General features: G+C 68.0%; 335 protein-coding genes, 3 tRNA genes, 1 other RNA gene and 8 pseudogenes (1 of these 347 cut by a window edge). 132 read left to right on the top strand and 215 right to left on the bottom strand.

The features are described 5' to 3' along the window. Positions 1–246: 246 nt before the first annotated feature. The 3 genes and pseudogenes from ACZYY4_RS05220 to ACZYY4_RS05210 form a co-directional block, all read left to right on the top strand. Positions 247–519, top strand: a pseudogene (locus ACZYY4_RS05220) (type II toxin-antitoxin system Phd/YefM family antitoxin); the annotation flags it as partial. A 3-nt stretch (positions 520–522) separates the two neighbouring features. Further along, a complete protein-coding gene (locus tag ACZYY4_RS05215; RefSeq protein ID WP_463808395.1) occupies positions 523–957 on the top strand; it encodes a type II toxin-antitoxin system VapC family toxin in 435 nt (144 codons plus the stop codon). Between the two features lie 21 nt (positions 958–978). Then, entirely contained in the window at positions 979–1,674 is a 696-nt protein-coding gene (locus ACZYY4_RS05210; protein ID WP_463808393.1) for a phosphoribosyltransferase, read from the top strand. Here ACZYY4_RS05210 and ACZYY4_RS05205 read toward each other — a convergent pair. Beyond that, the gene (locus ACZYY4_RS05205; RefSeq protein ID WP_463808391.1) at positions 1,671–2,003 is read right to left on the bottom strand and encodes a hypothetical protein; all 333 of its coding nucleotides are present in this window, start codon (positions 2,001–2,003) and stop codon (positions 1,671–1,673) included. The two genes, ACZYY4_RS05210 and ACZYY4_RS05205, sit on opposite strands and share 4 nt — an antisense overlap. Before the next feature lie 70 nt (positions 2,004–2,073). Continuing rightward, positions 2,074–2,883 (bottom strand): DivIVA-like cell division protein Wag31, encoded by an 810-nt coding sequence (wag31, locus tag ACZYY4_RS05200; RefSeq protein ID WP_463808389.1) that lies wholly within the window; start codon positions 2,881–2,883, stop codon positions 2,074–2,076. A 538-nt stretch (positions 2,884–3,421) separates the two neighbouring features. Here wag31 and ACZYY4_RS05195 point away from each other — a divergent pair. Beyond that, positions 3,422–4,210, top strand: coding sequence for a DUF2249 domain-containing protein (locus ACZYY4_RS05195; RefSeq protein ID WP_463808387.1), 789 nt, complete (start codon positions 3,422–3,424; stop codon positions 4,208–4,210). A 74-nt stretch (positions 4,211–4,284) separates the two neighbouring features. On the opposite strand, the gene ACZYY4_RS05190 is transcribed toward ACZYY4_RS05195, so the two are convergent. From ACZYY4_RS05190 to ACZYY4_RS05110, 17 genes and pseudogenes are all read right to left on the bottom strand, one after another. Continuing rightward, a complete protein-coding gene (locus tag ACZYY4_RS05190) occupies positions 4,285–4,575 on the bottom strand; it encodes a YggT family protein (RefSeq protein ID WP_463808385.1) in 291 nt (96 codons plus the stop codon). 72 nt (positions 4,576–4,647) lie between these two features. After that, positions 4,648–5,310 carry a cell division protein SepF gene (locus tag ACZYY4_RS05185; RefSeq protein ID WP_463808384.1) on the bottom strand — a complete coding sequence of 221 codons (663 nt, stop codon included), beginning with the start codon at positions 5,308–5,310 and terminating at the stop codon, positions 4,648–4,650. 154 nt (positions 5,311–5,464) lie between these two features. Continuing rightward, a complete protein-coding gene (gene pgeF, locus ACZYY4_RS05180; RefSeq protein WP_463808381.1) occupies positions 5,465–6,172 on the bottom strand; it encodes a peptidoglycan editing factor PgeF in 708 nt (235 codons plus the stop codon). A gap of 10 nt (positions 6,173–6,182) precedes the next feature. Further along, positions 6,183–7,349, bottom strand: coding sequence for a cell division protein FtsZ (gene ftsZ, locus ACZYY4_RS05175; RefSeq protein WP_463808379.1), 1,167 nt, complete (start codon positions 7,347–7,349; stop codon positions 6,183–6,185). Between the two features lie 220 nt (positions 7,350–7,569). Further along, positions 7,570–8,574 (bottom strand): cell division protein FtsQ/DivIB, encoded by a 1,005-nt coding sequence (locus ACZYY4_RS05170; protein WP_463808376.1) that lies wholly within the window; start codon positions 8,572–8,574, stop codon positions 7,570–7,572. A 2-nt stretch (positions 8,575–8,576) separates the two neighbouring features. Then, positions 8,577–10,061: a UDP-N-acetylmuramate--L-alanine ligase gene (gene murC, locus ACZYY4_RS05165; RefSeq protein ID WP_463808374.1), complete on the bottom strand. Its 1,485-nt coding sequence runs from the start codon at positions 10,059–10,061 to the stop codon at positions 8,577–8,579. 120 nt (positions 10,062–10,181) lie between these two features. Then, a complete protein-coding gene (gene murG, locus ACZYY4_RS05160) occupies positions 10,182–11,327 on the bottom strand; it encodes an undecaprenyldiphospho-muramoylpentapeptide beta-N-acetylglucosaminyltransferase (protein ID WP_463808373.1) in 1,146 nt (381 codons plus the stop codon). A gap of 3 nt (positions 11,328–11,330) precedes the next feature. After that, positions 11,331–12,826: pseudogene (gene ftsW / locus ACZYY4_RS05155) on the bottom strand (putative lipid II flippase FtsW); the annotation flags it as partial. A gap of 62 nt (positions 12,827–12,888) precedes the next feature. Beyond that, positions 12,889–14,400, bottom strand: coding sequence for a UDP-N-acetylmuramoyl-L-alanine--D-glutamate ligase (gene murD / locus ACZYY4_RS05150; RefSeq protein ID WP_463808454.1), 1,512 nt, complete (start codon positions 14,398–14,400; stop codon positions 12,889–12,891). Between the two features lies 1 nt (position 14,401). Then, positions 14,402–15,481: a phospho-N-acetylmuramoyl-pentapeptide-transferase gene (mraY, locus tag ACZYY4_RS05145; RefSeq protein WP_463808371.1), complete on the bottom strand. Its 1,080-nt coding sequence runs from the start codon at positions 15,479–15,481 to the stop codon at positions 14,402–14,404. After that, complete coding sequence (locus tag ACZYY4_RS05140; protein ID WP_463808369.1) at positions 15,478–16,983, bottom strand: UDP-N-acetylmuramoyl-tripeptide--D-alanyl-D-alanine ligase; 1,506 nt, start codon at positions 16,981–16,983, stop codon at positions 15,478–15,480. Before ACZYY4_RS05140 ends, mraY begins: the two co-directional genes overlap by 4 nt. Next, positions 16,980–18,542, bottom strand: coding sequence for a UDP-N-acetylmuramoyl-L-alanyl-D-glutamate--2,6-diaminopimelate ligase (locus ACZYY4_RS05135; RefSeq protein WP_463808367.1), 1,563 nt, complete (start codon positions 18,540–18,542; stop codon positions 16,980–16,982). Before ACZYY4_RS05135 ends, ACZYY4_RS05140 begins: the two co-directional genes overlap by 4 nt. A gap of 130 nt (positions 18,543–18,672) precedes the next feature. Further along, positions 18,673–20,670, bottom strand: a complete 1,998-nt coding sequence (locus ACZYY4_RS05130; protein ID WP_463808366.1) for a peptidoglycan D,D-transpeptidase FtsI family protein — start codon at positions 20,668–20,670, stop codon at positions 18,673–18,675. After that, positions 20,667–21,764: a cell division protein FtsL gene (ftsL, locus tag ACZYY4_RS05125; RefSeq protein WP_463808365.1), complete on the bottom strand. Its 1,098-nt coding sequence runs from the start codon at positions 21,762–21,764 to the stop codon at positions 20,667–20,669. The genes ACZYY4_RS05130 and ftsL overlap by 4 nt, the downstream gene beginning before the upstream one ends. Then, positions 21,764–23,002, bottom strand: coding sequence for a 16S rRNA (cytosine(1402)-N(4))-methyltransferase RsmH (rsmH, locus tag ACZYY4_RS05120; RefSeq protein WP_463808364.1), 1,239 nt, complete (start codon positions 23,000–23,002; stop codon positions 21,764–21,766). The genes ftsL and rsmH overlap by 1 nt, the downstream gene beginning before the upstream one ends. Continuing rightward, entirely contained in the window at positions 22,977–23,408 is a 432-nt protein-coding gene (mraZ, locus tag ACZYY4_RS05115; RefSeq protein WP_463808362.1) for a division/cell wall cluster transcriptional repressor MraZ, read from the bottom strand. Before mraZ ends, rsmH begins: the two co-directional genes overlap by 26 nt. A 297-nt stretch (positions 23,409–23,705) precedes the next feature. After that, the gene (locus tag ACZYY4_RS05110; protein WP_463808361.1) at positions 23,706–24,107 is read right to left on the bottom strand and encodes a DUF3040 domain-containing protein; all 402 of its coding nucleotides are present in this window, start codon (positions 24,105–24,107) and stop codon (positions 23,706–23,708) included. A gap of 229 nt (positions 24,108–24,336) precedes the next feature. Between ACZYY4_RS05110 and ACZYY4_RS05105 the strand changes: the two genes are divergently transcribed. Together ACZYY4_RS05105 and ACZYY4_RS05100 are read left to right on the top strand one after the other, a co-directional pair. Then, positions 24,337–24,960, top strand: coding sequence for a GNAT family N-acetyltransferase (locus ACZYY4_RS05105; protein ID WP_463808360.1), 624 nt, complete (start codon positions 24,337–24,339; stop codon positions 24,958–24,960). After that, a complete protein-coding gene (locus ACZYY4_RS05100; protein ID WP_463808359.1) occupies positions 24,957–25,691 on the top strand; it encodes an LppM family (lipo)protein in 735 nt (244 codons plus the stop codon). Before ACZYY4_RS05105 ends, ACZYY4_RS05100 begins: the two co-directional genes overlap by 4 nt. Before the next feature lie 3 nt (positions 25,692–25,694). Here the strand turns inward: ACZYY4_RS05100 and ACZYY4_RS05095 are convergent, their stop codons facing one another. Next, positions 25,695–26,600, bottom strand: a complete 906-nt coding sequence (locus ACZYY4_RS05095; RefSeq protein ID WP_463808358.1) for a mycobacterial-type methylenetetrahydrofolate reductase — start codon at positions 26,598–26,600, stop codon at positions 25,695–25,697. Between the two features lie 313 nt (positions 26,601–26,913). Between ACZYY4_RS05095 and idsA2 the strand changes: the two genes are divergently transcribed. Then, positions 26,914–27,963, top strand: a complete 1,050-nt coding sequence (gene idsA2, locus ACZYY4_RS05090; RefSeq protein WP_463808357.1) for a bifunctional (2E,6E)-farnesyl/geranyl diphosphate synthase — start codon at positions 26,914–26,916, stop codon at positions 27,961–27,963. A gap of 6 nt (positions 27,964–27,969) precedes the next feature. Next, entirely contained in the window at positions 27,970–29,487 is a 1,518-nt protein-coding gene (locus ACZYY4_RS05085) for an alpha-(1->6)-mannopyranosyltransferase A (RefSeq protein WP_463808356.1), read from the top strand. 2 nt (positions 29,488–29,489) lie between these two features. On the opposite strand, the gene ACZYY4_RS05080 is transcribed toward ACZYY4_RS05085, so the two are convergent. After that, the gene (locus ACZYY4_RS05080; RefSeq protein ID WP_463808355.1) at positions 29,490–29,894 is read right to left on the bottom strand and encodes an Rv2175c family DNA-binding protein; all 405 of its coding nucleotides are present in this window, start codon (positions 29,892–29,894) and stop codon (positions 29,490–29,492) included. 52 nt (positions 29,895–29,946) lie between these two features. Between ACZYY4_RS05080 and ACZYY4_RS05075 the strand changes: the two genes are divergently transcribed. After that, positions 29,947–31,131 (top strand): protein kinase domain-containing protein, encoded by a 1,185-nt coding sequence (locus tag ACZYY4_RS05075; protein WP_463808354.1) that lies wholly within the window; start codon positions 29,947–29,949, stop codon positions 31,129–31,131. A gap of 4 nt (positions 31,132–31,135) precedes the next feature. On the opposite strand, the gene ACZYY4_RS05070 is transcribed toward ACZYY4_RS05075, so the two are convergent. From ACZYY4_RS05070 to ACZYY4_RS05060, 3 genes are read right to left on the bottom strand one after another with little or no spacing between them, the layout of a single operon-like run. Further along, entirely contained in the window at positions 31,136–32,521 is a 1,386-nt protein-coding gene (locus ACZYY4_RS05070; protein WP_463808353.1) for a class II 3-deoxy-7-phosphoheptulonate synthase, read from the bottom strand. A 34-nt stretch (positions 32,522–32,555) separates the two neighbouring features. Further along, the gene (locus ACZYY4_RS05065; protein ID WP_463808352.1) at positions 32,556–33,044 is read right to left on the bottom strand and encodes a polyadenylate-specific 3'-exoribonuclease AS; all 489 of its coding nucleotides are present in this window, start codon (positions 33,042–33,044) and stop codon (positions 32,556–32,558) included. A 4-nt stretch (positions 33,045–33,048) separates the two neighbouring features. Then, on the bottom strand, positions 33,049–34,080 hold the full coding sequence (locus tag ACZYY4_RS05060) for a hypothetical protein (protein WP_463808351.1): 1,032 nt from the start codon (positions 34,078–34,080) through the stop codon (positions 33,049–33,051). Positions 34,081–34,173: 93 nt separating this feature from the next. On the opposite strand from ACZYY4_RS05060, the gene ACZYY4_RS05055 reads away from it, so the two are divergent. After that, positions 34,174–35,463, top strand: coding sequence for a glycosyltransferase 87 family protein (locus tag ACZYY4_RS05055; protein WP_463808350.1), 1,290 nt, complete (start codon positions 34,174–34,176; stop codon positions 35,461–35,463). Here ACZYY4_RS05055 and ACZYY4_RS05050 read toward each other — a convergent pair. From ACZYY4_RS05050 to ACZYY4_RS05030, 5 genes are all read right to left on the bottom strand, one after another. Then, positions 35,424–36,158, bottom strand: a complete 735-nt coding sequence (locus tag ACZYY4_RS05050; protein ID WP_463808349.1) for a lysophospholipid acyltransferase family protein — start codon at positions 36,156–36,158, stop codon at positions 35,424–35,426. The genes ACZYY4_RS05055 and ACZYY4_RS05050 overlap by 40 nt on opposite strands. Before the next feature lie 117 nt (positions 36,159–36,275). Continuing rightward, positions 36,276–36,647, bottom strand: coding sequence for a hypothetical protein (locus tag ACZYY4_RS05045; RefSeq protein ID WP_463808348.1), 372 nt, complete (start codon positions 36,645–36,647; stop codon positions 36,276–36,278). Positions 36,648–36,669: 22 nt separating this feature from the next. After that, a complete protein-coding gene (locus ACZYY4_RS05040; RefSeq protein ID WP_463808452.1) occupies positions 36,670–37,932 on the bottom strand; it encodes an ArsA family ATPase in 1,263 nt (420 codons plus the stop codon). Next, positions 37,925–38,362: an SRPBCC family protein gene (locus ACZYY4_RS05035; RefSeq protein ID WP_463808347.1), complete on the bottom strand. Its 438-nt coding sequence runs from the start codon at positions 38,360–38,362 to the stop codon at positions 37,925–37,927. The genes ACZYY4_RS05040 and ACZYY4_RS05035 overlap by 8 nt, the downstream gene beginning before the upstream one ends. 90 nt (positions 38,363–38,452) lie before the next feature. Beyond that, positions 38,453–38,848 carry an SRPBCC family protein gene (locus ACZYY4_RS05030; protein ID WP_463808346.1) on the bottom strand — a complete coding sequence of 132 codons (396 nt, stop codon included), beginning with the start codon at positions 38,846–38,848 and terminating at the stop codon, positions 38,453–38,455. Between the two features lie 151 nt (positions 38,849–38,999). On the opposite strand from ACZYY4_RS05030, the gene ACZYY4_RS05025 reads away from it, so the two are divergent. After that, complete coding sequence (locus tag ACZYY4_RS05025) at positions 39,000–40,802, top strand: AMP-dependent synthetase/ligase (RefSeq protein WP_463808345.1); 1,803 nt, start codon at positions 39,000–39,002, stop codon at positions 40,800–40,802. A gap of 6 nt (positions 40,803–40,808) precedes the next feature. On the opposite strand, the gene ACZYY4_RS05020 is transcribed toward ACZYY4_RS05025, so the two are convergent. After that, the gene (locus tag ACZYY4_RS05020) at positions 40,809–41,951 is read right to left on the bottom strand and encodes a glycosyltransferase family 4 protein (RefSeq protein ID WP_463808344.1); all 1,143 of its coding nucleotides are present in this window, start codon (positions 41,949–41,951) and stop codon (positions 40,809–40,811) included. 77 nt (positions 41,952–42,028) lie between these two features. On the opposite strand from ACZYY4_RS05020, the gene ACZYY4_RS05015 reads away from it, so the two are divergent. Further along, a complete protein-coding gene (locus ACZYY4_RS05015) occupies positions 42,029–43,336 on the top strand; it encodes an MFS transporter (RefSeq protein ID WP_463808343.1) in 1,308 nt (435 codons plus the stop codon). 3 nt (positions 43,337–43,339) lie between these two features. Next, positions 43,340–43,987, top strand: a complete 648-nt coding sequence (locus tag ACZYY4_RS05010; protein WP_463808342.1) for a GAP family protein — start codon at positions 43,340–43,342, stop codon at positions 43,985–43,987. On the opposite strand, the gene ACZYY4_RS05005 is transcribed toward ACZYY4_RS05010, so the two are convergent. Beyond that, positions 43,907–55,021, bottom strand: coding sequence for a type I polyketide synthase (locus ACZYY4_RS05005; protein ID WP_463808341.1), 11,115 nt, complete (start codon positions 55,019–55,021; stop codon positions 43,907–43,909). The two genes, ACZYY4_RS05010 and ACZYY4_RS05005, sit on opposite strands and share 81 nt — an antisense overlap. A 296-nt stretch (positions 55,022–55,317) precedes the next feature. Between ACZYY4_RS05005 and ACZYY4_RS05000 the strand changes: the two genes are divergently transcribed. From ACZYY4_RS05000 to ACZYY4_RS04985, 4 genes are all read left to right on the top strand, one after another. Further along, positions 55,318–56,739, top strand: coding sequence for a condensation domain-containing protein (locus ACZYY4_RS05000; RefSeq protein WP_463808340.1), 1,422 nt, complete (start codon positions 55,318–55,320; stop codon positions 56,737–56,739). 17 nt (positions 56,740–56,756) lie between these two features. After that, the gene (locus ACZYY4_RS04995; protein WP_463808339.1) at positions 56,757–59,759 is read left to right on the top strand and encodes an MMPL/RND family transporter; all 3,003 of its coding nucleotides are present in this window, start codon (positions 56,757–56,759) and stop codon (positions 59,757–59,759) included. A 69-nt stretch (positions 59,760–59,828) separates the two neighbouring features. After that, on the top strand, positions 59,829–60,953 hold the full coding sequence (gene pe, locus ACZYY4_RS04990; protein WP_463808451.1) for an acyltransferase PE: 1,125 nt from the start codon (positions 59,829–59,831) through the stop codon (positions 60,951–60,953). 55 nt (positions 60,954–61,008) lie between these two features. Beyond that, the gene (locus ACZYY4_RS04985) at positions 61,009–62,742 is read left to right on the top strand and encodes an AMP-binding protein (protein WP_463808338.1); all 1,734 of its coding nucleotides are present in this window, start codon (positions 61,009–61,011) and stop codon (positions 62,740–62,742) included. Here the strand turns inward: ACZYY4_RS04985 and ACZYY4_RS04980 are convergent. From ACZYY4_RS04980 to ACZYY4_RS04970, 3 genes are all read right to left on the bottom strand, one after another. After that, positions 62,723–63,472: a hypothetical protein gene (locus tag ACZYY4_RS04980; RefSeq protein ID WP_463808449.1), complete on the bottom strand. Its 750-nt coding sequence runs from the start codon at positions 63,470–63,472 to the stop codon at positions 62,723–62,725. The genes ACZYY4_RS04985 and ACZYY4_RS04980 overlap by 20 nt on opposite strands. 94 nt (positions 63,473–63,566) lie before the next feature. After that, the gene (gene ripC / locus ACZYY4_RS04975) at positions 63,567–64,709 is read right to left on the bottom strand and encodes a peptidoglycan hydrolase RipC (RefSeq protein WP_463808447.1); all 1,143 of its coding nucleotides are present in this window, start codon (positions 64,707–64,709) and stop codon (positions 63,567–63,569) included. A gap of 175 nt (positions 64,710–64,884) precedes the next feature. Beyond that, a complete protein-coding gene (locus ACZYY4_RS04970) occupies positions 64,885–65,151 on the bottom strand; it encodes a hypothetical protein (protein WP_463808337.1) in 267 nt (88 codons plus the stop codon). Between the two features lie 198 nt (positions 65,152–65,349). Here ACZYY4_RS04970 and ACZYY4_RS04965 point away from each other — a divergent pair. Then, positions 65,350–67,218, top strand: a pseudogene (locus ACZYY4_RS04965) (DEDD exonuclease domain-containing protein); the annotation flags it as partial. On the opposite strand, the gene trpD reads toward ACZYY4_RS04965, so the two are convergent. Further along, positions 67,156–68,208: an anthranilate phosphoribosyltransferase gene (trpD, locus tag ACZYY4_RS04960; RefSeq protein WP_463808445.1), complete on the bottom strand. Its 1,053-nt coding sequence runs from the start codon at positions 68,206–68,208 to the stop codon at positions 67,156–67,158. The pseudogene ACZYY4_RS04965 and the gene trpD overlap by 63 nt on opposite strands. 168 nt (positions 68,209–68,376) lie before the next feature. On the opposite strand from trpD, the gene ctaE reads away from it, so the two are divergent. The 5 genes from ctaE (at position 68,377) to ACZYY4_RS04935 (ending at position 73,336) form a co-directional block, all read left to right on the top strand. Further along, positions 68,377–68,988 carry an aa3-type cytochrome oxidase subunit III gene (gene ctaE / locus ACZYY4_RS04955; RefSeq protein ID WP_463808336.1) on the top strand — a complete coding sequence of 204 codons (612 nt, stop codon included), beginning with the start codon at positions 68,377–68,379 and terminating at the stop codon, positions 68,986–68,988. Positions 68,989–68,999: 11 nt separating this feature from the next. After that, positions 69,000–69,860 carry a cytochrome bc1 complex diheme cytochrome c subunit gene (gene qcrC, locus ACZYY4_RS04950; RefSeq protein WP_463808442.1) on the top strand — a complete coding sequence of 287 codons (861 nt, stop codon included), beginning with the start codon at positions 69,000–69,002 and terminating at the stop codon, positions 69,858–69,860. Then, entirely contained in the window at positions 69,857–71,026 is a 1,170-nt protein-coding gene (gene qcrA / locus ACZYY4_RS04945; RefSeq protein ID WP_463808335.1) for a cytochrome bc1 complex Rieske iron-sulfur subunit, read from the top strand. The genes qcrC and qcrA overlap by 4 nt, the downstream gene beginning before the upstream one ends. Then, entirely contained in the window at positions 71,023–72,648 is a 1,626-nt protein-coding gene (gene qcrB / locus ACZYY4_RS04940; RefSeq protein WP_463808333.1) for a cytochrome bc1 complex cytochrome b subunit, read from the top strand. Before qcrA ends, qcrB begins: the two co-directional genes overlap by 4 nt. 67 nt (positions 72,649–72,715) lie before the next feature. Then, complete coding sequence (locus ACZYY4_RS04935) at positions 72,716–73,336, top strand: pyridoxine/pyridoxamine 5'-phosphate oxidase (protein ID WP_463808441.1); 621 nt, start codon at positions 72,716–72,718, stop codon at positions 73,334–73,336. An 8-nt stretch (positions 73,337–73,344) separates the two neighbouring features. Here the strand turns inward: ACZYY4_RS04935 and ACZYY4_RS04930 are convergent, their stop codons facing one another. The 4 genes from ACZYY4_RS04930 to ctaC all read right to left on the bottom strand — a co-directional run bounded on the left by ACZYY4_RS04930 (position 73,345) and on the right by ctaC (position 76,519). Further along, on the bottom strand, positions 73,345–73,983 hold the full coding sequence (locus ACZYY4_RS04930; protein WP_463808331.1) for a DUF2561 family protein: 639 nt from the start codon (positions 73,981–73,983) through the stop codon (positions 73,345–73,347). Next, a complete protein-coding gene (locus ACZYY4_RS04925; RefSeq protein ID WP_463808330.1) occupies positions 73,983–74,888 on the bottom strand; it encodes an MmpS family transport accessory protein in 906 nt (301 codons plus the stop codon). Before ACZYY4_RS04925 ends, ACZYY4_RS04930 begins: the two co-directional genes overlap by 1 nt. Before the next feature lie 139 nt (positions 74,889–75,027). Then, positions 75,028–75,447, bottom strand: a complete 420-nt coding sequence (locus ACZYY4_RS04920; protein ID WP_463808329.1) for a cytochrome c oxidase subunit 4 — start codon at positions 75,445–75,447, stop codon at positions 75,028–75,030. 10 nt (positions 75,448–75,457) lie between these two features. After that, entirely contained in the window at positions 75,458–76,519 is a 1,062-nt protein-coding gene (gene ctaC, locus ACZYY4_RS04915; RefSeq protein WP_463808328.1) for an aa3-type cytochrome oxidase subunit II, read from the bottom strand. Positions 76,520–76,712: 193 nt separating this feature from the next. Here ctaC and asnB point away from each other — a divergent pair, with 193 nt between their 5' ends. After that, on the top strand, positions 76,713–78,659 hold the full coding sequence (asnB, locus tag ACZYY4_RS04910; protein WP_463808327.1) for an asparagine synthase (glutamine-hydrolyzing): 1,947 nt from the start codon (positions 76,713–76,715) through the stop codon (positions 78,657–78,659). Positions 78,660–78,673: 14 nt separating this feature from the next. Here asnB and ACZYY4_RS04905 read toward each other — a convergent pair whose 3' ends face one another. The 3 genes from ACZYY4_RS04905 to ACZYY4_RS04895 form a co-directional block, all read right to left on the bottom strand. After that, positions 78,674–79,651, bottom strand: a complete 978-nt coding sequence (locus tag ACZYY4_RS04905) for a carbohydrate kinase family protein (protein ID WP_463808326.1) — start codon at positions 79,649–79,651, stop codon at positions 78,674–78,676. A 155-nt stretch (positions 79,652–79,806) separates the two neighbouring features. Then, complete coding sequence (locus tag ACZYY4_RS04900) at positions 79,807–80,163, bottom strand: HesB/IscA family protein (protein WP_463808325.1); 357 nt, start codon at positions 80,161–80,163, stop codon at positions 79,807–79,809. Positions 80,164–80,270: 107 nt separating this feature from the next. Continuing rightward, entirely contained in the window at positions 80,271–81,425 is a 1,155-nt protein-coding gene (locus ACZYY4_RS04895) for a glycerate kinase family protein (RefSeq protein WP_463808324.1), read from the bottom strand. A gap of 69 nt (positions 81,426–81,494) precedes the next feature. On the opposite strand from ACZYY4_RS04895, the gene ACZYY4_RS04890 reads away from it, so the two are divergent. From ACZYY4_RS04890 to ACZYY4_RS04875, 4 genes are all read left to right on the top strand, one after another. Further along, complete coding sequence (locus ACZYY4_RS04890) at positions 81,495–82,181, top strand: DUF3043 domain-containing protein (protein ID WP_463808323.1); 687 nt, start codon at positions 81,495–81,497, stop codon at positions 82,179–82,181. A gap of 23 nt (positions 82,182–82,204) precedes the next feature. Beyond that, positions 82,205–83,263, top strand: coding sequence for a nicotinate-nucleotide--dimethylbenzimidazole phosphoribosyltransferase (cobT, locus tag ACZYY4_RS04885; protein ID WP_463808322.1), 1,059 nt, complete (start codon positions 82,205–82,207; stop codon positions 83,261–83,263). Then, entirely contained in the window at positions 83,260–83,991 is a 732-nt protein-coding gene (locus ACZYY4_RS04880) for an adenosylcobinamide-GDP ribazoletransferase (protein ID WP_463808321.1), read from the top strand. Before cobT ends, ACZYY4_RS04880 begins: the two co-directional genes overlap by 4 nt. 97 nt (positions 83,992–84,088) lie before the next feature. Then, the gene (locus ACZYY4_RS04875; protein WP_463808320.1) at positions 84,089–84,295 is read left to right on the top strand and encodes a hypothetical protein; all 207 of its coding nucleotides are present in this window, start codon (positions 84,089–84,091) and stop codon (positions 84,293–84,295) included. Between the two features lie 11 nt (positions 84,296–84,306). Here the strand turns inward: ACZYY4_RS04875 and ACZYY4_RS04870 are convergent, their stop codons facing one another. Then, positions 84,307–85,413, bottom strand: coding sequence for a branched-chain amino acid aminotransferase (locus tag ACZYY4_RS04870; protein ID WP_463808319.1), 1,107 nt, complete (start codon positions 85,411–85,413; stop codon positions 84,307–84,309). Positions 85,414–85,436: 23 nt separating this feature from the next. Beyond that, positions 85,437–86,531, bottom strand: a complete 1,095-nt coding sequence (gcvT, locus tag ACZYY4_RS04865; protein WP_463808318.1) for a glycine cleavage system aminomethyltransferase GcvT — start codon at positions 86,529–86,531, stop codon at positions 85,437–85,439. A 32-nt stretch (positions 86,532–86,563) separates the two neighbouring features. On the opposite strand from gcvT, the gene ACZYY4_RS04860 reads away from it, so the two are divergent. The 7 genes from ACZYY4_RS04860 to ACZYY4_RS04830 all read left to right on the top strand — a co-directional run bounded on the left by ACZYY4_RS04860 (position 86,564) and on the right by ACZYY4_RS04830 (position 94,673). Beyond that, positions 86,564–87,652, top strand: coding sequence for an adenylate/guanylate cyclase domain-containing protein (locus ACZYY4_RS04860; RefSeq protein ID WP_463808317.1), 1,089 nt, complete (start codon positions 86,564–86,566; stop codon positions 87,650–87,652). An 11-nt stretch (positions 87,653–87,663) separates the two neighbouring features. Further along, a complete protein-coding gene (locus tag ACZYY4_RS04855; protein ID WP_463808316.1) occupies positions 87,664–89,196 on the top strand; it encodes a leucyl aminopeptidase in 1,533 nt (510 codons plus the stop codon). 272 nt (positions 89,197–89,468) lie between these two features. Beyond that, positions 89,469–91,253 (top strand): 2-oxoglutarate dehydrogenase, E2 component, dihydrolipoamide succinyltransferase, encoded by a 1,785-nt coding sequence (gene sucB / locus ACZYY4_RS04850; protein ID WP_463808315.1) that lies wholly within the window; start codon positions 89,469–89,471, stop codon positions 91,251–91,253. A 41-nt stretch (positions 91,254–91,294) separates the two neighbouring features. Beyond that, on the top strand, positions 91,295–92,206 hold the full coding sequence (locus ACZYY4_RS04845; RefSeq protein ID WP_463808314.1) for a TIGR01777 family oxidoreductase: 912 nt from the start codon (positions 91,295–91,297) through the stop codon (positions 92,204–92,206). Between the two features lie 19 nt (positions 92,207–92,225). Then, positions 92,226–92,930, top strand: a complete 705-nt coding sequence (gene lipB, locus ACZYY4_RS04840) for a lipoyl(octanoyl) transferase LipB (RefSeq protein ID WP_463808313.1) — start codon at positions 92,226–92,228, stop codon at positions 92,928–92,930. Continuing rightward, positions 92,927–93,877: a lipoyl synthase gene (locus tag ACZYY4_RS04835; RefSeq protein WP_463808312.1), complete on the top strand. Its 951-nt coding sequence runs from the start codon at positions 92,927–92,929 to the stop codon at positions 93,875–93,877. Before lipB ends, ACZYY4_RS04835 begins: the two co-directional genes overlap by 4 nt. A gap of 43 nt (positions 93,878–93,920) precedes the next feature. Further along, positions 93,921–94,673 (top strand): DUF4191 domain-containing protein, encoded by a 753-nt coding sequence (locus tag ACZYY4_RS04830; RefSeq protein WP_463808311.1) that lies wholly within the window; start codon positions 93,921–93,923, stop codon positions 94,671–94,673. Positions 94,674–94,686: 13 nt separating this feature from the next. On the opposite strand, the gene ACZYY4_RS04825 is transcribed toward ACZYY4_RS04830, so the two are convergent. Further along, positions 94,687–95,151, bottom strand: coding sequence for an RDD family protein (locus ACZYY4_RS04825; protein ID WP_463808310.1), 465 nt, complete (start codon positions 95,149–95,151; stop codon positions 94,687–94,689). Positions 95,152–95,273: 122 nt separating this feature from the next. Between ACZYY4_RS04825 and glnA (ACZYY4_RS04820) the strand changes: the two genes are divergently transcribed. Then, complete coding sequence (glnA, locus tag ACZYY4_RS04820) at positions 95,274–96,710, top strand: type I glutamate--ammonia ligase (RefSeq protein WP_463808309.1); 1,437 nt, start codon at positions 95,274–95,276, stop codon at positions 96,708–96,710. 13 nt (positions 96,711–96,723) lie between these two features. Here the strand turns inward: glnA (ACZYY4_RS04820) and ACZYY4_RS04815 are convergent, their stop codons facing one another. Genes ACZYY4_RS04815 through ACZYY4_RS04795 form a run of 5 tightly spaced genes read right to left on the bottom strand, consistent with a single transcriptional unit; the run spans position 96,724 to position 104,776 of the window. Continuing rightward, the gene (locus ACZYY4_RS04815) at positions 96,724–97,368 is read right to left on the bottom strand and encodes a PaaI family thioesterase (RefSeq protein WP_463808308.1); all 645 of its coding nucleotides are present in this window, start codon (positions 97,366–97,368) and stop codon (positions 96,724–96,726) included. Between the two features lie 15 nt (positions 97,369–97,383). After that, positions 97,384–100,401 (bottom strand): bifunctional [glutamine synthetase] adenylyltransferase/[glutamine synthetase]-adenylyl-L-tyrosine phosphorylase, encoded by a 3,018-nt coding sequence (locus ACZYY4_RS04810; RefSeq protein WP_463808307.1) that lies wholly within the window; start codon positions 100,399–100,401, stop codon positions 97,384–97,386. Between the two features lie 12 nt (positions 100,402–100,413). Next, a complete protein-coding gene (gene glnA, locus ACZYY4_RS04805; protein ID WP_463808306.1) occupies positions 100,414–101,754 on the bottom strand; it encodes a type I glutamate--ammonia ligase in 1,341 nt (446 codons plus the stop codon). Between the two features lie 20 nt (positions 101,755–101,774). Continuing rightward, the gene (locus ACZYY4_RS04800; RefSeq protein WP_463808305.1) at positions 101,775–103,316 is read right to left on the bottom strand and encodes an alpha/beta hydrolase; all 1,542 of its coding nucleotides are present in this window, start codon (positions 103,314–103,316) and stop codon (positions 101,775–101,777) included. 50 nt (positions 103,317–103,366) lie between these two features. After that, positions 103,367–104,776: a WS/DGAT/MGAT family O-acyltransferase gene (locus ACZYY4_RS04795; RefSeq protein WP_463808304.1), complete on the bottom strand. Its 1,410-nt coding sequence runs from the start codon at positions 104,774–104,776 to the stop codon at positions 103,367–103,369. A gap of 160 nt (positions 104,777–104,936) precedes the next feature. On the opposite strand from ACZYY4_RS04795, the gene panB reads away from it, so the two are divergent. The 3 genes from panB to ACZYY4_RS04780 all read left to right on the top strand — a co-directional run bounded on the left by panB (position 104,937) and on the right by ACZYY4_RS04780 (position 107,506). Then, on the top strand, positions 104,937–105,800 hold the full coding sequence (gene panB, locus ACZYY4_RS04790; protein ID WP_463808303.1) for a 3-methyl-2-oxobutanoate hydroxymethyltransferase: 864 nt from the start codon (positions 104,937–104,939) through the stop codon (positions 105,798–105,800). A 72-nt stretch (positions 105,801–105,872) separates the two neighbouring features. Then, a complete protein-coding gene (locus ACZYY4_RS04785) occupies positions 105,873–107,291 on the top strand; it encodes a CYTH and CHAD domain-containing protein (RefSeq protein WP_463808302.1) in 1,419 nt (472 codons plus the stop codon). After that, on the top strand, positions 107,288–107,506 hold the full coding sequence (locus ACZYY4_RS04780) for a hypothetical protein (RefSeq protein ID WP_463808301.1): 219 nt from the start codon (positions 107,288–107,290) through the stop codon (positions 107,504–107,506). Before ACZYY4_RS04785 ends, ACZYY4_RS04780 begins: the two co-directional genes overlap by 4 nt. Positions 107,507–107,514: 8 nt before the next feature. Here ACZYY4_RS04780 and ACZYY4_RS04775 read toward each other — a convergent pair whose 3' ends face one another. Both ACZYY4_RS04775 and rnpB read right to left on the bottom strand, forming a co-directional pair. Continuing rightward, entirely contained in the window at positions 107,515–108,090 is a 576-nt protein-coding gene (locus ACZYY4_RS04775) for a hypothetical protein (RefSeq protein WP_463808300.1), read from the bottom strand. Between the two features lie 60 nt (positions 108,091–108,150). Then, positions 108,151–108,536: RNase P RNA component class A (rnpB, locus tag ACZYY4_RS04770), an RNA gene on the bottom strand. A 166-nt stretch (positions 108,537–108,702) separates the two neighbouring features. Here rnpB and ACZYY4_RS04765 point away from each other — a divergent pair. After that, a complete protein-coding gene (locus ACZYY4_RS04765) occupies positions 108,703–109,419 on the top strand; it encodes a 2OG-Fe(II) oxygenase (RefSeq protein ID WP_463808299.1) in 717 nt (238 codons plus the stop codon). 24 nt (positions 109,420–109,443) lie between these two features. Here ACZYY4_RS04765 and ACZYY4_RS04760 read toward each other — a convergent pair whose 3' ends face one another. Beyond that, complete coding sequence (locus tag ACZYY4_RS04760) at positions 109,444–110,076, bottom strand: class I SAM-dependent methyltransferase (protein WP_463808298.1); 633 nt, start codon at positions 110,074–110,076, stop codon at positions 109,444–109,446. Next, a complete protein-coding gene (locus ACZYY4_RS04755) occupies positions 110,073–111,038 on the bottom strand; it encodes an NAD(P)/FAD-dependent oxidoreductase (RefSeq protein ID WP_463808297.1) in 966 nt (321 codons plus the stop codon). The genes ACZYY4_RS04760 and ACZYY4_RS04755 overlap by 4 nt, the downstream gene beginning before the upstream one ends. A gap of 48 nt (positions 111,039–111,086) precedes the next feature. On the opposite strand from ACZYY4_RS04755, the gene ACZYY4_RS04750 reads away from it, so the two are divergent. Then, positions 111,087–111,662, top strand: coding sequence for a helix-turn-helix domain-containing protein (locus ACZYY4_RS04750; protein WP_463808296.1), 576 nt, complete (start codon positions 111,087–111,089; stop codon positions 111,660–111,662). 7 nt (positions 111,663–111,669) lie between these two features. Here the strand turns inward: ACZYY4_RS04750 and ACZYY4_RS04745 are convergent, their stop codons facing one another. From ACZYY4_RS04745 to ACZYY4_RS04735, 3 genes are read right to left on the bottom strand one after another with little or no spacing between them, the layout of a single operon-like run. After that, positions 111,670–112,758, bottom strand: coding sequence for a bifunctional RNase H/acid phosphatase (locus ACZYY4_RS04745; RefSeq protein WP_463808295.1), 1,089 nt, complete (start codon positions 112,756–112,758; stop codon positions 111,670–111,672). A gap of 10 nt (positions 112,759–112,768) precedes the next feature. Further along, positions 112,769–113,503, bottom strand: coding sequence for a zinc ribbon domain-containing protein (locus ACZYY4_RS04740; RefSeq protein WP_463808293.1), 735 nt, complete (start codon positions 113,501–113,503; stop codon positions 112,769–112,771). After that, the gene (locus ACZYY4_RS04735) at positions 113,503–114,633 is read right to left on the bottom strand and encodes a Nif3-like dinuclear metal center hexameric protein (RefSeq protein WP_463808292.1); all 1,131 of its coding nucleotides are present in this window, start codon (positions 114,631–114,633) and stop codon (positions 113,503–113,505) included. The genes ACZYY4_RS04740 and ACZYY4_RS04735 overlap by 1 nt, the downstream gene beginning before the upstream one ends. 61 nt (positions 114,634–114,694) lie before the next feature. Here ACZYY4_RS04735 and ACZYY4_RS04730 point away from each other — a divergent pair, with 61 nt between their 5' ends. Genes ACZYY4_RS04730 through ACZYY4_RS04710 form a run of 5 tightly spaced genes read left to right on the top strand, consistent with a single transcriptional unit; the run spans position 114,695 to position 118,451 of the window. Further along, positions 114,695–115,378, top strand: coding sequence for an HAD-IA family hydrolase (locus ACZYY4_RS04730; RefSeq protein ID WP_463808291.1), 684 nt, complete (start codon positions 114,695–114,697; stop codon positions 115,376–115,378). After that, positions 115,371–115,865 carry a low molecular weight protein-tyrosine-phosphatase gene (locus tag ACZYY4_RS04725; RefSeq protein ID WP_463808290.1) on the top strand — a complete coding sequence of 165 codons (495 nt, stop codon included), beginning with the start codon at positions 115,371–115,373 and terminating at the stop codon, positions 115,863–115,865. Before ACZYY4_RS04730 ends, ACZYY4_RS04725 begins: the two co-directional genes overlap by 8 nt. Then, positions 115,865–116,701: an SURF1 family cytochrome oxidase biogenesis protein gene (locus ACZYY4_RS04720; RefSeq protein WP_463808289.1), complete on the top strand. Its 837-nt coding sequence runs from the start codon at positions 115,865–115,867 to the stop codon at positions 116,699–116,701. Before ACZYY4_RS04725 ends, ACZYY4_RS04720 begins: the two co-directional genes overlap by 1 nt. A 48-nt stretch (positions 116,702–116,749) precedes the next feature. After that, positions 116,750–117,559, top strand: a complete 810-nt coding sequence (locus ACZYY4_RS04715; RefSeq protein ID WP_463808288.1) for an oxygenase MpaB family protein — start codon at positions 116,750–116,752, stop codon at positions 117,557–117,559. A gap of 31 nt (positions 117,560–117,590) precedes the next feature. Continuing rightward, entirely contained in the window at positions 117,591–118,451 is an 861-nt protein-coding gene (locus ACZYY4_RS04710; RefSeq protein ID WP_463808440.1) for an LLM class F420-dependent oxidoreductase, read from the top strand. A gap of 30 nt (positions 118,452–118,481) precedes the next feature. Here the strand turns inward: ACZYY4_RS04710 and ACZYY4_RS04705 are convergent, their stop codons facing one another. The 5 genes from ACZYY4_RS04705 to ACZYY4_RS04685 all read right to left on the bottom strand — a co-directional run bounded on the left by ACZYY4_RS04705 (position 118,482) and on the right by ACZYY4_RS04685 (position 120,550). After that, the gene (locus ACZYY4_RS04705; RefSeq protein WP_463808287.1) at positions 118,482–118,700 is read right to left on the bottom strand and encodes a hypothetical protein; all 219 of its coding nucleotides are present in this window, start codon (positions 118,698–118,700) and stop codon (positions 118,482–118,484) included. 74 nt (positions 118,701–118,774) lie between these two features. After that, positions 118,775–118,849, bottom strand: a tRNA-Val gene (locus ACZYY4_RS04700). A gap of 122 nt (positions 118,850–118,971) precedes the next feature. Continuing rightward, positions 118,972–119,433: a peroxiredoxin gene (locus ACZYY4_RS04695; protein WP_463808286.1), complete on the bottom strand. Its 462-nt coding sequence runs from the start codon at positions 119,431–119,433 to the stop codon at positions 118,972–118,974. Next, entirely contained in the window at positions 119,433–119,855 is a 423-nt protein-coding gene (locus ACZYY4_RS04690; RefSeq protein ID WP_463808285.1) for a DUF3052 domain-containing protein, read from the bottom strand. The genes ACZYY4_RS04695 and ACZYY4_RS04690 overlap by 1 nt, the downstream gene beginning before the upstream one ends. 107 nt (positions 119,856–119,962) lie before the next feature. Beyond that, a complete protein-coding gene (locus tag ACZYY4_RS04685) occupies positions 119,963–120,550 on the bottom strand; it encodes a hypothetical protein (protein WP_463808283.1) in 588 nt (195 codons plus the stop codon). A 189-nt stretch (positions 120,551–120,739) separates the two neighbouring features. Between ACZYY4_RS04685 and aceE the strand changes: the two genes are divergently transcribed. The 7 genes from aceE (at position 120,740) to ACZYY4_RS04650 (ending at position 130,501) form a co-directional block, all read left to right on the top strand. Beyond that, positions 120,740–123,535 carry a pyruvate dehydrogenase (acetyl-transferring), homodimeric type gene (aceE, locus tag ACZYY4_RS04680; RefSeq protein WP_463808282.1) on the top strand — a complete coding sequence of 932 codons (2,796 nt, stop codon included), beginning with the start codon at positions 120,740–120,742 and terminating at the stop codon, positions 123,533–123,535. 110 nt (positions 123,536–123,645) lie between these two features. Then, positions 123,646–124,956 (top strand): PucR family transcriptional regulator, encoded by a 1,311-nt coding sequence (locus ACZYY4_RS04675; protein ID WP_463808281.1) that lies wholly within the window; start codon positions 123,646–123,648, stop codon positions 124,954–124,956. Between the two features lie 194 nt (positions 124,957–125,150). Beyond that, positions 125,151–126,074, top strand: a complete 924-nt coding sequence (locus tag ACZYY4_RS04670; protein ID WP_463808280.1) for an ACP S-malonyltransferase — start codon at positions 125,151–125,153, stop codon at positions 126,072–126,074. Between the two features lie 88 nt (positions 126,075–126,162). Then, the gene (gene acpM, locus ACZYY4_RS04665; RefSeq protein WP_463808279.1) at positions 126,163–126,462 is read left to right on the top strand and encodes a meromycolate extension acyl carrier protein AcpM; all 300 of its coding nucleotides are present in this window, start codon (positions 126,163–126,165) and stop codon (positions 126,460–126,462) included. Then, a complete protein-coding gene (gene kasA, locus ACZYY4_RS04660) occupies positions 126,463–127,713 on the top strand; it encodes a 3-oxoacyl-ACP synthase KasA (RefSeq protein ID WP_463808278.1) in 1,251 nt (416 codons plus the stop codon). A 35-nt stretch (positions 127,714–127,748) separates the two neighbouring features. Beyond that, a complete protein-coding gene (kasB, locus tag ACZYY4_RS04655; RefSeq protein WP_463808277.1) occupies positions 127,749–129,017 on the top strand; it encodes a 3-oxoacyl-ACP synthase KasB in 1,269 nt (422 codons plus the stop codon). Between the two features lie 62 nt (positions 129,018–129,079). Beyond that, on the top strand, positions 129,080–130,501 hold the full coding sequence (locus ACZYY4_RS04650; RefSeq protein ID WP_463808276.1) for an acyl-CoA carboxylase subunit beta: 1,422 nt from the start codon (positions 129,080–129,082) through the stop codon (positions 130,499–130,501). 144 nt (positions 130,502–130,645) lie between these two features. On the opposite strand, the gene ACZYY4_RS04645 is transcribed toward ACZYY4_RS04650, so the two are convergent. Continuing rightward, positions 130,646–131,224 carry a TetR/AcrR family transcriptional regulator gene (locus tag ACZYY4_RS04645; RefSeq protein ID WP_463808437.1) on the bottom strand — a complete coding sequence of 193 codons (579 nt, stop codon included), beginning with the start codon at positions 131,222–131,224 and terminating at the stop codon, positions 130,646–130,648. A 341-nt stretch (positions 131,225–131,565) separates the two neighbouring features. Here ACZYY4_RS04645 and ACZYY4_RS04640 point away from each other — a divergent pair, with 341 nt between their 5' ends. Next, a complete protein-coding gene (locus ACZYY4_RS04640) occupies positions 131,566–132,162 on the top strand; it encodes a TetR/AcrR family transcriptional regulator (protein ID WP_463808435.1) in 597 nt (198 codons plus the stop codon). A gap of 18 nt (positions 132,163–132,180) precedes the next feature. Here the strand turns inward: ACZYY4_RS04640 and adhP are convergent, their stop codons facing one another. The 3 genes from adhP to ACZYY4_RS04625 are packed head-to-tail and all read right to left on the bottom strand — an operon-like array spanning position 132,181 to position 135,725. Then, on the bottom strand, positions 132,181–133,257 hold the full coding sequence (adhP, locus tag ACZYY4_RS04635) for an alcohol dehydrogenase AdhP (RefSeq protein WP_463808275.1): 1,077 nt from the start codon (positions 133,255–133,257) through the stop codon (positions 132,181–132,183). 54 nt (positions 133,258–133,311) lie between these two features. Continuing rightward, the gene (exaC, locus tag ACZYY4_RS04630; protein ID WP_463808274.1) at positions 133,312–134,835 is read right to left on the bottom strand and encodes an acetaldehyde dehydrogenase ExaC; all 1,524 of its coding nucleotides are present in this window, start codon (positions 134,833–134,835) and stop codon (positions 133,312–133,314) included. Between the two features lie 56 nt (positions 134,836–134,891). Further along, positions 134,892–135,725, bottom strand: coding sequence for a mycofactocin-coupled SDR family oxidoreductase (locus ACZYY4_RS04625; protein WP_463808273.1), 834 nt, complete (start codon positions 135,723–135,725; stop codon positions 134,892–134,894). Between the two features lie 188 nt (positions 135,726–135,913). Between ACZYY4_RS04625 and ACZYY4_RS04620 the strand changes: the two genes are divergently transcribed. Genes ACZYY4_RS04620 through ACZYY4_RS04605 form a run of 4 tightly spaced genes read left to right on the top strand, consistent with a single transcriptional unit; the run spans position 135,914 to position 140,284 of the window. Continuing rightward, entirely contained in the window at positions 135,914–136,696 is a 783-nt protein-coding gene (locus ACZYY4_RS04620) for an enoyl-CoA hydratase/isomerase family protein (protein WP_463808272.1), read from the top strand. Continuing rightward, positions 136,693–137,592 carry an alpha/beta hydrolase gene (locus tag ACZYY4_RS04615; protein WP_463808271.1) on the top strand — a complete coding sequence of 300 codons (900 nt, stop codon included), beginning with the start codon at positions 136,693–136,695 and terminating at the stop codon, positions 137,590–137,592. The genes ACZYY4_RS04620 and ACZYY4_RS04615 overlap by 4 nt, the downstream gene beginning before the upstream one ends. Continuing rightward, positions 137,592–138,968 carry a flavin-containing monooxygenase gene (locus ACZYY4_RS04610; protein ID WP_463808270.1) on the top strand — a complete coding sequence of 459 codons (1,377 nt, stop codon included), beginning with the start codon at positions 137,592–137,594 and terminating at the stop codon, positions 138,966–138,968. Before ACZYY4_RS04615 ends, ACZYY4_RS04610 begins: the two co-directional genes overlap by 1 nt. Before the next feature lie 35 nt (positions 138,969–139,003). Further along, the gene (locus ACZYY4_RS04605; RefSeq protein WP_463808269.1) at positions 139,004–140,284 is read left to right on the top strand and encodes a PucR family transcriptional regulator; all 1,281 of its coding nucleotides are present in this window, start codon (positions 139,004–139,006) and stop codon (positions 140,282–140,284) included. A 38-nt stretch (positions 140,285–140,322) separates the two neighbouring features. Here the strand turns inward: ACZYY4_RS04605 and ACZYY4_RS04600 are convergent, their stop codons facing one another. The 21 genes from ACZYY4_RS04600 to ACZYY4_RS04500 all read right to left on the bottom strand — a co-directional run bounded on the left by ACZYY4_RS04600 (position 140,323) and on the right by ACZYY4_RS04500 (position 161,361). Further along, a complete protein-coding gene (locus ACZYY4_RS04600) occupies positions 140,323–141,873 on the bottom strand; it encodes an acyl-CoA synthetase (protein WP_463808433.1) in 1,551 nt (516 codons plus the stop codon). Between the two features lie 167 nt (positions 141,874–142,040). Then, complete coding sequence (locus tag ACZYY4_RS04595) at positions 142,041–142,856, bottom strand: enoyl-CoA hydratase-related protein (protein WP_463808268.1); 816 nt, start codon at positions 142,854–142,856, stop codon at positions 142,041–142,043. Continuing rightward, the gene (locus ACZYY4_RS04590; protein ID WP_463808267.1) at positions 142,840–143,670 is read right to left on the bottom strand and encodes an SDR family NAD(P)-dependent oxidoreductase; all 831 of its coding nucleotides are present in this window, start codon (positions 143,668–143,670) and stop codon (positions 142,840–142,842) included. The genes ACZYY4_RS04595 and ACZYY4_RS04590 overlap by 17 nt, the downstream gene beginning before the upstream one ends. A 23-nt stretch (positions 143,671–143,693) precedes the next feature. Next, entirely contained in the window at positions 143,694–144,104 is a 411-nt protein-coding gene (locus ACZYY4_RS04585; RefSeq protein ID WP_463808266.1) for a MaoC/PaaZ C-terminal domain-containing protein, read from the bottom strand. Next, a complete protein-coding gene (locus ACZYY4_RS04580; protein WP_463808265.1) occupies positions 144,101–144,559 on the bottom strand; it encodes a MaoC family dehydratase N-terminal domain-containing protein in 459 nt (152 codons plus the stop codon). Before ACZYY4_RS04580 ends, ACZYY4_RS04585 begins: the two co-directional genes overlap by 4 nt. Before the next feature lie 2 nt (positions 144,560–144,561). Further along, positions 144,562–145,746 carry a lipid-transfer protein gene (locus tag ACZYY4_RS04575; RefSeq protein ID WP_463808264.1) on the bottom strand — a complete coding sequence of 395 codons (1,185 nt, stop codon included), beginning with the start codon at positions 145,744–145,746 and terminating at the stop codon, positions 144,562–144,564. Between the two features lie 71 nt (positions 145,747–145,817). After that, a complete protein-coding gene (locus ACZYY4_RS04570; protein ID WP_463808431.1) occupies positions 145,818–146,660 on the bottom strand; it encodes an alpha/beta hydrolase-fold protein in 843 nt (280 codons plus the stop codon). Between the two features lie 317 nt (positions 146,661–146,977). Next, positions 146,978–147,637 carry a CAP domain-containing protein gene (locus tag ACZYY4_RS04565; RefSeq protein ID WP_463808263.1) on the bottom strand — a complete coding sequence of 220 codons (660 nt, stop codon included), beginning with the start codon at positions 147,635–147,637 and terminating at the stop codon, positions 146,978–146,980. 20 nt (positions 147,638–147,657) lie between these two features. Further along, positions 147,658–148,071, bottom strand: a complete 414-nt coding sequence (locus ACZYY4_RS04560; RefSeq protein WP_463808429.1) for a DUF732 domain-containing protein — start codon at positions 148,069–148,071, stop codon at positions 147,658–147,660. A gap of 13 nt (positions 148,072–148,084) precedes the next feature. Next, on the bottom strand, positions 148,085–148,735 hold the full coding sequence (locus ACZYY4_RS04555; protein ID WP_463808261.1) for a hypothetical protein: 651 nt from the start codon (positions 148,733–148,735) through the stop codon (positions 148,085–148,087). A gap of 78 nt (positions 148,736–148,813) precedes the next feature. Beyond that, complete coding sequence (locus ACZYY4_RS04550) at positions 148,814–149,416, bottom strand: Mce protein (protein ID WP_463808260.1); 603 nt, start codon at positions 149,414–149,416, stop codon at positions 148,814–148,816. Beyond that, positions 149,380–150,834: an MCE family protein gene (locus ACZYY4_RS04545; protein ID WP_463808259.1), complete on the bottom strand. Its 1,455-nt coding sequence runs from the start codon at positions 150,832–150,834 to the stop codon at positions 149,380–149,382. Before ACZYY4_RS04545 ends, ACZYY4_RS04550 begins: the two co-directional genes overlap by 37 nt. A 1-nt stretch (position 150,835) precedes the next feature. Further along, positions 150,836–151,990 (bottom strand): virulence factor Mce family protein, encoded by a 1,155-nt coding sequence (locus ACZYY4_RS04540; protein WP_463808258.1) that lies wholly within the window; start codon positions 151,988–151,990, stop codon positions 150,836–150,838. Next, on the bottom strand, positions 151,987–153,312 hold the full coding sequence (locus tag ACZYY4_RS04535) for an MCE family protein (protein WP_463808257.1): 1,326 nt from the start codon (positions 153,310–153,312) through the stop codon (positions 151,987–151,989). The genes ACZYY4_RS04540 and ACZYY4_RS04535 overlap by 4 nt, the downstream gene beginning before the upstream one ends. Then, entirely contained in the window at positions 153,309–154,661 is a 1,353-nt protein-coding gene (locus ACZYY4_RS04530; protein WP_463808256.1) for an MCE family protein, read from the bottom strand. The genes ACZYY4_RS04535 and ACZYY4_RS04530 overlap by 4 nt, the downstream gene beginning before the upstream one ends. Beyond that, positions 154,658–155,686 (bottom strand): MCE family protein, encoded by a 1,029-nt coding sequence (locus ACZYY4_RS04525; RefSeq protein WP_463808255.1) that lies wholly within the window; start codon positions 155,684–155,686, stop codon positions 154,658–154,660. Before ACZYY4_RS04525 ends, ACZYY4_RS04530 begins: the two co-directional genes overlap by 4 nt. Before the next feature lie 54 nt (positions 155,687–155,740). Continuing rightward, positions 155,741–157,108 (bottom strand): MCE family protein, encoded by a 1,368-nt coding sequence (locus tag ACZYY4_RS04520; protein ID WP_463808254.1) that lies wholly within the window; start codon positions 157,106–157,108, stop codon positions 155,741–155,743. A gap of 2 nt (positions 157,109–157,110) precedes the next feature. Further along, positions 157,111–157,962, bottom strand: coding sequence for an ABC transporter permease (locus ACZYY4_RS04515; protein WP_463808253.1), 852 nt, complete (start codon positions 157,960–157,962; stop codon positions 157,111–157,113). Beyond that, positions 157,959–158,726, bottom strand: coding sequence for an MlaE family ABC transporter permease (locus ACZYY4_RS04510; RefSeq protein ID WP_463808252.1), 768 nt, complete (start codon positions 158,724–158,726; stop codon positions 157,959–157,961). The genes ACZYY4_RS04515 and ACZYY4_RS04510 overlap by 4 nt, the downstream gene beginning before the upstream one ends. A 506-nt stretch (positions 158,727–159,232) precedes the next feature. Continuing rightward, a complete protein-coding gene (locus ACZYY4_RS04505; RefSeq protein WP_463808251.1) occupies positions 159,233–160,786 on the bottom strand; it encodes a glycerol-3-phosphate dehydrogenase/oxidase in 1,554 nt (517 codons plus the stop codon). After that, the gene (locus ACZYY4_RS04500; RefSeq protein WP_463808250.1) at positions 160,783–161,361 is read right to left on the bottom strand and encodes a TetR/AcrR family transcriptional regulator; all 579 of its coding nucleotides are present in this window, start codon (positions 161,359–161,361) and stop codon (positions 160,783–160,785) included. Before ACZYY4_RS04500 ends, ACZYY4_RS04505 begins: the two co-directional genes overlap by 4 nt. Before the next feature lie 56 nt (positions 161,362–161,417). Between ACZYY4_RS04500 and ACZYY4_RS04495 the strand changes: the two genes are divergently transcribed. From ACZYY4_RS04495 to ACZYY4_RS04480, 4 genes are all read left to right on the top strand, one after another. Beyond that, positions 161,418–163,007, top strand: coding sequence for an FAD-binding oxidoreductase (locus tag ACZYY4_RS04495; protein WP_463808428.1), 1,590 nt, complete (start codon positions 161,418–161,420; stop codon positions 163,005–163,007). Next, a complete protein-coding gene (locus ACZYY4_RS04490; RefSeq protein WP_463808249.1) occupies positions 163,004–163,930 on the top strand; it encodes a diacylglycerol kinase in 927 nt (308 codons plus the stop codon). Before ACZYY4_RS04495 ends, ACZYY4_RS04490 begins: the two co-directional genes overlap by 4 nt. A 109-nt stretch (positions 163,931–164,039) precedes the next feature. Next, positions 164,040–165,131, top strand: coding sequence for a ferredoxin reductase (locus tag ACZYY4_RS04485; RefSeq protein WP_463808247.1), 1,092 nt, complete (start codon positions 164,040–164,042; stop codon positions 165,129–165,131). 10 nt (positions 165,132–165,141) lie between these two features. Beyond that, entirely contained in the window at positions 165,142–166,293 is a 1,152-nt protein-coding gene (locus tag ACZYY4_RS04480) for a fatty acid desaturase family protein (protein WP_463808246.1), read from the top strand. A 16-nt stretch (positions 166,294–166,309) separates the two neighbouring features. Here the strand turns inward: ACZYY4_RS04480 and ACZYY4_RS04475 are convergent, their stop codons facing one another. The 3 genes from ACZYY4_RS04475 to ACZYY4_RS04465 all read right to left on the bottom strand — a co-directional run bounded on the left by ACZYY4_RS04475 (position 166,310) and on the right by ACZYY4_RS04465 (position 168,899). Beyond that, on the bottom strand, positions 166,310–166,822 hold the full coding sequence (locus ACZYY4_RS04475) for a DUF3145 domain-containing protein (RefSeq protein ID WP_463808245.1): 513 nt from the start codon (positions 166,820–166,822) through the stop codon (positions 166,310–166,312). Positions 166,823–166,950: 128 nt separating this feature from the next. After that, entirely contained in the window at positions 166,951–167,784 is an 834-nt protein-coding gene (locus ACZYY4_RS04470; protein WP_463808244.1) for a serine hydrolase domain-containing protein, read from the bottom strand. 11 nt (positions 167,785–167,795) lie between these two features. Continuing rightward, positions 167,796–168,899, bottom strand: a complete 1,104-nt coding sequence (locus ACZYY4_RS04465) for an AraC family transcriptional regulator (RefSeq protein ID WP_463808243.1) — start codon at positions 168,897–168,899, stop codon at positions 167,796–167,798. Between the two features lie 94 nt (positions 168,900–168,993). Between ACZYY4_RS04465 and ACZYY4_RS04460 the strand changes: the two genes are divergently transcribed. The 3 genes from ACZYY4_RS04460 to ACZYY4_RS04450 are packed head-to-tail and all read left to right on the top strand — an operon-like array spanning position 168,994 to position 172,568. After that, a complete protein-coding gene (locus ACZYY4_RS04460; protein ID WP_463808242.1) occupies positions 168,994–170,799 on the top strand; it encodes an N-acyl-D-amino-acid deacylase family protein in 1,806 nt (601 codons plus the stop codon). Positions 170,800–170,809: 10 nt separating this feature from the next. Then, a complete protein-coding gene (locus ACZYY4_RS04455; RefSeq protein WP_463808241.1) occupies positions 170,810–171,895 on the top strand; it encodes an S-(hydroxymethyl)mycothiol dehydrogenase in 1,086 nt (361 codons plus the stop codon). Between the two features lie 46 nt (positions 171,896–171,941). Next, positions 171,942–172,568, top strand: coding sequence for an MBL fold metallo-hydrolase (locus tag ACZYY4_RS04450; protein WP_463808240.1), 627 nt, complete (start codon positions 171,942–171,944; stop codon positions 172,566–172,568). Positions 172,569–172,588: 20 nt separating this feature from the next. Here ACZYY4_RS04450 and ACZYY4_RS04445 read toward each other — a convergent pair whose 3' ends face one another. Then, on the bottom strand, positions 172,589–173,284 hold the full coding sequence (locus ACZYY4_RS04445) for an SHOCT domain-containing protein (protein ID WP_463808239.1): 696 nt from the start codon (positions 173,282–173,284) through the stop codon (positions 172,589–172,591). Between the two features lie 93 nt (positions 173,285–173,377). Between ACZYY4_RS04445 and ACZYY4_RS04440 the strand changes: the two genes are divergently transcribed. Continuing rightward, positions 173,378–174,457, top strand: coding sequence for a class I SAM-dependent methyltransferase (locus ACZYY4_RS04440; protein ID WP_463808238.1), 1,080 nt, complete (start codon positions 173,378–173,380; stop codon positions 174,455–174,457). A gap of 2 nt (positions 174,458–174,459) precedes the next feature. Here ACZYY4_RS04440 and ACZYY4_RS04435 read toward each other — a convergent pair whose 3' ends face one another. Continuing rightward, positions 174,460–175,989, bottom strand: coding sequence for an Hsp70 family protein (locus ACZYY4_RS04435; protein WP_463808237.1), 1,530 nt, complete (start codon positions 175,987–175,989; stop codon positions 174,460–174,462). 493 nt (positions 175,990–176,482) lie between these two features. Between ACZYY4_RS04435 and ACZYY4_RS04430 the strand changes: the two genes are divergently transcribed. The 3 genes and pseudogenes from ACZYY4_RS04430 (at position 176,483) to ACZYY4_RS04420 (ending at position 178,190) form a co-directional block, all read left to right on the top strand. Beyond that, the gene (locus ACZYY4_RS04430; protein ID WP_463808426.1) at positions 176,483–177,112 is read left to right on the top strand and encodes a cutinase family protein; all 630 of its coding nucleotides are present in this window, start codon (positions 176,483–176,485) and stop codon (positions 177,110–177,112) included. 180 nt (positions 177,113–177,292) lie between these two features. Further along, positions 177,293–177,480 (top strand): annotated as a pseudogene (locus ACZYY4_RS04425) (hypothetical protein); the annotation flags it as partial. 50 nt (positions 177,481–177,530) lie between these two features. Next, positions 177,531–178,190, top strand: a complete 660-nt coding sequence (locus ACZYY4_RS04420) for a cutinase family protein (protein ID WP_463808236.1) — start codon at positions 177,531–177,533, stop codon at positions 178,188–178,190. Positions 178,191–178,200: 10 nt separating this feature from the next. On the opposite strand, the gene ACZYY4_RS04415 is transcribed toward ACZYY4_RS04420, so the two are convergent. Genes ACZYY4_RS04415 through ACZYY4_RS04405 form a run of 3 tightly spaced genes read right to left on the bottom strand, consistent with a single transcriptional unit; the run spans position 178,201 to position 183,544 of the window. Then, on the bottom strand, positions 178,201–179,760 hold the full coding sequence (locus ACZYY4_RS04415; RefSeq protein WP_463808235.1) for an acetolactate synthase large subunit: 1,560 nt from the start codon (positions 179,758–179,760) through the stop codon (positions 178,201–178,203). Positions 179,761–179,808: 48 nt separating this feature from the next. Beyond that, on the bottom strand, positions 179,809–181,191 hold the full coding sequence (locus ACZYY4_RS04410) for an FAD-binding oxidoreductase (RefSeq protein ID WP_463808234.1): 1,383 nt from the start codon (positions 181,189–181,191) through the stop codon (positions 179,809–179,811). 7 nt (positions 181,192–181,198) lie between these two features. Continuing rightward, positions 181,199–183,544, bottom strand: a complete 2,346-nt coding sequence (locus tag ACZYY4_RS04405; RefSeq protein ID WP_463808233.1) for a Tex family protein — start codon at positions 183,542–183,544, stop codon at positions 181,199–181,201. Between the two features lie 182 nt (positions 183,545–183,726). Between ACZYY4_RS04405 and ACZYY4_RS04400 the strand changes: the two are divergent. After that, positions 183,727–185,114: pseudogene (locus tag ACZYY4_RS04400) on the top strand (13E12 repeat family protein). 64 nt (positions 185,115–185,178) lie between these two features. Further along, positions 185,179–185,889, top strand: coding sequence for an ankryin (locus ACZYY4_RS04395; RefSeq protein WP_463808232.1), 711 nt, complete (start codon positions 185,179–185,181; stop codon positions 185,887–185,889). Here ACZYY4_RS04395 and ACZYY4_RS04390 read toward each other — a convergent pair. The 3 genes from ACZYY4_RS04390 to ACZYY4_RS04380 are packed head-to-tail and all read right to left on the bottom strand — an operon-like array spanning position 185,880 to position 189,851. Then, entirely contained in the window at positions 185,880–187,463 is a 1,584-nt protein-coding gene (locus ACZYY4_RS04390; protein ID WP_463808231.1) for a class I adenylate-forming enzyme family protein, read from the bottom strand. The genes ACZYY4_RS04395 and ACZYY4_RS04390 overlap by 10 nt on opposite strands. After that, positions 187,456–188,994: an acyl-CoA synthetase gene (locus ACZYY4_RS04385; protein WP_463808229.1), complete on the bottom strand. Its 1,539-nt coding sequence runs from the start codon at positions 188,992–188,994 to the stop codon at positions 187,456–187,458. The genes ACZYY4_RS04390 and ACZYY4_RS04385 overlap by 8 nt, the downstream gene beginning before the upstream one ends. A 20-nt stretch (positions 188,995–189,014) precedes the next feature. Then, a complete protein-coding gene (locus tag ACZYY4_RS04380; RefSeq protein WP_463808228.1) occupies positions 189,015–189,851 on the bottom strand; it encodes an SDR family oxidoreductase in 837 nt (278 codons plus the stop codon). 148 nt (positions 189,852–189,999) lie between these two features. Here ACZYY4_RS04380 and ACZYY4_RS04375 point away from each other — a divergent pair, with 148 nt between their 5' ends. From ACZYY4_RS04375 to ACZYY4_RS04360, 4 genes are all read left to right on the top strand, one after another. Beyond that, complete coding sequence (locus ACZYY4_RS04375) at positions 190,000–191,112, top strand: glycoside hydrolase 5 family protein (RefSeq protein WP_463808227.1); 1,113 nt, start codon at positions 190,000–190,002, stop codon at positions 191,110–191,112. Positions 191,113–191,310: 198 nt separating this feature from the next. Next, complete coding sequence (locus ACZYY4_RS04370; RefSeq protein WP_463808226.1) at positions 191,311–193,086, top strand: serine/threonine-protein kinase; 1,776 nt, start codon at positions 191,311–191,313, stop codon at positions 193,084–193,086. Between the two features lie 139 nt (positions 193,087–193,225). Then, the gene (locus ACZYY4_RS04365) at positions 193,226–194,263 is read left to right on the top strand and encodes an MPT63 family protein (protein WP_463808225.1); all 1,038 of its coding nucleotides are present in this window, start codon (positions 193,226–193,228) and stop codon (positions 194,261–194,263) included. Between the two features lie 149 nt (positions 194,264–194,412). After that, positions 194,413–195,174, top strand: a complete 762-nt coding sequence (locus ACZYY4_RS04360; protein ID WP_463808224.1) for an MPT63 family protein — start codon at positions 194,413–194,415, stop codon at positions 195,172–195,174. 22 nt (positions 195,175–195,196) lie between these two features. On the opposite strand, the gene ACZYY4_RS04355 is transcribed toward ACZYY4_RS04360, so the two are convergent. Beyond that, positions 195,197–196,285 carry an NAD(P)H-dependent amine dehydrogenase family protein gene (locus tag ACZYY4_RS04355; protein WP_463808223.1) on the bottom strand — a complete coding sequence of 363 codons (1,089 nt, stop codon included), beginning with the start codon at positions 196,283–196,285 and terminating at the stop codon, positions 195,197–195,199. Continuing rightward, the gene (locus ACZYY4_RS04350) at positions 196,282–197,316 is read right to left on the bottom strand and encodes a Rieske 2Fe-2S domain-containing protein (RefSeq protein ID WP_463808222.1); all 1,035 of its coding nucleotides are present in this window, start codon (positions 197,314–197,316) and stop codon (positions 196,282–196,284) included. Before ACZYY4_RS04350 ends, ACZYY4_RS04355 begins: the two co-directional genes overlap by 4 nt. 107 nt (positions 197,317–197,423) lie before the next feature. On the opposite strand from ACZYY4_RS04350, the gene ACZYY4_RS04345 reads away from it, so the two are divergent. After that, positions 197,424–198,056, top strand: a complete 633-nt coding sequence (locus ACZYY4_RS04345) for a TetR/AcrR family transcriptional regulator (protein WP_463808221.1) — start codon at positions 197,424–197,426, stop codon at positions 198,054–198,056. A gap of 357 nt (positions 198,057–198,413) precedes the next feature. Here the strand turns inward: ACZYY4_RS04345 and ACZYY4_RS04340 are convergent, their stop codons facing one another. The 8 genes from ACZYY4_RS04340 to ACZYY4_RS04305 form a co-directional block, all read right to left on the bottom strand. After that, positions 198,414–199,133: a DUF2652 domain-containing protein gene (locus ACZYY4_RS04340; RefSeq protein ID WP_463808220.1), complete on the bottom strand. Its 720-nt coding sequence runs from the start codon at positions 199,131–199,133 to the stop codon at positions 198,414–198,416. Between the two features lie 16 nt (positions 199,134–199,149). After that, complete coding sequence (locus ACZYY4_RS04335; protein WP_463808219.1) at positions 199,150–199,722, bottom strand: carboxymuconolactone decarboxylase family protein; 573 nt, start codon at positions 199,720–199,722, stop codon at positions 199,150–199,152. Next, positions 199,719–200,033, bottom strand: coding sequence for a carboxymuconolactone decarboxylase family protein (locus tag ACZYY4_RS04330; protein ID WP_463808218.1), 315 nt, complete (start codon positions 200,031–200,033; stop codon positions 199,719–199,721). Before ACZYY4_RS04330 ends, ACZYY4_RS04335 begins: the two co-directional genes overlap by 4 nt. Before the next feature lie 71 nt (positions 200,034–200,104). After that, the gene (locus ACZYY4_RS04325) at positions 200,105–200,869 is read right to left on the bottom strand and encodes a MerR family transcriptional regulator (protein WP_463808217.1); all 765 of its coding nucleotides are present in this window, start codon (positions 200,867–200,869) and stop codon (positions 200,105–200,107) included. Between the two features lie 9 nt (positions 200,870–200,878). Then, positions 200,879–202,363, bottom strand: coding sequence for a flavin-containing monooxygenase (locus tag ACZYY4_RS04320; RefSeq protein WP_463808216.1), 1,485 nt, complete (start codon positions 202,361–202,363; stop codon positions 200,879–200,881). Positions 202,364–202,374: 11 nt separating this feature from the next. After that, positions 202,375–203,295, bottom strand: coding sequence for a ferritin-like domain-containing protein (locus tag ACZYY4_RS04315; protein ID WP_463808215.1), 921 nt, complete (start codon positions 203,293–203,295; stop codon positions 202,375–202,377). A gap of 44 nt (positions 203,296–203,339) precedes the next feature. Continuing rightward, on the bottom strand, positions 203,340–204,191 hold the full coding sequence (locus tag ACZYY4_RS04310; RefSeq protein ID WP_463808214.1) for an SDR family NAD(P)-dependent oxidoreductase: 852 nt from the start codon (positions 204,189–204,191) through the stop codon (positions 203,340–203,342). Beyond that, positions 204,191–205,183 (bottom strand): alpha/beta hydrolase, encoded by a 993-nt coding sequence (locus tag ACZYY4_RS04305; RefSeq protein ID WP_463808213.1) that lies wholly within the window; start codon positions 205,181–205,183, stop codon positions 204,191–204,193. The genes ACZYY4_RS04310 and ACZYY4_RS04305 overlap by 1 nt, the downstream gene beginning before the upstream one ends. A 287-nt stretch (positions 205,184–205,470) precedes the next feature. Between ACZYY4_RS04305 and ACZYY4_RS04300 the strand changes: the two genes are divergently transcribed. Continuing rightward, positions 205,471–206,232: a PE-PPE domain-containing protein gene (locus ACZYY4_RS04300; RefSeq protein ID WP_463808212.1), complete on the top strand. Its 762-nt coding sequence runs from the start codon at positions 205,471–205,473 to the stop codon at positions 206,230–206,232. Between the two features lie 323 nt (positions 206,233–206,555). Then, entirely contained in the window at positions 206,556–207,299 is a 744-nt protein-coding gene (locus ACZYY4_RS04295; protein WP_463808211.1) for a PE-PPE domain-containing protein, read from the top strand. Positions 207,300–207,343: 44 nt separating this feature from the next. Here the strand turns inward: ACZYY4_RS04295 and ACZYY4_RS04290 are convergent. Continuing rightward, a tRNA-Ile gene (locus ACZYY4_RS04290) sits at positions 207,344–207,417 on the bottom strand. Between the two features lie 77 nt (positions 207,418–207,494). Beyond that, complete coding sequence (locus ACZYY4_RS04285; protein WP_463808210.1) at positions 207,495–208,400, bottom strand: sigma-70 family RNA polymerase sigma factor; 906 nt, start codon at positions 208,398–208,400, stop codon at positions 207,495–207,497. Positions 208,401–208,485: 85 nt separating this feature from the next. Here ACZYY4_RS04285 and ACZYY4_RS04280 point away from each other — a divergent pair, with 85 nt between their 5' ends. Then, positions 208,486–208,869 (top strand): DoxX family protein, encoded by a 384-nt coding sequence (locus ACZYY4_RS04280; RefSeq protein ID WP_463808209.1) that lies wholly within the window; start codon positions 208,486–208,488, stop codon positions 208,867–208,869. Here the strand turns inward: ACZYY4_RS04280 and mddA are convergent. Beyond that, positions 208,811–209,590 (bottom strand): methanethiol S-methyltransferase, encoded by a 780-nt coding sequence (gene mddA, locus ACZYY4_RS04275; protein WP_463808208.1) that lies wholly within the window; start codon positions 209,588–209,590, stop codon positions 208,811–208,813. The two genes, ACZYY4_RS04280 and mddA, sit on opposite strands and share 59 nt — an antisense overlap. Positions 209,591–209,702: 112 nt before the next feature. Between mddA and ACZYY4_RS04270 the strand changes: the two genes are divergently transcribed. Beyond that, complete coding sequence (locus tag ACZYY4_RS04270) at positions 209,703–210,566, top strand: alpha/beta fold hydrolase (protein WP_463808207.1); 864 nt, start codon at positions 209,703–209,705, stop codon at positions 210,564–210,566. Positions 210,567–210,568: 2 nt separating this feature from the next. Here ACZYY4_RS04270 and ACZYY4_RS04265 read toward each other — a convergent pair whose 3' ends face one another. Next, the gene (locus ACZYY4_RS04265; protein WP_463808206.1) at positions 210,569–211,387 is read right to left on the bottom strand and encodes a carboxymuconolactone decarboxylase family protein; all 819 of its coding nucleotides are present in this window, start codon (positions 211,385–211,387) and stop codon (positions 210,569–210,571) included. 39 nt (positions 211,388–211,426) lie between these two features. Between ACZYY4_RS04265 and ACZYY4_RS04260 the strand changes: the two genes are divergently transcribed. Next, positions 211,427–212,431 (top strand): synaptic vesicle VAT-1 family membrane protein, encoded by a 1,005-nt coding sequence (locus ACZYY4_RS04260; RefSeq protein ID WP_463808205.1) that lies wholly within the window; start codon positions 211,427–211,429, stop codon positions 212,429–212,431. Between the two features lie 2 nt (positions 212,432–212,433). Here the strand turns inward: ACZYY4_RS04260 and htpG are convergent, their stop codons facing one another. Continuing rightward, positions 212,434–214,383 (bottom strand): molecular chaperone HtpG, encoded by a 1,950-nt coding sequence (gene htpG, locus ACZYY4_RS04255; RefSeq protein ID WP_463808204.1) that lies wholly within the window; start codon positions 214,381–214,383, stop codon positions 212,434–212,436. Between the two features lie 63 nt (positions 214,384–214,446). Here htpG and ACZYY4_RS04250 point away from each other — a divergent pair, with 63 nt between their 5' ends. After that, positions 214,447–214,914, top strand: coding sequence for a nuclear transport factor 2 family protein (locus ACZYY4_RS04250; protein ID WP_463808425.1), 468 nt, complete (start codon positions 214,447–214,449; stop codon positions 214,912–214,914). A 10-nt stretch (positions 214,915–214,924) separates the two neighbouring features. Here the strand turns inward: ACZYY4_RS04250 and ACZYY4_RS04245 are convergent, their stop codons facing one another. Continuing rightward, positions 214,925–216,301, bottom strand: coding sequence for a metallopeptidase TldD-related protein (locus ACZYY4_RS04245; protein ID WP_463808203.1), 1,377 nt, complete (start codon positions 216,299–216,301; stop codon positions 214,925–214,927). Continuing rightward, on the bottom strand, positions 216,298–217,809 hold the full coding sequence (locus ACZYY4_RS04240; RefSeq protein WP_463808202.1) for a TldD/PmbA family protein: 1,512 nt from the start codon (positions 217,807–217,809) through the stop codon (positions 216,298–216,300). The genes ACZYY4_RS04245 and ACZYY4_RS04240 overlap by 4 nt, the downstream gene beginning before the upstream one ends. Before the next feature lie 33 nt (positions 217,810–217,842). Here ACZYY4_RS04240 and ACZYY4_RS04235 point away from each other — a divergent pair, with 33 nt between their 5' ends. Next, positions 217,843–218,727, top strand: a complete 885-nt coding sequence (locus ACZYY4_RS04235) for a carbohydrate ABC transporter permease (RefSeq protein WP_463808200.1) — start codon at positions 217,843–217,845, stop codon at positions 218,725–218,727. Here the strand turns inward: ACZYY4_RS04235 and ACZYY4_RS04230 are convergent. Together ACZYY4_RS04230 and ACZYY4_RS04225 are read right to left on the bottom strand one after the other, a co-directional pair. Continuing rightward, positions 218,712–220,175: an amino acid permease gene (locus tag ACZYY4_RS04230; RefSeq protein ID WP_463808199.1), complete on the bottom strand. Its 1,464-nt coding sequence runs from the start codon at positions 220,173–220,175 to the stop codon at positions 218,712–218,714. The two genes, ACZYY4_RS04235 and ACZYY4_RS04230, sit on opposite strands and share 16 nt — an antisense overlap. A gap of 79 nt (positions 220,176–220,254) precedes the next feature. Next, entirely contained in the window at positions 220,255–220,740 is a 486-nt protein-coding gene (locus ACZYY4_RS04225; protein WP_225399368.1) for a lipoprotein LpqH, read from the bottom strand. Between the two features lie 239 nt (positions 220,741–220,979). On the opposite strand from ACZYY4_RS04225, the gene ACZYY4_RS04220 reads away from it, so the two are divergent. The 3 genes from ACZYY4_RS04220 to ACZYY4_RS04210 are packed head-to-tail and all read left to right on the top strand — an operon-like array spanning position 220,980 to position 224,612. Further along, positions 220,980–222,425, top strand: coding sequence for a LuxR C-terminal-related transcriptional regulator (locus ACZYY4_RS04220; RefSeq protein WP_463808198.1), 1,446 nt, complete (start codon positions 220,980–220,982; stop codon positions 222,423–222,425). 13 nt (positions 222,426–222,438) lie between these two features. Beyond that, positions 222,439–223,281, top strand: coding sequence for a carbohydrate ABC transporter permease (locus ACZYY4_RS04215; protein WP_463808197.1), 843 nt, complete (start codon positions 222,439–222,441; stop codon positions 223,279–223,281). After that, positions 223,278–224,612 carry an ABC transporter substrate-binding protein gene (locus ACZYY4_RS04210; protein WP_463808196.1) on the top strand — a complete coding sequence of 445 codons (1,335 nt, stop codon included), beginning with the start codon at positions 223,278–223,280 and terminating at the stop codon, positions 224,610–224,612. The genes ACZYY4_RS04215 and ACZYY4_RS04210 overlap by 4 nt, the downstream gene beginning before the upstream one ends. Positions 224,613–224,714: 102 nt before the next feature. On the opposite strand, the gene ACZYY4_RS04205 is transcribed toward ACZYY4_RS04210, so the two are convergent. Together ACZYY4_RS04205 and ACZYY4_RS04200 are read right to left on the bottom strand one after the other, a co-directional pair. Next, on the bottom strand, positions 224,715–225,524 hold the full coding sequence (locus ACZYY4_RS04205; RefSeq protein WP_463808195.1) for a CbiQ family ECF transporter T component: 810 nt from the start codon (positions 225,522–225,524) through the stop codon (positions 224,715–224,717). Beyond that, positions 225,521–227,521: an ABC transporter ATP-binding protein gene (locus ACZYY4_RS04200; protein WP_463808423.1), complete on the bottom strand. Its 2,001-nt coding sequence runs from the start codon at positions 227,519–227,521 to the stop codon at positions 225,521–225,523. The genes ACZYY4_RS04205 and ACZYY4_RS04200 overlap by 4 nt, the downstream gene beginning before the upstream one ends. A 137-nt stretch (positions 227,522–227,658) precedes the next feature. Between ACZYY4_RS04200 and ACZYY4_RS04195 the strand changes: the two genes are divergently transcribed. The 3 genes from ACZYY4_RS04195 to ACZYY4_RS04185 all read left to right on the top strand — a co-directional run bounded on the left by ACZYY4_RS04195 (position 227,659) and on the right by ACZYY4_RS04185 (position 230,941). Further along, positions 227,659–228,108: a MarR family winged helix-turn-helix transcriptional regulator gene (locus ACZYY4_RS04195; protein WP_463808194.1), complete on the top strand. Its 450-nt coding sequence runs from the start codon at positions 227,659–227,661 to the stop codon at positions 228,106–228,108. Positions 228,109–228,348: 240 nt separating this feature from the next. Beyond that, complete coding sequence (locus tag ACZYY4_RS04190; RefSeq protein WP_463808421.1) at positions 228,349–230,157, top strand: sensor domain-containing phosphodiesterase; 1,809 nt, start codon at positions 228,349–228,351, stop codon at positions 230,155–230,157. Between the two features lie 418 nt (positions 230,158–230,575). Next, positions 230,576–230,941 (top strand): PAS domain-containing protein, encoded by a 366-nt coding sequence (locus tag ACZYY4_RS04185; RefSeq protein WP_463808420.1) that lies wholly within the window; start codon positions 230,576–230,578, stop codon positions 230,939–230,941. Positions 230,942–230,945: 4 nt separating this feature from the next. Here the strand turns inward: ACZYY4_RS04185 and ACZYY4_RS04180 are convergent, their stop codons facing one another. From ACZYY4_RS04180 to ACZYY4_RS04170, 3 genes are all read right to left on the bottom strand, one after another. Further along, positions 230,946–231,641 carry a TetR family transcriptional regulator gene (locus ACZYY4_RS04180; protein WP_463808193.1) on the bottom strand — a complete coding sequence of 232 codons (696 nt, stop codon included), beginning with the start codon at positions 231,639–231,641 and terminating at the stop codon, positions 230,946–230,948. After that, on the bottom strand, positions 231,641–232,327 hold the full coding sequence (locus tag ACZYY4_RS04175) for a TetR family transcriptional regulator (protein ID WP_463808192.1): 687 nt from the start codon (positions 232,325–232,327) through the stop codon (positions 231,641–231,643). Before ACZYY4_RS04175 ends, ACZYY4_RS04180 begins: the two co-directional genes overlap by 1 nt. A gap of 185 nt (positions 232,328–232,512) precedes the next feature. Then, positions 232,513–233,643, bottom strand: coding sequence for an esterase-like activity of phytase family protein (locus ACZYY4_RS04170; RefSeq protein ID WP_463808191.1), 1,131 nt, complete (start codon positions 233,641–233,643; stop codon positions 232,513–232,515). A gap of 52 nt (positions 233,644–233,695) precedes the next feature. On the opposite strand from ACZYY4_RS04170, the gene ACZYY4_RS04165 reads away from it, so the two are divergent. Together ACZYY4_RS04165 and ACZYY4_RS04160 are read left to right on the top strand one after the other, a co-directional pair. After that, positions 233,696–235,654 (top strand): acyl-CoA dehydrogenase family protein, encoded by a 1,959-nt coding sequence (locus tag ACZYY4_RS04165; protein ID WP_463808190.1) that lies wholly within the window; start codon positions 233,696–233,698, stop codon positions 235,652–235,654. A gap of 38 nt (positions 235,655–235,692) precedes the next feature. Then, complete coding sequence (locus ACZYY4_RS04160) at positions 235,693–236,094, top strand: hypothetical protein (RefSeq protein WP_463808189.1); 402 nt, start codon at positions 235,693–235,695, stop codon at positions 236,092–236,094. Between the two features lie 16 nt (positions 236,095–236,110). Here the strand turns inward: ACZYY4_RS04160 and ACZYY4_RS04155 are convergent. Beyond that, positions 236,111–236,183: transfer RNA gene (locus ACZYY4_RS04155), tRNA-Asn, on the bottom strand. A gap of 134 nt (positions 236,184–236,317) precedes the next feature. On the opposite strand from ACZYY4_RS04155, the gene ACZYY4_RS04150 reads away from it, so the two are divergent. Beyond that, positions 236,318–236,572 carry a hypothetical protein gene (locus ACZYY4_RS04150; protein ID WP_463808188.1) on the top strand — a complete coding sequence of 85 codons (255 nt, stop codon included), beginning with the start codon at positions 236,318–236,320 and terminating at the stop codon, positions 236,570–236,572. Between the two features lie 45 nt (positions 236,573–236,617). On the opposite strand, the gene dnaG is transcribed toward ACZYY4_RS04150, so the two are convergent. Continuing rightward, positions 236,618–238,522, bottom strand: coding sequence for a DNA primase (dnaG, locus tag ACZYY4_RS04145; protein ID WP_463808187.1), 1,905 nt, complete (start codon positions 238,520–238,522; stop codon positions 236,618–236,620). An 82-nt stretch (positions 238,523–238,604) separates the two neighbouring features. On the opposite strand from dnaG, the gene ACZYY4_RS04140 reads away from it, so the two are divergent. Beyond that, positions 238,605–239,402, top strand: a complete 798-nt coding sequence (locus tag ACZYY4_RS04140; RefSeq protein WP_463808186.1) for a sensor domain-containing protein — start codon at positions 238,605–238,607, stop codon at positions 239,400–239,402. Between the two features lie 60 nt (positions 239,403–239,462). Here ACZYY4_RS04140 and ACZYY4_RS04135 read toward each other — a convergent pair whose 3' ends face one another. Next, positions 239,463–240,725, bottom strand: a complete 1,263-nt coding sequence (locus tag ACZYY4_RS04135) for a deoxyguanosinetriphosphate triphosphohydrolase (RefSeq protein WP_463808185.1) — start codon at positions 240,723–240,725, stop codon at positions 239,463–239,465. 124 nt (positions 240,726–240,849) lie between these two features. Here ACZYY4_RS04135 and ACZYY4_RS04130 point away from each other — a divergent pair, with 124 nt between their 5' ends. After that, the gene (locus ACZYY4_RS04130; RefSeq protein ID WP_463808184.1) at positions 240,850–242,847 is read left to right on the top strand and encodes a TPM domain-containing protein; all 1,998 of its coding nucleotides are present in this window, start codon (positions 240,850–240,852) and stop codon (positions 242,845–242,847) included. Positions 242,848–242,914: 67 nt separating this feature from the next. Here the strand turns inward: ACZYY4_RS04130 and ACZYY4_RS04125 are convergent, their stop codons facing one another. Both ACZYY4_RS04125 and ACZYY4_RS04120 read right to left on the bottom strand, forming a co-directional pair. After that, positions 242,915–243,799, bottom strand: coding sequence for a hypothetical protein (locus ACZYY4_RS04125; RefSeq protein ID WP_463808183.1), 885 nt, complete (start codon positions 243,797–243,799; stop codon positions 242,915–242,917). Between the two features lie 173 nt (positions 243,800–243,972). Further along, positions 243,973–245,367 (bottom strand): glycine--tRNA ligase, encoded by a 1,395-nt coding sequence (locus tag ACZYY4_RS04120; RefSeq protein ID WP_463808182.1) that lies wholly within the window; start codon positions 245,365–245,367, stop codon positions 243,973–243,975. Between the two features lie 151 nt (positions 245,368–245,518). Between ACZYY4_RS04120 and ACZYY4_RS04115 the strand changes: the two genes are divergently transcribed. Together ACZYY4_RS04115 and ACZYY4_RS04110 are read left to right on the top strand one after the other, a co-directional pair. Next, entirely contained in the window at positions 245,519–245,875 is a 357-nt protein-coding gene (locus ACZYY4_RS04115; protein ID WP_463808181.1) for an ArsR/SmtB family transcription factor, read from the top strand. Next, entirely contained in the window at positions 245,872–246,264 is a 393-nt protein-coding gene (locus ACZYY4_RS04110) for a Fur family transcriptional regulator (RefSeq protein WP_463808180.1), read from the top strand. Before ACZYY4_RS04115 ends, ACZYY4_RS04110 begins: the two co-directional genes overlap by 4 nt. A gap of 19 nt (positions 246,265–246,283) precedes the next feature. Here ACZYY4_RS04110 and ACZYY4_RS04105 read toward each other — a convergent pair whose 3' ends face one another. The 5 genes from ACZYY4_RS04105 to recO form a co-directional block, all read right to left on the bottom strand. Next, the gene (locus tag ACZYY4_RS04105) at positions 246,284–246,673 is read right to left on the bottom strand and encodes a hypothetical protein (protein ID WP_463808179.1); all 390 of its coding nucleotides are present in this window, start codon (positions 246,671–246,673) and stop codon (positions 246,284–246,286) included. After that, positions 246,673–247,560, bottom strand: a complete 888-nt coding sequence (locus tag ACZYY4_RS04100) for a decaprenyl diphosphate synthase (RefSeq protein WP_463808178.1) — start codon at positions 247,558–247,560, stop codon at positions 246,673–246,675. The genes ACZYY4_RS04105 and ACZYY4_RS04100 overlap by 1 nt, the downstream gene beginning before the upstream one ends. A gap of 73 nt (positions 247,561–247,633) precedes the next feature. Next, entirely contained in the window at positions 247,634–248,854 is a 1,221-nt protein-coding gene (locus ACZYY4_RS04095; RefSeq protein WP_463808177.1) for a class I SAM-dependent methyltransferase, read from the bottom strand. Between the two features lie 136 nt (positions 248,855–248,990). Continuing rightward, the gene (locus ACZYY4_RS04090) at positions 248,991–249,473 is read right to left on the bottom strand and encodes a hypothetical protein (RefSeq protein ID WP_463808176.1); all 483 of its coding nucleotides are present in this window, start codon (positions 249,471–249,473) and stop codon (positions 248,991–248,993) included. Positions 249,474–249,584: 111 nt separating this feature from the next. Further along, the gene (gene recO, locus ACZYY4_RS04085; protein ID WP_463808175.1) at positions 249,585–250,406 is read right to left on the bottom strand and encodes a DNA repair protein RecO; all 822 of its coding nucleotides are present in this window, start codon (positions 250,404–250,406) and stop codon (positions 249,585–249,587) included. Positions 250,407–250,480: 74 nt separating this feature from the next. Here recO and ACZYY4_RS04080 point away from each other — a divergent pair, with 74 nt between their 5' ends. The 3 genes from ACZYY4_RS04080 to ACZYY4_RS04070 all read left to right on the top strand — a co-directional run bounded on the left by ACZYY4_RS04080 (position 250,481) and on the right by ACZYY4_RS04070 (position 253,282). Then, entirely contained in the window at positions 250,481–251,929 is a 1,449-nt protein-coding gene (locus ACZYY4_RS04080) for an amidase (protein WP_463808174.1), read from the top strand. A gap of 134 nt (positions 251,930–252,063) precedes the next feature. Continuing rightward, entirely contained in the window at positions 252,064–252,402 is a 339-nt protein-coding gene (locus tag ACZYY4_RS04075) for a hemophore-related protein (protein ID WP_463808172.1), read from the top strand. A gap of 13 nt (positions 252,403–252,415) precedes the next feature. Next, a complete protein-coding gene (locus ACZYY4_RS04070) occupies positions 252,416–253,282 on the top strand; it encodes a sulfurtransferase (protein ID WP_463808171.1) in 867 nt (288 codons plus the stop codon). A 147-nt stretch (positions 253,283–253,429) separates the two neighbouring features. Here ACZYY4_RS04070 and ACZYY4_RS04065 read toward each other — a convergent pair whose 3' ends face one another. From ACZYY4_RS04065 to hrcA, 9 genes are all read right to left on the bottom strand, one after another. Next, complete coding sequence (locus ACZYY4_RS04065; protein ID WP_463808170.1) at positions 253,430–254,104, bottom strand: DUF5642 family protein; 675 nt, start codon at positions 254,102–254,104, stop codon at positions 253,430–253,432. A gap of 131 nt (positions 254,105–254,235) precedes the next feature. Beyond that, positions 254,236–255,132 carry a GTPase Era gene (era, locus tag ACZYY4_RS04060; protein WP_463808169.1) on the bottom strand — a complete coding sequence of 299 codons (897 nt, stop codon included), beginning with the start codon at positions 255,130–255,132 and terminating at the stop codon, positions 254,236–254,238. A gap of 75 nt (positions 255,133–255,207) precedes the next feature. Then, positions 255,208–255,546 carry a cytidine deaminase gene (locus tag ACZYY4_RS04055; RefSeq protein WP_463808168.1) on the bottom strand — a complete coding sequence of 113 codons (339 nt, stop codon included), beginning with the start codon at positions 255,544–255,546 and terminating at the stop codon, positions 255,208–255,210. Beyond that, the gene (locus ACZYY4_RS04050) at positions 255,536–256,843 is read right to left on the bottom strand and encodes a hemolysin family protein (RefSeq protein WP_463808167.1); all 1,308 of its coding nucleotides are present in this window, start codon (positions 256,841–256,843) and stop codon (positions 255,536–255,538) included. Before ACZYY4_RS04050 ends, ACZYY4_RS04055 begins: the two co-directional genes overlap by 11 nt. Further along, positions 256,840–257,376, bottom strand: coding sequence for an rRNA maturation RNase YbeY (gene ybeY, locus ACZYY4_RS04045; protein ID WP_463808166.1), 537 nt, complete (start codon positions 257,374–257,376; stop codon positions 256,840–256,842). Before ybeY ends, ACZYY4_RS04050 begins: the two co-directional genes overlap by 4 nt. Continuing rightward, positions 257,373–258,434 carry a PhoH family protein gene (locus ACZYY4_RS04040; RefSeq protein ID WP_463808165.1) on the bottom strand — a complete coding sequence of 354 codons (1,062 nt, stop codon included), beginning with the start codon at positions 258,432–258,434 and terminating at the stop codon, positions 257,373–257,375. Before ACZYY4_RS04040 ends, ybeY begins: the two co-directional genes overlap by 4 nt. Before the next feature lie 102 nt (positions 258,435–258,536). After that, a complete protein-coding gene (locus tag ACZYY4_RS04035) occupies positions 258,537–259,274 on the bottom strand; it encodes a 16S rRNA (uracil(1498)-N(3))-methyltransferase (protein WP_463808164.1) in 738 nt (245 codons plus the stop codon). A 3-nt stretch (positions 259,275–259,277) separates the two neighbouring features. Continuing rightward, complete coding sequence (gene dnaJ / locus ACZYY4_RS04030) at positions 259,278–260,429, bottom strand: molecular chaperone DnaJ (protein WP_463808163.1); 1,152 nt, start codon at positions 260,427–260,429, stop codon at positions 259,278–259,280. A gap of 33 nt (positions 260,430–260,462) precedes the next feature. Then, complete coding sequence (hrcA, locus tag ACZYY4_RS04025; RefSeq protein WP_463808162.1) at positions 260,463–261,506, bottom strand: heat-inducible transcriptional repressor HrcA; 1,044 nt, start codon at positions 261,504–261,506, stop codon at positions 260,463–260,465. 112 nt (positions 261,507–261,618) lie between these two features. Here hrcA and ACZYY4_RS04020 point away from each other — a divergent pair, with 112 nt between their 5' ends. Both ACZYY4_RS04020 and ACZYY4_RS04015 read left to right on the top strand, forming a co-directional pair. Next, a complete protein-coding gene (locus ACZYY4_RS04020) occupies positions 261,619–263,019 on the top strand; it encodes a pyridoxal phosphate-dependent decarboxylase family protein (protein ID WP_463808161.1) in 1,401 nt (466 codons plus the stop codon). Beyond that, on the top strand, positions 263,016–264,557 hold the full coding sequence (locus tag ACZYY4_RS04015; protein WP_463808160.1) for a xylulokinase: 1,542 nt from the start codon (positions 263,016–263,018) through the stop codon (positions 264,555–264,557). Before ACZYY4_RS04020 ends, ACZYY4_RS04015 begins: the two co-directional genes overlap by 4 nt. 22 nt (positions 264,558–264,579) lie before the next feature. On the opposite strand, the gene ACZYY4_RS04010 is transcribed toward ACZYY4_RS04015, so the two are convergent. The 8 genes from ACZYY4_RS04010 to ACZYY4_RS03975 form a co-directional block, all read right to left on the bottom strand. After that, entirely contained in the window at positions 264,580–265,077 is a 498-nt protein-coding gene (locus ACZYY4_RS04010; RefSeq protein ID WP_463808159.1) for an MTB12 family secreted protein, read from the bottom strand. 87 nt (positions 265,078–265,164) lie between these two features. Beyond that, entirely contained in the window at positions 265,165–265,395 is a 231-nt protein-coding gene (locus ACZYY4_RS04005) for an MbtH family protein (RefSeq protein WP_463808158.1), read from the bottom strand. Then, entirely contained in the window at positions 265,392–266,690 is a 1,299-nt protein-coding gene (gene mbtG, locus ACZYY4_RS04000) for an NADPH-dependent L-lysine N(6)-monooxygenase MbtG (RefSeq protein ID WP_463808157.1), read from the bottom strand. Before mbtG ends, ACZYY4_RS04005 begins: the two co-directional genes overlap by 4 nt. After that, a complete protein-coding gene (locus ACZYY4_RS03995) occupies positions 266,687–271,081 on the bottom strand; it encodes an amino acid adenylation domain-containing protein (RefSeq protein WP_463808156.1) in 4,395 nt (1,464 codons plus the stop codon). The genes mbtG and ACZYY4_RS03995 overlap by 4 nt, the downstream gene beginning before the upstream one ends. Continuing rightward, positions 271,078–277,626 carry an amino acid adenylation domain-containing protein gene (locus ACZYY4_RS03990; RefSeq protein ID WP_463808155.1) on the bottom strand — a complete coding sequence of 2,183 codons (6,549 nt, stop codon included), beginning with the start codon at positions 277,624–277,626 and terminating at the stop codon, positions 271,078–271,080. The genes ACZYY4_RS03995 and ACZYY4_RS03990 overlap by 4 nt, the downstream gene beginning before the upstream one ends. Continuing rightward, positions 277,619–280,555 carry an SDR family NAD(P)-dependent oxidoreductase gene (locus tag ACZYY4_RS03985; RefSeq protein WP_463808154.1) on the bottom strand — a complete coding sequence of 979 codons (2,937 nt, stop codon included), beginning with the start codon at positions 280,553–280,555 and terminating at the stop codon, positions 277,619–277,621. Before ACZYY4_RS03985 ends, ACZYY4_RS03990 begins: the two co-directional genes overlap by 8 nt. After that, on the bottom strand, positions 280,549–281,910 hold the full coding sequence (locus tag ACZYY4_RS03980; RefSeq protein WP_463808153.1) for a beta-ketoacyl [acyl carrier protein] synthase domain-containing protein: 1,362 nt from the start codon (positions 281,908–281,910) through the stop codon (positions 280,549–280,551). Before ACZYY4_RS03980 ends, ACZYY4_RS03985 begins: the two co-directional genes overlap by 7 nt. Continuing rightward, the gene (locus ACZYY4_RS03975) at positions 281,903–282,649 is read right to left on the bottom strand and encodes a thioesterase II family protein (RefSeq protein ID WP_463808152.1); all 747 of its coding nucleotides are present in this window, start codon (positions 282,647–282,649) and stop codon (positions 281,903–281,905) included. The genes ACZYY4_RS03980 and ACZYY4_RS03975 overlap by 8 nt, the downstream gene beginning before the upstream one ends. Positions 282,650–282,872: 223 nt before the next feature. Here ACZYY4_RS03975 and ACZYY4_RS03970 point away from each other — a divergent pair, with 223 nt between their 5' ends. Further along, positions 282,873–283,247, top strand: a complete 375-nt coding sequence (locus tag ACZYY4_RS03970; protein ID WP_463808151.1) for a nuclear transport factor 2 family protein — start codon at positions 282,873–282,875, stop codon at positions 283,245–283,247. A 12-nt stretch (positions 283,248–283,259) separates the two neighbouring features. On the opposite strand, the gene ACZYY4_RS03965 is transcribed toward ACZYY4_RS03970, so the two are convergent. Continuing rightward, positions 283,260–283,949, bottom strand: coding sequence for a cutinase family protein (locus ACZYY4_RS03965; protein WP_463808150.1), 690 nt, complete (start codon positions 283,947–283,949; stop codon positions 283,260–283,262). Between the two features lie 187 nt (positions 283,950–284,136). Between ACZYY4_RS03965 and ACZYY4_RS03960 the strand changes: the two genes are divergently transcribed. Continuing rightward, positions 284,137–285,387 carry an HNH endonuclease signature motif containing protein gene (locus tag ACZYY4_RS03960; RefSeq protein ID WP_463808149.1) on the top strand — a complete coding sequence of 417 codons (1,251 nt, stop codon included), beginning with the start codon at positions 284,137–284,139 and terminating at the stop codon, positions 285,385–285,387. A gap of 85 nt (positions 285,388–285,472) precedes the next feature. Here the strand turns inward: ACZYY4_RS03960 and ACZYY4_RS03955 are convergent, their stop codons facing one another. Then, the gene (locus ACZYY4_RS03955; protein ID WP_463808148.1) at positions 285,473–288,922 is read right to left on the bottom strand and encodes a non-ribosomal peptide synthetase; all 3,450 of its coding nucleotides are present in this window, start codon (positions 288,920–288,922) and stop codon (positions 285,473–285,475) included. 87 nt (positions 288,923–289,009) lie between these two features. On the opposite strand from ACZYY4_RS03955, the gene ACZYY4_RS03950 reads away from it, so the two are divergent. Then, on the top strand, positions 289,010–290,551 hold the full coding sequence (locus ACZYY4_RS03950; RefSeq protein ID WP_463808147.1) for a (2,3-dihydroxybenzoyl)adenylate synthase: 1,542 nt from the start codon (positions 289,010–289,012) through the stop codon (positions 290,549–290,551). A 3-nt stretch (positions 290,552–290,554) separates the two neighbouring features. Here ACZYY4_RS03950 and ACZYY4_RS03945 read toward each other — a convergent pair whose 3' ends face one another. After that, positions 290,555–292,294, bottom strand: coding sequence for an ABC transporter ATP-binding protein (locus ACZYY4_RS03945; protein ID WP_463808146.1), 1,740 nt, complete (start codon positions 292,292–292,294; stop codon positions 290,555–290,557). Beyond that, positions 292,291–294,888: an ABC transporter ATP-binding protein/permease gene (locus ACZYY4_RS03940; protein WP_463808145.1), complete on the bottom strand. Its 2,598-nt coding sequence runs from the start codon at positions 294,886–294,888 to the stop codon at positions 292,291–292,293. The genes ACZYY4_RS03945 and ACZYY4_RS03940 overlap by 4 nt, the downstream gene beginning before the upstream one ends. Positions 294,889–295,015: 127 nt before the next feature. Between ACZYY4_RS03940 and ACZYY4_RS03935 the strand changes: the two genes are divergently transcribed. Further along, a complete protein-coding gene (locus ACZYY4_RS03935; protein WP_463808144.1) occupies positions 295,016–295,645 on the top strand; it encodes a GNAT family N-acetyltransferase in 630 nt (209 codons plus the stop codon). Here ACZYY4_RS03935 and mbtN read toward each other — a convergent pair. From mbtN to ACZYY4_RS03920, 3 genes and pseudogenes are all read right to left on the bottom strand, one after another. Next, entirely contained in the window at positions 295,606–296,775 is a 1,170-nt protein-coding gene (mbtN, locus tag ACZYY4_RS03930) for a mycobactin biosynthesis acyl-ACP dehydrogenase MbtN (RefSeq protein ID WP_463808143.1), read from the bottom strand. The two genes, ACZYY4_RS03935 and mbtN, sit on opposite strands and share 40 nt — an antisense overlap. Positions 296,776–296,777: 2 nt before the next feature. After that, positions 296,778–298,364 (bottom strand): long-chain-fatty acid--ACP ligase MbtM, encoded by a 1,587-nt coding sequence (gene mbtM / locus ACZYY4_RS03925; protein WP_463808142.1) that lies wholly within the window; start codon positions 298,362–298,364, stop codon positions 296,778–296,780. Further along, a pseudogene (locus tag ACZYY4_RS03920) lies at positions 298,361–298,624 on the bottom strand (acyl carrier protein); the annotation flags it as partial. The gene mbtM and the pseudogene ACZYY4_RS03920, both read right to left, overlap by 4 nt. A gap of 168 nt (positions 298,625–298,792) precedes the next feature. On the opposite strand from ACZYY4_RS03920, the gene ACZYY4_RS03915 reads away from it, so the two are divergent. The 5 genes from ACZYY4_RS03915 to ACZYY4_RS03895 all read left to right on the top strand — a co-directional run bounded on the left by ACZYY4_RS03915 (position 298,793) and on the right by ACZYY4_RS03895 (position 304,076). Further along, positions 298,793–299,746, top strand: coding sequence for a hypothetical protein (locus ACZYY4_RS03915; RefSeq protein ID WP_463808141.1), 954 nt, complete (start codon positions 298,793–298,795; stop codon positions 299,744–299,746). A gap of 181 nt (positions 299,747–299,927) precedes the next feature. Then, a complete protein-coding gene (locus tag ACZYY4_RS03910) occupies positions 299,928–300,776 on the top strand; it encodes an SDR family NAD(P)-dependent oxidoreductase (protein WP_463808140.1) in 849 nt (282 codons plus the stop codon). 12 nt (positions 300,777–300,788) lie between these two features. Further along, complete coding sequence (locus ACZYY4_RS03905; protein ID WP_463808139.1) at positions 300,789–301,709, top strand: ferritin-like domain-containing protein; 921 nt, start codon at positions 300,789–300,791, stop codon at positions 301,707–301,709. A 1-nt stretch (position 301,710) separates the two neighbouring features. Further along, on the top strand, positions 301,711–303,180 hold the full coding sequence (locus ACZYY4_RS03900; RefSeq protein ID WP_463808138.1) for a flavin-containing monooxygenase: 1,470 nt from the start codon (positions 301,711–301,713) through the stop codon (positions 303,178–303,180). Then, a complete protein-coding gene (locus tag ACZYY4_RS03895; RefSeq protein ID WP_463808137.1) occupies positions 303,177–304,076 on the top strand; it encodes a MerR family transcriptional regulator in 900 nt (299 codons plus the stop codon). Before ACZYY4_RS03900 ends, ACZYY4_RS03895 begins: the two co-directional genes overlap by 4 nt. A 27-nt stretch (positions 304,077–304,103) precedes the next feature. On the opposite strand, the gene ACZYY4_RS03890 is transcribed toward ACZYY4_RS03895, so the two are convergent. The 4 genes from ACZYY4_RS03890 to ACZYY4_RS03875 form a co-directional block, all read right to left on the bottom strand. Further along, entirely contained in the window at positions 304,104–304,400 is a 297-nt protein-coding gene (locus ACZYY4_RS03890) for a metal-sensitive transcriptional regulator (protein ID WP_463808136.1), read from the bottom strand. 43 nt (positions 304,401–304,443) lie between these two features. Then, on the bottom strand, positions 304,444–305,787 hold the full coding sequence (locus tag ACZYY4_RS03885) for a salicylate synthase (protein WP_463808135.1): 1,344 nt from the start codon (positions 305,785–305,787) through the stop codon (positions 304,444–304,446). Positions 305,788–305,889: 102 nt separating this feature from the next. After that, a complete protein-coding gene (locus tag ACZYY4_RS03880) occupies positions 305,890–306,378 on the bottom strand; it encodes a hemerythrin domain-containing protein (RefSeq protein ID WP_463808134.1) in 489 nt (162 codons plus the stop codon). Next, positions 306,375–307,400: a Rieske (2Fe-2S) protein gene (locus tag ACZYY4_RS03875; protein ID WP_463808133.1), complete on the bottom strand. Its 1,026-nt coding sequence runs from the start codon at positions 307,398–307,400 to the stop codon at positions 306,375–306,377. The genes ACZYY4_RS03880 and ACZYY4_RS03875 overlap by 4 nt, the downstream gene beginning before the upstream one ends. A gap of 503 nt (positions 307,401–307,903) precedes the next feature. On the opposite strand from ACZYY4_RS03875, the gene ACZYY4_RS03870 reads away from it, so the two are divergent. Then, a complete protein-coding gene (locus ACZYY4_RS03870; protein ID WP_463808132.1) occupies positions 307,904–308,176 on the top strand; it encodes a hypothetical protein in 273 nt (90 codons plus the stop codon). Positions 308,177–308,308: 132 nt separating this feature from the next. Here ACZYY4_RS03870 and hemW read toward each other — a convergent pair whose 3' ends face one another. From hemW to ACZYY4_RS03855, 3 genes are read right to left on the bottom strand one after another with little or no spacing between them, the layout of a single operon-like run. Continuing rightward, complete coding sequence (gene hemW, locus ACZYY4_RS03865; RefSeq protein ID WP_463808131.1) at positions 308,309–309,487, bottom strand: radical SAM family heme chaperone HemW; 1,179 nt, start codon at positions 309,485–309,487, stop codon at positions 308,309–308,311. A gap of 49 nt (positions 309,488–309,536) precedes the next feature. Then, on the bottom strand, positions 309,537–309,944 hold the full coding sequence (locus ACZYY4_RS03860; RefSeq protein ID WP_463808130.1) for a transglycosylase family protein: 408 nt from the start codon (positions 309,942–309,944) through the stop codon (positions 309,537–309,539). Continuing rightward, entirely contained in the window at positions 309,941–310,483 is a 543-nt protein-coding gene (locus ACZYY4_RS03855) for a hypothetical protein (RefSeq protein WP_463808129.1), read from the bottom strand. The genes ACZYY4_RS03860 and ACZYY4_RS03855 overlap by 4 nt, the downstream gene beginning before the upstream one ends. A gap of 75 nt (positions 310,484–310,558) precedes the next feature. Between ACZYY4_RS03855 and ACZYY4_RS03850 the strand changes: the two genes are divergently transcribed. The 4 genes from ACZYY4_RS03850 (at position 310,559) to ACZYY4_RS03835 (ending at position 314,043) form a co-directional block, all read left to right on the top strand. Then, a complete protein-coding gene (locus tag ACZYY4_RS03850; protein ID WP_463808128.1) occupies positions 310,559–310,780 on the top strand; it encodes an Ms4527A family Cys-rich leader peptide in 222 nt (73 codons plus the stop codon). 115 nt (positions 310,781–310,895) lie between these two features. Continuing rightward, on the top strand, positions 310,896–312,575 hold the full coding sequence (locus ACZYY4_RS03845; protein WP_463808127.1) for a nitrite/sulfite reductase: 1,680 nt from the start codon (positions 310,896–310,898) through the stop codon (positions 312,573–312,575). Then, positions 312,572–313,303: a phosphoadenylyl-sulfate reductase gene (locus ACZYY4_RS03840; protein WP_463808126.1), complete on the top strand. Its 732-nt coding sequence runs from the start codon at positions 312,572–312,574 to the stop codon at positions 313,301–313,303. Before ACZYY4_RS03845 ends, ACZYY4_RS03840 begins: the two co-directional genes overlap by 4 nt. Then, on the top strand, positions 313,282–314,043 hold the full coding sequence (locus ACZYY4_RS03835) for a sirohydrochlorin chelatase (protein WP_463808125.1): 762 nt from the start codon (positions 313,282–313,284) through the stop codon (positions 314,041–314,043). Before ACZYY4_RS03840 ends, ACZYY4_RS03835 begins: the two co-directional genes overlap by 22 nt. A gap of 42 nt (positions 314,044–314,085) precedes the next feature. Here the strand turns inward: ACZYY4_RS03835 and ACZYY4_RS03830 are convergent, their stop codons facing one another. From ACZYY4_RS03830 to ACZYY4_RS03805, 6 genes are all read right to left on the bottom strand, one after another. Then, a complete protein-coding gene (locus ACZYY4_RS03830) occupies positions 314,086–315,123 on the bottom strand; it encodes a sulfate/molybdate ABC transporter ATP-binding protein (protein WP_463808124.1) in 1,038 nt (345 codons plus the stop codon). Then, complete coding sequence (gene cysW, locus ACZYY4_RS03825; RefSeq protein ID WP_463808123.1) at positions 315,120–315,935, bottom strand: sulfate ABC transporter permease subunit CysW; 816 nt, start codon at positions 315,933–315,935, stop codon at positions 315,120–315,122. The genes ACZYY4_RS03830 and cysW overlap by 4 nt, the downstream gene beginning before the upstream one ends. Next, positions 315,935–316,792 carry a sulfate ABC transporter permease subunit CysT gene (gene cysT / locus ACZYY4_RS03820; RefSeq protein ID WP_463808122.1) on the bottom strand — a complete coding sequence of 286 codons (858 nt, stop codon included), beginning with the start codon at positions 316,790–316,792 and terminating at the stop codon, positions 315,935–315,937. Before cysT ends, cysW begins: the two co-directional genes overlap by 1 nt. Then, positions 316,789–317,808 (bottom strand): extracellular solute-binding protein, encoded by a 1,020-nt coding sequence (locus tag ACZYY4_RS03815; RefSeq protein ID WP_463808121.1) that lies wholly within the window; start codon positions 317,806–317,808, stop codon positions 316,789–316,791. Before ACZYY4_RS03815 ends, cysT begins: the two co-directional genes overlap by 4 nt. A gap of 114 nt (positions 317,809–317,922) precedes the next feature. Next, positions 317,923–318,015 carry an Ms4533A family Cys-rich leader peptide gene (locus ACZYY4_RS03810; RefSeq protein ID WP_463808120.1) on the bottom strand — a complete coding sequence of 31 codons (93 nt, stop codon included), beginning with the start codon at positions 318,013–318,015 and terminating at the stop codon, positions 317,923–317,925. Between the two features lie 163 nt (positions 318,016–318,178). Continuing rightward, positions 318,179–318,373, bottom strand: a complete 195-nt coding sequence (locus tag ACZYY4_RS03805) for a hypothetical protein (RefSeq protein WP_463808119.1) — start codon at positions 318,371–318,373, stop codon at positions 318,179–318,181. Positions 318,374–318,745: 372 nt separating this feature from the next. On the opposite strand from ACZYY4_RS03805, the pseudogene ACZYY4_RS03800 reads away from it, so the two are divergent. Then, positions 318,746–320,647: pseudogene (locus ACZYY4_RS03800) on the top strand (glycoside hydrolase family 15 protein); the annotation flags it as partial. Here the strand turns inward: ACZYY4_RS03800 and ACZYY4_RS03795 are convergent. From ACZYY4_RS03795 to ACZYY4_RS03780, 4 genes are all read right to left on the bottom strand, one after another. Beyond that, positions 320,644–321,378 (bottom strand): sensor domain-containing protein, encoded by a 735-nt coding sequence (locus ACZYY4_RS03795; RefSeq protein ID WP_463808118.1) that lies wholly within the window; start codon positions 321,376–321,378, stop codon positions 320,644–320,646. The pseudogene ACZYY4_RS03800 and the gene ACZYY4_RS03795 overlap by 4 nt on opposite strands. A 10-nt stretch (positions 321,379–321,388) precedes the next feature. Beyond that, positions 321,389–322,156, bottom strand: a complete 768-nt coding sequence (locus ACZYY4_RS03790; RefSeq protein WP_463808117.1) for a sensor domain-containing protein — start codon at positions 322,154–322,156, stop codon at positions 321,389–321,391. Continuing rightward, complete coding sequence (gene lepA / locus ACZYY4_RS03785) at positions 322,156–324,060, bottom strand: translation elongation factor 4 (protein ID WP_463808419.1); 1,905 nt, start codon at positions 324,058–324,060, stop codon at positions 322,156–322,158. Before lepA ends, ACZYY4_RS03790 begins: the two co-directional genes overlap by 1 nt. Positions 324,061–324,132: 72 nt before the next feature. Next, positions 324,133–324,708 (bottom strand): hypothetical protein, encoded by a 576-nt coding sequence (locus tag ACZYY4_RS03780; RefSeq protein ID WP_463808116.1) that lies wholly within the window; start codon positions 324,706–324,708, stop codon positions 324,133–324,135. Between the two features lie 409 nt (positions 324,709–325,117). Here ACZYY4_RS03780 and ACZYY4_RS03775 point away from each other — a divergent pair, with 409 nt between their 5' ends. Further along, positions 325,118–325,720, top strand: coding sequence for a type II toxin-antitoxin system PemK/MazF family toxin (locus ACZYY4_RS03775; RefSeq protein ID WP_463808115.1), 603 nt, complete (start codon positions 325,118–325,120; stop codon positions 325,718–325,720). Between the two features lie 23 nt (positions 325,721–325,743). On the opposite strand, the gene ACZYY4_RS03770 is transcribed toward ACZYY4_RS03775, so the two are convergent. Beyond that, complete coding sequence (locus ACZYY4_RS03770) at positions 325,744–326,172, bottom strand: CBS domain-containing protein (RefSeq protein WP_463808114.1); 429 nt, start codon at positions 326,170–326,172, stop codon at positions 325,744–325,746. A gap of 127 nt (positions 326,173–326,299) precedes the next feature. Between ACZYY4_RS03770 and ACZYY4_RS03765 the strand changes: the two genes are divergently transcribed. Both ACZYY4_RS03765 and rpsT read left to right on the top strand, forming a co-directional pair. Beyond that, positions 326,300–327,157 carry a ribonuclease Z gene (locus ACZYY4_RS03765; protein WP_463808113.1) on the top strand — a complete coding sequence of 286 codons (858 nt, stop codon included), beginning with the start codon at positions 326,300–326,302 and terminating at the stop codon, positions 327,155–327,157. A gap of 129 nt (positions 327,158–327,286) precedes the next feature. Then, a complete protein-coding gene (gene rpsT / locus ACZYY4_RS03760; RefSeq protein WP_463808112.1) occupies positions 327,287–327,547 on the top strand; it encodes a 30S ribosomal protein S20 in 261 nt (86 codons plus the stop codon). A gap of 76 nt (positions 327,548–327,623) precedes the next feature. On the opposite strand, the gene holA is transcribed toward rpsT, so the two are convergent. From holA to ACZYY4_RS03740, 4 genes are all read right to left on the bottom strand, one after another. Then, positions 327,624–328,586 (bottom strand): DNA polymerase III subunit delta, encoded by a 963-nt coding sequence (holA, locus tag ACZYY4_RS03755; protein ID WP_463808111.1) that lies wholly within the window; start codon positions 328,584–328,586, stop codon positions 327,624–327,626. A gap of 12 nt (positions 328,587–328,598) precedes the next feature. Further along, positions 328,599–330,161: a ComEC/Rec2 family competence protein gene (locus tag ACZYY4_RS03750; RefSeq protein WP_463808110.1), complete on the bottom strand. Its 1,563-nt coding sequence runs from the start codon at positions 330,159–330,161 to the stop codon at positions 328,599–328,601. Between the two features lie 3 nt (positions 330,162–330,164). Then, the gene (locus ACZYY4_RS03745; protein WP_463808109.1) at positions 330,165–331,022 is read right to left on the bottom strand and encodes a ComEA family DNA-binding protein; all 858 of its coding nucleotides are present in this window, start codon (positions 331,020–331,022) and stop codon (positions 330,165–330,167) included. Positions 331,023–331,144: 122 nt separating this feature from the next. Next, positions 331,145–331,672 (bottom strand): DUF4352 domain-containing protein, encoded by a 528-nt coding sequence (locus ACZYY4_RS03740; protein ID WP_463808108.1) that lies wholly within the window; start codon positions 331,670–331,672, stop codon positions 331,145–331,147. Positions 331,673–331,782: 110 nt separating this feature from the next. Between ACZYY4_RS03740 and ACZYY4_RS03735 the strand changes: the two genes are divergently transcribed. Together ACZYY4_RS03735 and ACZYY4_RS03730 are read left to right on the top strand one after the other, a co-directional pair. After that, a complete protein-coding gene (locus ACZYY4_RS03735; protein WP_463808107.1) occupies positions 331,783–332,943 on the top strand; it encodes an acyl-CoA dehydrogenase family protein in 1,161 nt (386 codons plus the stop codon). Positions 332,944–332,957: 14 nt separating this feature from the next. Beyond that, complete coding sequence (locus ACZYY4_RS03730) at positions 332,958–334,067, top strand: acyl-CoA dehydrogenase family protein (RefSeq protein WP_463808106.1); 1,110 nt, start codon at positions 332,958–332,960, stop codon at positions 334,065–334,067. 31 nt (positions 334,068–334,098) lie between these two features. Here the strand turns inward: ACZYY4_RS03730 and ACZYY4_RS03725 are convergent, their stop codons facing one another. Then, positions 334,099–335,283, bottom strand: a complete 1,185-nt coding sequence (locus ACZYY4_RS03725; RefSeq protein ID WP_463808417.1) for an enhanced intracellular survival protein Eis — start codon at positions 335,281–335,283, stop codon at positions 334,099–334,101. A gap of 65 nt (positions 335,284–335,348) precedes the next feature. Between ACZYY4_RS03725 and ACZYY4_RS03720 the strand changes: the two genes are divergently transcribed. Next, complete coding sequence (locus ACZYY4_RS03720) at positions 335,349–336,395, top strand: NAD(P)H-dependent amine dehydrogenase family protein (RefSeq protein WP_463808105.1); 1,047 nt, start codon at positions 335,349–335,351, stop codon at positions 336,393–336,395. A 113-nt stretch (positions 336,396–336,508) separates the two neighbouring features. Here ACZYY4_RS03720 and ACZYY4_RS03715 read toward each other — a convergent pair whose 3' ends face one another. Continuing rightward, the gene (locus tag ACZYY4_RS03715; RefSeq protein WP_463808104.1) at positions 336,509–337,090 is read right to left on the bottom strand and encodes a PepSY domain-containing protein; all 582 of its coding nucleotides are present in this window, start codon (positions 337,088–337,090) and stop codon (positions 336,509–336,511) included. Between the two features lie 219 nt (positions 337,091–337,309). Here ACZYY4_RS03715 and ACZYY4_RS03710 point away from each other — a divergent pair, with 219 nt between their 5' ends. Both ACZYY4_RS03710 and ACZYY4_RS03705 read left to right on the top strand, forming a co-directional pair. Next, complete coding sequence (locus tag ACZYY4_RS03710) at positions 337,310–337,753, top strand: MmpS family transport accessory protein (RefSeq protein WP_463808103.1); 444 nt, start codon at positions 337,310–337,312, stop codon at positions 337,751–337,753. After that, positions 337,750–340,671: an MMPL/RND family transporter gene (locus ACZYY4_RS03705; protein ID WP_463808102.1), complete on the top strand. Its 2,922-nt coding sequence runs from the start codon at positions 337,750–337,752 to the stop codon at positions 340,669–340,671. Before ACZYY4_RS03710 ends, ACZYY4_RS03705 begins: the two co-directional genes overlap by 4 nt. A gap of 9 nt (positions 340,672–340,680) precedes the next feature. On the opposite strand, the gene ACZYY4_RS03700 is transcribed toward ACZYY4_RS03705, so the two are convergent. Genes ACZYY4_RS03700 through nadD form a run of 5 tightly spaced genes read right to left on the bottom strand, consistent with a single transcriptional unit; the run spans position 340,681 to position 344,040 of the window. Continuing rightward, positions 340,681–341,556, bottom strand: a complete 876-nt coding sequence (locus ACZYY4_RS03700) for a DegV family protein (RefSeq protein ID WP_463808101.1) — start codon at positions 341,554–341,556, stop codon at positions 340,681–340,683. 7 nt (positions 341,557–341,563) lie between these two features. Further along, positions 341,564–342,313: a diglucosylglycerate octanoyltransferase gene (octT, locus tag ACZYY4_RS03695; protein ID WP_463808100.1), complete on the bottom strand. Its 750-nt coding sequence runs from the start codon at positions 342,311–342,313 to the stop codon at positions 341,564–341,566. After that, positions 342,303–342,983 carry a glucosyl-3-phosphoglycerate phosphatase gene (gene gpgP / locus ACZYY4_RS03690; RefSeq protein ID WP_463808099.1) on the bottom strand — a complete coding sequence of 227 codons (681 nt, stop codon included), beginning with the start codon at positions 342,981–342,983 and terminating at the stop codon, positions 342,303–342,305. The genes octT and gpgP overlap by 11 nt, the downstream gene beginning before the upstream one ends. Next, a complete protein-coding gene (gene rsfS / locus ACZYY4_RS03685) occupies positions 342,980–343,366 on the bottom strand; it encodes a ribosome silencing factor (RefSeq protein WP_463808097.1) in 387 nt (128 codons plus the stop codon). Before rsfS ends, gpgP begins: the two co-directional genes overlap by 4 nt. Beyond that, positions 343,363–344,040: a nicotinate-nucleotide adenylyltransferase gene (gene nadD / locus ACZYY4_RS03680; protein WP_463808096.1), complete on the bottom strand. Its 678-nt coding sequence runs from the start codon at positions 344,038–344,040 to the stop codon at positions 343,363–343,365. The genes rsfS and nadD overlap by 4 nt, the downstream gene beginning before the upstream one ends. 159 nt (positions 344,041–344,199) lie before the next feature. Between nadD and ACZYY4_RS03675 the strand changes: the two genes are divergently transcribed. Next, on the top strand, positions 344,200–345,213 hold the full coding sequence (locus tag ACZYY4_RS03675) for a class I SAM-dependent methyltransferase (protein WP_463808416.1): 1,014 nt from the start codon (positions 344,200–344,202) through the stop codon (positions 345,211–345,213). A gap of 148 nt (positions 345,214–345,361) precedes the next feature. Further along, positions 345,362–348,013, top strand: a complete 2,652-nt coding sequence (locus ACZYY4_RS03670) for a helix-turn-helix transcriptional regulator (protein WP_463808095.1) — start codon at positions 345,362–345,364, stop codon at positions 348,011–348,013. Between the two features lie 84 nt (positions 348,014–348,097). On the opposite strand, the gene ACZYY4_RS03665 is transcribed toward ACZYY4_RS03670, so the two are convergent. The 6 genes from ACZYY4_RS03665 to ACZYY4_RS03640 form a co-directional block, all read right to left on the bottom strand. After that, complete coding sequence (locus tag ACZYY4_RS03665; RefSeq protein ID WP_463808094.1) at positions 348,098–353,923, bottom strand: PE family protein; 5,826 nt, start codon at positions 353,921–353,923, stop codon at positions 348,098–348,100. Between the two features lie 227 nt (positions 353,924–354,150). Next, positions 354,151–355,596 (bottom strand): vWA domain-containing protein, encoded by a 1,446-nt coding sequence (locus tag ACZYY4_RS03660; RefSeq protein WP_463808093.1) that lies wholly within the window; start codon positions 355,594–355,596, stop codon positions 354,151–354,153. Positions 355,597–355,607: 11 nt separating this feature from the next. Beyond that, positions 355,608–356,516: an AAA family ATPase gene (locus ACZYY4_RS03655; protein ID WP_463808092.1), complete on the bottom strand. Its 909-nt coding sequence runs from the start codon at positions 356,514–356,516 to the stop codon at positions 355,608–355,610. A gap of 15 nt (positions 356,517–356,531) precedes the next feature. Next, entirely contained in the window at positions 356,532–357,785 is a 1,254-nt protein-coding gene (locus tag ACZYY4_RS03650) for a glutamate-5-semialdehyde dehydrogenase (protein WP_463808091.1), read from the bottom strand. After that, positions 357,782–359,221 (bottom strand): mechanosensitive ion channel domain-containing protein, encoded by a 1,440-nt coding sequence (locus ACZYY4_RS03645; RefSeq protein ID WP_463808090.1) that lies wholly within the window; start codon positions 359,219–359,221, stop codon positions 357,782–357,784. Before ACZYY4_RS03645 ends, ACZYY4_RS03650 begins: the two co-directional genes overlap by 4 nt. Then, positions 359,218–361,377 carry an adenylate/guanylate cyclase domain-containing protein gene (locus tag ACZYY4_RS03640; RefSeq protein WP_463808089.1) on the bottom strand — a complete coding sequence of 720 codons (2,160 nt, stop codon included), beginning with the start codon at positions 361,375–361,377 and terminating at the stop codon, positions 359,218–359,220. Before ACZYY4_RS03640 ends, ACZYY4_RS03645 begins: the two co-directional genes overlap by 4 nt. A gap of 87 nt (positions 361,378–361,464) precedes the next feature. Here ACZYY4_RS03640 and ACZYY4_RS03635 point away from each other — a divergent pair, with 87 nt between their 5' ends. Next, on the top strand, positions 361,465–362,322 hold the full coding sequence (locus ACZYY4_RS03635) for a ribokinase (RefSeq protein WP_463808088.1): 858 nt from the start codon (positions 361,465–361,467) through the stop codon (positions 362,320–362,322). 107 nt (positions 362,323–362,429) lie between these two features. Here the strand turns inward: ACZYY4_RS03635 and ACZYY4_RS03630 are convergent, their stop codons facing one another. The 3 genes from ACZYY4_RS03630 to ACZYY4_RS03620 are packed head-to-tail and all read right to left on the bottom strand — an operon-like array spanning position 362,430 to position 365,658. After that, positions 362,430–362,825, bottom strand: a complete 396-nt coding sequence (locus tag ACZYY4_RS03630) for a tautomerase family protein (RefSeq protein ID WP_463808087.1) — start codon at positions 362,823–362,825, stop codon at positions 362,430–362,432. Positions 362,826–362,844: 19 nt separating this feature from the next. Continuing rightward, a complete protein-coding gene (locus tag ACZYY4_RS03625) occupies positions 362,845–363,588 on the bottom strand; it encodes a class I SAM-dependent methyltransferase (protein WP_463808086.1) in 744 nt (247 codons plus the stop codon). Positions 363,589–363,603: 15 nt separating this feature from the next. Beyond that, complete coding sequence (locus ACZYY4_RS03620) at positions 363,604–365,658, bottom strand: NAD(+) synthase (RefSeq protein WP_463808414.1); 2,055 nt, start codon at positions 365,656–365,658, stop codon at positions 363,604–363,606. A gap of 58 nt (positions 365,659–365,716) precedes the next feature. On the opposite strand from ACZYY4_RS03620, the gene ACZYY4_RS03615 reads away from it, so the two are divergent. The 3 genes from ACZYY4_RS03615 to ACZYY4_RS03605 are packed head-to-tail and all read left to right on the top strand — an operon-like array spanning position 365,717 to position 368,397. Beyond that, entirely contained in the window at positions 365,717–366,256 is a 540-nt protein-coding gene (locus tag ACZYY4_RS03615; RefSeq protein ID WP_463808085.1) for a cysteine hydrolase family protein, read from the top strand. Positions 366,257–366,260: 4 nt separating this feature from the next. Continuing rightward, the gene (locus tag ACZYY4_RS03610) at positions 366,261–367,112 is read left to right on the top strand and encodes an NAD-dependent protein deacetylase (protein WP_463808084.1); all 852 of its coding nucleotides are present in this window, start codon (positions 366,261–366,263) and stop codon (positions 367,110–367,112) included. A 49-nt stretch (positions 367,113–367,161) separates the two neighbouring features. Next, entirely contained in the window at positions 367,162–368,397 is a 1,236-nt protein-coding gene (locus tag ACZYY4_RS03605; protein WP_463808083.1) for an MFS transporter, read from the top strand. A gap of 7 nt (positions 368,398–368,404) precedes the next feature. Here ACZYY4_RS03605 and ACZYY4_RS03600 read toward each other — a convergent pair whose 3' ends face one another. Then, positions 368,405–369,664: a cytochrome P450 gene (locus ACZYY4_RS03600; protein WP_463808082.1), complete on the bottom strand. Its 1,260-nt coding sequence runs from the start codon at positions 369,662–369,664 to the stop codon at positions 368,405–368,407. 105 nt (positions 369,665–369,769) lie between these two features. On the opposite strand from ACZYY4_RS03600, the gene ACZYY4_RS03595 reads away from it, so the two are divergent. Then, entirely contained in the window at positions 369,770–370,405 is a 636-nt protein-coding gene (locus tag ACZYY4_RS03595; RefSeq protein ID WP_463808081.1) for a TetR/AcrR family transcriptional regulator, read from the top strand. A 17-nt stretch (positions 370,406–370,422) separates the two neighbouring features. Here the strand turns inward: ACZYY4_RS03595 and ACZYY4_RS03590 are convergent, their stop codons facing one another. The 17 genes and pseudogenes from ACZYY4_RS03590 to clpX form a co-directional block, all read right to left on the bottom strand. Continuing rightward, a complete protein-coding gene (locus tag ACZYY4_RS03590; RefSeq protein WP_463808080.1) occupies positions 370,423–371,184 on the bottom strand; it encodes a PE-PPE domain-containing protein in 762 nt (253 codons plus the stop codon). An 11-nt stretch (positions 371,185–371,195) separates the two neighbouring features. Then, positions 371,196–372,299, bottom strand: coding sequence for a glutamate 5-kinase (proB, locus tag ACZYY4_RS03585; protein ID WP_463808079.1), 1,104 nt, complete (start codon positions 372,297–372,299; stop codon positions 371,196–371,198). Then, entirely contained in the window at positions 372,296–373,741 is a 1,446-nt protein-coding gene (obgE, locus tag ACZYY4_RS03580) for a GTPase ObgE (protein WP_463808078.1), read from the bottom strand. The genes proB and obgE overlap by 4 nt, the downstream gene beginning before the upstream one ends. 48 nt (positions 373,742–373,789) lie before the next feature. Then, the gene (gene rpmA, locus ACZYY4_RS03575; protein ID WP_463808077.1) at positions 373,790–374,050 is read right to left on the bottom strand and encodes a 50S ribosomal protein L27; all 261 of its coding nucleotides are present in this window, start codon (positions 374,048–374,050) and stop codon (positions 373,790–373,792) included. A gap of 12 nt (positions 374,051–374,062) precedes the next feature. Then, complete coding sequence (gene rplU / locus ACZYY4_RS03570; protein ID WP_463808076.1) at positions 374,063–374,374, bottom strand: 50S ribosomal protein L21; 312 nt, start codon at positions 374,372–374,374, stop codon at positions 374,063–374,065. Between the two features lie 152 nt (positions 374,375–374,526). After that, on the bottom strand, positions 374,527–377,385 hold the full coding sequence (gene rne, locus ACZYY4_RS03565; protein WP_463808075.1) for a ribonuclease E: 2,859 nt from the start codon (positions 377,383–377,385) through the stop codon (positions 374,527–374,529). A gap of 297 nt (positions 377,386–377,682) precedes the next feature. Beyond that, on the bottom strand, positions 377,683–378,129 hold the full coding sequence (ndk, locus tag ACZYY4_RS03560; protein ID WP_463808074.1) for a nucleoside-diphosphate kinase: 447 nt from the start codon (positions 378,127–378,129) through the stop codon (positions 377,683–377,685). Positions 378,130–378,163: 34 nt separating this feature from the next. Continuing rightward, the gene (locus ACZYY4_RS03555; RefSeq protein WP_463808413.1) at positions 378,164–378,514 is read right to left on the bottom strand and encodes a DUF4233 domain-containing protein; all 351 of its coding nucleotides are present in this window, start codon (positions 378,512–378,514) and stop codon (positions 378,164–378,166) included. Positions 378,515–378,592: 78 nt separating this feature from the next. Continuing rightward, positions 378,593–380,008, bottom strand: coding sequence for a bifunctional tetrahydrofolate synthase/dihydrofolate synthase (gene folC, locus ACZYY4_RS03550; RefSeq protein WP_463808073.1), 1,416 nt, complete (start codon positions 380,006–380,008; stop codon positions 378,593–378,595). After that, positions 380,005–382,674, bottom strand: coding sequence for a valine--tRNA ligase (locus tag ACZYY4_RS03545; protein WP_463808072.1), 2,670 nt, complete (start codon positions 382,672–382,674; stop codon positions 380,005–380,007). The genes folC and ACZYY4_RS03545 overlap by 4 nt, the downstream gene beginning before the upstream one ends. Before the next feature lie 79 nt (positions 382,675–382,753). Continuing rightward, positions 382,754–383,347: a DUF937 domain-containing protein gene (locus ACZYY4_RS03540; protein ID WP_463808071.1), complete on the bottom strand. Its 594-nt coding sequence runs from the start codon at positions 383,345–383,347 to the stop codon at positions 382,754–382,756. Positions 383,348–383,445: 98 nt separating this feature from the next. Next, on the bottom strand, positions 383,446–384,702 hold the full coding sequence (locus ACZYY4_RS03535; protein WP_463808070.1) for a saccharopine dehydrogenase family protein: 1,257 nt from the start codon (positions 384,700–384,702) through the stop codon (positions 383,446–383,448). Positions 384,703–384,781: 79 nt separating this feature from the next. Beyond that, positions 384,782–385,015: pseudogene (locus tag ACZYY4_RS03530) on the bottom strand (transglycosylase family protein); the annotation flags it as partial. 1,069 nt (positions 385,016–386,084) lie between these two features. After that, positions 386,085–386,657 (bottom strand): molybdenum cofactor guanylyltransferase, encoded by a 573-nt coding sequence (gene mobA / locus ACZYY4_RS03525; protein ID WP_463808069.1) that lies wholly within the window; start codon positions 386,655–386,657, stop codon positions 386,085–386,087. A 4-nt stretch (positions 386,658–386,661) separates the two neighbouring features. Beyond that, positions 386,662–387,747 carry a 2-oxoacid:ferredoxin oxidoreductase subunit beta gene (locus tag ACZYY4_RS03520; RefSeq protein ID WP_463808068.1) on the bottom strand — a complete coding sequence of 362 codons (1,086 nt, stop codon included), beginning with the start codon at positions 387,745–387,747 and terminating at the stop codon, positions 386,662–386,664. Continuing rightward, complete coding sequence (locus ACZYY4_RS03515; protein ID WP_463808067.1) at positions 387,744–389,684, bottom strand: 2-oxoacid:acceptor oxidoreductase subunit alpha; 1,941 nt, start codon at positions 389,682–389,684, stop codon at positions 387,744–387,746. Before ACZYY4_RS03515 ends, ACZYY4_RS03520 begins: the two co-directional genes overlap by 4 nt. Before the next feature lie 288 nt (positions 389,685–389,972). Next, positions 389,973–391,256, bottom strand: a complete 1,284-nt coding sequence (gene clpX / locus ACZYY4_RS03510) for an ATP-dependent Clp protease ATP-binding subunit ClpX (RefSeq protein WP_463808066.1) — start codon at positions 391,254–391,256, stop codon at positions 389,973–389,975. 263 nt (positions 391,257–391,519) lie between these two features. Between clpX and mmuM the strand changes: the two genes are divergently transcribed. Continuing rightward, positions 391,520–392,455 (top strand): homocysteine S-methyltransferase, encoded by a 936-nt coding sequence (gene mmuM / locus ACZYY4_RS03505; protein ID WP_463808065.1) that lies wholly within the window; start codon positions 391,520–391,522, stop codon positions 392,453–392,455. 31 nt (positions 392,456–392,486) lie between these two features. Here the strand turns inward: mmuM and clpP2 are convergent, their stop codons facing one another. The 3 genes from clpP2 to tig form a co-directional block, all read right to left on the bottom strand. Further along, complete coding sequence (gene clpP2, locus ACZYY4_RS03500) at positions 392,487–393,119, bottom strand: ATP-dependent CLP protease proteolytic subunit ClpP2 (RefSeq protein WP_463808410.1); 633 nt, start codon at positions 393,117–393,119, stop codon at positions 392,487–392,489. Positions 393,120–393,130: 11 nt separating this feature from the next. Next, on the bottom strand, positions 393,131–393,709 hold the full coding sequence (locus ACZYY4_RS03495) for an ATP-dependent Clp protease proteolytic subunit (RefSeq protein WP_463808064.1): 579 nt from the start codon (positions 393,707–393,709) through the stop codon (positions 393,131–393,133). Between the two features lie 106 nt (positions 393,710–393,815). Next, positions 393,816–394,866: the 3' portion of a trigger factor gene (gene tig / locus ACZYY4_RS03490; protein ID WP_463808063.1), read on the bottom strand. It continues 377 nt past the right edge of the window; 1,051 of the gene's 1,428 nt are visible here — the last part of the coding sequence; its start codon lies beyond the right edge, outside the window — the gene reads right to left on this strand; its stop codon occupies positions 393,816–393,818.

Here is a 394,866-nt window from a genome sequence, read left to right as displayed (position 1 = left end):
CGGTAGATGTGTTGGCGGGAGATCTTGTAGGTGTCGGCTGCGGCGGCCACCGACAGGTCTCCGCTGAGGACTTCGAGAACGACCACTCGGGCTTTGGACATGGACCATGACTGTCACCCATGACGCGACTCATCGACCATCCCTACTGGTGTCACCCATGACGCGACTCACCTGTCACCTATGTCGTGAACTCACACACCCCCTCGGACACACTGAAAAACGTACAGATTACGGTCCGGCAAGCGTACAGTTCGCGGTGTGGATGTATCCGTCACCGAGTTGCGTGCGCAGCTCAGCGATTGGCTCGACCGAGTTCGGGCCGGTGGTGAGGTCGTCATCACCGACCGTGGCATTCCGGTCGCGCGCCTAACCGCGGTGGACAGCGCAGGCGCCCTGGCACGTCTCACAGCCGAAGGCGTGATTGGCAAGGCCACCGCGCCGCGGCCTGTCGCTGCGGGCCGGACCAGGCCCCGACCGCGACGGCCGCTGTCTGACCGGGTCAGCGACCAGCGGCGCTGACCGGTGCCGCTCGTCTACTTCGACGCCAGCGCCTTCGTCAAACTGCTCACCACCGAGACAGGAAGCTCGTTGGCGACAGCGTTATGGGACGGCTGCGACGCCGCATTGTCCAGCCGGCTGGCCTACCCCGAAGTCCGCGCCGCACTTGCTGCAGCGGCCCGGAATCACGACCTGACCGAGACCGAGCTCACCGCCGCTGAGCGTGACTGGCAGACCTTCTGGGCCGCGACCCGTCCCGTCGAACTCACCGCGAAGGTTGAACAGCACGCCGGCCACCTCGCCCGGGCCCATTCCTTGCGCGGAGCCGACGCAGTTCATCTGGCCAGTGCGCTGGCTGTCGGCGAACCCGACCTGATCGTCGCCGTCTGGGATCGCCACCTACACGCCGGAGCCCAAAGCGCCGGGTGCCGCGTCGCCCCCGCCCAACTCGACCCCTAGCGTCGTAGGCTCGATGGGGAGATGACTCGACCGGGCACTCCGAACCAGACGTCGACGCGCACATTCCGCGACCGCCGCGAGGCCGGCCGGGTGCTGGCCGGATACACCTCCGATTGCCTGTCCACTTTCCAAACCGCGCAGGATTTGTTGGTACTGGGTCTGGCCCGCGGCGGGGTGCCGGTCGCCTGGGAGGTCGCCGCCGCGCTGCACGCGCCGCTGGATGTGTTCCTGGTCCGCAAGCTGGGCGTGCCGCGGTGGCCCGAACTGGCGATGGGCGCACTGGCCAGCGGCGGGTACGTGGTGCTCAACGAGCACGTGATCGCCGACCTCGACATCAGCAGTGAGGTGCTGCAGTCGGTGATCGAAAGCGAAACGGCCGAATTGCACCGCCGTGAACGCGCTTACCGCGGCGATCGGCCGGCCGCCGACCTGCGCGGCCGGGTGGTGATCCTCGTCGACGACGGTATCGCCACCGGCGCGAGCATGCTGGCGGCGGTGCGGGCGGTGCAGTCGGCAGAACCGGCCAGCACCGTCGTCGCGGTACCGGTTGGCCCACACTCGGCGTGCCGCAAGATCGCCCAGGAAGCCGACGACGTCGTGTGCGCGACGATGCCCGCCGCTTTCGACGCGGTGGGACAGACCTATCTCGACTTTCGGCAGATCACCGACGACGAAGTCCGCGACCTACTGGCCACGCCGACCAGCACTGCGTGTTAGTCCGCAGGGTGTGCGACGGGCTCCTCAGCCGACTCGCCGTCGAAGTCCGCCACGGCTTCTTCGCCGCTCGTTTCAGCCGCGTCGGAAGTCTCGGCCACGTCTTCGGCAGCGTCGTCAGCGACGGCATCCGAATCTTCGGAATCCGCAACGGCCTCCGGCGCGGCCGGGCTGTTGCCGCGGCGTTCCCGCAGCGCGTCCATGATCAGCAACACCACGCCCAGCAAGCTCGCGCCGATACACACCCAGGCCACCAGCGCATTACTGGTGACCACGGCGAATACCAACGCAGCAAGTCCTATTGCCGCCAATACCAATGCGATGATCAGCATCGATTCACCTCCCGCCCGACGAGCAGACTACTCGACTGCATGCACCCCTGCGACGGTTCGATTCCGACGGTCAGTTCGTGCCCCGGTTGAAATGGTTGAACCCGCCGCCGTCGCTGGCAGCGCTGGTGTCGACCGGTGCCGCCGAGCCTCGGGAACCCAACTCCTCGAGCTGGGATTCCAGGTAAGTCTTGAGCCGGGTGCGGTACTCCCGCTCGAAGGTGCGCAACTGCTCGAGGCGACCTTCCAGCACGGTGCGCTGCTGGTTGATCGTGCCCATGATCTCCGAATGCTTGCGTTCCGCGTCGGCCTGGAGCGCGTCGGCCTTCTCCTGGGCCTGACGCAGCTGGGTCTCCGAGCGCGTCTGAGCGTCGGTCAACATGGCGTCGGCACGCTGGCGAGCCTCGGTGACCGTCGTCTCGGCGGTCTGGCGGGCCTCGGTGAGGATCTGGTCTGCGTTGGTGCGGGCGTCGGCCATCAGCTTCTCGGACTCGGCCCTGGCGGTGCCGGTCAGCCGGTCGGCGGTCTCCTGGGCCAGGCCCAGCACGCGGGCCGCCTTGAGGTGCTGGTCCTCGGTGACGGGCTCCGGCGCGGCCGACGGCGCGGCGACCACCGGCTGCGGCGGCGCCACCGGCTCGGGCGACGGCTCGTAGACCGGGATCGAGGCACTGGCCTGTTGACCGCCACCGGCGCGCGCGGCGGCCAGATCCTGGTCGAGCTCGCTGACCCGCTGGCGCAGGTCGGCGTTCTCTTCGATGAGCCGCGTCAGCTCGGTCTCCACCAGGTCGAGAAAGGCGTCGACCTCGTCCTCGTTGTAGCCGCGCTTCCCGATCGGCGGTTTGCTGAACGCGACATTGTGCACGTCTGCCGGTGTTAGTGGCATGGTCTGCCCCCTTGAGTCAAGTAGGTAGCACCGATCGGGCAGGTGTGGTCGACCGGGAATACGCTAGCCGTGTTGTAACTGCCGTCCATCCTGTCACATCAGGCGCTGTGCTCGGCAATGAGAATGATATTAAGAGTGAATTTCAAATTGCTGCCACAGAAATCACGCTTTGGCAAACACATCTGGTGACGACGATCACCGATCCCCGCCGGTGAGCGGTGCCGATCCAACCGCGGCCGGATCAGAGCAGCCGGAAACAACGGCGCCCGAGCCCGGCGACTTCCCGAACCGGTTGGGCCCATCCGGCCGCGAGCAGCAAAGTGTTAGGCAACCGAGCCGTGAAACGCCCCGTATTTCGCGGGCCTTCATGCTCGACGGCCCGGGGTTGCCCCCGGCCGACGCGGCGGTGGCGCCGGCCCCGCGGGGTACCGGGCCGGTCGCCCGGGCCGTATTATTCACAAGACTAACCCGTAAATATTGACGGCACGTGGCCGCAAGGCCGAAGCAAAATTACGCCCCATCGGAAGGACACTTGAGGATGACAACCAACGACGTGGTCATGGCGACCAGCGCGGCGGACTCGGCCGCGGTCGATGACGTACGGTCCCGCTACGCCGAACTGCTCGGCCGCCAGGCCGCGCTGGGGGCGGCGGTGTTCGCCGCGGTCGGTACGGCCGGGCCGGTCTTCGATGACGCCCACCGCGCGGTGCTGGACTTCCTCGATCAAGGAATGCGCCCGCAACTGCGGGCCGCGGTAGAGCTGATCTATCCGGCTTCGGCCGGCGTCGAGCGATCGCGGCTCCTGGTCGAGGGCCTGCTGGGCGAGACCCAGCTGGTCGAGCAGGCCGCGGCGCGGATCGCCCGCGACACCGACCGAGTGCAGATCGCCGCGCACACCGAGGCGCTCCGCGTGCTGCTGGAGGCGCTGCTGGGCAAGATCGCCGATCTGCTGCTGCCCGCGCTCGCCGAGGCCAGCGGAGTGTCGCTGGCCGATCTCGCCACCCAACTGCCGGGAGTCTCGTCCGAGCGGGCGCAGCCCGGGCCGGACACCCAAGGGCATGGCCACGGTCACGCCGGCTGCAACTGCGGCGAGGAGGACGAGGAGATGCCCGAGCTCGACGTACGCGAGATCCCACACGCGATCCGGCACGCGACGGTGTTCGGGGCCTTCGACGCGGTTCCGCCGGGCGGGTCGATGCTGCTGGTGGCCCCGCACGACCCGATTCCGCTGCTGCACCAGCTCGCCGAGCGCAGCGGCGGCCGGCTGGCCGTCGGTTATGAGGAGCGCGGCCCGGATGCGTGGCGGCTGCGCCTGACCCGGGTCTGAGCACGCTCGGGGTGGCCCGGCGCCCGGCGTCAGGTCACCCCGGCCCTCAGGCCGGGTGTTTTAAGCTGCGTATTTCAAGCGGCGTGCTGTAGCGCCAGTTCCATTCCGATGAATGCGATCAACAGCAGCACCATGATCGACAGGTCGATGCGCACCGCGCCGATGGTCAGCTGCGGTATCAGCCGCCGTAACAGCTTCACCGGTGGATCGGTGATGCTCATGATCAGTTCCAGGATCACCACGGTGGCACCGCGAGGGTGCCAGTCCCGGCTGAATGAGCGGATGAACTCGATGACGATCCGAGCGATCAGCAACAGCCAGAAAACGAACAGCGCGATACCGAGAATCGTGAAGAACAGCGCCAACGGAATGCGACCTTACTGACGAGGGTGGGCCCGCATCAGCACCGCGCTGACCGGCTCGACTGTCGTCCCAGCCTACCGATAGGCGTAGAAGCCGGTCTCGGCGATACGGCGACGCTCCTCCGGAGACACGTCGACGTCGGCCGGCGAAAGCAGGAACACCTTGGTCGCGACCTTGTCGAACGAGCCGCGCAGGGCGAAGGCGAGGCCCGCCGCGAAGTCGACCAGTCGCTTGGCGTCGGCGTTGTCCATCGACACCAGATCCATGATCACCGGGGTGCCATCCCGGAACCGCTCGCCGATGGTGCGCGCCTCGCCATAGTCCTTGGGACGCAACGTGGTGATCTTCGACAGCGGGCTGCTCTCGTCGAACATCATCGCCATCCGGCGCGGGTCCATCGCCAGGGCGCCGCGGGTCGAACCGCCGCGCAACGAGGCGAAACGCGAACGCTCGAATTCGCGGGGCCGGTCGAATTCGCGGGCCCGGTACCGCGGGTCCCGAGCCTCGTCGTCGTAGCCGCCCCGGTAACCGGGCGACGCCTCGTCCTCGAACCGCTCGTCGTAGCGGCCATCCGGGCGGCCCGCGACGCGATCGAAGACATCCTCGGAGAACCGCTCCGCCCGGGGTGCGTAGTCGCGCGACGAGGCGCGGTCATCGCCGTCGTCGTAGTAGTCGTCGTCGTAGTCCTCCATAGGAGCCATCCCGAAGTAGGCCTTGACCTTGTGGAGTGTGCTCATCCCTGGACCCTTCTAGGCTGATGACTGTGATGAAGATGTGACTGAAGTGACTAGTAATGGTGACGGTAACGGGCGAGTACGCGTTGGCGCGGCAACGACACGCGGGCAGGCGCAACCGGTTTCGTCCCGCTCCCCCGGCAACCCCACGTCGGACTCATTCCAGCCACACCAGCGAGGCGAACCGGCCGGTGCGTCCGTCGCGCCGGTGGCTGAACAGCTTCGGGTCGGCTGCCGTGCAGCGCGGGTCGACGTCGATCGATTCGACACCCAATTCCGTTAATTGCCGGGCGATTCCCGCTCGCAGGTCCAGTCCGGGCGTACCGGCCGTGGTGCGGGTTCGACTGCCCGGAAGGGCCGCCTCGACCTCGTCGGCCATCGCGGCGGGCACTTCGTAGTGCGGCCCGCTGACCGCTGGGCCCAGCAACACCGAGATGTCGCCGATCTGCGCGCCCACCGCGAGCATTCCCTCCAGCGCGCGAACGACCACGCCGTGCTGCGCCCCGACCCGGCCCGCGTGAACGGCGGCGACCAACCCCGCGCGCGCATCAGCCATCAGCACCGGCACGCAGTCAGCGGTCACCACCACCATCGCGAGCCGGGGAACGCCTGTGATCAGCGCGTCGGTCTCCTCGACGGCTGCCCGCTGCGGCCCGTCGACGAGCACCACGTGATCGCCGTGCACCTGATTCATCCACACCAGGCGGTCGGGACCGAGTCCGGTGGCCGATGCCAGCCGGGACCGGTTGGCCGCCACCGCGGCCGGATCGTCGCCGACGTGGTCACCGAGGTTGAAGCCGTCGAACGGAGCGGCCGAGACGCCGCCGGCCCGAGTGGTCGTCACCCGCCGGACGCGAAAACTCACCTGCTCAGGCTCAGTGGCGCATGAATGGCGGGACGTCGACGTCGTCATCGTCACAGCCGTCATCACCGTTCCGGCCGCCACCGACGCTGACCGTCGCACCGTTGGTGGGGGCGGGCACGCTGACCGCGTCGACCGGGTCGAAGAGCGACGAGGTGACCTTGCCGGCCTGTCCGGGGGCCACCGCGTGCCGGGCCTGGCCGGACGCCCCGGTGACCGGCTTGCGTCCCGAGCCGACCGAGTCGAAGCCCGCCGCGATCACCGTCACCCGGACCTCGTCGCCCAGCGAGTCGTCGATCACGGTGCCGAAGATGATGTTCGCCTCGGGGTGAGCGGCCTCCTGGACCAGCGACGCCGCCTCGTTGATCTCGAACAACCCCAGGTCACTGCCACCGGCGACCGACATCAGCACGCCCTGGGCGCCCTCCATCGAGGCTTCCAGCAGCGGCGAGTTGATCGCGATCTCGGCGGCCTTGAGCGCCCGCCCGTCGCCGCGGGACGACCCGATGCCCATCAGGGCGGTGCCCGCACCGCTCATGATGCCCTTGACGTCGGCGAAGTCGACGTTGATCAGCCCGGGGGTGGTGATCAGGTCGGTGATGCCCTGGACGCCGTTGAGCAGCACCTCGTCGGCGCTGCGGAACGCGTCCATCAGCGAGACCTGGGCATCGCCCATCTGCAGCAGTCGGTCGTTGGGGATCACGATCAGCGTGTCGCAGCTCTCGCGCAGCGAAGAGATGCCCAATTCCGCTTGGTTGCCGCGCCGCTTGCCCTCGAAGGAGAACGGCCGGGTGACCACGCCGACGGTCAGCGCCCCGAGCTTGCGTGCGATGGTGGCGACCACCGGTGCGCCGCCGGTGCCGGTGCCGCCGCCCTCGCCGGCGGTGACGAAGACCATATCGGCGCCGCGCAGCAGCTCCTCGATCTCATCCTTGGCGTCTTCGGCGGCTCGGCGGCCCACTTCGGGGTCGGCGCCGGCGCCGAGGCCGCGGGTGGACTCGCGGCCGACGTCGAGCTTGACGTCGGCGTCACTCATCAACAATGCCTGCGCGTCGGTGTTGATCGCGATGAACTCGACGCCCTTGAGCCCCTGCTCGATCATCCGGTTGACGGCATTGACGCCGCCACCACCGATACCCACGACTTTGATGACGGCCAGATAGTTGTGCGGTGGGGTCATCGTTCGTCTTCCTCCCTGGTGGGATTGGATTCCTCTTGGGGCCTGGCTTGCCGCAGAACTTCCCGAGCTGCCTTCCGGCAAACTCTCAACCTCAACCAAAGGCTTAGAGTTATGTCAAGTTGTTCCACGCAACCGCCACAGTAGGGCCGTGCCGCCTGTCATCGGCGCCGACGCGCCGAGACACGCCGGGCGAATTTTATTGGCCGACGCGGTGATCCCACTAGCGGACGGTCGGCAGATCCGGACTCGAAACGTCGTAGGTGTGGCCGGGCTGGGTGAGCAACGCCGCCAGCTTCTGGGCCTTCTCCGCGGTCCGATCCGTGTTACCCCAGATCACCACCCGGCCATCGGCCAAGGTCAGAGTGATCGAGGCGACCGATGGGGCGGCCACCCGACCGATCTGGCCGGCGACGTCGGGGGCCAGCGCGGTCATCACCTGCAGGGCGGCCCGGCTCGCCGGATCCGTCGGCCCGGGGTTGTCGACATCGAAGACCGGCAGCATCGCCGGCGGCGGCGCCGTCGCGAAGTCGACGCCGTCCCGGTCGAAAAGGTGGGGGCCGTCGGGAAAGTCCTTGAACACCACGGCAACCCGCTCGACCACTGCGATCCCCAACGCCGACGGATACTGGCGCTGCACCCGGGTGGTGGCCACCCGCCTGATCGCCGCGACACGCTCGGCGACACCGGCGGTGTCAACCTGCAGCAGCGGCGTTCCGAGCTGCACCTTTGCAGCATCGAGCACTTCTTCGCGGGTGATCGCCGCGATCCCGGTGACCTCTATGTCGCGCACCGACATCACCGGGGTGAAATACAGGATGAGCCCGAGCCCGACGACGAGCACCACCGCGAGAAATGTGGCCAGCGCCATCTTCAGACCCCGGATGGCGCCCCGCGGAACGCGTTTCGCGGGCTCGGCAGAGCCGGCCCGGAGCCGCCGCTTGGCCTCCCGCCGGGCCTGTTCGATCGCCTCGGCGCGCGCCTGTGCCGCACGGCGCTCGGCCCGCTCCCGCCGCGCCCGCCGCCGCGGGCCCTCGGCTTCCGCCGGTTCCTCGTCGTCACTGCCGGCTTCGGCGCCCCCGGCGTCCTCGATGTCCCCGGCGTCCTCAGCGTCCTCAACGTCGTCAGCGGCTTCGGGGTCTTCAGCTACCTCGATGCCCTCGAGAGCTTCGGTCTCGCCGCCGCCCACCGGCTCATCCGGTGGTACGTCCGGGGTTTCGGGCGGCATGCTCACAGCACGCCCGGGCGGCCGGGAAGGGTCCGGTCGGCTCGCACCCGCAGCGCGGTCACGATCTCCGGGCCCAGCACGGTCACGTCACCGGCGCCCATGGTGACGATCACGTCACCGGCACCGGCTGCCGCCGCCACCGCTTCGGGCACCACCGCGAAGTCCGGCAGGTAATGCACCGGAACGCTGACATGCTCGGCGACGCTCGCCCCGCTCACGCCGGGCAACGGTTGCTCACGCGCGCCGTAGACGTCGAGGACGAAGACCTCATCGGCGCCGTCCAGCGCGCGACCGAACTCGGTAGCGAAAGCCTTTGTCCGCGAGTACAAATGTGGCTGGAACACCACCAGGCTACGACCGGTCCCGCGTTCGGCGAGCAAGCCGCGGACCGCGGTCAGCGTCGCGGCGATCTCGGTGGGATGGTGCGCGTAGTCGTCGAACACCCGAACCGAGCCGGCCGTACCCGCCGATCCCACCAACTCGAACCTGCGACGTACGCCGTCGAACCCGGCCAGGCCGTCGAGGACCGCATCCAACGGCGCACCGACCTCGACGGCCGCCAGCAGCGCACCCAACGCGTTGAGCGCCATGTGCCGGCCCGGCACCGCCAGGCGCATCGCCTCGCGGTGAGTCGATCCGGCCAGCGTGATCTCCGCCACGGCGCCGGTGCCCTGCTGCTCCCAGCTCAACAGTGACCCGGCCAGCGCTTGCCGTCCGGGGACCTCGGAGCCATAGCGCAGCACCCGGATGCCTTGTGCCGCAGTACGGTCGGCCAACTCCGCGGCGCCCGGGTCGTCGACACACACCACCGCCGCCCCGCCCGGCGCGATGCGCTCCATGAATGAGTCGAACACCTGGGTGTAGGCCTCGGCGCTGCCGAAGAAGTCGAGGTGATCGGCTTCGACGTTGGTCACCACCGCGACGTTCGGGGTGTACTCCAACAGCGAGCCGTCGCTCTCGTCGGCCTCGGCGACGAAGAACGGTCCACTGCCGTGATGGGCGTTGGTGCCGGCTTCGGCACCGGCAGAACCCAACTCACCGCCGACCGCGAAAGACGGATCCAGTCCGCAGTGCTGCAGCGCAACCACCAGCATCGACGTGGTGGTCGTCTTTCCATGGGTGCCGGTGACCATCAAGGTGGTGCGTCCGGCCATCAGCTTGGCCAGCACCGCCGGCCGCAATACCACCGGGATGCCGCGGCGGCGGGCCTCGACCAGTTCGGGGTTGGTCTTGGGGATCGCAGCATGGGTGGTCACCACCGTGGTCACACCGCCCGGCAACAGATCCAGGGCCGAGGCGTCGTGGCCGATCCGGACCTGCGCGCCGCGGGCCCGCAGCGCGTGCGTCCCGCGTGACTCCTTGGCATCCGATCCCGACACCAGGCCGCCGCGGTCCAGCAGGATGCGGGCGATCCCGGACATGCCCGCTCCCCCGATGCCGACCATGTGCACCCGGCTCAGCTCCGGCGGCAGTTGCTCGGCGCTCATGCGCCGCTCCTCAGCATCGCTCCGCAAGCTCCGCTCTGCATCGTCGCCGGCGGGCTCATGCGCCACGCCCCGGCCGCCGAGCAGCCACTGCGACGTCGAGGGCCACCCTGCTCATGCCGCTCACTGGCCGTCCCTCGCTGCGCTCGCGACTTCCAGCGCGACGGAAGCCACCCGTCGCGCCGCCCCGGGGTGCCCGGCCAGGACGGCGGCGTTGGTCATCGCCGCCAGTCGCGCCTCGTCGGTGAGTAGTGCGGTGACCGTGCCGGCCACGAAATCCGGAGTCAGCGCAGCGTCGTCGACCAGCACCCCGCCGCCGGCGTTGACCACCGGCAGCGCGTTGAGTCGCTGCTCACCGTTGCCGATCGGCAATGGCACATATATCGCAGGCAACCCGACCGCCGACACCTCGGCGACGGTCATCGCTCCGGACCGGCAGATCGCCAGATCGGCGGCCGCATATGCCAGGTCCATCCGCTCCAGATAGGGCACCGTGACATACGGCGGATCGTCCTCGGCGGGCTGCGGCAGATCCAGGGTGTTCTTCGGCCCGTGCGCGTGCAACACCGAAACCCCTGCTGCAGCAAGATATTTGGCCGCCCCGGCGACGGCCTGGTTGATCGACCGGGCACCTTGCGAGCCACCGAATACCAACAGCACCCGGGCGTCGTCGGCGAAGCCGAAGTGAGCGCGGGCCTGCGCCCGCAGCGCCGCCCGGTCCAGTGTGGTGATCGCCGCCCGGACCGGCACCCCGACCACCTCCGGATGCGCCAGCCCGCAGTCGTCGACAGCCGAGAGCACCCGCCGTGCACCGCGGGCGCCGACCCGGTTGGCCAGCCCGGCGCGCGCATTGGCCTCGTGGATCACCACCGGGACCCGCCGCGCACCGATGCCGCGTGCGGCCAGGTACGCCGGCAGCGCCACGTAGCCGCCGAACCCGATCACCACGTCGGCCTGCACGGCGCGCAGCACCGCCCGGGTCTCCCGGATGGCCCGTAGCACCCGCAGCGGCAGCCGGGCCAAATCGGCGTTGATCTTGCGGGGCAGCGGCACCGGGGTGATCAGTTGCAGGTCGTAACCGCGGGCCGGCACCAGCGTGGTCTCCAGGCCGCGCGCGGTGCCCAGGGCGGTGATCCGCACGCCCGGTTCCAGTGCGCTCAGCGCGTCGGCGACGGCCATCGCGGGCTCGACGTGGCCTGCGGTACCGCCGCCGGCCAGGACCACCGATATCGGCGCAGCGCGGTCCGGCTTGATGACCGAATCGTTCACCGCCTAACGCTGACCTTCCGATGCTCGTGCGCGCCCGCCTGTCGGACGCCGCTGGCCGGACGCCGCTCGTCGGACGCCGCTCGTCGGACGCCGCCCGTGCGGCCTCGGCCGCCTCCATTTTGCCCTGCCCGGCCCGCACCCCGACTCGCCGCCTGGCTGCGCGCCGCACCGCCGCCGGCCGACCGGGCCGGCGCGCGCCCCTTGCCGCGCTGCTGTCCGGCCGGTTGCGGCCGGGACCGCAGCCGGTCGCGCAGCGCCTCGATCCGGGTCGGTGCGTACGGCTCCGGCAGCGGCAGCCGCAGGATCCGGTTCATCCGGTCCTCTCGACCGGCGCGCAGCGCGGCCACCGCCTCCGGCTCGTGCCGGGCCGCGTTGGCCATGATGCCGATCATGAACAGCGTTGTCGCCGTAGAGGTCCCACCCGCTGATATGAGCGGGAGCTGGATCCCGGTGACCGGCAGCAGCCCGATCACGTAGCCGACGTTGATGAACGACTGCCCGATCACCCACATCGTGGTGGTGGCGGTCAGCAGCCGCAGGAACGGGTCGGCGGAGCGCTTCGCGATGCGCATGCCGGTGTAGGCGAACAACCCGAACAGTGCCAGCAACCCGAACCCGCCGATGAACCCGAGTTCCTCGCCGATGATGGCGAAGATGAAGTCGTTGTGCGCGTTGGGCAGGTAGTTCCATTTGGCGGTGCCCTGGCCCAGGCCGTCGCCGAAGATTCCGCCGTTGGCCAGCGCGAACTTCGCTTGCCGTGCCTGGTAGCCGGCGTTCTGCGGGTCCGCGTCGGGATCGAGCCAGGACCGCACCCGGTCGGAACGGTAGCCCTCCGAGATGGCGAGCACTGCCGCGGCCGCGACGACCAGCGCCAGCGAGCTGGTGAACACCCGCAACGGCAGGCCGGCGTACCACAGCAGCGCCAGCAGGATGATGCCCAACGACACCGTCTGCCCCAGGTCGGGTTGGGCGACGATCAGCGTCAGCGCGACCACCGCGGCCGGCACCAGCGGGATCAGCATCTCGCGCAGCGTCGCGCGCTCCAAACGCCGGGCCGCCAACAAGTGCGCGCCCCAGATGGCGAACGCGATCTTGGCCAGCTCGGAGGGCTGCATGGAGAAGCCGGCGATGACGAACCAGCCTCGAGAACCGTTGGACAGGGTGCCGATACCGGGGATGAGCACCAGCACCAGCAGGACGATGGTGAAGGCGAAGCCGGGAAAAGCGATGCGGCGCATGAACCGCACCGGCATCCGCAGTGCCACGTAGCAGGCGAAGAGCCCGATCAAGGTCCAGAGCACCTGCTTGCCGAAAATCCGCCATGCCGAGCCGTCGACACCGTAGGACTCCACCCCCGATGCCGACAGCACCATGATCAGGCCGAGCGTGGTCAGCAGGGCGGCGATGGCGACGATGAGGTGAAACGACGTCATGGGCCGGCCCAGCCACGCGCCGAACCGGGTGCGCGGCTCGGTATTGGCGGGTTTCTCCGGTTCGTCGGCGGAGGCGGCGCCTGCAGCGAGCCGCAGCCGCAGCCGGGCCAGCACGCCGAGCACGCCGATCACACCGACCCTGCCGCGTAGCGCGCGGCGGCCGCGAACGCGTCGCCCCGGGCGGCATACCCGGAGAACTGGTCGAACGATGCCCCCGCCGGGGCCAGCAGCACGGTGTCGCCGGGCTGGGCCAGACTGCGGGCGGCGGCCACCACCGCTGTCATCACGCGGGAGCCCAGCAGCTCATCGGACCCATCAGCTACTTGTGTCACACGAGTAACTGGAGACACGGCAGTATCACCCATACCGATATCCTCGCCTGTCACAACGTGCACGACGGGGACATCCGGTGCGTGTCGTGATAACGCCTTGGCAACCGCGGCGCGGTCGCGGCCGATCAGCACCGCCCCGGCCAGGTGGCCGGCGATCCTGGCGACGGTCGCGTCGACCGAGGCGCCCTTGAGCAGCCCACCGGCCACCCAGACCACCCGCGGGTAGGCCAGCACCGAGGCCTCGGCCGCGTGCGGGTTGGTGGCCTTGGAATCGTCGACGTAGCTGACGCCGCCGGCGACGATGACCAGTTCGGCGCGGTGCCGGCCGACCTGGAACGACGCCAGCGCGTCCGCGATCGCCGCGGGCGGCACGTCCACGCTGCGGGCCAGTGCGGCTGCGGCCAGCGCGTCGAGCCTCCCGACCGGGCCGGGAACCGATATCGACGACACCGGCGCCAGCGCCAGGCCGTCGGCGAACGCGCGGTCGACCAGCATGCCGTCGACCACCCCGAGCTCGCCTGCCGTCGGCTCCCCGAGCCGAAAGCCCGCCTTGACCGCGGCGGGCGCCGAACCCAACAGTGCGGCCGCGCGGGCATCGTCCATGCCGACCACCGCCACCCGGCCGCCCAGTGCGCGCGCCTTGTCGGCGGTGTAGGCGGCCATGTCACCGTGCCAGTCCAGGTGGTCTTCGGCGATATTGAGCACCGCGCCGGCCTCCGGTCGCAGCGAAGGAGCCCAGTGCAGTTGGAAACTGGACAGCTCGACGGCCAGCAGTTCGGATTCATGCGGCGGTCCCAGCTTCCGCTCTCCTCCGTCGAGCCTCGCTGAACCGCCGGCCGGCTCGCCCAACACATCCAGCACGGGACTGCCGATGTTGCCGCACAACTGGGCGCGGCGGCCGTCGGCGCACAGCATGGCGTGCAGCATCGACGTCGTCGTCGTCTTGCCGTTGGTGCCGGTCACCACCAGCCAGCGCCGCGGCGGTCCGTAGTGGCCGGCCGCGTCCAGCCGCCACGCCAGTTCGACGTCGCCCCAGACCGGCACCCCGGCCGCGGCAGCCGCGGCCAGCACCGGCGTGCTCGGCGGAAATCCTGGGCTGGTGACCACCAGGGTGTAGTCGGTGATCCGCGCCGCGGCCGCAGCAGGGGTCAGCGTCGTGACGTCGGCGTGCGGGCGCAACGCGGCCGGGTCGTCGTCGCAGAGCGCCAGATCCAGCCCCAGCGGCGCCAACGCGCTCAGCACCGCCCGGCCGGTCACCCCGGCACCGGCGACGAGCACCCGAGCGCCGGCGGACAGCGCGCTCAGCACGTCAACCACCGACGGCGGTGAACCACTCGCCGTAGAACATGGAGACACCCAACCCGCAGGCGATGGCCGTGAGCAGCCAGAATCGGATGATCACGGTGGTCTCGGCCCAGCCGGCCAACTCGAAGTGATGATGGAACGGCGCCATCCGGAACACCCGGCGGCCGGTGCTGCGAAACGCCAGGATCTGCACGACGACCGAGGTGATCTCGGCGACGAAGAGCCCGCCGAGCACCACCGCGAGGATCTCGGTGCGGGTGGTGATCGACATCCCGGCGATCACCCCGCCCAGCGCCAGCGACCCGGTGTCGCCCATGAAGATCTTCGCCGGTGCGGCGTTCCACCAGAGGAACCCGACACAGGCGCCCGCGGTCGCGGCGGCGATCAGCGCCAAATCCAGCGGATCCCGCACGTTGTAGCAGCCCAGTCCGGGCGCGCTGGCGCAGGAGTTGCGGTGCTGCATCACGGTGATCAACACGTAAGCGGCACTGACCATAGCCATGGACCCGGCGGCCAGGCCGTCCAGGCCGTCGGTGAAGTTGACCGCGTTCGACCAGGCGCTGACGATCACGATGACGAACAGCACGAACACCACCGCGGGCAGTGTGACGGTGGCGATCTCGCGCACATAGGACAGCTGGGCACTTCCGGGAGTCAGTCCGGAGCCGTTGCGGAAGCCGAGCACCAGCAGACCGAACAGCGTCGCCGCGGTGACCTGCCCGACGGTTTTGGCGGTTTTGTTCAGGCCGAGGTTGCGCGACCGGCGGATCTTGATCAGGTCGTCGACGAAGCCGACGCCGCCCAGCGCGGTGGCCAACCCCAGCACCAGCAGCCCGGACGCTGACGGTCCGGTGCCGTAGAACACCAGGCCGGCCAGCTGAGCGGTCAGGTAACCCGCCCAGATCCCGGCCACGATCGCCACACCGCCCATCGACGGGGTGCCGCGTTTGCTCTGGTGGCTGGCCGGCCCGTCCTCACGGATCTCCTGCCCGAACCCCTGCTTGGTGAACAGCCGGATCAGTACCGGGGTCAGCAGGATCGCGACCAACAGCGCGACACCGGCGGCGACGAGGATCATTATCATCGGCGAACTCCGGGATCGTCGCTGATCAGGGCGTCGGCCAGGACGGTCAAGCCGGCGGAGTTCGACGCCTTGACCAGCACCACGTCACCGGGACGCAATTCGGCCCGCAGCAGGGCCAGGGCGGCGTCGACGTCGGCCACCGCGGTGGCCTCGGCGCCCCAGGATCCCTCCATGACTGCGCCGTGGTGCATCGCGCCCATCGATCTCCCTACTCCGACGACAATGAGACGAGACACATCTAAGCGCACCGCGAGCCGTCCGATGCGGTCATGCTCAGATATGGCGTCCTCGCCCAGCTCAGCCATCTCCCCTAGCACCGCCCAGCTGCGGCGCTTCGGCTCGCCCGGGCCCTCGCCGCGGGCGATCCAGGCCAGCGCCTGCAGCGCCGCCCGCATCGAGTCCGGGTTGGCGTTGTAGGCGTCGTCGATCACCCTCACTCCGTCGGCGCGGGTGCTGACGTGCATGCGGTGCTGCGACACCGGGCCCGCGTCGGCCAGCGCGGCGGCCAGCTGCTGCGGTGTGGCGCCGCATTCCAGCGCGACCGCGGCGGCGCACAGCGCGTTGCTCACCTGATGGTCGCCGTGCACCGCGAGGGTGATGTCGATGTCGACGTCGCCGGTGTGCAGGGTGAAGCGCGGGTGGGCCAGCGCGTCGAGCATCACCGCCTCAGCCCACAGGTCGGCGGGTCCGGTGCGGCTCACCTTGAGCACCCGCGCGGCGGTCTTGTCGGCCATCGCGGCCACCGCCGGATCGTCGACGTTGAGGATCACCACACCGGAATCCGGAACCGCTTGCACCAGTTCGGCTTTGGTTTCGGCGATCGCCTCGCGGGAGCCGAACTCGCCCAGGTGCGCGGTCCCGACGTTGAGCACCACCGCGACCTGCGGCGGGGCGATGGCCGCCAGCGCCGCGATGTTGCCGCGATGCCGCGCGGAAAGCTCCAGCACCAAAAAGTCGGTGTTCTCGTCGGCCCGCAGCACCGTCCAAGGGTGGCCCAGCTCGTTGTTGAACGACCCGGGCGGGGCCACCACCTGACCCAGCGGCGCCAGCACCGCGGCCAGCATGTCCTTGGTGGAGGTCTTGCCTGCCGAGCCCGTTACGCCGACGATCGTCAGTCCGTCGGCCACCAGGCTCGCGGCCACGGCGGCGGCCAGTCTGGCCAACGCCGCCAGCACCGCGGCGCCGGACCCGGCCGCGTCATCGTGCTCGAGGGCGCCGGATTGTCTGTCGGCGTGCGGATCGGGTTCGACCACGATGGCCGGCACCCCGACCGGACGGGCGGCCAGTACCGCCACCGCACCGGCGGCCACCGCCGATGCGGCGTGGTCGTGTCCGTCGGCCCGCGCCCCGGGCAATGCCAGGAACAACGAGCCGGCGGTGATGCGGCGGGAATCGAACTCGACGGTCCCGGTGACGGTGGTGCGTGCGGCCTGTTCCGGTGAGATGTCGGCGAGCCGGCCGCCGACGATCTCGGCGATCTCCGCGACGGTCAGCGCGATCATCGGTGCTGCTCGCGCGCTTCCAGCGCCTGGGCCAGCTCGACGCGGTCGTCGAACGGCTGGGTCAGTCCGCCGGCGGTCTGCCCGGTTTCGTGGCCTTTGCCGGCGATGAGCACCACGTCGCCCGGGCGCGCCCATGCCACCGCGTGCTCGATCGCCGCCCGCCGGTCACCGATCTCGACCACTTCGGCCGAACCGCCGGCGGCACCGGCCAGGATGGTCCGCCGGATCTCTGCCGGGTCCTCCCCGCGCGGGTTGTCGTCGGTGACGACGACCAGGTCGGCGGACTGGGCCGCGATCCGGCCCATCGGGTCGCGCTTGCCGTGGTCGCGGTCGCCGCCGGCGCCGAACACCACGGCCAGCCGACCGGTCGTGTCGCGCAGGTCCTGGCCCAGGGTCGCCAGCACCGCGGCCAGCGCGCCCGGCTTGTGCGCGTAGTCGACCAGCGCCAGAAAGCCCTGACCGCGGTCGACCGGCTCCATCCGGCCCGGCACCCGGGCATCACGCAGGCCGGGTGCCGCCTGCTCCGGAGACACCCCGATGACGTCGAGAATCGCCAGCGCCACAAGACAGTTGGCGACGTTGTAGTCGCCGGGCAATCCGATGCCGACCCGATGGTGCACCCCGGCCGGATCGACCGCCACGAACTCCCGACCACCGGGTGCAGCGGCACCGGCTGTGCTCAGCTTCTCCACGCCCCACTGCGCCGACCGGCCTGTCGCGCTGACGGTGACCGGTGCAACCGCGCGCGCCGCCATCGCCTCGCCGGCCTCGTCGTCCACGCAGACCACCGCGCGGGTGGCATGCAGGGGTGAGCCCGGGTCGAACAGCCGCGCCTTGGCCTCGAAGTAGTCCGCCATGGTCGGGTGGAAGTCCAGGTGATCACGGGACAGGTTGGTGAACGCTCCCACCGCGAACCGGGTCCCGTCGACCCGGCCCAGCGTCAGTGCGTGGCTGGACACCTCCATCACCACGGTGTCCACCCCGCGCTGGGCCATCACGGCCAGCAGCGCCTGCAGGGCCGGCGCCTCGGGGGTGGTCAGCGCGCTGGGCAGGTCGACGCCGTCGATACGGACGCCGACGGTGCCGATCAAGCCGGCGGTTCGGCCCGCGGCCCGCAGCCCCGCCTCGACCAGATAGGTGGTGGTGGTCTTCCCCGACGTCCCGGTGATCCCGATGACCGTGAGCCGCTCGCAGGGATGCCCGTAAACCTCCGCCGCCAGTTCGCCGAGCACGGCGCGGGGAGCCGGATGAACCAGCACCGGCGTCTCGGGCGCCGTTGCGCTGCCTGCGATCTCGGAGGCCCCCGGGCCGTCGGAGAGCACCGCGGCCGCACCGCGGGCGACCGCGTCGGCCACGAACCGCGCACCGTGGGTGGTGGCGCCGGGCAGCGCCGCGAACAGGTCTCCCGGCTGCACATCCTGGGCGCGCAGGGTCAGCCCGGTGATCGGCAGTTCCGGCACCACATCGCCGGTTGCCGCGACCGCCCCGATCCGGGCCGCCAGTGCCGGCAACGGCGTCCCGGCGCCGACGTCGGGGCGCATTGCGGCAGACACCGCCATCACCTCCATTCGCGGCCGAGTCCTCAGGATCGGACCTGAGACTACCTAGGCAGGCGGGGACAGCGGCGCAGCCGATCCGCATTCTGCCGACGGCAGCTCGAAACGGCAGATCGCCCCGCGGAGTAATCCGCTACATCGCCTGCAAGATCAGCGGAGGACCGGGGTCGGGCGACAGCGGTACGTTGTGCCGCTGCAACAGCCAGCTGGCGATGTCGTGGAACAGCGGCGCCGCCGAGGTGCCCGGCGATCCGTCGGCAGCGCGATGGGGGTTGTCCATCATCAGCCCGATGACGTAGCGCGGATTGTCCGCCGGCGCCACCCCGGCGAACGTGATCCAGTAGACGTCGTCGTAGTAGCAGCCGCAGGCGGAGTTGATCTGCTGTGCGGTGCCGGTCTTTCCGGCGATCTGGTAGCCGTCCACCGCGGCCTGCCATCCGGTGCCCTGCTGGACGCCGGTCGGGTCGCGTTGCACCACCGAGCGCAGCATGTTGCGCACGGTCGCCGCGGTCTGCTCCGAAACGACCCGCACGCCCGCCGGCTGAGGTTCCTCGGTACGACTGCCATCGGAGGCGATGGTCGCCTTGATGATCCGCGGCGGGATCCGCAACCCGCCGTTCGCGATGGCCTGGTACATGCCGGCCATCTGCAGCAGCGTCATCGAAAGGCCTTGGCCGATCGGAAGGTTGGCGAACGAGCTGCCCGACCATTGATCGACCGGCGGAACCAGCCCGGCGCTCTCGCCGGGAAGCGCCACGCCGGTGCGCTGGCCCAAACCGAACTTCTCCAGCATCTCGAACCAGCGCTCCGGCCCCACCCGCTGCGCCAGCATCAGGGTGCCCACGTTGGAAGACTTCCCGAAGATCCCGGTCGTGGTGTAGGGCGCGACGCCGTGCTCCCAGGCGTCGCTGACGGTGACATCGGCGACATTGATCGATCCGGGTACCTGCAACACCTCGTCGGGGTTGGACAGGCCGTACTCGATGACCGAGGCGGCCGTGATGATCTTGTTCACCGAGCCGGGCTCGAACGGCGAGGACACCGCCGGATTGCCGAGCTGCCGGTCCTCCTGACGCCCGATGTCCTGGGACGGGTCGAAGGTGTTATCGCCGGCCAGCGCCAGTATTTCCCCGCTCTTGGAGTCGAGCACCACCGCGCCGACGTTGCGGGCGCCCGAGGCGTTCTTGGCCTGCTGAACCTGCTGCTGGACGTAGAACTGGATGTCGTCGTCGAGGGTGAGCTGGATCGTCGACCCGTTGACCGCCCGGTGCCGGTTGCGGTAGCTGCCCGGGATGACCACGCCGTCAGAGCCGCGGTCATAGGTGACCGAACCGTCGGTGCCGGCCAGCACGGCGTCCATCGAGTCCTCCAGGCCCAGCAGGCCGTGGCCGTCCCAGTCGATGCCGCCGACGACGTTGGCCGCCAGCGACCCGCCGGGGTACTGCCGCAGGTCCTGACGTTCGCTGCCGACCTCCGGGCACTTGTCGCTGATCGCCTCGGCCAGCGCCGGGTCGACGGCACGGGCCAGGTAGACGAACGTCTCGTTGCTGCGCAGCTTCTTCAGCAGCGTCGCCGCGTCCGGCTTGTTGCCGAGCCGGACGGCGATCTCCTTGGCGATCTCCTGCAGCCGCCGCTGCGGATCGGGGGCGGCGGGATTCTTCTTCTTGGCCTCTTCGAGTTGCTTGCCGACCTTGATCGGCTGGAAGGTCAAAGCCCGGGCTTCGATGGTGAACGCCAACTTGTCGCCGGTGCGGTCGATGATGTCGCCGCGCATGGCTTGTTGGACATCGGTGACCTTGAGCTGTCCGGCGGCCTCGGCGCGCAATCCCGACGCCCGCGGGACCTGCAGATAGAACAGCTGGGCTGCCGACAGGGCCAGCACCAGGAAGATGACGGCGTTGCCGGTGCGGTGCCGGAAGACGAACGATGCACTGCGCAGGCCCACTTCGGTGGCGGGCCGGGTACGGCGGTCGCGGGCCGAATGCCCCGCCGGTTGAGCGCCTTTGGGCGACTTGCCCGACTTGGCCGGCTTGGCCGGTTTCGCGGTTCGGTCGGCGTTGCGCCTGCCGGCCTTGATCGAGCCGTCCGGGCGGCGCGCCGGACGGCCGGTCCCCCGCGCCGGCCGTCTCATCGCGTGGCTCCCGGCACCGCCGGCGAGGAGAGGGCTTCCGGCGGCAGCGCGGGCTGGGGTGGCAATGCAGGCTGGGGTGGCAAGGCGGCCTCGGGCGGGAGTACGGCTGCCGGGGGCAGCACCGCATCAGGCGGGAGCACCGCCGCCGGTGGCAACCCGGCCTGCGGTGGCAGGGCGGCGATCTCCGGCGGCAGCGGCGAGATGTTGAGCGCGGGACCAGGAGTCGGCCCGGACAGGGCCACCCCGGGTAGACCGGCCATGCCTGGCAGGCCGGGAATGATCAGCGGGGCACCGGGCGCAACCGGAACGGGCAGACCGGCATCCGGCAGATGCCGAGTGCCCAGCTTCGGCCCGGCAGGCGGCACCCGGACCGGCACCTCGGCCGGCGGCGTCACCGGCCGGTCGTCGGGCAACTTGGTGTTCAGCGGCGGCGGCGGCACACCTTCGGCCGGTTTCGGGACGCCGACGACCACCCAGTTGCCGGCGGGGTCCTGGACCAGATGCGCGGTGTCCCGGGTCGGGATCATGCCCAGTTCGCGGGCCGCCTCGGCGAGCGCCGGCGCGGACTCGGCGGTAAGCACGTCACGCTCGAGCGCCTCCTTCTGCTGCAACAGGACCCGGTTGTGTTCCTGGATGCTGCCCAGCTGGTAGGACCGCTCGGCGGCATCGGTGGACAGCCACAGCGTGATCCCGAGTCCGATGCCGAGCGAACCGATGATCAACACGACGAAAGGGACCTTGGCCGCCAAGGTGCGCGGCCGCAGGTCGACCGACGCCAGCCGGGCGATCAGGCGTTCGCGCAGTGGGACACGCACCACCTTGGGCGCCTTGGCCTTTCGCGCTTTCGCGCGCGCCTTGGCCTGCTTGGTGTTCTTCGGCGGCACCGGCCTTGCGCCGGGACGCGGCAACACCGCGTTCTGCGGCCCGGACCGCGACCGCGATTCACGCCCCGGTGCGGGTGCGGTCCCGTGCTGCCGGCGAGGACGCCGGGTCTGCGGTGCATCGCTCGTGCGGCGCGGCCCGGTACGGGTCCCGCCCTCCGGGTTCCGGCGGCGGTCGCCGTGCCGCGCCGCAGGTTTGCGCTTGGTCGCCATCAATCCCCCCTCGATGCCGCAATCGGGCCGGCTGCAACGCGCTGCACAGCCCGCAGGCGGACAGACCCCGCTCGCGGGTTGTGCTCGATCTCATCCGGTTGAGCCCGTTCGGCGCCCCGCGTCAATGTGCTGAACCTCGGTTTGTCGCCGGGCAACTCGACCGGTAGACCCACCGGCGTACGCGACGCGGTCAGCGCGGCGAACAACTGCTTGACGATGCGGTCCTCCAACGACTGGTAGGACATCACCGCGAGGCGCCCGCCCACCGCCAGGGCATTCAGCGCCGCCGGAAGGGCAGCGCGCAGCGAGTCCAGTTCGCCGTTGACCGCAATGCGCAGCGCCTGAAATGTGCGCTTGGCCGGATGCCCTCCGGTACGCCGCGCCGGTGCCGGAATCGCCTCGTAGAGCAGGGCTGTGAGCTCCCCCGTCGACGTGAACGGGGTCTGCGACCGCCGGCGGACGATACGCGCCGCGATTCGGGACGCGAAGCGTTCTTCGCCGAAGCGGCGCAGGATATCGGTCAGCGCGGCCGCGTCGTAGGTGTTGAGGATCTCGGCGGCCGTCAACTCGGCTTCCGGGTCCATCCGCATGTCCAGCGGGGCGTCCTGGGCGTAGGAGAATCCGCGCTCGGCCCGGTCGAGTTGCATCGACGAAACCCCGAGGTCGAACAGCACCCCGTCGACTGAACCGGTTGCGGCCAAACCTGTCTCGGCCAGCGCGGCGGTGATCCCGTCGTAGCGGGTGTGGACCGTGCTGAGGCGATCGGAGAAACGGGTCAACCGAGTGCCGGCGATGTCGAGTGCGGTGGTGTCCCGGTCGAGGCCGATGACCCGCAGTCCGGGGAACTCGGTCAGAAACCGTTCAGTGTGTCCGCCGGCCCCGAGGGTGGCGTCGACGAGGGTCGCACCGCTGCCGTCGGGTGATTCCCGGGTCAGCGCGGGGGCGAGCAGATCCACGCAACGCTCCAACAGCACCGGCACGTGCCCGAATTCGCCTTGCTCGGCCACCGCAACACCTCCCCTCGACTGGTGGCGCACCCGTTGGCGGCCGACCCGCCCGAGCGGGTGACGGTCGACCCGCTGCACCCGGCTCCGCCGGGCTTGCGATCGCCCGGCCCCTGCCTCGAGGTCCCTGCCCGACAGCGCGAACCTGACGTTGGGGAAGTACGTCAGGGTCGGTTCGGACAGAGGCCACGAGGCACGGGCGTGCGCCTCAGATGATGTCGCTGAGTGCTTCATCGCTGGCCGCGGAGAAGTTCTCTTCATGGGTCTGCTGGTAGTCGCTCCAGGCCTGCGCATCCCAGATCTCGAGGTAATCGACCGATCCGATGACCACACACTCCTTGGAGAGGTTGGCGTAGCGGCGATGGTCGGGTGACAGGGTGATCCGGCCCTGGCCGTCGGGATGCTGTTCGTCGGTGGCGGCGGCCAGGTTGCGCAGGAATGCCCGTGCCTCCGGGTTGCTCCGCGACGCCTTGGCCGCGCGGCGGGCAAGCTGCTCGAACTCTGTCCGCGGGTACACGGCCAGGCTGTGGTCCTGACTCTTGGTGACCATCAACCCTCCCGCCAGCGCGTCGCGGAACTTCGCGGGCAGTGTCAGCCGCCCCTTGTCGTCGAGCTTGGGCGTATAGGTGCCGAGGAACACCGGCCACCTCCCGCCAAGTCGACAACGTGAGCCCACAATACCCCACAATCACCCACTCTGCACCATTTAAAGGGCCGTCTTCACCCCCATTCCCCACTCGAGTGCCGTATTTTCGGTTCGATTGCGCCGACAGCGGCCAGCCAGGGTAGAAAACAGCCTGGTCACCGAGGCGAAATTGGGGTGGGGCAGAGTGGGGCCGATCGTCGGGCCGCGTCCAGCGGGCAGCTGGTGCAGGCCAGATTCGCCCATGAAAAAGGGCAGCCGATCGGCTGCCCTCTGACAATCAAACGCGCCGCGTTACGGCTCGAATCGGCGGCGGAACCGGTCCTCCATCCGGCTGGCGAACGTACCGCTGCCGCCCTTGACCCGGCGCTGCTGGGTCCCGCCCGTCTGGGTCGCGCCATCCCGGGCCGCTGCGGCATGGTTCCCGGTGATGGCGAACACCACCCCGGCGAACATGACCACGAATCCCAGCACGCTCAGGATCAGGAATCCGGGGTTGACGGTCGCGTAGAACGGGATTCCCGAGACCAGCATCACCAAGCCGGCCACGAACAGTGCCATGCCCTGCACCCGCCGCCGGGTGGTGGGGGTACGCAGGGCACCACCGCGAACGCTGGAAGCGAACTTGGGGTCCTCGGCGTAGAGGGCGCTCTCGATCTCGTCGAGCATGCGCTGTTCATGGTCGGAGAGTGGCATTCGTCCCTCCTTGCCGACGGCCGCTCAAATGGCTGCCCACGGCTGGTTACGGACTGTGCGGGCAACTAACACTGATAATACGAGGTCGACCTGCGGTGTACCACAGGCTTCGTCAGCTGATTGTAGCCGCGGTCCGGCGAAGCCGATCGACAACCGCCGACGTCCGGGAATTGAACCCGGATAATGGGTGCGGCGCGGCCCATCACTGACCGGGAGAGGAACCTGCACGTTGGCGAGTTTGCTCATCGACCTGTCGCCGCACGACATGGCCAACCGTCTCGCCGAGGCGTTGCGCGTGTACGTCACAGCGATGGACTACCCGCCGGGCACCGAGAACCAACGAGCCGCGATGTGGCTGGATCACACCCGCCGCCCCGGCTGGCAGGCGGTGGCCGCCGTGCAGGACGGGGCCACCGGGACCAGCGCTGAACTGCTGGGGGTCGCCTATGGCTACTGCGGAGCACCCGACCAGTGGTGGCAGCAGCAGGTGGTGGCCGGCCTGCAACGCCGCGGGCGGCCCCGCCCCGACATCGCGGGCCTGATGACCAGCTATTTCGAGTTGACCGAGTTGCATGTGATGCCACGCGCGCAGGGCAGCGGCCTGGGCGAGGCACTGGCACGGCGACTGCTGGCCCGACGGACCGAGGCCCACGTGCTGCTCTCGACGCCGGAGATCACCGGCGAAGGCAACCGCGCCTGGCGGCTGTACCGCCGGCTGGGCTTCTCCGACGTCATCCGCGGTCACCACTTCGCCGGCGACCCCCGGCCGTTCGCCATCCTGGGCCGACCGCTGCCCTTGGAGCAGTCAAACGCGGCGTCATCGGTGAATCGGCCCACGGATCTGGCACGATGACCTCCGTGCATCTTCGGCGTTCACTACCGTCTCTCCGACGTCCGGCTCGCCGGTTCACCACATACCGTCGACCGCTGGCGCTGGTGGCGCTGCTGCTGATCACCGCGCCCATCACGGTCGGGTGCGTGCGCATCAAGGCCACCATCACGGTCTCCCCCAACGACCAGGTCTCCGGTCAGATCATCGCGGCGGCCAAACCCCGCAACGACAACGACAACGGCCCCAAGCTCAGCGCCGACCTGCCGTTCGCCCAGAAGATCGCAATCTCCGGCTACAACAGGGACGGCTACATCGGTTCCCAGGCGGTGTTCTCCGACCTGACCTTCGCCGAACTGCCACAGCTGGCCGAGATGAACCGCGACGCAGCCGGGGTGAACCTGGCGCTGCGTCGCGCCGGGAACCTGGTGATCCTGGAGGGCCGGGTAGATCTCACCTCGCTCAGCGACCCGGGGGCCGACGTCGAATTGAGCGTCGCGTTCCCAGGCGAGGTGACCTCCACCAACGGCGAACGCATCGGCGACGACACGGTGCAGTGGCGACTCAAGCCGGGCGTGGTGAGCACCATGACCGCCCAGGCCCGTTACACCGATCCCAGCACCCGATCGTTCGCCCACGCCGCCATCTGGCTGGTGCTGTCGACGTTCGCCGCCGCCGGAGCTGTGGCGCTGATCGCCTGGCTCGGCCGGGACCGCTCACCCCGCGTCAGCTCCCCCCGCGACGACGCGGCCTAAGGCTCAGCGCGTCTCCGGCGACCAGTAGTCGAGCATCTGGGCGAAGGTCGTGAACGCAGCGGCGGACACTCCGTAAGTCGCCTCCAGATGGATGCTCAGCGGAAAGCCCAGATCCGCGACACCGTCGATGACCCGCTTGTACAGGTCGAGCATCAGCTTGCGCCGCTGGTCGGGTTCGCTGTCGGCAAGCGTCTTGACGAAGGCCTGTTCGGCTGCCACGGCCGCGTTGCCCGGATCCTGGATCAGCCAGTTGATCAGGCCGACCCGGTTCTCGAAGGTCGGCACGAAGCCGAAGGACAGCAAGATCTCCGGGCGTGCGTCGCTGTGCTGCGCGAACTCGGTCAGAAATGGCACGATCGCGTCCGAGTACAGCAGCTGGGTCAGCCCGAACGTCGCCCCGCGCTCGCATTTGAAGTTGAACCGGCTGATCTCGTCGGCCCGGGTGGGAATCAGGATGACGCCGCGGTTGGGCACGTCGTCCCGGAAGGTCGCCAGCGCATCGGTCGGCGGCACGCCCGAGCCCTCGCCGTCGGCCATGGTGCGGGGCACTCCGACGAAGACGACGCCCTCGATACCGGCTGCGGTCAGATCGTTGAGGCGATTCCGCAGGCCCGCCTCGTCGGAAAAGGCGGTGACCTGGGTGCACAACCCGGCCATGCCCGGCAACTCGGGCCTGAGGGTCTTCCAGAAGTCCAGCACGTCGAGCTTGGGCTTCATCTCGATCGGGCGGTCATCGTCCTCGGCGATCATCCCGGGCATCAGAATGTGGCGAATCCGGCCTTCGATACCGCACTCGGCCGCGAACCGCAGAACCTTGCGCGCGTCCTCGCAAGCCTTTTCGTGGGTCTGCTGCTCCTCACGCTCCAGGTTCGGCGGGACAAGCTCGAGTGCGACGGTGTTCAAGGTCACGAGTTTGCTCCTGATCGAAGGTGGTCAACGTTGCCGCGGGGGCGGGTCCGCGGACCGGCTTCGCCGGCTCGCCTCGCCAGAAGCAGGAGCGGCACCGCGGCCGACACGGACGCAAGACGCTGAGCCTATCGAAGCAACCGGCGTCTGCGGGCAGCCGGTGTGACCGCGCGCCGCCACGGTCTGAGTCCCCCCGGACGTGGTGGCACACTCTACGCTGAACGCACGCCGGGGGTCCCCGGGCCGGGCTGAGCGAGAAAGGGGCGCCCCGCTGAGCTTTAAGGCAACAGCAGCAACCGCACCGTCGGCCGCCGAGTTGGCCGGCGCGGTAACCGAGCAGTTGCGCTCCTACCTGCGCACCCGCCGTACCGACACCGCCTACATGGGCGACGACTACCAGGGCCTCATCACCGGCCTGGAGGAGTTCGTCCTCAGCGGCGGCAAGCGGCTCCGTCCGGCGTTCGCCTACTGGGGCTGGCGAGCCATCACGGGCCGCGACGCCGTCGACGGCGAGCTCCTGCTGTTCTCGGCTCTGGAACTGCTGCACGCCTGCGCGCTGGTGCATGACGACGTGATCGACGCCTCCGCAACCCGCCGGGGCAGCCCGACCACCCACCACAAGTTCGCCGATTTGCACCGCACCCGCGGATGGCGGGGCCCGGCCGAACAGTTCGGGATATCGGCCGCCATTCTGCTCGGTGACCTCGCGCTGGTCTGGGCCGACGACATCGTCGCCGGCGCCGACCTGCCGGCCGATGCGCAGCGCCGGGTGCGGCGGGTCTGGTCGGACATCCGCACCGAGGTGTTGGGCGGGCAGTACCTCGACATCGTCGCCGAGGCCAGCGGTGTCGAGTCGATCGCGTCGGCGATGGCGGTCAACACCTACAAAACCGCCTCCTACACGGTGGTGCGCCCGCTGCAACTGGGGGTCGCCGCCGCCGCCGACCGGCCCGACATCCAGACCCTCTTCCACGAGCTCGGCACCGACCTCGGCCTGGCTTTCCAGCTGCGCGACGACGTGCTGGGCGTGTTCGGCGATCCCGCGGTGACCGGCAAACCCTCCGGCGACGACCTGCGCTCGGGCAAGCGCACTGTGCTGGTCGCCGAAGCGCATGCGCTGGCCGATAAGTCGGATCCGGTGGCCGCCAAGCGGTTACGCGCATCACTTGGCACCGCGCTGACCGATGCGCAGGTCCGCGAACTGTGCGACGTGATCGAGACGGTGGGCGCACTGTCCGCCGTCGAGGACCGTATCGACGTGCTGACCCGCCGCGCCATGACCGCTTTGGCGGCCGCACCGATCGACGAGGTTGCCAAAGCCGGCCTGACCGACCTGGCCCGCCTGGTCGCCGACCGGTCCGCCTGACCGCCCATGTCTATCCCCAGCCCATCGACACGTCCGGCGGCTCCGACCCGCTCCCTGACCCGACTGCGCGAGTTCGCCACCAGCGAGCAGGCCGGAGCGGCGTGGCTCGGCTGCCTGGGCGCGATGCTGATCACGGTGGGCGGCCTGGGCGCCGGCAGCACCCGCATCCAGGATCCGGTGCTGGAGTCGGTGCACCTTTCCTGGCTGCGCTTCGGCCACGGCCTGGTGCTGTCAACGGCGCTGCTGTGGATCGGGGTCGCAGTAATGCTGGTGGCCTGGTTGGGTCTGGGCCGACGGGTGATCGAAGGCGCCGCAACCGAATACACGTTGATAGCCACCACCGGCTTCTGGCTGGCGCCGCTGCTGCTGTCGGTTCCGGTGTTCAGCCGCGACACCTACTCCTATCTGGCCCAGGGCGCCCTGCTGCGCGACGGTTTCGACCCGTACCAGGTCGGTCCGGTCGACAACCCCAACCCGCTGCTCGACGACGTCAGCCCGATCTGGTCGGCAACGACGGCGCCCTACGGACCGGCGTTCATCCTGGTCGCCAAGCTCGTGACGATGCTGGTGGGCAACAACGTGGTGGTCGGAACCATGGTGTTGCGCTTGTGCATGCTGCCCGGCCTGGCGCTGTTGATCTGGGCCGCCCCGCGGGTGGCCCACCGGGTCGGGGGCCGTGCTCCGGCGGCGTTGTTCCTGGCGGTGCTCAACCCGCTGGTGATCATCCACCTGATGGGTGGGGTCCACAACGAGATGCTGATGGTCGGCCTGGTGATCGCCGGGATCGCCTTGACGCTGGATCGCCACCCCCTGGCCGGGATCACGCTGGTAGCCCTGGCCGCGGCGGTAAAGGCGACCGCCGCAATCGCATTGCCGTTTCTGGTGTGGGTGTGGATGCGCCGACTGAGGGAACGACGCGGCTACCCGGCGGTCAACGCGTTCGCCGCAGCGGCCACCATCTCCGCGGTGATCGTCGTCGCCGTCTTCGCGGTGCTGTCAACGCTGGCCGGGGTGGGCCTGGGCTGGCTGACCGCACTGCTGGCCGGCAACGTCAAGATCATCAACTGGCTCACCGTGCCGACCGCGGCCGCCAACCTGATCCACGCCTTCGGTGGACTGTTCGCACCGGTCAACTTCTACGCGGCGCTGCATATCACCCGAATCAGCGGGATCGTGGTGATTGCTCTGCTGCTGCCGGTGATCTGGTGGCGCTCCCGTCGCGACGACCGCACGGCGGTGTCGGGAATCGCCTGGGCGATGCTCATCGTGGTGCTGTTCGTGCCGGCGGCACTGCCCTGGTACTACACCTGGCCATTGGCGGTGGCGGCCACCCTGGTCCGCTCACCGACCTCGATCGCCGCGATCGCCGCGGCCTCGACCTGGATCATGGTGATCTTCAAGCCCGACGGCTCGCACGGCATGTACTCCTGGCTGCATGTGATCGGTGCGACGGCCTGCGCGCTGTTCGCCTGGCACCGATTGTCCAAAGCTGTTGAGGCACCGGCGCCCCAAGCGGCCGCCTGAGGTCAGTAGGCCATGGCCTGCGCCCGGCGCATCACCTCACGGGCCTGGTGGGCGTGCAGGGCGTCGATCGGGCGGGCGTTGGCGACCGGCTCCCGCGTTCCGTCGCGGGTCAACGACAGCGACGGGTCCGGGGTGAACAACCACCGCACGGCCTCGGTCTGCTGATAGCCGCCGTCGTGCAGCACGGCCAGCAGCCCCGGCAGACTTTTCACGACGTCGCCGTCTTCGGTGAAGAACACCTGCGGGAACAGCAGCACACCGTCGCGCCGCACCGCGATGAGCTGCTGGTCGCGCAGGTACTGGAGCACCTTGGTGACCGGCACCGCCAGTAGTTCGGCGACCCGGGGCAGGTCGAATGTCGGTTCGTCGGGGTCAAGTACGTCTTCGGCGGCCGGAATGCTACTCACGACATGAGTTTAGAACCGCCGAGCCGGTCCCCGGTCCACATACCATGACCAGGTGAGCACAGCGTGGGGCCCGGACGCTCTTCAAGGCGCCCTGCTGGACGGTCGATACCGGGTCGGCACCCGCATCGCCACCGGTGGCACGTCCACGGTGTACCGCGGACTCGACGAGCGACTGGACCGCCCGGTCGCTTGCAAGGTGATGGATCTGCGCTATGCCGGCGATCAGCAGTTCCTGACCCGATTCCAGCTCGAGGCGCGGGCGGTCGCCCGCCTGAAGGACCCGGGTCTGGTGGCGGTCTACGACCAGGGTTTCGGCACGCCGCACGATGCCGGCCAGCCGTTTCTGGTGATGGAACTCGTCGAAGGTGGCACCCTGCGCGAACTGCTCAACGAACGCGGTCCGATGCCCCCGCATGCCGTCGCGGCGGTGCTCCGGCCGGTGCTGGGAGCGCTGGGGATCGCGCACCGTGCCGGCCTGGTGCACCGCGACGTCAAACCGGAGAACATCTTGATCTCCGACGACGGCGACGTGAAGGTGGTCGACTTCGGGCTGGTTCGTGCCATCGCGGCGGCGGGGATCACCTCGACCAATGTGATTCTGGGCACTGCGGCCTACCTGTCACCCGAGCAGGTCCGCGACGGGAACGCCGGTCCGGCCAGCGACGTGTACGGGGTCGGCGTACTCGCCTACGAGCTGCTGACCGGGCGCACGCCGTTCTCCGGTGACTCCGCATTGACGGTGGCCTATCAACGGCTGGATCACGACGTCCCGCCACCCAGCTCCGCGATCGACGGTGTCCCAAGAGAATTCGATGAACTGGTCGCGCGCGCCACCGCGCTGGACCCGGCCGACCGGTACGCCGACGGTCTCGAGATGGCCCGCGACGTGGATGCGATCGCCCAGCGGTTGGCGCTGCCGGCGTTTCGGGTACCCGCCCCGCGCAACTCCGCCCAGCACGTCTCGGCGCCACACCAGCGGGGCGGGGGGCACAACGCACCGCCGCAGCGCCCGACGCTGCACATGACCCGCGCGCCGCAGGATTGGGTGACCGACACCGATACCCAATATCAGCTTGTGACAGGGCAATTCGCCGGGATCGAGTTGAGTCAGTTCGTGCTGGAACGCCAGCACGCACGCCGGATGGTGGTGATCTGGCTGGCGGTGGTGTTCGCACTCACCGGGCTGGTTGCCGCGGTTGCATGGACGCTGGGCAACAGCGTCGGCGCGCTGCTGTAGTCGCTCAGCCGCGGAGCATCTCGGCGACCAGGAAGGACAACTCCAGGCTCTGCTGGGTGTTGAGCCTCGGGTCGCACGCCGTCTCGTAGCGGCCGCCCAGGTCCGCATCCGAAATGTCTTGGGCGCCACCGAGACATTCGGTGACATCCTCACCGGTGAACTCGAGGTGGATGCCGCCGGGATGGGTGCCCAGCGCACGATGCACCTCGAAGAACCCCTGCACCTCGTCGACGATCCGGTCGAAGTGCCGGGTCTTGTGGCCGGTGGAGGCCTCGTGGGTGTTGCCGTGCATCGGGTCACACTGCCAGATCACCTGGTGGCCGGTGGCCTGCACCTTCTCGATGATGCCCGGCAGCAGGTCGCGCACGTGGGAGTTGCCCATCCGGCTGACCAGCGTCAGCCTGCCGGGCACGTTGTTGGGGTCGAGCCGTTCGACGTATTCGACGGCCAGGTCCGGGGAGGTGGTCGGCCCGAGCTTGATACCGATCGGGTTGGCGATCACCTCGGCCAACCCGACGTGCGCGCCGTCGAGTTGGCGAGTCCGCTCCCCGATCCAGACGTAGTGCGCCGAGAGGTCGTAGAGCTGCGGTTCGCCTTCGATATCGGCCATCCGGAGCATGGCGCGCTCGTAGTCGAGCACCAGCGCCTCGTGGCTGGCGTAGATCTCCGCGGTCTGCAATTCCCGGTCGGCGACCCCGCAGGCGTTCATGAACTTCAGTCCGCGGTCGATCTCACCGGCCAGTGCCTCGTAGCGCGCGCCCGCCGGCGAGGTGCGGACGAACTCCCGGTTCCAGTCGTGCACCAGTTCCAGCGACGCCAGCCCGGACGAGGTCAATGCCCGCACCAGGTTCATCGCCGCGCTGGCGTTGGCGTAGGCCCGCACCAGCCGGGACGGGTCGTGTTGACGCACCGCGGCATCGGGCGCCAGGCCGTTGACCATGTCTCCGCGGTAGGACTTCAACCCCAATGCGTCGGTGTCGGCCGAGCGGGGTTTGGCGTACTGGCCGGCGATGCGGGCCACCTTGACCACCGGCATCGACGCCCCGTAGGTCAGCACCACCGCCATCTGCAGCAGGGTGCGGATGTTGCCCTTGATGTGCGGCTCGGTGTTGTCGGTGAAGGTCTCGGCGCAGTCGCCGCCCTGCAGCAGGAAGGCCTCCCCGCGGGCCACCTGGGCCAGCAGCGCCTTGAGCCGCACGATCTCGGATGCCACCGTGATCGGCGGGACGCTCTCCAACACCGTGCGCATCGCCTTGGCCTGGTCAGCGGGCCAGCTCGGCTGCTGAACGGCCGGCCGGGCCAGCGCCGCGTCGAGACGCTCGCGCAGTTCCGCAGGCAGCGGCGGCAGCGCCGGCAGCTGGTCGATCGGTACGTCAACGGTCCAGTTCACCCGACCATGGTAGCCGGGCGCCGACCTACGCTGATCAGGCCAGTTCGGTCTGGGTGATCACCTGGAACCGGCGCAACTGGTCGCGAGCGTCCACCAGTGCGTCGTGGCTGCCCGGCGACCGCGGTGGCAGGTGCGGCCGGCCCCGGTCCTCCCACAGTTGGCGCAGCTCGTGGGTGAAGCGCGGGATCGGCGCCGGCAGGTCGGGCATCGTGCCCCACAGCTGGCAGAACACCACGTGGTCATAGGCCGCGACCCAGGCCCACAACTCGATCGGCTCACCGCTGCCGACACCCAGGAACGCCTCGAGGTCGGCGCGGATCCGGCTGCGCGAGCGCCACGCCTGCGACGCCGGAGAGGGCAGCTTGGGCAGCACGTGGGCGCGGACCCACGGCCCCGCCCGGCCCGGGTCGAATTCGCTTGACACCGCGTAGAATTCCCGCCCATCTTCGGCGACCACGCCGATCGAGATCAGCTCGATGGTGCGGCCGTCCTCGATGAACTCGGTGTCGTAGAAGTACCTCACCGCCCTATCGTCTCCCGGGCCCGTCGGGTCGGTGTATTCGTGGTTGACCCGCCAACGGCACGGAGAAAGGCCTGGTCGGCGCCGACGCGTCGGCGACTGCGCGGTTGGGGGCCGGCCGAGCGGGCGCTCGTCCGGCGGGCGCCGGCCTGGCGGGTGGTCTGCCGATGGGTACCTGCCGTCGGGGGACCATGAACTGCACCGTGGGCGCCGAGGCCGCCCGCACCTCACGGTCGAGTTCGGCGTCCACGACCCGATCGTCGGGCACCTGGGGCCGGCCCGCGATGGCGTCCTGCAGCCAGAGCTTGGCCTGCACCACCGGGCGCCGCAGCCGACGTTCCCGCTCCAGCGCCCGGCGCATCCGCTCGTGGTCGGGCAGGTAGCGCCAGCGGGCCCAGGGCGCGTGCGGCCGGGACAGCCGGATCGCGCCGATCACCAGCAGCGGAAAGAAGAACATCCCGATCAGCCCGGTCCACACCTTGCCCTTCAACAGCACCGCCACGCCCAGCGGCAGCGCCATCACCAGCCCGGCGATCACGCCGATGTGGATCACCGGCGAGGAGGTGTCGTGCCACACCGACAGCAGAAACGTCAGGGGGTGAAAGCCCAGCAGCAGCAGGCCGGCCACGGCGGTGGCCGCGAACACCGCATCCACCGAGGCACGTCCGTCCTCTTCCCAATACACGTCGGACAGGTGCAGGATCAGCGCGTACTCGTCGAGCACCAACGCCGCCCCTACCCCGAACGTGGTCGCGGCCAGGCTGAACGCCGGCTCGTGCCCGTTGGCGCCCGCCGCCACCAGGGTCACCCCGGCGACCATCACCAGGACGACCCCGAAGACCACGTGGTGAATGTGCTTCGACCCGATGTGCACATTGCGCGGCTGCCACCAGCGGGGCTCGCCCACGCGGCCGGCGTTACCGCGGATGTAGCGGGCCACGGAGCGGGTCACCACAAACGTCACCAGGAACGCGAGCAGGCAGCACAACAGCGGCAGTCTGCCGCGATCGATGATGTCGTCGCGGAACCATTCGAGCACCTAAGAGAACGTACGCCCTCACGGCACACCACGCCCGGATCACCGCCGGCATAGCCCGGTAAAACCTGGCCACCCGATAGGCTGTGTTGCGACATGACTACATCGCGGCCGCCCGACCCGGGCCGTCGGCACGGGGGCGGCGCCGTTTGGTGGATCTTCGCCCTGCTGACGATCGGGACCCTGGGCTACACGACGTGGCGGGCGCTCGGCAGCACGCCGTACCACATCGACGTCGACGTCTACCGGATGGCCGCGCAGGCGTGGCGTGACGGGCAGCCGCTCTACGGGGACGACTGGTTTGCCACCCAGATCGACGGAACGGTGCTCCCGTTCACCTATCCCCCGATCGCCGCGGTGTTGTTCGCCCCGCTCACCTGGGTGTCGCTGGGTTCCGGCACTGCAGCGTTGACGATCCTCTCGACGCTGCTGCTGGTGGTGTCGATCACCATCGTGCTCACCGGTCTGGGTGTCGAGGTCGCCCGCGGGAGCGGCCCGGCGTGGTGGCGGCGGGGTGTCGTGGCAGCGGCGATCGTCGCGGCGGCCATCTGGTTCGGCGCCGAACCGATCTGGGCCAACTTCGACTTCGGTCAGGTCAATGCCGTGCTGATGACGTTGGTGATCGCCGACTGCGTGCCGCGCCGCACCTACTGGCCGCGTGGCGCGCTACTGGGGGTCGCGGTGGCGCTGAAGCTGACGCCGGCCGTGTTCCTGCTGTATTTCCTGCTGCGCCGCGACGGGCGCGCCGCGGCGACCACCGTCGCGGCGTTTCTGGCGGCGACCCTGGCGGGCGTCGCGATGGCCTGGAGCGACTCCTGGCAGTACTGGACCCACACGGTCCGCAACACCGACCGCATCGGCGGCGCAACGCTGAACACCAACCAGAACCTGGCCGGCGCGCTGGCCCGGCTGCCGCTGAGCGAACATCAGCGCTCCGCGCTGTGGGTGCTGGGATGCCTACTGGTACTGGCGCTGACGGTCTGGGCGGCCCGCCGGGTACTGAGCGCACACTTCACCGGAGGGCCGATCCTGGCGCTCATCTGCGTGGCACTGTTCGGGTTGGTGGTGTCGCCGGTGTCGTGGTCCCACCATTGGGTGTGGATGCTGCCGACCGCGGTGGTGACCGGCGTACTGGCGTACCGGCACCGGGCGATCACGCTGGGCGTACTCAGCGCGCTGGGGGTGGCGCTGATGATGCGCAGTCCGATCGAGCTGCTGCCCGAGCATCACGAGGCGGGCGCGGCGTGGTGGCGCCAATTGGCCGGGACGTCGTATGTGTGGTGGGCACTGGCGGTGATCGTCACGGCCGGTGCGACTCTGAATCCGGGCCGTTGGACGAACCCGGATCAGCCTGCGGCGGTCTCCGGAAACCTGGCGACCGGCTGAGCCGTTGCCCCATCTTGTTGGGGGGCACCGTTTTTGAGGTTGGCCGCGTAGATGTCGACGTACTCCTGGCCGGACAGCCGCATCAACTCGTAGATCACCTCGTCGGTGACGGCCCGCTCGATGAAGCGGTTGTCGGCCATCCCTTCGAAGCGGGAGAATTCCATCGGCTTGCCGAACCGGACGGTGACCCGGCCGAACCGCAGCATCTTGGTGCCCGGCGGGTTCACGATGTCTGTTCCACCCATGACGACCGGGATCACCGGGACACCGGTGCGCAGCGTCATTCGGGCCAGGCCGGTCTTGCCCTTGTAGAGCCGGCCGTCGGGCGAGCGGGTGCCCTCCGGGTAGATACCGAGCACTTTGCCGTCCGACAGCAACCGCTCCGCGGTGGTCAGCGCGGCCTGCGCGGCGTCGGAGTCGGCGCGGTCGATGGGAACCTGCCCCACGGCGGTGTAGAACCAGCGGGTGAACCAGCCCTTGATCCCGGTGCCGGTGAAATACTCCGACTTGGCCAGGAAGGTGACCCGGCGCCGCACCACCAGACACAGGTAGAAGCTGTCCATCACCGCCAGGTGATTACTGGCCAAGATCACCGCACCGTCGTCGGGGATGTTCTCCATACCCTCGACTTTCGGACGGCCGAGCAGGGCCAGCACGGGCCCCAGGAGTACGTACTTGAACAGCCAGAACCACATGGCGCCTCCCTCCTGCCCCGAACACCCCGCCGTGTTCGCGCCAACATTACCGACCCGCCGTGGCTACGGCCACACGGTGATTCGTCACACCGGAGATTCCGCGGAATTCCTCAGTTTTCAGTGTTCGATGGTGACCGGAATGTGCTGGTAGCCCGACCCGGCCGGCGCGCCCCCATCTCCGCCGGGGGGCGGTCCGTCGGGCGGAGCCGGCGCCTCGCCGGTCTCACCGACCACCGTGCGGATCACCTCGAACAACGCGACGCTGTGCTCGGCGACGACGGTGAGCAACGGATGCTCCTCCCCGGTCACCAATGCCGCCAGCGCACACACCGGGCACCACACCTGCTGACACTTGCCCGGACCGTCACCGGACGCCGCCAGCATCGCCGCCGCCCGCACCGCCGGGTCGAGGCGGTCCAGGATCGCCTGGGCGAGCTTGCGCAACTCAGGTCCCAGCTCACCCAGATCGGGGTGCGCGCCAGCACTCAACGTCGCACCTCCTCGTCACTACTCACTCGTCACTGCTCACCGGCCACACCGCCGGATCCGGCCGGAAGCGCACCGTCAATTCGCTGCCGCGCAGCGTCGCATCCAAAACCGTGCATCGCCGCAACACCGACGCCAGCCGGACCCGGCGCCTGGTGCCACCGGCACCGATGATCAAGTCGTCGCCGGACCGCCCCAGACTGAGTGCAGCGGAATCGACCTGGGGCAACTCTAGCCGCAATCGGTACACCGCCCCCAGTCCGGAACCCGACTCCCGGTCCACCACCGGCCGCACCGGTCCCGGCGGCGCCGACCCGTCTCGGCGGCGGCTGCCCTCGAGCAGTTCGCCCAGCGCCTTGGGGCCGATCGGCTCCCCCGCCAGGTGCGGGACCAGCACCATCGCCACATCACCGATGGCGCGGTCCAAGTCCTCGAGGACGCCGCGCTGTTCGCGGATCCGCTCGGCGTACCAGTCGAACGCCGGATGAGCGGGCAGATTGGTGTAGACGTACGAATCATCCTGCAACAAAATCTGATTGACGATCAGCTCGTCGACGCGCACACCCGTCAGGGCCAGCGTCCCCAGGGTCCGGACCGCTTCGGCGGCCACCACGCGCTCGGCGGTCAGCACCAGGTGCGCCCCGACCAGCGTCTCATCGGTCAGCAGGACGGCAAGTCGCTCGGCGGCGTCGCTGATCCGCTCGATCAACTCGACCAATGCGGCCGATCTGTCCTCGGTCCCGCTGAGCCTGCGATGTCGCGGCCAGGACCGCTCGGCATACAGCGCCACCGTGGCGGGCAGCGTCAGCATCCGCATCGCATCGGCGGTGGACGCGCAGTCGACGACGACCCGGTCCCACCGACCGCTGCCGGCCAACTCGCCGACCTCGTGCAGACCGAGCACTTCCTGGACACCGGGAAGCGCCGAAAGTTCTTCGGGGGCAACGCTGCCCAGCTCAGACTCGGGGAATCGCCCGGCCAGCACATCGACCACCTCGGCCCAGCGCGCCTCGAGCAGCGCGAGCGTGTCCAGTGCCAGCACGTCGAGCCTGCCTGGACCGGCGTCGTCGAGCACCACCGCAACGGGATCACGGCCACCGCCGGGCGTCACCGCCACGCCGAGCACGTCACCGACCGAGTGCGCCTGGTCGGTGGAGATCAGCAGCACCCGGTCACCGGCGCGCGCTTCCGCGACGGCGGTCGCCGCCGCCAGCGTGGACTTACCTACGCCGCCCTTGCCGACGAACAGACGAATCGGCGCCGCAGCGGGCTGTCGCGACTCACTCAGCCTCGACTCGTTTCTTCAGGTCCTTCAACGCGGTGTCGGTGATCCTGCGTTCCGCCTTGCGTTTGAGCAGCCCGATCATCGGCATCATCAGGTCGACCGACAGCTCATAGGTGACGTCGGTGCCGGATCCCTTGGGTGTCAGCCGGTATTCACCGTGCAGAGCCTTCAGCAGCGAGCCGGACACCAGCGACCAGCGCACCGAGCGGCGGTCGGCCGGCCAGTCGTAGGAGAACACCATGGTGTCCTTGAGGACAGCGGCATCCAGCACCAACCGAGCCACCTTCGGGTACCCGTCGGAATCGGTTTCGAGCACTTCGGCCTCGGTGTACTCCGAGACCCAATCGGGGTAGGCGCCGATGTCGGCGATCACCTTCATCACCGTGCTCGGATCCGCCGCGATAAATATGGTCTGAGCTGTCTTGTCCGCCACGTGGTTACTTCCCTAACTCGTTCGCGCCTGCCACCGGCCCTCGGCAGAGACGGTACCTCGCCGCGCCGGGCATCCGCCCGTTCAGCCCGTTCAGCTCACGGCGACCGGCGCGACACCCACCGGACGGGCTCGCTCGAGACGTGCTTTCACCTCGAAGGCCATCCGCTTGCCGGCCACCCGGCGGCGGTGGATCAATTTCGGTAGGTCCATCCGGGCCAGCTGGCGGCCGGTCACCCCGGTGGGTTCCGCGTGCAGGAAATAGTGCAGCAACACCCCGTCGAGCATCGGATCCAGCCAGATCTCCATCGTTCCGGTCAGCGGCCCGCTCACCGTCCATCGGACGCCCTTGTCGGCACGGTCCTCCACCACTTCGAGCTGCAGGTCCGGCCACCACCGCCGCCAGCTCGACCGGTCGGCGACGACGGCACCGACCTGCGCGCCGGGTGCGGCGATGAACGTCTGGTCGGCAACCTGGATACTGTTCATCACCTCAGCTTCACATATGACGCCCCCGACGCGGAACGCCCGGGTGCGCCGATGCCCCCGGCTGCCCCGGCAGTGAACACCGTCACACCCGCCGGGGGGTGCCTACTAGGCTGGGCGGACAGACACCCAGGCTGCCAAGAGAGGTCATCGCATGCGTGAGTTCAGTGTTCCGGCGTCTTTCACCGTCGAGGAGCACGACAATGTCGCCGCAGTCGTCTTCGAGCACGAGCGCGACAATCCCGACGATGTCATCTACCAGCGCCTCATCGACGGGGCGTGGACCGACGTCAGCTGCGCCACGGCGGCCGCGCAGATCCGGTCGGCCGCACTGGGGCTGATCGCGCAGGGCGTGGCGGCCGGCGACCGGGTGGTGATTTTCTCGGCGACCCGCTACGAGTGGGCCATCCTGGACTTCGCGATCCTGTCCGTCGGCGCGGTCACCGTGCCGATCTATGAGACGTCGTCGGCCGAGCAGGTGCGCTGGGTCATGGAGGACTCCAGCGCGGTGCTGGCCTTCCCCGAAACCGACGCCCACGCCCAGATGGTCAATGAGATCGCCGGTGACCTGCCCGCGCTGCGACGGGTGCTGACCATCGACGGGTCGGGCGCCAAGGCGCTCGACGAGCTCGCCGAGGCCGGCGCCGGCGAAGACCCCGCCCAGATCACCGCGCGCCTGGCCGCGCTGAAGGTCACCGACCCGGCGACCCTGATCTACACCTCGGGTACCACCGGGCGCCCCAAGGGCTGCGAGCTCACCCACTCCAACCTGATCTACGAAGTGCGCGGCACCAAAGCAGCGCTGCCGACCCTGCTGAGCCCCGGCCAGCGCCTGCTCGTCTTCCTGCCGCTGGCCCACGTGCTGGCCCGCGGCCTGACCCTGGCGGCCTTCACCAACCGGGTCACCGTCGGATTCACCAGCGACATCAAGAATCTGGTGCCGATGTTCTCGGTGTTCAAGCCGACCGTGGTGGTGTCGGTGCCGCGGGTGTTCGAGAAGGTCTACAACACCGCGGCCCAAAACGCCGCCAGCGATGGCAAGGGCCGGATCTTCGAGATGGCAGCCCAGACCGCGGTGGACTGGAGCGAGGCCGTCGATCGCGGCGGCCCCGGACTGCTGCTGCGCGCCAAGCACGCGCTCTTCGACAAACTCGTCTATCACAAGCTGCGCGCAGCGCTGGGCGGCGACTGCCGCGCGTCGGTGTCCGGCGGTGCGCCGCTGGGCGAACGGCTGGGCCACTTCTACCGGGGTGTCGGCCTGTGCATCTACGAGGGCTACGGCCTGACCGAGACCACCGCCGCCGTCACGGTCAACCCGGTGGGTGCCATGAAGGTCGGGACCGTCGGAAAACTGGTGCCCGGCAACAGCATGCGCATCGCCGAGGACGGTGAGCTGCTGGTTCGCGGCGGTGTGGTGTTCGGCGGCTACTGGCGCAACGAGCAGGCCACCGCCGAGGCGTTCTCCGACGGCTGGTTCAAGACCGGCGACCTGGCCGACATCGATGCCGACGGCTACCTGAAGATCACCGGTCGCAAGAAGGAGATCATCGTCACCGCCGGCGGCAAGAACGTCGCTCCCGCGGTGCTCGAGGACCAGTTGCGCGCCCACCCGCTGATCAGCCAGGCGATGGTCGTCGGCGACGCCAAGCCGTTCATCGGGGCGCTGATCACCATCGACCCGGAAGCCATCGAGGGCTGGAAGCAGCGCAACAGCAAAGCCAGCAGCGCCACCACCGCGGACCTGGTGACCGACCCGGACCTGCTGGCCGAGGTGGACGCCGCGGTCAAGCAGGCCAACCTCGCGGTGTCGCACGCCGAGTCGATCCGCAAGTTCGCGATCCTGCCCGTCGACTTCACCGAGGCCACCGGTGAGCTGACCCCGACGATGAAGGTCAAGCGCAAGGTGGTCGCCGAGAAGTTCGCCGACTCGATCGAGGCGATCTACACCAAGGGCTGACCCCTCTCAGGCCTGCAGCAGCTCGGCCATGCGTCCGGCCAGCGTCTCCCAAGACCAGTGACCCGTCACCCAGTCGCGCCCCGCGGCGCCCATCGCGGCGGCACGGTCGCGATCGGCGAGCAATCCGCTGACGGCGTCACCGATCGCCTCGACGGACCGGCCGTCGACCACCCGCCCGGTCCGGTTGTCCAGCACGGTTTCCGGTGCCCCACCCGAGCGACCGGCGACCACCGGGATACCCGCCGCCGACGCCTCCAGGAACACGATGCCCAGCCCCTCGACGTCAAGCCCGGCACCGCGGGTCCGGCACGGCATCGCGAAGACGTCGCCGAGCAGGTAGTAGGCGGGCAGCTCGGCGGCCGGCACGCCGCCGGTGAACGTCACCGCATCGGCCACCTCGCACTCGACGGCCAGCTTGTGCAGGGTCTCGGCGTAGGGGCCGCCGCCCACGATCACCAGCGCGGCCCCCTCGACCCGGCGCCGAATCGTGGGTAACGCCCTGATCAGCATGTCCTGGCCTTTGCGCGGCACCAGCCGCGAAACGCACACCACCGTCGGCCGCCCGCCCAGCCCGTACCGGACGCGCATTTCGGCCCGGGCGCCGGGGTCGGGGCGGAACCGGTCGGTGTCCACCCCCGGCGGCAGGTGCTCCAGCGCGGCGCCGGGGCCGAATGCCGATGCGAACCGGCCGCGGGTGTAGTGGCTGACGAAGGTGACCGTGTCGCAGGATTCGCCGATCCGGCGCAGCACCGAGCGGGCCACCGGCAGCATCGACCACCCGACCTCGTGCCCGTGTGTGCTGGCCAGCACCCGGGTGGCGCCGGCGGTGCGCGCCCGCTGCGCCAGCAACGCCAGCGGGGCGGCCGCGCCGAACCACACGGTCTCGATGGCCTGTTCGGCGATGAGCCGGCGCATCCGGGTGTCGACGGCCGGGCCCGGCAACATCAGCGTGCCCGGGTGGCGAACCACCTGATAGCCGTCGGATTCTGCCGCCTCGTCGAAGGCGTCGGCGCCCTTCCACTGCGGCGCGTACACGGTCACGTCATGGCGTCCAGAACCGGCGATGCGGCGCACCAGCTCTTCCAGGTAGCACTGGATGCCGCCGGGACGCGGCGGAAAATCATTGGTCACCAGCAGGACCCGACTCACCCGTGGGATGCTAACGGCCGATGACGACTGGCGCCGAATTCTGTGCCGGCGACAAGGGGGGTCGAAGGGGTGCAGCCGTGAGCAACCGCACGATTGATGCTCAGATCACCCCGCGATCCCGGGTGGCGGCCTGGGCGCTGTGGGACTGCGGCGCGACAGGCGTCAACGCCGTCGTCGGCACCTTCGTCTTCTCCGTCTACCTCACCGGGCAGGTCGGTGCGGGGCTGCCCGGCTCCACGACACCCGCGAGCTGGCTGGGCAGGGCGCTGACGATCGCAGGACTGCTCGTCGCGCTGTTGGCGCCGGCCACCGGTGTCCTGGTCAACGCGCCGCAACGTCGACGTGCCGCACTCTCGGTGTTCACCGGCCTGGTCGTCGTAATGACCGCGGCGATGAGCCTCATCAAGACCGACTACCGCTACCTGGGGCCCGGTCTGATCCTCCTGGCGTGCACCGCGGCCTGCAGCGACCTGGCGACGGTGCCCTACAACGCCGTGCTGGGCCAGATCTCCACACCGCGGAACATGGGACGGATCTCGGGAATCGGTTCGGCCTCAGGGTTTTTCGGCAGTGTGCTGTTGCTCCTGATTCTGTATGTCGGGTTCATCGCCGGTGATGGCGAGACCCGGGGCATCTTCGGCCTGGCGGCAACCGACGGCCAGTACATCCGGGTGGCGATGCTGGTGGCCGCCGCATGGCTGGTCGTGTTCGCCTGCCCGCTGCTTTTCCTGACGCGCACCCCGCCGACCACCGAGCCGCTGCCGACGGTCGGCCTCGGCGGCGCCTACCGCGCACTGTGGCAGGAAATAAAGTCCGAGTGGCGACGCGATCACAACGTCGTCTACTACCTTGCGGCCAGCGCGGTCTTTCGAGACGGACTGACCGGGATCTTCGCGTTCGGCGCCGTGCTCGGTGTCAGCGTGTACGGGATATCGCAGGCCGACGTGCTCATCTTCGGTGTGTGCGTCAGCATCGTCGCGGCGGTCGGCGCGGTGGCGGGTGGTCTGCTCGCCGACCGCGTCGGCGCCAAACACGTCATCACCGCCTCGCTCGCCGCCATGGTCGCGGTCGGGCTGGCCCTGCTGAGCGCCTCCGGGCCGGTGGCGTTCTGGATCTGCGGGCTGCTGCTGTGCCTGTTCATCGGGCCGATCCTGGCGTCCGCCAGAGCACTGATGCTGCGCATGTCGGCACCGGGCAAGGAAGGGGTGGCCTTCGGCCTCTACACCACCGCCGGACGCACCGCGTCATTCCTGGCGCCGTGGATGTTCTTCACCTTTGTCGATCTGTTCGGCGCCGACCGGGCCGGGATGGGCGGGCTGTGTGTGGTCCTGGCGGCAGGTCTGATCGCCATGCTCGCCGTTCGGGTACCCCGCGAAGCGAGCTAGCCCATGTTGCTGACCGTCCTGGTGATGGCTTTTGCCGTGAGCCTCGAACCGTTCCGGATCGGTATGACGGTCCTCATGTTGAACCGGCAGCGACCGGTGCTGCAACTGCTGGCGTTCCTGGCCGGCGGTTTCGCGATGGGGATGACCGTGGGTCTGGTGGTGTTGTTCGTCCTTCGACGCCGACTACTCGATTCGGCCTATTTCACCTTGCCCCATGTTCAAATCCTGATCGGCGCGCTGGCGCTGCTGGCCGCTGCCCTGGTGGCCACCAACGACCGGTGGTTGAGCCCACGCCGGGCAGCGCTGGCGACGCCCGCTCGACACCTGCTGAACGGCAGCTCGCTCTGGCTGGCGGCGGCGGCCGGCTTGGGGATCGCATTGCCGTCGGTGGACTATCTGGCCACCCTCGCAGTCATTCTGGCCTCCGGCGCCGCCGCCAGCACACAAGTCGGGGCGTTGGTGATGTTCCACGTCGTGGCGTTCGCCCTCGTCGAGATTCCCCTCCTCGGGTATGTTTTCGCTCCCCAGGCAACGCACACGGCGATCGTTGCGGTGAACGACTGGATCCGATCACGGCGCCGCGTCGAGGTCGCCACCCTGCTCGCCGTCGTCGGCGGCCTGTTGCTCGCCGCCGGCATCCTGGGGCGCTGACGGCGCTTCGGAAGCACCTGATTGCGACTCCGCCTCCGGCAGCTGACCGGCCAGGTACTCGCCGAGCCCCCCGATCGTCGGATAGTCGAACACCGCCGTCGCGTTGATCGTGAACGCCCCACCGAACTGGCTGTGCAGCCGGTTTCGAAGTTCAACCGCCATCAACGAGTCCGTGCCCAAGTCCAGGAACCGACTGGTTGCGGCAGGCGGTTGCGCCAGGCGCAGGAAACCCTGCACTTCGCGCTGCAGGAATTCGGTGATGAAATCGGCGCGCTGCGCCACAGGTATCTCCTGCAGTTGCCGGAGCAACTCGGCATCGCCGGTTGTCTCGCCCATGGCACTGGGCAACACCAGATCGAGAATCGGTGGGCGAGAACTGCCCAACACCTTCGCCGCACGCTGCCAGTTCGCCTTGAGGACGGTTGCCGCGGCCGTGCCGTTGGCCACGGCCTCGGCCAGCGCGCCGAGAGCGGCCGACGGTTCCAGCGGAACCAGGCCCTGCGCAGCGATATTGGCGCGAGCCGCCTCCGAGGAGGCCATACCGCCCTGCCCCCACGGTCCGAAGTTGATCCCGGTCGCCGGCAGCCCTCGCGACTGTCGCTGCGCAACCAGCCCGTCGAGCAGCGCATTGGCCGTCGAGTAGTTGGCCTGGCCGGGTGAACCGAGCAGGCTGGACACCGACGAGGACAGGATGAAGAAGTCGAGCTCGTCGTCCTCGGTCAGCTTGTCCAGGTGGATCGCACCGTATGCCTTGGGCACCAACGCCGTACGGAAGTGCTCCAGGTTCTGACTCGACAGCAGCGCGTCGTCGAGCACACCTGCGAGATGCACCACCCCGGACAGCGGAGGCAGATCCACCCGAATCTGCTCCAGCAACTTCTCGACCTCGGCCTCGTCGCCGACATCGGCAGCGAAGGTATGGATCCGGCACTTGTGCCGCTCGGTGATCTCCTCGATCACCCGCTGCGCCTCGGCATCCGGCGCACGACGGCTGGTCAGGACGATGTCACCGGCACCGAGCTGCGCCAGGTATGCCGCCGTGTGCAGACCGATCGCACCGAGACCGCCGGTGATCAGGTAGGTACGATCGGCGCGCGGCTGCAGCGGTTTCGGCATCTTCAGCACGATCTTCCCGATATGCCTCGCCTGCTGCATGCGACGGAACGCCGTCTTCGCCTCGGTGACCGGGTAGATCTCGGCGGGCAGCGGCATCCATTCGCCCTTGGCCAGGCCGTCGGACACCTCACCGAGCAAGGTGCGAATGCGGTCGGGTTCGGTGAACATCACCGTGTCCAACGCGACGATCTCGTAGGCGATGTCGGGGCGAGCCTGCGCCATCTGTTCGGCAGTCCAGATATCCCGCTTGGCGATCTCCGCGAAACGCCCGTTGCGCGCAGTCGCCCGCAGGGTCGCCTCGATGAAACCTTCGTTGGTGAGGCTGTTGAGCACCACATCAACGCCGGCACCGTCGGTATCCGCCAGGACCTGATCAGCGAAATCGGTTGTCCGCGAGTCATAGACATGCTTCACGCCGAGCTTGCGCAGCGTGGCACGCTTGAAGGTGCTCGCCGTCGCGTACACCTGCGCACCGTGCTGCAGCGCCATCTGGATGGCGGCCAACCCGACACCACCACTGGCGGCGTGAATGAGCACCTTGTCACCGGGATTCAGCTTCGCCCAGTCGAACGAGAGCCGAACCGTGAGCGCCGCGGCCGGAATGGTCGCGGCCTCCACCGCGCTGACCCCGTCCGGGATCGGCGCCACGAACTGGGCCGGCACGTTGAACCGGCTGGCGAAAGCACCCTGCATGGAGCCGTAAACCCGCTGGCCGACCTCGAGTTGCGTCACTCCCTCGCCCAATTCGGTGACGGTGCCGGCGAAGTCGCCACCGACCGGCCCCGGGTCGCCCGGGTAGAGACCCAGCACATTGAGCACATCCCGGAAGTTCAACCCGGCAGCCTCGACCCGGACCTGCACGTAGCCCGCATTCGGCGACAGCACCTCCGCCTCGGTCAGACGCAGGTTGTCGATCGCACCGCGCTCGGTGGGCGCCAGGGCGTAATCGGCTGCGCGCGGCATCACCAGATGACCACTGCGCGACCACTGCAGCAGCCGCGATGCCAACAACTTCCCTTGCCGTACTGCGATTTCCGGCTCGTCGACGGGCGTACCGAGCAGACCTGCCAGCGCCTTCACGGCCTCGGGTGAACCGTCGCAGTCCACCAGCTTGGAACGCAGCCCCGGTTCCTCGTTGACAATGGTGCGCCCGAGTCCCCACAGTGCCGCCTGCACCGGGTCGACCGGCTCACCGGATTCGGTCGCCACCGCGCGCTGCGTGACGATCCACAGTCCACCGGGAAGCTTCATCGACGTGTCGGCCTGCACGGTGTGCACGGCGCTGAGCAGGTGGGTGATCTCGGCTTCCAGCCGCGCGGCGGTTTGCGCACTCGACTCCTGATCCTGCGGACCGCTGCTGCGCCAGACGATCCCGGCGAACGGCATACCGCGCTCCTGGGCCTGCGCCATCAGCCGGCCCAGGGGCTCCGGGTCGGTGTTCCGGTCGAACGAGACACAGCCCGGCAGTTCAGCCGCCAGCTCGTCGAACCCGGCGATCAGCCAGGTGCCCGCGACACCGGCAGCCTCGTCGGCCGGTGGCGGTGCCGGCACCTCGTGCCAGCCGAGGCTGTACAGCAGCCGGGTGGCATCGCCACCGAGTCCGCGCAACAACGCTTCACGGGGCGCGCGTTTGACCGTGAACTCGCGAATCCCGCCGAGGCGCCGGTTGTCTCGGTCGACGAAGTCGAGATCGAAGACCTGGGTTTCGCTGTCGAGGGCGCTGGCGTGCCACCTGGCGCGGCAATAGAACCGCCGGGGCATCTTCTGCGCCAGCTCCACCTGCCCGTACCGCAACGGCAGGAACAGATCGTGCACGCCCTGCTCGGCCGCCAGCAGCGCCGGGAACGCCGGGAAGGCCACGCCGGTGCACAGGTCGAGCAGCACCGGATGCATCGGCTCTGTTCCGAGGTGTTCGGCGAGTTCCTCGCCCACGGTGATGTCGCCGATCGCCTCACCCTCGCCGAGCCACAGCGATTTCAGGCAACCGGACCAGCTGGGTCCCCACGCCAGCTCCATGTCGGCGAAGGTCTCGAACAGTTCCTGCGGCCGCATGCGTTCCAGCCGCTCGATGGCCTCGTCGACGGGGTCGCGCTCGGGCGCCGCGTCCGCCTCGGCATCAACCTCGGCGATACCACTGCGCAGCGTTCCGTCGGCGTTGAACGCCCATTCGGCATCGCTGACCCCGTAGGGACGGCTGTCGATCCGGAACTTCCAGCCGCCGCCCTCCTCCAGCGGGTGCAAGGTCAGCTGCACCTCACGAGAGCTCTTCTCCGGCAGGATGATCGGCTCATAGAAGAAGACGTCCTGCACCCGTGCCGGCGCTCCGACGGCCGCCAGTGCCATCGCCGCGTATGTTGCGCCCGGAACAACGACGGTGCCGTAGATGACGTGGTCGGATAGCCAAGGCTGGGATTTGACCGACAACCTGCTGGTGTACACCGAGTCGCCGGAAGCGAGATCCTTTGCGCTGCCGAGGATTCCCGACACCGCTGGGCCGTCCACAGTGATGCCGGACGACCTGGGCCAGAAGCGCCGACGCTGGAACGGATAGGTGGGCAGTTCGAGCCGGCGGCCGGGCCGGTGTGCCAAAGCGTCGAACTTCGGCCGGTGGCCGCTGACATAGGCCGCGGCCAGCGCCTCGGCGATCTGACGACGATCGCCGACGCCCTTGCGCAGCGACACGATCGCACGCGGTGCGGCCAGGTGTTCCGGCCAGACCTGCACGGCGTTGCCGGTCAGAACCGGTTGCGGCCCGATCTCCATCAACACCGAACATCCCAGCCCGGCCACGGTCCGAACGCTTTCGGCGAACTGCACCGGCTGGCGGGAATGCCGGCGCCAATACTGGGCATCAAGTGGCGTTTCGGCCATGAGCACCGTGCCGGTGCGGTTGCAGACCAACGGCAGCGTCGGCACAGCGAACTGCAACTGGGCCGCATACGACTCGAATTCGCCGAGCACCGGCTCCAGCAGCTCTGAGTGGAACGCGTGGCTGGTCTGCAGCCAGCTGCACCGGACTCCATCGTCGCCGAAGGCGGCGACTACCCGCTCGAGGTCCTCCCCCGGTCCCGAGAGCACCGTGTTGGGCCCGTTGTAGGCGGCAACCGACATCCGAGGAAATCCCTTGGCCACATCTTCGACGCGCTTGGCGTCGGCGAACACCGCCACCATCCGTCCGCCCTCGGGCAGGCTGCCGAACAGCCTGCCGCGCTCGGCCATCAGCCGTGCCCCGTCCTCGAGGCTGAAGACTCCGGCCACACACGCCGCCGCGTACTGGCCGACGCTGTGCCCCAGCACGACATCGGGCTCGATGCCCCAGGACTGCCACAGCCGGGCCAAGCCCATCTCGACCGCAAACAGTGCCGGCTGAGCAAACGACGTGTGCCGCAACAATTCCGCCGTGTCCCTATCGGTGGCGAACAGCACCTCCAGCAATGGCCGCGGCAGCATTGCGTCGACTGCCTCGGCACAACGTGTCACGGTGTCAGCGAAGACCGGCTCGGCGCCGAACAATTCGCGCGCCATCCCCGGATGCTGGCTGCCCTGCCCGGTGAACAGCCACGCCGTCGTGGGCCGGTCTCCGCACTCGCCGCGCACCACACCGGGCCGCAGCCGGTCCTCGGCCAACTCGGCCAGGCCGTCGTCGGCGCCGCGAACCGAATCCACGACCAGCGCCGCCCGGTGTTCGAAGTGCGAACGCCCCGTCCCGGCCGTGAGGCACAGATCGGCGATGTCGACGTCGGGGTGGGTGCTCAACCAGTGGCGATAACGCTGAGCCACCTCCACCAGCGCCTCGGGTGAGCGCGCCGACAGCGTCAGCACGCTGACATCGCTCGACTCGTCCCGGGTCTCGGGCTCCGGCGCCACCGTGGGGTCCTCGTCGGCGATCGGCGGTGGGGCCGGCGCCTCCTCGATCAACACGTGCGCGTTCGTCCCGGTGAATCCGAAGGAGCTCACGCCCGCGCGCCGGGGACGGCCGTTGGCCTGCCACGGTGTGGACTTCTCCACGACCTGCACCGGCAACGAATCCCACGGGATGTGCGGCGACGGTTTGTCGAAGTGCAGGCTCTGCGGCAGCATCCCGTGCTGCAGCGACAACACGACCTTGATCAGGCCGGCGGCCCCCGATGCCGACTCGAGGTGACCGATGTTGGTCTTCACCGATCCCATCAGCAACGGCCGGTCCGCATCACGGCCGGCGCCATAGACGGCTCCGGCCGCCTGCACCTCGATCGGATCGCCCAGCGGGGTACCGGTTCCGTGCGCCTCGAGGTAGTCGACGTCTCCTCCGGTCAGACCGGCTCGCGACAGCGCGGTGCCGATAAGTCGCTGCTGCGCACCGCCATTGGGAACTGTCAGACCGCTGGAGGCGCCGTCCTGGTTGACCGCGCTACTCGGGATGACCGCGGCAACCCGATCGCCGTCGCGCACCGCATCGCTCAGCCGCTTGAGCATCAGGATCCCGCAGCCTTCGCTGCGCACATAACCGTCGGCGGAGGCATCGAAGGTCTTGCACCGCCCGACGGGGGAAAGCATCCGCGCCCGCGAGGCCGCGATGACGGTCACCGGACTCAGCAACACGTTCACACCACCGGCAACCGCCAAATCGCAGTCGCCGGTGCGCAATGCCAGGCAGGCCTGATGAACGGCCACCAATGACGAGCTGCAGGCGGTGTCGACCGCCACCGCAGGACCTTCCAAGCCGAGCGCAAAGGCGACCCGCCCGGAGATGGCGTTGAGCGCATTGCCGGTGATGAAGTAGGGCTCGATCTTGTCGACCGGCTCGGCGGACAACAGGTGCGCATATTCATTGGCGGCCACTCCGACGAAGACGCCGGTTCGACTGCCGCGCAATGCCGACGGCGCGTACCCGGCCCGTTCGATACCCTCCCAGACCGTTTCGAGCATCAGCCGCTGCTGCGGCTCGATCCACACCGCCTCGCGCGGGGAGATACCGAAGAACTCCGGGTCGAATCCGTCGATTCCGTCGAGGAATCCGCCGAAGCGGCTGTAGATCTTGCCCGGGGTCTCTGGATCGGGGTCGTAGAACTCGTCGATGTCGAATCGGTCTTCCGGGACTTCCCGGATCGTGTCGACACCTCCGGACAGCACCTCCCAGAAGGCTTCCGGGTCGGGGGCGCCCGGGAAGCGACACGACACCGCGATGATCGCGATCGGCTCGTCGGTGCGTGTCGTCACCGAGGTCAACTCAGGCCGTGCTTTGGCCGATGCCTGCTCGCCGAGTTCCAACACGTCGCCGAGCAGGTAATCCACCACGTCGGACAGACGTGGGTGATCCATGGCCAGGGTGGCCGGAATCTCCTTGCCCACACCCTGTTCGATACGTCCCCGCAATTCGACCGCCATCAGCGAGTCCATGCCCAGATCGAAGAATCCCGCATCCTCGCGGATCTCCGCCGGATCGACGCGCGTCACCTCGGCTACCGCGTCGCGGAGGAAATTCGACAGCAGCCTTCTGCGCTGTTGCACCGGAGCGTTCGTCAGCCGCTCGACCAATTCGGTCTTTCCCGAGCCGGACGCGGACACCACCGCCCCAGTCAGTTGGCTGGGCACCTCGCGCTGCATATCCGCCAGGAATGGGCGCCGTCCCGCCTGCTGGTAAAGCGGCAGGAATCGGGCCCAGTCGACCCGCGCCACGATGCCCTGTGCCGGGCCCGGTACTGCCCCCCGCCCGGACGACGCAGCGATCACATCGGCCATACCCGCGAGTGCGTCGGCCGGCGACAGCGTCGCGATGCCACGTTTGCCCAGCCGTGCGCGAGCCTCCTCGTCGGCCATGCCCAGCGACCAGGGCCCGAAGTTGACGCTGATCCCCGGAACACCCCGCTCACGCAGCTGCCAGGCCAGTCCGTCGAGGAAGGCGTTGGCCGCCCCGTAGGCGGTCTGGCCGAATCCGCCCCATACCGAGGCGATTGAAGACGTAGAGACGAAGAAGTCCAGCTGGAGATCCGCAGCTGCCTCGCTCAGATGCCAAGCACCCCAGACCTTTCCGGCGAAGACACGATCCACTTCGGCTTGGTGGGATTCGAAGTCCAGGGCGCTCAGCGGGCTCGTGCCGATCTCACCCGCCGCATGGACGATGCCGGCCAACGGAGGTGATTCGGCCTGCACGGTTGCCAACAGGCTCGTGACGTCGTGCGCATCGGCGACATCGGCCGCGATGACCCGCACCGCGCAGCCGTATTGTTCGCGTATCGCGTCGATGCGCTGTTGCGCAGCATCACCGGGCGGGCGCCGGCCGGTCAGCACCAGTTGGCGCGCGCCGTGGGCGGCCAGGTATCCGGCGATTTCCAGTCCGATCGAGCCCAGTCCACCGCTCACGAGATACGTTGCGTCGTCACGCAATGTCAGCGGTGCTGAGATCGGCTCCCCGACCCGTCGAACCAACCGCGGGACATAGACGGTTGCATCACGCAGCGCCAGCTGGTCTTCTCGGAGGGCAGGATCACCCGGCCGCGCGATCTGGTCGATCAACCTCGACCACTCGTCGGGGCCGTTCTCGCTCAGGTCCGCCAGCCCGCCCCATACCTGCGGATGTTCCAGCGAGGCGGCCCGGCAGAAACCCCAGAGGCAACTCTGATCCGGTGACACGGTGTCGGTATCCGCGACTCGTTGAGCACCACTGGTCACCACCCAAATGGGTCGGCGCGTCTCAGCGCCGACCGCGGCCCGGAAGATCCGCCGTGTGCCACCCAGCACCTGGTGCTGCATCCGCGTCAGCGAGCGCGTCGACGATGCGGTGGCTTCAGCCTCCAGGGCCGCGACATGCAGGATGCGCAGGTCGGGTTCCCCGGTCGTCGCAGCGCGCAGCGCCGCCTCGAGCTCTTGTTCGTCGGCGTCCGATCCGGGCAACCCGAGCACCTGATGCCGGCATCCGCGCCTGGTCAGCGCCTCCACCAATGGCTCGATGACGTCGGCGTCATCGCCGATGATGAGCCAGGCGGATCCGCCTGCTTCCTCGGCGGCCGAGACCGGTGAGGTGGACTTCTCCCAGTGAATCTCGTAACGCGCGTCCGAGATCGACTGCGTATTGCGCTGCTGATTGTGTTGCGCGGCAAGCTTCGTCAATACCTTGCGCGTCTGCTGATCATCGCTCGCCTCGCCGAGCAGTGCCGCCAGTTCTTCGACCCGGCCCTCCTCGAGCAGCCGGACGGCTTGAGTGCCGACGAAGACGTGCTGCTGCTGGTTGGGCCGTTCCCGTCGATCGCGATACCAGTATTCGCGGTGTTCGAAGGGATAGCCGGGCAGGTCGACCTTGTGGGCGTGCGATGGCCGAACGGCGCCGAAGTCGGGCAGGTGGCCCAGAACGTAGGCGTCTGCGAGGGCCTCGGTGATCTGTCGCTGGTCGGCGGTGTTTCGGCGCAGTGATGCGATCGCCCGCGGTGCAGCGGCCGGGTCGGGCCATGCCCGCAGGGCTGCGGCGGTGAGCACGGGTTGCGGACCGATCTCCAGCAGCACCTTGCAGCCCAGATCGGCAAGGGTCCGAACGCTTTTGGCGAATTCCACCGGCTGTCGCGCGTGACGACGCCAGTAGTTGCCGTCCAGTTTCACGCTCCTGCCGAGCGCGGAACCGGTGCGGTTGCAGATCAACATCCGTTGGGGAGGGCGGTAGTCGAACTGATCGGCGTACGACTCGAACTCGTCGAGGATGGGATCCAACAGCGCCGAGTGGAAAGCATGGCTGGTCTCGAGCCAGTCACACCGGACGCCATCGCCGCTCAACCGGGCCACAGCCTGGTCCAGATCCTGCGCGGGCCCGGACAGCACGGTGTTGGCACCGTTGTAGGCGGCGATGGACAGGCTTGGGAATTGGTCGGTCAGGCCCTCGACCCGCTCGGCCGCGGTGAACACCGCGACCATCCGGCCGCCCGCGGGCAGAGTGCCGAACAGGCGCCCGCGTTCGGCCATCAGCCGTGCGCCGTCCTCGAGGCTCAAGACGCCCGCCACACACGCCGCCGAATACTGGCCGACACTGTGGCCGGCAACCACGTCAGGCTCGAATCCCCACGACTGCCAGAGGCGCGCCAGGCCCATCTCGACCGCGAACAAAGCCGGCTGGGCATAAGAAGTCTGCCGCAGTGTCGCTTCGGCATCTGGGCTGTCCACGTCGAAGACCACGTCCAGCAACGGTTTTTCGAGCACATCGGACAGCACTTCCGCACAGCGGGTCAGCGTCTCGGCGAACACCGGCTCGGTCTCGAACAGTTCACGAGCCATGCCCGGGTACTGGCTGCCCTGACCGGTGAACAACCAGGCCGTCTTCGGTGTGTCGCCGGATACTCCGCGGACCAGGCCCGGTGCCGGGCGGTCGTCGGCGAGCGCACTCAGCAACTCGGCGGCAGCTTCCTTGGAGTCCACCACCAGCGCAGCCCGGTGCTCGAGGTGCGCCCGCCCCACCCCGGCGGTGAAACACACGTCCGCCAGGGTGGCTTCGGGGTGCGCACTCAACCAGGTGCGGTACTGATCGGCGATCTTCACCAGTGCGGTGGGCGTGCGCGCAGACAGCGGAAGAATGCCGAACCTGGGTACGCCGGGCGTCTCAACCGGCTTCGGCGCCATCGCCCGTTCCGCGGACGCCAATGGAGCCTCTTCGATGATGACGTGCGCGTTGGTCCCGGCAAACCCGAATGAGCTGATGCCGGCGATCCGGGGGCGACCGTCGCGTTCCCAGGCGGTGGCCTCCTGAACAACCTGCACGGCAAGCCGGTCCCAGGGAATGTGCGGCGACGGATTGCGAAAATGCAGGTGCTGCGGCAGCAACTCGTGCTCAAGCGACAGGATGACCTTGATGACACCCGCGATGCCTGCGGCCGCCTCAAGATGCCCGATGTTGGTTTTAGCCGAGCCGATCAGTAGCGGCCGGCTGGCCTCGCGTCCTTCACCGAGCACCGCGCCGGCGGCCTGTGCCTCGATCGGGTCGCCCAGCGACGTGCCGGTCCCGTGTGCCTCCAGGTATCCGACGTCACCGGGCGCGATGCCGGCGCGCTTCAGGGCCTCGCTGATAACCCGTTGCTGAGCAACGCCGTTCGGTACCGTCAAGCCACCTGATGCGCCGTCCTGGTTGATCGCACTGCCCCGGATGACAGCGCGGATCCGGTCGCCGTCGCGGATCGCGTCCTCGAGCCGCTTGATGACGATGACGCCGCAGCCCTCGCCACGCACGTAGCCGTCTGCGGCCGCGTCGAAGGTTTTGCACCGACCGTCAGGCGCCAGCATGTGCGCGTGCGAGAACGTGATCATGGTCGCCGGGGTGAGCAGGACGTTTGCGCCACCGGCCAGCGCGAGGTCGCATTCGCCCAGACGCAGCGCCTGGCAGGCCTGATGGATGGCCACCAATGACGAACTGCATGCCGTGTCGACGGCGACCGACGGGCCCTGCAGACCCAACCGGTAGCTGATCCGGCCGGCCGCTGCGGCATTGGACGTCCCGATGGCCATATAGGCCTCGATCTCGGGATATGTCAGCTCATCGGATGCCATTCCCAGGTAGTCATGGGTCGCCAGACCCACGAATACACCGGTGTTGGTATTGGCCAAAGCCGTTGGTGCGGTACCCGAATGCTCCACCGCCCGCCACGCCGTCTCCAGCAGCAGCCGATGCTGCGGGTCCAGCAACCTGGCCTCGCGCGTCGAGATGCCGAAGAACGGCGCGTCGAATCCCGTCACATCATCGACGAAACCTGCCCGCCGGGTCACGACCTTGCCGGGTGTACCGGGCTCGGGGTCGAAGAATTCATCGACATCCCAACGGTCCGCGGGCACCTCCGACACCGCATCACGGCCCTGGCGCAACACCTGCCAGAACCCATCTGCATCTTCAGCACCGGGAAAACGCGCCGCGTAGCCGACGATCGCAAACCCCGATGACGACGACTTCTGATCCTCGAGGGATGCCATAGCGTTGTCCTCCCTGGCTCGGTCGGTCAAGATTCGAACTCCCCCCCCACAGACGGCCGATTTCAGAACAGACTTCCCGCCGTCGGCCGGCATTGCAAGGGCCGGGCCCGCAGCGACAACTGTTTGCCAGATGTAGCCCTTGATCGCCGCCCCATGCCGGGAAGTTACATCTCTAGCACGGACCACGGACTCCGCGCGCGGACGACGGGGCATCGCCCGCGACAGTGTCCATCCAGCGGGCTATCCTGACGGTCGCCGGCAGCATGGCCGGGGCGTCCAAGCCGAGGAGGGGCAGTTTGCGGATCGGGAAGATTACGGTCGGTTCACTCGATGAATGGACCTTGACCTCCGGCTCCGTCATCTCCTGGCACCCGACGGCCGCCGCTGTCGAAAAGGCTCAGCAGGCTCCGATCAGCGCTGTTCCGGTCAGTTACATGCAGGGCCAACATCTTCGTAATTACTGCGAACGGACGGCCGCCGGCCTGAGCTTTTCGCGTCAGATCATCGCAAGCTGCGAAGTGCCAGGTCAGTGCGATGTTTCGGCCATGGATCACGCGCTGAACACCTACCTTCGTCGGCACGACACCTTCCGCAGCTGGTTCGAGCAATCCGGCGATGGCGAGTTCATCAGACATGTCATCGACGATCCGGCTGATATCGAGTTTGCGCCCGTCGACCACGGAAACATGACGGCTGAGGGGATACGCGCTCATGTCGTGGCGATCCCCACGCCCCTGGAGTGGGGCTGCTTCACCTTCGGCATCGTCCAATGTGAGAACCACTTCACCTTCTTCGCCGCCATGGATCATGTCCACGGAGACGCGACGCTGATCGGCACCACGATGCTGGAGGCCAACGGAATGTATTCGGCGTTGAGCGGCGGGGGTAGTGCCCTGACGCTTCCCGATGCCGGTAGCTACGGCGACTTCTGCGTCCGCGAGCGGGAATACACTTCAGCACTGTCCGTGGATTCACCCGGAGTGCAGGCGTGGATTGATTTCGCCGAGAACAGCGGCAATGGCTTTCCCGAATTTCCGCTGCCATTGGGTGATCCATCGGAGTCAAGCGCCAGTGACATGTCCTCCGAACTTCTGATGGACACCGGCCAGACCGAGCGGTTCGAGGCAGCCTGCGCTACGGCGGGCGCGCGCTTCGTCGGCGGGTTGTTTGCCTGCTTGGCACTGGTGGAACACGAGTTCACCGGCGCTCTCACCTACTACGGGCTCACTCCCAGAGACTCCCGTACCGCTGCCGACAATTTCATGACTCAGGGCTGGTTCACCGGGCTGATCCCGATCACCGTGCCAATAGCTGCGGCCTCATTCGGCGACGCGGCGTGGGCGGCGCAGACATCCTTCGATTCAGGCCTGGACATGGCGAGGGTGCCCTATTACCGGGTGCTGGAACTGGCGCCGTGGCTGGACTGGCCACGACCAAACTTTCCGGTGTCGAACTTCCTGCACGGCGGAGCTGCTCCGCTCAACGCCATTCTCGCAGCAGGTGAGATGGGCCTCGCCAACAATATCGGCATCTACCCCGATGGCCGATACTCGTACCAGCTGACCATCTACATCTTTCGGTACGGCGAAGGTACGGTCATGGCGATCATGCATCCCGACAACCCGATCGCCCAGAAATCAGCTACGCGCTACATGGAGGCGATGAGGTCCGTCTGCGTGCGGGTCGCTGACAGCGGGCATTGGGGACGCGTCGCATAACAGGGGGTTAGGGCGATATGCGGCGGTTAGCCGATCTGGTGGTGCGATGGCCCTTGGTGGTGATAGGGGTCTGGGTCGCGATCGCGGCCGCGCTGCCACTGACTTTCCCCTCCCTCACCGAGATGGCCCAGCAACATCCGCTCCAGTTGCTGCCCAGAGATGCGCCCTCGAGCGTCAGTGCTCGAGAGATGGCCGAATCGTTTCAGGAATCGGGCTCCGAGGATCTGCTGCTGGTGGTCCTGACCAACGACGACGGTCTCGGTCGCGCCGACGAGGCCGTCTACCGCAACCTGGTCAAGGCCCTGCGCAGCGATACCGACAACGTCGTGATGCTGCAGGATTTCATCACCACCCCGCCGCTGCGTCCCGTCCTGACCAGCGAGGACAACAAAGCCTGGGTCGTGCCGGTCGGCGTCGCCGGTGAGCTGGGCACGCCCCAGTCGTTCACGGCCTTCAACCGCATCGCCGACATCGTCGATCACACCGTGGAACAGGCCCCGGACGGATCGTCGCTGACAGCACACCTGACCGGTCCGGCGGCTACCGTTGCCGACCTGACGGTCGCCGGCGATCATGATCGCCTCCCCATTGAACTGGCGATCGCCGTCCTGGTGCTCCTCGTCCTGCTGGTGGTCTACCGCAGCCCCATCACCATGCTGCTGCCGTTGATATCGATCGGGCTATCCCTGATGATCGCCCAGTCGCTGGTGGCCGCATACTCCCACGTGACCAGCTCGGGTGTTTCCAACCAGTCCATCGTGTTCCTGAGCGCGATCATGGCCGGCGCCGGAACCGACTACGCGGTCTTTCTGATCAGCCGCTATCACGACCAATTGCGGTCGGGGGCGGACTCCGACCAGGCGGTCAAGGGCGCGATGAGCTCAATCGGCAAGGTGATCGCCGCATCCGCCGCCACCGTCGGACTCACCTTTCTGGTCATCAGCTTCGCCAAGATGGGCGTGTTCAAGACGGTCGGAACCTCGGCGGCGATCGGGATCGGCGTGGCCTTCCTCGCCGCGCTGACGTTACTGCCGGCAATCCTGGTGCTGGCCGGTCGGCGGGGCTGGGTCAAACCCCGACGCGAGCTGACCGCCCGGATGTGGCGCAAGTCGGGCATCCGCATTGTGCGCCGGCCAACGACCCACCTGGTGGCCAGTCTGCTGGTGTTGGCCGCCCTGGCCAGCTGCGCCGGCTTCGTGCGCTACAACTACGACGACCGCAAGGCGTTGCGGGCTTCGGCACCGAGCTCGCTCGGGTACACCGCGTTGGAGCAGCATTTCCCGGTCAACCAGTCGATTCCGCAATACCTGCTCATCCAATCGCCGGATGACCTTCGCACGCCCGAAGCGCTGGCAGACCTGGAGCAGATGGCCCAGCGGGTCAGCCAGCTTCCGCACGTCGCCGCCGTCAGCGGTATCACCCGGCCCACCGGAGCCGTGCCCGAAGAATTCCGGGCTACTTATCAGGCGGGCGCCATCGGTGGCTTTCTGGCCGACGGGTCCGCCGAGATCAGCGGTCGCACCGGCGACCTGAACCGACTCGCCGACGGCGCCCAGACCCTGGCCACGAACCTCCGTGATGTACGTGGCCAGGTCAAGCGCCTCTCGGCCAGCGTCCAGGACGTGGTCAACTCCTTCTCGTCGATGAAGAACCAGTACGGTGGCGACACCCTGGTCCAGGAGGTCGACACCGCGGCCAAACTCGTCGACCATGTCAACGCCATCAGCAATTCCATGGGCTGGAATTTCTCCGCCGGTAGAAACATGTTCGGCTGGATAGGCCCGGTGCTGGCGGCGCTGCAGGGCAACCCGGTCTGTGATCTGGATACGTCCTGCAGCGCCACCCGCGGGGCGTTCGAACAGCTGCTCGGCGGACGCAATCAAGAAGACCTCGACGCGATCAGCGAGCTCGCACAGCAAATGCAGTCAATCCCGGACCAGCAGTCCCTGAACACCTCGATCAACCGCGTGCGCACAGCGCTCTCCAACCTCACCAACGTGATGCACTCCATGGGCATGGACAAGCCCGGTGGCCTGCAGACCAACCTGAGGTCGATGCAAGACGGGGCAGACCTCGTCGCCGGCGGAAGCCGGCAGATCGCTGACGGCGTCGCCGAATTGGTGAAGCAGGTCAAACAGATGGGCACCGAGCTGGACGCGGCCGCGGCGTTCCTGCTGACACTGAAAACCGGTGCAACTCAGCCGGCCCAGGCCGGCTTCAACATCCCGCCCCAGATCCTGAAGCTGGACGAGTTCACCGAGGCCGCCAAGATATTCATGTCGCCGGACGGCCACACCGTGCGGTACCTGGTGCAAACCGAACTCAATCCGTTCAGCACCGAAGCGATGGACCAGGTCAACGCCATCAGCCAGACCGCTCGAGAAGCCCAGCCCAACACCGCACTGGCGGACGCCACGGTATCGATGGCCGGGTACACCGCGAGCCTGCGGGATACCCGCGACTATTACGAACACGACATCCGGTTCATCATCGCGGCGACCCTGCTCGTGGTGCTGTTGACCTTGATCGCGCTGTTGCGCGCCGTCATCGCACCACTTTATCTGGTTGCTTCCGTGGTGATTTCGTACTTTGCAGCGCTGGGAATAGGCGTACTGATCATTCAGTTCCTCCTCGGCCAACAGTTGCATTGGAGCGTGCCCCCGCTGGCATTCGTGGTGCTGGTCGCAGTGGGAGCCGACTACAACATGCTGCTCGTGTCGCGAATGCGGGACGAGTCGCCGCACAGCATTCGTTACGGCATCATCCGTACCCTGGGTTCGACCGGCGGGGTGATCACGGCCGCGGGTCTGATCTTCGCCGCCTCGATGTTCGGTCTGCTGTTCTCCAGCATCAGTACCGTGGTTCAGGGCGGAATCGTGATCGGTATCGGGATCCTGCTGGACACCTTCTTGGTCCGCACCGTCACGGTGCCGGCCATCGCCACATTGGCTGGTCGGGCCAACTGGTGGCCGTCACGATTGGGTTCGCGCCGGTCACTGTCGGGACCCACCGGAGGATAGGGAGGGTTACACATGCAGGCGATGTATGTGAAACTACAAGGCGAGCCGGAGCGGTCAGGGGTGGCAGGGATGAAGAAGCTCGTCGCGGGAGTCACCGCGCTGGTAACCCTGGGCGCCACAGGTTGTTTCGGTGTCGGGATCAGCGCCGCCGACGACACCCCCGGCCATGACACCCCTGGTGGTAACGGGAATCCGGCCGACCGGACCGCATACGCACTCGGCGGCGCCCACGTCCTCGGTATCCCCTACGACGAGTACATCCGCCGCGAAGGCGCGGAATGGTTTCCGGGGCTGAAGCGAGAGATCGTCGACTACCCCGCGGGCCAGGTGCAGGGGCACGTGCTGGAGCGTCTCTTCCCGGGCATCGGCCGGATCGGAGAGGGCATCATGCCGGGCCTGGGTTTGGACGGCCCCAGCATCGGGGAATCGGTCGACGAGGGCGAGGGCAATCTCGATGCCGCGATCCGCAATGGGGGCCCCGGCACCGCGATCGGCTTGTCCGAGGGTTCGCTGGTACTGAACGCCGTGCAGGCTCGACTGGCCGATGACCCGACCGCTCCCCCGCCGGACAAGCTGAACTTCGCCACATTCGGCGACCCCATTGCCCGGCACGCCTTCGGCCAGAGCTTTCTGACCGCCATGTTCCCGGTGGGGTCCGTTGTTCCGGCAATGGACTACCGCATGCCGGCTCCGGTGGAGAGCCAGTACGACACCAAGATGTTCGTCTCCGCCTACGACTCGATCGCCGACTTTCCCGACCGGCCGGACAATATGATCGCCCTTGCCAACACCCTGATGGGCCTGGCCACCGGCCACACTGCAGTCGCCTTCACCAACCCGAGCATGGTGCCGCCGCAGAACATCCGGACGACGGTCAACTCCAGAGGCGCGACGACAACGACCTATCTCATCCCCGAAAAGCACCTTCCGCTCGTTATGCCGTTGGCATACATCGGGATTGACGAAGACACCCTCAATAAGCTGGACGCGATACTGATGCCCCGGGTCAATGCGGCCTACATACGAAACGACGATCCGGCGACCGCTCCGGTCCAAGTCGACCCGATCAATGGATTCGACCCCGCGGCAGTCACCGCACCAGCCAATCAGGCCACCTTCGGCGGCGGCGCGGACCCGATCTCGCAAATCCTCAGCGGCGCCATGTCGGTGTTGTCCGGGGGCGGCAAGGGCTGACAACCGCCCCAGGCCTACCGATTCCATGAGTTAGTCCGGACGTAATGTGACGCCTATGCCTCAGTCCTCTGTTCTGTCGATGCTGCACGGGCGCGCCAGCTTGCGACCACATGACGTCGCGTTCACGTTTACGAACTACGACCAGGCCTGGGAGGGTGTCCGCGAGAGTCTGACGTGGTCGCAACTGTCCCGCCGGACGTTCAACGTGGCACGCGAGTTGAGCTTTCACGGATCGGTTGGCGACAGGGCGGTGATCCTGGCGCCGCAATCCCTGGACTACATTGCGGCGTTCTTGGGATCCATGCAGGCCGGGCTGATCGCCGTTCCGCTGCCCTTGCCGCACCGCGGATCGAGTCATGAACGGGTGAGCGCCGTCCTTGCCGATACGTCGCCCTCGGTTATCTTGACGACGTCTGCAGTCGCGCAAGATGTCGCCGAGCATGTCGATGCAGCACAGCTGGACATCCTGCCGAAGATTGTCGAAATCGACGCGATGCACCTCGACGTCGAGGGTGATATCGGCTTCCGGACAACCGATTTGCCGAGCATCGCATACTTGCAGTACAGCTCGGGTTCGACCCGGCAGCCCACCGGGGCGATGATTTCGCACGGCAACCTGCAGGCGAATTTCGAGCAGCTGATGCGGGGCTTTTTCGCGGACGCCAAGGCTCCACCGGATACCACGGTTGTGTCGTGGTTGCCCTTCTACCATGACATGGGCTTGGTGCTGGGAATCTGCGCACCGATCTTGAACGGCTGGCGCGGCGAGCTGACGAGTCCGATTTCCTTCTTGGAGCGGCCGGCCAGATGGATACGGTCGCTGGCCGAGAATTCCCATGCATGGTCCGCGGCGCCCAACTTCGCCTTCGACCTGGCCGCCCGCAAGACGACCGACAGTGACCTTGCCGGGCTCGACCTCGGCGAGGTGCTGGGCATCATCAACGGCGCCGAACGTGTGGAGTCGGCCACCTTGCAGCGATTCGTCGATCGGTTCGCGCACTTCAATTTTCGGGATCGCATGGTACGTCCGTCATACGGTCTGGCAGAGGCAACCGTGTTCGTCGCGACGGGCACCTGGAGCGAATCCTCGCCGACGGTTCGCTTCGATGTCGACGAGCTGGGCGCGGGCCGGGCTCAGCGGTGCACGGGACCCAACGGCACGGCGCTGGTCAAATACGAGATACCCCAATCACCCACGGTGCGGATCGTCAACTCCGACACCCACCGCGAGTGCCCGCAGGGCCTGGTCGGCGAGATCTGGGTACATGGCGCCAATGTCGCCGACGGCTACTGGCGCAAACCGCCGGAGGAGCAGAGCTGCTTCGGTGTCGCGCTCGCCGACCCGTCGGCGGGAACGCCGGCCGGCCCCTGGCTGAGAACCGGCGACCAGGGGTTCCTCTACGAGGGCGGCCTGTTCGTCGTCGGCCGCATCAAGGATCTGCTGATCATCCGCGGGCGTAACCACTATCCCGAGGACATCGAGGCGACGGTCCAACAGATCACCGCGGGCCGGACCGCGGCGATAGCTGTTCGGCTCAGCGACACCGAGCAGCTGGTCACCGTCATCGAGATCAAGCTGCGCGGCGATTCCGGTCAGGAGGCGACGGACCAGCTCGACCGCATCAAGAGCGATGTCACCTCCGCGATTTCCACGGAACACGGTTTGAACGTCGCAGATCTCGTACTGGTGGCGCCCGGCGAGATCCCCACCACGACCAGCGGCAAGGTCCGGCGCGCGGCCTGCGTCGCGCAGTACGGCAAGGATCAGTTCACCCGATTGGATGCCTGACGCTGCCCTGCCGCTGCGGCGACTCGGCGAGCAGGCCGGGTAGCTCCACGCCGAGCACCAAGGGCACCGCGACGGCCGGCTCGACATGTCCGGGGCCACACGCCGACAGGTAGAGCTCGCGCAGCTTGGCCGTCCCGAAACGATCGGCGACGAAACGAGCGAACTCCCACGCCCGGTCGTAGGCCTGCGCTCGCCGCGGCCCCGGGGCGTCCAAGTCGGCGTCCGAGGGCAACGCCACCGGGGCCACCGGCGCGGCGGCCGGATCGGGGGCGGGCCGGGCCACAAAGTCGGCGACTCCCTCGGTAAGCCAGCGCGGCGCATCGACGGCAGTGTCCGCTCGGGCTGCGTAGTGGAAAAGTTCGTGGGTCAACACGATTCGCAGCGCCGGTGTGCTCATCGCGTCGGCGCGGGGAGCGAAAACGATCCGCTGGCCGTCCGCCAGTCGGCGGTCCGGATCGACCCCGTCGGCCACCGCGACCGCGGCGACGTCGGACCACTGCGCAACATCGGCGCCGTCGCCACCGGCCAGCGCGGCGAACTGCCTATCCGAGCCGGTGGCCGTCACCTCGATGCGGTGCGGCCAGTCGGTTCCCCAGAACGTCTCGACCGCCTCGACGGCATCACCGATATTGGCCTCGATCCGGGCCAGTAGTGCATCGCCGGCCGGGCCGCCGCGATTCTCCAACACGACCCTGCGGTGATCGCCCACGATCAACGCCGGGTCGGTCATCGGGCTAGCCGCCACGGTCAGCAACGCCGCGGCGGCGATCAGCTCGGCTGTCAGCAATACGGCCAGCAGTCGGCGGATGCCGATTCGGCGGCGCTCAGTAACGGCGGGCGTTGTGGATCGGACCGGATGAGGTCATCGGCACCACCCGGACCGGCTGACCGTAGGTGGACGAATGGATCATCATGCCGTCGCCGACATAGATCCCGGAGTGGGAGGCATCCGAGTAGAAGGTCAGCACGTCGCCGGGCTGTAGCTCCGAGAGCGACACTGCCTGCCCGCCGTTGGCCTGCGCCTGGCTGGAGTGCGGCAGCGAGATGCCGGCCTGGTTGAACGCCCACATCACCAGCCCCGAACAGTCGAACCCTCCCGGCGCCGCCCCACCCCAGACATAGGGTGTGCCGACCTGGGTCAATGCGGCCTGGACGGCGCTCGCGGCACCGCCACCTCCGCCACCGGGCACGCCCATCTCCATCGGGGGCGATGCGTCGGATCCGGGAGCCGGGAATCCGGGGAACTGGAATCCGGGGGCCGGCGGCTGCCCCTCGGGAGCGGGCTCCCCCGGTACGGCTTCCGGGGCCGGCCCGGGTGTGGCCATCGCTGTGCGCTGCTGGGGTGTGAGCGCGTAGTACTGGGATTTGACCACCGAGATCTGCAGCTGCAGGCGGCTTTGACGGGCCTGCAGTTCGGCACGCACCGCGGCGGCCTGCTCGGCCGCTGTCCGGGCGTCCTCGGCCGACTTGGCGGACGTCTGTTCGGCCTGGTCGGCCTGTTCGCTGGCGCCGCGGTAGCGCTCCAACTGCACCGACAGGTCACTGGCCACCACCCGCTGCACGGCAAGCTTGTCGATCAGCTGCTGCGGCGATTCGGCGGTCAGGATGGCGTCCAGACCCCCGACCCGGCCACCCATGTAGGTGGTGGCGGCGAACCGGTTGACCGCCGTCCGGTAGGTGGACAACTGCTCCTGTGCGGCGTCGAACGCGGCCTGATCCTGGGCGTGGGTCTGGTCGGCGGCCTGCTGGGCGGCGAGCTTCTCGCTGAGGTTGAGCTGCGCGGTGTGCATGGCTTCGGTGGTCTGCTCGGCCTGCCGCGACAGCTCGCTGAGCTTCGCCAACGCGTCGTCGGCCGGGTCGGCATGCACGCTGCCGACCAATGTGCCGGTCAGAGCCGTGACACCGGCCACCAGGCAAGCTGCGAGACCGAGAGCAGGACGCCTAAAAGCACGCAGATTCCACCGCATACGTTCGAGCTTCAAGATTGCATCCTTAACACTGCCAAGGGAGGTACGTGGCCGTGCCGCCGCCGAAAGTACGTAAGGTCTCGAACAGATTACGAAATGGCAACGGCATTGTCCATCGCGAGCTGCAACTTTAACACTCTGGTCTTGTGGGAACTCTAAGGAGACGCGCCGCGGATCAGGCCGCCCCGAATCGGCGCGTCGGCCCGCGTCCGCCGCGGATCGGGACCAGGCGCAGTCGCGGCGCCATCCCGGCGTCGGCGAGCACCTCCAGAGCCGCCCGTTCGTCTTCGAGTAGCTCGTCCGGCACGCCCAGCAGCACGCTGACCACACAGTCCCGGCAGGCAAGGCCGCGCACCGCGCAGCTGTCGCAGTCGATCACCACCGACTCCGGATCGGCAGGGTGCACGTCGCTGTGGTCCGAGTGGCCTGAGATCTGTCCCATGGCGATTCCTCTCGATCGGTTGCCCGCACGCTAACCGCGGCCACCGACAACACTGGCTAGATGCGGCGGTCCCAGCTTCGCCTCTCCTTCGTCGAGCCTCGCTGAACCGCCGGATTGATGCGGCGGTCCCAGCTTCGCCTCTCCTTCGTCGAGCCTCGCTGAACCGCCGATGTCGGTGCGCCCGCCTACGGTTCGGGCATGAGCACCCGCGCCGACGCAGGGCAGCTGAGCTTTGTTCAACTCCAGGACCAGCTCAGAGCCTCACCGGCCACCAAGGATCTGCGGGAGACCACCTTCGTGGTGGTGGACTTGGAGACCACCGGGGCCCGCGCGTCCCCCGGCGCGGACGGTGCCGCGGACGCCATCACCGAGATCGGTGCGGTCAAGGTGCGAGGAGGGGTGGTCGAGGGTGAGTTCGCCACCCTGGTCAACCCACAGCGCGGCATTCCGCCCCAGATCGTCCGCCTTACCGGAATCACCACCGCGATGGTGCATGAGGCGCCCACCGTCGAGGCCGTACTCCCGATGTTTCTGGAGTTCGCGGGATTCGGCTCAGCCGGCACCGGCGGCAATGACACCGTGCTGGTCGCCCACAACGCCGGATTCGACGTCGGCTTCCTGACCGCGGCCGCACTTCGCTGTGGGACGGACTGGCCGCGGCCGCCGGTGCTGTGCACGGTCCGGCTGGCCCGGCGGGTGCTCAGCCGTGAGGAGGCGCCCAGTGTGCGGCTGGCCGAGTTGTCCCGACTGTTCGCGGTCAGCACCACACCCACCCACCGAGCGCTCGACGACGCCCGCGCCACCGTCGACGTCCTGCACGCATTGATCGAGCGAGTCGGTAACCAGCGGGTGCACACCTTCGCCGACCTACGCGCCTACCTATCGCACGCGACGCCGGCCCAGCGCCGCAAACGCGGCCTCGCCGACGGGCTTCCGCACCGGCCGGGCGTTTACCTGTTCCGCGGTCCGTCCGATGAAGTGCTCTACATCGGCACCGCCACCGACTTGCGCCGCCGGGCCGGTGCGTACTTCAACGGATCCGATCGCCGGCGTCGCATCGCCGAGATGGTGGCCCTGGCGACCCGGATCGATCACGTCGAATGCGCACACCCGCTGGAGGCGGGGGTGCGCGAACTGCGATTGCTGGCCGCGCACGCTCCGCCGTACAACCGCCGGTCGAAATTCCCCCGGCGGTGGTGGTGGATCACGCTGTCGCAGGAAGCTTTCCCCCGCCTGACGGTGGTACGTGAACCCCGCCACGCTTCCGTGATCGGCCCGTTCCGTTCCCGCGCCGACGCCGCTGCCACCGCCGCACTGATGGCACGGTTCACCGGAATCCGCACCTGCACAACGCGGTTGAGCCGCACCCGCCGACACGCCTGCCCACCAGCCGAGGTCAGTCCCTGCCCCGCCGCGTCCGACATCACCGCCGCGCAGTACGCCGAGAACGTAGCGCGGGCCGCCGCGCTGATCGACGGTACCGACAACACCGCGCTGCGCGCGGCGGTGCATCAGGTGACCGCACTGGCCGCCCGCGGCCACTACGAAAGCGCCGCACGCCTGCGCGACCGTGCGGCCGCCGCTATTGACATGCTGTGGCGAAGCCAACGCGCACGCGCGCTGGTCGCACTGCCGGAGTTGGTGGCCGCCGCGCCAAACGGCCCAAATGCTCAAGGCGGCTGGCAGCTCGCGGTGATCCGCCACGGCCGGCTGGCCGCCGCCGGCTGCGCCGCGCCCGGCGTGCCCCCGATGCCCGTCATCGACGCGATCACCCTGGGGGCCCAGGCGGTGATTCCCGAGCCGGCACCGCTGGCCGGCGCCCTGGTCGAGGAGACCGGGCTCATCGCCCGGTGGCTGGCGACTCCCGGGGTGCGCATTGTGCGCGTCGCGCCCGGTGCGGGCGCAACCGAAGTCGACGGGTGGGCCGACGGATGGGCGGAGCCGCTGGGCTCGGCCGGGCCGTGGACCCCGTGGGCGGCCCTGGCGCGCTCGGCGCGGCTGGCTTCAGAGCTGGGCGCCGAAGCGGACCCAACGGGCGAGCAACTGTTCGGCCGCGCCGCTGTCGATCGCCGCGACAGCGCGCTGCAGCCCGTCCTCCCAGGCCGGCAGCCATTCGGCGCTGCTGGATAGCCCGGCATGGGCGACGATCGCCCCGGCGGCGTTGAGCACCACGGCGTCGCGCACCGGTCCCGGGGTTCCGGCCAGTACCGACCGGGCCTCCTCGGCGTTGGCCTGCGCGTCACCGCCGAGCAGCTCGTGCACCTCGGCCCGGGCGAACCCGAACCCCGCCGGGTCGAACGTCAGCCGCTCCACCGTGCCGGCCTGTACCCGCCAGATGGTGCTGGTCGTGGTCGTGGTCAGCTCGTCGAGACCGTCGTCACCGTGCACCACCAGCACGCTGGACCGCCGCGCGGCGAACACCCCGGCCATCACCTCGGCCAGGTCCCCGAACGCGCAGCCGATCAGTCCGGCCCGCGGTCTGGCCGGGTTGGTCAGCGGTCCCAGCAGATTGAACACGGTGGGCACGCCGATCTCGCGCCGCGCCACCGAGGCATTGCGGTACGACGGCTGGAACTGGGGCGCGAAGCAGAATCCGATGCCGACCTCGGCGACGCTGCGCGCGACGGCGTCAGGTCCCAGATCGATGCGCACCCCCAGCGCCTCCAGGGTGTCGGCGCCGCCGGACAGCGAGCCCGCCGATCGGTTGCCGTGTTTGACCACCGGCACGCCGGCGGCCGCCACCACGATCGCCGCCATCGTGGAGAGGTTCACGGTGTTAGCGCCATCGCCACCGGTGCCCACCACGTCGACGGTGTCGGTGCCGATCTCCTCGGTGGGAACCTTGCGGCCGTAGGCCAACATGACGTCGGCCAGCTCCCCGACCTCGGCCGCCGTCGGCCCCTTCATCTGCATCGCCACACCGAAGGCCGCGATCTGGGCAGAGGTGGCGGTGCCGGCCATGATCTGCTCCATCGCCCAGGCCGCCTCGCCCCGGGGCAGATCCGTGCCGGACGTCAGGCCGCCCAGCACCTGCCGCCAGTGTGCTATCTGCGCCATCGGCTGCGCCTCACCACCCGGGTCGACCACGCGCCGATCGTCGCATGCGGCCCTTGCGCCACAACAGCCGCCCGGGAACGGGCCGGTGACAGCAGAGCCAACACCAGTTCAAACGAATTGCCCGCCCCGGGTGGAGTTCTACAACTACATAGCGTCATACTTGCGGATGTGACGAGCGCTGTGGGGTCCTCGGGTACTGCCATTACGTCGCGTGTGCATTCGCTGAACCGTCCCAACATGGTCAGCGTCGGCACCATCGTGTGGCTTTCCAGTGAGTTGATGTTCTTTGCCGGCCTGTTCGCGATGTATTTCACGGCACGCGCGCAGTCCGGCGGCGCCTGGCCGCCACCACCCACCGAGCTGAACCTCTGGCAGGCCGTCCCGGTGACGCTGGTACTGATCGCATCGTCGTTCACCTGCCAGATGGGCGTGTTCGCCGCCGAGCGCGGCGACGTGTTCGGGCTGCGCCGGTGGTACACGGTGACCTTCCTGATGGGCCTGTTCTTCGTGCTCGGGCAGGCCTACGAGTACTACCACCTGGTCACCCACGGCACCACCATCCCGTCGAGCGCCTACGGCAGTGTTTTCTACCTGTGCACCGGATTCCACGGTCTGCACGTCATCGGCGGGTTGGTCGCATTCATCTTCTTGATGATGCGCACCACGATGAGCAAGTTCACCCCGGCCCAGGCCACCGCATCGATCGTCGTGTCCTACTACTGGCACTTCGTCGACATCGTGTGGGTCGCACTGTTCGCCACGATCTACTTCATCCGATGAGCCACCGCCCGATGAACAGGAGTGTCCGGTTGAAGACACCGAAGAAGTGGGCCCGACCTCGCCACCACGAATCCGTCGCCCGGCGTCGGCTCCGCCGTCGGTTGTCCGGCGGCCTGTTGCTCCTGGTGGCATTGGCCATGGCCGGCGGGCTGGCCGCGCTGCTGACCCCGACCCCACAGGTGGCGGTCGCCGACGAGTCCGCCTCGGCGCTGCTGCGCACGGGCAAGCAACTGTTCGACACCTCCTGCGTGAGCTGCCACGGCGCCAACCTGCAGGGTGAGCCCGGCCGCGGACCGAGTCTGATCGGCGTCGGCGAAGCCGCCGTCTACTTCCAGGTCTCCACCGGGCGGATGCCCGCAGCACGCGGTGAGGCCCAGGCACCCCGCAAGTACCCGCTCTTCGACGACAAGCAGATCGATGCCCTGGGCGCCTACGTGCAGGCCAACGGCGGCGGCCCGTCGGTGGTGCGCAACGCCGACGGCAGCATCGCTCAAGCCTCCCTGCGCGGCGAAGACCTGGGACGCGGCGGTGACCTCTTCCGGCTCAACTGCGCTTCCTGCCACAACTTCACCGGCCGGGGCGGCGCGCTGTCCTCGGGTAAGTACGCCCCCGACCTGGCGCCGGCCAACGAGCAGCAGATCCTGACCGCGATGCTGTCCGGCCCACAGAACATGCCGCGTTTCTCCGACCGGCAGATCTCCATGGAGGAGAAGAAGGACATCATCGCCTACGTCAGAACCGTTACCGAGGAACGTAATCCGGGCGGCTACGGGCTCGGCGGCTTCGGCCCGGCTCCGGAGGGCATGGTGATGTGGATTATCGGGATGGTCGCAGCCATCGGCGCGGCATTGTGGATCGGGGCACGCTCATGACCGATGTCGGCAAGGACACAGGCGTTCCCGGCGACGCGCAGCTGGCGGAGATGGACAACGACGAGCTGCTGGCGCTCGGCGGCCGCATCGACGGCGTGGAGACGATCTACAAGGAGCCGCGCTGGCCGGTCGAGGGCACCCGGGCCGAGAAGCGGGCGGAACGCGGTGTCGCCGGGTGGTTTCTGGCCGCCGGCGGCTTCGGGCTCGCGCTGCTGCTGATCTTCCTGTTCTGGCCGTGGGAATACGCGCCGGTGGACTCCCCGGACGGACTGGCGTACTCGTTGGCGACCCCGCTGTATGGGCTGACCTTCGGGCTCTCGGTTCTCCTGATCGGTATCGGCGCGGTGATGTTCGTCAAGAAGTTCATCCCCGAAGAGATCACCATTCAGGACCGCCACGACGGCAACTCCCCTGAACTGGACCGTAAAACGGTGGCGGCCCAACTGACCGATGCCTTCGAAGGCTCGACGATCGGGCGGCGCAAGCTGCTCGGCGCGTCGCTGGGCATCGGGTTCGGCGCATTCGGACTCGGCACCGTAGTCGCCGGCCTGGGCGGACTCATCAACAACCCGTGGAAGCCGGTCGTCGAGACCGCCGAAGGCCGCAAGGCCGTGCTGTGGACCTCGGGATGGACCCCGCGCTACCACGGCGAAACCATCTACCTGGCCCGGTCGACCGGCCAGAGCACCAGTGCATTCGTCAAGATGCGCCCCGAGGATTTGGACGCCGGGGGGATGGAAACCGTCTTCCCGTGGCGGGAGTCCGACGGCGACGGCACCACCGAGGAGTCGCACGAGAAGCTCACCGAGATCATGATGGGCGTCCGCAACCCGGTCATGCTGATCCGCATCCGGCCGGACGACATGCCCAAGGTGGTCAAGCGTGCGGGCCAGGAGAGCTTCAACTTCGGCGACTTCTTCGCCTACACGAAGATCTGCTCGCACCTGGGTTGTCCGTCTTCGCTGTTCGAGCAGCAGACCTACCGGATTCTGTGCCCGTGTCACCAGTCGCAGTTCGACGCGCTGCACTTCGCCAAACCGGTCTTCGGCCCGGCGGCGCGCGCACTGGCGCAACTGCCGATCACCCTTGACGCCAATGGGCATCTGGTCGCCAACGGCGACTTCGTCGAACCTGTCGGACCGGCCTTCTGGGAGCGCACCTCATGAGCCCTGCAATCGGCGACCTGCTCGCCCGCCAAGCAGACGACATAGACACCCGCTACCACCCGGCGGCCGCGCTGCGACGCCAGTTCAACAAGGTCTTCCCGACGCACTGGTCGTTCCTGCTCGGTGAGATCGCGTTGTACAGCTTCATCATCCTGCTGCTGTCCGGCGTCTACCTGACGCTGTTCTTCGACCCGTCGATGGCCGAGGTCATCTACCACGGCGTCTACCAGCCACTCAACGGAGTGGAGATGTCGCGGGCCTACGAGTCTGCGCTGAACATCTCCTTCGAGATCCGCGGCGGCCTGTTCGTCCGCCAACTGCACCACTGGGCGGCGTTGATGTTCGCGGCGTCGATCATGGTGCACCTGGCGCGCATCTTCTTCACCGGCGCGTTCCGCCGGCCGCGCGAAGCCAACTGGGTGATCGGCTCACTGCTGTTGATCCTGGCTATGTTCGAGGGCTACTTCGGCTATTCACTGCCCGACGACCTGCTGTCCGGTATCGGCCTGCGCGCGGCGCTCTCATCGATCACGCTGGGCATGCCGGTGATCGGCACCTGGCTGCACTGGGCGCTGTTCGGCGGCGACTTCCCGGGCACCATCCTGATCCCGCGCCTGTACGCGCTGCACATCCTGTTGATCCCGGGCATCATCCTGGCGCTGATCGGCGTGCACATGGCGTTGGTGTGGTTCCAGAAGCACACCCAGTTCCCCGGACCCGGTCGCACCGAGCACAACGTCGTCGGCGTCCGCGTGCTGCCGGTCTTCGCGATCAAGTCCGGCGCGTTCTTCGCGATGATCACCGGCATTCTCGGTCTGATGGGCGGCCTGTTGCAGATCAACGCGATCTGGAACCTGGGTCCCTACCGACCGTCTCAGGTCTCGGCGGGCAGCCAGCCGGACTTCTACATGATGTGGACCGAGGGCCTGGCCCGACTCTGGCCGGCGTGGGAGTTCTACTTCCTCGGCCACACCGTGCCCGGCCCGGTAGGTGTCGCGCTGATCATGGGCGGGGTCTTCATCCTGCTGATGATCTATCCCTTCCTGGAGAAACGGTTCACCGGGGACTACGCACACCACAACCTGCTGCAGCGGCCCCGGGACGCTCCGGTGCGCACCGCGATCGGCGCCATGGCGATCTCCTTCTACATGGTGCTGACCCTGGCCGCGATGAACGACGTCATCGCCTGGAAGTTCCACATCTCGCTGAATGCGACAACCTGGATCGGCCGCATCGGGATGGTGATACTGCCGCCGATCATGTTCTTCGCCACCTACCGGTGGTGCGTCGGGTTGCAGCGCAGTGACCGTGACGTGCTCGAGCACGGCGTCGAAACCGGCATCATCAAGCGGCTGCCGCACGGTGCCTACATCGAGTTGCACCAACCGCTGGGCCCGGTCGACGAGCACGGCCACCCGATTCCGCTGGAATACGCCGGCGCCCCGCTGCCCAAGAAGATGAACAAGCTCGGCTCGGCCGGTGCCCCCGGCCGGGGCAGCTTCCTGACCGCCGACCCCCCATCCGAGGACGCCGCGCTCAACGAGGCTGCGCATGCCGGCGAACGGCGCGCGCTGACCGCGCTGGCCGAGCGCCAGGACGGCAACGGCAACGGCCAGCACTAGGCCCACCGGCCCCACCGGGCCACAGCCGTGGGGTGGTCTGCGCAGCCTGCTGCGCGGGCTGCCGGTTCTGACCGGTTCCGCCCCGGAGTTCGATCCGGCGCGGGCGCCCGACGATCCGGTCGAGCTGTTCACCCGGTGGCTGCTACATGCTGTCGACAGTGGCGTCGCGGAGCCGCATGCGATGACGGTGTCGACGGTGTCGGGAGCGGCTGAGCCGCGGCCGTCGGCGCGGGTGCTGATCCTCAAGGACCTCGATCGCGCCGGTTGGCATTTCGCGGTCAGTTCGGTGAGCCGCAAGGGCGCCGAGCTGGCGCGCAATCCCGGTGTGGCGCTGACGTTCTACTGGCCCACGCTGGGCCGGCAGGTCAGGGTCGAGGGCATCGCACAGGCCGACCCACCGCAGGTGACTGCCGACGATTTCCGGGCCCGTTCCGAGGGAGCCCGGATGCTGGCGCTGAGCGGGCGACAAAGTGAGCCCTACTGCGATCCCGCTGAGGTCGATGAGGCCTTGGCGAAGGCACGACTAGAGCTCGACCAGTCCCCCACCCTGGTCCCTGTCGACTGGGTCTCGTATGCGGTGCGGGCCGACGCGGTCGAATTCTGGCAGTCAGATCCGGCTCGCCGGCACCGCAGGCTGCGTTATGAACGCGATGGGGCGGGTTGGGCAACGACTCTGCTGTGGCCGTAAGAGCAATGTCAGCCGAACCGGGACGGCAATTCCAGCACCTCGCCTAGGCGGCGCAGGTACAGCCACGGGATCACCGGCATCGCCAGGGTGATCGCCCCGGCCAACCCGTAGCAGACCCACGAACCGGTGTCTTTGCCGATCGCCATCAGATAGGTCGCTGCCGCGACCAAGGTCAGCGCGCCTCCGAAGGCACTGGCCAGCACCGTGACGCCACGCAGCAGCACGCGGTCCACTTGGGCCTGGTTGGGTACCGCCGCGCGCACGCCGGTCGACCGCCGGCCCGGGGCGTCGAAGCCGCGCTGCGGCAGCGGCGCCCCTGGCTGCGCTCGCGGCCCGGCCGTGGCCGGCGGCGCGAAGTCGGTAGGTCGCTGCAGCGGGCCGGATGCGCGCGCACGCAGCAGCACCGGGATGGCCGCCAGGATGACCAGCGCGGAGACTCCGATGACGATGTACAGCAGGCCGGTGGGTGAACTCTGCTCGGGCTGGTGAAAGCCCCTTCCGAGGTCCACCAGCGCGACCATGGCCGCCACGCCCATGCCCAACAGCGCCAGCCAGATCGCGGCGCAGACACCGAGCAGCACTCGGTCGGTGACCTCCGGGGAGTGCCCCGGGCGGACGAAACGGTCTGCGATGTTTCTGCCGACCATCAGCAGCTCGTCGCCGGTGCGTCGTTGCTGTTGGAGGACAGCACCCTACCGTCACTGCTGGTGATCGAGCAGTTGAGCTTGCTCAGCCGCAGCATGCTGGACGCCTCCACCGAACCGACCTCCGACTGGGAGATCGGCGTCAGCGTCAGCGACCACGGGATGTAGGCGTTGCGCTGCGTCCGACGTTGCCCGGAGGCGTCGACGTAGGTGATTGTGATCTGGTCGAACGGTGCCTTGGTGCCGGTCACCGAGTAGGTCACCTGCATCGGCTTGGCTTGCGTGGTCGTGGTGGGCTCCGTTGTCGTAGTGGATGGTTCGGGGGACGGAGCCTCCACCGGCGGCGGCGGCGGCTCCTCACTGGACGGTGGCGGGGGCGGCGGCTCCTCGCTGGACGGCGGCGGGGGCGGTGGCGGCACGGTGGTGGTCGGACTGCTGGTTCTGGTGATCTCGTCCTGCACCGGCGGCTGCGACACGGTGGTGCTCGTCGTGTCGGGAGTGGCCAGGTCGTGGGTCTCGGTGCGGGCGAACAGCAGTGCCACCGACACCACCAGGGAGATCGCGGCAACGATGACGGTAACCCCGACCACCCAGGGCCAGCGCGGCGTCTTGGAGTGCGGATCCGGCTCGTCAGGTGTGTCGTAGGTGTCGTAATCGTAGAGCCGCGGGTCCGCCGGCAGGTAGGGACCGGTCAAGAACTGCTCGGACTCGGGAGCTGAATACGCCTGGGAGTACGCCGTGTTGTCCGGAGTCCCGGCGGGTGCGGCCGCCGCTACGTCGTCGATCGCCGGGATGTCCCGGTCACCGCCTGCGCCCGAGACCATTTCCGGGGCAAGTTCGGAGGCTGGCTGACCGTTGCCGGGGTCTCCGTCTCCAGAGCCCGCCTCCGGGGGATTCGGCCCGCTCATTCCCGCCTATCCTGTTCCAACCGCGACACCCACACGCGCGACGCGATGACCGACTGCGCTCACTATCAACCGCCGTTGGTCATTGTGCACCGGCAACCCTACCCAAACGCCGGTGACACGGCGGCGCGCGCGGACCGGCTCAGTGTTTCTCGGGGCCGATGTAATACTCGAAGACCAGTCCGGCCACGCTCGCCAACACCAGCACCACTCCGGCGGCGATCAGCCACGGGAGCCACAACCCGATCCCGACGGCGGCCACCGATCCGGACAACGCGATCAGGATCGGCCACCAGCTGTGCGGGCTGAAGAAGCCCAGTTCCCCGGCGCCGTCGCTGACTTCGGCCGCCTCGTAGTCCTCCGGGCGGGTGTCCAGCCGGCGCGCCACGAACCGGAAGAAGGTGGCCACGATCAGGGCCATCATGCCGGTCAAGATCAGCGCCGTGGTTCCGGCCCACTCCACGCCACCAGTGGCGAACAGTGCGGTCAGCACCGCGTAGACCACCCCGACCACCACGAAGAAGGTGGCCACGAACTCGAACAGCCTGGATTCGATGCGCATGAGGTTGTCCCTACTTGTTGCTGGCTTGCGGGGCTAGCAGACCGCGGCGGCTGTCGAATGGGTGCGTGGTGATGGCCAGCGGATCTTGTTTGATCGCCTCCAGCGCCTCGGCGTTGGTCTTGCCGGCGATGCGCTGTTCCAGATAGGCCTTGAAGTCGTTGGGCGAGACCACCCGAACCTCGAAGTTCATCATCGCGTGGTAGGTGCCGCACATCTCGGCGCAGTGGCCGACGAACGCCCCCTCCTTGGTGATCTCGGAGACCTGGAAGGTGTTCACCTGGTTGTTGCGCTCGGGCCAGGCGATGACGTCACGCTTGAACAGGAACTCCGGCACCCAGAAGGAGTGGATGACATCGGCGGAGTTCAACACGAACTCGATGCGCTTGCCGCTGGGGACCACCAGCACCGGCACCTCGTTGGTGGTGCCGAGCGTCTCGATCTTGTCGAAGTTGAGGTAGCTCCGGTCTTCGGTGTTGAGCCCGCGGATCGGCCCGACCACTTCCTCACCGTGCTCGTCGACGCCTTCCGGCTTGGAGACCAGTGCGTCCTTGCGGGCCTGGTCCACGCCGTCGTAGCCGCGGATGAGGCCGTCGCGGAAGTCGACCTTCTGGTAGCCGAACTTCCAGTTCCACTGGAACGCGGTGACATTGACGACCACCTCGGGGTCGGGGTCGTGGTGCAGCATCTTCTCCTGCACCACAACGGTGAAGTAGAAGATCACCGCGATGGCCAGGAACGGCAGGACGGTGAGTCCGAGTTCCAGGGGCATGTTGTAGCCGAACTGGCGTGGCAACTCGGTGTCGGTCGCCTTCTTGCGGTGGAAGAACGTCGACCAGAAGATCATTCCCCAGACGATGGCGCCGATCGCCACCGAGGCGATCACCATGCCGAGCCACAGCTTGTAGTTAGCCTCGGCCTCCGGGGTGATGCCCTTGGGCCAGCCGAAACCGACCACGTCGGTCCAGTCAAAGCTGCATCCGGTGAGCGTCACCGCCAGCAGCCCGAGCACGCCGGCCCCCGCCAGCGGCCGACGCAGACGGCTAAGCACAACGCCCTGCCCGCGACGTGTCACGTTGGTGCCTCCTCGAGTCACAGACCGGGCCGGCTGACCCGGCGGAGCAGTCGAATACTACGCAGCGTAGACCACTCGGGTCACCGGCGTTCGCCTGACCTGCCGGTTGGGGCGGCGCCGGTAAGTCAACCATCGGCCCCGCGCAGGGCCTCTGCATTTCAAGGCCGATACCGGTGCGGCATACTGGGACCCGATGTGCGGACTGCTGGCCTTCGTGTGTGCCCCGGCCGGCACCGCCAACCCCACCGATATCGCCGCCACGGTCGAACGGGCGGCGCACCTGATGCGTCATCGCGGACCCGACGAATTGGGCACCTGGACCGGCGACGGCGTCGCCCTCGGTTTCAACCGGCTGTCGATCATCGACATCGAGTATTCGCATCAGCCGCTGCGCTGGGGGCCCGCCGAGCAGCCGGACCGCTACGTGCTGGTGTTCAACGGAGAGATCTACAACTACCTCGAGTTGCGCGAAGAACTGACCGCAACCCACGGCGCTGTTTTCCACACCGACGGCGACGGGGAGGCGATCGTCGCCGGCTACCACTACTGGGGCGCCGAGGTGCTGCCCCGCCTACGCGGCATGTTCGCCTTCGCGCTGTGGGACACGCTGAGCGGTGAGCTGTTCTGCGCGCGCGACCCGTTCGGGATCAAGCCGCTGTTCATGGCATCCGGGCCGGGCGGTACGGCGGTGGGCAGCGAGAAGAAGTCGCTGCTCGACATGGCCGACCTGGTGGGATTCGACACCGGAGAGACCGGCATCGACATGCGGGCGCTGCAGCACTACACGGTGCTGCAGTACGTGCCCGAGCCCGAAACACTGCACCGCGGGGTGCGGCGGCTGGAGTCCGGCTGCTGGGCGCGGCTGCGCCCGGACCGGCCGGTCCCGGAGGTCACCCGCTACTTCAAGCCGCGATTCGACGCCAACCCGATCACCCGCGACACCGAACAGGCTCGCTACGACGAGATCACCGCGGTGCTCGAGGACTCGGTGGCCAAGCACATGCGGGCCGATGTCACCGTCGGCGCGTTCCTGTCCGGGGGGATCGACTCCACCGCGATAGCCGCGCTGGCGATGCGTCACAACCCCAAGCTGATCACCTTCACCACCGGGTTCGAGCGGGAGGGCTTCTCCGAGGTCGACGTCGCCGCCGCGTCCGCCGAGGCGATCGGCGCCCGGCATGTGGTCAAGGTGGTCAGCGCGGGCGAGTTCGTCGCAGCCCTGCCCGAGATCGTCTGGTACCTCGACGACCCGGTCGCCGACCCGGCCCTGGTCCCGCTGTACTTCATCGCCGCCGAAGCCCGCAAGCACGTCAAGGTGGTGCTCTCCGGGGAAGGTGCCGACGAGTTGTTCGGCGGCTACACGATCTACCGCGAGCCGCTGTCGCTGCGGCCGTTCAACTACCTGCCGGCACCGGTCCGCCGGTCGATGGGAAAGGTGTCCAAGCCGCTTCCCGACGGGATGCGCGGCAAGAGCCTGCTGCACCGCGGGTCGCTGACGCTGGAAGAGCGCTACTACGGCAACGCGCGCAGCTTCTCCGACGAGCAGCTGCGGGCGGTGTTGCCCGGCTTCTCCCCCGAGTGGACGCACACCGACGTCACCGCGCCGCTGTATGCCGAATCGGCCGGCTGGGACCCGGTGGCCCGGATGCAGCACATCGACCTGTTCACCTGGCTGCGGGGCGACATCCTGGTCAAGGCGGACAAGATGACGATGGCCAACTCCCTGGAGTTGCGGGTGCCGTTCCTGGACCCCGAGGTGTTCGCGGTGGCCTCCCGGCTGCCGGTGTCGGCCAAGATCACCCGCACAACCACCAAGTACGCACTGCGTCGTGCGCTGGAGCCGATCATTCCCGCGCACGTGCTGCATCGGCCCAAGCTCGGTTTCCCGGTGCCGTTGCGGCACTGGCTGCGCGCCGGTGAGCTGTTGGAGTGGGCGTACGCCACGCTGGAGGCCACCGGCGCGGGTCACCTGATCGACGTGGCCGCGGTGCGCACCATGCTCGACGAACACCGAGTCGGCACGGCCGATCACAGCCGGCGGCTGTGGACCATGCTGATCTTCATGCTGTGGCACGCGATCTTCGTCGAGCGCTCGGTGATACCGCAGATCAGCGAGCCCAGCTATCCGGTGCAGCTGTAGCCGTTGACCTAGCGTCAAGACGGCAGGGCGTTACCGATCTCGGCCGCCGCGGCGTCGCCATAGGCGTCGGCCAGCCGGGCAAGCGCGGCATCGCGGTCCCACGACCACTCCTGGGTTCCGGTGGATTCCAGCACCAGCACCGCCACCAAGGAACCGAGCTGGGCCGACCGCTCCAGGCTCAGCCCGGCGCTGCGCCCGGTCAGGAAACCGGCGCGGAAGGCGTCACCGACTCCGGTCGGGTCGGTCTGCGCCTTCTCGGGGACCACGCCGACGTGGACCCGGGAGCCATCGGGGCTGACGATGTCGACGCCCTTGGCTCCCAGGGTGGTCACCCGCAGCCCGACCTGCTTCATCACGTCGGCGTCGGTCCAGCCGGTCTTGGACAGCAGCAGGTCCCACTCGTAGTCGTTGGTGAACAGGTAGGCCGCCCCATCGATGAGCCGGCGGATCTCGTCACCGGTCAGCCGGGCCAGCTGCTGAGACGGGTCGGCGGCGAACGCCAGGCCCAATTTGCGGCACTCCTCGGTGTGCAGGAACATCGCCTCGGGGTCGTTGGCTCCCACGATCACCAGTTCGGGGGTGCCGACACCCGCCACCACCTCGGCCAGCGAGATGTTGCGGGCCTCGGACATGGCGCCCGGGTAGAACGAGGCGATCTGGGCCATGTCGATGTCGGTGGTGCAGGTGAAGCGCGCGGTGTGCGCCGTCGTGGAGACCAGCACGTTGTCGCAGTTGACGCCGTGCGAGGTCAGCCAGTCGCGGTAGTCGGCGAAGTCGTCGCCAGCCGCCCCGACCAGCGCGGCGTCACCGCCGAGCACGCCGATCGCGTAGGCGATGTTGCCGGCCACTCCGCCGCGGTGCACCACCAGGTCGTCGACCAGGAAGCTCAGCGAGACCTTCTGCAGGTGATCGGCCAGGAGTTGTTCGGAGAACCGACCCGGAAAGCGCATCAAATGGTCGGTCGCGATCGAACCGGTCACCGCAATCGTCACTGACTATCCCCCTCGTGTGTTCAACGTGTACCCGAATGTGGGTTCCCACGGTAGCGGCCCGTTGAACCCGGCGCGTCGTCGGGCAGCGCCAAGTGCCCGGGTCATCGTGCGGGCGAACGCACCGGAGGGCCCGGGGGTCAGGCAGTGCTAGGTGGTCAGTTGAACGAGTCGCCGCACGAGCAGGAGCCGCCGGCGTTGGGGTTCTCGATGGTGAAGCCCTGCTTGTCGATCTGGTCGGCGTAGCCGATCTCCGCGCCTTGCAGGTACGGGGCGCTCATCCGGTCGACGGCCAGCTTCACCCCGCCGAACTCCACGATCACGTCACCGTCGAGGCTCCGGTCGTCGAAGAACAGGTTGTAGCGCAGGCCGGCGCAGCCGCCCGGTTGGACCGAGATGCGCAGGGTCAGGTCGTCACGGCCTTCCTGGGCCAGCAGCGACTTCACCTTGGCTGCGGCTTCGTCGGTCAAGACCACGCCTGGGGCCTCGGTGGTCGACTGATCCTGAACAGTCATTGCGTCTCCCTATTACGGTTGATCATGGGGGTGGGCTCCTTGCTTCCGGCCTCGACTCCGAGACGTCGAGCCCACCATGACAACGATACCCTGCGCCAACGTGTTCCCTACTGAGCCGCCGGACCGCGGGAATCTGTCGGTCGACTGCCGATCTGGGCCGCAAGCACGGTGGCCAGACCGATCAGCTGGTTGGCCGCGTCGACCAGGGCCAGCCCCACCGAGCCGGCATGGTCGGCGATCGCCCTGGCGGCCACCACGCCGGCCGACCGCAGCGCCGGTTCGTCCAGGCTGATCTGGCCGGCCAGCACCAGCACCGGCAGCTGCCGCGCGCGCGCCGCGGTGCACAGCGAGCCGATCACCTTTCCGTGCAGCGACTGCTGGTCGAAGCGGCCTTCACCGGTGACGAGGACATCGGCGTCGGCGAGGGCGGCCGCCAGACCGGTGTGGCCGGCCACGATGGCCGCCCCGGATTGTGCCGTGGCGCCCAATGCGAGCAACGCCGCGCCGATCCCGCCTGCGGCGCCAGCCCCCGACGCAGCACTGACCTGACGTCCGGCTGCGTTGTCCAGTTCGGTCGCCCAAGCTGTCAGGCGGGTCTCGAGTACGGCGACAGTCGCAGCGTCAGCGCCCTTCTGCGGCCCGAATACCCGTGCCGAGCCCCACGGGCCCAGCAGGGGATGTTCGACGTCACAGGCCGCGACCAGTTCGATATCGGTGAGCCGTTGCCAGGCGGCGGCCAGACCGCCCAGTTCGTCGACCATGCCCCGTCCGCCGTCGGTGCTCGCGCTGCCGCCCAGTCCGATGACGATCCGGGTCGCGCCGGCTGCCAGCGCCGCCTCGACGAGCTGCCCCACCCCTGCGCTGTGGGCAGCCAATGCGGTCCGCGGCGAGGGCGGACCGTCGAGCAGCGCCAGGCCGCAGGCCTGCGCGCACTCCAGGTACGCCGTCTTGGATGCCGGGTCCCAGAACCACTCCGCGTCGGCCGGCGAGCCCAGCGGCCCGCTGACCTGGCACCGCTGCACCGTGCCCGAACCGGCGGCGCCCAGCCCGGCGGCCAGCACCGCGACGAAGCCCGGTCCGCCGTCGGACTGCGGGGCGATCGCCAGCCGGTCGTGGGGGCGGCTGCGATGCCATCCGGTCGAGATCGCGGCGGCGGCCTGAACCGCCGTCAGGCTCTCGCCGTAGCAGTCCGGTGCTATGAGCACCCGCAGCACAGGTGCCCCGGAGGCGGCGGACGCGCCGGCACCGGGGTGGTCAGCCATACCGGCAGGGTATCGAGCCACACGGACGGCCACGCGGCCCGGGCAGGCCGGCCAAGTAATCTGGCGGGCGTGAAGTTGCCGGGACGCAGGAAAGTTGATGCGGAGTCCACTGGGGCCGCTGACTCCGCGAGCGGCGCCGTCGACCTCGACAGCGCCGGGTTCGAGGACTCCGCTCGTTCCGGCGGCACCGCCCCCAAGGGCCGGCCCACCCCCAAGCGCAATGCGGCCGTCAAACGGCGCGGTCCGGTGGCGCCGGCTCCGATGACCTCCGCGGAGGCTCGGGCCAGACGCAAGAGCCTGGCCGGGCCGAAGCTGAGCAAGGAAGAGCGCCGGGCCGAGAAGACGGAACGGCGGGAGCGGATGGCCAAGCGCCGGGAGCGGATGCTCGCCGGCGACGAGACGGCCCTGCTCGACCGCGACCGCGGCCCGGTACGCCGCTACGTCCGCGACATCGTCGACGCCCGCTACAACCTGCTGGGCCTGTTCATGCCGGTGGCCTTGGGGTTGATGTTCGTCATGATGGCGGTCCCGCAGATCCAGTTCTACATCTCTCCGGCGATGATGCTGCTGATGGTTTTGATGGCCGCCGACGGGGTGCTGGTGGCCCGCAAGGTCGGCAGGTTGGTCGACATCAAGTACCCCGACAACACCGAAGCCCGATGGAAATTGGGGCTTTACGCCGCCAGTCGGGCCTCGACGCTGCGCCGGATGCGGGCACCGCGCCCGCAGGTGCGCCGCGGCGAACGCCTCGGCTGATTTCGACGCGGGGGCCGACAACCTTGGACTTTTTAGCTTTCCCGCCGGTCAGTCCGCCCGATGCGACGGTGGCGGCCGCCGCCCGCGCACGCCAGGACTCGCTGACCAAACCTCCCGGCTCGCTGGGCCGCCTCGAGGACCTGTCGGTGTGGGTGACGGCCTGTCAAGGCCATTGCCCGCCAAGACAATTCGATCGCGTCCGGGTGGTGGTGTTCGCCGGTGATCATGGTGTGACCCGCGAGCGGGTGTCCGCTTACCCGGCGGAGGTGACCGCGCAGATGGCCGCCAACATCGACCGCGGAGGGGCTGCCATCAACGCGCTGGCCGCCATCGGCGCCGCGGGCGTGCGGGTGGTGGACATGGCCATAGACAGCGGAGCCCCCGATTTACCGGATGAGATCAGTGCGTACAAGGTGCGTCGCGGCAGCGGTGACATCTCCAGCGAGGACGCCCTGACCGCCGAGGAGACCCTGGCTGCCGTGGAGGCGGGCCGCCGGATCGCCGACGACGAAGTCGATACCGGGGCGGATCTGCTCATCCCCGGCGATATGGGGATCGGAAATACCACTGTCGCAGCGACTTTGATCGCGGCACTGACCGGCGCCGAGCCCGTCGCGGCGGTCGGCCACGGGACCGGTATCGACGACGCCGGCTGGGCGCGCAAGACCGCAGCGGTGCGCGATGCGCTGTTCAGGTCGCGTGGGGTCTCGGATCCACTGGGCCTGCTGCGCTGCTGCGGCGGCGCCGACCTGGCCGCGCTGGCGGGCTTCTGCGCCCAGGCGGCCGTCCGTCGCACACCGGTACTGCTCGACGGCCTGGCGTCGACGGCGGCCGCCCTGGTGGCAGAACGGCTGGCGCCCGGCGCGCGGGCGTGGTGGCAGGCCGGCCACCGCTCCCCCGAGCCGGCCCACGCGCTGGCCTGTGCGGCGCTGGGACTGGAGCCGATCCTCGATCTGCGGATGCGGCTGGGCGAGGGCACCGGCGCGGCGGTGGCGCTGCCGGTGCTGCGCGCCGCGGTGGCCGCGTTGGCGTCGATGTCCACCTTCGCCGAAGCCGGCGTCACCGACCGTCCGTCGTCGTGATCCGTTCGTTGGCAGGCGCTTTCGCGTTCGGTACGGTGCTGCCGGTAGGCGGCGGTGACGACCGGGTGTTCGGCCGCGGTGTGATCACCGCATTGCCGGTCGTCGGAGCCGCCCTGGGAGCACTGGCGGCCGGGGCCGTCTGGGCCGGCGGGATCGCGTTCGGCCCGGGCAGCGCCTTGACCGGACTGCTCGCGGTGGCCGCGCTGCTGGCCGCGACGCGTGGGCTGCACATCGACGGGGTGGCCGATACCGCCGACGGCCTCGGCTGTTACCGGCCCGCCGCCCAGGCTCTGCAGGTGATGCGCGACGGGTCGACCGGGCCGTTCGGGGTGGCGGCCGTGGTGCTGGTGATCGGCCTGCAGGCCCTCGCGTTCCCGATGCTGGACGCGGCGGGGATCGTGGTCGCGGTCGCCGCGGGCCGGGTGGCCGCGGTGCTGGCCTGCCTGCGTTCGGTGCCCGCCGCACCGGGCAGCACGCTGGGCGCCGCCGTGGCGGGCAGTCAGCCGGTGCCGGTGGCGATCGCCTGGGTGGTGGCGCTGGCAGTCGGGTCGACCGTCGCCGGTTCGGCGCCGTGGCACGGACCGGTAGCTGTCGCCGCAGCGTTGGGCGGCGCGGCGGTGCTGGTCAGGCACTGTGTGCGACGCTTCGGCGGTGTCTCCGGCGACGTGCTGGGTGCCGCCGTCGAATGGACCACGGCGCTGGTCGCGGTGCTGCTGGTCGCACTCTGAGCGACCAGCCTCGGCACATATTTTTTTCCGGGCTTATAGACATTTCTCCCCCCGGTCGTCTTACCTCCAGGGTAATCTTGTAAAAATAGGAACAGTTATGAACATCTTGGACTTCTCGCTGCAGAGGAGGGGGACGTGGATGGCTCGCCATCACCGCTATAGCAAGAGAAGCCGGGAATCGCGCAAGGCGATGACCGAGGGGGCCGGTGACGCACCGGAATTTCCCGGCGCGGAGGAAAACGCGGCCGAGGACTGGCAGGTGGGGTCCGACGAACCGGATGCACCGCCGGGCAAAGCGGATTGAGCTCGGCCGGATCAGTCCAGCCGGGCCATCCACCCATGGGTGTCGGCGAAGGTACCGCGCTGGATCCCGGTCAGGGTGTCGCGCAGCGCCATGGTGACCTCGCCGGGCTGGCCGTCGGCAATGGTGAACTCCCCGTCTGCGGACTTGACCTGCGACACCGGGGTGATGACCGCAGCGGTGCCACAGGCGAACACCTCGGTGATCTCGCCGGATGCGGCCTTCTTCTCCCATTCGCCGACGTCGATCTTGCGCTCCTCGACCGCGAATCCGGCGTCGGTCGCCAACTGCAACAACGAATCCCGGGTGATACCGGGCAGCAGTGAGCCGGACAGCTCCGGCGTGACGAGGCGCGCCGAGCCGCCGGTGCCGAACACGAAGAACAGGTTCATCCCGCCCATCTCTTCGACGTAGCGCCGCTCGGCTGCATCCAGCCACACCACCTGGTCGCAGCCGTTGTCGGCGGCCTGCGCCTGGGCGACCAGTGACGCGGCGTAATTGCCGCCGAACTTGGCTGCACCGGTGCCGCCCGGGCAGGCCCGGACATACTCCGTCGACAGCCAGACGCTCACCGGTTTGATGCCGCCCTTGAAGTACGCGCCCGCCGGTGAGGCCATCACCAGGCAGCGATACTCGTTGGCCGGACGCACCCCCAGACCCGGCTCGGTGGCGAAGATGAACGGTCGCAGGTACAGCGACTCCTCGCCGCCGGGCGCCGGCACCCAGGCTCCGTCCACGGCGATCAGCTGCCGCAGCGACTCGATGAACAGCTCGTCGGGAAGTTCCGGGATCGCCAGCCGCCGCGCCGACGCGCGCATCCGGGCGGCGTTGGCCTCGGGCCGGAACGACACGATCTCCCCGTCGGTCCAGCGGTAGGCCTTGAGCCCCTCGAAGACCTCCTGCGCGTAGTGCAGGACGACCGCCGAGGGGTCCAGTTCGATCGGCCCGTAGGGCATGACCCGCGCGTTATGCCAACCGGCATCGACGTGGTAGTCGATCGACACCATGTGATCGGTGTGGTACTTGCCGAAACCCGGCTCCGCCAAAATGGATTCGCGCACCTCGTCGGGAGTCGGGTTCGCTGTGACCGACACGTGGAACTCGAGGAGGCCGCTTTTCATGCAGCGATTGTATATCCGGTGCGCTAGCGGGTTTTTGCCGTCACGAACGGCGGCTGTACCACCTCGCACTCGACCGCCCGGCCGCGCACGTCGACGGTGAGCCGCGCACCATCCTCGATCCCGGCCTGCGCGTCGATCAGCGCCAGCGCGATACCGGCCTTCAACGTCGGCGAGAAGGTACCCGAGGTGGTGACCCCGACTTGGCGGTCGCCGTCGAGTACGGCCAACTCGGCCCGCAGCACTCCCCGGCCGGTGGCGCGCAGCCCGCGCAGCAGCCGCGCCGGACCTGCCGCCTTCTCCGCCTGCAGCGCCTCGCGCCCGAAAAACGCCTCCTTCTTCCAGCCGATCGCCCAACCGCAGCGCGCCTGCAGCGGCGAGATGTCCGGCGACAGTTCGTGACCGTGCAGCGGGTAGCCCATCTCGGTGCGCAGTGTGTCGCGGGCCCCCAGACCGGCCAACTCGCCCCCGGCCTGCGCCACCGCCGCCACCAGCGCGTCGAACACCACCGGCGCCGACTCCCACTCCGGCAGCAGCTCGTAGCCGTGTTCACCGGTGTAGCCGCTGCGGCACACCCGCACCGGCACCCCGGCGTAGCCGGCGTCTTCAAAGGCCATGTAGTCCATCTCGGTCGGCAGACCCAAACCGGCCAGCACCTCGGTCGATCGCGGGCCCTGCACCGCCAGCACCGCGCGGGAGCGGTGCTCGTCGGTGATCGTCACCCCGGCCGGTGCGGCCTGCCGCAGGGTGGCCACCACCGCCGCGGTGTTGGCCGCGTTGGGCACCAGAAAGATCTCATCGTCAGCGACGTAGTAGGCGATCAGGTCGTCGATGACCCCACCGGATTCGGTGCAGCACAACGTGTATTGCGCCTTGCCGGGCTCGATCCTGCCCAGGTCGTTGGTGAGCGTCGAGTTGACGAACGCTGCCGCGCCCGGGCCGCGCACGGTCGCCTTGCCCAGATGGCTCACATCGAACAGGCCCACGGCGCTGCGGGTGGCGTTGTGCTCGGCGACGGTGCCGGCGTAGGACACCGGCATCAGCCAGCCACCGAACTCCGCGAAACTGGCGCCCAGCTCGCGGTGGCGGTCTTCCAAGGGTCCGTGTTGCAGTTCGCTCACGACGAGCCAGCCTAATCGGCACACTTATACAGGTGGTTGATTGGGACGCACTCGAAACTGCGGGGATCGCCGACGCGCGCAAGCGCGCCGGCCTGCTTGAGTACCTCGACGGTCTGGGCTTCACCGTCGAGCAGATGGTCGACGCCGAGCGTCAGGGCCGGTTGTTCGGGCTGGCCGGTGACGTGGTGGGACGCTCGGGACCGCCGAGCTACACACTGCGGACCGCCGCCGACGCACTGGGAGTGCCGGTCTGTGACATCGAGCGCGCCTGGCAGATGCTCGGGCTCAGCATCGCCGGCCCCGACACGCCGGCATTGAGCCAGGCCGACGTGGATGGGCTGGCCACCTGGGTTGAGATGCGGTCGAATCTCGGGGAGCCCGTCGACGGCTTCCTGCGGGTGCTGGGTGCGACGATGGCGCGGCTCGCCGAGGCCGAGTCGAGCATGATCCGGCTCACCCAGCCCGACATGTGGCTGGGACACACCAGCGACGAGTTGCGCACGGCGCGCGCCTGGCGGTCGGTCGCGACGTTCATCCCGCGGATCGGGGCGATGATCGACGCCGTGCACCGCCAGCACCAGGTCAGCCACCGGACGTTTCTGGAGGGACTGGCCGGCGGGCCGTCGGCGAGCATCCTGTGTGGCGTCGGGTTCGCCGACCTGACCGGCTTCACCGCTCTGACCCGAGTGCTCAACGCGGCGGAGCTGGCCAATCTGCTCACTGACTTCGGCGGCAGCGTCTCCGACGTGGTGCACGCCGACGGCGGACGGGTGGTCAAGTTCATCGGCGACGCGGTGATGTGGGTGAGCGCGACCGGAGAACTGCTGGCCAAGGCGGCGGCGGATCTGGTCCACCACCCGAAGGCCCGCAGAGCCGGGCTGCAGGTGCGCGCCGGCCTGGCCTACGGCGAGCTGCTGTCGATCAACGGCGACTATTTCGGCACCCCGGTGAACCTGGCCGCGCGCCTGGTGGACGCTGCCGCCCCCGGGCAGGTCCTGGCCTCCACCTGCGTCCGCGACGAACTGCGCGACTGGCAGGTCACCCGTCAAGAACCTTTGACGCTCAAGGGCTTCGACGAACCCGTCCCGGCATACGAGCTGGACCTGACCGTCGATCGTTAGGGTGAGTGCTTGTGAGCACCCAACCCGGATACCTTGCCCCCACCGTCACCGTCTCGACCACCCTGCCCAGCCAGGGAGTCGGCGAATCGGTGTTGATCGTGCCGGTGACCTCAACCGGCGACGAGTCCGGCGCGCTGGTCGGATTGACCGAGCCTGCCCTGCCCGCCGACGCGATCGCCGAGATCGAAGCCGGACTGTCCGCAGTGGGCGCCAAGGGCGGCGTCGAGCAGGTGACCCGGCTGGTGGTGTCGGCGCTGCCGGTCGGCAGTGTGCTGGCGGTCGGCGTGGGCAAGCGGCATGACCAGTGGCCCGCCGATATCGTCCGCCGGGCCGCCGGGGCGGCGGCACGCACACTGAACGGGACAGAGGCGGTGATCAGCACCCTGGCCGGTCTGCGCGGTGACGGCGTCGTCGGCGCCGACGTCGAGGGACTGATCCTGGGCAGCTACCGGTTCACCGCCTTCCGCAGCGACAAGACCGCACCCAAGGATGCGGGCCTGGCCGAGGTCACCGTGCTGTCCGCGGCCCCGGATGCCCAGGCGCAGGCGGCGCACGCCGCCGACGTCGCCGCCGCGGTGGCCACCGCGCGGGACTTCGTGAACACCCCGCCGAGTCACCTGTTCCCGGCCGAATTCGCCGACCGGGCCCGGGCCCTGGGCGAATCCGCCGGCCTGGATGTCGAGGTGCTCGACGAGCAGGCACTCGCCGACGCCGGGTACGGCGGGGTGACCGGTGTCGGAAAGGGCTCCTCGCGCCCGCCACGGCTGGTGCGGTTGGCCTACCGGCCCGAAGGTGGTGTGGAGTCGCCCAAGAGGGTGGCACTGGTCGGCAAGGGCATCACCTTCGACACCGGTGGCATCTCGATCAAGCCGGCTGCCTCCATGCACCACATGACCTCCGACATGGGCGGGGCGGCCGCAGTGATCGCCACTGTCGTGCTGGCCGCCCGTCGCAAGCTGCCGATCGAGGTGATCGCCACCGTGCCGATGGCCGAGAACATGCCGTCGTCGACCGCGCAGCGCCCCGGCGACGTGCTCACCCAGTACGGCGGCACCACCGTCGAGGTGCTCAACACCGACGCCGAGGGCCGGCTGATCCTGGCCGACGCGATCGTGCGGGCCTGCGAGGACAACCCGGACTATCTCATCGAGACCTCGACGCTGACCGGCGCGCAGACGGTGGCGCTCGGCGCGCGCACCCCCGGGGTGATGGGCAGCGACGAGTTCCGCGACCGGGTGGCGGCGATCTCGCAGTCCGTCGGCGAGAACGGCTGGCCGATGCCACTGCCCGACGAGCTCAAGGACGACCTCAAGTCGACGGTGGCCGATCTGGCCAACGTCAGTGGACAGCGCTTCGCAGGAATGCTGGTCGCCGGGGTGTTCCTGCGCGAGTTCGTGGCCGACGGCGTGTCCTGGGCACACATCGACGTTGCCGCGCCCGCCTACAACACCGTCGGCGCCTGGGGCTACACGCCCAAGGGCGGCACCGGAGTGCCGACCCGCACCATGTTCGCAGTCCTGGAGGACATCTGCCAGCACGGTTGAGCAGGCCCCGACGGCCGGAATCACCCGGTAACGCAACGCATTTGCCCTATGCGGTCATTCGGCTGGTGGGCGGTCGCCGGATTGGCCGGCCGGGCTGGCCGGGGCCGGCGCCGTCGTCGGTCACCAGCCGCGCCCTGACTGTGTGGCGACGGTGCGGTAGTGACAGGATGGATTCGCCCAATCCGCCCGCCCAGGGCACCCGGGGTACGCCGCTGTGGTAAGCCAGAAGGCGAGCCAAGGCGGCCCAACGACCGATCGAGGAGTCAACAGCGATGGCGTTCTCAGTTCAGATGCCGGCACTCGGTGAGAGCGTCACCGAAGGAACCGTGACCCGCTGGCTCAAGAAGGAGGGCGACACCGTCGAGGTCGACGAGCCACTGCTCGAGGTCTCCACCGACAAGGTCGACACCGAGATCCCAGCGCCGGTGTCCGGCGTGCTGACCAAGATCGTGGCCCAGGAGGACGACACCGTCGAGGTGGGCGGCGAGCTCGCCGTGATCGGCGAAGCCGGCGAAAGCACTGCAAGCGCTTCGCAGCCCGAACCGCAGGCCAAGCCCGAACCGGAAGCCGAGCCGGAGCCGCAAGCTGAGCCGGAGACGAAGGCCGAGCCGGAGCCGCAACCCGAAGCTCAGCCGGCCGCGAAGCCCGCGGCCCCGGCCGGTGGCGGCACCCCGGTGCTGATGCCCGAGTTGGGCGAATCGGTCACCGAGGGCACCGTGACTCGTTGGCTGAAGCAGGTCGGCGACTCGGTGGAGGTCGACGAACCGCTGGTGGAGGTCTCCACCGACAAGGTGGACACCGAGATCCCGTCGCCGGTGTCCGGCACCCTGCTGTCGATCACCGCCGAGGAGGACGCCACCGTCGAGGTCGGCGGTGAGCTGGCCAAGATCGGTTCGGGCTCCGCGGCCGCCCCGGCCGCAGAGCCTGCGCCGGCCCCCGCACCGGAGCCGTCGCCCGCCCCCGCAGCAGAACCGGCTCCCGCCCCGCAGTCGAGGCCCGAGCCTGAGCCCGCACCGGCGCCGACACCGGCGCCCGCGCCGGAACCCGCACCCGCGGCCGCACCCCAGCCGCCCCGGGAGGCGCCGGCACCGGCACAGTCCGCGCCCAGCTCCGACGCGACGCCGTATGTAACCCCCCTGGTGCGCAAGCTCGCGACCGACAACAACATCGACCTGAGCCGGGTCACCGGCACCGGGGTGGGCGGGCGGATCCGCAAGCAGGACGTGCTGGCCTTCGCTGAGCAGCAGAAGGCACCGGCAGCCGCGCCCGCCTCGACCCCGCCGGCCGCCGCTGCCCCGGCACCGGCGGCAGCTCAGGTCTCGGCACTGGCGCACCTGCGTGGCAGCACGGCCAAGGCCAGCCGGATCCGGCAGATCACCGCCAAGAAGACCCGCGAATCTCTGCAGGCCACCGCTCAGCTCACCCAGACCCACGAGGTCGACATGACCAAGATCGTGTCGCTGCGGGCCAGAGCCAAGGCCGACTTCGCCGAGCGTGAGGGCGTCAACCTGACCTACCTGCCGTTCATCGCCCGCGCGGTGATCGACGCCCTCAAGGCCCACCCCAACGTCAACGCCAGCTACAACGAAGACGCCGGTGAGATCACCTACTACGACGCCGAGCACCTGGGCTTCGCGGTGGACACCGAGCAGGGACTGCTGTCCCCGGTGATCCACAACGCCGGCGACCTGTCGCTGGCGGGGTTGGCAAGGGCCATCGCCGACATCGCCGCCCGGGCGCGGTCGGGCGGCCTCAAACCGGACGAATTGTCCGGCGGCACCTTCACGATCACCAACATCGGCAGCCAGGGCGCACTGTTCGACACCCCGATTCTGGTTCCGCCGCAGGCCGCCATGCTGGGCACCGGGGCCATCGTCAAGCGGCCGCGGGTCGTCATCGACGACGCCGGTAACGAGTCGGTCGGGGTCCGGTCGATCTGTTACCTGCCGCTGACCTACGACCACCGCCTGATCGACGGTGCCGACGCGGGACGATTCGTGACCACGATCCGCAACCGACTCGAAGAAGGCGCGTTCGAGGCCGAGTTGGGGCTTTAGCGACTTAGGGGTTTCGGGAAGGGCTGCAAGAGGATTCCACTGTGGGCAATCCCATCGTCGCGATCGCCGGGTCGTCCGGGCTGATCGGCTCCGCTCTGGTGTCGGCCTTGCGCACCGCCGACCATCACGTGCTGCGGATTGTGCGCCGGGCCCCGGCCAACCGCGCCGAGCTGCGCTGGGACCCCGAGGCCGGCGACATTGATGTCGATGCCCTGGCCGGAGTCGACGCGGTGGTCAACCTGTGCGGAATCGGCATCAGCGACCGCCGCTGGTCGGGGGCGTTCAAACAGAACCTGCGCGACAGCCGGATCACCCCCACCGAGGTGCTGTCGGCGGCGGTGGCCGATGCTCGGGTACCGGTGCTGATCAACGCCAGCGGAGTCGGCTTCTACGGCGACACCGGCGCCCGCACCGTCGACGAGTCCGCACCGTCCGGCCGTGGGTTTCTGGCCCGGCTGACCCAGGACTGGGAGGCTGCGACCACCCCCGCCCGGGCCGCCGGCGCCCGGGTGGTGCTGGCCCGCACCGGCTTGGTGCTGTCCCGCTCGGGTGGGCTCCTGAGCCGACTGCGTCCGTTGTTCTCGATGGGGCTGGGCAGCCGGCTGGGCAACGGCCGCCAATACATGTCCTGGATCAGCCTGGACGACGAGGTCCGGGCGCTGCGGTTCGCGATGGCCGAGTCCGCGATCAGCGGTCCGATCAACCTGACCGGGCCGGCACCGGTGACTAATGCCGAGTTCACCGCCGCCCTGGGCCGGGCGCTGAACCGGCCGACGCCGTTGGCTCTGCCCGGTTTCGCGGCCCGGGCCGCCTTCGGCGAACTCGCCGACGAGGGACTGCTCGCCGGTCAACGCGCCATCCCGGCCGTGTTGGAGCAGGCCGGCTTCCAGTTCCAGCACAACACCATCGGCGAAGCCCTCGGCTACGCCACCACCCGCCCGACCCCGCTCTAAGCCCGGGTAGCCTGCGAGCATGAGGTCCATCCGGTCTGACACTGCGCCGATCGACGTGCGCCAGCTGGATACCGTCGACTACGGCACCGCCTGGCAGCTGCAACGTGACCTGGCCGACGCCAGGGTCGCCGGTGGCCCGGACACGCTGTTGCTGTTGGAGCATCCGCCGGTCTACACCGCCGGGCGGCGCACCGAGCCGCACGAACGCCCGCTCGAGTCTCTTCAAGGCACCCCGGTGGTCGACGTCGACCGGGGCGGCAGGATCACCTGGCACGGCCCGGGACAGCTGGTCGGCTATCCGATCATCGGCCTGGCCGAACCGATGGACGTGGTCAATTACGTACGCCGCCTTGAGGAATCACTCATCGAGGTGAGTAACACCTTGGGCCTCAACCCTATTCGAATCGAAGGTAGATCCGGGGTGTGGCTGCCGGCCGGCGGCGGCCGTCCCGCGCGCAAGCTCGCGGCGGTCGGCGTGCGGGTGGCCCGGGCGACCACCCTGCACGGGTTCGCGCTCAATTGTGATTGTGACCTCAGTGCGTTCAGCTCGATCGTGCCGTGCGGGATCACCGACGCGGGCGTGACGTCGCTGTCGGCGGAATTGGGCTTTGTGACCAGCGTCGACGACGTTCGGCGGGCGGTCGCCGGGGCGGTCGTCGACGCTCTCGACGGCGTGCTGCCGGTACGCGACCACTTCGAGTCGCGCGTAACATCGACCCGGTGAGCGCCGTCGGAGAAGGCCGTAGATTAAGCCGTGCTGAAGCACGCAACGCCGAGACGCCGATCGAACGCAAACCATCGTGGATCAAAACGCGCGCCCGAATGGGTCCGAACTACACCGAGCTGAAGGGCTTGGTCAAGCGGGAGAAGCTGCACACGGTCTGCGAGGAGGCCGGCTGCCCCAACATCTACGAGTGTTGGGAGGACCGGGAGGCCACGTTCCTGATCGGCGGCGAGGTCTGCACCCGCAACTGTTCGTTCTGTCTGATCAAGTCGGGCAAACCCAGCGAACTCGACCGCGACGAACCGCGCCGGGTCGCCGAGAGCGTGCAGGCGATGGGGCTGCGGTATGCGACCGTGACCGGCGTCGCCCGCGACGACCTTGCCGATCAAGGCTCCTGGCTCTACGCCGAGACGGTGCGTGCCATCAAGGCACTCAACCCGTCCACGGGTGTCGAATTGCTGATCCCCGACTTCGGCGCCCGACCCGACCTGCTGGGTGAGGTGTTCGAAACCCGCCCGGAAGTGCTGGCGCACAACGTCGAAACCGTGCCGCGCATCTTCAAGTTGATCCGGCCCGGGTTCAGCTACGAGCGCAGCCTGAGTGTTTTGACCCAGGCCCGCGACGCCGGGCTGGTCGCCAAGAGCAACCTCATCCTGGGCATGGGCGAGACCGCCGAGGAAATCCGGGACGCGCTCTCCGCTATGCACAACGCCGGCGCCGAACTGGTCACCATCACCCAGTACCTGCGCCCCAGTGAGCGACACCACCCGATCGACCGGTGGGTCAAACCCGAGGAGTTCGTCGAGCACGCGCGGTACGCCGAGGAGCTCGGTTTCGCCGGGGTGATGTCCGGGCCGCTGGTGCGCTCGTCGTATCGGGCCGGCCGGCTCTACCAGCAGGCCATGGCGCGTCGCGCCGAGCTCGACCGCAGCGCGGCCCCCGGCTGATACCCCGGCTGGCGGCAAGCCCGGCTGCGTATCCTTGGTAGCTATGGCCAGAGCGCGCACCACCACCGAGGACAAGGCTGCCCGGGCGGCGGCGAAAGCCACCCGCAAGGCCGCCGGCAAAGAACGCCGCACCCAGCTGTGGCAGGCCTTCCAGCTTCAGCGCAAAGAGGACAAGCGGCTACTGCCGTACATGATCGGCGCCTTCGTGCTGGTCGCGGGGGTGACCACTGCGCTGGCGCTCAACGGCGGAACCTTCGCCAAGGTGACGACGATTCCGCTCGGCGTGGTGTTGGGCGCGCTGGTGGCGTTCGTGATCTTCGGCCGGCGCGCTCAGCGGTCGGTTTACCGCAAGGCCGAGGGTCAGGCCGGTGCGGCCGCGTGGGCGCTGGATAACCTGCGCGGCAAGTGGCGGGTCACTCCCGGGGTGGCCGCCACCGGCCAGCTGGACGCCGTACACCGGGTGATCGGACGCCCCGGCGTAATCCTGGTCGCGGAGGGCTCCGCGGCGCGCGTCAAGCCGCTGCTGGCCCAGCAGAAGAAGCAGATCGCCAAATCCGTCGGTGAGGTACCGATCTACGACGTGGTGGTCGGTAATGGCGACGGCGAGGTGCCGTTGTCCAAACTGGAACGTTTCCTGACCAAACTCCCGGCCAACATCACCACCAAGCAGATGGATTCGCTGGAGTCGCGGCTGACCGCACTGGGCAACCGCACCGGGACCGCCGCGATGCCCAAGGGCCCGATGCCGCCCGGAGCCAAGATGCGCGGGGTGCAGCGCGCCGTGCGGCGGCGCTAGCCCGCGACCGCCGCTAGCGTCCGCGCACCACTGCGGTGCCGGTCGCGCGGTCCTGCAGACCGCGACCGTCGGCGTCGGAGAACAACGGCGGCACCACCAGCGCTATCAGCAGTCCGCGTACCACGGCGCGTATGACTCCCACTCCGACGCCGTCCACCGCGATCACTCGCAGCCCGCAGGCGTACTGACCCGGCGTGAAGCCGAACAGCCGCACCGCGACGGCACCGAGCACCAGCCAGATGACCAGCACCGCGGTCGACAGAAGTTCCGAGGTCAGCGCGCCCGACGCCAAGCCCAGGCCGGCCAGCCCGTAGGCCAATAGCCAGTCGACGGCCAGGGCCAGCACTCGACGCCCCATCGGGGCCAGCGAACCCGGACCGGTGGGCGGCAAACCCAGGCGTTCGCCCGGGGCACCGTCGGGGGGCCGAGGTCCGGCCGACTCCGGCCCGGACAGCCACGATGAGAAGGGGCGGCTCATGCCCCCTACGATAAGCGGGTTGGAACCCGACCCGGCATCGGCGGGCCCTGCCGCGGTTGCGTAACGTCAGCAGCGGCAACCCCACCGTCCGACCGGGGCTACCAGCGGAGGAGAACAATTCTGTGACCGACAAGACGGCCGACGACATTCTCAAGCTCGTGGCCGATGAGAACGTGGAGTACATCGACATCCAGTTCTGCGACTTGCCGGGCATGATGCAGCATCTGTCGATCCCCGCGTCTGCGCTCGACGAGAGCGTGTTCACCGACGGGCTGGCCTTCGACGGTTCGTCGATTCGCGGCTTCCAATCCATCCACGAGTCGGACATGATGCTGCTGCCCGACTTCTCCACCGCCCAGATCGACCCGTTCCGGGCGGCCAAGACGCTGAACCTGAACTTCTTCGTGCACGACCCGTTCACCCGCGAGCCTTATTCGCGCGATCCGCGAAACGTCGCGCGCAAGGCGGAGAACTACTTGGCCAGCACCGGCATCGCCGACACCGCCTATTTCGGCGCCGAGGCCGAGTTCTACATCTTCGACTCGGTGAGCTTCGACTCGCAGATGAACGGCACCTTCTACGAGGTCGACTCGGATTCGGGTTGGTGGAACACCGGCTCGCCGACCGAGATCGGCGGAGGTGCCAACCGTGGCTACAAAACCCGCCCGAAGGGCGGCTACTTCCCGGTGGCGCCCAACGACCAGTACGTCGATCTGCGCGACACCATGACCACCAACCTCGCCAACGCCGGCTTCACCCTGGAGCGCGGCCATCACGAGTGCGGCTCCGGCGGGCAGGCCGAGATCAACTACCGGTTCAACACGCTGCTGCACGCCGCCGACGACCTGATGCTGTTCAAATACATCATCAAGAACACCGCCTGGGCGCACGACAAGACCGTCACCTTCATGCCCAAACCGCTCTTCGGTGACAACGGCTCGGGCATGCACGTGCACCTGTCGCTGTGGAAGAACGGTGACCCACTGTTCTACGACGAGGCCGGCTACGCGGGGCTGTCCGACATCGCCCGGCACTGCATCGGCGGCATCCTGCACCACGCGCCGTCACTGTTGGCGTTCACCAACCCGACCATCAACTCCTACAAGCGCCTGGTGCCGCACTACGAGGCGCCGATCAACCTGGTCTACAGCCAGCGCAACCGCTCGGCCTGCGTGCGCATCCCGATCACCGGCACCAACCCCAAGGCCAAGCGCCTGGAGTTCCGCTGCCCAGACTCCTCGGGCAACCCCTATCTGGCGTTCGCGGCCATGCTGATGGCCTGCATCGACGGCATCAAGAACAAGATCGAGCCGGCCGCCCCGGTCGACAAAGATCTCTACGAACTGCCACCGGACGAGGCCGCCGACATCCCACAGGCCCCGGCCACGCTGGCCCAGGTGATGGACAACCTGGAAGCCGACCACGAATACCTCACCGAGGGCGGGGTTTTCACCCCGGACCTGATCGAGAACTGGATCCGCTACAAGCGCGACCACGAGATCACCCCGATCAACCTGCGCCCGCACCCGTACGAGTTCGCGCTGTACTACGACTGCTGAGTACCCCCAGCCGTCACTCCGCCCCGTCTCGCGCCCAGGCCGGCATGATGAACACCCCGTCGGCCTCCACGGTTACCCCGGCGGCGTCCGAGATATGGCCGCGGGCATAGGTTTTGATGCCCTCCTTGCGGTATATCGAGGCTTCGGCGCGCAAGGGTCCCAACGGGGTTCCACGCAGATATTTCACCGTGATCGTGCCGGTGAATAGCGGCTTGGTCAGGCCATCGCTGGCCGCCTCACCGAGCAGATGGTCGAGCACCAGGGCGCTGACCCCGCCGTGGACCAGCGACGGTGGGCCCTCGTAGGCCGCGCCGAGGTGAAAGTCGCTCCAGCAGTGCCCATTCTCGCCGTGCTCGATCACCAGCGGTGGCGCGATCGGATTGCGCAGGCCGATTACCGCGTTACCCCACGCCAGGGGCCGTCCGTCGACGACGTAACGCATCCCGGGTGAGTCGCTGAGAATTCCGTCGCGAAGCCGCTCGGTCAATTGGCGCACCTGCGCGGTCACTTCCCCGGCCGTGACGTCGTCGGCCTGGGTCCGAATGGTGGCGTCGATCAGCTCGCGTACCGCAGCCGCCAGCGGTCCGTACCGTGCCGACAGCAGCGCACTCTCGTCGGCACTGATCGTCGGCACGTTCGAGCGTGCTCCGAAATCCACCACAGATGTTCTCCTTCAATCTCCGAAAACCTTGCGTACCACTACCTTCGCGCGCCGCGTAACCCGCAGGTAATTGTCCAGGAACTCACCGCCGTCACCGCCGGGCCAGCCGGCGGCCACCGCGACCGCGTTGAGCGCGCGGCCCGCTCCGGGCAGCTGGTCGGTGGGTTTGCCGCGAACCAGCACCAGCGCGTTGCGGGCACGGGTCGCGGTCAGCCAGGCCTGCCGGAGCAGGTCTACATCGTCTTCCTCGAGCAGCCCGGCGGCGGCGATGGCGTCCAGGGTTTCCAGCGTCGAGGTGTTGTGCAGCGCCGGTACCCGGTGGGCGTGACGCAGCTGCAGCAGCTGCACGGTCCACTCGACGTCGGCCAGCCCGCCCCGGCCCAGCTTGGTGTGCGTGTTGGGGTCCGCACCCCGCGGCAGCCGTTCGGCGTCGACCCGCGCCTTGACCCGGCGGATCTCCCGCACCGCGTCGCCGGACACCCCGCCGGCCGGGTACCGGGTGCCGTCGACCATCAGCAGGAACCGTCGACCCAGTTCGGCATCACCGGCGACCCAGTGCGCCCGCAGCAACGCCTGGATCTCCCAGGGCTGCGCCCACTGGTCGTAATAGGCCGCGTACGAGGCCAGAGTGCGCACCGGCGGGCCGCTGCGGCCCTCCGGTCGCAGGTTGATGTCCACCTGCAGCGGCGGGTCGACGCTGGCGGTGCCCAGCAGCGCCCGCACCTGCTCGGCGATCGACGTGGCCCAGCGCACCGCGTCGGCGTCGCTCACGCCTTCGGCGGCCTCGCAGACGAACATCACGTCGGCGTCCGAGCCGTAACCGAGCTCGCGCCCGCCGAGCCGGCCCATACCGATGACGGCGATCCGCGCCGGAGCCGACTCCCCGCGGCCGCCCGGCAGGTTGACCCGGACGATCGCTTCCAGGCTGGCCTGCAGCACCGCCACCCACACCGAGGTCAGCGCCACGCAGACGTCACGGACCTCGAGCATGCCGAGCAGGTCCGCCGAGGCGATCCGGGCCAGTTCGTAGCGGCGCAGGCTGCGGGCGGCGGCGATCGCGCGCACCGGGTCGGCGTAGCGGCCCGCCGAGGCGATCAGCGCCCGCGCCACGGCGTCCGGCTCGTGGTCGAGCAGTTTCGGTCCGGACGGACCGTCGCCGTAGGACTGGACGACGTCCGGGGCCCGCATCAAAAGTTCGGGGACGTAGGCCGAGGTGCCCAGCATCCGCATCAGCCGCTTGGCCACAGCGCTGCTGTCGCGCAACGTGCTCAGGTACCAGCGCTGCGTGGCCATCGCCTCGCTGAGCCGCCGGTAGGTCAGCAGGCCGGCGTCCGGGTTCGGCGTGTCCGACAGCCAGTACAGCAGCTTGGGCAGCAGCACGGTTTGCACCCGGCCGCGGCGGCCGCTCTGGTTGGTCAGCGCCGCCAGATGCGTCAGGGCGTTCTGCGGCGCCTCGTAGCCGAGCGCGGCCAGCTGTCGTTCGGCGGCGCCGGGCGTCAGACCGCCGGCCAGCTCGAGGCCGGCGGGACCGACCGCTTCCAGCAGCGGCTGGTAGAACAGCTTGGCGTGCAACCGCGATACCCGCAGGTTCTGCGCCTTGAGCTCTTCGCGCAGCACCCCCAGCGCATCGTGGCGAGCGTCCGGCCGGATGTGAGCGGCGCGGGCCAGCCAGCGCAGCGCCTCGTCGTCGTCGGGTGGAGGCAGCATGTGGGTGCGCTTGAGCCGCTGCAACTGCAGCCGGTGTTCGAGCAGCCGGAGAAACTCGTACGACGCGGTCAGGGTGGCCGAATCCTCACGGCCGATGTAGCCGCCGGCGCCAAGGGCCGCCAGGGCGTTGACCGTCGAGGCCACGTGCAACGACTCATCGCCTCGGCCGTGCACCAGCTGTAGCAGCTGCACCGCGAACTCGACGTCACGCAGGCCGCCGGCGCCCAGCTTGATCTCGCGGGCCCGGATCTCAGCAGGCACCAGCTGCGCCACCCGGCGGCGCATCGCCTGAACATCGGCGACGAAATCCTCACGCTCGCAAGCGGTCCACACCATAGGCAGCAACGCATCGACATAGGCCCGGCCCAATTCGGCATCACCGGCGGCGGGTCTGGCCTTGAGCAGCGCCTGAAACTCCCAGGTCTTGGCCCACCGCTGGTAGTAGGCGATGTGCGACTCCAGCGTCCGCACCAGCGCACCGTGGCGGCCTTCGGGCCGCAGTCCGGCATCGACCTCGAAGAACGCCTCGCCGGCCACCTGCATCAGCTCACCGGCGACCCGGCTGCTCACCGCGTCGGCTTCTTCGGCGACGAAGATGACGTCGACATCGCTGACGTAATTCAGTTCCCGCGCCCCACATTTGCCCATCGCGATCACGGCCAGGCGCGGCGCAGCCACGGCGTCGTCCGCGCCGCACACCGTCTTCTCGGCGACCTGCAGCGCGGCCGCCAACGCTGCGTCGGCCAGGTCGGACAGGTGCGCCCCGACGGCCACGAACGGCAGTTGCGGCTGACTCTCGACGGTCGGCGCCAGGTCCAGCGCCGCCAGCACCAGTAGCCGGTCGCGGTAGAGCTCCCGCAGCCGCTCGACGTAGGCACCGTCCGTCGTCCCGGCGACGCAGTCGGCGAACAAGTCGCGCAGGGCATCCGCCGACGGCAGGGTGATCGGCGCGTCTTCAGCGCCATCAGCGCTCTCGGGGCTTGCCAACAGCTTCCAGGACTGCGGGTGTGCGATCAGGTGATCCCCCAGTGCCAGTGAGGATCCCAGTATTGCGAACATCCGCCCGCGCAAACCGCGATCGGCCATCAAGGCCGCGCTCAGTTCGTCCCAGTCGATTCCCGGCGCTTCGGACAGCCGGACCAGGGTGCGCAGCGCGAGGTCGGCGTCGGGCGCCCGCGACAGCGCCCAGAGCACGTCAGCGTGCGGTTGGGTGTACGAGCTGTACCAGCCGAGCTGGGTCAGGTCCGCCGCGGCGTACCGATCGACCAACCCGAGCCGCCCGACGCTGGGCAGCTTGCGGCGCTGCGCTCCGGGGTAGGCCACGAGGCGTCCGGGTCAGAGCGCCAGGTAGTTCTGCAGCTCGTAGGGGGTCACGTGGCTGCGGTAGTTCGCCCACTCTTGGCGCTTGTTACGCAGGAAGAAGTCGAAAACCTGCTCCCCCAACGCTTCCGCGACCAGCTCGGAGTTCTCCATCTCGCCCAGCGCACGCTCCAAGGTGCCGGGCAGTTCGCGGTAGCCCATCGCCCGGCGCTCCTCGGGGGTCAACGCCCACACGTTGTCCTCGGCCTCCGGGCCCAGTTCGTAGCCCTTCTCCACCCCGCGCAGGCCGGCGGCCAACAGCACGGCGAACGTCAAGTACGGATTGCACGCCGAGTCCGGGCTGCGCACCTCGACGCGCCGCGACGAGGTCTTGTGCGGGCTGTACATCGGCACCCGCACCAGCGCCGAGCGGTTGGACGCACCCCAGGACGCCGCGGTGGGCGCTTCCCCGCCGTGGATCAGGCGCTTGTAGGAGTTCACCCACTGGTTGGTGACGGCACTGATCTCGTTGGAGTGCTCGAGGATTCCGGCGATGAACGACTTGGCGGTGTCGGACAGCTGCAGCGGATCATCGGGGCTGTGGAAGGCGTTGACCTCCCCCTCGAACAGGCTCATGTGGGTGTGCATGGCCGAACCGGCGTACTCCCGGAACGGCTTGGGCATGAACGACGCCCGCACCCCTTCTTTGAGCGCGATCTCTTTGATCAGGTAGCGGAAGGTCATCACGTTGTCGGCCATCGACAGCGCGTCGGCGTAGCGCAGGTCGATCTCTTGTTGGCCCGGGGCGTTTTCGTGGTGGCTGTACTCCACCGAGATGCCCATCGTTTCCAGCGCGTCGATCGCGTGCCGGCGGAAGTTGGCCGCCGAGCCGTGGATCGCCTGGTCGAAGTAGCCGGCGTCGTCGGCAGGAACGGGTGACGACCCGTCGTAGGGACCGGGCTCGAGCAGGAAGAACTCGATTTCGGGATGCACGTAGCAGGCGAAGCCCATTTCTCCGGCTTTGGCCAGTTGCCGGCGCAGCACGTGCCGCGACGACGCCCATGCCGGGGATCCGTCCGGCATGGTGATGTCGCAGAACATCCGGGCCGAGTACTGCCGGCCGGCATCCGACGTCCACGGCAGCAACTGGAAAGTGGACGGGTCGGGATGGGCGACCATGTCGGATTCGAAGACCCGCGCGAAGCCCTCGATCGCCGAACCGTCGAAGCCCACGCCCTCCTCGAAGGCGCCCTCGAGCTCAGCCGGGGCGATCGCGACCGATTTCAGATACCCGAGGACGTCGGTGAACCAGAGCCGGACGAAGCGGATGTCGCGTTCCTCCAGCGTGCGGAGCACAAACTCCTTCTGACGGTCCATACCGCGAAGCGTAGCAGCGCTCAGCACTTCGCATCGGTTGGCGGCAACGTGCCGTCGACCAGGTAACGCGTGGCGAAGCCGTCGACACATTCGTTGCCCTGGAACACCACCGTGTGCTGCGTTCCGTTGAACGTCAGCAGACCGCCGCGCAGCTGTTTGGCCAGGTCCACACCGGCCTGATACGGGGTGGCCGGGTCGCGGGTGGTGGACACCACCATCGTCGGCGGGAGGTCGGGCACGGAGATGGTGTGCGGCTCGGTGGTCGCAGGCACCGGCCAGAACGCGCAGGTGCTCAGCGGCGCGTCACCGGTGAACTTCCCGTAGCTCATGAACGGCGCCATCTCACGCGACCGCCTATCTTCGTCGATCACCTTGGCACGATCGGTGATCGGTGGCTGGTCGACGCAGTTGACCGCCACCCGGGCGTCGGTGGCGTTGGTGTAGTGGCCGTTGGCGTCGCGGCGCATGTACAGATCGGCCAGCCCGAGCATGATGTCGCCACGTCCATCGACCAGATCCGACAGGCCGTCGTTGAGGTGAGTCCAGAACGTCGGCGAGTACAGCGCCATGATGGTGCCGACGATGGCGTCGCTGTAGCTCAGCCCGCGCGGATCCTTGGTCTTCGCGGGTTTGTCCACCAGCGGGTCGACCAGGCTCTGGTAGACCTCGACGGCCTTGGCCGGGTCGGTGCCCAACGGGCAGTCCGGGTCCTTGGCGCAGTCCGCCGCGAAGTCGTCGAACGCTCCCTGGAAGGCCTGCGCCTGACGCAGGTCCTCCTCGATGGGGTCGGCGTTCGGGTCCACCGCGCCGTCGAGAATCATCGCGCGAACATTCTGCGGGTAAGCCTCGGCGTAAGCCGAGCCGATCCGGGTGCCGTAGGAGTAGCCCAGGTAGGTCAGCTTCTCGTCGCCCAGCCCGGCCCGCATCGCGTCGAGGTCGCGGGCGACGTTGACGGTGCCCACGTTGGCCAGGAACTCCTTACCGGTCTTGTCCAGGCAGCGTTCGACGTAGTCCTTGGTCTCGTTCTCGATGCGCTCCACGCCCGCGGGGCTGTAGTCGACCTGGTTGAGGGCCCGCAGCCGGTCGTTCTCCTTGTCGGAGTTGCACCAGACCGCCGGCCGCGACGACGCCACTCCACGTGGGTCGAATCCGACCAGGTCGAAATGCTCACGAACCCGGCGCGGCAGGGTGCTGATGAGGCCCACCGCGGTTTCGATGCCCGACTCCCCCGGCCCGCCCGGGTTGATCACCAGCGAGGCGATCTTGTCCTTGGTGGCCGGAAACCGGATCATGGCCAGCCGCGCGACGGCACCCTGCAGGTTGGAGTAGTCGACCGGCACCGCGATGAATCCGCACTGGGCGTCGTCGGGCACCTTGATGTTGGTGTCGGCGGTGAATCGGCACTTGTCCCATGCGACCGGCTGACCGACCCGCGGCGTGGCCAGCACCGCGTGCCCCGGTGTCAACCGGGTGCAGCTGCCGACCGTGAGTGCCACCACCGCGATCGCGAGGCAGGTCAGGGTCGTACGCGCGATCCTGTCGCGGCGGGTCGGCGGGGTCATGACACCACATGCTGCCATGCACAGCTGGGCACAGCCCGCCACCGGGGCGCTCAGCGCGTGGCGTCGAGCAGTTCGGCCATCCCCAGGCCGAAGTCATCGGCGAGCCCCCACAGGTCCGGCAACAGTTCGGGACAACTGATCAGTCCGACGTTGAGGTGGCCGTTCAACGACATCACGGTCACGTTCAGGCCCGAGCCGTGAAAGACCGGCCCCAGCGGGTACATCGCGGCGATCTGGCAGCCCAGGTAGTACAGCGGAACCTGCGGACCCGGGACGTTGGAGATCACCAGGTTGTGCACCGGGCGGGCGGAGGTGAGCCGGGTCTTGGCATAGAGCCGCATGGCGAGGCCGAACACGGCCGGTGCGGCGAACTGCGACCAGTCCTGCAGCAGGGTCGCACCGATGGCCGAACTGTGTTCCTTGGCCACCGCATTCGCTTCGGAGATGGCCTTGAGCCGCACCACCGGGTCGGCGATCTGCGTTTCCAGGCGGGAGAACATCCCGGAAACCTGGTTGCGGCCCGGACGGTCGGACTTGCCATGCACCGACACCGGCACCATGGCCACCAGCGAGGACTCGGGCAGCTCGCCACGGTCGCCCAGAAACTGCCGCAAGCCCCCCGATACCAGCGCCATCACCACGTCATTGACCTTGACGCTGAAGTGGTCCTTGACCTTCTTGATGTCCTCGAGGTCCAGCTGGGCATAAGCAACGTTGCGGCGGCCACTCACACTGGCGTTGAACACGGTCTGCGGCGCGGCGAACGGCGAAGCCATCGTCTCGCCGGTGCGCACCCGCTGCACCGTCTTGGCCACCGACGACGCGGTGCGCGGCAGCACATTGACCAGGTTCAGGGGCCGGCTCACAAACCGCGCCAGCCCGCCCACCGCGATCGCCAGGCTGCTGGCGTCGCCGGCACCGTCGACCGGCTCCGGGCGCGGGGCGTCGGCCTCGGTGCTGCACATCTGCGACATCATGTTCGCGCCGGTGACCCCGTCGACGCCGGCGTGGTGCATCTTCATCAGCACCGCGATGCGGCCGCCCCCTTGAGCTCCGCCGGCTTGGCCGTCCTGGGGGCCCCGCACCCCCTCGATCACCCATGACTCCCACAGCGGCCGGCTGCGGTCCAGCGGCAGCGCGGCGATATGCCCGGCGATCTCGGCCAGCTCCACCCGACCGCCCGGCGGCGGCAGCCCGATGCGGTGCACGTGGCGGTCGATGTTGAAGTCGCGGTCCTCCACCCAGACCGGGTGGTCGAGGTTGAGCGGGCTGTCGGCGAGCTTCTCCCGGAACTGGGGCATCGCAGTGATGCGCGCGGCGAGTTCGTCGCGGAGCCGCTCGAAGCTGTAGCCGCCGGGCATCGTGGCGGCGTCCAGTTCCAGGATCGAGCAGACATGCAACGGCTGTTGAGGGGTTTCCAGGTACAGGAAACTGGCGTCGAGTCCGCTGAGCCACTGCATGCCGCTGATGGTATGCCGCTGCGCCGGGTCAGATGTGAGGAAATCCACTCAACCTGGTGGTTCAGCCGCACCGCAGCAAGTGGCACACTGGTGATGTCAGACGACCCGGGGACCCGGCCAAGGGCTTCGAGGATCGACCCGACCAATTCGAGGGACAACGATGTCTGAGCATATTTATGGTGCTTCATCCGAATCGAAGCCCGACCTGAACACCGGCCCCGTCCGGGTGGCCCCGCAGACCCGCGTCCATCATCTACAGCAGATGAAGGGCGAGGGCCGCAAGTGGTCGATGCTGACGGCCTACGACTACTCCACGGCCCGGATCTTCGACGACGCCGGCATCCCGGTGCTGCTGGTCGGCGACTCGGCGGCCAACGTGGTCTATGGCTATGACAGCACGGTGCCGATCTCGATCGACGAGCTGATTCCGCTGGTCCGCGCGGTGGTGCGCGGCGCCCCGCATGCGCTGGTGGTCGCCGACCTGCCGTTCGGCTCGTATGAGGGCGGGCCGGCGGCGGCGCTGGCCACCGCCACCCGGTTCATGAAGGAGGGCGGCGCGCACGCCGTCAAGCTGGAGGGCGGTGAGCGGGTGGCCGAGCAGATCGCCATGCTGTCGGCGGCCGGCATCCCGGTGATGGCGCACATCGGGTTCACCCCGCAGAGCGTCAACACCCTGGGTGGTTTCCGGGTGCAGGGCCGTGGCGATGCCGCCGAGCAGACCGTTCACGACGCGATCGCCGTGGCGGAAGCGGGTGCGTTCGCGGTGGTGATGGAGATGGTTCCGGCGGAATTGGCCACCCAGATCACCGGCAAGCTGACCATTCCCACCGTCGGGATCGGCGCCGGCCCCAACTGCGACGCCCAGGTTCTGGTGTGGCAGGACATGGCCGGGATGACCAGTGGCAAAACCGCCCGGTTCGTCAAGCGCTTCGGGGATGTCGGCGGTGAATTGCGCCGTGCGGCAACGCAGTACGCCAATGAGGTGGCGTCCGGAACGTTCCCGGCCGAAGAACACTGCTTCTAGTACGGCTGCTTTCACGACGACTGCTTTCACAAGGCAGTGCCCGGGCGGTCCGGATGTGACAGGCTGGATGCCGTGCCGGCAGCCGATCCGAACACCGCTCGGTATCGCGAGGTGGAACGCAAGTTCGACGTTGACGCGTCGGCCATCTCGCCGTCCTTCGACGGCATGGCCGGGGTCGCCGGAGTTGAGCAGTTGCCGGCGCAGGCCCTTGCGGCCGTGTACTTCGATACACCCGGCCACGACCTGGCGGCCCGACGAGTCACATTGCGCCGGCGCACCGGCGGTCCCGACGCCGGCTGGCACCTGAAACTTCCTGCCGGGCAGGACACTCGCACCGAGGTGCGCGCACCCCTGGGCCCGGAGATTCCGGACGAACTACTCGACGTGGTGACGGCGATCGTAAGGGATCGGCCGCTGGCACCCGTGGCACAGATTCGTACCGCCCGCAGCGTGGTGGCGCTGCGCGACGATCAGGGTGAGGTGCTGGCCGAGTTCTGCGACGACCAGGTCTCCGCGTCGGCCGGCGGCTCCGAGCACGAACACGCCGAACAGTGCTGGCGGGAATGGGAGCTGGAACTGGGCTGTGGGGACCTCGACTTGCTGGACCGGCTGAGCAACCGGCTTCTTGACGCCGGCGCCAGGCCGGCCGGCTACGGCTCCAAACTGGCCAGGGTGCTCGGCGCGCCGGCGGTGGCCGCGCACCCGACCGATCGCCTCCATCGGGCGCTGGCCGAGCAGATCGAGCAACTGCTGGTCTGGGATCGGGCGGTGCGCGCCGACGCCGACGACGCGGTGCATCAGATGCGGGTGACGATCCGGCGGATCCGCAGCCTGTTGCACGGCGAGGAGACGGCCCACGCCCCGCTGCTGGGCGAACTGCAGGAATTGGGCGCGGTCCTGGGTGTGGCCCGCGACGCCGAGGTCCTGGCCCAGCGGTATCAGCAGGCGCTCGACGAGCTGACGCCAGAGCTGGTCCGCGGACCGGTAAGCGAACGGCTGGTCGGCGGTTCGCTGCGCCGCTATCAGACGGGGCGACGGCGCAGCCTGGCCGCGATGCGCTCCCCGCGGTACTTCCGGCTGCTCGACGGCCTCGACGATCTGGTCAGCGCGCCAGCCGCCGAGCAGTACGCCACCGTCGACATCGCCTACCGGCGGTTGCGCAAAGCGGTGAAGGCCGCCAAGACGGCCGCCGACCGCGACGCGGCACTGCACCGGATCCGCAAGGCCGCCAAGCGGCTGCGCTATGCCGCCGCCGCCGCGGATAAGAAGAAGATCGCCAAGCGGGCGAAGACGGTTCAGACCGTGCTCGGCGACCACCAGGACAGCGTGGTCAGCCGGGCGCATCTGATTCACCAGGCCGACGCCGCGGCGGCCGCCGGCGAGGATACCTTCACCTACGGGCTGCTGTATGCCCGCGAGGCCGACCTCGCCGCGCAGAGCCGGGCGGCCTTGCGGCCCGCGTTGCGCAAACTGAACCGGGCGGTTCAGTGAGCCTCGACGAAGGAGAGGCGAAGCTGGAACCGCCCCATGGGCCGGGCGGTTCAGTGAGCCTCGACGAAGGAGAGAAGAAGCTGGAACCGATTATCGAGCTACTGTCGGCAGCGCCGATCCAGGTGAGCCGAAAGGAAAACACCATGAGCGCACCAACTTCCGAAATCGCCACCGCCGCCGCCCCCAGCCGACAGGTTGGGGCGGTCCTCTACTGAGAGGGCACCTATTCCCCGGCGGATGTGCCCGCCAGTGCGTCCAGTACCCGATCGATGAACCGGTCGGCGTTACCACGAAGGCTGTCGTTCGTGTGTTGGGTCGTGTCGATCTCAATCGGATCCCCCGATGCGAAGCGCACCACCACTGCGCGCCGGTATGTTCGCTCCCCGAACGCGTCCGCCGAACCATAGGCGTTGACGTCGACCCCAGTGACCTGGCTCAGCGGCCGGATCAACGCATCCAGATCCTGCTCCTCTGCGGCATCCGCGATGTAGTCCAACTGCCCGATCGCGTGCCCGTCGATCCACACCAGACGACGCTGCTGATCTGGCAGCTTCTCGCAGGCGAACCCTTCAACCGGCCATCGCCTAACCAGCACCCCGATCTGCTCAACCACGATCCTGGGCGGCCGCGACCAGTCCGGGAATACGTCCCTGGCTATCTGCCGGAGTCGTTCTTCGTTCGCCATGGACGACAACGTTAGTCGCGCCGCAGGGCGCGGCACCGTGAGGAGCTGACGGTCCACGCGCACGGTGCGCTCGAGGAACCTAACCCGGGAACTGTGGTCTGCCGGGTGCACCATGAGGGCGATCGCTGCCGAGGTGGGGTGTTCGGCCGCGACGCACTGGTCAACGCTGCGGGGCGGACGAGTTGGCCTGTAAGCCGGATTCTGTTCCGCACCGCTGGGCGGTGCGGCGGCGACCATCCATCTGGGCACACCGTTGCCGGGTACCTCGAGCGGCCTACCCGCAGATTCGGGCGAGCAGCCCTCAAACACCTGCGCGACCGCACCTAAGTGCGACCTTCTTGGCCTTGCTTCGGGTGGGGTTTACCAAGCCGTCCCGGTCACCCGGGACGCTGGTGCGCTCTTACCGCACCGTTTCACCCTTACCACCTTGCGGTGGCGGTCTGTTTTCTGTGGCACTGTCCCGCGAGTCACCTCGGATTGCTGTTAGCAATCACCCTGCTCTGTGAAGTCCGGACTTTCCTCGACCCGCTCGCGCGCGCCGCGGCCGCCCGGCCAACTCGTCCGCGCTGATCACCGTACCGGCAAGCTCGGAGCTGGCCAACTGCGATCCATCGCCGTTGAGTGTGCAGCAGCGGTGGTATCTGGCGCCGGATCCCTCCCTGGCCGCACAGTGAACGCCGCCATTGCACACTCAATCAGCCGGGGCAGACCCCTTAAGCTGCATTGATGACGACGTCGCGATGGCAGCGGCGGGTGAACGCCGGCGACTGGGACGCCATCACCGCCGAACTCGACGAATGCGGCGGCGCGCTGCTGCCCCGGCTGTTGACGGCCTCGGAGGCCGCGCGGCTACGGCGGGTCTACACCGACGACGAGCGCTTCCGCGCCACCGTCGACATGGCGCGTCATCGTTACGGGTCCGGGCAGTACCGGTATTTCGCGGCGCCGGCACCCGATCCCGTCGATGCGCTCAAGCGGGCGCTGTATCCGCGCCTGCTGCCGATTGCCCGGGACTGGGCTACCCGGCTAGGCCGGGACGCGCCCTGGCCCGACGACTTCGACGAGTGGCTGGGGCACTGCCACCGGGCCGGTCAGATCAAGCCGACGGCCCTGATGTTGCACTACGGCCCGGGCGACTGGAATGCCTTGCACCGGGACCTCTATGGCGACTTGGTGTTTCCGCTGCAGGTGGTGATAAACCTCAGCGACCCGGCTGCCGACTACACCGGCGGCGAGTTCCTCCTCGTCGAACAGCGACCGCGGGCCCAATCCCGGGGCACCGCCACCCAATTGCCGCAGGGGCACGGCTATCTGTTCACCACCCGTGACCGGCCGGTGCGCTCCACCCGGGGCTGGTCGACGGCGCCGGTGCGCCACGGCGTCTCGGCCATCCGTTCCGGGCAGCGCTACACGCTCGGGCTGATCTTTCACGACGCCGCTTGAAAGACGCCGCTTGAACAGCAGCGCCTATCCGTTGCGGCGCAACAGGATCACGCTGTCGGTCAGGGTGGCGGCCTGGCCGTCGGGTCCGACCGCCTCGCGATCGACAGTCTCCGCCCGCAGCCGTTCCCACTGCGGGTCGTCGAGTGCCATGCCGGCCAGCATCTCGTCGACCGTGTCGAAGCGATGCTCATGACCGTGCTCACCGGCCCACGGTGGTGCCGCGGCGTGACCGACGATCAGCAGCCGACCACCCACCGCTACCGCCTCGGCGGCCCGGCGCAGTATCGCCTCGCGGTCCATCTGCACCGGTGAGTGCAGGAACTGCGCCGACACCAGGTCGAACCGGCCATCCGGAAAACTGACGGATAGATCGTGGCGCTCGAAGCGGACGCGGGCCGCCACACCCCGCTCCTCTGCGTTGGCTTGGGCCCGTTCCAACGCGTTGGCCGAGACGTCGACGGCGAGCACCTGCCAGCCGTCCTCGGCCAGCCAGATGGCGTCGGCGCCCTCGCCACAGCCCAGGTCCAGCGCCCGGCCCGGAGCCAGATCAGCGGCGACGTCGGCGAGTCGGGCGTTGACCCGCCCGCTCCAAACCCGGTCGTGGCCGCCGTAGAACTCTTCCCAGAATTCCTGCGCGTTCTGCGTTGACTCGGTCATCGCCCGAGGCTCCTTTCGCTCGTTTCGATGCGGGGCGGCAGTGCCAACCCGTAGTCGTCGGCCGCCAGGCTCTGTACCACCGCTGCCCCGGCTCGGGATCCCGCCGCGATCGCGGCGGCGACCTGCGGCATCTCGGCCGCGAGATCCCCGGCGGCGAACACACCGGGAATCGAGGTGCGGCACAGTGGATCGACGTCGACCGGGTCTTCGGCCACCGGTCCGGGCGCGGCCAGATCCAGCCCGAGGTGCTCGGCCAGTCGATCCCGCCGGCGCATGGTGGTTGCGACCAGCAACCCGCGCCGCGGCAGCCGACCGCCGTCGGCGAAGGCCACCGCGGACAGCTCGCCGTCATCGCTTTCCAGTGCTGCCACCGGCCGATCATCGACCCGGATTCCGGCGCCGGCCAACCGGGCACAATCGGCGTCATCGAGGTCGGCCGGACCATCGGTGAGCACCACGATGTCGTCACTCCAGCACCGCAGCAGCAGCGCGAGGTGCACGGCCCGGTCGCCGCCCGCCAGCACCGCCAGTGGTTGATCGGCCACTTCCCAGCCGTGGCAGAACGGGCAGTGGAAAACCGAACGCCCCCACAGGCCGTCCAAGCCGGGCAGCTCCGGTGGCACATACGCCATCCCGGTAGCCAGCAGCACCCGCCGGGTACGTTCGCGGGCTCCGTCCGCCAAGCGCACGACGAAATGCCCGTCCGCCCGGTCGATGTCGGCCACCTCGCCGGTGCGTACCTGCACCCCGTAGGACTCGAGTTCCCCACGGCCGAGCGCATACAGCTCGGCCGGCGGCCGACCGTCGTGGCCCAACAGGCCGCCGATGCCGTGCGCGGCGAGGTTGCTCTGCTCCCCCGCGTCGATCAGCAAGGTGTGACGCCTGGCCCGGCCCAACACCAGACCGGCGCTGAGCCCGGCCGCACCACCGCCAACCACTACGCAATCCCACATTTCGTTCATGCACCCGAGCTTGCCGACCGCCACCACAGTCTGGCAAGCTGATTTGCCATGCAGGCAAATTTCGAGGAGGGCAGCGTCGACCTGCGGGTGCGACGGCGGCTGCGTGAACTACGCACCCAGCAGGGCCTGACGTTGGAGGACGTGGCAACCCGCGCCCAGATCGATGTCTCCACGCTGAGCCGGCTGGAATCCGGCAAGCGGCGCCTCGCACTGGACCACCTGCCCCGGCTGGCCGAGGCCTTGTCGGTCAGCACCGACGAGTTGCTGCGCGCCCCCGAACAGCCCGATCCGCGGGTTCGGGGCACCTCGCAGTCCCACAACGGGATCACCTACTGGCCGCTGACCCGGCACGGGCCGGCCGGTGGGTTGCAGGCCTTCAAGATTCGGGTTTCCGTACGGCGCCGCCGCCCGGCCGAGTTACCGGTGCACGAAGGCCACGAGTGGATGTACGTGTTGTCCGGCCAGATCCGATTGGCGCTGGGCGACGACGATTTCCTGATCGGTCCCGGCGAGGCCGTCGAATTCTCCACCCGGACACCACATTGGTTCGGCGCGGTCGACCGACCGGCCGAGGCGATCGTGATCTTCGGCGCCCACGGCGAGCGGGTGCACCTGCACGATTGACTGTGGGCTACAGGTACGCCGTCTGGTTCACCAGCCGGACCGATGCGGGCCCGTCACCGAAGAACTCGGCGATGCTCAACGACGCCAAGTCCAGGTGTAGCCGGTACAGGATGGCCGGTCCGGCGTCCAGCGCAAGGCGCAGCAACGTCTTGATCGGCGTCACGTGCGACACCACCAACACGGTGGTACCGCCGTGTTCGGCGATGATCCGGTCACGCGCCCGCAGGACTCGCTGCTGCACCGCGTCGAAACTCTCGCCGCCCGGAGGCTCGGTGGAGGTGTCTTTCAGCCAGCGTCGGTGCAGTTCGGGGTCGCGCTCGGCGGCCTCGGTGAACGTCAAACCCTCCCAGGCCCCGAAGTCGGTTTCGGTCAGGTCCTCGTCGATGATCACGTCCAGGCGCAACTGTTTCGCTGCCGCCGCAGCGGTATCCCGGCAGCGCTGCAGCGGCGAGCTGATGACCGCCGCAATACCGCCGCGCTCGGCAAGATAGCGGGCCGCCGACTCCGCCTGCTGCCGGCCCGTGCCGGTCAGCGGCGGGTTGCCACGCCCGGAGTAGCGCCGTTGCACCGATAGTTCGGTCTGCCCATGCCGCAGCAGCAACAGCCGGGTCGCCGTACCCGTCGCACCGGTCCAGCCGGGCGCAGTTGGGGCCGCAGACTTCTCCGTCGTCTTCGGTGCGGGCTTCTCGATCCCGGCAGCGGCGTCCATGGCCTGATTGGCCAACCGGTCGGCGTGAGAATTCCTCTCCCGCGGAATCCAGTTGTAGCGGACATGGTCGAACTTCGACGCAAGCTCGCGGGCCTGCGCGTGCAGCCGGATCAGGTCCGGGTGCTTGACCTTCCATCGGCCGGCCATCTGTTCGACCACCAGTTTGGAGTCCATGAACACCGCGACTTCGGCGGCCCCCAGCCGTGCCGCTTCGGTCAAACCCGCCACCAGGCCGCGGTATTCGGCCACGTTATTGGTGGCCACGCCGATCGACTCCTTGGCTTCGGCCAGCACCTCGGCGCGATCCGCGGACCAGACCACCGACCCGTAACCGGCCGGCCCCGGATTGCCGCGTGACCCACCGTCGGCCTCGACGATCACCTTCATCGGCGGGGCACTAACCGAAGTCCTTGACCCGCAGCAGAATTGCGCTGCACTCGGGGCAGCGCAGCACCTCCTCCGGCTGAGCCGCCGAGATCCGGGCCAGCTCGCCGCGGTCGATCTCGATCCGGCAGGCCCCGCACTGACCGCCCCGCAGCGGTGCGGCGCCGACGCCGCCGGATGTCCGCTGCCGCTCGTAGAGCGCCAGGAGATCGCCGCCGATCGTTTCGGCCAACCCGTCACGGCTCGCCGCTCGCTGAGCACGGGTGGTCTCGATCTCGGTCGACGCGGTCTCCAACGTCTGCTCTACCCGGGCCAGGTCGGCCGCCAGGCCCTCGACCACACTCGATTCGGCGGTCGCCTGGGTCTGCAGTTGCTCACGCTGCTCCAGCAACTCCAGCAGCGAATCCTCCAGACTGGCCTGACGCCGCTGCAAGGTCTCCAGTTCGTGCTGCAGGTCGACGACCTGCTTGGAGTTGGTCTGCCCCGAATCCAGCAGCGCCCGGTCGCGGTCTTCGCGCTGGCGCACCGCGTCGATCTCGGACTCGAAGCGGGCGGCCTGGGCGTCCAAGTCCTCCAACGCCAATTCCAGGGCGGCCAGCCGGTCGGCGGCCGCGATGTGATCGGCTTGGATGCGCTCGCGGTCCTGCTGCTCGGGAAGATGGCCGGCCCGATGCGCGATCCTGGACAGTTCGGCATCGAGCTCTGATAACTCCAGAAGCGAACGTTGCTGTGCTACTTCAGCCTTCATCACCGATCTCCTTTGAGCGCGAGGTTCCAGGGGTCGGTGCGAAGCGCGCTGACGCGCACCGGCAGGGCCGCACCGAAGTGCGAACGGAGTACGTCGGCGGCCTGCGCGCACCACGGGTATTCGCTGGCCCAATGCGCCACATCGACCAGCGCGACCGGCGACCGGCGCGAATGCTCGTCAGCCGGATGGTGGCGCAGATCCGCTGTGAGGTAAACCTGCGCGTCGGCCGCGGCCGCCGCGTCCAGCAGGGAATCTCCGGCGCCGCCGCAGACCGCGACCCGCGACACCGGCAGATCCGGGTCCCCCGCCGCGCGCACCCCCCATGAGGTGACCGGCAGCGCCGCGGAGACCCGGGCGACGAAGGCGCTCAGCGGCTCCGGCGACGGCAGGGAGCCGATCCGGCCGATTCCGACGCCGGGCGGCAGCGGCTGCAACGCGAACACGTCGAAGGCCGGCTCCTCGTAGGGATGCGCGGCCAGCAGCGCCGCGTGCACCCGGTCGCGGGCGCGGGCCGGAGCCACCACTTCGATGCGGTCCTCGGTGACGTGCTCCACCGCACCGACCCGACCGATCGTCGGCGCCGCGCCGTCGCCGGGCAGAAACTGCCCGGTACCGGTCACGCTCCAACTGCACTGGGCGTAGTCGCCGATGTGCCCGGCCCCGGCCGCGAACACCGCGGCCCGCACCGTCTCAGCGTGCTCGACCGGGGTGTAGATCACCCACTTGTCGGTGTCGGCGGCCCTGGCGGCCGGTTCCAGTACGGCTTCCACGGTCAGTCCCAGCGCGTCCGCCAGCGCGTCCGACACCCCGGGTGAGGCCGCGTCGGCATTGGTGTGCGCGGTGAACAGGGCGCGGCCGGAACGGATCAACCGGTGCACCAGAGAACCCTTGGGCGTGCTCGCCGCCACGGTGTCCACACCGCGCAGCAGCAGCGGGTGATGGGCCAGCAGCAGGCCTCCGTCCGGAGTCTCGTCGACCACCGCCGCTGTCGCGTCGACCGCGATCGTCACCGAGCCCACCACGTCGTCCGGGTCGCCGCAGACCAGCCCGACGGAGTCCCAGGACTGGGCCAGTTCCGGCGGGTAGGCGGCATCGAGCACGTCAATGACGTCAGTCAGCCGCGCGGTCACACTCCAAGACAGTAGTGCGCCACCCGGCGAGCCCGCCGTGCACGTCGGGGACAATGGTTCCGTGACGCGCACTACTACTGTCAGCGCCGAACTGGTGATCTTCGACCTGGACGGCACCTTGACCGACTCCGCGGCCGGGATCGTCGCCAGCTTCCGCCATGCCCTGAACCACATCGGGGCGCCGGTGCCCGACGGTGATCTCGCCCAGCAGCTCGTCGGGCCGCCGATGCACCACACGTTGGCCGCGATGGGCTTGGGCGAGCAGACCGACGCGGCGATCGCCGCCTACCGCGCCGACTACACCAGCCGTGGCTGGCTGATGAACACCATGTTCGAGGGTGTCAGCGCGCTGTTGGCCGACCTGCGGGCCACCGGAGTCCGGTTGGCGCTGGCCACCTCCAAAGTCGAGCCGACCGCGCGCAAGATCTTGGCCCACTTCGGGCTCGACTCGTATTTCGAGGTCGTCGCCGGTGCCAGCGTCGACGGCACCCGGGCGGCGAAGTCCGACGTGCTGGCCCATGCGCTGGAGCAATTGGCGCCGCTGCCGGCCCGGGTGCTGATGGTGGGCGACCGGCGTCACGACGTGGACGGCGCGGCCGCGCACGGCATCGACACGGTGCTGGTCGGCTGGGGTTACGGGCAGGCCGATTACGCCGCCGGCACCGCAGCCGGCACCGAAATCTCCGACGGTCCGCTCGCCCGCGTGCAGACCATCGCCGAACTGCGGGAGGTCCTCGGTGTCTGAACCGGCACTGCATGTCACGTTCGTCTGCACCGGCAACATCTGCCGCTCGCCGATGGCCGAGAAGATGTTCGCCCACCAGCTCGCAGAGCGCGGCCTGGGTGATGCGGTGCGCGTCACCAGCGCCGGAACCGCGGATTGGCATATCGGCAAGTGCGCCGACGAGCGGACCAACCGGGTGCTGCGCGACCACGGCTATCCGGTGGACCACAGCGCGGCGCAGGTCGGCGCCGACCATATGACCGCCGATCTGGTGGTGGCGTTGGGCCGCAACCACGTCGGCTGGCTTCGCGAGGTCGGCATTCCGGCCGATCGGATCCGGATGCTGCGGTCCTTCGATCCGCGTTCGGGTGCGGCCGTCCCCGACGTCGAGGATCCCTACTACGGCGGCCATGACGATTTCGAGCGGTCGTTCACCGTCATCGCGGCCGCGCTGCCGGGCCTGCACGACTGGGTCGACGGACGGCTGGCTTCCCGCGAGGGCGGCTGATGCGACGCCTGGCCTTCCTGCTGCGCCCGAGCTGGCTGGCCCTGGCGGTGGTGGTGCTGGCCTTCGCGTACCTGTGCTTCACCGTGCTGGCGCCGTGGCAATTGGGCAAGAACACCACCACGTCACGCAACAACAGCCAACTCGAACGGGCACTGACCGCGGAGCCGGTTCCGCTGACAACGGTGCTGCCGCACCAGGATTCGTCGGCGCCGGATGAGCAATGGCGGCCGGTGACCGCCACCGGCCATTACCGGGCCGACGCGCAGGTGTTGGTGCGGTTGCGGCTCATCGACGGCGTGCCGGCCTTCGAAGTGCTGACGCCGTTCGCGGTCCAGGGTGGGCCGACCGTGCTGGTGAATCGCGGCTATGTGCGCACCGACGACGGCGGCTCTCGGGTACCGCAGATTCCGCCTCCGCCGGACGCGCAAGTCACCATCACGGCGCGGCTGCGGGATTCGCAGGGGGCGATTCCGGGCAAGAATCCGTTCAGCGAAAACGGATTCCGCCAGGTCTACTCGATCAACACCGAGCAGGTCGCGGCGTTGACCAAGGTTCCGCTGACTGGGTCCTACCTACAGCTGGTGGAAGACCAACCCGGCGGGTTGGGGTTGATCGCGCTGCCGCGCCGGGACGCCGGGCCGTTCCTGTCCTACGGGATCCAGTGGATCGCGTTCGGGATCCTCGCCCCGATCGGACTGGGCTACTTCGCGTTCGCCGAGTTGCGCGCTCGGCGGTTGGAGAAATCCGAGACCAGCACCGCGGTCGACAGCGACGAGCCGGCGCCGCCGATGACCGTCGAGCAGAAACTCGCCGACCGGTACGGTCGTCGCCGCTGAGTATCGGCCCCGGTATTCGGGCATACTCGCTGCCATGGAGCAGCCCCGATGAAGCGGCCCGCCAAAGTCGTCGATCTGCTGAATCCCGCCTCGCTGCTGATGCCGGCCGCCAACGTGATCATGCAGTTGTCGCTGCCCGGGGTCGGCTACGGCGTACAGGAATCCCGGGTGGACAGCGGCAACGTCTACAAGCACCCGTTCAAGCGGGCCCGCACCACCGGCACGTACCTGGCGGTGGCCACCATCGGCGGCCACCAAGACCGCGCGCTGTACCGCGCCGCCGTGGACACCGCGCACCGGCAGGTGCGTTCCACACCCGAGAGCCCGGTGCACTACAACGCGTTCGATCCCAAGCTGCAACTGTGGGTGGCGGCCTGCCTGTACCGCTACTTCGTCGACCAGCACGAGTTCCTGCACGGCCCGCTGGACGACGCGGCCGCCGACGCGGTCTACGCCGACGCCAAGACACTGGGCACCACCTTGCAGGTGCGCGACGAGATGTGGCCGACGGACCGCGCAGCGTTCGACGAGTATTGGAAACGCTCGCTCGACGAGCTGCGCATCGATCCACCGGTGCGCGACCATCTGCGCGGGGTGGCGTCGATGGTGTTCCTGCCCTGGCCGCTGCGGCTGGCCGGCCCGCTCAACCTGTTCGCGACGACCGGGTTCTTACCAACGGAGTTCCGGGAGCTGATGCAGTGGGACTGGTCGGTCTCACAGCAGCGCCGGTTCGAATGGCTGCTGTCCGGGCTGCGACTGGCCGATCGGCTGATCCCGAATCAGGCCTGGGTGTTGGGTTATCGGGCGTACCTGTGGGACATGCGCTTTCGGGCCCGAAACGGCATGCGCGTCGTCTAGCGCGCCGGCGCCATGCCATCCTGGGGTGATGGTGAACATCTCGGGTGTGGGGATCTGGAGTGCGTCGCTGCGCTACGGCGATCAGGGCGAGGCCGCCGAAGCGGCCGCCGAACTGGAGGAGCTCGGCTTCGACACACTGTGGATACCCGACGTCGGCGGTCCGGTGTTCGACTCGGTGGGCAACCTGCTGTCGGCCACCCGGCAAGCGGTCATCGCCACCGGCATCCTGAACCTGTGGATGCACACCCCGGCCGACGTCGCGGCGTCGTACGCAGCGCTCACCGCGGCCCACGGTGACCGGTTCCTGCTCGGCATCGGTGTCAGCCATGCCCCGCTGATCGATGCCGGCGATCCCGGGCGCTACCGCCGACCACTGCACGCGATGACGACCTTCCTCGACGGCCTCGACGCCGCCGACAACCCGGTCCCGGTCGAGTCCCGGGTGCTCGCGGCGCTCGGCCCGAAGATGCTCGCCCTGGCCGCCGGCCGCAGTCGCGGTGCCCACCCGTATCTGACCACCCCCGAGCACACCCGGTTCGCCCGGGAAAAGCTGGGGGCCGGCCCGTTGCTGCTGCCCGAGCAGACCGCGATCCTGTGCTCTGACCGCGACGAGGCGCGCGAGATCGGCACCAAGTGGCTGGGCTCCTACCTCGCGTTGCCCAACTACGCCAACAACCTGTTGCGATCGGGATTCTCGCAAGACGACATCGCTGACGTCAGTGATCGGTTGTTCGACGCCCTCATCGTCTGGGGGACGCCGGAGGCCGTGATCGGCCGGGTCGCCGAGCACCAGGCCGCCGGGGCCGACCACGTCTGCGTACAGCTGCTCGACGCGGACCCGCGCGCCTTCCCGCGGGAACAGTGGCGCCGGCTGGCCGCCGCCCTGAGCTGACGGACCCTCTGGCCGGCCGCGCGCGCTCGGTTAGGCCGACAGGACGATGAGCAGGGCGATGAGCCCGATCAGTACGGCCAGTCCCGCCCACAACGCGGCCCGGCCTCCAGCCTGCCCGGAACGTCCGGCCGGCGTCATCTGCGGGCTGGTCGACGGAGGTACGCCCCATTTGCCGGTCGGCGCCGCGCCGGGCGATTTCGGAGGCGGCGGTGGGCTGGGCTCTTGGTCCGGCGTGGGATAGCTGGTCATGGCCGGGTGCATTGACCGTCCACCTCGGCATCAAACCCCTGGGGCCGATCACCGTCGTTGACCTGCATTGATACTGGTGGGCGCGGACGGTATCGAACCGCCGACCGCTGGTGTGTAAAACCAGAGCTCTACCACTGAGCTACGCGCCCCAACCCGGGCAGGTTACCCGGACCTGCACCGGACGCCCAAAACCGCGAGATTGCGTTGATGCAGGAAAAAGTGGTGAAAACCCTGCGTCATCGCAATCTCGCGGCGACGGGCGAACGAAGAACTATCCCTTGAGGGCGGCCAGAGCGTCGACCCACAGCTGCTGGTCGCGCGCTTCACCGGGCGCCTTCATCTCGGCGAACCGGATGATCCCGGACTTGTCGATGACGAACGTGCCGCGGTTGGAGAAGCCGGTGTCGTCGTTGAACACCCCGAACGACTGGCTGACCGCGCCGTGCGGCCAGAAGTCCGACAGCACCGGGAACAGGAACCCGCTCTCGGCGGCCCAGACCTTGTGGGTGGGCGGCGGGCCCACCGAGATGGCCAGCGCCACGCTGTCGTCGCCTGTGTAGGTGGGCAGGTGATCGCGCAATTGGTCCAGCTCGCCCTGGCAGATGCCGGTGAAGGCCAGCGGGAAGAACACCAGCAGCACGTTCTTCTCCCCGCGGTAATCGCTGAGGGTGACCTGCTGCTGATCCTGGTCCTTGAGGGTGAAATCAGGAGCTTCGGTACCGACTTCCAACATCAACGCTTTCCCATCCTTGATTTGGGTTGAACCAATCGACTGGCACTCCAGTCGCCGAGATTGACCGAGGAGGTCGGCATCAGGCCGGCGGTCGGCGCTGACTCGGCGATCTCGGCTGGCTGTACATGGCCGGACTTACCGGTCTTGGGCGTCAGCACCCAGATCACGCCGTCGTCGGCCAGCGCAGTGATCGCGTCCATCAGGGTGTCCACCAGGTCCCCGTCGCCATCGCGCCACCACAGCAGCACTACGTCGACCACCTCATCGGTGTCTTCGTCGAGCAGTTCGCTGCCACAGGCCTCTTCGACGTCGACACGGATGTCGTCGTCGGCGTCCTCGTCCCAGCCGAACTCCTGGACCAACTGCTTGCTCTCGATGCCCAGTTTGCGGGCGAAGCTCGGGGCGTTATCCGCCGCGACCACCGTGTGACCTCCTTCGATCGTCAGCGCGCCGTGTGTTGGGCATTATCGTCGCACAGCGTCGTGAGCCGTTTGTGAGCGAATCACCCGGCACGACGAACTCGCGGGCCTCAGAAGGCTTTGCACAGCTGAATTCCTTTCTCCCTGGCCCTGTTGAGCTCGTCTTTGCGGGCGTTGTACACCGAGACCGGCGCCTTGGTCGAAATCGCGTTCGCCACGCCGCGCGCGGATTCGACATAGGTGTTGAACGCATCCGTGAGTTCCGTCGACAGCTTCTCGTTGATGGCGCCGGCCACCTCGTCGGCACTGTGGTTGAGCGCCTCGATCGCCGGCGCAGCAGTGCCCGGGATGTCACCTCCGTTGTTGAACGCCTCCACGTACTTGTTCACGGTGTCGACCGCGTCGCTGCTGCTCGACGCGAACCTGCCGCACGCGCCGCGCACCGCCTGGGTTGTCATCGACTGCTGACGCTGGGTCTCACGAACGCTCGACGTCGCCTCCGAGGCCGACACCGACGCCGACACCGAGGAGCGGTAGGCCGGCGCCGCCGAGGTGTCCGCCTCCGGGTTCCCGCCGATGATGCTGGTACAGCCCACGACACCCAGCACCACCGTCGCGGTTCCACCGGCCACCAGCGCGCCCACCCGGGCATGTCGCCGCGCCCGCCCGCGCGGGACGGTCTGCCATCCGGTCAGCACATCTTCAGACGTTACCGCGTAGTTCCAGGCAAGCCGAGATCAGCCCACCCCACCCACCACTGCACCACCGCCGGTCCCGCGTCCGGTGGGGCAGGATAGAAAGACAGGACCGACGAAGCGTTCGGTTCAGTGTCGTTCTGGCCACAAGCCGGGAGACACGTCTTGACCTCCAAACCAAGGAGTAATGCGTTGACTACCGAGGCCATGCACCAGGATCTGGGCAAAAAACCAAGCGGCACAGGCGAAGCCGATCGAGTCCGGGTGATCCGCGAGGGGGTGGCGTCCTACCTTCCTGACATCGACCCGGAAGAGACCTCCGAGTGGTTGGAGTCCTTCGACGAACTGCTGGCCCGGTCCGGTTCGACACGCGCCCGCTACTTGATGCTGCGACTGCTGGAACGCGCCGGCGAGCAGCGGGTGGCGATCCCGGCACTCACCTCCACCGATTACGTCAACACCATCCCGACCGAACTGGAGCCATGGTTCCCCGGCGACGAGGACACCGAGCGCCGCTACCGCCGGTGGCTCCGATGGAACGCCGCGGTGATGGTGCACCGCGCGCAGCGGCCCGGCGTCGGGGTCGGCGGCCACATCTCGACCTACGCGTCGTCGTCGACGCTCTATGAGGTCGGGTTCAACCATTTCTTCCGCGGCAAGGACCACCCCGGCGGCGGGGACCAGGTGTTCATCCAGGGCCACGCCTCCCCCGGCATCTACGCCCGGGCCTTCCTGGAGGGCCGGCTGAGCACCCATGACCTCGACGGTTTCCGTCAGGAGCACAGCCACCCCGGCGGCGGCCTGCCCTCTTACCCGCACCCGCACCTGATGCCCGATTTCTGGGAGTTCCCCACGGTGTCGATGGGGCTGGGCCCGATGAATGCCATCTACCAGGCCCGGGTCAACCACTACCTGCACGACCGCGGCATCAAGGACACCTCCGATCAGCACGTGTGGTGCTTCCTGGGCGACGGCGAGATGGATGAGCCGGAGAGTCGCGGCCTGCTGCACATCGGGGCGCTGGACGGCCTGGACAACCTGACGTTCGTGGTCAACTGCAACCTGCAGCGCCTGGACGGCCCGGTGCGCGGCAACGGCAAGATCATTCAGGAGTTGGAGTCGTTCTTCCGGGGGGCGGGCTGGAACGTGATCAAGGTGGTGTGGGGCCGCGAGTGGGACGCGCTGCTGCACGCCGACCGGGACGGCGCCCTGGTCAACCTGATGAACGTCACTCCCGACGGGGATTACCAGACCTACAAGGCCAACGACGGCGGCTATGTGCGGCAGCATTTCTTCGGCCGCGACCCGCGCACCAAGGCCCTGGTCGAGGATCTGTCCGACCAGGACATCTGGCACCTCAAGCGCGGTGGGCACGACTACCGCAAGGTCCATGCCGCCTACCGTGCCGCCGTCGATCACAAGGGCCAGCCGACCGTGATTCTGGCCAAGACCATCAAGGGCTACAGCCTGGGCAGCTATTTCGCCGGCCGCAACGCCACCCACCAGATGAAGAAGTTCCGGCTGCAAGATCTCAAGGACTTCCGCGACGAGATGCGAATTCCGGTGTCGGACAAGCAACTCGAGGACAACCCGTACCTACCGCCGTACTACCACCCCGGTGAGGACGCGCCCGAGATCCGTTATCTGCTGGACCGGCGGCGCGCGCTGGGCGGCTTCGTTCCGCAGCGCCGCACCACCACCAGGGCACTGCCGCTGCCTCCCACCGACGTGTACGCGGCGGTCAAGAAGGGGTCGGGAAACCAGGAAGTCGCCACCACCATGGCAGCGGTGCGGGTGTTCAAGGAACTGTTGCGGGACAAAGAAATCGGGGATCGGCTAGTCCCGATCATTCCCGACGAGGCCCGCACGTTCGGGATGGATTCGTGGTTCCCGTCCTTGAAGATCTACAACCGCTACGGCCAGCTCTACACCTCGGTCGACGCCGATCTGATGTTGGCCTACAAGGAGAGCGAAGTCGGCCACATCCTGCACGAGGGCATCAACGAGGCCGGGTCGACGGCCTGCTTCACCGCGGTCGGGACGTCGTATGCCACCCACGACGAGCCGATGATCCCGATCTACATCTTCTACTCGATGTTCGGCTTCCAGCGCACCGGCGACGGACTGTGGGCGGCCGCCGACCAGATGGCGCGCGGTTTCGTGCTGGGCGCCACCGCCGGACGCACCACCTTGACCGGCGAGGGCCTGCAGCACGCCGACGGGCATTCGCTCCTGCTGGCCAGCACCAACCCGTCGGTGGTGGCCTACGACCCGGCCTTCGCCTACGAGGTGGCCCACATCATCGAAAGCGGGCTGGCGCGCATGTTCGGTGACAACCCGGAGAACGTGTATTTCTACATCACCATCTACAACGAGCCCTACGTGCAGCCGGCCGAACCGGACGACCTCGACACCGAGGGTCTGCTGCGCGGGATCTACCGCTACCGGGCGGCCGAGGGGCGCCAGTCGGGGTCTAACACCGCCCAGATCCTGGCCTCCGGGGTGTCGATGCCCGAGGCGTTGCGGGCCGCCGACCTGCTGGCGGCCGACTGGGATGTGGCCGCCGACGTGTGGTCGGTGACCAGCTGGAATGAGCTCAACCGCGACGGGGTGGATGTCGAACGGGAGCGACTGCGCCATCCGGAGCGCGAGGCCCGGGTGCCGTACGTGACGCAGGCGCTGGCGAACGCTACCGGCCCGCTCGTCGCGGTGTCGGACTGGATGCGCGCGGTACCCGAGCAGATCCGGCCCTGGGTGCCCGGAACCTTCGTCACCCTCGGCACCGACGGGTTCGGCTTCTCCGACACCCGCCCGGCCGCGCGGCGTTACTTCAACACCGACGCCGAGTCGGTGGTGGTGGCGGTGCTGGCCGCCCTGGCCCGGGACGGGGCCATCGACGCGTCGGTAGCGGCGACAGCCGCGACCCGCTACCAGATCGACGACGTGCTGGCCGCCCCGGAGCAGACATCCGACTCGGGTGTGGCCTGACGCGACTCCGGCTGGGTTGGCTGCGGCGGTCCAGCTTCGCCTCTCCTTCGTCGAGGTTCGCTAACCGCCGGTTGTCGGGTCTGACCAGAAATTTGGCGTAGCTTTTAGGGATGGTCGACAACAGCCCCGGTGGCCCGAGCCTGCCTCGGTCCACCCTGGACCTGCTAAGTGCCGTCCCGGACACCCTGCTGCGCAGGCTCAGGCACTATTCGGGAAGGCTCGCCACCGAGGCGGCGTCGGCGATGGGCGAACGGCTGCCGTTCTTCGCCGATCTGGAGGCGTCCCAGCGGGCCAGCGTCGCACTGGTGGTGCAGGCCGCGGTGGTCAACTTCGCCGAATGGATGCACGATCCGCACGGCAACGTCAGCCACACCGCGCAGGCATTCGAGCTGGTGCCCCAGGAGCTGACCCGGCACATCGCACTGCGCCACACCGTGGACATGGTGCGGGTCACCATGGAGTACTTCGAGGAGGTCGTGCCGCTGCTGGCCCGCTCCGAAGAGCAGGTGACGGCGCTGACGGTGGGCATCCTCAAATACAGCCGCGACCTGGCCTTCACCGCCGCCTCCGCCTACGCCGACGCCGCCGAGGCTCGGGGCACCTGGGATTCCCGGATGGAGGCCAGCGTGGTCGACGCGGTGGTGCGCGGCGACACCGGGCCGGAGCTGCTGAGCCGGGCCGCCGCACTCAACTGGGACACCACCGCCCCGGCCACGGTCGTGGTGGGCACCGCACCGCCCGGCCCGGACGCCTTCTCCGGCCAGAAGGCCAGCCAGGACGTCCGTGACATCGCCGAACGCCACGGCCGGGCCGCCCTGACCGACGTGCACGGCACCTGGCTGGTGGCGATCGTGTCCGGCCCGCTGTCGCCGACCCAGAAGTTCCTGGCAGATCTGCTCGGCGCGTTCTCCGACGGGCCGGTGGTGATCGGCCCGACCGCACCGATGCTGACCGCGGCGTACCACAGCGCCAGCGAGGCGATCTCGGGCATGAACGCCGTTGTCGGCTGGACCGGGGCGCCCCGGCCGGTGCTGGCTCGCGAACTGCTGCCCGAACGCGCTCTGATCGGGGATGCCTCGGCGATCGCGGCCTTGCACACCGACGTGATGCGGCCGCTGGCCGAGGCCGGGCCGTCACTCACCGAGACCCTGGACGCTTATCTGGACTGTGGCGGTGCGATCGAGGCGTGCGCCCGCAAGTTGTTCGTTCATCCAAATACCGTCCGCTACCGACTCAAGCGGATCGCGGACTTCACCGGACGCGATCCCACCCAGCCGCGCGACGCCTACGTGCTGCGGGTCGCCGCCACGGTGGGCCGGCTGGCCAACCAGGCGCAGCATGCCAGCTTCAGCAGCGCACACGTGACATACGCCACGCCATTGACAACGGGCACCGCACGCGACCAGCATCACGTCGGGTGAGGCGGTTGCGACGGGGAGGCCGGAACGCCTTGGGAGGTCGCTGCCGCCGCGCCGTCACCAGGGCAGTTGTCGCGGGACGGTATCGAACATGTCGCATTGGATGACTGTTTTGTAGGACTTCCACAAAAACATAAGACAATGTTCATAATCTAGGACATCCTGCAAACACCGCTTCACAATGTTCTCTTAAAGACGTGATTGCGTTGCTCGCTCCCGGACAGGGATCGCAGACCCCCGGCATGTTGTCGCCGTGGCTGGAGCTGTCCGATTCCGCCGGCGTGGAGGCTCAGCTGGCCGCCTGGTCGAAGATCAGCGGCCTGGATCTGGTCGCCTTGGGCACCACCGCATCCGCCGAGGAGATCACCGACACGGCGGTCACCCAGCCGCTGGTGGTGGCGGCGACCCTGCTCGCCTACGCCGAGCTGGCCAAACGGCGGAACGGCCCACTCAGCGCCGGTGACGTCATCGTGGCCGGCCACTCCGTCGGGGAGATCGCCGCCTACGCAATCGCCGGCGTCATCTCCCCCGACGACGCCGTCATGCTGGCCGCCACCCGCGGCCGCGAGATGGCCAAGGCCTGCGCGCTCGAGCCGACCGGCATGGCAGCGGTGCTGGGCGGCGACGAGGCCGAGGTGCTGGCCCGCCTCGAGCAGCTCGACCTGACCCCGGCCAACCGCAACGCCGCCGGCCAGATCGTCGCGGCCGGCCCGCTGACCGCGTTGGACAAGCTCGCAGAGGACCCGCCCGCCAAGGCCCGGGTGCGTAAGCTGGCTACCGCGGGGGCGTTCCACACCCAGTTCATGGCCCCCGCACTGGAGGCCTACTCCGCCGCTGCGGCACAGGTCACCACCGGCGAGCCGGTCGCCACACTGTTGTCCAACCGCGACGGGCAGCCGGTGGAATCGGCGGCCGCGGCGATGGATCACCTGGTCGGGCAGCTGACCCGGCCGGTGCGCTGGGACCTGTGCACCGAGACGCTCCGCGCCCGCGGAGTCACGGCGATCGTGGAGTTCCCGCCCGCGGGAACGCTGGCCGGCATCGCCAAACGCGAACTTCGGGGGACCCCGACGCACGCCGTCAAGTCCCCCGCGGATCTGGACGGGCTTCCCGAGTTCTAACCCTCTTTAGGCCCGCTCCAACCTGCACAACCAGATACGCAGTAATCAAGCCGCACACCCCGTGCGAACCAACCGAAGGGAACACACTGTGCCTGCCAGTCAGGAAGAAATCATCTCGGGTCTCGCCGAGATCATCGAAGAGGTGACCGGCATCGAGCCTTCCGAGGTCACCGTCGAGAAGTCTTTCGTCGACGACCTGGACATCGACTCGCTGTCGATGGTGGAGATCGCGGTGCAGACCGAGGACAAGTACGGCGTGAAGATCCCGGACGAGGACCTCGCCGGTCTGCGCACCGTCGGTGACGTGGTCGGCTACATCCAGAAGCTCGAGGCCGAGAACCCCGAGGCTGCTGCCGCGCTGCGCGAGAAGTTCGGTTCGGAGAGCTAAGTGAGTAAGCCCTCGACGGCCAACGGCGGTTACCCCAGTGTGGTGGTAACCGCCGTCGAGGCCACCACATCGGTCGGGGCGGACATCGAGAGCACGTGGAAGGGCCTGCTCGCCGGTGAGAGCGGCATTCACGTCCTCGAAGACGAGTTCGTCAGCAAGTGGGACCTGCCGGTCAAGATCGGTGGGCATCTCAAGGACCCGGTCGACGACCACATGGGCCGGTTGGACCTGCGGCGCATGTCGTATGTCCAGCGGATGGCCAAGCTGCTCAGCGGCCGGCTCTGGGAGAACGCCGGCAACCCGGAGGTGGACCCGGACCGGTTCACCGTCGTGGTCGGCACCGGGCTGGGTGGCGGCGAGAAGATCGTCGAGACCTATGACCTGATGAACGAGGGCGGCCCCCGCAAGGTGTCGCCGCTGGCGGTTCAGATGATCATGCCCAACGGCGCCGCCGCGGTGGTCGGTCTGCAGCTCGGCGCCCGCGCCGGGGTGATGACCCCGGTGTCGGCCTGTTCGTCGGGTTCGGAGGCGATCGCGCACGCCTGGCGCCAGATCGTCATGGGTGACGCGGACTTCGCCGTCTGCGGCGGGGTCGAAGGCGGCATCGAGGCGCTGCCGATCGCAACGTTCTCGATGATGCGCGCGATGTCGACCCGCAACGACGACCCCGAGGGCGCATCGCGGCCGTTCGACAAGGACCGGGACGGCTTCGTGTTCGGCGAGGCCGGCGCGATGATGATCATCGAGACCGAGGAGCACGCCAAGGCTCGCGGCGCCAAGCCGCTGGCCCGGTTGATGGGTGCCGGTATCACGTCCGACGCCTTCCACATGGTGGCGCCCGGACCCGACGGCAAGCGAGCCGGTTACGCGATGACGCGGGCGCTGGAGTTGGCGGGCCTGACCGCCAAGGACGTCGACCACATCAACGCGCACGGAACGGCCACTCCGATCGGTGACACGGCCGAGGCGAACGCTATCCGGGAAGCCGGCTGCGAGCACGCCGCGGTGTACGCGCCCAAATCGGCACTCGGCCACTCCATCGGGGCGGTCGGTGCGCTGGAATCGGTGCTGACGGTGCTCTCACTGCGCGACGGGGTCATCCCGCCGACGCTGAACTACGAGACACCGGATCCCGAGATCGATCTGGACGTGGTGGCCGGAGCACCTCGCTACGGCGAGTACTCCTACGCCATCAACAACTCATTCGGATTCGGTGGGCACAACGTCGCGCTCGCCTTCGGGCGGTACTGACCACCAGTACCAGGAGAAGGAAGTTCGCAACATCCATGTCAACGCTGGCTACGGGAAACGGTCTCCCCAACGTCGTCGTCACCGGCTTGACCATGACGACGGCCTTGGCCGCGGACGAAGAAGAGACCTGGAAGCGGCTGCTGGACGGCCAGAGCGGCATCCGCAAGCTCACCGATTCGTTCATCGAGGAGTATGACCTGCCGGTCAGTATCGGTGGGCATCTCGTCGAGACACCGGAGTCCTTCGACGAAGGGCTGAGTCGGACCGAGCTGCGGCGCCTGTCCTACCTGCAGAAGCTGTCGACTGTGCTGAGTCGCCGGGTCTGGGGGCAGGTAGGCGAGCCCGACGTGGACACCCGCCGGCTGCTGATCTCGATCGGCACCGGACTGGGTTCCACCGAGGAGCTCGTCTGGGCCTACGACAACATGCGGGAACGCGGCTTCCGGGCCGTCTCCCCGTTGACGGTGCAGAAGTACATGCCCAACGGGGCGGCCGCGGCCGTCGGGTTGGACCGCAAGGCCAAAGCCGGGGTGATCACCCCGATTTCAGCGTGCGCGTCCGGCTCCGAGGGCATCGCCCACGCCTGGCAGCAGATCGTGCTCGGCGAGGCCGACATCGCGATCTGCGGCGGCGTGGAAACCCGGATCGAAGCGGTGCCGATCGCCGGGTTCGCCCAGATGCGCATCGTGCTGTCGAACACCAACGACGACCCGGCGGGCGCTTGCCGCCCGTTCGACCGCGATCGCAACGGGTTCGTCTTCGGCGAGGCAGCCGCGCTGATGGTGATCGAGACCGAGGAACACGCCAAGGCGCGCGGGGCCAATATCATCGCGCGCGTCATGGGGGCGTCGATCACCTCCGACGGTTACCACATCGTCGCGCCGGATCCCAACGGCGAGAGCGCGGGCCGGGCTATGTCGCGGGCGATCGAGGTAGCCGGCCTGACACCCGGCGATATCGACCACGTCAACGCTCACGCCACCGGCACCACGGTCGGCGACGTGGCCGAGGGCCACGCCATCAACCTCGCCCTGGGACCGCACGGCGGCAACGCGGCCGTGTACGCCCCGAAGGCCGCACTCGGCCACTCTGTCGGTGCGGTGGGCGCCGTGGAATCCATCCTGACCGTGATGTCGCTGCGCGATCAGGTCATCCCACCGACCCTCAACCTGGAGAATCTCGACCCCGAGATCGACCTGGATGTAGTGGCCGGCGAACCCCGGCCGGGCAACTACCAGTACGCGGTCAACAACTCGTTCGGATTCGGCGGGCACAACGTAGCGCTCGTCTTCGGCCGATATTGACGGCCCCCGAAGGACCAGACGAGCCCGGCAGCGACACAAGCATCAAACGACAAGGAGACGCGATGACGACCATGGTTCCCGAGACGGTGGGCGAATCACTCGACCCGCGCGATCCCCTGCTGCGTCTGTCGACGTTCTTCGACGACGGCACCGTGGAACTGCTGCATGAGCGCGACCGCTCCGGCGTGCTGGCCGCTGCCGGCGACGTCAACGGGGTGCGCACCATCGCGTTCTGCACCGACGGCACCGTGATGGGCGGTGCGATGGGCGTCGAGGGCTGCGACCACATCGTCAACGCCTACGACACCGCGATCGCCGATCAGAGTCCGATCGTGGGCCTGTGGCATTCCGGTGGCGCCCGGTTGGCCGAGGGGGTGCGCGCCCTGCACGCGGTCGGGCTGGTCTTCGAGGCCATGATCCGGGCCTCCGGGTACGTCCCGCAGATCTCGGTGGTGGTCGGTTTCGCCGCCGGCGGCGCGGCCTACGGCCCGGCGCTGACCGACGTCATCGTGATGGCGCCGGAGGGCCGGGTGTTCGTCACCGGTCCCGACGTGGTGCGCAGCGTCACCGGTGAGGACGTCGACATGGCCGCGCTCGGCGGCCCCGACACCCACCACAAGAAGTCGGGCGTGTGCCACATCGTCGCCGACGACGAACTCGACGCCTACGAGCGGGGCCGTCGCCTGGTCGGATTGTTCTGCCAGCAGGGTCATTTCGACCGCAGCAAGGCCGAGGCCGAGGACACCGACCTGCACGCGCTGCTGCCGGAGTCGGCGCGGCGCGCCTACGACGTGCACCCGTTGATCGCCGCGCTGCTCGACGAGGACACACCGTTCGACGAATTGCAGGCCAAGTGGGCGCCGTCGATGGTGGTCGGGCTGGGCCGGCTCTCCGGGCGCACGGTCGGAGTGCTGGCCAACAATCCGCTGCGACTGGGCGGCTGCCTGAACTCCGAAAGCGCCGAGAAGTCGGCACGTTTCGTGCGACTGTGCGACGCGTTCGGCATTCCGCTGATCGTGATCGTCGACGTGCCGGGCTACCTGCCGGGCGTCGGCCAGGAGTGGGGCGGCGTGGTGCGCCGCGGCGCCAAGCTGTTGCACGCGTTCGGCGAGGCCACCGTTCCCCGGGTCACGCTGGTCACCCGCAAGACCTACGGCGGCGCCTACATCGCGATGAACTCCCGGTCTCTGGGGGCCACCAAGGTGTTCGCCTGGCCGGACGCCGAGGTCGCGGTGATGGGCGCCAAGGCCGCGGTCGGCATCCTGCACAAGAAGAAGCTGGCCGCCGCCCCCGATCACGAGCGTGAGGCACTGCACGAGGAGTTGGCGGCCGAACACGAGCGGATCGCCGGCGGGGTGGACAGCGCCATTGACATCGGTGTCGTCGACGAGAAGATCGATCCGTCGCACACCCGCAGCAGGATCACCCAGGCGCTGGCCGAGGCGCCCGCCCGCCGCGGGCGTCACAAGAACATCCCGCTGTAGGCCCCTTTTTCGCGCGAGCGTGCGCGTCCCCGGCCGACACGCGGCTTGCCGGACCGGGATTACGCACGCTCGCCGGCAGCAGCCACACACGAATTCGGCGTGCGGGATTTGGTCCTGCGCTGACCCAGACAGCAGGCTCAGCGTTTAAGCACTGTCCGTAAGGCCTTGACGGATCAGCGACTTGGCATTCTCCACGACCGCCTCGACGGATCCCAGGCTGGGTTTCCACCACTCCACCGCCCAGTTCAACGCGCCGAGGACGAGCATCTGCGCAATATAGAGGTCGAGCTCTGGCCGCAACTGACCTTCCCGAGCAAGGTCGTTGATCAGCCGGCGCCAGATCTCACCGTAGCGCTCCTCCTCGACGATCTGCCGCTTGCGAATCGCCATCGGCACCTGGCCGGCATTGCGGATCCACGCGGTGGCGTAGTCGGAGGTTTGCAACACATGACACAGATGCGCTTCGACACTGGCCAGCAGACGCATCAGTGGTGGCGTATCGTCGGGCAGCTCATCGAGAATTGTCGCAACGTGTTCGCGCATGCCCGAGATACCCGAGAACATCACTTCCTCGACGAGTTCGTCACGCGAGGCGTAATAGTGGTAGATGGCCGGGGCCTGCAACTCGGCGGCGGCGGCAACGTCACTCAGACGAAGTCCCGCGTAACCGTTCTCGGACAGCACATGGGCTGCCGCATCAAGTATCCGCGTACGTGTCGACATTGATTCAGAAGACGCGTCGTCCTCTGCACCGGGCCTTCTGCTCGCCGCCGGGCGCCGCTCCTTGTTGACCACGAAGCGATGATAATTGTGCTCTGGCGAACGTAGCGATCCTGCCCGGGCCACCGGCACCGCTTTCGGTGAGGCCGTCGAAGTCGTTGACGGGCCTGCCTCCATCAGCGGCGTGTCGCATGTCCTTTAATCTAACATAGAAAATAGGGCCGGCGCGGCGGTGCTGTCAGTCGTGCGCGGATCGGCGGGGCCGATCTCGATATGATCGAACGGTGGCTAGAAAACGAGCGGCGTCTGCCGACCAGGCGAAATCGGAACGCACGCGTTCACGCATCCTGGATGCGGCCGCCCATGTTCTGTCTACCAAGGGCTTTGCCGGAACCCGGCTGACCGATGTCGCAGAACTTGCACAACTACAGGCACCGGCGATCTACTACTATTTCGCCTCACGTGAGGACCTCATCGAGGCGGTGATTTTCCGTGGAATCAGCGACGTGCGGATACACCTGCAAGAAGCGCTGGACGGCTTGCCGCCGAATGTCACTGCACTGGATCGGATCCTCGCCGCAGTAGAAGTTCACCTTCGACACGGGCTCGAACTCTCCGACTACGCCCGCGCCTCCATCCGCAATTCCGGTCAGATCCCCGAGCGACTGCGCACCCGGCAGAAGAAGGAGCTGACCGCTTACAACCGCACCTGGCAGAAGCTCCTGGCCGCCGCCATTGCCGACGGCCAAGTGCGCGACGATCTCGATCACCGACTTGCTCAGCGGCTTATCCTCGGCGCCCTCAACTGGAGCGCTGAGTGGTGGGACCCGCGTCGGCATTCGGTGGACATCCTGGTTGCCAACGCACAGGCTTTCGTGCGCCACAGTTTGGCACCGATCGACAGACCGAAGCGCAAACCCCAAGGCCGCGTTCGCCCTTAGTGCACCGTCGGCGTGGACCTACGCATCGTCTCGATAGTCGATGACCATGCGGCCGTCGATCTGACCGCGTGCCATTCGGTCAAAAATATCATTGACGTCCGCCAGTTTCGCGGCGGTCACCCTGGGCTTCACCAGTCCGCGAGCGTAGAAGTCGAGGGCTTCGATCAAGTCTTGACGGGTACCGACTATCGACCCACGGATGGTCAGGCGTTTCAGCACGATGTCGAAGATCGGCGCGGGAAAGTCTCCGGGCGGTAGGCCGTTGAACACAATCGTCCCGCCGCGCCGCACCAGCCCGATGGCCTGTCCGAATGCCTGCGGATGCACTGCGGTAACCAGTACGCCGTGCACTCCTCCGGTGGCTTTGTACGCCTCGGCGGCCAGGTCGGTGGTGCGTGCGTTCAAGGCGATCTCAGCGCCCAGCTCGGTGGCCAGCGCCAGTTTGGAGTCGTCGATGTCGACGGCCAGCACACGCAGTCCCATCGCGCGGGCATACTGCACCGCAATGTGGCCGAGCCCTCCGATACCGGAGATCGCCACCCACTGGCCAGGTCGGGCCTCGGTCTCCTTCAATCCTTTGTATACGGTGACGCCGGCGCAGAGGATCGGCGCCACCTCCAGCGGATCGGCGCCGTCCGGAATGCGCGCTGCATAGGCGGTGTCGACCAGCATGTGGGTGCCGAAACTTCCATCGACGCTGTAGCCGCCGTTTTGCTGGCTCTCGCACAACGTCTCCCAGCCGGTCCGGCAGTGTTCGCATTCGCCGCATGCCGACCAAAGCCAGGCATTACCGACCTTGTCGCCGATCTTGAGTCCATCGACACCTTCGCCGAGCGCGACAATGGTTCCATACCCCTCGTGGCCCGGTATGAAAGGAGGCCGCGGCTTGACCGGCCAATCACCCTGGGCAGCATGCAGGTCGGTGTGGCATACGCCGGAGGTCTCCAGTTGCACCAACGCCTGCCGAAAGCCGGGCGTCGGCAGTTCGAACTCAAAAATCTGCAGGGCCGCACCGAATTCTGTGACCACCGCAGCCTGCATGGTGTTGCCGGTGGGTGGTGCCTCGATCCCGCTGGCGCCAAGGGTTTCAGTCATCATCTCACTCCGTTCGTGGAAAGGGTTATGGGCTAACTGGTTCCGGCCACCTGGTCAGAAGAGCCCTTGGGCCGCACTGCTGTAGGACACCAGTAGGTTTTTGGTCTGCTGGTAGTGGTCGAGGACCATCTTGTGGTTCTCCCGGCCGATGCCGGACTGTTTGTAGCCGCCGAATGCGGCGTGCGCGGGGTAGGCGTGGTAGCAGTTGACCCACACCCGGCCGGCCGCAATGTCGCGGCCGGCCCGATAAGCGGTGTTGCCATCACGGCTCCACACCCCCGCGGCCAGCCCATAGAGAGTGTCGTTGGCGATCGAGATCGCGTCGTCGTAGTCGGTGAACGAGGTCACCGAGACCACCGGGCCAAAGATCTCCTCCTGGAAGATCCGCATCTTGTTGTTTCCCGCGAACACGGTGGGCTGCACGTAGTAGCCACCGGAGAGCTCCCCACCGAGCTCGGCACGCTCCCCGCCGGTGATCACTTTGGCGCCCTCGCCCTTACCGATCTCGATGTAGGACAGGATCTTCTCCAGCTGGTCGTTGGAGGCCTGCGCGCCGATCATCGTGGCGAGGTCCAGCGGGTCGCCCTGGCGGATCGCCTTGGTGCGGATCGCCGCCAACTCCAAGAACTCCTCATAGATGTCGGCCTGGATCAGCGACCGCGACGGGCTGGTGCACACCTCGCCCTGATTCAGCGCAAACCCGGCAAACCCCTCGAGAGCCTTGCCCTGAAAGTCATCATTGGCCGCCAGCACATCGGAGAAGAAGATGTTGGGACTCTTACCACCCAACTCCAACGTGACCGGGATGATGTTGTGGCTGGCGTACTGCATGATCAGCCGACCGGTGGTGGTCTCCCCGGTGAAACCGATCTTGGCGATCCGGTTACTCGACGCCAACGGTTTACCGGCCTCCACCCCGAATCCGTTGACCACGTTGATGACTCCCTCGGGTAACAGCTCACCGATCAGACTCATCAGAAACAGGATCGACGCCGGGGTCTGCTCGGCCGGCTTGAGCACCACCGCATTGCCGGCGGCCAGCGCCGGGGCCAGCTTCCAGGCCGCCATCAACAGCGGGAAATTCCACGGGATGATCTGACCCACCACCCCCAACGGCTCGTGGAAGTGATACGCCACGGTGTCCTCGTCCAGCTGGGACAACGCACCCTCCTGGGTGCGGATCGCCGCAGCGAAATACCGGAAATGATCCACCGCCAGCGGAATATCGGCGGCCAACGCCTCCCGGATCGGCTTGCCGTTATCCCACACCTCGGCGACCGCCAACTGCTCGGTGTGCTCCTCAATACGGTCGGCGATCTTATTCAAGATCGCCGCCCGCTGCGCCGGAGAGGTCTTGCCCCACCCCGGCGCGGCCGCATGCGCAGCATCCAAGGCCAGGTCGACATCGGCCCCCGTCGAGCGCGGGATCTCGCAGAACACCTCACCGGTCACCGGTGTCGCATTCTCGAAATACTCACCGCCGGCCGGCGCCACCCACCGCCCACCGATGAAGTTCCCATAACGCGACTCGTAACCCATCACTGCGCCCGCCGAACCCGGACGTGCGTAGATCGTCATATCTCCTCCATCGTCGTTTGCACAGAATGGGTGCTGCCGCGCAGCGATCTGGACACCTATTTGACGGTCAGACCTGCATCTACCGGCAGCGTGACACCGGTGATGTATCGCCCCGATTCCGAGCACAGGTACATCACCGCCTCGGTGACATCAAGGCACTCGACCATCGGAACCGGCAGCAGATTCTCCAGTGCCGCACCGAATTCAGGGTGCTTGGTGATGTACTGCTCGACTTGAGGGTTCTGGATCATCGGAGTCGCAACACCGGTGGGGTGCACGGAGTTGACCCGGATGCCGCGCTCGGCGAGTGTCGTTGCGTAATACCGCATCAGCCCGACGACGCCATGCTTTGCAGCGGTGTACCCGGCACCGCCGTGGCTCTTCGTGGTGAATCCGCGCCCTACCGATTTGAGCCCCGCCGCCGAACTGGTGATGACGACGGCGCCTCCATCGCCGTGCCCGAGCAGCGCCGGCAGGGCTGCCTCAACGGTGAAGTACGCACCGTTGAGCATCACGTCGATCGCATCCAGGTAGGCGGCGAGCTGCTGCGACTCGTCGCCGAAGACCGGGCCGATACCCGCGTTGGCCAGCACGTAGTCGACCCGGCCCAACTCGGCGACCGCGTTGTCCACGACCGCTGTCAGCTGGTCAAGGTCTCGCACATCGGCCTGGCCGGCGACGATTCGACGTCCGGTCTTCTCCACCAGGTTGACCGTCTCGTCCAGGTCTTCGGGCGTGCTCATCGCGTAGGCGACGCTGTCCAATTGCCGGCACAGATCGACCGCGATGATGTCGGCGCCCTCCTCGGCGAAGCGCACCGCGTGGGCCCGTCCCTGCCCCCGGGCGGCACCGGTTATGAAGGCCACCTTGCCTTCGAATCGCAATGTCATCGCGTGATCCCCCGCCGGACGAAGTGCCCTGCTGTCATACCGAATTGGTTGCGCACCTGCTTCATTGTGGTGACGCGCGCCGGGAAGGGAAGCCCAACCGCCGCCTTCGGTGAGCCTGCACAAGGTGCCTCGGGTTCTCTGTGCCGCATGACATGGCGATCGCCTCGATTCCAGGCTTAGCTGCCCTCATGGTTCATGTCCGGACAGAACGAATCGGCCGCGTCGCACATCTGGTGCTCGCACGCCCGGAGCGGCGTAACGCGCTCGATGAGGAGCTGGTGGCGGACCTCGTCACGGCGGTCGCCGACCTTGAGGCCGCCGAGGGCGTCGGGTGCGTGGTGGTCCGGGGCGACGGTCCTGGATTCAGTGCCGGGATCGACGCGTCCACACTGACCGGGCTGGCTACCCCCGAGGGACTCGCGCGTATCCGCGGCGCCTTTGTGGCCGCCTACGACCGCCTCGAAAGACTTCCGATTCCAACTATCGCGAGTGTTCACGGCTGGGCCATCGGGGCAGGCTTCGAGCTGGCGTTGGCGTGCGATCTGCGGGTGGTCGCCGCCGATGCGACGCTGGGCCTGCCGGAGACCCGGATGGGTGTGGTGCCCGACGTCGGAGGAACGGGCCGGCTGACGTCTCTGGTCGGGCCGGGACGGGCCAAGGAGATGATCCTCACCTCGGCGATGATCGACGGAACGCACGCCGGCCGGCTCGGCATCGCCAACCGGGTCGCACCTGCGGCCAAACTGGCGATGATCACCGCAACGCTGGCCGATGAGCTGCTGGCCTGCTCGGTCACCGCCAACGGGCTGGCCAAGCGCATCATCGACCGCGCCGCGCGGCCCACCTGGAATGACACCCTCGACGCGGAACTGGACGCGCAGTTGCGGTGCATCGAGACACCGGAGTTCACCGAGGCCTATCGCAGGTTTCTCGCTGCACCGGGTGCCAACACCCCGGCGGCGCGGCGATGAATCGGTCCGAGCTCCGGATTCCGGCGGGTGACACCACGATCGCGGCATGGCACTATGCCGCCGACGGCACGCATCGCCGGCCCTGTGTGGTGATGGCCCACGGCTTCTGCGGTACTCGGGATGCGGGACTGGTGGGCTTCGGCGAGCGGTTCGCCGATGCCGGGATCGACGCGCTGTGCTTCGACTACCGCGGGTTCGGGGCATCGGGGGGACATGCTCGGCAAGTCGTCGACTTCGCTGATCAACGCCGGGATTACCACACCGCAGTTGATGCCGCCCGGCGCCTGGCATACGTGGACGGCGTTGCCATCTGGGGAGTATCGCTGTCCGGTGGCCATGTCTTCGCCGTGGCCACCGAACGACGAGACCTCATCGGGGCGATCGCACTGACGCCGATCGTCGACGGGCAGACGACGGTGCTGAGGATGCGGCGAACGATTCCTCCGCGGACTGCGATCCGACTCGGCGCAAGCGCGATACGGGATGCCATCGGCGCCCGCACCGGGAGCCCCCCGGTGCTGTTGCCCGCGGTCGGCTCGCCTCGAAGTGCCGCAATGCTCACCACGCCCGACGCACTGCCGGGTTACCTGGCGGTCGCGCGGGATGCACCGTTGTGGCGCAACGAGTTCGCCGCGCGCATGCTGCTCGCCGTACCGAGGTACCGGCCGGGTCTGTACGCCGACCGCGTCAACTGTCACATGCTGGTGCAGATCGCCGGAGCCGATCGAAACGCTCCACCCGATTTGGCCCGGGTAGCAGCCCAGCGCGCCAAAGCCCTGGTGCGCGAGTACTCCGGGGTCGGCCACTTCGACGTCTACGACCGGGGTGCTGCCTTCGATGCGGTAGTCGCCGACCAGATCTCGTTCCTAGCGTCGCTCTCGGAAAGGACCAGATGATGCTCGTTCCAGTCAACAGTTCCCCCCGCGCCTGCGTGATCGGCGCCGGCTCGGCCGGCCTCGCCGCGTGTGCCGGCCTGAAGCAGGCCGGGATCGCCTTCGACTGCTATGAGAAGAGTGACCGTGTCGGCGGCCTGTGGGTTTTCGACAATCCCAGTGGTACCGCGGCCGCCTACCGCACCCTCAGTTCCAACGCGCCGAAGGCGTACATGGGCTACCACGATTTCCCCATGCCCGCTGACTTGCCGGCCTATCCGAGCCACTGGGACTTCGCCCGCTACTTCGACGACTACGCCCGGCACTTCGGACTGCACGAGCACATTCGGTTCCAGACCGAGGTCACCCGGGTGTCTCCCTCGGCCGGCGGCGACTTCGAGGTGGTCCTGGCCGACGGAAGCACCGAAACGTACGACTACGTGCTCGTCGCAAACGGCCACCACTGGGATCGGCGAATGCCGGAACCGATGTTTCCCGGGACCTTCGATGGGACCATCATGCATTCCCGCGATTACCGCGAACCGGCGTTCATGGCGGGCAAGCGGGTCGTGGTGGTCGGTATCGGCAACAGCGCGGTGGACATCGCCAGCGAAGCCGCCCACGGAGCGGACAAGACCTACCTATCGGTCCGTCGTGGCGCTCACATCATGCCCAAGTACGCCTTCGGGATGGCGCCACCGAACTGGCTGCTGAATTCCGCGTCCCACAAGCTCGGCCGAGTAGTCCTGGGGGCACTCATGCGGCTGGTGAACGGACGCGCCGAGGACTACGGGCTGCCCACCCCGGACCACGCGTTCGGCGACGCACATCCCACCATGTCGGGAACCATCATGGATGAACTGCGCCTGGGCAGGATTTCGCCCAAGCCACCGATCGCCGAATTGCTCGGCGACCGGGTTCGCTTCACCGACGGTTCGGTCGAGCAGGTCGACCTGATCATCTGCGCCACCGGCTACAACATCACCTTCCCGTTCTTCGACGAATCGTACGTATCGGCGCCGGACAATCAGATCTCGCTCTACCACCGCGTGGTGCATCCCGATCGCCCCGGTTTGTTCTTCATCGGCCTGTGCCAACCGCTGGGCGCAATCCAGCCGCTGGCAGAGTTGCAGGGCAAGTGGATAGGTGAACTACTGGCGGGGAACTGCGCACTGCCCGGCGCCGAGGAGATGCGTCAGGCCATCGCGGCCGACCAGCGTGCACTGCGCAAACGCTTCATCGACTCCACCCGCCACACGGTTCAAGTCGATCACAATCACTACCTCAAGGCGTTGCGGCGCGAGCTCCGGGTGGGGCGGCGCCGTGCTCGGCACATGCGGCCGGCACGCACCATCGGACCGGCCCCTCGGGTCGCATCGGCGAGCACCCGTTCAACCTGACCATCAGGCCTGGTTCGGCCGGTAAGGTGGCTCCGATGGTCAACCGGCTCACCGCGAACGAGGCGATCGTCGCGTGCGCAGGCGAACTGCTCGCGCGGATCGACGAAGTCACCGTGCAGTTGTCCAAACAACTCGCTGGGTCGGTGCCGGAGTTCTTCGAGGACGACGATCTGGTGCGAGAGGTCGAAGCCAGCGCATACGGCAATGTCGCCGCGATGTTGTCGGTGTTTCGCGATGAGACCGCCGCAGAAGATGTGCCGATCCGGCGGGAGGTCACCGCCTTCGCCTCCGCTGTGGTCCGCCGGCAGCTGCCGCTGGAATCACTCATTCAGGCGTACCGGGTCGGGCAGACGCTGTTCTCCCGGCTGTGGATGGATGCGCTGGCAGAACAGATCACTGAACAGGACGCCTTCGTCGAGGCCCTGCACCGCAGTTTCGATGAGTTGAATGTCTACCTCGATCGCGTTGTGGCGCAACTGGTCGCCGACTATGAGCGGGAGCGGGAGCGGTGGCTGCGCGGCGAAGCGGCACGCCGGAGCGCGCTCGTCGGGCGGCTACTTCGGGGCGATCGGATACCCATCGACCATGCCAGCCGCCAGCTGGGCCATGATCTGCGCGCCCCCCAGACCGCTCTGGTGGCGTGGATGCCGTCCCAAGGGGAGGTCGAGCAACAGCTCGCGACCCTCGAGACCTCCCTCGCCGCGATCGCGTCCGCGACGGGAGTGGCGCGCATGCTGTTGCTGCCCGCCGGCACCTGCACGGTTTGGGCCTGGATCGCCGGCGACCTGGATAGTGCCCGACTCGCCGATTGCACCGACGCGGCGCGCTACACCGATGTCCTGATTGCGGCGGGCCAGACCGTTCAGGGTGAGGACGCATTCCGGATCAGTCACGAGCAGGCGCTGCGGGCCCGCCACGTCGCCTCTCACATGCCGTCACCGGCGCACGTCACGTTGCATGCGGATGTCGCCACCGTCGCACTGCTGGCCGGCGATTACGAAGAGGCTCGACGGTTCGTCATCCGGACCCTGGGCGAGCTCGCCAGTCGAACCGCCACCGCATCACAGTTGCGGGAAACGCTACGGGTCTTCCTTCAAGAGGGCGGCAACACCCGGCGAGCCAGCGAACGGCTCTTCATGCATCGCAATACCGTGCTCTACCGGGTGCGTCGGATCGAGGAACTGATCGGCCATCCACTGGACAAGCGGAGGCTCGACGTAGAGGTGGCGCTGCTGTTCGTCGACACGTTCGGCGAAGAGGTGCTGCCCGCCGATCACCCTCTGACGACGAAACACGTTACGGGAGACGGCGAGTAATCAATCGTTCCTACGTCCCTGAGTGACCGTCGCTTCATCTAGGCGTTGCAACTGGCTTCATTCCGGTATTGGTTGCGCAGCTCACGTTTGAGCACCTTGCCGGCCGCAGATGTCGGTAGCGCCTCGACGAAATTCACACTCCTCGGCGCCTTGTAGCCGGCGATGTACCGCTTGGAGTCTTCACGGATTTCGTCGCCGGTCGTCCTGGCGCCGGGTTGCAGTACGACAACGGCGTGAACGCGTTCGCCCCATTGCATGTCGGGAACACCGATCACGGCGCATTGGGCCACCGCAGGATTCCGGGCAATAGCGTTCTCGACCTCGACTGAGTACACGTTCTCGCCGCCCGTCACGATCATGTCCTTTATCCGGTCGACGACGAAGAGATACCCGTCTTCGTCTATGCGACCCCCGTCCCCGGTGTGCAACCACCCGCCCCGGATAGCAGCTGCGGTCGCCTCGGGCTTGTTCCAGTAGCCGAGCATGACATTGCCGCCGCGCACGACGATCTCGCCGACGCTCCCCCGCGGCACTTCCGCGCCTGTCTCATCGACGATCCGGACCTCGCAGTTGAGCGCGGCCCGACCGGCCGAGGGCAGCAGCCTGTCCACGGCGTGGTCCTCCGGTCCGAGCAGGGTCGCGATCGGAGCAAGCTCGGTCATTCCGTATGCCTGCGCGAACGCGACCTGTGGAAGTGCAGCCGAGGCACGTTCCAGCAACGGCTTGGGAATCGATGACCCACCGTAGAAGATCCCTCGCAGGCTGGACAGATCGTAGGAAGCCAGACCCGGGTTGTCGACGATCGCCTGGACCATGGTCGGCACCAGTGCAACGTCGGTCACGCGGTGGGTTTCGATAGCCGACAACACCGCATTCGGCTCGAATCGCGGCACGATCACATGCGCGGCACCGAGCAATGTCGTCACACCCCAAGCCGTCAGTCCCGCCAGATGAAACATCGGCGCCGCATGCAGGCACCGGCTCAACTGCCGCGATCTGAACATGTAGCCGGAGGCGGCAGCACCGAGCCATGACGTCAGGATCGCGGCATGCGACAGCATCACTCCCTTGGGCTCTCCGGTAGTCCCACCGGTGTAGAAGACACCGGCCAGCTCATCGCCGCCCCGCCCCGCATCCGGGATTCCCGTTGCACCGGCGACCAGTTCCTCATAGGGCACCGCGCCGTCGGGGGCCGGATCATCGCCGCAGTAGATCACCGTCGATACCTGGTCGCACTCTGCTCGGATCTCGGCGAGCATCTCCCGGTGCGCCTGGTCGATGAAGAGAACCGTGGTGCCGGAATCCCTGAGCGCATAGCTGATCTCGGACGGGCTCCATCGGATGTTCAGCGGGTTGAGTACCCCATCCGCCCACGGTACCGCGAGCAGGTATTCGTGATACCGGTCCGAGTTCAGCGACAGCATCGCGACCCGATCGCCCGCGCGCACCCCGAGATCGCGCAGACCTCCGGCCAACCGCTGAACCCGCAGAGCTGATTCGGAAAATGTCTGCTCCCGGCCGCCAAAGACGGTCATGGTCGCACCGGGCGTCTGCTGCAGCCCACGATGGAGTCCTTGCGTCAAATACACTGTCCGGCCTCCCGGCCCGCGCCACCGACGGGCCCGATCGAATGGATGAAAGCTTTCACCACGAAGGTTAGATCGTGCAACATTCCTCTGGCCGAACATTTTTCGCAATCTGTGCAGGCTGCGAGCAGCGGGTCGATACTTTGGTCGACGGCACAAATGCGTGCCATTCAGTCGCTGCCGCGTGGTGAGCCCGGCCCGCTCTCGCGGTGATGCTTGGCAGCAAAGCTTCGGATGTTCTCACTTGCCGCCGCGGAGCGTAAGGCGATCTCCTGTTCGCGGTTCTCGGCCACCAGCTGGTCGTGGAGGCTGGACAGGGCTGCCGTATCGATCAACTTTCGGGTGGCCACCACGAGATGCCTGCGCTCCGCGAGCTCTGCGGCGAGCGCGTAGGTGTGCCGCATCAGCTCTTCGTCGGGGACGCAATGCCAGATCAAACCCCACTGCTCGGCCCGCTCCGCGCTGATCCGGGAGCCGGTGAGCGACAAACCGAGCGCTCTCGCCCTACCCAGTACACGAGTCAGAATCCAGGTGGCGCCGGCGTCCGGAACGACGCCGAGCGATCTCACCTGAGGCACGACAAAGTACGCCGACTCCGCCGCGATGGTCATGTCGGCGAGCAGCGCCAGCCCCAGTCCGCCACCTGCACAGGGCCCGTTCACGGCGGCCACGACCGGTACCGCGGCGTTCGCGATCGCTTCGCACAACGGATTCAGGCTGGCCGCGATACCGGCTGGCACGGAGACCGACAGGTCGCCGCCGGCCGAGTGGAGGTCGACCAGGTCGTAACCGGCGCAGAAGCCGCGGCCGGCACCGGTGATCACCAGTGCCTCGACATCGTCGCGAGTGCTCAGACCGACCACTGCGGCACGGATCTGGTCCATGACGTTCCAGGTGAGAGCGTTCAGCCGATCCGGGCGTTGCAGTGTGATGGTGCCGATCCCGCCTCGTGCCGAGGCGGTAACCATCTCAGATGTTGAATCCACCGGCACAGACCACGGTCTGCCCGCTGATGTAGTCGGACTCCGGGGTACACAACAGGTACACCGCTCCAGCTGCATCATCGGGACTGCCACTGCGGCCCAATGGGATCGACCTTTCCATCTGGGCCAACAGGTCTGGGTTCACGCCGACCTTGATCTCCCGGCCCTCGATGTCGATGCTGCCGGCCTCGGCGCCCCCGGAGCTGGTGAGCCGGGTGTGGATCAGGCCGAACGCAACGGTGTTGACGGTGACGTTGTAGCGCCCCCACTCCTTGGCCAGGGTCTTGGTCAGGCCGGTCACGCCCGCCTTGGCCGCGGCATAGTTGGCCTGTCCGGGGTTGCCGCCCAGGCCTGCGACCGAGGAGATGTTGACCACCTTCCGACACGGGACCGGCTCGCCGGCTGCTGTGGCGGCTTTCGCCAGTCGTGAGATCACCGGCTGCGCGGCACGCAATATGCGGAAGGGCGCCTTCAGATGCACGTCCAAGATGGCGTCCCACTGCTCGTCGCTCATCTTCTGAACAACCGAATCCCAGGTGTAGCCGGCATTGTTCACGACGATGTCGAGCCCGCCGAAGTTGTCCACCGCGGCGCCGACGAACCGCTCGGCGAAACCTTCCTCGGTGATGTTGCCCGCCACCGGCACGGCCCTGCCGCCGGTGCTCACGATGGCCTGTGCCGTTTCGGCAGCCGGGCCCTCGTCCAGGTCGTTGACGACGACCGCCGCGCCCTCGGCGGCCAGTTTCAGGGCGATGTGGCTCCCGATGCCACGACCGGCCCCGGTCACGATCGCCACTTTGCCGTCCAGATTTCCCATGATGTCCTCTCGTATTGGTCTGATCAGAGCGCCACGACGGCGTCGCCGGCCAAGGTGACGGTGCCGTCGGCCAGGGTGACCGACAGTTCTAGCGTTGCCCGCTCCTCGCCATCGACTGCCTCGAGGGAGACAATCCGTCCCCTCGCCGTCGGCTCGGCGTGCACCGGCGTTATCGCGGCGAACCGCACGCCATATGACCGAATGGCCTCGGGGTGAACCCAATTGGTCAGCAGTCGACCCAGGTAGGCCATCGACAGCATGCCGTGAGCGAAGACATCTGACAGGCCGGCAGACTTCGCCACGTCGATGTCGATATGGATCGGATTGTGGTCTCCGGATGCGCCGGCGAACAGGGCCAGCGTGGTCCGGCTGACCACGCCGGGCCGAAGCGCCGGTAGTTCGGCTCCCACCGTCGCCGGAATATCACTCGTCATTTCGCCACCTCCGGGTCCCGGACGACGAGAACGGATCGCAGTTCGGCGACGAGTTCATCGTCGCCTCGGACCACGGTGGTCTCCTTGACCACGAAGCACAGTGCACCGCCCTTCTTGGTGTAGACGTCGACGATCTTGGGCCGGGCGACCAACTCGTCTCCGGCGTACGACTGACGGTGGTAGGTGAAGCGTTGTTCGCCATGCAGTACATGCCGCAGGTCGATACCGAGTCCACTCACCCAGTCGAAAGGATCGGGGCGTTCCAGTTCGATGGCGAACAGGAACGTGGGAGGAACCGGAAGCGCTCGGTACCCCGCTGTTTCAGCGGCTTGCTCGTCGGTGAAGACCGGATCGGTTTCGCCGATGGCCTTGGCAAAGGACTTCAGCCGACCGGCGTCGATGACCAGCCGGGTGGGCGGCAGTTCGGTGCCGACCGCGGATGTGTCGACGGCCATGATCAGCCCACCTTCTCGTAGAGAGTGACGACGGCAGCACCGCCGAGCCCGATATTGTGTTGTAGGGCAAGGCCGACTCCGTCGACCTGTCGTGCACCCGCGGTTCCGCGTAGCTGCCAGACCAGTTCGGCGCACTGCGCGAGGCCGGTGGCGCCCAGCGGGTGGCCCTTGGACAACAGTCCCCCGGACGGGTTGGTGACGACCCGGCCCCCGTAGGTGTTGTCCCCGTCGGCGATGAACTTCTCGGCGGTGCCCTCGGGGGTCAGTCCGAGCGCCTCATAGGTGAGTAGTTCGTTGGTGGTGAAGCAGTCGTGCAACTCCACGACCGCGATGTCCTCGGGACCGACGCCGGCGGCCTCGTACACCTGACGGGCTGCCTCCTTGGACATGTCGTAGCCGACGATCGTCATCATCGAGTTGTCGTCGAAAGTGGTTGCCGGGTCGGTGGTCATCGCCTGCGCCCGGACGGCGACACCGGGGTTCAGCCCGTGTTTGCGGGCGTAGCTTTCGCTGACCAGAACCGCCGCAGCTGCACCGCACGTCGGTGGGCAGCACTGCAACCGCGTCAACGGCTCATAGATCACCGGCGCGGCAAGCACTTCGTCGGCCGTGACCGGGTCGCGGAACACGGCGTAGGGGTTGTTCGCGGCATGAGCACGCGCCTTGACCGCGATCTGGGCGAATACGACCGGATCCATCCCGTATCGGTCGCAGTACTCACGACCGGCGCCGCCGAAATACTGTGCGGCGAAGGGTGCGTCGCTGTCGCCCTGGATCGTGTGGACCACCGCACCGAAGCTGTCGAAAGGCGTCGGCCGGTCGGTGTATGACATCGCCAGGGCCCCGCGCTGCATCTGTTCGAAGCCAAGCGCCAGAACCACATCCGCGACACCGTATTCGATCGCCTGACGGGCCAGGAACAGCGCCGAGGACCCGGTAGCGCAATTGTTGTTGACGTTGACCACTGGAATCCCGGTCGTCCCGACCCGGTACAGCGCGGCTTGGCCGGAAGTCGAGTCCCCGTACACGTAACCGACATAGGTCTGCTGCACCGCCTCATACGACAGGCCCGCATCTGTCAGCGCCGCCCGGACCGCCCGCTCCCCCATCACGTCGTAGGTATCACTGTTGCGTGGGGTGCTGAACGGGATCATCCCGACGCCGGCCACCAATGCCGAAGGTCTCATGTTGGGTTTCCTTATCTGTGATGCGGACCGAGCTGTGGCTCGCGTCTCTTCTGATCGGGCGTCTCGTGCGCCTATTTGATGCTGGCGGCGAGGTCGCCTGACATGGCCCTCAGCTGCTGGCCCCAGGTCGGCCAATCGTGGTTGCCGCCCGCCGGGAAGTCGAAATGTCCGTTGCCACCGCCGACGGCGCGGTAGTGGCGATAGAAGGCCAGGTTGCTGCCGTGCGCCTGATCGCAGTAGCCGATCATCGCGGCAGGGTCGCTGCATACCGGGTTCGAAGGGCTGTGCACCCACAGCCGGGTCTTGTTGGCCGCCAGCGTCGCCACGTGGACGTCGGGATCATGCCACTTCCAGCGCCCGAATTGTGCCGGTCCCCACATATTCTGGGTGTCCACGCCGCCGTATCGCGACAACCCCTCACCGAGCGCGCCGACGAGGCTGGTTTTGGACGGCGTCAATAGACCCGAGAACGAACCCGCGTAGCGGTAGCGGTCCGGGTGGAAGGTGGCGAGGGTCAGAGCACCCGTCCCGCCTTGCGCGGCCCCGACGATCCCATGCCCGCCCGGCGCCAGCCCCTTGTTGGCGGCCAGCCAGTCCGGTAGCTCATGGGAGAGGAAACTTTCCCACTGCCTACTACCGTCTTGCTCCCAGTCCGCATACAGGCTCCAGGCTCCACCGGCCGGCGCCGCAACCGCAATGCCTTTGCCGGCAAGCGTGTTCATGGCGTCGCCGAGCGAGACCCAGTTGCTCGTCTCAGGCGCTGCGTTGAATGCGTCGAGGAGGACCGCTGCGTGAGGCCCGCCGGGCAGGAAGGCGACCGGGATGTCGCGACCCATCGCCGCCGAGGGGACCATCAGATATTCGACTGACGCAGCGCGTGCCGGCGTCGCGTTCCACAGGCACAGACTGATCATCACCACGAAGACGACGCGCAGAAGGCGCCTGGCACTAGCTGTCGGCGGTCGCTCTGCCCCGGTCGGGCCGGTGCGGGAGATGTTCTGGTAGGTCATGACTTTCCCTGCCTGAGGGACACCGCTTGTCGATGCCGCATTCTGCCAAGATCGAGGCTACCCAGTTTTTAATCAAGATTCAATACCTGCGTCGAGGTTGTTCGAAAGATGCCGGACGTAGAGCGTCGAGACGCGTGGGTTGAGCGGGGATCGTTGGTGCACAAACCTATTCGCACCGCGCCGACCCCCGGCCTCGCTACGGCGTGTTTTGGGAGTGGGCCCTAGTTCGCGGGATAGGCGGGCGGGGGGAAGATTCCGCGGAGGATCTTCGCCCACCAGTTGTTGGCGAACTCGATCTCGTCACTGGCGTCGTAGTCCGGGCTGGGTCCGATCGGTACCGGATGAGTTCCCCGCTGAGTCATGTCGATCGGATCCTGCGGTTGCCCATAGACAGCCACCACGACGGTGCGATCCGGGCTGTTGGCCGACCAGACACCGATCTGCGTGTTGGCACAGTTCGACATGATGTCGTGATAGGCGGGGTTGTAGTACCACTGGTTGATCAGCTCGATACCGCTGATTGCCAGCGCCGAATGGATTGCCACGGTCTGGGCTACCTGGCCCCGGAAGCCGGCCGCGGTGGCGCGCCCTTGCGGGTTTGACCCGTCCGAACCGATATCCCCGGTCAGTTCACGATGGCTCAGCAGGTCGTCGGTGTGCCATTGGGCCGCGCGTTGCAACTGTGGGTCGATTCTGATGTCGTTGGCGCAGCCCGCCTGGTGCTGCATGGTGTACACATTGGCCACTACCCCGTCGTTGAGCCGCTTGTTGTTCGGGATGAGGGTGTTGTTGTCGTTGTCCGCGTGTACGACCGGTACGCCCGACAACACCGCTGCGACCACAGCCCCCAGGGCCGTCCGGGTAAACAGCTGATAGTGCATGCCGCTCCTTGCTTCTCGTGCTACGGGGATGTCCCGGCTGGTGGGCGGTAGTGCGCCGCTGAGTTTTGTAACTGCCAGATCAGCTCGGGGCAGAGTTCGTTGACGGCCTGCGAAATCAGGTAGGAGGCGTGGTAGTCATCAGAGGTGTTGAAGTCGCCTTGCACCTCGGTGATGAGCCGCGCGTAACCGACCTTCTGAGAAACCTTTCCGCAGATGCCGTACCCATAGTTCAGGGCCGCCTCGGCATCGGCGAAGTCGTACCCAGGCCGCATCGTCACACCTATCAGGTATGCCACCTTCTTGTCCTGTTCCACATCGGCATGAGCGCGCTGCGTCACCGCCGAGAGTGTGCTGCCGATCAACACCGCACCGGTCAAAGCGAGTGCTGCAAAAAGCTTCCCGGGCGAGAAAGGGACTGTCAGCCGGCTGGTCATCGTCATGGCCGGGTCAGATCGGATCGAAGCCGGAGATGAGCCAGCTGCCGTCGACCTTTTCCAGCGTCACCCGGATGGTGGACGCGGTGTCGGTCGGCGCATCGCTGCCGACGACAGCGGATTGATTGACGAACACCAGGACTACCGCACGGCCTGGCGTGGCCGATACCGACGCCGCCGCGGGCACGTGGGCAATCGTCGAGATCCGCTTCTGCTTGGCCCCTGGAATGACGACATCACGCGTCAGGTCCGCGTAGGAGTCACGGAAGTCGCCGATTAGCCGGCCTTGTGCCGCCGCCAACTCAGCTTCTACGGTTTCGGGTTGATAGGACAGCATCGCAACGACGGATTCCTTTGCCGCCTCAACGGATTCGACGCGTGCGATCTGGGAGGCGCGCGCAGATGAATCCCAGTACTTGAGCAGACCCGCGCCCATGGCCAAGGCCATCACCAGCAGCGGCAGCACCCCGTAGACAAGCACTGATTGCCGGCGTGCGCGCCCCTCGGAGACCGTAGGCCCATCGGCGCCGCCGCCGGCATCCGTGGTGTCTGCGACCGGTGGGTCAATGACCGGCCCGCCGGCGTAATCGTCATCTGCGGTGGGTTCCGCCTCGACGGATTCCTCGCCGCTGCCGGCGAGGGTGAGGTTGGTCAGGATCGCCACGGGTGATCACTCCCTTGCACTGTTGTCGATTCTCGTCTGCGGGACACCGGTTGCCGCTGCAGTTGCCTCGTTGTTCGATCAGGGGACGAATGCGACATTGGAGACCTTTGCCTGGTCGTCGACTTGGGTTATCGAGATCCGCATTCGCCAAGCACGCGGGAGTTGTTCTGCCGCGCCCGCATTGGTGGTCTTGACACTTACGGCAACGAGCACTTGGGCATCGTGGTCGGTTTCGGACTCGATACCTGCCTCGGTGACGGTTCCGACCGACTTCGCCTGCGCTGTCTTGACTATCTCGATGAAGGGCTGCGACCGGTTGCTGAAGTCGTCATAGAAGGCGCCCGTGGCCGAATCCAGCACGCGTTGGACGTCGGCCTCGGCCTGCTCGTGGTCGATGGTCGTGAGGTTCACCGCACCCTGTTCAGCTGCCCGGAGGAACAGGGCGGTCTGCGCCTCGGCCCGATGCGACTCGTAAGTCCGCAGTCCGAGCCAGCCCCCCAGTCCCGCGAAGGCCAGCACTGCCGCCGACGCGAACACCATCGCGTCCCGCATGCGTGATGGCCTACCCGACTCGGCGTGCCGGCCATCCGTGGTCGGGGCGCTGTCATCACCGCCCGGATCGTCCGGCGTAGGAGCCGGCTCACTCAATTGGCGTTCGGGGGCATCATTATCGACTGCCATGTCTGCTCCTTGTTCGCGGTGCGGGATAGATCGGTCTGGGTGTAAACCTGCCCGTCTGGGCCGATGTAGCTTCCCGTGGCGGGGTTGTATTCAGCAGCCGCGATCGTTGGCGGCGGCGCAGGTGAGGGTCCGGAATCGCCGAGGACACCCGGCGGCAACTGTGGGATGTCTTGACCGGTGATGGTGGCGTTCGGGTCGCCCTTCCAGTTCCAGCCGTCGTTGAGCGGCACGTATTCTTCGTCGCTCTCACACATTTTCACCGTCGGCGCTCGTTTTCCGGGCCGCGTCGCACAGGGCAGGTTCCGTGCGCCACGGACGTTGAACATGGCATCCTGCGGGATCCGGCAGTACAGTTCACCTTCCGGGCGATCCGGGAAGTCCTCCAGGCTGGCCGCCCGCGACTGCCTGACCGGCAGGTAACCGGTCAGACATGGTGGCGGCAGGTTGACGTTCAAGTTGAAGCTCAGGTACGCGCCCCGGTAACCCTGCTTGGTGTTGCGGTTGGCGAGGCCGGCGCCTTGAAGGATCTCTGTCAGTGGCGGCACCAGCACCAGGAGTTGCTCGAGATTCGGCCGGTAGGTCACCGCGACGTCGCCGATGCTGACCAGGTTCGCCAACACGATCGGCAACGTCGGTTGCAGCCTGTCGAAGAGTTGCCGTGCCTGGTCGACGCCAGAAGCGCCGTTCTTGATCAGGTCGGTGACGGCTGCGTCCTGGTTGCGCAGCTGATCGGTGACGCCGGCCAGGTTCGCGGCCCACCGCGCGATGGCGTCGGCGGTGTCGATCTGGGTATTGAGCAGCGGTGTGGAGTCATCGATCAAGGTGGTCAGCGAGTCGAGATTCTGTCCTGCGTCGATGGCCAGTCGGGTCGATCCCTTGACGAATCGAGAAAGTTCCGCGCCGAGGCCTCCGACGGCGATGTTCGCTTCACCGACGGCGGTGCGCAGATCGTCACGAGGGATGGCTTGCAACCCCCGGTTCGTCGCGTCCAACAGCTCGTTGATGTCCGGTGGAAGCGCCGTGCGCTCGACCGGGATGACGTCGCCGTGCTTCAGCAACGGGCCGGCGCTGCCGCGGGGCACCAGCGCCACGAACTGTTCCCCGATGGCACTTTGGCTGTGAACCTGTGCGTCGAGGTCGGCGGGGATCTCGACACCGGATTTCAGCGACAGCACCGCGGCAACGCCGGTGTCGGTCATCGCGACATCCTCGACTCGGCCGACTTCGACACCGCGGTAGGTGACGTTGCCGTTCTTGTACAACCCCCCGGTCTCGGGCAGCTGCACGGTCACTTCGTAGCGCCCCACCCCGAACAGCAGGTTCGGCAATTCCATGTACCGGAAGGCCATGATCGACCCGGCGACCAGGCTGACCACGATGAAGGCGGCCAACTGGATCAAGATCCGTTTGCTCAACATGTCAGCGTCCCTGATCGAAGTGGTAGGGAATCACCAGCGGGTTGCCCGGATTGAAGGGCCCACCGGCAGTGCAGGGGCTGGGGAACTGGCCGATGGTGCGGCCCCACTGCATTTCCAGTTCGGTCAGATCGCACTCCCATTTCGTCCCGGTGAAGAACGACGCGTCCAACCGGCTCAGCGTGAGGTCGATGACCGCGGTGAGGTTGGCGGCGTCGCCGCGGAACCAGTTGGGGATGGTTTCCGTCGCGAACGGATACGTCGGGTACAAGCCGAGCGAGCGGGTCAGGGCCGGACCGGCGTTGGCCAGCGATTCCAGCACCGGCCCGATGTCTTTGAGTTCTTGGACCAACGCCCTCTTGCTCTGGTTGATCGAGTCGGTGGCCAGGGCACCGAACTTGCCGAGCTGGTCGGCGGCATCGGCCAACTGTTGACGTTCATCTCTGAGCACCGACAGCGCCTTGGGCAGCGTCTCCAGTGCCTCGTCGACCACCGGCTTCTGCTCGGCGAACTTGCCGGCGAGATTGTTCAGGCTGTCCGTTGCCGCGATGATGTCATCGCTTTGGTCGTTTGCGTTGGCGATGAATACGTCCAGCTGGCTGATCAGGCTCCGCAGATCTTTCTCCCGCCCGGCGAAGGCGGTGCTGAACGCCCTGGTGATCTCCTGGATTCGTCCGATCCCACCGCCGTTGAGCAACATGGAGACCGCAGCAAGTGTTTGATCGGTCGTCGGATAACTCGCTGCGGCGGACAGCGGGATCAGCGAACCGTCACGCAGTTTTCCCTGCGGCGCTGCATCGGTAGGGGCTGCCAGTTCAATATGCAGCGACCCCAGCAGGCTGGTCTGGCCCAGCGCGACAGTGGCGTTGGCCGGCAAGTCGACGTCACGGTTGAGCTTGATCGTCAACAGCGCGTGCCAGCCCTGCCGCTCGATCCTGGTCACGGTGCCGACGGTGACGTCACCGACTCGCACCCGCGAGTTCGGTTCAAGCCTGTTGGCGTCGGGCACTTGCGCGAGAAGCGTATAGGCGCCGGGTCCCCGTCCTTCGGTCCCCGGCATCGGCAGCGAGTTCAGCCCCCGCCAACCGCAGCCCGACAGTGCGGCGGCCGCGACGAGCACCGCAACCGCGGTGGCCATCCTCGGGTACCACCGGCTCATGATCCCGCTCCACCCGGCATCATCAACCCGGGTAGACCGGCCTGCGGATCCGTGGGCTGGGCGAGAGCCTGGCCTGACATCCCGGGCGGCAACGCAGCGGGATCCTGAGCTGGGGCGTCGGCGTGCAGCGGTGTATTTTCTTGCTCCGGAACATGATCCGGTCGCAGCCAGTCCTCGCTGTAGGTGACCTCGTTGGGCCGCGCACTGGCCCCGACAAACAGGTTCTCACCCAACGGGAAGAAGTTGTATTGACGGTTCTTGACGATCGGTGCCAGGTACTGCACACACAGCTTGGCCGACTGCTCCGCGTTCCGGCGTGACGCGGCCTGGATGGCCCCGCAGACGAAGGACAGCGGATCGCTGAGGTTGTTGGTCGACAGCGCGCCGGTCAGTGTGCCTTGGGCGGGCTGGTAGATATTGACGAAATTCTGTGCCGCAGTCGGTATCACATGCAAGGTCTGTTTGAGATCATCGAGGCTGTCCACCAGTGTCTGCGATACCGACGCCAGCTTGTCCGACGTGGTACCCAGCGTCTCGCGGTTCTCAGCGACAAAGGCCTTCACCTCCTTCACCGCACCGTTGAGATCGGCGACCGCATTGGCCACCTCATGTGGGCTATTGGCCAACGCCCCGGTGGCGGAAGCCAGATTCTGGTTCAGCTTGCGCAATACCGTGTCGCTGTCCCGTAGGGCCGAAACCAAGATGGACAGGTTTTTCACCGTGCTGAAAATGTCACCGCTGTGATCACCCAGGGCGGAGATCGCCTGGGAGACCCCGATAATCGTGTCCCGGATGTTCGCACCCTCGCCCCGGAGGTTGTCGGCGGCGGTGCTGATGAACTGTCCCAACGTGCTCACACCACCTGCGGTGGTGGGCGCCAGCATCTCGGTGAGGTTCTGCAACTGGTCGCGAAAGTCATCCCACTCGACGGGAACGGCGGTGCGATCGCGTGGAATCACCGCGTTGTCGGCCAGCACCGGGCCACCCGAATAGACCGGGGTCAGCTGAATCGCACGTGCGGTGACCAGCGACGGAGACAAGACCACCGCCTTGGCCTCGGCCGGCACCCGATAGTGGTCGTCAAACCAGAAGCGGACCTGCACGCGGTCGGGTTGCGCCTCGATGGAGTCGATCTGGCCGACCCGTACACCCAGGATGCGGACCTCGTCGCCGACGAAGATTCCGTTGCTGTTCTCGAAATAGGCGGTCGCATGTGTCCGCCCGATTCCCCTGCTCAACGGGCCCAACACGTACACCCCGGCCGCCGCCGCGGCCACCAGCACCGTGGCCAATCCCAGCCGGAGCTTTCGGGAGTTGATCATCGGCTCGTCCTCTCCGCGGATGAAGGCAGTTCGGGTGCGGAAACCTCATCCGGCGCGGGGACGAATACCGGGCGCGGCGTGGGTTCGGCCGTGGACTGGCTGCCGGGCGGCGAGGGTGCCGGCGGGCCGGGCGGTGGTCCCCCGGGCGGCGGCGCCGGGGGCGGCTCCCGGTAGGGGTAACAGCCCGTGCCGGGCAGAGCGCACGGTTGATCGCCGGGGTTTCCGGTGATCGCGTCCGGCAGATACACCCGGGGGTCCCCGCCTTGGCCGGTGCGCGGATAGGGCACCGGCAACGGTGGCGTACCCGGCTGGCCGACCTGCGGGTCGGAAAGCTCGGAGGGCAACAGCACGTTCGGATCCAGGCCCAGGTCGGAGAACGCCGAGTCGATGTAGGGCTGGATGAACTGTCCCGGAACCAGATTGGCGACGTAGGCCTTGAAGAAGGGACCTGACGACAACGACTCGCCCAGGCCGATCGCATACCAGCTGAACCTCTTCAGGTACTCCTGGACCTCCGCCTTTCGATTCTCGACGGTGGTGAGCACCCCGTTCAGCTTGTCCAGCGCCGGCTTCAGTGTCTGGGTGTTGTCGGACACAAACCCGCTGAGCTGCTTACTGACACGCGAGATGTTTCCGGAGATCTGGTCCAAAGCAACGCTTTCACTGTTGAGCTGGCTCAGCAGTTCGTTGGTGTCGTTGACCAGGCGCACGATCTGATCGCTGCGGTCGGCAAGTACCCCGCTCACCTTGCGGGCATTGGACAGCAGATGGCGCAGCTGGGTGTCCCGCTTGTTGAGAACGTTGGACAGGCGCGCCACCCCGGCGGTGGCGATCTTGAGGTCCGGTGGAGTGTCCTGGAACGTCTGTGCCAGCATCTGCAGCGAATCAGACAGCTGCTCGGTGTCGAGCCCGCTGATGGCCGCGGTCAGGTCCCCGAGCGCATCGGGCAGCTGATAGGCCGGTGTGGTGCGCTCCAGCGGGATGACCTCCGACAGCCGCCCGTCGCCGCGTGGCGTAACACCCAGCATCTTGGTTCCCAGCAGGCTTTTCGTCTTGACCGCCGCCTCGGTCCGATCACCGAGACGGATGTTGTCGGCGACCTTGAACTTGACCAGCACCCGATCGCCATCAAGGGTCACGCTGTTGACGCTGCCGACCCTCATCCCCGCAACCTGCACCTCCGCGCCGGGAGTCAAGCCACCGGCCTCGGCGAAATACGCCGAGTGGTACTTGCCGGAGGAGATCACCGGAAGCTCGTCGTAGTACCAGGCACCGAGGGTGACAGCAGCAGTCACCGCTGATCCGATGATGCCGACCGTGACGAGATTGCGCTCTCGGAAGCCCCTCACTTCGGCGTACACCTTCCCGACGTCTGTTCGGCGACCTTGACGTACATCGGTTGTCCGCCTTTACCGTTCAACTTGAGTGCGACTTCGCAGAAATAGAAGGTGAAGTAGTCGCCGTAGAGGGCCTGGCGGTTCAGGATGCGCAGTGCGACGGGCAGGTTCTCGAGCACATGGTCGACGTACTCCTGGTCGGCCAGGATGACCGATGCGGTGCGATCGGTCTCCCGGACCGTCTTCACCAGTGGCGGCCGCGCTTGCTGAAGAAGATCGGCGATCGTCGCCGTCGATGCATTGACGTGCGCGACGCCGTTGCTGATGTCGAGTTTGCGGTCCGCGAGGCCTTTCATCAGCCCCGACAGCGACTCGACCGCCGTCGCGAATCGGTCGCTTCGGTCCCCCAACGATCCCAGGACGGTGCTCAGATTGGTGACGACCTGGCCGATCAGCAGATCCCGGTCCGCAAGTGTGTTCGTCAGCGCCGCCGTCTGGCTCAGAAACGACCCGATGGTGACACCCTGTCCCTGGAAGGCCGCGATCAGTTGGCCGGCCAATGCGTTGACTTGATCGGGGTCCAAGGCCCGAAAGAGTGGGCGGAAACCTCCGATCAGCACGTCCAGGTCCAGCGCCGGCTCGGTCCGGTCAACGGGGATGGTCTTGCCCGGCGCCAATTTCGCTGTCCCGCCGGCCCCTTCCTCGATCGACAGATAGCGGCCACCGATCACGTCGCCCCAACGGATCGCCACCCTGCTCGACTCGGTCAGCACCACCGAGTCGTCCGCGGTGAATGACACCTCGACGTTGCCGTTCTCCTTGAGCGCAAGGTGTTTCACCTTGCCCACCTCCACACCGGCGATCCGCACGAAGTTTCCGTTGGCCAAGCCGGTGACGTCGACGAATTCCGCCAGGTAGTTCCGGGCTGAGTCGAACCGGAACTGCCCGAATACTGTCAGCAGAGCGAACATGCCCAGCATGGTGACGATCACGAAGACGCCGAGGCGCCAAACCGTCTGCCTCAAGTTAACTTTCACGCTGATCGAGCCCTTCCCGGCTGCCTCGTTGATCCATCACGGCGGTCTCGCGGCTCAGGGTTCCGGCGGCGGTGTGACCGGCTGTGGCGCCGGAGGCACGCCGGGGTACAACGGCACCCCATCGGGCCCGTACTGTGGCGCGCCATACGGTGGCGTGGCGAACCCGAGTTCGGGCTGCGGCCCCACCGCCGGCCCGGGCAGGCACTCTCGGACGGCCGGGGGTAGTGGCACCGCGCGGGTGACCCGGAACCAGTCGGCATAGCAGTGCTGCCCGATGCCCGGGTTGGGCCGGAGGTCAAGGCCGGTTCCCCAGCCGGTGTTGGTAACCAGATGGCGGACCGGGAAGTTCTTGGAGACATCAGGCAGCGAGCCACAACCCGGTTTGCCGCCCGGGCCACCCTTGGCGGCGGTAATCGGCAGATTGTCGGGATACTGGTAGATCTCGTCGCCGAGCAGCAGTGCCACATCCACGATCAGAGACGAACCGTTGGCCCCGCCCATGTAGTCGGCCAATCCGTAATCATCGAGGGTTGTCTTGGCTCCGACCAGCGTGCAGGTGAGTTGCGGGTTGTATTTCATCAACAGGCCGGTGGTCGATTCGAGAGCGTTGACCGACCGGACCAGATTGTCCTTGTTCGGACCGATCAGATCGATGCCGCTGTGCGCGAACCCGGCCAGGTTGAGCAGCAAGTTGTCGAGTTCCGGCGCGTTGTCGGCGATGGTGGCGCCGGTCGTGCTGGCCGCCGACATGGTGTTCAGAATGTCTTGTGCCGCAGCATCGTAAGTGTCGCCGAAGCCTTTCAGCGCTCGCCAGTCCGCGCGGATCGTCTGACTGCGGGCGTTGACTGCCAGCAACACCTGGTTCGCGGCGGTGGTGGCTTCGCCGATTCGTTCGCCCTGGCCAGCTACTCCTTCGGCGACGGCGGCGAGCACCGCATTCAGTTCAACCGGGTCGACCTGCTTGATCACGCCGACCAGATTCTGGAACACGGTGTTGACCTCGGTCGTGACGTTATCCGACTTCAATACCGATCCAGCTGTCAGCGACGCGGGGCTGGGACGGTCCGGATAGACCAGTTCAACGAATTTCGCGCCGAAAGCGGTGGTGGCGGAGATCCGAACGCCGACGTTGGTCGGGATGTGACGGACGTGCCGAGGGTCGATTTCGAGCTTCAGGCTCACCGGCTGGCTGCCTCCGACAATCCGGCCGACGCGGCCGACCTGAACACCGCGCATCTTCACCTGAGCGCCGGTCTCCATGACGAGTCCTGTGCGATCGGAGATCATGGTCACCGGAATACTGGTTTGGAATGACCGGCTGAAGCACTGGCCCACCAACCACGCCGCAAGCACCACGGCGACGATGAAGATCAATGTCCACCACCGTGGGTGAACCGTCGACTCTCCTCTCCTGGCTTTCACTTCTAACCCGCCAGGTGGAAGTTGCCGGATTGACCGTAGACAGCCAATGTGATCGCCACGGTAACCAGCACAGCTGCCAGCACCGAAGCGCGAGTGGCCCTGCCCACCGCCTCCCCCACGCCGGCCGGGCCGCCAGACGCGGTAAACCCGTAATAGGTATGAATGATCATTATCGTGATGCTCGCCACGGCGACCTGAACAAACGACCAGATCAGGTCCGTTCGATTCAGGAACGTATGAAAGTAATGGTCATAGACGCCGGATGACTGGCCGTAGATCACCGTTGTGCCGAAACGTGCGGAAAAGAAGGTCATGAGCACGGCTACGCAGTAGAACGGGATAACCACGATGAGGCCGGCCAGCACCCGGGTGGAGGCCAGATACGCGATGGTTCGCACCCCGATGACCTCGAGCGCGTCGATCTCTTCGTTGATTCGCATGGCCCCGAGCTGCGCGGTCGCACCGGCACCTATCGTCGCGGCCAATGCGAATTCAGCGGTCAGCGGAGCGAGAATCCGTACGTTGAAGTACGCCGATGCGAACCCGGTCAGGGCCTCCACCCCGATTTGTCCGAGCTGGCTGAAGCCCTGCGCCGCGATGAGCGCCCCCGTCGACAGCGTCAGGATCCCGACGACCGCGACGGTGCCACCGATCATCGCCAGGGCGCCCACGCCCAAACTCATCTGTGCGACCAGCCGCACCAACTCGACGCGGTAGTACAGAAAGACTTCTCGAACAGACGTCAGCGTCTTTACGTGGAATTGAATTTGCGTGCCGAGGCGGTCCCAGCCGGACACACATCGACCGAGGGTTCGGCCGAAGCCGGTCGACAGGCGGCTTGCGGGGTGGCTCATATCGTCACCCTGAATCCGATGGCGGTCACCACGGTATTGATGACGAACAGCGCCATGAACGAGAACACCACCGTCTCGTTCACGGCATTCCCCACCCCGGCGGGGCCGCCTCCGACCGAAATGCCCTTGTAACACGCGATCAGGCCGGCGGTGAGGCCGAACAGCGTGGCCTTGACCAGGCAGACAACAACGTCACTGAGCCCCGTGATCAAAGTGAGACCCGCTACGAAGGCACCGGGTGTGACGTGCTGAAAGTACACCGAGAACACGAAGCCGCCGGCCAGTCCCACCAGTACGACGAGCGGGGATAACAACAGTGCGACCACGGTGGCCGCCAACACCCGCGGAACCACCAGCGCCTGAATCGGATCTATACCCATAACCCGTAGCGCATCGAGTTCCTCCCGAATTGTGCGCGCCCCCAGGTCGGCGCACATTGCGGTAGCACCCGCGCCGGCCACAACCAATACGGTGACGACCGGACCGATCTGGAGAACAGCGCTTAGAGCAGCACCGGTACCCGAGAAGTCCGCCGCTCCGATTTCACTCAACAAGATGTTGAACATGAAGACGGCCAACACGGTGAACGGGACCGATAACACCATTGTGGGAACCAGCGAGACCCGTGCAACGAACCATGCTTGTAACAAGAACTCTCGCCATGCAAAGGGCGGTCTGAACACCTGGATCGCTGTGTCGAGGGCCATCGCGAAGAACCCGCCGAGCGCACGCATCGGCCGGCCTACGGCTACAGAGCTAAGCATCGCAGCCCCCGGGCTCAGCCCAGGAGTCTTGAGCCGAGGGGATTTTCACGCTGCCAAAGAGTCCGGTGTCTACGGCCGGAGCCGTACTCACCCACCTCGCAGCTGCGTGTGTCGCAGGATTCGGAGAGTACAAGCCAGTCCCCCCAGCCGTCGGGCAGTCAGGTAACTGCCGCAGTGTGTGACGTGGTTCATGTGTTGAATCGAGATTAAACAGCATTCCATCTCGGCGCGCAAGACTTCGGCAAAAGACCCCGACCGGGCAACGTCACCAGGTTCAGTAATATATGTGTAGCCCATTGCAGCCCTGACGATTACGATGCCAACCATCGAATCTCAGCCGGTTCTACAAGGGGTGCCGCTGGCCCGTCGACGCGGACTGAACGCAGATACGATTTTTTGTTCTGACGGGATACGGGCCCCACGACCGGGACGATAGCAACCGGAAAACTGATACCGCGACGATCATGACCCGACGCCCAGCCCGCGGGCGCCTGGGCGAGGCGGGATCAGTTCCCTTGAGGCCGATCCGGCCCGGTCACGAACTCCCGCGCCACCGCAACCACCCGTTCCCGGTCGGTGTCCACCAACCCGATGCGGGTCCGGCGATCCACGATGTCCTCGACGGTCAGCGCGCCTTCGTGACTGACCGCGTACTCGAACTCGGCGCGGATCACGTCGATCCCGTCGGCCACCGGCGCCTCGGGCCGTTCGCAGGTGGCGGCGGACAGCACATTGGCCGCCTCCGCGCCGTAACGCGCCACCAGCGAGGCGGGCAGCCCGGCCACCGGCTCCTGCGATCCCGGGTTGCCCGGCGCGCCGATCAATGGCAGGTCACGGGTGCGACAGGGCGCGGCGGACAGGCCGCGAGCCCGTATCGCACGGTCCAGCACGTCTTGCGCCATGTGGCGATACTCGGTCAGCTTGCCCCCGATGACGCTGAGCACCCCGGACGCCGATTCGACGACGGCGTGGTTGCGCGAGACGTCGGCGGTACGCCCCTGGCCGGTGTCGATCAGCGGCCGCAGGCCGGCGTAGGAACCGATGACATCGGCCGTGCCGAGTGCGGTCCCCAACGCCGTGTTGACGGTGTCCAGCAGGAAAGAAACTTCTGTCGAAGTCGGTTGTGGGACATCGGGGATGGGCCCGGGGGCATCTTCGTCGGTGAGCCCCAGATATACCCGGCCGAGCTGTTCGGGCATGGCGAAGACGAAACGGTTCAGCTCGCCCGGTATCGGCACGGTCAGCGCGGCGGTCGGGTTGCCGAAGGCCGCCGCGTCGAACACCAGGTGGGTGCCCCGGCTCGGCCGCAGCCGCAACGCCGAGTCGATGTCGGCGGCCCACACCCCGGCCGCGTTGATCACGGCCCGCGCCGGGACATCGAAAGACTCCCCGCAACGTTGGTCGGTCAGCCGCACCGACTCACCGGTGGCGTTCGACGCCGCGGTGTAGTTGAGGATCGTCGCGCCGTGTTGGGCGGCGGTCCGGGCCACCGCCGTGACCAGTCGGGCGTCATCGATCAACTGCCCGTCATAAGCCAGCAGTCCACCGTCCAGGCCGTCGCGGCGCACGGTCGGCGCCAGGTCGACGACCTGTTCACGCGAGATACGTTGCGAACGAGGCAGAACCGTCGCCGGCGTACCGGCCAGCCGGCGCAGCGCGTCACCGGCGACGAATCCTGCGCGCACCAGGGCCCGGTCGCGACGGCGCATCGAGCCCAGCAACGGCACCAGCTGAGGCATCGCCCGCACCAGGTGAGGAGCGTTGCGGGTCATCAGGATTCCGCGCTCGATGGCGCTACGCCGCGCGATGCCCACGTTGCCGGTCGCCAGGTACCGCAGCCCGCCGTGTACCAGTTTGGAACTCCACCGGCTGGTGCCGAACGCCAAGTCGTGTTTCTCCACCAGTACCGTCCGCAAGCCCCGGGTGGCGGCGTCCAGGGCGATGCCGGCGCCGGTGATGCCGCCGCCGATCACCACGACGTCGACGGTCCCGCCATCGGCCAGCGCCGCCAGTTCGGAGGTGCGACGGGTGGCGTTGAGCGCGGCGGCGTCGGGTATCACGAGAGGTACCGGTTGAGGGTGTAGGTCAGTTCGGCCGCCAGCGCATCCTCATCCAGGATCGGTGCCACGATCTGCGCCGACTGGATCGTCGACTGGGTGATCAACAGACACATCGCGGCGAGTCCGCGCGGGTCCCCCGCGCGCACGCCGCCGCCGGCCTGGGCGCTGGCCAGCTCATCGGCCACCACATCGATCAGCCGCTGCTGGCTGGCTCCCATCCGCTCGGCGATGTAGACCATCGCCAGCTCCGGTGCATGGTGCAGCACCTGCATCACCACCTCGTCGCGTCGCAGCCGCGCGGCCACCGCCACGATCCGCATCACCAGCGCCTCGCGTCCGGTTCCCGGCCCGGCCACCTCCATCCAGGCATCGCTGACCCGCGCGGTGAGCAGCGCGGCGATCACCGAACGACTGTCGGGCCAACGCCGGTACACCGTGGGACGGCTGACCCCGGCAAGGCGCGCGATGGCCGCCAATGTCACCCGCTCGACTCCCAGGGCGAGCAGACAGCTCGCAGCGGCGTCGAGGATCCGCTCCCCGACGTCCAACTGCTCGTCATTACTGATTGACAGCATGTGTAATACTGTAACGCATGACATCGTCCGACGCCCAGGATGGCCTCACTCCCCCGATGAAGTGGAACGCCTGGGGCAACCCCGCGGCGGCCAAGCCGCTGTCCGACGGCATCCGTCAGCTGTTGAAGGCCGCACTCGGCATCGAGGGCACCGACACCGCCGAGGCCGACCCCGGCCAGGTGCCGCTGCGGCCGTCAGCGCTGGCCGCCGCCGACCACCGGGCGCTGGCGGCGATCGTCGGCGAGGAGTTCTGCCGCGTCGATCAGTCCGGGCGACTGTTGCGCGCCGGAGGTAAATCCACCCTGGACCTGTTGCGGCGCAACGACACCGGGGTCCAGGACGCGCCCGACGCGGTGCTGCTGCCGGGCGGCCCCGATGGCGAGGCCGAGGTCACCGCCATCTTGGACTACTGCAGCCGGCACGGTATCGCGGTGGTCCCGTTCGGCGGCGGAACCAGCGTCGTCGGCGGGCTCGACCCGATCCGAGGCGACTTCGCGGCGGTGGTGTCACTGGACCTGCGGCGCTTCGATGAACTACTGAGCCTCGATGAGATCTCCGGCGAGGCGGAATTCGGCGCCGGGGTCACCGGACCGGATGCCGAACGACTGCTCGGCGAGCGCGGCTTCTCACTCGGTCACTTTCCGCAGAGTTTCCAGTTCGCCACCCTCGGCGGCTTCGCCGCCACCCGTTCGTCGGGTCAGGATTCTGCCGGCTATGGCCGGTTCGACGACATGGTCCGCGGGCTGCGGACGATCACCCCGGCCGGGGTGCTGGAGCTGGGGCGCGCCCCGGCGTCGGCGGCCGGACCAGATCTGCGCCAGCTGGTGATCGGTTCGGAGGGCGTGTTCGGCGTCATCACCCGGGTGCGGGTACGGGTGCATCCGGTGCCGGCGACCACCCGCTATGAGGCGTGGTCGTTCCCGGACTTCGCCACCGGCGCCGCGGCACTGCGGACGATCATCCAGACCGGTACCGGCCCGACCGTCGTCCGGCTCTCCGACGAAGCCGAGACCGGTGTCAACCTGGCCAGCACCGAGCAGATCGGCGAGCAGCAGATCGCCGGCGGGTGCCTGGCGATCACGCTGTTCGAGGGGACCGCCGAGCACGCCGAGAGCCGACATGCCGAGACCCGGGCGGTGCTGGCCGCCCACGGCGGCACCTCGCTGGGCGAAGAACCGGCGCGTGCCTGGGAACACGGCAGATACTCCGCGCCCTACCTGCGTGATTCACTGCTGGCCGCCGGGGCGCTGTGCGAGACGCTGGAGACCGCCACCGACTGGTCCAACATCGCCACTCTCAAGGCCGCCGTCACCGAGGCGCTGACCACTGCACTGGCCGACAGCGGCACTCCCGCGCTGGTGCTGTGCCACATCTCGCACGTCTACCCCACCGGTGCGTCGCTGTACTTCACCGTCGTCGCCGGACAACGCGGCAACCCGATCGACCAGTGGCGCGCCGCGAAAACCGCGGCGAGTGAAGCGATCATGCGCAGCGGCGGCACCATCACCCACCACCACGCCGTCGGCGCCGATCACCGCCCGTGGATGCGCGACGAGGTGGGCGAGCTCGGTGTGCAGGTACTACGCGCGGTCAAGGCCACCCTGGATCCGGCCGGGATACTCAACCCCGGCAAGCTGATCCCGTGACTCGCGGGGTGAACCGTCGCCAGATCGGCCGGGTGACGCTGCTGACCAATCCGGCGGCCGGGCACGGCAACGCGCGGCACGCGGCCGAGCGGGCACTGGCCCGTTTCCAGCAGCGCGGGGTCAACGTCAACCACATCGTCGGCGCCGATCCCCGCCACGCGCGGCAATTGCTCGACGAAGCCCTGAGCGCGGGCACCGACGCCGTGGTGGTGGCCGGCGGCGACGGCGTCATCTCACTGGCGCTGCAGGCACTGGCGCTCGGTGACGTGCCGCTGGGCATCGTCCCGGCCGGCACCGGCAACGATCACGCCCGCGAATACGGTTTGCCCACCGGCGATCCCGAGGCGGCCGCCGATATCGTCGTCGACGGCTGGACGGAAACGGTCGACCTGGGCCGCATCGCCCCCGACGGCGGCGCCACACCCTCCTGGTTCGGCACCGTGATGGCGGCAGGATTCGACTCACTGGTCAGCGATCGGGTCAACCGGATGCGCTGGCCGCACGGCCGGATGCGCTACAACCTGGCCATGGTGGCCGAGATGTCGAAGTTGCGACTGCTGCCCTTCCGCCTCACGTTCGACGACGGCGAGCCGGTCAGCACCGACCTGACGCTGGCCGCATTCGGCAACACCCGCAGCTACGGCGGCGGAATGCTGATCTGCCCCAACGCCGATCATGCCGACGGACTGCTCGATATCACGATGGTGCATTCGGGATCACGGACCAAGCTGATCCGGCTGTTCCCCACCGTCTTCAAGGGCACGCATGTGAATCTCGACGAGGTCAGCACCCGGCGGGCGGCCTCGGTCCGGGTGGAGTGCACCGGTATCAACGCCTATGCCGACGGAGATTTTGTGTGCCCGCTGCCGGTGACGGTGTCGGCGGTGGCCGGCGCTCTACAGCTTCTGCGTAGCGCCAACTGACTCGCTCCACGAGCAGGCCCGTGACGGGCGGAGCAAGATCCGTCAATCCGAACACCTCGATACCCGTCGGGCATATCGTCGGTAGACAGTTCGAGCGGACGGGGGGGTAATGCCCGAGACCGGTGTGCAGGTCCAGATCCCCGCGGTCGGGCGGCTGATCCTGCGGGGTTTGAAGTACTTCACCTGGCCGCTGCACATCGACGACTACCTCGCCCTGATCAACCCGCTGTGGTCGACCGAGGAACTGCGGGGCCGCATCGAACGTATACACCGCGAAACCGACGACGCGGTAACGGTTTTCATCACACCCGGGTTCCGCTGGGTCGGGCACCAGCCGGGACAGTATGTGCGGATCGGGTTCGACGTCGAGGGCAAGCGGCACTGGCGGGCGTATTCGTTGAGCAGCGACGCCGCCCGCCCCGACGGACAGGTGACCATCACCGTCAAGCGCACCGCCGACGGTGTGGTGTCGCGGTTCCTCAACAGCAACCAGGCGGCAGGCTCGATCGTCACCCTGGGCGCGGTCGCGGGCGAGTTCACGCTGACGGCCCCGACGCACTCCAAGCTGTTGTTTCTCACCGCCGGCAGCGGCATCACCCCGGTGATGGCGATGCTGCGCGCCCTGGACCGCCGTGGCGAGATGCCCGACGTGCGTCATATCCACTCGGCGCACACCCTGGCCGAGGCGATCTTCGCCGAAGACCTGGTGTCCTTTGCCGACCGTCACAGCGGTTACCGGTTGACGTTGCGGGCCACCGGAGAGGACGGTCGGGTGGGGCCCGAACAGCTCGACGAGCTGTGCCCCGACTGGGCTGAGCGGCACACCTACGCCTGCGGTCCCGGAGACATGCTGGAGGCGTTGAAGACTCACTTCGCGGCGGCGCAGATTTCGGATCGGCTGCACATCGAGTCCTTCGAGCACCTGCTGATCGGTGACGTCACCGGAGGCGGCGGCACGGTCACCTTCACCGCCTCCGGAATCACCGCAGAATGCGACGGCGCGACGCCGATCCTGGTCGCCGGCGAAGCCGCCGGCGCAACGTTGCCCTACGGCTGCCGGATGGGGATCTGCCACACCTGCATCGGCAAGCTGGCCAGTGGGTCGGTGCGCGATCTGCGCACCGGTGACGTCACCCAGGCCGGTACCGAGGTTCGCACCTGCCTGAACTGCCCCGACGGCGACATCACTATCGAGTTGTAGGAGAACCACGATGACCGAAGCGATGATCGAAAGCCCGTTGAGCAGACTCAGCGCCGAGCAGATCGAAGCGATCGGCGCAGAATTCGACGCCATTCACGACGAGGTGTTCGACAGTCTCGGTGACCGCGATGCCGACTACATTCGCAGCATCATCGCGCTGCACCGCCAGCTCGCGCTGCTGTCCCGCGCCATCCTGTTGGGCTCGCGCTACCGGCCTGCGTGGATTCTCGGCACTGCGGTGCTGGGCATCGCCAAGATTCTGGAGAACATGGAGATCGGCCACAACGTGATGCACGGCCAGTGGGACTGGATGCAGGACCCGCGGATCAACTCCGCGTCGTGGGACTGGGACGCCGCGTCCACCCCGGAGGCATGGAAACACTCACACAACTACGTCCACCACACCTTTACCAATATCCGCGGCAAAGACAAGGACCTGGGCTACGAGATCATGCGGATCGATCCGCATCAGCCCTGGCATCCGGCCTATCTGCTGCAGCCGTTCTACAACCTGCTGCTGGCGGCGTTCTTCGAATGGGGTGTGGCGGCCCACGACCTGGACCGCGAGGCGATCAAGTCCGGCGCCAAGAGCAAAGAGCAGGTGCTGCAGCAGCTACGCGGGATGGGAGGCAAGGCCTGGCGCCAGATCGTCAAGGACTACATCGCATTTCCGTTGCTGTCCGGCCCGAGGGGCTTCAAGAAAACCCTCGCCGCGAACTTCACCGCCAACATCATCCGCAACGTATGGGCCTACGCCATCATCTTCTGCGGCCATTTCCCCGACCAGTGCTACACGTTCAGCGAAGAGGAGGTGGCAAACGAGACCCGCGGCGGCTTCTACATCCGGCAGTTGCTGGGGGCGGCGAACATCGAGGGCTCGCCCATCTTCCACGTCCTGTCGGGCAACCTCGGCTACCAGGTCGAGCACCACATCTTCCCGGACATGCCGGCGAGCCGGTATGCGCAGATCGCGCCGAAGGTCAAAGACATCTGCGAGCGATACGAGTTGCCGTACAACTCCGGCCGGTTCGGCAAGCAATTCGGCTCGGTGCAGCGCACTATTCTGCGGCTGGCGTTTCCCGGCGGGCGGCCCGCCGCCAAACCCGGACCGTACCGGCCAGTCGAGGACGATGCCGTTACCCGCCCGTTGATTGCCGTGTGACTCCCCGAGGCGAAACCTAACCCACGCCGCGGCTGAGCCAGCTCACCTCCGCGCCGTCGCCGCCGTCGCGGTAGGCCTCCAGCGCGTCGTCCCAGGCGGCGCCCAGCACCGTTTCCAGCTCAGCGGCCAAGGCGTCGGCGCCGGCCGCCATCATCGTCCGCAGCCGATTCTCGCCGACCATCACGTCACCATTGGCGCTCATGGCCCCGCTCCACAGTCCGAGCTGCGGGGTATGGCTGAACCGCTGGCCGTCCACTCCGGCGCTGGGGTCTTCGGTGACCTCGAATCGCAACACCGACCAGGAGCGCAGCGTATTGGCCAGCTGGGCGCCGGTGCCCACCGGTCCGACCCAGTTGACCACCGCGCGCAGTTGTCCGGGCATGGCCGGTTGCGGTGTCCAGTTGAGCTTGGCCCGGGCATTCAAAGCCGAGGTCAGGGCCCACTCGACATGAGGGCACACCGCCGCGGGCGATGCGTGGATGTACACCACGCCGCTGGTCACGTCGGCGAATTGATTCGTCGCGCGCATCAGTTGCTCCTTCGGATCCACGAGGGACGTCTTCCCCAACGACCTGGCGGAACCGGGCGGAACAGTGCTGATGCTGATGTTTATTTAGTGTCGTATGAGTCTATTGTGCCTCGTGAGACGCCTGTTGGCTAGTCCCGACCGTATTCGGACACCACCGCGTCGGCCAGCACCGGCCACCGGCCGGTCACCCAGTCGCCGAAGTCACGGTCGGTGAGCACCACCAGCACCCGCTCGATCGCCGGATCAGCCCAGATCAGAGTGCCTGACTGGCCGAAATGACCGTAGGTCCGCGCCGAGTTGGAAGCACCGGTCCAGTGCGGCGATTTGCCGTCGCGGATCTCGAATCCCAACCCCCAGTCGTTCGGCCGCTGCGGCCCGTACCCGGGCAGCACCCCGTCCAGGCCGGGAAACTGCACAGTGACGGCCTCGGCGTGCAGCTGCGCCGACACCGTGACCGGTGCCAACAGGTCGCCGGCGAAAGCCGCCAAGTCGGCGACGGTCGACGTGGCCCCGTACCCGGCCGCCGCGGCACCGCCGTCCAGCCGGCTGGCCGACATGCCCAGCGGTTCGAACACCGCCTCGGCCAGGTAGCGGCCGAACTCGATCCCGGACGCGTCCTGCACGGCCTCGGCCAGCACCGCAAAGCCGTGGTTGGAGTACACCCGCCGGGTGCCCGGTCTGGCCAGGACCCGGTCGGAGTCCGCCGAGAGCCCGGAGGCATGTGCGAGCAGATGCCGCACCGTCGCACCGGGCGGCCCGGCCGGGGTGTCCAATTCGACGGCCCCCTCCTCGACCGCGACCTGTACCGCCCGGGCGACCAGAGGCTTGGTCACCGACGCCAGATAGAACGGCCGCGCCGTGTCGCCGTAGGTGTCCAATACGCCATCCGGACCGATCACCGCGGCGGCCGCGTTACCGACCGGCCAGTCGTCGAGGGCGCTGAGGGCTTCGAGGGCGGACATCGGCAGCCAGCCTAACCATCGAGCCCAGCCGCAGCCGTCGAGCCGGCCTGCGCATGAAGGCCTACACGAAGCGCCGTGCGATGACTGCTCGCGCTGCAACCGAACCAGCGCCGGCAGGATCGGCTGAGCACGCTCTGCTCGGCATAACCGAGTTCGCGGGTCAGGTGCGACAGGCTGATGTCGGTGTCGCGCAGATAACGTTCGGCGGCGTCGCGCCGAACACCGTCGACGACGGCGGCGAAGGTCGTCTCCTCGGCCGCCAGTCGCCGGTGCAGCGCCTTGGGATGCAAATCGAGTTCGCCCGCGATCAGCTCCAGGTTCACCGTGCCGGTGGGCAGCAGCTGGCGGGCCATGGCGCGGACCGATGCGGCGATACCGGGTGATTCGGCGGTGATGCCACTGAGGTAACGCACCATGGCCTGGTGCGCTTGATCGTCGCGGTGCAGCGGGCGGTCCAGATCGGCGGTGCGGAGCGTGAAACCCGCGACCGGTTGCGCGAAGTAGGGCCGGCAGCCGAAGTAGGCCAGGTAGTCGCGCACCGGGGTGAGCGCTTCGTGCGGAAGGTGTACCGACAGTGGCGCATACGGGGCGTCGAGCATCATCCGCATGATCCCCAGCGACACTCCGAGGGACAGCTCGGTGGTCTGCGGGTGCGGCGGGGACCGCTCGAGCAGGACATCGAACGCGTAGAACGACTCGGCGGTTTCATGCGGCGGTCCCAGCTTCCCCGCTCCTTCGTCGAGGCTCGCTGAACCGCCGGGTCCGCCCACCGAGGTGATGCGCGCAGAGATCGCCGGGCTGTAGGCGGACAAGAACCGCTCCGCGATCGAGAACCCGCCGCCGACGGTGGCGGCGGTGCGCGCGGCCACGCCGAGTGGCCCGAAGATGCCGATATCCTGGCGCAACGCCAGCCGTCGCCCGAAATCCGGACACGCCGTTGCACTCGCTGCATTCTCGACAGCGAGGATCACCGCGCGGTACGGCACGAACACCTCGTGGGTTCCGGCCGCCCCGGACGGCACCCCGGCCGCCGCCAATAACGCCGCCGGATCACCGCCGAGCTCAGTGACCAGGTCCGGATAACCGGACAGCGCGGTACCGCGCACCACGGACATGTCCCTAAACATCAAAGAAATGTCCGCAGATGTCAAGACTTCCGCCCCGGGCGCGGGCCATGCTGGACCGGCACCCCGCGGAAAGGAAGATCCAGTGAGCTTTGACATCGTGATTCGCGACGGTCGGTGGTTCGACGGCACCGGCGCCCCATCGGCGATCCGCAACATCGGGATCCGCGACGGGCACATCGCCGCCATCACCGCCGAAGCTCTCGACGAGGCGGGCTGCGGCCAGGTGATCGACGCCGCCGGCAAATGGGTGCTGCCCGGGCTGATCGACATCCACACCCATTACGACGTCGAGATTCTGGCCGCCCCGTCACTGTCGGAGTCGGTGCGCCACGGCGTGACCACGGTGCTGGTGGGCTCCTGCTCGCTATCCACCATTCACGTCGACGGCCAGGATGCCGGCGACCTGTTCGGGCGAGTGGAGGCCATCCCGCGCCGGTACGTGGTCGACATGATCGATCGGTACAAGAACTGGTCGAGTTGTGGGGACTACATCGCCAGCCTGGAACGGTTGCCGCTCGGGCCGAATGTGACTGCGTTCATCGGACATTCGGATATGCGCGCCGCAACCATGGGGCTCGACCGCGCCACCCGGTCCGACGCCCGGCCCACGGCGGCCGAGCTGGCCCGGATGGAACAGATGCTCGACGAGGCGTTGCAGGCGGGATTCGTCGGAATGTCTTCCCAGCAGCTGCTTTTCGACAAGATGGACGGCGATGTCTGCCGCTCGCGCACCCTGCCGTCGACGTACGCCAAACCGAAAGAGCTGCGCCGGCTCAAGTCGAAACTGCGCCGCAGCGGACGGATCCTGCAGGCTGGCCCGGACGTCAAGAACCCGCTGGACGTGGTGTCCCAACTGGCGCAGGCCCTGGGGATCTTCCGCCGGCCGCTCAAGACCACCCTGCTGGCCGCTGCCGACGTCAAGAGCAACAAGCTGGCGATTCCGGCGATGATCAAGGCGTCGCGGATGTTGACCAGGCTCGGCGGCAACTTCCGCTGGCAGCACCTGCCGGTGCCGTTCGAGGTGTACGCCGACGGCATCGATCTGGTGATCTTCGAAGAGTTCGGCGCGGGCGCTGAAGCGCTGCACCTGCGGGAGTCGGTCGAACGTGACGAGTTGATGCGCGACCAGGCCTACCGGCGGCGCTTCCGCAAGGACTACGAGAACAAGTACGGCCCGCGGGTCTGGCACCGTGACTTCTTCGACGCCGAGATCGTCGACTGCCCCGACGCGTCGGTGATCGGAAAGTCCTTCGGCCAGGTCGGGGTTGAGCGCGGCGGGATACACCCCGTCGACGCATTCCTCGACCTGGTTCTCGAACACGGGACCGCCTTGCGCTGGCACACCACGATCTCCAACCACCGCCCCGACGTGCTCCGCAAGCTCGCCCAGGAGCCGGGTATCCAGATGGGCTTCTCGGACGCGGGCGCGCACCTGCGCAACATGGCGTTCTACAACATGGGCCTGCGGTTGCTGCGCCACGTCGCTGATGCCGCCGAGCAGGGTCAGCCGTTTCTGTCGATCGAGCAGGCGGTGCACCGACTGACCGGCGAACTGGCCGACTGGTACCGGATCGACGCCGGTCACCTGCGCGTCGGTGACCGTGCCGACGTCCTGGTCATCGACCCCGCCCATCTCGACGCCACCCTGGACGCCTACGTCGAGGAGACCTTCGCGGCCTACGGCGGAATGTCGCGGATGGTGAACCGCAACGACGAGGCCGTTACCGCCGTTTTCGTCTCGGGCCGCGCGGTGGTCCTCGACGGGCAGCCCACCGGCGTACTGGGGACGCAACGCACCGGAAGCTTCCTGCGTGCCGACACCCGTACGCCGGCCGTCACCGGGAAGGCCGCACACGCCGCAGCGCCGGGCGCCGCGACGGGCACCTAAGGTTGACCCCATGAGTCAGACAGTGCGCGGAGTGATCTCCCGCGAGAAGGGCAAACCGGTCGAGGTGACCGACATCGTCATCCCCGACCCCGGCGCCAACGACGTCGTCGTCGCCATCACCGCCTGCGGGGTGTGCCACACCGACCTGACCTACCGGGACGGCGGCATCAACGACAGCTACCCGTTCCTGCTGGGCCACGAGGCCGCCGGCACCGTCGAGGCGGTGGGTTCGGCGGTGACCGCGGTCGAGCCGGGCGACTTCGTGATCCTGAACTGGCGTGCGGTGTGCGGGCAATGCCGGGCCTGCAAGCGCGGCCGCCCGCACCTGTGCTTCGACACCTTCAACGCCTCGGTGCCGATGACGCTCGCAGACGGCACCGAGCTCACCCCGGCACTGGGTATCGGGGCGTTCGCCGACAAGACACTGGTCCACGAAGGGCAGTGCACCAAAGTCGATCCGGCCGCCGATCCCGCGGTTGCCGGACTGCTGGGCTGCGGGGTGATGGCCGGCCTTGGCGCGGCGATCAACACCGGCGCCGTCACCCGCGACGACACTGTCGCGGTGATCGGCTGCGGCGGCGTGGGTGATGCCGCGATCGCCGGTGCGGCCCTGGTGGGTGCCCGGCGCATCATCGCCGTCGACACCGACGACACCAAGCTGGCCTGGGCCCGCGACTTCGGCGCGACCGACACCGTCAACGCCCGCAGCCAGGACCCGGTCGAAACGATCCAGGAGCTCACCGACGGTTTCGGCGCCGACGTGGTGATCGACGCGGTCGGGCGTCCGGAGACCTGGAAGCAGGCGTTCTACGCCCGCGACCTGGCTGGAACCGTTGTGCTGGTGGGTGTTCCGACTCCGGACATGCGCCTGGACATGCCACTGGTCGACTTCTTCTCGCGCGGTGGGTCGCTGAAGTCGTCGTGGTACGGCGACTGCCTGCCCGAGCGCGACTTCCCCACTCTGATCAGCCTGTATCTGCAGGGCCGGCTGCCGCTGGAGAAATTCGTCTCCGAACGCATCGGGCTCGGCGACATCGAGGAAGCCTTCCACAAGATGCACGACGGCAAGGTGCTGCGCTCGGTGGTGGTGCTGTAGTGCCCGCGACGATGCAGAGCGAAGCGATGAGGAGGAGTGGCGCCATATGACCAGGGGCATCGAGCGCGTCGTCACCCACGGCACTTTCGAACTCGACGGCGGCAGTTGGGAAGTCGACAACAACATCTGGATCGTCGGTGACGAGTCGGAGGTGGTGGTCTTCGACGCCGCCCACGATGCGGCCCCCATCCTCGACGCAGTCGGCGGGCGCAAAGTGACCGCGGTGGTGTGCACGCACGGCCACAATGACCACGTCACGGTCGCGCCGGCGCTCGGCGAAGCCCTCGACGCCCCGGTGTTGCTGCACCCCGCCGACGAGATGCTGTGGCGGATGACACATCCGGACAAGGACTTTCAGCCGCTGTCGGATAACCAGACGCTGCGGGTGGCCGGCACCGAGATCCAGGCATTGCACACTCCGGGCCACTCGCCGGGCTCGGTGTGCTGGTACGCGCCGGAACTGGGCGCGGTGTTCAGCGGCGACACGTTGTTCTCCGGTGGACCCGGGGCGACGGGACGGTCGTTCTCGGACTTCCCGACGATCCTGGCGTCGATATCCGGGCAGCTGGGCAAACTGCCGGCCGACACCGTCGTCTACACCGGCCATGGAGACAGGACCCGCATCGGCGACGAACTGGTCAATTACGACGACTGGGTGGCGCGCGGCCACTGACCCGGCCCGGCCACTGAGACTCAGCGTCCGTCGAGGATTCGCCGCTTCTCGGTCTCGAACTCCGCGGGCGTCAAGGCCCCGCAATCACGCAGTGCCGTAATCGTTTTAAGCTGCTCGAGCCGGACGCCCTCCCCGTCGGGGATGTACGCGGAGTCGGCGTCGGCCGCCGGTCGGGCGCGGCTGCGGGCCGGCCAGGAACGCGCACCGATCAAGCCCACCACGCCGATCCCGAACATCACCGGAAACACCCACACCAGCGACCAGTAGCCGCTGGGCCGGCCGAACGCCAGCCGCGGTGCGATGAATCCGCCGACCTGCCCATCGGCAGTGATCTGATAGTCGCCCGCCGTCGCCACCCGCATCCGCCACAACCGCCGCCGTGAGTCGTTGTTGACCGTCGTCGTGGTCCCGATGCTCTCCTCGAACTCCGGTTGGCTCATCCCCTCCGGTGGCACCACCCGCAGGCTCAGTGGCGGCACGGGCAGACCACCGCCGCTGGGACTGGAGATCACCCGGGTGTGCAGACTCACCGTTACCTCGCCCGCCGGCAATCGGAGACTGCCCGTCCCCGGGATCGGCACTTCGCCGTAAGCGTTGTACCGGTCCAGCACGAACGCGTTGAGGAGCAGCGCAACCACGAAGCCGATGACGCCGACGGTGATCAAGACGGCCGAGACCAGAACCGGAACCCGGCGGATCGCCCGCGCAGCTCTCATCCGCGCAGTGTGCCACGGCTGCCCACCGGTATCGCCGCAACGGCTACGGTCGGGGGTGGTGTCCGCGAAAGCCTGCAGCGGTCGGAGGTACACATGCCGGAGTCGAGCATCGTCGTCCGCCCGGAGCCTGCCGGAGCCCCCTCAAGGCGGCTCCAGGCAGCCGGGCTGGCCCACGCCACCACTGTGTTCGAACAGCTCGCTGCGGCGGTTCCGCTGCCTCCCGCTCCGCGGCCGATCGTCGTCGCCGACTACGGCGCCGCCACCGGCTACAACTCGCTGCTGCCGATCGGCGCCGCCATTGCGGCTTTCCGCCGCCGCACCCGGCCCGACCACGCCGTGCTGGTTGCCCACACCGATCTGCCCGACAACGACTTCACCGCACTGTTCAGCACCCTTGCCGACGATCCGGACAGTTATACCCGCAAGGACGCGGCCAGCTTCCCCTCCGCGATAGGCCGGTCGTTCTACGCCCAGATCCTGCCGTCACAGAGCGTCAACCTGGGCTGGACGTCCTGGGCGACGATGTGGCTGCGCCGGGCGGGCGAGGAACTGCCCGAATTCGAAGACCACGTCCATGTCGACCACAGCGACGACGCCACCGCACGACGCGAGTATGCCCGCCGGGCCGCCCAGGATTGGCAGGATTTCCTGGCCTTCCGCGGCCGGGAACTGGCCCCGGGCGGCAAGCTGCTGGTGTTGACCGCGGGCGTCGACGCGCAGGGCCGATCCGGCTATCAGCCCGTGCTCGACGCGATCGTCGCGGTGCTCGACGAGCAGGTTCGCGACGGCCTGCTGAGCCGTGATGAGGTCGCTGGGATGACGATCCCGGTGCTCGGACGCAGCGAGAAGGAACTTCGCGCGCCGTTCGCCCCGGCCGGGCGGTTCGAAGCGCTGACGATAGAGCGACTGGAGGCTTTCGACGCCGAGGACCGGTTCTGGGACCGCTACCTGCTCGACGGCGACGCGGGCGCACTGGGCACGCAGTGGGCCGCGTTCATCGGCGCCGCGATCTTTCCGACCCTGACCGCCGCGTTGGCCGGCGGGGCCGGCGACCCGCGGGCGGCCGAGTTCGTGCAACGGCTGGAAGCCGGCGTCGCAGCCCGGCTGGCGAGCAAACCGCAGCCGGTGCAGATTCCGCTGGCGCTGGTGGTCCTGGCCAAAAAGGCGGCGTGACGCTACGGGCTGAGCGGGGCTTCGGTGGGTTCGGGAGCCGGGTATGCGGGAACGCCCGGAGCCTCCGGAAGGTGCGTGAGGGCCGGTGGGGCGGGAAGGGGGCGGGGCGCGAACGCCGGCGGCAGCTCGCCGGTCGTCGACTCGACGGCGGTCGTGGCGGACACCGTCGTCAGCACGCCGGAATCCGGTTCGTCGTCGGCGGCATTCCGCAGGACCAGCACGGCCGCGGTGCCCAACAGCATCGCCACCAGCGCGGCCAGGATGACCACGGGAACCGGTCGCCGGTACCACTGGGCGCCGTCCCGGCCACCGATCTCTTCGGGTTCCGGCATGGCGGGCGGGCGCGGCGCTACCGGGGCCGGGCGGGCAGGCGGTGGCGTTATCAGCGGTTTCAGCACCGCGCTCGACGGGTCGGCCACCGGCGGCGCCGGGGGTTCGACCGGCGGTGTTTCGGGCAACGGTGGCGGTTCGGCCGGCGGGGTCTTCTTCGAGGTCGCCACCACATTGCCGGCGACGCTCAGCGCGGCACCGATGGCCGCCGTCAACTGCGGTCGCGGCGAGCTGATGACGGCGGCCCCGAAGCGTTGCGACAGGTTGTTCGTGACGGTCGGCATGTTCGCGCCGCCACCGACCGACACGATCGCCGACAGGTCATCGGGCACAATCTCGTTGTCGTCCAAGGTGTTCTGCAACGCAGTGAAGAAGCCGTCGAGCGGCTGACGCAGCGCCTCGTCGAGTTCCACTCGAGTCAGCCAGACGCCGCCGTGGAATCCCGCCAGCTCGGCTACCGTCTCGGTCGAGAGTTGCTCCTTGGCGTCACGGCACTGGCTGCGCAACCTGGTCAGCGACCCGACCGTCGGCGGTCCGTCGCCATTGCCGCCCAGATCGGCCACCACATGGTCCAGCAGCGCCTGATCGATCACGTCACCTGAGAACGTGGTGATGCGGCGGGTGGCGGCGATCGGCTCGAACCCGCGCCGAGCGTCGACGAGGGTGATGTTGGTTCCGCTTCCGCCGAAATCGCACACCGCGATGATGCCCTCGTCGGGCAGGCCCGGATTGGCGCGCAGGGCGGTCAGCACAGCGGTGGTGTCGGAGATCAGGGTCACCGGATGCTGCGCCCACTCCGACACCCGCCCCAAAGCGGTGCCAAGCGCGCCGATGGCCTCCCGCGACCAGTGGGCCGGGTGGGTGACCGCCACCGCGGGCGGTATCGGGCGTCCGTCGGTCGCGGCGTAGGCCAGCGCGTGCAGCCCGTCACCGAGCAATTGTTCGGCACGGTGGGTGGACCCGTCGCCCGCGACCACCGGCCCACCGCCGCCGACACGGTCCACGAAATCGGTCACCACCAGGCCACGTTCGTCGAGGTCGGTATTGACCGTGGAATTCTCCGATGGCATGCCGATCTGGGATGGCCGGTCCCGGAACAGCGTCAACACCGGCCGGCGGGTGATCGCGCGATCGGCGGTGACCGCTGCCAGAGTGGTCGCTCCGACGGACATGCCCATCGCGGGGCCTGTGTCATGCGCCATGCTGTCCCATCCACGGTGTCCACCGGCGATCGGAACCGGATCCTCGCAATTTTATCGACGAGTGTCCTGTTTACCCGGCATTGCAGCGACATTGGTGCGCCGAACAGCTCGCATCGGTGCTGCGCCAGGCGCTGAGCGGCCGGCGGTCCGTATCCTCGGCGCGCTGTGGCGCGGTGCCGCGGACCTCGTTGCGTGAACGCTCGCAGCCGTCGGGTTTCGAGTTTGCTCCGATGACGACATCCGGTGGTGGGCCGCCCGCCACCGAGTAGACACCTCGCGGTAACCGCGCGCTCACTCCGAGCCGGTCTCAGCCATGATTCAGATCTTCGATATGGCCCACACAGCGGGGTGTGCCTTAGACGCTCGGAGCCGCCCGGAAATCGTCGAACACGTGAATTCCCAGCGGTGTCTGCTTACGTCGCGCCACGACTTATGTCACCATGGACGGGTGAACGCACGTCGGATTCTTCGCGCCCTCGGTGTTGTGCTGGCAATGACCTGGCTCCTGCAGAGCACCGCCGTATCCCTTCCCTCCGCCTCCGCCGAACCATGTCCCGACGTCCAAGTGATGTTTGCTAGAGGCACCGACGAGGCGATCGGTCTCGGTGACACCGGGCAAGCATTCGTCGACGCGCTACGGCCCCGGCTCGGCGAGCGCTCCATGCAGGTCTACGCGGTCAATTACCCGGCCACCAATGACTGGCCGACCGGTATCGAGGGCATCCGCGACGCCACCGCCCACATCGAGGCCACCGCGGCGAATTGCCCCAAGACCAAGATGGTGCTCAGCGGCTTCTCGCAGGGTGCCGCGGTGATGGGGTTCTCCACCGCGAACGTCATCCCCGACGGGGTGGAAGGGGTTGATGTACCACGGCCGATGGCCCCGGAGGTGGCCGATCACGTCGCCGCCGTGGTGCTCTTCGGTACCCCGAATGAGCGGGCGATGAACTTCCTGGGCCAACCACCTCTCGTCATCGGCCCCGCGTACGCGGCCAAGACCATCCAGCTGTGCATGCCGGAAGACCCGGTCTGCTCCGAGGGTATGAATTTCGCGGCGCACGCTCCCGGCGCCTACGACGGGATCGCCGACGAGGGGGCGGCCTACGCGGCAAACCGACTGTAGCCACCGTGTTGGCAGTGCGGCACCGATATGACGGTTTGCTGGTGACGCTGCTGGTGGTGCTGGTCGGCTGCGGTTCGCAGGCGGCCGAACATGGCCTGGACACCGGCCTGAAGCAGGCCCTGATGCCGGCCTGCCGGCGGCGTCACTGCCGACCCCGGACACCGCGACGGTCCCCGCCGCGCCCATCGGGACTGTGCGGCCGGCCTGACCGAATACGCAGGGCACACCGCTGCCACCGACGGCTGCGCACCGGCTACCTCATCGACTCCAACCAGGACCGCACCGACAACAACCCCCAGCCCAGCACCATTATCTGCCTGTTACTGGGGTCCGACGGCGGTCCGCTGACCGGGTCGGCACGACGCTGAAATCCGACCCGCGGGCCCATCGCGAGATCTCGGCATGTCAGCATTTGAGGATGAGTTTGCGTGACACTGTTCGCACCGTCGCTGCCACGGTGATGCTGACCGGGACGCTGCTGGGCACACCGGCGGGCATGCCGACCGCCGCTGCTGAGCCCTGCCCGGACACCGAGGTGGTGTTCGCCCGCGGCTCCGGGCAGCCCGTCGGGCTCGGTGACGTCGGGGAGGCTTTCGTCGCTTCACTCCAGGACCAGCTGCCCGGCCGCGACGTGCAGGTCTACCCGGTTGAATACCCGGCGAGCACCGATTACCGCAACAGCGCGCTGATCGGCGAGAGCGACGCCACCGCGCACATCCAGGCCACGGTGGCCAACTGCCCGACCACCAAACTCGTGCTGGGCGGCTACTCCCAGGGCGCCAGCGTGATCGAGATGTCCAGCAATTCGCTGCCGGCCCCGGTCGCCCACCATGTCGTGGCGGTGACGCTCTTCGGCCCGCCGTCGAGTCCGTACTCCATCTCATTGTGGGGCGGCCCGCTGCCGGTCCTCGCCACGTCCTACCGCCCGAAGAGCATCGACTTCTGCCTCACCGGTGACATCTACTGCGAAGAGAACGGCAGCGTCATCCCGCACCTGATGTACGTGCAGGACGGAAAAGCCGCCGAGGCTGCTGCGTTCGCCGCGAATCGGCTCACGGCGGGGCAGAACATCAGTTAGAACGACCCGGTCAAAACACCGCCGGCATCCGGGCGTCGATCAGGTGCGGTCCCGGTTCGGACAATGCCCGCCGGAACTGTTCGGCGAGTTCCTCGCAGGTGGTCGCGACGGTCGCCGGCACCCCGAAGCCCTCGGCGATCTTGGCGAAATCCATGTTCGGCCGCGACAGGTCGAGCAGGGCCTCCGCTTTCGTGCCCCCGCCCTCGGCGCCCACTCGGGCCAGTTCCATGCGCAGAATCGCGTACGAGCTGTTGTTGATCAGCACGGTGGTCACGTTGACGTTCTCCCGCGCCATCGTCCACAGCGCCGAGATGGTGTAGGCCGCACTGCCATCGGCCTGCAGCGCGATCACCGGCCGATCGGGTGCGGCGACGGCAGCGCCCAGGGCGACCGGCAATCCCTGCCCGATCGCCCCGCCGGTGAGCGTGAGCACGTCGTGGCGCGATGCGCCGGCGGTGGCCGCCGGCAGCATCAGGCCCGAAGTGTTGGACTCATCGGAGATGATCGCGTTGTCGGGCAGCAGCGCGCCGATCACCTGGACCCAGTTCTGCGGGGTCAGCTCCCCCGACGGGAGTTGCGGGGCGGCGGCGGGCGCCGGCCGCGCCTGTACCCCGGGCGCCACCGCCTCGGCCAACTGCGCCAGCGCAGCCGCCACGTCCGTCTCGAGACCGGCCAGATTGTGGACCACACAGCCTTCGGGCACCAGGTCGCTGGGCTTGCCGGGATAGGCGAAGAACGACACCGGGGACCGGGTACCGGCGACCACCAGGTGCTTGATCCCGTCGAGTTGGAACGCGGCCTGCTCTGCCAGGTAACCGAGCCGGTCGATCGCCGGCACCCCGGCACCACGGGCCAATCGGGCCGGGAAGGTCTCGACCAGCGTGCGGGCCCCGGTCGCGGCGGCGATCCGGTCGGTGGCCTCCAGTGCCGTAACGTCGGCGACGGCGGGGCCACCGATCAGCAGCGCCACCGGTTCTCCGCTACGCAGGACGGCGGCGATCTCGGCGACGGCCTGCCCGTCGGGAGCGGCCGCGGCGACCGGTTCAACCGGGCCGGCCGCTTGTGCCCCTTCGTCCCAGGAGATGTCGGCGGGCAGGATCAGGTTGGCCACCTGCGCCGGACTGGCCATCGACGCGGCCACCGCTTCGGCGGCGTCGCGTCCGATCTCGGCCCCGTCCCCGGTGCGACGCACCCAGCCGTGGGTCCAGTCGGTCAGCGGCTCGATGTCGGACTCCAGCGGCGCGTCGTACTTCTTGTGGTAGGTGGCGTGATCGCCGATGACGTTGACCACCGGCACGTGCGCACGGCGGGCGTTGTGCAGGTTGGCCAGTCCGTTGCCCAGCCCCGGCCCCAAGTGCAGCAGGGTGGCGGCCGGCTTTCCCGCCATGCGGGCATAGCCGTCGGCGGCGCCGGTCACCACGCCTTCGAACAGGCACAGCACCCCACGCATCTGGGGCACCGAGTCCAGGGCGGCCACGAAGTGCATCTCAGAGGTGCCGGGGTTGGCGAAGCAGACCTGCACGCCGCTGTCGACCAGAGTCGTGATCAGGGCCTGTGCTCCGTTGGTCATGCGACCACCTTTCCTACCGACTCCGAATGTGCGGTTAGCTGCCGTTGCCTATAGAAGCACGCCGGGATTGAGGATCCCGGCGGGGTCGAAGGCATCCTTGATCCGGCGCATCAGGGCGATCTTGACCGGATCCTCCAAGTCCAGGAAATGTTGTGTCTTGACCCGTCCCAGGCCGTGCTCGCCGGAGATCGCGCCACCCAACGTCATCGCCGCGGTGAAGATGTCGTGCAGCAACCGGTGCCGGACATCATCCTCGGCGCAGAACACCGCCAGGTGGACGTTGCCGTCGCCGGCGTGTCCGCAACCGACTACCCCGGCACCCGCGGCTTGCGCGAAACCCTTTGCCCGGGTGAAGAATTCGTGCATGGCCGCGCGTGGAACCACCACGTCGATCACGTCGTGGGCACCGGCGGCCTTGGCCGTCCAGAACGCCTTCTCGCGGGCCTCGATCAGGGCATGCGCCGAATTACCCTCCAGCACATAGACGTCGACCGCCCCGAGCGAACCCAGCAATTCGCCCAGCATGGCCACGTCGTCGTCGAGGCGGCCGCGGTCCCGGTTCTCCAACCCGATCACCAGGTGCGCCTCGGCGGTCTCGCGGATGGTATCCGGGATGCCCAGGTTCAGGTTCTGCGAGTAACTGATCGCGGCCAAGGTGAGTTTGTCGACATATTCCAGGATCACCGGGTCCACGCCGCTGCGCACCACCGTCGGCACCGCGCGCATCACCGCGGGCAGGTCCGCGAACGGCGCCAACAGGGTGGCCGAATGCGCCAGCCGCGGATAGAGCCGCACGGTCACTTCGGTGGCCAGGGCGCAGGTGCCCTCTGAGCCGATGATCAGCTGGGTCAGGTCATATCCGGTGGACAGCTTGGTGATCCGGCCGCCGGCGCGGATCAGCTCGCCGGTCGGCAGCGCGGCCTGCAGCCCGAGCACATTGTGGCGGGTCACCCCGTACTTGACCGCGCGCATGCCGCCGGCATTGGTGCCGACGTTGCCGCCGACACTGGCGGACAACTCCCCGGGGAAGACGGTGTACATCAACCCCACCTCGGCAGTCGCGGTGTCGAGATCGGCCAGGGTGACGCCGGGTTGCACCACCGCGACCTGGTTGTCGGTGTCGATCTCCAGGATCGCGTTCATCTTCTCGAAGGAGATCAACAGACCGTCTGCGCATGGCCGCGCGCCGGCCGACAGTCCGGTGCCCGATCCGCGGGCGGTCACCGGGACTTTGGCGTTGGTGGCGGCGGCCAGCAGCGCCGCGACCTGCTCGGCGGTCTGTGGGCGGGCGACGTAGCGCGGAGTCACCGGTGCGCCGACCAGCGCCTCGTCATGGGCGTAGTCGGGGCCGATCTGCTCACCGGTGAGCAGCCCGGCGGCGCCGACGATGCCGACGAACTGCTGTGCGGCGTCGATGTCTACCGTCCCCATGCGGCCCTCACTTCCCGAATCCGGCGTCACGCAGCGCCTGAGCCATTGACCCGCCGGCCGGAGCTGCGTCCCGGCGACCGGCGCCGTTACCGGGGCGCCGCCGCTCCCCCCGATTCTGCTTGGCGGTGTCCCGGCCCGCAGCCGGTTTGGCGGCGGGACCGCGAGCCGGCTTTTCCCCCAGCCGCAGGCTCAATCCGATCCGCTGGCGATCGACGTCGACGTCGAGGACCTTCACCTTCACCACTTGCCCGGAGTGAACCACCGCATGCGGATCGGAGACGAAACGGTCCGACATCGCCGAGACGTGCACCAGGCCGTCCTGGTGCACCCCGACATCAACGAACGCGCCGAAGGCAGCAACATTGGTGACCACCCCCTCCAGGACCATGCCCACCTTCAGGTCGGCAACCTTCTCCACGCCCGCCGCGAACGTCGCGGTGGAGAACGCCGGCCGCGGATCGCGCCCCGGCTTCTCCAACTCGGCGAGAATGTCGGTCACCGTCGGGACCCCGAACCGGTCGTCGGCGAAGTCGCCGGGTCGCAGCGATCGCAGCAGCCGTTCGTCGCCGATGATCTCGGCGAGCGCGACTTGCGCGCGGTCCAGAATCCGCCGGACCACCGGGTATGCCTCCGGATGCACCCCGGAGGAGTCCAGCGGGTCGTCGCCGTCTCGGATGCGCAGGAACCCGGCGCACTGCTCGAAAGCCTTGGGCCCCAGCCGCGGCACGTCGAGCAGGGCGACCCGATTACGGAAGGGCCCGGCCTGGTCGCGGTGGGCCACGATGGATTCGGCCAACGATCCGGTCACCCCCGACACCTTGGCCAGCAGCGGCGCCGATGCGGTGTTGAGGTCGACGCCGACGGCGTTCACCGCGTCTTCGACGACCGCGTCTAGGCTGCGCGCCAGATTTCCCGGCGTGACGTCGTGCTGGTACTGGCCGACCCCGATCGACTTCGGCTCGATCTTGACCAGCTCGGCCAGCGGGTCCTGCAGCCGTCGGGCGATCGACACCGCCCCGCGCAGCGTGACGTCCAGATCGGGCAGTTCGTGTGCGGCGTAGGCCGACGCCGAATAGACCGAAGCGCCGGCCTCGCTGACCATCGCCTTGACCGGTGCGGCGGCGCCTGCGGTCTTGAGGTCTGCGATCAGTTCGCCGGCCAGGGCGTCGGTCTCGCGCGACGCGGTGCCGTTGCCGACGGCGATCAGTTCCACGCCGTGCCGGGCTACCAGTGCGGCCAGCGTCGCTTTGGCCTGATCCCACTGCGTCTGGGGTTGGTGGGGGTAGATGACGCAGGTGTCGACAACCTTGCCGGTGCCGTCCACGACGCCCACCTTCACCCCGCTGCGAAAGCCCGGGTCCAGCCCGAGTGTGGCGCGGTTGCCGGCCGGGGCGGCCAGCAACAGGTCCTTGAGGTTCGTGGCGAACACCGCCACCGCGTCGGATTCTGCGCGTTGCCGCAGGCGCATCCGGGCGTCGACCGCGGCCGAGAACGCCAGCCGGGTGTTCCACGCCCATCGGACCGTCTCGGCCAGCCAGGGCGTCGCCTTGCCGGGCGCGGTCATGTCCACGCCGAGCGACTTCGCCACCATCGCCTGGTAGGGCTCCTCGGCGCCGCCGTCGAAGGTCAGCGCCAGGGCCTCCTCCTTCTCGCCGCGCAGCACCGCCAGCACCCGGTGCGACGGCATTGTGTCCAAGGCTTCGCTGAACTCGAAGTAATCGCGGAATTTTTGTGCCGCAGCATTTTTCGCGGCCTCCTGGGACCGCGGGGCGGTTCGCAGCGAACCGGCGGTCCAGAACGTCTCCCGGACAGCGCCCACCAGTTCGGCGTCCTCGGCGGCCCGTTCGACCAGGATGGCGCGCGCGCCCTCCAGCGCCGCTGCGCCGTCGGCGACGTCCTCCCCGGTGAACTCTGCGGCCATCTGCTCGGGATCCAGCGCCGGGTCGGCCAGCAGCCGGTCGGCCAGCGGTTCCAGACCGGCTTCGCGGGCGATCTGGGCCTTGGTGCGGCGCTTGGTCTTGTAGGGCAGGTAGATGTCCTCGACCCGGGCCTTGGTGTCGGCCGACAGCAGTGCGTGTCGCAGCTCGTCGGTGAGCTTGCCCTGCTCGTCTATTGAAGCCAACACGGTGGCCCGGCGGTCGTCGAGCTCGCGCAGGTAGCGCAGGCGCTCCTCGAGGGAGCGCAGCTGACCGTCATCCAGGCTGCCGGTGACCTCCTTGCGGTAGCGGGCGATGAACGGCACCGTCGACCCCTCGTCGAGCAGGGCTACGGCGGCCGCGACCTGCCGCTCGGCCACTGCCAGTTCCTCGGCAAGACGGACGTTCACCGGTTTGAGCGTTACGTTCGCGGTCACGCCGTCGGACCCTACCGAACGTCGCTGACAATCCCGGGACGTGGCCTACGACGCCGCACCACCGACGGCTTGAACAGCGTTGCCGTGGGGCGGTTTTGGGCGAGTTGTCCACAGTTGGCGGTCTATCCACAGATTGCTATTCGTGCCCCACGAATCGAACGATTGTTCGATATCCTTGAGGCATGTCCGACCCCGATCAGGTACTGCCTCCCGCGGCAGCGGCCCGCGCCGCGATCAGCGCTGACCTGACCCTGATCGACGACGCTCACGCCCGGCTGCGCGGTGCCGATACCGACGCGGTGGGCAATGCGTTTCGCGTCGAGTTCGCCGAACGCCTCGAAAACCAGCAGCGGGTCAACCGCGGCCTGTCCTATCGCATGTTCGGTGAGATCGCCGACCCCGCCGACGGCCCCGATGATCCCCGACTGCCCGCCGACACCACCGTGCGTGACCTGCTGTGGTCACGGCTGCACGTCACCCGCGCCGAGATCCGGCGCCGCTTCCGCATCGCCGCACGCATCCGGCCCCGACGCAACCTCACCGGGCCCCCGACGCCACCAGAGCTCCCCGAAGTCAGCGCCGCCGTCGAGAACGGCCACATCGGCGACGACCACATCAGAGCCATCACCGCGGCCCTCGACGCGCTGCCCGCCAAGGTCACCGCCACCGACCGGGAGTATGCCGAGCGCACCCTGGTGCACCATGCGACCCAACAGGACCCCGCCTTCGTCACCTCGGTCGGCCATCGCATCACCGATGTACTCAACCCCGACGGAAACTTCTCCGACGAGGACCGGGCCCGCCGCCGCAACCTCGTCCTGGGCCGCCAAGGCTCCGACGGCATGAGCCGGCTCACCGGATGCATCGACCCCGAAACCCGCGCCTATCTCGAACCCATCCTCGCCGCGGTCCGCCCCGGCCACCGCCAACCGGACTCCCCCGAACAGCGTGACACCCGATCCTGCGGTCAGCGCTGTCACGACGCGCTGAAACTGGCACTGCGCCATGCCATCGAATCCGGCGCCCTGGGTGCCCACCGCGGCGTCCCGGTCACCGTGATCGTCACCACCAAACTCGCCGACCTCGAACAAGCCATCCACGCCGTGGCCGACCCGGACATCCCGATGCCCGCCCCGGCCCGCACCGGTGGCGGCAGCCGCCTGCCCATGCGCGATCTGATCCGCATGGCGGCCAACTCGATTCACTATCTCGCGGTCTTCGCCAGCCACTCCGAACGCCCGCTCTACCTGGGCCGAAGCAAACGCCTCGCCACCCTCGACCAGCGAATCATCTGCCACGCCCGCGACCGTGGTTGTACCCGACCGAACTGCACCGAATCCGGATATCACTGCGAAGTCCACCACTCCACCGACTGGGCCCGCGGCGGCCGCACCAACGCCGACGAACTGTACTTCGCCTGCGGCAGCGACCACGGCGCAAACACCCGAGGCGACCTGCAAACCCACGTCACCAACCAAGGCCGCCTCGCCTGGAGCGACAGCACCAGCACGCCCCGGATCAACCACCTGCACCACCCGAAGAACTCCTAGACAACGACGATGACCCCTAGCCCAACGACCCCCGGCCCACCGACCCGCAGTGCGTCGATGCCGCGGCCGCGAGATGATGACCCGGTGACGACCTACGCGGAGATCCGCAACAATGCGCCACTGTGGCCCGGTGTGATGGACCGCTCGCTGCTGGGCAACCGGCAGGCTCAGGCCGCGCTGTATCTGGCCGACGCAGCCAAGCGAGGCAAGTGGCGCAAGGTGGTCCGCGAACTCGACCGCGGCGACCACGTGGTCGATGTCAAGGCTTGGCGGCCCGGCGGCAAGACCTGGTTGACCGTGCTGCATCAGGCCGGCTGGCACGGGGCGTCCCCGGACGTGGCGTCATGGCTGATCGAGCGGGGCGCCCTGCGCAGCCAGCCCGACGCCGCCGGCCGCACCGCCTATGACGTCGCCGTGGAGCACAACCGGCCCGCCGAATTGCTGGAGCTACTCAAGCCTCCACCGGCGCCGCTGGACCGCGACCGGATCGCCGCGCTCAACGCCCAGCTCACCGGAGTCATCGACGACTTGATCCAGCAGCTGTTCCGCGGTGTCGACCTGCGCCAGATGTTCCGCTATCCGCCGGTCGAGGTGCTGCACGAGCTGTCCGGAAAGCAGCTGTGGTTCCCGGTGCCGTACCTGTGGGGAGGCTTCCGGGTGGGCCTGCAGGACGATGACGTCGAGTTGTTCGGCGGATATCGCGAACTGGACCCGGTCGGCGACGTGCACGTCGCGACGGTGGGCTATCTCATCACGCCCGACGGCCCCTCGCAGGTCTACGAGGGTTACGAATGACCGGAAAGACCCCGGCCCTGTTGCCGCAGCTGCCCTTTGGCGATCTTGCCGCCGGAAGACCGCGGCAGTTCGTCGACGATGACCAGGCGTTCGGGCAGCAGTTCCTTGGACACCCCGAGCGCCAGCAGATGCTCGACGAGCTCGGGTAACTGCAGGGTGCCGGCATCGACGACTTCGACGCCGGCAAGTTCAACAAAGACGCAGACCTTTTCGCCGAACACCTCATCGGGCATCGGCACCGCGGCGGCCACCGCGATCGCCGGATGGGTCATGACGGCGTCCTCGACCTGCGCGGCGCTGATGTTCTTGCCGCCCCGCAGAATGAAATCCGACGTCCGGCCAGTGACTATCAGATAGCCGTCGGCATCGATCTCGCAGATGTCGCCCATCCGCATCCACCCCTCGGCGGTGAACAGCTTGTCGTGATCGACCCCGCCCAGGTAGCCGAGGCTGGTCGCCGGGCCCCGGCACGCGGGCTGACCCCGGCCGGTGTCGGTCACATCGGTCTCGCCGTCATCGCCCCCGAAAAGCCGGACCGCCATCTCTGGGACGATCCGCCCACCGGTGCGCAGCCGCCGGCCCAACGGATCGTCGAGGGTCGTTCCGCTGAGCACCCCGGTCTCGTTGGAACCGTAGAACTGCAGGATTTTCGCCCCGGTGAGCTCCTCGAACTCCGCGGCCGGGCGGTAGGGCAATGCCTCACCGCCGGTGAACACCACCCGCAGCGAGCTCAGGTCAAACTCTCGACTCGCCGGATCGGCCATCATCATCGTCAATTGGGTGCTGACGCAGCACAACACGGTGACCCGATGCCGCGCTATCGCGGCACAGGTCGCCGCGGCAGTGAAGCGGTCCAGCAGGATCGCCGTGGTGCCGAGGTGGATCGGGGTGGTGTGGCTGGTCCAGAGCCCGAAGCCGAACGGGGTGGGAATGATCGGCAGGAAGACATCGTCGCCGCTCAGGTCTCCGTTGGTGACGGCCAGCTGATGGAAGTAATGCCAGCGGTTCTGGGTGTGCACGACGCATTTGGGCAGCCCGGTGGTGCCGGAGGTGGAGTTGATCAGAAAGACGTCGTCGGCGCCGAGTTGCGGCCCCGGCACGGCGGTTTCGCCGGCCGCGTTGAGCTCATCGATACTCAGCGTCTCGATATCGAGGCCGGCTGCGGCAGCCTGATGCTGCTGGTCGGTGATCAGCAACTTGGCTTGCGCCCCGGCCAGGATCGCGGTCACCTCTCGGGTCCCGGCGCGCGCACCGATACCCACCACCACCGCGCCACACCGCTCTATCGCCACGAACAGCACGTGGATGGCCGCGGAGTCGCGGTGCCACACCGCGATCCGGTCACCCGGCACCACGCCCACACCGGCAAGCCGCGCCGCCAGCGCGTCTGCCGCAGCGTCGAATTCCCGCCAGGTCAGCCCCGCCCCGAGGTAGTCGGCATAGCCGGCCCGATCACCGAAGCGTTGCGCGTTGCGGCGAACCGCATCCGACAGCGTGGTCTGCGACCACCAGCCGGCGGCGTGATAGCGGGCCACTTCGGCCGCGGTGAACGCCGGCGAATCCCATTCAGGCATAGCGCTCCTGCAGTCGTCCCTTGATCAGCTTGCCGGTCGGGGTACGCGGCAGATCGGTGCTGAACTCGTAGCGGCGGGGCACCTTGTAGTGCGCGATACGCTCCCGCAGAAACTGATCCAGCACTGCCGTCAGGTCGCCGCCCGAGCCGGTCTCGACAGCGGGATGGCCTGCCGGGTGCACTATGGCCACAACCGATTGCCCCATCTCCTCATCGGGAACACCGATGACAGCCACATCCAGTACAGCCGGATGCAGCGCCAGCGCGTTCTCGATCTCCTGCGGGTAGATGTTGACCCCGCCGGAGATGATCATGAACGACTTGCGGTCGGTGAGATACAGATAGCCCTCGGCGTCGAGGTAGCCGACATCACCGGTCGTCGTCCAGTTCGGATGGTTGCGGTGGCGGGTCTCAGCGGTGCGCTGCGGGTCATTGTGGTATTCGAAAGGCGCAACGTCACGTTCGAAGTAGACGGTCCCGATCTCCCCCGTCGCGACATCGGAGCCACTGTCGTCACAGATGTGCGCAATGCCCAGCACCGGCTGGCCGACCGATCCGGGATGCTGCAGCCAATCGTGGCTGTCGATGATGGTTGTGCCGGCCGCTTCGGTGGCCGAGTAGTACTCCAGCAGAATCGGTCCCCACCAGTCGATCATCGCGCGCTTGACCTCCACCGGGCAGGGCGCGGCGCCGTGTACCGCGCAGCGGTGCGACGACAGGTCATAGGAGTCACGGAGCTGCCGGTCGAGTCTGAGCATCCGGACGAACATCGTCGGCACCCATTGACTGTGGGTGACCCGGTACCGCTCGATGAACCGCAGCGCGTCCGCGGCGTCGAAGTGCCGCATCATCACCACGGTGGCTCCGACCCGGTGCGCCATCGCCATGAACCGCAGCGGCGCCGAGTGGTAGATCGGCGCCGGTGACAGGTAGACCGAATCGGCATCCAGCCCCAGCGCCGGTGCGAACAACGCCGTTATCCGGTCGCCCGGCTCGTCCACGTCGCGGTCGGGTAACGGTGCCCGAATGCCCTTGGGGAACCCGGTGGTGCCTGACGAATACAGCATGTCCGCTCCGCACGGCTGGGCCGGTAACGGTTGCGTCGCGGCGGCCGCCACCAATGTCTCGTAGTCGTCGAAACCGTCGACGGGCCCCAGCGCGATCCTGCGCTGAACCCGGGGGGTGCCGGCGATCACCGCGTGCGCGATGTCGGCGTACTTCTCGGCGATCACGAATGTCTGCGCATCGCAGTCATTGACGATGTAGGCGACTTCTCCGGCGGTCAGCTGCGAGTTGATGAACGTGACGTAGAGCCCGGAACGCATAGCGGCCCAGTAGATCTCCAGTGCCCGGGGCTGGTTGTCGGACAGCACCGCGAGGTGATCGCCCGGCCGGACGCCGACGTCGTAGAGGTGGCGGGCGAACCGCAGTGAACGAGTATCAAGTTGAGCGTAGGTAACTGTCTCTCCGGTGTCGGCGACGATGATCGCCGGCTTGTCGGGCGTGCTGCCCGCGTGAGCGCCGGGATACATGGTGAGGTGCCGCCTCGGTGTCAGTAGATGTAGTCTTCGCCGCTTGCCCGCACGGTGATGTCGCTGATGCTGATGCCCCACGGCTGGTCGATCACGTGGACTACAGCCTCGGCCAGGTCCTCGGGGGTGATCAGCCAGTACTGCACCGAGTCGATGTCGGTCTGCTCGGCCGCCAGGGTGCCGTTGGCGAAGGCGGTCATCGACTGCAGGTAGCTCTCGCCGCGGGATCCGACGATGCCCATGATCGCCGCGCCGTTGACCACCCCGCTGCCGAGATTGGTGCCCAGCACGCCGGTCGGTTTGACGGTGGTCACCTTGATCTTGCCCTTGGCCTCGTTGCGCAAGGAGTCCGACAGCACGGCGACCGCGGCCTTGGTCGCGCTGTAGACACCTGAACCGGCCACGCCGGCGTTGCCGTAGATCGACGAGATGTTGACGACGTGGCCTCGGCCCTGTCCGATCATCTGGTCGTAGACGGCCGAGATCCCGTTCACCACGCCCTTGATGTTGATGTCGATCGCACGGTGCCACTGCTGCCAGGCTTGTTCGTGGTCGGCGAAGTAGGCCAGCGGCATCACGCCGGCGTTGTTGACGATGACGTCCACCGCGCCGAAGGTCTGCACCGCGTGCTGGACAGCGGCCTTCATCTGCTCCATGTCGGTGACGTCGGCGACATGATGAGTGCCGGAGAGACCGGCAGCGCGGATCCCGTCGAAAACGGTTGCGAGGTTCTCCGCGCCGATGTCCACACCGACGACGCGGGCCCCTCCGGCGGCGCACTTCTCGGCGATCAGTTTGCCGAACCCGCCTCCGGCGCCGGTGATGACGACGACCTTGTCCTGCAGGTGCTGCGACATAGTCGGCCTCCGGGCAACGCGAAAGGGACTGAGGGTTTCGGTGCAGTGTAGGTCGCCGCGGTTGCCGCCGTGACGCGCGCCCGATTTGCCCGGCGACAGGCCGGACGTCCAAGCCTCGGGCCGGGGGTCCGGACGTTATGGTCAGTTCGTGAAGCGTCGAACGGCACTGGGTCTGCCGCTCCTGTTGGCGGCGGCCCCCGCCCTGAGCCGGATCCCGCGGGCCGGCGCGGACCCCGGCCGCTGGACGATCGACCGGGCCAACCGCTGGTATCAGGCGCAGGGCTGGCCCGTCGGCTCGAACTACATCACTTCGACCGCCGTCAACCAGCTCGAGATGTTTCAGCAGGGAACGTTCGACCTGCGGCGCATCGACGCCGAGCTGGGCTGGGCCCAGTCGGCGGGCTTCAACACCGTACGGGTGTTCCTGCACGACCAACTGTGGGCGCTGGACCGTAAAGGCTTCCAGTACCGGCTGGCCCAGTTCGTCTCGGTCGCCGCCCGCCGCCGCATCAAGCCGATGTTCGTGCTGTTCGACTCGTGCTGGGATCCGCACCCCAAGGGGGGTCCGCAGCTCGCGCCGCGGCCCGGTATCCACAACTCGCGATGGGTGCAAAGCCCGGGCGCCGAACGTCTCGGTGACCGCAACTACTACCGCACCCTGTACGACTACGTCACCGGCGTGATGACCCAATTCCGGTATGACGAACGGGTTTTGGCCTGGGACGTGTGGAACGAGCCGGATAACATGGCCCGCGAGTACAGCGGTGTCGAGCGGTCCGACAAGCTCGACCTCATCAGTGATCTACTCCCTCAGGTGTTCAGCTGGGCGCGGGCAGTCGATGCCCGTCAGCCGCTGACCAGTGGCATCTGGGAGGGCTCGCGGCAGGGCAGCACGATCGTCAACACCCAACTCAACAACTCCGACATCATCACGTTCCACTCCTATGACGGGCCGGCGGCGTTCAGTGAGCGGATCTCAGAGCTCGCGCCGTTGGGCCGGCCGATTATGTGCACCGAGTACCTGGCCCGGACCCGCGGCAACACCATCGACGGGATCCTGCCGATCATGAAGCGGCACAATGTCGGCGCCTACAACTGGGGTTTCGTCGCCGGAAGAACCCAGACCTACCTGCCGTGGGACTCCTGGGACAGTCCCTACACCGCCGCGCCGCAGGTCTGGTTCCACGATCTGGTGCAACCCACCGGCCGCGCGTACCGCAACCTGGAGATCATGACGATCAGCAACCTGACCGGCCGCTAACCGCGGTCACTGCACCGATTTCGGCGGTTCAGGGAGGCTCGACGTAGGAGAGGCGAAGCTGGGACCGCCGCACGAATCGGGACAGGTTGGCGCGACCGGCTGATAGCCGGCAGGTTCGATGATGAAATTATGAGCGGCAATGTCGTCGGGCCGCCGGTTCGGTGATCGGTGTTCACGGGTCTGCTTGAGGAGTCGATGATGGGCGAGACCGCGTCGGGGTCGCGGGCTGGGTCACGTGTTGGGCGCTATCTCCTCAAACGTCTGCTGGGCCGCGGCCCCACCGGAGCGGTCTACGAGGCCGTCGACACCCAGAAAGACCGCCCCGCCGCGCTCAAACTGCTTTCACCTGCGTTGGGCCGGGACCCGGCTTTCCGGGAGTGGTTGCAGCGTGAGGCACTCACCGTCGGGCGGGTTCAGGAGCCGCATGTGGTCCCGGTCCGCGATTACGGCGAGTTGGACGGCGAGGTGTTCATCGACATGCCCCTGGTCCACGGGGCCGACCTGTCCGCGCTGCTGAAACGAACCGGGGTGCTGCCCGCGTCCCGCGCGGTGAACATCGTGTGGCAGGCCGCGTCGGCGCTGGATGCCGCGCACGGCGCCGGGGTGATTCACCGGGGCGTCAAACCGCGCAACATCCTGTTGACCGGTGACGACTTCGTCTACCTGGTCGACTTCGGTATCGCCGGAGCGCCCGGGGCGAATTCAGGTGACACCGACCATGCAGGCGCCCGTTGGAAGTACTCCGCACCGGAGCTCTTCTCCGGCGGTGACTTCGGCCCGGGCGTCGACGTCTACTCGCTGGCGTGCGTGCTCTACCAGTGCTTGACGGGTTCGCCGCCGTACCGGGCCGACAGCGTCAAAATGCTTGCCAATGCTCACCTGACCAAGCCGATTCCGCGGCCCAGCCAGGCCGGGTCGACGATCCCGCCCACCTTTGACGCGGTGATCGCCAAGGGCATGGCCAAAGACCCCCGGGAGCGCTATGCCAGCGCCGCCGAGCTGGCCACCGCGGCTTATCAGGCGTTGAGTGCGCCCGATCAGCACCGGACGCTGCACATCTACGAGGCCAGCCAGCAGTCCACCCCACCGTTGATCGAGCAGCCGAAACCGCCGGTGGTTCCTAACCCGGCGCCACCGGTAACCCCGCCGACACCCGTCGCCCAGGTGCCCGCAGCCCCGGTGCCGCCGGCCCCATCGGTGTCTGAGCCCGTGGCGCAACCCGTCGACCCGCCGGCCACTCCGCCGGAAGCCGAGCCTGCTCCGGTGCCGCAACCCGCGGGCGCCCGCACGGCCCCGCCATCGGGTATTCCGCGCATCTCCACTCCGGACAGGGATGGCACGGACTGGTTCAGCTCCCAACGGCGAGCACCCGTGGATCGCGATCCCGGTAAACGCAGGCAGCTGCTGCGTCTTGCGGCGGCACTGGCCGTGGTCGCCGGGCTGATCACCTGGTTGACGAACCGATCGGGTTCCGAGGAATTGGCCGCCGACACCGACGTCTCGGGGGCCACCGCGGCCGCGAGTGAGCCCGCGTCGTCCATGTCGGGCGCCGAAGCCCAGGCCCGGTTGATCAAACTGCTGCCCGCCGGTTATCCGCAGGACACCTGCACGTCGACCACACCGATGGGCGGCGCCATCGCGCAGGTGACCTGCGGCCGGAACGTCGACGTGGACGGCCCGCCCTCGGCGACCTACTCGCTGTTCCCGAACGCCGGCGCACTGCGCCTGAGCTTCGACAACACCGTGCAGGCCACCACCGTCGTCACCTGTCCGGGCCGGATCCAGTCACCGGGCGCGTGGCACCGGACCGCCACCCCGGACAAGCCGAGCGGGATGCTGCTCTGCGGCATGCGCCAGGGTTCCCCCACGGTGGTGTGGACCAACGACGCCGACTTGGTGATCGGGTCTTTGCACACCGAGCACAGCACACCCAGCCTGGAGCAGCTCTACACCTGGTGGAGTTCGCACTCCTGATCGCCGCTCGCGGCCGACGCGGCAGTACTTTGTGACGCAACCCTGAGACCTGAACAAACGCCGAGGTCAAATCCGTTAGGATTTGCGGTCTGGACTGCATAACCCCCGAGATCCAGTCGAACCGAGGAGTCAACCAATAATGAAGTTGATCACTACTGCCGTGGCAGCAGCCGGAGCGCTGGCCGCAGCCGGCGCCCTCACTATCGCGACCGCCGGCGCCGACGCCGGTGACATCGCTCCCACGACCCATCCGCTCGGCACCCAGGGCACCCTGGAGAACGGCGGGGTTACCCAGGGCTGGACGATCAGCGACCTGCGACCCAGCTCAGATGCCATCCCCTACCAGCCGCACGGCACGCTGTGGGAGGCCACCGCCACCGACGTGGCCATCCAGGGCACCGTCACCCCGGTCGTCGCCAACCTCAGCGCTCGTTCCGCCGGCGGCCAGACCTACCCCGCGCTGTTCGGCGTGGCCACCGCGCAGGGAGTGAACCCCTCCAACCTGGCGCAGGGTCAGAAGACCAGCGGCAAGGTCTACTTCGACGTGACCGGCGACGCACCCAACAGTGCGGTCTACCAGGGCTCCGGCAAGGACCTGCTGGTCTGGACACCGGCGGCACCGGCCGCACCGACCGGCGGCGGCTCGTCGGCTCCGGCGGCGACCGGTCCGCAGCACGCACCTGCGGCCACCACCCCCAAGCCGGCCCAGTCCGACACTCAGACCTCCCCGGCTCCCGCCGGCAACGAGACCACCCCGTCGACCGCCGGCAGTCAGGGCACCCCACTCGCCTCGGGCAGCCAGGGCACCCCGCTGCCGACCGAGGCTGAGGGCACGGCGGCAACCGCAGGAAGCGCCGAGGGCACGCCGGCGGCGGCCAGCGGCTCAGCGGCAAGCGGCTCGGAGGCGCCGGCCTCGGCGGGCACCCCGGAGGCGTCGGCGCCCGCCAACTCCGCGGCTCCGGCCAACACGCCGGCCGCGGCCGGCAGCTCCGGCACGCCACTTCCGGCGGAGACCCCCGCTGCTTCGGCGGCAGGTTCGGAAGGCACGGCGGCGGCCAGCCCGCAGGGCTCCGAGGCCGGTACCCCGCAGGTTTCCGCCGGGAACCAGGGCACGCCGCTTCCCGCGCCCGGGGCCGCTACGGCCAGCGGCGCGAGCAACGCGTCCGGATCGCAATAGGCGCGTCGTAGATCGTTCGTCCGGCCCGGACTCCGCTCCTGCGGGGTTCGGGCCGGACTCGTTTCGCGGCAGCACGGCCGATGGCCCGTTAGGATCCAGTACTTGGGTACCAATCACCGGGCTGCAGCCGAACCGAGGAGTCAGACCACATGAAGTCCATCTCGACCGCCCTGGCCGCCGGAGCCCTGGCCGCCGCAGCCGCGTTCAGCGCCGGAATCGCCGCCGCGGACGATCCTGCCCCGGCGCCGGCCACCCAACCGATCGGCACCCAGGGCACGCTGCCCGAGGGTCCCGGAGTGCACGGCTGGACGGTGAACGACCTGCGGCCCAGCTCCGATGCCATCCCCTACCAGCCGCGCGGCACCCTGTGGGAGGCCACCGCCACCGACGAAGCGATCCAGGGCACCGTTTTCCCGATCATCGCCAACCTCAGTGCCCGTTCGGCCAGCGGCGAGAATTATCAGTCCCTGTTCACCGTGCCCACTCCTCAGGGCCTCGTGCCGACTGGCCTCACTCAGGGCCAGAAGACCAGCGGCAAAGTCTACTTCGACGTCACTGGTGACGCCCCGAACAGCATGGTCTATCAGGCCGGCGGCGCCGACCTGATCCGGTGGGTGGCCCCGGCACCGCAGCCGCAGGCCCGGCCGTCCGCACCACAGCCGCAGGCTCCGGCCGGCGGGTCGGGATCGCAGGCTCCGGCCGCCAATGGCGGCAGTAGCCATCAGGCACCCGCGCCGGCTCGAGGTCCGTCGTCACGCCCCGCCAGTCCTGGGCCGGCAGCGCCGCCCGCCGGCAGCTCCGGAACCCCGCTGCCCGAAGGCAGTTCCGGCACACCGCTTCCCGCCGAGGCTCCCGATTCGTCGGCGTCGTCGTCGAGCGGTTCGGCGGGAACTCCGGCAGCCAGCCCCTAACGCTGCGCGGGGCCCGAGTCGATCAAAGCTTGAACCGCCCGGCGAATCCGCGCAGCGGCAGGTCGGCACTGGTCAACAGGCCCGGTGGGGCGGCCACCACCGACCTGATCGCGTTGAGGGCGGGCAGGCCGGTCACCGTCATGCCGATCGAGGCGAAGTTGTCCGGGTTGGACAGATCCACGCCGGGTTTCGGCAAGATCATGTGCTTGTTGTAGACGCACGGGTCGCCGGTGACCCGGGTGATGTAGCAGCCCTTGATGTTCCAGTTCGGCGTGGTGTGCGGGGTCATCTGCCATTCCAGATGTGTCTCGACGCGCGGCACACCCGCGACCATCCCCTGGTATTTGATGTAGTTGCCGCCCAACGATCCTTTGGGCAGGGTGTACCAGCCCAGATCGACGTCCTTGGTGCACACGCCCAGTTCGTAGCTGAAGGTGACCTCGTCGAGAGTCAGCCCGAAGCAGTCGGCCATCATCAGGACGCTGTCGGCGAAGACCCGGGTGAACTTTTCCAGCTTGGCCGGGATCTCCGGATCATCGGCAGGCTGGCCGTAGCCGACCTCGATCCAGGTCTCCTTGGAGTGGTGGCACGACACGTCGACTGATTCGATGGTGGTGACGTTCTCGATCTCGGCGACGTCGGCTGCGGCCACCACGCCCAGAATCTGGTTGAGTCCCGGGTTCATCCCGGTGCCGTAGAAGGTGGCGCCGCCCTTCTGGCACGCTTCGGAAAGCAGCTGTGTCACCGGCTTTCCCGATGGGTGCGGGTGATTGTGATCGCGGTGCCAACCGGTGATCCAGTCGGCGGTGGTGACGATGTTGATACCCGCCTCCAGAGCCTGGACATAGAGGTCCTCGTCGGGGAACACGCCGTGGAACGTCAACACGTCCGGCTTGGCGGCGATGATCTCCTCGACGCTGCCGGTCGCGATCACCCCGTTGGGCGCCAAGCCGACCATCTCACCGGTGTCCCTGCCGATCTTGTCCGGCGAATAGCAGTGCACGCCAATGAGTTCGAGGTCAGGTCGAGAGGCGAGCCGCTTGATCATCTCGGTGCCGACATTGCCGGTGGCGACCTGGAACACGCGGATCGGTGCGGCGGGTGCGTTCATGCGGTTGCGCCTTTCTGGGCGGTGGCTTCAGCGACCTCAGCGGCGCTGCCGCCGATGCCGTCGGGATAGAACTGCTTGGCCCACCTGCGGATTGCGGTGAAACCCTCGTACTCGGCCGTCGCCAGCGCCGGAGGATCCGAATAGCGCTGGTGCGACCAGATGTGGATGTCCTGTTCGAACTGGCGGATCACCTCCCGCCCGAATTCGGTCGCCCTGACCTCGGCGCGAGCCGGGTCGGCGTCCGGCGTCCGGCCGATGTAGACCATGAACCGGACATCGGAGGTGGATTCGTCGACGGGCGTGATCGCCGAGATGGTCCGGTTGTCGATCATCCCCCAGCTCTTGGTCACAGCGATGCCCAAGCCGCCGTTGATGGCCTCCACACCACTGTTGATGTCCTCGATCTTCTGCCCGTCATCGCCTTCGAACGTGATGGTGAAGTCGACGTAGGACACCGGTTCGGCGAAGTCGTGCCGGGTGAAGACCGGCACGATCGGGGTCCGGTGCACGTACTTGAAGTGGGCGAAGTCCACCCCGTTCTCCAGGACGTACTGCGGATGCATTTCAAGGGCTTGCCGGTACAGCCGCTGCTGCGGGTAATAGTCGGCGGCGCTGCGATCGTCGAAGCTGGCGAACACATCCGGCGGGTCGAAGAACGGCTCGCGGCCACCTACGTCGTGCCAGATGTAGACCGACTCGTTTCGTTCGACGACCGGGTGGGTGCCGATACGCCGGCCGCGGTTGGGCTTGTCCTGGTAGGGAATACAGACGTTGCGGCCCTGCGAATTCCACTGCCAGCCGTGGAACGGGCACTGCAGCACCTCGCCGAGCACGGTTCCGCCGTAGCCCAGATGCGCGCCGAGGTGCTCGCAGTAGGCGTTCATCACGGTGAGTTGCCCGGATTCGGCGCGCCAGGCGACCATCTCCTGACCGAAGTACTTCATGGTGTGCACGTCGCCGACGCCGATCTCGTCGGACCAGGCGACCTGGAACCAGCCGGTCGGCTTCATCGACAGCGGCGGTTTTGCCATGCGTGCGTGTCCTCTCCATGGTCTCGGCCGGGCTGATTTTCGCAGCATAGTTCGCCCCGCACCAGAATCATAGTGGGCACTATGGAAACGTTGCTAGGATTCCTGGGATGACGCAACCGGCGCCGCGGCGCAGCAACAAGCGGGGGCAGGCGACCCGCGAGGCGATGCTCGACGCTGCGGTGCGCTCGCTGGCCACCGGCGACCCGGACGCGGTGTCGGCGAGCCGGATCGCCAAGGAGAGCGGCGCAACCTGGGGTGCGGTGCAGTATCAATTCGGCGACGTCGACGGATTCTGGGCGGCGGTGCTGCACCGAACCGCCGAGCGCCGGGATGCAACGATATCGGCGTTCGCCGGATCGAAAGCCGATGCGCCGCTGAGGGATCGGGTAGCCGCGATCATCGACACGCTCTATCGCGGCCTGGCGTCGCAGGATTCCCGGGCAATCGAGAGCCTGCGCGCCGCACTCCCCCGCGATCACAGTGAGTTGGAGCGGCTGTACCCGCGCACCGCCGCGGAGTTGTTCTCCTGGGGCAAGAGCTGGCTTGCGACCTGCCACAGCGCGTTCGCCGACCTCGCCGTCGACCCGCAGCGAGTGCGCGAGGTGGCCGCCCTCATCCCGGGCGCGATGCGCGGGCTGGTCTCCGAGCGCCAACTGGGCTCCTACGCCGACCTCGAGGAAGCCCGCCGAGGTCTGACCAATGCGCTGGCGGCCTACCTCGAAGAGTCCCGGCCCGGCTGACCTGCGCCGTTACCGTGGCGGCTGCGCCGGTCCCGGTGCTACCGGCTGGCATGCGTTGGCCCCTGGATTCCACCAGTTGCCCGCACCGCAATCAGGCGGCGCCGTCGGCTGGCACGCATTGGCTCCCGGATTCCACCAGTTACCCGGACCGCAGTCAGGTGGTTGAGCAGAGCTCACGCCAGGTGACACCGCGGTCAGGTACGCCATGGGCGCCAATGCCACCGCCATGGCGAACGTTGCGCGAAGGACGAAGATCCTCATCGAATCCTCCTTGTGAGTAGTGTCCAGACCCCAATCCGGACGTCGACCTAAGGCGACTACCCCTTCGGGCTGCCTCACAATCACCAATCTCGGCGATCAGCCCGCCGACAGTTCGGGGGCGCCGCGGTCCAGGCTGCGAAACCCGGCGCAGGGTTCCTTCGCACCGACCATGAACGGCAACGAATTCCACCGGAACTTCAGCCTGCCGCCCCAGCCCATGGCCTCGGCAGGCGGTTGCACCGCCGAGTTCGCGAGGTCCATGTAGTACGTCGACGTTTGGCCCAGCCCCTCGAAGTCGTGTACCAGCGGCGTGCACACTGCACGGGCCGGCTCGTCAAGACACTCCGCGACGGCGTCGGTCATCAACACATATTCCGGCACCGGAACCTGGTTCTTCAGCATCCGGTGCACCAGGATGACGTCGACGCCGGCGAGTTCGGTGTGGCGCTTGACCTTCTGCTCGGCCACCTCGCCCTGGTGAGCGACGAACTTCAGCGAGAGGTTCATCAGTTGTCTGCAGCTGGCGCAACTGCACAGGCGTGAATTCTCGATACGGCCGCGCCGATCGAGGAAGGCTTGGTGCATTCGCGCCAGGCGCTCGCTGACCAGGATCTGGGCATCACCGTTGGGTGCCCAGAAGAAGGCTGCGTCGCCCTCCAGCTTCGCCAGCTTCATGCCTTTGGCGGCATCGATGACCGATTCCAGCAGCGTGGCCACCGCCATCTGGGCGTGCACCAGGTGGGAACGGTTCCAGTTCATGTAGGCGGTGTATCCGCCGATGTCGGCGATGACGAGCACCGCGCGCCGGATGGCCATGAACACAGGAGTCTAGTTAGCCATAGCCCCGCTTGACCAGATGGCGTGCACCGGCCGCCATCGCGGCGGGACCGGCGACCTCGAAGTCGAACGCGTTGGCCAACCGGTCGGTGATGTTGAAGACCAGGCTAACCGCCAAGGCATCCTTGATCTGGTCGGGAGTGACGCCGGCCGCGACAACCGCGCGCACGTCATCGGCATCGATGCTGTGCTCGCGCGTGAGCTTGCCGAGCAGGCGAAGCATTGCCCGCAGCGGCTCTGCGATCGGCGCGGTCTCCAGATCGGCGAGGGTGGCCGCAGCCGTGTCGTCGTCGTAGCAGAGGTTGGAAGTGGCCGTGTGCGCCGCGACGCAGAACGGGCAGTCGTTGGCCTTGGAGATGTAAGCGGCCATCAGTTCTCGCTCCCCGATGGACCACGCCGATGGCCCGCGCATCGCCTCGTTGGTCAGCGGACCGCCGCCGTAGAACTCGGGGCGGTAGAACGCCAGCTTGACGGCGTCGACGACCGGCTGGCGTGACACCAGTCGGATCATCCGCAGCAGGGCCTTGGTGCGCAGCCGGTGCCCGTGATCGAGAATCGCGAGCCTCATGGCAGGCCCCCGTCGCCGGCAGCGGCCAGCGCCTCCAGCGCGCCGGTGTATTGGCGGGTCGCCTGGCCGACCGCGGCGCACACCACGATCTCGAAGATCTGGTCTTCACTCAGGCTCGCGGCACGGGCGGCGGCGACGTCCTCGTCGGTCACCCGGTAAGAACGCAGGGCGACCTTGTCGATCAAGGTGCGCATCGGTTCGTCGAGCCCGGTGTTGTCGAAGGCGGCGCGCCGTAGTTCGGGCGGTGTTGAGGCCTTGTGGTCAAGGATGCGGGCCAGCAGCGCGCGATGCAGTTCGGTGATGTCAGGCATGTGTTTGCAGACCTCCTGGTGCTGTAACAAGCCATCGGATACCCGCGCCGTCGCCGTTGTCAATCATTCGATCAGGTTGTCGATCGAGAGTCCTGCTCTTTACTCTCCTGCTGGTACTGCCGCAGCTCGGCACGCACCGCTGCATCGAACGCACGGTCCAGACTCGCGTGCGCCGTCCGCCTTGCCACCCGGCGCATGGCGTCCACCAAGTCGGCGGCCCAGGCGAGTTCGTCGTCGGTGGTGGGTAACCATCCGGTCCCTCGCTGGCGCACCACTTCCGAATACCCGCTGCGGGCCAGGACTCCGGCCGCTTCGTCCAGCTTCGTGTCGACCGCGCGCACGGCCTCCAACAACACCGGCAATGGCATGCCGCGCGAGATCAACGTGGCCAAATCATTGACGAGACGCAGATCAATCACCCGGTAGCTGTTGTCGGTACCGGTCGGCTCGATCACTCCGCTGTCCGTGAGCCGACGCAGCATCGGAGCGTCCAGGCCTCCCAGTCGCGTCTCCAGTTGCTCACGGGTCATGTTCTGCGACACCGGGTTCGACCACGGCGCGGTCACCAGCTCGCCCAGATCGGCCAGATCCAGCACCTCCACCAGATTCTCGCCGCGCTGAAGCCCGGTCAGGAACTTCAGGATGTGCTTGACCGTGAAGCCCTCGCCGAGCAATCGGATGATCGCCTGCAGCTGCTTGAGGTGCCGGTCGGTGTAGATCGCGACCCGACCCCGCCGCTGGGGCCGCGGCAACAGACCGTTCTCCTGGTAGACGCGCACGTTGCGGGTGGTCGTTCCCGCTTCCCGTGCGAGGTCGTCGATCCGGTACTCGGCCACCAGCACATCCTATGCGGTCAAGACCGGTTCGCCGCTCGCCTTCGCCGCGGTGATCGTGAAGTCGTGCAGGTCCAGAGTCTTGAGCTGGTTGACGTATTGGCTGGCAAACCCGGGATACATGGTGGCGTTGAAGCCGTCCTCCGTCAGATACCAACTCTGACATCCGGAGTTCCAGGTGGTGGATTGCAGGCGTCGCTGGATGTCCTGGTTGTAGCGAGCCTGCACCTCTGGCCGTACGTCGAGCGCCTTCCAGTCGAACTGCAATAGTTTGGAGATCGCCTCGACGATGTAGTCGATCTGCGCCTCCATGTAGACCAGCGCCGAACTGTGGCCGGGCCCCGAATTCGGCCCGAAGGTGAAGAACAGGTTGGGATAACCCGATACCGCCACGCTGCGGTAGGCATAGGCGCCACCGCTCCATTCGGAGGCCAATGCCCGGCCTTCCCGCCCAGTGATCGGGTAGGGGGTGCCGGCCTTGGGCACGTCGAAGCCGGTGGCGAACACGATGGCGTCGAACTGATGCTCGATACCCTCGACTGTCCGAATTCCCTTGGGTGACAACCGGGCAATCGGCCAGGTAACCAGAGCACAGTTTTCCGATTGCAGCGCCGGATAGTAGTCGCTGGTCATCAGCAGCCGTTTGCAACCGGCGGAGAAGTCCGGAGTCAACTGCCGGCGCATCCATGGATCCTTGACCTGCAAACGCAGGTTGACGGCACTGACCGCTTCGACCAGCCGGGTGAACGGACTCTCCCACACCACGCCGAGGGCAACCGACTCATGGCCCCAGTACCAGGCGGCCCGGATCAGTTTCTCGGCCGCCGGCACGTTCTTGTAGATCCGTTTGAGCCGACCGCTGGTGGAGGTGTTGACCTTAGGCAACACCCAGCCCGGCGTGCGCTGGAATACCTTGACCGACTTCGCAACCTTGACCAATTCCGGAATGATCTGCACTCCGCTGGCCCCGGTGCCGATGACCGCCACCTTCTTGCCCTCGAAGTCATAGTCGTGATCCCAACGGGCACTGTGGATCTTGCGACCCTCATAGCTGTCGATTCCCGGGATGTCCGGGAGGCTGGCATTGGCCAGCGGCCCGGAGGCCACGATAACTGTCCGGGCCCGCATCGACTCCTGATCGTCGAAATCGATGATCCACTCGCCCGCTTCGGCGTCGTAGCAGACAGCGGCCACGTTATGACCGAACCGGATGTGCGTTGCGATCCCGGCGGATTCGACCATCCCGTCGATGTACCCGAGTATCTCCGCGCTGCCGGAATAGGTCTGCGACCAGTCCGGGTTGGGCGCAAAACTGTACGAGTAGAGCCTCGACGGGATATCACATTGCGCACCGGGATAGGTGTTGTCGCGCCAGGTTCCGCCGACGCGTGAATCACGTTCGAAAATCGCGAAATCGGTGATTCCCTGGTCTTTGAGGCGCATAGCGGCACCGATGCCGGCGAAGCCCGCGCCGATGATGGCCACTGAGATCGTCATGTCGTACTCCTTCAGGCGACCGGCTCGTAGGTCAGTTCCTCGGACCAGGACGGGGTGTACTCCACCAGGGATTTGGGGATGACGCTGGTGATCGTGACCAAGGAGTCGGCCAGCCAGTGGTACTTGGAGCTGCGGTCGATCACCTTCTTGCTGTGCCAGGAGATGAACCGGTACATCGGCACCCGGCGGGCGAAAGCGCTGCGTTCACCGACAGTTTGGAACCGGCGCATGGCCTGGTAGAGACGTTCCTCATTGACGCCCATTGCCACGATGTTGTCCCGCATCTTGTTCAGCAGCGGGAAGTAGCTCAAGGTGCCGATCAGCAGCGCAGGGTTCATCCAGCTGCCAACGAGTTCGACAGCCAACTTGCGTATGTTGGCGTGGCCCAGAATGTCCATCACCTCGAAGTCGACCGCCAGGTGACGCGACTCGTCGGAGTTGATCCGCTTGAAGACTTCTTGGGCCACCGGGTCTTTGACCTCGTCGGTGATGAACTTGATCAGTGCGCCGTCGAGGGCGACCTCCAGCATGGGTATGACGGTGCCCAGAATCGACAGTGACATGCCATCGGAAAACTTGTCGAGCCAGGTGATCACCAGTTGGACGTTGACGCTCGGAGGCGGAATTTCGTCGTCCTCGAGCATGCCCCAGCGGCGCATGAGCGCGAGCTCGGCGTTAGCGTGCTTCTGCTCCTCGGCGTGGAAGTGCTCGTAGATGCTCTTCAGGGTCGGGGTCGGGGCCTTCTTGGCCAACGCGGCGAAACCGCGGGCACCGACATTCTCGATCCACATCAGGTCGGTCATGAACGGCTTGAGCTTCGCCCACAGCTCCGGCTTGATCAGCTCGGCGCCCGGGGCATCCCAGTCGATGTCGACCAAAGCCCACTGCTTGTCCTTGATCTTCTGCAACATGCCGTCCAGATCCATTGCCATGATCGGCTACTTCCTTTCGTGAGAGGGTCGGCCGCGGTTCAGTTTCAGGGAAGTACGCGGCTCAGCAATCCGGTGCCGCGGACATACAGTCCGGGGAAATGTCGCTTCAGGTGCCAGATGACCTTGGCGTCGAGCTGCGGAACCATGTACAGCCGGCCGCAATCGTGTGCGTCCAAGGTCCGCACCGCGACATCGTCGGCGGACAGTCCGATCCAGCGGGCCAGCTGCTGGCTGAGATTCCGCGAGCCACTGGTGATCCGGCCGTCTTGAAAGACGTTGGTCTTCACAAAGGTCGGGCAGAGCACCGTGACCGCGACGCCGGTGCCGTGCAGCTCGGCGGCCAGGGTCTCCGACAGGGACATGACGCCGGCCTTCGAGACGTTGTATGCCGCCATCGACGGTGCGGCGGCGAATCCGGCTGCCGATGCCACGTTGATGATTCCGCCGCGCCCGGCGTCGCGCAGGATCGGGGTGAAGACCTCGCAGCCGTAGACCACGCCCCACATGTTGATCCCGAGCGCCCAGTCCCAGTCCTCGAAGCCGATGTCGCCGACGGGCTTGCCTCCGATCCCCACGCCGGCATTGTTGATCAGCAAGGTCGGGGCACCGCCAAAGACGTCCTGGGCGTGCTCGGCCAGCAGCTCGACAGCGCCGCGGTCCGACACATCGCAGCGCGCCGCATGCCCGGCGCCAGTGGCCAGCTGCCCGATCAGGGCCACCGTCTCAACCGCGCGTGCTTCGTCGATGTCCGCGCAGAGGACGTCGCCACCGCGGCGGGCCAGTTCCAGAGCGAAGGAACGTCCGATGCCGCTGCCGGCGCCGGTGACCACCGCCTTGGCGTTAGCCGTCCGCCGCTCATGCCGAAACAGGGACAGCACCGTGTCGAGGCCGAACATCAGCAGCTCTCCTTGAGTTCGCCGGAGCGCTGGTCGACGTACACCTGGGCGACGAATGCCGCCGCACGGCGCAGTGCGTGCTTCGCCTCCGGGGCCAGCCGCGGCAGGGCCTGGAAGACGTGCACCATCCCCGGCCAGATCTCCAGGGTGCTGGTTGCGCCGGCCCGGCCCAGCTCGGCGTCGAGGTAGCGCGCGTCGGCGCTGAGCATCTCGTAATCACCGACCTGAATGAGCACCGGCGGAAACCGATCCGCTTTGCCGAAGTCGAGGCGAAGGCGCGGGTCGGCTTGGTCATGCCCGCAGATATAGAGGCCCACCATTCGCCGCGCCGCGCGAGCCGAGGTCGCCGGGTCACGGCGCACCGCTTCCTGCTGTTCGGCTAGATCCAGGCTGAGATCGATCAATGGCGAGAACAGCACCACTCCGGCCGGCCGGAAATTCGGGTCATCGGCATGGGCGAGCAACAGGTCACAGGTCAGGTGCCCGCCTGCAGAGTCGGCGCCGATCACGATGTCGGATGCCGCGTACCCCTGGGCTATGAGCCATCGGTAGCCGGCTTCGACATCGTCGGCCGCGGCCGGGAAGAGGTGCTCGGGAGCCAACCGGTAGTCGACCACGAACATCGGCAGTCCGGTGGCCTCGGAAAACCTGGCGACCAGCTTGCGATGGGTCCGGGCCGAGCAGATCACGTAGGCGCTTCCGTGCACGTAATAGCCTGCCCGTTTGCCGAACTCGACGCCGGGCCCCAGCACCCATTCACCGCGCACTCCCGGACCGCTCACCGCAATGATCCGGGTGCCGCCAGGCATCGACCCGAACGTCGCCATGACCGTGGCGATCAAAGCGCGGCCGAACCACACGCCCGGTCGGTTCATCGGAATCATGCAGGTGAGCCAGCCCAGCGTCCAGCGGGTGGCGGCAGCCGACAGCACCGCACGCAACGAGGCGCGGGCAGGTACCGCAGGGGGTTCTGGCCGATCAGGTTCCGTCACAACATGGAGAACATCACACACTGTGCCAGTTGTCAATGGCATGGTTGGGAATATCGAACTTTCCGAGTCCTTTTGCATGGAGTTCCGTCCATTTGTTTTTGCTTATGTTCCGCAGCCATTGACTGCGCACAGCGGGAGACTTCACTTCGCGATTTCGCTCGCCCGATTTCTTTCGATTCTGCAGACGAAATTGACGTCAGCTGAAATAATTCAGCTGTTGGCAAGGTGCCACAGCGCGCGATTAACATCTACCGCGTCGGAGATCAGACGAACCTAAGGGGGACTTCATGAAGCAAGTGATCCTCGGCGCCGCACTGTGTGGGGCCGCGCTGGCGTTGTCCGCTGCGGCCAACGCGGCCAACGACAACTACGATTTCCTCTACGGCTCAACCGACGCGTTGGTCCTGGGTCCGACCGGCATCTCGACGCCGACTGCCAACTACATCAGCCACGGGATCGACCTGTACCTCGATCCGCTGGGGTACCAGGGCACCCTCGCGTCGTCGGAGGCGCTGACTCTCCCCAACTCCTATGACTTCCTTGAGAGTGTCCCGGGTGGCGAAAAGATCCTCATCGACGCGGTTCTCGCTGACTTCCAGGCCGGGGAGATGGGCTGCGACGCCGCCGGCGTCTGCAGCGACCCGCTGACCATTTTCACCTATTCCCAAAGCAGCCTGGTGGCCGCCCACGCCCAAGACGACCTCGTGGCGGCCGGCGTCCCCACCGACGCACTACGTTTCGTGATGCTCGGCGCCACTCCCGAGGCCGTTCCCACCGACCTCTATCCCACCGAAGTGTTCAACATCGAAGGCGACATCTATGCGACGCACTCCTTGACCACGAGTTGGATAGACCTGCTGTTCGGGAACACAAGTTGGCAAGACGTGCTGTTCGGGTTGGCAGTCCACAATGCCTACCTCGGGTTGACGGCAGACCAAATCGACTCGGCCACCTCGGTTACCGATGGACTGACCACGTTCAACGAGATTCCAGAACTCAGCTTCCCCGAACTGTGGAGCGCGCTGTTCAGTTCGTGGTTTGCCGTGTGATGCACAGTTGCCGCATCGAACCGAGCAGCCGCGGCGGCGACTTCGTCGTCATCGGAAGGTGGCCACCCGGTCACGGTCTCGCGGTCCGAACCACATAGTTCGGGGCCCGATTGGCTAGCACATCGACAGGTTGGGACGTCGTCAATTTCGCTCGGTAGCTGTGTCGATTCCGGGAAGACAAAATTGACGCCGACTGCAATAATTCTGCCGTCGACAACCAGCGCACGATCGACATCTCCCGCGGGTGGAGATGTCGATCGGCGTAACCGAGTGCTGAGCCGATCAGTGACGGCATCTGTGATTTTTACGACTGGGGGGACTTAATGAAGCAGGTAATCCTCGGCGCCGCGCTGTGCGGCGCCGCGCTGTCGTTGGCCGCTGCAGCCAACGCCGATGCCAATGTCGACGACAGCTACGACTTCCTCTACGGCTCAACCAACGCGTTGATCCTGGGGCCGACCGGCATCCCGACGCCGAATGCCGCCTACATCAGTGATGCGGTCAACCTGTACCTCGACCCGAACGGGTATGACGGCACCGCCGCGTCGACGCTGGCCCTGACCACCCCCGAAACCAACGACTTCGGCCAGAGCGTCGCGCAAGGCGAAACCATTCTCGTCAACGCGGTCGTCGCCGACTACGCCGCCGGCGACATGGACTGCGACGCCTCCGGCGTGTGCAGCGACCCGCTGACCATTTTCACCTACTCCCAGAGCAGCCTCGTCGCCTCCCTCGCCGAACAGCAACTCCATGACGCCGGCGTCCCCAGCGACGCTTTACGTTTCGTGATGCTCGGCGCCAACCCCACCGTCGTCCCCGACGACCTGTACCCGACCGACATATACAACATTCACGGCGACGCCTACGCGGAACCCGGCTCCTTGGGCCTAAGTTGGCAGGACCTGATGCTCGGACTGGGACTCCATGAGGCCTACCTCGGGTTGACGGCGAACGAAATAGACTCGGCCACAACGGTGGTCGACGGAATGACCAGTATCAACGACATTCCGACACTCACCACAACCGAGCTGTGGGACGCGCTGCTCAACGCGCTCAGCGCAGCGTGATGCACAGCTGGGCATTCGGTCACCCTCAACTCACACGACCTGGGTGGGGCGGGCGGGGCTCGAACCCGCGACCAACGGATTATGAGTCCGCGGCTCTAACCAACTGAGCTACCGCCCCCGGCACCGACTGGCGGCAGACATCATCCGCCAGATCGTCGGTCGGCATCGGCACAAGGCCTCCGCACGACCATGACATTAGCGCCCGGTCACATCACCAGCGACTCCGTGGTGTGGCTCAGGAGGCTCAGGCAGATCAAGCCTGGCCAACCGGACCGGGTCGGCGATCGAGACGATACCCACCAGGCGGCCGTTGCGCACCGTGCACGCCATCAGGCTCAGCGGCCGGCCGGAGGGGCCCCAGCCGAGAATTCCGGGGTCGCCGTTGACCAGCACGCGACGGGCGGTGAAGCGAGCCCCCTGACCCCGGCGGACCGCAGCTATGACCTCGCCGGATCCGGTCGTGACGGTCACGCCGCGGGACGTGTGCTGGCGCCAGGTGACATCGGGATCGAGCACCCGCAGCAGGGCGTCGAAGTCGCCCAGCTGGGCGGCCGACAGGAAGGCGTCGACGACCTCGCGCTGCTCGCGCCGATTTCCCGCCGGCCTGGGCACGTCCTGAACTTTGCGGCGGGCCCGGCTGGCCAGCATCTTGGCGGCATCGGCCGACTTGCCGACGATCGGCCCGATCTCGGCGAAAGGCACCGCGAACATGTCGTGCAACACGAATGCCAGGCGTTCGTCGGGGCGCAGCGAACCCAGCACAACCAGCAGCGCCAGTCCGATCGAATCCGACAGCACCGCGGCATCTTCCGGGATGTCGCGGTCATCGGTCACGACGAGTTCGGGCAGGTCCTGTTCGATCGAGACCTCGGGCCGCGCGGCGCGCGAACGCAGGGTGTCGATGCAGATGCGGCTGATCACGGTGGTCAGCCATCCCGGCAGGTTCTCGATCGCCTCGGCGTCCTGGCGCGACAGCCGCAGCCACGCCTCCTGAACCGCATCTTCGGCATCTGACCGCGAGCCCAGCACCCGATGCGCCAACGCCAGCAGGCGATGACGCTGCTGCTCGAAAGCTTCCGCCAGTTGCGACTCGGTCGTCATCGGTTACCTCTCGTGGTGTCGGTCCGTCATAGGTAATGACGGACCCCACCCGACCGAGGTAACCACGAACACGAAGGAGTGCGCCATGAACACCACCCTGTGGATCATCGCCGGCGTCGTCGCCGCCGGTTTTGTCGCCGGTGGCACCGCCCTGCTATTGCTGCCGAGGGAGAAGTACCGGGCATTGGGCGCCAACCAGCACTGGGTCGACGACTTCGGCAACGGGCATCTCAAGGCCATCGGCACGCTCAAGCTGACCGGTGCGATCGGTCTGATCCTCCCGGCTGCTGTCGGGGTGGCACCACTGCTGGTGCCGATCGCAGCCTGCGGCCTGATGCTGTTCATGGCCGGGGCGGCCACGACGAGATTCCGCCGCGGCGAGTGGGGCTACATGGCCGGCGACATCGTGTTCATCGCGGTGTTTGCGTTTCTGGCGTGGGGGCGATTGGCCCAGCAGCCCTTCGCCTGATTCTGCCGGGCACGAGCATCGGCACGTTGGCTCGGTACTGCTGGTATTGGTCCCCGAGTGCTGCGATCAGATCGCGCTCCTCGAGTTGCACCGCGATCAAGATGTAACCGGTGGTTGCCGCCGCGAACAGCAGGTGGCCGGCGGTCATGGTGGGCGTCGCCCAGAACGCGATCACGAAGCCCAGCATCAGCGGGTGCCGAACCACCCGGTAGAGCGCCGACGCGCGAAACCCGACAGGCTGGTACGGCTGCGCCTGCCACGCGGCGTACACCTGGCGCAGCCCGAACAGGTCGAAGTGGCTGACCATGAACGTGGACGTCAGGGCGATCACCCAGCCGACCCAGAACAGCACCCACAGCGCTGTCCGCCCAACCGGCGTCGTCACATCCCAGATGATCGTCGGGATCGGCCGCCATTGCCAAAACATCAGGGCCAGAACTAGATTCGATGCCAGGACATAGGTGCTGCGTTCGATACCCTCCGGCACCATGCGCGTCCACCATCGTTTGAACGCCGGGCGTGCCATGACGCTGTGCTGCACGGCGAACAGGCCCAGCAGCGCCACGTCGACCACGATCGCTTCACCGACGCGCGCCTGCAGTCCGTGGTCCACGCTGCGCGGCACCACGAAGTCGCCGACGAAGCCGACCGCGTAGAGGAAGACGACGAGAAACACCAGATAGTTGAGCACCGCGTAAGCGAGTGCGAGAAAGCGGGCCATGGTGCCCTCCCAAGCTACGAATACACCATCGTAGCCCCATCAACCCGCAGGTCACCATGGGTTTTGCCGGGCAATTGATCGGCCATTATCGAGGTCGGCTTACTATCCCAAGATGACCGCGGAAACATTCGTCACCCACGTACCCGGCGATGTGCGGATCATCGCCGACCGTCACGGTGACCCCGACGCACGCGCGGTGGTGTTCCTGCACGGCGGCGGCCAGACCCGACGCTCCTGGGGCCGGTCTGCCGCGGCGGTGGCAGAGCGCGGCTGGCAGGCCGTCACCGTCGATCTGCGCGGGCACGGTGAATCGGATTGGGCCACCGAGGGTGACTACCGGTTGGTCAGCTTCGCCACCGACGTCCACGCGGTGCTGCGCACGCTGCCGCCGGACCCGGTGTTGGTCGGCGCCTCACTGGGCGGGTTGACCGCGATGCTGCTGGGCGGCGAACTGGCTCCCGGTGCGGCCAGCGCGGTGGTGTTGGTCGACATCGTGCCGAACATGGACGCCGGCGGCGCCGAACGGGTGCAGGCGTTCATGGCCGAGCGGATGGAGTCGGGCTTCGACTCCCTCGACGAGGTCGCCGACGCGATCGCCGCCTACAACCCGCACCGGCCCCGCCCCGCCGACCTGGACGGGCTCACCGCGAACCTGCGCCGCCGCGGTGACCGCTGGTATTGGCACTGGGATCCGAAGTTCGTCAGCGCCGCCGCCGAGCAGGCACCGCTGGAGATCCATGACGTCGACCGGCTCAGCGCCGCGGTGCAGAACATCCTCGACGGCGGCGTGCCGATGCTGTTGGTGCGCGGCCAGCTCAGCGATCTGGTCAGCGCCGAGAGCGCCGAGGTGTTCCTGGCCCGGTTCCCGCAGGTGGAGTTCGTCGACGTTGCCGGCGCCGGCCACATGGTCGCCGGGGACCGCAACGACATCTTCGCCGACGCCGTTATGAGTTTTTTGGCCCGCCACGCCGACTGAGCTCAGCCGTACACGGTCTGGCCGTTGGCGTCGAGCAGATACTGTTCGGTGCCTTCGGTCACCCGCGGCGCGTCGGCGTCCAGTGCCACCGCGATCTTGTTGCCGGCGTTGCGCATCACATCCAGGGTCAGTTCGACGACTTGGTCGTCGGTGAAGTGGCGGCGCACCCCGGCGGCGACGTCGGCGTCGATGCGCGCCGGCGTCCAGATCAGGGCGTCGACGTAGCGCAGCGCCGCCTTCTGCGCCTCGCTGAGCAGCCCGGAATCCTCGAATCGCTCAATGTCGTCATACAGCGACTCCGAGCCGCCGGAGTCCAGGGCGGTCGTCTCCCGCAGCGACTTGCACAGCCGGCAGTTGTGCTGCGCCGCACCACGCAACCGCACTACCTCGGAGGTCACCGCGTCCAATGACCGCAGCCGGGCGACGGCGGGCATGAACCCGTTGAACAGCGCGTCGGCCGGGTGACCCGAGTGGTCCCAGGCGATCGTGTCCGACCACGGCACCGGGACACCCACCGCATCCAGCCCGGCACGCACCCGCGGCACGAAGTCCGCTATGTACATCTGGATGACGGCTTCAAAGGCGCTGTCCCCCAGTGCGTCCCGCAGGCGGCTGCGCTGGTCGCCGGTGATCGTCGTGACGTCGACGCTGAACTGTTCGGCGAACTCGGTCACCGCCGGATCGGCATCGGCCCCGGCGGACGCCACCTCGGCCGGCAGTGACGGCAGGCCCAGCGTCCGCCCGCACACCTCGCGGACCAACGCGCCGACACCACCGCCCGACAGCGCCACCAACCGATTCAGCTCAACGAGAACGTCCATGTCAACGATTATGGACCGAACGGCAATAGGCTCACACCCATGCGCGTCGTCGTCATCACCAAACACGGGCCTCCCTCAGTGCTCCAGGTGCAGGATCGCCCCGACCCTCCGCCGCCTTCGAGCGGCCAAGTGCGGATCGGGGTGCGTGCGGCGGGGGTGAATTTCGCCGACCACCTCGCCCGCGTCGGGCTGTATCCCGAAGCGCCGAAGCTGCCCAGCGTGGTCGGGTACGAGGTGGCCGGGACCATCGAGGCCGTCGGCGACGGGGTCGATCCGGCCCGTGTCGGCGAGCGGGTCCTGGCCGGTACCCGGTTCGGCGGCTACGCCGAGATCGTCAACGCCAACGCCACTGACACCGTGACGCTGCCGCCGTCGATGAGCTTCGAGCAGGGCGCCGCAATACCGGTGAACTACGCGACGGCCTGGGCGGCATTGCACGGCTACGGGTCGTTGCGCGCCGGCGAACGGGTGCTGGTGCATGCGGCGGCCGGTGGGGTCGGCATCGCGGTGATCCAGCTGGCCAAGGCCGCCGGGGCGATCGTGCACGGCACCGCGTCGCCCGGCAAGCACGATCAGCTCAAGGCATTGGGCGTCGACCGCGCCATCGACTACCGCCGCGACGGCTGGTGGGACGGCCTGCAGCCTTACGACCTCGTACTCGACGCGCTCGGCGGCACGTCGGTGCGGCGGTCGTTCGGACTACTGCGTCCCGGCGGACGACTGGTGGCCTACGGCCTGTCGTCGCTGCAGCAGGGCGAGAAGCGGTCACTGCGGCGAGCCGCACCGCAGGCGCTGGCGATGCTGCGCGGCTTCAGTCTGCTCAGGCAGATGGAGGAGTCCAAGACCGTCATCGGGCTGAACATGCTGCGGCTCTGGGACGACCGCGGCACGCTCGAACCCTGGATCGCCCCGCTGTCCGAAGCGCTGTCCAACGGCACCGCGGCACCACTCGTTCACGCGGCGGTGCCGTTCGCCGAAGCCCCGGAAGCGCACCGCATCCTGGCCGCGCGCGAAAACGTCGGCAAAGTGGTGCTGGTGCCCTGAGGTCAGACGGTGCGGGCCAGCCGCTGCGCCAGCAGCTCGGCGAACCGCGCCGGATCCTCCAGCGACCCACCCTCGGCCAACAACGCTGTGCCGTAGAGCAGTTCAGCGGTCTCGGCCAGCCCGGCATCCTCGCCCCGCTCCCCGTGCGCCTGGCGCAGGCCGGTGACCAGCGGGTGGTCCGGGTTGAGTTCGAGGATGCGCTTGCCGACCGGAACCTCCTGACCGTTGGCACGGTAGATGCGTGCCAACGCCGGGGTCATCTCGAAGGTGTCGGTGATCAGACAAGCCGGTGACTCAGTCAGCCGGGTTGACAGCCGCACCTGTCTCACCTGGTCGGTCAGGGTCTGCTCCAGCCAGGCGATCAGGTCGGCGAAGTCCTTCTCCTGCTCCTTGCGCTGCGCCTCGTGCGCGGTCTTGTCCTCCTCGGAGTCCAGATCCACCTCGCCCTTGGCCGTCGACTGCAACGGTTTCCCGGCGAACTCGGCGACGGTGTTCACCCACACCTCGTCGACCGGGTCGGTGAGCAGCAGCACCTCGTAGCGCTTGGCCTTGAACGCCTCCAGGTGCGGCGATTTCAGCAGTTGCTGGCGAGACTCGCCGGTCGCGTAAAAGATCTGCTCCTGGCCGTCTTTCATGCGTTCGACGTACTCGGTCAGGGTGGTCGGCTCGGTGTCGCTGTGGGTCGAGGCGAATGAGCTGATCCCCAGCAGTGCCTCCTGGTTGTCGAAGTCGGAGAGCAGTCCTTCTTTGACGACGCGACCGAACTCGGTCCAAAAGCTGCGGTAGTCCTCGGGCCGCTGCGACTGCAGCTCCTTGATGGTGGACAGCACCTTCTTGGTCAGCCGCCGGCGAATCGCGTTGATCTGGCGATCCTGCTGCAGGATCTCGCGGGAAACGTTGAGCGACATGTCCGCTGCGTCGACGACACCCTTGACGAAGCGCAGGTACTCGGGCATCAGCTGATCACAGTCGCCCATGATGAAAACTCGTTTGACGTAGAGCTGCACCCCGACCTGGGCGTCCCGGTTGAACAGGTCGAACGGGGCATGCGTCGGGATGAACAGCAACGCCTGGTATTCGAAGGTGCCCTCGGCCTTCATCGCGATGACCTCGAGCGGATCATCCCAGGCATGTGCGATGTGCTTGTAGAACTCGCTGTACTCCTCTTCGGACACTTCGTCTTTGGGCCGCGCCCACAGCGCCTGCATCGAGTTCAGCGTCTCGGTCTCCACCGTGACGGTCTCTTCTCCCCCGTCTTCGGTGGCTGGGGTCCGGCGCTCGACCTGCATCCGGATCGGCCAGGCGATGAAGTCGGAGTACTTCTTGATCAGGCCCCGGATCGTCTGATCCGCGGCGTAGTCGTGCAGCGCGTCTTCGGCGTCTTCGGGCTTGAGGTGCAGGGTGATCGACGTTCCCTGTGGCGCGTCCTCAACCGGTTCGATGGTGTAGGTGCCGTCTCCGCTGGATTCCCAACGGATGGCCTCGCTCTGGCCGGCCTTGAGCGTGAGCATCTCGACTCGGTCGGCGACCATGAACACCGAATAGAAGCCGATGCCGAACTGACCGATCAGCTCTTCGGATGCTGCTTCGTTCTTCGCGTTCTGCGCCTCGCGCAGTTGCTGGCGCAGCTCGGCGGTGCCGGAGCGGGCCAGCGTGCCGATCAGGTCCACCACCTCGTCGCGCGACATGCCGATCCCGTTGTCGCGGACCGTCAAGGTGCGGGCCGCCTTGTCGACCTCGATCTCGATGTGCAGGTCGGAGGTGTCTACCCCCAATTCGGCCAGGTCCTTGTTGCGGAATGCCTCGAGCCGCAACTTGTCCAGCGCGTCGGAGGAGTTCGAGATCAACTCGCGCAGGAACGCGTCCTTGTTGGTGTAGACCGAGTGGATCATCAGATCCAGCAGCTGACGGGCCTCAGCCTGAAACTCCAGTTGCTCCACACGCGCGCTCATGGGGATCTTCCCTCCTCGACTGATTGACAACCGGCTCGGCGACACGGTTCAGTGACCATCATGATGGATGGCCCCGCATCGGATACAGCCACCGCGACGAGCGAGGTCGTCCTGGGCTTGTGGCAGGCACTGGCACGGCACGATTGGGATGCACTGAAGACACATCTGGCGCCGGACTGCCTCTATGTCGACATGCCGATGCCGGCGGCGGCGGCACGCGGCCCCGAAGACATCGTCAAACGGCTGCGGTTGTTGTTCGACCGGTTGGCCGGCTACGAACACCACGGCGGCCGGCTGGTGGCCGACGGTGCGGACGTCATGTACGAGCACTCCGAGACCTGGCACTTCCCCTCCGGCGAGCAGGGCACCCTGCGGTTCGCCACGGTGCACCGGGTTGTCGACGGGAAAATCACGGTGTGGAAAGACTATTGGGATTTCTCCAGCATGCTGGCGTTCGCGCCGCCCAACTACTTCGACAGCTTCGGCGCCGACGACATGTCCTGGGTGTTCGACGCCACCGATCTGTTGTGAGCCCGGGCCGTCACTGCGCCTGACTCACCGACGACATGTGGAAATCGGGGATGCGCAGTGACGGCATCACCGCCCGGGTCGCCCAATCACCCCACTCTCGCGGCAGCGTCGGCTCGGCGATACCGGCCTGACTGGCCCGGCGCAACAGGTCCAGTGGGCTCTCGTTGAACCGGAAGTTGTTGACCGCCGCGCTCACCTGACCGTCCTCGACCAGGTAGACACCGTCGCGGGTCAGCCCGGTCAGCAGCAGCGTGGTCGGGTCGACCTCGCGGATGTACCACAGCGTGGTCAGCAGCAGCCCGCGCTCGGTCGAGGCGATCATCTCGTCCATGCTGGCCGAACCGCCCGTCATCAACAGATTGTCGGCGGGCAGGGCAACCGGGGCACCGAACTCCGCGGCGGCGGCCCGCGGGTAGGCAAGCGCGTTGATCACCCCGCCGCGGATCCAGTCCACGCAACCGATGTCCAGGCCGTTGTCGAACACCGACGCCGTCTCCGAGGAGGTGCCGGTCGCCACGAACGGCGCGCACTCGAGTTCGAACGCGTGCGGGTCGGAGTACAGGGTCAGTGGCAGCTCGGTGAGCCGCTCCCCCACCCGGGTGCCGCCGCCGGGCGCCGACAGCGCGGTGCGGCCCTCCTGGGCGCCGCGGCCGCTCATCGTCCACCCCAGGTAGATCATCATGTCGGCCACCGTCGACGGCGGCATCAACGTCTCGTACCGCCCGGCAGGCAGGTCGACGGTGCGCGCCGCCCACCCCAATCTCGTCGACAGCTGCTCCAGCAGCGAATCGCCTCGCACGTCAACGAAGTCCGGGGTGCTGACGCCGGCCCAGGCACTGGCACCGTCGCGTTTGGCGTTGATCTCGACCGTCCCGGTGGGCTGGGTGAAACGCCGCCGCAGGCCGGTCGAGGAGGCCACGAAGGTCGTGGCCACCTCGTGGCGGGCGAAGCCGTACAGCTGGTCGGCGCCGCGGAAGCCACGGCTCAACGACCCGGCCAGATCGGCGAACACGTCGGCGCCGGTGCCCGGCACGTCGGCATCCCAGTCGTCCGGCACGTCGGTGCCGGCTACCAGCTCGGTGGCGTCGCGGGCTTCCGGCGCGCCCGCAGCGGCCTCCGCGGAGGCCGCCACCAGGTCGGGAATCAGTGCCGGGTCCACCTCCGCCGAGCACAACGAGCCGACCCGGGCCCCCTCATCGTCGCGGGCGATGGTGATCACCGTGGTGGTCCGGTTGCTCGACACCCCGTTGGTGGTCATCGAGTTGCCTGCCCAGCGCAGCGAAGCCTCGGCCTTATCGGTGACCAGCACGATGGTCGCCGTGTTATCGCCGGCTGCCCGCCGGCTCGCCGCCAGCGCGGTGTCGATGACCTGTTGCGCCCGAATCATCGGCCCCCCTCGCTGCGCGTGTTGAGCACGTTGATCCCCCGGAACAGTGCTGATGGGCAGCCGTGGCTGACCGCGGCCACCTGACCGGGCTGGGCCTTGCCGCAGTTGAACGCCCCGCCCAGCCGCCACGTCGAGGCACCGCCGACGGCCTCCATCGCGTTCCAGAAGTCGGTGGTGATGGCCTGATAGGCCACATCGCGCAGCTGCCCGTCGAGCCGGCCGTTGCGGATCTTGAAGAACCGCTGCCCGGTGAACTGAAAGTTGTAGCGCTGCATGTCGATCGACCACGATCGGTCACCGACGATGTAGATGCCGTCGTCCACCCTGGCGATCAGGTCGGCGGTGGACAGATCCGCAGGACCCGGTTGCAGCGACACGTTGGCCATCCGCTGGATCGGGACGTGATGCGGCGAGTCGGCATACGAGCACCCGTTGGAACGGGATTGTCCGAGCCGCGGCGCGAATACCCGATCCAGTTGGTAGCCGGTGAATCTCCCGTCGCGCACCAGATCCCAGCTCTGCGCTGCCACCCCCTCGTCGTCGTAGCCGACGCTGGCCAGCCCGTGCCGCACGGTGCGGTCGGCGGTCACGTTCATCACCGGCGACCCGTAGCGCAACGTGCCGAGTTTGTCCGGAGTGGCGAACGATGTGCCGGCGTAGGCCGCCTCATAGCCGATGGCCCGGTCGTATTCGGTTGCATGCCCAATGGATTCGTGGATGGTCAACCACAGGTTGGTCGGGTCGATCACCAGATCGGTCGTCCCGGGGGCCACGCTGGGCGCTTTCATCTTCTCGGCGAGCAGCACCGGCAGCTGAGCCAGCTCACTCGACCAGTCCCACACGTCGTCACCGGCCACCGCCTCCCAGCCGCGCGCGGTCGGTGGCGCCAGTGTGCGCATCGAGTCGAAGCCGTCCGGACCGACGGTGACCGCATCGCAGACCGGCATCAACCGCACCCGCTGCTGGGTGATCGACGACCCGAACGTGTCGGCGTAGAAGGTCTGCTCCTTGACCGCGGTCAGCGCTGCCGTCACGTGGTTCACCCCATCGGCTGCGAGCAGCCGGCCCGAGTAGTCCTCCAGTACGTCGATCTTGTCGGCCGTGGGCACGTCGAACGGGTCGATCGCATAGTCCGACACCCAGCTGACGTCGCGGTACACCGGCTCGGCGGCCAGCTCGACGCGTTCGGCGTTGAGGGCGGCCAGCGTCGTGGCCACCTGCACCGCCCGGCGTGCGGTGTCGGCGGCGACACCCGGGGCCAGTTCGGCATGCGAGGCGAAGCCCCAGGTGCCGTCGACGATCACCCGCACTGCCAGGCCGAGTTCACGGTTGACCACCGCGGTCTCCAACTCGCCGTCGCGCAGCCGGACGATCTCGGTGGCGATCCGGTGAATCCGCAGGTCGGCGTGCTCGGCGCCCGCCGCTTTGGCCGCCGACAGGGCGGCATCGGCCAGTTCGTGGCGGGGCAGCGCCATAAATTCGGCATCGACCCCCCGGTTCGCTGTCACCGGTCCACGGTAACGAGCGGCTTTAATACCTGCATGGCAGACCCGCCGCGCACGCCGCAGCGCCGCTCTACCGCGCTCGGCTACGCACTGCTCGCGCCCAGCCTGTTCGGGGTAGTGGCGTTCCTGCTGCTGCCGATGTTTGTGGTGGTGTGGCTGAGTCTGCACCGCTGGGATCTGCTGGGACCGATCAGCTATGTGGGCGCCGACAACTGGCGATCGGTGCTGACCGACCCGGTGTTCGGCAATTCGCTTGTGGTGACGGTGCTTTTCGTGGCGTTCGTCGTCCCGGTCCAGACCGCGCTGGGGCTGGGGGTGGCGATGCTGCTGGCTCGCGAGCTGCCCGGCAACGGCGCGTTCCGCACCGTGTACGTGCTGCCGTGGATCTGCGCGCCGCTGGCGATCGCGGTGCTGTGGCGCTGGATTCTGAGCCCCACCGACGGCGCGGTGAGCACCGTTTTGGGGCATCGGATCGAATGGCTGACCGATCCGGGACTGGCGCTGCCGGTGACCTCGGCGGTGGTGGTGTGGACCAACGTCGGCTACGTCGCCCTGTTCTTCTTGGCCGGAATCCTGGCCATTCCCACCCAGGTGCTGTCCGCGGCGCGCATCGACGGGGCGAGCGGCTGGCAGCGGTTCTGGCGAATCACGTTGCCGATGCTGCGGCCCACCATGTTCTTCGTGCTGGTCACCGGGATCGTCAGCGCGGCGCAAGTGTTCGACACGGTGTATGCCCTGACCGGCGGCGGGCCGGCGGGCCGCACCGACCTGATCGCGCACCGCATCTACGACGAGGCGTTCGGCGCGGCGGCGATCGGTCGGGCCGCGGTGATGGCGCTGGTGTTGTTCGCGGTGCTGGTCGGTGTCACGGTGGTTCAGCAGTTCTCGTTCGGGCGGCGGGTCAGCTATGACCTCACGTGAGCCTGCGCCATTGCCGTGCCGCCGTTCTGGCCACCATTGAGTGCGCTGTGACGGCGACCCCACACCAGGTAGAAGGTCAACGCGACAGCTACCCAGCCGGTGAACGCAATCCAGGTGTACCAATGCAGGCTGTACAGAATCCATCCACACGCCGCCGCCGACAAGACCGGCGTGATCGGATAGCCGGGAACCTTGAATCCGCGAGGCAAATCCGGTTCCCGGACCCGCAGCACCACCACAGCCACCGACACAACGATGAACGCGGTCAAGGCGCCGATGGAGACCATTTCGGCCAGACGCTGGAGCGGTACCAGACCGGCGAGGATCGCCACCACAACCGCGACAATCACGGTATTGGTTACCGGTGTCCCGGTACGCGAGTTGACCTTGGCCAACGTCGCCGGCAGCAGACCGTCCCGACCCATCGCGAAAAGGATGCGAGTCTGGCCGTACATCGTCACCAAAGTGACTGAGAAGATCGAAATCACGGCGCCTGCGGCCAACACCGTGCTGCCTACCCGATTTCCGGTGATGTTGTCCACGATCACGGCCAGCCCCGCGTTCTGGCCCTCGAAGTTTTGCCAGGGCTGGCTGCCCATCGCGGCCACCGCGACAACCACATAGACACCGGTCACTATCAAGAGTGCCGCCATGATTGCCCGCGGGATCGTGTGTTGCGGGTCTTTAACCTCCTCGCCGGCGGTGGATACCGCGTCAAGACCGACGTAGGAGAAGAAGATCGTGCCCGCTGCCCAGCTGATTCCCGAGAATCCGAAAGGCGTGAAGTCACTGAAGCGGTCCGCCCTGAACGCAGTTGACGCGATCACCGCGAACATCAGCAGCACACCGAGCTTGATCACCACCATTACGGCATTGACTTTGGCTGATTCACTGGTGCCGCCGATCAACAACGCCGCACAAATTGCCACCAAGATGATGGCCGGCAGGTTGACCACGCCGCCGTCAGACTCCCATGGTGCCGATGAAATAGCCTGCGGTACCGATACTCCGAAGACATTGAGCGACAACTTGCTCAGGTACTGACTCCACCCGACTGACACCGCGGCGGTGGACACCCCGTATTCGAGCAGCAGGCATGCCCCGACAACCACGGCCACGAATTCGCCGAGGGTGGCGTAGGCGTATGAGTAGGCCGACCCCGATATTGGCACCGCCGAGGCCAACTCGGCGTAGCACATCGCGGCCAGACCCGCTGCGGCCCCGGCCATGACGAACGAGACGACCACTGCCGGGCCGGCTTGCGGTACCGCCTCCGGAAAGACGAAGAAAATACCCGCGCCGACCGTCGCGCCGACACCGAACATGGTGAGCTGAAAACCGCCGAGACGACGTCTCAGGTGGTTTGAGCTCCCGTCGGCGACCGGTGCACCGCGCACCGGCCGGCGCCGCAGCATCTGCCGTGGCACGCTGAGCGCCGGTGTTGGCATGGTGCTCCTGGCTGAGCGGTCCGGGTCCATCGTTGAAAGCGGCCCGACTGGCACAACGGGTTACAACAGGCCTACCGGGCTATGAGCAAGTCACGTCAATTTCGAAGGGCTTGTTCACCGGCTGCATCGGGTTGGCCGTATCGATCCCGGTCGCGGTACCGGTGATCTTGTATCCGTTGCCGTCCTTGGTCGCCTCAGCGTTGCCCTGGCCGGTACCCGCGGTGTAAGCCAGCGTCACACCGTTGACGTTGCCCAGCCCGACCGACTTCACCTCCGGGGGGTTGGCGTCGGTGAGCACTGCGGCGATGCCGGTGGCCGCTCCACCTATCGCGATGTTGACGTCACCGGCCATCGTCGTACACACGGTCGTGCCGCTGACGTTCTGGTCTTTGCCATCGATGGTGACTCTTGTGTTTGCGGCAGCGCCCCCGGTGGTCACCGACGCGCTGGACGCACTCGACGAAGATGCGGGGGTGCTTTCCGCCTTCTTGTCGCTGGAGCATCCGGACAGACCTACGACCGCGATTGCTGCCGCTGCTGCGACAACCGTTACTGAACGCTTCATCCGTACTCCCTTGTTGGTGGTGGTCAGGTGCCTGATTTCGCGCTGTTTGGTGGGCGCGGGCGGGGGCTGGCGGGCTACGCTTAATTCCGCATCCTGATCCGATGGCAGTGTGCTGATGCCCGTGGCAGACCGCCCACCACGCTCACTGGGAGTGTGCTAGGCGGGAAGACCTCGGCGCATCAGGTAATTACCCGATATTTGCTCCGGGATGCGTGGACCCGAGGCGGGAGGGGGGCCTGGTGGACGGTCTGCTCGAACGCGACACCGCGGCCGGGGGCGAGACCGCGCAAGCGTCCGCGGCCTGCGGACCGCGGCCGCAGCCTGCCCTGCTCGAGTCGATATCGCCGAGCGCGGCGGGCGCGCTGGGCGAATGCCTCGCTGAATGCCTGCCGTTCGAGCCACATCACCTGCAGCCGCTGGGACGCCCTACCGAGGCTATGCGGGCGGCACACGCGGCATTGCGGTTGCTCGAAGATGTTGGCCCGTCCCCCCAGTTGGCCTGGTCGCTGATCAACATGGCGCACATCGCCGCCCTTGCCTTGGACCCCGCCTGTGCCCGGTATGCCGCTCGCGCGAAAACCCTCGGCATCCAATTCCGGGACCCTGCCGTGGTGATCCGCGCCCGCGGATACGCGTCGCTCACCACCGTGTTCTGCAGCGACACCGGGTGGGACGAATACGAGGCGGTGTGGGGAGAAGCGGCCGCAACCCCTGGGCTTGAGGAGCACGGCGGAATTTTGGGCGTCCTCATCGGCATGTTCTCGGTTGTTCGCGGCGAATTCGGTCGCGCGGAGCGTTACCTCGCCGAAGTAGCGGCCTTCCTTGACCGACGTGACCTTGGCACGTTCCGGACCCTGGTGGCGGGACTGCAGGCGCTGACCGCCCTGTCTCGCGGCGACTGGTCGCCTGCCGTGCTGGCGGCCGAGCAGATCCTTACCCGGCCCGGACTCCCTCCCCAGCACCGGATCGCGCCGTTGATCACCGTCGCCTTGGTCCGGGCACGACGTGGCGAGGAACCCGTTTGGCCACTACTCGATGAGGCCCTCGAGTGTGCGACGGGCAGCCTGCTGCGCCTGCCAGTGTGCGCAGCGCGAGCCGAGGCCGCCTGGCTGGCCGGCGACGACGAGGCGGCCCGCCGCTCCGTGGCCGAAGTCCTCACGGTGTCCGGCACCGCGTACGCGTGGCTGGGGGGTTCCCTGCGGCGCTGGGCTCATCTGGCCGGAGGCCGATCGGGTATTGACGTCATCGCCGTCACCCCCTACGAATGCGAAATCAGCGGGGACTGGTGCACGGCCGCCCGGGAATGGGTCGTCCGTGGCTGCTCCTACGATGCCGCCGTCGCTCAACTCGGCGGCGACATCGACGCCGCCGAGGCCGCGCTGAGTACCTTTCGCCGGCTCGGCGCCCGCACCGCGGCCCGCCGCGCCCAGCAACGCCTGGCCCACCTGAGCGATCGCGATCCCGACCGCCGGCGCAAAGACACCAGCGCTGACCCACACGGCCTCACCAAGCGTCAACGCGACGTCCTCGAACTCCTCGCTGCCGGACACAGCGACGCTGCAATCGCCACCGCCCTGTGCATCAGCATCAAAACTGCCAACACCCACGTCTGCGCCATCATGGCCAAACTCGGCGTCCACAACCGCACTCAGGCCGCCGCCTACGCCTACCAACAGCTCCGGTGAGCCAACCCACGTCATGCTGATCAGGGACTTACTCAATCCGCACAAGCAAGTTCGCGTCGCGGCGGTCTACGCGCTGCTGACTCTCGGCGCGCTGATCACCCTGGCGCCCTTCGGGCTCGGGCTGTTGACGTCGTTCACCCCGGCACGCCAATTCGCCACCGGAACCCCGCTGGCCTGGCCGCACCCGCCGACGCTGGACAACTACGGCGACCTCGGCGGTGCCGGATTCGGCCGGGCGGCGGCGGTCACCACGCTGATGACAGCGGTGATCGTGCTCGGGCAGCTGAGCTTTTCGGTGCTGGCGGCGTATGCGTTCGCGCGGCTGGATTTCCCCGGGCGGGACACGCTGTTCTGGGTGTACGTGGCAACCCTGATGGTGCCGGCCACCGTCACGGTGGTGCCGTTGTACCTGATGATGGCCCAGCTGGGTCTGCGCAACACCTTCTGGGCGTTGGTGTTGCCGTTTGTGTTCGGTTCCCCGTATGCGATCTTCCTGCTGCGCCAGCACTTTCGCGCCGTCCCCGCTGACCTGGTCAACGCCGCGCGTCTCGACGGCGCGAACACCCTGGACGTGATCGTGCATGTGATGCTGCCGGCGAGCAGGCCGATCCTGGTCACTCTCGGGCTGATCACCGTGGTCTCGCAGTGGAACAACTTCATGTGGCCGTTGGTGATCACCAGCGGCGACAAGTGGCGGGTGCTCACCGTGGCGACCGCCGCCCTGCAGTCCCGGTACAACGCGCAGTGGACACTGGTGATGGCGGCGACCACGGTCGCGATGATCCCACTGATCGTGTTGTTCGTGGTGTTCCAGCGCCGGATCGTGCAGTCGATCGTCGTCACGGGGATCAAATGAGCCGGCCGCGGTTCTCCACCCTGTTCGCGGTCGCGGTGGTCGCATTGGCCGCGCTGCTCGGCGTCGCGGCGGTGCTGCTCGACAGCGCAGCCTCGACCCGACCGGCCGGCGCCAAGACGGTGGTGTCGGTGCGATTGTGGGACGAACAGGTCGCGGCCGCCTACCGGCAGTCGTTCGCCGCGTTCAACAGCGCCCACCCCGACATCGAGGTGCGCACCAACGTGGTCTCCTACGCCACGTATTTCGACACCCTGCGCACCGACGTGGCCGGCGGCGGCGCCGACGACGTCTTCTGGCTCTCCGACGCCTACCTGGCCGGGTACGCCGACAGTGGGCGGCTGCTGAAAATCGATGCGCCGACTTCGGATTGGGAGCCGTCCGTGGTCACCCAGTTCACCCGGGACGGCACGCTGTGGGGGGTGCCGCAGCTCACCGATGCGGGCATCGCGGTGTATTACAACGCGGATCTGCTGGCCGCGGCCGGAGTCGATCCCGCCCAGTTGGATCAGCTGCGCTGGGATCCGCACGGCGGTACCGACACGTTGCGGGCACTGGCGGCCAAGCTCACCCGCGACGCCGACGGACGCAGTGCGGACACACCGGGTTTCGACGAGCGCCGCATCCGGCAGTGGGGCTACAACGCCGCCAACGATCCGCAGGGCATCTACCTGAACTACATCGGCTCGGCCGGCGGCGTGTTCCAGCGCGGCGACGAGTTCGCCTTCGACAACCCCGCGGCCGTGTCCGCGTTCGAATACCTGGTGCGACTGATCAACGACGGCCACGTGGCCCCGCCGGCCTCCGACACCAACACCAACGGGGACTTCTCCCGCAACCAGTTCCTGGCCGGGAAGATGGCGCTGTTCCAATCGGGCACCTACAACCTGGCGGCGGTCGCCGAGCAGGCCGCATTCGGTTGGGGGGTGGCGATGTTGCCGGCCGGCCCGGTCGGTCGGGTCAGCGTCACCAATGGCATCGCCGCCGCCGGCAACGCCGCCTCACCACACCCCGGGGCGGTGCGGCAGGTGTTGGCCTGGCTGGGAAGCCGCGAAGGCAACCAATACCTGGGCCGGCAGGGGGCGGCGATCCCGGCTGTGCTCAGCGCCCAACGGGTCTACTTCGACTACTGGGCGCACCGCGGGATAAACGTCACCCCGTTCTTCGCGGTGCTGGACGGACCGCGCATCCCAGCCCCGGGCGGCGGTGTGGGATTCCCGGCCGGCAACCAGGCGATCAAACCCTATTTCGATGAGATGTTCCTGGGCCGCGCCGACGTCGCCGCCACACTGCGTAAGGCCCAAGACGCCGCCAACGCGGCGGCCTCCCGGTAGCGCACGCCGGCAGTGGCGCCCGAGATTGCAACCATGCGGGAAAAAGCGGCGAAAAGCCTGCGTCAGTGCAATCTCGAGGCGGGAGGCGGGAGGCGGGAGGCGCTACCCGGTGGTGGACAACACCGTCAGCTCAAGGGCCAGGGACCCACCGCATATCACCGCGACCAGTGCCAGGGCTATCGCGTCGGCCAGCTTCGGGCGTGCCGGCGACGCCGAGATCTGGCCGATCCCACCGCGCGTGGTGATCGCGTCACCCATCTCATCGGCCCGGCGCAGCGTGACGGTGATGGCGGCGGTGATCAGGTCGATGGCCTCGCGCGCCCAACGCTGGCGGCGTTCCCGGCGAGTGTGCGGCCGCGTTCTGGGACGTAGCCCGCGGGCGGCGTAGAGCACCCGGAACTCGTCGATCAGCATCGGAAAAGCGCGCAGCGCCAATGCCAGCGCAACCGCCCAGTCGTCCACCGGGATTCGCAGCAGACGCAACGGTCGGCCGAGTGTGGCCACCGCAGGCGCGATTTCAGCGACGTTGGTTGTCCACGAGACCATCGCACCCAATCCCAGCAGCACGATCGACAGGGCGGTGATCCGCAGGAAGTTCAACAGCCCGCCCAGGCCGGCCGGTTCGCCGCCGGCCATGGCTGCGGTGGCACCGCCGACCACCAGCAGCACCCACAGCCAGCGCGGGACCGACGGCAGGGCGCCTCGCGGAATGCGGGCAACCCGGGAAGCGACGAACACCAACAGTGCCACCGCCCCGATCGGCACCCAGCCCGGATAGAAGGTCAGCAGCACCGAGATGCCGAAGACGACGATCAGTTTGGTTCCGGCCCACAACCGGTGCACGGCAGAGTCGCCGGGCACCGGCCGCAGCAGTACCACCGGGCGGGGGGCTTTACGTGTCTCCTTGCTCATGCCGCACCCGCCGGGGCCGACACCAGCACACCGTTTTGCAGGTGCAAAGTCCTGGGGCACAACTCCCCCAGTCCGGCGAAGTCATGCGAGATGACCAGCACGGTGAGGCCGGTCTCGCGCCGCAGGTCCTCCAGGAGCCGCAGCAGCCCGTGCCGACTGGTGGCGTCCAGACCGGCGAGCGGCTCGTCGAGAATCAGGGCCCGCGGGGATCGGGCCAACAAGCCCGCCAGTACCAGTCGACGCATCTGACCGCCGCTGAGTTGGTCGATGCGCCGACCCGCCAATGCCGCATCCAGGCCGACGGCCGCCAGTGCGGCGCTGACCCGGGCGTGATCGTGTGGTGAAAAGCCGGCCGCCGAAGCCACCTCCAGACCGACGTGGCTGCGCATCAGCTGCAGCCGGGCCGCCTGGAACGACAAGGCGACCGCCCCCACCTGTTCGTCGGCCGGCCGGCCACCGAGCAGGCAGCTGCCGGCGGTCGGTGTCGTCAGGCCGGCCATGATCCAGGCCAGCGTGGACTTGCCGGAGCCGTTGCCACCGTGGATCAGCAAGCCGTCGCCCTCGTCGACGGTGAAGCTGATGTCACGCAGCGCGGTCTTCGTCCACGGGGTGCCGCTGGCGTACTCATGGCCGACGCCGGCCAGTTCCAGCACCGGCGGGCCGCCGCGGCGGGCGGGCACGACGCCGCCGGGCGACGAGCGGGGAACTTCAGCGGTCTCCACCATTGCGGTGTTGTCGCGCGAGCCGCTCAGATCGATGATCCGGTCGGCGCTGCCGACCTCATCGTTGTAGTGGGTGATGTGGATCAGCGAGGTGCGGTGCCTTTCGGACAATCCCGACAACACCCCCAGCAGGACCTCACGTCCTTGGGGGTCGACCATGCTGGTGACCTCGTCGGCGATCAGCAATGCCGGTTCACGGGCCAAGGCCGCGGCCACCGCCAATCGCTGCAGCTCACCGCCGGACAGCCCGCCGGTGTCGCGTTCGGCGAAACCGGCCAGGCCGACCTCGCCCAGGAGCCGCTCGACGTCGGTGGTGGTGCCCGGCGGCAGCCCCCACACCACGTCGTCGGCAACGCGGGTGCCCAGCACCTGACTCTCCGGATGCTGCATGACGACCGCGGTGCCGCCGGGGGCGCCCAAGCCCACCGCGCCCGGGCGTTCGACGATGCCCGAGGTGGGAGCACGCCCGGCCAGGAGCAGCATCAGGGTGGTCTTGCCCGACCCGTTGGCCCCGGTGACCGCGACGTGTTCGCCCGCCTGCACTTGCAGGCTGACCGGCCCCAGAGCGTCGTGGCTGGTCTGGGGATAGCGGAACCGCACCTGATCCAGCCGCACCGGGACCGGCGCGACCGGCCCGCTCTCGACCGGCAGGTCCAGCTTGTGCACGTCGGGCACCCCGCGCAGCCGGTCCAGAACCCGCGACAGCGCCCACCAGCCGAGCAACGACACTGTCATGATGCTGAAGATCGACTGCACCAGCAGAAGCACCTGCCAGTAGCGCAGCAGCACTCCGAGGAATCCGGTGAGGTCCGCGGCGGCCCGTTGGAATTCCGGCAGCGGAACCTTGTCCATGACGGCCGCGACGCCGTGCACGTTGGCGGTGATCGCATCGAAGATCAGGTTGCGCAACCGCGACAGTACGGTCAACGCCGCCACGACACCGGCGCCGAAGATTCCGCCGGCCACTGCTGAGGCCAACACCACGGTCGGCAGTCCGCGGCGGTGGCGTTTGATGACGCCGGTGAGCCCGCCGATGTAGGCGCAGTTCACGACCGTCATGAAGCCGCCCATTCCGGCGATCAGGAACGCGATGGTCGCGGCGGCCACCGTGGCGGCGATCAGCACGCGGATCCGGTAGCGGTAGGCCAGCAGACCCATCGGCACCGTACCCAGCAGCGCCAATCCGCCGGCAAAGGGTACGACGACCGCGATGATCGCCGTCGCCGCGCACAGCGCGGCCATCACCGCGGCCTGCGCTATTTCGACGGGATCCATCGACCGAGCCCGGACACGGGTATCGGCCTGACCGGTCTTCGTCACCCGTCGATTCTGCCAGCCGATCCGAACAGCCCCGATGCCCACCGTGGACCGAGTTGATCCACTTCCGTCCACCGTTGTGCAATACTCGCGCGATGGCAGCCCCTGTTCACGCCAGCCTGGGAGCCGACCTGCTCAGCGTCGTGGCTCGACTCAACCGGTTGGCCACCCAGCGCGTCGCGCTGCCGATCCCCGGCGCGCAGGCCCGACTGCTGTCCACCATCGAGGATCTGGACGAGGCCCGCATCTGCCAGCTGGCTGCAGTCGACCACTGTTCACAGCCGACGATGACCACCCAGGTACGCCGACTCGAGGACGCCGGGCTGACCTCTCGCACCCCCGACCCGCAGGACGCCCGCGCGGTGCTGATCCGGATCACCGACAAAGGGGTGCACACGCTGGGCCAGGTTCGCCGCGACAGGGCCGCGGCGATCGATCCGGAGTTGGACCGTCTCGATGCTGAAGACCGCCGGACGCTCGCCGAAGCGGTCGAGGTGCTGCGCCGCTTCCTGGCCGACACCGCCCAGACAAGCCAAGTCCGCTAGGCGGCGATCGCACGTGCGGCGGGGCCGGGCGCGGCGGGTCGAGGCCGTCGGGCCTGAGCCGGAATTCGACTGAGATGTTTCCGGCTGAGAGGTTTCGGAATATGCTCACTGCGGCATCGGCTCGAAGCGATCCCCAGTCTCCCGCGGCCCCCACGGCTCGCGCACCGGGCTGCCGGTCTTCGGGGGAAGGACATTGTGGCGGATAGATTGGCGCTGGTCACCTCGATCGCCGCCCAGCTGATGGCGACAACGCCGTCCACGGCGCCCGCGGTCAGCGAACGCGTGCTACAGACGCTGGTGGAGCAGCTCAACGTCGACGCGGGATTCCTGCGCCACAACGACCACGAGATCCGGGCATCCAAGCTGGTGGCGGAATGGCCGCCGCGCACCGATCCGCCCAACCCGGATCCCCTGGCGGTCGTGTCGTTCACCACCGCCGATCCGGTCTTCACCACCTGCGCACACTGCAAGCAGGTGGCGGTCATCCGGCCGGACCCGTCCGAATCCGGCTACGTGCGCCAGATGGCGACGGATCACGCCATCGAGTCACTGTCGGTAGCCACCGCGCCGCTGATCTCGGGCCCGGTGACCACCGGCATACTCGGCCTGGTCAAGTTTCGCCGGCCCAAGTGGCGGCCGGAAGAACTCAACACGATCGAGGCGATCGCGTCGTTGTTCGCACAGTTGCAGGCCCGAGTCGTCGCCGAGGAGCGGTTGCGCTATCTGGCGGACCACGATGATCTGACCGGGCTGCACAACCGGCGCGCGCTGGTCGCCCACCTCTCCGACCGGCTCGTAGCGGGCAACCCCGGCCCGGTCGGCCTCTTCTATATCGACCTCGACCGGCTCAAGCCGATCAACGACTACCTCGGGCACTCCGCCGGCGACTGGTTCATCCAGGACTTCGCCCGGCGGCTACGGGTGTACGCAGGGAACCGGACCATGACGGCGCGGATCGGCGGTGACGAGTTCGTCGTCATCCCGGACTGGCCGATGTCGATGGCCAGCGCGGAGACCTTCGCCGACCGACTGCAGGGCGCGCTGCGCGACAAGGTGGAGATCCAGGGCCACACCGTCACCAGCACGGTCAGCGTGGGGGTGACGGTGGGCATTCCCGGCGAAGACACCAGCGCGGGGCTGCTGCACCGCGCCGACGAGGCCGTGCTGGCCGCGAAACGCGGCGGCGGCAACCAGACCGTCAGCTCCACCGACGACATGTCACTGAAGAGCTTGTTCCGCAAAGACATCGAACTGCACCTGCAGGGCAAGATCGACGACGAGTCACTACTGCTGTACTACCAGCCCGAGGTCGACCTGTGGAGCGGCGCGATCGTGGCGGTCGAGGCGCTCGTCCGCTGGCGGCATCCGACCCGTGGGCTGTTGCTGCCCGGTTCGTTCATCAGCATCGCCGAATCCGCCAACCTGGCCGACGACCTGGGCCGGTGGGTGATGCGCAGTGCGTGCGCGGAATTCAGCTCATGGCAGGCCAACGGCGTCCGAACCAACGCCACCTTGCGGGTCAACGTGTCCCCGGTGCAGTTGGCCGCCCGCGGATTCGTACAGAACGTGGTGGACACCGTCGACGAGTTCGGCCTGCGCCCGGGATCGTTGTGCCTGGAGATCACCGAGCGCGCGGTGGTGCAGAACATCGAGACGACCCGGCGCACCCTGGCGGAGCTGCGCGAGGCCGGAGTTCAGATCGCCATCGACGACTTCGGCACCGGCTACGCCGTCCTGTCGCACCTGAAGGACCTACCGGTCGACACGCTGAAGATCGACACCGTATTCGTGCGTGAGTTGGGGGTCAACGCAGGCGATCTCGCGATCGTCCGGGCAATCATCGGGCTCGCCGAGGCGTTCGGACTGCAGGTGGTCGCCGAGGGTGTGGAGACGTCAGCAGCCGCGCTCACCTTGATGCGTCACGGCTGCCACCGGGCGCAGGGCTTCCTGTTCTCTCGCCCGGTACCGGGTCCCGCCGCGGAATCAATGCTGGCGTCGCGCTGGATGGCCATGCCTTTCCTGGCCGACAGCCAGGCTCTGGTCATCTGAAAAGAACAACGCCCGGTAGAACGCGGCACACAACCGCACCCCCGGCTGCCGGCCGGCGAGCTCTGCAGCCGGTGCGGTGCACCTGCGCGTCTCGGCATACGGCGGCAATCGGCGATGCGGACCCCTCGAGGTGCCCCGGGCGAAGCTTTGGGAGGAACTCACCGGTACCGGCCCCGACGCACGCCGTAGCGCGCTCGAGCCGTGCAAACCAGTCCCTCGCATAAATGGAGATAGTACATACCTTTTGGATGTTGTCCAACCCTCACGAGACTGCCCGTTATGAGCTCCTGGGCGCCGAGGGCGCCGCACGCGCCCGCTGGGCTCTCCGGCACCGGCAAGGATCCCCGCGTCGTGCGCCCGGCCCGTCATAATCAGATGCATGGAGCGACGGCGGAACATGCAAACGACCCAGACCCCGATGGAGACTCTGCGGCAGCTGCCGGCCCTGGTCGCACTCGAACGGATCCCGGTACCGGTGCTCGCGATCGCCGACGACGGCACCATCCTGTTTGCCAACACCGGTTTCGCCGGCATGCTGGGCTACACCCAGGAAGAGGTGCTGGGCCTGGAGTTCCGGCAGATCTTCGGCGAAGTGCCGCCGGCCGAGGAGTCCGCCTTGTCGGTAATGCACTCATTGGCCAATCTGGTTGTCTCCCTGGAACATCGGGATGGCTCCACCGTGCGGGCGTTGATGAGCAAGTCGGCTCTCGAACGTGCCGACGACCGGGTTGCGCTCGCCACGTTCCAAGACCTCACCGAGCAGCTGTGGCTGGATGAGCGCTAGCACCTCAGTGGTCGGCGGCTGAATCCTCGTCGGCAGCTGAATTCTCGTCGCCGTCGACCTTGCCGGGGCTGACCTGATGACGCAGCGCTTCGCGAGCCAAAAATTGCTGAAAGTACACCAGCGAGTCCGCCGCCACGATCGCGGGAAGCAGCAAGTCCCACATCCAGGTCAAGCGGCCGAGACTATCGCCGGAGCGCGACAGCAGCCACGTCCCGAGCATCGCTCCGGTGATCGACTCGGCGACCTGCCGGGGTTCGAGGTCCTCGCGCAGGTCACCCTCGGCGATCGCGCGTGCGGTCTGGGCGGCCACCACCGCCGCCCATTCGCCGGCGACGTCACCACCGAGATCGTTGGATTCGGAGAGCGCGAAAACCAGGTGGCCGGCAGCGCGCGCCTCCTTGTCGACGGCCAGCACCGCGGTGACGGCGAACATGCCGTGGATCATGCCCTCCAACGCCGGCGACGACGGCTGACACATGCTCCGGAACGTGTTCAACATCGTGGTGAATCCACCCTCGATGATGGCCATCACCAGTGACTCCATCGAGTCGAAGTGGTGGTACAGGGCGCCTTTCGTCACTCCGGCCCGCTCGATGATCGCGGTACGCCCGGCGCCGACATAGCCGACTTCGCCGAACACATCGATGGCCGCGTCGAGCAGTTTCCGCCGGGTCGCCTCGGATCGAACCTGGCGCGCCATCAGCCGACCCGGTCGCCGGCCACGGCGGAGCCCGCCGACGTGGTCCTGACAGCCAGCACGGTGCGCCGCCGGACGAACTGGAGAAAGTAATCGATCCGGTCGGACGGCACCATACCGGGAAGCACGAGGATCAAGGCCCGCTCGACCTGGCGCAGGAACTGTTCGGGCTCATCGAGGTTGCCGGCCTGTCGCAAACCCAGGAACAGCGTCATCAGCACCCGGGCCACGTCCTGCGGATCGCTGTCGACGACGTCGCCTTCGGCGATCGCCCGTTCGGCCACCACGCTCAGCGCTTGAACCGCATTGTTGAGCACCGTGGTCTGCAGCCCCTCGGCACGACCGACCACCGGTAACAGATGCAGCACCGCTCGCGCGGTGTCGCTGCAGATGTCTTCAACCGCCATCATGTAGCCGACATCGATGAGGGTTTCCAGGCCGGAGAGCTTCCGGTCGATCAATGCCTGCACCGCCGCCCCGGCCCTGGCGAGTTGTTCGTCGATGACGGCCAGTGCCAGCGCATGCTTGGAGCGGAAATGAAAATACATTGCTCCCTTGGTCAATTCCGCTTCGGCAAGGATGTCGTCGAGGCCGACGTCGTGATACGGCCGCTGAGCGAACTGATGCGCAGCGGCACGGATGATCTGCTGGCGCGTTGCATCGGCGCGCCGGTCGGTGGATTCAGCCAAGGCGCGATCTCAGCCTCGTCACTGACTGGCAGTCGTACCGCATCGCGCTAACGCTATCAGGGCATAGTTGAAGTTGACTCTTTTCGATACTCGGGGTTGCCAATTACACCGAGTAGCATTCGCAAAACACCAATTACTAGACGACGGGTTGTATTCAGTCTCAGCAGGTCCGGCTGCCGCCCGGGTCAACTCGCGGGCATCGCCAGCACCACGAACTGTGTCAACTGGCGCGGCGAGAAGTTGTCGTCGCTGACCAGCACCACCGTTTGCCGGCCGTCGGGCAGTCGCGGACCCAGCGTGATCCCCTCGATGTTGTCCAGCGGCTCCAGGCCCGGCGTGGCGGACAGGTCGGCCAGCAACGTCTTCGTCATCGGGGTCACGGTTGCGCCGGTCAGTGCCGGCACACCCAGCACGTCGGTTGCACCACCGATCTCGGCCCGAAACAGCCGCACCGTCGGGCGGACGCTGAACGCCCGCTCGATCACCAGGAACGCGGTGTCCGACAGCGCCACCAGATCGGTGAGACCGTTGGTCTCGGCCGGCGCGTTGGCCGCTTCCAGCGGGTAGGCGTACTGCGCGGCCGGCACGGCCGGGTCGGCGCCGGAGTCGAGGCGATAGGCGGTGATGCGGGTCAGCGCACCGTTCGCCTGATCCGGCAGGGCGCCGTCGTCGTAGCCGGGCCCCTCCATCGCGGTGAACAGCAGCCGGCCGTCGGCGGTCACGGTGAGACCCTCGAGCGTCAAGTTGCGGCGAGGCCCGGTGCGCTGCGCCGACATGGCCAGCTCCGGCGGCATGGCGAACCGCCCGAGATAGCTTCCGTCGAGCCCGGCGATCCTGACCCAGGGATCGGCCAGCACCGGGCCGCGCGGTCCGTCGGTGCGCCGCTCGCCCTCCGACGACCAATACAGCCGCTGGCGGCCGCTGTCGAAGGCGATACCTTCCGGGTCCGGTGGCACGGCCGGCGGATCGAAGGATCGCGGTGCGAACGGCCGCCCGCGCTCATCCAACAGCGGGTGGACGGCGCCGACCGTCGCACCGTCGACGCCCCGATCCGACACCGAAAGTTGCACCGTGTAGAACCGGGCCGGGCCACGGGCCGACCGGTCGTCACTGATCACGTAGTAACAGTCCCGGCCGGAGTCGTAACTGATCCCCGACAACCCGCCGACCGTCGTGCCGTCGAATGTGGTGTTCGGCGCCAGTTGGATCTGGCCGAGGTATTCCGGTCCCGGCGCCGCCACCGGAGCCACGCACGGGCTGCAGCCGGCGACGAATATCCAGCACAGCGGCAGCAGCCGCCCCAGCTTCCAAGGCACACCGTAATTTAAACCCGGTTTACCGGGATCCCCGCCCGGATACGGTGCAAGGATGACCACCTCCGAAGCTCTGTGCGACACCTTGGACGGCCGCTGGCGCGCGGTGAAGAATCGGGTGCGAACCACCCTCTCCGATGAGAAGTTCCGTCCGCACCACACCCCGAACACGGTGATCGCCCGCGCCAAGGTCGCCGAACAGCTCAAGATCATGGCCGGCAGCGGCGTGGCCGCCGACAGCTTCCGCAAGGAACACGGCGGAACCGGCGACGTGGGCGCAGCGGTCAGCATGATCGAAATGCTGGCGATGTCGGATCTGTCCCTGATGGTCAAAGCCGGAGTGCAGTGGGGCTTGTTCGGCGGCGCCGTGGAGAACCTGGGCACCGAGCGCCACCACCGCGCCTACGTCCAGAAGATCATCGACCTAGAGGTGCTCGGCTGCTTCGCGATGACCGAGACCGGCCACGGCAGCGACGTGCAGGCCCTGGAGACCACCGCCACCTACGATCCGGCAACCCAGGAATTCGTCATCGATTCGGCCACCGGTTCAGCCCGCAAGGACTACATCGGTGGCGCAGCCGAAACCGCCACCGTCGCCGCGGTGTTCGGCCAGCTGATCACCGAGGGTAAAAGTCATGGCGTGCACTGCTTCCTGGTGCCGATCCGAGACGCGCACGGTAACGACCTGCCCGGCATCACCACGTCGGACTGTCATTACAAGGGTGGGCTGCCCGGGGTGGACAACGGCCGCATCGTGTTCGATCACGTCCGGGTCCCGCGGGAGAACCTGTTGAACAGGTACGCCGATGTCGAGCCCGACGGCAGCTACCGGTCATCGATCGAAAGCGACGGCCGCCGGTTCTTCACCATGATCGGCACCCTGATCCGGGGCCGGGTCTCGGTAGGCGGCAGCGCGGGAGCGGCCGCTCGGGTCGCCCTGGACATCGCTACCCGATATGCCTTGCAGCGCAAGCAGTTCAGTGCGCCGGGCGATGACGGAACCGAGCGTGAGGTAGTGATCATGGATTACCTGGCGCACCAGCGCAGGCTATTCCCGCTGATCGCACGGTCATATGCGCTGCAGTTCGCCCAGAACGAGCTGGTGAGCAGGTGCCACGACCTGCAGACCGCTGACGACCCCGACGCCGAAGAACAGCGTGAGCTCGAAGCGCGAGCAGCCGGGCTGAAGGCAGCCAACACCTGGCACGCATCCCGAGCTATCCAGGAGTCGCGAGAAGCCTGCGGAGGCGCCGGCTACATGGCCGAGAACCGCCTGATCGCGTTGCGCGCCGACACCGACGTGTTCACCACCTTCGAAGGCGACAACCACGTGCTGACCCAGCTGGTGGCCAAGCAACTGCTGACCGCCTACGCCGACGACATCGCCGGCATGAGCCCGGTCGACTGGGTGCGATTCGCCGCCGAGACCGTCGGTGACCGGGTGCTGAAACGTACCGCGGCGGAGACGATCATCCAGACGTTCGTGGACGCCCGGCAGGACAGCGAGGAGGAAGGCAGTCTGTTCAACCGGGGCACCCAGGTGCACATGTTCGAGGACCGCGAAGAATATCTGCTGACGTCGGTGGCGCGCCGGTTGAAGGCCAAGTCCGAGGAGATGAGCGACTTCGACGCCTTCAACGCGGTCCAGGACCACGTACTGCACGCGGCCGCCGCCCACATCGACCGGGTGGTGCTGGAGGCCTTCGTCGCCGGGATCGACTCATGCCCGGACCCCGAGGCCCGCGAGCTGCTGGAGCTGGTGTGCGACCTGTACGCGCTGAGCGTCATCGAGGACGACAAGGCGTGGTACGTCGAGCACCGATATCTGTCCACCGATCGGGCCAAGGCCGTGACCCGCGGCATCAACGACCGGTGCCGCAAGTTGCGGCCGCACGCACAGACCCTGGTCGACGGGTTCGGGATCCCCGAACAGCTGCGATACGCCGAGATGCTGCATCCGGAACACTTGTCGGTACCGCCCGCCGGTGAATCCCCCGGACAGTCGTCTTTATAGGCTGTCGAGACCCCGGCCCGAACGAAGGAGTATCTCTCATGGCGTGGTTCCTTGCGCTGAATGCCTCACCGACCAAAGGCGGCCAGTCGCCGACCTATGAGCTGCAGGACTCCGCCGATATCGAGCGGATCACCGAGGAGATGGCCACCTACGCCGCCGCCGATCGGGCCGTGGCCGTTCCCGCCGTCTTCAACAACGGTCGCCAGCAGGTCACCCTCTACGTGCGCCCGGCCGCCTGGGGCGCGTGGGCGATATACGAACTGAGCGAGGAAGAGCGCCGCGAGTTGATGGCCGCCAGCCCGCTGGTCAACGCGCTCGCTCAGGCCCGCGCCGCCAAACAGCAGCAGCAGCCGCAATCACAGCAGCAACAGCAGCAGATGTTCGCGGCGCCTGCGCAGCCTCAGCAGACCGGACCCTCGGTGATTCCCCGGCTGGACTGACGCCGGTAAAACGAAGCTCCCCCGGGTGGACTCGAACCACCAACCCTCCGGTTAACAGCCGAATGCTCTGCCAATTGAGCTACAGGGGACTGCTGTCCGCGTGGACTTGCACGACTCTAGCGCATCCGGACGGCCCCGCCGCCCCACGGGGGTCGCACCCAAACACCCCGCCGTTGCGTGAGGCAGGATGGAACCATCGCACCGCCAGTTGTAGGGAGCAGCATTGATCGGGTACGTCGTCGTGATGGGCGTCGGCTACGTGATGGGCACGAAAGCCGGGCGTCGTCGCTACGAGCAGATTGTCGGTACCTACCAGGCGCTGACCAGCAGCCCCATCGCCAAATCGGTGATCGACAAGGGGCGACGCAGCATCGCCAACCGGATCCATCCCGAACAAACGATGGTGACGCTGACCGAACTCGAGGACGGCACCACCGTGCTGCGGCCCGAAGACCCGCAGGACCCCGACGCGCGCTGAGCTGTGCCCGATCAGGCGGTGCCGATTACGCCTGACCCGCCGCGATCACGCGGTCAGATCGTCGCCGCTGGCCTGCTCCAGCAGGCTGCGCCGATAGGCCTCCATCGCCACCAGATCACCGAAGAGCGCGTGGTACTCGTCGCTGTGCTCCACCGGTGACATGCGTTGCAGTTTGGACTTGACCTCGGCGATCTGCCGGCCCACCCACACCTCCTGCAACCGGGCCAGCACACCGCCGATGTAGCGGGGCAACTTGTCGTCGTCGACGCGGATGGACTCCACGCTCAACTCGTGGATGAGCCCGATGGTCAGCGGCGAAGTCGTCTGCTCGCGCACCGTTTCGATCCATTGCGCGCCGGCGGCCACCGCAGCCGCCCCGGCGGTCCCGCCGGCCGTGTCGATCGCAGATCGCACCGCCGCGTAACCGGGGTGGGTGAAACTCTCCACCGTCAGGCTGTCGAACACCGGCCCGGCCAGCGCGGGGAACTGCAGTGCCGCCTTGAGCGCCTCCCGCTGCGGCCACAACGTCGGATCGGCAGGGTTGGGGCGCGCGACCGGCGGCTGAGTGGCCGCCGTGGCGGTCGCGGCGGACCCCCGAGTCGCGACACCCTTGGAACTCTTGGCCGCCGCGCGCACCCTTCCGATCACCTGCGCGACGTCATCCCAGCCCACCCAGCCGGCCAGCTGACGCGCGTATTCATCGCGCAAGGTTGGGTCCTTGATCGCCGCGACCATCGGCACGCAGCGGCGTAGCGCGGCGACCCGGCCCTCGGCATTGTCGAGATCCATTTCCGAAAGTGCGGTGCGAACTGCGAACTCGAACAACGGCGTTCGGCGCGCCACCAGATCGCGTAACGCCTCGTCGCCGTGTGCCAGGCGCAGATCGCACGGATCCATGCCGTCGGCGGCGACCGCGACGAACGATTGCCCGGCCAGCTGCTGCTCACCCTCCAACGCCTTGACCGCGGCCGCGCGACCGGCTGCGTCGCCGTCGAAGACGTAGATCAGCTCACCCCGAAAGAACTTGTCGTCCATCATCAGTCGGCGCAGCATGGCCAGGTGCTCGTCGCCGAAGGCGGTGCCGCACGATGCGACCGCGGTGTTCACCCCGGCCAGGTGCATCGCCATCACGTCGGTGTACCCCTCGACGACGATGGCCTGGTGCCCCCGCGCAATGTCCCGTTTGGCCAGGTCCAAGCCGAACAGCACGTTGGACTTCTTGTAGAGCGTGGTTTCGGGGGTGTTGACGTACTTGGCCTCCATCGGGTCGTCGTCGAACAATCGGCGGGCGCCGAACCCGATCACTTCTCCGGCCGAGGAACGGATCGGCCACAACAGCCGACGGTGGAACCGATCCATCGGGCCGCGGCGGCCCTCCCTGGACAGACCCGCCGCCTCCAGTTCCTTGAACTCGAAGCCCTTGCGCAACAGGTGTTTCGTCAAGGTGTCCCACCCGGAAGGGGCGAATCCGCACCCGAAGCGCTCCGCGGCGGCGGAGTCGAAGTTGCGCTCGGTGAGGTATCGCCGCGCCGGTGCCGCCTCGGCGGTGCCCAGTGCGGTGACATAGAACTCGCTTGCGGCCGCGTTGGCGGCGATCAGCCGGCTACGGCCGCCGCGCTCGCGCTGGATATTGGTGGCTGACGCCCCGGTGTAGGTGATGGTGTGGCCGACCCGGTCGGCCAGTAGTTCGACCGCCTCTACGAAGCTGGCGTGCTCGATCTTCTGCACGAACGCGTAGACGTCACCGCCTTCCCCGCAGCCGAAGCAGTGGAAGAGGCCGTGGTTGGGCCGAACGTGAAACGATGGCGACTTCTCGTTGTGGAACGGGCACAGGCCCTTGAGCGAGTCGGCTCCGGCCCGCCTGAGCTGCACATAGTCGCCGACCACATCCTCGATCCGGACACGTTCGCGGATAGCGGCGATGTCACGATCGGAGATACGGCCGGGCACCGGGTCAGTCTAGAGCGCACAGGCAGCCCCAAGCCGCCATGTTTTAAGCTCGGTCCGTCAACGTCGACGTCAGGGAGCGCGCATGAGTCAGTCCGAGCAGCCAACGACAGCGAATTCCAAACGACCTCGCCTTCTGCTCGCGATCGCTGTCGTCGTACTGGCTGTGGTGAGTCTGGCGGTGTGGCTGGTCCTGCCCCACCGGTCCCGCGGCGCCGCATCGGGCATCACCGGCGAGACCGTCAAGCAGGTCCTGCTCGACGGCGCCGACCTCACCAAGATGCTGGATCAGCCCTTCACGACCGTCACCGGTCCGCCGTCCTACGGCGGCCCGGAAGCCATGGAGGATTCGACGTCGCCCGGCGAGTGCGCCGGCGTGGTGGACGTCGCACCGAAGAGCGTGTACGCCTCGGCCGACGTGCAGAGCTACGCACGCGAGACGTGGATCGACTCCGAGCCCAACCGGGACGGCTTCAAACCGCTCAGCACCCGGGTGATGTTCGTCAAGGAGGCGGTGGTCGCTCTGCCCAGCGCGGCGGACGCTCAAGCGTTGTTCGCGAGCTTCGCCGAGCAGTGGAAACACTGCGACGGGCAACCGGTCAACGCGGCCGACACCGATCCGAGCGCACAGCCGCACCTCAACGGCACCGAAATGCACATCACCGACGTCCGGATCACCGATGACGTGCTGGCGGCGTCCATCGTGCTCGACAAGAGCCCCAAGGCCCCCGACACCCGGGCCGTCGGCGTGCAGGGCAACTGCATCGTCGGAGTTCTCATCGCGTTCACCGGCACCGAGAACGCCACCGGTTCCGGCGATCCGCAGACCAGCAGCATCGAGGCCGTGCAGGCGATGATGGACAAGGTCACCAAGCTCAGCTGAGTTCGCCCGCGCAGGTCGCAAGCGCGGCGAAGCCGGGCGCTTGGGGCCGCCGCTATGTCACTAGCCCGTCTCGAGGCGCTCCAATCGTCCCTCGGTGCACGACGCGATCTGATCGATGACGACCCGCAGTCGCGCGGCGTCGTCGCCGGCGGCGGCGTACGCCGGGACGAAGATCGGATCCAGACTGTCCGGTGCCCCGCCGAGCAGCCGGTGCGCCACCGCGTGAACCCGCTCGCGCTGGGCGGCCTGAATTTTCCGGTGCTGATCTTCGGACATGATGAACTGCACCGCAAGGGTTTTCAGCACGGCCACTTCGGCCCGGACCAGTTCGGGCACTTCCAGATCGGCTTGGTAGCGCGTCAGCGGTCCCGGGCCGGCGACAGCATGGGTGGCGGTGATCGCCGCGGAGGCGAACCGGCCGACCAACTCGCTGGTCAGTCGCTTCAGCGCCACAGATGCCGACAGGGCCGCGTCGTGGACGCCGACCGCGGCCACCACCGGCAATTCGGTGAGTCGATGAGCAGCCGCGGCCAGGTCATGGACCCCGTCGGGATCGCCGAGGCGCGCCAGTTCGGCCACCGTCGAGGCGTCGGCGAGCACCCGCAGGTCGATACGGCCCGCGACGATGCCGTCTTCGACGTCGTGCACCGAGTAAGCGACGTCGTCAGCCCAGTCCATGACCTGCGCCTCCAGGCAGACCCGGCCATCCGGCGCTCCTTGCCGCATCCATTCGGCGGCGGCTCGATCGTCGTCGTAGAAGCCGAACTTGGTCCGGGCCGCGCCACTACCGAACTGGCGCGGCCACGGATACTTGGTGACCGCGTCCAGGGTCGCCCGGGTCAGGTTCAGGCCCGCACTTGCGCCGTTCGGCCCCAGAACTTTGGGTTCCAGGCTGGTCAGGATACGAAAATTCTGCGCGTTGCCTTCGAAACCACCGCAACCCGAGGCGATTTCATTGAGCGCCTGCTCGCCGTTGTGCCCGTACGGCGGGTGCCCGATGTCGTGGGCCAGTCCGGCCAGGTCGACCAGGTCGGGGTCGCAGCCCAGTCCGATCGCCATCCCCCGCCCGATCTGCGCCACCTCCAGCGAGTGGGTCAACCGGGTCCGGGGGGTGTCGCCGTCACGGGGACCGACGACCTGGGTCTTGTCGGCCAGCCGGCGCAGGGCGGCGCTGTGCAACACCCTGGCCCGGTCGCGGGCAAAGTCGGTTCGGTGCTGGCCGCCGGTGCCAGGTAGGCCGGCGGTTTTCGACGGCTCCGCCACGATTCGGTCGCGATCGTGCGCGTCGTAGCTGTCGTAGTTGTCGTAGGAGTTGGTGGCCACTGCCGCCAGTCTATTTTGATCCCGACCGCATCCATGACAGGCCGGGCCGGAGTCCGCCGCTGCGCCGCCCTGCCGGACGCAGAATTCCATCGATCGCCTGCGGATCGCATATACATTGGCCAGCATGCGAATCACCCGCCTGGCCAGCGCCGCGTGCGCGATCCTCGCCGCGATGCTGCTCCTGGCTCCGAGTGCCGCGGCGCAACCACCGCTGCGCCTGCCCAGCTCGATCACCGACAGCGCGGGGGTGCTGTCGCCCTCCGACCGCGCCGGGGTGCAGGCCGCGATCGACAAGCTCTACGCCGACCGGCACATCCGGTTGTGGGTGGTCTACGTCGACGTCTTCTCCGGACAGACCGCCGACGACTGGGGCCGCAGCACGGCCCGGCTCAGCGACCTGGGCGGCAACGACGCCATGCTGGCGGTGGCCACCGCCGACCACAGCTATGCGTTCCTGGTGTCCAACGGCATCTCCGAGATCAGCACCGGCAAGGTCGACGCGCTGCGGCGCAACCAGATCGAGCCGGCCCTGCACCGCGGCGACTGGGCCGGGGCGGCGTCCGTTGCCGCTACCGGGCTGGACTCCGCGGCAGCACCGGCCGAGGTGAGCTGGGCGCCGATCCTGATCGCGCTGGCCGCCGTAGCGGCCGCCGGGGTCGTGGTGCTGCTGGTGGTACGCCGGCTTCGCCATCGCCGGCGCGCCGCGGCGCTGGCAGCGGCCCGGCGGGTCGATTCGACCGATCCCAATGCGCTGGCCGACGTGCCGGTGTTCGCCCTGGACGCGCTATCGCGGGAGAAGGTGGTCGAAGTCGACAACGCGGTGCGCACCAGCGCCAACGAGTTACACCTGGCGGTCGACGAGTTCGGCGATGACCGCACCCAACCGTTCGCGCAGGCGGTCGCCGCCGCCCAGGCCGCCATGGAGCACGCCTTCACTGTGCGCCAGCAACTCGACGACGACATCCCCGAGACCCCGGCCCAGCAGCGCGATCTGCTGACCGGGGTGATCGTCACCGCGTCGAAGGCCGACCGCGACTTGGAGACACAGCGCGCGTCGTTCGAACAGTTACGCGACCTGGTCATCAACGCGCCGGAGCGGCTCGACGACCTGACTCAGCGCCTGGTCGAGCTGACCGGCCGCATCCCGGCCGCCGAGCGGCATCTGGTCGACTTGCACCGCGAATTCGACGCCACGGCACTGAGCTCGGTGTCCGGCAACGTCAAGACCGCGCAGGACCGTGCGGCCTTCGCCGAGCGCAACATCACCCGGGCCCGCGGGCTGGCCGATCGCCCGGTGACCGGCGGGCAGAGCGATCTGGTGGACGCGGTGCGGGCCGCCGAGTCAGGGCTGGGCCAGGGCCGGGCCCTGCTCGATGCGGTGGATAACGCCGCCCGCGACATCCGGCACGCGGTCGCCACGCTGCCCGAGGCCATCACCGACGCCGAGGCCGGCATCGCGCAGGCCGATACGCAACTGCAGCGCGGGGCGGGTGTGCACAAATCGGAGCTGACCTCGGCCCGCGACACCGCGGTCAAGGCCGTCGCCGCCGCCCGGGCGTCCGGGGATCCGCTGGGGGCGTTCACCGCGTTGACCAAGGCGGACTCCGATCTGGAACAGCTGTTGGACACCCTGGCCGAGGAACACGCGGCCGCCGAGCGACTGGCCCGCACCCTGGAACAGGCCCTGTTCACCGCATCGTCGCGGATCCGCGCCGTGTCGGATTACATCGACACCCGCCGCGGCAGCGTCGGCCCCGAGGCGCGCACCCGACTGGCCGAAGCCCGCCGCCGGCTCGACGCCGCCGAGAACAAGCGCAGCACCGATGTTCCCGGCGCCATCAGCCAGGCCAACGGCGCGGCCACGCTGGCGGCCGCGGCCCAGTCACTGGCCAAGGCCGACGTGCAGTCCGCGCAGCGGGCCTACTACGGGCGCTACGGCGGCGGCCCGGGCGGCGGCAACGACACCGGCGCCATGCTGGGCGGCATCATCATCGGCAACATTCTCGGTGGTGGCGGTATGGGCGGTGGCTTCGGTGGCGGGGGTGGCGGAGGGTGGAGTCCGACCTCCTTCGGCGGCTCCTCGGGCGGCGGAGGTTTCTTCGGCGGCGGCGGCCGCTTCTAGCCCGTTTCTCCGCGAGTGTGCGTGTCCCCGGCCGACTCGCCCAGAAAATTACCGGAATTGCGCACGCTCACGCCGCACGCGACCGGGATAACCCGCCCTCGATCCGGCGCACCATGTCCCAGGACCGGCGCCGGACGTCGTCGTCGACGATCGAGAGCATCGTCCAGCCCACCTCCTGCAGCGCCGCGCGCTTTCGCCGCTCTCGACGCAGCGCCTCGGGGCTGCTGTGGAAGTCGAACCCGTCGTACTCGACCGCGACTCGACACTCCGGCCAGGCGAAGTCCACCCGCCAGGTCTGGAAGTTGCGGTCGATGATCTCGTACTGCAGTTCCGGTGCCGGTAGCCCGCCGTCGAGCATCCCCAGCCGGGCTTCACTCTCCATCGCCGATTCTGACCTGCCATCGGCCAGCGGGATGAGATCGCGCACCATGACGATCCCCCGCCGCCCGGCCTGACGGGCCGCGGCCGAGCGCAATTGACGCCGATCACAGGAGCCGCTGCGCAGGGCTGCGTCGAGGGTCGCCAACGCGCGGGGCCGGCGCAGGCCGCGGGCGACTTCGACTGCGGTCCAGCCGGGTTCGGTCGCCAGCCGGCCGTCGACGAGGGCCAACGGCGCCCCGTCGCGGCGGTGGATCACCAGCCCGTCGGATTTCCGAAGCTGATGCCCGACCGGGTTCAGCACGTGCAGATCCGATCCGTCCTCGGTATCGAAACCGTATGCCGCAGCCGCGGTTCCAAGGCAGATCGCCACCTGTTCACCGGCACGCAGGTCCACGCCCGCCAACCGGGTCATCACGTCCGGGTCGGTGCGGCTGTAGATGCCGAACCACACCGGTGCGAGGTCACCGCGGGCCACGCCTGTTTCGAATGCCGCGCGGCCCAATCGCGTTATCAGTTGCGCGGCGGTTGCCACACCGCCCTGGCCGGCCAGCAACGTATCGAGTTCGTTCATCGCCGCAGCGTGCGACGCGAGCGGGAATGCCGCTAGTCACCGCTGTGGATAACCGCGGCCTACGGAGCCCCTGTGGATCGCGAGCGTGCGTGGACACGGCTCCGGCACGGAGTGTCGGGCCGGGGACACGCACGCTCGCGCAAGCGGGAGGTGCCCCCAGCTCGCGCAAAACCTCAGCAACCCCGCAGGCGCACCGCCAGGTAGTCGGCCACCGCGTCGATGGCCACCCGCTCCTGGGCCATGCTGTCGCGCTCGCGCACGGTGACGGCGTGGTCTTCGAGCGAGTCGAAGTCCACCGTGATGCAGAACGGCGTGCCGATCTCGTCCTGGCGCCGATAGCGCCGGCCCACCGCCCCGGCGTCGTCGAACTCGACGTTCCAGGACCGACGCAGCTCGGCGGCCAGGTCCCGGGCCTTCGGCGACAGGTCGGCATTGCGGCTCAGAGGCAGCACCGCGGCCTTGATCGGCGCCAGCCGCGGGTCCAGCCGCAGCACGGTGCGCTTGTCCACCCCGCCCTTGGCGTTGGGGGCTTCGTCCTCGTGGTAGGCGTCGACCAGGAAGGCCATCAGCGAGCGGGTCAGGCCGGCGGCCGGTTCGATCACGTAGGGCACGTAACGGGTGTCGGTGCCCTGGTCGTAGAACGACAGGTCGACACCGGAATGCTTTGAGTGCGTGGATAAGTCGAAGTCGGTTCGGTTGGCGATACCTTCGAGCTCACCCCACGGGTTGCCGGCGAAACCGAACTTGTACTCGATGTCGGTGGTGCCGGCGCTGTAGTGCGACAGCTTCTCCAGCGGATGTTCGAACAGGCGCAGGTTGTCGCGGTTGATACCGAGGTCGACGTACCACTGCAGTCGGGCATCGATCCAGTACTGGTGCCACTGCGGCGCGGTGGACGGTTCGACGAAGAACTCCATCTCCATCTGCTCGAACTCACGCGTGCGGAAGATGAAGTTGCCCGGGGTGATCTCGTTGCGGAAGCTCTTGCCGATCTGGCCGATGCCGAACGGCGGTTTGCGCCGCGCGGTGGTGACCACGTTGGCGAAGTTGACGAAGATGCCCTGCGCGGTCTCCGGACGTAGGTAGTGCAAGCCCTCGTCGGTTTCGATCGGGCCGAGGTTGGTCTTGAGCATCATGTTGAAGTCGCGCGGTTCGGTCCACTGCCCCTTGGTGCCGCAGTCCGGGCAGACGACCTCGCTCATCGCCACGTCGTCCGGGTTCCCACCCTTCTTCGCCGCGTACGCCTCCTGCATGTGGTCCTGACGGTGGCGCTTGTGGCAGTTGAGGCACTCCACCAGCGGGTCGTTGAACACCTCGACGTGACCGGAGGCGACCCACACCTCGCGCGGCAGGATGATCGCGCTGTCCAGGCCGACGACATCATCACGGCCGGTGACGACCGACCGCCACCATTGCCGCTTGATGTTCTCCTTGAACTCCACCCCGAGCGGGCCGTAGTCCCATGCCGATTTGGTGCCGCCGTAGATTTCGCCGGACTGGAAGACCAGGCCGCGGCGCTTGGCCAGATTGACGACGGTGTCGATGACGGACGCCACGAGTGGGTGCACTCCTGTCTTGTCGGGACCGCGCCGACAACGCCGGCACGCAAAGCAACCGATATCGTATCGACCCCCGCAACGGTTCTTTGACATGCATCATTACGCATGGAACAGTGGGAGCCAGCTGAAAACGGTTTCCAACATGGTCGGAGGTGGTGGCATGTCCCCCGCAGCATCCGGTCTGGTAGCCGACGATCATCAACACACCGGGCCCGCCTTCCCCGCGACACCGCCGCGGGAGATCCTCGACGCCGCCGGGGAATTGCTGCGGGCACTGGCCGCTCCGGTGCGCATTGCGATCGTCTTGCAGCTGCAGGAGTCGCACCGCTGCGTCCACGAGCTCGTCGACGCCCTGGGGGTGCCACAGCCGTTGGTCAGCCAGCACCTGAAGATCCTCAAATCGGCCGGGGTGGTCACCGGGGAACGGTCGGGCCGCGAAGTGCTCTACCGGCTGGCCGACCACCACCTGGCGCACATCGTCATCGACGCGGTGGCCCACGCCGGTGAAGACCGTTGACCGCCCCGGGGGTGCGCTCCACCCGGCAGCGCGCAGCGATTTCGGCACTGCTGGAGACCATCGACGACTTCCGTTCGGCCCAGGAGCTGCACGACGTGTTGCGTGAGCGCGGCGAGAACATCGGGCTGACCACGGTCTATCGCACGTTGCAGGCGATGGCCTCGGCCGGACAGGTCGACACCCTGCGCGCCGACACCGGTGAATCGGTCTACCGGCGGTGCTCGGAGCACCATCACCACCACCTGGTGTGCCGCGACTGCGGCGCCACGGTCGAGGTGGGTGACCACGAGGTCGAGACGTGGGCCGCCCAGATCGCCGCAGAGCACGGCTTCTCCGATGTCAGTCACACCATCGAGATCTTCGGCACCTGCGCCGACTGCCGACATTGAGCCGCGACCGACGTCGGGCTCAGCCGATCAACGCCTGCCGGATGTCGACGCCTTTGGCCAGTACCAACAAGACCAAGGTGCACAGCGCGTCGTCGGTCAGCCCCGAGCCGGGAAAGTTGTAGCGCAGCATCACATCTGCGGTCCGGGAGTCCTTCTCGGCCAGGGTGACCGTCCCGAGCTGGCTGAGACGCGCCTGCTCGGCAGCCCGTTCGCGAAGCTTCTTGGTCAGCGCCAGGTCCCAGGCGAGAATCTGAGTGAGCGACACCAACTCCAGCTCATCGGTGATCGGCACCACCCGCAGTGACGCCAGGGTGCCGTCGTGATGGACGGTCAGCGCACCGTCGGGCTCGACGTCGGTGTGCAGCACCGTGGCGAGCACCGTGGCGAGGCGGTCGGCCAGCTGCGTCATCACGCCGTCCCGAACCGGCGCTGCCGGGAGGCGTACTGTTCGCAGGCCTCCCACAGGTCGCGGCGGTCGTAGTCCGGCCATAGCTTCTCTTGAAAGATGTACTCGGCGTAGGCCGCCTGCCACAACATGAAGTTGGAGGACCGCTGCTCACCGGAGGTGCGGATCAACAGGTCGACGTCGGGCATGTCCGGCCGGTGCAGGTGCCGCGCGACGGTGGCCTCACTGATCCGGTTCGGGTTCAGCTTGCCCGCGACGGCCTCCGCGGCGATAGCCTGTGCGGCTTCGGCGATTTCGGTGCGGCCACCGTAGTTGACGCAGTAGTTGATGGTGATGACGTCGTTGCCGACGGTCATCTCCTCGGCGATCTCGAACTCCTTGATAACGCTGCGCCACATCTTGGGCCGTGAGCCCACCCAGCGCATCCGCACGCCCATCGCGTTGAGATTCTCCCGACGCCGGCGCACCACCTCGCGGTTGAACCCCATCAGGAACCGGACCTCGTCGGCGGAGCGCTTCCAGTTCTCCGTGGAAAACGCGTACACGGTCAGCCACTTGACACCGAGTTCGATTGCGCCGCAGGTGATGTCGATCAGCACCGCCTCGCCCATCTTGTGACCCTCAGTGCGACTCAGGCCGCGCTGAGTGGCCCAGCGGCCGTTGCCGTCCATCACGACCGCGACGTGGTTGGGCAGCGCCTCGGCCGGAATCTGCGGGGCGACCGCTTTGGAGGTGTGCTGCGGTGGACGGCACGGCCCCCCGCCCGGCGGAACCGGCAGCTGGGGAAACACCACCGGCCAGGTCGACTTGTCCGGGAACATCGGGTAGTCGTCGGGCGCCGCAGGCAGCTGCGGAAAGGTGGCCCTCCGATTGGCCCGATTCAACACCATGCGCCCTATCCTGCCCGACCGGCACCGCGCCGCCCGCGAACCCCCCGCAGCGGCTTACCTGTTAGTCCGACGATCAGGAATCGGCACTCAGGTCCATCGCGACGAAGTCCAGGCGCCACAGCGATTGGAACAGCTTGCGACCGAACTTCTCCAGGTCGGGGGCGCTCCCGCGAGACGGCCCGCCGGCCTGCGCCAGGCTCGCGGCGATCTCGCGGATGCTCCGGCGACCGTCGATGCTCTGGACGAACGGCAGCTGGGCCGGGTTCAGCTGCATGCGCCAGCCCGGCCGGGTGATCTCATTGCCGTTGAGGCCGCACTTGAAGCGGAACAGCGGCACATAGTCGAGACTTTCGGCCGTCGAGAAGTCGATCTTGTAACTGCTCTTGGGCCGGTCGGGGCGACACGCCAGGAAGAAGTGCCGCGCGTTGAGGGTGTGGATGCGCTCCATCACCGACCAGATCTTGGCCTCCGGCAGCGCGTTCACCGCGTCGTAGAAGCCCCCCGACGGCGCGGCGATGTCATGGGCGTAGTACGGCGCCTTGAGCAGCCAGCTCTGGAAGTCGAGCCCGGCCGAGTTGACCAGGTCGATGCAGTCGTCGACGTCGTAGCTCTTCGCCCGACCGTGCAGGAACGTGTCCACCAGACCCGAGTCCGAAGCCAGGTCGCCTGCGATCTTCAGGTACGGCTGGACGGGGTGATCCGGGGACAGCATCCGGATGGCCTGGCGGACCGTCTGGATCGATGCGTCGCTCTGCTCCAACTCCAGATCCCGGAAGACCGACTCGAGGATTTCGATGCCGATCCGGCCGTAGCGTGCGTAGAGCATGATGGCGGCGACGCCGTCGGGCCGCAGGCAGTCCGCCACCGCCTTCATGCCCACCTTCGGCTCGGCCATGTGGTGCAGCACCCCGGTGGACACCGCCAGGTCGAAGTCCATGCCCAGCGTGGACAACTCCTCGATCGGGAGCTGGTGCAGCTCCAGGTTCCACAGTCCGTGCTTGTCCTTGAGGTACTGCTGGTGCCCCAGCGACGCCTGGCTGATGTCGACGGCCACCACTTTGGCCTTCGGGTTGTTGTAGGCGAAGACCGCCGCCTGGTTGGTGCCGCAGCCCGCGATGAGGATGTCGAGGTCGGGCCGGTACTCCCGATCCGGCCACAGCACCCGGTGCGCATGGCTCGGGTCGAACCACTCCCAGTTCCCGGCGGACCACGCCTGCAGGTCGTGGATGGGCGGCGGGTACGTCCACCGCTCGTACTGCCGGGAGACGACGTCTGCGCGTGGGTTCTCAGTCACTTCTTTGTGGCTCCTTGCTGCGTTGCCCCCCGGCGATCGAGTCAGACTCTAGCGGGGGTTGTTCGGGTCGACGCGGGGGGTGCGACTCACATCGGAGTGGCGCGCCAGACGCATCGGTTGGTCGTTCCGGGCTGAGTCAGCCGGCGCTTCCGGGCTGGCCGGGCTGACCGGGCTGACCAGGCGTTCCGCCCGGTCCGGACGCCCCGCCTGCACCACCGGCACCGCCGGCACCGGGCTGGCCACCGTGGCCGGACGTGCCACCGGCGCCACCGGCACCGCCGTGCCCACCGGCGCCGCCCCTGCCGCCGTCACCGCCCTTGCCACCTTGGCCGCCCTTGCCACCTTGACCGCCCTTGCCGCCTTGGCCACCCTTGCTACCGGCCCCCGGGGCGCCGTCAGCACCGTCGGCACCATCGGCCCCGTCGGCGCCCGGTGCGTGAGCCGACAGCGGCGCCCAGATCCCGACACCCGGGGCGGGTTGAACGCCCGCCTGTGCGACCGGGCCGACCGCTGGGACCATTCCCGCGACCAGTAGGGCTCCCGCCGCTGCTCCGAGGCCGGCCGCGTATCTCGGCGCAGTGTTGTGCGCCCAGCGCCCCCACCCGGTGTCGTGAATCATTCGGCCTGCCTTCCAGATTGAGCCTTCGGATCGTGAAGTCGCATCAGCCTACCGCCGACATGCGGATGGTCTACCGAAACGAACACAATTGTCAGGCCGGTGCCGGCGGGGTCAGCCGTCGCTGCCGGTGGCCTTCAACGCCGCATCAGCCTCAGCGCCTGACTCGGCCTCAGCGCCTGACTCGGCCTCGGCCGCTGCGCGTTGAACGCGTTCCACCAGCGGCAACGTTCGCAGGCGGCGCTCCAGGTGCCACTGCAGATGGGCGGCCACCAGTCCGCTGGCGTGGCTGCGGTGCGCCGACGTGGAAAATTCAGCGGCCTGCCAGTCCCCGTCGTGCAGCGCCGCCATCAGCTCCAGCACGCCCAACGGCGGGGTCGTGGCGCCGGCCGGGCGGCAGTGCGTGCAGACGCTGCCCCCGGCAGCGATATGAAACGCCCGGTGCGGGCCGGGGGTGGCGCAGCGGGCGCACTCGCTCAGCGCCGGCGCCCACCCGGCCGCCGACATGGCGCGCAGCAGGTAGGCGTCCAACACCAGCTCGCGGGGACGGCTGCCGTCGGCCACCGCCCGCAACGCACCGACCGTGAGCCGGTGCAACGCGGTCGCCGGGGCACGCTCGGCGCCGGCGAGACGTTCAGCGGTCTCCAGCATCACGCAGGCACAGGTGTAGCGGCCGTAATCGCTGACGATGTCGGTGGCGAACGCATCCACCGACACCACCTGAGTGACGATGTCGAGGTTGCGCCCCGGATGCAACTGCACGTCGATGTGGGCGAACGGCTCCAGTCGAGCACCGAACTTACTGCGGGTACGGCGCACCCCCTTGGCCACCGCGCGGACCAGCCCGTGGTCGCGGGTGAGCAAAGTGACGATCCGGTCGGCTTCGCCGAGCTTGTGCTGGCGCAGCACCACCGCCCGGTCCCGGTACAGCCGCATCGCACCAGTCTCGCATCACAGCGAGGCGTTTCGAGGACGGTCACCGGCGTGGCACGCCGATAGTCTCATCACCGATGACCCACCCGCCCGCGGCGCCCGGCACCCGCTTTCCCACCCTCACCGAACAGCTCTACCAGCTGGCCAGCGGCGAGGTGACCTCCGTCGACCTGGTCCGCCGCTCGCTGCGCGCCATCGACGCCAGCCAGTCCACGCTGAACGCCTTCCGGGTGGTCTTCACCGAGTCGGCGCTGATCGGTGCTGCCGAAGCCGACCGGCGCCGAGCGGCCGGCCACCGTGCCCCGCTGCTGGGCATCCCGATCGCGGTCAAGGACGACACCGACATCGCGGGCGTCGCGACCTCCTTCGGCACCTCCGGATACGTCGAACCCGCCGGCAGCGACGCCGAGGTGGTGCGGCGGCTCAAAGCCGCCGGCGCGGTGATCGTCGGCAAGACCAACACCTGCGAACTGGGCCAGTGGCCGTTCACCAGCGGTCCCGGGTTCGGTCACACCCGCAATCCCTGGTCTCGCCGGCACACCCCGGGCGGGTCGTCGGGGGGCAGCGCCGCCGCGGTCGCGGCAGGCCTGATCGCCGCGGCGATCGGATCCGACGGGGCCGGCAGCGTGCGCATCCCCGCCGCTTGGACGCATCTGGTCGGCATCAAACCGCAGCGGGGCCGCATTTCCACCTGGCCGCTGCCGGAGGCGTTCAACGGGATCACCGTCAACGGGGTCCTCGCCCGCACGGTGGCGGACGCGGCGCTGGTACTGGATGCGGCCTCCGGCAATGCCGAGGGCGATCTGCACAAACCGCCGCCGGTCACGGTGTCGGACTACGTGCGGAACGCGCCGGGGCAACTGCGGATCGCGATGTCCACCCGCTTCCCCTACACCGGGTTCCCGGCCCGACTGCACCCGCAGATCAGGGCTGCGCTGGCTCACGTCGCCGAGCAGTTGCGGTTACTCGGGCACATCGTGGTTCGCGGTAATCCCGACTATGGGGTGCGGCTGTCGTGGAACTTCCTGTCCCGCTCCACCGCGGGCGTGCTGGCCGCCGCGAGCGGGCTCGACGGCGGCGTCAACCTCGACCCGCGGACCCTGGCCAACATGCGGACCGGCCGGCTGCTGTCCCAGGCCGTGCTGCGCAAGGCCCGCGCCCACGAGGCCAAAGACCAGCGCCGGGTGGGTTCGATATTCCGCATCGTCGACGTGGTGCTGGCGCCCACCACCGCCCAGCCGCCACCGCTGGTGCACGCCTTCGACGACCTGAACGCCCTCGAGACCGACCGCGCCATGATCGCGGCCTGCCCGGTTACCTGGCCGTGGAATCTGCTGGGTTGGCCGTCGGTCAACGTGCCGGCCGGGTTCACCTCCGACGGACTGCCGATCGGGGTGCAATTGATGGGGCCGGCCAACAGCGACGGTCTGCTGGTTTCGCTGGCCGCGGAGCTGGAGGCCATCAGCGGCTGGGCGGCGCAGCAACCGACTCCGTGGTGGCGCACCGGACCCAGCCCCGGTCCGTGAGAGCCTGCGAAGCGCCGAAAAAATCCGTGACCTGCGACTTCGGCGACGCCATCGGCTGTCCGCTAAGCTTGGTCCGTCTTCAAGTAGGTCTTCGCATCCCCGTAAATGGTGCACTGGTGAAAGGCGTCCGCAATATGGCCCCTCTGTCGTTGACCAGGTTCGCTGTCGCAGCTGGCAGTGTGGCTTTGGCGCTCTCCGCAGGAGCCGGGTTCGCCTCGGCGAGTCCTGACCTCGGCCCGATCATCAACACGACCTGCAACTACTCGCAGGTGCATGCGGCGCTGAACGCGGAGAACCCCGCCGCGGCCGCAGAGTTCGACGCCAACCCGAACGCGCAGGGCATGCTGCAGATGTTCCTGAACGCGCCTCCCGCCAAGCGGCAGCAACTGGCCGGCATGGTCCAGAGCATGCCGGAGGCGCAGCAGTACGTCGGCACCATCACCCAGGTCGCCGGCTCCTGCAACAACTACTGAGCGGAGCCCAGCGGTGGGTCCGCGCCACAAGGTCCTGATCACTGCCGCGGAGCTCGCTGAGCTCCTGCGGGCCGGTGATCCGGTGACCGTCCTCGACGTCCGCTGGAGCCTGGAAGCTCCCGACGGGCATCCGGCATACCTGCAGGGTCACCTCCCGGGTGCGGTGTACGTCTCACTCGAGGACGAGCTGTCCGACCACACCGTGACCGGCCGGGGTCGGCACCCGCTTCCGACCGGACGCAACCTGGAGGCCGCCGCCCGCCGATGGGGGGTGCGGCGCACGAAGCCGGTGGTGGTCTATGACGACTGGAACCGGGCCGCGTCCGGGCGCCTGTGGTGGCTACTGACCACCTCCGGCCTGACCGACGTCCGCATTCTCGACGGCGGCCTGCCGGCCTGGACGGCCGCCGGTGGCGAGTTGGCCACCGGTGAGGTGGCCCCTGAGCCGGGCAACGTGACCCTGCTGCCCGAAGACCTCTACGACGGCATCCGGCCGACCCTTACCGCCGACGAGGCCGGAGACGGCGCTCGCTCCGGCGCGCTGGCCCTGCTCGACGCCCGCGCCCCCGCGCGGTTCCGCGCCGACGAGGAACCGGTCGATGCGGCCGCCGGACACATCCCCGGCGCGAAGAACCTGCCGTTCACCGCCTTGCTGGCCGCCGACGGGACGTTCTTGCCCGCCGACGCCCTGGCTCGGCTGCTCGCCGACCGCGACGTCGGCACCGACGACACCGTGGGCGCTTACTGCGGTTCGGGGATCAGCGCAACGGTGATCGTCGCGGCGCTGGCCGCCGCAGGCCGCCCGGCCGCCCTGTTCCCGGGGTCGTGGTCGCAGTGGAGTTCGGATCAGTCCCGGCCGGTCGCTCGCGGCGAGGGCTGAGAACCGAAGCAGCCCAGGTGGAAGTCCGCGGGGCCCGGGCTGCCCGGCATCGCGTTCATCGTCGCGCGCCGACGTCAGAAACCCTTCTCCGGCACGGTGATGCAGCACCTGGGCGGTGGTGATACCCGCGCCGGCCGCGATGCGGTGCTAGCTGCGCAGCGCCGAGACCGCGTCGGTCAGCAGCTGGCGCGCGCGGTCGGCGTCGACCATCGCCGGGGGCTGACCGCGCACCGCCTGCGGGTTCGCGGTGACCTGCACCAGGGCGTTGCCGAGGTAGGCGGTGAAGGTGTAGGACTCGCGGGACTGCTGCTGTCCGTCCTTGCCGGTGATCTCGATCTCCGAGTGCGAACCCGACGTCTTGGCATGGTCGATCTGCGGGGCGTCCGTCTCGTCCAGGTAGCCGGTGAGCTTGCCGGCCTGGAACGAGACGTGCTTGCACTTCTCGGCGGCGGCGGCGTCGTACGGCAAGTCCTGGTCGGCCTGCATGGCGATGGCGACCAACTGGTTGCCGTTGCCGACAACCGAGACCATCGACATCTTGCCCCGGATGCCCTTGGGCGGCCGGCCGCTGCTGGCCGCGTAGTCGGCACAATCCGAGGGATCGAAAGTCACGCCGGGTGGCATCTTCTGCGGCCCGAGGATCTTGGGATCGATATCGTTGGGGCCCTTGGTCTGGGTCTTGTATTCCGAGCCGAACGTCGACTCGACGTTGAACAGCTTGGTGGTATCGATCGGCTTATTTCCTCCCCCGCAACCGGTCAGTGCTTGCGCGCACAGGATCAGGCCAACAGAGGAGACAACCAACGCTTTGCGTTCCGGCACCCCTGGAATGTACCCAATGCTCCCGTTCCCGCGAGCTGTGGGCACCGCCCGCTTGCGGGGGCGCATGTCCGTGGTCCGGCTCCGGCATCCGCGTCCGCGGATACGCACGCTGGCACCGGCGGCGCAGCCGGCTAGAAGCCGAGCCGGCCGAGTTGCTTGGGGTCGCGCTGCCAGTTCTTGGCCACCTTGACCCGCAGATCCAGAAAAACCTTGGTGCCCAACAGCTTTTCGATCTGGGTGCGAGAGGCGGTGCCCACCTCGCGCAGCCGGGCGCCACCGCGGCCGATCACGATTCCCTTCTGACTGTCGCGTTCGACGTAGAGCACAGCGTGCACATCGATGAGATCGTCCCGGCCGTCGCGACGCTCCACCTCTTCGATCACCACCGCCAGCGAATGCGGCAGTTCGTCGCGCACCCCCTCCAGTGCGGCTTCCCGGATGAACTCGGCCATCAGGGTCTCTTCGGGCTCGTCGGTCAACTCGCCGTCGGGGTAGAACGGCGGGCCGACCGGCAGTGCCGCGGACAGCACGTCGATCAGCACGTCGACCTGCTCGCCGGTGACCGCTGAGACCGGGACGATCTCGGCTTCCGGGGCAAGTTCGCCGACGGCGACCAGTTGCGCGGCGACGTGATCGCGGCTGACCTTGTCGATCTTGGTGACGACGACGACCAGGGTGGTCCTGGGTGCGACCATCCGGATCTGTTCGATGATCCAGCGGTCCCCCGGGCCGATCGCCTCGTCGGCGGGAATGCACAGGCCGATGACGTCGACCTCGGAGTAGGTGTCGCGGACCAGGTCGTTGAGCCGCTTGCCCAATAACGTCCTGGGCCGGTGCAGGCCGGGGGTGTCGACCAGGATGATCTGGAAGGCCTCCCGGTGCACGATGCCGCGGATGGTGTGCCGGGTGGTTTGCGGCCGGTTGGAGGTGATCGCCACCTTCGCACCGACCAGAGCGTTGGTGAGGGTGGACTTGCCGGTATTGGGCCGGCCGATGAAACACACGAAGCCGGAACGGAAGTCAGGCATGACTCTCCTTCGCCGAACGGGTGGTCGGCGCGAGATTCCGCCCGGATTTTCGCGGTGAGTGCACGTTCGGCGCCCTCACAGCGGCCTGCCCGCCCGGTCGGTGAGGATCAGCGCCGCCGCCGACGACAGCTCGCGGACCGCCGTGACACCGTCGTCGTCGGCCGAACCGCCCACCAGCACCGCCGCCTCCAGCCCATTCGCCCCGCTGGACACCGCGGCCGCCACCGCCGCCTGCAGCGCGGTGAGCCGCAGGGCCGCCAGCCGCACCGGAGCCGCAGCGTAACTGCGTCCGTCCAGGTCGCGCACCGCCGCGCCGCTGTCCGCGTCGGCCCGGGCCATCGCCCCGCGGGCCAACACCACCAGCTTGGCATCCTCGGGGTCGAAGTCGGGGTCGGTCAGTGCCTCACCGGTCATCTGTGATCTCCTCGCCGTCGGACTGCGCCGGGCCCGCCGGGCTTACCAGAACGGTGCTGATCCGCACCCGCCCCCGACCGTCGCGGCTGCCCTCGGCCTGCAGACGCAGTCCGTGTGACACTACCTCGGCGCCGGGCAGCGGAACCCGGCCCAGCTCCAGCGCCAGCAGACCGCCGACGGTATCGACGTCGAGGCCCGGGTCGAACTCCATCTCGTACAGCTCGCCGACATCCTCGATGGGCAGCCGTGCCGAGACGCGGAACCTGTTGGCGCCCAACTTCTCCACCGGCGCTACCTCGCCCTGGTCGTACTCGTCGGCGATCTCGCCGACGATCTCCTCCAGCACATCCTCGATGGTCACCAGCCCCGCTATCGCGCCGTATTCGTCGACCAGCAACGCCATGTGGTACCGGCCGCGCTGCATGTCATGCAGCAGTGCGTTGAGCGGCTTGGAGTCGGGCATGAACACCGCCGGGCGCATCACCTGCGCCACCGTGGTGTCGCGCCCACCGTTCGTCGAGTAATAGGTTTGTTGGACAAGGTCTTTCAGGTAGACGACGCCGAGGATGTCGTCGACGTTCCCGCCGGTCACCGGGATGCGAGAGTGGCCGCTGCGTACCGCCAGCGCCGTGGCCTGGCCCGCGGATTTGTCGCTTTCGATCCACACCATCTCGGTGCGGGGCACCATCACCTCGCGGGCGGGGGTGTCGGCGAGCTCGAAGACCGACTGGATCATTCGGCTCTCGTCAGCGGCAACGACCCCGCGCTGCTGCGCCATGTCGACCACCTCGCGCAACTCGATCTCGGAGGCGAACGGCCCGTTGCGGAAGCCCCGCCCCGGGGTCAACGCGTTACCCAGCACCACCAGCAGGCGACTGATCGGGGTGAGCAACACCGAAACCACGTGCAGCGGAAGCGCTGAAGCCAGGGCGATCGAATAGGCGTTCTGCCGGCCCAGGGTGCGCGGACCGACCCCGATCACCACGAAGCTCACCACCACCATGACCGCCGCGGCGGCGAACAGCCCCCAGTCCAGGCCGAGCACGGAGTGCAACAGAAACACCAGCAGCGCGGTGGCGGTGATCTCGCAGGTGATGCGCAGCAGCACCACCAGGTTGATGTAGCGGGGCCGTTCGGCCATCAGCTTGGCCAGCCACCCGGCGCCGGGTCGTTTCGCGCGGACCAGTTCGTCGACCCGCGCGGGCGACACCGCGCTGACCGCGGCGTCGATCGCCGCGAATAGTCCGCCCAGACCGATCAACGCGATCACGCTGACTAACAGCGGTGTGCCGGTCACGGTTCGTCGAAGTACCTGGACTTGTCCAGCAACCGGCGGTCCTTCTCGGTCTGGGTCTCGGCCCGGTAGGTCTCCACCTGGTCAGCGACCCATTCCTCGAGCAGCCGACGCTGCAGCGCGAACATCTCTTTTTCCTCGTCCGGCTCGGCGTGGTCGTAGCCCAGCAGGTGCAGTACGCCGTGCACGGTGAGCAGCGCGAGTTCCTGGCCGAGTGAATGCCCCGCCGCCGCGGCCTGTTCGGCGGCGAACTCCGGGCACAGCGCGATGTCGCCGAGCATCGACGGACCGGCCTCGGGAGCGTCCGGGCGGCCGCCGGGCTCCAGTTCGTCCATCGGGAAGCTCATCACGTCGGTGGGCCCGGGCAGGTCCATCCAGCGCATGTGCAGGTCGGCCATCGCAGCGGTGTCCAGCAGCACCATCGACAGCTCGGCACCCGGGTTGACGTCCATCTTGCCCAGCACGAACTTCGCGACGCTGACGAGCTCGACCTCGGAGACGTCGAGACCGGATTCGTTGGAGACCTCGATGCTCACCGGCGGGACCGGCCCTCGGACGCACTGGCCGCGCGCCGGGCCGCCCGGTTCATCGTCAGGCCCGGCTGGGCGTGCTCGGCTTCGTGGCGCGCGTAGGCGTCGACGATCTCGGAAACCAACCGGTGCCGGACAACGTCGGCGCTGTTCAGCTCGGCGACATAGATGTCGTCGACGTTGTCGAGGATGTCGACTGCGGCGCGCAGACCGGATTTCGCGCCGCCGGGCAGATCGATCTGGGTCACATCGCCGGTGACTACCATCTTCGAGCCGAACCCCAGTCTGGTGAGGAACATCTTCATCTGCTCGGCGGTGGTGTTCTGCGCCTCGTCGAGGATGATGAACGCGCCATTGAGCGAGCGGCCGCGCATGTACGCCAGCGGCGCCACCTCGATCACCCCGGAGCCCATCAGCTTGGGGATCAGCTCGGGGTCCATCATGTCGTAGAGCGCGTCGTACAGCGGGCGCAGATACGGGTCGATCTTCTCGCTCAGCGTGCCGGGTAGAAACCCCAGGCGCTCACCGGCTTCCACCGCGGGACGGGTCAAGATAATCCGGGTGACCTGCTTGGTCTGCAGCGCGTTGACGGCCTTGGCCATCGCCAGATAGGTCTTTCCGGTGCCGGCCGGGCCGATGCCGAACACGATGGTGTGGGCATCGATGGCGTCGACGTAACGCTTCTGGTTGAGCGTCTTGGGCCGGATCGTCTTACCCCGCCGGGACAAGACGTCGAGGGTGAGGACCTCGGCCGGCGATTCGTTGCCGGTGCCCACCAGCATGCCGACGCTGTGCCGCACGATTTCCGGGGTCAGCGGTTGGCCTCCGGCCACGATCGCGACCAGTTCGGACACCACCCGCTCGGCAAGGGCGACGTCGGCAGGCTCTCCGGAGAAGGTGATGGCGTTGCCGCGCGCATGCAGATCGGCTGCCAGCAGGCGTTCGAGCGCGCGCAGGTTCTCATCGGCGGAACCCAGCAGACCCACGATCAGGTCAGGTGGAATATCGACGCTGCTGCGAACTTGCGAGGCCGGCCCGGCAGCGGGGGTATCGCGGGGCGTCACGGGTTTTTCGATGCCTGCTTTCTGAGGTATTCGCGAGTCGACGACGACTCTGAGTCTACCGTTCTCGACCGCGACGACGTACTCATCACCGGAAGGGCTGCCTCACCCCCAGCGCGGGGTCAGCACACCGAGCGCACCCAGTGCGACGGCCGCCGCGGTCGACGTGCGCAGCACGGTTGGCCCCAGCCGCGCGGCGACGGCGCCGGCGTCGGTGAGCGCCGACAGCTCCGCATCGGTGATACCGCCCTCCGGTCCGACGATCAGCGCCAAAGCCGGTGCGGCGGACACGTCGGGCAATCCGGCGCCGGCCGCGTCGTGCAGCACCAGCACCGTGGCACCACCGGTCAGCTGTTCGCGCACCCACGCCACCAGTTCAGGGGTTCCCAGCACCCCGTCCACCGGCGGAACGTGGGCGCGTCGCGATTGCCCGGCCGCCGCCCGGGCAACCGCCCGCCATCGCCGCAGCCCCTTGTCGGCCCGCGGGCCGTCCCAGCGGGCCACGCAGCGGTCGGCCTGCCAGGCCACGAACGCGTCGGCGCCGGCCTCGGTGGCCAGCTCGACCGCCAGCTCGGACCGTTCCGATTTGGGCAGGGCCTGCACCACCGTTACCGGTGGAGCGGGCGCATCGACAGCCCGGCGCTCCAGCACCCGGACCCGCAAACCCGCCCGATCTGCTTCCTCAACCCGGCATTGCGCCACCACGCCGGCGCCGTCACCCAGCGTCAGGTGTTCCCCGGGCCGGATCCGGCGCACCGTCGCGGCGTGGAAGCCGGATTCGCCGCCGACCACGGCCAGCGCACCCGCCTCGGGCAGCGCCTCGACATAGAAGAGGCCGGCCAAGTCTCAGCGGCCGCTGAACGTCTCACGCAGCCGGCTGAACAGCCCGCCGCCGTGCGGGGCATGCGCCGAGCGGACCTCGGCGGTCTCGCGTTCGCGGTGCTGCTTGAACTTGTGCAGCAGCTCGATGTCGTGGTTGTCCAGACGCTCGGGCACCACCACCTCGATGTGGGCGTGCAGGTCACCGCGCGCCCCGGACCGCAGTTGCGGCATGCCGTGGCCGCGCAGCACGAGGATGGCCCCCGGCTGGGTGCCCGCCGGGATGGTGATGTCGGTGGGGCCGTCGAGAATCGCGTCGATGCCCACGGTGGTGCCCAGCGCCGCGTCGACCATCGGCACCGAGATGTGACAGTGCAGGTCGTCGCCGTCGCGGGCGAAGATCTCGTGGGGCTGCTCGTGCACCTCGACATAGAGGTCACCGGCCGGTCCGCCGCCGGGCCCGACCTCGCCCTGGGCTGCCAGCCGGACGCGCATCCCCTCGCCGACGCCGGCGGGGATCTTCACGCTGATATCGCGACGGGCCCGCACCCGACCGTCGCCACCGCACTGGTGGCACGGATCCGGGATCACCTCACCGACCCCGCGGCAGGTCGGACACGGCCGCGATGTCATCACCTGGCCGAGCAGCGAGCGCTGCACGGTCTGCACCTCACCGCGGCCGTGGCAGGTGTCGCAGGCCATCGGCCGGGAGTCCCCGTTGGTGCCGCGCCCCTGGCAGCGATCACAGAGCACCGCGGTGTCGACGGTGACGTGCTTGGTCACACCGGTCGCACATTCGGCGAGATCCAGGCGCATACGCAGCAGCGAATCCGATCCCGGCCGGACCCGGCCGGTCGGGCCGCGGGAGGCCGCGCCGCCGCCGAAGAACGCTTCGAACACGTCCCCCAGCCCGCCGAAGCCGCCACCGAAGCCGCCGAAGCCGTTACCGGCCGCCCCGCCGTTCTCCAGCGGGTCGCCGCCGAGGTCGACGATGCGGCGTTTCTCCGGGTCGGACAACACCTCGTAGGCGGCGCTGATCTCCTTGAACTTGGCCTGCTCGGCCTCATCAGGGTTGACGTCGGGATGGTATTTGCGAGCCATCTTGCGATACGCGCGCTTGAGCTCGGTGTCGCTGGCGCCCTTATCGACGCCGAGCAGTCCGTAATAATCGCGTGCCACGCCTGACCTTTCCCAACTTCCGCCGGCCGGAGATTATCGAGCCCCGAGCACTTCACCGATGTACATTGCAACCGCAGCGACACTGGCGATAGTTCCCGGATAGTCCATCCGGGTGGGGCCCAGCACCCCCATACCCCCGTACACGGTGCCCAGGGAACCGTAGGCGGTGGACACCACCGAGGCTCCGGCCATCTCCTGCGCCTCGGTCTCGTGACCGATGCGCACTGTGACTTTACCGGCTTCCTGCTGCACCGCCAGCAGCCGCAGCACCACGACCTGCTCTTCGAGTACTTCCAGCACGGACCGCAGCGAATTGCCGAAGTCGGCGGCGTTGCGGGTCAGGTTGGCGGTGCCGCCCAGCAGGAGGCGCTCCTCGCGGTGCTCGACCAGCGATTCCAGCAGCACTGTCGCCGACCGCCCGACCGCGTTGGCCAGACCGGGCGGAAGCCCGCTGCGTCCGTCCAGGTGCCCGGCGAGCTCGGCGACGGCGGTGGAGGCCGCCGAGATCCGCTTACCCTCCAAGGCGGCGCCGAGCACCTCACGCAGCTGGCTGAGCTGGTGGTCATCGATGGAGTCCCCGAGTTCGACGATGCGCTGATCTACCCGGCCGGAGTCGGTGATGACGACCAGCAGCAGCCGCGCCGGGGTGAGCGCGATCACCTCGAGGTGGCGCACCGTCGACACCGACAGGGTCGGGTACTGCACCACGGCCACCTGGCGGGTCAGTTGGGCCAGGGTGCGCACCGCTCGGCGCAGCACATCGTCGAGGTCGACACCGGAGTCCAGGAACGACAGGATCGCCCGGCGCTCCGCGCCCGAGAGGGGCTTGACCTCGTCGATGCGGTCGACGAATTCCCGGTAGCCCTTCTCGGTGGGCACCCGCCCCGAACTGGTGTGCGGCTGAGCGATGTAGCCCTCGGCCTCCAGCACGGCCATGTCGTTGCGGACCGTCGCCGAGGAAACCCCGAGGTTGTGCCGCTCGACCAGGGCCTTGGACCCGATCGGTTCCTTGGTCGCGACGAAGTCCGCGACGATGGCGCGCAGCACCTCGAAGCGTCGATCATCAGCCACACTCATAGGCACTAGATTACGGTCTGGGTCATTTCCCGGCGCGAACGTGCGTTTTTGCACGCCGCCGCACCGTGGTTTCTGTACATCTGCGCACGTTGACGCAGAAGAGAGGACCGGCATGTCCGACTTTCCCTACACGGACCGCTTCACCGTCAACCGCGTGCTACCGGAGCAGGGCCGGCCGCGCGAGGAGGTGCTGGCCGAACTGCGGGAGATGGCGCAGGCCGAGGATCCCACCTGGGAGACCGGCAAGGTGTCCGGGACCATGTACTGCGGCGACCATGAGCACTACCGCTTCCTGGACGAGGCGTTCGGGCTGTTCGCCCATGTGAATGTGCTGCAACGCGACATCTGCCCGTCGGCGACCAAGTTCGAGGGCGAGATCATCGCGATGGCCCTGGACCTGATGCACGCCGACGCCGTCACCGATGGCGAACCGGCCGGCATGGTCACCACCGGCGGCACCGGCAGCATCATCCACGCACTGCTGGCCTACCGTGAGCACGCCGCCAAGCACCGCGGCGTCACGCGACCGAACTTCATCAAGCCCGAGACCGGCCACCCGGCCTTCGACAAGGGCTGTCACCTGTTCGGCATCGAACTTCGCAAGGCGCCGATCGACCCGCACACCACCGAAGTCGACGTGGACTGGGTTGCGAACAACATCGACGAGAACACCATCGCGATGATGGGTTCGGCCTGCAACTACGGCTACGGCACCGTCGACCCGATCCCGCAGTTGGGTCAGCTGGCCGCCGAGCGCGGGGTGGGTTTGCACGTCGACGGCTGCCTGGGCGGGTTCGTGCTGCCGTTCGCGGCTGAGTTGGGGTACGGAGATGCTGTGCCCCTCTTTGACTTCCGGGTGCCCGGGGTCACCAGCATCTCGGCGGACAACCACAAGTACGGCTACGCATTGAAGGGCGCCTCCACCCTGCTGTTCCGCGACAAGGCCTACCGCAACGCGCAGTACTTCTACCTGCCGGACTGGAGCGGCGGGAAGTACCTGTCGCCGGGCATCGAGGGGTCCCGCTCGGGCGGGCTGATCGCCGCCGCGTGGGCGTCGATGGTGCGACTGGGCCGCGAGGGATACCGCAACTACGCCAAGGCGATACTGGAGACCGCGGCGGCGATGCAGGACGCAGTGCGCAGCCACCCGGAGCTGACCATCATGGGTTCGCCGACGTTCTGCTTCAGCTTCCGTTCCGATGAATTCGACATCTACCACGTCGCCGACGCGATGAAAGCAGGCGGCTGGCGGTTCAACGGGCAGCAGTACCCCAACGCCATCCACATGGCCGTCACCCGTCCGCAGACCCAGCCCGGGGTGGCCGCGGCGTTCGCCGCCGACCTCGCCGACGCGGTGGAGTACGCCAAGAAGAAGACCGCCGCCGGCGAGGCACCGATCAGCGCCGCGGTCTACGGCGGCGTCCCGGGCGGAATGACCGACGAGGCGGCCCATTTCATCGAGGGGTTCATGGAGCAGATGCTCGACACCCAGCAGTCGCTGCCTCCCGTATGACCGAGCGCGCCGACCGCGTCGTCTTAGCCATCGATCTGGGCACCGGCGGGCCCAAGGTCGGGTTCGTCGCGCTGGACGGCACTGTGCTGTGGTCGGACCTCATCGGCGTCCCGACCACATACGGGCCGGGCGGGGCAGCCACCCAGGACGCCGGTCTGTGGTGGGCGATCATCCGCGACGCCACCCGCCGCGGGCTGGCCGAAAGCGGGGTAGCCGGCGACCAGGTGGCGGGGGTGTCGATCACCGGTCAGTGGGCCAGCACCGTTCCGGTCGACGCAGATGGCCGCCCGGTCGGTCCGTGCGTGATGTGGATGGACACCCGCGGTGCGCCTTACAGCCGCAAGGCGATCGGCGGGCGGTTGGCCGGCTACCGGCCCCGGGCGCTGCTCCATTGGCTGCGCCGAAACGGCGGTATCCCTACTCCGAGCGGCGACGATCCGGTCGGGCACATGCTGCACCTGCAACACGGCGACCCGGCGGTCTTCGACGCGGCCAGTTGGTTTCTGGAGCCGGTGGACTACCTGAGTATGTGTTTCACCGGTCGGGCCGCGGCATCTCGCGCCTCGATGATGAGCGCCTGGCTCACCGACAACCGCAACCTGGCCGTCCTCGACTACGACGACGTGCTGGTGCGACTGGCCGGTGTCGAACGGGCCAAGCTGCCACCGCTGGTGCCGACCGGTTCGATCATCTCGTCCGTGACACCGGCGGTCGCGGCTGAACTCGGCATCTCGCCTGCGGCGCAAGTGGTTACCGGCATCCCGGATCTGCACAGTGCGGCGGTGGGTTCCGGCGCGGTGCGACAAGGCGAGCTGCACCTGACCATCAGCACCACGTCGTGGATCAGCTGCCCGGTGGCGGCCAAGAAGACCGATGCGTTCCACCAACTCACCACGGTGCCGGGCCTGGACCCGACGAGCTACCTACTGGTCAACAATCAAGACACTGCCGGGCGGGCGCTGCAATGGTTGCGCGACAACGTTTTCGACGATCTGGATTACGAGTCACTGACCACCTTGGCCGCCGGCGCACCGGCTGGTTGCAACGGGGTGATCTTCACCCCTTGGCTCAAAGGCGAACACTCCCCCATCGATGACCGCAATGCCCGCGGCGGCTTCCACAATCTGTCGCTGGACACCACCCGGCCCGATCTGGTCCGCGCGGTGCTCGAAGGGGTGGCCTACAACAGCCGCTGGCTGCTCGACTGCGTGAACCGGTTCACCGCCAATGACGGGCCGATCCGGATCGTCGGCGGCGGGGCGCGCTCGGACCTGTGGTGCCAGATCATCGCCGACGTCTGCGGCCGCACCTGCGAACGGGTGGCCGACCCGCTCAATGCGCAGTTGCGCGGTGCGGCCCTGTTCGCCGGTATCGGTATGGGCGAATTGGATCGTGACGAGTTGCGCGATCTGATCCCGCTCGACGGCGTCTTCGAGCCGATCGCGGGGAACCGCGCGGTCTACGATCGGCTCTTCGCCGAGTTTCCCGGGCTCTACAAGACCCAGAAACCCATGTTCGCCCGGCTCAACCGTTCTTGACCATTCCCGAGCTGGATCCAGCTCAGTTGGGCAGCCGCCCGACGGTCTCCTCCATCAGCTCGTCGGCCCCGTTCTGGGACAGCATCCAGCCATTTTGGTCGGTGAAAGTCACGGGTTTGGTGATCGGAGCCGGCAACGTGGGTCCGGTGGCGGTGATATCGGCGCTGACCGTGTCGGGTCCGGTGGAGGCGATGTCGGACGCGGTGAAGGTCAGCGGAAGGCCATGGTGGTGCCCCAATCGGCGCAGCTGATGGTCCAATACATCGGCTTGATGCCGCTGCAGACCGCCGGCCACCAAGCCGCTTTTCACCTCGGCGGGGACCCGTGGATCGACCAGGTCGTCCAGAATTCCGGTAAGTTGCTCGGCGCTCGGCAGACTCGCCGCCGGTGCCGGGTTCTGCGGATGCGGCGCGTGAAACACCGTAAGGGGCGGCTGGTTCGGCGCTTCGGCCACCGCCACGCCCGGCATGGCGATCGCAGCCGCCAAGCCCATACCGACGGTGAGCAGTTTCACGGACATGACGACACCTTTCAGGTTGCCTCGATCAAAACGACCGGGTGGGTCTTCGAACCGAGGGTACGTGGCTTCGGCGCGATCGTGGGCGCGCTAGCCCCGATCGGCCGTCATGGCATCACGAAGACTCTTGGGCCGCAGGTCGTTCCAATGCTGTTCGACGTACTCCAGGCAGGCTGCGCGGGCGGCACCTTGTTCACCTCCGTGGACCACTCGCCACCCGGCGGGCACATCGGCGAAGGCCGGCCAGAGGCTGTACTGGTCCTCGTCGTTGACCAGCACGTAGAAGGTGCCGTTGTCGTCGTCAAAGGGGTTGGTGCTCATCGGGTCTCCTCAGTGGTCCGCCGGGCAGCGACCAGGTCACTGCCCGCGTTGGTGGTCGGGCGGGTGCCCAGGATCCGGTCGGACAGCAATCCCAGACAGCTCAGGTTGGGAAATCCCGGTCCCTGAGTGAGTCCGGCCAGGTTGGGCAGGAACAGTTTCGGGGTGACACCGGCGACGGCCAGGTCGTGACCGATCGCTTCGGCCAGTCGGTCCCCGGACAGCGGGCCGCCCAGACCCAGCTCCAGCAGATCCAGAGTGTCCTGGCCGAACAGCGAGGTGAACCACAGCGCATCGGCACCGGAACCGTCGATGACCAAATCGAAGCCGTGCACGGTCTCGAAGTTCTCGCCGCCCCGGTTGGTGCTCAGCGTCAAGCGGATTCGCCCGTCGCGGGCTACCGCGTGCGCGACCCGGCCCCGTAGGTGCCGAATCCGGTCGTCGGCCAGCAGCGCGTCCTGCACGCGCGCCGAGAACACCCCGCGGTCGGTGCGAGCCAGCGCATCGCGGCGCTCGGGCAGGGTCAGGGCGGTCCAATCGGTCGGATCGGAGAACAACGCGTTCTCGAAAAATCCCTCTCCCCGGGTGAACAGCGTCACCTGCGGGGAGATCACCGTGATCGTCGAAACCCGGTGCCGGAACAGTTCGTTCAGCATCGACGCGGCGGTTTCGCCGCCGCCGATGACGGCGACGCGCTCGGCGCTGATCCGGTCGGCCGCGGCCCGGTGCCAGAACTGGGCGATCGAGAGCACCAGCGGGTTGCCGGGCAGGATCGACTTCTCGGCTTGCCCCGGGCCGGTGATCATCACCGCGTCGGCGGCCACCTCGGTCTCCCGGGTGTGCAGCGACCAGCCGGCTCCGTCGACCGACAGCCGGTCCACCTCGCCGGGGATCACGGTCAACTGCACCGCATCGGCGACCCAGCGCAAGTACTGACTCCACCGCAGGTGGGTGGGGGCCGGTCGGCCCCGGTCCACCCACTCGGCGAACTGGCCGGTGGCGATCAGGTAGGCCTGCCAGCTGTAGCGCGTCATCGCCTCGTCGACCTCGGCGTTGCGGCCGGCCACCAGTGCGGAACGGTAGGGGAAGCCGACGTCCTTCTCCGGGCTGGTGCCCAGCCGGTGCGCGCCATCGGTCCAGCCGCCGGTCGCCCGCCAGTTGGCGGCCACCTCGGTGCGTTCCACGGCGACGACATCCGGGACGTCGATGTTGCTGACACCCATCTCGCGCAGCACCGCGGCCTTCGCGGCCACCGCGACCGCCTTGGCTCCGGCACCGATCACCGCCAGGGTGCTCATCGCAGCTCCTCCACCAGATCGCTCAGGGTCTCGACGAATAGTTCTTGCAATTGGCCGATCTCGCCATCGCCGAGGATGTCGGGCAACGTGCGCCACTGCGTCATCACCGTCGGACCCGACCCGAGGTCGGCCACCGCGGCGAAGATGCTCAGCGCGTGGCGCACCGCCTGGTCGGGTTCGGGCACCGACGGCAGCGCGGCGATCAGGTCGGGCGCCAGGGTCGGCCCGCCTCCGGCCCGGTCGACGCGTCCCAGGTAGTTCAGCAGCACCTGCGGGCCGGCCACGGCGCCCAGCCGGGCGGCGGTGTCGGGCCGCAGGTAGGCCAACAGTCCGTAATCGATGCCGCTGCCGGGGATCTGCGCCAGGGCGCGCGCGACCCCGGCCGGGTCGGGTTGGTTCACGCGCAGCGGGTAGATCGCGGTCAGCAGCCCGGCGATGTCGGAGGTGTCGAGCCGCTCGCCCCCGCCCAATAGGTCCTCGGCACGTCCGTGGGTCTCCAGTGCCAGCAGCGGTGCCGGCCTGTCCTGTCCGCGCCGGGACCGCCATCCGGTGACCATCCGCGCCGCCGCCACCACCAGCAGGTCATGCATGGGCACGTGTGTTGCCAACAGGGCAGCGGTGATCGTCGGATCGACGACGGCCATCGACACCGTGAGGTCGCCGGCTCGGTCGCGGTCGGGTCGAACTCGCCGAGCGCCCAGCTCCGGATCTTCGCCGGCCAGCTGCGCTGCCCAGAAGTCTGCGGTGTCCAGGTTTTGCGCACGTTCGGTCAGGGCGGCGGCCCAACGCCGGTAACCGCTGCGTTCAGGCAGCGGGTCAGCACCGGCCAGCGCGGCGTGCAGCTCGCCCAGGAGCAGTTGCCAGGAGACCGGGTCCAACGCCAGCACATGCCCGCACAGCACTAGCACCCCGGGCCCGGTGGGCGGGCGCAGCCATATCGCGCGCAGCAGTACCCCGGCCTCCGGGTCCAGGCTCGCCAGCAGCCGGGTGCCGTGCTCGGTGACGGTAGCCAGATCATCGGCGTCGACGGCGATCTCGGTCAGGATGTCGACGGGTTCGATCGGGTGCAGCACCAACGCGGACGGGTCGAGTCGCGCGTGCAGCATCGGGTGCGCGGCGACGATCGCAGCCAGCGCGGACCGTAGCCGTCCGGGCTCGGTATCGGCGGCCAGCCGGACCGCCTCGACCTGTCCGAGTCGGCGCGGGCTGCCGAACTCGTAGAGCCAGCGGCCGGCCGGCAGCAGCGGGATCGGCCCGTCGTCGGCGACGCGGTCTGGTGCGGCTTCGTCGGATTCAACGACTTCTCTGTCCAGGGCGGCTGCCAAGTCTCTAATCGTGTTGCAGGTCAAGGCGGTTCGCGGACGCAGGGGCAGGCCGCGCCGGCGTGCCGCCCGTACCATCGACAGCGCGACGATGCTGTCCAGACCCAGCTCACGCAGATCGGTCTCGACGCCGGGGGGCGCGCCTGCCGAGCCCTCGGCGCTCCCGAAGACCTCGGCCAGCAGCTCCACCAAGGTCCGTTCGGTCTCGGTGGCCGGTTCCTCTCCGCCGCCGATGACGGGGCCTGCCAGGGCCAGGAGCGCCACCAGCTGCTCGGTGTCCAGTTTTCCATTGGGGGTCAGGGGCATCGATTCCACCGCGGTGATCCGGGCGGGGATCAGGTAGGCCGGCAGCCGGGCGCCGATCTCGGCGCGCACCCGGGTGGTGTCCACGTCCGCGCCGGTGACGAACCCGGCCAGCCGGGTGCCGGTGGGCCCCTGCACGGGCAGCACGGCGGCCCCGGTCACCCCGCTCGCTGCGGCCAGCGCGGCTTCGACTTCGGCGATCTCTACCCGGTACCCGCGCACCTTGACCTGGTCGTCGGCGCGGCCCAGGTAGATCAGCCGGCCGTCGGCGCGGCGCCGAACCAGGTCCCCGGTGCGATACATCCGGCCACCGGCGGCAAAGGGGTCGGCGACGTAGCGCGCCGCGGTCGCACCGGGCCGGCCCAGATACCCGCGGGTGATTTGCGCACCGGCCAGGTACAGCTCTCCGGCCACCCCGTCGGGCACCTCCCGTAGCCCGGAGTCCAGCACGTGAGCGGTCATGCCCCGCACCGCTTCTCCGATCACCGGCGTAGCGGTGTCGGCCACGTCGGCGACGACGGCTTCCACGGTGGTCTCGGTCGGCCCGTAGCAGTTGTGCACGGCTGTCGATGGCACCGCGCGAAGCTTCGCCCAGGTGTGCGGGGCGATGGCCTCCCCGCCGAGTGCCAGGACGCTGAGCCGGTGGTCGGATCCGGCGTCGAGTAGGCCGGCGTCGAACAGTTGGGTGAACATCGACGGGGAGGTGTCGATCATGTCCAGCCGGTGCCGGCGGATGCCATCGATGATCGCCTCGGCGTCGCGCATCTCCTCGGCCGAGAACAGGTGCACACTCTGTCCACCCAGCAAGCCGACCAGCGGCTGCCAGCTCGCGTCGAAGCTCAGCGACCAGGCGTGCGCGACGCGCAGTGCCCGGCCCAGCCGGGCCACGGCCGGGATGTACATCCGCTGCTGGTGGTCGGCGAAGTACGACGCGAGCGCCCGGTGCGTGCCGACGACACCCTTGGGTTCCCCGGTTGATCCGGAGGTGAAGATGACGTAAGCGGCCGAGTCGGGGTGGATCTCGGTCGGCGTGGGGTGCTGCGCGACGTCGACGGAACGCAGTTCGGCCAGCAGTTCGACGGTCAGCGTCAGCTTCGGATCAGCTTGGCGCAGGAGGGATTCGATGCGTGTCGCCGGCAGGGTGACATCGATCGGGACATAGGCCGCTCCGGACTGCAGTACCGCCAGGATCGCGATGACCGAATCGAGCGAGCGCGGCAGCGCGATCGCGACCCGGTCTTCGGGGCTGATCCCCCGCCCGGTCAGCGCCCTTGCCAGCCGGGCTGATTCGGAGGCCAACTCCGCATACGTCAGGCTTCGGTCCTCGCCGGTGAGCGCCGGGCGGTCCGGGTGCTGCGCGGCAGCGGCGGCGAACAATGCGGGCACCGAAGCCGTCGACACGTTGACCTGGGCCACCGGGTCGGCGATGCGGGCCCGCTCGGCGGGCAGCAGCACGTCCAGGTCGGCGATACGGGGTCGGTCGATCAGCTGGCGTAGCACCTGCAGGAGCCGCCGCCCCAGATCGGGAATCGACAGCTCGCCCAGCGCATCCGGAACGACCTCGAGCAGAACGGTGAGCCGGCCGTCGCGTGGCGGGTAGCTCACCAGGGTCAGCGGATAGTGCGTGAGGCTTTCCACCGTGACCGGGATGAAGCGCACCCCATCGGGGGTGGTGACCCCGGCCGATGCCGAGCCGGTCGGGGCGTTCTCGAACACCACCAAGGTATCGAACACCGCATTACCGCTGGCCCGCTGCACGGTGGACAGGCTCACGTAGCCCAGGTCGCGCATGGCGGCGGTATCGCGTTGCAGCGCTTGGCAGGTCGTGACCACGTCGGCGTCCGGCGGTGTCGAGGCCACCACCGGGACGGTGTTGATGAACAGGCCGACCATGGTCTCGACGCCGGTGAGCTGTTGCGGACGACCGGACACCACCGCGCCGAACCCCACCTCGGTCCGGTCGGTGAGCCGGCCTAGCAGTACCGCCCAGGCGAACTGCAGCACTGTGTTCAGCGTCAGCCCGTGCCGGCGGGCCCACTCGGTCAGCCGCGCGGTGGCGTCGCTATCCAGGGCCACCTCGTGGACCTGCGGGACGGCGCCGCCCACCGCGGACTGCTCGCTGTCGGCCAGGATGGTCGGGGCGCTCAGTGGGGCCAGGTAGTCGCGCCAGGCGGCGACGGCTTGATCGGTGTCCTGGCCCGCCAGCCAGCCGATGTAGTCGCGGTAGGGCCGCGGCGGGGGCAGCGGGTCCATGCCGCCGGCTCGGTAGATGGCCACCATCTCGTCGAAGAACACCGCCATCGACCACCCGTCGAGCAGCAGGTGATGCACGGTGAGGATCAGCCGGCGCTGGTCGGGGGCGGACTGCGCCAGCACGAAGCGCAGCAGCGGTCCGCGGGCCAGGTCGAAGTTGGCGGTGCGTTCGGTGCGCGCGATCTCATCGAATTCACCGGGTGCAGCGGTGATTTCCCGCCACGGCAGGACCGCTGTCGCCGGTACGATCTGGACTGGATGCGGCAGGTCCACATCCCAGAACGAGGCCCGCAGGTTGGCGTGTCGGGCCAGCATGGCTTCGGCACTGCGGCGCAGCAGCCCGGTATCGACGGCACCGACGATGTCGATGACGAACTGCACGGTATAGACATCGACGCCGTCCGCCCCGACGCCGTCATCGGTGGCGAGTTTGGCCAGGGAGAACAGGCCCTGCTGCAGCGGCGACAGTGTCAGTACGTCCTCGATGGCCGGACGTTGTGATGTCTCGGTCACGGTGAATCGCCCCATGCGGCAGTGAGATCGGCCAGTGCAGGCCCGCTCAGACCCGACACGCTCATCGGGGCGAACGCCGTGTCGGGGGTGTCGGTGCGGTCTCCGGCTGCGACCCGAAGATCGGCGGCAGCAGCCAGGTCGGCGAACGTCGGGTTCTCGAAGATCATCCGCGGGTCGATGTCCAATCCGGCCGCACGCGCCCGGGCGGCCAATTGCACCGAGAGGATGCTGTCGCCGCCGAGTTCGAAGAATCCGTCGCTGCGCCCGATCGCCTCGACGCCCAACAGCTCGGCGCAGATGCCGACCAGGGTCTGCTCGGTCGCGGTGACGGGCGGGTCGGCTTCCCCGCGGGTGGCCACCGCCGGCTGCGGCAGCCCCGGCCGGTTCAGTTTCCCGGAGTCGGTCAGCGGCATCGTCTCCAGCACCGTCAGCGACGACGGCACCATGTAGCCGGGCAGCGTCGCGGCCACCGCGGCACGCACCGACGCAATGAACTCCACCGCGTCGGCGACCGGACCGGCCGGCACCACATAGCCGGCCAGCGTGATGCCGCCCCGCTGTTCCCAAGTGCGGGCAGCGGCCGCAGCCACCCCGGGTGCGCCGCGCAGCGCCGCCTCCACCTCGGCCAGCTCCACCCGGAAGCCACGCACCTTGACCTGGTGGTCGGTGCGGCCGACGAACTCCAGCACCCCGTCAGTGCTCCAGCGGGCGCGGTCCCCGCTGCGGTAGAGCCGGTCGCCGGGATTGAACGGGTTGGCGACGAACCGGGTAGCAGTCAGGCCGGGACGTTTCCAGTAGCCGAGGACGATCTGCGGGCCGGCGTAGTAGACCTCGCCGACCACGCCGGGCGGCACCGGCTGCAGCGCGTCGTCGAGCAGGTAGGCCTGCGAACCGGGTGTGGGCCGGCCCAGTTTCGGGGTCGGAGGCGTCAGCGCACCGCGCACCGCCGCCCCGGAGGTCTCGGTGGCGCCGAAGTTGTTGAGCAGCTGGGTGTTCGAGTCAAGCGCCTTGTCCAGCCGGGCCAGTAGCTCCGCCGAGACCGGCTCGCCGCTGCACACCAGTCGGCGCAGTCCGCGCAGTGAGTCGGATTCGGCCAGTACCGAGATCAGGCTGGCCACCGCCGTCACTTGGGCCACCTGCTCGTCCGCGATCAGCCGCGCCAGCGCCTCGGGATCGCGGAACTCGTTGTCGTCGGCCAGGATCATCGTCGCCCCGGCGGCCAGCCCGGCCAGCAGCTCCATGCCGCCCTCCAGGAACGTCATCGACGATTGGGCCAGCCGGATGTCCGCACCGTCCACCGGGTAGTGGGCGAGCTGCCAGTTCAGCCGGGCACTCATCGACCGGTGGGTGCCCAGCACGCCCTTGGGCACCCCGGTGGAGCCGGAGGTGAACACCAGATACATCGGGTCATCCGGATGCGGCACCGGAAGATCCATACCGGCGCCGTCTTTCGCCAGTTCCACCTGCACGTCCGCGTCGTCCAGGCATACCAGCCGCACGCCGTCGGGCGCCGGAATCGCGTCGCGGGTGGCCGCGCTGACCAGAATCACCTCCGCCGCACCGGCAGCGAAAACGTCGGAGATCATGAACTCCAGGCGCTGACGCGGGTAACTGGGGTCCAGCGGGAAGTAGCCGGCGCCGGCCTTCATGATGCCGACCAGCGCCACCGCCAGATCGAGGTCGCGCCGCACCGACAGCCCCACCAGTGTTCCGGGCTGCACGCCCGCCTCGATCAGCAGTTCGGCGAGCCGGTCGGAGCGCTGATGCAGCTGCGGATAGGTCAGCTCGGCCCCGGCGCAGCGCACCGCGACACCGTCGAAACTGCGGCTCGGGGCCAGCACTTCGGCGATGGTGCACGCAGCATCGCCGGGAGCCTGCGCGCCGCGGCTCCACTCGTGCAGGATCCGGTCGCGCTGGCCGTCATCGACCAGGCTGATCTCGCGCAGGGTTCGGCCCGGTTCGTTTGCCATCGCCGCCAGCACCCGGCCCAGCCAGTCGGCCAGCCGCGCCACGGTGGCACGCTCATAGAGGTCGGTGCGGTAGATCAGGTGGCCGTCATAACCTGCGCCGTCGGCATCCTCGGTCGCGAACAGGTTCACCGACAGGTCCGCGTGCGCGATGTCGAACGTCGGCATCACGGTGCGGAACACCAGGTCGCCTTCAACACCGTCGGCGCTGCTGCCTCCCCTGCTGACGACGTGGCTGACCTCGGCACCGTCACGAACGTGAACCACCACCTGGAACAGTGGGTTGCGCGACAGTGTCCGGACCGGGTTGAGCGCCTCCACCAGCCGATCGAACGGCAGGTCTGCATGCGCGTAGGCCCCCAGCGCAGCTTCCCGCGCCCGGAGCACGACTTCGCGCAGTGTCGGGTTGCCCGACAAGCGGTTTCGCAGCACGACGATATTGACGAAGAACCCGACCAGATTGTCCAGGGCGTTGTCGGTGCGTCCCGCCAGCGGCACCCCCAGCGGTATGTCGTCACCACTGCCGGCCAGGTGCAGCAGGACCGCGACCGCGGCCTGCACCACCATGAATTCGGTGGCGCCGGTCTCCCGGGCCAGCGCAGCCAGCCCGGCCCGCAGCTGCGGGGTGACGGTGAACGCGACGGAGTCACCGGAACCGTTCGCGGTGGCCGGTCGCGGGAAATCCGGCCGGGGCCCGGTGTCGTCGGCCAGGCCGGCCAGCTGCTCGATCCAGTAGCGGCGCTGCGCGTCGATCAACCCGGACTCATCGCGCAGCAGCTCGCCTTGCCAGTGCGCGAAGTCCGCGTACTGCAAAGCCGGAGGCGCCCATGATGGTTCGGCGCCGGCCGCCCGGGATCGGTACGCGATCAGCAGGTCGGTGAAGAGCACCTCGACCGACCAATGGTCGGCGGCGATGTGGTGCACCACCAGCGACAGCACCCGCTCATCACCGGGCAGGTGCAGCAGCGCCGCCCGGATCGGCCAATCGTTCTCCAGGTCGAAGCCGCCGCCGCGCTGTTCGTCGAGCCGTGCCCGCGTCCACGCCGCTACCGCCTCGGGATCTGTTTCCGGGCAACGTAGCTCGGCGATCTGCACCGGAGCGGGTGGATTGACGATCTGGTGGGGCAGCCCATCGATCTCGCAGAACGTGGTGCGCAGGCTGTCGTGGCGGGCCACCACGTCATCGAGTGCCGCGGTCAGCGCAGCGATGTCGCAGGGGCCGGTGAGCCGGGCCGACAGCGGAATGTTGTCGCCGGTCGCGCCCGGGTCCAGCCGGTAGGCGAACCAGGTGCGCAGCTGCGAGGCCGACACAGGCAACGGACCGGATCGCGGCACCGCGACCAGTGGCGGGCGAGAAGGCCCGGCTTCCCCGCTCGAAGCCCGCTCTATCGTGGCGGCCAGCCGGGCCACCGTACTCGACTCGAAGATGTCCCGGATGCCGATCTCCACCCCGCACCGGGCGCGGATCGCCGCCACCAGCTTGGTGGCCAGCAGCGAATGCCCGCCGAGGTCGAAGAACGAGTCGTCGGCGCCGACTCGGTCGCGGTCGAGCAGTTCGGAAAACAGCTGCGCCACCGCGTGTTCGGTGTCTGTCTGCGGCTCCCGGTACGGGGCGGATTCGATCGGCTGCGGGTCGGGCAGGGCGGCCCGGTCGATCTTGCCGTGGGCGGTGATCGGGATGTCATCGACCACCACGTAGGCCGCCGGGGCCATGTATTCCGGCAGCGCGGCGGCCACCCGGGCCCGGATCCGCGGGATGTCCACGGTGTCTTCTGCGACACCTCGTCCCGCGGGAGTCAGGTAGGCGACCAGGCTGCGGCCGAGCGCGGGAAGATCGGAGACCACGACCACGCACTGTCCGACGCTGGGGTCCACCGAGATGGCCGAGGCCACCTCGCCGAGTTCGATCCGGAAGCCGCGGACCTTGACCTGGTCGTCGGCGCGGCCGATGAATTCCAGGTCACCGGCGGCATTGCGGCGGGCCAGGTCACCGGTGCGGTACAGCCGCCGGCCGGGCACCCACGGGTCGGCGACGAAACGTTCCGCGGTCAGGCTGGGCCGGTCGAAGTAGCCACGGGCGACATGTGTTCCGCCGATGTAGATCTCGCCGATCACCCCGACCGGTACCGGCTGCAAGGCGTCGTCGAGCAGCCGGATGGTGGTGTTGATGTTGGGGCTGCCGATCGGCACGATCCGATTGCCCTGGGTGCCTTCGACCTTGTACCGGGTGGAGTTGACTACCGTCTCGGTGGGGCCGTAGAAGTTGTGCAGCAGCGCGTCGAAGGTTGAGTGGAACTTGTCGGCCAACTCGCCGGGCAGCGGTTCGCCACCGATCGGGATGCGTCGCAGTGTGCGCCACTGATTCACCCCGGGCAGCGACAGGAACAGCCCCAGCAGCGACGGCACGAAATGCATGGCGGTGACGCCCTCGCGCTGCAGCAGGTCGGTCAGGTAGCCGATGTCGCGCAACCCGTCGGGACGCGGGATCACCAGCCGGGCACCGTTCCCCAGGGTTCCGAAAAGTTCGCCGATCGATACGTCGAAGCTCGGTGAGGCGACCTGCAGCAGCACATCGGTGTCGTCGACGCCGTACTCGTCGCCGAACCAGGTGAGGTACTCGGTGATCGGCGCGTGCGACACCTCGACGCCCTTGGGCAGCCCGGTCGAACCCGAGGTGTAGATCAGGTAGGCCAGATTCTCCGGTCGCAGCGGGCGTACCCGGTCGGCGTCGGTCGGGTCGGTGTCGGGCCGGCCGGCCACGTCCTCGGGCGTGAGGGGTTCGCGTATCACCAGCGCCGCCCGGGCGTCACCGAGGATGAATTCGATACGGTCCGGCGGGTATTCCGGGTCCACCGGCACGTAGGCCGCACCGGCCTTGACGATGCCCAGCGCGGTGACCACCAGGTCGACCGAGCGGCCGAACAACACCGCGACCTTGTCCTCGGTGCCGATCCCGGCCGCGATCAGGTGGTGGGCGATCCGGTTGGCGCGGCAGTTGATCTCGGCGTAGCTGTAGCGGCCGTGCTCGTCGACGACGGCGACGGCGTCGGGGGTGGCTGCCGCCCGGTCGGCGACCAGCGCGCCCAGCGTGGTCGGGGCGCCGGCGAAGTCCGGTCCGCGGGAAACCGCGTCCAGCCAGGCTCGGTCCGCGTCGCCGAGCATGTCCAGCTCGCCGACGACTGCGTGTGGTTGCGCGACGGCGGCGGACAGCAGCTGCACCAGGTGTCGCAGCAGTTGGTCGACCAGAGCCTCATCGAGCACGTCGTGCAGGAATTCGGCTTCGATCAGCGCTCCGCTGTCGTGGGAGTCACCGGTCTCCACCATGATTCCCAGCGGCAGCTGGGCGATCTTGCCGCGGTAATCAGCCCGGGTGCACGTCATCTCATGCGGCTGGAAGCCGTCCCCGTGTGCCGCGCGGATGCCGAAGCTGAGCCGGGTGAGTCGTTCCACTCCCCCGTGTCGGCGGTCCGGGTTGAGTTCGCGGACCACCCGGTCGAGGTTGATGCCCTGGTGGGCGAACGCCCCCAGTGCGGTGTCGCGGGTGCGGGCCAGCAGGTCGGTGAACCGCTCGGCGGGTGCCACCCGGGCGCGCAGTACCACGGTGTTGCCGAAGTAGCCGATGGCTTCCTCGGTGCCGGCGGTGCGGTTGAGAACCGGTGAGGCGATGAGGAAATCGTCGGTGCCGGTGTAGCGGTAGACCAACGCGGACAGCGCCGCGGCGATCACCATGTAGGGCGTGGCGCCGTTGCTGCGTGCCAGCTCGGTGATGCCGTCCATCAAGTCGGCGGGCAGTGCGCGGGTGCATAACCCGGCGCGCAACGTGTGGGGTACCGCCGAGCCGCGCGGGCCGGGTAACTCCAGCGGGTCGGGCGGATCGGCCAGCAGGGTGCGCCAGTAGTCCAGGTCGGCACCGTGCTCGGAGGCGGCCCGAAAAGGCGCAGCGGCGACAACGTGGGCGCCGGGGCGGCCGGCGAACGCATCGGGGCCGGCGTCATAGGCTTCAGTCAGGTCGGCGAAGAAGACCGCCCAGGAGGCGTCATCCCAGGCGATGTGGTGGGCCACCAGCAGCAGAATGTGTTCGTCCGGCCGGACCCGGATCAACGTGAGCCGCAGCGGCGCATCGGATTCCAGCCGGAACGGGGTGGCGAATTCACGCTGGGCCAGCACCTCCAGCCGCAGCGCCCGGGCTTGCTCGGCGAGGTCGGACAGATCGTGTTCGGTGAATCCCGGTGTGACGTCTGCGGTCACCGGCTGGGGTTCGCCGGAGTCGTCGATGGAGTAGGTGGTGCGTAGCACCGGGTGTCGGGTGGCCACCGCGGCCAGGGCGGCGCGCAGGCGGGCCGGCTCCAGCGGGCCGGTCAGCCGGTAGGAGACCGAGATGTTGGCGACGGCGCCGTCGGGGTCCAGGGCCTGCACGAACCACATCCGACGCTGCCCGTCGCTCATCGCCGGGTGCGCGGCTTGAGCGTCTTCGGCGGCAGGCGCGGCGGCCGCCAGCCCGCGTTCGGCAAGTCGGCGGCGCAGCAACTCCAGCCGCGGCTCGGTCGCGTCTGTGGCCTGGTCGACGGTGTCAGTCATGGGTGAAAACAGTCCCTTCCGTCACCGTCTCCGGCGCCGTGTCGTCGCGCAGCGTCGCCGTCAGTTGGGCGCCCGTCAGTCCGGCCAGCAGCGGTCCCAGCACCACCCGCCGGCCGGTCGCGCGGCCCAGTCGTTTCCGCAGGTCCAGGGCGAGCAGTGAATCCAGGCCGAGGTCGACCAGTGCTCGGTGCATGTCGATGTCGTCGGGCCCGTCGAGCCCGAGTACCGCCGCCACTTCGGCGGCCACCACCTCGCCGACCGGGCGGTCGGCGCCGGCGTCCACCGTTGCCGGGGTGTGTGATTCGGCGAACGGAGAAGGTACTCCCTGGCTGTCGAAGAAAACCGCCAGCCGATCGAAGTCGGCGGCCAGGATCGCCGGGTCGTTCGGCTCGGCGAGCAGTCCGGCGCTGATCGCGGCCTCGGACGGCATCGGCGTCAGGCCGGTGCGGGCGATCCGGTTCTTCTCCTCACCGCTGACCACCGCCACGCTCTGCCACAGCCCCCAGCGGATCGAGTTGGCGTTCAACCCGTCGGCTCGCAGCCGCTGCACCAGGGTGTCGGCCATCCGGTTGGCTGCCGCGTATAGGCCGTGGCCCGAGCCGCCCCACAGGGCCAGCACCGATGAGCAGACGAGCACGTGCGCGTCGGCTTGCCGAGGCCAGTGCCGCACCAGGTTGTGCAGTCCGAGCACTTTGGCGCCGAGGGCATCCCGAACGTCTGCGCGGGTGATCCGTTCGGTGGCAACCGCTTCCGCCGATGCGGTGTGCACCATGAGCCCGGCCGGCGCTGGGTTCTGTTCGGCGACCAACTCGGCGACCGCCGCACCGTCGGTGATATCGCACCGGATCGCGCTGATGCGCGCCCCGGTGCGCGCACGCAGCGCATCCAACTGGCAAGCGGTCGCGCCGGTGGCCCCGCTGCGGCTGAGCAGGACGATGTCGCGGGCGCCCCGTTCGGCGCAGAACGCCGCGAAAGCCATCCCGATGGCGCCGGTGCCACCACTTATCACGACGGTTTCCGGAATCACGGGCACGCCCGGCGCGGCGGGCGATTCGACCAACCGGCGCACCGAGAGCCGCCCGGCGCGCACCGCGACCTCGGTGTCGGGCAGGGTCAATGCGGCGACGGCGGCCCGGATATCGGCCGCCGTGGACTCGAGCGGCAGATCCAGGTGTGCGAACGTCTGGTCGGGGTAGCCGAATCCGATGCTGCGGTGCAGTGCCGCCAGCGCCGCAGCCCCCGGCCGCGGCGGTGGATCGTTGTCGAGTCGTTCGGCTCCGCGGGTGATCAGCCATACCCGTCGGCAGTTCGGTCCGGGCGCCGGCGGGGTCTGTTCAGTCGCATGGCTGGCGAAGGCACTTGCCGTCGCAGCGATCTCAACGGAATCCGCCGGCGGGGCCACGAGCACCAAAAGTTCGGCGGTAGCCGGGTCGACATCGGTGTCCGATAACACCGCCAGCCGCGCGGCCAGCTCCGCCGATTCCCCGGTGTAGTCGATGACGGCAACCCCGCCGGGCCGGCCTTCGGGTTCCTCGACGGGAACCCATTGTTCGGTCATGACGACCGGTTGCCGGTGGCGCTGCGCGGCGGGCTCGGTGCCGGCCCACAGTCTGGTGGTGTGCATCGGCGCGTGCGGGAAATGCCGCAGCGGTACGCCTGCATCCGGTGCGGCGAAGTCCCGCCAGCGGTAACCGGGATCGGCGATCGCCGCGGCGGCGATGTTGGCCGCCAGCGCCTCGTCTGCCGGGTGGTCACGGTCGGTGCTGGCCAGCACCTGTGCGGTGTCGGCGATATCGCCCAACGGCACCAGCAGGGTGGGGTGCGCCGACATCTCGATAAACGTGGTGACCCCGCGGTGCACGGCAGCGGCGGTGGCCAGATCGAACCGAACCTGCTGACGGAGATTGTCAAACCAATACTGCTGGAACGTCTTTCCCGTCGGAATCGGGCCACCGTATGCCGAGCCGATGAATTCGACCGGGGCGCTGTGGAATTGCGCATCCGGTAGCTGAGCGATCATGCGGTCGCGTAGCGGCTCCAGGAGGCTGGTGTGTGCCGGGTAGCGCACCGCAAGCTCGCGGGCGAACACCCCGCGATGACTGGCGCGCTCCAGGATGTACTGCACCGCAGCCCATTCTCCGGAGACGACCACCGATTCGGGGCCGTTGACAACCGACAGCTCCAACCAGCCGGCGGTGCCGGCGATGAATTCCGTGGCGGCCTCGGCACCCAGGGCGATCATGGCCATGCCGAAGCGGCCCGGTGCGTTGTCCGTCAGCAGATCGGTCAGTTCCGCCCGTGCGATCACCACCGCCACCGCGGCATCCAGGTCCACCACCCCGGCGATATAGGCGGCGGCGAGCTCCCCGAGGCTGTGGCCGACGGTGATGTCGGGCAGCACGCCGAAATGCCGCCAGGTGGCGGCCAGCGCCGCGGCGTGGGTGAACTGCGCTGCCTGCACCACCACCGGGTCCGGGTCGTCGATGCCGCGCAGGTAGGCCAGCGGCGAGGCCTGTCCGGCGCGGCGGAAGGCCTCCTCGCAGCGGTCCGCCTCGGCCCGGTAGGCCGCGATGCCGATCAGGTCAGCACCCATGCCGGGCCACTGGTTGCCCTGCCCGGGGAACACGAATGCGGTGCGGGCGGGCTCCTGATGATGCGATCGGGCTACCAGCGGATGCTCGACGTCGCGGTAGACGGCGTCGAGCCCGCTGATGAGTTCGCCCGCGTCGCGGGCCCGGATCACGGCGCGGTACCGGCGGATCGGACGGGTGGCCCGCAGGGTCTGGGCGACGGCGCCGACGCCGGCGTGCCTGCCGTGCAGGTAGCGCACCAGCGCACCGGCCTCGGCCTGCACCAGGTCGCGGGCGTGCGCCGAGAGCAGTACGGGGCTACGGCCGTCGGGCAGGGCGCTCGGATGGGTGCTCAACACGCGACCGCTCCCCGGGTTGCCGGATTCGCCTCAGCTTCCAAGGCGTCGTCCACCGCGACGATCACATGCGCATTGGTGCCACTCATCCCGAACGCCGAGACCGAGCCGATCCGGCGGCCGTCGCTCGCCGGCCAGGCGGAGTTGGTTTCGGCCAACGTCATGCCTCCACCACCCCCGCCGTCCCAGTCGATGCCGTCGTGCCACCCGTCGCTCACATGCAGGGTGGACGGGATCATCTGGTGTTCGGCGGCCAGCAGCACCTTGGTCAGGCCGAGGGCACCGGCGGCGGCCTGGGCGTGCCCGATGTTGGATTTGACCGAGCCCAGGCGCGGACCGGCGCCCGGTTCGGTCTCCGTGCCGTACACGTTCATCAGCGACCGCAGTTCGACGGGATCGCCGACCCGGGTGCCGGTTCCGTGGCCTTCGATCATCCCGACCTGGCCGGGGTGCACGTCGGCGTCGGCCAGCGCGCGCCGGAACAGTCGCTGCTGAGCCTGCTCACTGGGGGTGAGCAGGCCGGTGGTGTGGCCGTCCTGGTTGAGCCGGCTGGCCAGGATCTCGCCGTAGATGTGCCGGCCGTCGCGCAGCGCGGCCGACTTGCGTTGCAGCACAAAAATTCCGGCGCCTTCAGCCCACACCGTTCCGGTCGCGGCGGCACTGTAGGGCCGGCAGTGCCCGTCGTCGGAGAGCGCGTGCTGCTTGGAGAACTCGACGAAGAATCCGGGCGAGCCCATCACGCACACTCCACCGGCGAGCGCCATGTCGGCGTCACCGGTACGGATCGCCTGTACCGCCAGGTGCAGCGCCGAGAGCGCCGACGAGCAGGAGGTGTCGACGGTCAGGGCCGGTCCCGCCAGCCCGAGGGTGTAGGCCACCCGGCCGGAGATCACCGACAGCGCGGTGCCCGGCAGCAGATGCCCGCTGTGTGCGGAGAACTGCGCCATGTCCGGGCCGTAACCGGTGACCGACGCGCCGAGGTAGACACCGACGTCGTGGCCGGTGAGCTCGTCGGGGTTGATGCCGGCGTCCTCGCACGCGCGCCAGGCCACTCGCAGCGCGACACGCTGCTGCGGGTCCATCGCGATGGCTTCGCGCGGTGCGATCCCGAAGAAGCCCGGGTCGAATTCGGCTGCACCGGAAAGAAATCCACCGGCGTTGCAGATGGGCTTGAAGCCGTCACGGTGTGATCCGTCGATGAGTTCACGCACCGCCCAGTCCCGGTCCTCCGGGATGGCGCTCAGGGCCTCGCGGCCGTCGGCCAGCAGCGACCAGAATTGCTCGGCGGTCTCTATTCCGCCGGGCGCCTCGACGCCAAGGCCGGTGATGACAACCGGGTCCTCGCGCCGGTCAGTCATCGGTGATGATCCGCTTCGCCAGGGTGTCGATGTGCTCGTAGTGGTAGAAATGCCCGCCGTCGTACATCGAGACGGCGCATCGGCCGGTGGTGTGCTCGGCCCAGCCCTTCAGCAGGTCGGTGCCGATCCGGTCGTCGGATCGGCCGCCCAACACGTTGATGTCGGCGCCGATGGTGACCCCTGGTGCGCACCGGTAGCGGTTGAAGGCCAGGTAGTCGGAGCGCACCGGGGTCAGCACCAAGGCGAGGAACTCCTGGTCGGCCAGCAGCCGCGGGTCGGTGCCGCCCAACTCGGCCAGTTCGGCGCGCAGCTCGGCATCCCCGGTCGGCAGCTTGCGCAGCCCGGCTACCGCACCCGGGGCCGGACCGGCCGAGGCCCACAGTCGCTGGATCTCGATACCGCGATCTTCGGCGAGCCGGGCGAATTCGAAAGCGACGATCGAGCCCATGCTGTGCCCGAACAGCCGCAGCGGCCCGAGCTGGTGCCAGGGGGCCGCGTCGAACAGGCCGCGGGCCAGTTCCGGCAGCGTCTCGGCGGGCGGTTCGCGGTACCGGTCGGCACGCTGCGGATACTGCATGACGTAGGTGTCGGCGCCGGCGGCCAGCGCCAGCGCCAGCGGGCGGTAGTTGACCGCCGATCCCCCGGCGTGCGGGAACACCAGGGTTGCAGGTCCGGGCCCGGAGAAGCGGCCGATCCAGGACGGAAACTGCACGACGGCCGAGGTGTCGTCGTCGGCCATCCGGTCCCCTCCGCGTGTTAGCCAGCGTGTTAGTAAAGGCTGCCCTAATTTTCCCGGGTTAGATTACCCCGCTCGGGGTCGGTCCGGAAATCCGGGCACCTCTGGGCCGGTTCCACCCACGCCACCGCGCCGTGCGTGCACTGAGCGCGATCTTTTTGCCATCTCGTCGCGCTGAATGCACGTTCGGCGAAGGCTTGGCCGCAACGTGGGCCACACTCCTCCCATGAAGGACGTCCGCACCACGATCGACACCTACCTGCGCGCCTGGATGCAGCAAGACCCCGACCTCATCGGCACGATCTTCACCGACGACGCGACCTACCACGAGCGGGTGCTCGAAGAACCGATCCGTACCCGGGCTGGGATCCGGGACTACTGGCAGACCAAGGTCGTCGACGGCCAGGCCGACATCGATGCCCGGTTGCTCAACCTCTACGCCGCCACCGACGGCATCACCGTGATCGCCGAATGGGAAGCGACATTCGCCGACCGCGTCCAGGGAGTGCGCAAACGGATGCGGGAAGTAGCCATTCTGGAATTCGCCGGCGAGAAGATCGCCAGCCTGCGCGAGTACTGGGCTTCGGAGGCAGTCGGGTAAAGCCGTTCTGCGTCAGAGCTGGCTCGCCACGAAAGACGCTGCCTGACCGGGCATCCCGGACTGCTCGTAGGACAGGTGCGGGGCGGAGATCATCTCGTCGTGGGTAGGCAGCGCAAAACCGCCCGGAGAGCAGATCGGATCGCCGTCAGCACACAGATCGATGGCCTTGGCCCCGTACCACGGGCTGATCTCGCTGATCGGTCCCCCCAGATACCTGTCGGTCGGATTCCCGAAGACAGCGACCGCGGCTACGTGTTGAGCCTCGTCCTCCGACAGGGTCGCAGCGTTGAAGCCGGCCACCGATGCCCGCGCGATGGTGATCAGATCGATGACCATCGCGCCTTGGGAGTAGCCGCCGAGCACCAGCTTGGTGTTAGGGCAACTCGCAACCATGGACTGAACGTGAGCGTTCGCGTCGCCGGCGCCGGCGGACGCCGACGGCGGCCAATCGTCGGCGGCGGGGTAGTTGACCGCATAGACCCCGATGGACCGCTCCCCGGCCTGCGAGCGCAGTGCATCGACGAATTTCTGTCCCACTCCGCCAACACCGGGCGGTTCGGCGGTGCCCCGGGCGAAGGTCACCTCGACGTCGGGACAGGAGGCAGCGGAGGCGGAGGGAACGACGACCGGGGCGCTGGTCAGCGTCGCCAAGGCCGCCCCCACCGCAACACCGAGCAATACGGCCGATCGGCGCGCTTTCATGTCACCGATGCTGACACATCGCGGCTGCGGTCCACCAGCCCCAATCTCAACGTTCAGCTGCCAATTTCGGCCACCCTTCCGGCCTTTTCAGCCACCATTCCGGCCCGGCACAGCACTACCACCCACGGACTCGGCTTCCGGAGTCTGACAGCCCGGAGTTGTCGTACCCCCCTGCGACGATTAAGTCATGTCGTCGACCGCACCGTCCGCTGCTACTGGTTTTCGCCCTGACCAGCGCCTTGATGTGCTGTTCGAGGAATTGGCGGAGTTGACCGGTCAGCGCAACGCCATTGATGGGCGCATCGTCGAGATCGTCGCCGAGGTCGAGCGTGACCAGCTATGGGGGGCCACCGGCGTACGGTCAATCCCGGCGTTGGTTGCCTGGAAGACCGGTGTGTCACCGGGAAACGCCCACACCATCAGCACCGTCGCGCACCGGCTTGCAGAGTTCCCCCGCTGCGCCCGAGGCATGCGGGATGGCCAACTGTCGCTGGATCAGGTCGGCGTCATCGCCGGCCGGGCAGCCGAGGGCTCCGATGAGCACTATGCGGCGCTGGCGGCGAGTGCAACGGTCAACCAGCTGCGCACCGCGGTCAAGCTCGAACCGCGCCCTGATCCCGATCCCCGGCCAGAACCGGCGCGCTCGATCACCAAGGTCACCGACGAGCAGGGAAGTTGCTGGCGGATCAAACTCGACCCCCTCGACGCCGCGAAGTTCGACGGCGCCCTGCAGTCCCATCTCGATGCGCTGATTGCCCAGTGGAAGTTCGATCACGACAATAGCGACAGCGCCTCAGATCAGCGGCCGCCACCGCCGAGCACCGCCGATGCATTCATGCGCCTGATTGAGGGTAGCTGGGACACCGAGGCCGCCCGCCGGCCACACGGGCACCACACCACCGTGGTGGTGCACCTCGACGTCGAGCAGCGGGCTGCAGCACTGCACCTGGGCCCGCTGCTGTCGGAGGAAGAGCGCCGATACCTGTTGTGCGACGCCAGCTATGAGCTCTGGCTCGAGCGCAGCGGCGAGCCCATCGGCGCCCGCCGAACCACCCGCGCAATCAGCCGTCGGCTTCGCCGTGCACTCGAACACCGCCACCCTACGTGCGCAGTGCCCGGCTGCGGCGCCACCCGCGGCCTGCACGCCCACCACATCCAGCACTGGGAAGACGGCGGCCCCACCGAGCTGGCCAACCTCGTGCTGGTCTGCCCCTACCATCACCGGCTGCATCATCGCGGCATCATCACCATAACTGGAGACGCAGCCAACCTCTCCGTCACCGACAGCACCAACCGACCGCTGAGCTCGGCATCGCTAGCCCGACCACCCAAGCGACCCCCACCAGCGGTAGCACCCTGCAACGGACCAACCGGCGAACGCGCCCAATGGTGGTGGTACCAACCCTTCCAACCGCAAGCACCACCGAATACCAACTAGGTTCGTCACCGCAACCGATTTGGACGGTTCGCGGCGATCGTCGTCGGGGTATTCCGTGCCGATTTGATGCGTTGAATGATCGGTTTTACGCCTCGCCGGCCCCGGCCAGCGCTTCAGTCACCGCCGCTGAATCCAGCTGCGCCACTTCCAGGTACACGTCCGCAACCGCGTCCAACCGGCCCGGATCGGCGTCCCGGACGGCCAGCCGGTCAGCCAGCCGGGCGACGGTGCGGGTGGCGAAGATATCGGCGACCACCGCGCCGGGGACGTCCAACCAGGTACGGATTCGTGACACGGTGGCGGTGGCCAGCACCGAATCCCCGCCCAGGGCGAAGAAGTCATCGTCAGCGCCGACCCGGGCGGCACCGAGCACCTCGGCGATGATCGCGGCCAGCGCGCGCTGCAGCGGTGTGGTCGGCTCGCGGTAGCCGTCGACCGCTGCCATATCCGCGGCCAGTTCGGCCGTCACCGCTCGCCGGTCGATCTTGCCGGAGACGGTGTAGGGAATCGCCGCAACCACCTGCAGCTGCCGCGGGATCATGTGCTCGGGCAGCGACTCGGCCAGCCCGGCCCGCAGATCGGCAACGCTCACCGTGGGATCCTCGGCCCGCACCGCGGCCGCCAGCACCTCACGCCCGCCGGCCTCGGGCCCAGAAGATCCACGCAGCGCCACCACCACCGCTTCGGCCACCCCCGGCAATCGAAGCAGCGCGGCTTCGACCTCGCCGAGTTCGATGCGATACCCGCTGATCTTGACCCGATGATCGGCGCGGCCGACGAATTCCAGGGTGCCGTCGGGGGTGTAACGGGCCAGATCGCCGGTGCGATACCAGGTTCGGCCGTCATGCTCGACGAATTTCTCGGCGGTCAGGTCGGGCCGTCCGCGATAGCCCGAGGCGATGCCGCGCCCGCCGACCCACAGCTCGCCGGCCACCCAATCCGGACGGTCGGCCCCGTCGGCGCCGACGACCCGGCAGGCGATGTTGGGCAGCGGGGTGCCGTAGGGAACTGACGCCCAATGCGCCGGTGGTTCGCCGTCGACCTCGCACACGGTGGCGTGGATGGCGGTCTCGGTGGCCCCACCCAGCCCGGCGAAGCGCACGCCGGGCGCCACGGCTTGGAATCGCCGCGCCAGTTCGGGGCGCACCCAGTCGCCGCCGGTCAACACCGCTCGCACCGAGGACAGTTCGCCACCGGCGCCCAGCAGCATCTCGCAGGCACCGGGCATCAGGTTGAGCACGCTGACGTGGTGTCGGTGCACCAACTGTGCCCACACCTCGGGGCTGCGGCGGTCGGCCTCGTCGACCATCACGATCGCTCCCCCGGCACGCAGCATGGCGAAGACGTCGAGCACCGACATGTCAGCGTCCAGGGTCAGCAGTGCCAGACTGCGATCTTCGGGACCGAATCCGTAACGTGCGCTGAGAGTTTCAACGGTGTTCATGGCGGCGTCGTGGGTCAGCTCGACACCCTTGGGCTCGCCGGTGGATCCGGAGGTGAACACCACGTAGGCCAGCTCGGACGGATCGGCGCGAACCGGATCGGCAGCACCCGGACGCTGCAGCGCCTCCTGCACACCTACCACCGGAATCTCCAACGACGGCAACGATTCTCCGGTCACCAGGGCGACTACGGCCCCGCCCAGAGCGAGGATCCGGTTCACCCGCTCGCGGGGCTGGTCGGCAGCGATCGGCAGGTACGCCGCTCCGGCCGCCAGGATGCCCAGCAGCGCCGGGATCTGCTCGGCGCCTTTGGGCCCCAGCAGAGCCACGGTGTCGCCGGGCCGGACGCCGCGTTCCAGCAGGGCGGCGGCCACCGCCAGTGCCTGGCTGCGCAGCTGTCCATAACTGATCTCGCCGGGCCCACCCAGCACCGCAACGGCTTCGGGTGCCCGGTCGGCCTGCCGAAAGAACCCGTCCTGCAGGGTTTCCCCGCTGGGGACGGCGGTGCTCGCGTTCACCGAAGCCCGCGCCGCGGCCTGCTCGGCGGGCAGTGCGGTAGGTGCGGGTTCAACCCAGCCTGCACCACCGGCCAGCCGGGTCAGGTCGGCGATGTGGTGGGCGAACATCGCGTCGATCACGCCGGGGGCGAACATCTCCTCGCGCACATCCCAATTCACCAGGACACCACCGTCGAACTCGGTGACCTGAGCGTCCAGCAATACCTGCGGGCCCTGGGAGATGATCCAGACCGGGGTACCGAACGCGTCGGTGACCTCGTCGGTAAACAGCTCCCCGAGTCCGAGGGCGCTGGTGAACACCACCGGCGCGAGCACCTGGGTGCCCCGGTGCCGGCTCAGGTCACGCAGCACCGCCAGGCCGGGGTAGTCGGCGTGCGCAGCGGCGGTCCGCATGGCCTCCTGCACCGCGTGTGCGCGCTGAGCACCGGTGGAGGTTTGGCTCAGATCCACATCCAGCAGCAGCGACGAAGTGAAGTCGCCGACCAGCCGGTCGACGTCGTCGTGCAGTGGTTCCCGGCCGAACAGCGGAACATTCAGCAGGAAGCGCGGGCTATCCGACCAGCACGCCATGGTGTGCGAGAACGAGGCGGCCAGTGTCATGGCCGGGGTGACGCCGTGGGCGCGGGCGTGGCCGAACAAGGCGTCGCGGGTGTCCGGGTCCAGCCAGTGCCAGCGCCGGGTGCTGCGTCGCGGGTCGGATGGGACGCCGGCCGGTTGCGGCAGCTTGGGTGGATCGGGCAGGTCGGGAATGCGCTGCGCCCACCACTGCCGGTGGTTCTCGTCGGGTTCGCGGCCGACGGTCGCGTGGCGGTATTGCCGGTAGGTGTACCCCAGCTCCGCCAACGCCTCCCCCCGGTAGGTGGCGGCCAGGTCGGCCATCAGGGTGCGGTAGCTCATCGCGTCGGCGGCCTGCATGTCCAGATCGACGTGCAGCCGCGCGGTGCCGTCCGGCAACGACGACACGGTGAGCTCGAAGACCGCGTCGTCGAGTTGCTGATGTGACTTCGCCGTGCGAGTGGCGTCCAACCGCTGCGCCGCCTGCGCGGCGTCCAGCCCGCGCAGATCCTGCACCGCCACGGGCAACCCGGCATCGGCCCGGACGTGCTGGGTGCCGTCGGGCGAGAATCCCACCCGCAGCATCGGGTGTCGGACGGCCAGCGCGTCGGCGGCGACCGCCAATCGGTCCGGGTCGAGTCCCGGACCGTCAAACTCGACGTACAGGTGCCCGGCCACCCCGCCGAGCGCGACGTCGTCGTCGCGTCCGACCCACATGGCGTGCTGCATGGGGGCCAGCGGGAACGGCGCCCCGGCATCCGGGTCGGCGACCGGAGTGCTCGTCGTCATCGGAGCCGCTTCACGCGGGCCGCCCAACAGTTCCTGCCAGGCGGCGACGCGCGGGTCGGCGGCCAGTGCGGCGAAGTCGACATCGATGCCCTGCTTGCGCCAACGGCCGGCGAGGCTCATCATCCGGATCGAGTCCAGCCCCTGTCCGACCAAGTCGGCGTCGGGATCGACGGCGGCGGCGGCAGTGCCGAGCAACTCAGCGACCTGCGCACGAACATCGTCCGGCCCCACCCCGCCACCTTTCGTTAGTGAAGGCTGCCCTAATTTCGTCGACGCTACTCTATCTGTGTTCGGTCGTCGGCTAGCCAGGGAGTACAGATGCACGGGTTCGTACCGTTTCCGGCCGAGCGGGCCAGCACCTACCGCGCGGCCGGGTACTGGCGCGGGCGCCCGTTGGCGTCGCTGCTCGACGACGCCGCCGAGCGCTGGCCACACCGGCCCGCGGTCACCGATACGACCACGACGCTGTCGTACGCACAGTTGGATGCGGCGGCCGATCGCGCAGCGGCGGGCCTGCACCGGCTGGATATCGGCGCCGGCGACCGGGTGCTGGTGCAGTTACCCAACAGTTGCGCGTTCGCGGTCGCACTGTTCGGACTGCTGCGGGTGGGCGCCATCCCGGTGCTGTGTTTGCCCGGCCACCGTGCCGCCGAGATAGGGCATCTGGCCACGGTGAGCGACGCGGTCGGCATCGTGATCCCTGATGCCACTGGGGGATTCGACTACCCGGCGATGGCCGCCGGACTAGGGCTGCGGAGGGTCCGCATCGACACCGCGACCGGCGGCGCTCCCGCCCCGCGAGCCACACCGGATCCGGCCACGCCGGCACTGCTGCTGGTCTCCGGGGGCACCACCGGGATGCCCAAGCTGATCCCCCGCACCCATGACGACTATCTCTACAACGCCACCGCCAGCGCGCAGCTGTGCGAGCTGACCGCCGACGACGTCTACCTGGCGGTGTTGCCGGCTGCACACAACTTTCCGCTGGCCTGCCCGGGCCTGCTGGGCGCCATGTCGGTGGGTGCGACCACCGTCTTCGGCGCCGACCCCAGTCCCGAGGCGGCCTTCGCCACCATCGCGCGGCACCGGGTGACGGTCACCGCCCTGGTGCCGGCGCTGGCCACCCTGTGGGCGCAGGCCTGCGACTGGGAACCGCAGAAGCCGACGACGCTGCGGCTGCTCCAGGTGGGCGGCGCCAAGCTGGCAGCGGGCGACGCCCGGCGGATCCGGGAGGTGCTGACTCCGGGTCTGCAGCAGGTGTTCGGCATGGCCGAGGGGCTGCTGTGCTACACCCGCCCCGGGGATGCCGCAGCCCTGCTCGACACCACCCAGGGCCGGCCCATATGCTCCCACGACGAGCTGCGGGTGGTCGACGAGGACGGCGCCGAGGCCGAAGAGGGTGAGCTGCTGGTGCGCGGGCCGTACACGATCAACGGCTATTACAACGCTCCGGAGGCCAACGCGCGTTCGTTCAGCCCGGACGGCTTCTACCGCAGCGGGGACCGGGTTCGCCGCCTGCCCGACGGCTACCTGGAGGTGACCGGGCGGATCAAGGACGTCATCGTCCGGGGCGGAGAGAATGTCGCGGCCGACGAGCTGGAGGCGCATCTGCTGAGCCATCCTGCGATCCGGTCGGCTGCCGCCATCGGTCTGCCGGATGAGTACCTCGGTGAAAGGGTCTGCGTCGCCATCGTTTTCGAATCATCTCCGGTGACGCTGGCACAGCTCAATGACTACCTCGGCGAGCGCGGGGTGGCCACCCACGTCCGGGTCGATCAGCTTGCGGTCCTGCCGGCCCTGCCCACCACTGCGGTCGGCAAGATCGACAAGAAGGCGCTGGCACGCCAACTCGGCGGCTGAACGCTATCCAGCGCTGATCCGCCATCCCGCGGCGTCGTGCTGCTGTCGCCAGAATTCGTCGAAACGTCCACCCGCGGACTGCAATTCCTCGATCGTGCCGTCTTCGATGACCTGACCGTTGTCGAGGAACAGCACCCGGTCGGCTTGGGCGATACTGGCCAGTCGGTGGGCGACGATCACCCGGGTGCGCGGCCTCAGCTCGGCGCTCAGCGCGTCGACGACCGCCGCTTCGTTCTCGGTGTCCAGGGCGCTGGTCGCCTCGTCGACCAGCAGCACCGGTGCGGGCTTGAGCAGGGCGCGGGCGATGCTGACCCGTTGGCGTTCACCGCCGGACAGCGCCGCACCGGCCTCCCCGACGGCGGACTCAGCGCCGTCGGGCAACCGGCCGGTCAGCTCGTCGACCCGGGCGAGCTCGCTGGCCCGAAGGAAGTCCTCCTGACCGGCGCCGGGGTCTCCGACCAGAATGTTGTCGCGGATCGTGCCGTCCAACAGGTAGGGATGCTGGAACACCATGCTGCTCGCCGCGCGCCGCGTCGCTGCGGGTAGCTCGGTGGCGTCGGCCCCGTCGAGCAGAACCCGGCCGCCGGTCGGTTCGTGCAGGCCGGCGATCAGGGCCAGGATGGTGCTCTTGCCCGACCCGGACGGTCCGACGATGGCGGTCGTGGTGCCCGGCTCCAGCGTGAAACTGACGCGGTCGAGCACCGGCACGCCCGCCGCGTCGTAGCCGAAGGTGACGTCGTCGAACTCGATGCGTGGAGCCGCGGCACCGTCGCGCAGCGCGCCGGTTCCCACCTTCAGCAACGGCGCGGTGAGCACGGCCCGGATCCGCTCGAGGCTGGCCCGCGTCGATTCCAGGGCCGGCGCCAGCTCGCTGATGGCGGCGAAGGGTTCCAGGTAGCGGACGGTCACGACGATCAGCGCGATGGCTTCCGGGACGCTCAGGGTGCCGGCCACGGTCAGCGCGGTGGTCGCGCCGGCGAGCAGAATCAGCGCACCCTGACTCGCCAGGCTGAACAACAGCTGGCCGGGAATCTGCATGAGCAACAACCGCATTGCCGCGCCGTGCTGGGCGGCCAGGGCCGAACCGACGGTGCTGCGTTCGGGTTCGACTCGCCGTGCGGCACGCAGCGCCTGCTGGGTGCGGGCGAACTCGATGATGCGCTCGGTGAGCGCGGTGTTGGCGTCCCCGGCGGCGGTGTCGGCGCGGGCGCTGAGCCGGTTGGCCGCCCACAACGCCCCCAGCAGTAGCGGCACCCCGCCCAGGGCGGCCAGACCCAGCTGCCAGGACACACCGATCAGCGCCAACGCGATCGCCGGTGGCAGCAGGATGGCGCTGATCAACGGGGTCAGCAGGTTGACGACCAGGCTGACGAGTTCGGGACCGGTGGCGGCGATCGCCTGCCGGGCGGTGGCGGTGTTGGCTTGTGTGAACCAGTCCAACCGAATTGCCGGCAGCCGGTCGGCGACGTCGTGTTGGGTGTGATCGAGGACGGCGAATCCCAGATCGAATCCGATTCGCGCGCATGTGTAGTCGATCAGCCAGCCGGCCACGGTCGCCGCGGTCAGCCAGCCCAGCCAGGTCAGCGCCTGGCGCGGAGAATCGGAGAACAGCGCGGCCACCAGGGGGACCAGCAGTACGGTGCCCGCCGCCCGCACCGCCACCGACAGAAATGTCAGCACGGTGTAGCCGACAAGCCGGCCACGGCGTTCCCGGGGAATCAGCTGGATCAGCGTGCGGATCATCGTGCCGCCTCCGCTCCGGCGGCGACCGCCCGACGCCCGGTCTCCCATAGCTGCAGGTAACGTCCGCCCGCGGCGAGCAACTCGTCGTGGCGGCCCTGCTCGACGATGGCGCCTTGGTCGAGCACCACGATCTGATCGGCGCCGCTGACGGTGTGCAGGCGGTGCGCGATGACAAGCACGGTGCGGTCCTTGGTCAGCCGATTGAGGGCTTGCTGCACCAGGTACTCCGATTCGGGGTCGGCGAAAGCGGTGGCCTCGTCCAGGATGAGCACCGGGGTGTCGGCGAGGATGGCGCGGGCGATGGTGAGCCGTTGCCGCTCGCCGCCGGACAGTGCCGCGGCGGCGCCGAGCACCGTGTCGTAGCCGTTGGGCAGGCGCAGGATGCGCTCGTGGAGCTGGGCTTCGCGCGCGGCATTGTGTACCTGCTCGTCGGTCGCCTCGGGGACGGCCAGCGCGATGTTGTCGCGCACGCTGCCGTGCACCAGCTGGGTCTCCTGCAACACGAATCCGACCCGGCGGTACAGCTCATCGGCGGACAATGACCGAATGTCCTGTCCGTCAACCGTTATCGAGCCCTGCTGCACGTCGTGGAAGCGGGCCAGCAGCGCGGCCAGGGTGGACTTGCCGGATCCCGACGGACCGACCAGCGCGGTCACCGTGCCCGGACGCAGGGTAAGCGACACATCCCGGATCACCGGCACGCCCGGGCGGTAGCCGAAGCTGACCGCCTCGAAGCGCACCGTCCCGGCCGTCTGCGCTGCCTCCGATGCCGCATGCTCGCCCACCGCGAGTTCCGGTTCGTCCAATGCGATCTGCAGTCGCCGGGCCGCCAGCATGCCGCCGCGGATTCCGCCGAGGCCCAGGCCGATACCCAGCAGCCGGGCGCCGAAGGTGGTGCCCAGCAACAGGAACGGCAGCAGGTTCACCGGGTCCATCCGGCCGGCGACGATCAGCGGGGTGCCTGTCAGCACGATCAGCCACAGGAACGTCGACGGACGGGTGACCAGGTCCATCAGCGTCTTCTTGCCGATGAACGGCCGCTGCCAGGACACCAGAAAACTGATGTAGTCGTCCAACTGCCGGCGGAAGGTCGACCCGGCGGCCCCACCGAACACCCGGATCACCGGCTGGCCCTCCAGGTAGGTTCCGGCCTCGCCGTTCATCCTCTCCGCCCAGCGCTGCGCCTGGCTGATCTTGGGGCCCGACTGCGTCATCATCACCGACATCAGCACCAGGTAGACCAGCACCGGCACGAACAGCACCAGCGCCACCCGCCAGTCCACCACGAACAGGTAGACCAGCACGGCCACCGGTGCGACGACCGCGGCAACCGCGTCGGGAATGGCGTGGGTGACCAGATAGTGCAGCGACAGGGTGTCGTCGGCGACGAGTTGCTTGATCGACCCGGAGCCGCGGGCGGTGAACCAGCCCAGCGGCAGCCGGGACAGCTTGCTCAGCAGCCGGGTCCGCAATCCGCTCGCGAAGCGGGCGTCCACGACGTGCAGCCACAGCGTGAGCCCCGCGCCCAACAGGGTTCCCAGGCCGAGCAGCGAGACCGCCGCGATGCCCACCGTCCACAAGCGTGACTCGTCGACACCGGAGACCAGCAGCCGGGCCAGCTCCACCAGCAGCACGAAGGGCGCCAGCTGCAGCAGCGTGATCACGGCCTGCAGGACGCCGGAGACGATCAGCGGCACCTTCAGCGCACTGAGCAACCGGCCCGCGGCCTGCGCGCGCCACTCCCCCTTCGCGTTGACTCTGCGCTCACCAGGCGACTCACTCGCATTTTCGTCTGGTGGAGGCAGAGTCAGCGGTGCTTCCGGGGTTTCCGTGGTTTCCGGTCCGCGTTGGGTGCCCATGGCCCGTCCGGCGCTCCAGTAGGCCTGAGCGTGGATCTCGGATTTGGGGAAGCCGAACTCGTCGCGCAGCCGCGTCCGCAGCGCCTTCAAGGTCGCGGCTTCCGGTGTCGCCCAGGCGTACCAGTCCGACCAGTCCCGGGATTCGATGGCGGCGGCCAGCGAGTTCGCGTCGCGGCGGGGCACCCAGTGCACCCGCAGCCGGGGATGTTCGCGCAAAGGGATCAACAGGTCGTTGTCCTCGCGCTGTTCGAGGTACAGCTCGATCGGCACATCGGGAGGGACGGAACCGATGATCCCGTTGATCCCCGGAATCGACGCCGAGTCCCCCATCAGTAGGTAACCGGCGGGCTGTGCGTCGAGATCTGGCGTTTCAAAGCGCGACGAACCCATCAGCGACATGGCCGCGATGCTCGCTCCGGGTTCGACGGTGCGGGCCCACCGCGTGGCGGGTCCGGCCGGTTCGTGCAGCACCATGTCCACCGCGAAGCGCCCGGTCGCGGCGTCGCCCTCGGCGATGGTGTAGGCGCGTTGGTATTCGGTGTTGGAGCCGTCGGGGTCGGGAAACCAGAAGCGCAGCCAGGCACTGGGTTCGACGGTCGCGTCGGTGAACAACGTCGGTGAATGCATCCAGACTCGGATGTAGTGCGGGGTGATCCAGCTGGTCTCGAGCACCGTCACGGTGTGGTCGCGGGCGCCGAAGCCCCGCAGAATCGCACCCTGCAAGCCGCGCGCCATCAAGGTCCTTTCGCCAACGGTTGCCCACCCCGCGGGGCGGGACCCGGCGCTCGCGCCGCCAAGCCGAACCTAGGTTACCCTACCCTCACTTAACCCGATAGGTGCTCGGGTAAGCTCACTGCTCGTTATGACTGATGCCGCAACCATCCTGCACCGCGAGCTGACGGACTTATCCGACGAGGTCCGCCGCGTCCCGGCACCGCCGATCCCGGTGCTGGCCGAGCCCTATGCGATCCGGGTTGCCGACCCGGACGCCGATGCGGAGATGGTCTCCGAGTGGATGAACCGGCCGCACCTGGCGCAGACGTGGGAGTCCGCCTGGCCGCCGGAGCGCTGGCACGCCTATCTGAACGCCCAGGTCGCCGGCAGCTACACGCGGCCGCTCATCGTCAGCCGACACGGACAAGACAGCGGTTACATCGAGTTATACCGGGCCGCAAAGGATTCCATCGGGAAGTTTTACGACGCCGACCCGTACGATCTGGGCATGCACGGGGCCGTCGCTGACGCTGTGGCGGTCAATCGGGGGTTCGCGGCGATCCTGCTACCGCGCGTCATGGCCAGCGCGTTCGACCTCGAACCGCGGTGCCGGCGGATGATGTTCGAACCCGAGTACCGCAACACGGCGATGCGTCGACTGGCCGAGTATGTGGGCAGCACCTTCCTCGGTGAACACGACATGGGTTACCGCAAAATGGCGCTCTACGCCGTACTGCGCTACCCGGACGACGACCCGCTGTCGAACAACTCGGCGTAGCCGTCGTAGTCCGGGCGCATCCCCGCCGCCACCAACTCCCAGAGCACCTCGTCGGTGCCGCCGCCCACCCGGGCCAGCTTCATATCCCGCCACCAGCGACCGATCGGCGTCTCGTCGACCAGGTACCCGGAGCCACCGAAAATGTGCATGCACTCGGAGAGCACTTCCTCGCCGAGCCGGGCCGCGGTGACCTTCACCGCGGCGGCAGCGCGCAGATCAAGCCGTCCATCGGCGGCAATACCGTTGAGCGCGTGACGAAGTAGATCGACCCGCGCCTGTAGGTCGGCGACCCGCATCCGCAGCGCCTGATGCTCGAACAAGGTGGCGCCGAACTGGCGGCGGCGCATCATCCGGGCGTGGGTGAGACCCAGCACCACCTGACACGACGACGCCACCTGCCCGGCGATCGACATGCGCTCATGCGCCAGCCCCCAGGAGATGGCGGCCAAGCCGGTTCCAGGCCGGGCGATCAGGGCCTCGGCGGGAACCCAGGTGTCGATCTCGACGGCAGCGGTGTCCAGCGGTCCCGCCCCAACCTTGCGGTAGGGCTCGCACACCTGCACCTGCGCGGTCGGTACCGCGATCACCAGGACGTTGCCGTGCCGACTGTTCTCGTCGTGATCCACACCGCGCGCGACCACGATGATGTGGTCGGCGATCGGCGATAACGAGACGAACTTCTTGCGGCCACGGATCTCGAATCCGTCGCGTACGGAACGGACTTCGGTCTCGACGATCTGCAGATCCGAACCGCCGGACTCCTCGGATGCAGCGATGCACAGCACCGCCTCGCCATTGATCGCCTGCTCGCAGATGCCCTGCAGATATTCGGATCGCCCGAACCGGCGCAGGATCGCAATCGCCGAGTCGTGCAGGCTGACCCCGACCCCGATGCCGGCCGACCGCAACTGCCCGAGCTTGAAGGCCAGCGCCACCAGCCTGGCGACGTCGGGATGCTGGCCGTTCCCCCACTTGCCGGCGAACACCCCGGTGCGACCGAGGTGCTCGATCAATTTGCGCGGAAAGCGTTCGGCTGCTTCGGCTTCGGCGGTCCAATCGGCGACCTGTTGGTCGAATACCCCGTCGAGCAGTGCGCGGTAGGCGTCGATATCGGAGCCCACAGAGTCCATGGTCAACTCATCGCCTCCATGTTCTGTTTGACCTCGATGCGCCGCAACTTGCCCGACGACGTCCGGGGCAGAGAGCCGGGCGCCAGAAACACCACCTTGGCGGGCACCACCCCGCACTCCGACGCCACCCGGGCAACCAGATCTCGGCGGGCGCCGGCCTCGTCGGGCCCACGGAACTCGGCGACCACCACCAGCGCGGGCCGGACGTCGTCGGTGCCGACGGCGACCACCGCCCCGTCTCGCACTCCGCGGATCTCGGCGGCTACCCGTTCGATCTCGGTGGGGAACACATTGCGCCCGGCCACCGAGATGATCTCCTTGGCGCGCCCGCAGACCACCAAGCCGTCGTCGGTGAGGTAGCCCAGGTCACCGGTGGCGAACCAGGTATCGGGGTCATGTGTCGCTTCGCCGACATACCCCGACATCATCGAGGTACCGCGGATCTCGATCTCGCCGACGTCGCGGCCGGGCTGGTCGGCATCGTGACCGGCCGCCGGCGCGACCCGGACCTCCATTCCGGGGATCGGCACACCCAGGATCGCGTGCCGGCGGGTCACTTCAGCACCAGAATCGTCTCCGCGGCTGATGATTTCGTCATAGCGCAGGCCGGTGCCCGGGCGGGGTGCGGTCACCGCGCAGGTGGCCTCGGCCAGACCGTAGGACGGCGTGACCGCACGCGGGTCGAAACCGAACTTCGCCAGTTCGGTGACGAAGCGTTCCAGTGCCGCGCAGTCGACGGGTTCTCCGCCGTTGATCGCCACCCGCACCCGACTCAGGTCGACATCGGGGATCCGGCGCGCATATTTGCCGAGCACGCCGTAGGCGAAGTTCGGTGCCGCGGTCAGGGTGGCCGCGCTCTCATGCAGCCAGGTCAGCCACCGAAACGGCGAGGCCGCAAATGCCGCGGTGGGCGCCAGCCACAGCGGCACCCCGGCCAGCGCGCCGCTGAGGAAGAACGTCAGCCCCATGTCGTGGTACAGCGGCAGCCAGGAGCAGCCGGCGTCGGCGGACACGTCCAGTTCTACGTGCGCCAGCAGTCCGCTGATGTTGGCCAGCACCGCGGCCGGCGACAGCTGCGCGGTCCGCGGTGTTCCGGTGGATCCCGCCGTGCCCTGCAGCACCGCCGGCGCATCCGGCGCAGTCGCCGCCGGCGTGAAGGCAGCTGAACGCTCGGTGGCGGTGGCGGCGACGTCGCGCACCGCGGCACCGGTACCGGATTCACCCAGCAACTCCAGCGACGCACCGTGGCTGAAGACGGTGTCGACGCCGATTCCGGCGAACCGGTTCAGCGTTGCCCGCGCCCACTGCTGCGGATCGGCGCCGCGCACCGGACCGGGCAGGATTGACACCGGACGTCCGGCCAGCCAGGCCCCCTGAATGGCGGCGACCAGCTCGACGGTCGGATCCCCGACCAGGCCGATCGCACCGAGGCGGTCTCCGTTGAGGATTCTCGACGCCACGCTCTGCGCGCGGGAGTGCACCTGCGCCCACGGGTGGCGCTGCCAGGTGCCGCTGCCCTGGTCGAAGATCACCAGATCCTGGTCCGAGGTGGTCATCGCCCGGGTCAGGGCGCCAGCCAGCACGCTCACGCGTCGGCGGGAGTTTTCGCCCGGATGGCGGCCTCAAGGTCGCCGACGGTCTCGCAGGTCAGCAGGTCTTCCTCGGACAATGCCACGCCGAGCCGATCCTCGATGGCGACCATGCCGATCGCGAAGGCCACCGAGTCCAGACCGACGTCGTCGACCAACCGTGACTCCGCAGTGACCCGGTCGAGGTCGACATTCAGGTCGTCGCGCAGGATCTCACGAAGCGCGATACCGACGGCATCGTCTGGCGAGGAGCTCATGTCGGAGGACGCTACACGACATTCGAAATAAGGTTAGCCTTGCCCTACTTTGTGACCTCCAACACAAGGTTAGGCAAGGCTTGCCTTGTGATAAACCCTGTGGTTAAGGTAAGCCCGCGTTCAACATACACAGGAACCTCATGCCTGATGAGGTCACAATAAGGAGAAGCAATGCAGCTCGCCCTTGCGACCGGATCGTCCGATCGGGAGACCGCATCTGACGCTCTACCGACCACCCGCGCCATCCGACTGCTGGCTGCCGGGGTCGCCCTGGCCGGCGCTGGTCTGATCGCCGTCAACCCGGTCGCGCCGCTGGTCCCCATGGCTGCTCACCAGCCTGCAGTGGAGCTCACCAGCACCACCTCGGACAACCTGGACGCCCTGATGGAGCTGCTCGCGGCCAACCCGAACCCGATTGGTTCGGCTATCGGCGAGCTCTCCGGCTACTACAGCGAGGTCGCCAGCAATAGCTTCGAACAGTCGATGGCCGGCGTCGAAGGCATCTGGTCCGGGATGGGGGCCGCCAAGGGCCTGGAGACCATTCTCCCGATGATCAGCGACTACATCCAGCAGGGCGACTTCACCAACGCCTACAACCTGCTCAACTGGGACATGCTGTTCAACATGCAGAACATCTTCCAGCCGCTCTTCGACCACACGGTGCGCGGCACCGGCGAATTCGTGCCCGGCGTGTTCGGCCTCGGCGCCGACATGACTCGCGTGTTCGCGAACGTGCAGGACGTGTTCGGTGACTTCGACTTCTGGAAGGGCGGCGCCAAGTTCCTGACGGAGCCCTTCATCGGCATGCAGTTCGCGCTGGCGGACAACATGACCGACCACGGTGACCACGTTGCCCAAGACCCGTTCGATGCGTTGCTCAACGGGTACATTCCGTGGGACGTGCAGCCCGGCTCCGACCCCGACGCCGACCCGCACGCCCCGTTCGTGGGCCTGATCTCCGAGAACGGCACCTTCGCCTACCTGTTCGAGACTCTCCCCCAGAAGTTCGCTGACGCGTTGACCATGAACCTGCCGGTGGACGACGTAGTGGACCCGGACGTCGGTGGAGCACTTGCGGACCCGGACCTGTTCGACATGACCTGGCTCACCGGCCTCTTCGGCTAGCAGCACCACCTCCTGCACCACCTCCTGCGCGAGCGTGCGCGTCCCCGGCCGACGCGCCGAAGATTTCTCCGGGATTGCGCACGCTCGCGCCGAGCGGCGGCCGGGTTCGGGCACTATCCCCGAGCCCGGCCGCAAAACACTGCCATTGACTAATGGCACCATTGACGGTTGACTCAGTCGCATGATTCTCGGGCGATCGCCGAAACGCAGTCACGGAGCCTCAGCAGTGGTCACCGGCGCCGGCAGCGGCATCGGAGCCGCATTCGCCATCGAACTCGCCCGCCGTGGCAGCGCCGTGGTCTGTAGCGACATCGACGATGACGCCGCCCGACGCACCGTCGAAGCCATCACCACCGCGGACGGGCGCGCCACCGCCGTGCACTGCGACGTCTCCGCGATCGACGACGTCACCGCACTGGCCGAAGCTGCGCAGTCCTGGTTCGGCCACCCGCCCACCCTGGTGATCAACAATGCCGGCGTCGGCACCGGCGGACAGCCGATCGGGGCCATGTCCCTGGACGACTGGAACTGGACACTGGGCATCAACCTGTGGGGCCCGATCCATGGCTGCCACGTGTTCACCCCGATCCTGCGCGAAACCGCCACCGATCGTCCCCGCGGCATCATCAATGTCGCCTCCGCCGCATCGTTCGGCGCCGCCCCCCAGATGGCGGCCTACAACGTCAGCAAAGCCGGGGTGCTGTCGCTGTCGGAGACCCTGGCCGCCGAGCTGTCCGGCACCGGGATCGGCGTGACTGTGCTGTGTCCGACGTTCGTCAAGACCAACATCGTCGAATCCGGCCGCAGCACCGCACAATCCAGTGAAGCCGCGAACCGGCTGATGCGCTGGACCGGAATCTCCGCGGAACGCGTCGCCCGGGACTGCCTGGACACCCATGACCGCGGCGGCCTGTACTGCATGCCGCAACTGGACGCCAAAATCGGCTGGAACATCAAACGAATGGCGCCCGAGACGTTCACCCGCACCATCGGCCTGGCGTTCCGGGCCGGCTCGCATCTGTCGAATTAGGGGGAGTGTCCGATGAGTGTCGATCTGGACGTCATGCTCGCCAAGATCAAGGACCGGCAGTGGGCGCTGGCCGACATCGACTGGGACGCACCGGGGGCCGAGACCATCGACGATGAATTCCGGCCCAAGCTCAAGAAGTTCATGGCCGACCTGTGCTGGATCGAGAACATCGGCGCCCGCGGGTTCGCCGCGCTGGCCCGCAAGACACCCAACGCAACGCTGGCCGAGATCTACCGCTACTTTCACGCCGAGGAACAACGCCACGCCAACGCCGAGCTGGCGCTGATGAAGCGCTGGGGCATGCTCGAAGACGGTGAGCTGCCCGAACCCAACGTCAATATCCGACTGGCGATGCAGTGGCTGGACGACTACTCCGACGACATGCCGCTGTCGGTGCTGGGCACGGTGATCCCGATGCTGGAGGTGGCACTCGACGGCGCGCTGCTGAAGTTCCTGCTCGACGAGGTCGACGACCCAGTCTGCCACCAGGTGTTCGAGAAGATCAACAACGACGAATCCCGGCACATCGCTGTCGATTTCGAGGTGTTGGAGATGATCGGTCACGCTGACGCCCGCAGGCTGGCCATCGAGTTCGTCGGCGCGGTCGCCTCCCCTTCACTGATCGTCGGCGCGCTGATCTCGATCCCACTGCTCAACCGGATCCGTAACGAGGTCATCGGCATGGGATTGGATCCGCAACGCCTCTACTCGGCGCTGACGCGTTTCCGGCAGTTCGGCGAACGCGGCGAACACACCTGGCGAGTGCCGGCGTACCAGGTCGTCAAGCGTTACTCGGGCTGGATGGCCAATCCGAACAGTCCGTATCACCTGCTGGCCAACCCCGCGGTGTGGCTGTCCGGCTACTACCCCAAGCGCCTGCTCAAACCAGTCCCAAGCTGGTTCAAAGAGCTGACTCACGAACCGGCGGCCTGACATGGCGCGGGGGCAGGTCTATCAGACGCTGATCGTCGGCGCCGGCTTCAGCGGGATCGGTGCGGCGATCAAGCTGGCCGAATCCGGCATCGCCGGTGACGACGAGATCATCATCCTGGAGCGCAGTGACCGCGTCGGTGGAACCTGGCGTGACACCCGCTATCCCGGTGCGGCATGCGATATTCCGTCGCTGCTGTACTCGTTCTCTTTCGTCGCCAACCCCGGCTGGTCGCGCGCTTATCCGTCGGCCGAGGAGATCTATCAACACATCGAGGACATGGTCGACCGGTTCGACCTGCGCCGTCATATCCGGTTCGGCACCGAGGTCACCGAACTGTCGTTCGACGAGCGGGCCGGTGTCTGGACGGTCACCGCAGGCCGCAGAAAGTTTCGGGCCCGCACCGTGGTGTTGGCCTCCGGCCCGCTGCCCGATTCCAGCTACCCGGCCATCCGAGGCCTGGAATCCTATGCCGGCCACAAGATCCACAGCGCCCGCTGGGATCATGACTACGACTTCACCGGCAAGACGGTGGCGGTCGTCGGCACCGGCGCCAGCGCGGTGCAGATCATCCCGGAACTGGTCAAACAAGCCGGCTTCGTCAAGGTGTTCCAGCGCACGCCGGGCTGGGTGATCCCTCGACTGGACGTGGCCATGCCGGCGAGCGTGCAAGAGTTGTTCGCCAAAGTCCCTGCCGCCCAGCAGCTTGCCCGCCAGGCGCTGTTCTGGGGACACGAGGCCAGCGCCACCGCACTGGTGTGGAACACCCCGCTCAGTGGCCTGGTGGCCCAACTCGGCAAAGCCCACTTGCGGGCGACCGTGAAGGATCCGTGGCTGCGCCGTCAGCTCACCCCGGACTTCACACCGGGCTGCAAACGCGTGCTGGTCTCCAGCGACTACTACCCCGCGCTGCAGCGCGACAACTGCAAGCTCATCGACTGGCCGATCGCCACGATGAGCCCCGCCGGCATCCGCACCAGCGACGGTGTGGAGCATCACCTGGACGCGATCGTGTTCGCTACCGGCTACGACGTGCACCTCACCGGCCCGCCGTTTCCGGTCACCGGGTTGGGCGGCCGGTCGCTGGCCACCGAGTGGACCGGCGGCGCCCAGGCGTTCAAGAGCATTCAGGCCCACGGCTATCCGAACCTGTTCTTCATGACCGGCCCCAACTCCGGCCCGGGACACAACTCGCTACTGGTGTATGTCGAAGGCCAACTCGACTACGTGGTGCGCGCCCTCGGCGCCATCCGCGAGTCGAACCTGCGCTACTTGGACGTCCGCGACGAGGTCCAGCGCCGCCACAACGAACAGATCCAGCGACGGCTGGGCACCACGACTTGGATGTCGGGTTGCCGCAGTTGGTATCTCACAAAGGACGGTTTCAACGCGTCGATGTATCCGGGGTTCGCGACCCAGTATCTTCGGCAGATGCGCAAATTCCGGCTCGCCGACTACCACGCGGTGGCATGACCGCACCGGATCGTCACCCCAAGGCCGACTCCATCGCCGGCGTTCTGGCGAACCTACGACGAGTGCCACGCCGGGTCCGACGCGAGTCCCGCGAGGTGATCGAAGCCGCGGTGACCCAGCTGTTCGAGGTCGTGGTGCGCCACCCCGGCGGCAGTGCGGCGTCGCGCGAATACCGGATCGACGACCTGGCCCGGCTGGCCGGCACCACCACCCGCAACGTCCGGGTGTACCGGGACCGCGACCTGTTGCCGCCGCCGCGGCGGGTCGGACGGGTTGCGCTGTTCAACGACACGCACCTGACGCGGCTGCGGCTGGTCACCTCGATGCTGGACCGCGGCTACACGATCGCGCACGTCAAGGAGATGATCGGCGCCTGGGAGCAGGGCAAGGACCTCGGCGACATCCTGGGCCTGGAGAGCGCCATCGCCGGCACCTGGACCACCGAGCGGCACCAAACCATGCCGCGCACCGACGCCGAGCGGCTGATCGACGATCCGCAGGCGCTGCGCCGACTGGTGCAACTCGGGGTGGTCCGCCTCGACGGATCCGACGGTTCCCAGGCCACCATCACCCGGCCCAAGCTGATCGAGGCATTCAACGAGATCCGCGGCTACGGCATCGCCGTCGACAAACTCATCGACCTCTACGAGCAGACGCTGCCGCACATCGACGCGATCAGTCAGATGTTGGTGCGCGCCGGCGCCGAACACGTCCTGGAGCGAGTCCAGCCCGGTGCACCGCTGCCGGCCGACACCGAGATCGCCGAGTTGATCGGCATGCTGGTCCGGTTCCGCACCCAGGCCGTCGCATCCGTCACCGCCACCCTGGCCTCGTCGATCGAGTCGACCATCGAGTCGATGGTCACCGGCATCCTCACCGACTCTCTGCTGCACTGACGACGCTCTCCGCGAGCCGCAAATCCGTCAGGCCAGTGCGAGGAACAGCTTCTCGAGCTCATCCTCGGAAAGCGGAGCGTTGCCGTTGTCGGACTCGCCGGCCAGGCATTCGCGCAGCCCGCTCGCGACGATCTTGAAACCCGCCCGGTCCAGCGCCCGCGAGACCGCCGCCAGTTGGGTGACCACGTCCTTGCAGTCGCGGCCGCTTTCGATCATCGCGATAACCCCGGCGAGCTGGCCGTGCGCACGGCGCAACCGGTTCAACACCGACTTGACGGTCTTGTCGTCCCCTACCACTTGAGCTCCTCTCGGCGATAGCACCATGATACCCGGCGGGGTATCTCTACGCCGGGATACAACGTGGGACTCAGCGGCGGGCGATCAGGTGCGGCGCCAGCGTCGCGAGCTTCTCGCAGGTCTCCTCGAATTCCCGCTCGGGACGGGACGCGTCGATGACTCCTGCGCCGGCCCGCAGCCAGGTCCGGCCATCCCGTTCGTAAGCGGCCCGCAGCGTCAATGCGGCATCCAGCCCGCCGGCAGCCGAAAACATCACCACCGCACCGGAATACAGGCCGCGCGGGCACTCGTCGAGCCGCAGGATCGCGTCGATCCCGGCCGATTTGGGAATGCCCGACGCGGTGACCGCCGGGAACAGCGCCTCCAGGGCGTCCATCCGATCCCGCGCGCGGTCCAATCGCCCGGACACCGTCGAGCCCAGGTGCTGGACGCTCCCCCGCTCCCGCACGGTCATGAAGTCGGTGACCGCGGCACTGCCTGGGTCGGTGACCTCTGCGATCTCCTCCATCGACGTGCGCACCGAGATCGCGTGCTCCACGATCTCCTTGGCATCGGATTCCAGCTCGGCACGAACCGGTCCATCGATGGCGGGGTCGCCGGTGCGCGCCCGCGTCCCGGCCAACGGCTCGGTGACCACCACGCCGTCCTCACGCACCTCGGCGACCAATTCCGGGCTGTAACCGAGTGCTCGAATCCCGCCGAGTCGCAACAGAAACGAGCGGGCCGGGGTGTTGTGCCGCCGGCCCAGCCGATAGGTCGACGGGAAGTCCAGTGCGAACGGCACGTCGACGCAGCGGGACAGGATCACCTTGTGGTAGCGGCCGGCACAGATCTCACCGACGGCGGTAGCCACCCTGTCGCGATAGCCGGTGGCGTCTGCATCCACCGCAATCGGGGACGGGTCGGCGAGCGCCGGAACACCGTCGGTCAGCAGCTGATCCAGCACAGCGGCCTCGCGGTGGCCGGCACCGAACATCTCGACCTTCTCGGCCGTGACCACGATGCGGGTCCGGGGCCAGAACACCCGCGCCAGCGCCGTTGCCGGGGCCAGCCGGTCCTGCAGCCCGAAGCGGTAGGTGCCGAACTCGAAGGCGACCCAGCCGAATACCTCTTCGGTCTCCAGCAGCAGGCGGTCGACTGCTTCGCCGAGCACCGCCGCCGGGTGGCCGCGCCAGTGTTCGCGCCGCACCACGCCATCGCGGACGGTGCGCAGTTCGTCGCTGTCCAGTTCGACGGCAGCGCGCAAGCCTGCGGCCAGCGTCCAGGTTCCGCAACGCTCGTAGAGCAGGTACTCCTCGCCATCACGTTCCGGCAGCGCCGCGACGAGCCCCGCCGCGAGATCGGCGGGCCCGACGCCCGGGGGCAGGGGCAACGACAGATTTTCGGAGACTGTTTCGACACCGAGCTCGGACACAATTAGTAAATGTAGCCTAACCTACTTAATGGCGCGCGCCCGACCGGCGCTGACGTCGCAGACACCATGAATCGTCGCGATGATCACGGCCGGAGGTCGACGCTATAGCGCCTTCAGCAGCCTCGCCCGCGCTTTCACGTGGAACTGCTCGAACTTGGAGTTGCGCTGCCGCTTCATCTCGGCGGCCATCCGGTTACCCAGGTCTTCCAACTCGGAGTCGGTCAGGTCGACCGGTGCCGGCGGGGGCACCAGGTCGCGCTCTTCCTCGTCAGCGTGCGCTTCCAGCACGGTGAGGAATGAGTTCCACTCATCGACGTGGCGCGGCGAGCCGGCCGGTGTCCGCAGCGCCACAGCGAGTTGGTCGTAGATCTGCCGGTGCTCGGCGTGGGCGACCGCGATCAACTTGCCGGCCGCCGCCAGGGCCGGGTAGTAGATGTCATCCTCGATTTTCATGTGGATGGTGAACTCGGTCAGCAGTTCATCGAGGATCTCCTGCCGCTCGGCCGATCCGACCGGGGCGACCTTGAACCTGCCGCCCAACCCGCGCAGTACGTTGTGGTGATCCCGTAAGACGTCATAGGCGTTGCTCACTGGGCGATCTCCTTCGCATCGCAGATTTCGGGCCATGGCAAGGGTTTCGAGTCCAGGTACTTCTCCCGGCCGACGCCGAGTGGAGTCGGTGCGCCATCGCGCAGTTCGACCATCCCGCCGTTCAGCCGCGCCTGGTAGCAGGGCAGCGGCGAGGCGGCCGGTCCGCGCACCACCTGGCCGGTCTGCACGTCGAACTGCGAGCCGTGCCAAGGGCAGACGACCCGGCCGCGGTCGAGCCAGCCGTCCTCCATCGGCGCGGCCAGGTGCGGGCACAGGCCAGCGAAGGCCGACACACTGTCGCCGTCGCGGCACAACACCACCCCGACGCCGTCGACGTCGACCCGCATGAGTTTCTTGCCGGCCGGAAGCTCCGCCGCCGGAAGCACGGGCGTCCAGTCGTGGATGCGCAGCCGCTCACCCGACTGGTCCATGCCGATCCCGGAACCGAACACCAGGGCACCGCCCAGGAAGCCACTGCTACTGGTGATCCCGTAGCCGACGGCGCTGGTCACAATGCCCCGCAGGTGCCTCCCATCGCGCCGGTGGCGCCAGGACTGGATGTACAGACCGGTCGCGATGAGATTCAGCACGCCGTGCACGAGGCCGATCCGCCGGTCCTTTTCATGAGTGTGCTGCCAGTCGGTGACGCCGGTGGCCGCGGAGGCGAAGTTGGCCAGGATCCCCAGTCCCAGGGCGTGCTGGGCGAATCGGGACGCGTCGAGCCCCTCGGTCGACGACTTGCCCGGCAGCAGGCTCAGTGCATCCAGGGCCACCGTCGTGCCGATGGCACCGGTGGTCAGCGACGCCAGCGGCGGATGCACCGGGTGTCCGAGCCAGACGCCGTTCAAGAAGTTGGTGACCCGGTTCCGCGCCCCGCCGAATGCGTTGAACCCGAAGCTCAGCACGTTCTCCAGGCGGTAGCTCGGCCGATCCATCCATTCTTGTCGCCCGAGAAAGTCCAGCACCCGCCCGCCGGCTCCGTGCGCCCGGTCCTCGGTGCGACGCGCCCGTTGAACTGCCATCCCTCGGCCCTCCATCTGACTCGCGGCCGCACCTCGTTTGCGGAACCACGAGCGAAGGTTATCCGCATGTGCGGTTTTAAACAACTACCGGGTCCCGATATTGCTGACACATCGGGCCCCACTGTCGCCGACTTCGGATACATCTCCGCGAGGAATCCTGACAATTGGTTTCCACCAGTGCGTTTGATGGGCGTGCTGTATCCCCGAGAGGTGGCGCGCAGGGCTGCCTGCCAACCTACGTGGACATTGCTGTGAGTCCCTTGACAGGGATGGTGCCGGTTCAGAACATACGGAATTTTGGCGCACTACCCTCCACAAATCTCGGTCCGAGATACCACCCGCCGGCGGCCGTCACCCGGGGTGACCGCGAACACCGGCGACGATTCGTGGTGATGTGTTACGGCCGTTCACGATTCGGTATCAGTCCTCACACAACGCTTGGCAGCGACGGCCCTCGTATGGAATATGGAGACATGCTAAGCATTCGAAAGTTCGTTGGATCGATGTTCGTAGCCGGCGCTGCCGCGGCGATCGCTATCGCCCCGACCGGCCTGATGCTGGCAACCGCGCCGGCGGGTACGACGGGCCAGACCGTCGTCGCCCAACCGCACGGTTCCGGCGGCCCCGACGGCAACGGCGGCGGCACCGGCTGTGGCCGCGACGCCGGCTGGCAGGGCTGCGGTGGCTTCATCCCCGGACAGGGCGGATTCGGTCACGGCTGCTTGAACGGCATCTGCGGCAGCTGGGACGGCGGCCGCGGCTGGTTCAGCGGCTGACCGGTCGGCCGACAACCGGGCTACCCCAGACGGCGGCGACCCGCCGCGCCCGGCTCCGCCGCGCTTGCGATCGCCGCTACCCCAGATGGCGGCGACCCGCCGCGCCCGGCTCCGCCGCGCTTGCGATCGCCGCTACCCCAGCAGCGAGCGCACCACGGCATCGGCCAACAGCCGGCCGCGGTCGGTGAGCACTAGCCGCTCACCATCGGAGCTCAGCAGGCCGTCGCCGACCGCGGCGGCGGCCCGCTGCTGCTCCTCCGGGCTCAGCCCGGCCAGCGTCAACCCGTCGCGCATGCGTAAGCGCAGCATCACGTCTTCGGTGTGCCGGTCGGACTCGGAGAGCTCCTCGAAGCCCGCGACCGGCAGCGTCATCTCCCCCAGGATCTGCGCATACGCGTTCGGGTGCTTGACGTTCCAGTAGCGCAGGACGCCGTCGTAACTGTGCGCGCCCGGGCCGGCACCCCACCACCGGCCGCCGCCCCAGTAACCCAGATTGTGTCGGCAGGCCGCGCCGGGCCGACACCAGTTGGACACCTCGTACCAGTCCATCCCGGCGGCACGCAGTGCGGTGTCAGCCAGCTCGTAGCGATGCGCCAGCACGTCATTGTCGGGCGCGGGTAGCTCCCCACGCCGCACCCGGCGGGCCAGTGCGGTGCCGTCCTCGACGATCAAGCCGTAGGCCGAGACGTGATCGACGCCGGCTTCCAGCGCGGCGGCCACCGAGCGCGCCACGTCGTCGTCGGTCTCACCGGGGGTGCCGTAGATCAGGTCGATGTTGAGGTGCTCGAACCCGGCGGCGCGTGCCTCGCGGGCGGCGGCCACCGGGCGGCCCGGCGAGTGGATACGGTCCAGGGTGGCCAGCACCCGCGGCGACACCGACTGCATCCCCAACGACACCCGGGTGTAGCCGGCGGCGCGGATCGCGTCGAAGAACTCCGGCGATGTCGACTCGGGGTTCGCCTCCGTGGTGACCTCGGCATCATCGGACAGTCCGAAGTGCTCCCGCACGTACTCGAGCACCTGCGTCAACCGCGCAGCGCCCAGCAGCGACGGCGTGCCGCCGCCGACGAACACGGTGTCGGCGCGCGGCCCGCCCAGGCGGGCGGCGGCCAACTCCAGCTCACGGGCCACCGCGGCCACCCAGGAGTCCGGGTTGGTGCCGCCCAGCTCCGCCGGGGTGTAGGTGTTGAAGTCGCAGTAGCCGCACCGGGTGAAACAGAACGGCACGTGCACATACACCCCGAACGGGCTTTGCTGGTCAAACCGGGCCGGTGCCACATCTGGCAGCGCTACCGCGGTCGCGGTTGTCATAGGGTCCGATCATCCCACGCCGCCGCGGACCGCGCTGTCGGTCAACGCCTCAGTCGGCCTGGGTCTGCAGTCCCTCGGTGTCCTCGAACAGCGCCGACAAGTAGTGGGTCAGCGACCCGACCGGGGCCGCGCCGGCGCCCGAGGTGGCAGAGCCGCCCCGGGATGCGCACGTCGGCCAGGCACCGGGCCCCTGGTCGGCCATGATGCGTTTGGCGACGGTGATCTGCTGCTCTGAGCTGGCCTGCGACGGCAACCCGATCCCGCCGTTGGCGTCCCAGGTCGCGGCGCTGATCTGCAGACCGCCGTAGTCGCCGTTGCCGGAGTTGGCCGCCCAGTTCCCGCCGGATTCGCATTTGGCGATGGCTTCCCAGTTGATCGGGTCGGCATTGGCCGCGCCGGTCAGTTCGGCGGCACCCACCAGCAGCACTCCGGCCGCCAGCGCTGTGAATTTCCTCATACCAATTCCACCTTGCTGGCCAGCCAGCGGCCGTCGACCTTGTCCATGGTCATCCGGACCCGGCTGCGGTCGATCACCGGTTCGGGGTTCTCGGCATTGCGCACCGCCTGGTTGACCAGCAGCACCACCACGGCGTGGTTCTTCTCGGCGGATTTGATCACCGCTTCGGCGACGTGTCCGCGCGCGGTCGCCTTGTTGTCGATCAGCAGCTGACGCAGCTTCGCGCCGGACCGGGTGTGCATCGCGTTGAACTCACCGGTCGCCCCGTCGGCGATATCGGCGAAGTTCCGGTCGACGTCGTCGGCGTCGATGTTGGTCAATCGCAACACATATGCCTCGGCGACCTGCAGGGCCTGCTCGCCGGCGAGATGGGTTTCGTAGTGCGCAACGGCCAGCCATCCGCCGCCGGCCACCCCGGCCATCAGTGTCGCCACCGCCAGCCAGCGGCGCAGCAGGGCACGTCCGTTGGCCCGCGGAGGCGGTTCAGGAACCGGTGGCGATTCCCACACCGGTTCCCATCCGAAGTCGACAACACTCACCTGCCCCACCCGCCTTCCGATCGGCTCCCAATCAGCTGTGTGTGCGGTTCCGCGTCCCGGTCCGCACAGTGCCGGATGTCCCGCTCCGGCCCCTCCCGCCCCGACCGCGTCGCCGTCGGGCCCCAAATGAGTTTTACGCACGCTGATCACAACTTTGCGCCGGTAAGGAAGATTTTCGGCATCCATGGCATAATCGCCCCTGTGACTGCCGCCTACTGCACCGCATCCGGGGTTGCCTTGGTGGCTCGGCGGCATATCGATTTCAAGCGGGTTTGCAGCTGCCGCTGTCTGCCTTGATGTCGTAGAACCGCCCACCTGTACTTTCCCAGCTGGCCGCCGGATCTGCGCCGCCGGAGACAGCCACCGGTGACCCCGCGCTCGATCCCGCCAGCTCCTTTCCAAAGGAGAATCGATGACCCCCACTCCGTCTGCTCCGCCGACCAAGGCCAAGCGCAGCGAAGCCCAGTGGGCGCTCGGCGAGACCGAACCGGTCAACCCCAACGAGCAGTTCAAGAAGGACGACCCAGCCCTCAACGTGCAGGCTCGGATTCTCGACGTCTACTCCAAGCAGGGCTTCGACTCCATCACCAAGGACGACCTGCGCGGCCGATTCCGCTGGATGGGGCTCTACACCCAGCGCGAGCAGGGGTATGACGGCACCTTCACCGGCGACGAGAACGCCGATCTGCTCGAGGCCAGCTATTTCATGATGCGGGTGCGCTGTGACGGCAAGGCGCTGTCGGCCGCCGCGATGCGGACCCTGGGCGAGGTCTCAGTCGAGTACGCCCGTGGCACGGCCGACATCTCCGACCGCAACAACCTGCAGTACCACTGGATCGAGATCGAAAAGGTTCCAGAGATCTGGGAGAAGCTGTCCGCGGTCGGGCTGCAGACCACCGAGGCGTGTGGCGACTGCCCGCGCGGCATGCTCGGCTCGCCGCTGGCCGGCGAATCGCTCGACGAGGTGCTCGACCCCTCCCCCGCGCTGGACGAGATCGTCCGGCGCTACATCGGCAACCCGGACTACGCCAACCTGCCGCGCAAATACAAGACCGCGGTGTCGGGCCTGCAGGACGTCGCCCACGAAATCAACGACATCTCGTTCATCGGCGTCAACCACCCCGAGCACGGCCCCGGCCTGGACCTGTGGGTCGGCGGCGGACTGTCGACCAACCCGATGCTGGCCCAGCGCCTCGGCGCGTGGGTGCCGCTGGACGAGGTGCCCGATGTGTGGGAGGCCGTCACCCGCTTGTTCCGCGACTACGGCTACCGGCGGCTGCGTTCCAAGGCCCGGCTGAAGTTCCTGCTCAAGGACTGGGGTGCGGAGAAGTTCCGCGAAGTTCTCGAGACCGAATTCCTGGGCCGCAAGCTGATCGACGGGCCGGCCCCCGCCCAGCCCACCGCGACCATCGACCACGTCGGGGTGCAGAAGACCCGCAACGGCCACAACGCGGTCGGAGTGGCCCCGATCTCCGGCCGGGTGGACGGCGCGACGCTGCTCAAGGTCGCTGAGCTGATGGAGCAGGTCGGGTCGGACCGGGCGCGGTTCACCCCGTACCAGAAGCTGATCATTCTCGACGTTCCCGACGAGAAGCTCGACGGGTTGCTCGCCGAACTGGATGCGCTGGGCCTGCCGGCCAATCCGTCGTCGTGGCGGCGCAATCTGATGGCCTGCACCGGACTGGAGTTCTGCAAGCTGTCGTTCGTCGAGACCCGGGTGCGCGCGCAGAGCCTGGTCCCCGAACTCGAGAAACGCCTCGATGACCTCAACGCACTGCTGGACGTGCCGGTCACCGTCAACATCAACGGTTGCCCGAACTCGTGTGCCCGAATTCAGGTGGCCGACATCGGATTCAAGGGCCAGATGATCGACGACGGCGACGGCAACTCGGTCCCGGGCTTTCAGGTACACCTCGGGGGCAGCCTGGGCGCCGACAGCGGATTTGGCCGTAAACTGCGCCAGCACAAGGTGTTCAGCGACGACCTCGGCGACTACATCGAGCGGGTGGTACGCAACTTCATCAAGCAGCGCAACGCCGGTGAGCGATTCGCTCAGTGGGCGGTGCGGGCCGAAGAGGACGACCTGCGATGAGGCCCCACAGCGAAGATCAGCTGCGCGAGTTGGCCGCCAAGGGCGCGGCGGAGCTGGACGGTGCCACCGCCGGCGAACTGCTGGAGTGGACCGACGCCAACTTCGGCGGGGTGAACGGGCCCCGCGGCGGTGCGACCGCCAACTACATCGTGGCCTCCAATATGGCCGACGCGGCGCTGGTGGACTTGGCGTCCAAGGTCCGCGCCGGGGTTCCGGTGTTGTTCCTGGACACCGGCTACCACTTCGCCGAGACCATCGGCACCCGCGATGCGGTGGAGGCGATGTACGACATCCAATTGGTCAACGTCACCCCCGAGCAGACCGTGGCGCAGCAGGACGCCGCCCACGGCAAGGACCTGTTCGCGTCGAACCCAGCGCTGTGCTGCCGGATGCGCAAGGTCGAACCGCTGGCCCGTACGCTGCGCGACTACTCGGCGTGGGTGACCGGGCTGCGCCGGGTGGAGGCGTCGACCCGCGCCAACGCCCCGCTGATCAGCTTCGACGAGCAGTTCGGTCTGGTGAAGATCAACCCCATCGCAGCCTGGACCGACGACGACTTGGACGCCTACATCGCGGAGCACAACGTGCTGGTCAACCCGCTGATCGATGAGGGCTACCCGTCGATCGGCTGCGCGCCGTGCACGATCAAACCGGCCGCCGGCGCCGATCCGCGCAGCGGACGCTGGGCAGGCATCGCCAAGACCGAATGCGGGTTGCACGCCTCGTGAGCGGTTCCGCCACAACGCTGGTGTTGACCGCGCACGGCAGCCGGGATCCACGCTCAGCCGCCAACACCCATGCAATCGCCGGGCACCTGCGCCGGGTCGCCCCGGAATTCGCTGTGCGGGTGGCGTTCTGCGAGCACAGCAGCCCCAACCTGCGCGACATGCTGGACACCGAGGTGACCGGCTCGACCAGCCAGACCATCGTGGTCCCGTTCCTGCTGGCCAGCGCCTACCACGCCCGCATCGACATCCCCGGGGTGATCGCGCAGTCCGGGGTGCCGGTGCGGGTGGCCCCCACTCTGGGCGAAGATGACCGGCTGGTGCAGGTCCTCGGCGAGCGGCTGACCGCCGCCGGGGCATCCCGTTTCGACCCGGAGCTCGGCGTGGTGGTGGTCGCGGTGGGTTCCTCGCACGCTGCCGCCAATGCGCAGACCGCCCGCGTCGCCGCCCCGCTGTCCCGCGGAACACGTTGGGCCGGTGTGGAAGTCGCCTTCGCTACCGCAGGACCCCACCCATCGGTACCAGAAGCCGTCGAACGCCTCAAGGCGCGCGGAGCCACCCGGATGATGATCGCGCCGTGGTTCCTGGCGCACGGCAGGATCACCGACGGGGTGGCCGCTTACGCTGCGCGCGCCGGGATTCCGATGGCCGAGCCACTCGGCGCGCACCGCCTGGTGGCAGCGACCGTTTTGGAACGGGTGGAGACGGCACTGGCGTTCACCGAGGACCACGCCGCCGCCTGACCCGCCGGCGCTTCTCGAGGGAGAGGGCCGAAAGCGACCGAGCTACGCCGACACCGGCGCGTCGGTGGTGGGCAATTCGCCCAGCGGCGGCACCCGGGTGGCCCGCACGTAGACGGTGTCCCCTTCGGCCAGCGCGAGTGCTTCGGCGTCGCCGCGGGTGATCTGCGCGGTGAACGGCACCTGAGTGGCGGCGTTGGTCAGCTCCACCCGCACCTCGAAGCCCAATGCCACCACCCGGTGGACTACCGCGCGCAGCACCGCGGACACCTCGGCACCGTCTGCATCGCCTGCGGCGGCCACCGCCATCTCCGGGCTACGGCCGACCCGGATGTCATGCGGGCGCACCAGGGCACCGTTGAGCGAGGACACCGCACCCAGAAACGACATCACGAACGCGTTCGCCGGGGCGTCATAGACCTCGGTCGGGGTACCGAGCTGCTCGATTCGGCCCTGATTGAGCACGGCGATCCGGTCCGCGACGTCCAGCGCCTCGGCCTGATCGTGGGTGACCAGCACCGTGGTGACGTGCACCTCGTCATGCAGGCGGCGCAGCCAGGCGCGCAGATCCTCCCGGACCTTGGCGTCCAATGCACCGAACGGCTCGTCGAGCAGCAGCACCTGCGGATCGACCGCCAGCGCGCGGGCCAGGGCCATCCTCTGTCGCTGACCGCCGGAGAGCTGATTGGGGTAGCGGGTCTGAAAACCGCTGAGGCCCACCACCTCCAGCAGGTTGTCCACCTTGTCTTTGACCTCGGACTTGGGCCGCTTGCGGATCTTGAGCCCGAACGCCACGTTGTCGCGCACCGTCATGTGCTTGAACGCCGCATAGTGCTGGAACACGAATCCGATGCCGCGGCGCTGCGGCGGGATCCCGGTGACGTCGACGCCGTTGATGGTGACGGTTCCGCTGTCCGGGTGGTCCAGACCGGCGATCGCCCGCAACAGGGTCGACTTGCCCGAGCCGCTGGGGCCGAGCAGGGCGGTGAGCGAACCGGACGGCACCGCGAAGTCGACGTTGTCCAGTGCGACGAAATCGCCGTAGCGTTTGTTGGCTCCGCGGACGGTGATCGCGTTACTCATCTGCTTCCCTTTCCGGCCCGCCGCATGTCGAGCACCACCGAGACGATCAATACCAGCACCGACACCGTCATCAACAGCGTCGACAGGGCGTACGCGCCGTATTCCGCACCGCGGTTGTAGCGGTCGGACACCAGCAGTGTCAGCGTCTGAGACTTGCCGGGCAGGTTGGACGACACGATCAGCACCGCGCCGTACTCGCCGAGAGTGCGCGCCACGGTCAGCACGATCCCGTACGTCAGCCCCCATCGGATCGACGGCAGGGTGATCCGCCAGAACGTCTGCCACCAACTCGAACCCAGCGTCGCCGCCGCTTCTTCCATGTCGGTGCCCAGTTCGTGCAGCACCGGTTCGACTTCCCGGATCACGAACGGCAAGGTGACGAAGATACTCGCCAGCACGATGCCCGGCAGGCCGAAGATGATCTTGAAGCCCCAGTCGTTCTCCACGAAGCCCAGCAGGCCGGCCGATCCCCACAGCACGATCAGCGCGACACCGACGATGACCGGCGAGACCGCGAACGGCAGGTCGATGACCGCCTGCAACACGCCCTTGCCGCGGAACCTGTTGCGTGCCAGCACCAATGCCGTCGGAATGCCGAAGACGATGTTCAGCGGCACCACGATTGCCACCACCAGCAGTGACAGCTGCAGCGCCGAGATCGCCGCCGGGGTGGAGATGTAGGCGAAGAACTGCCCGAATCCGGGCGCGAAACTGCGCCACAGGATCAACGACACCGGAACAATCAGCAGCAGACCGACGTAGGCCAGCGCCAGGAACCGGAACAGGTAACGGACTTTCGGTGACGACGTCATCAGGACCGCTCCTGCCGCTTGGTCGCCCGCGCGCCCAGCACCCGCAGCGCCAGCAGCACCAAGAACGAAATTCCGAGCAGCACAAGGGAGATCGCCGCTGCTCCGGTGCGGTCGTCGTTCTCGATCAAGGTGCGGATCCACTGCGAGGACACCTCGGTCTTGCCGGGCACCGCCCCGCCGATCAACACCACTGAGCCGAATTCACCGATGGCCCGTGAAAATGCCAGGCCCGCCCCGGTCAGCAGCGCGGGCATCAGCGAAGGCAACACCACCGCACGAAAGATCGTGAAGCCGGAGGCTCCCAGTGACGCGGCAGCCTCCTCGACCTCCCGATCGATCTCCAACAGCACCGGTTGCACAGCGCGCACCACGAACGGCAGCGTCACGAACGCCAGCGCCAAGCCGACACCGGCGGCGGTGTGCTGCAGGTGCAGGTGCACCGGGCTGGCCGGGCCGTACAGCGCCAGCATCACCAGACTGGCGACGATGGTGGGCAGCGCGAACGGCAGGTCGATGACCACGTCGATGAGGCGCTTGCCGACGAAGTCGTCACGTACCAGCACCCAGGCGATCAGCAGGCCGAACACCAGGTTGACCACGGTGACGCCGGCCGCGATCGTCAACGTCACCCGGAAGGACTCCAGCGCGGCATGCGAGGTGATCGCCAGCCAGAACGCCCGCCAACCACCGCCGGCTGCCTGCCAGGCGACCGCCGCCAGCGGGGCCAGCACGATCAGCGACAGCCACACCACCGCAGCGCCCACCCGCAGCGACACGCCTTCCCGCCGGAATCCGGAATGCACCGGCGGCCCGCCCTCGCCGGGCCGGGTCGCCTCGGTGACCACGATCGCCGTCATCCGGTGGCCCGGGTGTAGATCTTGGTGATGGTGCCGCTCTCCTTGTCGAACAGACCGGTGTCGACGACATCCCACCCGCCGAGATCGGCGATCGTCCAGAGCTTGTCCGGGGCCGGGAACTCCTCCCGGAATTCGGCCGCGATGCCCGGGTCGGCCGGGCGGAAGCCGGCCTGCGCCCACAGTCGTTGCGCGACGGTCGTGTACTGGAAGTTCTTGAACGCGGTGACGGTGTCGAGGTGCCTGCTGGAGGTCACCACCGCCAGCGGGTTCTCAATCTTGAAGGTCTGCGGTGGGTTCACGTGCTCCACCGGCTTGCCCTTGCGCTCGACGGCGATCGCCTCGTTCTCGTAACTGATCAGCACGTCGCCACTGCCCTGCAGGAACACATCGGTGGCCTCCCGCCCCGAGCCCGGGCGCAGCTTGACGTGGTCGCTGACCAGTTTGTCGACGAAATCCAGGCCGGACTGCGGGTTCTTACCGCCCTCGCTCTTGACGGCGTACGGAGCCAGCAGGTTCCACTTGGCCGATCCCGAGCTCAGTGGACTGGGAGTGATCACCTCGACGCCGGGTGCCAGCAGGTCGTCCCAGCTCTTGATGTGCTTGGGATTGCCCTGCCGCACCACCAGGGTCACCACCGAACCGAATGGGATGCCCTTGGTGACGTCGGCATTCCAGTCCTCGGCAACCTTGCCGGCCTTCACCAGTCGGGTGATGTCGGGTTCCACCGAGAAGTTCACGATGTCGGCGGGTTTGCCGTTGGCGACGCCGCGGGACTGATCCCCCGACGCGCCGTAGGAGCTGACGACCTCCACGTCGGCGCCTTCCTCGGTGCCGTAGAAGGCCGGGATCACCTTGCTCCAGCCCGGTTCGGGAACCGCGTAGGCCACCAGCGTCAGGGTGGTGTGCGTATCGGATCGCTCGGCACCACCGATCACATCGCTGGGGCCACCGCCGCACCCGGCGATCAGTACAGCGGACAGCGCGAGGGCGGCGCCGCGGGTGACGGTGTGACGCATTGATGACCTTTCGGTGCAGGCTGAGGAAATCGGTTCCCATCGCTTCGCAAAGGTGGCTGCCCAATGGATGACATGCCGGGCATTACGACACCGATGCGTCGACGGGGCGGGAATTCAGCGACAACAGTGCACGTCGGCCACAGCGCAATTACCCACAGCAATGAGGGCCAAGACGTGGCACACTCCATCACCGGACGCTGCGAACATGCCGGGAAGCGTAACAGAACCCCGCGGTTCAGCGAGGCTCGACGGAGGAGAGCCGAAGCTGGAACCGCGGCATGAACCCCGGCGACTCAGCGGGTCAGCAGCCACATGACGATTACCAACACGATCAAACCGACCAGAATCAACGTCACCTGCGAGCGCGGCATCAGCGCGCACCGTCGTCGTCGTGCCGGACACGTCCCAACACCCGGATTCCCTGCCCCAATGCGGTGTCCAGCACCACCGCCAGACCGTAGGCCAGGGCCAGCACCACCGGCATCACCACCGCGGTCTGCGCGACGAAGCCCAGGCCGGACAGCCACAGCTCGACGCCGTCCCACCAGCTCAGGAAGCCAACCATCCCGCCCACTTTAGCGGCGATCACAAGCGCGGCGGAGCCGGGCGCAGCGGATCACCGCCATCAACCCAGCGGCGATCGCAAGCGCGGCGGAGCCGGGCGCAGCGGATCACCGCCATCAATGCAGCGGGCCGCCGTCGTCAACACCCCATGTGCGCCGTCGGAGAAAACCAAGATGCGGCGGGTCAGTTGGACGTGCGGCAAGCCGCCAGAGATGATGTCGGAATGGTCCTGCACACCCCGCCGGGCGATGCACCCGACAAGACCGCCCCTGAAGTCACCAAAAAAGTGTCGGATGTCCGATCCGCGACCAAGGCGACTCCGCCACTGTCAGCCACCGCGCCGGTGCCGTATTCGGCGGCGCCCGGTCAGGTCCGCAACTCGTTTCCACCGATCGCCGACTACGCGTTCTTGTCGGATTGCGAGACCAACTGCCTGATCTCGGCAGCCGGTTCGGTGGAGTGGATGTGCGTGCCGCGCCCCGACTCCCCCAGCGTCTTCGGCTCGATCCTGGACCGCGGCGCCGGGCATTTTCGGCTCGGGCCCTACGGAGTTGCGGTGCCCGCGGCACGGCGCTACCTGCCCGGTAGTCCGATCATGGAGACCACCTGGCAGACCCACACCGGCTGGCTGATCGTGCGAGACGCGCTGGTGATGGGCAAGTGGCACGACATCGAGGCGCGGTCCCAGACCCACCGGCGCACCCCCACCGACTGGGACGCCGAGCACATCCTGCTGCGCACGGTGCGCTGCGTCAGCGGCACCGTCGAGTTGACCATGAGCTGCGAGCCGGCCTTCGACTATCACCGCACCAGCGCCACCTGGGAGTACTCGGCCAACGCCTACAGCGAAGCGATCGCGCGGGCCCGCCAAGACCCGGACGCCCACCCGACCCTGCGGTTGACGACGAATCTGCGGCTGGGCCTGGAAGGCCGGGAGGCGCGAGCCCGCACCCGGCTGACCGAGGGCGACGACGTATTCGTGGCGTTGAGCTGGTCGAAGCACCCTGCGCCGCAGACCTATGCCGAAGCCGCCGACAAGATGTGGAACACCACCGAGTGTTGGCGGCAGTGGATCAACATCGGCAACTTCCCCGACCATCCGTGGCGGGTCTATCTGCAGCGCAGCGCGCTGACACTGAAGGGGCTGACCTATTCGCCGACCGGCGCCCTGCTGGCCGCAGCCACCACATCGCTACCGGAAACACCGCAGGGCGAACGCAATTGGGACTACCGCTACGCCTGGGTGCGGGATTCGACGTTCGCGCTGTGGGGGCTCTACACGCTGGGGCTGGATCGCGAGGCCGACGACTTCTTCTCGTTCATCGCCGACGTGTCCGGCGCCAACAACGGCCAGCAGCGTCCGCTGCAGGTGATGTACGGCGTCGGTGGGGAACACGAACTCGCCGAAGAAGAGCTGGACCATCTGTCCGGCTACGACAACGCCCACCCGGTCCGGATCGGCAACGGTGCCTACAACCAGCAGCAGCACGACATCTGGGGCACCATGCTGGACTCGGTCTATCTGCACGCCAAATCGCGCGAACAGATCCCCGAAACCCTATGGCCGGTGCTCAAGCGTCAGGTGGAGGAGGCGATCGAGCACTGGCGCGAGCCGGATCGCGGTATCTGGGAAGTGCGCGGCGAACCGCAGCACTTCACCTCGTCGAAGGTGATGTGCTGGGTGGCGCTGGACCGCGGCTCGAAGCTGGCCGAATTGCAGGGCGAAGTCTCCTACGCCCGGCATTGGCGGGTGATCGCCGAGGAGATCAAAGCCGACGTGCTGGCCAACGGGGTGGATTCTCGCGGCGTGCTGACCCAGAGTTACGGCAGCGTCGCGCTGGACGCCTCACTACTGCTGGTGGTGCTCACCCGGTTCCTGCCGGCCGACGACCCGCGGGTGCGCGCCACCGTGATGGCCATCGCCGAGGAACTCACCGAGGACGGTCTGGTGCTGCGCTACCGAACCGACGAGACCGACGACGGCCTGTCCGGCACCGAGGGCGCCTTCACGATCTGCTCGTTCTGGCTGGTCTCGGCACTGGTGGAGATCGGCGAGGTCAGCCAAGCCAAGCACCTGTGCGAGCGACTGCTGTCGTTCGCCAGCCCGCTGCACCTCTACGCCGAGGAGATCGAGCCACGCACCGGCCGGCACCTCGGCAACTTCCCGCAGGCGTTCACCCACCTGGCGCTGATCAACGCCGTCGTGCACGTGATCCGCGCCGAGGAGGAGGCCGACTCCACCGGCGGGTTCCAGCCCGCCAATGCACCCAACTAACGCACGCTCGCGCGTGATCGGCCGATCTTGGCCATCTCCGCCCGGGCGGTATCGGCCGCACTGTCGGACGCGGGCTCGTCGTTGGCGCCGAAGAAGACGTCGACGTCGACGAGGCAGCTCCCCTGCACGCCCAGCGCCCGAAGGGTCCACATGCCGAGGATCCGGCTCATCTTCGTGTTAACGGTGGCAGTGACAACCTGGGAGCCGGCCCGGACATCTGAGATGGTCGCGGCAGCGTTTCCCGGCGTGTCTCGGGTGACGGCAACTCCCTCGCACCTGCCCCACTGCCCCGCGAACACCTCGAACGCCGCCTGGGCGTCGGCTGCACTGGGCAAAGCGACGACGGCCATCGTCACCTCGTTCATCGCGGACCGGTCCAGGCCCGCGTACCGCCAGTCCTTCCAGTCGACATGGTGCACCGTCAGCTGCTGGTAGGCGCTTCGTTGGGCGGACTCCGCGACCCCGACACAATCCCGGGGAACCCCCGCTTCCCAGGAGTCCGACAGTTGCTCGATCCCACCCGACCGTGCGGGCCTCCTGGCGTCGGCCTCGAAGCCCGTGCGCAACACCTTGGACAGTTCGGCGTCGTCGAGAAAGATCTGCCCGACCGATTCCGCAGCGACCGGGTCGGGGGCGGCCCCACGGCGGGCCTGGCCTGCCACCGTTTGCGTGCAGCCCCCGAGCATCAGCAACGCCAGTGGGACGACCACAGCCTGGCCGGCGGCCCTCATCAATGAGAACCTAGCCACTCAGCCCGCGGACCTTGTCGAGCATCGCCCGCGCCAAGTCGGCCGCGGTGGTGTCCCCGGCCGGTGGGGCGTCGGCGTGGTCATCTTCGCCGACGAACCAGAACACGTCGACGTCGACGATGCAGTTCACCCGCGCCGCCACCGCCCGCGACACGCGCAGGCCCACCTCGCCGTCCACGGTGGTCCGCACGGTGGCGGTGAGCACCGCGTCGGTGTTGGAGACGTCGGTGACCTCGCCGCTGGCGTCGCCGTTGTCCTCACCGTGGCGGGTCACCGTGACCCCGTCGCAGTGGCCCCACTGCTCGGCGAACTTCTCGAAGAGCGCGTCGGCGTCAGCGGCGGTGGCCAGTGCGATCACCGCCTCGCCCACCCCGGTCAGCGGCGAGTCGTCGGCGGCGGAGCTGGCGTCCCAGAATTCATGGGCGACATCCTGCACGCCGACAGAGCCGTAAACCGCCTTCTGGCCGCCCACCGCAGCGCCGACGCAGTCTTCCGGCGTCGCCGAGTCCCAGGCGTCAGGCAGGTCATCGACGCCACCGAAGCGCGGGGGCAGGGCGGGGTCGCTGTGAAAGGGCTGACCGACCAGCTTCGACAGCTCGGCGTCGTCGAGCAACACCTGCCGGACCGCCATGCCGGTAACCGGTGTGGGGGCCAATCCCGGTGCGGGCCTGACGGTTCCGCTGACCACCGTGGTGCACCCGCTGGCCAGCAGCACGAGCGCCGCCGCAGCTGCAGCGGTTCTGCCTGCCCGGGCGGCCACTATTTTTTGGTTCTTTCCCCGGTCGGCCCGCCGCCATCGGTGGACAGTGCCGCGACGAACGCCTCCTGCGGTACGTCGACCCGGCCGATGGTCTTCATCCGCTTCTTGCCTTCCTTCTGCTTCTCCAGCAGCTTGCGCTTACGGGTGATGTCACCGCCGTAGCACTTGGACAGGACGTCTTTGCGGATGGCCCGAATATTTTCGCGGGCAATGATTTTCGAGCCGATCGCAGCTTGTATCGGCACCTCGAACTGCTGGCGCGGGATCAGCTCCTTGAGCTTGGTGGTCATCTTGTTGCCGTAGGCCGCCGCCGAATCCTTGTGCACGATCGCGCTGAATGCGTCGACGGCCTCGCCCTGCAGCAGGATGTCGACCTTGACCAGGTCGGCCTCCTGCTCGCCGGCCTCCTCGTAGTCCAGGCTGGCGTAGCCGCGGGTGCGCGACTTCAGCGAGTCGAAGAAGTCGAAGATGATCTCGCCCAACGGCATTGTGTAGCGCAGCTCGACACGTTCCGGCGAGAGGTAGTCCATGCCGCCCAGCTCGCCGCGCCGGGACTGGCACAGTTCCATGATCGTGCCGACGAATTCACTCGGTGCGATCACGGTGGTCTTGACGACGGGCTCGTAGACGGTGCGGATCTTGCCCTCGGGCCAGTCCGAGGGGTTGGTGACGATGATTTCGGTGTTGTCTTCGGCGACCACCCGGTAGACGACGTTGGGCGAGGTGGAGATCAGGTCCAGGTCGAATTCGCGTTCGAGGCGCTCCCGGGTGATCTCCATGTGCAGCAGGCCCAAGAAACCGCAGCGGAAACCGAAGCCCAGTGCCACCGAGGTTTCCGGCTCGTAGGTCAGCGCGGCGTCGTTGAGCTGCAGCTTGTCCAGGGCGTCCCGCAGGTTCGGGTAGTCCGACCCGTCCACCGGGTACAGCCCCGAATAGACCATCGGCTTGGGTTCGCGGTAGCCGGTGAGCGCCTCGGTCGCACCGTGTCGGGCGGTGGTGACGGTGTCGCCGACCTTGGACTGGCGCACGTCCTTCACGCCGGTGATCAGATAACCCACCTCGCCGACACCGAGTCCCTTGGTGGCCTTGGGTTCCGGGGAGACGATGCCGACCTCGAGCAGCTCGTGGGTGGCGCCGGTGGACATCATCGCGATCTTCTCGCGCGGGGTGATCCTGCCGTCGACGACGCGGACGTAGGTGACCACGCCGCGGTAGATGTCGTAGACGGAGTCGAAGATCATTGCCCGGGTGGGCCCGTCGGCGTCGCCGGTGGGCGGTGGTATCTGTTTGACGACTTCGTCGAGCAGTTCGGCCACACCTTCGCCGGTCTTGCCGGACACCTTCAACACGTCTTCGGGTTCGCAGCCGATGATGTGGGCCAGTTCGGCGGCGTAGCGTTCCGGGTCGGCGGCGGGCAGGTCGATCTTGTTGAGCACCGGGATGACGGTGAGATCGCGGTCCAGTGCCAGGTACAGGTTGGCCAGGGTCTGGGCTTCGATGCCCTGGGCGGCGTCGACCAGCAGGATGGCGCCCTCGCAGGCTTCCAGCGCGCGGGACACCTCGTAGGTGAAGTCGACGTGGCCGGGGGTGTCGATCAGGTGCAGGACGATCTGTTCGCCGTTGACCTGCCACGGCAGCCGCACGTTCTGGGCCTTGATGGTGATGCCGCGCTCCCGCTCGATGTCCATCCGGTCCAGGTACTGGGCGCGCATCGACCGGTCGTCGACGACGCCGGTGAGCTGCAGCATCCGGTCGGCCAGCGTGGATTTGCCGTGGTCGATGTGGGCGATGATGCAGAAGTTCCGTATCTGCGCCGGCGCGGTGAAGGTCTGGTCGGCGAAACTGCTGATGGGAATCTCCTGGTGAGCGGGTGAGGCGGCGGCGCGTGCCTGCTGTCTAGCCAGGGTAGCGAGGCGATGGCTGCAAAACGAAACCCCCGGAGGCGCACCTCCGGGGGTTTGCGTTCCGAACGAGGATCACATGTCGAGCGAGCCCAGGCCGAAGTAGCCGAGCACGTCGCTGAAGCCGAGCTCGAAGTAGGAACCGGCCTGCGCCCAGCCGTCGCCGGATGCGGCGGCGGCGGTGGCGATGGCCTCCGCGGCATTCCCACCGAACAGCGCACCGCTGTCCCAGTCGAGGTTGTCGCCGCCGTTCATCAGCGCCCACAAGGCGGCGTTGCTGCCGTTGTTGAACTCCAGCATCGCGCCGTTGAGCAGACTGTAGGAACCCGAGTCGCCTGACGACATCTCGTCTTGCCAGTTCACCCCGTACAACAGCTGGCCGAACGCCGCCTGCTCCAGCAAGTTGGCGTGCGAGATAGTCGCGAACGGGTTGTCGTCGGTGGGCTGGATAATGTCGGTCGCCGGGACACTCGTGAGAGCCGCACCGTTGGTGAAGAGCCAGTTCATCGAGTCGTGCTGGCTGTCGACGATGCTGCTCCAGTTGAAGGCCTCGGTGTCCGGGGCATCGGGCGCGGCGGCCGCCAGCGGAGCCAACGCGAATGCCGCACCCGCAGCGAAGCTGCCTACCACGCCGATCTTGCGAATGTTCATAGTCATATGCCTTTCACGATGTCCAACCGGCCGGGCAGTCTGCCACCGCCGGATGCTCCCCCAGCACCGTCCGCTGCAAAGCAAGACGAATCTAACAGCTACCTGTGATCAAACACAACTGTCAGTTCACTTAGCTGTCAGCTAGCAGAATTGTTGCGAGAGTCTTCCCAGGTAGACGAGACAGTCTTGCACACCACCAGCCTTCTTAGCGGGCCTAAGCTGGGACATCACATCGCCAATGCTGAACATGGCCGGCAGGCCTCGCTTTCGTCAATGCAATCGGCATTCAGCTTTCCAACGGGTCCGCTGATTTCTTCCACGCTTGCGCATACCGGGCCGCTGCCGTCGTGTCCACGTCGCCTGACGTCGGAACATCGGTGCGCGATCCCGCCTCGCCTATGCTGCGATCATGGCTTCCCCGCGGAAGAGCCCGTGGCAAACCGTGCAGCGGTTCGCCGAGAACCTGGTGTTCAACGAGGCCCCACGGTTCATCCGCCAACTGGAGCAGGCGCCGCTGGTGCAGCGGGGCATCGAGCAGGGCATCAAGATCGGCCTGGAGGTGCTCGGTGGCGCGGTGCCGGACCCGTCGCCGGCGATCCCGGCCGGCCGGCCGGTCACAGATAACAGTGCCCCGACCGCGCACCGCGCCCGCAGGCTGGTCTACGCCCCCGATCTCAATGGCCGAGCCGACCCGGGCGAGATCGTCTGGACCTGGGTGGCCTACGAGGACGATCCGGGCCAGGGCAAGGACCGGCCGGTGTTGGTCGTCGGGCGCGACCGCACCATGCTGCTGGGACTCATGTTGTCCAGCCGGCAGCGTCACGAAGACGACGCGAATTGGCTGGGAATCGGCGCGGGCAGCTGGGACGAAGCCCACCGGCTCAGCTGGGTGCGGCTGGACCGGGTGCTCGACGTACCCGAGGAGTCGATCCGGCGTGAGGGCGCCATCCTGGAACGCACGGTGTTCGAGGTGGTGGCCGCCCGGCTGCGCAGCGACTACGCGTGGAGCTGAGCTCCACCCTTGGCGGCGACCCGCTACCCCTGGCTGATGTAGGAGCGCAGCTGCGCGTGCTCGGCCTGCAGCTCCTCCATCCGCGACTTGACCACGTCGCCGATGCTGACGATGCCGGCCAGCCGGCCGTCTTCGAGCACCGGGATGTGGCGCGCCCGGTGCTCGGTCATCAGCATGCTGACATCGTCGGCGGAGTCGGATTTGGCGCAGGTCGCTACCAACCGGGTCATGATCGCCGACACCGGCCGGGCCAGCAGGCTGGCGCCATGAATGTGCAACTGGCGTACCACGTCACGCTCGGAGGCCACCCCCTCCAAGCCGTCGGTTCCGATCACGACCATGGCGCCGATGTTGTGCTCGGCCAAACCCGCCAGGAACTCCATGACGGTGGCATCCGGATCGATGGTCACCACCGCCGCACCCTTGTTCCGCAATACATCCGCGATCCGCATCGAAGCCTCCCGCCGCAGTGATCTGCTTCACACCAGGCTAGGCCATTTTGCCCGGTTGCGGGGCGGCGATGCCGAAAGTCTGTCGATCGCCCAGCGCGGCCCGGATATCTGTGGCATATGTGACGTCATGAGCATCGAAATCACCCTGCTGGGCACCGGAAGCCCCATCCCCGACCCGAACCGCGCCGGACCGTCGACCCTGATCCGGGCCGGCGGCCAAACCCTGCTGGTGGACTGTGGGCGCGGGGTGTTGCAGCGGATGGCCGCCGCGGGTGCGTCCGCCAACACGCTGTCCGCGCTGTTGCTCACTCATCTGCACAGTGACCACATCGCCGACCTGGGCGATCTGCTGATCACCCGGTGGGTCACCACTTTCACCCCCGACCTCACGCCGCTGCCGATCATCGGACCACCGGGCACAGCGGAGGTCGTGGAGGCGACGCTGCGCGCGTTCGGGCATGACATCGGCTACCGAATCGCCCACCACGCCGACCTGACCGCCCCGCCACCGGTCGAGGTGGCCGAACACACCGCAGGTCAGGTCTGGGATCGCGACCACGTGCAGATCACCGTGGCGCCCACCGATCACCGGCCGGTGACGCCCACGATCGGCTTCCGGATCGAATACGCCGACGAAACCGGGACCGCATCGGTGGTGCTGGCCGGGGACACCGTGCCCTGCGACAGCCTCGACCAGTTGTCCGCCGGAGCCGACGCGCTGGTCCACACCGTGATCCGCAAAGACCTCATCGCTGCGCTCCCCCAGCAGCGGATCCGCGACATCTGCGACTACCACTCCTCAGTCGCCGAAGCCGCCGCCACGGCCCGGCGGGCCGGAGTCGGCACGCTGGTACTGACCCATTACGTACCCGCGATCGCGCCCGGGCAAGAGGAGCAGTGGCGGGCGCTGGCCGCCGCGGAGTTCGACGGCACCATCGAGCTCGGCGACGACCTGCACCGGGTCGACGTGAGTGCGGGCGGCTGAGCAGAGGAGGCCCGGTCGAGCCAAGATGAGCCAAGTTGGGGAGTTGACCGGCCAGCTGGTAACCTGAACAGCCGTTGCCCCCGTGTCGGGAGGCGAACCCAACTCAAGCTTTTAAGAAGGAACTACTCCGTGGCCAACATCAAGTCGCAGGTGAAGCGCAACCGGACCAACGAGCGCGCCCGGCTGCGCAACCAGTCGGTGAAGTCGGCGGTGCGCAGCGCGATCCGCGCCTTCCGCGAGGCCGCCGATGCCGGCGACAAGGAGAAGGCCGGCGAGTTGCTGGTTTCGACCGGCCGGAAGCTCGACAAGGCCGCCAGCAAGGGCGTGATCCACAAGAACCAGGCCGCCAACAAGAAGTCGGCGCTGGCGCGGACCCTCAACAAGCTCTGATTTCGCGGGTCACCCCCTCGACGCAAGCCCCTGATTCCCCACCGGGAACAGGGGCTTTCGTGTTGCTGTTGCGGCTCTACCGGGCGGCCAACTCGGCGACTTTGCGGACCGCGGCCTCCAAGGCGTAGTCGGCGTCGGCGGCGGCGCCTTTGACGTCGGCGTTGAGTCCTGCCACCAGCCGCACCGCGGCGGCCACGGAGTCGCGCGACCAATACCGGGACTGTTTCTGCGCCTTCTGCACCCGCCAGGGCGGCATGCCCAATTCACCGGCCAGCCGGTAGGGGTCACCGGACTTGGGACCGACCCTGGCGATGGTGTGGATCGCCTCGGCCAGCGCGTCGGCCAGCACCACGTGCGGTTCGCCGCGGATCATCGCCCAGCGCAGCGCCTCGGTGGCGCCCTCGATGTCGCCGACTACCGCCCGATCGGCGACGTCGAAGCCCTTCACCTCGGCTTTCCCGCTGTGGTAGCGGCGCACCGCGATGGCGTCGACGTGCCCGCCGGTATCGGCGACCAGCTGCGAGCAGGCCGCGGACAGCTCGCGGATGTCGGAGCCCACCGCGTCGAGCAGCGCTGTGACGCAGGCGTCGTCAACCCGGACCTTGAGCTGGCGGAACTCGCCGCGGACGAAGTCCACGCGCTCGGCGGCCTTGGTGATGCGGGCGCACGGATGCACCTGGGCGCCGAGTTCGCGCAGCTGCCCGGCCAGCGCCTTGGCGCGTCCGGCGCCGGAGTGCACCACCACCAGCACGGTGCCCGGCGGGACGTCGGCGGCCGTCGCCCCGATGAGGGTCACGGCCTCCTTGCCGGCCTCACCGGCGGCTTCCAGCACCACGACGCGTTCATCGGCGAACAGCGAAGGGCTCAGCAGCTCGGCGAGCTCGCCCGCCTCGACCTCGCCGGCCCGCAACCGGTCCACCGGGATGTCGGTGCTGCCGGCTTGGACCCGTACAGCTGCCAACACCTGCGCGACGGCCCGCTCGACCAGCAGTTCCTCATCACCGAGGATCAGGTGTAGCGGCGAAACCGGTTGGCTCACCCGACAATCGTGTCACGCAGCCCCGACACCCGCCCAGCCGGTCAACACCTCCGTGACCGACCAGGCCAGCACGCACATTGCCAGTGCGGCCAGCATCCGCCGGCAGCACCGCCACCGCCAACAGATCACGATCAGCACCGCGGCGGCGCCGACGCCGAACACCCCGGTCGCCCCGGCGGGCACGGGCACGGTCGCGGCGGGCACCGCGCCGGTCCAGTGCGCAACCCGGCACACCCACCACAGTTCGGGTCCGGTGAACCGGATCAGTAGTTCCGCGGCCGCCGGCCACCACCCGCACAGCACCGCTGCCGCGCTGCCCAGCACGGTGATGGGCGCGACCAGCACCGCCACCGCAAGATTGGCGAGGGTGCTGACCAGGCTGAGCCGACCGGAGATGCCCGCGATCAGCGGCGCGGTGACCAGATTTGCGGCCCACGCCACCGCGACCGCGGCGGCCAAGGGTTTCGGCCAGCCGCGGGCCACCAGCCGAGCCGACCACACCGGCGCGATCAGCACCAACGCCGCGGTGGCGATCACCGACAGGGCGAAACCGACATCGACGGCCAGCTGCGGGGCCAATGCCAGCAGCACCAGCACGCTGGTGGCCAGGCTCGGAATCGCCTGGCGCCGTCGCGCCGACAGCACCCCCAGCAAGGCGATCGCACCCATCACCGCCGCCCGCAACACACTGGCCGTGGGCTGCACGACGATCACGAACGCGACCAGCGCAAGCCCGGCCAGCATCGCGGCAGCCCGCGGCCCGACCAGTCGCGCCGAAAACAGCACCGCACCGCAGACGATGGTGACATTGGCACCGGAGACCGCCATCAGGTGCGTCAGACCCGCAGCCCGGAACTCCCGCCCGGTCGCAGCGGTGATCGCCGAGGTGTCGCCGAGGACCAGCGCGGGCAGCATCCGAGCCTGCTCGCCGGGCAGCACCCGCCCGGCGGCGGCCGCGAACCGGGCCCGCACCCGATGTGCTGCCCGCGCCACGGGCCCCGGCTCGCCCCATCTCGGCTCCCCCGCGGCGGTCAGCACCGCCACCGTCAGGTCACGCCGGGCCGGGCGGGCGATCTTGGCGCGGAACGCCATCGACTGGCCGACCATCACCTCACCGAACTCAATGCCGGACGCGAAAACCATTACCCGGCCGGAGGATTCAGCGCCGTCGAGACACTGCAGGGTAGCCCGGAACATCAGCCGCCGGGCGCCGGCCGGCATCGGGCTCTCGCTGGGGGTGACCGTCACCGCCGCGGTGCGGCCGAACGCCGCGGCAATCGGGTGATGGATGACGGCTTCGGTGCGCAGCGCGACAGCCCATCCGAACCCCGCCCCCACCGTTGACGCGGCCGCCAGAGCGGCACCGGCCAGTCGCCAACCGGGACGAGCCGTCCGCCCACCGTGCCGGTACACCAGGGCCGACACAGCGGCGAGCAGTGCGCACAGCACCGCCAGCGTGCCGCCGAGTCGCCACTGGATGCCGGCAGCGGTGACCAGCCAGCCGGCCAGTGCCGCCGGCACCAACCGGACGTCCAGCCGGGCCGCCGGTGGTGCCGGGGCCGGTGGCTGCGTCACGCCTCAGACGCGGACCAGGGCACGCAGCTTCTCCAGCCGCGCCGGACCGATTCCATCGACGTCGCCGAGTTGGTCCACGTGGGCGAATTTGCCGTGGGTGTCGCGCCAGGCCACGATGGCGGCCGCGGTCACCGGTCCGACGCCGGGCAGGGCGTCGAGCTGCTCGACGGTCGCGGTGTTGAGGTTGACCGGCTCGCCGGCTTTCGGCTCGGGTTTGGTCACCGTCGGCGCGGTGCTGGTGCTGGTGCGCGGAGCCTCCGGTACCGGCGATGCCGCGCCGACCGAGCTGCCGAGTACCGGCGGCCCGGATGGCGGTGCCAGGCCGACCACGATCTGTTCGCCGTCGACCAATGGGCGGGCCAGGTTCAACCCGATGGTGTCTGCACCGTCGAGGGCCCCGCCGGCGGCGGTGAGCGCATCGGCGATCCGGGAACCGGGCGACAGCGTCGCCAGACCCGGCTTGTGCACCAACCCCACCACGCTGACCACCACCTGATCGGCGCCCGGCGGCGCAGGACTCGCGGTCGAATCCTCGGTGCGCGGGCCGGCGGCCGAAACCATCTCGACCGGGGGCAGTTTGGCGCTCAGCACCGGCGCGGGCTGGTCACGGAGCACGGTGAACACAGTGATGAGCACCGCGACCGCGGCGATCACCGCAAGCGCGATCGCACCGGATCGGCCCGGATCGGCCCGCACCTTGGCGAGCCACCCGGCGTCAGCCGTGGCGTCGGGCAGCCAGCGTGGCAGCAACGAATTCGGGCCGGCCTCGTCGTCCGACTCGGGCGTGTCAGCGGTGCGATCGGGTTCCGGCAGCAGTCCGAGGCGACGCTGCAGCCGCTCGCCGGGTAGTTCTGGTGCCATACGCCGACGGTAGGCGCCGACCCCGGCAGCGCAGCCGGCTCGACAGCGGCCGCGGACCGAAATTGTGGATCACTGCACGACTGTGCAAAAACCGCTGCCAATGGCGAGGACTCGCAGTACTGCTACGGGTTCAACCACTCCCCGGTGTCCTGGGAGATGCCCGAGGACGGCGAGTAGCGCACCTTCGTCGCGGTGACCCCGGGGGGCAGCGCGAACACGACGCAACCGGTGCTCGACGAGCCGGCGGCGATCAGAAACCAGCCGTAGGCGAAGTCCTGGCACTCGGTCACCGTGGCGAAATCAGCCTGATAGTTCTGGTCGTCCGAACCGACCACCGAGACGTCGCTGTTGCTGTTGCCGACGATCGTCGTCGTTCCGGCGTTCTCGATTCGCAGTTTGGTCGCGATGTAGGTCTTACCGGTCTCGCCCCAGCCGTTCGGGACGGTGGCCGGGTTGATGACGTCGGTCAGCGTCACCGCGATCTTCTGCCCGCCGATCCGCATCAGGTCCAACGTCTGGCCGATGTGCGCGGCCGGTTTGGCGACCTGAGACCGCGACGGGGTCGGCGTCGGTTCGGTGTTCTTGGCCGGTTCCGCCGAACACGACACCGCCGACAACAGGACGCACAGCGCAACGAGCGACCGCTTCATGCGGTCAAGCCTACAAAAGGGCACGATGCCGACCTTCTGGACCGACCGGTAACGGGTTCGGATTAGGGTGCATACCAGTCTGCGTTTCCATCCCGATACAGGAGTCCGCCGTGCAACTGGCACTCACCGACGAAGAATCCGCATTCCGCGATGAGATGCGCGCCTTCTTCACCTCCGAGATCCCCGCCGACATCCGGGAACGCGGCCGGTTGGGCCACTCGATCTTTCCCGACGACATCATCGCCACCCAGAAGATCCTCAACGCGCACGGCCTCGCGGTGCCCAACTGGCCGGTCGAGTGGGGCGGCAAGGACTGGACTCTGACCCAGCACCAGATCTGGCTCGACGAAATGCAACTGGCATCGGTGCCCGAACCGCTGACCTTCAACGCCAAGATGGTCGGCCCGGTGATCGCCGAATTCGGTTCCCAGGCCATCAAGGAACGCTTCCTGCCCGCCACCGCCAACCTCGATATCTGGTGGTGCCAAGGCTTTTCCGAACCCGATGCCGGCTCCGACCTGGCAAGCCTGCGCACCACGGCGGTGCGTGACGGCGACAGCTACATCGTCAACGGGCAGAAGACCTGGACCACGCTCGGGCAGTACGCGGACTGGATCTTCTGTCTGGTGCGCACCGACCCGCAAGCGCCCAAAAAACAGGCCGGCATCTCGTTTCTGCTGTTCGAGGTGTCCACGCCGGGTGTCACCATGCGACCGATCAAGCTCATCGACGGCGGCTTCGAGGTCAACGAGGTGTTCTTCTCCGACGTGCGGGTGCCCGCCGATCAGCTGGTCGGCGAGGAGAACCACGGCTGGACCTACGCGAAGTTCCTGCTGGGCAACGAGCGGACCGGGATCGCCGGGGTGACCCGCACCAAGGTCCGGCTCGCCGAGGTCAAGGAGCGCGCCAAGGAGCTCGGCGCGCTCGACGACGCGCTGTTCGCGGCACGGCTGGCCGAGATCGAAAATGATTTGCTGGCACTGGAACTCACCCAGATGAGGGTGTCGAGTGATTCCGTCGACGGCAAACCCAACCCGGCGTCGTCGGTGCTCAAGCTGCGCGGCAGCCAGCTGCAACAGGCCGTCACCGAACTGTTCGTCGAGCTCGCCGGGCCCGATGCGCTCCCCTTCGAGGCGGGCGAGGGCATCGCCTCTCCGGAGTGGGCGCAGCAGGCCGCGCCGACATACCTGAACTACCGCAAGACATCGATCTACGGCGGCAGCAACGAAGTGCAGCGCACCATCATCGCGTCCACCATTCTCGGCCTGTAGGAGGTACGACGGTCATGGACTTTCAACTCAGCGACGAGCAGGTTCTGCTCCGCGACACCACCCGTTCGATGTTGTCGGGCTACGACACCGAGACCCGTAACAAGGTCGTCGACGCCGATCCCGGCTTCAACCCGCAGGTGTGGAAACAGCTGGCCGACACCGGGATTCTCGGTCTGGGGTTCGACCCGGACGAGTCCGGCCCGCTGGAGATCATGGTGGTGCTCACCGAGATGGGCAGGCGACTGGCCCCCGAGCCCGTCGTTCACGGAGCGTTGGGACCGGGCGCGCTGATCGCCGAACGTGGCGATGCCGAGCAACGCAAACTGCTCGACGCCGTCGCCGAAGGCGATCAGGTACTGGCGTTCGCCCACACCGAACCGGGCATGCGTGGCGCGGCCGGGAAGGTGACCACCACAGCCGTGCAGCAAGGTGATTCGTGGCTGCTGAGCGGACGCAAGAACCCGGTGTTGACCGGGGATCGCGCCGACACCCTGGTAGTCAGCGCCGCCCTGCCGGATGGTGGGACCGGGCTGTTTCTGGTCGATGGAGGCGCCGACAAGCTCAGCCGCCGGCCGTACCGGACCTTCGACGGCCAGCGTGGCGCCCAGATCGACTTGGACAGCGCACCGGGGACCCCGCTCGGTGAGGCCACCGACGCCAGCCGGGCCATCGAACACGCGATCATCCGCATCTCCTCGGCACTGTGCGCCGAGGCGGTCGGCGCGATGGAAGAGGCGCTGCGGCTGACCACTGACTACCTCAAGACACGCAAGCAGTTCGGGGTCACGCTCAACACGTTCCAGACCCTCACGCAGCGTGCCGCCGACATGTACGTTTCGCTGGAACTGGCCCGCAGCATGAGCCTTTACGCGGCCATGTCCATCGCCGACGGCAACCTCGACCCGGTGATCGCGGCACGCACCAAGCTGCAGATCGGCCGGTCCGGGCGGCACATCGCCCAAGAGGCCGTCCAGTTGCACGGCGGGATCGGGATGACCTGGGAGTACCCGCTCGGCCACTACGCGGCCCGGCTCACCGCGATCGAGCACACCCTGGGCTCGTCGCAGGATCAGCTGCACGTGCTGATCGACAACCTGGACAGCTACGACCTGGCCAAGCTGTAGCCTTCCGCTTCCTCACAAGCCCTGGGGGCCGTCAGAAGAAGAAGCCCAGCTGTGCCGGGACGTCGCTGCCGAACGCCACGTCGAGGCGCCGCAGCAGTTCCGGGTCCCGACACCGCAGCCGGCCGGCGCGGGCCAGCACCGGCGCCCGGTGCACCCCCAGATACAGGCTGCCCAGCACGTCGAGATCCATCTCGATATCGGCCGGGGCGTCGGTCCGCGTGCAATCCACCCGCCCACCGCGAACCATCAGCGAGAATCGTCCACCGTCGCTACGGAATCCGTCGCGCAACTCCAGCACGGCGGACAGGTCCGCGGCGTAACAGCGGGCCTGCAACGCGGCCGGAACATCCATGATCCGCAACCACACGTCGTCTTTGCGGCCGGTGGTCTTCGCCAGCCGGGTGTCGGTCAGCAGGTACGGCAGCGGATCGTCCGGGTAGGTGCCGATGACGACGGACTGCATCAGATCCAGCCCCAGCAGTGCCCGCCACAGCGCTGCGTGGGCGTCGGCGGTCACCGCCCGGAACTCCTCGACCCGCGCTGTCTTCGGGTGCTCGCCGTGGACCCGATACAGCGCATATCCGTCCGCGTGCAGCAGCCCGAACAGCTCGGTGCCCCCGGCCCGGTTGTCCGGCCGGTCGGCGAGCAGCTCATCCCAGAGCGACTGCGGGCGCATCAGGCCCCCGGCGGTGTTCGCACGCCACCGGTCGAAGATCGCGGCGAACGCGCCGCCGTGCTCGCCGGGCTTGACCAGTCGGACCCCGCTGGGGTCGGGGGCGTCGGAGTGCAACACCGCGAATCGGCGGTCGATGGTCAGTTCGTGGTCGACGGTCGCCGGGCCGTAACCGAACCGGCCGTAGATGCCGCCCTCGCTGGCCGTCAGAGCTGCGATCGGGTAGCCGGAATCCGCTATGCGGCCGTGTAATTCGTCGTACATCGCCCGTAGCGCCCCGCGTCGGCGGTGCGTCGGCGCCACCACCACGCCACTGATTCCGGCGGCCGGCAGGGTCGCCCCGCCGGGAACGGTCAGGCGCAGGTCGAGATAGAACGCCACGCCGATCACCGTGGCCCCGTCGCAGGCCACCACCATGCCGTCAGCCGGCACCAGGGTGCGGAAGGCGGCAAGGTCGTCGGGATGGTGGACCATCCCGAAACCGGTGTTCTCCAACAGCACGATCTCCGGCCAGTCGCGGTCGGTGGCGGTACGCACGTGCAGACCGGTCACAAGATCCGACGGTGCCACAACAGCCGTCTCCGCGCACCCGAATATGGTGGTGAGCCATGACCACACCGCTTCGCGTCATCCAGTGGACCACCGGCAACATCGGCCAGCGTTCGCTGCACGCCATCATCGGTCGTCCCGACATGGAATTGGTCGGCGTCTACGCGCACGGCAAGGACAAGGTCGGTGTGGACGCCGCCGAATTGGCCGGCTGGCCCCAATCCACCGGCATTACCGCCACCGACGACATCGACGCTCTGATCGCGCTGCGTCCGGACGCCTGCTGCTACAACCCACTGTGGCCGAGCGTCGACGAATTGGTCCGACTGCTGGAAGCCGGGATCAACGTGTGTTCCACCGCAGCCTGGATCACCGGCGGCAAGCAGACCCCGGAAGACCGCAAACGCATCGAGGATGCCTGCCGGGTGGGCAACTCGACGATGTTCGGCAGCGGCGCCCATCCGGGGCTGACCAATATGGTGGGCATGGTGCTGTCCGGGGCGTGTGAACGCGTCGACGAGATCCGGATCACCGAATCGGTGGACTGCTCGACCTACGAATCCGCGGCCACGATGGCGGCGATGGGTTTCGCCCAGGATCCCGAGACCCCCGGTCTGGCCGAGAGCGTCCGCCGGGAAAGCGAGGTGTTCGCCGAATCCGCGGCCATGATGGCCGACGCGATCGGAGCGCAGTTGGACCGCATCACCTTCGATGTGCAGTTCACCGCCGCGACTGGTGACACCGACCTGGGATTCATGAAGATCCCGGCCGGCACGATCGGCAGCGTCTTCGGCTATCACCGCGGCTGGGTCGGCGAGCACAACGTGGTCAGTGTCGGTTTCAACTGGATAATGGGCAGCCACGTCACCCCGCCCAAACCGGTGGCACACGGCCATGTGATCCAGGTCTTCGGGCTGCCCAACATGCGCACCGTCATCAACTGCCTACCGCCGAAGGATTGGAGCGAGCCGAACTTCAACGGCTTGGGTTCGATCTACACCGCGATGCCGGTCACCAATGCCGTACCGGCGGTGGTCGCGGCCGCGCCGGGCATCGTCACCCTGGCCGACCTGCCGCCGATCACCGGCCGGGCCGCCGCGAGCTGAATCAGACCCGGCGGTTAGCGAGGCTCGACGGAGGAGAGGCGAAGCTGGACCGCCGAATCAGACCCGGCGGTTAGCGAGGCTCGACGGAGGAGAGGCGAAGCTGGACCGCCGAATCAGACCTGGCGGTTGGCGGTGATCGCTCCAGACGCCGCGTCGATGGTGACGTCATGTTCGACCAGTTCGGTGTCCCAGACGTCGGCGTCCCACACGACGGTGCCGTTCATGTCGAGCAAGCTCAGCTCGGTGATCGAGCCGTTGGGCACCGCAGTCAACACCTTGTTCACCGCGGACCGATAGTCCAGGTGGGCGCCGTCGATGTTGGCGCGACGCTTGGTTTTGTCGGCGTCGCTGTCATCGGTGGCAGTCGGGCCGACCAGCACCGCCGCCGCATCGGATCCGATCTCGAGTTGCCGTTCGGCGCCGTCCGGGGTGACCACACGCGCCTTCCAGGTGCCGGCGTCGTTGGTCTGACTCTCGATGAAGATCAGCACGCTGTCGGGCACCTGTGAAACGGCGAGGTCGCCCGCACGCAACAGGGTGTGTGGATCTGGCGGCGCGTCCGGACGCGACCAGGAGGCATCCGGCGAGGTCGACTGCGCCGATGTCGTACCGGACCTGCCGCTGCAGCCGGCCAACGCCAGTGCTGCCACGATGACCACTGCGCCGAAACGGACGCCATTCACCAGACCGTGCATCAGCGGCCATGCTACTGAAACGCGCGAGCCGGTGCCGCGCGGCCGGTGACTTACGCACCGACGCGCCTCGATATGCGCCGGTTGCGATCGTTAGCCAATCGAAGGTTATGCTGCCGGGGGCGAGTTTTGCGGCAGCCTTCGACGGTTCCGGCGAGGCCTGGGAACAAACTGTCCGCTGCTGACGTTCGACCGCACTATCGACCAGCGGAAGGCGGTGATATGAGGACGATCCCAATTGCCGGAATAGTCAAACGGTATTGGATTCCGCTGGTCTTCATCGTGGTCATCTTCATATCCAGTGTGATCGTCATGCGACTGCACAAAGTGTTCGCCTCCCAGGATCTGAACCCGCACGCCGGCGCAGGCATCGAGATCGTGCAGTTCAACCCCAAGTACGTCGCTTACGAGGCGTTCGGTCCGCCGGGCACCACCGCCGACATCAACTACTGGGACGCCGAAGCCAACGTCCACCAACTCAACGACGTGCCGCTGCCGTGGTCATACACCGTCGTGACGGTGCTCCCCGCCGTGCAGGCCAACATGATCGTGCAGGGCAACACCGGTGAGATCGGCTGCCGGATCAAGATCGATGACAGGCTGCTCGACGAGCGACGCGCCACCGGGTTGAATGCCCAGACCTTCTGCCTGGTGAAGTCCGGATGATCAAACGGATCCGGGCGCAGCTCGACAAGCAGCAGGACCCGCACGTCAAGCGGCCGTTCTTCGCGCACATGCTGCGCATCTTCGCGGTGCCGATCATCATCGTCTGGATCGTGTTCACCGTCCTGGTGAATATCCTGGTGCCACAGCTGGAAGTGATCTCCGAGGAGCACTCCGCACCGCTGGCGCCGATGGACGCGCCGTCGATGGTCGCCAGTCAGCTGGTCGGCAAGAACTTCCAGGAATACAAGTCCAACAGCACCGTGATGATGGTCGTGGTCGGCGAGGAGGAACTCGGGGAACCCGCTCACCACTATTACGACCAGATCGTCGAGAAGCTGGTCGCGGACAAGGTCCACGTCGAGCACGCGCAGGACTTCTGGCGTGACCGGCTGACCGCGGCGGGCGTGCAGAGCTCAGACGCCAAAGCCGCGTACATCATGCTGAACCTGGTCGGCAACCAGGGCATGACCGAGGCCAACGACTCGGTGGTGGCAGTCCGCGAGGCCATCGACGACACACCGGCGCCGCCCGGAGTGCAGGCCTATGTCGCCGGCCCGGCGGCTTTGACCGCGGATCTGCGTGAGATCGGCGACGCCAGCCTGGTGAAGATCACCCTGTTCACCATCGCCGCGATCGCGATCATGCTTTTGATCGTCTTCCGGTCGGTCACCACGATGTTGACCCAGCTCTTCCTGACCCTGCTGGAGCTGATCTGCGCCCGCGGCGTCGTCGCGGTACTGGGCTTCAACAACGTGATGGGCCTGACGACGTTCGCGGTCAACATCATGGTGATGCTCGCGATCGCCGCAGGCACCGACTACGGCATCTTCCTGATCGGCCGCTACCGGGAGGCCCGCCTGGCCGGCGAGGAGCGGGTCGACGCCTACTACACCACCGTGCGCAGTGTCACCCCGGTCGTGCTGGGTTCGGGACTCACCATCGCCGGGGCATCGGCGATGCTGTACTTCACCCGGCTGCCCTACTTCCACACCATGGGCATTCCGGTCTCGGTGGGCATGCTCGTCGTGGTCGGCGCCGCCCTCACGCTGGGGCCGGCCATGCTGGTGGTGGTCACCAGCTTCGGACTGCTGGAACCCAAACCAGCCAGGCCGGGCGGTGGTTTCTGGCGCAAAGCCGGGATCTCGGTCGTGCGCTGGCCGGCACCGATCATGGTGGCGAGCCTGGCGATCATCATGATCGGCCTGGTCGCCCTGCCGGGCTTCAAACCCGGTTACGACGACCGCAAGTATCTGCCGAAGGACACCCCGGTAAACGTGGCTTACGCCGCTGCCGAGAAGCACTTCTCGGCTGCCCGGATGGCGCCGGACATCACCATGGTGACCTCCGATCACGACATGCGTAATCCGGCCGACATGCTGGTCCTGGACCGGGTCGCCAAGAACATCATGCGGGTGGTCGGTATCGCGATGATCCAAGACATCACCCGCCCGTTGGGGATTCCGCTGCAGCACAGCTCGATTCCGTTTCAGCTGAGCGCCGCCAACCAGCTGATGATGCAGAACATGAAGACCCTCAAGGACCGGATCAAGGACATCGACACGATCTCCCAGCAGCTCGACAAGGACATCTCGCTGCTGATCCAGATGTATGGGTACCTGCAGCAGGTCGACGAGACCTTCCATGACACAGCCGCGGTCACCCGGCGCACGACCGAGATCTCCGACCGGATCCGCGATCACATCGCCGACTTCGACGACCAGTTCCGGCCGCTGCGCAGCTACTTCTATTGGGAGCCGCACTGCTTCGACATCCCGATGTGCTGGGCCCTGCGCAACACCTTCGACACCACCGACGGGCTGGACCAGCTCACCGAGGAACTGCACAACCTGTCTGACGACATCACCAAGGTGGATTTCCTGCTGCCGCAGGCGGTGGAGCTGCTGCCGGCCGTGGTCGACACCATGAAGATCATGCGCGCCCTGGTGCTGACCGTGCACTCGACCTTCGCGGCCTTCGTCAACCAGATGGAGGATCTGAGCAACACCCAGATCATGATGGGCCAAAGTTTCGACGATTCGAAGAACGATGACTTCTTCTACCTTCCCGCCGAAGCGTTCGACAACAAGGACTTCCAGACCGGCTTGCGGCTGTTCATGTCGCCGGACGGAAAGTCGGCCCGCTTCTTCGTCACCCACCAGACCTACCCCGCCACCGCGGAGGGCATCGCGCGGGTCGAACCGGAACGCATCGCGGCGCAGGAGGCGCTCAAGCAGTCTTCGCTCTCGGACGCCAAGGTCTACGTCGGTGGGATGGCAGCCCTCTACGAGGACATGAGCAACGGCGCCAAGTACGACCTGATGATCGCGGTGGTGGCCTCACTGACACTGATCTTCCTGATCATGATGATGATCACCCGCTCCCTGGTGGCAGCCGCGGTGATCCTGGGCACCGCATCGAGTTCGATCGCGGCATCTTTCGGGATCTCGGTGCTGATCTGGCAACACATCTTCGGGCAGCACATCTACTGGGTGACGTTGGTGCTGGCGGTGATCGTGCTACTGGCGGTCGGGTCGGACTACAACCTGCTACTGGTCTCCCGATTCGAAGAGGAGATCCATGCCGGGCTGAAAACCGGCTACATCCGGGCGATGGCCGGCAGCGGCGGCGTGGTGACCTCGGCGGGCATGGTCTTCGCCGCCACCATGGGCATCATGTTCTTCTCCGATCTCAAGGCGATCGGCATGTACGGCACCACCGTCGCGATCGGTTTGCTGCTCGACACCTTCGTGGTCCGCGCATTCTTCATGCCGTCGATCGCGACGCTGCTGGGCAAGTGGTTCTGGTGGCCCCAGGTGGTTCGGCCGTGGGGTCCCAACAAGAACATCCGCGGGATCGCCGCACACACCCCGCACGATGAACCCGCCGACACCGACAGGTTCGCCACACCCACGCCGTGATCTCGCGTCTCAGATGTGCTGGGGCGCTCCCGGGACCACTCCCGGAGCCCCTCCCGGCTCCAAGTCCACACACACCGCTACCGCGCCCGCCCCGACGTGAAGCGCCAACGTCGGTCCCAGGCCGGTGACGACGGCCGGCTCGCAGGACGGCAACCGCTCGGCCAGCGCGCCGGCCACATCAAGGGCCCCTTGCGGATTGGCGACGTGATGCACGGCCAGGGCGGCCGGGCGATCGCCCACCAGCTCACAGACCCGGTCGATCATCGACGCAACGGCCTTGCTGACGGTGCGGATGCGCTGGGCCAGCACGAGTTTTCCGTCATCCACGGCAAGCAGCGGCTTGAGCGACAACGCGGTACCCAGCCAGGCCGCCGCGCTGCCGATCCGACCGCTGCGGCGCAGATTGTCCAGCCGATGCACGACCAGGTAGGCGTGGCTGCGCCGCACGGCGGCGTCCGCCGCGGCGGCAACACCGTCAAGGTCGGCCCCGCCGGCCGCTGCGCGGGCGGCGGCCAGCGCCACAAACCCGGTGCCCATTGCCGCAGTCCTCGAGTCGATAACCCGCACGCCGGAACCGATCTGGGTGGCGACATGCCCGGCGGTGCCGAACGTGCCGGACAACGCCGCGGAGATGTGGATCGCCACCACGCCGGCGCCACCGCTGTCCGCCAACCCACTGCGGTAGGCGCCGGCCAGTTCCTCCGGGTTGGTTCCAGCAGTGCTGACGCCGTCGCGGGCATAGATGTCGTCGGGCACGTCATCGATGCCGTCGCGCAGGTCGGCGCCGTCGAGCAGGATGTGCAACGGCACCACGCGGATACCCCATCGGTCGCGCAGTGCCACGGGCAGGCACGCCGAGGAGTCGGTGACGATGGTGACGGTCATGGAATGGTCATGCCGACGGTCCGGGCACGCCGGACTCAGCCAACGCTTTGAGCATCAGTTCGGCGACCGCCCGGTGCGCTTCGAAGTTCCAGTGGATGCCATCCGGGTTGGCCCGCCCGCTCATGACCTCGTCGCCCACCGCCAACTTCAGATCGACCAGCGCAATGTCGTGGCGCTGCGCCCATTGCGTGATCGCCTGCACCGTCGGCTCCCGCCCGTGGTGGGCGCGACCGTAAGTGTCGGCGATGTGGACCGACGGCAGGGAGGCCACAATGGGTATCCCAGGCCGGTTGAAGTCGATTGCTCCCCTGGTCATTTCGAGATAGTCAGCGGTAAGGCGCGGCGGCAGTGCCGCACGGGCCACCGGTGAAAACCGGGGCTGCAGCCAGCCGTATCCGTCGCGGACCCAGCGTCGCAGCCAAGACGGCCGCACGTAGCGGATCAACTCGCGCAGCGCGGTCGGCCACACCGACGGCAGCGAGTCCATCCCGCTGGTGGCGATGATGACTGCCCCGGCTCGGGGCAGAGCGGCCCAGGCGCGCGGGTCCTGGGTGGCCGCCCACCACACGTCCCGACTGGTCCAACCGATCCGGCCGATCAGCTCGACTTCCCAGCCCAGCTGCTCGCCAACGATGTTCGGCCATATCCGCGGGTCGTCGGCCGGCAGTCCGCCGGTAGGCCCGTAGTAGGACAGCGAGTCGGCGAAGATCAGCAGCGTCGGGCGCCGCTCAGAGGACGCCTGCGGCTCAGAGGACATCGCCGGCCACCTGCGCTGAAGCGTTCCAGACGTCCAGGCGCCATCGCACGTCGGCGAAATCGTCGGCACCGGAATCGGAGTCCTCGGAGTACCCGCTGAGCTGGGTCCAACTGGCGTTGGCCATCCCGCCCAGCACTGGCCAGTTCTCGACCGGTAGGCGCAGCAACGCAGCGGTCAGCGCGGCGATCAAGCCGCCGTGGGCGACCAGCACCACCGGTCGGTCGGTGTCGACGCCGCCCCAGGCGCGCTCACCGGCTACCAACTCGGCGACCAGCGGTTCGCTGCGCTCGGCCACGTCCACTCTGCTCTCCCCGCCGTGCGGAGCCCACCGGGCGTCGTCACGCCACGCCAGCCTCGCGCCCGGCGCCGCGGCGTCGACCTCCTCATGGGTCAGGCCCTGCCAGTCACCGAGGTGCGTTTCGCGCAGCCGAGTATCCACCCGGACCTGCAGCCCGTTGTGCTCGGCCAGCACCGTGGCGGTGTCGTAGGCGCGCCACAGATCCGACGACACGATCAGCAACGGGTGGCGCTTGCGCAGCACCTCGGCTGCCGCCTCCGCCTGCGCGCGGCCCAGATCGCTCAGGACGGTGTCCAATTGGCCCTGCATCCTGCTGCCGGCGTTGAACTCGGTCTGGCCGTGCCGCAACAAGATCAGCCGGCGGATCCTCACGAAGCATCCCCCGGCGCCGAGTCGGTGATCAGGTCGATCGGTACCAGCGGGCAGTCCTTCCACAGCCGGTCCAGCGCGTAGAAGTCCCGCTCGTCCTGATGCTGAATGTGCACGACGATGTCGACGTAGTCCAGCAGGGTCCAGCGCCCCTCCCGGGTGCCCTCGCGGCGCGCCGGCTTGTAGCCGGCCAGCCGCATCTTCTCCTCCACCTCGTCGACGATGGCGTTGACCTGACGCTCGTTGGACGCCGATGCGATGACGAAGCAGTCGGTGATGACCAACTGGGCGGACACGTCGATGACGACGACATCGGTGGCGAGCTTCGACGCGGCGGCCAATGCGGCCACCGTCGCCATGTCGATCGCTTCCGGGGTGGCCGTCACGCGTTGTTCCCGGCGGACAGGCTGGTGGGTTGGACTACGGCCTTCTTCTCACCCGGGCCATCGGTGCGACGGTAGAGCCGGCGCTTGGACACGTACTGCACGACGCCGTCGGGCATCAGGTACCACAGCGGCCGGCGCTGCTCGGCCCGTTCCCGGCAGTCGGTCGACGAGATTGCCAACGCGGGGATCTCCACCAAGGTCAACGCGTGTTCCTCCAGTTCGCCCAGCACGCCGGTGATGTGGTCATTTCGTAGTTCGAATCCCGGCCGGCTGACACCCACGAATCGCGCGAGGTCGAACAGCTCCTCCCAGCCCTGCCAGGACAATATCGACGCCAACGCGTCGGCGCCGGTGATGAAGTACAGCTCGGAATCGGGATTCAACGCGTGCAGGTCTCGCAATGTGTCACGGGTATAGGTGGGACCGGCGCGGTCGATGTCGACGCGACTCACCGAAAAGCGCGGATTGGACGCGGTGGCGATGACCGTCATCAGGTAGCGGTCTTCGGCCGCCGAGACGTGCCGGTCCTTTTGCCAGGGCTGGCCACTGGGCACGAACACGACCTCGTCCAACGCGAACTTGTGGGCCACCTCGCTGGCGGCGACCAGGTGGCCGTAGTGGATGGGATCAAACGTCCCGCCCATCACCCCCAGCCTGCGTAGCCCGTCATGCATGGTTCGCCAGCTTACTGGACCAGCAGAAACGGCATTACCGGATGGCTACCGACGGCTTGGCGCCGATGCCGGGCAAAGTAGCCCGGGATCGTGTAGAAGAGGGCTGTGGAAGATTCTCCCTTGACGTCAGTTGATCCCGCGGGGTCGGCGAAGGACGCCATGCTGCGGCGCTTCTATACCCGCGCACAGATCACCGGCGAGGTCGTGCTGCCGGCCGTGCCGAGCATGGTGGACGAATACGTGTCGATGTGCGATGGGGTGTTCGCGGGCCTGGGCAAGCGCTTCAATGAGGCCGAACTCGCCCATCTCAGAGAGGTGGTGGAGGGCCAACTGGCCGCTGCCTACGCCGCATCGCCGCGCTCGAGCATCGTTATCTCCTATCACGCCCCGATCGGCCCCTCCTTGAACTACACGGTCCGCGCTCAGTGGAGCACCGTCTCGGAGGCTTACGAGCGCTGGCTGGCGACGCGGGAGCCCCCGCTGTTCGGTACCGAGCCCGATGCCCGGGTCTGGCAGTTGGCCCTAGAAGCCGAAGTAGCCGAAGTAGCCGGCGATCCCGCCGCTGTCCGCATACTCGAAATCGGCGCAGGCACCGGGCGTAACGCCCTGGCGCTGGCACGTCGCGGGCACCAGGTGGACGTCGTGGAGATGACCCCGAAATTCGCCGATATCCTTCGAGAAGAGGCGATCCGGGACTCGTTGGACGTGCGCGTCATCGTGCGTGACGTGTTCGCCGACGCCGACGATCTGCGCGACGACTACCAGCTGATCGTGCTCTCTGAGGTGTTGACCGATTTCCGGTCGACGCAGCAGGTGCGCAGTCTCTTCGAGCTCGCCGCGCGGTGCCTGGCTCCCGGCGGGCGGCTGGTGTTCAACGCGTTCCTGGCGCGCGACGGCTACCACCCCGACGAGTCGGCCCGCGAATTCTGCCAGCAGGTGTACTCGAGCTTGTTCACCCGTCGCGAGATGTCTGCCGCGGCAGCGGGCTTACCACTTGAGTTGCGTGCCGACGAGTCCGTGTACGAGTACGAGAAGGCGCATTTGCCCGACGGCGCTTGGCCGCCCACCAGTTGGTACACCGACTGGGTGAGTGGGCTCGACGCGTTTCGAACCTCGCGTGAGGAAAGCCCCATCGAGTTGCGCTGGTTGGTGTTCGAGCGAACATCAGGTTAGAGCCTCCACACAGCAAGTTTTCAGTTGTCCGACAACATATTTACGCTGTCGTCAACGTTTGTGTTTCCAGGCCGAAAAATCTATACACCCCCCGAAGGCGCGGCGTAGCTTTGGCCGCACGCAGTTGGCCCCGGGGAGGGCGGATCCTTTGCGCACCACGGTTGAATCCATTTCCGCGTGGCCGCTCGTCGGCCGCGGCGATGACCTGCGCAAAGCGTTGGCAATCCTGCGGCCCGGCTCGGAGTTTCAGGGCGTCGCCCTGGTCGGCGACAGCGGGGTCGGCAAATCGACGCTGGCCCGCGCCCTCGGTGCCCGCCTCACCGCGGACGGGCGCACGGTCCGGTTTGTGCTGGGCACCCAGACCGGCCGTGACGTACCACTGGGCGCATTCTCCCGGTCGGTGACCGTCGATGCGGCCTGCGAGCCGGCAGCGATGTTGGCGATAGCGCACCAGAACCTCGCAGCCGCGAAGGATCTGGTTGTTGTGGTCGACGACGCCCAACTGCTCGATCCGTTGTCGGCCACCCTGGTCTACCAGCTTGCCGCCGAAGGCACCGCGCAACTGATCGTGGTGATCCGATCAGGCGAGACGATCCTCGACGCGGTGACCGCACTGCTCAAAGAACAGCTGCTGTTGAACATGCGCATCTGTCCGTTCACCCGCGAGCAGACCGGCGAGCTCGCACGCCATGCCCTCGGTGGTGTCGTCAGCCCGCAGCTGATCAACCGGTTACATGAGCGCAGCGGGGGAAGTCCCCTGTATCTGCGCGGACTGCTGCGGGCCGGCCGGGATAACGGCGTCTTGGTGCAGGACGAATACGGCTGGCAACTCAAAGGTCCACTGCACGCTGACCAAGAACTGTCTGTCCTGCTTGAGTTTCGACTGCAGGCCCTCAACTCCGAAGAACTGGAGGCACTTGAGATCCTTGCCACCGCCGAGTTGCTGGACTGGCAGGTGTTCCGTGAACTCTGTTCTCCCGAAGCTGTTTCCGGCCTGGAACGTCATCGATTGATTCACCTGGCTTCCGACGGCGCGGGAACGCTGGTGCAGGTGACCCACCCCGTTTTCGGCGAGGCGGTGCTCGAGCGTATCGGGGTGGTGGGCGCACACCGTCTCAACGGTGTGCTGTTCCATGCCTTCGACAAGTACCTGCGGCGGGGTGGGCGACGTTTGCGGTTACCCGACGTGCGCGGCAAGATCCGGATGGCCCAGTTCATGATCCGCAGCGACCTGGATCCCGACTTTGATCTGATCCTGGGCGCGGCGGCGAATGCGACGGCTACGTCCAACCTCGGGCACGCAGAAGAGCTGGCCCGCTTCGCCTTTGAGCGAGACGGAGGCTTACCGGCGGTACTCGTTCTCGGAAGCGCACTGTGTGGGCAGGGCCGCGGCGACGAAGCCGAGGCGGTGCTGACCGATGTCCGCCTTGACGGCGCCGACGATGAGTCGATTGTCCAGTGGGGTTGCGTTCGCGCGTCGAATCTGTTCTGGAACTGCGGTGAAACCGATTCGGCACGGCGGGTTCTGGCCGAGGTGCAGGAGCGCGCCCACTCGGACGTGGGCGCCGCCCTGATCCACGCCCTCGAGGTGGCTTTCGCGTTCTTCACCGGTGACGTGAGAATGACGATCCGTTCCGGACTACCGTTCTGCCGGGCGGACGTGTCGCCGGCGGCGACGGCCTTGGCCGCCCTGCCGACCGCGCACGCGCTGACCCAAGCGGGTCGTTTCGGCGAGGTCGCCGGAATCGCCGAAATGGGATTGCAAGCTGCCGCAGACAGTCGCTCGGGAATGCTTCGGTTCGGTCTCGGTATCGCCGAGGTCATGGCACTCGTCACTGCCGGTGATTTTCCCGCGGCCGAGCTGGCCGCAGAACGCTATGCCACCATGGCCGCCGGCGTGCCGGAGCCCGATGCAATGGTTGCGGTGCTGTTCGGCCTAATACATGTGGCGCGCGGCCAATTGCCCTTGGCTTGTTCGCTGTTTCAGGATTCGACGCCAGTATTGTCGGGCGCTGCCCCGGCGCTGTGGCTGATGCTGACGAATGCGTGGTCCGCCCAAGCAGAAGCGGAGCGGGGTAACGCGGTGTCGGCCTCGACCGCACTGCGGCACTGCGAAGAGGCCTACGGAGCGCAGATCGCCGCCTTCCTCCCGGAACTCGAGCTGGCCCGAGCCTGGGAACGGGTAGCGCACGGTCAGACATCTGAGGGCCGAGCCCACGCACTGCGGGCGGCGCAGGACGCCCGCCGATCCGGCATGCACGCCGTTGAGATGCGGGCGCTGCACACCGCGGTCCGATTCGGCGATAGGTTGCACGCCGACCGGTTGGCAGAGCTCGCCAAGATATTGGACGCCCCGTTACCGAATGCGGTTGCGGCCCATGCTCGCGGCCTGGCCGACCGCAACGCCGATCTGTTGGACACCGCGTCGGACAAGTTCGCGGCCATGGGTGCGTTCGCGCTCGCCGCCGATGCGGCGGCGCAGGCGTCCTGCGAATACTCGCGCAGCGGTCAGCGCGGCAAGCAGTTGGAGTCATCGACGCGGACCCAATGGTTGGCCGGGCAGGGCGATGTCCACACTCCGGCAGTCGCGGCGGCCACACAGCCCCTGCCGATCACGGGTCGCGAACGTGAGATCGCGATACTGGTCGCCGCTGGATTACCCAACCGCCAGATCGCCGAGCGACTCTCCGTATCGGTACGCACCGTGGACGGCCATCTCTACCGGATGTTCGCCAAACTCGGTATCGAGCGGCGCGACCAATTGATTCGTCTGCTCAACGGATTCCAATCCGAGGCCTGAAGCCCCCCTGACATGACCCGACCGCGGTCGCCGGATTCAGATTCCGACGACCGCGGTCGTGCCGTGGCCGGTCTCAGCCGACCATCATGCGGGCGGCGGCGGAGTGCCGTCACTGCCGGACCCGCCGTTGGCGCCCGGGGTGGTTCCGGCACTGCCGCCAGAGCCGGTTCCACCACCATCCGTTCCAGCACCCCCACTGCCGCCGCCGCCGACGGCACCGCCGCCGCCGCCGGTGCCCCCCCGGCCGCCGACACCACCGAGGGCGGCGTTGGTGGCGTCGCCACCGTCACCACCGGTGCCACCGGCCCCACCGTTTTGACCGTCGCCGCCGTTGCCACCGGCCCCGCCGCCGGTGCCGTTGACGCCGGCCCCACCGGTGCCGCCGTTACCGCCGGTGCCACCGGTTCCACCGGTGCTTCCGTTGCCGCCGTCGCCACCGTTTCCGGTGCCTGCGGCGTCACCACCGTCGCCACCGGTGTTGGCGCCTCCGGCCGCGCCGCCGTCGCCGCCCCGACCGCCGTCACCGCCGAAGCCGGTCCCGGCCGCGGCCGCGCCACCGGTGCCACCGGAGCCACCCGTGCCACCGGAGCCGCTGGCACCGGCGTTGCCGCCGGCCCCGCCGTCACCCGTTGCGGCCACAGTGGTGCCCGTCGAGTTACCGCCGGCCCCGCCTTGACCGCCGGCCCCACCGGGCCCGCCATTGCCGCCGCTGCCGCCGGTGCCGGCCGCCTGGCCGCCGTTACCGGCGTTGCCTTCACCGCCAAGCCCGCCGTTACCACCGAGCGCGCCGCTCGTGCCGGTGCCGCCACCACCGCCGAGCCCACCGGTGCCGTTGAGCGAGTCACCGCCAAGCCCGCCGTCACCGCCGTGGCCGAAGCCCCCGGGGAGGGCGCCGAGGTTGCCGCCGCCTTGGCCGCCGGCCCCGCCGTTGCCGGCGATGTGTTGGGCGGAGGCGTCGCCGCCGTTGCCGCCCTGGCCGCCGTCACCGCTGGTTCCGGCGTTACCGCCGCCACCGCCGGCACCGCCGGCCCCAGACCCGGCCGCCGAGCCGCCCGATCCACCCTGGCCGCCGATGCCGCCGAGAGCGCCCTGGCCTCCGGTGCCGCCGCCTGCGCCAGCGGTTGTCGCGGTGGCCGCGCCGCCGTTGCCGCCAGTACCGGCGGTGGTCACGCCGTTCCCGCCGTCACCGCCGGCCCCACCGGCCCCACCGTTACCGGTCGCGCCGAGGGCCTTGCCGCCATCACCGCCGTCGCCGCCGACACCAGCCCCGCTCGCACCGCCAGTGCCCGCGGTCCCTGCCTGCGGACCGCCGTTACCGCCGTTACCGGCAACCGCGCCGCCGTCACCGCCGTTACCGCCGGCGCCGCCGGCCCCACCGTCGCCGCCGACGGAGTCGCCGCCGTTGCCGCCCAGACCTCCGTTGTAGATCCCGACGAAGTCGGTGGTGTTGACGGCGTTGCCGCCGTTGCCGCCGGTGCCGGTGCCGGTTGCGTCACCGCCGTTGCCGCCGTTGCCGTTTTGGCCGCCGTTACCGCCGAGGCCGCCGGCGCCGCCAGCGCCGGTGCCGTCGGCCTTGCCGCCGTCACCACCGGTGCCACCGATACCGCCGTCGCCGGCGTCTGCGCCGTTGCCGCCGTTACCGCTGGCGTTGGTGGCGTCCGAGCCGCTGCCGCCATTGCCGGCATGACCGCCGTCACCGGCATTGCCGCCGGCTCCACCGTCACCGGAGCCCAGGGCCTCGCCGCCGTGGCCGCCGCCACCGCCGCCGCCACCGTAACCGCCGTCACCGCCGTCTTGGCCGGGGCCGTTGGCGCCGGAGTTGCCGGCCGAGCCGGTGCCCCCGGTGCCGCCGGTGCCGCCGTTGCCGCCGAGGCCGCCATTGCCGGTGCCCGCGCCATCACCGCCGATACCGCCGGTGCCGGCGTCGCCGCCGTTGCCGCCAGTGTGTCCGGCGGTGCCGGCAGCAGCCGGACCGGCGTTGCCGCCGGCGCCGCCGTCACCGGCGTCGCCGGCAGCGCCGCCATTGCCTTGGACACTGACGTCACCGCCGTTACCGCCGCCGCCGCCATTGGCACCCAGCGAGCCGTTCCCGGTGATCGAGTTGAAGCCGGTGTCGCCGCCGTTGCCACCCTTGCCGCCGGACCCGCCGGTGCCGGTGGCGGTGGCGCCACCGCCGCCGCCGGTGCCACCGAGGCCACCGAAGCCGTTCACGCCGCCATCGCCGCCGGCGCCGCCGTCACCGCCGCCGCCACCGTTGCCAGTGGTGGTGGCGCCGCCGTCACCGCCGTTAGCGCCCGGTCCGGCGTTGCCGGTGCCGAATCCGTTGCCGCCGGCGCCGCCGTCACCGCCGTCACCGCCATTGCCGGTAACAGCGGTCCCACCTTGGCCGCCGATGCTGCCGCCGGTGCCGTTCGAGTTGCCCGCGGTGCCGCTGCCGCCGTTGCCGCCGTTACCGCCCGCGCCGCCGTTACCGGTCGTGGTGTTCCCGCCGGCGCCGCCTGCAGCACTGTTACCGGCGACACCGCCGGCGCTGTCGCCGCCGGACCCGCCGTTACCGCCGCCGCCGCCGTTGCCGTTGATAGCGCCACCACCGCCGCCGCCGGCCTGGCCGCTACCACCGGCAGCCTGGTTGAGGCCCGCACCGCCGGACCCGCCATTACCGCCGTTGCCGCCGTTGCCGGTGCCGATGGTGCTCCCGCCGGCGCCGGCGCCACCGCCGTCGCCACCGCTGCCGCCGACGCCGGCGCCCACCCCGCCGTTACCGCCGTTACCGCCGTTACCGGCGTCGCCGTGGATGCCGCTGAACGTGATGTTGCCGCCGGTGCCGCCGGTGCCACCGGCGCCGCCGGTGCCCACGCCGCCGTTGCTGAAGCCGTCGCCGGCGCCGCCGTTGCCGGCATTGCCGCCGTTGCCGGCGTCACCGGGGCTGAACCCGTCGTTGCCGCCGCCGTCGCCGCCGTCGCCGCCCTGGCCGCCGGCGGCGCCACCAAGGCCGCCGTCGCCACCGCTGCCGCCGTTCCCGGCGTTACCGTGCCCGACAATGGTGATCGCGCCGCCGTCACCGCCGCTACCGCCGTTACCGCCGGTGGCTCCGCCGTTGTCGCTGCCGCCCAGGCCGCCGTCGCCGCCGTCGCCGGCGTTACCGAAGTTGGCGGAGTTCCCACCGTCACCGCCGTCGCCGCCATTGCCGCCGTTAGCGCCCACCGTCGGTAGGCCTAAGGCGCTGCCGCCGTCACCGCCGTTACCGGCGTTGCCGATCGTGGTGTTACCGCCGTCCCCGCCGTCACCGGCGTTCGCGCCGTTGATGCCGGTACCGCCGTTGGCGCCGTCACCGCCGTTACCGTTTTGGCCCAGGGTGCCCCCGGCACCGCCGTCGCCGCCGTCACCACCGTCACCGGCGTTGTTACCGGTCCCGGTGTTGTTCGCACCCACCGCGCCATTACCGCCGTTACCGGCGACATGAGAGACCCCGCCGGCGCTGCCGTCGCTGCCGCCGTGCTGACCGTGCACGCCGGCCGCGCCCCCGGTGGTGCCGGCATTCCCGCCGTCACCACCGCTGCCGCCGTTACCACCGGGCGTGGTGTTGGTCGCGCCGTCCCCGCCGTTGCCGCCGGCGCCCGCGGTACCACCGTTGCCGCCGTCGCCGCCGATACCCAGCCCGCCGGTGGTGTTCGTGACTGGAACGCCGCCGCCATCACCACCGTGTCCGCCGGCACCGCCGATCCCGCCGTTGCCGCCGTTACCGCCGTCATCCCCGGTACCGGGCTCCCCGTTGGCGCCCGTACCACCGGTACCACCGGCACCACCATCACCGCCGCCGCCGCCGTGGCCGCCGGAACCGGCCAGGGTGCCGGCCAAACCACCGTGACCGCCGTCACCGCCGGTGCCGCCCGTGCCGCCGTCCATGCCGTTGCCATTGGAGAAGACCCCACCGGTCACACCCTGGAAACCGTCACCGCCCTCGCCGCCGGTGCCGCCGTTACCGTAGGTCCCACCGGTGCCGCCGTCACCGCCATCGCCGCCAGCGAGATGCGCAGCGTTACCTGCGGCACCCGCACCACCGGCACCACCGTGCGCCAGGCCCGGTGTCGGCACGCCGCCGTCGGCGCCATCGTTGCCGGCACTGCCGTCGATGCCGCCGGTCCCGGCCGCGCCACCTTGGCCGCCGTTACCGGCGACGGTGCCCGGAGTGCCGGCGTTACCGCCGTGACCGCCCGAGCCGTCGCCGTACTGGCCGTTGACACCCCAAACCCCGGCCGCGCCGTCACCGCCGTTGCCGGCCGCGCCCGCGTTACCGCCGGCACCACCGTCACCGCCGTCCCCGTTGAGGCCGTCGCTGTAGCCGGCGGCCTGGGCCTGGCCACCATTACCGCCGGCGCCACCGGCGCCGCCGTCGAACCCGGCCCCGCCGCTACCACCGTTACCGCCAGCGCCATTGTTGACCCCGGACACACCGGTGGTGCCAACGGAGCCCTGAGCACCGTTGGCGCCGGCACCGCCGACACCACCGGCACCGCCGTTACCACCGTTGCCCGCCTCTGAGCCGCCGGCACCACCGGTGCCGCCGGCGCCACCGTTGCTGCCGACGCTGGCCACGCCAGCCGCGCCGTCGCCGCCGGTGCCGCCGTTTCCGCCGTTTCCGGTGGCCCCGCCTGCGCCGCCCTTGCCGCCGTTGCCGCCGGCCACGTTCGGGTTGGTGCTGGCAAGGCCGTTGCCGCCGTCGCCGCCGTTCCCGGAGACAGTGGTCGCGGTACCCGCATGACCCGCAGCCCCCGCCGTGCCGAAGATGGTGCTGCCGGCGCCAGCGGTGCCTGCACCGCCCGCCGTGCCGGCGTCGCCGCCGCCACCGGCGTTACCGGCGTTGAGGTGCCCGATAACACCGTCGGCGCCGTCACCGCCGTTACCGCCGGCGCCGTTCGCACCGCCGTCCCCGGCCGCGCCCCCGGTTCCAAACAGGAACCCACCGGAACCACCGTTGCCGCCGGCCCCACCGTTGCCGCCGTCGCTGCCGTCACCGCCGTTGCCATCGCCCGTGACGAAACTGCCGTCCGCGCCGGTCTGACCGGTCGCGCCGTCGCCACCGGCGCCACCCGCGCCACCGTGAGCGAAGGCGGAGAACTGTCCGGCGTTGCCGCCGGTCCCACCGGCACCACCGTCGACATGCGCCGAACCGGTCACACCGTCACCACCCGCACCGCCGTCCCCACCATTACCTGAGAACATTCCGCCGGCACCGCCGTCGCCGCCCGCGCCGCCGTCGGAGCCGGAACCGCCGGCGCCGCCGTCACCCCACATGTTGGCGTCACCACCGGCGCCACCATCGTGGAAGCCGTCACCGGCGCTATAGCTAAAACCCGCGCCACCGTTGCCGAACAGCCAGCCGCCGTCCTGACCATCCGGGTCGGCGGCCGTGCCAGCGAGGCCGTTGCAGACGAACCCGCAGCTGTCCGCGGATGCCCATGCCGCGCCCAGCGGGTTGATCAGGTTGGTGTCGACCCAGTCGCCGAACTGGGTGCCGATCCAGTTGGTGCTCACCCAGGAATTGGCGTCGCTCATGAACGAGTTGAACGCAGCGTCCAGTCCGAACGGGTCGGCGGCGGCAGTTCCCGCGGCGGTGGCGTCAAAGGCCGTGGCGTCGAAAGCCGCGGCGTCGAACAGCGATGACCAGGCCACCGGGTCGACGAAGGAACCCCAGTCGACGCTGTCGTACGGCAACGCCCACGTCGAAGGGTCGAAGAGGTCGTCCAGCCCGAAGTCGTCGGCTTGAGCCGGCGGCGTGAACGCCAACGGCGTCAGCCCGAAGGCCAGGAACGCACTGACCGCCGCACCGGCACCGGCGACGCGCCTACTGCGCCGCACCTTGCCCTTACGTGTGGAGTTCCGCTTCGTGGTGCGGTTCCTGTCAGCCATCACACAACCTCCCCGTGAACAACGAGATGCTTAAAGCTCGCTAAGACGCCTTAGGCTATTTCGATGCTCGACGGGGTTCATAGAGTAATGAACTACCCTAGTTTTTCGGGAAAAGACCGCTTTCTTACTCGCCTTGGGGCGGGTGGGAACAGTGAGGTGAGGCGGGTGTGCACAGTTCGGCCCGCCGGGTGTGTCGCCGCGCCAACACGCACGCTCGGCGCTTGGGGTCAGACCGGTAGCAGCTGGTCGATCACCGCGGCCAATTGCTTGGCCGATCGGCATTCGTGCATGGCGATGACATCGGAGTACCGCGGCGCCGCGGAATCGCCACTGCCCCAAAGGGGTCGGGGTTCGGGGTTGAGCCAATGCGCATGGCGGCTCGCGGTCACCAGATGCGCCAGCACGTCCGCCCCCGGATCGCGGTAGTTGGTGCGCCCGTCGCCGAGCACCAGCAGCGCGCTGCGCGGCGACACCACACTCGGGTACTTCTCCACGAACGATACGAAGGCGTTGCCGTAGTCGGAGTGGCCGTCGCGGGTGTAGACCCCCGACTCCCGGGTGATCCGCTGAATGGCCACCGCCAGGTCGGCATCCGGCCCGAACAGATGCGTCACCTCATCGGTCGTATCGATGAACGCAAACACGCGGACTCGGGAAAACTGTTGGCGCAGTGCGTGTACCAGCAGCAGGGTAAAGTGGCTGAACCCGGCTACCGACCCGGACACATCGCACAACACCACCAGTTCGGGCCGGGCGGGCCGCGGCTTGCGCAGCACCACGTCGATCGGCACACCGCCGGTGGACATCGAGCGGCGCAGCGTCTTGCGCAGGTCGATGGTGCCGGCGCGGGAGCGCCGCCGTCGGGCGGCCAGCCGGGTGGCCAGGGTGCGAGCCAGCGGCGCCACCACCCGGCGCATCTGGCGCAGCTGTTCACCGGAGGCACGCAGGAATTCGACGTTCTCGCTCAATTGCGGAATGCCGTACATCTGCACGTGCTCGCGACCCAGCTGTTCCGCGGTGCGCCGCTTGGTCTCAGCGTCGACGAGCTTACGCAGCTGGGCGATCCGCTGCGCCGCAATAGCTTTGGCGATCTGCTCTTGAGTCGGACTGGGCTCGTCTCCGTAGGGGGCGAGCAGCCCGGCCAGCAGCCTTCCCTCCAATTCGTCCAGCGCGAGCGCCTTGAGCGCCTGGTAAGCAGAGTAGGACGGGCCGCGGCTGGAGCGGTATTGCCCGTAGGCCCCGACGATCGCCGCGATCATCGCCGACAACCGGGCGTCGGTATCGGCCAGATCAGGATTGGCGGTCAACAGATCGACCAGCATCTCCCGCATCGCCTCGGCGTCCTCCGCCAACGGTGCGTCGTCGGCCGAAGGGTCAGACGCGTCTCCATCGACGATCACGGTGCGCCCGCCCAGTGCGGCGGGGAACCACAGGTCGAACATGGCGTCGTAGGTGTCGCGATGATCGGGCCGGCGCAGCACCGCGCACGCCAGCCCCTCGCGCAACACCTCCCGGTCACCTAGGCCGATCGCACCCAGCACCCGCCCGGCGTCGACGGTCTCCGAAGGCCCCACCGAAATCCCCTGGCCTCGTAACGCTTCCACGAACCCCACCAGGTGCCCCGGAATTCCGTGCGGGGCCAGCGGCTGCGGTGGGCGCATGCGGCGAACCATCTACTGCACCATCAGTTCAGTCGCAGTTCTCCGGACGCCCGGACCTGATCGGACTGGTGCTTGAGAATCACCCCGAGAGTGGCGGCGACGGTGGCGTCGTCGATGGTGTCCATACCCAGGGCCAGTATGGTGCGGCCCCAGTCGATGGTCTCGGCCACCGAGGGCAGCTTCTTGAGCTGCATGCCGCGCAGCACGCCGATGATGCGCACGAGCTCGGCGGCAAGGCGTTCCGGCAACTCGGGTACGCGGGACAGCAGGATGCGCCGTTCCAGGTCCGGATCGGGGAAGTCGATGTGCAGGAACAGGCAGCGGCGCTTGAGCGCCTCGGACAGCTCCCGGGTCGCGTTGGAGGTCAACAGCGTGAACGGCGTCCGCGTGGCGGTGATAGTACCCAGTTCCGGGACGGTGACCGCGAAGTCGCTGAGCACCTCCAGCAGCAGGCCCTCGATCTCGATATCGGCCTTGTCCGTCTCATCTACCAGCAGCACCGTGGGATCGCTGCGCCGGATCGCGGTCAGCAGCGGCCGCGACAGCAAGAACTCCTCGGAGAACACATCCATCTTGGTGGCGTCCCAGTCACCGCCCGGACCGGCATTGTTGCCGGACTGAATACGGAGTATCTGCTTGGCGTGGTTCCACTCGTAGAGCGCTCGGGCCTCGTCGACGCCCTCGTAGCACTGCAGCCGCACCAGGCCGGCACCGGTGGCAGTGGCCACGGCGCGGGCCAATTCGGTCTTTCCGACACCGGCCGGTCCCTCCACCAGCAGGGGTTTGCCCAGCCGGTCGGCCAGGAACACCGCGGTGGTGGTGGCGGTATCGGCCAGGTAGCCGGTCTCGGCCAGCCGGCGGCCGACGTCGTCGATATCGGCGAACAACGAGGCGTGCCGGGCCGGGGTGGCGGGAATGGCGGGCTTTTCCATGCGAGCTACGGCTCCTTAGACGGGACGGGTGTGGCCGTCACCCCACACGATCCATTTGGTCGACGTCAGCTCCGGCAACCCCATCGGACCGCGGGCGTGCAGTTTCTGGGTGGAGATGCCGATCTCGGCGCCGAAGCCGAACTGCTCGCCGTCGGTGAACGCCGTGGAGGCGTTGACCATGACCGCGGCGGCATCAACCTGCTCGCTGAACCGCTGGGCGGCGGCCATGTTGGTGGTGACGATGGCCTCGGTGTGGCCGGTGCCGTATTCGTTGATGTGGTCGATGGCGTCCTCGAGCCCGTCGACCACCGCGCACGCGATGTCCATCGCCAGGTACTCGCGGCGAAGATCGTCCTCTGCCGCGGCGTCGTCGGCGTCCCCGTGCACGGTGACCCCGGCCGCAGTCAACGCATCCACCAGCCGCGGCAAGGCGGACGCGGCGATCGCCTTGTCGATCAACAGTGTCTCGGCAGCGTTGCAGACGCTGGGCCGGCGGATCTTGGAGTTCAGTAGCACCTGTTCGGCGACGGCGAGGTCGGCGGCCTCATGGACGTAGACGTGGCAGTTGCCGACACCGGTCTCGATGGTCGGCACCAGCGCGTCGCGCACCACCGCCTCGATCAGCCCGGCCCCGCCGCGCGGAATCACCACGTCGACCAGTCCGCGGGCCTGGATCAGGTGGGTGACGGTGACGCGGTCGACCGCTGAGAGCAGTTGCACGGCGTCGGCGGGCAGATCCTCCTCGGCCAAGGCACCCCGCAGGACGTCGACCAGGGCACGGTTCGAGTGCGCCGCCGACGAACTGCCGCGCAGCAGCGCGGCGTTGCCGGACTTCAGCGTCAGCCCGAACGCGTCCACGGTGACGTTGGGCCGGCCCTCGTAGACCATGCCCACCACGCCCAGCGGAACCCGCTGCTGGCGCAGCTGCAGACCGTTGGGCAGGGTGTAGCCGCGCAGCACCTCGCCCACCGGATCGGGCAACCCCGCCACCTGGCGCAGTCCCGCGGCGATCCCTTCGACCCGCTGGGGGTTCAGTGCCAGCCGGTCCAGCATGGCCTCGGGGGTGCCGGCGGCCCGGGCGGCGGCCAGGTCTTCGGCGTTGGCGGCCAGGATGTCGTCGGTATGGACCAGCAACGCGTCGGCCGCCGCGTTCAGCGCACTGTTTTTGGCCACGGTGGACAACGACGTCAGCGCGCGGGAGGCGACCCTGGCTCGGCGGGCCGCGTCGTGGACCTCTTGGCGCAGGTCGGGAAGCACGGGGACGCTCATCGCCCCAGCGTATCGGCGAGCGTCGGATCCGGCGAAACGGCCCCGCCGCTGTCAGGATGACGGCGACGCGCTTCGACCGACACCGCGCGCCGCTGGTCGATGACCCGGCCCAGCTCCTGCAGCAGCAGGGGTTTGGCCATCACCAGGTCTTCGATGTGTTCACGGTCGATCACCACCGCGGTGACCTCATCCAGCGCGCGGGCGTCGAACTGACTGGATTGTCGGGTCAGCGTGGTGACGCCGAGAAACGCCCCGTGCCGCAACGTCGCATCCGATACGGCCGGATCCTCGCAGGTGATCCGAACGCTGCCCTCGGTGAGGAAGGTCATCGCGGTCGGCACTTGGCCGGCCGGCTCCAGTATTTCGTCCGTGCCGTAGCGGACCACCGTGGCGTACGGGGCCAGGGCCTGCTGGTCGGCGTCGGTCAGCCGCAGGGCGGGTGCGACCACCGTTCGCAGCGCCTCGGCCACCCGCTGCGGTGTCGAGAAGTCGTCGTCGGCGTCGTCAAGGTGCAGGCCTTCCCGCCGGGAGGCATACCAGAGCCACCGCAGGAAGGTGGCCTGCGCCGCACCATCGTCGCCCGGGGAGTCGAGCGCGATGGTGGTCCGGTATTCGCCACCGCCCAATGCCACCGAACCGGGCGCTTCCCCGGTCGTTCGCAGCGGCAGTGCCGCGGCAACCCGCGACAGCAACGCGCACACCCGGTCGGGCGGGTCGGCGACGGCGAAGGTGGTCGTGACCGACACCTGGTGCACACCGCCGGCTCGGCTGATGTTGGTGAACGAAGTTCCGGCCAGCACCGAGTTCGGCGTGACCTGCAGCCCTCCCGAGGTGCTGATGTGCACCGCACGCCAATTCACCTCGACTACCCGGCCGCGCGCGGTGGGAGTGGACAGCCAGTCCCCGATCCGGAACGGCTGCTCGAACAGCATGAACAGACCCGAAACGATCTGACCGACCGAATTCTGCAGCATCAAGCCGATGACCACCGACGTCACGCCCAGCGCGGTGAACAGTCCGCCGATCTTGGCGCCCCAAACGTAGGACAGGATCAGCGCCAGCCCGACACCGATCAGCAGGAATCGGGCGACGTCGATGAAAATGGTCGGGATGCGACCGCGCCAGGAACCTTTCGGGGCGCTCTGGAAGAACGTGACGTCGAGCCCGGACAGCAGCAACACCAGCATCATGAAGCCGAACACGGTGTAGGTGACCCGCACGGTCGGGTCGTGGGCGGATATTCCGGCCACCGGCACCAGCAGTGCCAGCAACGCGCCCAGCGGCAACAGGTAATTCCGGATCAGCGCTACCGGCCGGGCCAGGTAGCTGCCGCGGCGCGCCAGCCCCACATGCCATTCGGTGAGCAGGATCAGGCCCGCGGGCAACCCGACCGCGACACCGACCGCCCAGTAGAACCACGACCCGAAGATGTTCACGGCTTCTCCGACAATCGCCAGGTCTGCTGCTCGGCTTCCCCGATCATCACGGTGCCGGCCGGGACGAAGTCCGCGCCGTCGCCCAGCATCTCGCGCACCACCGCGGTGACGTAGATGCCGGGTTCGGATGTGGTCCTGCGCAACTGATAGGCGAGGTTGACGGCCGAACCCCACAGGTCGTAGGTGACGCCCGACCGGCCCACCAGACCGCTGACGACCGACCCGGTGTTGACGCCGGCCCACAGGCTCAGCCGGTGACCGGTTTTGACGTCGAATCGATCGACGATGCGCTGCATCTCGCACGCGAACTCGACGATACGGTGCACGCCGTCCAACCGCGGGGTGGTCAGGCCGCACCCGGCGAGATAACCGTTGTACATGGTGCGGATTCGTTCGACGCCGACGACGTCGGCCGCCGCGTCGAACTGCCGGACCAGGTCGTCCACCATCGTCACCAGTTCGCTCGCGGAGACCTCGGATGACAATTCGTCGATCCCATGCAGTTCGGCGTAGACCACGCTGACGTTGTGATGCTCCTGCGCGATGGCTTGTTCACCCTCGCGGTAACGCCGCACCACCGACTCGGGCATCAGCGACAGGAGCAACTCGTCGTTCTGCTTGCGCTGCTCGTTGAGCAACTGCTCCTTCGTCCGCAGGCTGCGGCTCATGTCGTTGAACGCCCTGGTGAGATCGCCGATCTCATCGGCCGCCCGGGTCGATACCGCGGCGCTGTAGTCGCCGGCGCTGATCCGCTGGGCTGCGTTCTGCAGCCGCCGGATCGGTCGCAGGAACAGCCGGGCGAGCAGCATCGCCAGCACGCAGATGGCGAAGATGACGGCGGTGGTGGCCAGCACCACCCTCTTGCTGAACGAGGTGACCCCGGCGTAGGCGTCCGAGTAGTCCCGGGTCGCCAGGATCGACCACTGCAGGTCCGAATTGGGTACGGTCAGCGGCGCGTACGCCGTCAGCTCACGGTTGCCGAGATAGTCGTATCCGGTGTTCAGCGTGCCGGTCTGGCCCCGTTGCGCGGCATGCAGGCCCGGAGAGCTCACCGGCTGCACCAGCGTGGTGGTCCCCAGTTTCAGTGCCCGTTCCACCGTCGCCGCCGCGGTCCCGGCCGCCACCGCTTCGCGGCGGTACTCCTCCGGTTCCTCCAAGAACAGTCGCGAGTCGGAGCGCATCAGCTCGTCCGGTCCGGCGAGATAGGTCTCGGTGGTGTGTCCCAGCCCGGCCGCCTTCCAGTTGCGGTTGGCGGTCATGATCCGGTTGACCTTCGCGCTGGGCAGCGGCAAAGCCATCACACCCTCGACCGTGCCCTTGTTGCCGACCGGCGACACCAGCCAGGCGGTGGGGGCGTCCAGGTTGGGCTGATACGGCTGGTAGTCGGTGATCCACACGAAGTTGACCGCGTTGGACGCCAGTGCCTTGCGGTAGGCGTCGCGCAGCGTGGATTCGCGGTAGGGGCCGGTCAACACGTTGGTGCCCAGATCCACGCCCTTGTTAGTGCTGTAGACCACGTTGCCCCGGGTGTCGAGCAACAGCGCGTCCTCGTACTCGTTGCGTTTGACGATCTCGGCGAAGAAAGTGTCGAACTGCGCGTTTGCCGCCGACCATGCACTGCCGTCACCGGCGTCGCCCGGCTTCTTCGCGTCGTCGGCGAAGCCGGCGGTGTAGTGGGCCTGCAGGTAGCGCTGCGCGGTCGATGTCGGCATCAACGCGGCGATGTCGGCCTCCTCTCCGGTCCGCTCGCCCAGCGCGCCGACGAACTGGTCCCGGTAGTAACTCACGATGGCCCGCTGCTGTTCTGGAGTGACTGTGGCACTGCCCAGTTCGTCGAACCCAGCGGTGAATGCCTTGAGCGCGTTGGCCGCCGTCGCTTCCCCGCTGAAAACGACCAGGGAATTCGTCATCTCGGTGAACAAGGTGGTCACCGCCCGGCGCTGCGCCTCGCGCGCCTGCACCAGTTTACTGGACACCGAACGCTGCAATTCGGCTGCGCCGTACTGGAACTCGACGAATCCCACCACGGCCACCGAGACGACGCTGGTCACCAGCAAGATCAGCATCAGCTTGGTTTGAATGCTGATCCGCGACGGCAACCGCAGGCGCCGTCGTTCATCGCTCGCCGTGGTCACTGTCGACGGTGCCGAGTCCACTCTGCCGCTCCCTTCCCCGCTTAGCGGACGGTTCCCCACGATAGGGGATCTCGGGCGTCCCACGGTCGCGAATGGGAAGCTGGCAGCATGGCGACGCGGGTGTGCGTAGTGGGCAGTGTGAACCTGGATACCGTGTTCACGGTGGCTGCGCTGCCCGCTCCGGGCGAGACGGTCCTCAGCTCGCAACCGGGCACGCACTGCGGCGGCAAGGGCGCCAACCAAGCAGTCGCGGCCGCACGGGCCGGTGCGAACGTCTCGTTCGTCGGTGCGGTGGGCGACGACGACGCGGGCGTGCGGTTGCGTCGGCACCTGCAAGCCAACGATGTCGGCACCGACGGGTTGACGACGGTGCCGGGGCCCAGCGGAGCGGCAGTCATCACCGTGGGCCCGGCCGGGGAGAACACCATCGTGGTGGCGCCGGGGGCCAACGCGGCGCTGACTTTGGATTCCGACCCCGGCGGCATGATCGCCGGATCGGACGTGCTGCTGCTGCAGTTGGAGATTCCACTCGCCACGGCCACCGCGGCCGCTCGACTGGCTCGCGCGGGCGGAGCGACGGTGATCGTCAACGTCTCCCCGGTCGGTGGTGACTTGAGCGAGCTGGCCGGACTGATGGACGTGGCAGTGGTCAACGAGACGGAATCAGCGCAGTTCGACCACCGGGTGCCGCACCGGGTGGTCACGCTGGGCGCGCGCGGGGCGCGTTACACCGGCGTCGACGGCTCGGTCGACGTACCGACGCCCAGAGTCGAGCCGGTGGACACCTCCGGGGCCGGGGACGTGTTCGCCGGAGTGCTGGCCGCCGGTTGGGCCGACGGTATTGAATACGCGTTGCGCCGCGCCTGTGTCGCGGGGGCGCTGGCGACGCTGGTGCCCGGAGCCGGCGATTGCGCCCCGGATGTCGAGGCGATCAGCGCGGCGTTGAGCACCGCTTTCGAGGCCTGAGGCAGGTCTTCAGCAGTCGGCGAACTCTTGCCACATCGTGATTGTCATGGCATGGATCTCCCGGCTGTCTGGATTGGCGCGCCCGCACGGTTCAGTGCCTTACCGGCTCATACCCGCACATTGAATCCCAGGTCGACATCGGATGCGGCCTGTCCGCCACGGATTCCCCAATTCTCGCGATCTATCTCATGCAGGGTGATCATCACGTGGTCGCGTGGAATGCCAAGCGCCGCCAGGTTTTCGACGATCCCGGCGTAAAGTGCCCGCTTGGCTTCCAGGGACCGGCCGGTGAAGCAGTCGATGGAGACCAGGGTGCGGTTCTCCGGTTGCGCCAAATGCTCCGGGACCGCGAACCGGTGCGGTTCATGGGCGATCAGCCGGACGTTCTTGTCCTCGGCCGGGACCTGGAAGGCCGTCACCAGCGCCCCGTGCACGGCGTCGATGATCGCGACTTCCTCGGCTTGGGTGTAGCGGCGGCGAACCTCGATCAGGACGGTGGGCATGGCTCCTACCTTGTCACGCTCACGCCCGTTTGCCCCGCACCCACTGGATGGACCCGAAACTCTTGGCCCGCACGCTGGTGAAGCCGTGCCCTTCGAGGGTGTCGGCGATCTCGTCGTCGCCGAACACCCGTACCCCGGCTTTCAACGGCAGCTGCCACATCCGCGAGGCCAAGCCGACGGTGGGCACCATCAGCGCGATCCGCCCACCGGGCTTGAGCACCCGTGCCATCTCACCCAGCGCCGCCACCGGGTCGGGGATCAGCTGCAAGACCGCGATCGAGGTGACAGCATCAACGGTGTTGTCGCGCAGTGGCAGTCGCTGTGCATCAGCGCGCAAGAAGCCGGCTTGTGAGCCGGCCTGCACCCGTACCGCCCGGGCCAGCATCGGCTCGGAGACGTCGACGCCCAACGCCAAACCGTCGGCGCCGACGGCGCGGGCCAGCGAGGCGGTGATGCTGCCCGGGCCGCAGCCGACATCCAACGCCACCCCGCCGTCCGGAATGTCCAGCCAGTCGATCGGATGCTGCCAGGCTTCGAGCAGCCGCCGCGCCAGCCCCTGGGCGTTGTCGTAGAACATCGACCCGAACGACGAGGCCCACAGCCGCTGGACAGCACCGGCGTTCTGCTGGGAGACAACGTCCCCTTCCCCGTCGAGCAGGTCGAGGTAGCCCCGACTCACCCGCGGATCCGACGGCGGGTCGCTGAGCAATGTCATGGCCCGTTGCAACGCCGGTGACAACGGAAACCTCCGAATTTCGGCCATCGTCGGTGCTCCTCCCTACCCCTGCGGAATCTCGCGTTCGATCTCGTCGAGCCAGATCCGCGCCGACATGTCCGACGGAGCCCGCCAGTCCCCCCGCGGCGACAGTGAACCGCCGTGGGACACCTTCGGCCCGTTGGGCAGTGCCGAACGCTTGAATTGGCTGAACGAATAGAACCGCTGCGCAAAAACTTTCAGCCAGTGTCGGATGTCGGCCAGCGAATAGGCCAGTCGTTTGTCGGCCGGATACCCGGGCGGCCAGGACCCCGCCTCGACGTCATGCCAGGCGTGCCAGGCCAGGAACGCGGTCTTGGCCGGCGAGAATCCGTAGCGCAGCGCCTGAAACAGCGCGAAGTCCTGTAGCGAGTACGGACCCACCTTGTCCTCGCTGCGCTGAATCTCCTCGCCTTCACCGGCGGGGACCAGCTCCGGGCTGATCTCGGTGTTGAGCACCGAGGCCAGTACCGCGCACACGTCGGCGTCGAACTCACCGGAGTTGATCACCCAGCGGATCAGGTGCTGGATCAGGGTTTTAGGCACGCCGCCGTTGACGTTGTAGTGCGACATCTGATCGCCCACCCCGTAGGTGGACCAGCCCAGCGCCAACTCCGACAGGTCACCGGTGCCCAGCACGATGCCGCCGCGCTGGTTGGCGATCCGGAACAGGTAGTCGGTGCGCAGGCCGGCCTGTACGTTCTCGAAGGTGACGTCGTAGACCGCTTCACCGCGGGCGAACGGGTGCTCCAGCTCGGTCAGCATCAGCTTCGCGGTGTCGCGGATGTCGATTTCGGCGAACGTCACCCCCAGCGCCCTGCTCAGCGCGGCCGCGTTGGCCTTGGTGCGCTCACCGGTGGCGAAGCCGGGCATGGTGAACGCCAAGATGTCACTGCGCGGCCGGTTCTCCCGGTCCATGGCCCGTGCGGCGACGATCAGGGCGTGGGTCGAATCCAGCCCGCCCGACACCCCCAGCACCACCTTGGGGTAGTCCAGGGCGCGCAGCCGCTGCTCCAGGCCGGATACCTGAATGTTGTAGGCCTCGTAGCAATCCTGTTGCAGTCGCTGCGGATTCGACGGTACGAACGGAAACCGCTCTACGGTGCGTCGCAGTCCGATGTCCCCGGCCGGCGGGTCCAGCAGGAACTCCACCCGTCGGAAAGCGGCCACCGTGTCCCGGTGATGGCGGCGGTTGTCGTCGAACGTGCCCATCCGCAGCCGTTCCGAGCGCAGCAACCCGAGGTCGACGTCGGCGATCGACCGGCGCGCACCGCTGGGAAAGCGCTCACTGTCGTCGAGCAGCGTGCCGTTCTCCCAGATCATGGTCTGGCCGTCCCAGGCCAGGTCGGTGGTCGACTCCCCCTCCCCGGCGGCGGCATAGACGTAAGCGGCCAGGCATCGCGCCGACGCCGACCGGGCGAACAGGCAGCGGTCTTCGGCGCGCCCGACGGTGATAGGACTGCCGGACAGGTTGGCCAGCACGGTGGCGCCGGCCAGGGCCGCCTGGGCGCTTGGGGGCACCGGCACGAACATGTCCTCGCACACCTCGGCGTGCAGCACGAACCCGGGCAGGTCGGTCGCGGCGAACAGCAGGTCCGGCCCGAACGGCACCTCGGTGCCGCCCAGCCGGATCGTTCCGCGCTCGTCGGCGCCGGCGGCCAACTGGCGGCCCTCGTAGAACTCCCGGTAGGTGGGCAGGTAGGACTTCGGCGCCACCCCGAGGATGCGTCCGCGGTGGATCACGACGGCAGTGTTGTAGACGCGATGTGCATAGCGCAGCGGCGCCCCCACCAGCAACACCGGCAAGAGCTCCGCCGACGACGCCACCACGTCGAGGAGCGCGGCCTCGACGGCGGCGAGCAGGCTGTCCTGCTGCACGATGTCGTCGATGGAGTATCCCGACAGCGTGAGCTCGGGAAAGACGGCCAGCGCGACGCCGTCGTCGTGGCAGTCGTGCGCCAATCGCAGCACCGACTCGGCGTTGGCGGCCGGGTCGGCGAGTGTCGTGCGGTGCGTACAGGCGGCAACCCGCGCGAAACCATGCCGGTAGGCGCTGTAGAAGTCCCCAGAAAGGTCCATGGCCTCCCATTGTTGCCCGGACGGTGTCAACGTGCAGCTTTCGGGTATCACCAGGGCCATGACCGACACCGCGGTGATAGTCGTCGACATGCTCAACGCCTACCGGCATCCCGACGCGGGACAACTGGCCGACAACGTCGCCAAGATCGTCGAACCGCTGGCCGACCTGGTCGAACGCAGTCGCGCTCGCGAGGAGGTCGATCTGGTCTACGTCAACGACAACTACGGCGATTTCACCGCCGGATTCGCCGACATCATCGCCTCAGCACTGGACGGCGCCCGGCCGGACCTGGTGTGTCCCCTGGTGCCCAAAGCAGGGGATCGACTGATGACCAAGGTCCGGCACAGCGCGTTCTATGCCACACCCCTGGAGTACCTCCTCGGCCGACTCGGCACCCGGCGGTTGATCCTGACCGGGCAGGTCACCGAGCAGTGCATTCTCTACACTGCACTGGACGCATACGTCCGGCACCTTCCGGTGGTGATACCGGTCGATGCCGTCGCCCACATCGACGCCGGCCTGGGCGACGCGGCGCTGGAGATGATGTGCCGCAATATGGCTGCCGAACGCTCGACCGCCGAGCAGTGCCTACGCTGAGCGGATGAGCGGTGCCGAGCCAACGGTCTGCGACCTGCTGAGGCTGCTGGCGGGCCGGCGGGTCGCGGTGCTCACCGGTGCCGGTGTCTCCACCGATTCGGGCATCCCGGACTATCGCGGCCCGGATTCCCCGCCGAGCAATCCGATGACGATCGCCCAGTTCACCGGCGATCCGGTCTTTCGCCAACGGTACTGGGCCCGCAACCACGTCGGCTGGCGTCACATGGCCGGCACCGCGCCCAACGGCGGGCACTTGGCGCTGGCCGCGCTGGAAGAAGCCGGGGTGGTCAACGCGGTGATCACCCAGAACGTCGACCTGCTGCACACCAAGGCCGGAAGTCACCGCGTCGTCGATTTACACGGCAGCTACGCGGCGGTGGTGTGCCTGGCGTGCGGGAACTCTTTGAGCCGTGCGTCGTTGGCCGAGCAGCTGGAGAAACTCAACCCCGGGTTCATCGACCGGGCGGAAAGTCTCGGTGGGATCGCCGTGGCGCCCGACGCCGACGCCGCAGTCGCCGAGACCGCCTCCTTCCGCTTCGTCGACTGCGACCAATGCGGTGGCATGCTCAAGCCCGATATCGTCTACTTCGGTGAGAGCGTCCCCAAAGACCGTGTTGTCCGGGCGTATTCGGTGGTCGATGACGCCGACGCATTGTTGGTGGCGGGCTCTTCGCTGACGGTGTTCTCCGGCTATCGATTCGTGCGGCACGCCGCGGCGCGAGGTATCCCGGTCGCGATCGTCAACCGTGGCGTCACCCGCGGCGACGGGCTGGCCGCCGTGAAGATCGACGGCGGCTGTTCGGCGGTGCTGGCGCTGCTGGCTTCCGAATTGGCCGGTGTGATTTCGGCCCGATAGATCCCAATAGTTGCCCGATCGATCCCGGCAAATAGGGCACGATGCTCGGGTGACAAAGCAGCGGCTCACTCCCGACCAGCGCAACTCGTTCCTGGCCGCAGTCCTGGGCTGGTCGATGGATGCTTTCGACTACTTCATCGTGGTATTCGTCTACGCCGACATCGCCAAGACCTTCGGCCACACCAAGACCGAGGTCGCGTTTCTGACCACCGCCACCCTGGTGATGCGCCCGGTGGGCGCGCTGCTTTTCGGCCTGTGGGCCGACCGGGTCGGCCGGCGAATACCGCTGATGGTCGACGTGATCTTCTACTCGGCGGTGGGGTTCTTGTGCGCGTTCGCGCCCAACTTCACCGTGTTGGTGATCCTGCGCCTGCTGTACGGGATCGGGATGGGCGGCGAATGGGGGCTGGGCGCCGCGCTGGCGATGGAGAAGATCCCGCCGGAGCGCCGCGGCTTCTTCTCCGGGCTGCTGCAGGAGGGCTACCTGTTCGGCTATCTGGCCGCCACCCTGGCTTCACTGCTGGTGAACGACTGGCTGGGGCTGTCCTGGCGCTGGCTGTTCGGGCTTTCCATCCTGCCGGCCATGGTCAGCCTGCTCATCCGCTACCGAGTCACCGAATCCGAGGTGTGGCAGGCCACCCATGATCGGATGCGGTTGACCCGCACCAGGATTCGTGATGTGTTCACCGACGCCAGGGTGATTCGCCGGTTCTGCTACCTGGTGCTGCTGATGACGGCGTTCAACTGGATGAGCCACGGTACCCACGACATCTACCCGACATTTCTGACTTCGACCGACGGCGCGGGCCTGTCCCATGTCACGGCCAAGTGGATCGCGGTGATCTACAACATCGGCGGAATCATCGGCGGACTGTTCTTCGGCTCGCTGTCGCAACGATTGGGCCGACGCTACGCGATCATCTGGGCCGCGATGATGGGCCTGCCGATCGTGCCGCTGTTCGCACTGTCGCACAGCGCGGGCATGCTGTGCCTCGGTTCATTTCTGATCCAGATCTGCGTGCAGGGTGCTTGGGGCGTGATCCCGGCCCACCTGACCGAGATGTCCCCGGATGCGATCCGCGGCTTCTATCCCGGCGTGACCTATCAGCTGGGCAACCTCTTCGCGGCGTTCAACCTTCCGATCCAGGAGCACCTGGCGGCCGCCCACGGCTATCCCTTCGCCCTGATTGTCACCGTGGTGCCGACGCTACTCGCCGTCGTGGTGTTGACCGCGGCCGGAAAGGACGCCACCGGCCGGCACTTCGGGCCGGCGTCGACCGGATGAGCCCGACTCAGAACGTGCAGGGCATGGCACGGATACCGTGGATGAAGCTGCCCGCCACGTACTCCGGGTTGCCGGCCTCGATGCCCGGCAGCTCGCGGAGCAGCTCGGTGAACATGGCGCGCAGCTGGGCGCGCGCCACATGTGTCCCCAGGCAGTAGTGCTGGCCGCCGCCGCCGAAGCCCAGGTGCGGGTTGGGGTCGCGGCTCAGATCCAACCGGTCCGGGTCGTCGAACACCGTCTCATCCCAGTTGCCGGACGCATAGAACATCGCGACCTTGTCGCCGGCCCGGATAGTCTGGCCGCCGAGTTCGTAATCGGTTGCGGCGGTGCGCCGGAAGGTCATTACCGGCGTCGCATAGCGAATGAACTCCTCCACCGCCATGCCGATGCGGTTGTCGAAATCCTCCAGCAGCCAGGCTCGTTGCTCACCGAAGTCGGTGAGCGCCCGCAGGGCGTGGCTGGTGGTCTGGCGGGTGGTGTCGTTACCCGCAACGCACAGCAGCACGAAATACGCCGAAATCTCGGCGTCGGTGAGTCGGTCGCCATCGACCTCGGCATTCACCAGGCTGCTGAACAAGTCGTCGCCGGGCTGCTCGCGACGCTGCGCCGCCAACGTGCCGGCAAGCTGATGCAGATAACCGATGCATTCGAACATCACCTCCATCGCGTTGCGGCCGGCGAGACACACCGGGTCGTTCGCCGTGACCATGGCGTCTGCGGCGTGGGCGACCTGCGCCCGCTCAGAACCGGGGATTCCCATCATGTCCGACAGCGTCCGCAGCGGCAGTTCCTTGGCGCAGTACTCGACGAAGTCGGCTCCGCTGCCCGCAGCCTTCAATTCTTCGACGATGGCCTTGGCGCTCGCCTTGATCGAGCCCTCGATGCGCCGGACCTGGCGAGGGGTGAACGCCGCGGTCGCCAGCTTGCGCAGCGTGGTGTGCCGGGGCGGGTCCATCGCCAGGAAGGACTGCGTCGTTTCCAGCAGCTCCGCGGGAAGGTTCTCGAACTGCACGCCCTTGCCGGACAAGAAGACCTCGTTGGTGCGGCTCACCGTGACGATGTCGGCGTGGCGGGTGACGGCCCAATAGCCCGGATCGTCGGGATCGTCCAGCACGGCGTCTTCGACCGGCGGGTGCCAGCTCACCGGACGCTCGGCCCGCAGCACCGCATATGAGCGTTCCCGCTCGGCAGCGGTGGTGGACCAGAACGCACGTGAGGACAAGTCGACCGCGTCGTAGCTGCGAGTCGTGGCAGATGGTGCTGTCATGGGCCCTCCTCGGCATATGACCCCGATCACAGCCGAGGTACCCCGACGATAAGTCTAGACATAATGTCTAGTCAAGGCGTCACGGAAACGGTTAGGCTGTGCGGCGTGGCATCGGTGACCCGCAAACCCCCCGCCCGCCGACAGGAGCGGCGCGGGGAGATCGAGCGTCGCCTGCTCGACGCCACCGAGCGGCTGATGGGCGAGGGCGCCAGTTTCACCGAACTCAGCGTGGACCGCCTCGCCACCGAGGCTGGGATGTCGCGGGCGAGCTTCTACATCTACTTCGAGGACAAGGGCCAGTTGCTGCGCCGACTCGCGAGCCAGGTGTTCGGCGATCTCGCCGACGGCGCGCAACGCTGGTGGGGCGTGGCCTGGCGGCATGACCCCGACGACGTGCGCGCTGCAATGGCCGCGATCATCGCCAGCTATCGGCGACACCAACCGCTGCTGATCGCACTCAGCGAGATGGCCGGCTATGACCCGCTGGTGGCGGCCACCTACCGGGAGCTGCTGACCGGGATCTCGGGCCGGGTGGTCCAGGTCATCGAAGACGGCCAGGCTGACGGCTCGATTCGGCGCGCGCTACCCGCCGCCGCCACCGCCAGTGCCCTGACCTGGATGGTCGAGCGGGCCTGCCAGCAGAATCTGCCGGGCCGGGACGTCGACTACGACTCCGAACTCACCGCCGCGATGACCGAAATAGTCTGGGGTGCACTGTACTTGGAGCCGCTGCCGGAGTAGCGCCATACTCGGCGACGTCAAGCGCGCGCCGACGTGTCCCAAGCCGAGCGGTCATAGGAGTTCTCGATCCGCTGGCGCCGTCTTTTCAACCGGGCGGGCCACAGCCTTCCCAGGACGCAGGCCGGGGGTACGCGCGTCGGGGACAAGACATAGGTGATGTTGCCGCGGCTGATGCGGATGTTGGCGGGGCTGTTGATATCGAGCCTCAAGTAATTGTTGTGGATGACCACCAGGCCCAGAAGCGCGTTCTTGACGGCCAGCGAGTCGACCTGTGCGGCAGGCAGGTTGGGGAAGTCTGCCATGCCGTCGTACTGGCGACACAGGTCCGTCACCGCGAACGGTGTGCTCTCCGGCACGCCGACGCCGCCGTAGTCGGGCAGCGTCATGAATCTGACCAGCTTGGGGTCGGCCGCATAGATGCCGTGGAACGGTTGTTCAGGATTGGCCAGCAGCAGAAACGACAACTTGGCTGCCGGGACCGTCGAGGTCGGGCCGCGCTCGCGCAGCCACTTGCAGGCAACCTGCGCCCCCATGCTCACGCAAAAGACCAGCACGTCGTCGGCATCGGGCCGGCCGTTGAAGTGGGTGGTCAGCATGTCATCGAGGGCCTGCGCGCCTCGTTCCACTGCACGGACCGCAGGGACGTAACGCAGACCATCGAAGTAGGTGTTGGGGTAGTCGACGCGTCTGATCGTCTTGCCCTTGGTCACGGCACCGCGGCACATGAACCGCAGAAACCCGCTCCATCCCGCCCCGTCGATGGTGAATACGGTGCTCATCCCTGCGGGCCCTACAACGCAACCAAGTCATCGGCATGGACCACCGGGCGGCGGGCATCCGCCGCCAGCTCGGCGGTGGAATGGCCGACCATGGCGGCCAGTTCCGTCGCGTCATAGCCGACGACACCGCGGGCCACCACCGAAGAGTCCGGGCCGCACAGTTCCACCACGTCGCCGCCGTGGAACCTGCCCGACACCCCGGTGATCCCCGCAGCCAACAGTGAGCGGCGTCGTTTCAATACCGCTTCGACCGCCCCGGCGTCCAGCGTCAACGCACCCGCCGCATCGGCGGCGTGGCGCACCCAGAACTTGCGCGCCGACAACCGTTGTGGCCGGGCTGCGAACACGGTGCCCACCGAAGCGTCAGAGAGAGCCGCGGCCGCCGCACTGGCCGCGGCCAGCAACACCGGAACCCCCGCGTCGGCGGCCAGCAGGGCCGACGACAGTTTCGACACCATGCCGCCGGTGCCCAGATGACTGCCCTCGCCGGCTACCACGTCGGTGAGGTCTTCCGGACCGGCCACCTCGGGGACCAGCCGGGCCGGCCCCTTGCGAGGGTCGGCGTCGTAGAGCCCGTCGATGTCGGAGAGCAGCACCAGCGCATCCGCGCCGACCAGATGCGCCACCAACGCCGAGAGCCGGTCATTGTCACCGAACCGGATCTCGTTGGTGGCGACAGTGTCGTTCTCGTTGACGATCGCCACCGCGTGCAGCGCCCGCAACCGGTCCAGGGTACGAGCGGCATTGGTGTGCGATACCCGCATCGACACGTCCTGCGCGGTGACCAACACCTGCCCGACGGTCCGGCCGAATCGGCCGAAGGCGGCGCTCCACGCATTGATTAACGCCACCTGGCCCACACTGGCGGCAGCCTGTTTGGTGGCCAGATCGGTTGGACGCTTGGACAACCCGAGCGGCTCCAGCCCGGCGGCGATGGCTCCGGACGACACGATCACGACATCCGAGCCGGCCTTCATCCGGTCCTCGATCGCCGCGGCGAGCCCGGCCAGCCGAGTGGCGTCGAACATGCCGTTCTCGGCGGTTAGTGCCGTGGTGCCGATCTTGACCACGACGCTGCGCGCAGTGCGAATCGCTTCGCGCGCACCATCGTTCACGAGTCCTCCGGGTGCTCGCGACGCTGCTTGCGTGCGACTTTGCGTTCGGCGGCGCCGACCCGGTCGCTGCGCTCCACCCGGATGTCAGTGCCTCTTCCGGACAGCGGCATGTCCACCCCTGCCGGTGTAGCCGGCTCCCAATCGAAGGTCATCTCCCCGATCGTCACCGCACAGCCCGGCTTGGCCCCCAGTCGCAGCAGCGCGTCCTCGACCCCGAGTCGGGCCAGTCGGTCACCTAAATACCCGACCGCTTCGTCGTTGTCGAAGCTGGTCTGATGCACCCAGCGCTCGGGACGCGACCCACGCACGATGAAGCCGCCCTCGCCATCAGCCTCCACGGCGAACCCGGTCTCCCCGGCGGGTATCGGCCGGATCACCGGCCGTCGGGCTACCGGCTCCGGCTGCGCCGCACGATACGCCGATACCATCTCGGCGAGCGCAAACATCAGCGGCCGCAACCCTTCGCGACTCACCGTCGACACCATGAACACCGGCCAGCCCCGCTGCGCCGCGATGTCGTCGCGGACGAACTCGGCCATCTCGCGCGCCTCCGGCACGTCGATTTTGTTGAGCACCACCGCACGCGGCCGATCGACCAGATCGCCGAGCGTCGAATCCCCCTGCATGGTCGGGGTGTAGGCGGCCAGTTCGGCCTCGATCGCCTCGATGTCGGAGATGGGGTCGCGGCCCGGTTCAGCGGTGGCACAGTCGACTATGTGCACCAGCACCGCGCAGCGTTCGATGTGTCGCAGGAAGTCCAGACCCAGCCCGCGTCCGGACGAGGCGCCCGGGATCAGACCGGGTACGTCGGCGGCGGTGAAGGTGTTGTCCCCGGCGGAGACCACGCCCAGATTCGGCGCCAGCGTGGTGAACGGGTAGTCGGCGATCTTCGGCTTGGCCGCCGAGATCACCGACACCAGCGCCGACTTGCCCGCCGAGGGAAACCCGATCAGGCCGACATCGGCAACGGTCTTGAGTTCCAGCGTGAGGTCGCTGGTCTCGCCCTTCTCACCCAGCAGCGCGAAGCCGGGCGCTTTGCGGGCACGCGACACCAGCGCCGCATTGCCCAGCCCCCCTCGCCCGCCCGCGGCGGCCTCGAAGCGGGCGCCCGAGCCCACCAGATCGGCCAGCAGTCGGCCGTGTTCGTCGAGCACGACGGTGCCGTTCGGCACCTTGATCTCCAGGTCGGATCCGGAGGCACCTTCTTTGTTGCTGCCCTGACCCTGTTTGCCGGAGGCGGCGTTGATGTGCGGCCGGAAATGGAAGTCCAACAGGGTGTGCACCTGGGGGTCGACGACCAACACGACACTGCCGCCGCTACCACCGTTACCGCCGTCCGGGCCGCCCAGCGGTTTGAACTTCTCCCGGTGAATCGACGCGCAGCCGTTGCCCCCGTCGCCCGCGCGTATATGGATGACGACGCGGTCGACGAACCGGGACATGGCGTTACTACCTATCCGGCGCCGGGTGGCGCCCAGTTACGCCGGCGACTAGTCGCGGGCGACAGGCACGATGTTAATGGTCTTGCGGCCGCGCTTGAGACCGAACTCGACCGCACCGGGTGCCGTGGCGAACAGGGTGTCGTCGCCACCGCGTCCGACGTTGATGCCGGGGTGGAAGTGGGTGCCGCGCTGGCGGACCAGGATCTCGCCCGCCCTGACGACCTGACCGCCGAACCGCTTGACACCGAGTCGCTGCGCGTTGGAGTCGCGCCCGTTGCGTGAGCTGGAAGCGCCCTTCTTGTGTGCCATGTCGCTCGCTCCCTACTTGATTCCGGTGACCTTGAGCACGGTCAGCTGCTGACGGTGACCCTGCCGCTTGTGGTAGCCGGTCTTGTTCTTGAACTTGTGGATGCGGATCTTGGGTCCCTTGGTGTGCTCGAGGATCTCACCGGTGACCGCGACCTTCGCCAGCTTGGCGGCGTCGGTGGTGACGGTGGTGCCGTCCACGACCAGCGCGACCGGCAGCGAGACCGACGATCCCGGCTCGGACTCGAGCTTCTCGACCTTAAGCACGTCACCGACGGCAACCTTGTACTGCTTGCCGCCGGTTTTGACGATTGCGTACGTCGCCATCGTTGGTTTCTACCTCTGCTTCTCGGGCGCGCACGCCATCGGGACTTGCGCAAGTGTCTGGGGTTCGGTCCGCCGAGCTGTGGTTATTCCCGCCTGGCGACAACTGGTCAAGGGTACGTGACCAGCGGCTAAAGGGTCAAACCGGCCCCGCATTAGATCGGCGGACCGGCCGGGCGGGCCGCCGCACGTCGCCGCCGCGGACGTTCATTCACCACGGCCGGCACGTCGGCTTCCTCGAACTCCTCGGATTCTTCGTCCTCCTCGGACTCCTCGGACTCGTCTGTGACGTCCAGGTCGTCGTCGAAGTCTTCGTCGTCATCGTCGTCGAGATCGACCTCGTCGTCGTCATCCTCGGAGTCATCCTCAGCGTCCTCGTCGACGTCGCTGTCCTCGCCGTCGTAGGCGTCTTCGTCGCTGTCCTCGCCGTCATAGCCGGCGTCGCTGTCTGCGCTGTCGTCCTCGAGCGCCACACCGGCCACCTGCGCCGCGACCTCGACTACCACCTGCGACTCCCCGACCGCCGACTCCGCGGTGGCCTCGACATCCGCCCCGTCTTCGGACTCATCGTCCTGACGGTCAGTCGCCGCGGCCATCGCCTTGAACATCGGGTGGTCGCCGGGGGTGTGCACCGGAACCTTGGCCACTGCCGGCTCGTCGACCTTGGGCTTCTTCGATCGCTTGCTGCGGCGGCTGCTACTGCTGCCCGGCTCGGACCTGCGCCCCGGCGCGGCCGAGTCGACCGGGTCGGCGTGCAGCATGATGCCGCGACCGGCACAGTGCTGACACGACGTCGAGAACGCCTCGATCAGCCCGGTGCCCAGCCGCTTGCGGGTCAGCTGGACCAACCCCAGCGACGTCACCTCCGAAACCTGATGGCGGGTGCGGTCGCGGCCCAGTGCCTCGGTCAGCCGACGCAGCACCAGGTCGCGGTTGGACTCCAGCACCATGTCGATGAAGTCGATGACGATGATGCCGCCGATGTCACGCAACCGCAGTTGCCGCACGATCTCCTCGGCGGCCTCCAGGTTGTTCTTGGTCACCGTCTCCTCGAGATTGCCCCCGGACCCGGTGAACTTGCCGGTGTTGACGTCGACGACCGTCATGGCCTCGGTCCGATCGATGACCAGGGTTCCTCCCGAGGGCAGCCAGACCTTGCGGTCCACCGCCTTGGCCAGCTGCTCGTCGATGCGGTGCACGGCGAACACGTCCGGCCCGGTCTGTCCGTCCGGACCCTCCGGCGCCTGGTACTGGGTCAGCTTGGTCATCAATTCCGGCGCCACCGAACCGACGTACTCGTTGATCGTCGCCCAGGCATCGTCACCGGAAACCACCAGCTCGGAGAAGTCCTCGTTGAACAGGTCGCGGATCACCTTGACCAGCACATCGGGCTCTTCGTAGAGCGCCACCGCCGCGCCGGCGGCCTTGCCCTTGGTCTCCGCCGCGGTGGCCTCGATCTCGTTCCAGCGTTCCTGGAGGCGTTCCACGTCGGCGCGGATGTCGTCTTCTTTGACACCTTCGGACGCAGTGCGGATGATCACGCCGGCGTCGGCGGGCACCACCTCACGCAGAATCTCCTTGAGCCGCTGGCGCTCGGTGTCGGGCAGTTTGCGGCTGATACCTGTCGACGAGGCGCCCGGCACGTACACCAGGTAACGACCGGCCAGCGAGACCTGCGTGGTCAGTCGGGCACCCTTGTGCCCGATCGGATCCTTGCTGACCTGCACCACGACGCAGTCACCCGGTTTGAGCGCCTGCTCGATTTTGCGGTTGGCGCCGCCCAGGCCGGCCGCCTCCCAGTTGACCTCACCGGCGTAGAGGACGCCGTTACGGCCGCGGCCGATGTCGACGAACGCGGCCTCCATCGAGGGCAGCACGTTCTGAACAATGCCCAGGTAGACGTTGCCCACCAGCGAAGTAGAAGCAGCCGACGTCACGAAATGTTCGACCATCACGCCGTCTTCCAGCACGGCTATCTGCGTATAGCGGGAGCCCTGGTGCGGCGGCTCGGCGCGGACCCGGTCCCGGACCACCATCCGGCGTTCGACGGCCTCGCGGCGGGCGAGGAACTCTGCCTCGCTCAGGATCGGTGGGCGGCGGCGTCCGGCGTCACGGCCATCGCGACGACGCTGACGCTTGGCCTCAAGTCGCGTCGAGCCGGTGATGCCCTGGATCTCGTCGTCCCCCGAGCTTCGCTCGCTCTTGGCGCTCCTGGCGGTCTTGGCGCGCGGGGTCCGTTCGTGCACGACGGTGTTGGGCGGGTCATCCGTCGACGCGGCGTCATCGTCGTCCCCGCTGCCGGACTTGCGCCGACGGCGGCGGCGGCGCCGCCGGTTGCCCGTTTCGTCGCCTGAATCGCTCTCGTCGTCGCCGGCGTCCTCGGCATCCCCGGACTCGTCGGATTCGGCGGCGGAATCGTCGTCGGTTTCGTCATCGGCGTCGCCGTCGTCCAGCGCCGATCCCTCAGAGCCGCGGCCCCGACCGCGACCGCGCCGGCCGCGGCGGCGGCGGCGGTTGGCGGGCCGGTCCCCGTTCTCGTCGTCGCCGTCGCCGTCGTCGTCGGCATCGGCATCGGCGCCGAGGTCGTCGTCATCGTCGGACTCGTCGTCGGCGACGCGGGGCGCCGGGGGCTTGAAGGCGATCGGCTGCGGTGCCACGAACAACGGCATGTAGTCGGCCCGCGTGCCGGCGGCCTCCGGGGCGGTCTCCAGCAGCAGCCGGGACTCCGGCTCGTCGGGGGCCTCGCCGGCTTCGTCGGAGTTCTCGGTGGTGGGCTTGTCGGCCGCACCCAGCAAGTCGCGGACTCGGACCGCCTCGACCCGATCCACGCTGGAGTGGGCGCTACGCGTTCGCCCGTCCAGCTCGATCAGGGCATCAAGCACCCGCTTGCTGGTGGTGCCCAGGACTCGCGCCAGGGAATGGACCCGCAGCCGGTCCGGCAACTCATCCTGCTCGGTCGGCACCGCCGCCGCCACGTCCGAATAGGGGCTCTTAAAAAGAGATGGATCTGCCACGTACGTCTCCTCAAGCCCCCGGGCGCGTCTGCTACGACGCGGCCACGCGAGGGCTTCTCGTTATTCGCCCGGCTCACTTCTCCGGGCTTGTGGTGGTCTCGCTCCGAGGGGCTCGGGTGGAACCGACTCGGTGCCTGGCTGAATGAGGACCGGTGATCGGCGCCGCATCACATATCGCGACCGTCGCACTCGCCTAAGCCTTCATTCGGGTGTCGGACACCGGTCCGGTGACGTTCACCCGTTGGCCAGTATCCCACACAACCGGAGGAAGCCGGGCGAAAGGCATCAACTCCGACGTCAGGCCAGTGTCATGCGAGACGTCGGCGCCGACGGCTTCAGCTCGGGAAACCACAGCGCGATCTCGCGCTCGGCCGACTCCGGCGAGTCGGAGCCGTGCACCAGGTTGAACTGGGTCTCCAGCCCGAAATCACCCCGGATGGTGCCAGGCGTGGCCTTGGCCACCGGGTCCGTACCGCCGGCGAGCTGCCGGAACGCCTCGATGGCCCGCGGTCCCTCCACCACGGCGGCGACCACCGGGCCGGAGGTGATGAAGTCCAGCAGCGACGCGAAGAACGCCTTACCCTCGTGTTCGCCGTAGTGCTGCCGGGCCACCGCCTGCTGCACGGGCCGTAGTTCGAGCGCCGCCAGCGTCAGGCCCTTCTTCTCGATCCGGTTGATGATCTCGCCCACCAACCGGCGGTTGACACCGTCCGGCTTGATCAGCACCAAAGTCCGCTCAGTCATGAAGCGACAGCGTACCGGCCGCGTACCGGCCCGGTCACGAGCGGCGCAACACCTCGGCTCGGAAGTAGGCGATCAGCGCCCACACCCCGGTGAACACCAGACCCATCACCCCGACGCCCGGATAGATCACGAAGCCGGCGACCAGCGCCAACTGCAACGCCAGATTGGCCCAGATCGCCCAGGGCCGGCCTTGGATACCGATGAGCAGCAACAACACCAACGCCAGCCCGAGCAGGTATGCCAGCGACACCGGCGTCAGGCCACCGCCGACGACGCTGACCACCGGCAGCGCCAACAGCACCACGATCGCCTCGAGGATCAGCGTCGCGGCCATCACGCCACGAAAACCCCGCCACGGATCGGGCGGCGCGGGTTGGCCGGTCATATGGGACGCCTCCCCCTCATCGTTGGCGTCCCCCTCGCCGCTGCGCGGCTGGGGGTGCCCCCACTGCATCGTCACCCGTCATGCCGGATCCTTCCCGAACATGGTGCGGGCGGCCCCGGCCGTGACCACCGAGCCGGTGATCACGATGCCGGTTCCCGCGGTTTCACCGTCGGAGTCGAACTCGTCGACCAGTGCTGTGGCGGTGTCGATGGCATCCTCGAGCGTCTCGGTGGTCACCACCCTGTCCTCCCCGAACCACCGTACCGCGGCCGCGGTCAGCGTCTCGACATCCAGAGCGCGCGGAGAACCGTTGTGGGTCACCACGATTCGATCAAATACTGGTTCCAGAGCGGCGAGAATGCCGCCGGCGTCCTTGTCGCTCAGCACGCTGATGACCCCGACCAGGAACCGGAAGTCGAAATCGTCGGTCAGGGCATGGGCCAGGACTGCGGCACCGGCAGGGTTGTGCGCGGCATCGACGAACACCGTGGGCGAGCTGCGCATCCGCTCCAGACGGCCGGGACTGCGCACCGCGGCGAAGCCGGCCCGAACCGCGTCGACGTCGAGCTGACGCTCTGCGCCAGCCCCGAAGAACGCCTCCACCGCCGCCAGCGCCAATACCGCGTTGTGGGCCTGGTGCTCACCGTGCAGCGGCAGGAACACATCCGAGTACACCCCGCCCAGGCCCTGCAGTTCCAGGAGCTGACCGCCGATCGCGAGTTGGCGGCTGCGTACCGCGAACTCCGAATTCTCCCGCGCCACCGCGGCGTCGGCGCGCACCGACTGGGCCAGCAGCACCTCCATCGCCTCGGGCACCTGCCGGGCGATCACCGCCACCGTGTCGGTCAGCTCATCCGACGAGCGGTGGATGATGCCGGCCTTCTCCTCGGCGATGCCGGCGATATCGTCGCCGAGGTAGTCGACGTGGTCGATGCCGATCGGGGTGATGACCGCGACCGGGGCGTCGACGACGTTGGTGGCGTCCCAGCGGCCGCCCATGCCGACCTCCACGACGGCGACGTCGATCGGGGCGTCGGCGAAGGCCGCAAACGCCATCCCCGTGAGCACCTCGAACTTGCTCATCGCAGGCCCATCGTCGGCCTGCGACGACGCATCGACCATCTGCACGAACGGCTCGATCTCGGCGTAGGTCTCGACATACTTAGCCGGGCTGATCGGAACGTCGTCGATCGCGATGCGCTCGACCGCGGATTGCAGATGCGGGCTGGTGGTGCGCCCGGTGCGGCGGTTGAACGCCGTCAGCAACGCGTCGATCATCCGCACCACCGAGGTCTTGCCGTTGGTGCCCGCCACGTGAATCGACGGATAGCCGCGCTGCGGCGAGCCGAGCAGTTCCAGCAGGGCGTTGATGCGGGTCAGGCTCGGTTCGATCTTGGTTTCGCCCCACCGCTGGTCGAGCAGATACTCGACCTGCAGCAGCGCCGCGATCTCGTCCGGTGTCGGCTCGGCGGCGCCTACCGGGTGATCGGTCATGCCAGGCCCGCGAGACGCACGGTGATCCGGTCCACTTCGTCGCGGGCCAACTGCTGACGTGCCCGGATCTTGTCGACCACCGCGTCCGGCGCCTTGGCCAGAAAAGCCTCGTTGCCGAGCTTTGCCGCAGTGGCAACCAGTTCCTTCTCCGCGGCCGCCAGGTCCTTTTCCAGGCGCCGCCGTTCGGCGGCGACATCGACGGTGCCGGAGGTGTCCAGTTCGACGACGACCGTGCTTCCCCCACCACCGGCCGAGCCCAGTCGCACCTCGACGGTGGCCGACGAGGCGAATCCCTCACCGGGCTCGGTCAACCAGGCCTGGGAGGCCACCGCTGCCACCTGGGTGGCCAGGTCGGCTTCGTCGACACCGCTCAGCCGGGCCGGAACCTTCTGTCGATCCCGCAGGCCCTGATCACTGCGGAACCGGCGCACCTCGGTCACCAACTTCTGCATGTCGGTGATCCGTTGTGCGGCAACCTGGTCCAGGACAATTCCGGACGGCTCGGGCCAGTCGGCGATCACCAGGGACTCCGCACCGGTGAGCTCGCGCCACAGGGTCTCGGTGACGAACGGAATCACCGGGTGCAGCAGCCTCAGCAGGGTGTCGAGCACCGCGGCCAGCACTGCGGTGGTGTGCGCAACCCCTTCTCCCAGCTGGGTTTTGGCCAGCTCGACATACCAGTCACAGAACTCGTCCCAGGCGAAGTGGTAGAGCGCCTCGCAGGCCCGGCCGAACTCGTAGCCCTCGAAGGCCGAATCCACTTCGGCGCGCACCTCTTCCAGCCGCCCCAGAATCCACCTGTCGGCATCAGTCAGCTCATCGGGGGCCGGCAATGGCGCCGGTCGCGCACCGTTGAGCAGAGCGAACCGGGTGGCGTTGAACAGCTTGGTGACGAAGTTACGAGACGCCCGGGCATGGTCCTCCCCGATCGACAGGTCGCCGCCGGGACTGGCACCGCGCGCCAGGGTGAACCGCAGGGCATCGGCTCCGAAGGTCTCCACCCAGTCCAGCGGGTCGATGCCATTGCCGCGGGACTTGCTCATCTTGCGACCGTGTTCGTCGCGGATCAGGCCATGCAGGAAGACATTCCGGAACGGAACCTGGGATCCGCGCGTTCCACCCGCGGTGAGCGCGTCGTCATCGCCGACGAAGGTGCCGAACATCATCATCCGGGCCACCCAGAAGAACAGGATGTCGTAGCCGGTCACCAAGACGGTGGTGGGATAGAACTTCTCCAGCTCGGGTGTGGCCTCCGGCCAGCCCATAGTGGAGAACGGCCACAGCGCCGAGGAGAACCAGGTGTCGAGCACGTCGGGATCCTGCTGCCAGCCCTCCGGCGGCGTCTCGTCCGGTCCGACGCACACCTTCTGCCCGTCCGGGCCATGCCAGATCGGGATGCGGTGGCCCCACCACAGCTGCCGGGAGATGCACCAGTCGTGCATGGCGTCGACCCAGCTGAACCAGCGCGGCTCAAGGTTTTTCGGATGGATGACGGTGTCGCCGTTGCGGACCGCATCGCCGGCCGCCTTGGCCAGCGACGACACATCGACCCACCACTGCATCGACAGCCGCGGCTCGATGATCTCGCCGCTGCGCTCGGAATGCCCCACGCTGTGCAGGTAGGGACGCTTCTCGGCGACGATGCGCCCTTCGGCGGCCAGCGATTCACGCACGGCGACCCGAGCCTCGAAGCGGTCCATGCCGTCGAACTGTGTTCCGGTGCCGGTGATCCGGCCCTTGGTGTCCAGGATCGTCGGCATCGCCAGCTGGTGCCGCAAGCCGATCTCGAAGTCGTTGGGGTCGTGGGCGGGGGTGACTTTGACGGCGCCGGTGCCGAATTCGGGGTCGACGTGCGCGTCGGCGACCACGAGGATCTCCCGGTCCAGGAAGGGGTGCGGCAAGCTGGTTCCGACCAGATCCCGGTATCGGTCATCGTCGGGGTGCACCGCAATCGCGGTGTCGCCGAGCATGGTCTCGAGCCGGGTGGTGGCCACGACGATATGAGGCTGTGCGTCGTCGGTCGAGCCGTAGCGGAACGACACCAGCTCGCCTTCGATGTCTTCGTACTTGACCTCGAGGTCGCTGATCGCGGTCTCCAGCACGGGCGACCAGTTGACCAGTCGCTCGGCCTGGTAGATCAGGCCCGCGTCATAGAGCCGTTTGAAGATGGTGCGGACCGCGCGCGACAGGCCGTCGTCCATGGTGAACCGTTCGCGGCTCCAATCCACCCCGTCGCCGATCCGGCGCATCTGCGTGCCGATGGTGCCGCCGGAGTCGCGCTTCCAATCCCACACCTGTTCGATGAAACGCTCACGCCCCAGCGCTTCCTTGGTCTGGCCCTCGGCGGCGAGCCGGCGCTCCACCACGCTCTGGGTGGCGATACCGGCGTGGTCCATGCCGGGCAGCCACAGCACCTCGTAGCCCTGCATTCGCTTGCGGCGGGTCAACGCGTCCATCAGGGTGTGGTCGAGCGCGTGGCCCATGTGCAGGCTGCCGGTGACGTTCGGCGGGGGAAGCACGATCGAATAGCCGGGCTTGGTACTGGCCGGATCCGCGGTGAAGTAGCCGGCATCCACCCAGCGCTGGTAGATCGCGTCCTCGACCGCACCCGGCTCCCACGATTTGGGCAGGTGATCGGCGTTGGCGGCGTTGGGGGTGACGGTCACCGCTCAATTCTAGGAATGACTGCCCGCAACGTGGACAAGCCCCCGGGCCGGGTGGGTCCGGGGGCTTGTGAACGACTGACTACTTCTTGCCGCCGAGCAGTCCGCCGAGGATGTCGCCGATGGCGCCGCCGGTCTTGCCACCGATCATGTTGCCCAGGATGCTGCCCATCGACTGGTTCTGGGCGCCGCCACCGGAGGCCGCGCCGCCCAGGATGCCGCCCAGGATGTCCCCGAGCCCGCCACCACCGGAAGCCTGCTGCTGGGCCGGCTCGGCCTTCTGGCCCGTCAGTTGCTTGCCGATGTAGGCGAGCACGATCGGCGCGATGATCGGGAGCAGCTTTTGCAGCAGGTCGTTGTTGCCCGCACCGGCGCCGGACAGGGCCGAGGCGACCTGGCTGGTGTCGTTTCCGCCGAAGATGGTCGAGATCACCTGCTGGCCTTCGGCCTGGTTGCTGCCGAGCGCGTTGTCCAGCAGCCCCTGGGCCGCGAAGCTGTTGGCCGTGTTGGCGATGTTGTCGGCCTCGCCCGGGTCCTGGGCGTTGTGGCTCAGTCCGCTGACCAGCACCGGCACCAGGGTGCGGATGGTGTTGTCCACTTCGCCCGAGTCGGCACCGAGCTTGTCGGCGATGTCCTGGATGGGAATCTGCGCGAAGAGATCGTCAAGGCCGGCCATGAGAGTTTCCACCTTCGTTGCTGGGTGCTGCTACGGGCAGCGGTCAAAAACGACACTAGCGGAAAGCTCGTCGCCGATACCGGCCAATTGCGCGCCGGTCAGCTCAGCCGGGAAACGTCCAAAGTCACACCCGCCGCGCGCAGCCGGACCAGCAGCGCATCACCCATCGCGGCCGCCGGGGTGAGCACCCCGTAATGGTCGGACAAGGCGTCGCGGTCCAGCGCCAGTGCCAGTGCGCTCTCGGCCAGCAGCACCGAGGTGGCCTGGTAGCCCGGGTCACCCTGCTGCGCCATGACAGCCAGGTAGCGGGCTCCGCTGCTGGTGGTGGTGTAGGTCTCGAGACGGTAGTAGCCGTTTTCACGCGTGCTTCGGCTGGGGCCGGTTCCCGGTTTGGGCAAGACCCGCTCGAGCAAACCGGACGGCAGCAGCCGGAAGAGGTGACCACCGAGTCCGAAGGTCACCTTGCCCAGCGCGGTCACGATTCCCGACAGCACAGGTGCCGCGGCCGACGATCCGGCACTCATGTGCTCGGCGTAGCGGAAACGACGGCCGTAGGCCCAGTCCAGCAATCCGTTGCTGCGCCGCACGATGCGGGTGTTGTAAGGCGCCATGGCGAAGCCGGCGGTCCAGATCCCATCCAGTTCCGGCGCGATGTCCCGGCCCCGGCGCCAGGTCAGGTCTGGTTCGGGACCCAACCGAGGTTCCGCGGACCGGTCGACACTGAGCGTGTGGGGATCGGAGAGCCGGCGCCGGGCCTCCGGGTCGCTGGAGACGGCGGTCAGTACTTCGATCATCGAGGCGAGGGTGCCGCCGGACACACCACCGGAGAAACCCCGCACAACGAGGTCGGTGTCCAGCAGATCGCCGGTGCCCTCGTCGCGGGCCGCCCGGTAGAGCGCATAGACGCTCATATCCGACGGGATGGAGTCGAAGCCGCAGGCGTGCACGATGCGCGCCCGGTTGTCGGCGGCCTGCTGGTGGTAGCCGTCGATGCTCTCCCGCACGAACGTCGCCTCGCCGGTGAGGTCGACGTAGTCGGTGCCCGCGGCGGCGCAGGCCGCGACCATGGGCAACCCATAACGGGTATAGGGGCCCACGGTGGTGATCAGCACTCGGGTACGAGCCGCCATCGCGTCCAGCGTCGCGGGCTTTTCGGTGTCGGCAACCACGATCGGCCAGTCCTTCGCCGCGGTACCGAGCTCGTCGTGGACCGCGCGCAGTCGCTCCGCGGAACGGCCCGCCAGCCCGATTCGGGCGTCACCGCCGGCACGGGACAGGTATTGGGCGGTCAGCTTCCCTGCGAAGCCGGTGGCTCCATAGACGATGACGTCGAACTCACGTGGCGTCTCAGACATGAGCGTGACGCTACCGCCGTACGGATCGGCAGACGGCGACGGCGCCGGGCTCATCGCCCGGCGCCGTCGTCTGGGAAGGTCAGCCGCGACGGCCGCAGACCGGCCACGCGCCGATGCCCTGGCTGCGCAGCACGTTCTCGGCCACCCGGATCTGCTCGGACCGGCTGGCGTTGTGCGGCATGCCGCTGCCGCCGTTGGCACGCCAGGTGCCCTGGTTGAACTGCAGGCCGCCGTAGTAGCCGTTACCGGTGTTGATCGACCAGTTACCGCCCGACTCGCAGGCCGCGACGGCGTCCCAGTTGACGCTGTCAGCCTTGGCGGTGGCGTCGGACAGTGCGACCGCGCCGGTGATCAGGGCCCCGGCAATCGCGGCCATGGTCAGGGGCTTGCGGACGTTCTTCAACATCGTTCCTTTCGCAGCGCGCGTTTCGAAGTGCCAATGGGTTGGCGTGCCTGGTTCTCCAGGCGGGAGTGGTCTTCGAGACGTGCCGTCTAGGTCGGGCACGACAGCGGGGGCAGCATCTGCCGGCCGGGTTCACACCCGGCACCGCGGAAGCATTCAGGGGCCGCCCGCGGCCCGCTCACACGCGGTTCCGTCGATTCATTTTGTTTGCCCGACATTCGGGCGAAAGGAAACTTACGAAATGTCCATGCGGGAAGTCCAACCGCATGACGGTGGTATTTCGGTCAGATAACGAAACCATCACGTCGCCAGTTCGAATGGTTGCAGCAGGTCAACAATGAATTTTGGCGTCTCGGGCGGTTCGCGCCACCGACCCCCGGTCGTGAGTCAAATCACGGGTATTTTGTGGCCTGGGCCACTGAGATCGCTGCGCTTTTCCGTCCAGGAAAGCCAGCGGACGCAAGTCGATTCGCCGCACGATGCGAATCCCAAACGCATCACAAGCCCCAACGAACTGCTGGTCATAGGCCTATGGCCTGCGCTATCGAGGGTGCGCCATCAGGTCGCGCGTATCGCCGGACGCGGGCGGCCCCGGGAATCCGCTCGGCTTGGATAATTGGCCGCGCCGTCCAGGATTTCCGTATCGGCCGGGAATCCGGTTCGCATTGCGGATCGGGAATTTCAGTCGATCGGCGCCATTCGCCCTCGTCTCGTTGCCGCTGGGCTAATCACCTTCTGCCGCAGTAGATTTCGATGCCGGATGCCCGCTCCACCAGAGTGGTCGCAATGTGCGTATCGACAGAAATAATGTGCGTATCTCACCGGCATAACACGGAGATTAATTTATACGGGTCGCGACACCGACAAATCCATTACTGCGGCCACCGAGCAATATTTGCTGCCCCTAGCTTGGACACGAACGCACACGAATGCTCGACTGTCTGGTTCGGGCCACTGAGGTTCGGTGACGCCGACCCGCTCACGACAGCCCGGCGACGTCCTCGGGCGAGTTGAGATTGGCCAGCGGCGTCGGATCGTCCAGTTCGATCCGCTGGACCTCAACCATGTCGACCAGTGCGCCCACCCGGCGCTCCCCGCCGGCGACCAGCGCATCGACTTTCTCGGCCAGCGCGGTGCGGTACACCGCCGCCAAGTAGTGGTCCCGGCCCGCCCGGGGCAACACGATGTCGGCGGGTGAGCACGTCCCGGCCAACCGGGCGATGAATTCTGGCGTCACAAACGGCATGTCGACCGCACAGACGAACGCGTGTTCCGCCCCGGCCTCCGCCGCGGCACGCAAGCCCAGGCCAAGCGCCGGCAGCGGCCCCAGCCCGGGCGCCTCGTCGCGCAATACCTGCGCGGACAACTCGGGTAACGCCTGCCCTTGGGCGGCCACCACGAAGACCGGATCGCAGCACTGTCCCGCTACCGATACCAGGTGCTCCACCAGGGTGCGGCCGTCGAAGCGGCCCGCCACGGTCAGGGTGGCCTTATCACGCCCCATCCGGCGCGAGGCGCCGCCGGCCAGCACGACACCGGCCAACCGGGTCATGACGTCAGGCGACGGTCCAGGTGTCGCGGCCACGCAGCAGCGCCTGGAGTGAGGCGGTGTCGTGCGGGGCAGCCTGCCGGGCTTCGGCGACCTGCGCGCGCGCCTGGTCGTCATAGGTGGGCTTGTTGACCTTGCGGAAGATCCCCATCGGGAAGTGCGACAGGTCCTGCTCGGAGAGCCGCGACAGCGCGAATGCGTAGGAGGAGTCGGCCAGAGTGGCGTCGTGCACGACGATCTGGTCGGCCGAAACGTTGGCGGTCTTGGCGACCTCCAGCCCGTAGCCGGTCTTAATCACGCAGTACTCACCCTCGACGCCGAAGATGACCCGCTCGCCCTGCCGGACGTTGATGAGGCGGTTCTCCGCACCCTCCTTGCGCAGCAGGTCGAAGGAGCCATCGTTGAAGACCGGGCAATCCTGCAGGATCTCCACCAGCGCCGAACCGCGGTGCTCCATCGCCCCCCGCAACACCTCGGTGAGGCCCTTGCGGTCGGAGTCCAGGGCGCGCCCGACGAACGTCGCTTCGGCGCCGATCGCCAGCGAAACCGGGTTGAACGGGTTGTCCAGCGAACCGAACGGCGTCGACTTGGTGATCTTGCCGGTCTCCGACGTCGGCGAGTACTGGCCCTTGGTCAGGCCGTAGATCCGGTTGTTGAACAGCAGGATGGTGATGTTGACGTTGCGGCGCAGCGTGTGGATCAGGTGGTTACCGCCGATCGACAGCGCGTCGCCGTCACCGGTGATCAGGAAGACCTTCAGGTCTTCGCGGGCGGTCGCCAGCCCAGTGGCGAACGTCGGGCCGCGGCCGTGAATCGAGTGCACGCCATAGGTGTTCATGTAGTACGGGAAGCGGCTGGAGCAGCCGATACCGCTGACGAACACCACGTTCTCCCGGCGCAGCCCCAGCTCGGGAAGGAAGTTGCGCATCGTGTTGAGGATGGCGTAGTCGCCACACCCGGGGCACCAGCGCACCTCCTGGTCGGAGGTGAAGTCCTTGGACTTCTGCGGCTCGTCGGTGGTGGGCACCCCGCTCAGGGCGGTCAGCCCCAGCTCGGTGCCGACCAGAGATTCCGTTGTCAGATCTGCGGTCATGAATTCGCTCCTGCTGTACCCGCAATGGTAACTGCCGCGGCCTTGGCCAGCGACGCCTTCTCGTTCTCGCGCGCGGCCAGTGTCCCGGACAGCGCGTCGTCGATGATCCCCTCGACCTCTTCGGCGAGGAAGGCCTTGCCGGCCACCTTGGTCACCGACTGGACGTCCACGAGGTAGCGGCCGCGCAGCAACAGCGCCAGCTGACCCAGGTTCATCTCCGGCAGCACGACCTTGGGGTAACGCCGCAGCACCTCGCCCAGGTTGGCCGGCAGCGGGTTGAGGTAGCGCAGGTGCGCCTGCGCGACCTTGACGCCGCCGCGCCGGACCCGCCGGCACGCCTCCGCGATCGGACCATACGAACTGCCCCAACCGAGCAACAGCAGTTCGGCGTCCCCGGTCGGGTCGTCGACGACCAGGTCGGGAACCTTGATGCCGTCGATCTTGGCCTGGCGCAGTCGCACCATCAGATCGTGGTTGGCCGGCTCGTAGGAGATCTCCCCGGAACCGTTGGCCTTCTCCAGCCCACCGATCCGGTGCTCGAGGCCCGGGGTGCCCGGAATGGCGAACTGCCGGGCCAGGGTCTCCGGGTCGCGGGCGTAGGGCGCGAAGTCCTCGCCCGCCTTGGCCAGATTGCGCTCGATCGGCTCCATCGAGCTGATGTCGGGGATGCGCCACGGCTCGGACCCGTTGGCGATCGCCCCATCGGAGAGCAGCACTACCGGGGTGCGGTAGGCCAGGGCGATCCGCACGGCCTCGATGGCGACGTCGAAGCAGTCCGACGGCGTGCAGGGTGCCAGCACCGCGACCGGCGACTCACCGTTGCGGCCGTACAGCGCCTGCATCAGGTCGGCCTGCTCGGTCTTGGTCGGCAGGCCGGTCGACGGGCCACCGCGTTGGACATTGATCAACAGCAACGGCAACTCGGTCATCACGGCCAAGCCCAGCGCCTCGGCCTTGAGGGCCAGCCCCGGGCCGGAGGTGCTGGTGACGCCCAGCGCACCGCCGTAGGAGGCGCCGATCGCCGCGCCGATACCGGCGATCTCGTCTTCGGCCTGGAAGGTCAGCACGTTGAAGTTCTTGTGCTTGGACAACTCGTGCAGGATGTCGGAGGCCGGGGTGATCGGGTAGGTCCCCAACAGCACCTGGGTCTCGGCCAACTGGCCGGCGACGATGACACCGTAGGCCAGCGCGGTGTTCCCCGAGATCTGGCGGTACTCGCCCGGCGGCAGCTTGGCCGGCGAGATCTCGTAGGTGGTGCCGAACGCCTCGGTGGTCTCGCCATAGTTCCAGCCCGCCTTGAGCGCCAGCACATTGGCCTCGGCGACGTCGGGCTTCTTGGCGAACTTCTCCCGAATGAAACGCTCGCTGCTCTCCAGTTCCCGGCCGTACATCCAGGACAACAGGCCCAGCGCGAACATGTTCTTGGCGCGGGCGCCGTCCTTCTTGGTCGCGCCGATCACCTCTACCGCGCCCAGCGTCAGGGAGGTCATCGCGACCGGGACCACCACGTAGTCGGAGAGTTCCTCGGTCTCCAGCGGGTTGGCCTCGTAACCGATCTTGGCCAGGTTGCGCTTGGTGAACTCGTCGGAGTTGACAATCACCATGCCGCCGCGGGGCAGGTCACCGATGTTGGCTTTCAGTGCCGCGGGGTTCATCGCCACCAGCACGTCGGGGCGGTCACCGGCGGTCAGGATGTCGAAGTCGGCGATCTGGATCTGGAACGACGACACGCCGGGCAAGGTGCCCTGAGGTGCGCGGATCTCAGCCGGGTAGTTCGGCTGGGTGGCCAGGTCGTTTCCGAACAGCGCCGCCTCGGAGGTGAAGCGATCGCCGGTGAGCTGCATGCCGTCACCGGAGTCCCCGGCGAAACGGATCACGACTTTCTCGAGTTTTTGACGCCCGGGCGCCGACCCGGCTCCGTTACCGCTCGGACCCACGGCCCCGCCTTCCATCACTATCTACCCGGGCCCGCACAGCGCGGCTGGCGCACCCATACATTTTTCTGTCACTGGCAGTACCGATTATTGCACCGTCCTTAGAGACGGTTCGACGCCACACCGTGTCGGAACCCCACCGAGTGACCGTCAAACCCCGACGTCACGGTGCGGTTCTCGGTCAACTTCCGGGGTAAATGTGGTTTTGGTCACGTCTGACGACAGGCCAACTTTAAGAAAAGTTTGCTACCGGCGAGTAACCATCGGCGGCGCGGTTGGCGCCGCCCCGAATCAGGCGCTCTTGTCGCGACGCTCGGTGCGTGACGTCTTGCGCGGCACGATGGTCGGCAGCACGTTGTCCTGCACCGTTTCCTTGGTCACCACGACCTTGGCGACGTCGTTGCGGCTGGGGATGTCGTACATCACCGGCAGCAGCACTTCTTCCATGATCGCCCGCAGACCGCGCGCCCCGGTGCCCCGGTGGATGGCCTGATCGGCGATCGCCTCCAGCGCGTCTGCGCTGAACTCCAGTTCCACCCCGTCCATCTCGAACAGTCGGGTGTACTGCTTGACCAGAGCGTTCTTCGGCTCCGAGAGGATCTTGACCAATGACTCCATGTCGAGGTTGGTCACCGAGGCCACCACCGGAAGCCGGCCGATGAACTCGGGAATCAATCCGAACTTGATGAGGTCTTCGGGCATCACCTCGGCGAAGTGGTCGACGGTGTCGGCCTCCGCCTTGGAGCGGACCTCGGCGCCAAAACCCAAGCCGCGCTTACCAACCCGGTCGGAGACGATCTTCTCCAACCCGGCGAACGCCCCGGCGACGATGAACAACACGTTGGTGGTGTCGATCTGGATGAACTCCTGGTGCGGGTGCTTGCGGCCGCCCTGCGGCGGAACCGACGCCTGGGTGCCCTCCAGGATCTTCAGCAGCGCCTGCTGCACGCCCTCACCCGAGACATCGCGGGTGATCGACGGGTTCTCGCTCTTGCGGGCGATCTTGTCGACCTCGTCGATGTAGACGATGCCGGTCTCGGCGCGCTTGACGTCGTAGTCGGCGGCCTGAATCAGCTTGAGCAGAATGTTCTCCACGTCCTCACCGACGTAGCCCGCCTCGGTGAGTGCCGTCGCATCCGCTATAGCGAACGGGACATTGAGCATCTTGGCCAGCGTCTGGGCCAGATAAGTCTTGCCACAGCCGGTGGGGCCGAGCATCAAAATGTTGGACTTGGTCAGCTCTACCGGCTCACCGGAACGGGAATCGCGACTCTTCTCGCCGGCCTGGATGCGCTTGTAGTGGTTGTAGACAGCCACCGCCAACGTGCGCTTGGCCGTGTCCTGACCGATGACGTAGCCCTCCAGGAAGTCCCGGATCTCAGCGGGCTTGGGCAGCTCGTCGAGCTTGACGTCGTCGGCGTCGGCCAGCTCCTCTTCGATGATCTCGTTGCAGAGGTCGATGCATTCATCGCAGATGTAGACGCCCGGACCCGCAATGAGCTTCTTGACCTGCTTCTGGCTCTTCCCGCAGAACGAACATTTCAGCAAGTCACCGCCGTCTCCGATGCGCGCCATGGTGCGTTAGGACCTACTTCCTGTTCGCCGTCTGTCGTCGGGGTACCGGTGTCTGGCCCCGACGCTACCCGCTCGTTCCTGTGCGAGGCGACCGATAAGGCCGAATCGCGTCGTTGGTATTCGTTACCGGTCCCGCCTGGGCCGGTCTGCTCCAAGAAGATATCGTCCGAACCCCCATACCCGGCGCGTGACGCGCTGGCGTGGCGTGAGCGTGTCGTCGGCGTTACCCGGCTGTGAGACGGGCGACGTTACGGAGCCCTACAGTGGCGAACGTGGGCTTCGCCGTGCCCGACGATACCGTGATCGTCACCGATGGCGGGCTGGCCACCGAACTGGAAGCCCGCGGTGCCGACCTTTCGGATCCGCTGTGGTCGGCCCGATTGCTGCTCGACGCGCCCGGGGACATCACCGCCGTGCACGCCGCCTTCTTCGCCGCCGGCGCAATGATCGCGACCACCGCCAGCTACCAGGCGAACTTCGATGGTTTCGCCGCCCGCGGAATCGACCATCGTGGCGCGGTGGCGCTGCTCCGCCGCAGTGTGGAACTGGCCCGCTCGGCCGGCCTGGCCACCGGTGACGACGGCGGTGGCACCGCACGCTGGGTGGCCGCCTCCGTCGGCCCATACGGCGCAGCGCGCGCCGACGGCTCGGAATACCTTGGCCTCTACGGGCTTTCGGTCTCCGACCTGACAGCCTGGCACCGGCCCCGGCTGGAGGTGCTGGCCGACGCCGGGGCCGATGTGCTGGCGTTGGAAACCGTGCCGGACATCGACGAGGCCGACGCCCTGGTGGGGTTGATACGCGAGGCGAATGTGCCGGCCTGGCTCAGCTACACCATCGACGGCGCTTCGACCCGCGCCGGGCAATCACTCGCGGAGGCCTTCGCCGTCGCCGCGGGGGTGCCACAGATCGTCGCGGTCGGGGTGAACTGCTGTGCCCCGGACGACGTCCTGCCGGCCATCGAGATCGCCCGCGCGGTCACCGGCAAGCCGGTGATCGTCTATCCCAACAGTGGGGAGAGTTGGGACACCGACCGACGGCGCTGGACCGGGTCGGCGCGCTTCTCCCCCTCGCTGGTGCCGCAGTGGGTGGCCGCCGGAGCGCGCATCGTCGGTGGCTGTTGCCGGGTGAGCCCGGCCGACATCAGCGCGGTTGCCGCAGCCGTCGACTCTGCGGATATGGCGCAAGAGTTCGAGTAGGTCGCGCCCTGGCCGCAGAGTCAGCGAGACGTCAGGCGGTCTGCGCCGAGAGCTTGCGGTACTCCAGGACCGTGTCGATGATCCCGTATTCCTTGGCGTCCGCGGCGGTGAGGATCTTGTCCCGGTCGGTGTCCTTGCGGATCACCTCGGGGTCCTTGCCGGTGTGGCGGGCCAGGGTGGACTCCATCAGGGTCCGCATCCGCTCGATCTCGGCGGCCTGGATCTCCAGATCGGAGAACTGCCCCTGGATCACCCCGGACAGCGACGGCTGGTGAATCAGCACCCGGGCGTTGGGCAGCGCCATCCGCTTGCCCGGTGTGCCCGCCGCCAGCAACACCGCGGCGGCCGAGGCCGCCTGGCCCAGGCACACGGTCTGGATGTCGGCCCGCACGTACTGCATGGTGTCGTAGATCGCCATCAGCGAGGTGAAGGAGCCGCCCGGGGAGTTGATGTACATGGTGATGTCGCGGTCCGGATCCAGCGATTCCAGCACCAGCAACTGGGCCATGATGTCGTTGGCCGAGGCGTCGTCGACCTGCACGCCCAGGAAGATGATCCGCTCTTCGAACAGCTTGTTGTACGGGTTGGACTCCTTGACGCCCCAACTGGAGTGCTCGACGAACGACGGAAGGATGTAGCGCGCCTGCGGCTGGATTGCCGCCATAGTTTCAAAGTTCATTTTGCGGCTCCGTTGGTGTGGGCGCGGGTGATGATGTGGTCGACGAAGCCGTATTCCAGGGCTTCGGGGGCGGTGAACCAGCGGTCGCGGTCGGAGTCGGCCTCGATGCGCTCGATCGGCTGGCCGGTGAATTCGGCGTTGAGCCGGAACATCTCCTTCTTGATGACGGCGAACTGCTCGGCCTGGATCGCGATGTCGGCAGCGCTGCCGGTCACCCCGCCGAGTGGCTGGTGCATCAGGATCCGCGCGTGTGGCAGGGCGTAGCGCTTGCCCTTGGTGCCCGCCGCGAGCAGGAACTCGCCCATCGAGGCGGCCATCCCCATCGCGTAGGTGGCGACGTCACACGGCGCCAGCACCATGGTGTCGTAGATCGCCATCCCGGCGCTGATCGAACCGCCCGGGGAGTTGATGTAGAGCGAGATGTCCTTGGTCGGATCCTCGGCGGCCAGCAGCAGGATCTGGGCGCACAACCGGTTGGCGATGTCATCGTCCACCTGCGAGCCCAGGAAGATGATGCGTTCTCGCAGCAGACGCTCGTATACGGAGTCGACGAGATTCAGACCGGGCTGGCTCACAGTGGGATACCTGCTTTCTCGAGATTCATATGCCGAGACCTGTTTAAGACCCTAACCAACCGGCGCCGCTGTAGGCGGCCAGAACCGGCTTCGTTCGCTTACAGCGTCACTCGTCGGATGCCGCCTCGGCTTCGACCAAGTCGTCTGCAGCCGCCACTGTCCCGTCAGCCCCGTCAGTCCCGTCAGCCTCGTCGTCCGCGGAGGGGGCTTCGGGGGCGTTACCGAAGAACTCGGCGGTCTCGATCGCGTTGCCGTCGGTGTCGCTGACGGAGGCGGCGCGCACCGCCGCTGCCAGCGCCATCCCCCGGCGCACGTCGGCGAAGACCGCGGGCAGCTGGTTGTTCTGCTGCAGGAACTGCATCAGCTGCTGAGGCGCGACGCCGTACTGACGCGACATCAGCACCAGGTGCTGGGTGAGGTCGTTCTGCCCCACCTGGATCTCCAACTCGTCGCCGAGCGCGTCGAGCAACAGCTGCGTCTTGACGGACTTCTCGGCCTCAGCGCGGGTCTCGGCGTCGAACTCGGCGCGCGAGGACCCCTGCTCGGCCAGCGACTCGGCGAACTTGTTCTCGTCGTGGTCGAGACCGTGCAGCGCGTTGTGCAGTGCATTGTCGATGTGTGCCTGCACCACGGCATCGGGCAGCGGCATCTCGACCTGCTCGACCAGGGCCGCCAGCGTCGCCTCGCGGACCTTCTCGGCCTGCTGGATGCGCTTGGTCCGGCCCACCTGCTCGGTGAGGTTTTCGCGCAGTTCGCCGATGGTGTCGAATTCGCTGGCCAGTTGCGCGAATTCGTCGTCGGCCTCCGGCAACTCGCGTTCCTTGACCGACTGCACGGTCACGGTGACTTCGGCGTCCTTGCCGGCCTGTGGGCCGGCAGCCAGCGTGGTGGTGAAGGTCTTGCTCTCACCGGCCGACAGGCCCACGATCGCGTCGTCGAGTCCTTCGATGAGCTGACCCGATCCGACCTCGTGCGACATCCCCTCGGTGGCGGCCCCTTCAACCACGTCACCGTCGACCGTCGCATCCAGGTCGATCGAGACGAAGTCGCCTTCGGCGGCCGGCCGGTCCACACCGGTCAGCGTGCCGAACCGGGCGCGCAGCGAGTCCAACTCGGCGTCGACCTCGTCGTCACCGACCTCGATCGGGTCCACGCTG

Source organism: Mycobacterium sp. IDUB_21 (genome assembly GCF_055419425.1).
Note: the sequence above shows the minus strand (reverse complement) of the source record. Positions and strands in the feature narration are given on the sequence as shown.

What these genes read in the sequence shown, in the direction of transcription:
- ACZYY4_RS05210 (WP_463808393.1), top strand. Translation starts at nt 979, where the DNA reads ATGACTCGACCGGGCACTCCGAACCAGACGTCGACGCGCACATTCCGC.
- ACZYY4_RS05205 (WP_463808391.1), bottom strand. Translation starts at nt 2,003, where the DNA reads ATGCTGATCATCGCATTGGTATTGGCGGCAATAGGACTTGCTGCGTTG.
- wag31 (WP_463808389.1), bottom strand. Translation starts at nt 2,883, where the DNA reads ATGCCACTAACACCGGCAGACGTGCACAATGTCGCGTTCAGCAAACCG.
- ACZYY4_RS05195 (WP_463808387.1), top strand. Translation starts at nt 3,422, where the DNA reads ATGACAACCAACGACGTGGTCATGGCGACCAGCGCGGCGGACTCGGCC.
- ACZYY4_RS05185 (WP_463808384.1), bottom strand. Translation starts at nt 5,310, where the DNA reads ATGAGCACACTCCACAAGGTCAAGGCCTACTTCGGGATGGCTCCTATG.
- ftsZ (WP_463808379.1), bottom strand. Translation starts at nt 7,349, where the DNA reads ATGACCCCACCGCACAACTATCTGGCCGTCATCAAAGTCGTGGGTATC.
- ACZYY4_RS05170 (WP_463808376.1), bottom strand. Translation starts at nt 8,574, where the DNA reads ATGCCGCCCGAAACCCCGGACGTACCACCGGATGAGCCGGTGGGCGGC.
- murC (WP_463808374.1), bottom strand. Translation starts at nt 10,061, where the DNA reads ATGAGCGCCGAGCAACTGCCGCCGGAGCTGAGCCGGGTGCACATGGTC.
- mraY (WP_463808371.1), bottom strand. Translation starts at nt 15,481, where the DNA reads ATGATAATGATCCTCGTCGCCGCCGGTGTCGCGCTGTTGGTCGCGATC.
- ACZYY4_RS05140 (WP_463808369.1), bottom strand. Translation starts at nt 16,983, where the DNA reads ATGATCGCGCTGACCGTCGCGGAGATCGCCGAGATCGTCGGCGGCCGG.
- ACZYY4_RS05135 (WP_463808367.1), bottom strand. Translation starts at nt 18,542, where the DNA reads ATGGCGGTGTCTGCCGCAATGCGCCCCGACGTCGGCGCCGGGACGCCG.
- ACZYY4_RS05130 (WP_463808366.1), bottom strand. Translation starts at nt 20,670, where the DNA reads ATGAGACGGCCGGCGCGGGGGACCGGCCGTCCGGCGCGCCGCCCGGAC.
- ftsL (WP_463808365.1), bottom strand. Translation starts at nt 21,764, where the DNA reads ATGGCGACCAAGCGCAAACCTGCGGCGCGGCACGGCGACCGCCGCCGG.
- rsmH (WP_463808364.1), bottom strand. Translation starts at nt 23,002, where the DNA reads ATGAAGCACTCAGCGACATCATCTGAGGCGCACGCCCGTGCCTCGTGG.
- ACZYY4_RS05110 (WP_463808361.1), bottom strand. Translation starts at nt 24,107, where the DNA reads ATGCCACTCTCCGACCATGAACAGCGCATGCTCGACGAGATCGAGAGC.
- ACZYY4_RS05100 (WP_463808359.1), top strand. Translation starts at nt 24,957, where the DNA reads ATGACCTCCGTGCATCTTCGGCGTTCACTACCGTCTCTCCGACGTCCG.
- ACZYY4_RS05085 (WP_463808356.1), top strand. Translation starts at nt 27,970, where the DNA reads ATGTCTATCCCCAGCCCATCGACACGTCCGGCGGCTCCGACCCGCTCC.
- ACZYY4_RS05055 (WP_463808350.1), top strand. Translation starts at nt 34,174, where the DNA reads ATGACTACATCGCGGCCGCCCGACCCGGGCCGTCGGCACGGGGGCGGC.
- ACZYY4_RS05050 (WP_463808349.1), bottom strand. Translation starts at nt 36,158, where the DNA reads ATGTGGTTCTGGCTGTTCAAGTACGTACTCCTGGGGCCCGTGCTGGCC.
- ACZYY4_RS05030 (WP_463808346.1), bottom strand. Translation starts at nt 38,848, where the DNA reads ATGAACAGTATCCAGGTTGCCGACCAGACGTTCATCGCCGCACCCGGC.
- ACZYY4_RS05025 (WP_463808345.1), top strand. Translation starts at nt 39,000, where the DNA reads ATGCGTGAGTTCAGTGTTCCGGCGTCTTTCACCGTCGAGGAGCACGAC.
- ACZYY4_RS05010 (WP_463808342.1), top strand. Translation starts at nt 43,340, where the DNA reads ATGTTGCTGACCGTCCTGGTGATGGCTTTTGCCGTGAGCCTCGAACCG.
- ACZYY4_RS05005 (WP_463808341.1), bottom strand. Translation starts at nt 55,021, where the DNA reads ATGGCATCCCTCGAGGATCAGAAGTCGTCGTCATCGGGGTTTGCGATC.
- ACZYY4_RS04995 (WP_463808339.1), top strand. Translation starts at nt 56,757, where the DNA reads ATGCGGCGGTTAGCCGATCTGGTGGTGCGATGGCCCTTGGTGGTGATA.
- pe (WP_463808451.1), top strand. Translation starts at nt 59,829, where the DNA reads ATGAAGAAGCTCGTCGCGGGAGTCACCGCGCTGGTAACCCTGGGCGCC.
- ACZYY4_RS04985 (WP_463808338.1), top strand. Translation starts at nt 61,009, where the DNA reads ATGCCTCAGTCCTCTGTTCTGTCGATGCTGCACGGGCGCGCCAGCTTG.
- ACZYY4_RS04980 (WP_463808449.1), bottom strand. Translation starts at nt 63,472, where the DNA reads ATGACCGACCCGGCGTTGATCGTGGGCGATCACCGCAGGGTCGTGTTG.
- ripC (WP_463808447.1), bottom strand. Translation starts at nt 64,709, where the DNA reads ATGCGGTGGAATCTGCGTGCTTTTAGGCGTCCTGCTCTCGGTCTCGCA.
- ACZYY4_RS04970 (WP_463808337.1), bottom strand. Translation starts at nt 65,151, where the DNA reads ATGGGACAGATCTCAGGCCACTCGGACCACAGCGACGTGCACCCTGCC.
- trpD (WP_463808445.1), bottom strand. Translation starts at nt 68,208, where the DNA reads ATGGCGCAGATAGCACACTGGCGGCAGGTGCTGGGCGGCCTGACGTCC.
- qcrC (WP_463808442.1), top strand. Translation starts at nt 69,000, where the DNA reads ATGAACAGGAGTGTCCGGTTGAAGACACCGAAGAAGTGGGCCCGACCT.
- qcrA (WP_463808335.1), top strand. Translation starts at nt 69,857, where the DNA reads ATGACCGATGTCGGCAAGGACACAGGCGTTCCCGGCGACGCGCAGCTG.
- qcrB (WP_463808333.1), top strand. Translation starts at nt 71,023, where the DNA reads ATGAGCCCTGCAATCGGCGACCTGCTCGCCCGCCAAGCAGACGACATA.
- ACZYY4_RS04930 (WP_463808331.1), bottom strand. Translation starts at nt 73,983, where the DNA reads ATGGTCGGCAGAAACATCGCAGACCGTTTCGTCCGCCCGGGGCACTCC.
- ACZYY4_RS04925 (WP_463808330.1), bottom strand. Translation starts at nt 74,888, where the DNA reads ATGAGCGGGCCGAATCCCCCGGAGGCGGGCTCTGGAGACGGAGACCCC.
- ACZYY4_RS04920 (WP_463808329.1), bottom strand. Translation starts at nt 75,447, where the DNA reads ATGCGCATCGAATCCAGGCTGTTCGAGTTCGTGGCCACCTTCTTCGTG.
- asnB (WP_463808327.1), top strand. Translation starts at nt 76,713, where the DNA reads ATGTGCGGACTGCTGGCCTTCGTGTGTGCCCCGGCCGGCACCGCCAAC.
- ACZYY4_RS04900 (WP_463808325.1), bottom strand. Translation starts at nt 80,163, where the DNA reads ATGACTGTTCAGGATCAGTCGACCACCGAGGCCCCAGGCGTGGTCTTG.
- ACZYY4_RS04895 (WP_463808324.1), bottom strand. Translation starts at nt 81,425, where the DNA reads ATGGCTGACCACCCCGGTGCCGGCGCGTCCGCCGCCTCCGGGGCACCT.
- ACZYY4_RS04875 (WP_463808320.1), top strand. Translation starts at nt 84,089, where the DNA reads ATGAACATCTTGGACTTCTCGCTGCAGAGGAGGGGGACGTGGATGGCT.
- ACZYY4_RS04870 (WP_463808319.1), bottom strand. Translation starts at nt 85,413, where the DNA reads ATGAAAAGCGGCCTCCTCGAGTTCCACGTGTCGGTCACAGCGAACCCG.
- sucB (WP_463808315.1), top strand. Translation starts at nt 89,469, where the DNA reads ATGGCGTTCTCAGTTCAGATGCCGGCACTCGGTGAGAGCGTCACCGAA.
- lipB (WP_463808313.1), top strand. Translation starts at nt 92,226, where the DNA reads ATGAGGTCCATCCGGTCTGACACTGCGCCGATCGACGTGCGCCAGCTG.
- ACZYY4_RS04830 (WP_463808311.1), top strand. Translation starts at nt 93,921, where the DNA reads ATGGCCAGAGCGCGCACCACCACCGAGGACAAGGCTGCCCGGGCGGCG.
- ACZYY4_RS04825 (WP_463808310.1), bottom strand. Translation starts at nt 95,151, where the DNA reads ATGAGCCGCCCCTTCTCATCGTGGCTGTCCGGGCCGGAGTCGGCCGGA.
- glnA (WP_463808306.1), bottom strand. Translation starts at nt 101,754, where the DNA reads ATGGACCGTCAGAAGGAGTTTGTGCTCCGCACGCTGGAGGAACGCGAC.
- ACZYY4_RS04800 (WP_463808305.1), bottom strand. Translation starts at nt 103,316, where the DNA reads ATGACCCCGCCGACCCGCCGCGACAGGATCGCGCGTACGACCCTGACC.
- ACZYY4_RS04795 (WP_463808304.1), bottom strand. Translation starts at nt 104,776, where the DNA reads ATGCAGTGGCTCAGCGGACTCGACGCCAGTTTCCTGTACCTGGAAACC.
- panB (WP_463808303.1), top strand. Translation starts at nt 104,937, where the DNA reads ATGTCTGAGCATATTTATGGTGCTTCATCCGAATCGAAGCCCGACCTG.
- ACZYY4_RS04775 (WP_463808300.1), bottom strand. Translation starts at nt 108,090, where the DNA reads ATGGTGCACCCGGCAGACCACAGTTCCCGGGTTAGGTTCCTCGAGCGC.
- ACZYY4_RS04765 (WP_463808299.1), top strand. Translation starts at nt 108,703, where the DNA reads ATGACGACGTCGCGATGGCAGCGGCGGGTGAACGCCGGCGACTGGGAC.
- ACZYY4_RS04760 (WP_463808298.1), bottom strand. Translation starts at nt 110,076, where the DNA reads ATGACCGAGTCAACGCAGAACGCGCAGGAATTCTGGGAAGAGTTCTAC.
- ACZYY4_RS04755 (WP_463808297.1), bottom strand. Translation starts at nt 111,038, where the DNA reads ATGAACGAAATGTGGGATTGCGTAGTGGTTGGCGGTGGTGCGGCCGGG.
- ACZYY4_RS04750 (WP_463808296.1), top strand. Translation starts at nt 111,087, where the DNA reads ATGCAGGCAAATTTCGAGGAGGGCAGCGTCGACCTGCGGGTGCGACGG.
- ACZYY4_RS04745 (WP_463808295.1), bottom strand. Translation starts at nt 112,758, where the DNA reads ATGAAGGTGATCGTCGAGGCCGACGGTGGGTCACGCGGCAATCCGGGG.
- ACZYY4_RS04740 (WP_463808293.1), bottom strand. Translation starts at nt 113,503, where the DNA reads ATGAAGGCTGAAGTAGCACAGCAACGTTCGCTTCTGGAGTTATCAGAG.
- ACZYY4_RS04720 (WP_463808289.1), top strand. Translation starts at nt 115,865, where the DNA reads ATGCGACGCCTGGCCTTCCTGCTGCGCCCGAGCTGGCTGGCCCTGGCG.
- ACZYY4_RS04715 (WP_463808288.1), top strand. Translation starts at nt 116,750, where the DNA reads ATGAAGCGGCCCGCCAAAGTCGTCGATCTGCTGAATCCCGCCTCGCTG.
- ACZYY4_RS04705 (WP_463808287.1), bottom strand. Translation starts at nt 118,700, where the DNA reads ATGACCAGCTATCCCACGCCGGACCAAGAGCCCAGCCCACCGCCGCCT.
- ACZYY4_RS04695 (WP_463808286.1), bottom strand. Translation starts at nt 119,433, where the DNA reads ATGTTGGAAGTCGGTACCGAAGCTCCTGATTTCACCCTCAAGGACCAG.
- ACZYY4_RS04675 (WP_463808281.1), top strand. Translation starts at nt 123,646, where the DNA reads ATGGTCGACAACAGCCCCGGTGGCCCGAGCCTGCCTCGGTCCACCCTG.
- kasB (WP_463808277.1), top strand. Translation starts at nt 127,749, where the DNA reads ATGTCAACGCTGGCTACGGGAAACGGTCTCCCCAACGTCGTCGTCACC.
- ACZYY4_RS04650 (WP_463808276.1), top strand. Translation starts at nt 129,080, where the DNA reads ATGACGACCATGGTTCCCGAGACGGTGGGCGAATCACTCGACCCGCGC.
- ACZYY4_RS04645 (WP_463808437.1), bottom strand. Translation starts at nt 131,224, where the DNA reads ATGTCGACACGTACGCGGATACTTGATGCGGCAGCCCATGTGCTGTCC.
- adhP (WP_463808275.1), bottom strand. Translation starts at nt 133,257, where the DNA reads ATGACTGAAACCCTTGGCGCCAGCGGGATCGAGGCACCACCCACCGGC.
- exaC (WP_463808274.1), bottom strand. Translation starts at nt 134,835, where the DNA reads ATGACGATCTACGCACGTCCGGGTTCGGCGGGCGCAGTGATGGGTTAC.
- ACZYY4_RS04625 (WP_463808273.1), bottom strand. Translation starts at nt 135,725, where the DNA reads ATGACATTGCGATTCGAAGGCAAGGTGGCCTTCATAACCGGTGCCGCC.
- ACZYY4_RS04620 (WP_463808272.1), top strand. Translation starts at nt 135,914, where the DNA reads ATGGTTCATGTCCGGACAGAACGAATCGGCCGCGTCGCACATCTGGTG.
- ACZYY4_RS04615 (WP_463808271.1), top strand. Translation starts at nt 136,693, where the DNA reads ATGAATCGGTCCGAGCTCCGGATTCCGGCGGGTGACACCACGATCGCG.
- ACZYY4_RS04610 (WP_463808270.1), top strand. Translation starts at nt 137,592, where the DNA reads ATGCTCGTTCCAGTCAACAGTTCCCCCCGCGCCTGCGTGATCGGCGCC.
- ACZYY4_RS04605 (WP_463808269.1), top strand. Translation starts at nt 139,004, where the DNA reads ATGGTCAACCGGCTCACCGCGAACGAGGCGATCGTCGCGTGCGCAGGC.
- ACZYY4_RS04590 (WP_463808267.1), bottom strand. Translation starts at nt 143,670, where the DNA reads ATGGGAAATCTGGACGGCAAAGTGGCGATCGTGACCGGGGCCGGTCGT.
- ACZYY4_RS04585 (WP_463808266.1), bottom strand. Translation starts at nt 144,104, where the DNA reads ATGACGAGTGATATTCCGGCGACGGTGGGAGCCGAACTACCGGCGCTT.
- ACZYY4_RS04580 (WP_463808265.1), bottom strand. Translation starts at nt 144,559, where the DNA reads ATGGCCGTCGACACATCCGCGGTCGGCACCGAACTGCCGCCCACCCGG.
- ACZYY4_RS04575 (WP_463808264.1), bottom strand. Translation starts at nt 145,746, where the DNA reads ATGAGACCTTCGGCATTGGTGGCCGGCGTCGGGATGATCCCGTTCAGC.
- ACZYY4_RS04570 (WP_463808431.1), bottom strand. Translation starts at nt 146,660, where the DNA reads ATGATCAGTCTGTGCCTGTGGAACGCGACGCCGGCACGCGCTGCGTCA.
- ACZYY4_RS04565 (WP_463808263.1), bottom strand. Translation starts at nt 147,637, where the DNA reads ATGCACTATCAGCTGTTTACCCGGACGGCCCTGGGGGCTGTGGTCGCA.
- ACZYY4_RS04560 (WP_463808429.1), bottom strand. Translation starts at nt 148,071, where the DNA reads ATGACCAGCCGGCTGACAGTCCCTTTCTCGCCCGGGAAGCTTTTTGCA.
- ACZYY4_RS04550 (WP_463808260.1), bottom strand. Translation starts at nt 149,416, where the DNA reads ATGGCAGTCGATAATGATGCCCCCGAACGCCAATTGAGTGAGCCGGCT.
- ACZYY4_RS04545 (WP_463808259.1), bottom strand. Translation starts at nt 150,834, where the DNA reads ATGTTGAGCAAACGGATCTTGATCCAGTTGGCCGCCTTCATCGTGGTC.
- ACZYY4_RS04540 (WP_463808258.1), bottom strand. Translation starts at nt 151,990, where the DNA reads ATGAGCCGGTGGTACCCGAGGATGGCCACCGCGGTTGCGGTGCTCGTC.
- ACZYY4_RS04535 (WP_463808257.1), bottom strand. Translation starts at nt 153,312, where the DNA reads ATGATCAACTCCCGAAAGCTCCGGCTGGGATTGGCCACGGTGCTGGTG.
- ACZYY4_RS04515 (WP_463808253.1), bottom strand. Translation starts at nt 157,962, where the DNA reads ATGAGCCACCCCGCAAGCCGCCTGTCGACCGGCTTCGGCCGAACCCTC.
- ACZYY4_RS04510 (WP_463808252.1), bottom strand. Translation starts at nt 158,726, where the DNA reads ATGCTTAGCTCTGTAGCCGTAGGCCGGCCGATGCGTGCGCTCGGCGGG.
- ACZYY4_RS04500 (WP_463808250.1), bottom strand. Translation starts at nt 161,361, where the DNA reads ATGCTGTCAATCAGTAATGACGAGCAGTTGGACGTCGGGGAGCGGATC.
- ACZYY4_RS04495 (WP_463808428.1), top strand. Translation starts at nt 161,418, where the DNA reads ATGAAGTGGAACGCCTGGGGCAACCCCGCGGCGGCCAAGCCGCTGTCC.
- ACZYY4_RS04485 (WP_463808247.1), top strand. Translation starts at nt 164,040, where the DNA reads ATGCCCGAGACCGGTGTGCAGGTCCAGATCCCCGCGGTCGGGCGGCTG.
- ACZYY4_RS04480 (WP_463808246.1), top strand. Translation starts at nt 165,142, where the DNA reads ATGACCGAAGCGATGATCGAAAGCCCGTTGAGCAGACTCAGCGCCGAG.
- ACZYY4_RS04475 (WP_463808245.1), bottom strand. Translation starts at nt 166,822, where the DNA reads ATGCGCGCGACGAATCAATTCGCCGACGTGACCAGCGGCGTGGTGTAC.
- ACZYY4_RS04470 (WP_463808244.1), bottom strand. Translation starts at nt 167,784, where the DNA reads ATGTCCGCCCTCGAAGCCCTCAGCGCCCTCGACGACTGGCCGGTCGGT.
- ACZYY4_RS04465 (WP_463808243.1), bottom strand. Translation starts at nt 168,899, where the DNA reads ATGTCCGTGGTGCGCGGTACCGCGCTGTCCGGTTATCCGGACCTGGTC.
- ACZYY4_RS04455 (WP_463808241.1), top strand. Translation starts at nt 170,810, where the DNA reads ATGAGTCAGACAGTGCGCGGAGTGATCTCCCGCGAGAAGGGCAAACCG.
- ACZYY4_RS04450 (WP_463808240.1), top strand. Translation starts at nt 171,942, where the DNA reads ATGACCAGGGGCATCGAGCGCGTCGTCACCCACGGCACTTTCGAACTC.
- ACZYY4_RS04445 (WP_463808239.1), bottom strand. Translation starts at nt 173,284, where the DNA reads ATGAGAGCTGCGCGGGCGATCCGCCGGGTTCCGGTTCTGGTCTCGGCC.
- ACZYY4_RS04440 (WP_463808238.1), top strand. Translation starts at nt 173,378, where the DNA reads ATGCCGGAGTCGAGCATCGTCGTCCGCCCGGAGCCTGCCGGAGCCCCC.
- ACZYY4_RS04435 (WP_463808237.1), bottom strand. Translation starts at nt 175,989, where the DNA reads ATGGCGCATGACACAGGCCCCGCGATGGGCATGTCCGTCGGAGCGACC.
- ACZYY4_RS04430 (WP_463808426.1), top strand. Translation starts at nt 176,483, where the DNA reads ATGACCTGGCTCCTGCAGAGCACCGCCGTATCCCTTCCCTCCGCCTCC.
- ACZYY4_RS04420 (WP_463808236.1), top strand. Translation starts at nt 177,531, where the DNA reads ATGAGTTTGCGTGACACTGTTCGCACCGTCGCTGCCACGGTGATGCTG.
- ACZYY4_RS04415 (WP_463808235.1), bottom strand. Translation starts at nt 179,760, where the DNA reads ATGACCAACGGAGCACAGGCCCTGATCACGACTCTGGTCGACAGCGGC.
- ACZYY4_RS04410 (WP_463808234.1), bottom strand. Translation starts at nt 181,191, where the DNA reads ATGGGGACGGTAGACATCGACGCCGCACAGCAGTTCGTCGGCATCGTC.
- ACZYY4_RS04390 (WP_463808231.1), bottom strand. Translation starts at nt 187,463, where the DNA reads ATGCCTGAATGGGATTCGCCGGCGTTCACCGCGGCCGAAGTGGCCCGC.
- ACZYY4_RS04385 (WP_463808229.1), bottom strand. Translation starts at nt 188,994, where the DNA reads ATGTATCCCGGCGCTCACGCGGGCAGCACGCCCGACAAGCCGGCGATC.
- ACZYY4_RS04380 (WP_463808228.1), bottom strand. Translation starts at nt 189,851, where the DNA reads ATGTCGCAGCACCTGCAGGACAAGGTCGTCGTCATCACCGGCGCCGGA.
- ACZYY4_RS04370 (WP_463808226.1), top strand. Translation starts at nt 191,311, where the DNA reads ATGGGCGAGACCGCGTCGGGGTCGCGGGCTGGGTCACGTGTTGGGCGC.
- ACZYY4_RS04365 (WP_463808225.1), top strand. Translation starts at nt 193,226, where the DNA reads ATGAAGTTGATCACTACTGCCGTGGCAGCAGCCGGAGCGCTGGCCGCA.
- ACZYY4_RS04360 (WP_463808224.1), top strand. Translation starts at nt 194,413, where the DNA reads ATGAAGTCCATCTCGACCGCCCTGGCCGCCGGAGCCCTGGCCGCCGCA.
- ACZYY4_RS04355 (WP_463808223.1), bottom strand. Translation starts at nt 196,285, where the DNA reads ATGAACGCACCCGCCGCACCGATCCGCGTGTTCCAGGTCGCCACCGGC.
- ACZYY4_RS04350 (WP_463808222.1), bottom strand. Translation starts at nt 197,316, where the DNA reads ATGGCAAAACCGCCGCTGTCGATGAAGCCGACCGGCTGGTTCCAGGTC.
- ACZYY4_RS04345 (WP_463808221.1), top strand. Translation starts at nt 197,424, where the DNA reads ATGACGCAACCGGCGCCGCGGCGCAGCAACAAGCGGGGGCAGGCGACC.
- ACZYY4_RS04340 (WP_463808220.1), bottom strand. Translation starts at nt 199,133, where the DNA reads ATGGCCATCCGGCGCGCGGTGCTCGTCATCGCCGACATCGGCGGATAC.
- ACZYY4_RS04335 (WP_463808219.1), bottom strand. Translation starts at nt 199,722, where the DNA reads ATGAGGCTCGCGATTCTCGATCACGGGCACCGGCTGCGCACCAAGGCC.
- ACZYY4_RS04330 (WP_463808218.1), bottom strand. Translation starts at nt 200,033, where the DNA reads ATGCCTGACATCACCGAACTGCATCGCGCGCTGCTGGCCCGCATCCTT.
- ACZYY4_RS04320 (WP_463808216.1), bottom strand. Translation starts at nt 202,363, where the DNA reads ATGACGATCTCAGTGGCCATCATCGGCGCGGGCTTCGCCGGCATCGGT.
- ACZYY4_RS04315 (WP_463808215.1), bottom strand. Translation starts at nt 203,295, where the DNA reads ATGGCAATGGATCTGGACGGCATGTTGCAGAAGATCAAGGACAAGCAG.
- ACZYY4_RS04310 (WP_463808214.1), bottom strand. Translation starts at nt 204,191, where the DNA reads ATGTTCGGCCTCGACACGGTGCTGTCCCTGTTTCGGCATGAGCGGCGG.
- ACZYY4_RS04300 (WP_463808212.1), top strand. Translation starts at nt 205,471, where the DNA reads ATGAAGCAAGTGATCCTCGGCGCCGCACTGTGTGGGGCCGCGCTGGCG.
- ACZYY4_RS04295 (WP_463808211.1), top strand. Translation starts at nt 206,556, where the DNA reads ATGAAGCAGGTAATCCTCGGCGCCGCGCTGTGCGGCGCCGCGCTGTCG.
- ACZYY4_RS04285 (WP_463808210.1), bottom strand. Translation starts at nt 208,400, where the DNA reads ATGACGACCGAGTCGCAACTGGCGGAAGCTTTCGAGCAGCAGCGTCAT.
- ACZYY4_RS04280 (WP_463808209.1), top strand. Translation starts at nt 208,486, where the DNA reads ATGAACACCACCCTGTGGATCATCGCCGGCGTCGTCGCCGCCGGTTTT.
- mddA (WP_463808208.1), bottom strand. Translation starts at nt 209,590, where the DNA reads ATGGCCCGCTTTCTCGCACTCGCTTACGCGGTGCTCAACTATCTGGTG.
- ACZYY4_RS04270 (WP_463808207.1), top strand. Translation starts at nt 209,703, where the DNA reads ATGACCGCGGAAACATTCGTCACCCACGTACCCGGCGATGTGCGGATC.
- ACZYY4_RS04265 (WP_463808206.1), bottom strand. Translation starts at nt 211,387, where the DNA reads ATGGACGTTCTCGTTGAGCTGAATCGGTTGGTGGCGCTGTCGGGCGGT.
- ACZYY4_RS04260 (WP_463808205.1), top strand. Translation starts at nt 211,427, where the DNA reads ATGCGCGTCGTCGTCATCACCAAACACGGGCCTCCCTCAGTGCTCCAG.
- htpG (WP_463808204.1), bottom strand. Translation starts at nt 214,383, where the DNA reads ATGAGCGCGCGTGTGGAGCAACTGGAGTTTCAGGCTGAGGCCCGTCAG.
- ACZYY4_RS04250 (WP_463808425.1), top strand. Translation starts at nt 214,447, where the DNA reads ATGGATGGCCCCGCATCGGATACAGCCACCGCGACGAGCGAGGTCGTC.
- ACZYY4_RS04245 (WP_463808203.1), bottom strand. Translation starts at nt 216,301, where the DNA reads ATGATTCGGGCGCAACAGGTCATCGACACCGCGCTGGCGGCGAGCCGG.
- ACZYY4_RS04235 (WP_463808200.1), top strand. Translation starts at nt 217,843, where the DNA reads ATGGCAGACCCGCCGCGCACGCCGCAGCGCCGCTCTACCGCGCTCGGC.
- ACZYY4_RS04230 (WP_463808199.1), bottom strand. Translation starts at nt 220,175, where the DNA reads ATGCCAACACCGGCGCTCAGCGTGCCACGGCAGATGCTGCGGCGCCGG.
- ACZYY4_RS04225 (WP_225399368.1), bottom strand. Translation starts at nt 220,740, where the DNA reads ATGAAGCGTTCAGTAACGGTTGTCGCAGCAGCGGCAGCAATCGCGGTC.
- ACZYY4_RS04215 (WP_463808197.1), top strand. Translation starts at nt 222,439, where the DNA reads ATGCTGATCAGGGACTTACTCAATCCGCACAAGCAAGTTCGCGTCGCG.
- ACZYY4_RS04210 (WP_463808196.1), top strand. Translation starts at nt 223,278, where the DNA reads ATGAGCCGGCCGCGGTTCTCCACCCTGTTCGCGGTCGCGGTGGTCGCA.
- ACZYY4_RS04205 (WP_463808195.1), bottom strand. Translation starts at nt 225,524, where the DNA reads ATGAGCAAGGAGACACGTAAAGCCCCCCGCCCGGTGGTACTGCTGCGG.
- ACZYY4_RS04200 (WP_463808423.1), bottom strand. Translation starts at nt 227,521, where the DNA reads ATGGATCCCGTCGAAATAGCGCAGGCCGCGGTGATGGCCGCGCTGTGC.
- ACZYY4_RS04195 (WP_463808194.1), top strand. Translation starts at nt 227,659, where the DNA reads ATGGCAGCCCCTGTTCACGCCAGCCTGGGAGCCGACCTGCTCAGCGTC.
- ACZYY4_RS04190 (WP_463808421.1), top strand. Translation starts at nt 228,349, where the DNA reads ATGGCGACAACGCCGTCCACGGCGCCCGCGGTCAGCGAACGCGTGCTA.
- ACZYY4_RS04185 (WP_463808420.1), top strand. Translation starts at nt 230,576, where the DNA reads ATGGAGACTCTGCGGCAGCTGCCGGCCCTGGTCGCACTCGAACGGATC.
- ACZYY4_RS04180 (WP_463808193.1), bottom strand. Translation starts at nt 231,641, where the DNA reads ATGGCGCGCCAGGTTCGATCCGAGGCGACCCGGCGGAAACTGCTCGAC.
- ACZYY4_RS04165 (WP_463808190.1), top strand. Translation starts at nt 233,696, where the DNA reads ATGACCACCTCCGAAGCTCTGTGCGACACCTTGGACGGCCGCTGGCGC.
- ACZYY4_RS04160 (WP_463808189.1), top strand. Translation starts at nt 235,693, where the DNA reads ATGGCGTGGTTCCTTGCGCTGAATGCCTCACCGACCAAAGGCGGCCAG.
- ACZYY4_RS04140 (WP_463808186.1), top strand. Translation starts at nt 238,605, where the DNA reads ATGAGTCAGTCCGAGCAGCCAACGACAGCGAATTCCAAACGACCTCGC.
- ACZYY4_RS04130 (WP_463808184.1), top strand. Translation starts at nt 240,850, where the DNA reads ATGCGAATCACCCGCCTGGCCAGCGCCGCGTGCGCGATCCTCGCCGCG.
- ACZYY4_RS04125 (WP_463808183.1), bottom strand. Translation starts at nt 243,799, where the DNA reads ATGAACGAACTCGATACGTTGCTGGCCGGCCAGGGCGGTGTGGCAACC.
- ACZYY4_RS04115 (WP_463808181.1), top strand. Translation starts at nt 245,519, where the DNA reads ATGTCCCCCGCAGCATCCGGTCTGGTAGCCGACGATCATCAACACACC.
- ACZYY4_RS04105 (WP_463808179.1), bottom strand. Translation starts at nt 246,673, where the DNA reads ATGACGCAGCTGGCCGACCGCCTCGCCACGGTGCTCGCCACGGTGCTG.
- ACZYY4_RS04100 (WP_463808178.1), bottom strand. Translation starts at nt 247,560, where the DNA reads ATGGTGTTGAATCGGGCCAATCGGAGGGCCACCTTTCCGCAGCTGCCT.
- ACZYY4_RS04090 (WP_463808176.1), bottom strand. Translation starts at nt 249,473, where the DNA reads ATGATTCACGACACCGGGTGGGGGCGCTGGGCGCACAACACTGCGCCG.
- recO (WP_463808175.1), bottom strand. Translation starts at nt 250,406, where the DNA reads ATGCGGCTGTACCGGGACCGGGCGGTGGTGCTGCGCCAGCACAAGCTC.
- ACZYY4_RS04080 (WP_463808174.1), top strand. Translation starts at nt 250,481, where the DNA reads ATGACCCACCCGCCCGCGGCGCCCGGCACCCGCTTTCCCACCCTCACC.
- ACZYY4_RS04075 (WP_463808172.1), top strand. Translation starts at nt 252,064, where the DNA reads ATGGCCCCTCTGTCGTTGACCAGGTTCGCTGTCGCAGCTGGCAGTGTG.
- era (WP_463808169.1), bottom strand. Translation starts at nt 255,132, where the DNA reads ATGCCTGACTTCCGTTCCGGCTTCGTGTGTTTCATCGGCCGGCCCAAT.
- ACZYY4_RS04055 (WP_463808168.1), bottom strand. Translation starts at nt 255,546, where the DNA reads ATGACCGGTGAGGCACTGACCGACCCCGACTTCGACCCCGAGGATGCC.
- hrcA (WP_463808162.1), bottom strand. Translation starts at nt 261,506, where the DNA reads ATGAGTGTGGCTGATGATCGACGCTTCGAGGTGCTGCGCGCCATCGTC.
- ACZYY4_RS04020 (WP_463808161.1), top strand. Translation starts at nt 261,619, where the DNA reads ATGTCCGACTTTCCCTACACGGACCGCTTCACCGTCAACCGCGTGCTA.
- ACZYY4_RS04015 (WP_463808160.1), top strand. Translation starts at nt 263,016, where the DNA reads ATGACCGAGCGCGCCGACCGCGTCGTCTTAGCCATCGATCTGGGCACC.
- ACZYY4_RS04010 (WP_463808159.1), bottom strand. Translation starts at nt 265,077, where the DNA reads ATGTCCGTGAAACTGCTCACCGTCGGTATGGGCTTGGCGGCTGCGATC.
- ACZYY4_RS04005 (WP_463808158.1), bottom strand. Translation starts at nt 265,395, where the DNA reads ATGAGCACCAACCCCTTTGACGACGACAACGGCACCTTCTACGTGCTG.
- mbtG (WP_463808157.1), bottom strand. Translation starts at nt 266,690, where the DNA reads ATGAGCACCCTGGCGGTGATCGGTGCCGGAGCCAAGGCGGTCGCGGTG.
- ACZYY4_RS03990 (WP_463808155.1), bottom strand. Translation starts at nt 277,626, where the DNA reads ATGACTGACACCGTCGACCAGGCCACAGACGCGACCGAGCCGCGGCTG.
- ACZYY4_RS03980 (WP_463808153.1), bottom strand. Translation starts at nt 281,910, where the DNA reads ATGACTGACCGGCGCGAGGACCCGGTTGTCATCACCGGCCTTGGCGTC.
- ACZYY4_RS03975 (WP_463808152.1), bottom strand. Translation starts at nt 282,649, where the DNA reads ATGGCCGACGACGACACCTCGGCCGTCGTGCAGTTTCCGTCCTGGATC.
- ACZYY4_RS03970 (WP_463808151.1), top strand. Translation starts at nt 282,873, where the DNA reads ATGAAGGACGTCCGCACCACGATCGACACCTACCTGCGCGCCTGGATG.
- ACZYY4_RS03965 (WP_463808150.1), bottom strand. Translation starts at nt 283,949, where the DNA reads ATGAAAGCGCGCCGATCGGCCGTATTGCTCGGTGTTGCGGTGGGGGCG.
- ACZYY4_RS03960 (WP_463808149.1), top strand. Translation starts at nt 284,137, where the DNA reads ATGTCGTCGACCGCACCGTCCGCTGCTACTGGTTTTCGCCCTGACCAG.
- ACZYY4_RS03950 (WP_463808147.1), top strand. Translation starts at nt 289,010, where the DNA reads ATGCACGGGTTCGTACCGTTTCCGGCCGAGCGGGCCAGCACCTACCGC.
- ACZYY4_RS03945 (WP_463808146.1), bottom strand. Translation starts at nt 292,294, where the DNA reads ATGATCCGCACGCTGATCCAGCTGATTCCCCGGGAACGCCGTGGCCGG.
- ACZYY4_RS03940 (WP_463808145.1), bottom strand. Translation starts at nt 294,888, where the DNA reads ATGGCGCGCGGCTTGCAGGGTGCGATTCTGCGGGGCTTCGGCGCCCGC.
- ACZYY4_RS03935 (WP_463808144.1), top strand. Translation starts at nt 295,016, where the DNA reads ATGACTGATGCCGCAACCATCCTGCACCGCGAGCTGACGGACTTATCC.
- mbtN (WP_463808143.1), bottom strand. Translation starts at nt 296,775, where the DNA reads ATGGACTCTGTGGGCTCCGATATCGACGCCTACCGCGCACTGCTCGAC.
- ACZYY4_RS03915 (WP_463808141.1), top strand. Translation starts at nt 298,793, where the DNA reads ATGCAGCTCGCCCTTGCGACCGGATCGTCCGATCGGGAGACCGCATCT.
- ACZYY4_RS03910 (WP_463808140.1), top strand. Translation starts at nt 299,928, where the DNA reads ATGATTCTCGGGCGATCGCCGAAACGCAGTCACGGAGCCTCAGCAGTG.
- ACZYY4_RS03905 (WP_463808139.1), top strand. Translation starts at nt 300,789, where the DNA reads ATGAGTGTCGATCTGGACGTCATGCTCGCCAAGATCAAGGACCGGCAG.
- ACZYY4_RS03900 (WP_463808138.1), top strand. Translation starts at nt 301,711, where the DNA reads ATGGCGCGGGGGCAGGTCTATCAGACGCTGATCGTCGGCGCCGGCTTC.
- ACZYY4_RS03895 (WP_463808137.1), top strand. Translation starts at nt 303,177, where the DNA reads ATGACCGCACCGGATCGTCACCCCAAGGCCGACTCCATCGCCGGCGTT.
- ACZYY4_RS03890 (WP_463808136.1), bottom strand. Translation starts at nt 304,400, where the DNA reads ATGGTGCTATCGCCGAGAGGAGCTCAAGTGGTAGGGGACGACAAGACC.
- ACZYY4_RS03875 (WP_463808133.1), bottom strand. Translation starts at nt 307,400, where the DNA reads ATGGCAGTTCAACGGGCGCGTCGCACCGAGGACCGGGCGCACGGAGCC.
- ACZYY4_RS03870 (WP_463808132.1), top strand. Translation starts at nt 307,904, where the DNA reads ATGTTCGTAGCCGGCGCTGCCGCGGCGATCGCTATCGCCCCGACCGGC.
- hemW (WP_463808131.1), bottom strand. Translation starts at nt 309,487, where the DNA reads ATGACAACCGCGACCGCGGTAGCGCTGCCAGATGTGGCACCGGCCCGG.
- ACZYY4_RS03860 (WP_463808130.1), bottom strand. Translation starts at nt 309,944, where the DNA reads ATGAGGAAATTCACAGCGCTGGCGGCCGGAGTGCTGCTGGTGGGTGCC.
- ACZYY4_RS03850 (WP_463808128.1), top strand. Translation starts at nt 310,559, where the DNA reads ATGTCCCGCTCCGGCCCCTCCCGCCCCGACCGCGTCGCCGTCGGGCCC.
- ACZYY4_RS03845 (WP_463808127.1), top strand. Translation starts at nt 310,896, where the DNA reads ATGACCCCCACTCCGTCTGCTCCGCCGACCAAGGCCAAGCGCAGCGAA.
- ACZYY4_RS03840 (WP_463808126.1), top strand. Translation starts at nt 312,572, where the DNA reads ATGAGGCCCCACAGCGAAGATCAGCTGCGCGAGTTGGCCGCCAAGGGC.
- ACZYY4_RS03835 (WP_463808125.1), top strand. Translation starts at nt 313,282, where the DNA reads ATGCGGGTTGCACGCCTCGTGAGCGGTTCCGCCACAACGCTGGTGTTG.
- ACZYY4_RS03830 (WP_463808124.1), bottom strand. Translation starts at nt 315,123, where the DNA reads ATGAGTAACGCGATCACCGTCCGCGGAGCCAACAAACGCTACGGCGAT.
- cysW (WP_463808123.1), bottom strand. Translation starts at nt 315,935, where the DNA reads ATGACGTCGTCACCGAAAGTCCGTTACCTGTTCCGGTTCCTGGCGCTG.
- cysT (WP_463808122.1), bottom strand. Translation starts at nt 316,792, where the DNA reads ATGACGGCGATCGTGGTCACCGAGGCGACCCGGCCCGGCGAGGGCGGG.
- ACZYY4_RS03815 (WP_463808121.1), bottom strand. Translation starts at nt 317,808, where the DNA reads ATGCGTCACACCGTCACCCGCGGCGCCGCCCTCGCGCTGTCCGCTGTA.
- ACZYY4_RS03810 (WP_463808120.1), bottom strand. Translation starts at nt 318,015, where the DNA reads ATGTTCGCAGCGTCCGGTGATGGAGTGTGCCACGTCTTGGCCCTCATT.
- ACZYY4_RS03805 (WP_463808119.1), bottom strand. Translation starts at nt 318,373, where the DNA reads ATGGTTGGCTTCCTGAGCTGGTGGGACGGCGTCGAGCTGTGGCTGTCC.
- ACZYY4_RS03795 (WP_463808118.1), bottom strand. Translation starts at nt 321,378, where the DNA reads ATGAGGGCCGCCGGCCAGGCTGTGGTCGTCCCACTGGCGTTGCTGATG.
- ACZYY4_RS03780 (WP_463808116.1), bottom strand. Translation starts at nt 324,708, where the DNA reads ATGAACATTCGCAAGATCGGCGTGGTAGGCAGCTTCGCTGCGGGTGCG.
- ACZYY4_RS03775 (WP_463808115.1), top strand. Translation starts at nt 325,118, where the DNA reads ATGGCTTCCCCGCGGAAGAGCCCGTGGCAAACCGTGCAGCGGTTCGCC.
- ACZYY4_RS03770 (WP_463808114.1), bottom strand. Translation starts at nt 326,172, where the DNA reads ATGCGGATCGCGGATGTATTGCGGAACAAGGGTGCGGCGGTGGTGACC.
- ACZYY4_RS03765 (WP_463808113.1), top strand. Translation starts at nt 326,300, where the DNA reads ATGAGCATCGAAATCACCCTGCTGGGCACCGGAAGCCCCATCCCCGAC.
- ACZYY4_RS03745 (WP_463808109.1), bottom strand. Translation starts at nt 331,022, where the DNA reads ATGGCACCAGAACTACCCGGCGAGCGGCTGCAGCGTCGCCTCGGACTG.
- ACZYY4_RS03740 (WP_463808108.1), bottom strand. Translation starts at nt 331,672, where the DNA reads ATGAAGCGGTCGCTCGTTGCGCTGTGCGTCCTGTTGTCGGCGGTGTCG.
- ACZYY4_RS03730 (WP_463808106.1), top strand. Translation starts at nt 332,958, where the DNA reads ATGGACTTTCAACTCAGCGACGAGCAGGTTCTGCTCCGCGACACCACC.
- ACZYY4_RS03720 (WP_463808105.1), top strand. Translation starts at nt 335,349, where the DNA reads ATGACCACACCGCTTCGCGTCATCCAGTGGACCACCGGCAACATCGGC.
- ACZYY4_RS03715 (WP_463808104.1), bottom strand. Translation starts at nt 337,090, where the DNA reads ATGCACGGTCTGGTGAATGGCGTCCGTTTCGGCGCAGTGGTCATCGTG.
- ACZYY4_RS03710 (WP_463808103.1), top strand. Translation starts at nt 337,310, where the DNA reads ATGAGGACGATCCCAATTGCCGGAATAGTCAAACGGTATTGGATTCCG.
- ACZYY4_RS03705 (WP_463808102.1), top strand. Translation starts at nt 337,750, where the DNA reads ATGATCAAACGGATCCGGGCGCAGCTCGACAAGCAGCAGGACCCGCAC.
- ACZYY4_RS03700 (WP_463808101.1), bottom strand. Translation starts at nt 341,556, where the DNA reads ATGACCGTCACCATCGTCACCGACTCCTCGGCGTGCCTGCCCGTGGCA.
- octT (WP_463808100.1), bottom strand. Translation starts at nt 342,313, where the DNA reads ATGTCCTCTGAGCCGCAGGCGTCCTCTGAGCGGCGCCCGACGCTGCTG.
- nadD (WP_463808096.1), bottom strand. Translation starts at nt 344,040, where the DNA reads ATGCATGACGGGCTACGCAGGCTGGGGGTGATGGGCGGGACGTTTGAT.
- ACZYY4_RS03675 (WP_463808416.1), top strand. Translation starts at nt 344,200, where the DNA reads ATGCTGCGGCGCTTCTATACCCGCGCACAGATCACCGGCGAGGTCGTG.
- ACZYY4_RS03665 (WP_463808094.1), bottom strand. Translation starts at nt 353,923, where the DNA reads ATGGCTGACAGGAACCGCACCACGAAGCGGAACTCCACACGTAAGGGC.
- ACZYY4_RS03660 (WP_463808093.1), bottom strand. Translation starts at nt 355,596, where the DNA reads ATGGTTCGCCGCATGCGCCCACCGCAGCCGCTGGCCCCGCACGGAATT.
- ACZYY4_RS03655 (WP_463808092.1), bottom strand. Translation starts at nt 356,516, where the DNA reads ATGGAAAAGCCCGCCATTCCCGCCACCCCGGCCCGGCACGCCTCGTTG.
- ACZYY4_RS03650 (WP_463808091.1), bottom strand. Translation starts at nt 357,785, where the DNA reads ATGAGCGTCCCCGTGCTTCCCGACCTGCGCCAAGAGGTCCACGACGCG.
- ACZYY4_RS03635 (WP_463808088.1), top strand. Translation starts at nt 361,465, where the DNA reads ATGGCGACGCGGGTGTGCGTAGTGGGCAGTGTGAACCTGGATACCGTG.
- ACZYY4_RS03630 (WP_463808087.1), bottom strand. Translation starts at nt 362,825, where the DNA reads ATGCCCACCGTCCTGATCGAGGTTCGCCGCCGCTACACCCAAGCCGAG.
- ACZYY4_RS03625 (WP_463808086.1), bottom strand. Translation starts at nt 363,588, where the DNA reads ATGGCCGAAATTCGGAGGTTTCCGTTGTCACCGGCGTTGCAACGGGCC.
- ACZYY4_RS03620 (WP_463808414.1), bottom strand. Translation starts at nt 365,658, where the DNA reads ATGGACCTTTCTGGGGACTTCTACAGCGCCTACCGGCATGGTTTCGCG.
- ACZYY4_RS03615 (WP_463808085.1), top strand. Translation starts at nt 365,717, where the DNA reads ATGACCGACACCGCGGTGATAGTCGTCGACATGCTCAACGCCTACCGG.
- ACZYY4_RS03610 (WP_463808084.1), top strand. Translation starts at nt 366,261, where the DNA reads ATGAGCGGTGCCGAGCCAACGGTCTGCGACCTGCTGAGGCTGCTGGCG.
- ACZYY4_RS03600 (WP_463808082.1), bottom strand. Translation starts at nt 369,664, where the DNA reads ATGACAGCACCATCTGCCACGACTCGCAGCTACGACGCGGTCGACTTG.
- ACZYY4_RS03590 (WP_463808080.1), bottom strand. Translation starts at nt 371,184, where the DNA reads ATGAGCACCGTATTCACCATCGACGGGGCGGGATGGAGCGGGTTTCTG.
- obgE (WP_463808078.1), bottom strand. Translation starts at nt 373,741, where the DNA reads ATGTCCCGGTTCGTCGACCGCGTCGTCATCCATATACGCGCGGGCGAC.
- rpmA (WP_463808077.1), bottom strand. Translation starts at nt 374,050, where the DNA reads ATGGCACACAAGAAGGGCGCTTCCAGCTCACGCAACGGGCGCGACTCC.
- rplU (WP_463808076.1), bottom strand. Translation starts at nt 374,374, where the DNA reads ATGGCGACGTACGCAATCGTCAAAACCGGCGGCAAGCAGTACAAGGTT.
- ndk (WP_463808074.1), bottom strand. Translation starts at nt 378,129, where the DNA reads ATGACTGAGCGGACTTTGGTGCTGATCAAGCCGGACGGTGTCAACCGC.
- ACZYY4_RS03555 (WP_463808413.1), bottom strand. Translation starts at nt 378,514, where the DNA reads ATGACCGGCCAACCCGCGCCGCCCGATCCGTGGCGGGGTTTTCGTGGC.
- folC (WP_463808073.1), bottom strand. Translation starts at nt 380,008, where the DNA reads ATGACCGATCACCCGGTAGGCGCCGCCGAGCCGACACCGGACGAGATC.
- ACZYY4_RS03540 (WP_463808071.1), bottom strand. Translation starts at nt 383,347, where the DNA reads ATGGCCGGCCTTGACGATCTCTTCGCGCAGATTCCCATCCAGGACATC.
- ACZYY4_RS03535 (WP_463808070.1), bottom strand. Translation starts at nt 384,702, where the DNA reads ATGTCTGAGACGCCACGTGAGTTCGACGTCATCGTCTATGGAGCCACC.
- mobA (WP_463808069.1), bottom strand. Translation starts at nt 386,657, where the DNA reads ATGACCCGGTTGGCCGGTGTCGTGCTGGCCGGCGGCGCCTCGCGCCGG.
- ACZYY4_RS03520 (WP_463808068.1), bottom strand. Translation starts at nt 387,747, where the DNA reads ATGACCGCAGATCTGACAACGGAATCTCTGGTCGGCACCGAGCTGGGG.
- clpX (WP_463808066.1), bottom strand. Translation starts at nt 391,256, where the DNA reads ATGGCGCGCATCGGAGACGGCGGTGACTTGCTGAAATGTTCGTTCTGC.
- clpP2 (WP_463808410.1), bottom strand. Translation starts at nt 393,119, where the DNA reads ATGGCGGCAATCCAGCCGCAGGCGCGCTACATCCTTCCGTCGTTCGTC.